Genomic DNA, 461,373 nt, shown 5'->3' with positions numbered 1-461,373 from the left:
ATAAGGTGTTTAAACTCCTGTGTGTCACGGGTTTTCTACGAATAACAGTATGCTACTCCGAGGCGAAAAATGGCCAAACGCTGCCCGCGATTCCCGCGGCGAACAGCAGCAGGCTGAGAATATTATTGGCCAGCAGGCTGCCATCCCCGATGGCGGCTCCCAGCATGAATGCGAGAAAACCACCCACCCAGGCCAGTCCTGGCACGCCTGCGATGTAGGGATTCTCACTCCACAGACGCGCTGTGCGGGTCAACACCCCGTTGAACCAGAAGGCGATGAGGATGGTGATGGGAAAGGCCATCCCGGACTCGCCGGGCCACGGCAGACGCGCGGTGAGATAAACCACCTCGAGGGTCAGCGAGCAGAGCGCTCCCAAGACCAGCCACACCAGGCCACCTATTTGCTCGCCGCGGGAGAAATCAGTGCGAATGGCGCGCTCGCTCACTTCTCCCCCAGCAATGAATCCTGTGGCTCTCCCTGGCCAAGCTGGTAGAACTCCTGGCGCAGCAGCGGCATCGTGAGCAGATTGGACAAGGCATAGGCGACGGGGACTTGGGCGGGGTCCTTAAGACCCGCCTGGGCGGCGTGGGGGTTGACGGTGGTGAGGGAGCCGTCGGCAAGCCAGATCTGCGTGGCGTGGGCCAGCATCGCGGCGCGCTTGGCAGCAAGTGCTGCGTCGCTGAACTCGTAGGTCACGTCGCAGCCGGCGTTGGTGAAGTTGTCCAGGTACGCCTTGTCCGGCAGGCTCCAGCCATCCGGAGGAATAATAGCGTCGAGACCCCGATAGTGCGCGGCACGCTCAAAGACGGCCCACCAAATGCGCTGTTCTGGTACGGCGGCCGTGTGCACGGCCTTGTGAACGGCGATGTGGTCTGGGTGACCGTAGCCGCCGTCCGGACCATAGGTCAGCACCGCGTGCGGACGCAGCCGTTCAAGGTGACCGCGCACCAGGTCTGCTGCTTCCTCCACACGGTTGACCAGGGCCCGCGGGTGATCATGGGCGGGGGAACCTTCCATCCCGGAATCGCGAAAATGCCCGAAGCCGCCCAGCTGGATTCCTTCAACGCCCAAGGCATCGAGCGCGTGCTTGAGCTCCCAAGCGCGGAACCCGCCCAGCTGATCTGTTTCTGCGAGGCCTTGGTAGGGCTCACCGATGATTTCGCCCTCCTCCCCCAGCGTCGCGGTAATCACGGTGACCTCCGCACCGCGCGCGGACAAGTCCGCCAACGTGCCGCCTGTAAAGAGCACCTCATCATCCGGGTGCGCGTGAACGGCCACGACACGGTAGCCGGTAAGATCCTTATTCATCGTCTTTCCTCCACTGCGGTGCACTAATCAGACCGGAGTCCCAGTCCTTGATGCTTTGTCCGGGGCCAACAATACCCTTGCCCAAAGCGTGGATTCGCACCTCATTAAGCAACGGGACGAAGAGAACTTCTTCTTTGTTAAGGTGCTCCACCTGCTCTTGAGCCGCTGCGGAATCGAGCTTTCCCGACAAAATATCGGTAGCAGTCTTCGCGGACTCTTCAGGGCAGAACCCCGACTGCGTTGCCGCAGGCCGCGTGGGCGTTGCGCACACGAAGTAGTTAGCCAGACTCAGCGCATCGCTGCCGTTTTCGTCCCACGCCACCACGGCATCTACCTTGCCAGCCGGGAGCAAGTCAGAAGTAATGGTGGTCGGGCGTTCGGTGACGAGCTCCGCGTCGATGGCCTTGGCTTGCAACACGTCCACGATGGTGGTGGCTGCAGCCAGGGCAGTTGGATTGAGGGGATCCGCGGCGATGCGCACGGGTTTGCGGCCCGCACGCTCGCGCAGCGGGGCAAGTTCTGCGTTGCTATCGAAGGGATTCTCCCCCGGTTCGAGCTCCGCAGCGCGGCCGGTGGCAAGCCGGGCCAGCTGGTCGGTGTTGAGCAGTGAAGCCAAAGCGCGGCGTTGCGGCTGCTCCTCGAGAGCGCCCTCGGCGGCCGACATCTCCAGGCGGAGCTGGCGCTGCCGGGTCACCACACCGGTATTGACGTTGCTGAGCAGGCTCAAATTCTCCAGGGTGGTCTGCTGCGGAGTGAAGTCAGCAAACCCGATCTGGTGCGAGCGCAGCATGTTCACCGCCTGTGCGGTATCGCGCACAGCGCGCAATTGGATCACGTCGATATGTGCGGGATCCTCTCCCCAGAACCGGTCATTGCGGTTAAGCGTGATAATCCCTCGCCCGCGGTCCATCCCTTCTACGAGGTAACGTCCAGCAGAGGCTGGGATACCCTCAGCTAAGGCCGAGGTGAAGTCCTTGTCCTCCAGCACATGGGAGGGCAATAGGTGGGCAAAGAGCTTGTGCCAGTCCTCCACGCGGTGGTCGAAGTCCACGGTGACCACTCGCCCATTACCGGAAGTCCGCACGGCCGAAATTGCCCGGTAACCGGACACGTTTTTAGCGCCCGGAGTGCGCGTGATCTGGGACCACAAGTAATTGAAGTCAGAGCCACTGATCGGCGTCCCATCGGACCATTGCGCTGGCGCGGCGATGGTATAGCGCACCCGCATGGCAATACTGCCCGGAGCATCGATTTCCTCGGCGGATTCGAGGACATCCGTGTCCATCTGGTCCCCGTGGAAGGCCGAGGGCAGCACTAGCTCAGCGATTTGGTTGACCAGTTCCGAATTATTCGCCACGAGGTGCGGGTTGAGCCCGCCGCGCAGCGGGTCCACCCCAATGGCCACGGTGCTGCGCTTCGGCAGCGCGTCTTCCTTGGGTGCTGCCTCCGGCGGCGGCGTGGTGGTGCTTGAGTTCGTGGGCGTGACGCTGCGATCCTCCTCGTCCACCACCGGCGGCGGGCCGGGGTTGGCTTGGCATGCAGTCAGCACAGCGGCTGCCAGAATGACTCCGAGCCGGGGCAGGAAACGGTCCACTCCACACAACCTTTACGTCCGGAAAACTCTTCCGCGCTATTTTAATACCCCGGGGCAGACGTTCCTAGCGGTGGGCGCCGCTTGGCGACGCCCCGCAGCAGCCTACTTGTTGAGCTGCTTAGCGCGTGCGGCCGCGCGCTTGCGGTCGGTGGCAGACAGTTCAACCTTGCGCACGCGCAGGACCTTCGGGCCCACCTCGACGCACTCATCGGCGCCACAGAACTCCAGTGCCTCGTCGAGGGACAGGGTCTTGGCCTTAGCCAGCGTGACAGTGGCGTCGGCGGTGGCGGAGCGCATGTTGGTCAGCTTCTTTTCCTTGGTGATGTTGATGTCCATATCCTCATCACGGTTGTTGGCGCCGACGACCATGCCCTCATAGGCCTCCATGCCCGGCTCCACGAAGAAGTCACCGCGGTCCGCCAGCTGCTGCAGAGCATAAGCGGTGATCTGGCCGGAACGGTCGGCCACGAGCGAGCCGGTCGGGCGAGCCTTGATGTCTCCGGCCCACACGTCGAGACCATCGGAGATGGAGTTAGCGATACCGGAACCGCGGGTCTCCGTCAGGAACTGGGTGCGGAAGCCGATTAGGCCGCGCGCTGGGACGCGGAAGACCATGCGCACCCAGTCGCCCTCGCGGACATCCATTGACTGCATCTGGCCCTTGCGGGAGGCCAGCAGCTGGGTGATGGCGCCCTGGAACTCGGATGGGGAATCGATGGTGAGCATCTCATACGGCTCCATCGTCTTGCCATCGATGACCTGGGTCACCACCTGCGGCTTGCCGACGGTCAGCTCGAAGCCCTCGCGGCGCATGTTCTCAATGAGCACGGACAGTGCCATCTCGCCGCGGCCCTGAACCTCCCAAGCATCGGGACGCTCGGTCGGCAGCACCTTGATGGAGACGTTACCGATGAGCTCCTGGTCCAAGCGGGCCTTGACCATACGGGCAGTGAGCTTGTCTCCGCCGCCCTGGCCTGCCATCGGGGAGGTGTTCACGCCGATGGTCATGGAGATAGCCGGTTCGTCGACCTTAATGCGCGGCAGCGGCTTCGGGTCCTCGACGTCGGCGATGGTGTCACCGATCATGATGTCGGAGATACCGGAGATGGCCACGATGTCGCCGGCGATGGCCTCGGTGTCCGGCTGACGCTCGAAGCCGACGGTGCGCAGCAGCTCGGCCACCTTGACCTGCTTGACGTGCATCTCGCCCTCGTCGTCGTAGTGCATCCAGGCCACCTGCTGGCCCTTCTTGATGGTGCCGGAGTAGATGCGCAGCAGTGCGATACGACCCAGGAAGTCGTCGGAGTCCAGGTTGGTCACGTGGGCCTGCAGCGGGGCGTCGACCTTGGCGGAGGGCTCAGGGAGGACCTCGTAGATGACGTCGAAAAGCGCCTGCAGGTCGTCGGCGTTAGGAACGTTGCCGTCACCCGGGTTTTCGGTCGAGGCCTTGCCCTCGCGGCCGGAAGCGTAGAGAACCGGCAGGTCCAAGAGTTCCTCGGCGGCAGCGGCTGCTTCCTCATCTTCGAGGCCGGCAGCGATTTCCAGCAGAAGATCCTGCGCTTCGGTGACGACCTCGTCGATACGGGCGTCGGGGCGGTCGGTCTTATTCACGCAGATGATGACCGGCAGCTTGGCTTCCAGTGCCTTGGTGAGCACGAAGCGGGTCTGCGGGAGGGGGCCTTCGGAGGCGTCGACAAGCAGCACGACGCCGTCCACCATGGAGATGCCGCGCTCGACCTCGCCGCCGAAGTCGGCGTGGCCCGGGGTGTCGATGACGTTGATGATGAGGTCCCCGCCGTCCTTGCCCAGGCCCTTGCGGTGAATGGCGGTGTTTTTCGCCAGAATGGTGATGCCGCGCTCGCGCTCCTGATCATTGGAGTCCATGACGCGGTCCGAGTGTTCGCCATGGTCGCCGAAAGCGCCGGACTGCTCCAGCATTCCGTTGACGAGGGTGGTTTTACCGTGGTCAACGTGTGCGACGATGGCTACGTTACGGAACTCAGTATTACTCACGTGTGGGGTGCTCCTTTAAAGCAAGATGCGTTAGCGGTATGAACGGCCCTTAAATATACTCTCTAGCTCTTTCATGTGCAGCATCGTGCGTATCGCGCGCTTTAGCGCGCGATGTAACGAAACGATATCAACAGCCGACATACCGCACAGTAGGTCTCTATTTAGAGTTGACTACGCCAAAAAAGTGAATATCGTGGCAGCAGATACTATTGTGACGCATGTGATTTAGTTTCCTGCCGCCACGTCCCCTACCCAAACACAAGGATTTTCCATGGCCCTTTCCGAACAGCGCTCTTCCCGCTCCGCCCGCCGCGGCGTCGCTGGACTAACTGCTGCCGTGATGATGGGCTTCCTCAGCATCACGCCAGCACATGCCGGCGCCCCCGATCTCTCCTCGCTGGTGAACATTCCACAGAGCAGTAGCCCGCTGGACAGCCTCGGCCGCCCCACCCCGGAGACACAAGAGCGTGTTCGCGCTTTCGCGGCACAGCCATGGATTCCACAGGAGGCCCGCAGCGCCATCCTCACCGCCCTTAACTTCTCCGCCGGTGACGGCGGCGAAGGCGGTGTGGCCATGCCGGAGGGAAACAACCCCGGCTTCCGCCAGTTTTACTGGCCTACGGTCTCCGCGCAGTGCATCGGCGGGCAGGGCGATTCGGTGGGCTCCGCCATCGCCGTGCCTGGCCCGACCGATATGCCGGCCCCAGGCGCAGGCGAAGGCGAAACCGTCTTCCTCTTCACCGCTCTGGGCACCCCCACCGCCGCTGAGCAGCAGGGTGCCATGAGCGTCCAGTGGTTCAACCTGGATACCTTCCAGTTCGGCACCACTCCCCTGTTCAATAACGGCATCAACGCCGATGGGCCGACCACGGTCTCGGGTCGCGCAGCAACCGGCAAGGGAACCGTCGTGGCGGTCCTCTCCGGCGCGGTCAACACTGCTGAATCCTCGTGTTCTTTCCCACCTACCGCGGCTTACCTCGAGGTGAACTAATGAGCACTGACCTGCACCCAGTCAAGCAAGAAACCTTTAATACCACCGACAACATCAACGTCGACCCGAAAGGTTTTCAGCGCGAGGTAGACACCTACCGTGTCACCGACTTTGGCCTTTACATGGCCCGCGGCGCCAACCACCCGCGCTTCGGCTACCTTGAATCCTGGTTGCTGCCGGAGCTGGGCCTGCGCGCCAATATCTTCCACTTCCGCGAGGGCGTGGATGTCCACCAAGATTTCTACATTGACGTCGCTGATATCGACGTCGACGGTGATGTGTGGACTACCCGCGATCTTTATGTCGACTTGGTCTCCACCTCCGGCGAGCCGGTTGATGTGCTCGACATCGACGAGCTAGCCGCCGCCACCTCCAACGGCCTCATCAGCGCCGAGGAGGCCGAGCGCGCCATGGAGCGCACGCTTACCGCCGTCGAGGGCATCACGCGCTACGGCGATGACGCCATGAGCTGGCTGCGCACGCTGGGCATGGACCTTACTTGGGCAGAGAATGTGGAGCTCGTTCCTGCCGAGTAGCCTAGGGTAAACACTTACCCCTACACCACAAGGATGTGAGCCATGGCCGGTGGCCTTTTTGCCCTGCTTGATGACGTCGCCCTGATCGCCCGCTCCGCTGCCTCCAGCGTCGACGACGTAGCAGCATTGGCCGGAAGGACCTCGGTGAAAGCAGCGGGAGTCGTCGTCGATGACGCCGCTGTCACGCCCCAATACGTCCAAGGCGTCAAACCGCAGCGTGAGCTGCCGATGATTTGGCGAATTACCAAGGGCTCGCTCATCAACAAGCTCGTCATCATCCTGCCTATTGCCCTGATCCTGTCCTGGATCGCTCCTTGGGCGCTCACCCCTATCCTCATGTGCGGCGGCACATACCTGTGCTTCGAAGGCGCGGAAAAGATTTTCCATGCTGTCCTCCACCGCGGCGAGGAGGAGGAGCAGACCGTAGAAGAAAAGGGCCCCGACGCCGAAGATTCCCTGGTCAAATCCGCGATCACCACGGACCTCATCCTCTCCGCCGAAATCATGGTGATCTCCCTCAACGAGGTCATCGACCAGCCCTTCTGGCTGCGCCTCGGCGCCTTGGTTGCCGTCGGCATTCTCTTGACCTTAGGTGTTTATGGCGCCGTCGGACTTCTGGTGAAGATGGACGATATCGGCCTCGCCCTGCTCAAGCGCCACGATGGCGATTCGGCCGTGGGTACCGCCCTGGTCAAGGGCATGCCCATCGTGCTCAACATCATCGGCATCATTGGCACCGCCGCCATGCTGTGGGTCGGCGGCCACATCGTGGTCAAGGGCTTGAGCGAGTTCGGTGCTGAGCAGCCCTATGGCTTCATCCATCACGTGACCGAGAGCATCAACAACGGCGCGCTCGCCTGGTTGGCGGACACCGGCTTGTCCATGTTGTGCGGCTTTATTCTCGGCTCCGTTATCGTCACCATCATCATGGCGGTCAAGGCCACCGCGGAGCGCGTTAAATAAACATCGCGAGGGACACTGCCATGACCGCCATACCAGCGATGAGGCCGTAGATGGCGCAATGGTGTTCGCCGGTCTCCTCCGCCGTGGGCAAAAGCTCATCCAGGGAGATGAACACCATGATTCCTGCGATGACGGCAAAGCTTATGCCAAACGTCATCGGGCCAATGAACGGCATGAGAAGAGCGAATCCGATAATGGCGCCGACAGGCTCAGCGAGCCCAGAAATCGTGGCCCACCAAAATGCCTTCGTGCGCGATCCCATCGCACTGCGCAAGGGGACGGCAACCGCAATACCTTCCGGAATGTTGTGGATGGCGATGGCCACGGCAACGGGGATCGCAATCTCGGGGGCTTCGAGGCCCGAGAGAAATGTGGCGAAGCCCTCGGGAAAGTTGTGGATGGCCAGCGCGAAGGCGGTGAACATGCCGGTCTTCATCAGCCTCTTGCGGCGTGCTTCTTCCTCTGTCGTGGCCGGCTCGTGCGGGTTAATCTCCTCGGGAACGAGGCGGTCGATAATGGCAATGACCGCAATGCCGGCGAAGAACGCCGCCATCATCGTCCACGTGGCAGTGGCCTCTCCCCCAAGGGTGCTTTCCAGCTTCTCTAAGGACTGCGGCAGGATCTCCATAAAGGAGACGTAGAGCATCACGCCCGCAGACAACCCCAGGGCGGCGGCCATAAACTTCGGCCCGGGCTCGCGCTTGCCGACGGCCAGGGCGGCACCGATGGACGTCGACAAGCCAGACAACAGCACGAGGCTGAAAGCAAAGGCGATGGTGGCTAGATCCATAGTGGGAAACTATAGCCTGTCTGTGCTGTCCTCTGGCGGTAGCGCAAGTGACTCGCCGTCCTTGACTGTCGGGTCGTCGTCGGTGTACTCGCCGGTCTCATAGTCATAGCCCACGGCGTGTCCGTCTTCATCCGTGCGCGCATACCACTCGGTGACTTCAACCGCGGTGGAATCAAAGTCTGCACCAGTGGCATAGGCGGAATCATCCGTTGTGGGCTCAATGGCCAACGCAAAGTTATCGCCGTGGTCTCGCACGCCGTGGATGATGGCATTGGACACTGCTTGTTCTTCATAGAACGTACGGATCGCGGCGGGGTCGTGACGCAACTCCCGAATCAACGCGATACACATGAGCACAATGATGACCGCGAAAGGCAATGCAGTCACGGTGATGAGGTTCTGGAGGCCTTGCAGCGCATTACGGCCGCCCGCGAGAAGAATCACTACGGCGATTCCCGCCATACACATGACCCAGAAGATGGTGACCCCGGGCTTCGGCTTAGGGTTGCCGCGTTGCGTGAGCTGTGAATTCACGATGGACGCGGAATCCGCCGTGGTGATGAAGAAGACGATGAGCATGACGAGCACGAGCGGCGCCATGATCTGCGACCCCGGCAGGTGATCCAGAACGGTGAAGAAGATATCTTCTGCAGGCGGCATGGAATCAATCGTCCCATCGGGAGCAATATCTCCGTCGCGACGCTGCAGCCAGATTGTCGTTCCGCCCAGGATGGTGAAAGCACACACGATGATGGCGGAAGGAATAAGCAAGACGCCCACAATGTACTGGCGGATGGTACGCCCGCGCGAGATCTTGGCCACGAACACGCCAACGAAGGGCGCCCAGGACACCCACCAGGCCCAGTAGAACGTGGTCCACGAGGACAGGAACGACACCATCTCTTCGCCTTGTCCCATGTTGGCGGAGAGCATGCTCGGCATCTCATCGAGGTACTCAATGATGACGGCGGGCAGCATGTTGGCCAGGAAGGCGGTGGGCCCCACGACAAAGAAGAAGACCGCGAGCCCGAGCGCCAAGACAAGGTTGATGTTGGATAGCCAGCGGATTCCTTTCGATACACCCGAGACCGCGGAGAAGATCGTGCCGATGGACAGCACTATGATGATGACCAGCGCCGCCGTGTTGCCCGTGGTTGACCAGCCGCTGACGATTTCCACGCCGCGACCGATCTGCAAAGCTCCAATACCGAGCGTTGCCGCGGTGCCAAAAAGTGTGGCGATGATTGCTAGCCCGTCGATGATGCGCGCGGGCATGGAGTCCGTCTCGCGGTTGCCAAAAAGCGGCATGAGGATAGAGCTCATCAACGGCACTCGCCCGCGGCGGTAGGACACGTAGGCCACGCACAGCCCGACGATGGCATAGATTGCCCACGCATTGATTCCCCAGTGCATCGCTGCTTGAGCCATCGCACCCATGACGGCTTCATCGCTGGCGGCCTCATAAGCGCCGGGCCGGGGTGACAGGTAGTAGCTCAGCGGCTCAAAGGGGCCGAAGAAGATAATTCCGATGCCGATGCCGGCTCCAAAGAGCATCGCTGCCCAGCTCACAGTAGAGAACTCCGGCTTCTCTCCATCCACGCCCAAGGGAATTTTTCCGTATTTGGAAAAAGCGAGGATGAGGAGCAAGAACATAAGGAATGTTGCCAGCGTGGTAAAGATCCATCCCAGGTTGCGCATGACCCAATCCAAGGCCGCGGAGGAGGCAGTGAAAACCTGCTCGGGCGCGATGACACCCCAGGCAACGAATGCCACAATGAGTCCGCCCACGACGATCAAAATGGGTTTGTCCACCCCATACTTCACCTTTTGGTCTTCGATGGACACGCCCGGAACCAAGGCCGGATGGATGTTGTGCGGATAGATAATATCTTTAAGAATCCGCTTAGCCTCGCGCGTACGCTTCTTGCTCTGATCGGTATTGTTCACCGAACTACGAGAATCAGCCGTGATGGGTCTTCACTCCTTATTCGATATGTTGTTGTTTAAGTCTTCTATCGACCGTATCGGAGATCCGGCTCCTGCGTAAGCTTGAGACAAGTCCGTCGATTCCCATCTGACCCACGAGGTGACTGCCGCAACTATGGCGCTGTATCCGCTAGCTCCTTCTTATTTTGGTGTCGAGCACGTCGCGGTTCTTGAGCACGTGAACTTCTCCACCGCGTTGAGCATCCCTGGGTTGGCGCAGGAGCCTGCGCTCGTCGACGTTTCCTTGCTCCCCGACCCCACCACCGGGGGCTGGCGCGTACATTCAGATTTCGGATTCTTGGGTTCACTCGATGGTGCGGAGTCCGCAGAGTATCCCGCCCTAAATCGACTGCGCACGGCGGCGATGAACCCGGCGACGCATGCCACCGTCGACATTGTCGACGGCGAGGTGGAGATCGCCCTCGCTTTGGGGCTCGACCCGTGGATGGTTCCCGCCAACAACCAGCCTGCGGGTACCGCGCTGCTCAGTGGCGGGCAGGGCGCTCTTGTTCGCGTCGCGGAAGGCGAGCTCACCGCATATCAGCTCCGCACGATGGGTACGGAACAGTTCTTCGTGACGCTCGTGCTTCTCGACGACACCGTCCTCGCCACCCACAACAACCTCGTCCTCGGACCGTGCGCGGAGCTCTCCGATGCCCCAGCGTTGGCCGCCGCGTTCGCGGCCGCCACACAAACCAGTGCCTCCCTTGCCGCCCGTGCTTATGCTGGCGCGGGCCGCATCGCAGTGGACTTTCCAATAGACCCCGAAGCGCTCTTCGCCCCCGCAGTCCCGCCGTTGCCGATCGACCCGAACAAGCCTGCCATCCCGCCAGTGCTCAACCCCAATGCCGATTGGGAGTTCACTGCCCCGGCCGATCCCCTTACCTCACCGCTGCCGGCCGGTCCACGCGCCTTCACGTCCCCCAAAGACACCTTTTAACTGGCACCTTATGCGCTTAACCTAATACACTGAACTGGGGTTTCCCCGAAAACCGGCCCCAAATGGTGCCTTTACTTTGGTTCCTTTGCCCCTGCCGCGCGCACGAATCGCTTTCCGTCGACTAGGCGCGTCGCACCCGTAGCGTCGAGGTGCTCCAGCACCGGGATGGCAACCCGGCGCGTCGTTCCAAGTGCCTTGCGCGCCTCCGAGAGGGTGAAGGGCTGTTCCAACTGTGAGACCACGGCGAGTGCCTCGCGCGGAGCTGAAGGCAGAAGCACCACACCGTCAGCCAGCCGGAGCAGGCGCCCAGCGCGTTCAACAGCGGCCAGCTCTTTCGGTCCCAGGCCCAACTCTTTGAGGTCTTCCGCTTCCGGGGCAGCAAAGGGGTCTTCACGCAGTTGCTGCTCGAGTTCCGCCACTCCCCTCTCCGCGGGGCCAAGGTCGACTGTCTGCCCGGGCATACGCAGTACGCCATCAACTGTCTCGAGCTTGGCAGCTGCTACCGCTAGGCCTAACAAGGCCGGCTCGGTCAGTCCCAGTGCATCCATGGCCGCTGCCTTCGTCAGCCCCGGGGAGAGCGGATTCGCCTTGGCGTGGGCTTCCACAGTCTGAATCAAAGACCTTTTCCACGCAGTGACCTGGCTGGCGGCGATCCACCAGTCGCGGAACTCAATGACTCCCGCTGGCTTCTCTGTCACCGAAAAGCCATCGCGCACAAGACCATGCAGCTCCGCGTAGCCACAGCGCTTGAGCCATTGGGCCGGGTTCGTTGCTTCTAAAGTTTCTAGCTCAACAGCGCGCTTCTTGGCATCGCCGCGCCTATTCAATTCAGCTGGGTGTACATCCACCACCTCAAAACCGGCCACGACGTGCCGCCCGCCCGGACTGCGCACCACAAACTTATCGAGCAAAGTAAGCGGTAGCGGGCTTTCCAGAGTTAACCGCGCGAACTCACCTCCTAAAGGCCGCAGCCGCGCGCCCACTCCCGCGGTGCCGATGTGCACCACGAGGTTCTGCGGAAGCTCGCTCATGTCGGTACCGAACGTTCGCCGCACATCCACGGTGTCGAGCACACGCCAGCACCCAAGGCTAAGCAAAGCATCTCCGCGATGAACCTGGTCCGCGGCCACCCCGCGCAGGTTGAGCGCCACGCGCGTGACGGGTGCAGCGCTGTCCACCGCCTTGTTCTCACTGTGCACCCCACGCACCGTGACGCGTTGCCCACTGAGCTCAAGGTCATCGCCTACCGAAACCGTCCCGGCCGCCAGCGTTCCCGTCACTACGGTTCCAGCGCCTTTCACGCTGAAGGCGCGATCCACCCACAACCGCACGCGCGCCTGCGGATCCGGCGCAGGCATAGCAGCAAGCACGCTATCCAATTCGGCACGCAGCTTCTCCACGCCTTCGCCGGTCTTTGCGGAAACGTAGACAATGGGGGCGTCGGCAAGCGCTGTTCCAGCCAGTTCTGCTTTGACCTGCGCGGCTACCTCTGCCCGGCGGGCAGTATCAGCCCTATCAGCACGAGTCAGCGCCACCACGCCGTGCTCAATTCCCAAAGCGCGCAGAGCATCGCGGTGATCGGTGGACTGCGCCTGCCAGCCTTCATCGGCCGCCACCACAAAGAGAACCACCGATGCCGGCCCCACCCCGGCCAGCATGTTGCCCAAGAACTTCTCGTGCCCCGGCACATCGACAAATGCGACGTCCGCGCCCGAGCCCAGCCTCGTCCACACAAATCCTAAATCGATGGTCAATCCGCGCCGCTTTTCTTCCTCCCAGCGGTCCGGTTCCATCCCCGTCAGCGCCTTGACCAGGCTCGACTTGCCGTGATCCACGTGCCCCGCAGTGGCCACTACATACACCTAGATCACCGCCCGCAATGCCGCGATGAGCTCGACATCCTGTGCCTCCGGCACGCAGCGCACATCCACCAGGCAGCGCCCCTGATTCACGCGCGCCACCACAGGAGGCTGCCCCAACCGCAACGGCCGCGCCAACTCCTCTGGCAACGCCACGGCCCACCCCGGTAGCGGCACCTCTGGAGCCCCACCACCGCCGACGCGTCCGGCGTGTTCGACGACCTCACCGCCAACTGCCGCTGCCACCTTCTCCGTGCGCTCGCGGTGGCGTTGCGGATCAATGTGGAGCGCGTCCTGCACGGCGTTGGAGGGCGTGGACAGAGAGGCCTCAAGCGCGTTGAGCCGTAGCTTATCGATGCGCACCGCCCGCGCCAACGGATGTTTCTTGCACGCAGCAATCGCTTCCTTTGTACCGACGAGCATCCCGGCTTGCGGGCCGCCGAGCAGCTTATCCCCCGAAAAGAGAACAACATCGGCGCCATCGCGAAGAGCCTCGCTGGCGGAGGGTTCTGCCGGCAGCGCGTCATCTGGCCTAAGCAACCCCGAACCGATATCCACGATGAGCGGCAAGTCGGTGAGCGCACGAAGCTCAGCAACCGATACCGACGAGGTAAACCCACTGATCAGGAAGTTGGAGGGATGCACCTTCAAGATGGCTCCCGTGCCCTCCCCCATCGCCCGCTCATAGTCCGCCAGGTGGGTACGGTTCGTCGCGCCGACCTCCCGCAAGCGGGTGGCCGTGGACTCGATGAGCTCGGGCAAGCGAAAGCCCGCGCCAATTTCAATGAGTTCGCCCCGGGAAATGATGACCTCTTTACCGGGGGCCAAGGCGGCGGTCGCCAGCAACAGCGCAGACGCGCCATTGTTGACCACCAGCGCATCTTCCGCGCCGGGGCAGGCGGCCAGGACAGTCTCGACCGCGCCGCGTCCCCTATCCCGTGAGCGCTGACCGCTGTCTAAGTCCATCTCGACGTTCGTATAGCCGGCCGCCGCCGCAAGCGCGTCCACCGCGGCTGGTGGCAAAGGGGCACGGCCCAGATTCGTATGAATGATCACACCCGTGGCATTGATGACGCGGCGCAAGGAATAGGGCTGTGCGCTTTCGAGTCTGTCGGCCAGCTCCTGCTGAATGTCGGAGGGGGCGAGGGAGCCGGAGCGGGCGTCGGCAAGCACGGCGTCGATGATTGCCCGGACCTTGTGAGCTGCACTGCGCTCCCGCGCAGTGCGCACTGCCGGGTACTGGAGGATCTCATCCATCTTCGGGATAAAGCGGCGGGGGTCTGTCGTCATGGGTCCTCCTAGCAGCACGGATGGCGGAGACGGACAGGAATCGAACCTGCCAGACCGAGATGCTCGGCCTCACCGGTTTTGAAGACCGGGGCGCCCACCAGGACACGTACGCCTCCGTCTGCTCACCATACACGCGGCTAGAATAACCCCCATGTCTGACATCACACTTACCTCCTTTGCCGCCGGTGGCGGCTGCGCCTGCAAGATCCCCCCGGGAGAGCTCGAATCCGCCGTCGCGGGCCTCGTGGGCACCGCGGACCCCAACGTGCTGGTCGGGCTTGACGACGGCGACGATGCCGCCGCCGTGCGCATCCCAAACGGCCTCGCGGTCATCTCCACCGCGGACTTCTTCACCCCGATGATCAACGACCCCTATGACTGGGGCCGGGTGGCGGCAGCCAATGCGCTTTCCGACGTCTACGCCATGGGCGGCACTCCCATCACCGCCATCAACCTCGTGGGCTGGCCGCGCGAGAAGCTCGGTCTTGATGTATTGCGCGAAGTCCTGCGCGGTGGCATGGATGTGGCCAGCGAGGCGGGGATATCCATTACTGGTGGACACTCCATCACTGCCCCGGAGCCCACGTATGGTTTGGCTGCCACGGGCATCGTCCACCCCGACAAGATTATGCGCAACGACGCCGCCGAGGCGGGCCTGCCCATCACGCTGACCAAACCAATCGGTGTGGGCATCCTCAATAACAAGCACAAGGCCACCGGTGAAGTCTCCCAGGCCGCGGTGGATTCCATGACCACGCTCAACCGCGACGCTGCCGCGGCCGCCGTAGCCGCGGGCGTGCGCGCGGCCACGGACGTCACTGGCTTCGGGCTTCTGGGCCACCTCTACAAGATGTGCCGCGCCTCCGGTATTGGTGCGGAGCTGGATTTTTCCGCTGTTCCTGCGGTGGACGGCGCCATGGAGGCCCTGTCGGAGGGCTTCATCCCGGGCGGCTCGCGCCGCAACCTGGATTGGGTCCGCCCCCACCTCGACTCAGACTTGAGCGAAGAGGACTTGATCTTCCTCGCCGATGCCCAAACCTCGGGTGGCCTGCTGGTCATCGGCGAGGTTCCTGGCTATCCGGTCATTGGGCGCACCGTGACGGGTGAGGCGCGCATTACTATCCGCTAGTCACCGTCGAGTGCGTGAGGCCTTCTGTCTGGCGGCGGGCCTCAGCACGGCGCTTCTGCGGGCCGATGCTTGTCGACGGATCTTTCACCGCCTCCAACCCCGCATTGAGCACGCCGAAACGAGTGCAGGCAGAACCCGCCAGAAGCGCCAGGCCGGAGACCACCGACACCGCGCGCGACTTTGTGACCGACGCGATTGCGGTTCCCACCCCGCCCGCGGCAATGAGCGCCTCGGAGGCCTTCATGAGTTTCCCGGGTGTGCCTTCGTGCAGCGGGCGCAGAGGCTCTGGCTCCATGTTCGCTTCCATGACACGGGTCGCGGCCAGATCGGTCGCCGCGGCAGTGATACCGAGTACTCGTGCCGCGCCAGCATTCTCCACCGGGGTAAAGACCATGGCGGCACCCGACGCCGCAGCCGAAGCCGAGGACACGAACACATAAGGCAGATGCTTCTTCGCGTCATTCCACGTCGGGTTTGACGTGTTGGCCAACAGCACCGCCGTGTAGCCCGCCAGCGGGCCACCAAGCACGCCGGCGACAGCGCCTGCTGGACCCGCCGCCGTATCGAGGAGGCGGCGAAGCGACTTCGGTAGCACACCGCCGACCAGTGCGTCCGCTTCCACGACCGCCGGCAGGGCCGCGGCGGAAGCGAAGCTGCCCAGGATCCACGAGCCGATGGACATCGGCGAGGTCACCTTGAAGACGCGGAACATGTTGAGCAGGCGCTCTGGGCGGCCGAGGTCGAGCACCAAAAAGACCGACCCTACCGATGCCGCGGAGAAAGCCGTCATCCGCGTCGAGCGCTTCAGCGGTGCGTTCCCAGTGGCCTGGGCACCGGCGGCCAACATCGCAGAACCGCCGGCCACGCCGCCGAGGAAGAGATAGCCGCCGATGGGCCACTCCCACGGCGGGGCCTTGACTACGGGCTTGCCGTAATACGAGGAGAACTCGAAGTCCTCCGCCATGCGCTCTTCTTTGGAACCATCCTGTGCGCCGGCTCCGACGCGGCCGCGCTTGCGTTTCTTGCCGCTGCCTCGCCTGCGCCTAGGCTCCTGCGGCGGGCGGTACTCATCAAACTCGCTCACTTGCGGCCTCCCAACATGAATGCCCCGGCCACGGCCAGCGCCATTCCTCCGATAGCTTTCGCTGCGGTCTTGTACATCTGCGGCAAATCCGCCGTGGGAACGCGTGGATCCGGCGGCAGCCCGTAGACCTCTGGGGAATCGAGCAACAGGAAAATAGAACCCGTTCCACCGACCCCATCCTGGGAATTGGCGCCGTAGAGACGAGCCTCCGTCAGCCCCTGCTCGTGCAGGACGCGCACACGCTCCTTCGCGGCAGCGAGCATCTCCTCGTAAGGGCCGAACTGGATGGAATCCGTCGGGCACGTCTTGGCGCACGCGGGCTGCTCGCCGATCTTGAGTCGGTCATAACACATGGTGCACTTCTGGGCCACGCCCAAGTTCTTGATCGGCATCGCCTGCCCCGGCATGTGGTCAGGTCCCTGGGGTTTCAGCTGCTTCAGCTTGGCCAGAACGTTGACGCCCGCATGATCCGGGACCTCATAATCCACGGTGGCGGTCTTGTCTGCCTTGAGCGTCACGCCGCCGTCATCGCGGCGCTCAATGACGCCGAAGGGACACCCGGCCACGCACGTACCGCAGCCATTGCACACATCATCCTGCACCACGACGGTGCCGAACTCAGAGCGAAAGAGCGCGCCCGTCGGGCACACGTCCAAGCATCCAGCATTGGTGCAGTGCTTGCACACGTCGGAGGACATGAGCCAGCGAAAATCATCGGTATCTGGGGTGACGCTCGGTGCGGACACCGTGGGCAGGCCCAGCGAGACAAGTTTGCGCCCGTCCTCGCGTGCCTGCTCAATACGCTCGTTGTTTTGCTCGATGAAAGCCACGTGGCGCCACGTATTCGCGCCTAGCCCACCGGTGTTGTCATAGGAATTACCGGTGACCGCATAACCCTCCACCGGGTTGCGATTCCATTCCTTGCACGCCACCTCGCAGGCCTTGCAGCCGATACATACCGAGGTATCGGTAAAGAACGCCATTCGCTGATAGGTCTCATAGCCGTGTCGATCGGCCTTTTCGGTCAAGAAATTCGCCATGAGTCCTCCTTAGCTTTCTTTGCCTTCGTAGTCCGCTTCGTTGCCAGCTGTGGAATCATCACCAGTGTTTTCTGCAGAAGCAGTGTTCTCTTCCGTGCTGAAAGCGTCTGAGACATCGAGGATCCGGTTACCCGAATCTACAGTGAGGTGCGCCCGCTCTTGGTATTCGCGCAACAGCTTGACGCGTGCTTCGCCACGCGGACGGCGGCCCGGCTGGATATCGCATGCCCCCACCTTGGAGTTCTGGATGAACACGTTCGGCTCTAGGGTCAGGCCCAACAAGTCGTTGGCGCCATCGCCGGCCACCTCGGTGGTCTCCGATTCTCCGTAGTGATACGGCAAGCCGATCTGGTGGAAGTCCTCACCATTGATGGTGAGCATCTCCATGCGGTCCGTCACCAAAACCTGAGCCTCGATGACGCCGCGCGGGGACACGATGGTGGCCCACTCGCCGTTGACCAATCCACGCTTGGCGGCCAGTTCCTTGTCCACCTCGCAGAAGAGCCCCGGCTGCAACTCCGCCAAGTAAGGCAGGCGGCGTGACATCGCGCCCGAGGTGTACATCTCCGTCAGACGGTAGGTGGAGAAGACAAACGGGAACACGTCCTCGCCCCGCTCCCCTGGCTCGGGGCGGGAAAGGTTGTCCGCGCGTTTGATAGTCAGGCGCGTCGGTGACTGCTGCTGCTTGTACAGCGCGTTGTGCACCGGTGATTCTTGCGGCTCGTAGTGAGTCGGCAGCGGTCCGTCGGACAGCCCCTTCGGCGCGAACAGCCAACCCAAGCCATCCGGCTGCATAATGAAGGGATCATCACCGTCCAGGGCGTCGGGGCCGACGGCGTCGACAGGCGCGACGTAGTCCGGGCGCTTGGTCACCGGGAAGTCCGGGACATCATCGCCGACCCACTTGCCCTGGTCCTCGTCCCACCAAATGTACTTCTTGCGCTCCGACCACGGAGTGCCATCCGGCTTGGCGGAGGCGCGGTTATACAGAATGCGGCGGTTGGCCGGCCAGACCCAACCCCAGTCGAGTGCTACTTCATTCTGCTCCGAACCCGGAACCTTCTTCGCGGCATGGTTGATACCGTCCTTGTACACGCCGGTGTAGATCCAGCAGCCGCCGGAGGTGGAACCGTCGGCCCGCATCTCCGTAAAGGCCGGCAAAAGCTGGCCCTTCTTAGGCCCATCAAGGTAGTAGCCGTTGATCTCACGCAGAATCTCATCCGAGCTTGGATCGCCGTGCTCATCCTCGGTGTAGTCCCAGGTGACAGACTTGATCGGCAGATCGCGCGGATCAGTTGAATCCGCGAGGCGCGCCCGAATCTTCTTGCCCAGCTGGTAGAAGAACCAGGCCTCACTGCGGGCCTGGCCCGGCGGCGGAGTCGCCTGGAAGCGCCACTGCACCATGCGCTGAGTCTGGGTAAAGGTTCCGGACTTCTCCACGTGCGTTGCCGCCGGCATGAGGAAGACCTCGGTGGCAATCTCCTCGGTCTTGAGCTCGCCGTTCTTGACTTCCGGCGAATCCTTCCAGAAACTTGCCGTTTCAATCTCCTGGAAATCGCGGACAACCAGCCACTTCAGCGAGGCGAGCCCGCGGCGCTGCATGCCGCCGTTGGACTGCGCCACCGCCGGGTTCTGGCCAAAAACAAAGTAGCCTTCCACCTCCTTGCGCAGCATGGCCAACAAGGTCTCATACGTCGAGTGCGCACCGGACAGGCGCGGCATGAGGTCAAAACCCCAGTTATTTTCCTTGGTTGCGGCGTCGCCCCAGTAGGACTTCATGAGCGAGACCGCGTAGTTCTCACCCAGCTGCCAGAAACCCTTCTGGTCTTCCTGCCGGAAGGAATCCAGGTAATCTTCCCAGGTCTCCTGATCCGCGTGCGGCATGGGCAGGTAGCCCGGCAGCGAGTTAAAGAGGGTCGGAATATCGGTCGATCCCTGAATCGAGGCGTGCCCGCGCAAAGCCATGATCCCCGAGCCAGGTCGGCCCACGTTGCCCATGAGCAGCTGCAGGATCGCCGCGGTACGGATGAACTGTGCACCCAGGGTGTGCTGGGTAAAGCCCAGCGCGTAGGCGAAGCACGTAGTGCGCTCCGGGGTGGAGTTCTGCGCAATCGAGTCCGCCAAGTAGTAGAAGTCCTCCGGCGAAATGCCACAGGTCTCTTCCACCATCTCCGGGGTGTAGCGCGAGTAGTGGCGCTTGAGAATCTGGAAGACCGTATTCGGATCCTCCAGCGTCATGTCCTTCTCCACGTTCCACGAGGAGCCCTCAGGCTTTCGCACGTACTGCCACGAGTCCGTGACGTACTTGCCCTTCTCTGCGTCGTACCCGGAGAACAAGCCCTCCAAATCCTCGGTGTCCTGGAAATCCGGCGAGATGATCGACGCCGCGTTCGTGTAATTCACCACGTAATCGTGGAAATACAGGTCATTATCCAGCACGTACTTGATAATCGCGCCGAGCAACACCACGTCCGTGCCTCCGCGAATGCCGATGTGACGGTTCGCAAAGGCAGACGTACGTGTGTAGCGCGGATCCACGTGGATAATGCGCGCACCACGCTTCTTGGCTTCCACGACCCATTGGAATCCCACGGGGTGGCATTCCGCCATATTAGAACCCTCGATGACGATGCAGTCCGCATTCGCCATATCCTGCAGCGGTTGGGTTGCGCCGCCGCGGCCAAACGACGTTCCTAGACTAGGAACAGTGGCGGAGTGTCATATACGCGCCTGGTTTTCCACCTGAATGGCGCCGGTGGCGGTAAACAGCTTCTTGATAAGGTAGTTCTCCTCATTATCCAGCGTCGCACCACCCAGGCCCGCAATGCCCATGGTGCGGTTGAGACGACGCCCATGCTTATCGACGTCCTCCCAGTGCCTCGCGCGCGCCTCCACGAAACGGTCCGCGATCATATCCATCGCGGTTTCTTCGTCGAGCTCCTGCCACTCGGTGGCATAGGGAGCTCGGTACTTGATCGTGGTGATGCGTGTCGAGGAATTAATAAGCTGCTCAGAAGCAGAGCCCTTGGGACACAGGCGGCCGCGGGAAATCGGGGAATCTGGGTCGCCCTCGATTTGGATGACGCGGTCATCCTTGACATAAACGCGCTGAGAACAACCCACTGCGCAGTAAGGGCAGACCGACTGGACGACGCGGTCCGCGTCAACGGTGCGTCCGCGCAGGTCTTCACTCTTAGCCGACTGCGTGGACACGTCGCGGCCGAAGGCATCCTTGTTCCGGATTTGGCGCACAACGGGCCAATTCAGTGGGCTAAAACGTGACATGCTTTAAACCTACTGGCTTGGCCTTGCGTTTTCCACCCTGTTCAAGACCAAAAAATACTGAGCAAACCCAAAACGCGAAAAGCTGGAGCTTTGCAGCTCCAGCCTCTTAGCCCTTAACCGAGATTACCTGCGGGTCTCGGTGATGCCGTCGGTATCGATCTGCTCCTTGCGCAGATCCTCGGTGTGGGTCTCGGTGTCCTTGATGGTCTCCTTGGAAAGGTTAACCTTCTCCACCGGGACGGTCTTCTTCTCTACATTCACGCGCTCTTCGTGCAGGGTAACGGAGGCTTCCTCCGCGCCGTTATCACTGATGGTGCCGGTGTAGTTGGCAGCGTCAGCCTCGGAAATCGGGGTGCGCTCGACGCGAACCTCTTCGCGTTCGACCGGAACCTCGACGGTCTCGGTATCGGTCACAACGTACTTGCGCAGGCGCGCCTCACCGGTGGCCACACGCTCCTTGTTGACGTCCAGGCGCTCTTCAGAGCGGATAACCTCACCCTCGTTGTTGGTGACGCTATTGTCGGCGGCAGCGGCGCGCTCGGTCTCCTCCTTCGCATGGGCACCTGCTCCAGCACCAGCGCCCGCAACGCCAGCGCCAGCTGCACCCGCACCGGCAACACCGGCACGCTCATCACGCTCGTCACGGTAGGTGGTTACGTCCTGTGCGTTCTCGAGGTTGTAGTGCTTGAAGATGTCCGCCTGCGCCTCAGGAGTCAGCGGCTTATCGGAGTCAAAGTCCGGCGCGTTCTCGATGCGGTCCTTGGAGAAGGCCAGCTTGAGCTCATCACCGGTGAAATCGTGACCGCGGAGCGGAACCAAGCTGGAGCTCATACCGAACAGACCATGGTTGACCTCAACGAAAGTTGGCTGACCGGACTGCTCGTCGACGAATACTTCCTTGACGGAGCCCAGCTTCTCGCCGGCCTTATCGTATGCGGTTGCGTTAAACAGATCCTTGATGTTCTTACCCATTGTTTCTCTAAACCTTTCTACATTTGGTCTATATTGAGATGGCAAACCATAGCTTTAACTTCTACCCCCATAAGTCAAAGGAAATTGGGGGACGATTTGCTATTTCGTTTGCGTCGCCACCCACCATACGGACGAAACAAGAATGCGCCACCGCAGCAACCCCTTCTTGTGCCAAAATCGCGCTTAGCCGCAGGTCATATTAGCTATAACGATTGGATTACAGACTAATTGAGCATTTCAAACGCCCGTTAGCCCGCCATCTCGCTCCCCGCCCCCACACCCGAGCCGAGACTCAAAGCCATTAACTTGCGCTCGCAACATAGCACTCAACAACAGCCCTCTACGCAACCCTTTACTACCCCCACAGGCAAATCCAATAAATGTTAGCTACCCCCACCCCAGTTTTCAGATTCGTTAAATGGTCTACTTTCCCAATCATCACACCGCCATATCTGAGTACCCTGAACACCATGAACCAAACTAAACACTTCGAACTCAAAGTCCCCGGCGGCAAGCTACTCGTCGTCGATCTCGATATTGACGCCGACAGCACCGTTACCGCAGCCAAGGTCTCCGGTGATTTCTTCCTCGAACCGGAGGAAGCCTACGAGGCACTAGCCCCAGCGCTGGTCGGCATCACTACCGCCACAAGCACCGAGGACATCCAGTCCCGCCTCGATGCCGCGCTTGCGCGAATCGATTCACCCGTAGCTCTCCACGGCTTTGATACCCATCACCTAGCTGTCACGGTCAAACGTGCGCTGTCAGGCGGTACCGACTTCACGGATCACAACTGGGAAATCTTGCGCCCAGGGGTTCTGCCCACCCCAGTCAACGTTGCCCTTGACGAAGTCCTCCTCAACGAAGTCGCCGAAGGAAAGCGTGGCCCCACTCTGCGCTTCTGGGAATGGGAAGACCGTGCCGTCGTGTTCGGTTCCTACCAGTCCTATGCCAATGAGTTGGACCAGGAGGGCGTCGACAAGCACGGCATCGTTCCGGTGCGCCGAATCTCCGGTGGTGGTGCGATGTTCATGGAGGGCGGCAACTGCGTGACCTATTCCCTGTACGCCCCGGAGTCGCTCGTGGCCGGTTATTCCTATGAGGCCAGCTACGAGTATCTGGACCAATGGGTACTCGCAGCGCTTGGCAAGCTTGGCGTCAACGCCTGGTACGTGCCGATTAATGACATCACCTCGGATGGCGGAAAGATTGGCGGCGCCGCGCAGAAGCGCCGCAAGGGTGCGGTGCTCCACCACACCACGATGAGCTATGACATCGATGCGGACAAGATGATGGAAGTCTTACGCATCGGCAAGGTCAAGGTCTCCTCCAAGGGCTTGGCCAGCGCAAAGAAACGTGTGGACCCGCTGCGCCGCCAGACCGGCGTGCCCCGCGAGGAAATCATCGACACCATGGCACGCGAGTTCGCCACCCGCTACGGCGCCGTCGACGCTGAGCTTTCCGACGACTCCCTAGCCGCCGCCCGGCGCCTCGTCGACACCAAATTCCTCAACGAAGAGTGGACTAAGCGCATCCCATAATTTGCAGGGGAATTTCTGGGCAGCGTACGGTGTTATAAGCTCTAGTGAACCGATCGGTATAAATCTACCGAACCATTTGGTCCATTTCTATACAACACTGTCTAGAAGGAAAATCTCGTGTCCGACACTTCCTCCCGCGCATCCTCGCGCACGCTGCCCTCTTGGGCCACCGGCTTTGGTGCCCAGGTCATCGCCGGCCTGATCATCGGCCTCATCCTCGGCTTCATCGCCTCCGGCATGGAGTCCGAGTGGCTCTCCGATACCCTTTCTGGCGTTGGCGGCGCGTACGTCCAATTGCTCAAGGTGATGGTCCCGCCGCTCATCTTCGCGGCCGTCGTCACCTCGGTTGCCAACCTGCGCAAGGTGGCTAACGCCGCCTCGCTGGCAATCTCCACCCTTGTATGGTTCGCCATCACGGCCTTCTTCTCCGTCTTGGCTGGCATTCTCGTCGCCCTCGTGATGAAGCCTGGCGTAGGCACGACTGTCGACGCCTCCACCGCCGCCGACCCTTCCAACGTTGGCTCCTGGACCGCCTTCCTCCAGCAGCTTGTCCCCTCCAACTTCTTTGGACTCAAGGCCTCGCTAAGCGACGGCGAAGTCTCCCTCAGTTTCGGAGCCCTCCAGCTTCTTGTCATTTCCTTGGCTTTGGGCATCGCCGCGGTCAAGGCCGGCAAGGCGGCCGATCCTTTCCTGCGCTTTACCGAGTCCTTCCTCAAGGTCATCCAGGTGGTCCTATGGTGGATCATCCGCCTCGCCCCGATTGGCACCGCCGCCCTCATCGGTAAAGCCGTGTCCACCTATGGCTGGGATGCGCTTAGCTCCTTGGGCAAGTTCGTCCTCGCGATGTATGTCGGACTCGCCCTCGTCATTGCCGTGGTCTACCCTGCCGTCCTCGCGTTCAACCGAATTCCAGTCATTGGCTTCTACAAGCGCGTGTGGCCAGTCTTCTCCCTCGGCTTCGTCACCCGTTCCTCGATGGGCGTTATGCCGGTGACTCAGCGCTTTACGGAGAGGGCCATGGGCGTGCCTCGCGAATACGCCTCCTTCGCCATCCCGCTAGGCGCCACCACGAAGATGGACGGCTGCGCTTCCGTCTACCCGGCCATCGCCGCCATCTTCATCGCTCAGTTCTACGGAATTGACCTTTCCCCAACCCAGTACCTCCTCATCATCTTCGTTTCCGTCATTGGTTCCGCAGCTACTGCAGGCACGACAGGTGCCACCGTCATGTTGACGCTTACCCTCTCCACGCTAGGTCTCCCGCTGGCAGGCGTCGGCCTCTTGCTTGCCATCGAACCCATCATTGATATGGGACGCACCGCCGTCAACGTCACCGGTCAGGCGCTGTGTGCCACCATCGTCGCCAAGCGCGCCGGCATCCAAGATCAGGCAACTTGGGATGCTGCCGAAGGCGGCGTCAATGACATCATGAACGCTGACGAGAACGACCGGGAAAACGTGAACGCTTAGAAAGTAAGTGACGTGGAGCACACATAGTTTCTGTACGGTGGAAGCTATGTCCACGTCAACCCAAGCACCACCAGACCCCGATTCCACACAACACCGCAGCGCTATCAAGGCGTCCTTCATAGGAACATTCATCGAATGGTTCGACTATGCGGCCTACATTTATATGTCGGCCATTATCTCCCGGGTCTTCTTCCCGGAGATGGAAGGGCGCCGCGCGCTCATCATGACATTCGCGCTCTTTGCGCTCTCCTTCCTCGTCCGCCCACTCGGCGGAATTGTGTGGGGACACTTTGGTGACAAACATGGACGAATTCAAACCCTGACGGTATCGATCACGATGATGTCGCTGGCGACAGCCGTGATCGGCTTCCTCCCCAGCTATGAAACCATCGGATTCGCCGCCACTCTGCTGCTTCTGCTTTCCCGTATGGTCCAAGGTTTCTCCGCGGCGGGCGAATATGCCGGCGCAGCCACGCACCTCGCAGAAATCGCTCCGACGCATAAGCGGGGTATCTACGCCGCAATCGTGCCTTCCGCCACGGCATCCGGCCTGCTGCTGGGTTCTCTCATCGCGGCACTACTCACCGGCGTGCTTGACGACGATGCTCTCATTTCTTGGGGTTGGCGCGTCCCCTTCCTCATCGCACTACCTCTGGGCCTTTATGGCCTGTGGATTCGCCGCAACGCCGACGAGTCTTCCCGCTTTGAGAATCAAGATGACACGGAAGAATCCCCTCTTCGCGAGGTCATCAAATATCCCAAGGCCCTGGCAATTGCCTTCTCGGGCGCGGTTCTCAACGCCATCGGTTTCTATGTCATTCTGACTTACCTGCCGACCTACCTCTCCCAGGAGCTGGGCATGGCGGAAACACCTGCCTTCATAGCGTCGTCGGTCGCTTCCGCTTTCTATGTCGGCTTCGCACTTCTCACCGGCCTGCTATCAGACCGCCTGGGTCGCCGCACGACCATGCTGTGTGCTGCACTTTTCATGGGACTCTTCATTGTTCCTGCCTTCATGCTCCTGGACGGCGCTGGGATCCTCCTGGTCATCATCATCCAGGTGTGCCTCGGCGGCGTACTTGCGCTTAACGACGGCGTCCTCCCCTCCTTCCTCTCCGAACAGTTCCCCACCCATGTTCGCCTTTCCGGCTTTGCTCTCACCTTCAACACGGCAAACGCTGTCTTCGGCGGCACAGCGCCCATGATCGCCACTTGGCTCATTGACAAAACCGACAACCAACTCGCCCCGGCGTATTACCTTGTTGCCGCCGCAATCATCACCGGCGGAGGCGTTCTCTTCGCCTCCAAGCGGAATCGCCTAAAAGAGATCTAGCCCACCGCCTCGCTCTCCCCCTCCTGGTAGTAACTTCCATCAACGACCCACACTTGAGCTTCAGCGGCAGCGTCAATCGCCCGACCGCTGGCGATCCGAATTGTCGTTTCAGACGACGAGCAGGGCCCCTACACACCCGGCCGCAACCTCAACAAAGAGCAAATCACCAGACTCGCTCACTGCCAATGGTGTCAAAAAGCACAAAGCATTGTCATCCTCGGCAAATCATCCGTCGGCAAAACATACCTGGCCCAAGCACTCCTTACCGCTGCGTGCAGAAACGACTATTCTGCCCGTTTCTTCCGCACAGACACCCTGGCCAACCAGCTGATGGTGCTACGCCATGATGACACAGCACGCATGGAGTTTCTTCAAGACTTACACCTGGCAGACGTACTCGTGCTTGATGACTTCTTAACAACGCCGATTGATGCTGCCACAGCACACCAGCTGCTCAACATTCTTGCTGAGCGCGAACACCGGAGATCAACCATTGTCACCTCCCAGTTCACACCCGATGAGTGGTACAAGTCCATCCCGGATGCTGTCATCGCCGAGTCGATCCTGAATCGGCTTGTCGTTGGCGCTGAGATCATCACACTCGAAGGACCAAACATGCGCCTCGAAGCCAATACGCAGTAGCGGCTCATAGTCAACGCCCGGGTGTTACCCGATACTCACCCGGGCGTTACTGAATACTCACCACAGCGTTACTAAATCCGTGGTCCTAACAGCTATCGCGTCCCCATTCGTGGCCATGTCTCAGTCGTTTAGCAAGCAGGCGAATACGCTCTGGTACGAGATTTTCGATGTCGTCAAAGCCAACTCGCTGGTGGACTACTCGGGGCCGACTCCTGCGGATAACGTGATGGAACGGCTACTTCAGGCACGCTCATAGTTATTGGCGTAGTGCGGGTGCAGTGTGGGCGTAGATGACGACCACTGCAATCAAGGCGATACAGACGGCGAAGGGTGCCAGCGGGTTCCACCCGTAAAGGGCGGTCGAAGCCAGCGGGGCAATCGCGTACGCCAACCCATTATTAGCGTTGATGATGCCAGCCACTGCGCCTTGCTCATCTGCACTCATCTTCAAGGTTGGGCCAGTGTTGTACCCGGGCATCGCCAGTCCCATACCTACCCCCAGCACGATACACCCGACAACCAGTAAAGCGTGCGAGGAGGTAGGCCAAATGAGCACAGTTGCAACTAGTGTAATGGCCAGACCAGTACGTAAAAGCTTCGCTGCTCCCCACCCTGTCTTTGGAGCAATCACCGCTTGGGCAATGATCATGGTCACGCCCATGATGGTCAGGTAAATCGCGGAAATACCTGCGGTCGCAGTTGCCGACAGGGCGAAGCGGTCTTGGACAGTGAATCCAAAAATCGTAGCAACAGAAGAAAACACAAGAAACATCACCAGACCAGTTGCTAGCCAGGGAGCTACACGCGGATCAGTGAAGCGAATCCGTTGAGGCTTTGCAAAAAGTTGCCCTCGGCTTTGAGGTGCGAAACTCACCAAGAGAACAACCAGACCAATCACCATCACAACGGGCATGACCACCAAGGGCAAGAGCAGGCCACCAGCAGCGGCTAACACACCTCCAGTAACACCTCCAACAATGGAGGCCATCCCTTGAGCCGCTCCAATCATGCCCAGTGCTTTTACCCGCCCGTTCTCGCTGGCAGCATGCGTGACCAGGTGGGCTTGCGCGGTCGGGGCGATCGCTGAAATCCCTCCACCATAGAGCAAACCACGAGTGATCACAACACCAAAAACTAGTCCGACACCGCCAACTACCTGGTTCATCCCCAGGTAGGAGACAATACCGAAGGCGCTCAAAGCGATGATCGCGATCACAAGCCCAGCAGCGAGTACACGTTTAGCGCCGACACGTTGGGAAGCTCGCCCCCAATAAGCACTCAAGCTCGCTAGTACAATCGCTGCCAAAGAGATAGTGGCGCCAATATGCCATTCCCGCAATCCCATCTGTCGTGACAGTGGCGCGATGATCGGATTGAGAATCATTTGCCCCATAAAGGCGAGAAAAACGATTCCCACTACCAGGTTCGCTTGCGCTCCTGGATCAATAGAGCTCTGTGTCGGCTTATTACTACGAGGGTCGGGCATCACTACACTCCATTACTAGAACACTGTTTCACTTAGGGATATTGTAGAATGGTGTTCTAGTAAGGGTCAAGGAATAAGTTAGGGTCACCTTATGAACACTGTGCTAACGGGGCGAAGGGCTGGGCTATCACGCGAGCTGATTGTCAAACAAGCTGTACAGTTAAGCGCGATCAGTGGCGTTGAGGGATGGTCAGTACGGGACATTGCCCGTGAACTGGGCGTGGTTCCCTCAGTGATTTATCATTATTTTCCAAACAAGGAAGCCATTTGTGATGCTGTTGTAGACCGGGTATGTGTCGGGATTGAAGTTCCCGACCCGGACCTTGAATGGAAAGCCTGGTTTCGAGCTATGGCTCACAATCTACGCCCCGCATTGTTAGCATATCCGGGGATTACCGACAGGTTCGCGCGGGGCAAGTTCACCGAACAGTTTTTGCCGATGATCGATGGAGCCTGGGCCAAACTACAAGAAGCTGGGTTTGGTGACAATTCGCCTGTGGCCTACACAATTATCGCGAACTCGATCATCCACACGATCGGAGCGAGAAACCTGCGCGCATCCAATCAAATCCAGCCTCGCCACAACCTGCACGAAATGCTTGTCAGGCTTGAGCCTATGATGGCTCAATCTGTTGGACTGACCAGTATTGTCAACTCTTACCTGGAGCCTCTCTCACACCCTGATGAAGAAGAAGCGATGTCCGAGGAATACTACGACCTCGTCATCGATGTGATCCTAGACGGCATCGAACACACCCTGCTGCCTTAACTCTGACCCACTTCTCAATCATCGTCTTAGTGAGCGCCCGCACAGCTGTGTACTTCAACACAGCGGATGTAGCCCAGTTGATAAGCCGGGTCAGTTCACGTTCACCCCTCGCGTTATCATGGTCACGGAGACGGTTAAGTAGTTCTTCCTGATACGGATTATTCATGGTGTGCCCTTCATCCAGGTATGGGTAAAGGGGGCCAAGGCACACACCCTGACCCCCTTCGCTGCCTGCTACGGGCTAGCGTCTACTCGGTAGCACCCGCCGTGGTCGGCTCCACCACATCCTGTTCAGCCGTCGCCAGCACCTCCGGGCGGAACACGGAACCGCCGTACACCTGGAGGCCCGTAATCGCACGGGTGAAACGGAACGGCAGCATGGACGATTCCGCCACCTCCGTGATCTGGTAGCCGAACGGGGTAGCCATCGGGTGGCCCGCAATGACCACCTCACGGCCCGCCACCGTCGGCACCGTCGGCGCGGAAATGATGCGGAACCCGAGCAGGCGACCAATCTCACCGTTCAAGAGATTGCTGTTGTTCACTGCCTTGTCCAGGCGCTCGTCGTACAGCAACGCCGATTCCATCTCCGGGCCAACCATCACGAAACGGTCAGTCTTCGGAACCGAAGTGGCGTTGAGTTTCTTACGCAGCACCACCAGCGTCTTGTACGCGTCCTTCTTCTCAATGTCGAGCGGGAGGGTGCCCACCTTGTTGGAGTTCTTCACTCCGTCCTTCATGAGCTTGCCGATGTAGGTATCGACCTGCTCGGACATGCCTTCCTCTGCCTCGCTGACTGCCTCCGGCTTCACGTCTAGAGCAGACTGGACGGAAGATACCAGCGGAATCTTGAAGTTGAAGTAGTCGCCCTGGTCGGTCTTGAACTTACGCTCTCCGAACTCGACATCTTCAACAATCATGTCTTCGGACTCGTCGTACTTACGGATGGTGGGACGGCTAAGGTTGGTGACAACAACCTCGTCACCCTTACCGCGGATTTCGCCCTCAAAGTCGCAGTTCGTCACACCCTCCTGCGCGAATGCCCAGGTCTGACGGAGCGGCTGCATGAGCGCAGACGCGACAATCGGGCCGATTACCGGATCCCAGTTCTTGTGGGACTGTGGAGTTGCCATAGTGCGTTCCTCCTAGTGGAAACTTTTAGCGGCTGATACGGCCTTCCTCCACTGCCTTGTTGATTTCCTCAAACTTGCCCTGTGCGTACAGGCGGTCGAGGTCATCGGCGGTGAGGATTCGGCCATCGTTGTTGTTCGTGGGGCTGGGGTTCCGCTGGTGCGGGGTGCTACCCCACCCGCCTTGAACTGTGGGAATGAGTTGAGCGTGTTGGTGACGAGTTCGCCAGCCTTACTGTCCCACTCGTCGCTGCCCCACTTCGGGAGATCACCTACACCACGGAGATACGGCACAAGCATGTCGGGGTCTGCCCCGTTTTCCTTCGCCAGCTTGCGTAGGGTGTTGTCCTCGCGCATTCGGTCGAGTTCGGCCTGGAGCTTGTCACGCTCGGCTTCTCGTTCCTGCGCAGCGGCCTTGGCCTGCTTGATTTGTTCCTCCGTGTCTTTGTCGGACGGTTCAAAACCGAGTACCTGCGCGAGTTTCTTCAACGTCGCTGCCTGTTCTTCCGCCTGCTTCGCCTTCACTCGGCGGTCGCCGTTCTCGTTCTTCAACTTGCGGTTTTCCGCTTCGTATCGGGCGAGCTGCTTACGTAGCGCGTCAAGGTCTACGGCTTCGTCCGCCTCGTTGGCCTGCGCCTCGCCTAGGTGTTCACCGGCTTGGGTGTAGTTCCGCTCCACTAAGCCAGGAGGCCTAGCTATTTCACAAGACCGAAAGTGCCACCAACGTCACGGTCGAGTACAACTAGTGGGTGTCACTGTGGCTTTCCGAAGTCCACCACACTGACGTTCCCGTCATTGCGGGGGCGGTACAGAGGGCTCCTGACGGATTGCCCGAAGTCCTCTGCACGAATTGACTTCCGGCCTGATGCCGCTGTACCAACCTGTCCTGATAGGCGGGCGCCTCGTTTGCCAGAAGATGGGCAAGGTTCCCCCTCCCCCTTGCTTTTTGGGAGTCCTCGGCCAGCTACGGGATCGTGCCTGGCCGGTCCTCGGTCGAGTTGTTGTCCGGAGTTGGTGTGCAGCAGTCGGGTTCCCCGCTTTGCCCGGGGCCCTCGCCTGTGGGCGGCGTTCCCTGTCTGATGCGCAGTCTCCTGCGCCGGTTGAGGGCGGCCAATGCCGATGCGAGCACCACGGCTGCGGCGAGGGCTGCGATCAGGGTGCTGTTGTCGCTGATCCAGGCGCTGGCGGCGGCTGACCATACGGCGAGGCTGTTGGCCTGTGCGGTTCCGCCGGTGGCGGCGGGATACCAATACCAGCTGAGGTAGGCGCCGGTTATGGTGAGGATGAAGGCGGCGATGCGGTTGCTGTGCTTGGCCAGGCCGGTGATTCTTCGCCCGAGGGCGGCCCCGGCGATGGCCGTGCCTGCCGAAACGAGCATCAGGACAGTGGCCGAGCCTGCGGCGTAGGCGGCGAAGACCGCGAGCAGCCCGGCGTAGCTGGCGACGGCCTGGGCTTGGGCGATCACGGCCAGGAGCACCCCGAGGGTGCAGCCGAGGGATGCTGCGGCGTATCCGATCCCGAAGGCCACCATGCGCCCGGTTTTGTGACCTGCCCCTGCGGCTTCTTGTGTGCGGGGTTTCTTGGCCCAGGCCGGCAGACGGAGCCGTGGTGTGAGTCCGGTGAGCATGGCCAGGCCCAGCAGGAGAAGGATCACCCCGGTGGCCATTCCCAGCCAGGGCGCTGCGCTGATCAGGGTCCTGGCGCCCGCGCTGACGATCAGCCCGAAGGCTGCCAGGGTCCCGGCGAAGCCGAGGCTGAGCGCGAGCCCGGCCCGGAGCCCGTGGGCCAGACGCAGCGCGAGCGGGCGCGTCCGGGCGTCCCCGATGGTCTGGGCTATCCAGGCGGGCAGGAGGGCGAAACCGCAGGGATTGACCGGGGCAATCATTCCAGCGGCGAAGGCCAGGGCAAGCAGGGCTGTCATTGGGCACCGGCCTTGGTGAGTTCTTCTTGGATCTTTTCCGCAGACGGGTCGGTGGCCCGGAAGGTAACGTCGCCCTTCGCGTCGACCACCACCAGGGTGCTTATGGAGGTGACCTTGTACCGGGTGGTCAGTGTGGCCTCGGTGTCGATGACGGCAGGGAGCTCAGGGGCCTTGATGTAATCGCGGAATCCGTTGATGGTCTCCTTCGGTTCTCGGGGGTCCACGTCCACCAGGAGGTAGTCGGCCGAGCTTCCCAGGGCCGTGGAGGCCTTGTTCAGGGAATCGGCCCCTTCCGCACACTCACCGCATCCGGCAGAGAAGAAGAACAGTGCTGCGGGCTTACCGTCCGGGATGGTCCGGGTAGTGCCGTCAATGTCGGAGACCGTAACAGCAACGGCACCGGCCGCGTCGGGCGACGAACCGCCTGGCGCGGCCGACGGGCCGCTCGGTGAGCTGGCGCAGGCGGTTGTCAGTGCCATGACCGCTGCCAGAAACAGGGCGGAGGCGAGGTGCCTGGGCCGGGGAACGGACAGAGAACGGCGGGATCTCGGGTATGTCATGGTGTCTGGTGGTTCCTTCCAGGAATGGGGATGGGGACTCAGGCGGTGCCGTGGTCGGTGCGGTGGTGCTCGGGGACAACAGATAGGTGAGGGCCTGGTCGGTGGCGGTCAGGGCATTCCTTTGCTTCGGTAGTGGGGGCTGGAGCTCAGGCGCAGCAGGAGAGCTCGGAGACGTCGGTGGTGAAGGCCTTGGCGGCGATCCTGATGCCCTCGGCCATCGTCAGGTAGGGGCTCCAGGCGGCGGCGACCTGCGCGGTGGTCATGCCCGCTTCGAGGATGTAGACGCCGGCGGCGGCGATTTCCCCGGCGTCCTTGGCCACCGCGGAGAGGCCCAGGATCCGTCCGGTGTCGCGGTCCGCGACAACCTTGATGAAGCCGCGGGTGTCGCGGTTGACCACGGCTCGCGGCACGTACTCCAGGGGGAGGACCCGGCACTCGCAGCTGATCCCGGCGGCGACAGCTTCCTTTTCCGTCATCCCGACCGCCCCGATGGCGGGACTGGTGAAGGTGACCCGGGGCAGGTGCCGGTAGTCGACCTCGGCCAGGGCATCGGTGAACGCATTGTCCACGGCCAAGGCGCCGTGGGCCGCTGCGACGTAAACGAACTCCCGATGGCCGGTCGCGTCCCCGGCGGCCCAAACCCGCGGGTTGGACGTGGCCAGGCGGGAATCGACCACGATCTCGCCGGATGCGCCGGTCTTCACCCCGACGGCGTCAAGGTCCAGTCCCTCGGTCACCGGGCGGCGGCCCAGTGCCACGAGGATGCGGGAAGCGCGGAACACCTCCTCGCCCCCGGCCACGTTTGCCGTCACCGAGACCCCGTCCGGGCCGGAGGCCACGGAGTCGGCCATGGCCCGCCGGACCACCCGGATCCCCTCGTCGGCGAACACCCCCGCCAACGCCTTGGATGCCTCCGGTTCCTCCTGCGAGGCCAACCGGGAACGGACCAGCATGGTCACCCGGGAGCCCAGCCGGGAGAAAAGCTGTGCCATCTCCAGGGCAACATAGCCTCCGCCCAGGATCAGCATTGATTCGGGCACCTCGTCCAGTTCCATCGCCGTCGTCGAGGTCAGGTACCCGGCCTCGGCCAGTCCGGGAACGGGCGGCACGTAGGGTGCGGAGCCAGTGGCCACGAGGTAGTGCCCGGCCTCGATCGTTCTCACTGCACCATCCGGGGAGATCACCCGGAGCAGCGGTGCGTCCTGGGTTCCGGTGAACGACGCGTCCCCCGAGATCATCGTCCACCCGTAGTCCGCGGCCAGATCGACGTACTTCTCCGTGCGCATGCTTTCAACCAGCGCGGCCTTGCCCTGAATCAGGGCCGGCATGTCCACCGGGCCCGCCGAGGCCGCCACCCCAGGGAAGCGGGCCGAATCCAACGCCACGTGGCGGGCCTCCGCGGCAGCCAGGAGCGCCTTCGACGGGACGCAGCCCGTGTTCACGCATGTCCCGCCCACGGTGCCGCGCTCCACCATCACGACGCGCTTGCCCAGTCCGGTGGCCCGGATCGCGGCCGCAAACGCTCCGCCGCCGGAACCAATAATCGCCAGATCGAACTTTTCGTTTGTCATTCCAGATGTCTCTTCCCTGTGGTTCAAAAGTTCCTATGGAACCATTGTGAACCTTCCAGTACAATGGAAGGTCAAGTGTGGTGGCCATTGGAAGGGGAATCGGCGAACATGAGGATCGGACAGCTTGCGGAAGCAACCGGAACCACGACCAAGACCCTGCGGTTCTACGAGGAGTCGGGGCTGCTCCCTCCGGCCGAGCGATTGGCCTCCGGCTATCGGGACTACGCCGAGGATGCCGTGGGTCGGGTCGGGTTCATCCACCGGGGCCAGGCCGCGGGCCTCACCCTCGCCCAGATCCGCCAGATCCTCGACATCCGCGACGGCGGCCAGGCGCCCTGCGAGCACGTGCGCGACCTGCTTGACGTGCGCCTCGCTGAGATCGAGCAGCAGATCGCGCAGCTCTCCGTGCTGCGCGACACTATCGCGGACCTCAGACAGGACGCCGCACACCCGGACCCTGAAACGTGCAGCACCGATCAAGTGTGTAGGTACTTGTAATCCAATTGGGCACACCTCCTTAGCAACCACGCTATGCGAGAGTTGCAGCTCGACGAGAGCCAGGATGACAGGATTAACCGCCAGGAGCTATCTATAAATAGGGACTATTTCTTACCTGGAAGTAACATTTTGGCGGTTGAGGATAATACCTTTGGTGCATTTTGAGCCAAAGTAAAAATAGTCCCCTACGGGAAGACGGAAATAAGACCAGTTCCCGGTGGACAAGAACAGTCTTCGCGAGCAGGTAGTTGGTGGGCCCTTGTGTTCATAATTCTGTGCACCATCACCACCATGATCGACAGGCGAAAACCAGGTTCTTCGGGTGGGTTGGCCCGCCTTCGGCCCAGTTGTGTCGGTGATCCAACTGGCTGAGAAAAGCAGGCTCGCCGCATCCGCCGACCCGGCAGGTACCGTCGCGTCCTTCGACAAGTTTGCGCATAATCAGGCCGGGTTGGTAGCCGTCGGCTTCGGCGACCTCACCGGTTAAATCTCGCACCTTGTCATGTGGCATGGGCTCAGCCCGCCAGCCGAAGCCTTCAATAAAGGTCGGTGCATCCTCAATATCGCAGGCTTGGTAGGTGTGGAGTACTACGGTGGCTGGTGGCTTTATTTCACCGGAAAGCAGTTTGATGACTGCCTCAGGGACAGTGATGTCTTCCTTGGTTGCGGTCTGGTGGATGAAGGCATCGAGTTTAATGCCGGTGTCTTCTTCAACCTGCAGTTCCAACCACGCTGAGGTGCCGTTAGAGGAAAACCGGTAGGTATCTTTAGGGCGGGTATCCCGATAGGCGATGGAATCATCCAGTGTTTTACATATATCGCGGACTTTGCGCCTGATTTGGCTACGCGTGGGAAAAGCTTGGTTCGGTTTAGAAGGGGTAAAGAAGTCAGCCAGGAGGGTGTCGATGAACTCTAGGGTTTCATCAGTCAAGGCTGTGAGTGCTGACATGGGTTGATCAATAGCAATGAGGGATTCAATGTCGAGCAGGCAGTGGGTGTCTTGTATGGCTTTGACTTTCGGCAGACTTTCTAGCCGGTGGATAGCACGCAGGCCTGATTTAATGTGGCCTTCCGGCAGTGACCAGGCTGCCACTAGGGATAGTGCGGTGGTGTTGATATCGGCGTCAAGGCTGGGCATGGCCCCGACCCAGGTTTTATAGATGGCTCTTCGGGCTTGAGCACGAGCCATCGCATGTGGATTATTAGGGTTGGTGGTGGAAAAGAAAAAGGTAGGCGGGCGTGTAGCAGTAGTGGTCATGGTCTCCCCCGAGATCAACATGAGTTAGAAGAAGTGTTCTAACCATGATTCTAGTACCACACACCCCACATAGTCATAGCCAGCACTACATTCATGTCAAGTCGTCACTATAAACGGGGGTATCAACCCCAGGTTTAGACTACACGTTCGACATCAGACGCTCGGGGTCCGCGCCAAAACTACAGTACTGGCCAGGGTGATGCTCACGAGGGATCTATTCATAACGCACGTCACCGCGCGCAATGTCCTTGCGCCCATGAACAAAGAAATAGACCACTGAGGCAACCAGCATCAAGGCTGCCAACATCCAATACATGGCGGAGTATCCCGTCGCGGAGATGACCTGTCCCAGCAGAATCGGGCCGAAGCCGATGCCTAGGTCCAGCAGCAAGAAGAAGGTCGAGATCCCCGCACCCATTTCATGCATCGGCACCAGACGCACAGCGATAGCCTGCCCCGCCGGCAGGATAGAGCCATATCCGATACCCACCAAGGCCCCCGCAGCAACAATCTGCCAATCAGCACCAGCCGAAGCCAGGACAGCCAAGCCGGCAATAAAGAAGACGAGTGAAGAGTAGATGATGATGTTGTCACCACGGCGGTCCTGCAGCCTACCCAACACAAAGCGCAGAACGAGGCTCACCACCGCATAAGCCAAGAAGAAGTAGCTAGCGCCCTTCTCCAGCCCCGCGTGGGAGGAATAGCCATTCAGGAAGGTGATAATGCCCGTATAAGCAACACCGACCAAAAGAATGAACACGCCAAAAGGTGCCACCGCTGGGTGCACAATATTCCCCAAGGAGAAGGAGACGCTTCGATGCTCCTGCGCCGGCGCCTTGACGACGATCCCCAGTCCCAAGGCCACCACCGTCAGCGTCAACGCCACTAGAAACACGGAGTTATAGCCGGCGTTGTGGACAATCGCTAGGCCTGCCGCAGGACCAAAAGCGGTGGCCAGCGTCGTCCCCAAGGCGAAGTATCCCGTTCCCTCTGCGCGACGATGGTCCGGGATAACCGATTGAGCCACAGCCATCACAGCCGTCGACGCCACCGCATAGCCGAAGCCGTGCAAGATACGGACAGCAAACAGCAGTGGCAGAGACTGAGCTGGGAAATACAGCGCCATCGCCACAGCCACCACGATGAGGGAGATGACCAGCGAACGTTTCCGCCCAACAGCATCCACAATGTAGCCCGAAAAGAGGCGAGCAATCGTCGCCCCCACCACAAAGGCACTGGACGCAAACCCGCCCGCCGTATCCGAAGCCTGAAACTGCTCCACGGCATAGAGCGCCATGATGGTCACGAGCAGATAGAAGACCGTAAACTGGGCGAAATTTACCAACCACGCAAACACGAATGTCGGCGTAATGAGGGACTGGGATTCAGAGGACGTTTGAGACACCTTCTTCGATAGCGTTATGGAATTAAGACTTCCACACGCTACCAAAGATCAGAGATACTTTCGAATCCAAATCACGGGTTGCACGGCGCTTGACGACGCCCCTACCCGAACAGTTTTCGCAGGTAGTATGAACCAAACTTCCACTCCGGATCCATCTTTTCACGCAGCTCGCAGAACTCATCAAATCTTGTATAAAGTTGAGCAAAGTCGTTCCGGGACAGGGAGTTCATCTTCCCCCAGTGCGGGCGTCCACCGGCCGCGCGGAAAATGGGTTCCAGCTTCGGCATGTAGTCCTGCGGATTCAACGCACGCGGAATGTGGAATGCAATGTACATCGACTCACGGCCCGATGCCGTCGAGAGAGCAACGTCATCCGCGGCCGTCGTGCGCAGCTCCATCGGAAATCCGATGCGCCAATCCTGCTCATCAATGAAGCGACGGATTTCGCGAACGGTGGCGGGGCCGTCGGCAAGCGGCACCGCGTACTCCATCTCGTGGAAGCGCACCCGGCGCGGGCTGACAAACACGTCATGGGCGGCGGAACGGTAGCGATTATGAGAAATGACCGAGGTGGCGAACATATTAAGGGTCGGAATCGTTCCCGGAATCAGGCGCCCCAACGCCAAGGCGGCGGCAAAGGCGCCGTTGCCAATGAGCTCGTCGTCGATAAGTGCTTTGAGCCGTGAGCGGCGCTCCCCATTCGGTTCGAGGCGCGTGTTGGCCTTGACCATCGCGCGGTCGGTATGCGGGAACCAATAGGACTCGAAGTGGTCGACGCTGCGGGAGAGCTCCTCCCAGTTGTCCATCAACTCATCGAAGGCAATGCCGGACTCCTCTGCCAGCAGGTCGAAGGCATCCACACACTGCATTTCGACTTCGACGACCACGCCGAGCGCGCCCACGCTGACGACTACGAGGCGCAGGAGCTCCGGGTCCTCGTCGATGGAATAGGTACGGGTGTTGCCGTCGGCGTCGATAAGCGTCAGCCCAGTGACCGTCCCCGCAAATCCCGTGTAATTGATGCCGGTGCCGTGGGTCGAGGTCGAAATCGCACCCGCCAGCGATTGCGGGTCCACATCGCCCTGGTTAGCCAGGGCAAGCCCAAACGGGCGCAGGAGCCTAGGCACATCCCGCAAGCGAGTGCCGGCCAGGAACCGGACGCGTTTGCGCTGCTTATCGACGCTCACCAGCCCACTCACGTGGTCTAGGTTGAGCATCGTCTCCTCCCCTGCCGCGATGGGAGTGAAGGAGTGGCCGGCGCCCACCGCACGCACGCTGCGGGAGCGGCTAATAATTCCGGGGATCTCGTCTATGCGGGAGGGCTGTACAAACTCCTGCGGTTTCGCAGCAACCGAACCTGCCCAATTGCTAAATGTGGTTGTCATCGGAGTGTCCATCCTTGTCCTCTATAGGTGTCCCATACATCAACGCCGTCGTGCCCGACGGCGAGGAGGCGGTCGACGTTTTCCGTCATTTCGCCGGCCTTGGCGTGGCGGAACCACACCAGGTCCTCGACTTCTAAGTCAGCCCCGCGCAGTGGGGTCTGGACCTCACCGGCGCCCTCAGTACTGGAGTAGCTAAGGCCCGCCGGCCACACCGGTACGGGGACGCGCTCCTTCGCGGGAGGGCCGGAGGCGATCCAGCCGCCGGAGTTGACCGTGGCCCAGCCCGGCGCGGGCACACGGGATACTTGGCAGACGAAGAACGCGGCCGCCTTGTGGTTAATGCCAGTGAAATCATCAAAGATCGCTGGCGTATAGAAGCCGGAGCCAGCGGCCAGCTCGGTCAAAGTTCCCTCGGCCGCGGATTCCTGGAGGCTGCCCGTGCCACCGCCGTTGACGAATTCGATGTCCGCCACCTCCCGCGCGGCCGCCACGCAGGCTCGGCGCCGCGGGGCGAGGTCCGCCATGGACTTTGAACGCAACCAACGCTTGACCGCTCCCACTGGACCTGGCAGGCCATCCGCGACGGAGGCCACCTGGCCTTCATAAGCCATGAGCCCCACAAGCCTGTGCCCGCGCCGAACGACTTCACGCGCCAGCGCTGAGACCTGTTCCGGAGTGCGCACGGGCGAGCGCCGCGGGCCGATAACCGCACCCGGCAAGTGGAGCGTGCAATCAATATCGATGGCCACGCGTACAGAACCCTCGAGCAGGCTCAACAGCTCCACGCTATCCACCATGACGGTGATGGATTCGCGCGCCGTGTCATCTGCGGCGAGCTCACGCAGGGCTTGACGGTTAACGCTCGGGTAGGCCACCACGATGTCGCGGAAACCCTCCCCGACCAGATGCAGCGCCTCCGGTACGGAATACGAGAGGATGCCTCGGTAGCCCTCATGCTCGAGGGCACGGCGTAGTGCCGCCACGCTGCGTATTGACTTCGAGGCCACGCGGATGGGCAGACCCCCGGCGCGGGTGGGCATCTGTGCAGCGTTGTAGTCGAATGCATCGAGGTCAATAACGCCGACGGGCGCTGGGCTTTCACCAGACCTGACGAGCGGCTCAACGGCCGAACGCACCTGGGACTGTGGAGTGGTCGCAAGGATTGGCATAGCGTCATCCTAACCACAACTAATTTAGTTTGTGAGACAAATCTCGAAAAACTCATAGCGCCATCCCATATTTTTGGGACAATAGACCGCATGAAAACCTTCACTCAGACACGCCTGCCCCAGCGAGTGCACAATTTCTTGGATACGGACCCCGCCCGCGATGTTCGCGGCACGGGTGAGCAGCACCAGGCTCACGCGCCGTTTAGCGGTGAGGAGCTCTTTAGCTTCCCCGTCGCCACCGCCGGGGACGTCGAGCAGGCAGTCACCTATGCGCGCGCCGGCGTCGGCCAAGGTGACCGCGCCGCCATCCTGCTGCGTCTGCACGACCTCGTCCACGAGAACGAGGAGCTCATCCTCGACCTGATCCAAGCCGAGAACGGCAAGTCCCGCTCCCACGCTTATGACGAGCTGATGGATTTGTATAACTGCGCGCGCTTCTATGCCGTCAACATCTGCAAAGCTTTCGGAAACGACCGCCACCCCGGCGCGCTTCCCGTACTGACCAAGACACGCACGCAGCATTACCCGCTGGGCGTGGTGGGGCTCATCTCCCCGTGGAACTACCCACTGTCCCTGGGTGTGGGCGATGTTCTGGCAGCGCTCTCCGCCGGCAATGCCGTGGTGCACAAGCCGGACTCCCAGACCACGTTGACGGCAATTCTGCTTCGGCGCCTAGCCATTGAGGCGGGCCTTCCGGAGGCCGCCTGGCAGCTGGTTCCCGGCCGGGGTGCCGAGGTGGGTGACGCCCTGGTTCCGCTGGTGGATGGCCTCTCCTTTACCGGTTCCACCCAGGCTGGCAAGTCGATTGCCACCCGGGCCGCGGGGCGCCTCATCCCCACCATGTTGGAGTTGGGCGGCAAGAACCCGATGCTCGTGCTTGACGACGCCCCCCTTAAACCCACCGCCCAAGGTGCGGTACGCACCGCCTTCTCCTCCTCCGGGCAGCTGTGCATGTCCGCCGAGCGCGCCTATGTCCACGAGAGCGTCTTTGAGGAGTTCCTCGCAGAACTCAAGAACGCTCTGGACCAGCAAGTGCTCGGGGCGGCATTCTCCGATGCTGCCACCATCGGCTCACTGACCTCGCAGCGCCAGCTCGATGCCGTGGTCGCCCACGTCGAGGACGCCGTTTCCAAGGGCGCCACCGTGGTTTATGGCGGAAAGGCTCGGCCGGATCTTGGGCCCTTCTTCTATGAGCCCACCGTGCTCACCGGCGTGACCCCAGAGATGGATCTCTATGCCACCGAGACTTTCGGCCCAGTGTTGGCGGTATACCCGGTGAGCTCCGATGCCGAAGCCATCCAGCGCGCCAATGACACCACCTACGGTCTTTCTGCCTCAGTGTGGTCCGGAAACTCCCGCCGCGCGTGGAAGGTTGCCTCCCAGCTAGAGGCCGGCATGGTCAACATCAACGAAGGCTTCGCCGCCGCCTACGGTTCTATCGCCGCGCCAGGTGGAGGCGTCAAGGAATCTGGCCTGAACCACCGCCACGGCATTACCGGCATGCGCCTGTGGGCCAACGAGCGCACCGTGGCCGAGCAGCGCCTGCACCCACTTGCGCCGTCGGAGTACGTCTCACCGGAGCGCTTCCGCCAGCTGGTATCGACGGGCATGCAGCTGATGAAGACCTTCCGGCTCTAATGTAGACAGCCATGAAGGAACTTAACCGCGACGAACTTCTAGCACGCCGGCTCATTGCTCAAGGTCTCGCCCCATCGGCCGCGAGATCACAGCTCGCCTCGGCGCTGGACGTCGCTGAGCATCTCCTCGCTCTGCAGGGTCAGACCTACGATGCCGGCATCACAGCACTTGCCCTTCGCGCCGGCTGCACTGATCAAGAGGTGCTCGGTGAAGTTGGACACTATCGCGTGGTGCGCTGTTGGCCACAGCGCGGCACGCTGCACTTCATGCCGGCCGCCGACGTCCGCTGGATGTCCCGCTTGCTCTATCCGCGCGTGGCCTCCAGCCAGAAATCTCGGCGACCGAGCTTGGGGCTCAGCGAAGACATGGTGGCAGCAGCTTCGGAAGCACTACATGGCGCAGCCACCGAGCCTCTCACTCGCACGGAAGTCTACGAGATTTTCGCTGAGGCTGGAGTGAACCCCACAGAAGGCAGGGGCTCCCACCTACTCCGCGCATTCGGCGGTGCCGGTGACTTGGTACAGGGCCCAAAAGCTGGCAACCAAGAGACCTTCCTCCATGTCGACGCGCTGCCTAGCGTCCAGCGCAAGCCAGAGAAGCCACTCTCAGAGCTAGCCCAGCGCTATGTCGAAGGCCACGGCCCCGTATCCGTAGCCGACCTCCAAACATGGTCCAAGCTCAGCAAATCCCAGGCTGCCAAGGCTCTTGCGAGCACGGAGGCCACGACCGTTAGCCATGACGGGCAGACACTGTGGATGGCGGGCTGGCAGGAGGATGTCACCGCGAGCGAAATCGACGGTGCCTTAAAAATCCGGCTCGAACTCCCCGCCTTCGACGAATACCTGCTGGGCTATGCCCACAAGGAATGGATTGTGCCCGATGAGATCCGAGCAAACGTCCTCACTCGAAATGGCCTCAGTTGGCCGTGGGTCATGGAAGGCGGGCGCGGTGTAGCCAGCTTACGGCATCCGTAGGATGCGGCGATGAACCGTTCCTTCGGGCTCGACATGGATAAACACTTCCGCGCCGGGAAAAAGCTCATCGATGGTGTCTTCGATGCGGTCGGCGATTGTGTGCGAGTGCAGCACCGTCCACTCGCCGGGAACATCCATGGTGAGGTAAACAAGGCGCTGGCGCCCTGCCGCGACCGTGCGGCGTGAGGTAAAGGAAACATCGTGACGGCCCTCCAGCTCATTGAGAAGCGCGTCCAGCTGGGCGTGCTCTTCCTTCGGTAGAGACTCCGACAACAGGGAGCTCAAGGATTCCTTGAGCAGCTTGTACCCAGTCCACAAGATGTTAATGCCCACTGCCAGCGCAATGACGGGATCCAACCACAGCCAGCCAGTCAGTGCGACCGCACCAATGCCGAGGAGGACACCGACGGACGTCCAGACGTCGGTAAGCAAGTGCTTTCCGTCCGCCTGCAAGGTAGCTGAGCGGTGTTGCTTGCCTGCGCGCACAAGCAGGAGGCCCACGCCCAAGTTCAGCAAGGAAGCGATGAGTGACAGTAAGAGGCCGAGCCCAGGTTGCTCCAGCGGCTGCGGAGCCAGAAATCGGCGGATGGCCGTGTAGATGATCATCGCGGCGGCCACGAAAATCATCGCGCCCTCTACCAACGCGGAAACATACTCGGCCTTGCCGTGGCCGAACTGGTGGTTTGCGTCTGCCGGCTTCGCCGCAATTTTGATAGCCACAAAACCCACGACGGCGGCTACGAGGTTCACGCCGGATTCGAGGGCGTCGGAAAGAAAGCCCACCGACCCCGTCACCGCAGCAGCGATGACCTTGAGCGCGATCGTGGCAACTGCGGTGGCGATGGAGAGCTTCATGAAGCGTTCGAGCAGCAGTTGCTCGGTTGGAAGAGACATGTGTGTCCTTCTATATGTCCTTCGCTGAGGAAAATTTCTATTTACCGTGAGTCAGGCTACCAAAGGCGAGTGTGCACGTACTGTTCACGCATTGTTTACCGCGTGTGGTCGTAAAGTACATAAACCGTCGTTAGTTTGTACTTCATGTCCAAAGACATATCTCCCCCAGTTCTCCTCTTCGATTTCGACGGCACCGTTAGCCTGGGCCACGGGCCCGTGCTGGCCTATGCCCGCCACATCGGGGAGGCAACCGGAAACCACTCCATCCCCCACACCGCCGAGCACATGCTCTCAACGAACGACGCCTCCCTAGTGCACTATCGCGACGGCTACGACCTCGTCCGCAGCCTCGCCGCGGATTGCGATGTCCCGGAGGACTCCTGTCAACAGGCCTACATGGCCTCCCGACTAAACCTTGCGGACACCGGAATCAAAGCGCCCGAAGGCCTCGCCGAGTTTCTAGGCTCGTATCCCGGCCGCGCGGTTCTCGCCACCAACTCCCCCGAAACTGGCCTCGCAGAGGCGCTAAAGGTTTTGGGGCTGAGCAACTCCTTCGACGCCATCTACACGAGGGTGGGCAAGCCCGACGGCTTGACTCGAATCCTCGAATCTGATTCCCCCGATAGCCCCATCATCGCTTTCGGCGATATCTGGGATTTCGATCTCGCTCCCGTGGCTGCCCGTGGCGGGCGCACCGTTTTATTGGAAACACCGTTCGCCACCCCCGCAGACGCCAACCCCACGTGGCGCGCTCAGCGCGTCACCGACATCTTTTCTGAACTATCTTCCGCCTTCTAGCACTCCCCCCCTCGACACAGAAAGACATTCTCATGCGCCGTTTCACCGCCCTCGCTGCCTCCGCCCTTGCACTGTCGCTCTCCCTGACCGCTTGCTCCTCTGATTCCTCCTCAACCGATGACTCGAACTCCCCCGACAAGCTCACCCTCGCGCTCATCCCGAACGAGAAGGTCAACGATCTCGTCACCACCGCAAAGCCGCTGACTGACTACCTTTCCGAGGAGCTCGGCATCGAGGTCGAGGGGGTCGTGACCAAGGACTACCAGGCCGCCGTCGAGGCCATCGGCTCCGGCCAGGCAGATATCGCCATCGCCTCCGCCGCGCAGCTGGCCTCCGCCGAAGACATGTACGGCGCTCACGCCGTGCTGCAGGACGAGCGCTTCGGCGCGGATTCCTACGCCGGCCAGTTCGTCACCAACAACCCCGACAAGTACTGCGAGGACGAGCCGGTGGCCTCCACCTATGCTGCCAGCGGTGCCGACTACCTGTACTGCAACGGCACCGCCACCCCGGAGGAGAACAAGGGCCAGGGTCCGAAGGGCCTCGAGGCGCTCAAGAAGATCGATGGGGAGACCACCGTCGCCATGCTGGGTGCTACCTCCCCCGCCGGATACCAGCTGCCGGTCATGGCCATGGAATCCCAGGGCATCGACGTCGACAGCCTCAAGAAGGTGCCAGTGACCTCCAACGATGCCTCCATCATGGCGGTCTACAACGGCGATGCCGAGGTGGGCTTCAGCTTCTGGGATGCGCGCTCCACCATCGACGCATCGGAGGCGCCAGATCTGGCTGAGAAGCTCGTGGTCTTCGGCTACACCGACATGTACCCCAACGGTGGCGTCGTGATTTCTGATGAGGTGCCGGAGGATCTGCGCGGCCAGATCACCGACCTCATGGACGGCTTCTCCGAGGTTGACCCGGATACCATGTCCGCCATCTTCGACATCACCGACTGGGTTCCCGCCAAGCAGGAATCCATCGATATGGCGCGCAAGGTCAACGAGCGCTTCGCCCAGTAGCCTGACGCCCCTACTCAGAAAGGCTTCACCCATGACGGAGGAGAAAGCGTGGGGAATCCGCTTCGAGAATGTCTCGGTGCGCTACCCCAACGGAACGCTGGCGCTTGACGATGTCTCCGTGGACATCGCTCCCGGCGAATTCGTCGCCATCGTCGGCCTGTCCGGCTCTGGCAAATCCACGTTCATCCGCAGCATCAACGGCCTCGTGCAACCGACATCCGGCAAGATTTTCGTCGGCGACCACGAGATTTCTGCGGCGAAGGGAGCGCAGCTGCGGAAGCTGCGCGGCCGCATCGGCATGATCTTCCAGGAGTTCAACCTGGCGGACCGCGCGAGCGTCTTCTCCAATGTCCTCGTCGGGCGCTTTTCTCACAATCCCAGCTGGCGCACCCTGTTGGGAATCTCTACCGCCGAGGACAAAGCAATCATCGCCGAAGCCCTCGACTCCGTAGGGCTCCTCGACAAGGCGTGGAATAAGGCCGGCGCCTTATCAGGCGGCCAGAAGCAGCGCGTGGCCATCGCCCGCGCCCTGTCCCAGAAGCCGGCGATCATGCTGGCCGATGAACCCGTCGCCTCCCTAGACCCGCCCACTGCCCACTCCGTGATGAAGGATCTACGCCGCATCAATACCGAGCGGGACCTGACCACCCTGGTGAACCTGCACCTGGTGGATCTGGCGCAAGACTACGCCTCGCGCATCATCGGCATTCGCCACGGCAAGATAGTTTTCGATGGGCCCGCCGCGGGCTCCACCGTGGAGGATTTCGAAGCCATCTACGGCCGGCGCATCCGCGAGGAAGACCAGCTGGGAAGTCAGGAGAGCCGGGCATGACGGCGGTACTTCCCCCACGGCAGCGCAACTGGCCCGGCATCCTTGGCGGGCTGGCTGCTTTTCTCGCGCTCACCATCGCCACCTGCGTCCCCGCCTGGGGCGGAATCGAGATCGACTTTGGGCAGATCGCTCGCAACTGGCGCAACGGCGCCGACCGCTTGGCCCTGATGTTCAGCCCCGACTGGTCCATCCTCCCGCGCACGTGGGAGCCGATGCTTGAAACCCTCGCCATGGCCGTCGTCGGTGCCGCCATCTCCGCGGTCATCGCTCTGCCCCTATCCCTGTGGGCGGCGCGGCCCACCAACCCATCGACACCGTGGCGCTCGCTAGTGCGCGGCATCGTCAACGTTGTCCGCGCGGTGCCCGACTTGGTCTACGCCACCATCCTCGTGGCCATGCTCGGCGTCGGTGCCCTGCCCGGCATCATCACGCTGGTGCTCTTCGACGTCGGCATCGTGGTCAAGCTCGTCTCCGAAGCCATCGACTCCGCAGATGATTCTTATATGGAGGCCGGCCGCGCCGCCGGCGGCACGCAAACCCAGATCAACCGGGTTACTGCCCTGCCGCAGACCTGGCCGGTCTTTGCCAGCCAGGTGATCTACTCCCTCGAGCTCAACGTCCGCATCTCCGCGGTCCTCGGCCTCGTGGGCGCTGGTGGCATTGGCCTGCTGATCGACGAAGTCCGCGGCTTCTACCGCTATGACGCACTCTCCGCCATCGTGCTCGAGCTGCTCGTCGTGGTCATCGCCCTGGAGATCGTGTCCGTCAACCTGCGAAAGAGGCTGCGATGAGCACTGCACATGTACTTCCCTCCCGCTCCCGCAGCTGGGGAGTCTTCGCTGCGTGGGCCGGAATCCTTATGATTTTAGCGCTGTCCTTTGGCTACATTCGCGTTGATCTGACGGCTCTTAAAGATTTGCCCTCGAACATCTGGCACTACCTCGTGCTCATGTTCTCCAACCCGGACTGGTCCAAGCTGGGTGAGGCCCTCCTGCAGACCTGGCGCTCCGTGGCGATGGCCTGGATCGGCGCGCTGCTCGGCGTGTTCCTCTCCACCATCCTCGGTGTCCTAGCTGCCAATACGGTCTCCCCGGGGTGGGTATGCCTACCACTTCGCGCGCTGTTTGCCATCATCCGCGCGGTACCGGAGATCATCATCGCCATCATTATCCTCACCGTCACCGGGTTAACCCCGTTTACGGGCGCGCTAGCTCTGGCCATCGGCGGCATCGGCACGCACGCGAAGTGGACCTATGAGGCCATTGAAACCGCACCGACTGGCCCGGCCGACGCGGTCAAGGCAGCCGGCGGCAGCCTGGCAGAAATGGTGCGCTGGGGAACCTGGCCCATTGTCCAACCGGAGCTGGCTTCGCTCGCGCTCTACCGTTTTGAGATCAACGTGCGTACCTCCGCGGTCCTCGGCCTCATCGGCGTGGGAGGCATCGGTGACATGCTCACCGGCTATACGCAGTACCGCCAGTGGGACGTCGTCGGCGTCCTGCTCATCGTGGTCATCGTCATCACCATGTCCATCGACGCCATCTCCGGCGCTATCCGCCGCCGCATCGTGGCCGCCAAATTCACCTGATAGATACCCCTATGACTGATTCCGCCCCACTCTCCGCGCATATCACCACGCGCATGCCGAGCCTGCAGCCCATCGAACAACGCGTGGCCCAGGCAATCCTCGAAGACATGGACTTCGTCCTGCACGCCACTGCGGACCAGCTGGCGGCCAAGGTAGGCACGTCCCGTACCTCCGTCATCCGCACCGCGAAAGCGCTGGGCTACGACGGGTACCAGCAGTTGCGTGTGGCGCTCACGCAGGAGATTGCGCAGCGCCCCACCCCGCCGGCGGGTGCCGATTCCACCCACGTCGGCCGCATGAGTACCGAGATTGCCTCCTTCAGCAACTACCTGCATGGGCTTACTTCCCTGCTCAACGAGGATGAGCTAGCCGCGACAGTAGAGGCAGTAGCGCAGGCCAAGCGTGTTCTCCTCGTGGGCAATGGCCTCTCTGCTCCCTTGGCGCAGACCATGGCGCTGCGCCTCACAAGCATCGGGCGCCCAGCCGAGTTCGTGGCGGAGGCCATGGGCCAGCACATCGCGGCGACGCAACTAGACGCAGAGTGCGTGTGCCTCGTCGTTTCCGGTTCAGGGTCGACCACGCTCACGCTCAAAGCCGCGACCGCAGCCTTCGAGGCGGGCGCGAAGCTCATCGCGCTGACCTCGTTTACCTCCTCGCCCTTGGCGGAGCTCGCCTCCTACACGCTGGTCATCCCCTCCCCGGATGGGACATTTCGTGCAGAGCTGCAGGATGCCTCGCGCGTTGCTTTTCTGCTGGTGCTTGAAGCACTCGTGACGCTGGTGGATTCCCACCTCGATGATTCCGCGGCACGGCGCACGGTGCTCTCCGTGCTCCAATCGGCGATGGAAGATTAATTTCCCAGGTAGGCGTAGGCCGCGGCGATGAGCGCCTGCGTCGCGGTGCTGAGCGTCGGCTGCAGCTCCGGTGCAAAGCGCGGATTGTGGTTCGGGATGGACACGCCGTCCGTGCGGCCACCGAAGCCCCAAAAGCAATAGGGAGCGCCGAAGGCATCGGGGATCCTCGAGAAATCCTCCGATGCGGTCCACGGTTCCATGTCGAGGACGTTGTCGCTTCCGAGGACGTCGACAAGCTGCGCGCGCACCTTGTTCGTGACTTCCTCATCGTTGACAGTGAGCGGGTAATTATCGCTTTCGGTGATCTCCGGCTCACGTGGGGATATCGCTGCCTGGCACTCGGCGTTGACGATCCGGTGGATGGCCTCAACGATTTGCTCTCGAATCTCCTCGCTATAGGCGCGGACATTGATGCGCAGGGTGGCCGAATCCGGGATGATATTGGCCTTCGACCCCGCTTGCAGCGCGCCGACGGTCAGTACGGCGAACTGGTGAGGATCGACTTCGCGGGACACGACGGTCTGCAGCCGCAACACGATGGAGCTGGCCAAGACGACTGGATCGACGCTGAGGTGCGGCATCGAGCCATGGGAACCGTGACCATAGACGGTGACCGTGAGTGAGGTCGCTGTCGACAAGACCGGGCCGGGCGCAATCAGTACCGTGCCGGCCGGGGCGTTTTTATCAATAAAAATGTGCTGGCCAAAGGCCACGTCAGGCGTGGGGACTTTGCCGGTAAGTCCCGCGTCCACCATGGATTGTGCACCCTCCGCGGTTTCCTCGCCCGGTTGGAAGAGCGCGATAAACGTGCCAGACCAAGAGTCGGTCGCTGTTGCCAGAGCTTCGGTAGCGCCAAGCAAGGCGGTCACGTGGGTGTCGTGGCCACAGGCATGCATAACCTCGCCCGTGGCCGAGTAGTCCAAGCCAGTGTCTTCAGTGACGGGCAGGCCGTCGAAGTCGGCGCGCTCTAAAACCGTCGAACCCTCACCGTTGCGGAGGATGCCGACGACTCCCCCGCCGAATTCAAGCACCTCAACCCCTGGAAACTTCCGGAGCTGGCCCGCAATGACGCCGCGGGTGCGCTCCTCCTCCATGCTGAGCTCAGGATGCTGGTGCAGATCCTTGTAAAGCGTCTCTTGCCACTGCGTGGCCTTAGCTGCGCGGTCTAGGATGTGGGCGATACTCATGCCCACAGCCTACGCGCTATGAGCGCACGAGTTAGCCGCCGATCTTGAAATCGCAGACGTCGCCATCCTGCATGATGTATTCCTTGCCCTCCTGGCGCACCTTGCCGGCGTTACGGGCTTCCGCCATGGAGCCAGCAGCATCAAGGTCGTCGAAGGAGACGATTTCTGCCTTGATGAACTTCTTCTCAAAGTCGGTGTGAATGACACCCGCGGCCTGCGGTGCCGCAGACCCCTGCCTGATGGTCCACGCGCGGGCTTCCTTCGGGCCAGCGGTCAGGTAGGTCTGCAGGCCGAGGGTGGCGAAGCCGGCCTTGGCCAACGTCGCCAAGCCTGGCTCTTCCTGGCCGACAGACTCCAGCAATTCCAGAGCCTCTGCCTCGTCGAGCTCAAGGAGCTCGGTTTCAGTCTGGGCATCGAGGAAGACGCACTCCGCCGGGGCTACGAGCTGGCGCAGCTCCTCCTTCTTGGCCTCATCAGTGAGGACAGCCTCGTCCGAGTTGAAGACATAAAGGAAAGGCTTCGCGGTCATGAGGTGCAGCTCGCGCAGCAAGGACAAATCAATCTCATTGTTCTTGGACGCCGCGAAGAGGGTACGGTCATCCTCCAAGATGGCCTGGGCCTTCTTGGTCTCCTCCACGGTTTCTGCCAGATCCTTGTTCTTGCGCGCTTCCTTTTCCAAACGCGGCAAAGCCTTCTCGATGGTCTGGAGGTCCGCAAGGATGAGCTCGGTGTTAATGACGGAAATATCGTGCGCCGGGTTAACCTCGCCGTCGACGTGGATAACGTTCTCATCAGCGAAGGCACGCACCACCTGGCAGATGGCATCGGCTTCACGGATGTTGGCAAGGAAGGCGTTGCCCATTCCCTCACCCTTGGAAGCGCCCTCGACAATGCCGGCGATGTCCACGAAGGACACGGTGGCCGGAAGGATGCGCTCGGAGCTGAAGATTTCCGCGAGGCGGTTCAGGCGGGAATCGGGAAGCTCCACTAGTCCGACATTGGGCTCGATGGTGGCAAACGGATAGTTCGCTGCCAAGATATCGGAACGGGTCAGGGCATTAAACAAAGTGGACTTGCCCACATTGGGCAGGCCGACGATTCCAAGTGTAAGACTCACGGGGCCAATCCTAACGCACCCCGGATCTTTTAAGGCAAGATGGTGGGGTGAGTTCTGATCAGCCATCCCCCAATGCATCCTCGCCTGAGCTCGCCGCCGCTGAGGCAGCGCTCGGCGGACGCTTCGATGATTCCGTCGACGCCGCTTCGCTGAACGCAGTCTCGCCGCACCCACCAGGCAACCAAGTGGATCGCTCCGTGGTGGTCGGCGAGGTCATCAAGTCCGCATCGCTGTGGGCACTGCGCCTGACCATTATTGGGCTATTCCTCTATGCCTCATTCCGCATGCTGGGCAACTTCTGGCGTGGCATTTTGCCGGTTCTCATTGCTCTCATCATCTGCACTGTGCTTGCCCCTGTTGCGAGCGCCATGCGGCGCAAGGGGTTGCCGTCGGCCCTGGCTGCGGCAGTGACCATCCTCGTGTCTTTTACTGCGGTGGGCTCGCTTTTCATGTTCATTGCTCCGGACTTTGCACGGCAATCCCAAACGCTGTACCTGCAAACTGCGGAAGGCATTCAGCGCCTGCAGCTATGGGCACAGGGTCCACCGCTCAACCTCGATCCGGATGAGATCGGCCAATACATCGATGAGATCGCCCTGTGGCTGCAGCGCCAGGCCGGCTCAATTGCGGGTTCCGTGTTCACAGGAATTGGCACGGCGACCTCCATCGTGGTCACGCTCTTCATCATCGTGGTGCTGACCTTCTTCTTCCTTAAAGATGGCCACAACTTCCTCCCCTGGTTGCGACAGGCCACGGGCCGCCGGACCGGCTGGCACCTCACTGAGCTGCTCACCCGTGTGTGGACCACGCTGGGCGGTTTCGTGCGGGCGCAGGCGGTGGTCTCGCTTGTCGACGCCATCTTCATCGGCCTCGGCCTCGCCCTCATCGGGGTGCCTTTGGCCATGGCGCTGGCCATCATCACCTTCATCGCCGGCTTTATCCCCTTTGTGGGCGCGATCGTGGCTGGTGCGCTATCCGTGACCATCGCGCTGGTCTCCTTGGGCTTTACCAAAGCACTGCTCGTTCTTGGCTTGGTCCTTTTAGTTCAGCAGCTTGAGGGCAACGTACTCTCCCCGTGGCTGCAATCGAAGGCCATGAACCTGCACCCGGTCATCGTGTTGATTTCTGTGACTGTAGGTTCCGCGCTCTTCGGCCTCGTCGGCGGCTTCCTCGCCGTTCCGGCGGCGGCGACCATCGCGGTGGTCTACCGCTACTTCCAAGACATGATGATGCTCCAATCCGGCGAGAGGACCGCCGAAGACTTGGAATTCTCAACGGTCGCCGGTTTCCTCATCGGGCGCTACACACAGCAGCAGGGCGACCGGAAGCGCGAGCAGTGGCTGTCCATCCCGGACCACGCCGCACCCGAAGGCGCTGCGGAAGATGTAGCCCACGACGGCACAAGCCCGCTGGACCAAAAGATCGATGTCGACGTTGACGCAGACTTCAGTGAACGAGATAGCGGTGCCCGAGCGGGAATCAAGCGAGCGATTGGCGCTCTCGAACAGATTTTGCAATCAAAAGACAAGAGCTAAGCCTCCGTGTCCGGGGAGCGTGCCATGATGACAGGCATGACGTCTTCCCTTCCCGTAGTGCTCTTGTTCCTCGGCCTCATCATCGGGGCCGCTCTGGGCTGGCTGGCCCGCGCCTATTCCGCACAGTCCGCCCAGCCATCAGAGGAACACCGTGCACTTCAAGAGTCTCAACGCCGCCAAGCAGAACTCGCCCCTCTAGAGAAGGCCATGGACCGTTTGGGCCTCCAGCTCCAAGAAATCGAGGAGGATCGGGCGACATCGCTCGCAGCACTCAGCAGCCAAGTACAAGCGGTGACCCGCACGTCGACACGCCTGTCTGACCGCACGGACAAGCTGGTCGGCGCACTGCGTTCCCCGAATGTTCGGGGACGCTGGGGCGAAGTGCAGCTCGAGCGCGTCGTCGAGCTCGGCGGTATGCGCAAACACGTGGATTTTGATTCACAGGTGAACGCCCGCATCAATGGCTCGCTCGTCCGCCCCGATCTTGTCGTTCACTTGGCCGGCGGGCGCAGCATTATCGTGGACGCCAAGGTACCGCTCAGCGCCTACCTCGATGCGATGGAGACTGAAGACCCGGAGGAGCGGGCTGGATACCTACGCCGCCATGCGCACCTCATGCGTTCCCACGTGCAGGCACTGGCGTCGAAGGACTATATCGAGGCCTTCTCCCCCACACCACAATTTGTGATCCTCTTTGTCCCCGCTGACACCTTCGTGGACGCGGCCTTGTCTATCGACGCTGAATTGCTCGAGTTCGCCTTCGAGCGCAACATCGTCATCGCTACCCCGAGCACCCTTTTCGCGCTCTTACGTACCGTTGCGGTGAGCTGGCAGCACGAAGAGATCTCGGATAAAGCCCGCGAGGTCCAGCGCCTGGGCCGCGAGCTTTACACCCGGCTCAACACCCTTAACGAGCACTACGACAAGGTGGGCCGCGGGCTGGAGCGCACGGTCGAGGCCTATAACGCAAGCCTGGCTAGTTTGGATTCGCGCGTTTCGGTCACTGCACGGCGGCTCAAAGAATTGGACGTCCCCGCCCGCGTCGACCGTCTGCCCGTGGAGCCGCGCCGTGTCGGTTCTTGGCCGCGGCGCGCCCAGAATGAATAACGGTTTGGCCAACATTCCCGGTAAGCTCTCTGGGCGTGTCAGTTGCCAAAAATCGTCGCCGCCCTCCCCGCCGCGGGATGCCGCTTACCCGAGCGCTTCTCCTCGGGCTCGTCGTAGCGCTCGTGGCTTTGACGGTCTCAGGAGTGCTTGGCAGCGTGGGTCTGCCGTTCGCCCTGATTTTTGGACTGGGATCGCTCGCCGTCACCTGGCTGGTTGAAACCCGCGGGCTCTACATGCTGGTAATTTCATTGCCCCTGCTCTACGCGCTGGGAACCGTGGGCGGTGGCTTCATCAGTTCCACGTCAGCCTTGTCAGAAGGCGCGTCGCCGTTTTCTAAGACCGCGCTTCTCACCACGGCCTTCCCGCTGCTGCAGCACTTCCCCGTACTTATTGTCACAGTAATTGCCTGCGCGCTACTCGCAGTCCTGCGACTGTGGCGCAGCGACAATCGCGCGAAGAGCCGTGAGGCCAAAGCCCAGGAAAAGCGCCGCACCGACGCAGCTTCCGACCTTCGAAACCGCTCCGAGCGTCTTTCCGTAGCCGAGCTCCTTGCTCGTGAAGCCACAGGCTCCGGCCGAGTCCGGGAGCGCGACCGCGAAGAACGCCGCCGTATTCAGGCCGAGGAGCGCGAACAGCGCAAACAAGCCTCCCCCGACGCAGATGAGCGGGAGGAATTCCGCCGTGCCGCCGCTGAATCGGCAGAGAATGCGCGGCGCGCACGGGAGCACTCCCAGCGGTCCTCCCAGCCGCTGGAAGAGAATCTCTACGACGAGGATTAACGCGCGGTGCGTGCCGGACGCAGATCGCGCGGCAAGGAGAACGTGATAGTCTCCGTGGAGGTAGTCACCTGCTCAACGTCGTGGTAGCCACGCTCGTCCAGGAATTCCAGTACCTCACGGACCAGCAGTTCAGGCACGGATGCGCCACACGTCACGCCGACGGTGTTCACGCCCTCCAGCCAAGCTTCTTCGATCTCCGAAGCGAAGTCTACGAGGTGCGAGGCCTTAGAGCCTGCTTCTAGGGCGACCTCGACGAGACGCTTGGAGTTGGAGGAATTCTGGGACCCGACGACGATCATGAGATCACACTTCGGGGCAATGGCCTTCACCGATTCCTGACGGTTCTGAGTGGCGTAGCAGATATCATCTGATGGCGGATTCTCCAGGTGTGGAAAGCGCTCACGCAACTTATTGACGATCTGAATGGTTTCATCAACCGACAACGTGGTTTGCGACAACCAGATGAGTTTCTCATCGTGGAGGAAATCCGGCAGCTTGTCGACGCCGTCCAAGCCATCTACCAAGTGGGTAACCTCTGGGGCCTCACCGGCGGTGCCTTCGACCTCTTCGTGGCCCTCGTGGCCGACGAGCAAGATGTGATAGCCATCGCGCTCAAAGCGCTGTGCTTCCTTGTGCACCTTGGTCACCAGCGGGCACGTTGCGTCCAGCGTTAGCTGCTTGCGTTCCTCCGCTTCCTTGCGCACCGTCGGCGCAATGCCGTGTGCAGAAAATACAAGGTGAGCGCCTTCAGGGGCTTCGGAAGCCTCCTCCACAAAGATGACACCACGCTTAGCCAGGGATTCAACAACGAAGCGGTTGTGCACGATTTGCTTGCGCACGTAGATAGGGGCGCCGTATTTCTCCAACGCCTTTTCCACTGTCTCAACAGCACGGTCCACGCCGGCGCAATAGCCGCGGGGAGCCGCCAGGAGCACCTTCTTTGCAGTTTCAGTCATGGCTCCCAGAGTATCGAAAGTCGCGCGCATACTGTAGTTACAGCTTGCCAGGCTTGGCCGGTAGCACCAGATGTCCGGCACGCCTCTTACACTGGACGGAACATACCCGAGAGACTAGACCACTCAAGAGAAAGGACTGCGCGTGAACCAACCGGCCAATTCTGCGGAAACGCCGTGGCCCGTCGGCAAGGTCAATGACCAAGTCAAAGGCTGGATCGAGCGCCTCGGTTTCCTCTGGGTGGAGGGGCAGATCACCCAGCTGAACATGAAGCCAACATGGAAGCTCTCCTACATCACGTTGCGTGATGTCGAACAGGAAAAATCTGTTCAGTTGACATGTAACACCTCGCTCATCCGCAATGCCCCCTCACCGCTCAAGGATGGCGACCGCGTCGTGGTCTACGGCAAGCCCGCCTTCTACGCCGGACGCGGAAGTTTTTCCCTGTGGGTCACGGAGATCCGCCACGTCGGTATTGGTGACCTTCTTGCTCGGGTAGAGATGCTGCGCCAGCGGCTGCGTCAGGAGGGCCTGTGCGACGCTTCCCGTAAGCTGCCGCTTCCCTATCTACCGAAGAAGATTGGCCTCATCACCGGCCGCGGGTCCCATGCCGAGCGCGATGTGCTCTCCGTAGCGCAGGATCGTTGGCCAGCGGTTCAGTTCGAAGTCATTAACACTGCTGTCCAGGGAGCCACTGCCGTTACCCAGGTGATTGACGCGCTCCGGACTCTCGACGCGAACCCGGAAGTCGATGTCATCATCATCGCCCGCGGCGGTGGTTCAGTGGAAGATCTGCTTCCCTTCTCCGAGGAGGCGCTCCAGCGCGCTGTGGCAGACGCCCGCACTCCGGTTGTCTCCGCCATCGGACACGAACCGGACCACCCGGTGCTCGATGATGTCGCCGATCTGCGCGCCGCCACGCCCACCGATGCGGCCAAGCGCGTCGTTCCTTCCGCCGCCGAAGAGTATGCGCTGATCTCTGAAGCCCGCTCGCGCATGGCGGCAGCGCTGCGCGGCTGGGTGGACAGGGAACGCCGCGGCCTCGAGAGCATCCGCTCCCGCCCGGTCCTCGCCGATCCCATGGTGCCGATCAACGCGCGCCGCGAGGAACTTGAGCGCAACCTCGCGCTGATTCGCCGGGTAGTTACGCACCGGTTGGATCGCGAAAGTAACCAGGTAGCCTCGTTGCGTGCTCGCGTCTCAGCCTTGGGCCCCTCGGCCACACTTGAACGGGGCTACGCCATCGTTCAGGTGCTGCCTCGCGACGGTAGCGGACCAGAGGTTGTCACCAGCTATGCGCAGTCTCCCCCGGGATCGCAGCTGCGCATCCGCGTTGGCGATGGTTCGATTACCGCCGCCGCAATGGCCTCCCAGGCCGCAGATTAAAACGATTTATTAGAGCACAAGAGAAAAGGAATTGACCCCATGACTGACACAATTGGTGCCGGCCAACCCGGCCAGGACGCGTTCCCACCGGTAGAAGAACTGAGCTATGAACAAGCCCGCGATGAACTCATTGAGACCGTAAAGATCCTCGAGCTGGGCCAGATGGGCTTGGACGAGTCTCTTAAATACTGGGAGCGTGGCGAGGCCCTAGCAAAAGCTTGCGAGGCGCACCTCGACGGCGCATCGAAGCGCGTAGAGGAAGCCCTCCGCAAGAATACTGAGGGCACCGATAGCGCAGCCACCAATGCAGAAGCAGGAGAGGATTAAATGAAAATTTACGGCTACCCGGGAGATCGCGTCGATTTCGTCTCCAAGTCGGGCGGAGCGGGATCCATGGTCTTTGGGGATTCACGCCAGCTCGTCGAGGAGTTTTTCGGCCCGCCGCACACCGTGAGCGGAGAGGAAATCAGCTATTTCTCCGGCTCCATCGTCCTGCGTTTTAGCGCTGATAAACTCGTCGAAATTGCACTCTTCCCCGGCAAGTCCCAACACGAAAAGGTCGATGTCTACCTGGGCAAGACGCGCCTGAGTGGGCTCGACCCGGAGTCTCTCACCAGTGCCGCCGGCGATGCCGTCGAGGTGGAGTGGGATGAAACGCTGCAGAGCGTGACGTTCCGCTAACTATTTACTCGCTGACGACGCTGCCATCCTCAGCAATTTGGAGCGGCTCAGCTTCCGCGAAGGCGGTGAGGGCCGTCTCATAATCAGCGTCGGAGGCAGAGCCCGTAAGAACGAGGCGGGCATCGCCCAAGTCAGTAATCCACAGTGGACGCACATCTTTGTCGTCACTGCTCAGGATTTCCACGTCGTGGCCCGCCACCTCACGCCGCTCGGAGTTGCCACGATAGTTGGAGTCGTAGGCCGAGGGGACATCGCCAAGCGCCAACTGCGTCTGCGCCGATTCCACGTAGCCTTCCTCGGCGGTAAGCCAGCTCACCACGGCACCGGATTCGCCGCCCATCTCCTTACGCCGTGCGGCCGTAGGCTGCCAGCCCTCCGGCATGACGGGCTCCCTGATGACGGCCCCGGTGCCGCGCGCCTCCATTTCCAGAAACGTAGCGGCATCCACGTTCTGCACGGGCCCCGGCTTTTCCGGGTTGATCGAGCACAGTCCCGTTGCTCCAACCGCCAGGAACATCATGATGAGGATGACGCCCACCGTCAGGGTGATATCACGCGCGTCCTCAAAAATCTTAGGTTTATCTTCAGATGCCACCCGCCCAGTATGTCACGCCGCCTCCCGCGCTCGCGACAGCGACCTCCCACCTGCCCTTTTGGTAGCCAACTTGACTGAGACCCTCTTCTGGGGGAGGCATTCGGGCTTGGATACGAGGGAAAAGTGGAAGAATGGAATATGTATTCCGGGTTGTCCCCCACCCCGGGCCGAGCCACCTGAAAAGAAAGGGACTAATCACACATGTCTGATAACACGTCTTATATCCCCGATCGCAACCTAGCCATGGAGCTGGTGCGTGTCACTGAGGCAGCAGCACTCGCCTCGGGTCGCTGGGTTGGCCGTGGACAGAAGAATGAAGGTGACGGCGCCGCGGTGGATGCTATGCGCAAGCTCATCAACTCCGTAGAGATGAACGGCATCGTCGTCATCGGTGAGGGCGAAAAGGATGAAGCCCCCATGCTGTTCAACGGAGAAAAAGTCGGCACCGGCCAGGGTGCAGAGATGGACATCGCCGTCGACCCGGTTGACGGCACCCGTCTTATGGCAGAAGGCCGCCCGAACGCTATTTCCGTCATCGCTGCTGCTGAGCGCGGCACCATGTATGACCCATCCGCAGTGTTCTATATGAAGAAGATTGCTGTCGGCCCAGAGGCTGTTGGCTCAATCGATCTCAATGAGTCCGTGGAGTGGAACATCAAATCCGTGGCCAAGGCCAAGGGCATCAAGCCAGCTGACCTGACCGTCGTCGTACTCGACCGCCCGCGCCACGATGACCTTATCCGCCAGATCCGTGAAGCAGGCGCCAAGGTTCGCCTCATCATGGATGGTGACGTCGCCGGCGCCATCGCCACCTGCCAGGACACCAACTCCATCGATATGATGATGGGTATCGGTGGCACCCCAGAGGGCATCATCACCGCATGTGCCATGAAGTGTATGGGTGGTGAAATCCAAGGCAAGCTGTGGCCTAAAGATGAAGCAGAGGCAGAGAAGGCACGCAAAGCCAGACACGACCTTGATCGCGTCCTCACCACCAACGATCTGGTCTCTTCTGAAAACTGCTACTTCGCCGCAACCGGCGTTACCAATGGCGACATGCTCCGCGGCGTGTCCTACCGCCCCAACGGCGCCACGACCCGTTCTCTGGTCATGCGCTCCAAGTCCGGCACGATCCGCTACGTCGATTCCATCCATAAGCTGGCTAAGCTGCAGGAATACTCCGTGGTGGACTACACCAACCCCCACGATAAGGAAAGCTAATCCACTTTCCTGCGAAGAGTGCTACGGTGGCCATCAATGCCGTGCCACGGCACACATAAAGAACTCTACAATTCTCATCTCACAGAAAAGGTGACTTCATGACTGAATACCGCATCGAACACGACACTATGGGCGAAGTCAAGGTTCCGGTCGACGCCCTGTGGCGTGCCCAAACCCAGCGCGCTGTGGAAAACTTCCCCATTTCTGGCCGTGGCCTTGAAGCTGCCCAGATCCGCGCACTCGGTCTTCTCAAGGCCGCCTGCGCTCAGGTGAATAAGGATTCCGGCAAGCTGGATGCGGAGAAGGCCGACGCTATCATTGCGGCAGCCACCGAGATTGCAGAAGGCAAGCACAACGATGCCTTCCCGATCGATGTCTTCCAGACCGGCTCCGGTACCTCTTCCAACATGAACACGAACGAGGTCATCGCTTCCATCGCCCACAACAATGGCGTGGAGATTCACCCGAATGACCACGTGAACATGGGCCAGTCCTCCAACGACACCTTCCCCACCGCAACCCACGTTGCGGCGACCGAGGCTGCCGTCAACGACCTCATCCCGGGCCTCAAGGTCCTCCACGAATCCCTCGTGGCTAAGGCCAAGGAATTCGCCGACATGGTCAAGTCCGGACGCACCCACCTGATGGACGCCACCCCAATCACCCTGGGCCAGGAGTTTGGCGGCTACGCTCGCCAGATCGAGCTCGGCATTGAGCGCATTGAGGCAACCCTGCCGCGCTTGGGTGAGCTGGCCATCGGCGGCACCGCAACCGGTACCGGCCTGAACACTTCCGCTGACTTCGGCGGCAAGGTTACCGAGGAGCTCAAGAAGCTCACCGGCGTCAAGGAGCTGTCTGAGGCTAAGAACCACTTTGAGGCCCAGGCCGCTCGCGACGCCTTGGTGGAGTTCTCCGGCGCTATGCGCACCGTGGCTGTCTCCCTCAACAAGATTGCCAACGACATCCGTCTCATGGGCTCCGGCCCGTTGACCGGTTTGTCCGAGATCCACTTGAAGGACCTGCAACCGGGCTCCTCCATCATGCCGGGCAAGGTCAACCCGGTTCTGTGTGAGGCCGCCACCATGGTCGCTGGCCAGGTTATCGGTAACGACGCAGCCGTTGCCTTCGGCGGCTCCAACGGCCACTTCGAGCTCAATGTCTACATCCCGATGATGGCTCGCAACGTTCTCGAGTCGGCCCGCCTGCTGGCCAACGTCTCCCGCGTTTTCGCTGAGAAGTGCGTTGACGGCATCGAGGCCAACGAGGAGCGCATGAAGAAGTTTGCGGAGTCCTCCACCTCCATCGTGACCCCGCTGAACTCCAAGATTGGCTACGAGAACGCAGCCAAGGCAGCTAAGCACGCACTGCACGAGAAGATCACTGTCCGCGAGGCAGTCATCGACTTGGGCTTCGTCGACGGAGAGAACCTCACTGAGGAGGAGCTCGATGAGCGCCTCAACGTTCTCACCATGACCAACCGCGACCGCGACAACTTCTAAGCTCGCTTTCGCGAACGCCGCCGCTCTCCTTCGGGAGGGCGGCCTTCGTCGTTTTCAACGCCCACGCTCAGCGTCATAGTAACCACCGTCATATTTTTAGATCTCCCTTTCAAAAATCACTCGAATTGCACTTGGTGCAAATTTGCACTGAGTGTACTGTTGCACTCTGTGCAAGAAGAAATGTCATTACGCGAGCAGAAGCGCCTCAAGACGCGCCTGCGAATCGAAGACGCCGCCACCCGTCTCGTGGATGAGCGTGGATTCGCCGACGTTACCGTCGAGGAAATCTGCGACGCAGCGGGGATTTCTCGGCGCACCTTTTTTAATTATTTTGATTCCAAAGACACTGCTGTGCTCGGTGCGCCGAGTCACGACTTCACAGAGGAACAGAAGAAGGCTTTCCTTAGCGCCCCTACGGATAGCGTTTTCAGGCTGGCGGTCGACCTAGTTAAAGGACACCTCGTTGGCCAGCATGTCAACGAGGTCATCGCTGAACGTCGCCGTCGGATCTCTGGGGACAGCGATGCCGCGGCGGCGGCACTCAGCCGTAAGCGGGCCAAGTCGAACGAGATCCTGGGGCTCATCACCGAGCGCCTTGACCAGGATCCCTCCTTGCGGCAGATGCCCGAGGTCACGGCTGAGACTGAGGCGATACTCATTGCCTTTGCTATCAGGGAAGCATTCTGGATAGCCACTGCGTCGCCAGATTTCAGCTGCGACATCCCCTTTGAGGCACGCTTCGAATCTGCGCTCACACTCATTAATAAATTTTCGAAAGGACTGACATGGTAGATACCGCGGCTAAGCCGGCCTCTCAGGCCGGCAGCGGCAAGCCGGATAACAACCTTGCCCTCGTATTCTCCGCCCTCGTGCTCACCATGCTGATGAGCTCTTTGGGCCAGATGATTTTTGCCACCGCTCTACCCACCATCGTCGGCGAGCTCGGCGGCGTGGACCACATGAGCTGGGTCATCTCCGCCTTCTTGGTCATGATGACAATCGCCATGCCTATCTCCGGCAAGCTCGGTGACATGATGGGCCGCAAGTGGCTCTACATTGGCGGCATCGGCGTCTTCGTCATCGGTTCCACGCTCGGCGGCTTCGCCGACTCGATGAACCTGCTCATCATTGGCCGCGCCGTGCAGGGTTTCGGCGCTGGTTTCATGATGATTTCCTCCCAATCCATCATCGCGGAGGTCACCACCTCCCGTGAGCGCGGCAAGTTCATGGGCATCATGGGCGGCGTCTTTGGACTCTCCTCCGTCCTCGGCCCAGTCCTCGGTGGCTGGTTCACTGACGGCCCGGGCTGGCGCTGGGGCATGTGGATGAACATCCCGCTGGGTCTGCTCGCTATCATCGTATGCACCCTGGTCCTCCACCTACGCGTCGGCGATACCGACCTGCGCAAGTTTGACCTCCTCGGCGCCATCTTCATCTCCATCACCACCGCCTCCCTGATCCTTATGACGACCTGGGGCGGAACCCAATACGAGTGGTCCGACCCGATCATCCTCGGCCTTGGTGTCACCGTCATCATCGGCGCCATCATTACTGTCTTTGTGGAATCCAAGGCTAAGGAGCCGCTCATCCCGGTACAGCTGTTCAAGAACCGCAACATGGTTCTCACGACCGCAGCCGGCATGGTACTGGGTTTGGCGATGTTCGGAGTGCTGGGCTACATGCCAACCTACCTGCAGATGGTTCACACTTTGACCCCGACCAAGGCGGGTCTCATGATGATCCCGATGATGGTCGGCATGATCGGAACCTCCACAGCCGTCGGTTTCATCATCGCCCGCACCGGTCACTACAAGCGCTACCCCATCATCGGCCTAGCAATCACTGCTGGCGCGCTGTTCTGGATGTCCAAGCTGACTGCAGACACCTCTCTGACCCAGCTCGGTGCAGAATTCCTCGTCTTCGGCATCGGCCTTGGCTTCGTCATGCAGGTTCTGGTCCTCATTGTCCAGAACTCCTTCCCCATCGCCCTCGTCGGAACCGCGACTGCCGCAAATAACTTCTTCCGTCAGATCGGTTCCGCCATCGGCGCGTCCCTCGTCGGCTCCCTCTTCATCCACAACATGAAGGATGAAATGGCCGCCAACATGCCCGCTGCCATCAAGTCCATGGGTGAGGCAGGCAAGCCCTTCGCGGAGAAGTTTGCCAGCGCCAATGGTGGTTCCTCCAGCCTTACCCCGGCACTGGTTGCTCAGCTGCCGGACCCCATCAAGGACGTTATCCTCAACGCTTACAACGACGGCCTAACCCCCGTCATCTTGCTGATGGTTCCTATGGCCATCATCGCGCTCCTCCTCATCCTCCCCGTCCGCGAGGAGCACCTCAAGGAGACGATTGATTAGAAGCCACTGCTTCGAGACAAGCTGGCGCTTGACGACGTGCAACGGTGGTCTGGGAGCTGAGATATCCCCTCGGCGTAGAAACCGGGTGAAGTAAGCACAAATCCTCGCTACGAGCATTCACGTAGCGAGGATTTCTTATTGTCACGATGCTTAGCGCAAGATTCCCAACTGGCGTGCTACCTGGGCAGCCACGCCGATGAGCGCGAGCACGCCGGCGAGGATGCCCACGATGGCACCAATATTCGTGCCGCCGGAGCTCAAGTCCCCGCCGAGGGACTTCTTGGTCACCTTCACGGTCTTGGTGATTTGGTTATCCGAGACCTTTGCCTGGCCATTGCGCAGAACATAGGTGTTAAAGGTGACGGTCGCGGTGCCCTCAGACTTTGCTGTGTAGGTTCCGTCCTCGTTGACTTCAAGGACCTCTGGGTCGCTACTGCTGGGCGCCGCCACCGGAACCCCCAGCTTCGCTCCCCAGAATCCATCGATGCGCAAACCCAGGCTTCCTTGGCTTCCGACCGAGGTTCCTCCCGTGGTCATCAGTTCAGCACGGTTTATAGCGCTTTCCGGCACGGCGATGGGGAATGCATGGCGACCGGCCGCCAACCGCGCCGGTTCGGATGGCTTATCATCGGCCGAATAGAGACCAGCTGTCACTTCTCCGATTTGAGCCTGCGCAAACTTCACGTATTCAGGATTAAGAATCGTGTACAGGTGGCCATTATTTGTTGACCATTGGCCGTTCTCTCGGACAAGGTAGTCCCACTCGCTGGGACCGCTGCTTCTGCTTGTAGACCACGATTCAACGGCATGTTCCATGTCCGTCGTGGTCAGGTTGTCCAAGGTATTGTAGTTGTCCAAGATTTCAGGAGTACGTGTGCCAACTGCGCGGCGATGATCAAACAAGAAGTTTCCCTCAGCAGCACGCTGCAAAACCGCGTGCTCGAGACCGCGGTCCCAGGAGATTGAATTCACATATGCCTCGCGGGTGCGGTAGCCAGCGGCACTAGCGGCCTGTCGCAGGGTTCCGCCGTTGAAGGGCAGGTTGGTGTCCCAGGCTTTGCCGCGCAACTCGCGAACTTGGCGGGTAACCAAGTCGATGTCGGACTGCATCACTGGCTCGGCAAAGACATAGGCCAGAGCGCCGTTAGGCTGATTAACGTCGAGCTCGGCCACAGGAACGGAACCAGCCGACGGATAGGTTGCTGCCGTGGCAACAGGTGCGGAGAAAGCACCGGTTGCCACGGCTGCGGCTGTAGTAAGGGCAAGGACAGAAGTGCGCAAGGACATGCTTCACCTTCTAAGCGAGAGGGAATAAGAACAGCTTTAATTCTATCCCCGCTCATGCCCTTCCATTAGAAAAGCAGGATAATTACTTTCTCTTCTGGTTGGCTGCTGCCTTCTTCTCCTCGGGCTTCGGCAGAAGAAGCTCATACACGTCCGTATCGCGCCACTGGCCGGCGAGCTCACCGTAGGTCATCTTTGCCATGTGGGAGTACGTGCCCACCTTGACGAAGCCACGGGACTTATGGAGGCCGGCGGAACCTTCGTTCTCCGGGAAGATCCACGAGTGGATAGCCCACTTATGCAGGTCGCGGCAGACCTCGATGAGCTGATCCAGCAAGGCGCCACCGATGCCCCTTCCCTGGGCTTCCTTGCTCAGGTAGATGGAATCCTCGACGACGCCGTGGAACACGGTGCGGGTAGACGCCTGCGCGGCGCACACCCAGCCGAGAACCTTTGAATCATCCTCCGCCTCAACAGCGACGAAAACTGACGCCATGATTTTGACGTTTTTGAACTCTTCAAAGGTCAACGAGCGGGTCTCGTAGGTAGCGTGGCCAGTGTTGAGGCCCTGCTCATAGATTTCTCGCATCTGCGGATAGTCCGCCGCATTGAAGGGACGGATGCGGAAATCCTTCTTCTTGTCTTTCGCGTTGTCGCTCATGGAACAATTATTACTGAGCACACGGCGTCAATGCCAAGCTGAGGGCAGAGAGATCGCCGCGCGCGAACGCGTTAGCTTTCGCCTTCCAGCAGATCGGTGACCAGCTCTGCAATGGCAGAGCGCTCAGAGCGTTGCAGCGTGACGTGTGCAAAGAGCTCACGCCCTTTAAGTTTTTCAATGACTGCCTGCACGCCGTCGTGGCGGCCAACGCGCAGGTTATCGCGCTGAGCAACATCATGCGTCAGTACAACTCGGGAGCCACGCCCCAAGCGCGACAAAACAGTCAACAGCACATTGCGCTCAAGCGATTGGGCCTCATCAACGATGACGAAAGAATCATGCAGGCTGCGGCCGCGAATATGGGTCAACGGGAGAACCTCCAGCAATCCGCGGTCCTGGACTTCGTCCATGACGTTTTCGGATACCAGACCTTCCAGAGTGTCATAGACGGCCTGCGCCCATGGATTCATCTTCTCGCTTTCAGAGCCCGGCAGATATCCCAGGGACTGCCCGCCCACCGCATACATGGGGCGAAACACCACGATACGACGGTGTTCGCCGCGCTCCAGCACTGCCTCCAAGCCAGCACACAACGCCAGCGCGGACTTACCAGTGCCCGCCCTGCCTCCGATGGACATGATTCCAACGGAGGGATCCAAGAGAAGGTCCAGGGCAACGCGCTGCTCAGCAGAGCGGCCTTGCAGACCAAAGACATTCGCATCGCCGCGCACCAAGCGAACGGTGCCCTCAGCCGTCATCCGGCCCAGAGCGGACTGCCCGCCCGCCTGCAGCGTAATGCCACAGTGCACCGGCAGGTCCTCGACGCGGGTGCCGGCGGTTGTCACGGATCCGTCGATAAGCACCTCGCCCTCCCCGTAGAGCTCATCGATGACCTCAGCGCTGGTGGGCACCGTGGCCATGCCGGTGTAACCGGTCAGCACGACGTCCTGCGCATGGTATTCATCCGCCTGCAGGCCTACAGCACCAGCCTTGACACGCAATGGGACGTCCTTAGTCACCAGGACGGTGTCCTTGCCCTCATGCTGGAGATTCAGCGCGCAGGCCAGAATCCGGTGATCTCCCTCCGGCCCGCGAAAGGCCGCCGGCAACAAGGATTGATCCTGGTGGTTGAGTTCCACGCGCAAAGTCCCGCCCGCTGCATTGACGGGCAGGGGCTGGTCCAACGCCTCATAGGTAGCGCGAAGGTCCTCCAAAAAGCGAAGAGCTTGGCGGGCGAACCAGCCAAGCTCCGGGTGATGACGTTTTCCTTCCAACTCAGAAATAACGACGATGGGCAGTACCACATCGTGTTCAGCGAACTTACGTAACGCCCAGGGATCTGAGAGAAGGACGGACGTATCGATGACATAGGTCTTGGTCAAAACAGAGGCCTCATGCGGCTGCTCGGTGAGGACGGAAGGATTGGTCATAGCGGCAGGGTTCTCCCTTGTTATGCCCGCCCCAACTCATCGACCTGGGACGGCATGGTGAAGCTGGTGGTTTTCGAACTATCCGGAGACTGTTCTTAGCGTCCGGACACCGTCCACGCTAGAGAGCAAAGGTTGAAATTACATGGGTGCAAGATGAACAGTATTAAAACGACAATCACCAGCGTCACACCATTCTCATCAGGCTCTACGAGCCTGTCGTCTCCCACCCCACCCCAACACTGCAGCTACATTCTTCGGCTCCGTGTTTTCACGCGATGACCGTAAGAAAACGAAGAAGCTCCACACCGTGTTATCAGTGCGGAGCTTTTTCGCTTTAGCTCACAAGGCAGCGAGCCGTTTCATGAGCGCTTAGTTGATGGTGGCCTCGTACTCACCGGACTCACCCTGCATCCAGGAGATGGTGCCATTGGTGAACTCCTGTACCCAGCCGTTGCCCTCGGCCTGCTCCGGGCCAGTCGGCAGGCCAACCTTGCTCTCCAGGCCGCCTTCCTCGGTCCAGGTCTCTGCGATCTTGCCGATGATCGGCTGGGTGCCGTCACCCTCACCGAATACCAGCAGCTTGTCCTTGGCAAAGGTAGCAACGCTTCCCTTGTCGGTGTTTTCAATGGATTCCGGATCGCCCCACTCAGCAGCCTTCTCCTTGATGGCCTGAGCGAAATCAGAAGGAACCTCTACGTCACCATTGGCGGTAGACACGCTCTCCTTGTCGCCCTCAGCGCCAGAGCCATCCTTCGACTCGGCGGAGTCCGACTCAGAAGAATCGGCACCTTCGCTGCCCTCGGCTCCCTCAGAGCCCTCAGCCTCGGAAGAATCGGCGGACTCGGAGTCCTTCATGGAATCCTTTGCGTCCTTAGCGGCAGAACCGGCAGCATCGGTAGCGTCGGACGCAGCGGACTGAGCAGCGTCGCCAGCATCCTTAGCGGCATCCTCAGCGTCGGAACAAGCAACGACACCCAGGGACAGGGTGGCAGCGGCGATACCTGCAGCGAAACGACGAGTCATCTTCTTCATTTTCTTAAGCCTTTCTGTCTAGTTGAGCACTGTTCTAAGTACTTTTGTTGAGAACGAAGCCCACCGTAGGCATGGCCAGCACTTCCTGCCACCACAGAACCTATGATTTGACAACAAAGACGTTGCTTTATCTCCGTTTCCGCTGTTGAGAACCCCTATATCTTTTTGATAACGGTTTGGAAACCGAGCCTCTTTGAGGCTTTCCTTGGGACTTTCTGCGCGCTTGCTTAGCTTTTGCTTTGTCGCGTGCGCTGCGTTTCTGGGCGGAATTGCGAGAAGAATTCCGCGTCCTCCCCTTTGCAACCCCGACGAAGTCTTGGATCTCATCGCCGTCATCAGCCCGGCGCCACACCAGTGCAATCACTGTGCGCGCCACAGTGGGGTCCTCCAAGCCCAGTGCCACGACCTGCTTCTTACTCAGCACCTTCAACAAAGGCCGCGGCGCGATGGCTACGCCCACGTTGGCTGCCACGACCTGCAAAGCGGTGCGCAGCGCCGGCACATCGACGCTGCCGTCCTGCGCAATCCGGTAATTCACTATTTCTTCGGCAACATCCTCCGGCGTGACGTCCTCCCCAACCTCCGCGTAGACAGAATCTTTCGGAACGGCGATGCCGGGTGCTTCCTCGTAGAGCTGGACGACGTGGAAGCTGTCATCAACCCGCGAATCCGGCAAGCGGGTCAGCGCTAGATCTGCCTCATGAGCAAGAAGAACGTCCATCGCGTCATCGGCGTCGACGGTTACCAGGGACTCTGGAGAGTGAGAATCACGGTAGCGACGAAACCATTTGCCGGGTTCTGTGCCAGTGGAAAAGACAAGGCGGAGCATGCACCTCATACTACGGTGCTGCTAGCGTTGTGAGCGTGACTGATACCCCGAATAGTGAAACCCCAGCCAACGAAACCCAGCAGCCTTCCGGCACCGCCATGCGTGCACAAACCGCAGCGAAGAAGTTGGGCATCTACCTGCCGGCCGCCCCGGAGGAGTTTCAAGCCAACGCGGTAACCCACGCGCAGCTGCGCGACTTACAGGAGAACCCGCCGGAGTGGCTCGCTACCCTACGCCGCGAGGGCCCCCACCCGCGCCCGGTCGTGGCACAAAAGCTGGGAATCTCCGTGACCGCGTTGAAGAAGAACGAGATGGACCGCCCTCTCACCACCGCGGAAATTAAAGAGCTCCTCAGCGCGATGCCCGAGTGGCTCGAAGCCGCCCGGAAAGCCCACGCTGAAGAGCGCAAGGAAGCTTAGACCAGCTTCCAGTCCTCAAGGCCGTCGTAGAGCGGGAAGTCCGCGGCGACCTTCTCAACGCGGGCGCGCAGCTTGGCGACGTCCGCGTTCTTACCGTTTGCCAGTGCAGTACCGATAACGTCGGCAACCTCGGTGAAGGCCGCCGTGTCGAGGCCGCGGGTAGCCAGGGCCGGGGTACCAATGCGCAGGCCGGAGGTGACCATCGGCGGGCGCGGATCGTTCGGCACCGCATTGCGGTTCACGGTGATGCCGACCTCGTGGAGGAGGTCCTCCGCCTGCTGGCCATCGAGCTCGGAGTTGCGCAGGTCCGCTAGGACAAGATGCACGTCGGTGCCGCCAGTGAGGACGTCGACGCCCGCCTTGGTGCAATCCTCGGCGGTCAGGCGCTCAGCCAGAATGCGCGCGCCTTCCAGGGTTCGCTCCTGGCGCTCCTTGAACTCCTCGGTGGCCGCGATCTTCAGCGCGATAGCCTTCGCCGCGATGACGTGCATGAGCGGTCCGCCCTGCTGCCCCGGGAAGACGTTGGAGTTGATCTTCTTGGCAAAATCCTGCTTGGCCAGGATGAGACCGGAACGTGGGCCGCCCAGCGTCTTGTGCACGGTGGAAGACACGACATCGGAGTGCGGCACCGGGGAGGGGTGCAGACCGGCGGCCACGAGGCCCGCGAAGTGCGCCATATCCGTCCACAGGTACGCGCCGACCTCATCCGCGATGGAGCGGAAAGCCTCGAAATCAATGGTGCGCGGGTAAGCGGACCAACCAGCGATGATCACCTGGGGCTTTTCTGCCAGCGCCTGCTCGCGCACCTTATCCATGTCAAGGCGCATGGTCTCCGGGTCAACCTCGTACGCGGCAACGTCGTAAAGCTTGCCGGAGAAGTTGAGCTTCATGCCGTGGGTCAGGTGCCCACCATGAGCCAAGGACAGGCCCATGATCTTGTCACCCGGCTGGATCAGCGACGCCAGCACGGCGGCATTGGCCTGGGCGCCGGAGTGGGGCTGGACGTTGGCAAAATCAGCGCCGAAAAGCGCCTTGGCACGATCACGAGCCAGATCTTCTACGATGTCAACGTGCTCGCAGCCGCCGTAATAGCGGCGCCCCGGGTAGCCCTCGGCATACTTGTTGGTCAGAACAGAGCCCTGCGCCTGCAGAACCGCGCGGGGGACGAAGTTTTCCGACGCGATCATCTCGAGGGTATCGCGCTGACGAGCAATCTCACCGTTAATAGCAGCAAAGACCTCGGGGTCGAGATCGCGCATCTCCTGGTAGCGCACGTCTGAATTGTTCGTAGTGGTCATGAAAGCGTGATGTCCCTTCGTAGAGGTGGTCAATGAAGCCCGCGGCGCCCGCCCGCGGCACGACACCACCGGCTCTGCAATCGCCGAAGCTAGTTCTACATCCTAACGCCCGCATCCCCCGCGTGGGGGCCTCCTCGAATCTTTTCATTCGGGGCGATTGCCACAGGCGCTCTGCTGAGTGGAACAATAGTCGGCATGGCGCGAATGACCGATGCGAGCCCGTACCTCGATTTTGACCGCGATACGTGGCGTGCCCTGCGTAAATCCATGCCACAGGTGCTAACGGCGACCGAGGTGGAAAAACTTCGTGGCATCGGTGACCGCATCGACCTCACTGAGGTGGCTGAGGTCTATCTGCCGTTATCCCGTCTTATTCACATGCAGGTTGAGGCCCGCCAAAAACTCACCACCGCTACCGAGGCATTCTTAGGAAACCCACCCACGCACGTTCCTTTCGTCATCGGCGTTGCCGGCTCCGTCGCGGTGGGCAAGTCAACGACCGCGCGCTTGCTCCAAGTTCTTCTACAGCGCTGGGACTCCCACCCGAAGGTTGATCTGGTCACCACCGACGGGTTCCTCTACCCCACCGCGTACCTTAAAGAGCACGGGCTTATGCAACGCAAGGGCTACCCGGAGTCTTATGACCGTCGCGCGCTCATGCGTTTTGTTACCGACGTTAAATCCGGCAAGCCACTGGTAACCGCACCGCTGTACTCACATGTGTCTTATGACATCGTTCCTGGTGAGTTTCAGGAGGTTCGCCAGCCGGACATCCTCATTTTGGAAGGCCTCAACGTCTTACAAACCGGGCCGACCCTCATGGTTTCGGACCTGTTCGACTTCTCTGTTTACGTGGACGCCCGAGTCGACGACATCGAAAAGTGGTACATTGATCGCTTCCTCAAGCTCCGCCACACTGCCTTCCGCGAACCAGGGGCGCACTTCGCGTCCTTCGCGGACATGACGGACGAGGAGGCCTACGTGCAGGCCCGTGAAATCTGGCAGTCCATCAACCTGCCCAACCTCATCGAGAACATTTTGCCCACCCGGGTACGCGCCTCCCTGGTTCTGTGCAAGGGCTCGCACCACCTGGTTGACCGGGTGAGGATGCGTAAGCTCTAGCCCGATCGCCAGGGCTAGCGGCCGAAGCGGCGCGAGCGCTGCGAATAGTCACGCAAGGCGCGCAGGAAATCCACCCGGCGGAATGCGGGCCAATAGGTGTCCGTGAACCAGATCTCCGAGTAAGCGGCCTGCCACAGCAGAAAGCCGGACAGCCTCTGCTCGCCGGAGGTACGAATGACGAGATCGGGGTCAGGCAAACCCTTGGTATAAAGGTTGCCCGTAATGGCCTCCGCCGTCACGTTGTCCGCAATTTCCTCAGCGCTCAACCCCTTGCGGGCTTCGCCGCGAATGAAACTCTGCACGGCGTCCACAATTTCCTGGCGCCCACCATAACCAACCGCGATGTTGACGATGACTCCCTGGTGCTCCTCCGTGGCCTCAGCCGCGCTTTGCATCTTGGCCGTGACCTGTTCAGGGAGCAGATCTAGGTGCCCAACGAGCCGGATCTGGCAATCCAAGTCCCCTTGGGAGAGGTGCGTAACGACATCCGAGATGATGTCGAAGAGCAGCTGCACCTCCTGCTCGCTGCGCTTCAGGTTCTCCGTCGAGAGCAGGTAGATAGTGACAACCTCGATGTCGGTGCCTTGGCACCAAGAGATCATCTCGCTGATCTTCCGCGCGCCCTGCCGATGGCCGTGGCTGATATCCGTAAATCCAGCCTCGCGCGCCCAGCGGCGGTTGCCATCAGCCATGATTGCCACGTGGCGTGGTTGCGGCTTGTTCTTGATTTCACGTGTCAGACGCGCTTCGTACAGGGGGTACAGGAGCTGGCTTAGGAACTTCACGGTGGGAATCGTCCTCTACCTTAAAAGATGGACTTCTTGCTGTTATCGAGGATGCCGGCTTCCTTCATTGCCGAATCGATCGCCTCATCATTGAACGGATCGATGCCGTGATCCTGCGCAAACATGGTTCGACGACGGAAGCGCGAATAGCGGCGGTGAAAATTCCAGCCTGCAAAAAGGACAGCAACACCCATCAGGGCGAGGATGAGCAGACCAATAGGCGAAGCCTTACCAAACTCCGGTCCAACCGGCCCGCTTTGGCTTCCTTGGGCGAGCAGGGCGACGTCGTGCGCTGCGAGGTAGAAAGCGTTCATGCTTTAAGACTCCCCTACTTCTGGAATTCCCGCAAATAAATCATCTTCCGGCAGTGCAGTAGAAACGCGAGTTTTGGCCAACTCGAATTCCTCCGTGGGCCAGTGCTCCTGCTGTACGGACACGGGCGTGGCTAGGAAGGCACCGGCTGGATCAATTTGGGTTGCGTGCGCACGGAGCGCATCCTCACGATTCTGGAAGTAATCCGCGCATTCGACCTGTGTGGTTACCCGCGCCATGATGTCTCCGAACGTCGTATCCCAGCGCGCCAGCATCGGCTCATATGGACTGATCTTGCCTTCCTCCAGAAGAAGATCATGGAAGATCTTCATCCTTTGGTATACGAAGCCATGCGTGTAGTACAGCTTCTGCGGCTCCCACGGCTCACCCAATTCTGGGTGGTATGCCGCGTCACCCGCGTTTTCCCACGCCAGCATGGACGCGCGGTACACCATGAGGTGATCCGGGTGTGGATAGCCGCCGTTCTCGTCGTAGGTAATAATGACGTGGGGCCGGAACTCACGGATGATTTCAACCAGTTCTTGGGCTACGTCATCATCTTCCTTAAGCGCAAAGCAGCCCTCAGGTAGTAAGTCCTTGATATTGGGCGCGAGCGGGTTACCAGGAAGGCCCGAATCAATGTGCCCAAGCCAGCGATGTTGCACGCCCAAGGCGGCGGCTGCTTTCGCCATTTCCTCACGGCGAATGCTGCCCATATTCTCAAGGACACCGGGGCGATCCATGGCCGGGTTGATAATATCTCCCCTCTCGCCACCGGTGCAGGTCACGACGAGGACTTCCGCCCCCTCCGCGGCATATTTTGCGGTCGTCGCAGCACCCTTCGAGGACTCATCGTCAGGGTGCGCGTGGATAGCCAAAAGGCGCTTCGTGCTCACTGGGTGATACATCTCCCTACATCGTCCCTACTTCGCCTCATTAATACAGAGGCATTAAACAGAGGCCTAGTCTAGTGGATAGTTTCTTCGCGGCGACTGTTGGATAGAATCAGACTCATGTCTGACGCCCAACCTGCTTCTCAACCCGCACGCTCGCAATCCCGCTACGGTTCTTCCTCTCAGTCCACTCGCGCAAAAGGCTCATGGACCAACCGGGCGCTGGTGCTGGTATTCCTGGCTATGCTGATTGCGGCCATTGTCTACGGCGTTCAGTATTTCCGCAGCCAGCAAAAGGTCAACGCAGATATCTCCTACGTCACCCACGAGATCCTGTCTGATGACACAGCGCGCGTGTGGGTAGACATCACCCGCAACCGCGTGGAAGAACCTGCATACTGCATTGTCCAGGCCTTCGACTACTCCAAGGCTGAGGTGGGGCGCCGCGAGGTCGCCGTGCCTGCTGGCGGTGAGTCCGCTCAACGCATCGCGGTGGATATCCCCACCAACCACAGAGCCGTCGCCGGTGGCGCCTACGGTTGCTCCGGAAGCATCCCGTCCTATTTGGACACCAGCACGATGGATACAGCGGGTGAGGCTACCGGCGAGTAAAAGCCCAGCTGTGCTAGTATGTTGAGCGTTCTGAATGGGCCGCGCCACCTGCGCTTTCTGGCCCATTCAATGAGAAATAGACCCGTTCATTAGGAACCGTAAACGGAAGGTTGCACTATGGCTGAGCAGCAGAAGCAGTACATTACCCCGGAAACCAAGGCCAAGCTCGAGGCCGAGCTGCAGGCCCTCATCGACCACCGCCCGGTCGTCGCCGCGGAGATTAATGAGCGCCGCGAGGAAGGTGACCTCAAGGAGAACGCGGGTTACGACGCAGCCCGTGAGATGCAGGACCAGGAAGAGGCCCGCATCAAGCAGATCTCCGAGGTTCTGGCGAACTCCACCACCGAGCGCACCGCCGTCCAGGAGGGTGTTGCCCACATCGGTTCCGTTGTGCACGTGTACTACAACGGCGACGAGGAGGACCGTGAGACCTTCCTCATCGGTACCCGCGCCGCTGCTTCCGATAACAAGGACTTGGAGACCTACTCCGAGCAGTCCCCGCTGGGCGCTGCCCTTCTGGGTGCTGCTGAGGGCGAGACCCGCGAGTACACGGCGCCGAATGGTAAGACCTTGTCGGTCACCGTGGTCTCTGCGGCGCCTTATGATTCCGCAAAGGCCGCAACTCCGCGCAAGTCCTAATTTATACTGCTCTTAGGTCATCGTTTTTCCGAGAAAGAGTTTTAACCCATGAAGAAGTTCACTCGTTTCGCTGCCGCTGGTTTGGTTTTTTCCGCTGGTCTCACCCTTGCTGCCTGCCACCCTCCGAACCAACAGGATTCCTCTGAGAAGGTTGACACCGGCGCTTCCTTTGCCGGTGAGGCTCCCGGCGCAGGTGCAGCCGCCCCCTCCGAGGCTGCGGCTGAGTCCGAAGCAGCCACTGAGTCCGAGGCCGTTGCTGCAACCGAGGTTGCTCCGGCTGAATACACCACTGCTCCGGTTCAGCAGTAGGTTCAACGGCAACTGGTAATGAAGCGGCGTCCCGATAGTTGGGGCGCCGCTTTTAGCTTTCTGGGGTCCGCCGTCTTTTTCTACTTTGCCTCCCGGACCCAATCCCCGATAACCCCTGGCAGTACTGCGGGTGCTTCGCCGAGCAGATCACGGCGGTTGGGGTCGCGTTCTACTTGAGTCGTGACGGACTTGACCCGCCTTTCGCCTTCGCCGCCGCGTGCCATGCCACCCATCATGGGCATCATGCGCATCCCCGCACCGCGGGCACTGCCGACTCCCTGCCTCGCACTACTCGCTCCGCCCGGGGCTCCCAGGACACCACCAGCGCCACCAGCGTTGCCGACGCCCCCGGTACCTCCCGTACCGATGGCACCACCTGCGACGAGGCTGCCTCCGCTTAGCGACGTCCGCCCTTCCCTCTGTTGTCCAGTTCCCGTTACGGCCCCAGGAAGGGCTCCTAGTACCGGATGCGTTCCGGTCTGCGGCCCGCCGAATGAAGATCCCAGACCTCCGATGCCCGCTGCGTTTGTCGTTGGATTCGCCGACATTTCCGGCAAGCGACCACTGTGGCCTGCCACGCCTCCGGGAAGCTTGTTCCCACGGCCATCAGCAAGACCAATGGCTCCTAATCCCTGCCCTACAGCGCCGCTGCCTAGACCTCCGAGCCCGTTTACACCAGCTGGCATGTTTGCCGCTCCGCTGGTAGTTGCCAACGATCCTGGCGCTCCTCCCCGAACGGGATCAAGGGCGCTCAAGCCTGCGTTGGCAGCCGAGGTATTCACCTCGCCTGCATTGATCGGCGCTAATGCGTCTCCGAAACCAAGCTCGCTGAGGATGCTGCGCCCACGATTGTGTAGCTCGTTATGAAAGCGCGCGATATCGTCAGCCCCCATCCCCACGCTTTCCAGACCTTGGATGTGGCCATCCGCAACGCCAAAGGAGCCCGGCCCCATGGTGCCGCTTTCTATCGCTTCGGCTATTTGCTTCGGCCATGTGACTCCATCGGTGTTGTAGCGATTTCCGTCGCCCATGACTGCCCCGAAATGCGTACTGGTGTCTCCGCCGCCGCTGGGCGGCGCTGCGTCCATAAGCGCATGCTGATACGGCATAGCGGAAATCACTTGCTGTTGAAGGACGCCCTGCATATAGACCAAGGCCGCTTGCTCAGCGGCTTGACGCGTAGCAGGCTCTGGGATTGCCGCCACCTCAAAGGCCAAGGCGATGGCTTCCGGCTGTACATTCATCAGCTGCGCTTGGAAGCCGAACAGCTTCTGCTGCATGACGCTCGCATTGGCAATGAAGTGTGTACCCGCCTGCGCAACTTCACGAATCTTCTGCGCTGCGCGTGTGGTGGCTTCACTGTCGTTCTCAGCTTCCAAAGACGCGGCCGAGTTTTCAAGACCCGCAACGATTTCTGCGACTTCCCCACTCAAAGCGCCCCACCGCGCATTCGCTTCCGACACATCCCAGAAGCGCGTGCTAAACAAATTCGATGCTAAGCCCATGATGGAAGCACCGGTGTCCACGATCGGGATGGTAAATCCAAACGGGCTGTATCCCGGGTCTGGTTGCGACACGATCGGCATCGATACCGCCCCGCCTCCCCCACCAGCGTCAGCGACATCCAACCCCCGACTCGTAAGCTCATCCTGTGATTCGAAGCTTGCCAGCTCAGTTTTTAGTGTGTCTGCCAACCAGGAAAGCTGCCTATTAAAGCCTTCGAGTGAATGCTGCGCAGAGCCAGGATCATGTGTAAGTACTCTCTCGTGGATACCCCCGACATCCTTTATCCCCAATACCGGAGAGAATCCGCTGTTAAGCGGAGAATGGGCTCCATCCGCAACACCTCTAAGCCGCTCAGATAGTCCCCTGATTTCAGACAATTGATTGAAAAGATTTGACAAGTTTATTTGCATTTGTGCCCCCTATTTAAGTAGCAAACGTATAAAGAATTCTTTCCCCGATCACGCAGCGCTCGTCCTTCTGAGTGCTACCAAAACCAGAAGATTCAACTATCAGCGTTCCCTTGGTGGTCTCTAGATATAAAGTGCAAAACAGTCGACCAAAATCAGGGTCATCTAGGGCAACTACCGGAAGTTGCTCACCTTCATAAACCCTTTGCCCCCCGTATTGCGTTTCCAGTTCCTGAAGTGCCATATCCGTCACGCCGAGACCAATGAATCCAGTTTCCCCCACAGCATTTTCAATCTCAAACCCACAGTGGGAAAAACCTGATTCGCGAACACTTGACTCCAAACGCGTAGAAAGGCCTGCTTCCCTTAGCTTTCTTTCCGGAATCCCTACACACGGATCAAACACCTGAAATCCAGGCACTGTCCGGTCAAACTCACCTAGCGGCGGAAGTACCCCACCGCCTGCACGAGACTGCTCACTTTGAGCTTGAGACTCTCGCCCCGTCGTGGCGGTGGCATCAGCGACCCCCGAGTCCACTGAGCCACCGCCGGCTTTCATGTCAGGAGAATTGCGAAAGTCCCCCGCGTTACTACCATCGCCACGAACACTGAGGCCGAGCGGTAATGCGCAGTTTGACAGCACCCCGATACAAACCGCCATCATCACAAGGCCCCCGATTCGTTTCATGGTGTCCCTTCAACTAACTTTCCTGACCGTTAGAAGCCCCTCCCTTGAGCTTTAAGCTCCGAGCGACTTCTGCGACCAGAATGCACGAGAAAGAACAAGAAGTCGCGCCAGTGCCAAATTAGTCATTTTCTATATACAAATTTATTGTAACTATTCGATCGCACTAATAGAACTATCCGTTAATAATAGCTGGTCGTAGCCTGCATGGAGCTTGGGTGCCCGCCGTGAACTACATGTGTCTTGCCTGCCGATTATAACCAATTGGGGGTACCCGAATTACAACACTGTCAATTTTTGGGGTGTCGTTTTTCCTCAATTAAGAAGCAATCTTGCCCACTTTGCCGCACGCCGCTTAGAGCATCGCATCCTTGGGAAACATGAGAAACCCAATTCTGTCGGCATGGTCGCGTAAAGCTCAGGGCTAGGCACGGAAACAGGTGCTTGCCGATGCAGTTGCCTTCATTTCCAGCGGACGGCTCACGGAGCCTGTTAACAGCAAGACAAAGACTCACCCACCCAAGAAATCGAACATTTCGCCCACAAGAACCGAACAGGACCTCAGATTTGCAACCATAGCTACCCCCGCAGTCATCCACGTCACCCGCCTTGAGGTACTCGCCACCTATACCGTAATTGGTACGCATATAGATATTTGCGAAGGGAAATCCTGTTCTAACTGTTGCAATCTGCATTAGCTCGCGCCAGTCGATGCCAAGATCCCGCCCGCACCTAACGGGCGCTACGCCCCTACTCCAAAAGAGATGCGCCACGCACACAAAGAAACCGACGGCCAGCAACCACAAAGCTTATGGTGCCAGCCGCCGGTTTCGCAGAAGCGGTATGAGACTAATTAGTCCCTGAAGTAGCTCAGCAGACGAAGAATCTCCGTGTACAGCCAGACCAAGGTCACGGCCAAACCAAGAGCGATACCCCAGGCATACTGCGCCGGAGCCCCCTGGCGAATCAGGCGGTCTGCCTGGTCGAAGTCTGTCATAAAGGACAAGGACGCCAGAACAATGCAGACGAGGGAGAAGATGATGGAAAGCATGCCACCATCACGTAGCGGATTAAAGCCAAAGAAAATAGCGCCCAGCATGTTACCCAGAGCCAACACTGCCACGCCGGCAATGAGGCCGAACATGATCTTGTTGAACTTCGGGGTGACTTTGACGGCACCGGTCTTGTAGACCATCAGCATGCCGATAAAGACACCTACGGTACCCATGATTGCCTGGCCGATAAGTGCCATGCCATCGGAATTGCCGAAGGATACGCCGGCAAACATCAGGGAGAATCCGCCCACAAAGAGGCCTTCAAACACGGCATAGATCAACGTGACGGCTGCAGAACCAAACTTCTTGCCAAACGTTGAGACAAGAACAGTAATGAAACCGCCGAGCGCACCGACCAGGGTAAGAATCATCGCGATGCCTGGGTTAATCAACTCACCAACAGCAAAGTTGAGCACGGCCATGACAATGATGACGCCAAGAGTAATGCCAGTCTTGGTCACGACATCATCAACAGTCAGCGGCCGATCGGCGCTGCGATTCTCCTGAACAAATGGATTATCGCTCTGACCGTAGGGATTTCCACCTTGGGTCTGACTTTGGCTGGACGAGAGGGAACTCATGACGGGGTTGCTAGAACGCACGCGAATCCCGATTCCTTTCACAGTCTTTCTCTGAAAGGCGGCCCCTAGGGCCGCCTTATTTGTCGTTTCACCAAGATCAACGCTCCCCACTGCTAGGAAGTTCCCAAAAATCTCAAAATTCGCAAAATTGTCCACGCGTAACAGGAATGCGTCGACAAGCACTGCGCTTGCCGGCGCCCCTGTTGCCGCAAACTATGAAGAGGAGCGCTGGGAAGCGTTCCCTACCTTCACCCGTTAAATTCAGCGTTTCCGCTGGTCATGGTGCCCCCACTGGGACTCGAACCCAGACTGAATCGATTTTAAGTCGACTGCCTCTGCCGATTGGGCTATGGGGGCCAAACCGTGCCCACTCATTTTAGGGCACGGGTAGGCGTGGACTGAAAATAGGGTCGGCTTCTGCGCAACTCTTTTGGTTTGAGCTCGCTAGCTGGCGGCGAGGCCGCTGATGATGCCGTCGAGGATGTCCTTCTCGCTGATGAAGAAGGAACGGGCTTCACTGTTGCGCTCAATCATCGTCATGATGCCCTCGATGGCCACGCATCCACCACCGATGACATCTGCGCGTCCAGGGTGGATGACGGGGTTGAGAGCGCGCACATCCGAAGGCAATCCAATCATCTGTCGGGTGAGCACCCGCAGCGCATCGAAGCGAAGCTCGGAACCGTGGATGGAGTCGGCATCGTAGCGCTCCATCCCCTGGGCAAGCGCCGAAAGAGTCGTAAACGTACCGGCACAGCCAACGAAGGTGAGGGCTTTGTCGATGGGAACGATCTTCTCCACTTCGGCCATGCGCTCAGCAACATAGTCGCTAGCAATCTCAATCTCGGCCTCCGTGGGAGGATCGGTGCGCATGATGCGCTCGGTAAGCCGCACGCACCCCATCTGAGCAGAGTGCGAGCCGAGAATCTCGCCGTCGATTGTCCCCACGACGAACTCCGTCGAACCACCGCCCAAATCGATGACGCAATACGGGCCCTCCTCAGAGTGCAGGTCCCCCACCGCACCGGTAAAGGACAGCAGCGCCTCTTCCTCACCGGAAATAACCTCCGCGCGAGCCCCCGGCTGGATTTCACCGAGTAGCTCCTCGGTCATGTTGAAGAACTCGCGGTGGTTCTTTGCATCACGAGTGGCCGAGGTGGCGACCATGCGCACGCGCTCGACCTTTTCAAACTTCATTTGTTTAACGTAGCCTTCGAGCGCTACGCGAGTCCGCGCAAGAGCTTCAGGATCAAACTCACCGGTAGCATCGACGCCCTGGCCAAGGCGAACGATCTCCATCGTGCGGGTGATGTCCCGGATCTTGCCATCCTCCTGAATCTCGCTGATGAGCAGGCGAATGGAGTTGGTTCCGCAGTCGACAGCAGCGACGCGAGTCATAGGGCTAGCCTTTCTTTTAACCGGCGTTAGAAAAATCGAACTGGGTCATGTCGATGCCCAGGTCCCCCACGGTGGGCCAATCCTCAGGGATGGCGCTTCCCCGGAGTTTACCGTGCTCCGCAGCCATCGCGACGGCCTCGGTACCAAAGCGCACGCGGCCCGGCCCCTCAGCTAAGGCATAAGCGATGAGAACGTGGAGGCACTTCACGCGCTCTGGCATGCCGCCACCTGAAAACTCAGTGCCCAGGTCTTCCATGGCGTTACGGGTTTCCAGGTAGTGTTCGTGCGCTGCCTGGTAATCCTGCTGCAGGTCCTCTTCTTGGGCAAGGCGCTGCTCCATCCACTTCATGACATGGGCGACCTCAAGGCGCGATGCTTCGGCAGTCAGGCGCGGGTCGGTGAGGTAGTAAAGGGTGGGAAACGGGGTGCCGTCGGGAAGCTTGGGCGCGGTTTTAATCACCGCTGGGGCTCCGTCCGGGGTGCGGTAAGCAATGTCCACGACGCCGCGCGGGGTGCGGCCCAACTGTTCGCGGACGACTTCAAGGTCAGCATCGGTCACGGTCATAGGAACCATTGTGACATGGAGATATGGATGAGTCCTATTCAGCAGGTGTTTCCGGTAGGTTTTCCGCATCTTCCGATACTGAATCCCACAGCACCGTGTACCACTCGCGGTCGTCGGCATCCTCACGACGCTCTGAGGTCACCGTGTCACCAGAGTCCATGCGCGGATCCATGATGCGAAAGGCCATCTCGCCTTCATCCATGACACCGAAGCGGCGGCGCGCCTCCTCCTTGACGTATTCCTCGGATCGATACTTGTCAATCTCCGTGAGGAGGTCATCCTTCTGTGCCTGCTTGGCGACGATTGAGCTTTCCAGCCGCGCAATCTCCGATTGGCCGTGGTAGTAATTTCGCAGCGGAACGGCAATGGATAGCAGTACTACGAGAACAACAGCGATGATCACGCCGATCCCGAGGATGTCTAGCCCCTTGGGCTGCACCGGTGCTTTCTTCCGTTTAGCTCGCTGCTCATCGCGGGCACGCGTGCGAACCGGAACGGTGTTCCGGCGTTTCGTTCGGGGAGAAGTTGTGCGTGCCATCGGAAAGCCATTGTATCCCGGACCGGCCCAGGTGCTGTGCGGCGCGCGACGTGTCCCAGAAATAACATGCGCCTCAGAAGTTTTGGGCTGGGCCTGTTCGGGGCCGGACAACAGGAAAGGTGCCACGATCAAAACGACTAAAAGGTGCCACAGTTACTGTGGCACCTTATTCTTTCACCAGTAGTTCAGCGAGTGGTCTGTGCAGACCACTGCTGGAAACCGGAGTTAAGTCCTAGCCCTGGAAGCGCGGGAATGCGGAGCGGCCGGCATAAACTGCGGCGTCACCCAGTTCCTGCTCAATGCGCAGCAGCTGGTTGTACTTGGCAACGCGCTCAGAGCGGGCCGGAGCACCGGTCTTGATCTGGCCGCAGTTCAGAGCAACGGCGAGATCAGCAATGGTGGTGTCCTCGGTCTCACCGGAGCGGTGGGACATCATGGTGCGGTAGCCATTGCGGTGTGCCAGCTCAACGGCGTCGAAGGTCTCAGTCAGGGTACCGATCTGGTTAACCTTCACCAGCAGAGCGTTGGCGGCCTTCTTCTCAATGCCTTCCTTCAGGCGAGCCGGGTTGGTGACGAAGAAGTCATCGCCGACAATCTGCACCTTGTCACCGATAGCTGCGGTGAGCTTGGTGTAGCCCTCCCAGTCATCTTCCTGCAGCGGGTCCTCGATGGACACGATCGGGTAGTTGGCGATGAGGTCCTCGTAGACCTTGGCCATCTCCTCAGCGGTGTGCTCGCCGCCCTCGAAGTGGTACTTGCCGTCCTTGTAGAACTCGGAAGAAGCAACGTCGAGAGCCAGGGCGACGTCCTTGCCCGGCTTAAAGCCGGCCTTCTCGATGGCCTCAACGATGAGGTCCAGAGCTGCCTTGGTGGACTCAGCCTCCGGAGCGAATCCACCCTCGTCACCCAGGCCGGTGGACAGGCCCTTGGACTTAATAACGGCCTTCAGTGCGTGGTAGACCTGAGCGCCCATGCGCAGAGCCTCACTGAAGGACTCGGCACCGATCGGGGCGATCATGAACTCCTGAACGTCAACGCCGGAGTCAGCGTGGGCACCACCGTTGACGATGTTCATCATCGGAACGGGCAGGACATGAGCGTTCGGGCCGCCAATGTAGCGGTAGAGCGGAAGGCCAGCAGACTCGGCAGCGGCCTTAGCGACTGCGATGGACACGCCCAGGATGGCGTTGGCGCCGAGGCGGGACTTGTTATCCGTGCCGTCCAGCTTGATCAGGGCCTGGTCGATGAGACGCTGGTCATCGGCCTCGAAGCCAGCAAGTTCATCAGCGATCTCTTCGTTGACGTTCTCAACAGCCTTCAGAACGCCCTTGCCCAAGTAGCGGTCACCACCGTCACGCAACTCGTGAGCCTCGTGAACACCGGTGGAAGCGCCAGACGGAACGCCGGCGACACCGCGTGCACCATCGTCGAGGAATACTTCAGCCTCAACGGTGGGGTTGCCGCGGGAATCAAGAATTTCGCGTGCCATTACGTGGATGATGTCAGCCATGCTGCTTTCACTCCTATAGAGCCAAATTGATCTTGGGTTCGTGTTCTGGGAGGGGCTCCCAAACCACCTGGGGACAATTGTTCCAGAAAACTTCGGAACATGTCGGGCGGAAACGGACAACGTGACATAGATCTAGAAAGAGGCTAGGACACGGCAGGCTGTTCAATGGCGTAGGAATTTGCGGCTGCTGCGACTTTGCGCAGGTAATCCTCGGATTGGTTGTAATTGAGGACCGCCGAGCGCCATCCCTCTGGCGTGGAAAGATCCCTATCTCCGTGACACAGAAGTGCGGCAGCACCCAACGCAGCATCGTCGATTTGATTGGGATCAGCAACACCATCGCCGTTGGCATCTCGGCCTAAATGCTCCCACGAAGAAGCGATGAATTGCATGGGGCCAACCGCCCGATCAAACTCGACATCGCCGTCAATGGCGCCGCCATCGCTATCAGGAACCAAAGTGGTGTTGTTAGTTCCGTCGAGAGGAATGCCCACAATGGGCGGGTCGGGATAACCATTCTCATCGAGGGATGAACGGTCGAAGAGGCTTCCATTATAGGTCCCGTGACGAGTTTCTACCCAGCCGATACCGGCGAGGGTATTCCAGCGCAGATTACAGTTCGGCCAGGATTGCCGCGCGATCAGCTCGGCGTTGCCGTAGGCCCGCAATGCCTGGGCGGGGATACTGGTGGCGTCGGCAAGCTGGTCGGACCACCACGTCAGCTTGTCCGCAGTGCGCCCCGGCCCGTCGACATCAATAGCGGGCACCTCTGCCCCGCCCACGGGCGGAAGATCCTCTGGGACGGGGGAAAGCTGCCGGAACGGGGATGGTTTATCCAGGAAGGAAAGACTCCAGGCCACCAAGGAAATGATCAGAATGATGGCCAAGACAATGCCGAGGCCACAGCCCCCGATCCTCCTAAGCCCCTGCGTCATAAAGGTGAATACTACAGCCCGTTACAGGAAGGGGGTCGAGCGACACAGAGGGCGCCACGAGGCGACCGTATAGGCAAGACCTACGACAATCGCGGAACAAAAGTTATGTCCAAATGTTCCCATGCGTAACATTCTGCGCTACACTGCAGCGTTGAACAGAGAGCCGATGCCCTGCTGGTGCTCCACGTTCTATCACTGTCCGTTCTAGAAACGTGCCTTTCTCTTAGTCAAGGAGTTCCATGTCCATCCGTCGTATCCTCGCCACCGCTTCCGCCGTTGTCACTCTGGGTGCCATCGCACCCGCTACCGCCTCCGCTGCTTCCCTGACTGAGCTGGGCGGCTTCCTCTCCCAGGGCATCCAGTCCGCTGATTGCAACACCCTGCGTAGCACCCTGACGCTGATTGATCAGAGCACCGAGGGTGAGCTGCTTACTCCGAACACCACCCGCAACCAGCTGTCCAAGAACCTCACCGCACTAGGCAACTCTGAGGAACTCGGCCCGCTGGCCTTGGCCGCCGTGAAGTACTCCGGCCAGACCGCCGACCGCGCCCTCGAGTGCAAGATCGTCAAGGAAGACACTCTCGCAACCGGCGGCACCGGCCTTTCCTCCACGATCGCTGACTACGCTCCCCTGTTGTCCTCGATGATCCAGAAGGGCTAATTCTTTTCTCGGGCCTTACCCTCGGCCCACAGGCGCTCCTGCTCCTCTACCCCCACGACGTTCTCCGTGCCGTCGAAAAGGTAGGGCGCGCGGGAGCGCATTTTGTTGACGAAAGACATCGCAACATCGTCGAGAGTAAAAGCCCCACGGCGTGCCGCGATCTCGGCGTGAAAGAGGACCTGCAAGAAGACATCGCCCAATTCCTTAAGCAACTCGGAATCAGTGGCACGCTCCCGCACCGCCTGGGCGAATTCCGCCGACTCTTCTTTTAGATACGGCAGCAAAGTTTCGTGGGTTTGATCGCGCTCCCACTCCCCGATGCGCCGCGCACGCGACATCACCTCACGTGCCTTCCACATCGGTTCCTCAAGGGAGGGGGCGAGGATGAGGTCCGCATCAGCGTCGATAAGCGCACGTACCTGCGGGTGTGATGGATCTGTGCTCACCACAACACCATGGCCTTCCGGATCCTCACCGCACAACAGTGAATCAAAGTCCCAGCGCACCTTCACCGGAACTTCATCAGTGAAAACAACAGGGCCCTGCAGTTTCCCAACGGCCTCCATAGGGATTAACGTGGGCCAGCGCGGATCTAACAACAGGACAGTCATAAGCAACGAGTATAGGTCCCCAGTTCTTTGAACTTTCGCTGCAGTTGCACAAACGCCCGCCTAAAGGGGTATTTTTAACCAATGACCACTTCCAATCTCACCGAATCGCCGCGCACGCACTCTGTGACGTTGTGGACGCTCATCGCGCTCATCATCGGTTCCACGGTGGGCGCCGGAATCTTCTCTCTTCCGCAGAACATCGCCTCCGTGGCCGGCCCTGGCGCCATGCTCATCGGCTGGCTCATCGCCGGCGTGGGCATGCTCTCTGTCGCCTTCGTTTTTCAAATTCTCGCGCACCGCAAGCCGCACCTCGACTCCGGTGTGTACTCCTATGTTCGCGCCGGCCTGGGTGACTTCATCGGTTTTACCTCCGGCTGGGGCTACTGGCTGGGTTCCGTCATGGCGCAGGTGGGCTACGCCACCTTGTTCTTCAACACCATTGGCCACTACGTGCCTTTCTTTGACGCCGACCACCGCTGGGTCTCCGCCATCGCCGTATCGGTGTTGTCCTGGGGAATCTTTGCTGTGCTGGCGCGCGGAATTAAGCAGGCGGCGATCATGAACATGGTGACGTCCATCGCCAAGATCGTCCCCATCCTCGCCTTCATCGTCATCCTCGCTTTCGTAGGCTTTAGCTGGGACAAATTCACTCTTGACTTCTGGGGCGAGGCCTCCGATAAGTCCCTCTTCGAGCAGATTCAGGGCATCATGCTCTTTACCGTGTGGGTCTTCATCGGCGTGGAGGGCGCATCCGTGTACTCCAAGCAGGCGCGCACGCGTGCCGACGTCGGACGCGCCACCGTCATCGGCTTCATCAGCGTTCTGGCGTTGCTGGTGTCCGTGTCCACGCTGAGCTTCGGCGTGCTTACCCAGGAGGAGCTCGCAGCGCTGCCGGATAACTCGATGGCGTCCGTGCTCACCGCGGCCGTAGGCGAATGGGGCGGCGCTCTCATTTCCCTCGGCCTGTGTCTCTCCGTGCTCGGCGCCTACGTGTCCTGGCAGATGCTGTGCGCGGAGCCGATTGTCATGATGGCTGTCGATGGTCTTCTCCCCCGCAAGATCGGCACCGTGAACATCGCCGGTGCGCCGTGGGTAGCGCAGCTGATTTCTACGCTGACGATTCAGCTCTTCGTTATCGTGTTCTTCCTCAACGAAACCTCTTATAACGCGATGGTCCAGCTGGCCACCATCATGTACCTGCTGCCCTACATCTTCTCTTCCCTTTACCTGGTCCTCTTGGCCGTGCGCGGCAAGGGGCTGACTCACCCGCATGCCGGGGTGCGCTTCGATATTTCAGGTCCGGAGGTGAGCCGCCGAGAGAATCGCCGCCACCTCTGCATCGGCCTCGTCGCCTTCATCTATTCCCTGTGGCTCATCTATGCCGCCGACCCGGTTTATGTTCTTCTCGGCGCGCTGGCCGTGGTCCCCAGCATGATTCCTTATGTGGCCACCCGCCTGTACAAAAAGGAGCGCGTGTTCAACACCTTCGAATGGTTCGTGGTAGCGCTGGTAGTTATCGGCGCGGTTGCCGCGGTGTGGGGCTTGAGCACGGGCCGCTTGGCGCTCTAGAAAACCTGGGGCGCCGTGCGGCGTGACAACACCGCATAGGCGATGCAGCTTGCTATCCACAACACGTGGCCGATAGCGCTGATGACGAGGAAGATGCCTCCAGTAATCGAGGCCGCTTCCTCGTTGCCAAACCACCACGTCGGAACGGTGGCTGGTCCGACGTCCCCAAAATCCGGCACGTTGGCGTTGCCCACGATAGAGCCGATGAACACTAAAGCCAGCGACACCCACGCCCACGCCAGCTTGCTTGTGTAATCACCGCGGATGAACAGCGGGAGTAAACCAAGCAGCACCCAGATGCCAACCAGGATTACTCCGAACATCATCAACATGAATGTGAGCCAACCGCCGTTCTCGCCGCTGAACTTGATCACCAGTGAGACGGGGATGCTGAGCAGCGAGGCGGCCATCCACACCGCCACTAAAACGATTCTGGGATTGGACCGAGAAATTCCGGCGGCGGTGCTGGCGTCCATTATTTTTCTCCTACGCTAATGACATTCTTCTTAGTCTTAGCACCACTGACGTCGACGCGCTCGAGTTCGAACATCGAGGCCAAGAAGTCCGCCACCCACTGCAGGAGTTCGATGTCACGCAGCTTCGGGTCCGTGACGTTGCGTCCGGCCTTGGGGAAGTTGAGCTGAATGGCCTTGGCCGCTGCACGGTAGTTGGAGCCTGGGAAGAGGCGCTTGAGGCGTACCTGCTTGGAATCCGCCAGCTCCACCGGATGGACCTTGATGCGCGTGCCCTGCACCGTGATATCGCTGACCCCGGCCCGGCGGGCCTGGTGGCGCAGGCGAGCCACGGCGAGCAGGCGCTCGACCGGCTCCGGAATGGGCCCGTAGCGGTCCTGCATTTCCTCCACCACATGAGCCAGGTCCGCGTTGTCCTTGGAGGCCGCCAGCTTGCGGTAGACCTCCAAACGCAAGCGCTCGGAGTTGATATAGGACTCCGGAATATGGGCATCCACCGGAAGATCGATGCGGATTTCCTTCGGGCCTTCGTCCGTGACCACGGGGGTCTCACCACGCGCGAGCGCCTTGAAGGTCTCCACTGCCTCACCGACAAGGCGCACGTAGAGGTCAAAGCCCACGCCGGCGATGTGGCCGGATTGCTCGGCGCCCAGCACGTTGCCGGCACCGCGCATCTCAAGGTCCTTCATGGCCACGGCCATACCGGCGCCCAGATCGTTGTTTTGGGCGATGGTGGCCAGGCGGTCATAGGAAGTTTCCGTCAGCGTGGCGCCCTTCGGGTACAGGAAGTAGGCATAGCCGCGCTCGCGGGAGCGGCCCACGCGCCCGCGCAACTGGTGCAGCTGGGACAGGCCCATGTGGTGGGCGTTTTCCACGATGAGGGTATTCGCATTAGCAATATCCAGGCCGGTTTCCACGATGGTGGTACACACCAGGACGTCGAATTCGCGGTCCCAGAATCCTTGGACGGTGCGCTCAAGGACGTCCTCGTTCATCTGGCCGTGTGCCACGACGATACGCGCTTCTGGGACTAGGTCCCGCAGCTCGCGGGCCTTCTTTTCGATATCCGCAACCTTGTTGTGGATGAAGAAGACTTGGCCGTCGCGCAGCAGCTCACGGCGGATGGCCGCGGCCACCTGCTTATCCTCATACGCGCCCACATAGGTCAGGACCGGGTGGCGGTCCTCCGGCGGAGTCAGGATGGTGGACATCTCGCGGATGCCCGCCATGGACATCTCCAAGGTGCGTGGAATCGGCGTCGCGGACATGGTGAGCACGTCCACGCTGGCTTTGAGCGCCTTGATGTGCTCCTTGTGCTCGACACCAAAACGTTGCTCCTCATCCACCACGATGAGGCCCAAGTTCTTCCACTGCACACCGGTCTGCAGCAGGCGGTGGGTACCGATTACGATGTCCACGGAACCATCCGCCAAACCAGCCAGAATCTCCTTGGATTCCTTGGCCGAGGTAAAGCGCGAAAGCACCTCGATATCCACCGGGAAGCCCTGCATGCGCTCGCGGAAAGTATCGGTGTGCTGCTGGGCCAGCAAAGTGGTGGGCACGAGGACCGCGACCTGCTTGCCGTCTTGCACGGCCTTGAAGGCTGCGCGCACCGCCACCTCGGTCTTGCCATAACCCACATCGCCGACGACCACGCGGTCCATCGGCACCGTGGATTCCATATCCTGCTTGACGGCATCGATGGCCAGCATTTGGTCCTCGGTCTCGACGAAGGGGAAATTATCCTCCATCTCGGCTTGCCACGGGGTATCGGGACCAAATTGGTGACCGGGCGCGGCCTGGCGCTTGGCATAAAGCTCCACCAGCTCACCGGCGATCTCGCGCACCGCGGCACGCGCCTTCTTCTTGGTGTTTTTCCAGTCCGAGCCGCCCATCTTGGACAACGTCGGCGTCTCACCGCCGGTGTATTTGCTCAGCAAATCCAGCGAATCCATGGGGACCCACAGCTGGTCAGCCGGCTGGCCGCGCTTGGAGGCGGCATACTCCAACACAATGTATTCGCGGCGCGAAGTCTCGTCACCGGATTGAACGGTGCGCTCGGCCATCTTGAGGAACTTGCCGATGCCATGGGTCTCATGCACCACGTAGTCCCCCTGCTTGAGTGCGAGGGGATCCACGCGGTTACGGCGCTTTGCTGGGCGACGCTTCGCCCCCGCAATATCGCCCACACGGTTACCCGTCAGGTCAGTTTCCGTGATGACGACCAGCGGCAGTGCCTCAGCGTCCTTGAGCTTGCGCACCTTCGGGAACACCAGACCAGCATGGGACAAGGCCTGGTAGAGCGTGACCTCGCCGGGACTCGGCTCCCAGCCAGGTGTGGCCACCTTCGTGGGGATACCCTTCTCCGCAAAGCGCTCCACCATGCGCTTGATAGCGCCTTGCGCAGGGGCAATGAAGGCGGCACGCCCGCCGGCTGTCGTGTGCGCCAGAAGCTGCGCCATCATGGCATCAATCTCTGGGATATCACCGCGCGGAGTTGGTCCGGGCTCAAAGTCCAGCGGCAAGGTCTCTGATTCAGCCGCCGCAAACATCCCCGGTGGGGCGAAAGTCCACAACGGGGCCTCGATATTCCGGCACGTCGCCTCCAAGGACTCATAGGAGCGGTAACTCGACGCCGAGGTATCCAAGCCCTCAGCAGCCAACGGACCATCCGCACCCATTGCGGCGGCCTCCCAGCCAGCAGCCAAGAACTCCGCATCGGTGGATTCCAGATCCGCAATTCGCGTGCGGATCTTTTCCGGCGCCACGAGCAGCACGTGTGTGCCCGGGGCAAGCAGTTCGGGGAGGGTGACAAAGGGGGCGTCGGCAAGCACGGCCAGCACGGCTTCCATACCTTCAGCCGGGATGTGCTCCCCCACCTTGGTCAGAAGCTCCGCCAGCGCTGCGTTGCCCCCAAACTTCTGCGCCAGCTCGCGGGCCCGCGCGGCGACCTCATTGGTGATCGGCAGCTCGCGGGCGGGATAGATAGCGACCTCTCCCACCTCGATCTCGGGGATGGCACGCTGGTCAGCCACGGAGAACTGACGGATATCCGTAATCTCATCGCCCCAGAACTCCACGCGCACCGGGTAATCCGAGGTTGTCGGGAAGACATCAAGAATGCCGCCGCGCGTGGCGTACTCACCGCGCTTGGCCACCATGTCCACGTGCTTGTAAGCACGAAACTCCAGCTCCGACAGGATATGCGCGAGCTCGTGCTCGTCCTCTTCCTTCAGGAAAATGGGTGCGCGGCCCTCCACCTTGCTCAGGATGGGCTGGCAGTACCCTCGGGCGGAGGTCACCACGACCTGGGCTTTGCCCGCCCCCACGAGGTCAAGCACACGCGCGCGCTTGCCGACGATATCCGGGGCCGGCGACAGCCTCTCATGCGGAAGCGTCTCCCAGGCCGGGAAGTAGGCGACCTTATCCCCCAGCATGGCCGTCAGCTCCGCGGTGAGGTCCTCTGCCTCGCGCCCGGAGGCAGTCACCACCAGCACCGGTGCGTGGTGCGCCAAGGTACCGATAGCCCAGGGGCGGGCCTGGTCGATGCCAGTAATGTGCAATGAGGCTTCTCCCACTTGGGAGGCGAGGCCCTTAAATTTCGGATCTGAGGCGGCTACCTTTAAAAGCCCACCCAGCATCGGCGTTGCCACCTACTTAGCTCCCTTCAACTTCGGTGCTGCTTCCATGCCGGAAAGACCATTCCAGCACAGATTAACGATGTGCGCGGCAACTGTTTCACGCGAAGGCTCACGCTCATCCAGCCACCACTGGGCCGTGGTGGCCACCATGCCGACGAGCGCCTGGCCGTAGAGCACCGCCAGCTCTGGGTCGAGCCCGCGGTGTTCAAAGGCCTCACCGAGGATGTGCGCGATCTGATTAACTGCTGCATTCAACAACGTGGAGAAACTACGCTCATCCCCTGGCTTGGAATCGCGCACGAGGATCAAGAAACCATCGGTTTCCTCCTCCACGTAGGTCAGCAGGGCGACGACCCCCTGCTCAATGCGCTCGCGCCAAGAACCCGTCTGTAGCGATTCCGTCACGACCTTTTCCAAAGCCACGAGCTCGCGGTCAATGACGACGGCATAGAGGCCTTCCTTGCCGCCGAAGTGCTCGTAGACCACCGGTTTGGACACTCCGGCGCGTGCCGCGATGTCCTCCACGCTGGCGCCATCGAAACCGCGCTCTGCGAAGGCCGCACGGCCAATGGAGATCAACTGCTCACGGCGCTCACGCCCGGTCATCCTTTGTCGAACCATGCCTACTACTGTATCTCCCCCACTGGGCATGGCCCGCACCAGCTAAAAGTAAGCCGCAAGCAACGGGAACGCGAGTCTTGGCCACCTGTTTAGGTCTGATACGCACCCGTCAGGTAACATGTCCTCCAGCGCTCATAATGTGGGCGCGTTTCCCCATGGTGTAATCGGCAACACTACGGTTTTTGGTACCGTCATTCTAGGTTCGAGTCCTGGTGGGGAAGCAAGCACAAACACCGCCTGGACTGCAATTATTCAGCGCTTGGCGGTGTTTGTTTTCTTTTCTTACGACCGCGCCTAAATCCCCTGATTTCAGCTTTCCGCGCAATCGACGCCACCTGCGCCGCGGTGTAGTTCAAGGGAGCAATACCAGCGCGCGGAAGCACCCACCCGCGCCAATACGCCATAACTGCTAGGCCAAAACCCACGAATGGCGAGATGACCATGCCGAGGGCAAACTTGTCGAAGTGCGCGAAGGATGCCATCACGATTCCTGTAAGCACCGCCGGCACGGCATAGAGCGGGCTGCCGCCAAAGACCGAGGGAATCTGGCCGGAAGCAACATCGCGCACCATTCCGCCACCCACTGCAGTCAAGACGCCCAAGAATACGCAGGCGATAAACGGCATTCCATGGGTCAGCGCCTTCACACATCCAGTCGTGCACCACACGCCCAAGATGACGGCATCCGCGTGCTCGAGGAAGATTTCCCAGGCCTTGCCCTTTAAATCCGTTAAAAACGCAATGAGCGCGCCCACACACGCCAGCGTGAGGTACAGCGGATCAGAGATAGCCGCTGCCGGACCGCTGGCGATCAGCATGTCACGGATCATGCCGCCAGCCAGCGCCGAAAAGAGCGCCAGAAAGACGAAGCCAATAATGTCGAATTCCCTACGGCGCGCAATCGTTCCACCAATAATGCCGTTGAGCACCACACCGATGAGGTCAAAGACCTGGTACAAGGAATGGATGAGCGGGTCGACGTCCTGAATCACAGATACTGACCATAGCGAACTACTCACATAACGATAGTGAATTTGTTGCAGTTCACTATCGCTACCCCCGTGCCGCCTCAAAGTGCCTTACTCAAGCCCATTACGTTGTTGGCAGTTCCGCTTGAAGGAACTCAGGATTCGTACTCCTAGCCCCATGCTGGGGCAGGTTATGTTTGTCTGCGTTCCTTCTGCCTTGGGGCAGTGGAACTAGTCGCTGGCTTCGGTATGGCTTGTTTTCGTCCCTGTCTGAAAATGATCCGGGGGGTGATGCCGCCGAAGGCAGTGGCATACTCCAGACTGCTAATAGGAACCTGACCCGCACAGAATGTGCGAGGTCTCAAAGTAATGTGGATGCCAGCGTGAAGTATGTCCGACCACCAGCGATGAAATAAGTCCCATACTCATTCAATTCGCTAGGAGGTCTGGCATGACCTACGACTATGTCATCGGCATGGACGTCGGTAAATACTTTCACCACGCTTGCGTCTTAGATATCGACGGCACCCAGGTGCTATCTAAGCGCATCAACCAAAACGAAAAATCCCTGCGCGCACTGTTTTCAGCGTTCAGCGCACACGACCACAAGGTCCTTGTCGTCGTGGACCAGCCCAATAACATTGGTCGACTAACTGTCGCGGTTGCTCAAGAACTCGGGATCGACGTGCGCTACCTTCCCGGTTTGGCTATGCGTCAACTCTCGCGCATCCACGCTGGCAATGCCAAAACTGATATCCGGGACGCCTATATCATCGCCCACGCTGCAAAGAACCTTCCGGAATCCCTCCGCAGCGTCGACCGCGTCGAAGAAGCCTTCCTCCAGTTGAAGGTCCTCAACGGTATCGACGAAGATTTAGCGCGCTCCTACACCAGGCTCATCAATCAGATTCGAAGTGCACTAGTAGGCTGCTACCCGCAATTCGAACAGGCCCTTCGCGGTCAGATAATTCACCGCAAGTGGGTTCTGCACCTACTTGCACGCTACGGCGGACCGACCAAGATAAAACGCCTCGGAAAGGCCAAGGCAACTGCCTTCGCTCGACGCTATAAGGCACGCAATCCTGAACCTGTCCTCGATGCCATTTTCGCTGCCATCTCTGAGCAAACAGTTGCCATTGCTGGTGCACACTATGCCGAAATGGGCGTAGCAATGTCGGCGAAGGACGCGCTTTTAAAGCTCGAGCACCGCACACAAATCGAGCAGGAAGTCATCGAGCTCATCAACGACATCCCCCACACTCAAATCCTGCTATCCATGCCAGGAATCGGACCAAAGACGGCAGCACAAATTCTCATGACCGCGGGCGACATGACCGACTTCCCGACAGCTGGGCACCTAGCCTCTTACGCTGGCTTATCACCTCGGACAAACCAGTCCGGGACCTCGATCATGTCGAACTCACTGAACCGAGCTGGCAATAAAAAATTAAAGAACGCCCTATGGCAATCATCTTTTGCATCCATCAGATTCCATGAGCGTTCCCGGCAATTCTATGAACGAAAGCGCCGTGAAGGCAAGAGACACAACGCCGCAGTAGTAGCACTAGCCCGCAGACGGCTCAACGTCCTCTACGCCATGATGCGCAACCACAAGCACTACCACGATCCCGCACCATCACAGGAAGACCTAGCAGCCTAGACACTAAGAGTAAAGATAGCCGACCGGGTAAAATCCCAGTCGGCTAGCAGCCATGCCCGAAAACAACACGACCAAACAACCCCGCAGAGAGAATCCGCCCCCAATTTCTCCACCCGCTAGGTTGACAACCTATATAGGAACACCCCCTTGACAGCCACCGTTTCCAAAAGTGCAGAGCTGGAAGTGCATTCATGCAGGTGGGCGTCGTCAAGCGCGAGGGCACTGCTTTGCGACGACCAGCAGGTCTGTACTTCCACGTCTGTACTTTTGTAGAACCGGCTCCTCTCCTATCTGCATTGCGCGTTACCGCTCTGATAGTGGGAACACTGGGGTGAAGGTTTACACTGTTACGAATTCGTTCACTCTCTCTTCTCTCGAGGTCAATCATGTCTCCTAACGAAGCACAACAACAGCCGCAACCGGCACCGAGTCAGAATCCGTTTTCCACCGCGCCACAGCCATTTGATTCCAACACGGCAGCCCAGCCTAAGACCCCCAAACCTGCATGGTGGATGGTTCCCACTGCTGCTTTAGTCGGTGTAGTACTTGGTGCAGGCGCCACCTACGCATTCACCGGTTCTAAAGAGGAACAGGTTTCCGCAGCCTCTGTAGAGCCAGTGGCCATACCATCTGGCGAGGAGAAAGTCGTCAATGATTCACACTCCGAAAATAGCAACGCTACGCCCTCATCCATGGATGATATTCCCGTGCTCGGTGAGCCAGCCATGAGTGGAACCGAGCAAGTAACCATCGACTCCGTGACACTTGCTCCGAACGTGGAAATGAAAAATGAAGATTTTTCAACTGGGGCACCGGATTCTGTCCTCGGGAATCCCAAAAACGAAGGCGCTCAATTCGTGATTGTTTCTGGAACCGTCTCTAATAAAGGAACGGCACCATTCACGGCCCGCTTCGACAATTTTGGCTTGATTGCTGATTTGAGAGGTCGCACTTACGAACCCATCGAAGACCACTGGAAAGTTTACGCTAATTGGGATATTCTCAACGATTCCGTCGGCCCAGGATTCTCCACGCCGTACACCTGGGTATTTGAAGTTCCCCATGACTTTACGCCCGCGCTTTTCGGATACGACGATCGCGGCGACAACATAATCGGCAATAACATCGCTTTTATCGACGTACGTCGCTAACCGCTGACCGCTGAGAGCGCCCGTCCAACCTCTTCCGCCGCTGGCACAGCTCGGCGCTAGCGGGCCGTGCCTACGAACGAATCGTGAAGGGTTAGGCCTTCGCCTCCGGCGTCGCATAGGGGCTGCGGGAGGAATCCACCACCTGGCCGGCGTGGGCGGAGTGGGCGGTGGCGGTTTGGTCGAAGACTAGGGCTGCTGGCTTTACGCGAACGTCGGGTTTCTCGCCTTTATTGACCATGACGTACTGCCCCATCATTCCCTCGTCCTCATGCAGCAACATGTGGCAGTGGTACATGTACGGGATGGTCTTGTCCGGGAAGTGCCCGAACTCCACCAGCAGGCGCGCGGTGACCTTCGGCGGAAGGTTCACAATGTCCTTCCACCCGGAGTTGAACACATTCATTTTCTCATCGCCGTCCCAGTCCAGAACCTTGAAGCGGGCGTTGTGAATGTGGAAGTTGTGCGGCCAATCAGAGTTCTCATTGGTCACGGTCCAGATTTCCGGGGCGTCATGATCAATGACGGTATCCACCCGCGCCATGTCCATCTGCTCACCATTAATCATGAAAGTGTTGAGCACGAACTCGCGTTCCTTGAGCCCATCCGTTGATGGGGTCTTCGCCGCGGCCGGGTCAAGCGTTGCCGGCAGGGCCGATGGCTCCGGTGCGGACTCCGCAGGCCCAGAGATGGTGAGCAGGTCGAAGGAATCCTGGAATCCGAAGTCAGCCGCATCCTTGTCTTTGGGCACCCCAAAGTTATCCTTGCGCGGCACCGAGCGCAGCGTGACCTCCTTACCGGGCTCCAAATCTACGATGATTTCGGCACGCTCGCCCGGGCCGAAGAGGAGGGAGTCGACTTCCACGGGGGCGTCGAGAAGCCCTGTGTCCGTGGCGATGACGTGGAAGGGGCCGTTGCTCAGCTCCAGTGTGTAGAAGCGCATGGAGGCACCGTTGAGCAGGCGCAGGCGAACCCGGCGCGTGGTGGCGTCAAAGCGCGCGTTGGTAATGCCGTTGACCACTGGCGTGGTACCCAGAAGGCCCAGGGTGTTATCGCTCTTCTCATCGATCTGTCCGTCTTCGGTGAACTTCGCGTCCATGATGACCACCGGGATATCATCCACGCCGTAGTCCTGGGGCAGATCAAGATCTGAGGCCACGTCGTCATCAATCAGGAACATCCCCGCCAGCCCGCGGTAGGCATGCGTAGCCGTGGCCATGTGCGGGTGCGGGTGGTACCACAGCGTGGCGGCCGGCTGAGCGATCTCCCATTCGGGTTTCCAGGTCTTGCCCACCTCAATCGGCGAGTGCGGGCCGCCATCCGAGTAGGCAGGCAACTTCATGCCGTGCCAGTGCACGGTGGTCATCTCAATGAGGTTGTTCGTAATTTCCGCGCGGACCTTCTCCCCGCGCCGAGCGCGCAGGGTGGGGCCTAAGAAGGGGCCGTTGAAACCCCATGTCCTGGTGCGGTCGTTGCCGGGGAGGACCTCCGAGTAACCGTCCTGCGCGGTCAACTTAAAAACTCGCGTTCCGTCAATAACTTCGCCCTCTTCCATCGGCGGGATGGGCAGGGCGCGCGGCTCACCGTCATAGCCCAGTGGCTCCGGCTGATTCTTCGAGGACGATGCAGTGCATGAGCTCAACCCCATCACGGCGGCACCGGCGAAGGTGAGCATGGAGCCTTGGACAAAGACACGGCGGGACACTGTGGGACGAGCGGAGATAGACATGTTTTCCAGGATAGAGATCAGGCAAACCTTAGGGCCCGGATAAGGTCGAGCCGGGCTTAAAATCACAGTCATGACTCAGAGCTCGTCACCCTCCCAGGAATCCGCCAACGCCCGCCGCTTCGTGTGGTCGAATGGCCTGCAGGGCGTGGGCGATCAATTGCTCTCCGGCAAGACCGTCCTCCCCTGGCTGTTCAGTGCGGCCGGGGTGCCGGGCTTCTTCACGGGCCTACTGGTCCCCTTGCGCGAGTCCGGCTCCATGCTCCCGCAGGCGGCCCTGACCCCGTGGGTGGTGTCCCATCCCGCCCGCAAGCGCCTGTGGGTGCTGGGCTCGGTGGGTCAGGGTGTGTGCGCGGCGATTATCGCGGCGGCTGCTGTGCTTGTTCGCGGCCCCCTCCTCGGCCTCATTGTCTGCCTCGCGCTTGCTGTTCTCGCTGTGCTACGCGCGCTGTGTTCGCTCACCGGCAAGGACGTCCAGGGCCGCACCATCTCCAAGGGGCGCCGCGGCGTGGTGACCGGACGGGCCACGCAGCTCGGAGGGGCGGTCACCCTGATTACCGGTGGCGTCCTCGCCGTTCTGGGCGAACTCCCGCGCTGGGGCTTGGCGGTGTTGCTGGCCATCGGCGCGGCCACGTGGTTTCTAGCGGCGGCGGTTTTCGCAGCATCGAGGAGCCTGTGCCGGAAAGCTCCGGCCAGAAGGGGATAAACCGCAGCTGGTGGAAGGACACGTGGCAGCTATACGCCCAGGATGCCCGCTTCCGTGGCTTCGTTAACGTCCGCGCCCTGCTGTTGGTGTCTGCCCTATCCACTTCTTTCATCGTGGTGCTTTCGCAGAACATCGGCTCGCAAGCGCTCAGTGGGCTCGGCGGCTTCGTCCTGGCCTCGGGCTTGGCCAGCCTCGTCGGCGGTCGGGTTTCCGGTGTGTTGTCGGATAAGTCCTCCCGCCTGGTCATGTCCTGGGCTGCGGGTGCTGCGGCGATCATCTTGCTGGCCATCGTGGCCTGTGCCGCGTGGGCGCCGACGGCTGTGAGCATGTGGGCGCTTCCCCTCGGATTTTTCCTGGTCAATTTGGCGCACGCCGCCATCCGCGTGGCGCGCAAGACTTATGTGGTGGACATGGCTGGTGAGGATAAGCGCACCCGCTACGTCGGGGCTGCAAACACCATGATGGGCGTCATCCTCCTCGTCGTCGGCGGTATCTCCGCCGTCATTGCACTCGCGGGCCCCTCGGCGGCCATTCTGTTCTTAGCGTGCATCGGCCTGATTGGCGCATGGCGTGCCCGAGCGCTCCCAGAGGTGTCACACGGGAAGTAGGCAGCACGCGTTATGATGAAACACAGTAAGTCCTGACCCCCAATCACAGGAGAAGCACACACTCGTGGCTGAAGTAACTGACTGCGCCGCCATTGTCCTGGCAGCAGGCGCAGGTACCCGCATGAAATCCTCAACCCAAAAGACGTTGCATGAGATTGGCGGGAGGTCACTTCTCGGCCACGCCCTCCACGCAGCCGCCGGCCTGAATCCGGAGCACCTCGTGGTCGTCGTGGGCCACCAGCGCGACCAGGTTTCCCCTGCTGTCGATGCCATCGCCGAAGAACTGGATTGTGCAGTATCCCAGGCGGTTCAGGAGGAGCAGAACGGTACCGGCCACGCCGTGCAGTGCGGCTTGAGCGCTCTACCGGACTTTAACGGAACCGTCATCGTGACTAACGGTGACGTTCCACTTCTGCGTCCGGAGACTTTGCGCCAGCTGCAGGAGGCCCATACCGGCGAGGGCAATGCCGTAACAGTTCTGTCCATGACGCTGGAGGATCCCACCGGTTACGGCCGCGTGCTGCGCGCCGAGGATGGATCCGTCACCGCCATCGTGGAGCAGAAGGACGCCTCTGAGGAACAACGAAAGGTGCGCGAGGTCAACTCCGGCGTCTTTGCGTTCGACGGTGTCGTGCTTCGCGACGCTTTGACGAAGCTCAACTCCGATAACGCCCAGGGCGAGCTCTACATCACCGATGTTTTGGAGATTGCCCGCGAAGACGGCCACCGCGTTGGTGCGTACGTCGCCGCCGATCCGGAGGAGCTCTCCGGCGTCAACGACCGCGTGCAATTAGCTCAAGCCGGCCGCCTGCTCAACCGCCGCGTGGTTGAGGAAGCCATGCGCGGCGGCGCCACCATCGTTGACCCCGACACCACCTGGATCGGTGTCAACGTGACCATTGGCCAGGACGTCACCATTCACCCCAACACCCAGCTGTGGGGTGCCACGACCATCGCCGATGGCGCCGAAATCGGCCCCGACACCACGCTGACCAACATGCAGGTTGGTGAAGGCGCACATGTGGTGCGCACGCACGGCTTCGACTCCGTCATTGGCGGCAACGCGCAGATTGGCCCGTTTACCTACATCCGCCCCGGCGTCATCGTGGGTGAAGAAGGCAAGCTGGGCGGCTTCGTCGAGGCAAAGAAGGCACAGATCGGCCGCGGCACCAAGGTGCCTCACCTGACGTATATCGGTGACGCCACCGTGGGTGATTACTCCAACATTGGTGCTTCCTCCGTCTTCGTCAACTACGACGGCGTCAACAAGCACCACACCACCATCGGCAGCCACGTGCGCACCGGCTCGGACACCATGTTCATTGCCCCCGTCACCGTCGGTGATGGCGCTTACTCCGGTGCGGGTACAGTGATTAAGGACGACGTTCCTGCGGGAGCGCTCGCGGTCTCCGGCGGCAAGCAGCGCAACATCGAAGGTTGGGTGCAAAAGAAGCGTCCGGGCACGCCGGCAGCAGAAGCCGCCGGCAAGGCACAGGACGCCGAGGCTGACGAATAGACCACTAACTAACGACAAGTAAAGGGATATCTACCTATGACTGGCAAGGTTACCGGCAGCAGCAAGAACATGATGCTCTTCACTGGGCGCGCTCACCCAGCGTTGGCTGAGGCTGTGGCCAAGGAGCTCAAGACCGATCTGGTTCCAACCACCGCGCGCGATTTCGCCAACGGTGAGATCTTCATTCGCTTCGAGGAGTCCGTCCGTGGTGCCGACTGCTTCGTGATGCAGTCCCACACCCAGCCGCTCAACAAGTGGTTGGTGGAGCAGCTCATCATGATCGACGCGCTCAAGCGCGGCTCCGCTAAGCGCATCACCGCCATCCTGCCCTTCTACCCATACGCACGCCAGGACAAGAAGCACCTGGGACGCGAGCCTATTTCCGCCCGCCTGGTGGCAGACTTGCTGGCTGCTGCTGGTGCCGACCGCATCGTGTCCGTGGACCTGCACACCGACCAGATTCAGGGCTTCTTCGATGGCCCGGTAGACCACATGCACGCGATGCCGATCTTGGTGGACTACATCAAGTCCAAGTACCCGCTGGACAACCTCGCTGTGGTCTCCCCCGATGCTGGCCGCGTGAAGGTGGCGGAGAAGTGGGCGCACGAGCTTGGCGACGCCCCACTCTCCTTCGTTCACAAGACCCGCTCCACTACCGAGGCCAACAAGACGGTGTCCAACCGCGTCGTCGGTGACGTCGAGGGCAAGGACTGCATCCTGCTCGATGACATGATTGATACCGGCGGCACCATCGCGGGCGCTGTCCGCGTGCTCAAGGAAGCCGGCGCCAAGTCCGTGGTTATTGCGTGTACCCACGGTGTCTTCTCCGACCCAGCCCGCGAGCGGCTGTCCGAGTGCGGTGCTGTCGAGGTCATCACGACCGATACCCTGCCGCAGTCCACCGAGGGCTGGGACAACCTCACGGTCCTGTCCATCGCCCCGCTGCTGGCTCGCACCATCCACGAGATCTTCGAGAACGGTTCCGTGACCACTCTGTTTGAGACTCACTAGATTTGGTTCTGCGACAACGCTGCTGCTAAAATCTTGTGCGTCTCGGCGAGGGAGAAATCCGTTATCGACGCGATAGCACAAGTTAAGCAGTGAATCTTGTATTAAGCCTGCGATGACTCGTCCAAGACGTCCATCGGCAGGCTTTTGTCGTATCTACACGGTTCTTCATGAGCCCTTGCCGCACAACGATACTTTAAGGAGATTTACTTATGGCTTCTGAGCGCCCCGTATTGAAGGCTGAAGTCCGTTCTGAGTTCGGCAAGGGCTTCGCTCGCCGTCTGCGCGCTGCAGGCAAGATCCCGGGCGTCGTCTACGGCCACGCCGTCGACGTTCTGCACTTCGCCGTTGACCGCCTAGAAATGACCGCACTGGTCCGCAACCACGGTGTCAACGCCGTGTTCGAGCTGGAGCTCGAGGGCGAGCAGCACCTCGTCATGGTCAAGCACATCGACCAGAACGTCCTGACCTTCAACATCGACCACATCGACCTGCTCTCCATTAAGCGTGGCGAGAAGGTTGAGGTCGAGGTTCCGGTTGTCCTCGAGGGCGAGCCGGCTCCGGGTCTCATGTCCATCCAGGATGCCGACGTCCTCCTCGTCGAGGCAGACGTGCTCAACATTCCGGAAGAGATCGTCGTGTCCATCGAGGGCCTCGAGGACGGCACCGTGGTCACCGCCGGCGAGGTTTCCCTGCCGGAGGGCACCACCCTTGCTGCCGAGGAAGACACCGTCATCGTCTCCATCTCCGAGCCGGAGGTTGATGAGGACGTCGAGGCTGCCGCTGAGGCTGCTGAGGAAGGTGGCGCTGAGGCTGGCGCCGAGTCCGCCGACGAGTCCGCTTCCGAGGAGAAGAAGGACGAGGAGTAAACTTCCCCTCACCTATCTAACGCACCGCGCCTGCCCCCAGCTTTCTGGGGACGGGCGCGGTTCGCCGTTTTTCGCCCCTACGCTGTTTAGAATGGGCAGCGTGACTTCTTCTCCCTTTCTCGTCGTTGGTCTAGGAAACCCCGGCCCGAAGTACACCGGTACCCGCCACAACATCGGCTTTGACGTGGCTGATGAGCTAGCCCACGAGCTATTCGCTACCTTTTCAGTTCACAAGAAGACGAACACCGATATAGCCGAAGCGCGGCGTGGGGACACCAAGGTGATCGTCGCCAAGCCGCGCAGCTTTATGAACCTGTCGGGCGGACCCATCAAGGCCCTCGCCCAATACTTCAACGTTCCTCATGATCACATCATCGTTGTCCACGATGAGCTGGAGCTCGACTTCGCCACCATCAAGCGGCGCTTAGGCGGCGGGGACCACGGCCATAACGGGCTGCGCTCCACCACGAAATCTCTGGGCACCAAGGACTACCAGCGCCTTTCAGTCGGCATCAGCCGCCCGCCTGGGCGCATGGACCCAGCCGCATTTGTGCTTAAAACATGGAACAAGCAGGAGGCGCAGGAGGTCCCCATCATGTGCGCCGACGCGGTCGATGAGATTCTTCGCGCGCTAAACTAACTGCCATGAAACTCGCTACCCTCCGCACCAGTTTTGGCACCTGCGCTATCCGTATTGACGGCCCCAACGTGGGCACCGAGCTGGATTATGAGGACGTAGGAGAACTGCTCGCCAGCCCCGATTGGCACAAAGCTGCGCAGCTCTCCGGTGAGCCCGTGGTTTTTGAAGATTCCGATCTCGCCCCCGTCATCCCGAACCCAGGAAAGATCATCTGTGTCGGCGTTAACTACGCCAAGCATGCCCGTGAGATGGGCCGCGAGCTGCCTACACAGCCCACGCTTTTCATCAAGTTTCCAGAGGCTCTGACCGGCCCTTTCGATGACGTCTACGTCCCGGACTATGCCACGAAGAAGCTAGACTACGAAGGAGAACTCGCCGTGGTCATTGGGCGCCGTGCGCACCGGGTGAGTGCGAAAGATGCGCTGGATTACGTGGCCGGCTATGCCATTATGAACGATTACACTCTGCGGGATTATCAGCGCGCTACCACGCAGTTCCACGCCGGTAAATCCTTCTACCGCACCGCCGGCTTCGGACCGTGGTTGACCACGACTGATGAATGGGCCCCGGGCAAGGCCGCGCGGCTAGTCACGACCGTCGATGGTGAAGTCCGACAGGACGATAGCACCGATGACCTCATCTTCTCCGTCGCCGAGCTCATCGCCTTCTGTTCCTCCCTCTACCCTCTCAATCCAGGCGATGTCATTGCCACCGGAACCCCGGAAGGCGTGGGCTTCGCGCGCGGCGAGGAAGCACTGCTTGGCGACGGCTCCCGCACCCGCATCAGTATCGAAGGGCTCGGCGCGATTGAGAACACCACTCGCTTCGGCGAACCTCCCGCTGCCGAGGGCTGCGGCGAAGGCTGTACCTGTCACGGCCGTTAACATTCAGCCTTATCCAGGATCTTCAGCGAAAACTGACAGGCTTCGTTAGGGTGGGACACCACACGTGCCCGACTGACCAAGGAGGATGAGCCTCAATGACTCTTTGCTCCCGCTTCACCGCCGCAGGCCTCGCACTATGCGCCAGCACCGCGCTGGTTGCGTGCTCTTCAGATAAAGAGGCCGATCCCGCCCCGACGCCGACTCCCGCGTCTGTGGAAACCGTGACGGAAACAGCCGTTGCAACTGGCGCGGACCAGGGCGATGATGATGACGACGATGACCGCGATGACGACGCCCAGCAGCCTGCAGACACCGCTGCTGCCGGGGACGCCGGAAATGCAGTGGATTCTGGGAAACTCACCGGCGATGACGCATTCGAGAAAGCTTTAGCCCATGCCGGCGTTGATGCCCAGGCCGTCACGGAGAAGGAAGTCGACTACGACGATGGTGATGACGGCAAGGGCCCGCACTGGGAGATTGAATTCAAGGCTAATGGCCAGGAACATGAACTCGACGTCGACGCCGCCAGCGGCGCGGTGACGCAACACGAGGTTGACTAAATACCTCCCAATTCGCCCCACTTACCTAACCCCCGCGGTTAGGTATTTTCCCAGCTAAGCGGTAAATTTAGAGGTATGAGTTCACAGTCTAAGAAGTCTGCCACCAAGCCGCCGAAGCTAGACAAGCAAGCCTATGAGGACGAGCTCAAGCGCCTCCAAGCAGAGCTCGTCGAGATGCAGCAGTGGGTCGTTGAGACCGGCGCCCGCGTGGTCATCATCATGGAAGGCCGCGACGCCGCCGGCAAGGGTTCCGCCATCAAGCGCATTACGCAATACCTGAACCCGCGTACCTGCCGCATCGAGGCGCTGCCGAAGCCCACCGACCGCGAGGCGGGCCAGTGGTATTTCCAGCGCTACATTGAGAAGCTGCCCACCGCAGGCGAGATCGTCATCTTCGACCGCTCGTGGTACAACCGCGCCGGCGTGGAGCGTGTCATGGGCTTCTGTTCCCAGCAAGAATACGTGCGCTTCCTCCACCAGGCTCCGCTGCTGGAGCACATGCTCATCGAGGATGGCGTCATCCTTCTTAAGTACTGGTTCTCCGTTTCTGATGAGGAGCAGCTCGCACGCTTTAAGTCCCGCCGCAACGATCCGCTGCGCCGCTGGAAGCTCTCCCCCATGGACTTGCAGTCCATTACTCGTTGGGAAGACTACTCGCGCGCCAAGGATGAGATGTTCGTCCACACCGATACCCCGTCCTCCCCGTGGTACACCGTGGAATCCGAGGACAAGAAGCGCTCGCGCATCAACGTGATCAACCACATCCTCAAGATGGTTCCGTACCAGCACGTAGAGCAGGATGTCCCTGAGATCCCGGATCGCCCCGAGCTCGAAGCCGAGTACGTCCGCCCGCCGCGCAACGAATTTGCCTACGTCCCGGATGTCGCCGCCGATTTGGAGCGCGACAAGGTCAACGGCAACGGCTCCGGCAAGAAGCAGGGAAAGAAAAAGAAGGGCAAGAAGGACAAGAAAAAGAAGTAGTACTTTCGGCATGTACTACCATGGCCGTCTATGAGCTCTTCCCGCACCGCGCGTACCTTCCTGTCCTCGGTGCATTTGGGGGACGCGCTACTCGCAGGAGTCGCGGGGCTCGTAGCGGCCTTTTATTGTGCCTTGGCGTTTTCCTCTTCCGGAACGGTGGAAGTACTCGAGGCTCTCTTGTCGCTGCTGTTCATACCGTTCTTCCTCGTGTGGCGCTCGAGGCCAATCGTGAGCGCAACAGGATTCCTAGTTCTGCTCCTGGCCTGGGCTGTCATATGGATGAACCAGCTCCCCACCAATAGCGGCCTCACCCCGTGGGCGCTGACCGCCCCCATGGCCGTGTACACCACCTCGCGGTACATCACCCAGAGGCTGGTTCCGCGGGTGGTCCTCCTCATCACCGCACTCGGTACCTTTATCTCCCCCTTCATGTGGCGCATCGACACTGAGACTTACCTTCTGCGCTATGAGGTAGACACACCCTTCCTTGCCATGGTGGTGGCCCATTGGGCAGTGCTGGGCAGCACGTATTTCATCGCTGCCCGGTATTTTGACCGTGATCGCCAACGGGAGATACTAGCCCGCGAGCGCTTCCACCAGGCACAAGAAGAAGAACGCCTCCTCATTGCACGGGAACTGCACGATGTCCTTGCCCATTCCCTCACCCTGATTAAGGTTCAGGCTAATGCAGGCATCGTTGCAGCGAATACGGACTCCGGCGCGGCTGAAGAAGCACTTCTTTCGATCCGCGATAATGCGGATACCGCCTTGGGCGAGGTTCGCGGAATCGTCGCTGCCTTGCGCTCACCCGGCCCCACGGCTCTAGAGCCTGCTCAACAACTTGAGCACATCGAAGGAATCCTCGAAGGCTTCCGCGCTGCTGGGCTGAAAGTCGACGCAAACCTCCCAGCTGAATACGCCGTGCCGTCGTTGGTGCAGATGGCATTGGTGCGCATTACCACGGAGGGCTTGACGAATGCTCTGCGCCATCAGGGCGTCGGCACGCATGTCGTGGTTGAGCTTGTACTTGATGACGCCGCCACGCTCACCCTCACCTCCACCAATCCTCATCCCACGCCAAGCAACGTCGCGGGCAGCGGCGTGGGCTTAGTCGGAGTTTCGGAACGAGCCCGTTCGCTCGGCGGTCGCCTCGACTATTCCGGCGATGCTCATTCCTTTTCCTTGCACGCACAGATACCGATGAAGGAGACCAAGGATGCAACCCAGCAGCTCTAGAATCCGCGTCTTATTGGCCGATGATCAAGCAATGCTGCTCTCAGCACTGGCTACCATCCTCACTGCGCAAGAAGACATCGAGGTCGCGGCAACCGCTGCCACGGGGGCGGACGCCGTGACAGCAGCGCTGAGCCACCACATTGATGTGGCGATCCTCGACATTCGCATGCCCGGTATGGACGGCATTGCAGCGGCTCAGGCCATACTCGAGCGAAAGCCCGAGTGCCGCATCATTATGCTCACCACATTCAATGATGAAGAGCTCGTGGCGCGATCCATCTCCGCTGGCGCCCACGGTTTCCTGCTGAAGGATGCCGACCCAGAGGTTCTTGTGACCGCCGTACGCAACGTGGCGCAAGGAGAATCGGTACTGGCCGCCGAGGTAACCGGCCCAGTGCTAGAGGCTTATCGCTCAGCGCTGACACGCGATACCCTCAGCGCCCAGGAACGCCAAGGACTCAGCCTCGTAACGCGCCGCGAGATGGAAGTGCTTTCACTCATCGCGCGTGGTGCTACAAATGCGGAGATAGCCGCCGACATGGTCATCGCAGAAACCACGGTGAAAACTCACGTCTCCGCGCTCATGTCTAAACTCGCCGCACGTGACCGAGTGGCCCTCGTTCTCTTAGCGCAGCGTGCTGGGGTTGCCTAAGCTCCTACCACGGTAGGAGGTCTGCTCGCTGAAGACCATCATGCAGGCGGATTCCTTCATGATGCGCCCCGGCGATACTGCATTCTATGAATTGCGATATCTCTTTTGAGCACATCTCGAAATCTTTCGGTCGGCAACGAGTCCTCGATGATGTTTCCTTCCACATCTCCCCTGGCCGCGTGCATGCGCTCCTCGGGCGCAACGGAGCAGGAAAGTCGACGCTCTTCTCCATCCTCTTAGGTCTCCTGCCGCCCGACTCGGGCTCCATCAACGTGGCGGGCCAACCATGGAGCCGCAATGTGCTTCGCCGCATTGGTGCCTCAGTGAACGGGCCAGCCTTTTATGGCCATCTGTCTGCCTCGGCGAATCTTCGCGTTCACGCTCGACTTCTGGGCCTTCCTGATTCCGAGATTGACCGGGTTCTCTCCATCGCTGGGCTCAACGGCGTTGGCTCCAAGAAGGCGAAATCCTTTTCCACTGGTATGAAGGCCCGCCTGGCGTTAGCGCAAGCTCTCCTCGGAGATCCAGAGGTACTTGTTCTTGATGAGCCCCAGAATGGCCTCGATCCCCAAGGCATCATGGAATTGCGAGAGCTACTACAACAACTAGCCGCGGCTGGGCACACCGTTATCGTCAGCTCCCACCAGCTTGGAGAGGTCCTGCACCTTGCCCATGACATCACCGTCTTGGCCGAGGGCACGATTCGCTATTCCGGTTCCCTGCACGAGCTAGCTCCACGTGGTCAGTTGGAGGAGGAATTCTTCCGACTTACCTCACCTGGCCACCCCTCCCAAGCGCCTACCAACCGGGGAGGAGAGTCACGTGCCTAAGCACACTACTGATCCTCGCCCGAGTTACCTTTCAGCAGAACTACTGCGCAGCCGTGGAAGCACCTTACAGTGGTTGCCTTTACTTGCTCTACCGCTGGTCATCATGACGGTGATCTTTTCATCTATGGCATCGGTGCACAGTGATGCCACAGGCGTCTTGGCTTGGCAATCCTTATTTGTTACCGGCATGTACGCCCCACTTGTTGCGCTATTCGCTGCGATCCCAGAACACCGTGAGGCCGTTACCCGCAGCGGCGGGACGCAGTGGAGAAACCTCAACCCGCGTCGGGAGAACGCTGTCCGGCTTCTCGTCGTCATTGCCAGCATTGCGCTCTTCCACATGCTGAACTTTGGTGGTTCCTGGCTCGCTGTCGCCATCCAGGGGCGCGAGAACCACGAGCTTATCCTCATAGCCGGGCTTTATTCTTTCCTTGGTGCACTTGGCATTGCCGGGCTTTCCGCTGCCTGTGCCCGCAGACTGAGCTTCGCCTATACACTGGTTGCTGCGGCCCTGTGGCAAATACTCAGCATCCTTCCGAACACTGTTGAATCAGGCAAGTGGTGGGCCTTTCCCCCAGCATGGCCACAACGACTGCTTTTACGCACATTGCGTATTCACCAGAACTCGGTGCCTCTTGAACCACACGACCCACTTCTAAACAGCAGTCCACTACCGGCTTTCATATTGTGCGTCATCCTCGCCGTGCTCGGAGCACTAGCCGCGGTCTACACGCCGCGACGATACCGGCCTAAGCTCTCGCTGCGACACCGTTTCGCGCGATCTGCAACGGCCCAGGCTGACGCCGACGTGGCTGATACCACCGTGGAAAAAGCCCAAGTATGGCAGCCAACGAACCACCCACGTGCGGCGGCACAGTCCTCGCTGTGGTCTACGCTGCTAGGACTCCACCGTGCAGCTTTTAGCCCAGCGGTGTTCTCTTGCCTGATGCTCAGCATTCTGGCGCTAGGCTTTGTCGCCCTGCTCTACCCCGCTAACTACGTCGAAGGTTTCTTTTACTTCTTTCTGCTGCCGGTCGGCGCAGGTATTTTGCCTGTCCTCGTATGGCCGCGCATGTCAGATTCGTGGCCGCTGGTGTATATGGAAACACGGTTCGGCACATCCGGAATCCTCATGTGGTTTTTGTCCGTCATCGTGGCGGTTTGCGCTGCCGCATACCTGGCCAGTGCGCTCGCAGGTGGTGATGGCGCTGCACAGTTTTCCGCTTTGCCCCTTGCAGTTGGGGTGGGCTATGTCATCGCAGCTGTATCACTCATTCTGGTGATTCGCTTCGGCACTGTGAGCGCTATCGCTCTCACAATCGTGGGGACGATTGTCTCCGTCACCTTGGGCGGCGATGTCTTGGCAGATACCGGTCTGTGGGTACTCGCCTTCCCCGCCTGGCCTTTGGTTGCAAACTCACCTTTGCGCTATGCCGTCGCTGTGGTGTTGGCCGCAGTGCTCGGTGTGGCCGCAACATTGCGCGCACGGCATTTACTCCATACTCAAGCGCTGTCTTCCCGCTAAAACTGACCAATCTGACGAAAACAGTCTAGATTTTTCAATCCCAGGCCCTACTTTTGGCAGATCGGGCAGTTGTGCGTGTGAAGCATCCTGGCAAGCTTAGGGATGAATCGATAACGACCCCAAAACAACGAAACACCGCCCGCGCCATGTGGCGAGAGCGGTGTTCGTGTTCTAGCGTTTAGAGCTCAGAAACATCGACGCGCTTCGGGTAGACCACCGGGCGAGCGCCGGCGATTTCCTCGACGATGCGGATGACCTGGTTGGAGTAGCCGAACTCGTTGTCGTACCACACGTAGAGCACGAGGTGCTTGCCGGAGGAGATGGTGGCGAGACCATCGACCACACCAGCGTGGGTAGAGCCCACGAAATCAGAGGACACAACCTCCGGGGAGGCAATGTAGGAGATCTGCTGGCGCAGGTCGGAGTGCAGGGAGACGTTGCGCAGGAAGTCGTTGACCTCATCGCGGTTGGTTTCCTTCTCCAGCTCGAGATTGAGCACAGCCATGGAGACATCCGGGGTAGGAACGCGGATGGCGTTACCGGTGAGCTTGCCAGCGAATTCCGGGACAGCCTTGGCCACAGCCTTGGCAGCACCAGTCTCCGTGAGCACCATGTTCAGGCCGGCTGCGCGGCCGCGGCGGTCACCCTTGTGGAAGTTATCAATGAGGTTCTGGTCATTCGTGAAGGAGTGCGCGGTCTCCACGTGGCCGTGGACCACGCCGTAGCGGTCGTTGATGACCTTGAGCACCGGTGTGATGCCGTTGGTGGTGCAGGATGCGGCGGAGAGGATCTGGTCGGAATCCTCGATATCGCCGTGGTTGATGCCGTAGACGATGTTTTTCAGGTCGCCCTTGCCCGGAGCGGTCAGCAGCACGCGAGCCACACCCTTGGACTGCAGGTGCTGGGACAGGCCTTCGCGGTCGCGCCAGACACCGGTGTTGTCCACAACGATGGCGTTGTCGATGCCGTACTGGGTGTAGTCGATCTCCGCGGGGTTGTTGGCGTAGATCATCTGGATCTTGGTGCCGTTGGCCCAGATGACGTCGTTCTCCTCGTCGACGGCGATGGTGCCGTTGAAGGCACCGTGGACGGAGTCACGGCGAAGGAGGGAGGCGCGCTTGAAGATGTCAATGTCACCCTTCTTGCGCACGACGATGGCGCGCAGGCGCACGCCGCCATAGGCAGCTTCGCGGGCAATCAGGATGCGGGCCAGCAGGCGCCCGATGCGGCCGAAGCCGTAAAGAACGACGTCGGTGGATTCCTTGTCAACACCAGCGCCGACGAGCTCCACGAGGGTCTCCTCGAGGTAGTTGCGCAGGTTATCGGAGCCGGACTCCTGGAAGCCAGTGGCCAGGCGACCCAAGTCGATGGAAGCGGTGCCCAGGTTCATCGAGCACAGTTCCTTGAGGATGGGCAGGGTCTCTGCGGTGGAAAGCTCACGCTCAGCGATGCGGCGGGCGTAGCGGTGCGCCTTGATGATGTCGATATCGGTCACACCGATGAGCAGGCGGCCGTAGATAGAGGTGACAACGTTGTTATTGCGGTGCAGCTGGTGGATGAGCGGGATCATCTCTTGGGCCAGCTCCAGGCGCTCGTTCCAATCCTCGTGCCCAATGTGCGCGTTCGAAGTCACGTACTTTGTATCCTTTACTCGTCAAAAAGGGTGTAAAACTATGTCCATCCGTAAATCTTAACCCCTATTCATGCCCGTTTGGGTGTAGTTGCGCGAGGATTTCCGCCACACTACCCCCGCCGATTTTCTCCACGTCGACGCCCACGAGGCAATAGTCCACGTCGGCGTCGAGCTGCGCACGACGCGTTTTCAGCAACGCGTTGAGATAGGGGTAGACCAAAGGCAGGTCCGGGTGTACCCGTGTGTAGGCAGTCTCCAGCCCGCGGGCGTAGCGCCCGGAGAACGCGCGGGTCGACACCGTCCGGCCGCCGCGGCGCAAAAGGTCACGGTTGTGCTCACTCGTTCCGGCTTCTTCGGACAGCAAGAATGCGGAGCCACAGCTGACTGCCTTTACCCCTGGCCACGTCAGGGCCTCGGCGACATCCTCCGCGGTGCGCAGGCCACCCGCGGCGATGAGCGGGAGGTCCGTGACCTGGTGGACCGCCGCAACAAGTTCTTTAAGCGGGCGCTGGTCGGGTTCCGCACTCGGGTCCCACACTCCGCGGTGCCCGCCGGCCTCAGGGCCCTGTACGCACAACACATCGACGCCGCGGGCGGCCGCAGCCTGCGCTTCCTCAGGGGTGGTGACAGTCGTCCACGCCTCTGCCCCAGCGGCGTGGATCCGCGCGACCTCGTCCTCGCTAAAGACACCGAACATCGACCAGAGCACCTCTGCCCCACCATCTAGCGCGGCGTCGAGTTTGTCCTGCCAACCGAAGTTTAGGGGGACGTCGCCAAGCACGGCGTCCTCTTCCGCGGCGAGGGAGCGGGCAGCCGCGAGTTCCGTGTCGGTCAGCTCCCTCTGCGGGTGAAAGATATTGACCCCAAAGCGCGTGCCCGCACACGCCGCGATGGCTTCGCGCGCGGCATCGACCGAACAGCTCCCCAGGCCCAGCGCGCTGAAGGAACCAGCGGCGTCGGCGGCAGCGACCAGCTCAGGCGTGGTGGGCCCGCCCGCCATCGGGGCAGGTAGGACGGGGCAAGTGATAGCCTCAAGAAGTTGACTCATGGTTACCCAGCCTAAAGAAAACCATCAAGGGAGTTGTTGTGTCCGCCATCCGTGACTTTTTCACCCGCCTCTTTGGCCGCGCCAACGAAGCACCAAAGAAGCCAAAGAAGGCCGTCGCCCCCAGACTAAACCCAGCGGATCTTAGCGCCGAGTGGCTCATCGTGGGATTGGGCAATCCCGGCGCGAAATACGCAGCTACCCGTCACAACGTAGGATACATGGCGGTGGATGATCTCCTCGCCGAATCTGGCGACATGCTTGAACCCGTCACCGGGCACCAGCTCAGCGTCGCACAGCTCGAGCTCGGGGGCACGAAGGTCGTGGCTTTGCGTTCACACACCTACATGAATCTCTCCGGCGATCCCATCGCACCCTTGGCCGCGCAGTTGGGGGTTGCGGCAGAAAACATCATCGTCATCCATGACGAGCTCGACCTACCCGCCGGCAAGGTGCGCATTAAGAAGGGCGGCAACGAGAATGGCCATAACGGTTTGAAGTCGCTGAGCGAGCGCTTGGGCACGCGCGATTACCTGCGTGTGCGTGTGGGTATCGGGCGCCCGCCCAAGGGTGGCTCCATCCCGGACTGGGTGCTCGCGCCTGTCGACGCCAGCGCTGAGCTCGATTCCACCATCGCTACCGCCGCCGAGGCTGCACGCCTCATCGTGGCTGAGGGCCTCAACAAGGCCCAGCAGGAAATCCATTCCCGGTCGAAATAAACCCCGGCGCGGCCGCGCTCAACGCCCTACACTGTCCAAGTATGAGCCGCGCGAGCAAGAACCTGCCTTCTAATCATGACCCTCGAACAATTGTCATTACCGGTGCTTCGAGCGGGGTGGGCGCGGCCGCTGCCCGCATCCTTCACCAGCGCCGCCCGCAGGATTCGCTCGTGCTCGTGGGCCGGAACCCGGAAAAGACGCAGGCCGTAGCCGAAGAAGTTGGTGCGGCCTTTCACGTGGCCAACTACGAGTCTTTGGGCCAGGTTCGCCGCCTCGCGGAAGAGCTGAGCCAGTACCCGCAGATCGATGCCTTGGGCAATAACGCCGGCGGCATGTTCGACGGCCCCTTCGCCACCGCCGATGGCTTCGAGCGCACGTGGCAGATCAACGTTGTGGCGCCTTTTCTTCTGACCTCTTTATTGCGCGATACCCTGCGGGCCAGCGACGCCACCGTGGTGCAGACCGCCTCGTTGGCCAACGTCCTGTATTCCGCTTTCGACCCCGGTGACCCAAACACCTTTGAAAAATTCACCGCGGAGCGCGCTTACGGCAACGCCAAGTTGGGCGATATTCTTCTGACCCGCTACCTCGACTCGCACGGTCTGACCTCCGTGGCCTTCCACCCGGGCGTGTTGAATACTGGCTTCGGGCAGAACTCAACGAGTAGGACGAGCAAGCTGTATTCGACCACTGCAGCAAAGCATTTCTTGGGCAAGGCGGACAAGGGCGGCGAGAACCTTGCTTATTTCCTCAGCGGCACTCCGGGCATCCATTTCAATTCCGGCGAGTATTACAACAACAAGCGCAAGCCAGGCCTGCAGAGGCCGATTGCGAAGAAGCTCTCGGTGGCGCGGCGCGTCTTCGATGATTTGGGCCGCCAGCTCAATGTGGAGTGGTAACAGCCAGCGGCTAAACTAGCCCGCATGAGTATTGCCTCCGAAGCTTCCCGCCGCCGCACATTCGCCGTCATCGCCCACCCGGATGCTGGTAAGTCCACGCTGACGGAGGCGCTGGCACTTCACGCGCACGTCATCAACGAAGCTGGCGCGGTGCACGGCAAGGGCAACCGCAAGTCCACGGTCTCTGACTGGATGGAGATGGAGAAGGAACGCGGCATTTCCGTGGCCTCCTCGGCCCTGCAGTTCGAGTACGCGCCCGAGGGTCACGAGGGCGAGCCCTACATGATCAACCTGGTGGACACCCCGGGCCACGCGGACTTTTCGGAGGATACCTACCGCGTGCTCACGGCGGTGGATGCTGCCGTCATGCTTATCGACGCCGCCAAGGGCCTCGAGCCCCAGACCCTCAAGCTCTTTCGCGTGTGTAAGGCCCGCGGCCTGCCGATCATTACGGTGATCAACAAGTGGGACCGCGTGGGACGAGAGCCGCTGGAGCTTGTCGACGAAATCGTCAACGAAATCCAGCTGCAGCCCACCCCGCTGTACTGGCCGGTGGGTATCGCTGGCGACTTCCGCGGCTTGGCCCACATCAACGATGACGGCGAGGCTGATGAGTACGTGCACTTCCTGCGCACCGCCGGTGGTTCCACCATCGCCCCGGAGGAGCACTACGCGCCTGAGGATGCAGCCGCGAAGGAAGAGGACGCTTGGGAGACGGCCGTGGAGGAAGCAGAGCTGCTGGCAGCCGACGGCGCCCTGCACGACCAGGAGCTCTTCGAACAGTGCGTGACGTCCCCGCTCATCTTCGCCTCCGCGATGCTGAACTTCGGCGTGCACCAGATCCTGGATACTCTGTGCGCCATCGCCCCGGCTCCGCGCTCGCGCGAATCAGATCCGCAGGCCATCGAGGCCGCTACCTCCGCCATCGATGAGGTACGTGAGGTCACCGATGACTTCGCGGGCGTCATCTTCAAGGTGCAGGCGGGCATGGACCGCAAGCACCGCGATAACCTGGCCTTCATGCGCGTGGTCTCCGGCGAGTTTGAGCGCGGTATGCAGGTCAACCATGCGCAGTCTGGGCGCAGCTTCTCCACTAAGTACGCCCTGACGGTCTTCGGCCGCACGCGTGACACCGTGGACACGGCGTACCCGGGTGACATTGTGGGCTTGGTCAATGCCGGTTCCCTGGCACCTGGTGACACGATTTACACGGGCAAGAAGGTGCAGTTCAAGCCCATGCCGCAGTTCGCGCCTGAGGCATTCCGCATCCTGCGCGCGAAGTCTTTGGGTGACTACAAAGCATTCCGCAAGGGCTTGGACCAACTGGCTGCGGAAGGCGTGGTCCAGATTCTGCGCAACGATACGCGTGGCGATGCCGCCCCGGTCATGGCTGCGGTGGGCCCCATGCAGTTCGAGGTCATGCAGGCTCGCATGGAGGTCGAGTACAACGTGGAGACCATCACCGAGCCCATCCCCTACTCGGTGGCCCGCCGTACCGACGCCGAATCCGCGCCCGAACTGGGCCGCCAGCGCGGCGTAGAGATCTTTACCCGCAGCGACGGCGAGCTCATCGCGCTCTTTGGTGATAAGTGGAAGCTGGCCTTCATTGAGAAGGAGCACCCGGAGCTCACCATCGAAACACTTGTGGCGGATTAGTTTTCACGCCCTTGTCGGGTGACCCACCTCACGGTACGATTAGCTAGAAATCCGTACACCTTTAGGTAGGTCACCATGAGCTCTCCCCTCACCGGCATTTCAGTCCTTTTCCTCGGCGGCATCGGCCCCGGCCCCTTCGCTGCGATGATGCTTGCGGATATGGGTGCACAGGTCACCCGCGTGGTCCGCCCAGGTAATCCTCCCGCCGTGGTCCCGCACAGCATCCTCTACCGCGGGCAAGAGGTTCTGGAGGCGGACCTTAAGGACCCGGTGGACGTCGACAAGCTGCGCGAGCGCCTCGTCACAACGGACATCCTCATCGAAGGATTCCGCCCCGGCGTAGCTGAGCGCCTTGGTTTAGGCCCAGAGGAGGCGCAGGCGATTAACCCGGCGCTGGTCTACGGGCGCATCACCGGCTGGGGTCAATCCGGTCCGCTCGCCCACACCGCCGGTCACGACATCAACTACATCGCGGTCTCCGGTGCGCTGCACTCCATCGCGGGCAGCGATGGTGCTCCCGTTCCGCCGGTCAACTTCCTCGGGGACTTCGGCGGCGGCTCGATGTATTTGGTGACAGGACTTCTCGCGGGTGTCCTGCAGGCGAAGAACACCGGCCGCGGTTGCGTGGTGGATGCCGCTATTGTCGACGGCGCGGCCAACCTCACCGCCATGCTGCATGCCTTCCGCGCCGAAGGCCAATGGCAGGACCGCGGGACCAACCTCCTCGACGGAGGTGCACCGTTTTATAGCGTCTACCGCACAGCTGATGAAAAGTGGATGGCCGCCGGTGCCATCGAGCCACAGTTTTATGCGCTCATGGTGAAAGGTCTCGGGCTTGAACAGGAACTAAGTGGCTACGAACAAAATGACCGCGACGCCTGGCCAACCATGAAGAAGATCATTGCGCGACGTTTTGCGGAAAAGACACAAGCGGAATGGATCGATATCTTCCGCGGCAGCGATGCCTGCGTCACGGAGGTCGTCTCCCCCGAAGACGTTCTGGCGCACCCGCACCTTGCCGCGCGAGAAACCTATGTGGAAAGCGCGGGCCACACGGAGCCTAGCGCGGCCCCGCGCTTTCTCTAGCTCAGGCCGGGGATGACCGCGTTGACGCCGAGCATCAACGCCAGCGTTGCCAGCGGAATGATGATGGTCACCACGGCAACATCCTTGTAGGACAGGCGGTGCGTCATGCCGCAGACAATCAGCATGGTAAGCACCGCGCCGTTGTGCGGCATGGAATCAAAGGACACCGAGGCCATCGCGGTCACGCGGTGCATCAGTTCAAGACTGATGCTCTGTTCCGTCGCTAGCTGGGCTAGCTGATCACCCAGAGTCTGCATCGTGATAGATAGACCACCTGAGGAGGAACCTGTGATGCCGGAGATGACGGCAGTAGACACCGTGGAAACCACCAAGGCGTTATCGGAGATTCCCATCATGTTGCTTTTGATCACGCTAAAGACAGCCAGTGCGGCAATCACTGCGCCATAGCCAACCTCCGAGGCCGTGGTGAGGCACGGAAGGATTGCGTTCTTGGCGCCATCGGAGAATTCCTTAATGGACTCGGCGGCGCGCTTGGGGAACATCGCCACGATAACGAACACCGCGCAGGCCAGAGCGACCGTCGGTGACCAGATGCCCAACAGCGCATCGAGGTTGGTCTCGCCGTATTTCTCTTCGGCTAAGTAGGAGGTGTCCAGCACTTTCGACACCCCGTAGACCATGGCGAAGTTGACCACGATGACAACGGCGATGGGCGCCAGACCCAGCAAACCCTGCACCTGGACAGAAGGCTCGGTTTCAGCCCTGGCGTGGGTGGCTACCCGGCCACCGGAGTTGGCGTCGAAGGATTCACCACCGATTTCTACACTTGCTTCTTCCCCGCTGTCGCCGATTCCCTCGGGTGTTTCGATGACCTTCCCGTCGGCATCGAGCGGCTCAAACGTCTCACCTTTCGCGCGGAGGGTTCGCACGCGGTATTCGAGCCAGGCGGTTCCCGCCGCCAGCATGAGGGCGGAAGAAATGAGGCCGAACAGCGGCGCCGCGTAGACGTTGGTTCCGAAGTAGCTGGTAGGGATGGCATTGTGGATCTGCGGCGAACCGGGAAGCCCGGCCAGCGCGAAGGTGATGGTTCCCAAGGCAATCGCACCAGGCATGAGCCGTTTGGGGATCCCAGACTCCTTGAACAAAGCAGTCGCGATGGGCACGATGGTGAAAGCCACAACCCACGCGGACACACCGCCGTAGGTAAGCAATGCGGTGGCGACGACCGTCGAGAACATCGCTCGCTTAGGCCCGAATAGCGCGGTAATTCCGCGTGCTAGGTAACGGGCCAGCCCTGTGGATGTCATCAGGTACCCAAAGATTGCCCCGAAGAGGAAGAGCGGGAAATACTTGGTCACGAAGTTTCCGGCTGCCGGCATAAAGATCTGGGTATAGGTGGCCAGGATAGGCTCGCCGGAAAAGAGCACCGCGATCAGCGCCGCGAAGGGAGCGACGACCACCACGGAGTGCCCGCGATAGGCCATCACGACGAGGAAAATCAGGGAGAGAATCACCCCGATGAATGAGATAACCATTGTTTCTACCTCACAGTCTTGGTCATCTGAGGCAAGAGGACGAATCGCCCTTCCTGCGCATGCGGCGCCGGTACCATGTCCCCTATGGAAGAGAAAGCAGCCTCGACGCGGGAGAGGATTCTCGAGTGCTCACGCGAGCTATTCAGTGAGCGGTCCTTCTCCCAGGTGTCGATGAAGGACATCGCCGAAAAAGCGGAAGTGTCCGTCGCGCTGATCGTGAAGCACTTCCACAACAAGGAAGGGCTTTTTGAGGCAACGGTGGATTTCACCGCTTCCTCGGCGGCGCTCTTTGCCGGCCCTTTCAGCGAGCTAGGCCGCACCGCGGTGGTGGAGACCCTCACCGCGCCGCATAACGCCCCATACTCCATGGCCCGAACGATTTCGGTCGCGAGCGGGGACTATCAGACGCTCGGAGCTATTGGTAAGAGAATTAAATCCGACTTGCTGGAGGTCTTGGCCTCGCGGATTCGTGAAGAATCCGGACGCCACTCACCTTCGCCAGAGCTGCGAGCCCAATCAGCGCTGGCCCTACTCATGGGCTTGTCCTTCATGCGGCGCTTCGGCGATACCGAGTTCGCGGCCTTCTCAACCGAGGAGCTCATCGAGTACTATGCCCCGCTGTTGCAAGGCATCCTCGACGGGGACCAAGCACCCTAGTTTTCAGGCGCTTCTGATCTTAGGATTCGCCCTTGGAACGGACCTCGGAGATGATGGCGGAGAAATCAAGTCCGCCGTGCCCCTCGTCCACGAAGGAAGCGTACTGTTCTTCCGCAATCCGGCCCAGAACAGTGTCTGTCTTGGTATCTTCGGCCGCGGCCATGGCCAGCTTGAGATCCTTAAGCATAAGGGCAGAGGCGAAGCCGGGTTTAAAGTCATTGTTGGCCGGCGAGCTCGGCACGATATCCGGGACTGGGGCGTTGACGGACAGCGACCACGAGTTTCCGGTGGCGTTGGAAACGACGTCGTAGAAGGCTTGGTGATCGAGCCCCAAGCGCTCGCCGAGGACGAGGGCTTCAGCCAAGACAATTTGCTGGACCGCGAGGATCATGTTGTTGCATGCCTTGACTGCTTGGCCGTTGCCGATGTCACCGCAGTGGGTGACGGACTTGCCCATGATGTCGAGCAGCGGCTTGACCTTCCCAAAGTCTTCGGCTGTGCCGCCGACCATGAAGGCAAGCGTTCCCGCGGCGGCACCGGCGATGCCACCGGAGACCGGTGCATCAAGGAAGGCGGAGCCTGCCTTGCTCACGGTGTCCGCGAGCTCGCGAGCTTCCGCGACCGCGATGGTGGAGACATCAACGTAGGTCTTCGCGCCCTCGTTTGCTGCGAGGACCGATTCGAGCACCTGCTTGACCAGCCCACCGTTGGGCAAGCTGGTAAACACTACCTCGGCGCCCTGCGCGGCTTCTTCCGCGGTTTCGATGATGGTGATCCCCTGCTCGGCGGCACGGTCCCGGGCTTCTTCCACGACGTCGAAGCCACGAACCTCGTGCCCGGCTTTTGCCAGGTTGGCGGCCATCGGGCCGCCCATATTGCCTAATCCAATAAAAGCGATAGTCGTCATTGCGTTCTCTCCTTACATGACCGGCATGGTGAACTGTGGACCTGCGGACTCATCGCTAGGCCAGCGCGAGGTGACGGTCTTAGTCTTGGTGTAGAAGCGGAAGGAATCCGGACCGTGCTGGTTGAGGTCGCCGAAACCAGAGGCCTTCCAGCCGCCGAAGGTGTGGTAGGCAATCGGCACCGGAATTGGAACGTTGACGCCTACCATGCCGACCTGGACGTTCTTGCAGAAGTCGCGGGCCGCGTCACCGTTCTGGGTGAAGATGGCGACGCCGTTGCCGTACATATGGTCATTCGGGTAAGAAACGGCCTCTTCCAGAGTTTCGGCACGGACCATAACCAGCACGGGGCCGAAGATCTCCTCGCTGTAGATAGACATGTCTGCGGTGACGTTGTCGAAGAAGCTCGGACCGGAATAGAAGCCATCAGCGAGGGAATCCTCGTTGAAAGACTTGTCAGACATGTCCAACTCGCGGCCGCCGGTAAGCAGCGTTGCGCCTGCTTCCACGCCCTCGGCGATGAGTCGGTGGACACGGTCGCGCGCCTCCGCGGTGACTAATGGGCCATAGTCGGCCTCCGGGTCGAGACAGTGGCCCACCTTGAGCTCCGGAATCTTTGCCAGGATGGCATCGCGCAGACGGTCTGCCGTCTCCTGCCCCACCGGAACCACGACGGACAGTGCCATACAGCGCTCACCGGCGGAGCCGAAGGCCGCGCCCACGATGGCGTCGGCGGTGGCGTCGATGTCGGCGTCGGGAAGCACAATGGCGTGGTTCTTTGCGCCACCGAAGCACTGGGCGCGCTTGCCGGTGGCCGCACAGCGCTCGTAGATGTACTGCGCAATCGGCGTAGAACCAACGAAGCCCACAGCCTTGATCGTCTCGGAATCGAGGATGGCATCGACGGCCTCTTTGCCGCCGTGCACAACGTTGAGAACACCAGCGGGGCCGCCGGCCTCAATGAAGAGCTCCGCCAGGCGAACCGGCACGGAGGGGTCGCGCTCGGAGGGCTTGAGCACGAAGGCATTGCCCGCCGCCAGGGCCGGGCCGGCCTTCCACAACGGAATCATGGCCGGAAAATTGAACGGGGTGATTCCCGCTACCACGCCGAGCGGCTGGCGCAGCGAGTAGGTATCGATGCCGGTGCCAACCTCCGAGGAGTACTCGCCCTTGAGCTGGTGCGGCGCACCGAGGGCAAACTCCAGCACGTCGACGCCGCGCAGCACATCGCCCTTGGCATCCGGAAAAGTCTTGCCGTGCTCGAGGGAGAGCTGGGTGGCCAGCTCATCCATGTTGGCATGGATGAGGCGGATCCACTCCATGATGATGCGGATGCGCTTCTGCGGGTTCAGCGCCGCCCAACCCGGCTGGGCCTTAGCGGATTCCGCAATGACGCTGTCCACGTCGGCCTTGTTCGCCAAGGCCACCGCGGCCTGCTCCTTGCCGGTCGAAGGATTCAGCACAGGCTGGGTATTGCCCGATGTCCCTTCAAACGTTTCTCCGTTGACGTAGTGATACACAGTGCGCATGGCGCGTCTCCTTCCTGGAACCTTCGGCTCCCTGTATGGCTTGGGTCACACACTAACGTTGGACAACAACCGCCCGCCATAGAAATTGAGATACCGAACACGATTCACCCCCTGCAGTGATTTGCCATACATATACTGTCCAGCGCTTTTGTGGATACCCTCCCCAAGGCCCGGTGGGGTGAATGCCGTTCACCTAGCCTGAGCTCAACGTAGCGTTGGCTAAGGTGATGGCATGGACCACATGGAGCAGCCCACGGCTACCGCGCACACCGGCCCCGAGCCGCAGAATTGGGAAGCCGATGTCATCCTCAACGACGGCGACATCGCCACGCTGCGCCACATCACACCCGCCGACCGCGACGCCATCCGCGCCTTCTACGACCGCGTCTCGGATCAATCGAAGTACTTGCGCTTCTTCGGCACGCACCCCGCGCTGACCGACGATGACCTAGACCGCTGGCTCCACACGGATGGCTATGACAAAGTCACCCTCGTCATGGTGGAACGCGGCAACATCGTGGCCGTTGCCGGATACTCCATTGTCGAGCAGTTCCTGCCCGCGCGGGTAGGCGATGTCTCCTTCCTTGTCCAAGATTCCCACCACGGAAAAGGCGTGGCTAATATCCTGCTCGAGCACCTCGCAGAAATTGGACGCGAAGGAAAAGTGGAGCGCTTCTTCGCCGAGATGCTGACGCAGAACCGCAGGATGGTGCAGGTTTTCGTACGCGCAGGGTATTCCGCGAAGCCGGAACTCGAGGACGGTTTCATCCGGGTGGATTTCCGAATAGCGCCGAATGAGAACTCCCGCGATGTCATGGAGCGCCGCGAGCTGCGTGCAGAAGCGAACTCGATCCACCGTTTGCTCAACCCACGCTCCGTGGCGGTAGTAGGAACGCTGTCCAGCAAGCAGCTAGCTAGCGCCAACTTCGCCGGTACATTACGCCACCTTCACCGCGTAGAGGAGCTCAACGTCCTCGATGAGCCAGTGGATCTCGTCGTCATCGAGTTCCAAGGCCACGGCGGCGCGGAAGCTATGCAGGCTGCTGCCGCTGCCGGCGCCAAAGGAGTAGTCCTCATCTCCCGCAGCCAAAACCCCAACCTCTCCCCCGACCAGGCTCGCGACATCGTGCTCGCGGCTAGGGACTACGGCCTGCGAGCCCTTGGCCCAGCTGCGCTAGGCCTGATCAACACAGACGCGGCAGTGCGGCTCAACGCCAGCCCAGCACCCATGCCGCGTGCGGGACAGGTGGGCCTGTTTACTCAGTCTGCGGGTGTGGCGACGCTAGCTCTGTCCCATGCACTGCAGCTCGGGTGCGGCCTAAGCAATTTCATTGCCGCCGGTTCCTTCGCTGACGTCACAGGCAACGACGTCATGCAATTCTGGAGCCAAGATGAGAACACACGAATTTGTTTGCTCTCCCTCGACTCGATTGGTAACCCGCGCAAATTCTTCCGGGTGCTGCGCCGCCTAGCGCTGGACAAGCACGTCGTCGTGTTCTTGCCCTCTCGGGCTCTGAAGTCGGCCCGCCACTACGCGGTGGAGGGACTATCGGCGGCGAGCCCGGCTGCGCTCGACGAGATCATTCGCTGCACCGGGGCAATGGTGGTCACCCGCCGCGATGCCATGCTCGACATCGCTCAGCTCCTCGCGCGCCAACCCGTTCCGCAGGGCCGTCGCATCGCAGTGACGTCGAATTCCTCCGGCCTCACCGCGCAGATGGAACAGGCGGCCTGGCGCTTCGGGCTGCGCCCGCACGCCACCACCGTCGTCGATGACCCCGCCCCCGCCATCACGGAACAGGCCCGGCGCGCCCTAGAAGATCCGGGTATCGACGCGGTGCTGTGCGCCGTCGTGGAAGTTGGTGAGTTCATCCTCAAGGAGGCCTACGTAAGTCTGTCCCAGTTGGCGGCAACGACGACGGATACCCCGCTCATCGCCAGCTTCGTGGGTTTTGATATCCCCGATTTCCGCACCTCCGAGGGGCCAGAGGCGCCCGGCCAGCTTCCCGTGTTTGGCACCTACGCCGACGCCATTGAGGCTCTGGCCACCATCATCGATAATGAACGCCGCCGCGCCCTAGCACGCCCCAATCCTTCCGATGAGTTCGCCAACAGCGCAGGCCTTGCAGAAGCGCGCGGTGTGGTCGCGGAAGTTCTGACTGATTCCCCCACGGGACGCTGGGCCACCGACGAGGAGTGCGCGCGAATCCTTAGGGCTTATGGCATAGAGATCGTCCCTTGGGCCCCGGTGCGCACCCTCGACGAAGCCATCGCGGCCGGCCGCGATTATGGCTGGGATGTCGTCCTCAAGTGCAGCTCGCAGATGGTGCGGGGCCGTTCGGAGCTGCCCACCGTCGTGCGAAGCATCCATGACGAAGAATCCATGGTGCGCGCGTGGACTACCATCACCCAGCTCACGCGCGATCTCCACTTGGGCGAGGATCCGGCTATTCTCATCCCAGTTGTTCAACGCATGGTCACAGCCGGCGCCTCTCTCACTGTGCGCGCCATCGAAGATCCCGTTGTTGGGCCCATGATTTCCGCCGGTTTCTCCGGTCTACCCTCGGATCTTTTGGGAGACGTCGAGTGGCGCGTGCCCCCGCTTCGTCGCACCGATGCACTCGACATGCTCAGCTGCCTCAAGGCTTCTCCCCTTCTTGCTGGTTACCGCGGCACCAAGGCTGCCAAGCTGCACCGTGTCGAAGAGGTCATGATGCAGCTGGCACAGCTCAAGGACGACATCGCTGCACTCGTCGATATTGAGCTTTCCCCCGTCATCGCCGGGGTAGCGCACACTGTTGTGGTGGGGGCTCGAATGCGCATCGCACCGCTCGGTGATGTCCGCGATCCTCTCGCGAGGTCCTTGTCATGAACCAGACGAAGCCTCTTCTTTTTGCCTCCGAGGAGATGCACCGCTATTCGCTGGGCCCAGGGCATCCGATGGGGCCGGATCGAGTCGCCGCAGCACTGTCGCTGGCCAAACACTTCGGGGTGCTGGAAGAATTCGACATCGAATGTCCCGCCCCGTTGAATACCTCCCACTTGGAGCTCGTTCACAGTCCTGATTACATCGCCGCCACCCGCGCCGAGGTGCCTTCCGCTCACTTTGGCTTGGGCACTGAAGACAACCCGATTAGCCACGGCTTATCGACGGTCGCCGCGCGCATCGCCGGTGGCACCCTAGCGGCCGCGCGCGCTGTGTGGGAGGGCCGTGCGCAGCGCGCCGTTAACCTTTCCGGCGGGTTGCACCACGCCTTCACCGATTCCATGTCAGGCTTTTGCATGTACAACGATGCTGCGATTGCCATCCGTTGGCTTAAGGCAAATGGCGCCCAACGCGTGGTGTACCTGGACCTGGATGCCCACCACGGTGACGGCGTCGAAAGGATTTTTTGGGATGACCCCAACGTGCTCACCATCTCGGTACACGAATCGGGACTCTATCTCTTCCCCGGGACTGGCTATGCACACGAGATTGGTGGTCAAGGCGCGGAAGGGACCGCGGTTAACGTGGCTCTGCCCCGCGGGGTGAGTGACGAGGAGTGGCTGCAAGTCATCCACGCGGTCGTCCCACCGCTCCTCAAGAAATTCCGCCCCGACTTCATCATTTCCCAACACGGTGCGGACCCGCACCGCTCTGATCCCCTCGCGGATCTGGAACTCACCATCAACGCGATGGCGCGGGCTTATCGCTCAGTGGCGGTGTGGGCGCAACAGTTTGCGGATGGGCGATGGGTCGCGCTTGGCGGCGGCGGATATCACGTCGACGCAGTTGCCCGCGCGTGGACCCAGGTGCTGGCCGCAGTCGCCGACGTTGAGCTCGCAGCTTCGGAACGGATGCCGAACGGCTGGGAGGGCTCGCCCACCTTGGGTGATGAGGGTGCGTGCGCCGCCATCGGGGACTTCGATCCCACCAAGGTCATGGCTGAAAAACCGCATTCAGCGCTGGTGCAGACTACGCGCGCAGTCTTTCCCTATTGGGGCCTGCCGGCTTATGGCTAGGCCCTGTATCGGAGGGGCGTCGACAATGCGCGCGTGATGGGTTTCTTAGGGTTAATTCTCGTGATGAGGCCCTTAGCGTGGCGGCATACGCAGCGCACCATCCAAGCGAATCGTTTCGCCATTGATATAGGGGTTCTCGGTAATGGACACAGCTAAGGCGGCGAATTCCTCCGGCTTTGCCAGCCTTGCTGGGAAAGGCACGGTGGCCTCGAGCTGTTCGCGGAACTCCGGAGTGATCTGTTCCATCATCGGGGTAGCAACAACGCCCGGCGCGATGGCATTGACGCGGATTCCCAACGAGGCGAGATCCCGTGCTCCGGTAATCGACAGGGCAGCCACCGCGCCCTTCGACGCCGCGTAGGCCGCCTGGCCAACCTGCCCTTCGAAGGCCGCGACGGAAGCGGTGTTGATGATGACTCCGCGCTGGCCGTCCTCGTCGAGTGGTTCTGCCTGGGCCATCGCCTCGGCGGCTGCGGTCATGACGTGGAAGGTCCCCATGAGGTTAACGTTGATCGTCTTAGAAAACAGCTCCGGGTCATGGGGGCCTTTTCGCCCGAAGATGCGTGCTGAAGGGCAGATGCCTGCGCAATTCACCGCCACGCGCAAAGGCTTTTGGTCGGATGCGGCGAGAACCGCTTCGCGTACTGCGGCTGCATCGGTGACGTCGACCGCTGTGTAGTTGATTCCGTTGTGTTTCTCCTCCGGGACGGACAGATCGAGCACGGTGACCGTGGCTCCGTGCTCCGCGAGTGCTACGGCCGTTGCGGCCCCGAGGCCGGATGCACCGCCAGTAACGACGGCGGATGCTTCGTGCAGGTTCATGGTGTTTTCTCCTTTAATCACCGTGGGGTGTGGGGTTTGACAGGGCTGTTTAAACGAAAGCGGAAATGCCGGTGACAGCGCGGCCGACGATGAGCGAGTTGATGTCGTAGGTTCCCTCGTAGGTGAAGAGAATCTCGGCATCATCCATCATCTTCGACAAGTCGTATTCGGTCAGGATGCCGTTTCCTCCGCCGATGTTGCGGCCCGCTGCGGCGGATTCGCGCGCCAGGCGGGTGGTGGTTGCCTTTGCCAAGGCGGCAAAGGGCATTTCCAGCTTTCCTTGTTCTTGAACCTCTGCCAGCTGCGCCATCATGGCGAGTGACGCGGTGGCGTTGCCGAGGATGCGGGAAAGCTGCTCCTGGACCAACTGGAATTTGGCGATTGGCCTGCCAAACTGCTGGCGCTTGACCGCGTACTCGCGGGCCTTGTCGAAGATGCCTAGTTGCAAGCCGGCTCCCTGCCAGCCCACCCAGGCGCGCGAATAACACAGGAAGTCATTGACGTTGGCAAAGGATTCCGCACCCGGAATCAGGTTCTCGTGTGGGATGAGGACGTTGTCGAACTTAAGGTCCGCATTCTGCATGATGCGCAGGCCCATCTTGCGCGAAATCTTGCTGCGCGTTACGCCCTCGCGGTCGAGTTCAACGATGAAGGCCTTAATCTCATTGTCTGCTTTATCCCGTGCGAAGGTGATAGCAAAATCGGCGAAGGTGCCGGCCCCGATCCAACGTTTCGCTCCATTGATGAGCCAGCCTTCAGCGGTGCGCTCTGCTGTGGTGGCAAGGCCGCCGGCGATATCGGAGCCGTGCTCCGGTTCGGTCAACGCAAAGCAACCCACCTTGGTGAATTGGCGCAAACCTGCTAGCCAGGTGTCCTTTTGCTCTGGCGAGCCCAGTTTGTCGATGAGTCCGAGGACCAACTCGTTGTGAATGCCCACCAGGGCAGACAAGGACACGTCCGCGCGGGTTACTTCCGCGTACACCAGCCCGCGGTAAAGGCGCGAGGTATCCGTGAGCTCAATCTCGCCCAAACCCATCTCCGCCATGCGGGGCAGAAGATCGAATGGCAGCTCCTCACGGTCCCAGTATTCGCCTACGACAGGGCGAATCTCCGTCTGCAAGAACTCGTGGATCTCTGCTAAACGCGCCTGTTCCTCTGGGACGAGACGATCTGCCACCGCGAAAATATCAGCGTGGGGGTACTTAATGTTCTCCAAGTGTTTCCCGCTGGGGTGTTGTGGACTAAGAATCGGCGGCATAGCTTTCTACCTTTCTAGCTGGGTTTTAAGGTCGCTGTATGGGCTTTCTCCAGGCCACATACAAACTCTTGGACTCAGGCATCAATGGGCTCTTCACATTGAATGAGTACGAATATACATCTTTCCGTACTCTTGCGTGCCGTGTTCTATGATCATTGTGCGCAACAGACTGGGGAGAACGCACACAAATACCCCACATAGCCAGGACCGCCGAGAGGTAGAAAGACTCATGACCCAACCACTCACGCCACGACAACGCGAGCTGTTCAATGCCCTCTTGCAGGACTTTCTGGCCGAGGGATTCGAATCCTTCACCATCGACGGCGCGACGAAACGCTACCAATGCTCAAAATCGACCATGTACGCATTAGGCCCATCCAGAGACGCGATCATTCGCCGCGTGCTGGTCAGCTTCTTCAAAGAAATCACCCGTCGCACCGCAGCCACCACAGCGCCCACATACGCCCAAGCTCTTGAGAAATACTTCTCCTCGATGACCATTGCCCTGGAACCCGCGAGCCCTGAGTTCATGCGCGACCTCGCCTCCGAACCCGCCGCTCAGGAGGTATATAGCTTCAACACTAAGAGAGCCACTGAGACCATCCACAAGTTACTCAGCCAGGGCGTCGAAGCTGGGGAATTCACCGCCGAGTACACCGACTTTGTCTCCCGCCTTATCCAGCGCTCAATGAGTGATATTCAGCAGGGCTTTTACTCAGACACCCTAGCCCCAGCAGAGGCCTACCACACCCTTGGCCAGCTCATTCTCCATGGAATTTCCCTACGCTAACCTGCACCTTTCAAAGGCAGTTCGGAAAATCTCTAGCCATTACTTCGAACTCGAAGTAAAGTAGGCTGCGACCCAAGTCACAGCGACGAACGGTTTGGGACACGGGCCATAGCCATTGCGCCGTCCTTCCCCATTTGAGCACAAGCTAGAGGAGAACCAATGACCACGGTGACCGAACAATTCCAAGCAGCCCGCGACCTGCTGGTTTCTTATCAGACTGATTATGAAGCAGCCCGCAGCAACTTCGAGTGGCCGCGCTTCGAGCACTTCAACTTCGCACTTGATTGGTTCGATCACCTCGCCACTGCGGAGGATTCAAAGAACCGCGAGGCTCTCGTCATCTGTGAGACAGATGGCAGCAGCACCCGCCGTACCTTTGCTGAGATGTCAGCTCGCTCGGCACAACTGGCCAACTGGCTGGAGGCCCAGGGCGTCCAGCGCGGTGATCGCGTGATGCTCATGCTCAACAATCAAGTAGAGCTGTGGGAGTGCATGCTGGCCTGCATCAAGGCAGGCTTCGTTCTTAACCCGGCGACCGCAATGCTTGGCGCGGCTGATCTGCAGGACCGCACTGACCGAGCCAATATTTCCTGGGTTGTGGCCAATGCCGAGGACGCCGCCAAATTCCAAGACGTCAGCGGTGACTTCACCCTGATCCAGGTCGGTGACGAACCAGATGCACAGACAACGCACCCCACCCTGCGCTATTCGGATTCTTTTACTGGCTCGGAAGAGTACACGCCGAAGCAGGAAACCAAGGCTGATGAGACTCTCCTGCTGTATTTCACCTCCGGCACTACGTCGAAGGCGAAGCTCGTCGAGCACACTCACACGTCCTATCCAGTGGGTCACCTGACCACGATGTACTGGATTGGCTTGGCGCCTGGCGACGTCCACCTCAACGTCGCCGCCCCCGGCTGGGCCAAGCACGCATGGTCAAACTTCTTCGCGCCGTGGATCGCCGGGGCCACCATCTTCCTATACAACTATGCGCGCTTCGACGCCGCTGCGCTCATGGACAAGATGGAAGAAGAAGGCGTCACCAGCTTCTGCGCGCCGCCAACGGTCTGGCGCATGCTTGTCCAAGCAGACCTGGGCCGTATGAAGACCCCACCGAAGAAGCTGGTTGCGGCTGGCGAGCCGCTCAACCCCGAGCTCATCAGCACCATTGCCAAGGCCTGGAACACAAACGTTCGCGATGGTTTCGGGCAGACGGAGACGACGCTGCAGATTGCCAATACCCCAGAGCAAAAGGTGAAGCCAGGCTCGATGGGGCGTCCGCTGCCAGGCTGGGAAGTCGTACTCAAGGATCCCGCTACTGATGAGATTGGGGATACCGGAGAAATCTGCTTGAAGCTCGACCCCCGCCCAGTCGGCCTGACTGTGGGTTATTTCAATGACCCAGACAAGAACGCGGAAGTCTTCCGCGATGGTTACTACCACACGGGAGACACCGCGGAGCGCGATGAGGACGGCTACATTTTCTACATTGGCCGCGCCGACGATGTCTTCAAGGCCTCTGACTACCGCCTATCCCCTTTCGAACTCGAATCCGTTGTCATTGAGCACCCGGCAGTCGCCGAGGTAGCGGTGGTTCCCTCCCCGGATCCCATCCGCCTCGCCGTGCCAAAGGCCTACGTCGCTCTCGCCGGCGGCTACGAGCCGACGGCGGAGACCGCCGAGTCCATCCTTAAGCACTGCCGCGATGGGTTGGCCCCCTACAAGCGCATCCGCCGCCTCGAGTTCTATGAACTTCCGAAGACCGTCTCCGGCAAGATCCGCCGTGTAGATCTGCGCAAGCGCGAAAACGAGATCCACTCCGCTGACGGCGGCGAGACGAAGGCATCGACGGAATACGCGGATTCCGACTTTCCAGCTCTAAAGGGTTAACCCCACCGCCCTTCAGCAACGCAGGCCCCAGCCCACTGCTGGGGCTTTCGCATCTGCGACGCCATAATCCCCCGGTAGCTCTCCCCCGTCTGCGGCCCTATCTGCGATGCGTGTGGTCGGGCTCTTAGTACAGCGAAGCTCTCATTTATAGTTATCTCACGTACCGCAAGGAGGTCCTTTTCCGCTCATGGATATCATCGCTGAAGCACGCCGTCAGTGGGCGAAGCGTTATTCCGTGCGCTCTGCTCGTGGCCTCGCCACGGTATCCTCCCTCGAACGTGCCGCACACATTTTGCGTAATGGCGCCGAAAATGTGCTGGCTCCTTATGGGGTGAGCTACAACCAGTTCGAGGTCCTCGCTGTGCTCATGTGGTCACGTGCGGGAAGCATGCCCATGTCTAAAATCAGCGCTCGGCTTCAGCTTCCACCGGCGTCACTCACTCACACGGTGCGCAAACTTGAGAAGGACGAACTTATCGAGCGGGTCAGCGATCCAAAAGACAAACGCTCAACCTTGGTCATGATTACCGACCAAGGCATTGTGTTGGCCTCGGCGGCGGGACCTGCTCTTGATCGCTATTTTGCTTCCGTTGCGCTTTCTACTGGCGAGCAAGACCGCATCATTGCTGCCGCCAACCGCATCCGTCGCGCAGCAGGCGAAGATGTCGAGGAGTCCGACGCCCAGTAGCCATCTGTTCTTTAAGAAGCGTGCCCCACCACCACGCGCGTGCGACCGAAGAAGCCAAAAAGGCTAACTCGCGGTTAAGGGTTTAAGCGTGCTTAAACTCCGGGTCGCGCTTCTCTACAAAGGCTGCCATGCCTTCCTTCTGATCATGAGAAGAGAACAAAGCGTGGAAGGTACGGCGCTCGAACTGGATACCTTGGGACAATGAGAGTTCATCAACCGCATTGACTTGCTCTTTGATTTGAGACGTTGCCACGAAGGACTTCGAGGCGATGAGTTTTGCCGTCTCCAGCGCCGAGTCAAGGAGCTCACCCGCCGGAACCACGCGGGCTACCAAGCCGGAGCGTTCTGCTTCCTCGGCTGCCATCATGCGGCCAGTCAGGCACATCTCCATGGCCTTCGCCTTTCCGATAGCTCGGGTCAGTCGCTGGGAGCCTCCCATGCCTGGCGTGACTCCCAAGTTGACTTCCGGCTGGCCAAACTTGGCCTTGTCGCCAGCGATGATGAAGTCACACATCATGGCCAGCTCGCAACCTCCACCGAGCGCGTATCCGTTCACTGCAGCGATGATCGGCGTGCGGGCTCGTGTGAGGACGTCCCAGCCTGCGAACCAATCCGCGGTGTACATCTCTGTCGCCGACTTCGAGGACATTTCCTTGATATCTGCACCGGCGGCAAACGCTTTCTCTGAACCGGTAATAACGATTGCCCCTACTTCTGCATCGGCGTCGAATCCCTGAACTGCCTGGGTAACTTCAAGCATGGTGTCGTTGTTCAGGGCATTAAGCGCCTCCGGACGATTGAGCGTGATAAGTGCGACGCGGCCGCGCTTTTCGCTAAGAATTGCCATGGTAATAGTGTCCTTCCTGTGGTTCTTGATTGGTACCTAATCAGTGGTGATCGTTGAATTCTGGGGCTTCCACGCTGCCCTCGATGGGCTCAAGGACAGACGCCACCACGTCGTCGGGTACGGCGCCAATGGACTCATATTCCCAGGAGGGATTGCGGTCCTTATCCACGATTTGCGCGCGAATTCCCTCCGCAAATTCCTTGTGCTTTTGCATGTTCACGGACATCCAGAACTCCTGGGTCAAGGTCTCCGCGAAGCTCATCGACGCATTACGATTCAAGGATTCCTCGGTGACGCGAATGCCCAGCGGGGAATTCAAGCTCATCCGCTTGGCGGCCTTCGCCGCCCAATGCCCGTCGCCGCCTGCTGCTGCACGTTCTTGCAGGCGGGCAAGGGTCTCTTCAGCGGTGTCTGCGGCGTAGACGTCCACCATTTCGGCGCGGTCCTTACCGAAGCCTGGGCCCACTGACTCAGTGAACTTCTCAATATCGGCTGGGTCGCCCGTCTCCACCAGCTGCTCAACGAGAGCATCGAGCTTGTCCTTGGGTACGAAGTAGTCCGCGAAGCCGGTATCGATCGCCTCCGCGGCCCCCACGTGGATCGCGGTATACGCCAAGTGCCGGCCAAGACGATCCGCAGCCCGGGATAGAAGATAGGATCCACCGGCATCAGGCGAATACCCAATCCCAACCTCCGGCATTCCGATGCGCGAATCCTCGCAAACAATGCGGTGTGAGGCGTGCGCTGAGACACCAATTCCGCCGCCCAGCACGATGCCTTCCATGAGCGCCACATAGGGCTTGGAATAGGTGGAGATTAAATAGTTCAGTTCATATTCCGTCTTCCAGAAATGGGCGCCTGCCGTGCCGCCCTCCAGTGCATCGTGGTACAAGGCCGCAACGTCGCCACCAGCACACAGCCCACGTTCTCCAGCGCCCCGGAGGATAACGAGCTTGACGCGATCATCGTCCTGCCAGTCCTTCAAAACTGCCGTCATCTCATCGATCATCGTCTGATTTAGCGCGTTAATGGCCTTGGGCCGGTTTAGCGTAAGAACACCAGCATGGCCGCGGATGTCGTGGATAATTTCATTCGTCATCGTCTATTCCTCCTCTTTATGAACTATCGGCCGTTTAGCGTGGTGCCTCGAGCAACAGAGCTTCACCCTGGCCACCGCCGCCGCACAAAGTGACACCCGCGCGATGGGCCTGGCCGCTCGCAAGGCGATGCGCCGCATGGGCTACGAGCCGAGCACCGGATGCGCCGATAGGATGCCCCAGGGCAATCGCACCGCCCTGTGGGTTCACGTCATCGGGATTGATTCCAAGGACATTGGCCGAATGAACCACCACTGCGGCGAAAGCCTCATTGATCTCAATGTGATCGAGATCAGCAATGCCCCAGCCTTGGCGCTCAAGGGCTGCGAGGAGAGCCCGAGCGGGTTGCTCCTGCAAGGATGAATCCGGACCGGCTACCTGACCTGGCGCACGTAGGACCGCCATGACCGGCAGTCCTACCTTATCCGCGTGCTCACGTGTGGTGAGAACTACTGCAGCCGCCCCATCCGTGATGGGTGAGGAATTACCAGCGGTAATGCTGCCTTCGCGCTTAAAAGCTGGTCGCAACCCGGCCAAGGTTTCTTCAGTAACCCCTTCCCGAATTCCTTCATCGCGTGAGACAGTGACCTCATCGCGGCGACTCTTCACGGTGATGGGAGTGATTTCCTTGTCGAAGGCTCCCTCCTCACTCGCTTGCACAGCGCGCTGGTGGGACAACGCGGCACAGCGATCTTGCTCTTGGCGGGTTACGGGATAGCGTTCGGCATATTTCTCTGACAGCGAGCCCATCGATATCCCCAGGTCGGCCGCGCGCAAGCCATCGTGTTCCATATGATCGAGCAGCTCGACGGTACCGAACTTCTTCCCACTGCGTGACTGCGGCAGTAGGTGCGGCGCGTTTGACATCGACTCCATTCCCCCGGCAACTACGACCGTGGCTTCACCGGAGCGAAGGAGCCGGGAGGCGTCGATAACCGCGGTCAGGCCGGACAAACAGACCTTGTTGACCGTTGCGGTGTGCGCGTTCGGAGAAATCCCTGCCCCTAGCGCTGCTTGCTTCGTGGGATTCTGCCCCACACCTGCCTGCAGGACCTGGCCACACACCACGGCATCGACGTCGTCAGGGTGGACCTGTGCCTGCTCGAGTGCGGCAGCGATGGCGCGGGATCCAAGCTCCGTCGCAGACAAGGGTGCAAGGGAACCAAGCAACTTGCCGAAAGGCGTGCGGGCAGCGCCCGCAATAACGATGTCCATATTTCGCTCTCCAAACTGTACGAAGTTAACCAGAATCGTACCGATGGATTGTGTGCCGCGCCACCCTTTTGCATCAACGTATGCTCGCACAATGCCAAAGCAGCGCGACACAAAACAGTTTGAAGTGCGGTGAAGGCTCCAAAACGGCCAGCTGCGGGGAGCACTGACTAGGCTCCCCGCAGCAGTTTTCGTGGCAGATTAGACCGTGAGCATCAACGGAATGACCACGATTTTGACTATCTGCGCCACCACAATGGTGGCCGCGTAGCCAGTCATAATGCGGGAATCCGTGCTGATTCCTGTGGCGTAGTCGACCACGGCAGGCTGGCCAAAGATGCCGGAAACGCCGCCCGCGGTGCGGGTTTCTGACTGGCCAAGGAACCTGTTAGCCACAGCGAAGAGGACGACGACAACCACGGTAATGATGGCGGCGAGAGCCATGCATTTCAGGCCCATCCAGGAGAATGCCGTGGACTGGAAAGCCTCACTTGAGGCCAAGCCCACCGAAGCCAAGAAGATAACCAGGCCCCACTGCTGAAGAGCCAGATTGATTGAAGCCGGAACCTTCCAGGGCACGCGGCGCGTGCGGTGCAGAGCACCGAGGACAAGTCCGGTAATCAATGGGCCCAGCGCAAAGCCAAGTTCAAAGGACGCACCACCTGGTAGCGGAACCACAATGAGCGCGATGAGGTAGCCCAGGAACAGACCACCACCGACAGCAACCCAGTTCAGCTGGGAATACCCCTGAACCGAGTCACCGAAGTAATCACGAATATCGCCCAGGCGGTCTTGATCCACAATCACCGTCACCCGGTCACCGGCATCGAGGTGCGTATCGAAGCTGGCCAGGAACTCTTCATCGCCGCGTTGCACGTGGACAATGCGGCCACCATAGCGCTTGAAGAGGTTGAGGTCCTCCACGGTTCGACCAGCAATATCGGAGTTCGACACCACCACGGTTTCAATGACCAAACGCTTGTCCACGAAGGGCACCTGAGGCTGGCGCTTGCCTAGAGCAGCGGTAAGCTCGTGCCTTTTCGCCTTCGTCACGAGTACGCGCAGGATGTCACCCTTGCGAATCTCCGGATGGTCCCCGGCCACGGTTCGGGTATTGCCACGGCGAATCGTGGCAATAACGAACTGATCCTCGAATCGCTCCACCAGCTCCTCGTAGGTGATGTCCTTGGTTACCCGAATAGTCCGGGAGCGAAAGACCTCCTCCGCAGAATTGTCCTTATCCTTAGTGGCCGGCCAGGACTGCTTGAGCAGAAAAGCTACAAGGAGGATAGCGACGGCCACGCCTACCGGATAGCCCAAGGAGTAGCCCACGGCCGGCAGTTCCTCGCCCGTTTGCTGTTGCGCCACGGCCAGCGATGCCGTCGAGGTCGTCGCACCGGAGAACACGCCCACGGAGAGCAAGGGCGACAGTCCCAACCAGCCGCCCGCGAGAAGCGCCACGGCGGCAGCACCCACCACCGCTATTGCGGCAGTAATCATGTGCTTGAGCTGCTCAGAGAAGCCTTTGAAGAAGCGCTCGCCGGCAGACAAGCCCTGCATATAGATGAAGAGGCCAAGGCCCATCTCCTGCAAGCTGCTTAAAATCGTGCCGTCGAGATCGATAAAGGCGCCGATGGCCAAGCCCACGAACAAGGTGCCGGCTGCGCCAAAGCGCAGCGGGCCGAAGGGGATCATGCCAAATAACGTGCCGAGCAAAGCAATAAAGAAAATGCTCAGCCAAATATTTCCATCAAATAGTGCCAACACGGGAAATCATTGTAAGAAAACACTCAGAAAACTCCATGCATGGGTCCGCTTCTCCTCCCCAGAGGAGGCGCGACTCACACCGTGTTGGCAAAAGTGAGTCGCGCACGACCCCGCTGAGCTCACTAGCTGCTGAGGAATTCCTTCCACGCCGGCCATTCGGCATAGGTCTGCGCGCGCCCAGCCTCATAGTTGGAGCGCAGCTTTGTCACAGAACGCTCAGTCGATGCCACCTGCATATCCTCCGGGAAGAAAAGCTGTGCGCGCCCCTCCTTTTCCAGCTCCAGAAGCCGGTCCTTGGAGGCGTTGTACCGGGCCGGCCGGGCAATCATCGCCTCCGCCACGGCAGGGTACTTTCGGAAGATTCGTCGCAGCGCCGCCGGCCGCCCCACCTCAGGCCGCACGTAGCCACGCGGTTTCGACCCCAGGAACAGGAATTTCTCAAACCCGGCCTTCTCCGCCTGCTCGATAAGGATGCCGCCGGATTCTCCCATGGCGCCGTCGACATACGGCGCACCGTCGATGACGCGCATCGGCATGATCAACGGCAGCGTCGAGGAGGCGCGCACACGCACCATCAGGTCTTCCTGCGTCTTGATGTCTTCGCGCCCCCAATACACGCTCTCCCCCGTATCGGCGCGCGCGGCGGAAATGCACACCTGCGCTGGGTTGGCGTCAAAGGCTTCCCAGTCAAAGGGCATGTCTTGGTCCGCGGCCTTTTCATAAATGAATTCTGCATTGAAGTATCCGCTACCGCGCAACAGCGAGCCCAGGCCGCCGAAGCTGGGGTTCTTGGCAAAGTCCACGAAGGATTCCTCGGAGCGAACCACATCGCGGGAAAGGAAGTTCACGGTGTGCGAGGAGCCCGCGGACACGCCTCCGACCCAGCCGAATTCCACCTCCTCCTTTAAGAGTTTGACGATGCACGCGGCGGTATAGGAATTGCGCATGCCGCCGCCTTCAATGACGAGTGCTGTATCTTTCGCGTCAATCACACTGCACGATGGTACCCCCGCGCTAGGATCGCGCCATGAGTTTGTTTTCTGCGGTAAAGGATATCGTCGATAAGCTCGGCGGCTCCCCCACCGTCCGCTTGGCTTCCCCGGATCCCCACGCCGTCGAGGTCTCTGTAGACCACCTCTCCGTCCACACAGCCGGCGGCCTCATCATCTTGGTTACCTCCCCAGCCGGCGCACAAATACTCAGTGAGGTGGCGCGCTCCGGCGAGCCCGCGCGCTTAAGTGGCTCTAAGACCACGGTGCAACTTTCCCCCACAACGAAGACTCAGCGCCCAGTCCATGATCCCAAGCGGGGCTGGGCCATCCCGCTATCCCCTGCGGAACGGGACACGCTGGCCCAGATCAGCGCCACGCCCGGCGACTATGAGGTCTCCGAGTCGCTTGCGGTCTCCATCGAATCCACCCCTGAAGAAAGCTAGCCTGCCATGCTCATCCTCCCCTTCCAAGGACGCACTCCCCGCATCCACCGCAGCGCCTGGATCGCCCCGAATGCCACCATCATCGGTGATGTCACCATCGGCCCGGACTCCTCCGTGTTTTATGGCTCCGTGCTGCGCGGCGATGTCGGTTCCATCCGTCTAGGCGCCCGCGTCAACGTCCAGGACAACTGCGTCATCCACGTTGAATCCACCGAGCCGTGTGTGCTGAAGGATGATGTCACCGTGGGCCACATGGCCATGCTCCACGGCACGCGGGTGGGCGCAGGCACGCTCGTCGGAATGAAAGCCACCCTGCTTTCGGGCTCCACCGTGGGCCCTGGCTCTCTTATTGCGGCCGGCGCGGTGGTGCTCGAAGGCCAGGACATTCCCGCCGGCACACTAGCCGCCGGGGTTCCAGCCAAGGTGCGGCGCGAGCTGAGCCCTGAGGAATCCGCCGCCTTCATACCGCACGCCGCGCGCTACGTCGAAATTTCAAAAAATCAGGCGCTGCTTGGCGACGCCCTCCCTCTCGACGCCGTCCTCTACGACTAGCAGTCGCAACTGCCGTTGTTGACAAAACTCTTAAGCCTGCCGCACGATCTGGCCAGAATTTTGGCAACTAGGGCAGTTCCACCACCGCGAAGCTAGGACAGCTGCCGAGTCGCCTTGAAGGCAAGCCCCTAAAGCAGAGCGAAGATGCCCATGACCACCAGGAAGGCTGCCACGCCGTAGCCGCTCCACAACGCCACGGTGGTGGAGTTCTCCCGCGCCCACGCGAAGGCGCGTCCGGCCCAGGACTCTGGCTTCGCCCGCACAAGCGCGATGAACAATCCGCACACAGTCGGCAATGAGAGCGCAAACGTGGCGTAGAAAAAGAGGCCACCATACTTAACGGTATTGCTAAAGTCCCCGGCCGCTAGGTGCATCAGGCCATAGAAAAAGGGCACGGAGGTCAAGGACTGGATAACGCCCATGGCATAGCCCACCACAACGGTTTTAGCCGAAGGAGTGCGCAGCGGGCCGAGCAGTTTCTGCACCATGTCATTGGGTTCACCCTTGGAGCGCCAGGCTAGAAGTCCCAGAGCAAGGCCAATGACTACCAGCCCCCACCCCAGCAGAGGCGATTCCAAGGCCGCGGCAACCTTGTCCTGGATTCCGACGAACACAAACATCACCACAGCGGCGGCGGTGAGCACACCGAACCAATCGCCGACGATGACGAAGGCCGCAATCTTGCGGTAGCTGCCCCGCGGAAGCATGATGCCGATAGCCACCAGGATTCCGATCAGTAGAGCGTTGACGGAATCGGCAAAGGCATTGAGCACGGCTTCGAGCATGCGGGCCAGTGTACAGGGCGCGTTTGCAGAACTTACTCTGGACACCGAGCCTCCTGCGCTCTGCACCATGCTTTGCTCTAGTGGTGCAGCCCGAGGAAACATTCACTCACTGTTTACCGTTAAGGGCCCTCATGTGAGGGCCGTCAACGGTAAGGTATTGAAAAGTGCTTGCCGCCGACAGAGATGTGGAGAGATAAAAAATGAAGGTAGCGATTCTCGGCGGAGACGGCTTCTGTGGGTGGCCCGCTTCCCTTTATCTCTCCGACCAAGGCCATGACGTCATCATCGTGGATAACCTCTCCCGGCGCGCCATCGATGAGGAGTTGGGCGCGGAATCCTTAACACCCATCGCCTCCATTGAGGAACGCCTGGCTGCGTGGACCGAGGTTTCCGGCAAGACCATTGGCTTCCGCAACCTCGACGTGGCCCAGGACTACGACGACCTGCTCGAGTTCCTGAATACCGAACGCCCGGATGCCGTGGTGCACTTCGCTGAGCAGCGCGCCGCCCCCTATTCCATGAAAAATTCGCGCACCAAGCGCTACACGGTGGATAACAACATCAACGCCACCCACAACCTGCTCGCCGCCATCGTGGAATCTGAGCAGGATATCCACGTCGCTCACTTGGGAACCATGGGTGTCTACGGCTACGGCACCGCCGGAATGAAGATCCCGGAAGGCTACCTGGACGTGCAGGTGGATGCGGGTGAGGGGGGCGTCGTCAAGCAGCAGATCCTGTACCCCTCCAACCCGGGCTCGGTCTACCACATGACGAAGGTGCTGGACCAGCACCTGTTTGCCTACTACGCCAAGAACGATGAGCTGCGCATCACCGATCTGCACCAGGGCATCATTTGGGGCACGCACACGGAGCAGACCCAGAAGGACGAGCGCCTTATCAACCGCTTTGATTATGACGGTGACTACGGCACGGTGCTCAACCGCTTCCTCATCCAAGCCGGCATCGACTACCCACTGACCGTGCACGGCACCGGTGGCCAGACCCGCGCTTTTATCCACATCCGGGACATGGTGCGCTGCATCGAGCTAGCTTTGCAGAACCCGCCGGCGCGCGGTGAGCGCGTCAAGATCATCAACCAGATGACGGAAACCCACCGCGTACGTGACTTAGCGGAGTTGGTTGCGAAGATCTCTGGCGCAGAGGTGGCCTACGTGCCGAACCCGCGCAAGGAATCCGCGGAAAATGAGCTCCACGTCACCAACGACACCTTCCTCAACCTGGGGCTGGAACCGACCACCTTGTCTGAAGGGCTGCTGCACGAGGTGGAGGAAGTCGCACGCAAGTACGCCGACCGCGCTGACCGCTCCAAGATTCCGGCGCAATCGCTGTGGACGCGCCAGCAGCACGCCGGCGTCCCCTCCACGGAGGCCTAGTCCTCCGTGCGCATCGCAATCGTTACCGAGGTCTTCCTCCCCAAGATCGACGGCGTGGTCACGCGCCTGACGCGCACTCTGGACCAGCTGGCCGCGATGGGCCATGAGGTCCGGATTTTTGCCACGGGCAAGGCCCCTGACTCCTACGCCGGCTTCGAGGTCACCCGCATACCCAGCTTGTCGCTGTGGGTCTACCCGGAAATCAAATTCGGCTTGCCCTCGTGGAAGTTCTTCAAGGAAATCAGGGATTTCGATCCCGATGTCATCCACGCGGTCAATCCCATTTGGACAGCGGCGCTCGGTGTCTTTGCCGCGCAGCGCGATGCCGTGCCGCTGGTGGCTAGCTTCCACACCAACGTGCCTGAATACGTCGATGCACTGGGCATCGGGTGGACCCGCCCGCTGACTGAGGCCGCTCTGAAGTACCTGCACAACCAGGCTGCGGTGAACCTATGCACCTCAGGCCCCATGGTGGATAAGGCTCGGGAGGTGGGGATCCACAACGTGCACCTGTGGCCCAAGGCTGTCGATACGCAGGCCTACCACCCCAGCCGCGCCACCGCGCAGATGCGCGAGCGCCTCACCGGTGGTAACCCGGACTCCCCGCTGGTGACCTATATCGGGAGGGTCTCCAAGGAAAAGGACTTGGAGCGCCTCGACCACGTAATGCACCTGGTGCGGACAGAGCTTGGTAACGCCCGCCTTGCCGTCGTCGGCGATGGCCCTGCGCTGGAGGAGCTCAAGGCCAACTTCGATCCTTCGCACACCGTGTTCACCGGTTACTTGTCCGGCGAGGAGCTCGCCGCTGCCTTCGCTGTCGGAGATGTCTTCCTCTTCCCCTCCGCCACGGAGACACTGGGCCTTGTGGCGCTAGAGTCCTTCGCCTCGGGTGTGCCGGTCATCGGCACGAATGCCGGCGGTATTCCCTTCGTCATTGAGGAAGGCGTTACAGGACATCTCATCGAACCCGATGCCGATGATGAGGCCTGGGCCAGCGCTACCGTCAATCTTCTTCGTGACGCCACGCGTCGGGAGACGATGGGTGCTGCCGCCCGCCGCGAAGCCGAAAAGTATTCCTGGGTAGAATCCACCCAAGCCCTCCTTCAGGCCTATGAGGAGGCTATCGAGCATCCCTTCTTCAGGGAATAAAACCAAGTCAAGGAGCACTAATGGACTCAGCCCAGGACCTGTACTCCGCTGGCGCCTTCATTCAAGCCGGCATCGACGCCGCGTTCTCCTCACGCTTGGGCGACGTGCGCGACGTCGAGGTGAACTTTGCATCTTCCGACTCCGAGCCCGCCACCGATCAGCGCGCAGTGGTGCGTTTTACTACCGCCTCTGGGACCTATGACTTCGATGGCCTGCGCCTAGCCACAATCCAGGATGGCCGCTTGCACTGGTCTACGGGGTTGACGGAACACGCGCCGCAACCGGAGTTCCACGGCCCGCAACCCGATTCCGCCCTGCTCCGCGGCTTGGCGCGGCGGCTCGTGGGTGACCGCCCAGTCATCCGCGTCCCGCAGGGCGAGGGCGAGGCGCTCGTCGCCGTCAACTTCGCGGAGATCCACCCCGATCCCCGTGTCAGCATCCTGGCCGGGCTTGAGCATACGGGGGATATTGAGGGAGGCGTCGACGAACACCTCGCCACCGCCGAGCTCGCCTCCTATGTGGGCGTGGCACCAGATGTTGTACAAGGCCTCGCGCACTTCCACGGCATCCGGATCGCGGCTCTCCCCCATCCTTCGGGCCACGGCGGGCTCAGCGCACGCGATGTGCTGGCCGACGCCCACTTTATGGCCACCGAGCACAATTTCTTCCTGGAGGCCCGATTCCCCAACCTGTGGGCTGACCTTGACCCTGACACGTCGCGCACCGTGGTGAACTCCGATTATGGTTCGCATACGGTTCCCTCCCATCTCATCGCCACCCTCAACGCCACAACGAGCACCTTTACGTGGGCATGGGCGGACGAGCTCTCCGGTTCCATGTCCGCCCACGCCGCGGCGAACCTGCGCCGCTTCGGATATGACAATGCCATCCCCGAGCTGATTCGCGCCCGCGTACCCATCCCCGAGGCACGCTCTCTGCGCTTGCCGCAGCTGGCCATGCCAATTCTGGGGCTGTGGACTCTACTGCCAGTGCAGCTACCCGACGGCCGCCAAGGGCTAGCACTGTCCGACGCCCCCGCGTTCCACCTGCCCGCGCCTTCACGGGCCGCCGCGCAGGCCACGCTCAATGTTGCGGTGCCGGCGGGAGTGGATGAGCAGCGGGCGCGCGCCGCATACCAGCGAGCACGCCCTATATAACTGCTAGGAGCTCAGCACCGCGCGGAATTCTTCGACGTCAACGTCCTCCGTGGTCGCCGGGTTAAACGCTGCGTCCTGGGTCTTATCCACCAGTACCGCACGCACGCCTTCGGAAAAGTCAGGGCGGCGATACATGTGCATGCCCAGTTTGAGTTCTAGCAGGAGCGCCTCCCGGATATCGTCGACAGCGGCTTCCGCCTCATAGAGCTCATTGGCCGCGATGATGGCGGCTGGGCACGCGGCTGCCATGAGGCGACGCACCTCGCCGGCAATCTGCGGGCGCTTGTCCAGCTCCGCGGAAATCTCCTCCCACGTGGGCAGCGCGAAGGTCTCCTCCAGGTCTTGAGCCACCTGCTCGAGCGGTGCTGGCTGCTGTGGCGCGGGTAGGGCCAGCTCTTCCAGTGCGGCATCAATACCGCGCTCGATAGCGGCTTCGATCAGCTCGGCCGCATCCTTGACCACGTGGGTTGCCACGCCCGTCCACAGCATGTCCGCGGCATACATGCGGTACCCGCTCAGACCCCAAAACTTTGCCAAACCCGGCGAGGCTACACCGCGAGTGCCCACCATGCGCTGGGCCGCATAAGCTACTCCGACGTCCGTGACGTAGCCGATATTCATCTCCGGCATCGAAGCGAAGGCCTTTTCCGTCACCACGCGGTGCGAACCGTGCAGGGAAATGCCCAATCCACCGCCCATGACGACGCCGTCGATGACGGCGATGTAGGGCTTCGGAAACTCGGCGATATCGCCGTTGGTGAGGTACTCGCTGGCGAAGAAGGCATCAACCTCTTCCAGCTTGCCTTCCGCGATTCCCTCCCGCGCGTGGCGCACGTCACCGCCCGCGCAGAATGCCTTGGGACTGTTGGAGTAAATAAGGACCTGCTCGATGTCGTCATCCTGTGCCCACGCTTCGAGGGAGCGGCGGATGATGTCAATCATGTCCGGGTTCAAAGAGTTCAGGGCCTTCGGCCTGTTGAGTTCGAGGACTCCTGTGTGGTTGCGCACGGAAACGAGTACTGGATCAGTCGTAGTCATGCGCACCAGTGTTCCATATCACAAAAGTTTCAGCCACCTATTTCTTGGCGCTACGTTGGACATGGCTCCCTGCCTCTAGCTCAACACTTTTAGATTGGTGTGACTTACTTGCTCCCACAACTTGTTGCCCTTGATATGGACGGCACGCTCCTCGACGCGCATGGCCAACTCCCTGCAGACTTTTCGGAGCTCCAGGACCTGGCCACTGCCCGCGGCTGCGAGCTGGTTCCGGCCTCGGGGCGCCAACTGGCCACCTTGAAGGACATGTTCCCGAAAGGCGAAACGTTTATCGCCGAAAACGGCTCGGTCATCATGCGCGGCGGTGAGATCATCGCGGCATTCCCGCTTGCGGAATCCACCGTGCACGCGGCACGAGAGGCTGCTGCGGCCATCGAAGTGGAACATACCGTAGTTCTATGTTCCCCGGAGACCGCCTACGTTGCACGGGATGTGTCAGACGCGGCACGTACAGAGATTGCAAAGTACTACAAGGCGGTCACTTGGGTCGATGACTTGGATGCAGTGCCGGAGAGCAACATCATCAAGATTGCTATTTTCTGCGAATCTGGTTCTGAGGCGCACATTTACGGTCCCATCGTCCGCGCCGTCCCGGAGGACAATGTCGCGGTATCCGGCAAGGTCTGGCTCGATGTGATGGCCCGCGGCGTGGAAAAAGGTACGGCGCTAACTAAGCTCGCTGAGCTCGCCGGTATTCCGATCGCAGCCACTGTGGCCTTCGGTGACTACCTCAATGATTTCGAGATGCTGCGCGCCGCCGGGACGGCTGTGGCCATGGAAAACGCGCATCCCCAGCTGAAGGAAATTGCAGATATCATCGCCCCGGCTAACACCAACAACGGGGTTAGCACCGTCCTTCGCCAGCTTTTGCGCACCTAACACGCTCCCCCGCAGCCTTGCCCGAGTAGCCCGCACGCACAGAGTAGGATTACTCGGGTTACTGAGCCTCAGTACCCGAACCCCGGTGTCTACCTGCGGAGTGTGTAGTGAAGAAGTTTTTGCGGTCGATGATGTCACGTTTGGCAAAGGGCGAGTCGTCTGCATCGAGTCCCGCTCCGTCCTCCTCTGCGGATTCCTCGAAAACTACCTCGCCTTCACCCGCTGCAGCTTCCGCGTGCACTGCGCCTGCTACGCCCTCTCAGTCCCCGCCACCTGCTAAGTCCACCGCGCCTGCCGCGAACGATAAACCTGCTAAGGCAAGCGCCCCTAAGACTCCACCGGCACCCACTGGGCACGGGCCCCGTAATGTCCAGCGTCCTGCCGCTCGGCCTGGCCGCGTACGCCCGCGTTCGGCTGAAGACTTCACTCTAGATCTGACTCCGGATGCACTTCCCAAAGCCTCGGCGGTGAAAAAGGCCAAACTAGTTAAGGCCCGTGAGGAAGCCGAAGTAGCTTCGGCCGGTCGGCGCGGCCCACGTCGGACCATTCCACGGCACCCGAACCCACAGGCTCCCGCCCAACGACGCCAAGCACCTGCAACGCCCAGCGCCGACAAGGCTTCAACAACCAAGCCATCACAAACTCAGCCCGCTGCGAAGCAGCCACCTGCACACGGCGACAAAGCACAGTCTCCTTCCCCGGCTCCAGCACACCCCAAACGGCAAGAAGGAGCCGAAAAGGCCACGTCGGCCCAGAAACCCAAGAAAGCCCCGGCGACTGCAAAGGCCAACGAGGAGACAAAGACCGAGGCGGCCGCAAAGCCCCGGGAAACCACAACGCCTCAGAAGAGCAAAGAAACTGGGGATTCCAAGCAGCCTGAGAAGAAGGCTTCAACCGGCACCGAGAACGAGATTTCGCGTGCTCTGGCCCGCCGCTCGCAATCCGTCGGGGCGTTAAGCGCCAAGCAGGAAAAACGCCGATCAGAAAAGCGGCGAGTAGCACAGGCTTCCCCCACTGCCGCCGCTGCAGCCGCCCCTGCAACCGCAACCGTCGCGACGGGCACAGCTGCCGCAGCTCCAGCAGCTGCTTCTGCGTCCACCCGCAACGCAGCCGCCTCTAGCCCCACTGCCCCCACTGCCCCCGCTGGCTCAAAGCGGCGTGCGCGCGCCCGCCTGCGCCAAGTGCCGGGCCTGGATGGTCTGCGCGGTCTAGCGGTTCTCGCCGTGGTGATCTACCACTTCTTCGGGGATATTCTCCCCGGCGGCTACCTCGGTGTGGACATGTTCTTTGTCCTTTCCGGGTTCCTCATCACCTCGCTGCTTGTTCGCGAGTTCAACGTCACTGGACGCATCAGCCTCAAAGGCTTTTGGCTCCGCCGCTTCCGGCGAATCCTCCCGGCCGCACTCATAGTCCTGTCCATATGCACAGCGATAGTGTCGCTCATTGGTGGGGACCTGGCCGTTGGCATCCGCGAACAATTCTTGGGCACGTTCTTCTTTGTCAACAACTGGACCCAAATCGCCACGAGCCAAACCTATTTTGCGCCTAATGAAGTACAAGTTTTCGCCCACTATTGGTCCTTGGCTGTCGAGGAACAGTTCTACCTGATCTGGCCGCTGTTGATGCTTGGCGTCTTTGCCATTTCCCGCCGCAAGCCCAAGCGCCTGCCCATCGCCGTATCGCTCATCCTCGCATGTGCCTCGGCCGTCGCCATGGCACTGCTCTATAGCCCGGGCGAGGATCCCACGCGTGTGTACTACGGCACCGATACCCACGCGTTCGGTCTCCTCATCGGCGCGATGCTGTCCCTCCTCATGACCTCCACCGACAAGGACATGGACGCGGATTCTTGGCCGGCCACAAACAAGGGCATTCTCGCCGGAACCGTTGGTTCCTTCGCATTAGTTGGCTACCTCGCGCAATTGGTATGGATGGGCGCGGATCGGGATTTCACCTACCGCGGCGGCCTCGTCCTTACCAGCGTGCTCGGCGCGGCAATGATTTGGGCAGTGGTGCGCGAATCTGGTCCCCTCACGTGGATCTTCCGCACCCGTGTGATGCGGTGGCTGGGCCAGCGCTCCTTCTCCCTCTACCTCTGGCACTGGCCAGTGGTAATGATTGTCCACGCGCTGTCCGACGCCCCCTCCTGGCTCCTAGGCCTCCTTTCGCTTCCGCTGAGCTGCGTGCTGGCTGAGGTGACCTACCAGTTTGTAGAAAACCCCTTCCGCTGCGCCGGATTCCGCCCTACGTGGCACGCCTACTGGGCTGCACGCCCCAGCGCGCAAGAGGTCAAAGATGGTTTTGGCAAGGCCATGTGGCCTGCCGTTCCCGTCCTCGTTGTTCTTTCCGTACTGGGCGTGGGCTACGCGCTGGTGACTTCGGAGGATAAGAGCGAACTGGAGCGCGAGCTCGAACGCATGGCGCTGTCCAACGAACAGGCGGAGAATTCTGCCCCGGCACAGTCATCGTCTGCCCCCGCAAAGCCTTCCGAGACCACGAAGCCGAAGGAAAAGCGTGCGCTTCCCACTGGAAACGAGATTAGTGCTATCGGTGATTCCGTCATGCTCGCTGCCTCCGAGGCTCTCAATGAGCGTTTCCCGGGCATTAGCATCGACGCCACTATTTCCCGCCACTATTCGGCAGCCCTTCCTGTCATCAAGGCGCAGAAGGATTCCGGGCAGTTGCGCTCCACCGTGTTTGTGGGTTTGGGAACCAACGGGGCTACGTTTGAGGGCCAGATGGACGAGCTCATCGACATCGTCGGCCCCGAGCGCACGCTGGTGCTCGTCTTGCCCTACGGCGAGCGCGATTGGATGGGACAGGCACGCGCCGAGATTATTGACGCCGCGACTGCTCACGACAACGTCTACATCGCAGACTGGTGCGGCATGGCTCAGGAGAACCCTGCCATGCTTTACGACGACGGCGTCCACCCGCTCCCCGAAGGCGCACATCTTTACGCGGATGCGCTGTACGACGCCGTGGAGCAATACGCCAACGAGGAGAAGAACCTCACCACCGTCTGCTCCCGCTAGCTAAAAGCCCCTGATGATCGCTAAAAGCCGCCCGGCTTCTGCCGGGCGGCTTTTGTAAACGCGTGGGGTTTAGACCGAGAATTCAGCCATCTTATCCCATGCTGTCTTACCAGGAATGGAAGTATTGATGATGTCCGGGGTCTCTACCAGGTACTTCGGCAGCTCCTCGCACGAGCGCTTGAAGTGCTCGGTGCTGACGTGGTCGACATCAGTGCCGTCCTTATAAGACTCGAGGAGCAGGAAGCGCTGCTTGTCTTCCGGATCACGGAACCACTTGAAGTCGATGCAGCCGGGCTCTGCCTGGCAGGCCTTGGTGTACCAGTCGATCTCTTCCAGGAAGGTATCGGCGTACTCGGGCTTGACGTGGAACTGTACGTTGATCAAAATCATGGGCCCCACTGTAACCTTCTCCGCGAAAACATGCAGAAGGCCCTGCCTGTAGCGGCAGGGCCTTTTGTAAAAGCGGCTTATCACCGGCCGCGTGAAGGTCTACTTGTTGAAGAAGTACTCCGCAACGTAGACGTAGGTTCCGTCGAAGGCCTGCGCAACGCCGAAGCCGGTGCCGTCAGTCTTGGTCACAGGAACATCGCGGTTGAGCCAGTTCACGCGATCCTTAGCTTCCTGCTCCGTGAGCTTGTAAATGTTACCGCTGCCCTCTTCCAAATGAGTCAGGCCATCGCCTGCATTGTCCTGGAAGGTAACCTTGCCGGCCGCAGCCTGGTTTGCCCACTCCTGGGCAATGTTCTTGGCGTTGGCATCTTCGTGGTGGCCCTGCTTAATCAGGTGGGCATGGGTTGCGCCAACGAGCTCATCGGCCACCGCCGGGGTCGGCTTCTTGATGAAGTCCGGCAGCTGGACGTTGTACTGCTTAGCCAGGTCATAAGCCTGCGCAGGAAGCTCGACTTCAAAGGAGTTAACCTGCTCCATAGCCTGGGAAGACAGCTGGTTCAGTTCCTGGGGCTGTGCGGACGATGGGTTAGCCGGGGCGGCCTGGGCCGCGGAGACCGAAAGAAGGGCGGTGAGGGATACTGCCACGGCGGAGGTAGCGGACAGGCGGGAAACACGACGCAAAGAATTCATAACTACCACCGTGCCATAAGTCCGCCCTCCTTGAAAAAGACTTCCCGGTCATACGGCATTTTCGATATCACTTTGTTATCAGCTGCCGGTGGAAAGGACCGGCGTGGAAGAATGACCGGAGACTTGCTTTTAGGATTCTTCGAGAGGTTGATCACTGGTGCTGGATGTCTTAACCGGATTTGCCATCATTTTTGTGGTTATCGGTGTGGGGTTCTTTCTGGGTCACCGGGGTGTTATCGGCCACGGTGAGGCGCGCCTGCAGTTCAACCGCACAGCGTTCTGGGCTGCGACTCCGGCGCTCATCTTCTCCAGCGTGGCCACCTCGGATACCTCTGCCTTCATGTCTCCGGTTGTGGCTGTCATCGCGATTGCCTCGGTCGCCACGATGGCCCTGTATGCGGTGCTCAGCGCGCTGTTCTTCCGGCGGAGCGGGGCAGAGACGATGGCCGGAGCGGCCGCGGCCAGCTATTACAACTCCGTCAACATCGGGCTGCCCATCGCCACCTATGTCATCGGTGATGCCACCTTTGTGGTGCCAGCACTCGTGCTCCAGATGGCAGTGCTCTCCCCCTTCATCATCGCCGGCCTCAATGCACAGGGGACAAGCTTGCGTTCGATCAGCAGCTCCGTGGTCTCCGGGCTGACCGCGCCAGTCGTCATCGCGGCCATCGCCGGTTTCATCGTTTCTGCGGCTGGTTGGAAGGTACCCGAAGTCATCATGGCTCCCCTCGAGATCCTCGGCGGGGCCTCCATCCCGATGATCCTGATGAGTTTCGGCGCTTCCCTCACCGGAGACGGGTTGCTGGCTAGCGACCGCCTACCAACCATTACCGCCACCGTGCTCAAGCTCGTAGCCATGCCAGCCATCGCCTTGGCGACGGGCCTAGCCTTGGGCCTGAGCGGCAAGGAGCTATACGCGGCACTCATCTTGTCTGCGCTTCCGACCGCGCAGAACGTTTATAACTACGCCGCGACCTACCAATCGGGAGAGACGGTGGCACGCGATACGGTCTTCCTCACCACTTTTCTCTCCTTGCCGGCCATGCTCGCCATCGCAGCACTCTTCGGGTAAGACTGGCCTTCGCTGGCGAGCACTAGCCGTCGAACACTAGCCTTCCAGCTTCTCCCCCAGCTCCAGCCATTCCATCTCTAGCTCCTCGCGCTCGGCGGCTACCGCTTTGAGGTCGGCGTCGAGCTTGGCCAGCTCGCCGCTGTCTCCCTCTCCGGAAGACATCTTCTCCGCGGCCTGCGCCATCTTTTCATTCAGCTTCGCCGTCTTGTCGTCGAGCTTGCCCATCTTGCGCTCCAGCGCGTTCATCTTCTTGGTCAGCTCGCGCTCCTCTTGGGAACTCAGCCGTTTTACCGGGGCGGTTTCCGTACGCTGACCATCGGCGTTCTTCGAGGCCTCGCCCAAGTCGAGCACACCACCGGCGGTGGCGGCTTCCATCTCCTGGCGGCGGCGCAAGTACTCCTCGATTCCGCCCGGCAGGTTGGTGAGCTTGCCATCCCCAAACAGCGCATAGGTGTTGTCCGCGATGCGCTCAATGAGGTAGCGGTCGTGAGAAATGACCACCAAGGTTCCCGGCCACGAGTCCAGCAAGGATTCAAGTTCTTGGAGGGTATCGATGTCGAGGTCGTTCGTGGGCTCGTCGAGAAGCAGCACGTTTGGCTCCGCCATGAGCACTCGGGTCAGCTGCAAACGGCGGCGCTCACCGCCCGATAGGTCACCGACGGGTGTGCGCTGGCGCTTGGCAGAAAAGCCCAGGCGCTCGGCCAGCTGGGAGGCAGAAAGTTCTTTCTTGCCCAGGTGGACGTAGGTGGCGACGTCTTCGACAGCGTCGAGAAGCCGGCGCTGTGGATCCAGGTCATCGAGCTCCTGGCGCAGCCAGCCCAGGCGCACGGTCTTGCCCTCGATGCGTTTGCCAGCGGCAAGCTCGACTTCACCGGCAAGGGCGCGCAGCAGCGTGGTCTTACCGGAACCATTAACGCCGACGAGGCCGATGCGCTCGCCCGGCGCCAGCCGCCAGGTGAGGTGATCCACCAGCGTGCGCCCATCGGGTGTCGTAACCTTTGCATCCTCAAGCTCGATAACGACCCGCCCCTGGCGCTGCTTAGAGAAGGCCATGAGCTCAACCTTGTCGCGCGGCGCTGGAACATCCGCGATGAGTGCCTCAGCCGCCTCAATGCGGTAGCGCGGCTTTGAGGTACGGGCAGGCGCCCCGCGGCGCAGCCACGCCAGCTCTTTGCGCGCCAGATTCTGGCGGCGCTGCTCGATGGCATCAGCCTGGCGGGCGCGCTCAGCGCGGGCAAAAGTCCAGTCGTTATAGCCGCCCTCGTAGGCATCGACTACGCCATCGTGCACCTCCCAAGTCGTGGTGGCGACGGTGTCGAGGAACCAACGGTCGTGCGTGACAACGACCACCGCCAGTTTGCGCGAAAGCAGGTGGCTGGCCAGCCATTGCACGCCCTCGACGTCGAGGTGGTTGGTCGGCTCATCAAGGACCACGATGTCGAGGTCTTGAACGAGTGCGGCGGCAAGGTTGACGCGACGGCGCTCACCACCGGAAAGTGAACCAACGGGAGTGTCCAGCCCCAGGTCAACGATGCCGAGGCCACCGAGAACATCGCGCACCTTCGCGTTGGATGCCCACTCGAAGGTTTCCAGCCCGAGCGGCTCAATGATGACCTGGGCGATGGTGAGGGACTCCTCCAGCTCGAAGCGCTGGGTTACCACCGCCATGCGCAAATCCGAGTTGTGGGATACGCGGCCCGCGTCCGGCGGCTCAATGCCGGTGAGGACCTCCAGCAGCGTGGTCTTGCCGCCGCCGTTGACACCGACGATGCCGATGCGATCACCGGTTTGAACGCCGAGGGAGACCCCGTTCAGCAGGGTCTTGAGCCCGAAGGACTTGGTTACATTTTCGAGGTTAATGAGGTTCGCCATATCGAGAGTTCATCTTAGTGCTTCAACACGGTTACCCCCGCACCATTACCTTTATTGCTATTGATTTTCACTTCCAATACTCTGCAACACCATGAAAAGAGAACGCCTCATCCTGTGCGCCGCACTTTCCGCAAGCATCATCACACTGACCTCCTGTTCCTCCCCCGAAAGCAACGAAGCTTCATCGCCCTCCAGCGCTGCAGCCTCCCACGCGCATGCCGAACACGGCGAAGGCCATGACGGAGAGCACAGCCATGACGGCTTCGAAGCCTCTGCTGGCGAAACCGAGGTGGCAGAGCTTCCTCCCCGTGTCCTCATCTCCCACAAGGACGGCCTCACCACGCTCGATGGAGAGACCGGTGAGGTCATCGACAACGAAGAACTGAAAGCATTTCTCCGGCTTAGCGATGCCGGCGATAACCGCCACATCATGGTGACCAAAGGCGATAGCTTCCTCACCTACGACACCGGGCGCATCACCAAGCCACACGGAGATCACAAGCACTACTACGCGGCTCAGCCGCAGCTTGACGACGCTTCCATCGACGCACCTCACGCCGGCCACGTGGTTCACCACGATGGTTTTACCGCGCTCTTCTCCGACGGAGATGGTGTAGCAAAGATCTACAAGACCGAGGACTTCGGCAAGGAAGACGCCCAGCCGGTCAACACCGTCGAGACAGGTGCTGCGCACCACGGCGTCGCGGTTCCGCTGAAAGACGGCTCCGTGGTCACCACGAAGGGCACCGAAGATGAGCGCCACACCATCCAGCATGTGGATAAGTCTGGCAAGGTCCTTGCGGAAACCACCGAGTGTCCTGGTGTTCACGGCGAAGCTGCCGCTGGCAACGGCTCCCTCTTCTTCGGATGCGAGGACGGCCCCGTCGTCTTCGACGGAACTAAATTCCACAAGATCGACGCTTCCGCCTACGCAGGCAAAGACGGCTACCAGCGCTCCGGCAACTCCGCGGGCTCAGAGGAATCCAACGTCATCCTGGCGGATAACAAGACCGACAAGGATGCCGACTTCGAGCGCCCCACCTCAGTGACCCTCATCAATACGGAGGACTACTCCGCCACGAAGGTCGAGCTCGGCGAGTCCTACTGGTTCCGTTCCCTGGCCCGCGGGCCCTTGGGCGAGGCACTGGTGCTCACGACCGACGGCAAGCTCAACATCATCGATCCGGATTCCGGCGAGATAACGAAAAAGATTGACGCCATCTCCCCGTGGAAGGAAAACGAGGAGTGGCAGCAGCCAGGGCCAATCCTGAAGGCAGCCAACGGCTATGCCTACGTCACCGACGCAAACAAGCAGGGACTGGTCGTTCTTGACCTCCTCGGCGACCAAGAACCACAGCGCTACAAGCTCGATGTCAAGCCAGTAGAGATGGCCGTCCTCTAAGGGCCTCCACCATTCACCCTGCTGGTGCTAGACCAGCGTTGCACCGGTAGCCGGCCCATAGGTCACCAATCCGCGGGTCCCGCGGTTATCGGCACACACCTGGGCCACCACCTCCTGCGCGGTCTCCTCGTCTTCGCAGAGGAAGGCGCAGGTGGGCCCGGAACCGGAAACAATTCCCTTGAGGGCGCCGGCGGCCTCACCAGTATCCAGAATCTTGCGCAAGTCCGGGCGCAGCGAGAGCGCTGCTGGCTGGAGGTCATTGTGCATCACTGCAGCGAGCTCACGGGGGTTGCCACCCACGAGGGCTTGGCCCACGGCTTCAGTATCGAGGTGCGGGGTACTTCCGCGTCCGGCACCCCGCAACTCATCCAGCTTGCGGAATACCGACGGCGTAGACAAGCCCTCAGTATTGGTGATGATCGCCCAGATATAGCGCCCACGCGCCAGCATCGGGGTCAGAAGCTCACCGCGGCCGCGTCCCAAAGCCGTGCCGCCCATGAGGGTAAAAGGCACATCGGAGCCGAGTTCCGCGGCTAGTTCGTAGAGCTTTTCCATGCTGAGAGGCTCACGACCAAACTCAGCGCTCAGCGCGTGATTGGCCAAAAGCAGAGCCGCGGCGGCATCGGCAGACCCGCCGGCCATCCCGCCGGCAGCGGGGATGTTCTTCTCCATCGTCAGCGTGCCAGCTGCCGGCAGCATGAGGTTTTGCGCCACCAGCTCCACCGCGCGCCATGCCAGGTTCTCGGTCGATGCCGGCACGCCTGTCGCGTGGTTACCCGTGACCTCCACGGCGCAGCCCTCGCCCCAGCGGTAGCTCACGCGGTCGTGTACATCGAGGGATTGGAACACGGTGGCCAGCTCGTGGAAACCATCCGCGCGGGCCTCGCCCACACCCAGGTGCAGGTTAACCTTAGCGTGGGCACGCGCCTGCCAGAGCTGCGGAGACTCGTTTACCGTCTTGCTCATGAGGCTTCCGCCAACCTAACGAAATCCTCCACGCCTAGCTTCTCGCCGCGCAGGCGCGGATCGATATTCGCCGCGCGCAGCGCTTCCTCGGCTGCCGCGGCGGAGCCATAAAAGCCCGCCAAGGCGGCGCGGAGGGTCTTGCGGCGTTGGGCAAAGGAGGCGTCAATCAGCGCAAAAAGCCGCGGGCGCAGCGCCTCATCGAAGGGGCGGGTGCAGTCGATGCGCACTAGGCCCGACTCAATCTTCGGCGCCGGCCAGAACACGTTCTTGCCGATTGTCCCGGCTTGCTTAACCGGGCCATAGAAGGATGCCTTCACGCTAGGAATGCCATAGACCTTGTTGCCCGGCGCGGCGGCAAGGCGCTCAGCCACCTCCAGCTGCACCATGACTAGGACACGGCGAATGGATGGGTAGACCTCCAGCAGGTGGAGCAACACCGGTACCGCGACGTTATAGGGCAGGTTGGCCACCAAGGCGGTGGGTTCCCCCAACTCACCTGCTTCAACGGTGAGCGCATCCTTCTCCACTACGGAAAGGCGATCCGCAAAGTCGGCTGCCCGCGCGGCCACGGTATCCGGCAGTTTGCCAGCCAGACGCGGGTCAATTTCCACGGCTGTTACGTGCGCAACTTCCCCCAACAGACCCAGGGTCAGCGAGCCCAGCCCGGGGCCCACCTCCACCACGCGGTCCTCTGGGGACAAATCGGCAGCAGCGACGATGCGGCGGATAGTGTTCGGGTCATGCAGAAAGTTCTGGCCCAGCTTCTTCGTCGGCGTCACGTCAAGCTCAGCGGCGAGTTCGCGGATCTCCACTGGGCCCAGCAGATGGGGTTGAGTCATACCACTCAGATTAATACGCGTGGCTCGTAAGCCTTAGCGCAGGCCGAGCTTGGCGGTACACGCAGGCCATGCACCCCAGCCCTGCGCGGCTTGAACCTTCTCTGCCACAGCGATCTGCTGCTCGCGAGAAGCCTGCCATGCCTCCGGGGCATACTCGGTGCCACCAAAAGCAGCCCAGGTCGACGGGGTGAACTGCAGGCCACCGGAGAAACCATTGCCTGTGTTGATTGCCCAGTTTCCGGTTGCCTCACACTGTGCGATGGAATCCCACACGGAGCCATCCGCAACGGCCGGCGCGGTGGACTTCGGCTTGGTTCCGCGCGCAATCACGGCGGCAACGGCCTCCCTGCGCACGTCTTCCTTGATAATCTCGTTGGATTCTTCCTTGCCGTTGACCTTGACAATCTTGCGGGTCACGGCGCGCGAACCGGGGGTTCCCTCCTCGCGGACTTCCTCAGTGCCTTCCTCGAGCTCTGGGTCATCGACATAATTAGCCGGCGCGTCAAAGTCCTCCGTCTTTTCCTCTTCGGAGATCTCGACGCGGTCCACGGTAATGGCAGTACCGGCCTTCACCGGCGTATCCAGAGCTGGGGATACGCGGTCATCCTTGCCCACCGTGATTCCACGAGCCTCGAGCACGTCCCCCACAGTCTTGGCCGCAACGCTGGCATAGGAAACGGAACCGCCGTCAGTAAGCTTAACGATCTTCGGGGACACCACTTCAAGGTTCATTCCCTCAGTCACCGTTTCATCCTCCTCCACGGTCTTGGAACCGGAAGTGATGGCAGCACCCGGGGCGATTCCATCGAGGCCGCCCAGCAGGTCAGACACCGTGAGATCGGTGGAAGAGAGCTGCTTTTCGACGCCATCGATGGTAACCGCGACAGGCTTGGCAGTGCGAACGGTGATCGAGTCACCGTCAGCGACCTGCTCCGACAGGGCCGGGTAGACAACGTCTTCTCCCTCAACGTTGACTCCGGCAGCCTCGAGGGCAGCGTTGACATCACCGGCGAAGGTGGCCAGCTGAGTGGTCTCGCCGTTCACGTCAAGTGTGATGTCCTTCTGCGTGCTGACGGCAACGACGCCGCCCACGGCTAGGGTGCCAAGCACACCACCGGTAGCCATGCGCAGCGGCAAAGAGCGGGAATTGTTGATTCGCTTGATCTGCTTCTTCGGGGACATAAACCTTTACTCGTCTTCACGATGCTTCGTGTTCACAATGCAGGAACCCGCATTCTGAACACCTGTCTCGGCGCGCCCCACGCGCGCCTGCCGGCGACATCAATACCGGACTAACTTTGAATAACAATACGGTAACAGAACGTAACTTACGAAATGCATTCACGCGCCGCGGCCACTAGCAGCACACTCGTCACAACAAACACGTGCGCCACCACTGAGCAGCACCTTTAGATAAAGTGAAAATCCTCACACGCCAAAGACCCGCGCGAAGGTCGTGGCCACCTCCGCCGCGAGGTCTTCCACTTCTTGACCACGCGCCTGCGCCACGCAACGGTACGTGTGCCCAATCAAGGAGGGCTCATTACGCGCACCCCGGAAAGGCTCCGGCGTCATGTACGGCGCATCCGTTTCAATCAGCAGTTGCCCAGCTGGGGCAATGGCAGCGGCCTGGCGCATCTCCTCATTACGCTTGAAAGTAACGTTGCCGGCGAAAGACAGAACATAGCCGCGCTCAAGGGCTTCTTTGGCCACGGCGAGCGGCGAGGAAAAGCAGTGCAGCATCACCGTCGGCGGCTCTGGGCAGTCCCCCAACACACGCATGAGATCCTCATCGGCCTCACGGTTGTGGATCATCAGCGTCTTTCCCACCTTGGCCGCCAATTCCGCGTGCCAACGAAGAGCCTCTTCCTGCACTTCAAGGGGCGCGGTGGTTTCCGGCTCGTGGTGAATCCAGTAGGTATCCAGGCCTGTCTCCCCGATGGCCACGCAACGCGGATCCGCAGCCATCTTGCTCAAGCGCAAACGAGCAGCCTCATCAAGTTCAGCCGCCTTAGTGGGGTGAATGGCGCACGCGGCATACACGTTGTCGAATTCCTGCGCCGCCGCCAAAGCCTTCTCCGCCTCAGCCAAGCCATCACCCACGGTAACGATGCGCTCAACACCAGCAGCACGAGCACGCTCAACGAGCTCGACATCAGCGTCGCGGCAGGAGGCGAGGTGCGTGTGGGCGTCGATAAGCTGGCTCAAACCTTCGGCGGGAACGGGCGTGGGGCGTGGCTTCTTCTTAGACATGGCTGCGAGTGTAGTCTTGCCCGCATGATTATCCGTGAAGCGACGGACGCCGACGTCCCCGCGATGACCGCCACGCTGAATTGGGCCATCCGGGAGACCCACTTCATCTTTCGCAGCGAACCCGCCACCGTGGAGGAACGCACCGATTACCTGCACCAATTAGGTCGCGACAATTGCCCCTGTTTCATTGCATTCGACGATGACGGCACGTATCTAGGCTGGGCACTCTACCGCCCCTACCGCGATCCGAAAGTGTGGCTGGGCTGCTACGAGACGACGATCTACGTTGATCCCACCGCCCACGGCCGCGGGGTAGGCACGCGCTTGCTTGATGCAGTCGTTCAGCATGCCCGCGCAGCCGAACAGGTCCATACGCTGCTGGCACTCATCGTGGCGGACAACGCCGCATCCATCAAGTTGCATGAAAAGTTCGGCTTTGCCACTGTAGGAACGTTAAAAGAAGTCAGCCGCAAAGCTGGGCGCTGGATAGACCTCACCCACTTGCAACTCATGGTTTAAGGAACATCATGCACGTCCGTCCCGCAGAGCTTGCCGACGCCTCCGCAATCGCCGCCATCTACAACTCCGCCTCCGCCGCGAAACCGGCCGCCAACCTCGTCACATGGCAGGAGTCCGTAGAGGACCGCGAGAAGTGGCTGGCACAGATGGAAAAGGACAACTATCCGGTCTATGTCGCCGTGGACGACGACGAAATTGTTGGTTGGGCCGCCTACTTCCAATTCGTCACCCCAGCCATCTACTACGGCACGGCAGAGGACTCCATTTACATCGCGGAATCAGCGCGCGGCAAGGGCGTGGGCAGCGAGCTCATGGACACGCTCATGGATCACGCAAAGGAAAATGACTACGTGGAGACGATGATCACCTACATCGTGGACACCAACGAGTCCTCCATCGCCCTGCACAAGAAGTTCGGCTTCGTGGAGACCGGCCGCATGCCCAATATCCACACCAAGGACGGCGTGCGGCTAGGGCTGGTGCACCTGCAGCGCGACTTCGACCGCTCCTAAAGCGGCTTGATTGCCGCCCCACCCCAGTGACGGCACTGCCCTACGCCCCACCTCAGTGACGGCACTGCCATTGTTGCCAAAGATCAAGCCAGATCCTGAGGCGAAGCGGGAAACTTTGGCAACAACGGCAGTTTCAACCCAAGAGACTCACACTGTGCTGCTCAGTCACTCCCAGCGCACAAGTTAAGCCGACGCTGCCTGAAGCGGCACAATATCGTCCAACTCAGCAAGAATTTTGTCTTCCGCAACATCCAAGTCGTAGTGAGTCTGCAGCCCCAGCCAGAACTGTGGGGACATTCCAAAATATTTAGCCAAACGAAGAGCCGTATCGGCGGTAATAGCCCGCTTTCCGTGGACGATTTCGTTAATACGTCGAGGCGGGACCCCTATCGAAACAGCGAGTTTGTGTTGGGTAATCCCCATGTCCTTGAGAAAGTCCTCCATAAGGATTTCACCTGGGTGTACTGGGGGGAGCTTGTTAGTGGTAGTCAACGATCTCAACCTCCTCTGGCCCTAAAGCGGTCCACCGGAAGCAGATCCGCCATTGGTCATTGATACGAATACTATATTGACCCCGCCGATCGCCCTTCAAAGCTTCGAGCCTATTTCCTGGAGGAATCCGAAGCTCATCGAGCCTCTGAACGTAGCCCAATTGCCTCAGCTTGCGAAGAGCTACCGAGTGAATACGTGAATCAATCGAGAGCACCCTCTCTCGATTCCATAGACGCTCAGTGGCCCTATCCGCGAACGACTGAATCATAAACGCACCATACCCCCCATAACGCGACGCGTCAATAACGCGAGACGTTAACTCTAACTAACGCTGTAACACAAAAGCTACCGCAACTGGCGAGGACCTGCTAGGCAGCGAGCTCGTCGTCAATGTAGACCCGAGTGGTCGCACGCAGACCCGCGACCAGCATGCAGAAACAGAGCACCATGAGACCAATGAGCACAGCGGTCCAATCCCCGGTGGCCCCGCGCACCACTCCCACGGACAGCGGTACGAGGCCCGCCAAGACGTAGCCGCCCGGCTGAACGAAGCCGGAGAGCCGCGCCGTAGTGAGCGCGGTGCGCGTGCGGGCAGTGAGCAGAGCAAGCGCCAATGGGAAGCACATACCGCCGATCCCCATCAACGAGGCCCAGACCAAGGGGGCAGCGTCGGCAGCCACCAGCACTCCACCCCACCCGGCACACGTGCACAAAGAAAGCACCACGGGAACGGGAGTAAGGCGGTTAAGACGCGAGATGAGCCACGGCATGACTACGCCACCGAGAATATTGAAGACTCCGATGACAGCGAGCGCCACGCTGGCGGTGTTCTCACTCACGCCTTTTTCTACCAGCATGCGCGGCAGCCACCCCATCTGTACATAGGCCATGGTGGATTGCACACCGAAGAAAAAGAGCATGGCCACCGCAGTGGGTGAGGTGAACATGGGGCGTTGTGCGTCCGCGCCATCAACCGTGCCGTGGGCGACGTCCTTACCGGTCTTAGGTAGGACCACTATCCACGCCACCAGCTGGGCGATGGCGGGCAGGCACCAAATCCACAACGCACCTTGCCACGATTTTTGTGTCACCGCGGACAATGGGCCGAGGGCGCTGGAAACGCCCAACATCGTGGTGTAGGTGGTCATCAGCGCCACCAACGTGCGGCCCGATCCATGTTGCTTGATCCATGCAGGAAGCAGCACATTTGCCAGCGCGATGCCGGCAACAACGCACAGGGTAAGCGCGACGAAAAGCGGAAAGCTACTGACCCATGGACGCAGGCCGAGCCCCACAACCAAGGCCACCGTGCCGCCGGCTAGGGTTCGGCTTAGGCCCACGCGGCGCGCAATGGGAACCGCCGCCAACCCCATGGCGGCAAAACACAGCCCCGGCAGCGCGGTCAACAAGCCTGCCTGCCCAGAGCTGATTCCAAAGAAGTCTTGGATCTGCCCCAGCACCGGTGCCACCGAAGCAATACCGGAGCGCAGGTTCAGCGCGGTCAGGCAAACAACTGTGAAGAGTAGGACAGGCGCAAGTGTGCGCCGAAACGCCAAACCCACCCCTTCTACTTCTGAACCGGGGCCCACTCAGGGCCGGTCTCACCGAGCTCTGGGTCAAGCTTAGCCACCAGCGGCTTCGGCTTCTGCAGCGCGGTCCCCGGGGTTATGTCGAATCGCTTCCACACGGCCTGCTGCGCGGAGTAGTCACCCGTGATGATCGGGTACAGGTGATTCTCCGGCGGAAGGTTAACACCAACGAGTTCAACCGGCATGTCATCCGCCACTTCCTCGATGCGCGGCTGTGCGGCCCACACCCCCTCGCGGCCCAGGGTCTCGTGCACCTTTTGGGCGGTAAACGGCAGGAACGGGGTCAGCATCACGTTGCAATCGGAGACCACCTGCAGCGCGGTCCACAACACCGTGGCCAGGCGCTCACGTTGGGTCTCATCCTTGGCCAGCTTCCACGGCTCCATAGCAGCGATGTAGGCATTGGCCTCACCCACGACGTGCATGATGGCGGTCATGGCTTGCTTAAACTTGGACTGCTCGAGGAAGCCCGCGGCGGTGGCAAAGGTTTCCTCCGCCAGCGACAGGATATCCTCATCTGCCTGCTCCAGCGCGGCCGGTGCCGGCACCTCACCGAAGTTCTTGTGAGCCATCGACACGGTGCGGTTAACCAGGTTGCCCCAGCCGTTGGCGAGCTCGTTGTTAATGCGGCGCACGAACTCATCCCAGGTGAAGTCGGTGTCGTTGTTTTCCGGACCGGCAACGGCAATGAAGTAGCGCAGCGCGTCAGGACCGAACTCCTCAAGGAAGTCCTTGACGTAGATAACGACGCCCTTGGAAGAGGAGAACTTGGACCCGGACATGGTCAGGTACTCCGAAGACACGATTTCCGTCGGCAGGTTGAGCTCACCATAGGTGTGCAGCTCACCGCCCTTGGAGCCCTTACCCGCATAGCCCAAGAGCTCAGCCGGCCAGATCTGGGAGTGGAAGGTGATGTTGTCCTTGCCCTGGAAGTAGTAGTGGCGCGCCTGCGGGTTCTGCCAGTAATCCTTCCACACGTCCGGGTTGCCGGTGCGGTGTGCCCACTCGATGGAAGAAGACAGGTAACCAATGACCGCGTCGAACCACACATAGAGCTTCTTCGCACCATTGTCCTCCCAGCCCTCGACTGGAATGGGAATTCCCCAGTCGATGTCTCGGGTCATGGTGCGCGGGCGCATGTCCTCCAGCAGGTTGAGGGAGAACTTGAGAACATTGGGGCGCCAATCCTCACGAGTCTTCAACCACTCTTCGAGGACCTCCTTGACCGCAGGCAGATCCAACAGGAAGTGTTCGGTGTCAATAAACTCCGGAGTCTCGCCGTTGATCTTAGATACTGGGTTAATCAGGTCCACCGGATCGAGCTGGTTACCGCAGTTATCGCACTGGTCACCGCGCGCGCCATCGGCGCCACACAGCGGGCAGGTGCCCTCAATATAACGGTCCGGCAAAGTGCGGCCAGTGGACGGCGAGATCGCGCCCTGGGTGGTCTCCTTAATCATGTAGCCGTTCTCGTAGAGACCCTTGAACAGCTCCTGCACCACCGCGTAGTGGTTGCGGGTGGTGGTGCGGGTAAAGAGGTCATAAGACAGGCCGAGCCCAGCCAGGTCGGTGACGATCTGGCGGTTGTAGCGATCCGCCAACTCACGCACCGTCACGCCTTCCTTGTCCGCCTGAACCAGCAGCGGGGTGCCGTGTTCATCGGTACCAGAAACCATGAGGACGTCGTTGCCACGCATTCGCTGGAAACGGGCGAACACGTCGGAAGGAACACCGAAGCCCGCCACGTGTCCGATGTGGCGGGGTCCGTTGGCATAGGGCCAAGCAACATTAACGACAACTGTCTCAGTCATGGCCTCTACTCTATCGAACACCCCCTCACCGGCAATGCAGTGAGGGGGGTGCAGAGGAGAAAAGCTCGCGCGCCAGAACTAGTTCTTGTGGCTGTGCTGGCGACGGCGGGCCTTGAAGGCCTGTTCGCGCTGGAATTCGCGGTGCAGGCGACGCTCACGTGCCATCTTGCGCTGGAAGGCCTGGGATTCGCGGTACTCGCGGTAAATCACGTCATTGCGCAAGTCCTTGAAGATAGCGAACATGAGCCCGACAAGGATGAAGAGGAATGGCAGTGCTGCCACGATGGTGACGTTCTGCAGGTTCGACAGGGAGTCCTCGCTCGACAGCAGCAGGGTCAGGCCGACGGCTGCAGTGAGCACACCCCATGCCGCGGATAGCCACGGCTTGGCGGTGGTGGCGCCAGACTGAGACATCGAGCCCATGACTGTCGACGCCGAGTCGGCCGACGTGATGAAGAACGTGGCCAGCAGCAGGGCGGCAACGATGCCCGCAACGAAGCCACCAGGCAGGTTCTGCAGGAGGTTGAACAGTTCTTGCTCAGCAGAGTCGCCAGAGATGGAGTTGCCGTTTTGCTCCATGTGGATAGCCGTACCACCGAAGATGGCGAACCATACGGTGGAGACGCCCGCTGGAACCAAGAGCACACCAATGCAGAATTCGCGGACAGAACGGCCGCGGGAAATGCGCGCAAGGAACATGCCAACAAACGGCGACCAGGAAACCCACCAAGCCCAGTAGAAGATTGTCCACGTCGACAACCATTCGCCAGCGGTTCCATTGTCTGACTCAGCGGTACGAGCGATCATCTCGGTGAAGTTCGCCAGGTAGTTACCGATGGAGCCCGGAATCTGGTTCAGAATCGACACCGTCGGGCCAAAGATGAACACGAAGATGGCCAGCAGAGCTGCCAGGACCATGTTGGCGTTAGAGAGGTACTGAATGCCTTTGCCCACACCAGACATGGCAGACAAGATAAAGGCCAAGGTCAGTACCACAACGATGCCAATCACGACGCTTTGCGTGGGGTTCTCAATAATTCCGGACGCTTCCAGGCCCGCCTGGATCTGCATAGCGCCTAGACCCAACGAGCAAGCAGTGCCGAAGACAGTGGCAAAGATGGCCAAGATATCAATGATCTTGCCCACGGCGCCGTCGGCAGCACGCTGGCCGATGAGCGGCACAAAGGCCTGGCTCAACAGCTGCTTACGGCCGATACGGAAGGTGGAGTAAGCGATGGCGAGGCCAACGACGGCATAAACCGCCCACGGGTGCAGAGTCCAGTGGAACATGGCCGTAGCCATTGAGGTTCCTACCTCGTGCTCACCATGTCCGGGAACTCCGTTCTTAAAATAGTTGAGCGGCTCGGAAGCACCGTAGAACATCAGGCCGATGCCCATGCCAGCCGCGAACATCATCGCAATCCACGAGACCGTGGAGAATTCCGGCTCTTCGTTGATCTTGCCCAAACGAATGGTGCCGAACTTAGAGGCCGCGATGCAGATGACAAAAATAACGAAGATGGTGCCGAAGAGCACATAAGCCCAGCCAAAGTTTGTCACCACAAAGTTGAGAGCGTTGCTGGAGAATGAACCGAAGCTCTCCGGCGCGACCAGTCCCCATGCCACGAAGGCAGCGATGAGGAGGCCCGCGATACCGACGATGCTCCAATCAATCGGTGAGTCGATGCCACCGGGCCCAAATTTGTCGTCCTCTTCTGCTTCTACGGGCAAAGCTGCAGCCGAAGGATCAAACTCCTTATTGGTGAGCATGTCCTGAAGCTGGCTCGTAGCTGACGTCGCCTCTAGGCGCTCGTCGACAGTGCGGTAATCATCCGACGCGGCCGGCGAGCTTTGTTCTTGGGAGGCGGCCGAAGACACCCCCGTGTCCTTCACATTGTCTGTATTGGTCGAGTCTGTCATACCTTCAAACCATGGTGCTGTCCCATCAACTAGTCAAACCATAGCGCTCATAAAAAAGCTGCACAGCGGGCCTATTTCACAGCCACAGTGCTCGGAAGGCGGGCAATTTCCTCCATGTACTTCCCCACACAGTGCACACCCTTCAGCACCATCCTGTATGCCAACTGTGCAGCGTGTCCATACAATCCGGCTCTGTCTCCAGCTACCGCCCAGGCTCCCTCAACCTTTCTGCGAATAACGATGCCATAACGATTGCCCGAAAAGAGACGGTCATCACCAGAAACCTGAGGTGGTGCTCAGCCGCGCGCAGCAAGGTAAGCGTCATAGAGCTCACGGTTGGACCATGCCGTTCCCGCCGCCGCCTTCTTGCACGCATCCTTGGCACGCACACCCCGCTCTACTTCTGCCCGGACCTGCTCAACGAGGGTCTCCATCGACACGGGTGCGGCCTCACCGCCCTCGATTACTACGGTGATTTCGCCCCGCGCATTCTCTTCAGCCCACTCCGCGAGCTCGCCTAGGCAGCCTCGCTTAATCTCCTCGTAGGTCTTCGTCAGCTCCCGGCACACAGCGGCGCGACGGTCGGCGCCGAGGATCGCGGAGGCGTCGCCAAGCGTCTGCGCCAAACGGTGCGGGGACTCGAAGAACGCAATCGCGCGCTGCTCCCCCACCAAGGACTCCAGCCACGCCTTGCGCGGCCCGGGCTTGCGCGGCGGGAAGGCATCGAAGAGAAAATGCCCCACTCCCAAACCAGACAGCGCAAGAGCCGTCGGCACCGCCGAGGGTCCTGGGAAGCAGGTCACGGGCACGTCTGCTTCCACTGCTGCAGTGACGATGGAGTGCCCAGGATCAGACACCAGGGGCATACCGGCGTCGGACACCACGAGCACTGTCCCGGTCCGGGCGGCGGCGACGAGAGCGCGCGAACGCTCCTCTTCGTTGTGGTCGAAATTGGACACCACCCTGCCGCGGATCTCCACCCCTAATGCCTGGGCCAGATTGCGAACGCGGCGGGTATCTTCCGCGGCAATGACATCTGCGTGACCCAAAGCTTGCATTAAGCGGGCTGAAGCGTCACCGGGGTTTCCCAGCGGCGTGGCGGCAAGGATGACCCCACGCGGCAAGGGTTCAAGCTGAAGACTCATACTCCCCAGCATGGCACACGCACGCTAGACTCATCCGAGTGAGTATCGCAACCCCTACCGATCGATCTGGCCGCATCAAGCGCCCGCGTCCTTCTCTTGCACGCGGCGCCCATACCCGGCCAGCGCCTCCTGCTCCCCGGCCCTATGTCTGGACAACGGCTGACACGATCAGCACCGCGATCATCGCGGCGCTGGCTTTCCTCACGCGCTTCATTGGCCTGACCTCCCCGGTCTCCGAAGGCACGCCCGTCTTCGATGAGAAGCACTACGTGCCGCAGGCCTGGGACATGGTTACCAGCTGGCATAACCTTTTCATCGGCGGTATCGAGTCCAATCCGGGCTATGGCCTTGTCGTCCACCCGCCGCTGGCCAAGCAGATTGTTGCGATTTCGGAGGCACTCTTCGGCTACACCCCATTGGGATGGCGCTGCATGGCCGCGCTCTTTGGCGTGGGCACGGTCCTGCTGACAATGGCGCTGGCTCGCCGATTGTCTGGTTCATGGCAGGTTGGATTCCTGGCTGGTCTGCTCGCAGTGTGCGATGGTGTGCTTCTCGTGGCCTCCAAGTTTGGCATGCTGGACATCTTCCAAGTCTTCTTCGTCGTTGCCGCCGCGTGGGCCTTGGCGCGCGACCACCAGCAGATGCGCGAGCGCCTCCACGCCGCTTTCCTTTCGGGCACCATGGGTGATTCCGACTTCGGTCCTCGTTTTGGTTTCCGGTGGTGGCGCTTTGCGGCCGGTGTCTTCCTGGGGCTAACACTTTCTGTGAAGTGGTCAGGCCTGTACTACATCATGTTCTTCGGCCTCATGAGCGTCTTCTCGGACCTCGCGCTGCGCCGTCTTTATGGAGTGCGCCGCTACATCGTGGGCACGCTGGTACGCGATACGCCCGCGGCCCTCGCCTCCATCGTCGCGGTTCCTGTAGCGCTCTACGCGTGGTCATGGCGCGCTTGGTTCGCCGATGAAACCGCCGTCTACCGCCACGCCAAGGTGGACGGCACTATCGAAGAAGGGTCCTGGCTACTCAACCTCCCCGAGCCGCTCGCCGGCTGGTTCTACTACCACTCCTCCGTGCTGGAATTCCACGCCTCCTTGACCACTTCAGGCGGCCACAGCCACCCCTGGGATTCCAAGCCGTGGGCCTGGCTGGTGGCCGCGCGCCCCATCCTCTACTACTCCTCCACTGACATTTCCTGTGGCGACGGCGGATCCTGCCGCAAGATGCTGTACCTGTTTGGCACCCCGGCCATTTGGTGGCTGGTCATTCCAGCGGTGCTGTGGGGACTGTGGTCCTTGCTCGTGCGCCGCAACCGCGCCTTCCTCATTCCGCTCGTGGGCGCCGCGGCGGGTTTCCTACCCTGGCTAGCGGTCTTCGACCGCCAGATGTACTTCTTTTATGCCACGGCGTTTATCCCGTTCATCATCGTGCTCATCGCGTTGGCCTTGGGCCAAATGATCGGGCGCGGCCGCAAACTGGAATGGCACTGGCTCGCAAGGCTCTTCGGTTCCGCGATGCCGCTGGGCACCTTCATCACGGTGTGCTACGCCGCACTCGTTGTAGCGATGTTTGCCTACTTCTCCCCGATCCTCTACGGCTACATGATCCCGGATTCTTGGTACAACTCCATCATGTGGCTGCCGTCGTGGACCTAACGCGGGCTAGCAGATAGCGTCCGATAAACGTCCCGCAGCAGGAACCCCCGGTCCGCCGCCCAAGCCCAGCCCAGGCAGGCGGTGGCGAGCCCGGTGCCGATGAGGATATAAAGCTGCCCCGCGGCGACGCTACCCAGGGCAAAATCGCGCATGGTAAAGCCGCACAGGAACGCGAACATTGTGCACGCCACCGGCAGCAATCCGGGCGCTGAGGCAGGGCGCCATGCAGCAAAACCCAAACCGCTGGCAAGGCCGAAGCGCAGTGCTGCGGCCTCGATCAACAGGCGCGCGCGCTCCGGGTCAGCGCCTTCTGCAAGGGTCCCTTCGCTCTCCAGGGTGGTCAAACCCGAAGCGCTGACGACGACCACAATCGCCCACACAAGAAATGCCACGGACAGCACACCGAGGGCTACTCGCGCCAACGACAGCGAAGCCTGCCGGGTGCTCGAAGCTCGCTGCCATTCTGGCTCCACGCCAGCGAGGATTACCTCGGATAGATCCTGCGGCGGTGCTCCATCCGGTTCCACAAGGCTCAACGACCGGGATAGAGCCGCTGCCTTGTCCCGGAAGGCCGCACAGTCTGGGCAGCTGGAAACGTGTGCCTCGATGACGTCAGGCGACAGCTGCGGGGCTTCCCCGTCTAACTGCGCGGAAATCGCTGCCTGCACTTGCTCATGCGTCAGCACGGCTCAGCACTCCATCCACGCTCGCCCGGCCGGAACCGAAGACCACGATCATGAGCAATGACACGATGAGAACCAGCGGGTACTCGATGCCGCCATCGGCCGCGAAGAGACCGTTACCGATGTGCACGAAATACAATGCGCACGCCATGAGCAGCGCTAAAGCCCCCGCAACAAAGGTCGTGAGAAGGCCTACCACCAGGGCCGCCCCGCCCAGCATTTCCGCGAAGGCAGCCAAGTATGCCGAGGTCTGCGGCTGTGGGACCCCCATGGCGGAGAACTGCCCGGTAATTTCGTCCATCCCGCTAAAGAACATCTTGTCCACGCCGTGCGCCACGAAGATTACTCCCAGCACCGCGCGGAAGATGAGGAGCGCGGCATCGCGTACGGCGGGTCTATTCATGGTTCATAGACTACCCTGGATAGCCACCTCCCTCCGAAAGGACTCCCCACCCAGCATGCTTACGTGGACCACTACGAACACGCCTCTAGGTTGCCTCACCCTCGTGGGATCTGCGCGAGGTTTATCTCATGTGTATTTCGACGGCGAATCTCCGGATCTTAGAAGCATGCAACGCCTCACGGATGTCACCGAACCTGGCTCTGCGGGCGCGGTGCTTGTCGACGCCTCTCAACAAATTGCCGAGTATTTTGCCGGCACGCGGAGGGATTTTGAGCTGCTTCTCGCCGTGCCTGAGTCCCCGCGCACCTTCCGGGATCGGGCGCAGCGTGCTCTGCGCGATATCCCATTCGGGGAACGTTGGACCTATTCGACTCTTGCCACCGCCGCCGGTAGCGCGCAGGCCGCACGTGCCGCGGGGAGCGCCTGTGCCACCAACCCGCTTCCTATTGTGGTGCCGTGTCACCGCGTCGTACCGGCTGGCGGCGGTGTGGGTTCCTATCGCGGAGGCGCAGCCGCGAAGCAGATGCTTCTGGACCACGAGGCCGCGTGCTGCGGCACTAATCCGCAGAGAGCCCTTGGCAACCACGGGTAGCCCTGGGGAACCGATGAATAACTTCTGCAGTCTAAAAAGGCATGACTAGTACACAGATGGCAAACGATACGAGACTTGTTTTTGACTCCGCGGGGCTCGGCCGCCCTGCTTGGGCAATGACCTCCCCACTCCTCAAGGAGTACTACGACACCGAATGGGGTATGCCCATCCATGAGGAATCCGCACTGCTAGAGCGCCTCTGTTTGGAGGGCTTCCAGGCTGGGCTGAGCTGGGAGATCGTTCTGCGCAAACGCGAAGCCTTCCGCGCCGCTTTCGTGGGGTTTGATGCTGACCTTCTGGCAAGCTTCGGCGAGGAGGAAGTGGAGCGCCTGATGAATAATCCTGGAATCATCCGGAACCGCCTCAAGATCAATGCGGTACTCGCCAACGCGAAGGCCACGGTGGCCTTAAGAGAGCAGGGCGGACTCGATGAGTTCATCTGGAGCTTCTTGCCGGAAGAGACCATCGCACCGGAGCGCGAAGAAGACATCCCTAAATACACGCAAGAAGCCTTGGACATGTCCAAGGCTTTAAAGAAGGCCGGGTTCAAGTTTGTCGGCCCAGTAACGTGCTTCTCACTCATGGAGGCCATCGGCATGGTCGATGCCCACCTCGTGGGCTCGCACCGTCGCGGTACATCCGGTGTGTGGCCGGCCTAGCGCTCAGCCAACACAGCGCTTAGCCAACTCGACGCTCCGCCAAATCATCACGCCGTTGACGCGGGGTGGGATGAGGACCGTCAAACCCACCGTCGGAATCATCCTCCGAGTACACCGGAAGGTAGTCAAAGTCCGGGCTTTCATCATCGATTTCCAGGATGAGCGCGCCCGGGCGGCGCAGCTTCGGCGGAAGCGACTCGGCGGGGTTCTCCGCGTTCCGCACTCCCAGGCGGGCGCGGCGTAGGTGGTAAATGCGGCGCCGCAACAACTCCCGTTCACGGCGTACCTGGGCGCGCAGCGCAACCAGGTAAACCGTGGTCATAACACCAGCGATAGCCGCCAGCCACCACGTCCATCCACCCACGACGATGCCGAGGCATACCGTAGCTACCACTGCTACCGCCAATCCGATAAGCGTACGCTGACGGCGCTGGTAACGCGTGGCAGAAGCTTCCTTCTCCTTCACCGGATCCCATCCGCCGCGGCCAAGGCGGCGCTGTGCGAAGGCGAGCTCGTCCTCAGACAGCTCGGTATCGCTGCTGCCGGCCTCAGAGTCCTCGGCGTTCAGCTCCGCGGCATCAGCACTCTCGATTTCCGCCGCCGTGGATTCTTCCGCGTCGGGAGCATCATCGGCCCCATCTGAATCCTCGGCGTTGGGCGTCGTCGGCGCCTCCTCCACAGCGTCAATAGCACCCGGGTACATCAAATCGACCGGAGAAGTGTAGGCGTCATCGAAGTCATAAGCATCCTCCGCCACCTCAGCATTTGCTGGGGCTGTAAACACTTCAGCAGCATCTGCTTCAACGTCCTTGGTGTCCTGTCCTGCTTCCTGCTCGGCCTCGGCGACGTGGGCGGGCTCCGCTTCGAGCTCGAAGTCCTCTTCAACGGCGTCTTCCTCAACAACCTCGCCGTCAATCGTCTCCGCGACGTCCGAAGTAGCTTGGTCAGAGGTAGCGGTTTCAGCGCGGGAGGACTGCGAATCCTCGCTTACGCCTTCGGCCTCCACCAGCTCGTACTCCGCTTCGTCCGCTGCAGCCCCCGTTCCTGCCTGGGCGCGCGGGCGGATATCTTCCTTGCCCAGGCGCGGCTTGCGACGGCCCGGCACAGAGCCGGAATCACCTTCGAAGAGCACGCGGGTCTCTTCAAAGGCCTCACCCGTGTGGCTCATCGGACGTTGCGAACGCAAAAGCAACGGGGCGAGGATGAAGAGCCACAACACGATTACGAGAATGATCGGCACGGCAGTCATCATGCGGCTGTGTCCCACTTTCAGGGGTCGACGAAAAGGGAATATAACTAGGCCCCTACTCTAGCCGCCCACACCGGCTCCATGGGCATCAACGAGCCCATAAATTACAAGGTTGTTACTTAAGTGAAAATAGAGGTAGTTGAACTAATCCAAGCGCGATCTAGAGACCGAGGATCCGCCCCGCCGCGTGCAGGCGCTCCACCGCGCTCGAGGCAAAATCCTCACGATTGAGCGCCAAGAAGTGGTGGTCCCGCCATGCGCCGTCAATGTGTAAGTTGCGGCGCAGAAATCCCTCATCCCGAAAGCCATTGTTGTGTAGCACCTTGCCCGAAGCAGGGTTCTCCGGCAGGTAGGTGGCGGTGACTCTATGCAGCCCCACGCGGTAAAAAGCGTGGTCCACGCCGAGGGCGCACGCAACGGTGGCCACGCCGGCGCCGTGTACCCCGGAATGGACCCAATAGCCTATCCAGCATTCACTGACCCCTCCGTGCTGAATATTTCCCAGGGTTAATTGGCCTCGAAATTGCCCATCGACGTCAATGACGAGCGGCACCACCGTTCCAGCGCGGGCAGAATCACGCAAAAACATCAGGTGATTCCACCACGCAGACTGCGAATGCGCCGCACCCCACGACGTCGGCAGCGTGGGTTCCACGGGTTTAAGAAAATCCCGATCCGCTATGCGCTGCTGCCGCCACGCCTCGCCATCCCGACGCAACAGCGGGCGCAGGCGTACCGTCGCTCCGTGCGGGAAAACGCTGGAGCCTCGCAGCCGCACCGCAGGGGTCGCCTCAGGCCACCCCGGATGCTCGGGGTGAGCCTCACCGCTGGCGGGGGTGGAAAACCTCCCTGCGGCAGTACCAAAAGGATCAAGCATGGCGTGCGTAGCTGCCGGCTAGCTTCGTTGGGTCAGGAAGAGGACGTCGACCACATCTCCCGGGCGGATCTCGGTGACCTCCTCCGGGATGCGAATCATCGCGTTCGCTTCTGACAACCCGGCGAGCAGGTGTGCCGGCGCGCCCGCCGCGCCACCTAGCCCTTCCACGAGGTAATCGGAGGTCTCGGCGTCACGCATCAGCCGGGCACGGATGTATCCGCGACGGCCCGGGCGGGACTCCATGTGGTTGAGCACGCGTGCGCGTACGACGCGACGCTGACCGCTGCGCTTGCCTAGGGACAACCGAATCAGCGGGCGCACAAAAACCTCGAAGATGACGAGCGCAGACACGGGGTTCGAAGGCAACAGGAAGGTGGGGATGCGCTCTTCACCCAACAGACCAAAACCTTGGACCGAACCGGGGTGCATTGCCACACGAGTAGTATCGACATCCCCCAGCTCATCGAGGACTTCGCGGATTTCATCCGCCCCCGCACCGCCCACGGCACCGGAAATCACCAGCACCTCGCTGCGCGCCAGGTAAGTCTCCAAGGCCTCCCGCACGCGGCGCGGCTCACCGGCAGCAATGCCGACGCGGTGCACGTCCGCGCCGGCCTCCTTCGCGGCCGCTGCGAGTGAGTAAGAGTTCACGTCGAAGACCTGGCCCAGGCCGGGCTCACGGTCGACGTCGACAAGCTCCTTGCCGTAAGAGACGATGGTCACGCGCGGGCGTGGGTACGCCAGCACCTTCGAGCGCCCCACCGCCGCGAGCAGGCCAATCTGCGCCGGCCCCAAGACAGTTCCAGAGGACACTGCCACATCGCCGGGTTGGATGTCATCGCCCACGCGGCGCACGAAGTCTCCCGAGCGCACTGGCCGGTGTGAGGTCACGCGCTTGCGTCCGCGGTCGGTCCACTCGAGGGGAAGGACGGCGTCGGCAAGCGTGGGCAAAGGCGCACCCGTATACACCCGCACCGCCTGCTTAGGCTGCAAACGCAAAGGCTGACGCGAGCCTGCAGGCACCTCCCCCACCACCGGAAGCGAGCGCTCAATCTCAGTCTCCGAGGCAGGAGCATCTGCGTCCTCAGCGTCGTGGCGAGTGCGCGCCTTGAGGGCTTTTTCTCCCCCGACGTCCACAGCACGCACGGCGTAGCCATCAATCGCCGCCTGCGGGAAGCCCGGCAGCGGCTGATTAGCCTGCACCTCCTCCGCGCACTTGAGACCCAGCGCATTCGCGATGGCGATGCGTACCGGCTCCGGAGTCATCGCTGCATCAAGAATGAACGCCATCTGGTCATCGACCGAACGCATGTACCGCCTACCTTTGCTCTGGGGTATGTGGGGCCTAAAGGGATGGAAGTTACTGGAGTAGAGCTTAGCGCGCTTGGTGCGTCAAGACTTAGCCCTTCAGCCCGTTTTCTTCTTCGTAATCCTCCACAATCTTCTTAATCGCCTTGTAGAGCGCGGGACCGTATTTCTCATCGCGCAGACCAAAGTCCACGTTGGCTGGGATATAACCGCCCGGGTTGCCAAGATCGTGACGCTTGCCTTGGTGAACTACGACGTGAACCGGGTGTCCCTCCTTGATGAGGAGCTCGATGGCATCGGTCAACTGCAGCTCCCCACCCTTGCCCGGCTTGATACGGCGAAGCGCATCAAAGATCTTCCTGTCGAGCAGGTAGCGCCCGGTGGCCACGAGGTTGGACGGCGCATCAGCCGGATCCGGCTTCTCCACCATGCCCACAACCTTCTTCACTCCCGGCGCGTCGGTGTCTTCGACGTCGAACACACCGTAGTTAAAGGTCTCCTCGCGCGCGACCTCAAAGGCGCACAGCACGCTGCCGCCTAGAGCTGCGCGAACACGGGCCATCTCCCTCATGACTGTGGCCGGCAGGACAATGTCATCCGGCAGCATGACGGCGAAGAATTCCTCGTCATCCTGAAGCACGGATTCCGCCAAGCCCACAGCGTGACCGAGCCCAAGCGGCTTTTCCTGCTCCACCGAAATCGGGTGGATCAGCTGGGCAGCGCGCTTGACCTTAGCAACCTGCTCGTCTTTGCCGCGGGCGTCGAGTGTCTCAACCAGATCCGGAAACTCCTCGAAGTGTCGCATCACCTCTTGCTTGTTTGGTGCGGTGATCACCGCGAGGCGCTGCGCACCAACCGAAGCGGCTTCTTCCGCAATAAGCTCGATGCCCGGCGTATCAACGACGGGGAGCAGCTCCTTGGGCACGGTCTTGGTGGCAGGCAGGAAGCGAGTGCCCATGCCAGCAGCGGGGACAACGACCGTAGCGATCCCGGTGTGGGAATCCTCGTGTGCAATAGCCATAAGTTCCACTTTACAATGCACCCACCGCTCTCCTGCGCTGCGCTACGCCGTCACATTATGATTAACAACCATGACGACCTCCCCCAAGGACGCCTTGAGAGCCTCACTCCTTAGCGCCCGCCGCGAACGCACCTCTGAACAGCGTGCTGACGACAACGCCGCGTGGTGTGCTGGTGTGAGAGAGCTCCTGACTCCCGCGATGCGCATTGCCGCCTACCACCCACTGGGCACAGAGCCGGGCGGACCCAGCTTCGTGGATACCGTGGCACAGCTCTGCAAAGAGGTTTACCTGCCTATTTCCGGTGCAGACGGGGAGCTTTTGTGGACGCTATATACCGGCCCACAGGCCATGCGCCCGGGGGCGCTGGGGATTGCGGAGCCCGTCGGCCAGCGCCACAGCAGCGAAATCCTAGCCCAGCTCGATCTCATCCTCGCGCCCGCGATGGCAGTCAGCGAATCCGGCATGCGTCTTGGAAAGGGCGCGGGTTACTACGACCGCGCGCTCACCCCACTCCCCACTGGGCGCCCGCCTGTCGTTGCCTTGGTGCATTCCAGCGAGGTCCGCGATGTCCCCTTCGATGAGCACGACCGCCCAGTCGATGGCGTCCTCACCGAGCGCGGGATGCGCTGGCTTTAATCGCTTTCGGGCCCCGCCCGGGAACCACGCGGCGCCACGCGCAGTCTAAGAAGGTATGGATTTTCTACATGTTCTGCGCACCCCGGGACATCGCCGCAGCGTGTTCCTGCGCCGCGGTATCGCAGCTGTCCTGCTCGTGACCGCCGCGGCCAGTGCGCTCGCTTCCACGCGTGAGCAGCCCCGCGTCGTGGTCATGGCCCGGGACGTGGCGGCCGGGGAGACGCTAGCGCTTGGCGATGTCTCCGTGGCCCGCGTCCCCTCCTCCGCTCTTCCCGCCACGGCGTTGGGAAATAACCCAGAGGATGCCGTGGGACGCGTGCTGGTAGCGGCCGCGAGCGCTGGCGAAATCTTGACCACAACTCGCCTACTCAGCTCAGATCTCGTCGCAGATTTCGGTATGGACAACGGCCACCTCATCCCGCTTACGCTGGCTGAGCCGGAGATTTCTCGTAATCTCCACCATGGAGATACGGTCAATATCGTCGGCACGGTCGAGGATAGGCCCGACGGTACCGCCCCCGCACGCGGAACGACTATTGCCCGTGGCGCTCGCGTCGTGTCGGTGGGAACAGGCGAAGATGATGCACGCACACAATCGTTGCTCGTTGCTCTCCCCGCCGAGGCGGCCGAGGACGTCGCTGCCGCTTCCCTTGCGCAACCGCTCACGGTCGTCATCGTGGGCGACCGTGCCCACAATTAAGATGACACTGTGAAGATCGCCGCGTTTGCGCATCAATGGTGCCGCGGGATGTTGCCACCACCAACAATCTCTGCCTAGTATGGGCGCATCCACTCAGGCGCTAATGTTTGTGTGTCTTTCCTGTCTCACAACGTCGTGGCAACGCATGCTGTGAGCGCTCAACAGTGGTCTTTTCTATTCCAGCAATTTCCCCCGATACTTCTTCCTAATCAGGCACTCCTACGCTTCAAGAATCTCGCTCCTTTCGGCCCCTTCCGGCTCATCACGTGCTAGGTACCGCCTCATTGAACAGCGTTGGTTCTCTCACCGCGCGCTGCGCCGCAGCCGCGCACTACCGAAGAAGCATTTACTCCGCAGAAAAGGACATATTCCCATGCTTAAGGGCTTTAAAGATTTCATCTTGCGCGGCAACGTCATCGAGCTGGCCGTGGCCGTCATCATCGGTGCTGCATTCACCGCAATCGTTACCTCCATCACGGACCACCTCATCCAGCCGCTGATCAACTCCTTCGGTTCCCCGGACTTCGGTGGCCTGGGCTTCGCGATTACCGACAATCCCGAGACCTTCCTTGACTTTGGTGCGGTCATCACGGCACTCATCAACTTCCTGATCGTCGCTGCCGTCATCTACTTCGTCATTGTCGCTCCGCTCAACGCCGTCACCGAGCACACTAAGCGCCGCCAGGGTGTTGACCCGGAGGAGCCGGCTCCGACCGCCGAGCAGCTGCTCGCTGAGATCCGCGACCTGCTCGCTGCTGAGAACGGTGGCACCACCACTGAGAAGCCAGGTTCCAGCTTCTAATTCACAAGCAAAACCTGCAATCCCGCAGAGCCAGCACAATGCTGAAGCTCTGCGGGATTTCCTTATGCGCTCTAGGCCCTCGACGCGCTACTGCGTAGTACCAAAGTGCGGCGGCATATTCTCGCGGTAGAAAGCCTCACCGGTGACTTCGTCTTCGCTGTTGCCATCAAGGCTTACGATGCGCAGCTCATCGGCGCCAGCCCCAGCAGAGGTACCAGCCGCCTGCGATACTGGCCCGCCGGGCACGTCGAAGCTGCGGTCATAATTCTGGGCGGTCGACGGGCGCTGAGCACGACGACGGCGGGCACGTGGTGCGGAATCAGCCATTAGACGCTGGATTTCTGCAGCTGATCAACTAGATGATGCACCAAAGGCGTCAAGGTTGCCATGCCATCGCGCACCGCCGCGCGGGACGAAGCCACGTTGACGATGACCGTCGAACCGGACACTCCTGAAATACCGCGGGAGGTGCAGGCATCCACCGCGCCGCATGCCTGGCCGGAAGAGCGCAGCGCCTGCGCCACGCCCGGAACCATTTGATCCAGCACCGCGCGGGTTGCCTCAGGAGTTTTATCGCGGGGGCCAACGCCCGTGCCACCGATAGTCAATACGAGGTCAACTCCCCCGACCACACCGGTTTCAATCGCCTGTCGGATTTTGGATTTCTTGGAGCGAACAATCACTGCGCCGTCGAAGGTGAAATCGGCTTCGGCCAGCAATTCACCCGCCAAACGCGATGTGTCCTCCGTTGACTCATCTGGGTGGTCGGTAACGATCACGACGAGCGCGCGACGCGGCGCCTGAACGCTTTGTTCTTGCTCGCTCGCAATGAGGAAGGCGTCATCGGGCTCGGTAACATCATCAAGTTCGTGTGAGGCATCGCGCCCCAACAGCTCAGCTGCGTCGGTGTTGTCTGCCACGGAGGTTCTCCTTAAAGGTGGGACGGAATCTTCCGGAAGTAGTTGCTTAAAAAGGTGTCAGGGTGCGGTATTCACGCGGTGCTTGCGCACCGCCCGAGTATTTGTAAACTTACTCGCTCGCCAGCGTTACCTCTACCTTTCTCACGTCTTCGTTGTCGCGGCCCTTAACTTCCAGTGTCACGGTTGCCCCAAATTCCTGCGAGCGGGTTGCCGCAATCAGGGCATCGGAGCTTTCAATGAGCCGGTCGTTGACGCGAGTGACCACATCACCGGACTTCAGTCCTGCTTTATCAGCCGGGCTGCCAGATTCCACATCAACGATTTCCGCGCCAAGGGTATCGCTCTGCGCACGGACCTTAACGCCCAACGTGGGATGCTTGACCTTGCCGTTATTGATGAGCTCATCGGCCATCCGCTTAGCAAAATTTGAGGGGATGGCGAAGCCCAGGCCGATGGAGCCGCCTTCGGCATTCGAACCGCCAGATAGCGAGGCAATCATCGAGTTCATGCCAATGATGTTGCCCTCCATATCCACCAGGGGACCGCCGGAGTTACCGGGGTTGACGGCTGCGTCGGTCTGGATGGCGTCGATAAGCGAGGACTCCCCACCTTCCTGTGACGCACGCACCGGGCGGTTCTTGGCCGACACAATTCCGGACGTCACCGTGGCGTTGAGCCCCAGCGGGGAGCCAACGGCAACTACCTCCTGCCCCACTGCGGCCGCGTCCGAATCACCAAACTGGAGGAAAGGAAGATCGCTGACGTCGTCGATTTTGATGACCCCGACGTCTGTCGTCGCATCGGACGCGACAAACGTAGCGCTATGGCGCGAACCATCATTCATCGTCACTTCGAGTCTCCCGCCTTGATCCGCGCCAGCAACCACGTGGTGGTTGGTCAGCACATAACCATCCGGGGAGATAATTGAGCCGGAGCCCTCGGCGCCGCCAGAGCGGGTCATGGAGTAGATCGACACCACCGACGGCAAAACCTTCGATGCTACGTCCTCCACAGAGCCAGCGGCCGGCTCGTTACCGGTGCTATTGGCCACCGGCTGGCGCTCGAGAACCTCGTTGACCGTCGAGGTGGAGGATTTATCGTCACCGGCTTTGCCAACCACGGCACCGGTGACGCCGCCAGCTGCAATGAATGCAACGAGCATCATCGCCAACGCGGTGCCCATTCCTACTTTGCGCTTGTTCTTCGGTTCGCTTCCCGGCTCCACGACGTGCGCGCCTGCGCCTGGCTGACCAGCGAAGTGTTCGTTCTGATTCCCCTCGGACGCAGCACCGTAGCGCTGTCCTGCATATGGTTGCGCTGTGCTCTGTCGCACCTGGCTTTGCTGACCGAAGCCATAAGTTGAGCCGCCATACGGTGCTTGCCCCGCGTTTGGAGCCTGAGAGGGCTGAGTACCAAACGACGATGGGCTTCCCTGCCCGCCCTGTGCACCGTAGGGCGCTTGCTGCCTTCCCTGTGCCCACGAGTCCGATCGCGGCTGATTCCAGCCGTTTGATGAGCTACCCGCAGAAGGCGCCCCGCCCTGCTGCTGTGCTTGTCCCCGTCCATCAGAGTTCTGCGGGGTATCCATGGGATTATCCATGTTCGAATTCCTCATATTCATGTCAGGTAGTGTGCACCATCGCGCTGGGGTGTATCTGTCTCCGCTCTGCCAGTGTGCTAGGAAAAGCTGTACATTTCCTGTGCGCTCTGAACTGGTGCGATACTTGGCAGACTAGCTTTGGTTAAACCACCGCTCCGCAAAGATATGACCCCGGTCGTGCGGGTTCTCCGAGTGCTCCTCGGCTGGCTCCTGAGATGTCTCCTCTGCTTCTTGCGCATCGAAGGATTCTGGCTGGAACTCGTTCGGAATTTCTTCCAGTCCATCCACCATGGCATCCCCCTCGGTGGGATGCCCCGGCAGGATAACCTCCATGCGTGTTCCACCGTCCGCAGAATCCTTAATGGTGATCTCTCCATTGTGCCGCTCAACGACGGATTTCACGATGGCCAAGCCTAGTCCGGAACCAGGCATTGCACGAGCTTCGGCCGAACGGTAGAAACGCTCAAACACCTTGTCGCGCTCCTCAGGCGCGATACCGGGACCCGAGTCATCCACACGCAGGCACACCTTATCCTCGGCTACTTGCCGCATGGACACGCGCACGGTACCCGTCGGCGGCGACCATTTCGCGGCGTTATCCATGAGATTGAGCGTGGCACGCCCCAAAGCAAATGGGTCACCATCCAACATCCACGGAATAAACCTCACGCGGAAGTCCACGTCAGGGCGCCGGCGCTTGGCACGATTAAGGGAATTCTCCAGGACCTCGTGCAGCTCGACCGGTTCCGGTTCCTTCTCCGTGGCTTCTTCGCGTGCCAAGTCCACGAGATCACCGATCAGAGTCGACAACTCCGACATCTGCGCCATCACGTCGTCTTCCAAATCACGACGATCTTCCTCGCTGATGCCAAATCCGCCGCCGGATTTATTCAGCATCATGAGCAGCTCGATATTGGTACGCATGGAAGTTAGCGGCGTCTTCAACTCGTGGCCGGCATCTGCCACGAACTGCGATTGCTGCACGCGCGCATGCTGCAGGGCAGACAGCATTCGATTGAAAGACACCGTCAGCTGCGACATCTCGTCATTGCTCTCCACCGCAATCGGCCGCAAGTCATTAGTCTGCGTCACATAATCTGCCGCGCGCTTGAGGCGCGCGATGGGTTCCATACCGGTCTTGGACACCACCATTCCCGCAAAGACGGAAAGCAGCACGCCAAACGCCACGATAATGAGCAGAGCCGAACCCACCGCGGAAACGATTTCCTCGGTCGGCCCTAGGTCCTTAGCTAGGACTACCGTGGTCCCGCCGTCCTCATGCTTAGCCAGCACGCGCTCCCCACCCAAAGTGCGGATGGAGCTTTCCATAGTGTCCCCGTCGGGCTTAAAATCGCCGCCCACGGGCAGTGCGTCACCAAATGCAAACGCGGCCGACGGTGGGGAGATTGAGATCCGAGTCGAGGGGTTATAGAGCTTGAATGAGGAAATTTCCTGGTCGATGTTCTCCACGAAGGCCGGATCCTGCGCCTGCTGTATGAGCACGTCGGCTTGCTGCATAATCTGCTTATCGACGCTCGCCGTCATCGAAGCCGCGACAAGCCAATAGGTCACAAACGTCATTACTGCCACGGAGAAGGCAACAACAACACCGGTAACCAAAGAAAGGCGCCACCGAAGCGGCGCCCGTGAAGCCCAGCCGCGTCGGCCTGAGCGGCCTAACCACGCAGTGGTATCCAGGTCTTCAGAAGGCACCGCATCAGGCGCGGGCCTCCGCAAAATCACGCGATAGCCTCCCTCATGACATAGCCAACACCGCGCACGGTGTGGATAAGACGCGGCTCACCATTCTCCTCGGTCTTTTTGCGGAGATAGCCAATGTAGACTTCAAGCGCATTTCCGGAGGTGGGGAAATCATAGCCCCACACTTCTTCCAAGATGGTGTTGCGGGAGAGCACCTTGCGGGGGTTCTCCATCAATAAACGCAGGAGAGCAAACTCGGTACGGGTCAGGGAAATTGGACGGTCGCCGCGAGTAACTTCACGCGTATCTGCATCAAGCTTGAGGTCCTCGAAGCTTAGCTGCGTCTCAACCGGCTGCTTCGTCCCGATGGAGTCCGCGGCGGCACGCCGAACCAAAGAACGCACGCGAGCCAAAAGCTCCTCCAGAGCGAATGGCTTGGGCAGGTAATCGTCGGCGCCCGCATCGAGACCTGCAACGCGATCGGACACGCCATCACGAGCCGTCAGCACGAGAATGGGGCGGTCCCAGCCTTCGCTGCGCAGGGTGCGGCAGACTTCAAGGCCGTCCATGTTCGGCATCATCACATCGAGGATCAGTAGCTCGGGGTTATCACTGTGAACCATCTCGACAGCCTGAACGCCATCGGCGGCCAACACAACCTCGTAGCCATTAAACTTCAGGGAGCGCCGAAGCGATTCACGTACGGCCTGCTCGTCATCCACGACAAGAATCTTCATAATCTCAATTATGTCCTATCTAGGACGTTTTCACGAAGTAGGCCGCATTCTTTCGCCCCCTTATACCCCCTTAGGCCGCTAATTTCCCCCAAAAATTCAAGACCGCCTCGGCGGCCCACGCCTTAGCAATCAGGGAGCACTGCGAGCGCGCACTACATGCGCACGACAAAAGCCCCGAAGAACCACTCAAAGCGGTAAATCTTCGGGGCACAGTCACAGACTGAAGACCTGAGAGGCCTTAGAACTGCTCGACGTCAACCAGGCCAAGCTTTGCAGCCTTGACCAGGCGGCGCGGGATACGCACGGTCTGACCGTCGATGGTGACTTCCTGGAGGGCGACATTGTCAGCCTTCCACTGGGAACGGCGAGAGTGGGTGTTCGCGCGGGACTTCTTAAACTTAGGAGTTGCCATCTTTTCCTATCCTCCTTACGCGTTCTTCTTCTTGCGGCGAGCCATTGCACCGAAGCGCTGGTTGAACTTCTCAACGCGGCCAGCGGTATCCATAACGCGCTGCGCACCGGTCCAGAACGGGTGGGACTCAGCGGTCACGTCGACGACGATGAGCGGGTACTCGTTGCCGTCTTCCCACTCAACGGTGCGATCGGAGGTAGCGGTGGACTTGGTCAGGAAGGAGTGGCCGGTACCGGCATCCTTGAAGACCACCGGGTGGTAATCCGGGTGGATGTCTTTCTTCATATGTCGATTCCCTCAGGGTTGAACTACGGGTCGGTTCCTTCCGTGACGCATGAGAGCGTGAAAGGATCGTGCCCGAGTTGGGTCTCTATACTTACAAACGTGCGGCTCGCGCCGACAACTTGAAACATCCTACAGGCCGCAGGCATCAAAATCGAAATCGCCGCAGTTCATACCCCTCAGAGCAACGCAACGGCAAGCGCAAACAATCACCCTGCCAGCACCTTCGACGGAAATGGCGCCTGGACAATAGGTATCAAAGCCGGGTTGCACGACAGCGGTGATTAGGTTCTACAGGCCGCGGCATGTAAGATTTCCCCTTGCTGTTGTCAAAGTAATCGTTTTACGCCCCATCAACTGGTGTTCAACGGATTAAGCCTCCTGCTCAACCTCACTTTTTAGAGCGCCGCGCCTCACCGCGGATATAGGCACTCCGTTAGTCGCTTTCGATGTGGGCGGCTAGGAGAAAGAAGACCCATGTCGGCTATTTGCCAGGTAACGGGCCGCAAGCCGGAATTCGGCAAGCAGGTCTCGCACTCGCACCGCCGCACCTCGCGCCGTTGGAACCCCAACGTGCAGCGTCGTCGGTACTACCTGCCCTCTGAGGGCCGTACCATCACCCTGAATGTTTCCACCAAGGGCATGAAGATCATCGACCGTGACGGCATTGAGTCCGTCGTGGCCAAGATTCGCGCACGTGGGGAGAAGATCTAAAGATGGCACGTAATGACATTCGTCCAATCATCAAACTGAAGTCCACTGCGGGCACCGGTTACACCTACGTGACCCGTAAGAACAAGCGCAACAACCCGGATCGCATCACCTTGAAGAAGTTCGATCCGATCGTCCGCAAGCACGTCGAATTCCGCGAGGAGCGATAATTTATGGCTAAGAAGTCAAAGATCGCCAAGAACGAGCAGCGCAAGGAAATCGTCGCCCGCTACGCGGAGCGTCGCGCTGAACTCAAGGCAATCATCAAGAACCCGAACACCCCGGACGAAGAGCGCCTCGAGGCGCAGTTCGAGCTGAACCGTCAGCCGCGCGACGCCGCTCGCGTCCGCGTCCGTAACCGCGACTCCGCCGATGGACGTCCGCGCGGTTACCTCCGCAAGTTCGGTCTGTCCCGTGTCCGTATGCGCGGCATGGCTCACCGTGGTGAGCTGCCGGGCGTTCGCAAGTCCAGCTGGTAAAGGGGTACCCATACAATGGCTGTCAAGCGTAATAATCACAAGAAGTTCCGTATGGAGCAGACCCGTCGCCCGAAGAAGAACCCGCTCAAGGCCGAGGGCATTGAGAAGGTTGACTACAAGGAGATCAAGACCCTGCGTCTGTTCATCTCCGATCGTGGCAAGATCCGCTCCCGTCGCGTCACCGGTCTGACCCCGCAGCAGCAGCGCCAGGTTGCTACTGCCGTCAAGAACGCTCGCGAAATGGCTCTCCTGCCGTTCACGTCCCGCTAAACACTAGCTGGTTTCAACAGCGCACTTTTGCCGCTGTACTCGTGACTCACTAGGACAGGACAAAAGAGCTTTTAAGCCGCCGCCTACCTCCCCGTTTAAGGGGCACGGTAGGCGGCGGCTTTCGTTTTCCGCCTGTCCTCTTGGGGATCGTGCACCGCACCTGTCTTACTCAGAACTGGCACCCCCGAGTGCTACATTGAAGGGTTAGAACGCCCCTGATGGAAAGGGAACTTAAGCCTTTATGCCACTGCACGAATCACTCACAGACCTCAGCGAACTCGCTACCCACTGCCAGTCCCCCGCCCATGCACGCGGCTTGTTGGAAGAAGCGCAGGATTTGGTGCGCAACGCTACCGCCCACCGGGGAGACGGTGTGGAACTCGCTGCGTGGTTTTCTCGCGTGGTCACGGACATCGTCCGTTCTCCAGGTCTCGCCAGCCCGGTTCGCCTCACCGGCGCCGCTGCCCGCGGCGACCTCCTCCCCTCACTACCCATCACGTGGTTAGGCACTGACGAGCAGCTCGAGAAGCTCATCACCGAGGCCGGCTTGACCTGCGGCGCGGTACAGGATTGCGCATCAACCCGTGCCGATGCTGGCCTCCCACTAGGGTCTGGCGGCGAGGAGGAGCTCTACGCCGAGGCCGTGTCACAGCGCCCAGCACCGCTCAAGCTCGTGGATGGGCTTCCCGATCGTTTAGCCGATGTGTCCATTCGTTTTTCTTTGCTGGCGCCCGTTTCTGCCATCGCACGCTGGGCAGCACCAGCGCCCCGCCCCACCCAAGACCGTCTCGCCATCGGCGTGGAGCGTGAGTTGCTCACCACCGCGGAGGCGGAGGGCTTGAGCCTTGCTTGGGGCACGGGCATCGCGCTGGAGTTGGGACGGTGGTACGAGGGCGTCGTCCAGCACAGTGTCGTGCTCGGGGATCTGCCTCCACTGGACCGCACCGCCTATGGATCGGCGTGCCGCACAGTCTCCGCTGCCTTTGAATCCATCATGATTCGGCACGGTAATGTGGTTAGCAGTAGTGAAAGCTGAGCTTTAGCAATCGCCGTTTGCGGCGGAGTGTACGATTACTGATTTGCCGTCAGTTATTACATGAACATTATCGAAGGGAGTCCGCCTCATGGCAGGTAGCGTTGGCAGGCCACGGAAGAATAGCCCACGCCGCCGGGGTAACACCGCGCGCGAAGAAATCCTGGATGCCTCATCCGAGCTTTTTACCACCCAGGGTTTTGCTACAACTTCCACGCACCAAATTGCTGATGCCGTCGGCATCCGTCAGGCTTCGCTGTACTATCACTTTCCTTCGAAGACCGATATCTTCCTCACCCTGCTGAATTCCACCATCGAGCCCTCGCTGGAGCTCGCGGATGAGCTTGCGGCCTCCGATGCCGCGCCGGCGCAGCGCCTGTGGTCACTGGTAGCAGCCGAATCTCGCCTGCTTTTGACCTCGGCGTGGAACGTCGGCCGCCTTTATCAGCTGCCGGTGGCTAATTCCCCCGAGTTCGGTGAATATCACGAGCAGCGCGACCGCCTCAAGGATCACTTCCGTACTGCCGCCGCAGGAATTGTGGGCGCGGACGATCCGCGCATCGAGCTCCCCTTCCACATCGCGCTCTCCGTCATTGAAATGCGTCCCAATGATGGCAACGCACCGTTTGATGCCTCGCAGCGCGTGCCGGAGCAGTCCGCCATGCTTGCCGACGCCGCCCTAGCAGTCCTCGGCGCCACCCCTCCCGACGATGCTGAGGCGACCACCCTGGAGCTGCTCAAGAACCGCAACGACTCTATTTCTTCCGCCGCCGCGGCCGCCGCGGACCGCAAGAGGTCGGCCCGCTAGCGGCCGTGTCGAATGGCGTAGTGCGCCAAGAAGGTCTTATAAGGCTTGTAGGCCTTTTCGCCGTCAGCGCGGAGGTTATCGACGAGGCGATCCATCTTGTGGTTCGTCTTCTTTTCGGTCCACCCCAGCGCCTCAGCAATGTCGCGCACCGAGGGGATATCGGCGTCGGTGGAGCCCGGCTTCTTGAGGTAGCTGGCTAGCTGGCACAGCAGCTCTTCTTGCTCATCATTGGGCACGTGACGGGTGCGTGTGCGCTCTTCATCAACGTCCTGCTCGCGCTTGGTACGGCGCGAATAGTTGCTGTTTTCTACGTCGATATACAGCTCGTAGGGGCATTCTGGCGTCTCAAAGGTAACCCTCGATGGCCCTGGGGGTACCGCCGCGACCGAGCGGGGGCCGAGGTCAATGCGCGAAAATCCTTTGACCCCGCGCAGCTCGATGCGCAGAGGGATATGGCTACCCACGTTGCAGATCATCCACCCCTGTCCGCCATACCACAGCTGGAAGAGCTGGCGGTGCAGGCCGAGGTCCTCCTCACCCACCCGGAAGTCACCGGCGCGGCCGACGATGAGTTCCTCCCCCGGGGAAATAACCTTCACGCCGCCGATCAGGTCATCGATGCGCAGCCTGGGCCCCCGCGGTGCGTTCTGCGGCGTGCGTGGTTGTTGCTGACTCATGGACACCTCCGTAGGGCTGGACAACTCGCGCTCTTCGCCGGGTATGTCGGCGAGGCGCCTTCAAACAGTGCTCTTCAGTGTAGCGGCATTCACTTTGTTTCGGCGTGCTAAGCCACACCCCACCTCAGCTGCCGCTAGGCCACGATAGCCCACGTCACTATGAAAATAAGGATGATGACCACGACGGTGACCGTGATGATGAGGGCATTCGAATTATCCTTCGCGGCCGGCTTGCGGGTTGCCCGTTGAGGAGTAGACTGTCGTTGCACCGTAGACCCTGGCATCGCCGGGGTAACTGGTGTGGAGGGTGACACGGTTCCCGAAGACGCGAGCGGATTAGAGGGAGCGACGAAGCCAGTTGGCCTTGCCCGATCCATGGACCCAAAGGAGGCGGAGGGCTCCGGCCAACGCTGGGGTGATTGCCTCTGTTGGCCAAACTGTCCCGTCCGCGCAGTGCTTCGTGCATTCCGCGGCTGCTCTGGTTGCGACGAAGGCTGCGGGGCTGGGGCGCCGCGCTGAGCTGGGGCGCTACGCGGGGCAGAGGAAGTAGGGCCGGAAGCGGGCTGGGAGGGGCGGGAACGGGAGACGTCGTCAAGCGCGGCGATGAAGTCCTGGGCCCGCGCATAGCGCTGCATGGGCACGCTGTTGAGCGCCTTGTTCAGCACGGTCTGTGCCTCCGAGGCAACGCGGGCAGTGTCTTCTGCAAGGAATGCGGCGAAGGCATCGCTGGACAGATCCGGGATACGGCGCTGTCCTTCCCACTCACTGCGCGGCATCGTGTCCTTGAGGTGGTGAAGCGTAAGCATCTCGAAGGCGATAAGCGCCAGCGAGTAATCGTCCGCGCGCGCCGACATGTCATCATCACCATAAGCATGGCCGTTATTCTCTGGGGCCAAATACTTTTCGGTACCCACGATGTGACCGACCTTGGTCAGGCGCGACTGGCCTTCCTCGATACTGATTCCGAAGTCACTCAGCACAGCCGGCGGCAGGCTGCCCGGGTTTTTGCGCAGCAAGATATTGGCGGGCTTGATGTCCCGATGCACCCACCCGGGGTGCAGCTCGTGGTGCATATAGTCCAGCGCCGCGGCAATCGGTTTGAGGTAGTACGCCACCTCGGCGACCGTAAATCCTCTCCCCTTGTTGGCTCGTTCCCGGATCGCCTGCGCTAAGGTTCCACCGTCGATGAACGCCATGACCATCACGTCATCCCCGCGCGGCGTCGACTCCTTGGAATAGAACTGAACCACCCCCGGGTGGCTACCGATCCTGGTGAGAGCCTTCATTTCGTTGTGGAAACGGGCTCGAGAGGCCTCATCCCGAACATCATCCAGCAGCACTTTAACCGCGAGCTCACGGGACAGGTCCGGATCGGTTGCATGAAAAACCTGCCCCATGCCGCCCTCGCCCAGCAGGTACACGGTGGTATACCGCTTTTGCTGGGTAAGCCATTGCACGAAGTAGGAATTAGTCACCGCCCCATTGCACCATATGCATAGCAAGGCTTGAGGTTGCCATGTCCCATCGCCCCCAAATGGAGGGTGCTACCCCGCAGTTCCGTCTGGTTGTGCGGAGCCAGATATGCTACCTGTAGTTCTCTACTGTTTTCCAAGGACCCTATGAGCACCCCAGGATTTGGCACTAACCATTACGCGCATAAGCCCCCTACGCCGGCGTCGGGCCAGACTCAACGGCCCCAGTCAGAGCAGCGCAACCTCGTTCCGATCATCTGCGCCATTGCAATCCTTATCGCACTGCTGATTGCCGGAATCGTGATTTGGAATGATGTCCGTTCCACCAGCCAGGCAAGCCCCGAAGCCGGCAGCGCAACGGAGCAGGAAACCACCCGCGTAGGCGGGGCTGCGCCGGAGGAAACGGCCGCAGAAGAAGGAACAGCTGACGACGAGGAAACTGCAAATGAGCAGGCGCCGGAGACTTCTCTCAATCCTGATGCTGCCGATGTCCCCGAAGGACTCACCGCGGCCGGATGGTCCGACTACCCAGAGGCACGCTGCCAGCAAGGCGAGAGCATGATTTTCGCTGCTCATGGCACCGATCCCGATTCGCACATTGTGGTCTGCGAAAAGCAGGACTCCCTTTTCTACCGCGGAGTCTGGTCCAGCGGTGCTGCCTTTGGCCCGGCGCGCGGTGAGGGAAGCTCCTTTAGCGCCACAATCCTCGATCCCACCAGCGGGGATGACACCGGCTCCGTGCTCAACATCCGGGGTACGGACTATGACATCGACGGGGAGGCCGGAAAATTCGAGGACTACTGGCCTCACTAAGAATCGCACTAGGGTTTTTAGACAGCTCCCTGCTGGCATCCCGCGTCCGGCCACTCCACCTGAGCGGTTTCTAATTGCCGGGCTAGTCGCGTCAGCATCTGCTGGGCTTCGCCGTAATCACCGGATGGTGCTGCGGCATAAATTGCCACCGCCACCGTGTGACCACCTAGCGTGATAAGCCCCATCTGACGGGCCTCATAGGAACCGTCCTCGGCAGGCCCCCAGCCGCCCTTCACCACCGCCCCGTCGAGGGTGCGAAGGCCATACTGCTGTGCCGGATCAACGTCACCCATGGCCGCGAGGATGGGATCTGCGCCTTCCTGGCATCCCAGCGCGGCGACGAATTTCGCTTGCTCGGACACCGGCCACTGAGTTTGGCCGAAGGCGCTAAACCCTGGGCGCGGTGGCGTGGCGGGAACGGTGGCCGTTCCGATGATTTCCTGGGTAGCCTGTGCCGCCTGCGCTCCCCCGCCGAGGGCTTCCCAGAGAGAATCTGCCGCAGCGTTATCGGAAAAAGTAATTGCCCGAGACACAGCGTCCGGATCCGCCACCCCGGCGCGTTCGGCGGCGATGGCCAGGGGGACTTTCGCCGTGGACCATGCGGGCCGCGGGTCAGTGATGCCGGCAGCCGCGACGGTCTGTGACCCAGCCACCGCGATTCCGGTTCCTGGGTTGTCGGCGGCGATGGCGTCGACGGCTTCCTGAAGGTCGGTGGCCTTAATCACGGATGGTTCCTTGTCGAGGATGGAATCAGGGGCAGGACTTGCGGACGAGCCGGATCCAGAATTAGGAAGGGAAGGCTGCGGGCTGCTTGCTGGAGCACTTGGTTCCGGCTGAGAGACGTCCCCAATGGTGCAGGCGCTGAGCGACGCCACCGCGATCCCCACCAGCGCTGCCAGTGCCGCCGGCCGGCGTCGCGGGCGTTCATGCGTGCGGCTTGGTCGTGTTCCGAATTTCATCGATACTCGCCTACACATTAGAGGATGTATACAACCGCATTATTGCCGCCAGTGCAGGTCACATACTCGCCGTTATCGGAACAATCCATGGTGTAGAACAGCTTGGTCTTCGGGCTAAAGGCCCTAATCGTGGCGTCGAACTCGTGGGTATCCACGTAGTGTTTGACGTATTCATCGCGCACGGAGTTGGCGAACGGCTCCGTCGTCACCTCAGTGCCGCGATAGACACTGTTGAAGTTGCCGCCGGGCTCGTTGTTACGCGCGGCGTCGTTCGCCGGGATAGCGCCCGCGGGCAGGTCAGGGTGCTCGGGGCGCTTCTGCGCCTTGGAGGTCGTCGTGGACTGCTCTGAGGTCTTTTCAGGCTCCTCCGCAGCTGAAGTGCTATCTTGTGGCCCCTCATTCTGCTCGGTGAGTTGGGCAGGGGGCTGGGGCGATTCAGCCTGGGATCCTGAGTCAGCGTGTTTAAAGAAGATGAGGTAGGCCAACGCGGCAATAACGAGGATTACTGCCAAGATCAACACGCCGATGAGCACAAGCTTTCCGGAATTAGAGGAACCATGGTTTCCGGCATCGTCCTGTGCATAGGAATTCGCATAGGCAGCCGGCTGCTGATCGTACTGGCCAAATCCGTCCTGCGGCGCCGCCTGGGGTGGGAACTGTTGCGTGGGGAATTGCTGCTGCTGAGGATACTGGCCCTGGGATCCGGAGGGAGCAAAAGGATTTGAGTAGTTGTGCTCACCCGATTGCGAGTAGCCCGGATTATTTCCCATGTTTTGGGGGTATTGCTGGGGCTGTACCGGGCGCTGTTGTGTTGGCGGGGCTTCAAAATCCGCGGTTTCCGGGTGGGTTTCTTGATGAGAAGGCTGTGGCTGGCTGCCGTTTCCCTGCTGGAGATGCGCGCCGAATCCATGATTGCGATCTGAATCAGTCACCGAAGCCTCCGTAGATCGTGACGTTTGCAAATGCCAATAGGCGTTTTCTATCTGTCCTATCTTTGCACAGTCACAATTCTCTGCGCAGCGTTTACGTCTTTACTCGCGCTTTGCACAGTGTGTGCTCTGCTGTGCTGCCAGCGCTTCCTGCCCCACTGGGGAGTATTCCCACGAGCTTCCATTGAAGTCCCCACGGACGGTGCTTAAGGGTTTAGATTGTTAGAGGTATCTCGATGCTCTAACTTCCTGTGCACGGAAAGGTTGCTGATCACCCGCCATGTCATTTCCTACTGGTCCTTCGGGCACCCCTCCACGCAACTCCGGTTCCTCCGGCTTCGGTTCACCTGCTCCCGGGTTTGGCCGCCCGGGCCATCCCGGCGGCACGAATGGTCCGAGCGGCGGATTCGGAAGCACTCCCCCGTTCGGTGGGCAACCCGCTAGCCCCGCCCCGCAGCCGTTCAGTGGTGGCGCGCCAACACCTCCAAATCCACCCCAGCCCAACTCTTATGCCGCTCCTACCCCGCCGAAAGGCACAGGGCGCTTCAGCGGCGCCATCGCGGCGCTGATTGCTTTGCTCCTCATCCTGGCTGTCGTCCTTGGCGTCGGCGCGTGGTTTATCTGGGGCCGCGAATCATCCGATACGGAGCAGACTGGTGCAAGCTCCGAGCCAACCTCGACGGCCGCGCTTGCGGCCACGCCTATGACCATCACGGGCGCTTAAAAGCTGAGATCACAACTGCCCTAGCCGCCAAATCTTGCGCCTCCGCGTCGAATTACGCGGCTAGATTCGTCAGCTAGGGCAGTTGAAGTTTGCTGGAACGCTCTGGTTCAGGCTCTAGTGGAAGAAGTGGCGGGTTCCGGTGAGGTACATGGTCACGCCAGCCTTCTTAGCGGCCTCGATGACTTCTTCATCGCGAATGGAACCGCCCGGCTGAACCACGGCCTTGACGCCGGCTTCGAGGAGGACCTCGAGGCCATCCGCAAACGGGAAGAAGGCGTCCGATGCAGCGAAGGAACCTTCGGTGCGGTTGGTGCCGTCGGCCAGCGTGTTGGCGCGCTCAACCGCGAGCTTGGCGGAGTCGACGCGATTGACCTGACCCATGCCCACGCCCACGGTGGCATTGTCCTTAGCCAACAGGATGGCGTTGGACTTCACCGCACGCACGGCGCGCCAAGCAAACTCGAGCTGCGCTAGGTCGGATTCGTTCAGGGCCTCGCCCGCAGCCAGCGTCCAGTTGGCCGGGTTATCGCCCTCCGCCTGGTAGGTATCCGGTTCTTGGGTGAGCACACCGCCGGAAATGTACTTGCGCTCCACCTGCGGAGCCTCGTACTCAGCTTGCAGCACACGGAGGTTCTTCTTGGCCTTAAGAACCTCGATGGCGCCCTCCTCGTAGGACGGGGCCACGATGACCTCGGTGAAGATCTCCTTGACCTGCTCCGCCATCTCCACGGTGACCTCGCGGTTCACGGCGATGACGCCGCCGAATGCGGACATCGGGTCGCAGGCATGGGCCGCGCGGTGAGCAGCCGCGATGGACTCGTCAGACACCGCGATGCCACACGGGTTGGCATGCTTGATGATTGCCACGCACGGGCGCTCATGATCCCAGGCGGCGCGCCACGCGGCGTCGGCATCCTGGTAGTTGTTGTAGCTCATCTCCTTGCCGTTGAACTGCTTCGCATTGGCCAAACCAGTGGTGCCGATGCGGGTCACGGTCGCGGACTGGTGTGAGTTCTCGCCGTAGCGCAGCGGGGTGGTCTCCTCGCCCTCGCTGAGCTGATCAACGAACCATGCGGACACCGCGGCGTCATAATCAGCGGTATGCAGGAAGGCATCGCGGGCTAGGCCGCGGCGCTGGTCCAACGTGAAGCCACCGTTGGCCACGGCGTCTGCGACCTCGCCATAGCGGGCAGGGTCTACAACCACAGCAACGGAGGGGTGGTTCTTGGCGGCCGCGCGCACCATGGATGGGCCGCCGATATCGATCTGCTCCACGCAGCCATCGAAGTCCGCACCGGAGGCCACCGTCTCACGGAAGGGATACAGGTTCACCACGACGAGTTGGAAGGGCTCTACCTCCAGCTCCTCAAGCTGCTTGAGGTGATCGTCCTTGCGCGTATCCGCCAGGATTCCCGCATGCACGCGGGGGTGCAGCGTCTTCACACGGCCCTCAAGGCACTCTGGGAAACCGGTGAGCTTCTCGACGGGCGTGACGTCAATGCCCAAGTCTGCGATCTTTTTCGCGGTGGAACCGGTGGAAACAATCTCCACGCCAGCGTTATCGAGGGACCGGGCGAGGTCTTCCAGACCGGTCTTGTCATAAACGCTAATTAGCGCGCGCTTGATGTTCTTACGATCTTCGCTCATGGTACGGGGACTTAAGCCTTCCTTGCGGTAATGAATTAATTAGAGCTGAATGCTGAGTGCTTCGCCCTCCACGCGTGCCGCGCGGAGAACGCTAACGATAAGTTCTCTTTCGACCACTTTGATGCGCTCGTGCAAGCTGGCCTCATCATCCTCTGTCAGAATCCGGACGGGTTCCTGGGCAATGATGGAGCCGGTATCGACGCCGGCATCAACGAAATGGACGGTCGAGCCTGTGACCTTGGCACCATAAGCCAGCGCATCGCGTACGCCATGCGCACCTTTGAAGGCAGGCAAGAGCGCTGGATGGGTATTAATGGTGCGACCTTCGAAGCGATCCAGGAAATCTTTGCCCAAGATCTTCATAAAGCCTGCAGAAACAACAACGTCTGGCTGCGCAGCATCCACTGCGGCAACCAGACGTTGGTTCCATTCGGCGCGGTCAGCGCCCATCTCTACGACTTCGGTGGCAATTCCCGCCGCCCTCGCGCGCTCAATGCCCTGGCAAGGCACGTCCGCGATGACTTTCACGACGCTGTAATGCTCATCCTGGCCATCGACGATGGCCTGCAATAGCGAGCCAGTTCCGGAAACCAGAACAACAACGTTGAGGTGGGCAATAGCAGCGGGCTGATGCGGTGTAGTCACGCGCTACAGCCTAGCCGCTACCGCCGTGAACCGCGGAATTTTTACTCTTTTGTGGGGCCTTCAGCTTCTTCGTGTTCCAATGCGTCTGTGTCGCGCTTCCCCGTGGCTTCAGCGGTCTCATCGGTTTCAGCCTCGGTTTCGGCACTTTCTGCGTCCACGACTTCTGCGTCAATTACGTCGGTTTCAATCTGGCTTTCGGCCTGTTCCTCAGCTGGTGCCTCAGCTTGCTCCTTAGTCTGGCCCTCTTGCTCGTCCTCTATCTCGTCCTCAGCGTCGGCCTCGGCTTCGCTTTCTTCTTCGGGGTTGGATTCCTCCGCGTCAGTCTCTGCTTCTTCCGCTTCGACAGCGGTGGCGTCGCCAAGCACTGCAGAATCCTGCTCCGGCTGAGCAGTGTCGGTGGAGTCTGCCGTCGTCTCCTCGGCAGCCGTGGGGGCTTCTGCCTCAGCAGCCGGGGCGGTAGCGCGGCGAGCACGCCATGCGGACACAGCCTGAGACGTCGCAAAGGCACACCCCACGACGAGGCACCACAGGGAGCTAAGCCCCACCGCTGTCCAGAGTTCCGGCCCGGTGTAGCCGTACACGCCTAGCGCGCCGGACACGGCGTAGTACGCCAGCAGGGAGGACACGGCAACAGTGATGGTTGCAACAAGCGCTACCTGGAAAGACACCAGTGCTCGGCGCCGATAAAACGCCGCTACGGCAGCGAGTACTGGAACAATCAAGAGAACCGCGAACCACGGGCTGATTGAAGGAGGAACGGCTGCGGCCAACGGCAGCGGCGGAAGTGGAACGACGTGGCCGCTGAACAGACTCACGCTGGTGCCTTCACCAATGTGCAGCTCCGAACCGCTCAGCACCGCCCCCGCAGCAACAGCGGCATTCGGGAGATACAGAATACTTAGCAGGAAAAGCCCCACGGTCCCCATCGCTGTGAGAACCGGATAGCTAGCGAGCATCTCAGCCTGGCGCGACCAGCCACACCCCCACATAATCACAACGAGAACCAGCCCTGCGGCGCCAAGGTAGCCAAGGTAGCTCAGGCCGATTTGAGCGGCGTCGACAAATACGCGGGGAACCCCGCTGCGCTTAGCCAAGGCCTTCCACAAGCGCGGGCCCATGCCTCCGATGAGAGCAGCAGCATGCAGAAGGAGCATGCGGGGCACAACGCGATACAACTCCGGAGGAGAGACGTCATAAACCTTTCCGGCATCCCAGAGCATCAGCCACGCGATAATGGTCAGAACCACCGGCACCGCCAGCACACAACAGCTCAGGACAAGCAAGTCATTAATACTCACCTTGTCCTTGACTGCCACGCGAACGCGTCGGCCTACCAGCCAGGCCAAGAACGCGGCTGGAAGAACAGGTAGGACACCGATATCAATCCCGCCAGCCCGGATTGGAGCCAGATTAAACACCATCCACGCCTCCCCCACGATGGTGTTCAGCCACGCAAAGGGAGAGCTGGTGAGGAGGAGCGCGGCGATAGCGACCACGAAAATGCCCAGAACCACGACGAGGTGCGGGACGCCGACGACGATAAGCATGCGGCGAATTCGCCCGCGCAGCGTCGTCGGGGCTTGCGCGCGACGGGCGCGAGCCTTATCCGATTCAATTCCCTTGATGCGCTCAGCAGGAGCCCGGCGATCTCGCCTGTAGCCGCGCTCAGAGTGCTCGGCGCTATCACCGCGACCACGCACATGCGCGCGGGGGCGAGCTGACGTCCTGGACTGGGGACTCGTGTTCTTATTCATCGGCGTCCACTTTGCCACGCGCGCCTCCCCCACCGGGGGTGGCACGTCGATATCCGATCCAATTGATCCGACACACCCCGAAACGACAGCACTGCGAGAGTTCTTTCCCTGCCCCTTTCACCGACCACCCCGCCACTCTGACCATAGGTTTACTTTGTTCACAGTAAATAGCTGCCGTATCATGACGTTGAAATCTTTCGGTATATCCAGAAGAAAAACTGCAATCCGGGTTGCTCTGTGCCCGTCGAGACGCTACTGTTACATCTCGTTGGTAACAGGAAGGTCACAATCGGATAACCAACCAGATTTAGACGTAACGATTATTTTGGTTGGACGATAGTGAATTAAGACGGAAGAAGAGTTCATGCGAAGCAAGACTCAGCGAAGCGCAGGTCGCCACCGCAAAATCACCACCTCGCAGACCGCGAAGGGGCGTCTGGCGGTTATGACCATCGCGGCTGGTGCCGTGTCTACCGCAGGCGTTGGCGGTGCGGCAGCAGGCACCATTCAATCCGCCGGCACCGGCGAGACCAAGGCGCAGTCCATCGATTACACCTTGCAGGCAGACACCGATCCGCTCAAGGACGCACAGGCCGCCGTTGAGGACGCAGCACCGCAGATCCTCTCCATCGCAGAAACCAAGCCGGTCGCTGACCTCTCCACGCAGCTAGACAAGGCCATTCAGGCCGCTGATGCCCGCGCCGCCGCCGATGAGGCAAGCCGCGCACCTTCTGTAGCCCGCCCGGCAGAAGGTACCTTCACCTCGGACTTCGGCCCCCGCTGGGGCTCCTTCCACTCCGGCATCGACATCGCTAATGCCGTGGGCACCCCGATCCTCTCCGTTATGGATGGAACCGTCATCGATTCCGGCCCAGCTTCCGGCTACGGCCAGTGGATCCGCATCAAGCACGATGACGGCTCCATGAGCGTTTACGGCCACATGCAGACTCTTGACGTCGCTGTTGGCGAGCGCGTCCACGCTGGCCAGAAGATCGCCGGCATGGGTTCCCTCGGCTTCTCCACCGGCTCCCACCTGCACTTCGAGATTCACCCCACCGGTGAAGGTGCCGTGGACCCGGTTCCGTGGCTCGCAGAGCGCGGCATCGACGTCGCTTAAAACTCACGCGACCAAACCTTCCAACACCACCTAGGCGGCATAGAGCAGATTCGCTCTATGCCGCCTTTGCGCATTTCATCCCCTCCCACCGAGGGACAGGCGCGTAGAGTCGTGCGCCATCGCTCGGGACACCGGACGGGGGTAGCCACCACCCTCCGTTCTGGAACCTCTTGCCAAGCCAGTAGTTACCCGGTAACTTACCGGGTATGCACCGAACTAGTCCTCCCCTTGTCCTCCGCGCAGGAGGTGACCATGTCCGTCAAACACTCCGTTCTTGCGCTGCTCAGTGATCAACCTTCCACAGCCAGCCACATCAAGACCCGCTTTGCGGAGACCTTCGACAACCTCTGGCCGCTCAACATGGGCCAAGTAGCCCAAACCCTAAGCCGCTTAGAGCGCGATGGGCTCATCGCCACCGACGGCGAGCTCACCGGCCCCACTGGACGCCGAGCCACCAGCTACGCCATCACCCCTGACGGGCGCGCAGAGCTCTCGCAATGGTGGAAGTCCACCTTGCACAGTGACGCCATCGAGCGCGATGAGCTCGTGCTCAAAGTGTCCCTTGCCGCTCGGCGCTCCGACGTCGACGTTATCGCCGTCCTTGACGCCCAGCGTTTCGCCACCGTTCGCCAGCTCCGCGAACTCAACCGCCGAGCCTCAGAATTGCCCGCGGAGCGCAGCGCCCAGCGCTTGGCCGTGGAGCGCCAAATCTTCGACTTGGAATCTCTCTCACGTTGGCTCGACCGCGTGGAATCTCTGACCAACCCGACCACCCCCACCGCCGCCGAGGAGGAACCGCGATGACCCCCGACTCCGTGCCCACCACCCAGCACATTCCTTTCCCGCTCGAACTCGAAAACATCACCTGTGTCTTCGGCAGCGGCGCTCGCCAGGTCACCGCGCTGGATTCCGTCAACCTGCAGCTGCAACCGGGCGAGTTGGTAGCCGTCATGGGCCCCTCCGGCTCCGGCAAATCCACGCTGCTCAACGTCGCAGGTCTGCTCCAACCACCAACATCAGGACGCGTGCTTCTCGACGGCGCCGATGCCTCCCAACTCTCCAAGGCAAAGGCCGCAATTGCGCGCCGCCGCCACTTGGGCCTCGTGTTTCAGCACTTCAACCTGGTCTCTTCCCTGACCGTTGGTGAAAACGTATCCCTTCCCCTTGAACTCGATGGCCTATCGCCTGCGCAGTGCCGTGAGGCAGCAGAGGAAGCGCTGAGCGAGGTCGGCCTCGACGGCACCATTGACCGCTTCCCCGAGGAAATCTCCGGTGGTCAGGCCCAGCGCGTGGCGATTGCCCGCGCGCTCATTGGACCGCGCAAAGTTCTGCTCGCGGATGAGCCCACCGGTGCCTTGGATACCTCGACGGGCGAGGAGATCATGAAGGTTCTACGCGCGCGTATCGACGCCGGTGCTTCCGGCATTCTGGTCACCCACGAGCCACGTTTCGCGGGCTGGGCCGACCGCGTCGTTATGGTTCGCGACGGGCGCCTGACCGGTGAGGAGGTGCGCTAATATGTCCGGCATTAATGCCGCCACCCGCCCGACGAGGCGCGACCTCAAGCTTCATCCATGGCGCACTCTGGCCGCCGTGATGCTCATTGCCTTGCCGGTGGCCCTAGTCATCGGAATTGCGCTCTTTGATAATTCCTCCGGACGGCTCTCCGCAGCCTTGAGCTCGCCCGATCGGTCCCTTCAGGTGAGCAACGAGCGTCAGGACATTGCCAACGAAGACGTTCCCCGCCTGGCCGCCCAGGTGCTGCCAAAAGGCCTCAGCGTCAGCCCGGTCACCACTTTTTCTAGCACGTCACTTATCCATAATGGGAAGTCAACCAACTCCTGGGTAGATCAGTTCGACACAGAGAATCCGCCGGAACCGGCACAGGAGGCCGTCGATAAGTTCAACCTTGGCCCCAACCAGGCAGTTCTGTCGCGTTCGACCGCACGCAAGATCGACGCCTCCGTCGGAGACGTCATCACCGTGCGCACCAACGCCCTCAGCGGCGATCGCCAAGCCACAGTCGCGGCCATTGCTCCCGAAAACTATGACTTTGTCACCTCCCCCACCCTCAATGACGCTCTCAGCGACCCGTCCTTTCAGATACGCACATCCTGGGTCATCGTGGGTGACACGCCGCTGACCAAAGAGGACGCCGACCGCGCCCATGAAGCTGGGCTGGAAATCTGGGCACCGGAGCTGCGAGATACGGACCGACCCGATTCTGAGTCGGATTCCTTTGGTGGAATCCTGAGCAGCATTCTTTTCGTGCTTTTCTTCTTCGGCCTCTACGCCATCGCCGGATTGCTCATCCTTTTCCTTCTCGCGCCCGTCTTCACGCTGGCTACCGGACGCAATACGCGCCTGTACGCGCTGATGTCGAGCCAGGGTGCATTACCACGCCACATCATGTTCGCAGTGATGGCCTATGGCCTGCTGATGGGACTAATCGGCGCCACCATCGGTGTGATCGTTGGCCTCACGGTCTCGTGGGTGTGGTGGACAGCCCGCTATCCGGACTTTGCTGCACGCCTGCCCTTCCTAGCGATTGCTCTCGCGTGGCTCGTGGCGGTGGCAGGCTGTGTCATTGTCTCCATCGTTCCCGCATGGTTGGCACAACGTGGTGCCCTCTCCGCTGCAATCCAGGGAGCCGCTCCCGACCGCCTGCTGCGCTTTAGGAAGTGGATGGCCATCGGCCCGGCCTTCCTGCTTCTGCTCGTGCTCTTCAGCTTCAGTCCATGGGGCGGGTATATCCCCACGGTGCTAGCTCTCTTCGGAGTCATCGCGGTCGCCGCGTCTGCCCCCGCTTTGGTCTTCCTATGCTCCCTGTTGTCTCGCCGCGGTCCACTCGCGTTACGACTGGCTGGACGCGGCCTTACCCGGCGCAGCATGCATGCCTTGCCGACGTCCATCGCTCTCGTATCGGTCTCCTTCACAGCCTCCCTGTTTGGTGTGGGCGTCATGACCGATAGCGCAAAGAGCGTAGCCGAAGAAGCGCTCGTTATGCCGGAGACCACAGCGCTGATTGAGGAGACAACGTTTGACCAACCAACGCAGGTGTCCACGCCGGAAGAACGCGCAGCGGTAGAGGCCATCCAGCAGGCTACCGGTGCTCGCACACACTCCTTCTATGCTTTCCCCTCGTGGACCACGTCTTTTAGCCTTCCTGACGATGGTGAATTCTATGAGCTCAGCACCGAATTTGACTACCAGTGCGAACAGGTCGATCTCAGCAAACCAGTTGAGAGGGCAGTCTTCGTGGACAACCAAGGGCGGCGCACCGATGAGTCCGAAGAGGCCCGTCAAGAGTGCGCGCACGAGTTGATGACGTCATTTCCTTATAACCCGTTGATCTATCAAAGCAGGATGGTTCAAACGGATTCTTCCCAGCTTGAGCTCTGGCAGTTCGACTCGGAGGAGGATCGACGCGCTGCGGCACAGACGTTGGATGCCGGCGGCATCGTGCTTCCCCACAGCAGCCACGTCGGGGATAGCACACATGGAACGGTGACCGTAAAATCCTATAACCGCATTGACAGCCAAGACCCGAGCGGAACGCAGGAGGCGGATCTACCAATTGTGGAGGCCCTCCCCACTGCGGCCCGCGACGTGGTCTTGATTAGCCAGCAGGCAGCAGAAAAGCTGAACATGGAGCCCTTCTACGTGGGCCAAGCCCTCACGTTCGACGAACCCCCAAGCGAGTCAGAGCGCGAAGAGCTGCGAGACCTGACAGCGAGCGCCTCGCAGTCGCAATACTCGCTAAGCTTCGCAGTCACTACTCCCGAGAACTTCCGCTACTACCTGGGCCTCGGAATGGGGATCGTCTGCCTCATCGTGCTCGCGCTCATCATTGCCAACGCAGCGAGCAGCATGCGCCAGGAAAGCACCGTGCTGCAATCCATCGGCGCCCACCCTTCGCTGATGGCCAAGGTAGCGGCGTGGCAGACCTGGATGCTGGCCACCGTAAGCATGCTTTTCGGCGTGATTGCCGGTCATCTCGGCACGTACTTCTTTGCCGATAGTTCTGGATTCGTTTTCTCGACGCCACCTTATGGTCTGCGCCCGCAAGACTACTTCACCCCGGATTGGTGGCAATTCCTCGCCGTGCTTGTTGTGCCGCTTCTGGCCGCCGCACTGGCGGCTGCGGTGAATCGCAGCGACAAGACGGGGCCGCTGACCGCACGGGATCGCAGCGAATCACGTTCGCTGACATAGCTCCGTACGCCCCGTTGTTCCCTGGCCGAGCTTTCGGCTGGGGAACTACTCTTTTCACACCCCCATAGCCTACCCCCATTCTTTAAACCTCTACTTTACCTCTGTAACAATTTTCACTTCTTTCACATATGTAACACGCTGGGGTGTTCGATAGTTTTTCGAACAATCCCTGTATTTACCTGCATTTTTAGACGTTGCGCAGGGTGATAGCTCGGGATAGTTTGTATCTCGTTGCCACAGAGCCTCAGCACGCGGCTGCACCCGCGCCGGCGTGTCGCAGGCTTCAAGGCGCATAACGGCTGTATGGCCGTGCCCTATCGCTCACAAGCTTCCTGCCGCTGACGCCGGCGGAAGCGAGCCACAGCAGGACTTAAGGACGTGAAGTTATGAAGCGCACGCTCAGCGCACTCGCCGCCGTGGCGGTCACCACCGCTACCGTGACGGCCCCAGCGTTCGCCGCCGAACCGGCAGCAAGCGTGGATGTCTCCGACGGGTCCAGCCAGGGCCCGACTGCCGACGACGTCGAAGTCAAGGAAGACTCCAAGGCCGACCTCTTCAAAGCATTCTCCGGGCTGCTCGTTTCGACGGCCGGGGCCCTCAACGGGGCATCCACTCCGGAGATCAACTCCACGCAGGACGGCCTCGATATCGTCCTCGACCCCTCCAGCATTCCCGGACTCGCTGAAGCCTTCGCGCCGCAAGGCGATCACTCCGGCCTCACCCCTACCCGCAGCCAGGACGCAAACGGTAACACCGTGGTCTTTCCGACCTCCGGAACCTTCACCTCCGGCTTCGGACCGCGTTGGGGTTCCTTCCACAATGGCATCGATGTAGCGAACCCAATCGGCACGCCCATCTACGCCGTCATGGATGGAGAGGTCATCTCCTCCGGCGCAGCCCAGGGCTTCGGCAACTGGATCCGCATCCAGCACGACGACGGCACCATCACCGTCTACGGTCACATGCCCAGTGATCAGCTCTTGGTCGACGTCGGTGACCGCGTCACGGCCGGCGACCAAATCTCCGTCATCGGCAACGAGGGCCACTCCACCGGTCCGCACCTGCACTTCGAAGTGCACCCGGGCGGTGGCGCAGCCGTTGACCCGGTGGAGTGGTTCAGCGAGCGCGGCATCCACATCTAAAGCTTTAGAGCTTTTCCATCGGCACACCGCCGATGAGCATGAGGCGGACCTTGCCCGCTGAGCCGAAGTCCACGGTGACCGTCGCCCGCGCACCGGTTCCGGAGGCTTCGATGACCGTGCCCAGCCCGTACTTCGCGTGGTTGACACGGTCCCCCACAACTAAATTGAGATGGTTATTCTTCGGCATTGATGTCGCCGAAGCTGGTTTGCGCGAGCGCTGCGAAGGGGAAGACGCAGCGCCCCGCGAGCCATAGCCGCCCCCACGGGACCCAAAGAACCCGCTATCTGAGCCGAAGGTTCGTCCGTATTGGTAGGAATCATCTCCACCCCACGCGCCGGACAGCGAGCTGTCTGGTTCTTCACGGCGCCAGTCGATGAGGTCTTCCGGGACCTCGGCGAGGAAGCGGCTGGCCGGGTTCGTCACCGGGTTACCCCAGGACGAGCGGAGAATCGCGCGCGTGAGGTAGAGCTGTTCCCTAGCACGCGTAATACCCACGTAGGCGAGGCGGCGCTCCTCACTGAGCTCCTTCGGGTCCCCCAGGGAGCGCATGTGTGGGAATTGACCATCCTCCCAGCCGGTGAGGAAGACAACTGGGAACTCCAGACCCTTCGCGGTGTGCAGAGTCATCAACGTCACTACTCCGGACTCATGATCCGGAATCTGGTCTGCATCCGCCACCAGCGAGACCTTTTCAAGGAAGGCTTGAAGCGAGCCCGGCGCGGCTTCGCCTTCCGAGAGCTCCGGGGCTTCCTCTGCGTCTGCGCCCATAAAGGCCATCTCATTGGCCGCCTCAGAGCTGAACTCGCGGGCCACCGATACCAACTCGTTGAGGTTGTCTAGGCGCGCCCCGTCCTGCGGGTCATTGGAGTTTTCCAACTCCGCGCGGTAGCCGGTGGCGTCCAGAAGCGCGTTGAGCAGCTCCCCCAAATCCGGCTGGCCCGTCACCTCATTGACCATGCCCGGAATCTGTGCGCGCACGCCATCCATCATCTCGTTGAATTTGGTGACGGCATTCACCGCCCGCGTGCCAAGGCCTGCAACCTTTCCTTCCGCCGCATCACGGAGAGCCGCCCCAAAACTAACGCCAAGGTTCTCCGCATGCAGAGCGATCTGCGCCTGCGCCTTGTCACCGATGGCGCGTTTTGGCACGTTGATGATGCGGCGCAGGCTCACCGTGTCATCCGGATTATCCATAATCCGCAGGTAAGCCACCATGTCCCGGATCTCGCGGCGCTCGTAGAAGCGCGTGCCGCCAACCACCTTGTACGGGATGCCCGAGCGCACGAAGATATCCTCCAACGCGCGGGAGGCGTTATTGGTGCGGTACATCACCGCAATATCGGAATACGCCGTGCCCTTATCCGCCAGGGAATCAATTTCTGAGGCGATATACCGCGCCTCGTCGTGCTCGTTATCCGCCACGTACCCGACGATCTTGTCGCCTTGGCCGTGGGCGGTCCACAGATTCTTCTCGCGACGGCCCTCATTCTTCGCAATCACCGCATTCGCAGCGTTCAGGATGGTCTGCGTCGACCGGTAGTTTTGTTCGAGCAGAATCGTGTGCGCCTGCGGGTAGTCCCGCTCAAACTCCTGGATATTCCTGATGGTGGCGCCGCGGAAGGCATAAATCGACTGATCAGAATCACCCACCACACACAGTTCCGGGGCATCCGGCGGCAGCTCGCCCCTGCCCACCAAGGCCGAAACGAGCGCGTACTGCGCGTGGTTGGTGTCCTGGTATTCGTCGATAAGCACATGCTTAAAGCGGCGGCGATAAAACTCCACCACCTGTGGGTGCTGGTTAAAGATGCGCACCACTTCCCCGATGAGGTCATCGAAATCCACCGCGTTCGCGGCGCGCAGGCGGCGCTGATACTCCTCGTACACGCTCGCCACAGTGAGCTCAAACGGATTCTTCGTCCGCTCTGCCTCCGCCCGGGCCTGCTCCGGAGAGATGAGCTCGTTCTTCCGGTTCGAGATCTGGTTAGCCAAAACACGCGCAGAGTACTTCTTCAGATCCAGCTGCATGTCTTTGGCAATCATGGTGAGCAGTCGGCGCGCATCATCACCGTCATAAATGGTGAAGTTCGTGTTCAACCCCGGCACCAGTTGGGCATTGTTGCGCAAGATGCGCACGCAGATGGAGTGGAAGGTAGACACCCACATCCGCTCCGCCACGGGGCCGACAAGCTGGCCGACGCGCTCCTTCATCTCCGCGGCTGCCTTGTTGGTAAAGGTAATGGCGAGGATCTGCCACGGCGCTACCCCGCGCTCGCGCATGAGATAGGCAATGCGACGGGTCAACACCGCGGTCTTTCCCGAGCCCGCGCCGGCCACGATGAGCAGCGGTGAGCCCGAATGCGTCACGGCCTCCTCCTGTTGCGGGTTTAAACCTTCCAGCAGAGGATCATTTCCCTGGCTTAAAGGGGCATCCGCGTTGTGCCCGGGCGCGGGGAACAGGCCGCCGGCGGAGGTGTCGGCGGAAGGATCAGACGAAGAACGAGGCCTAAACGGAGAAGTGTTGTTCATAATGCTCTCCAACCTACTAGCACCACCGGACATTGCCGTCCACGCCGCTTCTTATCGACGAATACCGACGTCACAGCACGCGATTCCCGTTTGTCTTAGCGTGGTGGCACAATCTTCACTCATGAGCGCTTCACATCCTGACACCGCAGATTCGGGCTTAAACCCCGAGCACCAAAACCCCAACGTCGTGGACAACGGCTTAGACATCCGCATGCCCTCGGGCACGGATGACCCGCTCAGCGATGCCGAGATTCAGCGCTACCGCGAGGAGATCAACCGCCTCGACCGCGTGATCCTCGATGCTATTAAGCGCCGCACCGATATTTCCCGCACGATTGGTAAGACGCGCATGAGCTCGGGTGGTACCCGTTTGGTACACACCCGCGAAATTGCCATCCTCAATGAGTTCCGCGACGAGCTCGGCGAGGAGGGCCCCGCGATTGCCTCTGCCCTGCTGCGGTTGGGGCGCGGCAAGCTCGGCTAATCTAGCACCAACTCGGACTAATCCCCAACGCACGCGCACCTGAACTAGCGGTGTTTTAAGCTCTCAGCATGCATGTGTCCTCTCGCCCCGCTGTTGTTCTCACCGCAGCTGTCACTGCCTTAGTTTTGACCGCCTGCGGCAGCTTTTCTTCACCTGAGACCTCAAATTCCGCTACTCCACTCGACCATCCCTCCGTCAGCGACTCCGAACGCAGACAAGGTTCCGGAGCATCCGGAACAATGCAAGGCTCCGAAGAGGTCCTCGACGGCGATGCGCTCTGGGTTAACTCCACTGAAATCCCCCATGCAGAGCTGCTTGAGCCCCGCAATAACTTGTACAACGCACTAAAAGCCGACTACTACATGGACGTGGGAGTATTGACGCCGGGTGCGGCTATCTATAACCGCACGAATGATGGCCGGTGCTCTACCGGTCATTTCGCCGGCGATGGGCAGCGCCTCTTTATCCTTACCGCCGGACACTGCGGGGACAAGGGCGACAGCTTCTACTATGAAGATCGCTCCGGCAGCGAGGTAGAGATAGGCCAGATGGTAATGAAGGCCAGCAACACCAACACAGATAGCATCAACTCGGCCGACATTGCGCTGATCGAAGTGTCCAACCCCGACGCCGAAGTATCTACCTCACCGGCGCTCAATGCGCCTTTAGCCGGATGGATGAGCCTGGAAGAAATCACGCGAAAGAAGCCCACGTTGTGCTTTGCCGGTTCCACAGCAGGCATTGCCTGCGACCCTTTCATCGACCGATTCGGTGCTCAAGGGCTTTTCACCTTCGGCAGCTACAGCGATACCGGTGATAGCGGTGGTCCTGTCTACGCCTCCATCGACGGCAAACTATATGCAGCAGGAGTCGTGTCCTTTGGCGACTATTACGATTACTCCGGCTCCGAGACGGGCGCCATGGAGATCGCAAACACAATGAAGCAATTCGGCCTCAAACTTTACGCCTAGCTCAACCCAGCGCAGCCTTCTGTCTCGGCACCGAAGAGATTTCTGGACTACGGTGGACACAGTAAGTTTCATGTCTGCTACCTGCCAGAAAGGCTTTTGCAATGGACATCACCGCTCAGCCGCAGTGGGCCGCGCTCACCTCGCTTTTTGAGAGCAAGAAGGACCTCAACCTGCGTGAGCTTTTTGCTAACTCCGCTTCCCGCGCCGCAGACTTTTCTTTCGATGCTGCGGGCCTGCACGTGGACCTGTCGAAGAACCTCATCGATGAGGAAGTCGTCACCGCTTTGGTGGATCTTGCCCGCGCCGCGGACGTCGAGAGCCGCCGCGACGCCATGTTCACCGGCGAGCACCTCAACAACACCGAGGACCGTGCTGTGCTGCACACCGCGCTGCGCCTGCCTGTGGAGAAGGACTTGAGCGTCGACGGCCAAGACGTCGCCGCCGACGTCCACGAGGTTCTGGGCCGCATGCGTGACTTCGCCACTGCGCTGCGCTCCGGTGCGTGGCTGGGGCATACGGGCCACACCATCAAGAAGGTCGTCAACATCGGCATCGGCGGCTCCGACTTGGGCCCCGCCATGGCTGCCAAGGCGCTGCGTTCCTACGAGGTAGCGGGTATCAGCGCGGAGTTCGTTTCTAACGTCGACCCGGCGGACCTCGCCGCGACTCTCGACGGCCTCGACGCCGGCTCCACCCTCTTCATCGTGGCCTCCAAGACCTTCACCACCCAGGAAACCCTGGCCAACGCTCACGCCGCACGCCGCTGGCTGATTGAGCAGTTTGATGGTGATGAGTCGGCCGTCGCCAAGCACTTCGTTGCCGTTTCCACCAACGCGGAGAAGGTCGCGGAGTTCGGCATCGACCCCCAGAACATGTTTGGCTTCTGGAACTGGGTGGGCGGCCGCTACTCCGTTGATTCCGCTATCGGTCTGTCGCTCATGTGCACCATCGGCCCGCTGGACTTCATGCGTTTCCTCGAGGGCTTCCACGCCATGGACGAGCACTTCCGCACTGCGCCTCTGGAGCAGAACGTGCCGGTGCTCATGGGCCTGCTCGGCGTTTGGTACTCCAACTTCTTTGGCGCGCAGACCCACGCGGTGCTGCCTTACTCCGAGGACCTCGGACGCTTCCCGGCCTACCTGCAGCAGCTGACTATGGAGTCCAACGGCAAGTCCGTGCGCCGCGACGGCACCGCTGTCACCACCGGCACCGGTGAGATTTACTGGGGTGAGCCGGGCACCAATGGCCAGCACGCCTTCTTCCAGCTCATGCACCAAGGCACCCGCCTCATCCCGGCGGATTTCATCGGCTTTGCCCGCCCGAAGGAGGACTTCCCCACCGCGGACGGCACCGGTTCGATGCATGACCTGCTCATGGGTAACTTCTTCGCGCAGACCAAGGTGCTGGCTTTTGGTAAGACGGCGGAAGAGATTGCCGCCGAGGGCGTGGACCCGGCCGTGGTCCCGCACAAGGTGATGCCGGGCAACCGCCCGTCCACCACGATCCTGGCGGAGGAGCTCACCCCGCAGGCCCTCGGCGCGCTCATCGCACTCTACGAGCACATCGTCTTCACCCAGGGCATCATCTGGGACATCAACTCCTTCGACCAGTGGGGCGTGGAGCTGGGCAAGCAGCAGGCCAATGACCTGGCACCGGCAGTCTCCGGCAAGGAGGAGGCCGCATCCGGCGACGGCTCGACCGATGCTCTGATCGGTTGGTATCGCAACCACCGCTAAGCACTGCTTGGCGACGTCCCCCGGCCGAACGGTCGGGGGTTCACCCGTTTTTAGCGGGCAATCGACGTGCGAGATCGCCAAGGCCGCGGATGCCCTGTGGGCATCCGCGTGACGATTTACTTGTCGGGCGGACCCTGTGGGCTCGCCCGCGTGGCGGTTTACCCGCCGGGCGGTCCGAGTCCGCGTTGCGCGGCTTGATATGCCACTTGAGCGGTGATTGGTTCTCCCCAGGGCGGGATGTAGTCCACACCGCCGCGAATCCTAAACACGTAGCCAGCACCTGTTGGTTTCTCTGGGTCGTCATCATTAACGCCGTTGTGATAGGCACACAACATTGTCAGATTCGGTGGATCGGTGGTACCTCCTGCTTTCCACGGCACTAGGTGATGCACCTGGGCATAATCAGCAGGTTTATTACATCCCTTCCTGGCACAGGTGGGATGCTCGGCGCTGGCCATCATGCGCTGCTCAAACCCGGCTAAACGCTTCATCCGGTGCAGCCACACCGGCCCGATCGTGGGGTGGATGAGGGTTACGTAGCCGATCTCGGCGAACTTGTAGTTCAGAAACTCCGCGCCGGTCATCCGGCCGCCATTAGTTAGCTCAAGCACGATGTCATCACCATCGCCGCTAACAATTTTGTCGAGCTTGTCCAAGGTGACGACCACGCTGGTGAGCACCGCCGGTTTGGTTCCGCCGTGGGATTTATTGAAGAAGACGTGGTTGGCTGCTTCCAGCAGATTGCTCTGGTTGATGGATTCCAGCACGCCGCGCATCTCAGTGACGGTCAGAGGGTCATCAGTAATGGTCAGCGAGTGCGGCCCATCAGCACGGTAGGTCATGCGCACCCCAGGCGTAGGAATACGTTTAGGCTTGAGCTCCTTTAAGCGTTTTGCCGCCACGGCTGGGATGTTCGGCGCCGGTGTGCCGGCCAGCTTGACCCGTAGGTTCCAGGCATGCAGCTGGTTCTTCAGCTTCTTCGTGTAGGCCTCGATGAGGCTCAGCGTGGCCAGGTCATGGCCTTGTTCGGCGGCTCGGCTGCGGGCCGTGCGTTGCTTACCCGTGAACTTGGTGGCTCCGAAGTAGATGTAGTTTAAGCGCGCCATTTCGGCGGCGTCGGCTGATGAAGCGCCGAGTGCGCGTAATCGCTTCTCGCCTCCTACCGCTTGCTTCACCAGTGTGATCCCCGAGTTGCGGTAGGAGAAATAGGTTTCTAAATCCCCCATGACTCAGCACACTAAACCACCCTGAGCTACCCCGCAACCGGAGACAGAAACGCTAGAGCTTAATCATCGATTCCCAGCCAAAGGGGATGCGGTCAGAGTCCACGATCTTGCGGCCGAACGGGAAGCACGTCACCGGGATCATCTTCAGGTTGGCCAGAGCCACCGGGATGCCCACAATGGTCACGGCCTGCGCCGCTGCAGTGGTGACGTGGCCAATAGCCAACCACAGGCCAGCGACAAGGAACCAGACAACGTTAGAGAACCGAGACATGCCACCGGTACCTTTGACCGGTTGAATGACGGAGCGCCCGAAAGGCCACAGCGCGAAATTCGCCATACGCATCGAGGCCACACCGGCAGGAATCGTCACGACGGGGATGCAGGCCAGGATGCCTAGGAGAAAGTAGCCCAGTGCGAGGACAAGGCCACCAGTTGCCAACCAGATGATGTTCAAAATGATCTTCATGCATCCCAGCCTAGCGACGCGGCTGGCAGTGTGGGCACCACCAGATGACGCGCTCCAACTCTCCTTCGTCGCCGCCGGCGTCCACTCCACCCAGCGTGGACTTCTCAATGAGCATTCCGCAGCGCCGGCAGCGTTGACGGTTGCGCCCGAAGACATAGGTGGTCTCCCCTGCCCTTTTCACGCCGGTGGTCACCCGTACCGGGGAATCGCGGTTGGCCCAGATGAGGCGACGGGAGATGGTGAGGATCTGGGGGACGTCGACAAGCGCTACAGGTGTTGCTGGATGAACGCCGGCCAGGAAGCAGATCTCGGCGCGGTATTCGTTGCCCAAGCCCGCCACGTTGCGCTGGTCCAAGAGTGCGGCGCCGATGCTGCGTTGGGGGCGCGACTCGATGCGGCGAACGGCCTCCTCGAATCCGCCTTCTTCCCATTCTGGCGCGAGGATGTCGGGGCCTAGGTACGCCATGCGCTGCTCAAACTCGCGGGCTGGAAAGACCTCGACCAGCCCTAGCCAATGCCCTACCAACTCAAAATCACGCGGGGTGTTCTCCATCTGCAGCACCACGCGTGCGCTGTGACCGGGCTTGCGCCAGCGGTCCCCGGCATAGTGGATGGCCCACGTGCCCTCCATCTTGAGGTGGGTATGCAGGATGAGCTCGCCGCCGAAATCCATGAAGAGGTGCTTGCCATAGGGCCAGACCTCCTCGCACACCAGCCCGTCGAAGCGCACGGTGGCATAGCGCGGCACGCGCAGGGAGGAGGAGGTCACGCGCCGGCCTTCCATGAACTGCAGCCGGTTCGACAGCTGCAGTACGGAATCACCCTCAGGCACAGCAGAACCTCCTCACCAAACGGGTGCCTACTCTACCGGCGTATCCTTTCCCGCACCGAATGCCAGCGCACCCGGCTCCCACGGGGTGACCACGTGATGGCGAGACAGGTCTTCGATCCTCTTCACGCCGAGCAGCTGGAGGGTGTTCTTGAACTCTTCCGCCAACAGCTCAATGACGCGGTCCACGCCTTCCTTGCCGCCGGCCATCAACCCGTAGAGGTAGGCACGGCCGATAAGGACGAAGTCCGCCCCCAGAGCCAGCGCAATGGCGATGTCGACGCCGGACATCACACCGGAGTCGTAGATGATTTCCACGTCGGGTCCCACCTCTGCGCGCACGGCCTCAAGGGCCTGGAGGGTATTGACCACGCGGTCGAGCTGGCGCCCGCCGTGGGAGGAGACCACGATGCCATCGGCGCCAAGGTCGATGACCTTGCGTGCGTCTTCGGGGTTGACGATTCCCTTGACGAAGAGCGTGCCCTTCCACTGCTTGCGAATCCACGCGAGGTCCTCGAAGTTGAGGCCTGGGTCAAACATGGTGTTGACCAGCTCGCCCAGGGTGCCGGTGGTCGAGGTCAACGACGCGAAGGTGACCGGGTCTGTGGTGAGGAAGTTGAACCACCACTCGGGGCGCCACGCGGCGTCGAAGACGGTGCCGGCGGTCAGGCGCGGCGGGATGCGCATGCCGTTGCGGGTATCGCGCAGACGCTGGCCGGCCACGGGCGTATCCACGGTGACCACGAGGGTGTCATAACCGTTGGCGGCAGCACGCTCGATGAGTTCTTGGCAGGCAGAGTGGTCCTTCCACAGGTAAAGCTGGAACCAGCGGCGACCGCTAGCGCCTTGCGACGCCGCGACCTCCTCGACCGAGCGCGTGCCCATCGTGGAGAGCGTAAACGGGATGCCTGCGTCGCGGGCGGCTTGGGAACCGGCATCCTCGCCTTCGGCATGCATGAAGCGGGTAAAGCCGGTCGGCGCGATGCCGAAGGGCAATGCTGCCGGCTCGCCGGCGATCTCGGTGTTTAAGGAGATGTCGTGCGCGCCATTGAGCACGTTGGGCATGAGGCGAACGTCGCGAAAGAAATCGCGGGATTCGCGGTAGCTGACCTCATCGCGGGCGGCGCCATCGACGTAGTCAAAGGCCGCCTTCGGGGTGCGGCGCTTGGCAATCTTGCGCAGATCCCACACATCAGCGGCCTCTGCCAGGCGTGCTGCCCGGCGGTCGAGGTTGGGTGCTTCGAACCGCATGAGGTTCTTGAGCTCGGACACGTTGGGCAGTTGGCGCTTCAGCCGCATGAAAACAAGACTCCTTTTCTATTGGGCTATCAGCTTTTGAGGTTAGACCCATGAAAAGCCCGTGGGCTAAATGAAGGTGAATATCATTCAGCGGCGTCGACGGCGCGGGCGGAAACCACCTGGGCTGCCCGGTGCAGTCGATGGGCCACCAGACTCAGTGGAATCCTCCGGATCATCGAAGGTGAGCTCCTCCATCGCCTCGACAGCACGGCGCCCACCGCGACGTGCGGGACGGTAAGGCTCGGCGGAGCGCGCGGCTTCTCCAGATTGGCCGTGCTGTCTAGCACGGCCGGAAGAGGCGGTGTGGGCAGCCCCCGTAATCCGAACGCCCTTCGGGGTCAGTGCCGCCCCCAGTGCACGCAGCTCGCCGCCGAGCTTTGAATCGAAGATGGGCCGCCCATTCGCCTTCTCAATAACCACCTTGCTCAAGTGCCCGGCGGCAACCAGCTCGTTGAGCCCTGCTAGCACTGCGGCTAGTACCTCGGTGCGCTCGATTCCTTCGGGCAGAGCGTTGAAGAACGTGGTCAGCGTCCTTCCCCCGCGGGTCAGGTGCACCACCGGCAAGCCATCCATGAGCACCACCAAGGCACCCGCGGCGCGGGTCGGGCGGGCTGCGGATTCGCCGGCATCGGTAGTGGGCCACGACAGCGCCGCACCATAGGGATTGGCCGGGTCGGTCGCGGCGAGGACATAGGCCTGCGGCTCGCGGGTTCCGGAGGGCCAGCCCGTGACATCGGGGGAATCATCCACGCCGCGTAGGCGGTCGATGACCGCGGGCGTGGAGAACTGCGCCGCGCCTAGTCCTTCAATGACATAGCCGCGCATGGCCTTGCCGGACTCCTCAAAGCCAGAGAGCACCTTGTAGGCCAAGGCGAAGCCGCCGAGGACATCCTCGGCCACCACAGACCCGCGGGTAAGCACGCCGTAGCGGTCCAGCCAGGCCTCGCCGTGCGCAATGGAACGCGAGGTTGCATCGCTAGCCGCGCGAACGGACAGCGACCAGCGTCCCACCACGTCCGGTGCGGTCGGCGAACCAGACGCATTGTGTGCTTGGGCAAAGGAGGTGCGCCCCATGCGCAACCGGGAGCGGGTAGGCCGGCGCCGTGCACGGTGTGCGGCGCGTCCGGCTCGGCCGCCTGCGGCCAAGTGGGCGCGGATGGGGGCGAAGGAATCGGGACTGACCAAGCCTGCCTCCACCAGACCCCAGAGGGCCTCGCGAACTTCCTCGACGGTGCCGCTCAGCTGCGACTGGATATCGGAGATGAGGTAGCTGCCACCGCCCTGCAAAGCCTCCAGCAGCTGCGTTTGCAGCAGGGACAGGCCAGCCTCCTCCGCAGAGACCTGCGGAGCGAGCTGTGCGGCATAATCCACCGGCAACAGCATGATCCACGGGTCGTTGGAGCCGGCCTTGCCTGCGCCCACGATGAGGACCTCGCCGCTGGCGGTGAGCTCATCGAGCATCGTCGGCGAATAGTCGCCTACGCGCTGAGGCAGGATGAGGCTCTCCCAGGCAGAAGCCGGCAGGCGCACACCGGCCAGCTGCTCGATGACGGCAAAGACGCCGTCCACACCGCGCAGCACTGGGCGCCGACCCACCGCGGCCACCTGCTGCCAGTCCGGCAGGAAGCGCCCGAAGGCTGCGGGTGAGACCGGCTGCGTGGCCGCCCGGGCAGCCGCCAGCGAGCGCGAGCGGATGACCTTGAGCACTTCTGCCGCGCAGTATTCCTGCTCTTCCACGCCCTGCCGGTAGTGCCCCGCCAAGATGGAATCCAGACCGTTCAGCGTCGAATGCGCCACTGCGGCAGAGAGGCCAAAGGCGTCCTGCACTTCGCGCGCCACAAACGGACCGCGCGTGCGCGCCCAGCGGCTGACCAGCTGGTCCACGGCGTCGGTAATCGTGGCCTGCTGGGCGGGGATGCCGGGCGGAACGGGGATGCCCAAACCGTCGCGAAGCAGCGGCGCATCCAATGATTGCGCCACGTGTTCGCGGCCATTGATGCGCACCCGCATAATGCGCGCACCGAGCGCATCGAGTGCGCTCAGCGGCACCGTGGCGTGCGCGCCGAACTCCTCGACCGGAATGGGGCCCAGCACGCGCAGCAGGTCCGCGACCTCCTCGGTGGTGCGCGCCTGACGTTCCGGAGTGGTGCGCTGCAGCTGGGCATGGACCTCAGCAATGACCTCAGCGGAGAGAAGCTCGCGCAGCTCCACCGTCCCCAGAAGCTTCGCCAGCAACGCCGGGTCCAACGCCAAGGCCGCCGCGCGCTTTTCCGCCAGGGGCGAATCCCCCTCGTACATGAACGCGCCGGTGTAGTTGAACAGCAGCGAAGATGCGAACGGCGAAGGCTGCTCCGTGGTGACCTCCGCGATGCGAATGCGGCGGTGCGCCAGCTCCCGCATGACCTCCGTGAGCGCCGGCAGGTCATAGACATCCTGCACACACTCGCGCACGGTCTCCAGGATGATGGGGAAAGAGGGGTAGTTGCGGGCGACGTCGAGAAGCTGCTCTGCGCGCTGGCGCTGCTGCCACAAGGGCGCGCGCTTGCCCGGGTTACGCCGCGGCAGAAGCAGCGCACGCGCCGCGCACTCCCTAAACCGGGAAGCAAAGAGCGCGGAGTTTCCCACCTGCTCGGTGACAATGTCGGCGATCTCATCGGCCTCGAAAAGAAAGAGCGCTGCATCTGGGTCCGCCTCCCCCTGCGGCAAGCGCAGCACGATGCCGTCGTCACCCGCCACGGCCTGCGCATCCATCCCGGTGCGCTCCGCCACGCGCTGCCCCACCGCCAGCGCCCACGCCGCATTCACCGGCCGACCAAACGGGGTGTGCAACAGCACGCGCCAATCCCCCAGCTCATCCGTGAAGCGCTCCAGCAGAAGCGTCTTCTCATCCGGGATGAGCCCGGTGGCCTCGTTCTGCTCCTGCAGGTAGGCGGCGATATTGCGCCGCGCGTTCTCATCGGCGCCGCGCACCACGGATGGGTCCGAAAATGCTTCACGCCGGAACGCACCCAGCGCCTTGCCCAGCTCATAGGGCCGCCCCGCGGAGTCGCCGTTCCAAAAAGGCAAACGCCCGGTGTGCCCCGGCGCGGGTGTCACCAGCACCTGGTCGCGCGTAATCTCCTCCACGCGCCAGCTCGTTGCGCCGAGGGTGAAGATGTCCCCCACCCGGGTTTCATAGACCATTTCCTCATCGAGCTCACCCACGCGGCGCGGCGCGGAACCGGCCTCACCAGTTCCCACCAGGAACACCCCGAACATGCCGCGGTCCGGAATGGTGCCGCCGTTGGTCACCGCCACACGCTGTGCGCCGGGGCGCGGGGTCAGCACGCCCGTCACACGGTCATAGACCACACGGGGTTTCAGCTCCGCAAAATCCGTCGAGGGATACACACCACTGACCAGGTCCAGCACGGAGTCGAAAACCTCGCGCGCCAGGTCCTTATAAGGCCAGGCGCGGCGCACGGTGTCGTACCATGTGTCGGCCTCTAGTCCCTCACTCGTGCCCGCGCTTGCCGACGCCACTACCGCCGCCACCGTCTGCTGTGCCAAGACATCCAACGGGTTGCGCGGGGAGTGCATTTCCTCGATGAGGCCCTCCTCCATGCGAGCGACGGTAAGCGCGGATTGCACGAGATCCGCGCGGTGCTTGGGATAGAAGGAGCCATGAGAGACCGCGCCGACGGAGTGCCCGGCGCGGCCCACGCGCTGCAGGCCGGAAGCCACCGACGGCGGAGATTCCACCTGCACCACCAGCTCCACCGCACCCATGTCGATGCCCAGCTCGAGGGAGCTCGTGGCCACCACGGCCTTGAGCGTGCCTTCTTTGAGCATTCTCTCCGTCAACGCGCGCTCATCCTTGGACACCGAACCGTGGTGCGCACGAGCGATGACGGCAGGGGCCTTCCCGGCGACGTCCACTTGCTTCATCAGCTGGGCCGGGTCGCGCCGGGTAGCCGGGCTCAAGGACTCCGGGTCGTGCTCCTGGGCATAAAGCTCGTTGAGCCGGCTGGTGAGCCGCTCGGCGGTGCGGCGCGAGTTGACGAAGACGAGGGTGGAGCGCTTCTCCATGACTTCGGCGTAGAGCTCTTCCTCGATGAAGGGCCAGATGGACTTCGCCGTGGGCAGGGCGGAATCTCCAACCCCGCCCTGCGTGTTAGTTTCCCCGCGTTGCGCGTGTAAACGCAACGCGTCTTGGGGGCCTTCGGTGATGCCAAGGGGGTCGTCGACAGTCGCCTCCCCGATAGGTGATCCCTGCTCCGGGGTGGGCAGATCCGACATGTCCTCGACCGGCACGTGGACGTCGAGCTGCCAGCGCTTCTTCGCGGGCGGGGCAATGATGTCCACGGGGCGGTCACCGCCCAAGAAGTTCGCGACAGCACTCAGCGGGCGCACCGTGGCGGAAAGCCCGATGCGCTGAAATTCCCCGGCGATGAGTCCGAGGCGCTCCAAGGTTAGGGCTAGGTGCACGCCGCGTTTGGTGCCGGCCAGGACGTGGATCTCATCGATGATGACGGTATCCACGGTCTTCAAAATCCCCGCAGCCTTCGAGGTGAGCATCAAGTAGGCCGATTCCGGCGTGGTGATGAGGATGTCTGGTGGCTTGCGCACCTGGCGGGCGCGCTCTGCCTGCGGGGTATCCCCCGAGCGCACGCCGACGGTAATATCCGGCACCTCCAGGCCCAGCCGTTCAGCGGTGCGGGCGATGCCGTTGAGCGGGGCACGCAGATTATTCTCCACGTCCACGCCCAAAGCCTTAAGTGGTGAGATATACAGCACTCTCACGCCATCATGAGCGCCCTCGCGGGACGGCTCATTGCTCAGCGGCAGGGCGGTCTGGCCCTCGCGCTCCACCAGGGAATTCAAGCCCCACAGAAATGCCGCGAGCGTCTTACCGGAACCGGTTGGTGCTACAACCAGTGCGTTCGCGCCGCCGGAAATCGCCTCCCACGCCTGCTTTTGAACCGGGGTGGGGGCGGCGAAAACGTCCTGGAACCAACCGGCCACCTGCGGGCGGAACTTCGCCAGAACGTTTTTGGACATGCCCTACTCTATCGCGCGCGCTAATCTGGTCACTATGACCGTTGAGATTTCTGATTCCCGTCTAACCAACTCCCTCGCCGATGGCTGTGGCGAGATCCTCAAAGGCGTACGCAACGGTGGCCTGCTGCGCGGCTTGGCGCTGGGTGATGCCGGCGATGAAGCCGCTCAGGAATGGATCGCCCGCGTCCTTGAGCAGCACCGCCCGCAGGATGGCGTCCTGTCGGAGGAGGCCGCCGATGATTTGAGCCGTTTGAAGAAGGACCGCGTGTGGATCATTGACCCGCTCGACGGCACCAAGGAGTTCGCTACCGGCCGTCAGGACTGGGCCGTGCACATCGCGCTGGTGGAAAACGGCACCCCGATCCACGCGGCCGTCGGCATGCCGGACATGGGCGTGACATTTAAGTCGTCCGATGTACGCGCGGTGACGGGCCCGCTGTCGAAGAAGTTCGTGGTCTCCCGCAACCGCCCGCCGAAGGTAGCGGGTTATGTCGCGGAGAAGATGGGCTTTGAAACTGTCGGCGCGGGCTCCGCGGGCGCGAAGGCCATCCATGTGCTCTTGGGTGACTATGACGCTTATATCCACGCCGGTGGCCAGTACGAGTGGGACCAGGCCGCCCCGGTGGGCGTGGCTCTGGCCGCGGGCCTGCACTGCTCGCGTTTGGACGGCTCCCCCATCAAGTTCAACAACGAAGACACCTTCATCCCGGATCTGCTGATCTGCCGCCCGGAGCTAGCAGACGAGATTCTGGAGCACGCCGCCGCCTACGCGGAGGCCAACGGCGGCTACTAAGCCCCCGCGCACATGGAGCGGGCGCAAGGCCGCTATCATGGCGACCATGATTGAGACTCCGTACGAGGACCTCCTGCGCCGTGTCCTCGAAGAAGGCGCACCCAAAGGCGACCGCACTGGTACCGGCACCCGCTCCCTCTTCGGCGCCCAGCTGCGCTATAACCTGGCGGAGTCTTTTCCGCTGCTGACCACCAAAAAGGTCTACTTCCACGGCGTGATTGGTGAGCTGCTGTGGTTCCTGCGTGGCGAGTCCAACGTGAAGTGGCTGCAGGAGAACAAGGTCCGCATCTGGAACGAGTGGGCTGATGAGGACGGCGAGCTGGGCCCTGTCTATGGCGTGCAGTGGCGCTCGTGGCCCACGCCGGATGGCCAGCACATCGACCAGATTCAGGTCGCGTTGGACACGCTCAAGAATAACCCGGATTCGCGCCGTAACTTGGTCTCCGCATGGAATGTCTCTGAGCTGGACAAGATGGCGCTCATGCCGTGCCACCTGCTCTTCCAGCTTTATGTCGCGGACGGCAAACTCTCCATGCAGGTCTACCAGCGCTCCGCCGACATGTTCCTCGGCGTTCCCTTCAACCTGGCTTCCTACGCGGCGCTGACCCACATGTTTGCCCAGCAAGCAGGCCTCGAGGTGGGCGAGCTCATCTGGACCGGTGGGGATTGCCACATCTACAACGACCACATCGAACAGGTCAAGGAGCAGCTTTCCCGCGAGCCCCGCGAATACCCGCAGCTTAACCTCCACAAGGCCGATAGCCTCTTTGACTATGACTTCGAGGATTTCGAGGTCATCGGCTACGACCCCCACCCCACTATCAAGGCTCAGGTGTCCGTCTAATGCTGGGCGCAATCTGGGCTCAGTCCCTCGACAGTGTCATTGGTGACGGCGTGGTCATGCCCTGGCACGTGCCGGAGGACCTCAAGCACTTCAAGGAAGTCACCATGGGGGCGCCCGTCATCATGGGCCGCAAGACGTGGGAGTCCCTCAACCCCAAGTTCCGCCCGCTGCCGGGCCGGGAGAACATCGTGCTGTCCAGCCGTCAGCCGGGCGAATGGTCCGCGGGTGCCACCGTGGTGGACAGCATCGACGCAGCCCTCAGCACCGCGCCCGGCGACGCCTGGATCATCGGCGGCGGCCAGCTTTATAGCTCCGCCCTCGAGCGCGTGGATACCATCGAGCTCACCCTCATGGGCGTGCAGGTGGGCGATGCCTACGGCGACGATGCCGTGCTTGCCCCGAGCGTTCCTGAGGCGTTCAGCTTGTCTGCCGACAGCGACTGGTTGACCTCCGCATCCGGCCACCTCACCATCACTGGGCAGCCGCCGAGCGAGCTGCCCATGAAATACCGATTCCTCACCTACGACAGAAAGGCTGCTGCTTAATGGCTACTACCCCGGAAACCACCGAAAACGTCACCATCTTCTTCGCCGACTGGTGCCCGTTCTGCAAGCGCCTGCTTTCCGCACTCAACCGCACGGAGACCCCGCACGCGCTTGTCGACGTCGAAGCCGAAGGCACCGAAGACATCAACGAGTGGATTAAGTTCGTCAACGACGGCAACCGCATCGTGCCCACCGTCCTCTACTTCGACGGCACCCACGTCACCAACCCTCCAGCCAGCGAGGTCCGCGCCAAATACGCGGAGCTGGCCGGCGAATAAGCCCGAGCAGCCAGCGCGACCAAAGACGACGCATTTACCGCCGCCCCGCGCGGGGCTGCTAGTCTTACCTAGGTGCGCAACGCACCCCGCCCCAGTAGCTCAGGGGATAGAGCACGGCTCTCCTAAAGCCGGTGTCGGAGGTTCGAATCCTCTCTGGGGCACGCTGTGAAGTCTCGAGACATCGTTCCGGTCGGTGTCTCGAGATTTTTCGTTTTTAGTTGCCCCGTTGGGGGGAGAAGGGACCGACCCCCGGAAAGTGGACGCATCGGGGACGGGCCCTACCTGGTCGGAACCCTGCTCGTCTCTGGAAGACGCACGCGACGTAGCTAGTCGGACCGGTGGCGGACCAATCTATCGACGCACTTGAGAACTCGAATCGGAGCTGTGAATCCCTGCCACGTGGGAACCATGGGGCTAGTGAGACTAGCGATACATACTATCTGTTATCGACCAACATTTGAGGAACAGCTACTTGTGACATGAGATTTTTTCGGGAGTTAGTGTTGCTTCAAGTAGTCGTAAAAGCAGGAACCGGTTTGAGACAGATGATCCTTCTTCGTTTCTAGCATTCTTCTCAAATCAGTTCGCCCGTCGAGGACACTGTATATTTCCATACCCGTAACAACCATAAACGGACTCTGCACAGAGTAGGTGTCCAACGTTGTCGAGGCGATGCCGGCCTGAGTGATCAGAAGTCCCTGCGTGACGCGGCTCCTGCGCTCTATCTTGGCCCGAAAAATATCTGCAACATCTCGGCCGCTTCTCTCTTGCTCCCATTTCACTTCAACAATAAATCCAAATCCATCTATTTGAACAAAGCCATCTATTTGCTCACCCGGCAGATTGTAGGGTCGCTCAGGATTAAGATCATGCAGATCGAAAAGGTCATATATGAGGTCTTCAAAATCTCTCCCCCGTTGCTGCGGATTATCCGCCTGATGCATATCTAGCAGACGCTGTTTCATATCCCCTAACCGCAGCCTGAACAGGCGTTTACGTTCTCGCTGGGACTCTTCCCGCCTCCGTTCTTCTTCTATACGGGCCCTTTTCTCCATCATTTGCTGAAATGGTTGCGTAAACTTCGTCAAGCCTTCGACTGACAGCTGCGCTCTTCTAAGATTCTCAGATCTTTTTGGCTCCTCTAACCCTTCGATATCTGGAAACTCAACCATTTCCGACAAAGATAAGAGCAGATCGATGATGGTATCTCGCAGACGATCTTCTTTCGCTTGCAGAGCCTCGACGACCTTGTCGGCATTCTGTATCTTGAATCCGCTGCTAAAATCGATCAAGTGGAGCCCAGCAGTTTCGAAAGCTTCGCCCCCGAGGTGGCGAAGCAACAGCGAACGCTGCGCATTCTTGTAATACGTCGTATACGCTATAGCTTGCTTGAGCGCTTCATAAGCATGCGGATCAATCCGCTGACTTGTCCGAGGGTTTCCAGAAGTCGTCACATGAACAGGATAGATGACATCCCCACAAGGCCATCAATTAGCTAGCTTCCAAGGTTTTCATCTGGCTGCCCCTCACCGTCGGAAATATCTTTCTTGGTTGCTGTCCCCCGCTGCCCCGTGGATTCCTTCGTGGTTACGGACGCCTGCCAGGCCCGTGCAACCTCCCCCAGCTGGCCGTCAATGTACACACGCTGACCAACGCCGCGGCGTATCTCCATCGCATCATCATCTTCGAAGCGAGCGAGAAACGCATCCAGCGAGCCGAGGCGAGCCTCCGCGCTACGGCTGTCTTGGAAACTCCGTTGTTGAATCGAAGCCTGTCGGAAGAGGTATGTGGCTAGAACTCCTGCTCCCACACCAATGATCGCCCGCAGAATGCCACGAACAACATCTGCGCCGGATACCACGTCTTCCAAGGCCGTCCGGCCTGCAAAATAAAGCAAAACCGCGCTAATGATCGTGACAACTCCTGCTGCTGTCGTAAATCCAAGCCACAGTTTCTTAGCTTCTTCAGCCCGCTCCCTGAACATTCGTGCCATGGCATCTTCAGCCACGTATCCCGAGACAGCCTGGGTGTCCTCGATCAAACCATCGAGCTCTGCTTTTCGCGTTCGGATGTGATCCAGCATCGTGTCGAGCTCGTCGTTCGCCCTCGTCTTCTGCCTGTCAATCTCAGAATTGTACTGGCTCTGAAGTGTCGTGATCTGATCATCAATGCGCTTCTTCCCGGCCTCAACGCCGTCGTTGATCTCTTCCTCGAAGCTGTCAGCCACCTCGTCGATTTGCTGACGCAGTTCGTTGAGATCTTTCTCTGCGGCCTGCTTGTTCTCCGCAATCGCAGCGGCGAGGCGCTTCCCTTCACTCTCCAGCCGCTCGACAGCCGCCTGACTCCTGTCAAGAAATCCAACGACCCGCTCACGCTCATTCGCGTCAGCCTCCTGCTTCTGTTCCAGGAATTGAACCGGCCGAAATCCCAATCTGTGAAGGGTGGAGAGCAGATCGTCTGCGGCTGTGTTCGCCTTAGCAAGTTCTTCGTCATAATCAGCTTCGTCGTCCCACTTGATCGACTGCAGCTGAACCAAGATGGAGCTTACGGTCGTCTTCAGCTCATCAAGGATAGGGCGACCGGTCAGTTCCTTGGGCACCGTGCCCAGATAGAGCCTCGTAACATCGACGACCAGCTCAATCCTCCCGATGATGCCGCTAGCCAGACCGGGCAACCCTGCGTATGAGGGATCGAAGGTCTTGCTTAGCTCTGACAACCACTCATCGATGTCCCCCAGCTCCGCCCACACGGGATGATCGTCGAACATATCGGTAGCAGTATCACTCAAATCGAACCCCTCGTTGTCACCGAATCCTTGGAATGAGCTTACGTACGACCCTAGACCAACCAGCAGCAATGTCGAACGTAAGTACTATTCTACCCTTTCGAGAGGCCCGAGCCAACCACCTACAGTCCCCGAGGGGATTCTTCCGGATTTTTGAGGGGATTCCTCCCCTATGTACCTGACCTCTACCGAGGTCAGGCCAATAAACTGACACCATCTCATGAGTCGCGACATCGTTGACAAACCGGCATCTCAGTTTCTTTTTGTTCTGAGATGCCAGTTTCGCTTTGTCTAGAGCACTGGATGGGTCGAGCCTGTTCCTGAGGGACGCACCCTCCGGGAGACCTGCGTGTGAGCGAGCTGCATCAGGAGAATCAGACAAAAGCACGATGATACCAAGGCGGTGATATGCGCAGCGATTCCGGGCACTGTGACAACAATGAGGTCTTTGCCCACTTTGCCGATGGCGAGGTTGCGGTTGGAAATGTTCATGGTGTCAAAAATGGCCCGACTCACCTGTCAAGCATCATCCGGCACGGTAGGGGTGAGCTAAGTGTCAAGTTTGTCGCGACTCACCTATCAATTATCAGGACTGCCTTCGCAGGAACAAGGTGGCAAAAATGTCGTAAACTCAGACAGAAATCAATATGCGTCGTGTGCGGAACCACTACCGAAGTGTCAAAGCGGTTGCCGAAAAATCGGAGGTCGCGGCCTCGCCCATCTCGGGCATCCTCAAATGGAAACAACTGGCCACCACTGGGACAATGGCCAGTCTTGAGGTTAGCTTCGGCGTTCATCTGTGACCGGAGGTAAAAATCACCCGACGAGATACGTAGTTCGTTTTGCATATCTCCACCGTGTCACGGGAGGGAGCAAACACCAATAGAAAATAGTGGGGTTAATTCACTACGTCGTAATGGGACGTCGAGTCGTCTTAGACCGCTTCGGCGAAATAGTCCGGTGCACCATTACAAGCACTGATGTGCGCGCCTTACTCGCAATCCAAATACATGTTCCCCTCAGACTGTATTTTCTTCCGTGCCTGTCGCTGCCTCGGCTACCATGAAATGCGAATTATTTGAAAGCCCCGATAGACGAAACGAGGCAGCGAAACGGTGGCCGGTGCGAAGCAACTACTTGAATTGACCTGGTTCAACAAGGACAAAGCGCTCATTCCTAGTGAAGAGGGACGCTACGCATACGAGTGGGTTGACCCGAAAGATCCGCGGTACTGCGAAACCCGGTCACTCGTCGTCGACGAAGTAGTCTCTGGCAGGCAATCGCCGAAGGACGATGCCACGCAATACTCGGAGCGGGCAGACCTGGACCCGACCGAGGACAACCTACTTATCTTGGGTGAGTCCGGCGACGTGCTTGAAGCTCTCACTTGCGTGCCAGAGTTGCGCGAGAAGTACCTCGGCAAGGTGAAGTGCATCTACATTGACCCACCGTTTAACACCGCACAAACCTTCGCCAACTACGAAGACAACCTCGAACACTCGGTATGGCTCACCATGATGCGTGACCGCCTGGTTCACCTACGCAAGCTTCTTAGTGATGACGGGTCGATTTGGGTCCACCTCGATGACGTGGAAAACCACCGGATGCGAGTGTTAATGGACGAGGTGTTCGGGAGTGGAAACTTTGTGGCGGAGGTGGTGTGGCAGAAGGTCTATGCTCCTAAGAACTCCGCTAAGTACCTCTCCATTGAGCATGACGTAATCAACGTCTATGCAAAGAACAAGGAAGCGTGGCGCCCCAACGATCTGCCTAGGTCGGCCGAAAGCGATGCGAAATATACCAATCCCGACAATGATCCAAGAGGACCATGGAAGCCCGGAGATTTTTCTGCAACCAAGCCCTATTCAAAAGGAATTTACCCCATTACAACTCCGTCCGGCAGGGTGATCCCAGGCCCTCCTAAAGGGCTTTACTGGAGGAGTTCTTTAGAGACTCTGAGAAAGCTCGATGCTGACAACAGAATCTGGTGGGGAAAAGAAGGCAACAACTCGCCAGCTCCGAAACGTTTTCTCTCCGAAGTTCGAGGGGCTGTTCCTCAAACCATCTGGGCTTATGAGGACGTTGGCCACAATCAAACAGCAAAAAACGAAATACAGGCTCTATTCCCCGGACAGACCCCGTTTACTACCCCGAAACCCGAACGCCTCCTTGAACGCGTCATCCACATTGCCACGAACCCCGGCGACATTGTCCTCGACGTGTTCGCCGGTTCGGGAACTACCGCCGCGGTAGCCCAGAAGATGGGCCGTCGCTGGGTTACCTGCGAGCTCGTGGAGGACACGTTCAACCGCTTTACTCGCCCGCGCTTGGAGAAGGTTGTTAATGACGAAGACCAGGGCGGAATCAGCATTCAGAAGCCAGAGCGCGTCGACGCGACCGAGGATGGTCTGCCCGAGGGGCTCTCACCGGATGACGCCCAGAAGTTCAACGGTGCTCTCAACAAGGTGCTCGCTGCGAACCCCGAATTGAAAACCGAAGCGGTAGTCAAGGCGCTCAAATCTGCGACAAAGACCAAGAACCAGAAAGGCGTGGTCAACTGGCGTGGCGGTGGCGGCTTTACCGTCGCCCACTTGGCACCGCAGTGTTTCGACTACGTCCCCGAATTGGGCCTCGTCACGCTTACCGAAGCCGCAACCGGTACGCCCCTCGTCAATTCTGTGGCTGCAAACCTCAACTTCTCGCTCACCCCGGAACGCCGCCATTTCGACGGCAAACGAGGCTCTATGCTCCTCAAAGTGGTCGAAGGCCGACTCGATAAAGACAAGACCGAAGAGCTTCTCACCCACCTTAATGAAGGGGAAGGCGTAACGCTCGCCGCAACGGAGCTCGAACCAGGAATCAGGCAGTTCACGAGGACAACGGACAAGCCGTGCCAGATTGTCCACATTCCGAACGACATTTTCACATACTCGGCTACGCAGGAGGGCAAGTAGACATGGCACTTCCAATCGCACTTGACCAAGGACTCATCGACAGCATTGCGACAGAGTTCCAGCTGCGAGACCCCAACAAGCGTGCATTACGCAAGCTTATCTACCACCTCACTGGTGACTTTGACCCGCTAGAGCCCATGGTCATGCACATGGCCACCGGCGCGGGTAAGACCTACCTCATGGCCGCCTTGATTGAGTATCTGTCGCGTTTCGGAGTGAAAAACGTGATGGTGGTCGTCCCGCCTTCGACGGTGCTGGAGAACAAGACCGTTCAGAACTTCACCCAGGGTTCACGTCGCTACGTTGACGGCTTCTCCTCTGCTCCCCAGGTGGTTTCTCCTGGCAACTACGGCGCGTGGCGTGCCGGCCAGTCTGAGCTTTTCCGCAATGCCGCAGACGGTCCGATGGTCTACGTCTTTAACGTGTCGCAACTTATTGAGCCGAAGAGAGCCAACGCTGCCGCAGACACGAAAGACGGTATGCGCCGCAAGATTCGCGACCACCAAGAGGAGTCCGGATCGCTCTACGATTACCTGGTTAACCTGGACGACCTCGTGGTTATCGCAGATGAGTCTCACCTGTTCGGCACGTCAGCCAAGGCGTTTAACAAGGCATTAAAGGACTTGCGTCCCGCTGCCACGATTGGGTTGACCGCTTCGGCATCCGATACGGACCACGTCATCTTCCACTACCCGCTATACAGCGCGATTGAAGACGGCTACGTGAAGTCACCGATGCTGGTCTACCGCGAGAACGGCTACCCCAAGGACTCTCCCGAGGAAAGGCAATTACTCGACGCGGTCTCACTGTTGCGAAACAAAGAGGCAGCCTACGAGGCGTACGGCCAAGCGAACTTTCCTGGAGAAGCAGGCGAGAAAAAGCGGACGAAGCCGCTGCTGTTCGTCGTTTGCGAAAGCGTCGCGCATGCAGGAGAAGTCACCAAGATCCTCCAGGGGCCAGGCTATTTCGGCGCCCCTGAGGCGGTGCTCCAATTCGACAACAAGCACAACGACGCGGTCACACTGCGTCGCCTAGACGAACTCGATAGCCCAGCCTCGACGGTGCGCGCCATTGTCTCCGTTGACCGTCTCAAAGAAGGCTGGGACACCAAACGAGTCGCGGTGATGTGTGCGCTGCGCGCCATGTCGTCAGACATTCTCACTCAGCAAACCATGGGCCGCGGCCTGCGCCTGCCCTTCGGGGCGCGTACTGGCGTAGCCGAGCTCGACCAGTTGGACATCTTGAGCCATAAGTCCTTCAAGTCCCTCCTCAAGGACGAGGACGTGCTCCGGTCCTTCGGCCTGGGGGACGCCGCCCAGGGCGCTATCTCGGGCATGGAGGTCGAAGAAAGCTTCCGCCAGGGCGAAGGAGAGGTGCAGCCAAACTCCAACGACCCTTCGCCTGAAACTCAAAGCGGATCGGGCTCCGACTCGACCGCGTGGCCGGACACTTCGGCAGGCGAAGCCACGGACGGCCCGAGCGACATCGGCACCAAGGCTGGTGAGACTACCCAGGTTACTGGTGGCCACACTGGAGGTGTCTCGTTCCGACGAGTCGGTGACAACGAGACCATGCAGCGTGCCGACTACATCCCGGCAACGGAAATCAGAGTCAACGAACAGTTCGCCGGAAAGACCTTCCTGTTTCCGTCCACGGTCATGGCGAAATCAACCACCCCGTTCCTTCTCACCCACATTGACGAGGAAGACATCATCCGGGCCGCGCGCCGCGTCGCAGACTCCAAGGAGGCGCTCACACGCGAAGAAATCGTGGTGCGAAAATCCAAGCTCGACACGAAACGCACCACCGACGTAGAAGTCGAATCGGCCCCCGTAGCGGAAAACACCGTCATCGGCGAACTCACCCGCCGCGTATTCGGCCTCGGGGTTGTTACCCAGGACAAGAAAAACTCCATCACTCTGGCCCAATACGTCCTGCCGGCATTCATGGCGAACGCAGGTATCGACCACTGGACGGAAAAGGCAAAGCAGTCCGCGGTAGACGAGCTCGTAGCACTTGTAAACGAAAAGGCGCGACAGCACGCCAGCAGTCTGCAAACCGAAACGACTATCGTTCCGGTCGAACTGCCAATTGACCAGGTAGTAACCTTGCCATTTGGCAAGAACGTGCTCCAGCAACTCTCTAAAGACCAGCAGGCGAAGTTCAAGCCCCGCGAGTTCTACGACGGCTGGAACCGCGGACTGTTTCCCGCAGCGAGTTTCGACTCGTGGGGCGGTGAGTACCTCCTCGCACTGCTACTGAATTACACCTCAGACATCGAGTGGTGGAAGCGTCTCTACCCGACCGACGGTGCGTCGATCATGTACACCACCCGGGACACCTACTACCCCGACTTCGTCGCTCAGGACTCCGACGGAACGATGTGGATTATCGAGGGCAAGTCCGACATGGGACGAGACGACGAAACGGTACAAGCGAAGCGAGCAGCGGCTCGGGTGCTCGTCCGGGAACTGCTTGGAGAAGAGGACTTCGTCGGCCAGAAGTGGGGCTACGTCATTGCGTACGAGTCCGACATTCGAGCGTCTGAGTCGTGGGAAGACCTGAAGCGGAAGTCGAATCCTGGAGCGTGAGACGACGCGGGACCTCTATGACAGATGCTGAACGCGGCGATATAGATCAACCTGGATGTCCACGAAAGTGGACGATAAACCATGACAAGAAACCGATTCGAAATTGCAGACTGGCTGCTCAGCTGGCTCGATAAAAATCCCACGAGCCCTACCAGTTTTCACCACCTATCGATCGAGTCCGGCTTCTCGAACGAATACCTATACCACTCAGCGAAGATGCTTGAAGGCCTCCAACTTCTGACATTCGAAACAGACTGGAATCAAGAGCTCTTTTACGGGCGGCTCACTGGCACAGGCCAGCACCTCGTTTTCTCTGGAAAATCCGTAGAGGACTACGGGATTGACCCGGGACACCATACAACGAACACCGCGGTAAACGTCCATGGGGATGTCAATGGTGGGCAGGTTGGAATCAACAATGAACACAGCGTCACTATCAACGTGAGCACTGCCCAGATTCAAAACCTCATCGACGCTCTGCGCGAAAGCGGACACGATGATGCTGCCGAGGTCATCGACCAAGAAACAGACGGTGGTGCTCGAACAAGCCGTCTCCCAACCGCACTTCGAAAAGGGCTTTCTGTGCTCGGCGATGCCGGCAGCGCCGCAACGATTCTCGGTTCAGTCGCAACTGCGCTTATCGGACTCTTCTGACGAGCTACGCCCGGAGATAAATCGTCTGTAATTTCCACCCCGATGGCAGTTGCTCTTCTTTGCCGATGAACTCAATGGGGTCCACATCTGCCTGCTCCCACTTACGCAGCTCCGTCTCGCTCAGTGTCTTCAGGCGGAATGGAAGTCGCTTAACTGAAACAAATGCTGGTTGCCCAGGTTGAAGCATATGTGTTCTTACTGGAAGGGTTTCGAATCGTCCTATGACCAATCCGTGCCCCTCGCCACGAAAATCATCACCTCGGAAGATGACCTGACCTTTCTCTAATTCCCAGGAGCCTCCGACTACTACCGCTCGCAACCTGTTATTTCTCAGAAACGCTCGGCCCGGGGCGACGAATACCATCTCCAATGCATCCCGCCGACGGACATCCCATACCCACAAGACGACTGACACGATAAGGCCGGAGATTATGCCCGAGATGATGCCTATACACATGGCTCCTCTTTCTCGTATTGGACAGTTCTGTACACTGTACGTTTCGAAAACCCTAACCGCACCGGCCCCTGTAGATTCGCGAGGCAGTCTTAGCCAGGGGGCTATCCAGCAGATAAACTCTCTTCCAATAACGTTAGGGAGGGTCGTGAGCGACTTAGACAGGTTTCGCAACGAGGGCCGGCACAAGCGCAAAACCACCGTCGCGTGAGCGCAGACCACCAAGCCGAGAGATGAGTCAGAACGTCTTGCGGGTGACCGCGAGCTCTATGAAGTTCTGCGAGAGCAAGGCTTCCAAGGTAGAGACTACGACGATTTTGAAATCGAGATCATGGGGTACGGGTTTGCCTGCATCAAGAAGTGGATTCTGACGAAAGAACTGCTAGCAAAATGCCGTGAGAAGCTGGATTTCGTTCCCAATGACGAGGACGTCCGTCTAGACCTCCTTACCCCAGATGAGGTGGAAGAAATTGCTGAAGACATCGTCGTGGAATCCGTTCTTGTGTTCAGGGAAGACGCGCTTGTTGGAGGAAAGTGGTCACCGACTGGCGGAGCAAGTTTGAAGACTTTCTTCGTCGGCAGGTGCTTAATGGAAGCATGTAAGGTGCTTAAGCGACGCGCCAAGGGAGCTCAAAAGGACTGGACGCTACGTCCAAGAAGTTGAGGAAAATGAATTGCTCCAACTGCCTTCACGCGAAATGCCGTTGGAGACCCAATTTGAACTCGACGACGAACTGCGCCACATAACCGGGTTACTCTCGGATAAGGAGTTAGAAGTAGCCCGCCTGCGTGCGGACGGGCTTTCGGCGAGGGAGATTGCGGACAGGCTCGAGACGTTTCCTCACAGTGTAAACAAGGCGTTGGAAAGGGTGCGAGCCAAAGCGCGAAAACATAGGAACGAAGGAGGCGCGGCGTGACGAACCGTTACAGGGAGGCATTGGGACGCTCCTCATTCGGCACCCAAGAGGTGCGCCAAATGAGGGCCAAAGTGTCGAATAAGCATACAGCAACAATGGCGAGGAAACTTGCCGAAAAACGTGCTTCTAACAGCAAAAAGGGGAATTTCTCACGATAGCCGCCTAGGACTGAGTAACGGGGCCGAGTTGCAGCTCGACCCCGTTGAGACGAGAGGTTAGTCTCGATCACCACTTGGACGTGATACACCGAGTCTAACTGAGTTGACAGCGTTTCAAGCACGAAACGCGCTCACTCTCGTCAGACTCCTTAGGAGGTTGTCAAATATGGCTCGACGCAGTGTGAATCGGTCTGCAAAGACAGGCAAGTTCGTTTCCAACGCGGCTAAGGGGCGGTGGCCTAACAAGACCACGACCGAATGGGTCGGAAAGGGAACCAGCAATAATCGCACCGTGACCCGATCCGCAACGACGGGTCGTTTCGTCACGAAACGTTGGGGCGACGAAAACCCCGGCGGTACTATCCTCCAGCGGGTTTAGCCGAAGAAGTCGCCTCCTGACGGAGACGACTGGCTAAAAGACTCCATTCATGTTGACCGAGTTCGGCGTGAATGGGGTTTTATTTTTCCCTGCGGAGACCGCGACGAGGACCGCGAACGCGGCGTACTTTCGTTTTCTGGTGACAGCATGCTCAACGAAACAGCGAGCGACACTCGATTCAAGCGTCACCTTTTGGCGTACCTCCTCGAATGGTATGGGGATGTTCCTGGCGGTTCCGCGACGGTTGGACAAACGGAGTGGCTGGCAAGGCGGGAGGCGCGGTTTACCTGGTGAGCGCGGTGGCACGGAACATTCTGAGCGAGGCCGTGGAACACTGTGCGCGAGGGGACTGGGTTGGTGCAGGTGGATAAGTTTTCCGAAAGCCGCGAAGTGGGGTCTTTCGGAAAACGTTTTGAAAGTGTTCGGAAAACTCCAGCGGGGCGAGAGCCGGGACCTCGAAATGAGGTTCCGGCTTTCATTTTGTACTGAAACTGGCTGCTTCCCCAAGAAAAATAAGCTCCGTCGTTGGTCTTCCGTGACCAATTGAACGGGCCCTGAAGCCCAACCGAAGACATCCATGAACAGCTGAATACTGAGCTTAAATACCTTTCTGGTCTACCGGCGGATGAATTGGATACCGAACTTCAATCGCTTAAGCACAACAACGGCACAGCTCTTAGGGTTGCACCGCTTGTCATCGTTGCTGCGGTCGGATGCGCGGCAGTAATCGGGGGCGCGGTCTTTACAAAATCGTGGGAGGACCCGAACAGTGCTGTGTGTTCTCTCGCAGGTGCGCTCACCGGCTGCATTCTCGGAGCCCAGCAGGCTAAGCTCGTTCAAGTCATTATGAATAACAAACAAATGATCGCCGCTATACTCAAGAAAGTCGGTGCATTCAGCCTCGCTGCGGCGATCCTTGGTGCGAATATCGTTCCTGTCGCGACTGCACCTAATGGGTAATTGGAGGAGCCGTTCTATGAGCCTACGAAAATTCCTGTGGATTTGCGCGGGCATCGGGACTTTGCCAGCGGGGTATTTAAACGATGCTCCTCTTCTTCTGCTAGTAGCTCTTCTCTTCGTCGCTGCCATTCCGACAGCACTACTAATTGCGTCGTCTTCGGAGCCAAAAGGCGGTCTTAAGGCCGTCGGCCTGGTTGCGGTTTGTATTGCTATAGGGGCCTTCGTTCCGCTAGTTTTGGTCTTCGCTTTTGCTGTTTACGTAGCGGTGACCTGGTATTCGGTTACCCCCGCTGAGTCCTCAGAGTACTCTATCTCACCGAAAGGCTGATTGGAGCAAGCGCGGAACACTACCCGAACCAAACAAAACCCCGCCCCCTCTGAACTGCAGGTTCGGGGTTAACGTTTGTCGCCATCTTTAGCCTAGGTTGCGGCTCATTTTCTCCCTGGCTTTCCTGCATTGCTGAAGTGCCGCAAGTTTTGTTCCATCTGAATAGATGAGACAAGACCTAGGGCACTTCAAACCGAGCTCTGTTCAGCCTAAACGTGTCATTCACGGTAAATAGTGGACGAAAATTCGCGGCGCAGTTTTCACCTGCTATCTACCGTGAATGACATTAAGTACTGGCGCCGGCACACGTCAGGCTCAGACGGCTTGAGCTTTCTCGTTGATGCGCGCTACACATTCAATCGGGTTATCCAAGGACAAAATGAGCCGATCGAAATGCTCGTCTTTAAGCTCGATGACAACGGCGTTCTCATAGCCGCTAATGTTCCAGAACTGGTGTCCGCCATCAGAGTGGAACGTGCCCGATAGTTTTTGGCCGGCTCGCAGACCCGGTGCTCGAAGGCCTTTGGGCTCGTGCTTCATTCCAGGGTCATGAGTAGCTCCACGAACGTGGTTCCACGGAATCGTGATGCTGCCGGTCAAAGACCAGAGCTTATCAAGCCCGAGCGGCTCGATGACGAGCTCTTTGTCTGTCAGAGTGAGTTTGTTGTTCATGATGGTCCTCCTTAGTGTTCGGTTCCTTGTGCACGGGCCAGCACGTGCTGCCCTAGCGATTCCGGGCCGGTGAAACACAGTTCATAAGCCCGCTGGATAAGCTCGCGTAAATCCATACTGACTGGCGCCACCTCAACCAGTGCCACCACCACGAAGTCCTGTGCAGCATCCGACACTCGGCCGCCTTCAGCTTCAGCACACACGGTTTCTGCCGCAGCACGAAACAATCCATGCTTTGAGCCATAGAGGTTGTAGAAGCTGGACCGGTTAAGCCCCAGTTGATTGACCACCACGTCCACTGAGACTGCATTGAATCCGCTCCTGCCAAACAACGTGATCGCGCCAGAGAGAACTTCTTTTTCATTGAATTTACGAGGTCGTCCCATGAGTTTCATACTACTCATTCCAGAATATTTTGTCCATAACTAGATCGCCTTGGCCCACAGTCGAGCCGGTTCTTCCAAGCGACGTTTCTAACAAATAGGGGACGAAATCTTGCCGTGCAGTAAAAATCCCCCGCCTCAGTGCGAGACGGGGGATGGAGGGTGAACGGGGACTAGTTCAGGCCCGGAATCTTCGGCAGCTTCGGCTGCGGGATGTTGAGGCCGAAGAGTTGGTTGATGGTCGGGATAAGGGCGTAGGCAGCGCCGCCGACGACTGCGATGACGGCGACGATGGGGAGCATAATCTTCGCACCGCGGCTGGAGCCGGCGAAGAAGGCCTGGCCAATGTCACCAGCGGAAGGCTCCTTCGTGTTGGTCGGCTTAGCGGGCGTGCTCGGCTCGGTGGTGGTCGTCTCAGCCGGAGAGGTGGTCGCGGAAGAGGACGGCTCCTCATCTTTTACGGCCGGGCGGGCGGTCAGCCACTGGTCGGAGTCCAGAACCCCCTGGGTCAGGCGGGTCTCACCAATCCAGCCGTACCACGGGTCCTGCGGCTTGCGGTCATCAAAGCCCGCACCCATGACCCACTGCATATCGCGCGGGAGGAGACCCTCAGCGCCCTTGGCATTGCGCAGGATCGGTGCGCCGTTGATGAACATCTCAACGGTGTCGGAATCTGGCTTGTTCACCACGGCGATGTGCATCCACTCATCGGTGGGTACCTCGTGGGACCAGACAGTAGAACCTTCGCCTTCCTTGGGCTCCGCCCACCAGCGCAGCTCACGGAGGTTAGAAATGCCGAACATGACGGTGGGGTCGGTGTCCTCGGAGCCGTCGACAAGCTCGGCGATGCTGGAGTCACGGGAGAGCGCACTACCCCAGCCGTGCTCGGAGCCGTTGAAATCCTTCGGGATCTTCACGAAGGACTCGAAGGTGTAGCCCTCGGAGGTATCGACCTTGTTGATCTCAGCGCCTTCCTTGGACCGGAACTCCGCCATCGCGGCCTTGCCGGCTGGGTCGGACCAGTAGAGGGAACCAGAATCAGAAGACAGCGGGTGGTGGTCCTTGGTGTAGGTGATGCGCTCGCCCGTGTTGGAAGGACCACCCTCGCGAACGAGGTCGCCAGCGCCATCAGCACCGAAGGCATCCGGGATGACTGCGCCCTCGGTGGCCACGTCGCCGTCGGCAAGCTGCTTGCCGTCCTTGTCCTTGGTCTGGCCCGGGCGCCAGTGGAAGACGGTCTTGTCAGACTTCACGAAGTCGTTCGGCCCCTCCGGAAGCTGGTCCTGCGGAATGGTGTACGGGGTGTAGCCTTCCTCAGCGATGTCGCGGGCTTTCTGACCAAGGTCCGGGTCGTTTTCATCGCCGACGGTCCACTCCGGGGCGAAGTCGGCGAAGCGCTCCTTGAAGTTGAGCGGCACGTGGTAGCTATCGCCCTTGCCGTCGAGAATGAGCTTGTCGAACTGCGTGAGCTCCTCCGCCGGCTTCTGCGCCACCCACGGGGACAGGGCGGTCATCTCCAGTTCGTTGCCGGAGAGGTCAAACTCGAGCACGCCGAGCAGGCCGTTACCGCCTTGGTAGGCCATCTGGTAGTCCTGCAGGATACCGATGACGTCGTGGCCTGCATCGTTCTTATCCACGCGGTAGCCCGCGCCGTGGTGGTGGCCGCCCATGGTGAGGAAGATCTGGTCATTCTTCTTGATGAACTTGTCCCACAGGCCCTTGCCGTAGTCCTCGGAGTAGAAGACCTCGCCGGCGCCATCGATGTTGAGCACCTCATGGCTGGTGAGGATGACTGGCAGGTCCGGGTGGGCATCGAGAACGCCCTGCGCCCAGTCCAACGCCGCATCATCCGCGCGCCAGCCCAGCGCCAGGACCAGGTACTTCTGGCCCTCGGCCTCAAAAATGTGGTACTCGGAGTCATTGTTGACCGCGGTGTGGCGCTCTTGGAAGGTTTCCGGGTTGGCGGCCTTCGCGCGCTCAGCGCTGAAGTAGTCGTTGTACGGGTGCGCCGACTTATCCTCAATCATGTCGTGGTTGCCCGGCAGGATGGAGTAGTTCAGGTCGGAATCATCGAGGACCTTCATGGCCTCGTCGGCGACCTTCCACTCCCCTTCCACATCCGCTTGGTCCACCACGTCACCGAGGTGGGTAGCGAAGTCCATGTTGAGCGCCTGCTGGTTCTTCACCAGCCACTCGGTCTGAGCCTTGAAAGGCTCACTGCCATAGCGCGCCTGGGCCAGGTTGCCCGTTTCCGGAGTGGAGTAACGGGAGTAGAACTGGGTATCCGGCAGCACGCCGATGCTAAAACGCGAGCCCAGGCCTTCTGCAGGTTCGGCAGCAGAGGCAGGGACGACGAGGAACGTACCGGCCACCGAGGCGGTGACCACGGTGCCGAGCAGGCGGCGAGAAGTCATAGATCTTCCAATCACAGTGAATAAAGCCAAAAGAGACATAAGAAATGTATTCTCCATAGCTTTCCCTCACGTAACGACCGCATGAACGCACGTTTAAATGATTTCCCGCCGCTAGGATGAACGCTCATGAGCAACATCACGAAGAAGTATGACGTCGACGTCACCCGCGTAGATACCGGCCACTACCGCGCCACGAATGCTGCGGGCGCCAGCCTCGAATTCGGCACGGGCGAAGGCATGCTGAGCCCGGTCGAGCTGCTCCTTGCCGCCGTAGCGGGCTGCTCGGCCGTCGACGTTGACGTGGTCACCTCCCGCCGCACGGAGCCGGAGCTTTTCGACGTCCACGTGGAAGGCACCCGCGTCAACGAGGACGGCGCCTCCAGGCTTAGCGACGTCAACGTGGAATTCTCCCTCCGCTTCCCCGATACCGACGCCGGCCGTCAGGCCCAGTCCATGGTGGAACGCCTCGTGCGCATCTCCCACGAGAAGGACTGCACCGTGTCCCGCACGGTAGAAAACCCCACCAACGTCACGTTCCGCACGACCCAGCCATAAGCCCACTCCGCTTTAAGCGCCTTTAAAGCGCTTTAAGCGAAGGGATTATCTTTGGGCGAAAGATCCTCCTCCCAGGAATTTACGAAGAGGTTGCCCATAGCTTCCTGCACGTTGTGAGTGCCGTCCCCGAAGGGGTTGCGCCCAGCATCGCTGCGCCGGCGGCGATAGCGCTCAAGATCCGCTTGCGCCATGTGGCCCAGCTCTTCGCCGTCCACCACGAGCCAGGAAAGCGGGTTGGGATCCACCATGCGGCGCGGCCGGCCCTGATGCGGTGAGGACAACATGGTGCGGATATCCGCTCGTGCCTGGTCCAGTTCCCCGAGGTCCTTCGGGCTCAACGAGGTTTTTATGGTCTTGCCGCCACCGGTTCCAACAACCTCAGCCTTGAGCATGCTAAAAGAAAAGACTCCAGAGGGAATCGAGGGATTGCGCATGTCCACTTTGTCGAAGGCAAGGACGTCGTCATCGTCGAAAACCAGAATGAGCCCTTGCGGGGTGATGTACACCCAGGCCTCGTGCTGCATGTCGACGTCTACCCGGTAGAACCCAATGAGCGGCTCGTCCGGCTCCAGCAATCCATAGGCATTGAGCTGGATTGTTCCCACTCCGCCGCACTGCGCAAAGCCGTGATCCCACAGGTAGTGCATCTGCCCTTGCAACAGCAATTCCCAGAGGCCACGAATGAAGTCAGAGAGAAGAGCACCATATCTGGCTGCCAGCGGCTTGTGGACGCGCAGGTAACCAGAGCGGATCTCAAACACGATGGGGTACGTCAGGGGCAGCGACTCGACGAAGGCCTCATCGATATCCATGCGGTCGCTATTTACCTCAATGAATTCTTCCGCCGGGAAAAGATGCTCCACCACGAGGGTGTTGCCTTCTTCACGAGTATCGAGGATCCACGGGGAATTCAGGCGACAGTTCTCGATGTAGCCGTGGAGAACCGCTTGCACCTCGGCATCGCTGAACTGCTGGTGATTAAGCCGGACAACGCTGTCTCCCTGCACAAACCGCATTCTCAGCTCTTCGGCCATGCTCACTCCTCCGTCCCTAGGATCCCATGCGCCTCGATAACTCGGCGAGGCGCACCTGTGCACCCACCCATACTAATTGTGGTGCAATTTTAGACCATCGTGACTAAAGTGACTTCAGATACTTTCTTCGCCCCCATCTTTATCAGCCAGCTTAACCCCTGCTAGGAGAACGCCACCATGTCTTTGTCCCGCCGCTCCCTCATCAAAGCCGGCGCCCTCGCGCTCACGGCCGGTGCCATCGGCAGCCACGCCCCCGCCGCGCTCGCCGTGGGTCCTGCCTTGGGCACCATCGTTGACTTCTCCGGCGGCGTCCCTTCCGCCCGCGCCATCAAAGCGGCAGGCCACCTTGGCGCCATCCGCTATGTTTCCCAGCGCCGTCCGGGCGCAGAGTGGATGAAGGGCAAGCCCGTCACCCTAGCAGAGACGAAGGCCAACGCCGCAGCGGGCCTGAAGACCGCCTCCATCTACCAGTTCGGCCGCGCCGACAACGCCGACTGGCTCAACGGTGCCGCGGGCGCTGCTATCCACGCGCCGCAGGCCATCGCCATTCACAAGGCCGCGGGCGGGCCGACGGGCCGCCCCATCTACATTGCCATCGATGACAACCCCACCCGCGCCCAGTATGAAAACCAGATCCGCCCCTACCTCAAGGCCTTCTCGACAGCGCTGAGCGCGGCCGGCTACCAGACCGGCGTATACGGCAATTACAACGTCATCGATTGGTGCGTTGCCGACCGAATCGGCCAGTTCTACTGGATGCACGATTGGGGTTCGGGCGGCAAGATCCACCCGCGCACCACCATCCACCAGAAAGCCAAGAACCAGGCCACCATCGACGGCGTGACCTGCGATATCAACACCGTCTACGCGAATGATTGGGGCCAGTGGACCCCAGGCAACGGCGGGGTTAACCCACCGAAGGCCCAGGACAACCCAGCGGCGCCGAATAACATCCCGCTGCCCAACATCTCTCTGCCGGATCCCACCGGGCGCGGCTCCAGCATGAACGGTGATGGCATCACCATCGCCGGTTCCTCCATCAGCACTGACCAGATGCGTGGTGCGGTGGATATCCTCAACACCGTGCGCAAGTCCATGGGCTAAACGCCTTTCTGCAGCGCGGTCCCCTACCTCGCCGCAGTCGTCTTCGAAGCCGAAGCCTTAGAACGCGAAGCCGGCGAGGACGCAGTGGAGGACGGCTCCGCAGATGAGGACGCTGCTGCTGGCGACGCCGCCGTGGACGTTGTGGAGGTCGCACTGGTGGTAGCGGTGGACGTCGCCAAGCGCGTGGCAACAGCACTGGGGTTGGCCAGCGCCTCCTTGTTCAGGTTGTTGCCCTTCACCAGGTTCTTTCCGGTAATCTCCTTGCGCACGTAGGACGTGAGCTCCTCGGCGGAGCCTTCGATGGACGCAGCCACAACGAAGTCCTCCCCGAAAGACACCGAGGAGTGCCGGTCCTTGCTGTCCGACCATCCCCATTTGGAGCCCACGACGTCGCTCAATTTCGCGGTTCCATAGTCTTGCTGGTACCCGTCGGCCGAGACGGCATCGGCATGGGACATCGCCACCAGCACCGGATGGGTCGGATCATCTTCCATGAGCTGGACAATGAACCGCACCACGTCATAGGTAGAAGTCATGGAATGGCCCCAGTCCTCCCCCGCGGACGTAGACTTCAGCCCGTATTCCTTGGCTATTGAATCGATGGACCGCGGGTATTTCTCAAAGAGCTTCCCGGCGCTCTCATCGGAGGAATCAGAAATCATATCCAGTGCTACGTATTTATCCTCGAAGGACCCGCGTTCCAGTACGTAGGTTGCGATGTAGAGCTTGATCAGGCTCAGCGCATAGCGCGGCTGGTGTTCGGTGGCCGAGCCCATGTGCATGCCCGTCTCAATGCGGTAATACGTGATGGCCTTGGACTCATCGCCTTTGAGGAACTGACCTACCGAGTCCGGGACAGCTGCCAGCTGCAGCTGTCCTTTCCTATGCGTGATGGGACCAGGCTTGCTTGCGCTGGTCTGCGCTGAACCGCCAGCCGTGGAGTCTTCTTCATACGCTGGTGAGCATGCAGTGAGACTCGCTGCTCCGAGCACGCACGCCAGAAGGGCGGCACCAGCTCGCGCTGACACCGCCCTGTGAGAAGGCTGAGAGTAAAACACAGAACCTGAGTCTACTCTCTACCGTCCGAAACGTAGCGTTTTAGGTGTTTTAGTGGTCCACCGGAGCCTCAACACCCACACCAGTCAGGGAACGAACCTCCATCTCTGCGGACAGCTCTTCCAGGTTATCCGGCGGGGTCATGATGGAGACGATCCAGCCTGCGAAGAAGGCCAGCGGGATGGTCACCAGGCCCGGGGAGGACAGCGGGAAGATGGACCAATCAGCGTTCGGGAACATCGAGGTCGGGGTACCAGATACCGCCGGGGACAGGAAGATGAGCACCAGGCAGGAGATAACACCGGTGTACATCGATGCCACGGCACCCGCGGTGTTGAATCGACGCCAGTACAAGGAGTACAGGATGGTCGGCAGGTTGGCCGATGCCGCCACCGCAAAGGCCAGGGAGACCAGGAAGGCCACGTTCTGGGTCATGGCCAGAATGCCCAGAATGATGGCGACGATGCCCAGGACAACCACGGTGATCTGGGAGACCCGGACCTGCTCAGCCTCGGTGGACTCGCCGTTGCGGATAACGGAGTGGTAGATGTCGTGCGCGATGGAGGCCGATGCAGTAATGGCGAGGCCAGCGACGACAGCCAGAACGGTAGCGAAGGCCACCGCAGAAATGACCGCCATGAAGATGGAGCCACCGATTTCCAGGGCCAGCAGCGGTGCCGCGGAGTTTGCACCACCCGGTGCGGCGAGGATGCGGTCCGGGCCAACCAGGGCGGCAGCGCCGTAGCCCAGAACCAGAGTCATGAGGTAGAAGGCACCGATGATGACGATGGCCCAGGTAACGGAGCGGCGAGCCTCGGTCGCGGTCGGCACCGTGTAGAAGCGCATGAGAACGTGCGGCAGGCCACCAACACCGAGAACGAGGGCGATGCCCAAGGAGATGAAGTCGAGTTTGGTGGTGAGGTTCTTGCCGTACTTCAGGCCCGGCTCCATGATCTGGGAGGCTTCATAGCCGCCCTCCTTGATGGCTTCGGAATTAGCGTGCATATCAATCGCCTGGGTAAAGAGTGCGCTGAAGCCCCCCTTCAACAAGACAAAGGTGAGGATGCACATGATGACCACGCCGGTTACCAGGAGCACGGCCTTGATCATCTGCACGTAGGTCGTACCCTTCATGCCGCCAACAAGAACGTAAACGATCATGAGGATGCCCACGATGCCGACGACGACGGCCTGCCACTTGAAATCGTGAATATTCAGGAGCACGGCCACGAGGGAACCTGCGCCGGCCATCTGCGCGATGAGGTAGAACAGCGACACGAACAGGGTCGAAATCGCAGCTGCCACGCGCACCGGGCGCTGCTTAAGGCGGAAGGACAACACGTCCGCCATGGTGAAGCGGCCAACGTTGCGCATCGGCTCCGCGACGAGCATCAGCGCAACGAGCCAGGCGACGAAGAAGCCGACCGAGTAGAGGAAGCCGTCGTAGCCGTTGAGCGCAACGGCGCCGACGATGCCCAGGAAGGACGCGGCGGACAGATAGTCGCCAGAGATAGCAAGGCCGTTTTGCCGGCCGGAGAAGCTACCACCGCCGGTGTAAAAGTCAGAGGCTTCCTTCGTGGACTTGCCGGCGCGAAGCACCACGTACATGGTGACGACAAGGAAGGCGGCGAAGACTGAGATATTCAGAATCGGGTTGCCGGCGGAGGATTCCGCTGCGGCCAAGGTTATGGTCTGCATTGTTTAGCCCTCCAGTTCCTGGCGAATGGCCGCTGCTTGCGGCTCGATGTTCTTGTTGGCGTAGTTGACGTAGATGTACGTGATGATGAAGGTTGTCAGGAACTGGGCTAGGCCGAAGACAAGGCCAATGTTCCAACCGCCACCAAGTTCTATGGCCATGAAGCTGGGGGCAAAGACCGCAGCCAGCACATAGAGGACGTACCACACAAAGAACGCCACAGTCATGGGGAAGGTGAATTTGCGGTACGCGCTGCGCAGCTTGGCAAACTGCGGGCTGTCACGCATCTCGATGAACTCTTGCGGCGTAGGTTCGCGGCGCGAGTTAATCGAAGCAGGTGCGTCAGTCATGTCGCTCTCCTTACAAGGGGTCTTTTCTCCACAAACCGCGGTGAGAGACAAGAGGTAGTGTCTTCAATCACGTTTTGCCTTGCACAGTAAGTTACCTAACCGCTCTTGCAAGGTTGTAAATCCTGCCAAGAAAAGTTAATAACATACACTTTCGCTACCCCCTACCCTTGCAACTACAAGGGATTTCTATCTCGCTGCTAGCACCCCCACAGGAGATTCCAAAGGAAGAATCTAATTTAGCAAACCGAAACTTCACAGAGTCTTTCACAGATCTTCACTCCCCCACCCCTCACGATTCCCACTTCCCTGGGTACGCAACAAAGCCCGCCTTCAGCGTCCTCCCCTCTCCCCTAACGATGTAGAAAGAAAGAGCAAGGCGCTGAAGGCGGGCTCCACCGCTCGCGGGCGTTTGGTTACGCCCCACGTGTTTCGGCTTAGGCGCCAGGGAACTCTCGCGGGTCCTTGAACATACGGCCAAAGCCTTCCTGGCCATCAAGCGCATCAAGAGCCGCTACGTCTTCGGAAGTAAGCTCAACCTCTGCGGCAGCGAAGTTTTCTGCAAGGCGCTCCCGGCGGCTGGACTTCGGGATAACAGAAATCCCCTTGCTCAGCAGGTACGCCAACACCGCCTGTCCGGCAGTGATGCCATGCTTTTCGGCGACGGACTCAACCACCGGGTTGTTGAGCACAACGCCGCGCGCCAACGGCGACCAAGCCTCCGTCACGATGCCGTGCTTGGCATGGAATTCGCGCAGCTCCGGCTGAGTGAAGCCCGGGTGCAGCTCCACCTGGTTGAGAACCGGGACGATACCGGTCTCATCAATCAGGGTTTGCAAGGTTTCCTCATAGAAGTTGGCCACGCCAATCGACGCAATCTGACCCATGCCCTGCATGCGGGCAATCTCCTCGAACGTCTCCACATAGAGCCCACCCTGCGGCCACGGCCAGTGGATGAGGTAGAGGTCAAGGTAGTCCAGCTGCAGTTTGTCCAAGGATTCACGGAAGGCTTGGCCTACCTTGTCCTTACCGTGATGGTCGTGCCAGACCTTGCTGGTGATAAACAGCTCATCCCGGGTTACGTCACCGGCCTTCATGGCCTCATTCAGTGCCTGCCCAAGTTCTTCTTCATTCTCGTACAGAGTCGCAGTATCGAAGTGGCGGTAGCCCAGATCGATGGCTTCACGCACGGAGCGGATGAGATCCTCTCCGCGCAGCTTGTAGGTTCCGAGACCCATCAGCGGCATCTCGCGGTCATCATTGAACGTGGTTTGTGGGACACTCATGTCCCCCATTGTGCCGCACTTTAACTCCCTGTGGGGGCGAAGCATAGCTCCTCAGCGCTTTAATCCGAACCTACGCACGCGAAACGCCCTGCTCGGCCGTGCAGTAGCGCACGGCCGGGCAGGGCGTCATTGAGGGAAACAGAAAGGGCTAAGCCCTTTCCTTGCCCTTTCCTTTAGGCGCGAATGAGATCGATGACGAAGGTCAGCGTGCGACCCGACAGCGGGTGTGCGCCACCGGCCGGGCCGTAGGCCTTCTCCGGCGGGATGACCAGCTTGCGGCGGCCGCCCACCTTCATACCCGGGATTCCTTCCTGCCAGCCGGCGATGAGGCCAGTCAGCGGGAACTCGATGGACTGGCCACGACCCCATGAAGAGTCGAACTCCTGGTTCGTCTCGTAGTCAACACCAACGTAGTGGACCTCAACGAAGCCGCCCGGCTGGGCTTCGGCACCGTCACCCACCACGATGTCTTCGATGACAAGGTCCTGGGGAGCAGGCTCCGTTGCCGGCTCAATTACGGGCTTTTCCATTGGGGATTATCCTCCTTGGATTACTTTCTTCTTTGCTGGCCGCATACGCGTGGGCCGAGCCACAACGTTCCCCAGTATAAGCGGAGATGAGAGGCTCGGCCCTAGAAACCCAGCGTATGGGCTATACGTCAAGCCACGGCGGCCTGTTAAAGACCACCGTTCAGGCTACCGTTTAGCGCTCGCTACGCGGGGTGACCTTACGCAGGGTCTCGCCGGTGTAGATCTGGCGCGGACGGTTGATCTTGGTGTTGAGCTCAAGCTGCTCGCGGTACTGAGCAATCCAGCCCGGCAGGCGGCCGATGGCAAAGAGGACGGTGAAGAAGTCCGTCGGGAAGCCCATGGCGCGGTAGATCAGGCCGGTGTAGAAGTCGACGTTCGGGTAGAGCTTGCGGGAGACGAAGTAGTCGTCGTTCAGCGCAATCTCCTCAAGCTTCATAGCCAGGTCCAGCATCGGATCGCCACCGAGGTGATCGATGATCTCGTGAGCGGTGTCCTTGACGATGGCCGCGCGCGGGTCGTAGTTCTTGTACACGCGGTGGCCGAAGCCCATGAGGCGAACGCCCTTTTCCTTGTTCTTCACGCGGTTCATGAAGTCGGTTGCGTCACCACCGTGGTTGTTCTGGATATCCTCGAGCATCTCCAGAACAGCCTGGTTAGCACCACCGTGCAGCGGGCCGGACAGGGCGTTGATACCACCGGCGATAGCAACGAACAGGTTGGCCTGAGCGGAGCCGATCATGCGGACGGTGGAGGTGGAGCAGTTCTGCTCGTGGTCAGCGTGCAGGATAAGGAGCTTATCCAGAGCCTTGGCCACGATCGGGTCGACCTCATAATCTTCAGTCGGGTAACCAAACATCATGCGCAGGAAGTTCTCGCGCGCGTTGAGCTTGTTATCCGGGTACATGTAGGGCTTACCCTGCGATGCGCGGTAAGCATAAGCGGCCAACATCGGCACCTTAGCCAGCAGGCGGACGGTTGCCTTATCCAGCTGCTCCTCATCCAGCGGGTTGAGCTGGTCCTGGTAGTAGGCGGAAAGAACGTTGAGGGAGGAGGCTAGAACAGCCATCGGGTGCGCGTTGCGCGGGAAGATGTTGAAGGCTGCCTTGAAGTCCTCATCCAACAGGGTGTGGTGACGGATCTCGTTGTTGAACTTGGACAGCTCATCCTCGGTGGGCAGGTGGCCCTTGATCAACAGGTAAGACACCTCGTTGAAGGTGGCGTTCTCAGCCAAGTCCGCGATGTCGTAGCCGCGGTGGCGGAGGATGCCTTCCTCACCATTAATAAAGGTGATCTTGGATTCGGTAGAGCCGGTAGACGCATAGCCCGGGTCAAAGGTGACTAGGCCGGTCTCGTTACGGAGCTTGCCAATATCGAAGCCGGAGTCACCCTCCGTGGACTGCTTAATGTCCATCTCGTACTCGCCGCCGGGGTACTGCAGTACAACCTTGTTCTTTTCAGAAGCCACGTATATTCCTTTCCTCAATGTTCAACGCCGACCGCAGCCGGCGCGACAGATCTAAACCTCTTCACACTCTAGCAAAACCTGTGACTCTGCCAACATTGGCAATCCTGGCAAAGTATCTAATGCGCGAACGAAATTAGGCTACACTGCCCACATGAGCAACTCAGAACTCGTCCTGCCAGCAGATCTCCTCCCCACCGACGGCCGCTTTGGCTGCGGGCCCTCGAAGGTCCGCCCCTCCCAAATTGAGGCAATCACCGCGGGTGCCAGCACCATCATTGGCACCTCGCACCGCAAGCCAGCCGTCAAGAACCTCGTCGGTTCCATCCGCGAAGGGCTTTCCGAGTTGTTTTCCCTGCCAGAAGGCTATGAAATTGTCCTCTCCCTTGGCGGTGCCACCGCGTTTTGGGACGCGGCGACCTTCGGCCTGATTGAGAAGAAATCCGCCCACCTCAGCTTCGGCGAATTCTCCTCTAAGTTTGCTAAAGCCGCAGCCGCCGCCCCCTGGCTCGACGCCCCGCTCGTCACCGAAGCCGAGGTCGGCACCGCACCTGATCCGAAGGCAGCTGATGCCGAAGGCGCCGACATCATCGCGTGGGCCCACAACGAAACTTCGACTGGAGCCATGGTTCCGGTGACCCGCCCCAACCCCGAAAACGCGGAGCAGCTCGTCGTCGTCGACGCCACGTCCGGCGCCGGCGGCCTGCCCGTGAATATGTCGGATGCCGACGTCTACTACTTCTCCCCGCAGAAGTGCTTCGCTTCCGACGGCGGCCTGTGGCTGGCGGCCATGTCCCCGGCAGCCCTCGAGCGCATCGAGAAGATTAACTCCTCCGATCGCTTCATCCCACCCTTCCTCAACCTGCAGACCGCCGTGGACAACTCCCGCAAGAACCAGACCTACAACACCCCAGCTGTGGCCACGCTGCTCATGCTGGAGAATCAGGTGCAGTGGATGAACGCCAACGGCGGCCTCGACGGCATGGTCAAGCGCACCACGGAGAACTCCTCCATCCTGTACAACTGGGCAGAGTCCCGCCCGGAGACCACCCCCTTCGTGGCCGAGCCTGCCGCACGTTCCCTCGTGGTGGGCACCATCGACTTCGAGGACTCCGTCGACGCAGCTGCGGTTGCCGCGACGCTGCGCGCCAACGGCATTCTCGACGTCGAGCCTTACCGCAAGCTGGGCCGCAACCAGCTGCGAGTGGGCTTGTTCCCGGCGATCGACTCCGCGGACGTCACCAAGCTCACCAAGGCTATCGATTACGTTTTGGACAACCGATAGCCTTCGCCCGCCACTCCTTGCACCACGCAACAACTTTGTTTGCACCTATTTGTTGAGTCATACAACATGCCCCGCGCTCTTGCCAGAGTTCGGGGCATGTTCTGGGTAAAGTGGATTTCATCACATGTCCGCTACCAGGCTAAGGAGCGCCATCATGCGCGAGATTTTCCTCGCACCCAGCGACTCAACTGACACCTCGCTCGTCCTCCGGGCCGAGGATGGTGAGGAGTTCTTCCTCGAGGTCACCGACGAGCTTCGCGAGCTTTTCGCTCCCGCCGACTCCGCCGACTCCGACTCCGCGAAAGAGGCATCCGACCACACCACGCACGAGGCCGGGAACGCCACCGACGATTCCTCCCCCACTTCTGCACAGGCTTCGCGCTCTGCTGGTTTGCACACCGTGATGCCATCTTCTGGTGGCTCCCCTTCCTCTCCGCAGACTCAGCACACGCAGCAGGCGCAAGAAATCCGCCTGCGCCCCAATGAGATTCAAGCCCGCATCCGCGCCGGTGCCAGCGCCGCTGAGATCGCCGAGGAGCTCGACGTTCCGGAATCCCGCATCGAGCCTTTTGCGCACCCGGTGCTTTTGGAGCGGGCGCGCATTGCGGACGTCGCCAAGCAGGCGCACCCCATCCGCGAGGATGGCCCGGCCAAGCTCACCCTGTGGGAGATCCTGGCCACCGCATTCGCCGCACGTGGGCACTCGCTGTCGGAGGCAACATGGGACGCCTACCGCCATCAAGGTGAACCGTGGATCCTGCGCATCACGTGGAAGACGGGGCTTTCCGCCAACGAAGCGGAGTGGACCTTCAAGCAGACGATGTCCTCCCCGGCCACGGTGGAGGCACGCAATTCCGTGGCCGCAGACCTGACGGACCCGGACTTCGTGCAGCCGGTGCGTTCGCTGACCTCCGTGGGCCGTGGCGAGCGCTATGACGAAGCCATCGATGGGTGTGACTACGCCGAGGGCCGAGAGGTCAACGAGGACGCGCGCGCTGGAGCCCCCGGCGTAACGGAACTGTCTTCCTACACCGGCAACGCAAATGAGAACACTGAGGCGGAGGCCGACGTCACTGCCGAGCCTTCCGTGCTTCCCTCCCCGCGCGGTGGGGAGCACCCCGCCGAAACCGGCGCCGATGAAAACGCAGATGCCCGCGACGAGGGCGCGGCGGCACAGCCGGAGGAGAAGGAATCGGGCGTAGACGAGGACTTCCTCCAGAACCCGGATCCGGAACCCAAGCCTGCCAAGCGCCGCCGCAAGGCCGTCACCCCGCACTGGGAGGATGTGCTGCTCGGCGTTCGTTCCTCTACCAAGCGCCCCCGCGATTAACGAGTAGCCTGCCGTGGATACCCAAAGCGCCGTTCTCACTCTCTGGTACGTCACCGCCGCCGATCCCGCCGAGGTTCTCCGCGGAGAGCCCAAGGCTGACCGCGGTTTCGGCCGCAAGTTTCTCGCTCAACTCAACCCCTCCCTACCGGTAACGCCTATCGGGCAGTTCCCCCTAAACCGTTCCGCCGAACCCGGCGCGAGCGAGTTCTACATCGGCGGCTACCCCGGTGTGGCCGTCGTGCAAACCATCATCCATGATGACCAGCTGATCCTCTCGCAGCTCTCCCGCACCCTGCGCGAGGCCGTGCCGGCAGAGGAGATTTACGCCTTCACCTCTAACCCAGAGACTGGCTATGCCGGCTTTGCGCACTGGACGGGCAGCCGCCTGCGGCGCTCCCTGTGTGGAACGCGCTTTAACCTCTACGAGGATCATGGCCTGCCCGAAACCTTTGAGGCCCCTTACTGGGCCGGGGAGATGGACGAGCCCGCAGGTGGGATTGCCCTGCCCTTCGAGCCGCTCACCATCACCCAGGCAGCCCAAGAGTTCTGGCTGGGCATCGAAGTGGGCGAAGATGGCCCAGACGTGGACGTCGTGGGCTATGCCACCGACGGCCGCCCCGAGCCCAAGGTCGATACTCCCCCACCGCGCCGCACCGTGGCTGAGGTGGCCACAACCTCAGTGGCGAAGCTGGGGCTCAACGATTATGACGACTATGAAGAGCACGACCTCGAGCCGGAATCCACCGGCGAAGAGATTGTCCGCACCGCCAAGCACCTCGGCGGACTCGTGCGCCGCTATGCGGTGTCGACGTCACGGAGCCTCTGGGAACGCTGGCGCTCGTAGAAGGCAATTGCCGCCGACGTCGCCACGTTGAGGGAATCCGTGCCCTCCGCCATGGGGATACGCGCCCTCACATCGGTGGCGCGCATGGCATGCTCGGTCAGGCCTGGGCCCTCCGCGCCAACCAGCAGCGCCACCTTCTCCGCCCCCTCCAGGGCGTCGGCGATATGCACGGCCTCCGGATGCGGGGTCAGCGACACCAGCCTGAAGCCTTGGTCGCGCAGCTTCTCCAGCCCGCGCTGCCAGGTGGTAAAGCCGCCATCGAACCGAGCCCAGGGCAAACGCAGCACGTGCCCCATGGAAACGCGCACCGAGCGCCGGTAGAGCGGATCCGCAGCTCCCGAGCCTAAGAGGATGCCATCAACATCCATGCCCGCGGCGTTGCGGAAGAGCGAGCCGATGTTCTCATGATCACCCACACCTTCCATGATGGCCAGGGTGCGAGCGCCCTCAATGACTTCATCCACGGTCCAGGCCTCTGCGCGGTCGGCTGCGGCAACCAGCCCGCGGTGCATGTCGAAACCTGTGACCTCCCCCAACGTTGCTCGAGTGACCTGATAGACGGGAATATCGCCAACATCGTGGTTCGCTAGGAAAGTGTCGAGCTTTCCTTCAAAGCCGATGATGCAGCGCACCGGGAATCGTGAGGCGAGCAGGCGCTCCACGCACAGTGGGCCCTCACCAAAGACGAAACCCTCGCCGGACTTGTCCGCGTGCTTGAGATCGCGGATATCGTCCAGGCGAGGGTCTGTGGGGTCATCGATGACAAAACGCATGGCCCCTAGTTTAGGCACAGGGCCGCGTGCTCACCCCAGGCGGGCTAAGCCAGCAGCGAGCTGATGGGCTCCATGGCGAAGTAGACCACGAAGAGGGCGGCCACGAGCCACATGATCCAGTGCACCTTCTTGGCTTTGCCGGCAAAGGTAGCCATCAGGGCATAAGCGATGAAGCCCACACCAATACCGTTAGCAATGGAGTAGGTAAAGGGCATGACCACGATGGTCAGGAAGGCCGGGATGGCCTCCTCCATGCGGTTCCACTCGATGTCCTTGAGCTGTGCCGCCATCATCACGCCCACGACGACGAGGACGGGGGCCGCTGCCTCAATGGGCACGATCTCGTAGAGCGGGGTGAGGAACATGGCCAGCAGGAAGATCACACCGGTCACTACGTTGGCCAGGCCGGTGCGGGCACCGTCACCGATGCCGGCCGCCGAATCCGCAAACACCGTGTTGGAGGAGACCGAACCGGCACCACCAGCAACGGCACCAAAGCCCTCAACCACCAGGGCGGTCTTCATCTCCGGAAGGTTGCCCTTCTCGTCCACGAGGTTAGCTTGCTTGCCCAGTCCGTTCATGGTGCCCATAGCATCGAAGAAGTTGGTGAGCAGCAGAGTAAAGATCAGCAGCACGGTGGAGACCACGCCCAGCTTCGTGAAGGCACCGATCGGATCAACCTGGCCCACAATCGACAAATCCGGCAGACCACCCAAAGAACTGGGCACCTCCGGGGTGGCCATGCCCCAGTCCTCGGAACCGGTCAGTGCCTGAATGATCATGGCGATGATGGTGGTAATGACGATGCCGATGAACAGTCCGCCGCGGACCTGGCGGATGACGAAGAAGGCGGAGAGAATCAGGCCCACGACAAAGACGAAGGCCGGCCACGTAGCGATCGAGCCGTTAACGCCCAGGCTCACCGGAACAGTGGTCATCGCGGCATCCGGCACGCGGGTAACAAAGTGACCATCCACGAAACCGATGAGCGCGATGAACATACCAATGCCCACGCCCATCGCTGCCTTCATGGAGGCCGGGATGGCATCGAAGACGGCCTGGCGGAAGCCAGAGATGGCCAGCAGGACGATGATGATGCCTTCGATGACCACGAGGCCCATCGCCTCGCGCCATTCCAGGCCGTTGAGGGAAACCATCGTCACGGCCACGAAGGTATTCATACCCAGGCCCGCGGCCATGGCGAATGGGTAGCGGGCGATCATGCCGAAGGCAATGGTCATGACGCCGGCCACCAGTGCGGTGGCGGCGGCGACCTGCGGGATGCCCAGGGTGGTTCCGGCAGAATCGGCGGAGGTACCCAGGATGAGAGGGTTGAGGAGGATGATGTAGGCCATCGCGAAGAACGAGACCACGCCGGCGCGGACCTCGGTTCCCACGGTGGATCCGCGTTCGGAAATCTTGAAATAGCGATCGATAGCTGCGTTCATCGTGAGAGAGCGCCCCTTCTATCTAGAGAAATGAAGTTTTACCTGCTAAGGGTGCTCCATCCAGGCACTAAAACGCAAACCCCGCACGCTGCGTCGTTGCTGCGTGCGGGGAGAAAGGCGAGCCTCTTAAAAGATCGGCTTCTCATCATCAAAGGGACGCTCCTGCTCCGATCCCTCCTCACGGATGGTCGTGCCGGAATGCGCACCGCACCCGTAGGTGGCGTGCACCACTTTCCCGTCCGCCGAGTATTCATTGGCACAGACGCCGTAATTAGGTATCAGCTCAAGATAGAAAGCACAGGTTTTGCACTGCAGCTGCGCCTGCGCTGCCATCTCCGAATTCGGCCCATACTTCTTGCGCCAGCGATCCTTAGCTTCCTTGAGGCCTGCCTCGGAAAGCTTCCCATCATCAAGCCTTTCATCACCGGGCGCGGGCGGCATGAGGTCGCCCGGGCCAAGGTCCCCTGGGCGCAGGCGCTCGGAATAGGGCACCCACTCGGGCGCTTGGAGGGCCTGGCCGCCGGGAACCAGCGCGACCTCGTTAACGGTCGGTGTGCGCGAGCCCTCCGCGCAGGCGACGACGGCATGCCACTCCCACCCCGGATAGCCCGGCACGTGGGCGTCGAAACGGTGAGTAGCCACGTTGCGGCCTACTCCGGCAACGCCGCGGTGCTTGCCGACGTCCCCCTCACCTACCTCTTCCACGGCCCGGCGCGCCAAGTCGACGGCGGTCGAATCGAGAAGCGGGGAATGCATCTTTTTCTTGCGAGTCACCCTCCCATTATTAATCACGCACCAAGCCATAGTGCACAATGACAGTCATGGCCCTCCCACACCTCACTCTCGCGTCTCGCGCACTAGCTGCAGTTCTCTCCGCCGGCGCTCTCCTCGCACCGCTCGCGTCGTGTTCCTCCCAGCCCGCAGGCGATCACGCGGTGTCGCCTGCCTCTTCGGCGTCATCTTCCTCGTCGATGGGGAGCGGTGGGACGTCGCCAAGCGCACGCTCCCCAGAACGCTTGGGCGTTACCGTCCTAGACACCGCACCCCTGCCGCCCGATACTTTTACCCAGGGGCTGGAGGTCGACCCCGATGGCAACCTGCTGATCGGCACCGGGCTCAACGGCAAGTCCCGCCTGCTGCGCCTCAGCCCGGGTGCAGAGGCCCCACAGGAAGAAACCTCGCTGGAAAGCTCATTCTTCGGAGAGGGAATCACGCAGACCGACGCCGGCATCTGGCAGCTGACCTGGAAATCCGGGACAGCTTTCCTGCGGGATTCCGCCACCTTTGAGGAACTGGACCGCGCTAGCTATGACGGCGAGGGATGGGGCCTGTGTAACGCGGGATCCGAACTCATCATGTCCGACGGCTCCGCCAAGCTGCGCCACCTCGATCCGAAGACCTTCGCAGAGCTCGCCCCGCGCACCGAAGTCACCCTCGACGGCTCCCCCGTGAATAACCTCAACGAGCTTGAGTGCGTCGATGGTGCGGTCTATGCCAACGTCTGGATGAGCGAGGATATCCTGCGCATCGACCCGGAATCCGGCGCTGTCACCGCCGTGATCGATACCGCAAACCTCAACCATTCCCCTTCTACGGATCCCAACGCCGTCCTCAACGGCATTGCCCGAATCCCGGGCACCGACGAGTTTTGGATCACCGGCAAGCTCTGGGATGAGCTGTACCGGGTGCGCTTCGAGTAGGATTCTCAGCCATGGCTACCGTGAAGCAAGCAAGGAAGAAGTCGCTGCTGCAGTTTCTGGCGCTCATTATCGCCGTGGCGGTCATCGTCGTGGCGGTGGTGCTGTTCCAAAAGTGGAGGAATGACCGCCCGGGCCCCGAGCCACAGGACGTCACCATCACGGCCACGGTGGGCTCCGACACCCTTGACGTTGCACCCTATAGCGTCTGCGAGCCTGGCACCGACTGCAAGGAAGGCGAGGTTCCCAACCTCACGGTGGGCCCCGATGACACCCTGAAGTTGGAGATCCCCGAGGCCATCTCTAACCACGAGTGGTCCGTGCTGTCCATCTATGATGACCCGGCCGCCAATGACAGCACCTCTCACGGCGCCAACGAGACCACCTCGCTGGACATCCCCGGCTCTGTGCCGCCGATTGAGGCCTCCACCGGTGAGCGCCCCAAGCTGATGGTGGTGGAGATTTCCACGCTCATGATTGGCCACGATGCCAATGGCGAGGAAACCCCGATGCAGACGGTGTGGTCCCTGTCCACCATGACGGATGAAGAACTCAAGGAGTCCAAGGCCACGGGCAACGCGCCAGCTGAGAAGTAGCGCCCCGCCCCACCGATCGACAAAGTGCCCCAGCTGCCAAACTTAGGGCTGATCATTGAAAAATCAGCCTAACTTTGTTATGTCCATAGGGTTTTTGGACATGGAGTCCGGTGTCTTTTTGGACACGGAATCCATGGAGGTCTTGGACACTTCTAGCGGTTTATGGTTGTTGCCTGCGTTTGGGCCGGGGTTTGGATAGTTTCGGGTTCATCCGTGGTGGTTGGCGGTGTTTCATTCCTTCAACGAGGTTGATGTTGATCTGGCCACCTGGTGGCCTGTGGCTCAACGTGATCGGCAGTGGCACGCTGAAGAGGAATTCACCGTCATGGGCCGTGTAGAACTCCGCAACGTTATCGGCTGTGACTGTGGAGTAGAGTCTGCGGTTTTTAAACCTCAGACCAATGTAGAGACCGAAGCCGCACACGCGTACAACGCCATCTTTGCTTACGCAGAGTTGGTCTGGGATGCCCCAATGGTTTGTTGATTGTGTCGTCAGCGCCGTTAGTGTTGGGGTATCGGTGGGAGGTATGCCTTGCAAAGCTGCCATGTCATCGGTGCAGGCCTCGTGTGAAGTTGCCGCTTCCGCGGGGCCGTTGAGCATTTCGGATACAGCTTGTGGATTGTGTGCTTGGTTATAGGCGACTATGCGGGCCCAGACCTGCTCGGGATCGAGTGGATGCTGAGGCGATGGTGCTTTGGGGAAGGTATCGAAAGCTTGGCGTGGGGTGATGTGCATTTTGCCGATAAGCAGTGATTGGTGCCGTCGTCGTTCGTTGTAGACCTGGCGATATTCAGCCAGATATGTGTTGACCTCAGCAAGGCTGACTGGGTGGCGTGCATCGAGGAACTGGGTCAACGTGCGGTGAGAGCGCTCGTCTTTTCCCTGGGTTGTCGGGGCGAAACCAGCAATAGCAAGAACACCTTGGCTGGCGAGCCAGGTTTCAGTAGCAGAGAGAAAGCCACGGTGGTAGGTGGCGAACGCATCGCCATTGTCGGAAAGGATTTCTTGAGGTTTGCCGTAGGCAGCGAACGCTGCGGCCAGTACGGCGCGTGCGTCAGTACCGTTTTCTGGCAGGGCGAACGCTGTGGTTCCGACATCGAATCTGCTGGCATCATCGATAATCTGGTAAATCGTGACATGTGTGTGGGCATGGTCAAAGAGGCGATAGACCAGTCCATCGATTTGCCAGAGTTCACCGACGCGATCACGGGCGAAGCGCTTATAGGAGCTGCGTGGCCGTTTGCGGGCATTGGCATCAACAAACCCCAGTTCATGCAGCCACGAGGCGATTGTAGAACGCGATGGGGTGTAATCTGCGCCTACAGTGTCGAACAAAAAGTAGTAGATCGACCAAGGCCCATAATCCAAGCCTTGCTCCATTAACTGTTGTCTGGCGTGGACGACTGCGATTTTATCGGCCTCGTCAAACTTCTTAATCGGATTCTTCGGGGCAGTCGAATCCGGCACAATACCTGCGCGCCCCTTCTGCGCTATCCGGTGTTTGATGTTGTGGTACGTCTGCCGCGAGATCCCTAATTCTTTGCAAAACTGTGTGACCGTCTTGCCGTCACGAACGGGATCGAAATCTGCGACCTTTCTACGCTTATGCAATGGAATAGCCATCCGGCTATTCCACCGCCGCAAACGTCCAAAAAGCCACTAGACATCCCGTCCAAAAACATCCTGGACTCCGTGTCCAAAAAGTCGCTAGACATCACAAAATCAGCCTAACTTTTGGCAACTAGGGCACTTTTTCAGTCATCGGCCTACGAATGTAGGCCGCCCCTTAGCTATCCAAGTCCTTGGCAATAGCGCGCAGAATCTCAGCCACCTGACGGCCGGTCTTGCGCTCTGGGTAGCGGCCCTGGCTCAGCACGGGCTGCACTTGGGTTTCGAGCAACGTCATGACGTCGGAAAGCATGCTCGACAGCTCCTCCGGCTTGCGGGCCGGGGTACGGCGGCGCGGGGAATCAAGGACCTTCACGCGCAGCGCCTGCGGGCCGCGGCGGCCAGCAGCGAAGTCGAACTCGATTCGCTGGCCTTGATACAGCTCGTCAACGCCCTTGGGCAGCACGTTGCGGCTAACGTAGACGTCTTCATCGCCGGGGTTGCTGACAAAGCCGAAGCCCTTGTCCGCGTCATACCACTTCACTTTGCCGATAGGCATGGTTCTTCACTCACTTTCTTTCCGTCTCTCCTCTTTAGAAAGCTTAGGCGCTGCCATGCACCAGGCCTATAGGCCGCAAGCATTCCGGGACGAGGAGGCGCGGCGTAATTAATACTGAAGCGGCCGCGCGGAGGAACTATCCGTGGAACTTATAAAGAGATACATCTTAACCTCCCCACGCTCCGCCAGAGAAACTTGCCCCAGAGTTCACCCCATCAACCACACCCATAACACGTGTGATGTAGCTAACATTCCCGCCGCGAACAGGGGAAACATAGATAAATTGGCATGATTGTTACCGTTTTGGAGCATTTAACGTGACTGTTTCGTTATAAACCGCTACTCTTTCCCACAGGCACTTCGGCCGCCGGCCGTGGAAGTCTCGCCCCAGACACAGTCCGGGCTTCCACTAGGCGGCCGCATATGATGTGCATGACTATGAACATCAACTGCAAGACATTATGCCGGACTGGGCATCATCTGGGCGCGAGAAAGCAAGAACAACCTAGAGAAGGAATACTTTAATGGGACGCCACTCCGCTAAGAACAAGTCCATCGCCACCAAGTTTGCCGCCTCCACCGTTGCCGTGGGCGCCGCCGCAGCCATCATGGCACCGAACGCTGCCGCTGCACCGGATTCCGATTGGGACCGCCTCGCACAGTGCGAGTCCGGCGGCAACTGGGCCATCAACACCGGCAACGGTTACCACGGCGGTCTGCAGTTCAACGCTCAGACCTGGCAGGCCTACGGCGGCGGTGAGTTCGCTCCAACCGCTAACCTGGCAACCCGCGAGCAGCAGATCGTTGTTGCTGAGCGCACCCTGGCACAGCAGGGTTGGGGCGCATGGCCGGCCTGCTCCGCAAGCCTGGGCCTGAACTCCGCCCCGACCCCGCGTGATGCAAGCGCAGCCGCAGCCCCGGCCGAGGAGAAGACCGCTCCGGAGGCTCCGGCTGACGCCCCGCAGGCCGTTCAGGAGGCCGCTGAGGAGCCCACCGATGAGCTGGCTTCCGACGCCCTCTACTCCCTCATCCAGGACACCGCCACCCAGTACGGCCTGACGATTCCGGCCTCCTTCACCGAGCAGTACAAGGCAAATCGCCACGACTTCAACACCTTCTACTCCGCCAACCGCCACGTCATCGACCCGCTGGCACAGGTTCTGGCTGCACGCTAAGCAGCGCGCAGCGCCGTGCAAGCACGGCACATCGAGGCAAAACTCTAACTACATAAAAAGAGACTGGATGGTGTCCTCCATCCAGTCTCTTTTGGTTTTGCTTAAACCTTTTCCTCAACGGCAACGTCTTCCTTAGCGCGCGACCTATCGAAGGCCAGCAACACTAGACCGACAACGATCCACAGCCCCAGTGCCCACCACGCATGGACGGCACCATTGCCATCAAAGAAGGACAGTGAACGGACCAAGTGGCCCGTCGCGCCGATGGGCATCCACTGCCCCAGCGTCGACCACCCGGCAGGAAGCAGCCATGGTCCCGTCGCCAGACCCGACAGCGGGTTCGCCAGGAAGATGGTCGCCACAGCACCGATTCCGATGCCCGCGGCCCCCATCACTCCCGCGAGGCCGGCGGTTACCGCAGAAGTCGCAAGGATACCCGCTGCGATGGCCATCCACTCGGCAGCGAAGCTGCCACCGAGGGTTCCATAAACCGAGTGCAGCATCCACGTAGCAATAAGCGCACCCACCAGCGCGATACCAACGAGCACTCCCATCTTGATCCACTTCTTACCACGGAATGCAAAGGTGGCAATGACAGCGGAAATAATGCCACCAAAAGCTAGCGGAAGGCCAAGCAATGCAATGCCGCTTGCCTGCGGGTCCTCCTTCGTCGTCGGTGCCAGCTCCCGCTTCTCCACGGTCATCCCCTGAGCCTCGAGCTGGCTCGCAAGACCGTCAACCATCGCAACGTAGGGAGCACCATTTCCCGCGGCCGTGAAAGCATTCGCGCCCTGAGGAGAGATAGCGAGGCCGCCAACAGCCTCACGCTGTAGCACCGCGTCTCGCACCTCCGCCTCGCCGTGCTTCACGACGATCTCCGGGGCCTCATCCCCAGCCGCGCTCTCAATCTTCTGCGAGATGCCATCGAGCATGGGCTCCGGTACAGAGACCGCAATCGGCACTCCGGCTGGCCCGGATGCAAAGGTGGGCGCCAAGAATGCCCACAGCATGAGACCGATAACGATGGGGATCCCCACGATGGCAGCTATCGATTTCACAGCAACCGATGGCTGCTTTCTTTCCCGACTTTTCACCGCTGACATTACATAGCCTCCAAACGGAACAGGATGTTTCACTTACAAAGTGGAGCATAGTGTTCCGTTTGATATGATGCAAGCCGTGAGACAAGATGCAGCAGAAAACAAGCAAGCCATCGTCGCAGCAGCCAGGCAGCTGCTCATCACCGAGGGACCGGGCGTATCCATGCGCTCAATCGCCAAGAAAGCTGGCGTGGGCGTCGCCACGGTCTCACGCCACTTCCCCGAGCGGCTCTCCCTCATCGTTGCCATCACCAGCGCGGAGGTAGCGAACATCAAGGAAGAGGTGGACAGCCACCTGCAAGGCTTCGACGAGGACCCCGAAGGCACCTGGCGCGATATCATTCATCGCATCGCCGGCCTTAACTTCGCCGCCGTTGTTCAAGCTGCGGCAGCCGAAATGAACACTGCTGCGTTCTCAGACGATGACGCGCAGAAGATCGCTGCCCATCGCACAGCAGAACTGAAATCGATCTACCAACCGATGATCGAACTCGCGCGGCAAGCAGGCCTCTGCCCCGAGTCCCTCACCCCACTCGAACTTCACATCGGCATCGGTCTCATCACCCGCCCGCTGCCCAGAACGCTAGTGAGCACCGACTACCTATCAGGTATACAAGCCCAGCTCATCGATACGCTGCTCGACGGCTTTAAAGCCCAAGCCCGTGCCGACTAGTTCCCGTGCCGACTAGTTGAGGCGCAAGTACATTACAAACACGTATAGCCCCACCGAGGAGAACATTCTCGGAGGGGCTGAAAGCAGGCCAGTCAGGCTCAGCACATTCGCTAAGTGAAGCGCAGATTTCTGCGCGCCAACTTAGCGGTTGATGCGGGTGTACGGGTGTACGTAGTTCAGCTTCTCTGCCGGCATCGGCAGAATCAGATCGTCACCATACGGGCTGGATGCGCCAGCAAACGGTGCAGTGATCTCAGTAATGACGTGCTCGCGGGGGCTGTTCTTCGGCCAAGCCGGGGATACGAAGCCTTTGTTCTCATTCGACATGCTCCTTATTATTCCAAACCCTGCGCCGAAAAGTAACTTAATCACCCAACGAGGGCCCCATCCCTCCCCCGCCTACTAAACTTGATGGCCATCATGACCTCCCCCTCAAACCGCGCCCACGTCACCGAGAGCTACCGCGAATGGCTCAGCCAACTACCCGCTGAAGACTTACGCGCCCTGCTGAGCAACCGCAGCGATGTTCTCTCCCCCGCACCGAAGGACTTCGACGCGCTGGCCTCGCGCCTGACACTTCCGATGCACGTCGCGGATGCCTTGGCGGCAAGCAACGCCGAGCAGCTCGCCGCCTTGGAGGACATCGCACAACGCGGCGGCGAAGTCGACATGGTGGAAGACACCAACCCGGCAATCACGAAACAGCTCAAGGAGCGCGGCCTCGTCTTCGGCAACGCCCCGCAGGTGCGCATCGTCACCGCCGTCATGGGCTCGCTTCCCACCGGCTGGTCGCTGCGCAATCAAGTCGAGTTCGACGCACAAGACATCGAAGCGCTCACTCCAGAAGAGCGCCACATCCTCGACGCTTTGGCCAAGGGCGATGGCGTGGGATACACCACTGACACCGAGCCGGATATCAACTCTGACGACCCCGCCAAGCGCCTGCTGGCCAAAGGTTTCTTGGAGCGCATCAATGCCCACTCGGTACGCCTGCCGCGCGCGCTCGCCCGTGCACTGGTTGGGGACGCAACCCCGCCCATCCCCACCACTCCTTCAGGACGCGCCGGCACCCCGGAACCGGATTCAAAGGCAGACGACGCCGGTGCCGCGGCGGGCCTCGAGGCCGTGCGCGGCATGGAAAGGCTCATCGAGTTGCTCGGTAACCACCCAGTCGCGCTGCTCAAGGATTCTTCGGTGGGCGTTCGCCCGCTCAACCAGTTGGCGAAGGACCTCGACTTGGATAAAGAAGAAGTCGGGCGGCTTATTGCTCTAGGACACCACGCCCGGCTTCTCCACCGCGGCGAGCCGGATGGCTTAGAGGGCCATTTCCTCGCCCCCACCACCGGATCCCAGGACTGGCTCGAGGCCGATCTCGGGGAGAAGTGGCGCATTCTTCTCGACGCCTGGCGTACCTCCCCCTGGGCCACGTGGAGCGATGCCCGGGTGCTCGCAGGCGACAGCGCAGTGCGCCGCCTGCCTCGCTTCCGTAGCTTCGTCCTGGGTGTCTACGCTCACTCAGCAGTCGCGCTGAACAGCGAAGAGTTCTGGGAGGATCTGCGCTTTCGCTCCCCACTCTTTGCCAGCCACACGCGCACGCTGACCATTGAGAATCTGCGCGCCGAAGCCGAATGGATCGGTGCCATTGCACTGGGCAAAGCCACCCGCGTGCTGGCTGATTCCGCCGCGGCCGCCAGCCTCGTCCCCGATACCGTCAGCGAATTCATCATCCAACAAGATCTCACCGTCCTCGTGCCCGGACCCCTCGAGCCAGACACGCACCGTACCCTCGCCTCCCTGGCGGACCTCGAATCCCCAGGCCTGGCCAGCGTGTACCGCATCAGCGAGTCCACCATTCGCCGCGGTATGGACCATGGGCTCACCGCCCAGGAAATGACCGACTTTTTGGAAAAGCATTGCCCGACGGGCGTGCCGCAGGCGTTGGAGTTTGCCATCGGGGACGTCGCCAAGCGCCATGGCACCCTCCGCAGCGGGCCGGCGATCTCATACCTGCGCAGCGAGGACCCCGCGCTCCTGGAGCTCGCCGTCGCATCCGTTCCCGGTCTGCGCCTGCTCGCGCCCACCGTCGCGGTATCGCAGCTGCGCGTGGGCGAGCTGCTGGAGAAGCTGCGAGCAAAGGGCCTATCCCCCACCCCGGAGGATGAATCCGGCGCTTCCCTTACCGTCGCCCCCGAGCCCTACCTTTTGCCCACGCCCCGCACGAAGCCGCGCAAGCGCGAGCCCGCCTCGGTGGAGCAGGCGCTTCAGGCTTTGCAGAAGTCAGCGCAGGATCCGAGCCAACACCAGGAGGAGGAGCCAGATCCGCTCACTCTGGCCCGCGCCGCCGCGCGCTTCCACGCCGATATCGTGATTTCCTATGCCGATAAAAGCGGCGATATCCGCACCGTGACTGTGACACCACTCTCCGTTGAGGGCGGCTACATTGATGCCCTAGGCGCAGCGGGCAAACCCGTGCGCTTCCCGGTTCACCGCATTTCCTCCGTCCGCTTCACTGACAGGGATTAAGCCCTTCCCTAACGCACAGAGTAGAAAGGCCCCAGACATGCCCGGACCGCTCATCGTCCAATCGGACAAGACTGTCCTCCTCGAGGTGGATCACCCGCAAGCCGACGCAGCCCGCGCGGCACTCGCGCCCTTCGCCGAGCTGGAGCGCGCGCCCGAGCACATTCACACCTATCGCATCACCCCGCTAGCCCTGTGGAATGCGCGCGCCGCCGGGCACGATGCCGAGCAAGTCGTCGACGTTCTGGAGAACTACTCCCGCTTCCCGGTGCCGCAGGCGCTGCTGATCGACGTCGCCGAGACCATGTCGCGCTACGGCCGCGTGCGCCTGTTGGCCCACCCAGCCCACGGTCTCATCCTCGAATCGGACGAGCCCGTCATCCTAGAAGAGCTCACGCGCACCAAAAAAGTCAGCGAACTTCTGGGCCCGCGCATCGATGACAGCACCATCGCCGTGCCGCCTTCCGCACGCGGGCGGCTCAAACAAGAGCTGCTCAAAGTCAGCTGGCCCGCCGATGACCGCGCCGGCTATGTCGACGGCGAATCCCATCCCATCGCGCTGAGCACCGAGGAAGTGGACTGGCAGCTTCGCGACTATCAGCAGTATGCCGCCGATTCCTTCTGGTCCGGTGGCTCCGGCATCGTGGTCCTGCCCTGTGGCGCGGGCAAAACCATCGTGGGTGCTGCCGCCATGGCCAAAGCACAGGCCACCACGCTCATCCTCGTGACCAACACCGTGGCCGGGCGCCAGTGGCGCGATGAGCTGCTGCGCCGCACCAGCCTCACGCCAGAGGAGATCGGTGAGTACTCGGGGGAGAAAAAGGAAATCAAGCCGATTACCATCGCCACCTACCAGGTGGTCACCCGCAAGACCAAGGGCGAATACCGTGCACTCGAGCTCTTCGATTCCCACGACTGGGGCCTCATCATCTACGACGAAGTGCACCTCCTGCCGGCCCCAGTTTTCCGAATGACCTCCGACCTACAATCGCGCCGCCGCTTAGGACTGACCGCCACACTCATCCGCGAGGACGGCCGCGAAGGCGATGTCTTTTCGCTCATCGGTCCCAAGCGCTATGACGCGCCGTGGAAGGAGCTGGAATCCGCCGGCTACATCGCCACCGCGGACTGCGTCGAGGTGCGCGTGGACATGACGCAGGAGGAGCGCCTGCTCTATGCCACGGCACAGGCGCGGGAGACGTACAGGATTGCGGCGTCGGCAAGCGCTAAGCTGCGGGCCGTCGACAAACTGCTGAAGAAGCACGAAGGTCAGCAAGCACTCATCATCGGCGCCTACGTGGACCAGCTGGAGGAGCTCGGTGAGCACCTCGACGCGCCCGTCATCGACGGCAAGACATCCACCGCCAAACGCGAAAAGCTCTTCCAGCAATTCCGCGAGGGCGAGCTTCCTACCCTGGTGGTCTCCAAAGTCGCGAACTTCTCCATCGATCTCCCCGAAGCCGCCCTGGCCATCCAGGTTTCCGGCACCTTTGGCTCCCGCCAGGAGGAAGCCCAGCGCTTGGGCCGCCTGCTGCGCCCGAAGAAGGATGGTCAGGAAGCAACCTTTTACACGTTGGTGGCGCGCGAATCGATCGACGCGGAATACGCCATGCACCGCCAGCGTTTTTTGGCCGAGCAAGGTTATGCCTACCGGCTGGTGGACGAAGTAGACTTGTGAGCTGATGAAGATTTTCAAGTTTGACGTCAACGAAGACTTTGCTAAGAAGAACAACGAGCTCCTGCGGGATTCCTCGCGCCTACGCAATTCCGGCCTCATCATGGGCTTGGTTCTTATCCTCGGAGCCCTCGCCGTTTACTTCGGCATGGATGCCGTCTGGCGCATCACGCTGGCCGTCGGCATGGTGCTCTTCGGAATCTTTTGCGCCGTTGTTGGCATCATGGCCTCGCGCAAGGTCGGCACGGCACAAAAGCTCTATGATTCTTATCCGCTAGCCCCGGCCGTGGTAGCGGAGGTTAACGAGCGTGACATGGTCCTCATGGCCTTGGTGAACACCAATGTTGACCCGAAGGCGCCGCCGCGGTGGGGCGCATGTCTGCGCACGGTCACGAGCATTCCAGGCATCAAGCGCACCGTGGGCACCAAGGTCCCGGTGGCCGCGGTCTCCGGCCAGCGCAGCTCAAGCGATAAAGACCACTGGCAGCAGATCACCCCGATGCCGATTGCCTGGGGCACCCCGGATGCGGAAACCGTGACGATTGCCCGCAAGTCCATTCCGGAGGATCAGTGGCAGCGCCTCGAGCGCGCACGCAAGCGTCTTTCTGATGTGAAGGCTACGAAATACGATCTGTTGGTGCTTTAAATGACTGTTCACAGGCTTCAAGAATTTGACGAAACCATCTTTGCCACGATGACCGCGCTTGCCGTGGAGCATGACGCGGTGAACTTGGGCCAGGGTTTCCCCGATAGCGATGGCCCACGGCGCATGCTGGAGATTGCCCAGGAGAATATCGCCGGCGGCAATAACCAATACGCTCCCCTGCGCGGGGTCCCAGCACTGGTCGACGCCATCGCAGAGACCTACTCCGTGCCGCAGGATCACGTCGTGGTCACCGCCGGTGCTACCGAGGCCATCACCGCAACAGTTTTGGGCCTCGTGGAGCCCGGCCAGGAGGTCATCGTCCTCGAGCCTTTTTACGACGCCTATATCGCCGCCATCGCGCTTGCCGACGCCACCCGCATCCCCGTCCCTTTAAAGGAATCCGGCAACAGCTGGGACATCGACGTTGCTGCGGTTCGTGCTGCCGTGACGGACAAGACCGCCATGGTCATCATCAATACCCCGCACAACCCAACCGGTTCGGTCTTCTCCCGCGAGGCACTCACCGAGCTTGCCGAGCTCTGCGTGGAAAAGGACCTCCTTGTGTTGGCCGATGAAGTCTACGAAAACCTCACCTTCGGCAGCGCCGAGCACGTCAGCATCGCCTCCCTGCCGGGGATGGCCGAACGCACCGTCACGGTGTCTTCTGCCGCCAAGTCCTTCAACTGCACCGGGTGGAAGACCGGCTGGGCCATTGCGGAGCCTAAGCTTCTCGACGGCGTCATCAAAGCCAAGCAGTTCACCACCTTCGTCTCCACCACGCCCTTCCAGCCCGCCGTGGCGCATGCCCTGCGTTATGAACAAGAATGGCTGGACGGCATGGTGTTTGAGCTTGCAGAGTGCCGCAGCATCCTTGTAGAAGGCCTAGAGCAGCTGGGATTCCACGTCCACGACACCGGCGGCACCTACTACGTGGTTGCCGATATCTCCCCCACCGGCATGACCGGCGTGGACTTCTGCATGCAGTTGCCCGCAACGAAGGGCGTGGCCGCTATCCCGCTGGCCGCCTTCACGGACAACCCAGAGCCGTGGAAGTCCAAGGTTCGCTTTGCCTTCTGCAAGCGTCCGGAAATCATCCGCGAAGCAGTTCGCCGTCTGATGCCCAATTGCTAGGAAAGCTCTCCGGGGCTCTATCACCAGCATCCCCGACCGGAACGGGGCAAATCTCTGTATTGTGGCTCACATGTCACAGCAACATTATGAATACGGCTTCAGCTCTCCCACGGAGAGATTCGAGCTGGCGGTACGTCATTCATTCGTCACAGACCCAACCATCAAAGAACAGAACGTCGAGTCCATCACCTTCTTCGCCGTCTGGCAAAAGGACGCCGGCTTCATCTGCGTCAATGTCGCTGAAATCAAGGGTGCTCCGCCCTTTGACAGCGTTCTGCGCTATAGCGAAGCGCACGAACGCATTCACCAGAATCTGTTGCTAGACCTCTTTCCGCCCAACTTTGCGGGTGAACTGCATGGCCTGCAGCAAGCACAGGAGGCTTTCAACGCAAGCAACATCGTGGCAACGTTGCTGGCCGTGCGCTATGACTACAAGCTGGATAGCTTTACGTATGACCGAAAAGACTACCCGGACCACTACACTCCACCGAGTAGCCTCGAGGAACTCTCTCCCATTGCACAAGATTTGAAAGACCAGAGCCACAAGAACGCACAATCTGGCCAGTTCTCCTACCCGGCTTTGGACTACGCCATACCACCCGCAGCCTATGGGAATGGCACCAACGGCGACGATGGAGGATTAGTCAAGCAACTCATCAACGACGTCAAACCATCCATTCAGCTTTTCAACCAGACCTCCAGTGGAGACTGGGACGGTTTCGCCATGAACTTTGTCGTGCGCAAAGCAACGGGAGGTACCTCCCTCCGCCAAGTTGACGCGATCTTCTGCTGGAATAACGGCAGCTATCGGATCGCCCCTATCCCTCGCCGCGAGGTCCACAAAAGTGCAGTTGCGCTCATCGAGCAACAGTCCTACGAGCAAGAATTCGAATTAGCGGTCATCCGCCTCAAATACCGTCAAAAGGACGGCTTTGCACTGAGAATCGAGTGGAACGGTGAGGCTATCCCATTTGTTGGTTCTCCTTTGAACAGCAAGAGCTTGGTCCATAACGAATGGCCCCTTCAATAGAAGTCCGCGGCGATACCACCTAGTTGCTGCCGCGTTGTGAAAACGGGAAAGAGACCGTTAAAGCAATGATGGTGCTTTAACGGTCTCTTCGTTGTTTGTATTGAGTTGTTTGTTGTTGTTTGGTGTCGGCGGTTTCTTACTCTCCCACAACCTCCCGGTTGCAGTACCATCAGCGTTAGCAGGCTTAGCTTCCGGGTTCGGAATGGGTACCGGGCGTTTCCCTGCTGCTATAGGCCACCGACAAACACTTAGGGCAACGTCTGGTTGCTGGTGTTGTGTCAGATACTGTGTAGTGGACGCGAACACGGCAGTGTGATTGATTAACTGTTGTGTTTGTTGTTGACACACCCTAAAGAATGGGTGTGTGTGTTTGTTTTGGTCTATTAGTACCAGTAGCCTTCACACCTTGCGGTGCGTCCAGGTCTGGCCTATCAACCCCATCGTCTTTGGGGGACCTCAAATGAAACCTCATCTTAAAACAGGCTTCCCGCTTAGATGCTTTCAGCGGTTATCCCTTCCGTACGTAGCCAACCAGCGATGCTCCTGGCGGAACAACTGGCACACTAGAGGTACGTCCGTCCCGGTCCTCTCGTACTAGGGACAGCCTTCTTCAAGTTTCAACGCGCGCGGCGGATAGAGACCGAACTGTCTCACGACGTTCTGAACCCAGCTCGCGTGCCGCTTTAATGGGCGAACAGCCCAACCCTTGGGACCTACTCCAGCCCCAGGATGCGACGAGCCGACATCGAGGTGCCAAACCATCCCGTCGATATGGACTCTTGGGGAAGATCAGCCTGTTATCCCCGGGGTACCTTTTATCCGTTGAGCGACACCACATCCACAAGTAGGTGCCGGATCACTAGTCCCGACTTTCGTCCCTGTTCGACATGTCTGTCTCACAGTCAAGCTCCCTTGTGCACTTACACTCGCTACCTGATTGCCAACCAGGCTGAGGGAACCTTTGGGCGCCTCCGTTACATTTTGGGAGGCAACCGCCCCAGTTAAACTACCCACCAGGCACTGTCCCCAACCCAGATCATGGGCCAAGGTTAAGGTATCCAATCCGATCAGAGTGGTATTTCAACAACGACTCCACGCGTGCTGGCGCACACGTCTCATAGTCTCCCACCTATCCTACACAAACCGAACCGAACACCAATACCAAGCTATAGTGAAGGTCCCGGGGTCTTTTCGTCCTGCCGCGCGTAACGAGCATCTTTACTCGTAGTGCAATTTCACCGGGCCTGTGGTTGAGACAGCAGAGAAGTCGTTACGCCATTCGTGCAGGTCGGAACTTACCCGACAAGGAATTTCGCTACCTTAGGATGGTTATAGTTACCACCGCCGTTTACTGGGGCTTAAATTCTCAGCTTCGCAGTCAAAGACTACTAACCGGTCCTCTTAACCTTCCAGCACCGGGCAGGCGTCAGTCCATATACATCAACTTAACGTCTTCGCATGGACCTGTGTTTTTGATAAACAGTCGCTTCCCTCTATTCTCTGCGACCCCACAACCCACAACACTTGCAAGAAGTGTCAAAGTCGTGTGGTCCCCCTTCTCCCGAAGTTACGGGGGCATTTTGCCGAGTTCCTTAACCACAGTTCACCCGAACGCCTTAGTATTTTCAACCTGACCACCTGTGTCGGTTTAGGGTACGGGCCATACATCCACATCGCTAGAGGCTTTTCTCGACAGTACTAGATCACCAACTTCACCCACATTTGGGCTACGCATCACGCCTCAGGTTAAACGGTGTGCGGATTTGCCTACACACCACCTCACACGCTTACACCAACAATCCACTAAGCGGCATGGCTACTACACTGTGTCACCCCATCACTTGAACCACACATCAGGCCCCACGACATCAACAACCACCGTGTTCAAAGAACACGACGATCGTATCCGCGGTGGTTAGTATCAGTGCTTTATCATGGGCGCGGATATACGGGTACCAGAATATCAACTGGTTATCCATCGACTACGCCTGTCGGCCTCGCCTTAGGTCCCGACTCACCCTGGGAAGACGAACTTGACCCAGGAACCCTTAGTCATCCGGCGGGAAGGATTCTCACCTTCCAATTCGTTACTCATGCCTGCATTCTCACTCGCACACACTCCACGCCGCCTTACGGTAACGCTTCAACACATGCACGACGCTCCCCTACCCAATACAAAGTATTGCCGCGGCTTCGGCGGTGTGCTTGAGCCCCACTACATTGTCGGCGCAGGACCACTCGACCAGTGAGCTATTACGCACTCTTTCAAGGATGGCTGCTTCTAAGCCAACCTCCTGGCTGTCTTCGCGATCCCACATCCTTTTCCACTTAGCACACCCTTAGGGGCCTTAACCGGCGATCTGGGCTGTTTCCCTCTCGACTATGAAGCTTATCCCCCACAGTCTCACTGCCGCACAACACAATTAGTGGCATTCGGAGTTTGGCTGACATTGCTAAGATTGTAGTCCCGCTCAACCAACCAGTAGCTCTACCTCCACCAAGCTAATGCGACGCTGCACCTAAATGCATTTCGGGGAGAACCAGCTATCACGGAGTTTGATTGGCCTTTCACCCCTACCCACAGCTCATCCCCGCAGTTTTCAACCTACGTGGGTTCGCGCCTCCACAGCATCTTACTACTGCTTCACACTGGCCATGGGTAGATCACCCCGCTTCGGGTCCAGGACATGCCACTAAACACCCCATGAGGATTCGGTTTCCCTACGGCTACCCCACACGGGTTAACCTCGCGACATGCCGCTGACTCGCAGGCTCATTCTTCAAAAGGCACGCCATCACACACATACAGGTGCTCTGACGGATTGTAAGCACATGGTTTCAGGAACTATTTCACTCCCCTCCCGGGGTACTTTTCACCATTCCCTCACGGTACTCATACACTATCGGTCACACTGAGTATTTAGGCTTACCGGGTGGTCCCGGCAGATTCACAGCAGATTCCACGAGCCCGCTGCTACTCGGGCAACCCAACAACCCATGCATTGAAGCCTTCAACTACGGGACTATCACCCTCTACGGTCGGCGTTTCCACACCACTTCACCTAACAACAACACACAAGCAAACCAGTGGTAGCTGATTCACATTGGGGCCCACAACACCGCACACACAACCTCTACCAAGTATCACATGCACACGGTTTAGCCTCATCCACGTTCGTTCGCCACTACTAGCAGAATCATATTTTATTTTCTTCTCCTACGGGTACTGAGATGTTTCACTTCCCCGCGTAAACCCCCACAACAGCTATGAATTCACTGAAGGGTAACACCCCATAACAGGTGCCAGGTTTCCCCATTCGGACATCCTCGGATCAACGCTCTATTGACAACTCCCCGAGGCTTAACGCAGCCTTACACGTCCTTCATCGGCCCAGCATGCCAAGGCATCCACCATGCGCCCTAAATAACGAACACACAACCAACACAACAACCACCACAAAAGCAACAGTCATCATGCTGGTGTGAACACACAAAACACAAAAGAACAAAGAAATCACACAAACCATGACCCACCACCAACACAAAGAAGATGGAAAGCACATGGTTGAATGCTCGCGTCCACTATACAGTTCTCACACAACACCCCACACAAGACAACAACCACACCAAAAAAGTAGTTATTGAAACTTACATGGGTTACAACCAGGGAACAATGCCCCAGACACCCAACAATGCACCAAGCACTTTTCAACGCGTTAGTTGAATCATCATTCTGGTTAAGATGTATCTCCACCCGATTATCAATCAGTGGCAGTAAAACAATCGTCTACATAAACCACCAAGCGAGTAAGAATAAACACTCACACGCTATACAGCACCAACTGGTGCTCAAAATAAATGCTCCTTAGAAAGGAGGTGATCCACCCGCACCTTCCGGTACGGGTACCTTGTTACGACTTCGTCCCAATCGCCGATCCCACCTTCGACAGCTCCCTAACAAGTTTAGGCCACTGGCTTCGGGTGTTACCAACTTTCATGACGTGACGGGCGGTGTGTACAAGGCCCGGGAACGTATTCACCGCAGCGTTGCTGATCTGCGATTACTAGCGACTCCGACTTCATGGGGTCGAGTTGCAGACCCCAATCCGAACTAAGACCGGCTTTCAGCGATTCGCTCCACCTCACAGTGTCGCTGCGCGTTGTACCGACCATTGTAGCATGTGTGAAGCCCTGGACATAAGGGGCATGATGATTTGACGTCATCCCCACCTTCCTCCGAGTTAACCCCGGCAGTCTCTCATGAGTCCCCAACCAAATGCTGGCAACATAAGACAAGGGTTGCGCTCGTTGCGGGACTTAACCCAACATCTCACGACACGAGCTGACGACAACCATGCACCACCTGTACACCAACCACAAGGGACACTACATCTCTGCAGCAATCTGGTGTATGTCAAGCCCAGGTAAGGTTCTTCGCGTTGCATCGAATTAATCCACATGCTCCGCCGCTTGTGCGGGCCCCCGTCAATTCCTTTGAGTTTTAGCCTTGCGGCCGTACTCCCCAGGCGGGGCGCTTAATGCGTTAGCTACGGCACAGAAGACGTGGAAGCCCCCTACACCTAGCGCCCACCGTTTACGGCATGGACTACCAGGGTATCTAATCCTGTTTGCTACCCATGCTTTCGCTCCTCAGCGTCAGTAACTGCCCAGAGACCTGCCTTCGCCATCGGTGTTCCTCCTGATATCTGCGCATTTCACCGCTACACCAGGAATTCCAGTCTCCCCTACAGCACTCAAGTTATGCCCGTATCGCCTGCACGCCCGAAGTTAAGCCCCGGAATTTCACAGACGACGCGACAAACCACCTACGAGCTCTTTACGCCCAGTAATTCCGGACAACGCTCGCACCCTACGTATTACCGCGGCTGCTGGCACGTAGTTAGCCGGTGCTTCTTATACAGGTACCGTCACAAAAAGCTTCGTCCCTGTCGAAAGGAGTTTACAACCCGAAGGCCGTCATCCCCCACGCGGCGTCGCTGCATCAGGCTTCCGCCCATTGTGCAATATTCCCCACTGCTGCCTCCCGTAGGAGTCTGGGCCGTATCTCAGTCCCAATGTGGCCGTACACCCTCTCAGGCCGGCTACCCGTCGACGCCTTGGTAGGCCATTACCCCACCAACAAGCTGATAGGCCGCGAGCTCATCTTGCACCGAAAAAACTTTCCAACCACCACACTAAAGGCAGTTCATATCCGGTATTAGACCCAGTTTCCCAAGCTTATCCCAGAGTGCAAGGCAGATCACCCACGTGTTACTCACCCGTTCGCCACTCGAGTACCCCTTGCAAGCAAGGGGCCTTTCCGTTCGACTTGCATGTGTTAAGCACGCCGCCAGCGTTCGTCCTGAGCCAGGATCAAACTCTCCACAAAAAAGGCCGTGAAAAGCCCAAACCTAGACAAAAAGACAAACCACAACAGACCAAAAGGCCTGAACTGGCTATCCAAAAATTACATAAAGAAAAAATCTCGAAACCAACCCCCAACCCGACGGGGCACAAAAGGAGGCTGGCAAAGTCAGAAGATTTTAAATCATTTACGCCCAAACAACTTATGTTATTTACAATGACGCCGCTAAAGGAAAAGCGCCATCCGGCATACACCAACCGTGCCATACATATGGCACAACACGGCCAGAAAAAATAAAATCAACCAACACAAAAAGTACATTGGCACACTATTGAGTTCTCAAACATCGTTCGCACACCACAAACAAAATTAACCAAACGTTAACCTCTCCGCAGCGGCCCGAACAACCTTACCCAACAAGCTCAACCAAAGTCAAACCCGCCGAACAAACATTGTCCGAACATCTACCACCAGTTAACCTCCCGGCTACCTCGCGGCGACTCGGATAAATATACGCACACCCCCAACAAACAACAAATCCCCAGGAAAATACGCATTTTGGCGCTCTTCCTGGGGCGGTTTTCTGACTGTCGGGCAGTCCACCCGAATGTTAATAGCTAGTGGTAACAGGCCAACAGCCCATCCGGGCCATCGATAACAGTGATGGGTGTTTCGAAGATGGGCGTGAGAATCTCATCGCGCATGATCTCCTCCGGACTGCCGAAAGAAACGATGCTTCCATCCTTGGCCGCACAAATGTAGTCGGCATAACGAGCAGCAAAGTTGATGTCATGGAGGACGATGATGATCGTCCGGCCAAATTCCTTGCCGGCCTTCCGCAAATGCTTCATCATCTCCACAGAGTGTGAGATGTCGAGGTTGTTGAGGGGTTCGTCGAGAAGCACGTAATCCGTTTCCTGGCAGAGCACCATCGCCACATAAGCGCGCTGGCGCTGCCCACCGGATAGCTCGTCGAGATAGCGATTCTCCAATTCGCCAAGGCGGAAGAAGTCAATGTAGCGCGAGACTATCTCTTCGCCTTCTGCAGTTAGACGCCCCTTTGAGTAAGGGAACCGGCCAAAGCTCACCAGCTGACGCACGGTCAGCTTGGTGATGAAGTGGTTTTCCTGGCGCAGGATGGAAAGAATCTTTGCCAGATCCTGCGATTTCGTCGAAGCGACGTCATATCCGGCGACCTCAATGGTGCCCTCGTCGACGTCGAGAAGCCGGCCAATCATCGTGAGCATCGTAGATTTGCCCGCGCCATTCGGACCGATGAGGGCCGTGATGCCACCGGAGGGGATCTCCAAATCGATGGGACCGATGTTGGTCTCGCCGGAGTAGGACTTCGAGACATTGGAAAGCTTGATCACAGCTTGCCCTTTCGCAGAATGACTAGAAGGAAGACGCTGCCGCCCACCAACTCAATGATGATGGAGACCACGCCCTGTGCATAAAAGACGTGCTCCATCAGGAAGTAGGCGCCGGTGAGTACAGCGAAGGCGATGGCTATAGCCATCGGGAAGAGGAAACGGTGGTCATAAGTCTCCGCCGCCTGGTAGGCCAACGTTGCTACGAGGAATCCGAGGAAGGTCATGGGCCCGACGAGCGCGGTGCTCGTGGCCATAAGGATGGAGACCAAAATCAGCGTGTAGATGGCGTTGACCTTGTGGTTAACGCCCAGGTTTGTGGCGGCATCTCTTCCCAATGCCAGCACGTTGAGCTGACGGGAGTTGAGGAACATCAACAGTGTCACCGCAATGACCAGCGGAATCGCGATGGGATAGTACTCACTTTCCGCGTTATTAACGGAGCCGAAAAGCCGCGCAGTGAGCACGTCGAACTCGCTGGGGGTGAGCATGCGCTGCATAAACGTTGCCAACGAGCCGAGGCCGCCGCCGATAATGATGCCCACGAGCAACATCGCATGCATGTTGTTGCGGCGGCTGGTCAGCAGCCACGAATACAGCACCACAGACAGCGCCACCATGAGCGCGAGCTGCATGAGAAAGGTTCCCATGGTCCGCGCCTGGGTCAGGCCGGCAGCACCGAGGAAGAAGACCGTAGCCGTATTGATGGCCACGTACAGGGATTCAAAGCCCATGATGGAGGGCGTGAGGATTCGGTTGTTGGTCACCGTGTGGAAAGCCACCGTGGCGACTGCTTGGCACACGGCGACAACCGCCATGGCGGTCACCGCATCAGCGCGGCGACGCGCAATGAGCCACCACTTCCGGGTCCCAAAGTCCATGGGGTTGTCATAGGCCAAAAGGCCGAAGGCAAAAACCAGCCCAGCGATGATCAAAGCACCGAGGATGATCCAGTACTTTCGCGCCGCAGCTGCAGACTGGAAGCTGCCCACGTTTCGCCGGGCTCGTGAAACTTGCACAGCTTCCTTCGTCGCAGGGATAGAGATACTCACACTCACTTGGTCGACCTCACGATCAAGACGACGAAAACGATAGCACCCACAACGCCCAGGATGACCGATACTGGCATCTCAAACGGGGCAATGATGATTCGGCCAATCAGGTCGCACAAGGTCACCGTGGCGATGCCGAGCAGGCAGACCCACGGAAGATTGGAGCGCAGATCATCGCCGCGCACCATGCTCACCACATTGGGCACGATGAGGCCCAAGAAAGGCAGGGTGCCAACGACGACGGTGACCACGCCCGTCGCCACCGCGATGAGGCCGGTTCCCAGCAGGATCATCCGCTGGTAATTCAGGCCGATATTGGTGGCGATGTCCTCCCCTAGCCCGGCGACGGTGAGTTTATCCGCGTAGAAATACACCGCCAGCAAAACCAGCAGCACGATCCACAGGACTTCGTATTGCCCCTCATAGACAGAGGTAAAGGATCCCATGAACCAGATGCCGAGCTGCTGCAAGGTATCCGTCGCTAGCGCTACGTAGGACGACACCGCACTAACGACAGCGCCCAGCATAATGCCGATGATCGGCACGATGAGTGAAGAGCGCAGTGCCACGCGACGCAGGAACGCGAAAAACACCATGGTGCCCACGAAAGCGAAGAGCACCGAAATGATCATCTTCACCAGTACCGATGCATGCGGGAAGAGGATTAGGGAAAAGAGCAGGCCCAATCCGGCCCACTCGGTAGTTCCCGTCGTCGTGGGTTCCACGAAGCGGTTTTGAGTCAGCAGCTGCATAACCAAACCGCTCATTGCCATCGCAGCGCCCGCCAAAACGAGCGCCACGGTACGCGGTATGCGGGTGGTGAAGAACATCTCCCAGCCGTCCTCATTATCGAGGATGCTGTACTCGCCCACCATGAGGGAAAGGAGGAGTAGCGCGACGACGCCAAGTACGCCAAGGCCCAGCTTCCAGGTCAGCACAGAACCGCGCGAACTGCGCTTGTTCGCGGCTGGCCGCTGGGACGCAGCGCTACTCTTCACCGTCACGTTGTGAATCTTCTCCTTCGCTAACGCAGAACTGTTTAGGCTTGGGCCTTCTCGAAGGCGTCGGCAAGCGCGTTCAAGATCTCGGTGTAGGTAATGATGGACTCATCAATGTAGGTGTCATTCGGCGCCACGTAAACGTTGCCGTCCTTTACCGCGCTCACGCTCTTCAGCGCCGCATTGTCCTTGACCAGCTTCTCACCCGGGGTGACCTGCTCGCCTTCCTTGGAAATGGCAGCGTCGCGGTCCATAACGAGGATCCAATCCGGGTTGGACTGAGCAATCGCCTCGACGGAAATATCATCGCCCTCGTGGTCGTCAGAAGCATTGTCGACCTCTAGGGCCGGGGTCAGGCCGAGCAAGTCGAAGACCGGCCCATACACGCGCCCGATGCCAGGAGCGATGTAGCCGATTTCACCACCGGAGGTATTCACGGCCATCACCTTCTGCTCAGGGTCATAGGCCTTCTTGGCACGCTCGGCGGCAGCGTCGAAGTCCGCGATGAGCTTTTCGGCGTCTTCCTCGTGGCCAAAGACCTGGCCCAGCGCCTCGGTGTGGCGCTTGAGCTCTTCGAAGAAGTCCTTGTCATCGCGCGGCTCGAAGTCAACAACTGGAACATCTTCGAGCAGCTTCTCGATGTCCTCCTGGTGCTGCTCGAAACGCTGGCCGTTCCACACCACGTCCGGCTCCGCTGCGACGAGGCTTTCCAGATCCGGTTCCTTATGGGAGCCCAGATCAACCTCGACGGTGTCCTTGTTGTAGGTATCACGCAGGGACTTCGGCACCAGCGGAAGCGGCGCGGCGGCAAGGTCGATATCCCACTGAGCCAGAACGGAGAAAGCGCGGTTATCCGTCACCGCGGGGTTCTCTACCGGCAGCGCGACCTCCTTCGAACCAAAGTTATCCTCCAGCGTAATCGTGGAGGAGTCCGCGGCTGCGGAGTTGGTCGGCTCAGCAGAATCCTGGGATTGGTTTGCGGAGCAACCCGTTAGAGCGAGCGCAGCCACGGAGAGGGTGGCGGCAACTTTGGTGACGGTCGCGCCTGCGGCACGGCGAGAAAGAGTAAACATAGTTTCCTTGCATATTAGGTGTGGCTAACCACAGCTGGCAAATAATGTCAGCGCATAACCTAACCTATGTAAGGCTTACCTTTCAAGCACACAATTGTTTCTTAATTCATCACGGGGGTACGCATACGCTGGGCGACGCCCCGTGACGTGCCATTACAAGGACGTGGCCCGCTACCCCTTCTCCGCGATGAGATCGGTCACCGATACGGGCCCTTCCCTATCAAAGTCTTCCTGCGCCGCGCGGCGAAAGTCCGAGTCCGCCAAGAAATCTAGCGCTACTTGCGCCAACCCGGCAGCCGAATCGACAGCCGCATCCACCGCCTGCGGCGTGGCCGCCCAGCGGGCGAAGTCCTCGGTATGCAAGGCCACGTCGGTAGGCGAAACCTGCACCATCGGGTGCAAACCCGGAACGAGGTGGGAGACGTTGCCGAAGTCCGTCGAGGCAGCCACCGTATCCGGAACCGTCCCCGCCGGCAGCGCAGTGCGCCCCCGGCGCGCTTGCGTCGCCGTCCAGCGGTCCACCAGCGCCGCATTGTTGCGCACGGGCAGCGTCATCGGATGCTCGTCCCAATCCACATCCACCTCAACGCCGGCCATGAGCGCTGCACCCTGGACGATGTCTTCCACCCTGGCGGACAGATCCATGAGCGTGCGCGTTCCCAACGAGCGCACGTAAATAGTCATCTCCGCCTCGCTCGGAATAATGGAAGGGCGATCGCCACCGCTCATGATGGCGTGCACGCGATCCGAAGGCGGCATCTGCTGCCGCATAAGCCCAATCCCCTGGTAGGCCAAGCTCGCAGCGTCTAGGGCGTTGCGCCCCATAAAGGGCTGGGAGCTCGCATGTGCAGCCACACCACGAAATGTCACACGCAAGATGCGGCGGCCTACCCAGGCGTGCGCGCCGATGTCATAACCAAAGCCATGGATCATCACTGCGGCATCCACGCCGTCGAGGCTGCCTCCGCGAATCATGTATTCCTTGCCTGAATGACCTTCCTCCGCAGGGGTTCCCTGGAGAAGTATGCGGCCGGATAAGGAAGGGGTGGCGTCGTCCAGCACGGCAGTAGCCGCCAAGAATCCAGTAACACCCGCCGCGGCGATGACATTGTGCCCACACGCGTGCCCAATATGCGGCAGGGCATCATATTCCGCCAGGATGGCCACGGTGGGATGCTGCCCGGGATCGAAATCCGGGCTCTGCCACGAGGCTTCGAACGCGGTCTCCACACCATAGACCCCGCGGCGCGTGGAAAAACCATGCTCCTCCACGAGGTCCGCGAGTACCGCCATGGAGCGATGCTCCTCAAAAGCGGTTTCGGGGTGGGCGTGCAGATCCGCAACGATGTGCGCTGCCTGCTCCCGCAGGGCATCTGCCTGTGCTGCAGCAGCGTCCCAGAGCCGCGATTGGCCCGGGTAGTCCTCTCCGTGCTTTTCCGGTGGGGCGGCGGACGCCACGCGCTTGGCGACGCCCTCCTCCATCGCCTCCAAATACGCTGTCGACGGATTGTTGCGTTCGTCCATTCGATTAACCAATCATGACGTTGTTGCCCGGTCCCAGCGGAAGATCCACATAGAACCAGATGGCCAGCAGAATTGCCCAAGCGGTAAAGAACGGGATAACGAAGGGCACGAGGCGCGACATCAGTGTTCCCAGGCCCGCCCCGCGCTCATAGCGCTGGAGGAAGCCAAGCATGACGATCATGTACGGGTTCAGCGGGGTGATGATCTGGGTCGCGGAATCACCAACGCGGAACGCACCCTGAATGAAGGCCGGTTCATAACCCAGCAGGGCAAACATCGGAACGAAGACCGCTGCCATGAGCGTCCACATGGAAGAACCGGAAATGATCAGCAGGTTCAGGCAGGACGCGAGCGCAATGAAGGCGAAAATGGCTGGGAAGCCGGTAAGCCCGATGGATTCGAGGAAGGCCGCACCCTTCACAGCAGTGAAGGTACCGATACCGGTCCACGCAAAGAGCGCCACGAACTGACCCAGGATGAAGGCCAGAATAAGGAAGCTCATCATGTCTTTGAGAGCACCGATCATCATGTTCACGACGTCGGTGATCCCCTTGACCGTGCCCACAACCTTGCCGTAGACCACGCCAAGCACCAAGAAGTAGGCGAAAACGATGAAGACGATGGAATTCAGCAGCGGGGACTTGGGCAAGAAGCTGCCCTCTTCATTGCGCCACGGCGATTCCGGCAGAAGGACTGCGAAGAGGATGATGGCGGTGAGGATGACCGTGGCCACACCGGACCAGATGAGGCCCTTGGATTCGGCCGGGCGCAGTTCAGCGGTGAGCTCCTCGCCGTTTTCATCGCGGTCACCACGCTCAGCGGCGTCCTCGGGATCAATATCTTCCTCAGTGGGAACTTCCTGCTGCCACATGCGCGGCTCGATGACCTTGTCGATGATGAAACCAGCCAGCACACCCAGCACGATGGAGGAGGCCACGTTGAAGTAGTAATTCGACATGGCGTTTACCGGCGCAAAGTCAGTATTCGGCAGGGTATCCATGACCGCGGTGGTAATACCGGCAAAGAGCGCATCCAAGGAAGTCGGCACCAAGGATGTGGAATAGCCAGCGCCCACGGCGGCGAAGCCACCAATCAGGCCAGCCACTGGGTGGCGGCCCGCGGCTTTGAAGACCATCGCCGCCAGCGGCGGGACGATGACGAAGGCGGCATCCGCCATGACCGAAGCGGTCACGCCGATGACGCCGACTGCATAGGGCAGCAGCCACGGCTTCGCAGAACCGAAGAGCTTACGGATGAGCGCCGAGAGCATGCCGGAGCGCTCCGCCACACCTACCGCCAGCATGATGGGAAGTACCGTCACCAGCGGCGGAAAGTTGATATAGTTCTCCCCCATTGTCGTGGTGAACCAGGTCAGCCCCTCACCGGTGAACAGGCCTTTAACTGGCTGAATTTCATCGCTACCGGGAATCTTAATTTCCACGCCCATCTTCGCCATGATGGTGGAAAGCACGCCTGTGATCAGGAAGAGGACCAGGAAGATGGTGAAGGGCTCCGGCAGCTTGTTGCCGATGTATTCGACACCATTAAGGAACTTATCCAGCATTCCCCCACTGGATTGTTGGCTCTGCTTTTGCTCAGCCTTTGCGGGATTCGTCTTCGGCTTTTCCGCGGTGCCAGCGCCGCCTTGTGGCGCCGTATTGGATGGGCTGTTCATGGGTACTCCTGTCGTAGGGGTCAGTCCCAGTGCTCCACGTCACACTGTTGGGGAAAGGCTACCACGGGAATGTAACTTGGGTAACAAATATTTTCCTTCTTCGTCACATTTTCCCGGCCAGCCGTCCTCCGCTTTCGCCCCGCGCCCCTACACCCCTCACGGGATTCTCATTACGCTCACTGCAAATAGCGCCCCAAAATCGACGCCGTTTTTAGCCCCTTATCTACCGTGAACAACACTGAGAGGTGTCCATTAGCCCTGAGTTGGCAATGATGCTCGCTTTTCACGATTTTGTTGGAGACTATCTGCGCTCCCAACGGACTTCGCCGTCAACGACCTGTGCCGTGGGGCTCATCCCTGCATAGGCAGCGACATGCTGTGAGGCTAAGTGCTCGGGATGGATATGAGCGATGAGATGCGTAATGCCTCGCTCCGCAAGATAAGCGCTAAGCAGTTTCACGGCTTCCTTGGCGTATCCATGCCCCTGCCACTGTTTCCCAATCACCCATGCGATCTCCGTCGCATCACCGCTGCGGGGCACAGTCGCCTGGACGTAACCTATCGGTTGCTTACTCGAACCGAGGGTGACGATGAGATTGATCCATTCTTCGGTACCGTCGCTCGAGCCGCCTCGGGTTTGGAACGCGTACCGTCGCGCAAGCTCATCAGCAGAAGGCGGCTCACCACCCGTAAACGTGTACAGGGCACGGCTGGAAAGCACAGTAGCCATCTCGGTAGCATCCTCGACACGAAGCGGCCTTAAGTCGATAGGCATCTTTATCGCCATAGTTCACCACGCAAGATTTGATCAGTCACTAGAACATTAACGCTTCTGCTGACGACGAAGTTCCGAGCGCCCTCTCACCAAGAGCGCTTTTCACCCATCGCTACACTCACGGTAAATAGTGGCCCAAAATCGACCGTTTTTAGCACCTTATCTACCGTGAGCGTCGTCGGCTTCCCAGACGTCACTCCCCGCATTCAGCGTCGTCAACGCTCGAGGGCACCAGCCCATAAAGCCGGGCGAAAGGATCCCACTCGCAATCGCGATGCGGCTCGAATTCCGCAAAGTTGGCAGCGTCGATGGCAACAGCTTCGGAGCTGAGGTACTCAATGAGTGCGACCGTCATATCCATCCCCGCCGCCACGCCTGAGGAAGTCCACCGATTACGGTCCTGCACCCACCGCGCCTTGGGCTTCCAAATCACGGACTCCCCGAAGGAGCTCGCCCACGCAAAGGCACGCTTGTTGCTCGTCGCGGCGTAGCCTTCCAAAAGCCCCGCTGCCGCCAAGACCGCAGAACCCGTGCACACGGAGGCAACCCACGGTGCTTGTGCGCCCAACCCACGAAGCCACGACAGAAAAGATTCGTCCCCTACGAGCTGCCGGGTTCCTTTACCGCCGGGAACGAGGAGAGCGTCGGTCAGCCCAATCTGCCCATAAGAAATCGTCGGCACCACTTCCACGCCCTGCGAGCTTGCAACTGGCTCGCCCGTCGGCCCGGCGAAAACCACGGTGATGTCAGGCACCGCTTGAAGCAGCTGGACGGGTCCGAAGACGTCGAGAAGCTCAAAGCCTTCAAACAAGACGACAGCGATGCGGAGAGATTCGGTATCCATGCGGCCATCCTAAAGCAGGCCCTATGAGCACGGACGAGCATCTGGGACCCGGGTTCAATTCCCGGCGGCTCCACACACGAAGAGACCCCAGATAGAACGCTTTCTAACTGGGGATTTTGGCGGAGCAGCCTTAGACCGTGACAATCTGCTGATGGGGCGCTACCCTGGTTGTTGATACGTCACCAATAGGAGTGTTTAGCCAATGAAAGCATTCGGATTCTTAAGCTTCGGACACTACGCCTTCGGCGGCCAGCGTGGACCGTCCGCCGAAAAAGTCGCGAAGATCCACCTGGAAATCGCCCAGGCTGCAGATGAGATCGGCGTGAACAACGCGTCTTTCCGCGTCCACCACTTCGTACCGCAAGCCTCAGCCCCCATGCCGCTACTCGGCGCAGTCGCCGCCACCACCAAGAACATCGAGGTGGGTACCGGCGTGATCGACATGCGCTACGAAAACCCACTTTACCTCGCCGAAGAGGCCGCCTCCCTCTACCAGCTCTCCGGCGGCCGCGTGGCCCTGGGTGTCTCTCGCGGCGCCCCGGAGGTTGCCGAGCGCGGTTGGGAGGCTTTCGGCTACAAGGGCGAGGCCCCCAACGGCGCGGACGTGGCGCGCGACCACCTCGAGGCGTTCATGGCCGCGGTGGACGGCAACGGGTTTGCCACCGCCGCACCCCTAGACCGCCAGTACCCAAATATGTTTCAGCCAGGCTCCACCCTCCCCGTCTTCCCCACGGCATCTGAGCTGCGCAAGCACATCTTCTACGGCTCCGGCACTCACACTTCGGCAGAGCAGACCGCGAAGGACGGGCTGAACTTGATGTCTTCCACCCTGGTTTCCGAGACCACCGCCGCGACCTTGGGTGAGATCCAGGCGGACCAGATCAGCCGCTACCGTGCCACATGGAAGGAAGCGGGCCACGACTGGACCCCGCGCGTGTCCGTCTCCCGTTCCATCTTCCCCATCGTGGACGGCGCCGATATGCAGCGTTTCGTCATGCACGCCTCCGGCTCCGACCAAGTAGGCGTGCTGCCCGACGCCGGCGCTTCCACATTCGGCCGCACGTATGCCGCCGAGCCTGACAAGCTCATCGAGCAGCTCAAGGCCGACTCGGCCGTGATGTCCGCCGACACCCTGCTGATCACCATCCCGACCGGCATGGGTGTGGACGTCAACGTGAAGATTCTCGAAAACTTCGCAACCCATGTCGCCCCTGCGCTGGGCTGGCAGCCAAATACCGAGGGCCCGGTCACCGGTTACCCGATCGACTAATCCGCCCCCTTCACACAAGAAACCCGCTGGCCGTTATGGCCAGCGGGTTTGCTGCTATTTGTGGAGCCGCCGGGAATTGAACCCGGGTCCTTCGTCACCTCGCCAGGGCTTCTCCGTGCGCAGTCTGCACAGGATCTCTACTCGGCCCTCCGGCTCGGGCAAACTCGCTCCGGATGATGGGCCCAGTTGCTCTTAAAGTCCCCAACCGGCCGAACAACAAACCGGTCAGGCAAGTTCCCTAGTCGATGCCAGGATCTAGGTCAGGAACCAAACCTAGGCTGACAGACACGCGTCGCTGAAATTAGGCAGCGAGGGCGTAGTCACGCTGAGAGTTCTTCTCTGCGTTTATTAGTTGCTACGACGCTTAACGGTGGTCTCTAGCCTGCACCGGCACGCTTCCCCTGGCTCAATGTACGAAGTCGAAACCATGTCGACCCCTCGATTACACATTGCTGTGAAAGCTGCGCAGCACGCGCCTTTGCGCGCCCTACGGTTCGTTCAACGCTACTGCACCCGCCCCTATTCCCGCAAGCTTCACCCCAGGCCACGTGAGGCATAGCTTTCATAAGCACCCCCTTGTGATTAACATCAACTTAAACGCTGTTAAGGTGTGTGAGTCCTATTCACCTACTTTGTTAAAGGCTGCAAAGTGAGCGCAACCACCGAAACCTCTAGCTCCCAAGAAACCGCCCACCATCAAGCGAGCAATACCGAATGGGCCATCTCCCTCTTTGGTACCGCCGTGGGCGCCGGCATTTTGTTCCTTCCCATCAACGCCGGCAGCTTCGGCTTCTGGCCGCTACTCGTGGCAACCATCCTGATCGGCCCGATGACGTACTTCTCCCACCGCGGGCTCGCCCGCATGATTTGTGCGTCGCCACGCCAGGGTGAGGACATCACCGCGGTGGTCACGGACTACTTCGGCAAAAGCGCAGGATTTATCATCTCGGTGGTTTATTTCTGCGCAATTTTCCCCATCGTCCTCATTTATGGCGTTTCGATCACCAATACGGTTGATAGTTTCATCGTCAACCAGCTACACGGGCCCTCGGTTCCGCGTCCTCTATTGTCGTTCCTCCTCGTGGGCATCATGACCATCGTCTTCACCTTTGGCCAACGCATGGTGCTCGCCGTCACGCAGTTCCTGGTGTATCCGCTGATCTTCTGTCTCGGCGCGCTGTCCATTTATCTCATCCCGCGCTGGGATATCGCCTCCTTCATGGAAGTTGGCAACAATGATTGGCGCGTCGTCGGTGCTGTCGCCCTCATCATCCCCGTGTTGGTTTTCTCCTTTAACCACTCCCCCGCCATCTCTCAGTTTTCCTTGGCTATGGTCGCTGCACACGGCCGCGAGAAGAGCTCCGAGAATGCGTCGCGCGCGCTGGCGCTGACAGCGATTCTGCTCACCGTGTTCACCATGTTCTTCGTGTGGTCGTGCACCCTCACGCTCGGTGCAGACGGGCTCGCGGAGGCCCGCGAGCAGAACCTGCCGGTCTTGTCCTACTTGGCCAACGTCACCGGCGTTCCGGTCTTGGCCTTCCTTTCCCCCATCATCGCGATGATCGCCATCATCTCCTCCTACTTCGGCCACGTGTTGGGGGCCACCGAGGGCGGCAACTTCCTGCTGCGCAGCGCCGCACCGCACGCTACGGCGAAGCTCTCGGAAAAGCAGCTCAATTCCATCATGCACGGCATCATCTTCGTGGCCGCGTGGGTTGTCGCGATCATCGATCCATCGATCCTGGGGCTTATCGAAGCCATCGGTGGCCCCTTCATCGCCTCGATCCTCTACCTGCTGCCGATGTATGCCATCCACCGCATCGATGCTCTCAAGCAATTCCGCGGCCGCCCCAGCAACGTGTTCGTCGTCGTCACGGGCCTCATCGCCGTAGGCGCCACCATTTGGGGACTATTCGCCTAGCTCTCCTCTAACCACGCCTTCAACACAGTGGCGTGGTTGACCTCGCGGTCCTTGGCAGCAAAGAGGAGGGTGACGTCGCCAAGCTCAGCAAGGTGGCGCAGTTGTTCCAGCTCCTCGCTGTCATTCGCGTCGAGCTCCGCGCGGTAACGCCGGGCAAACTCTTCGAAAGCATCGACATCGTGCCCCCACCACTTACGCAACCCCGGACTGGGCGCGACATCCTTGAACCAGTGGTCATAGGGCAGGCGCTCCTTGGCCACGCCACGGGGCCAGAGCTTATCGACGAGCACCGCTACCCCACGCGGTTGCTCCTCGCCCCGAATAACGTCATGAACCTTGGCCGTATAAATCATGGCTCCCAGGTTAGGCGTTGATCCCCTTGACGCGGCGACCCAGCTCGCGGGTAATGTCGCGGTCCTGGTCACGGCGCTTAATTGCTTCACGCTTGTCATAGTCCTGTTTACCCTTGGCCAGGCCGAGTTCACACTTGGCGCGTCCGTCCTTCAGGTAGACCTTGAGCGGGATCAGGGTCTTGTTGCCGTCGCGCACCTGCCCCATGAGTTTGTCTATCTCCCTGCGGTGCAAGAGAAGCTTACGCGTGCGCTTGGGCGAGTGATTCGTCCACGTTCCCTGGGAGTACTCCGGGATGTGGAGATTGCGGATGTAGACTTCGCCGTCGTCAATAGTGGCGAAGGCATCCGCCAGGGAAATCTTGCCTTCGCGCATCGATTTGATTTCGGTGCCCACGAGCACCATGCCGCATTCCAGGGTGTCGAGGATGGTGTAGTCGTGGCGGGCACGTCGGTTGGTGGCCAGGGTCGAGTTATTGTCGACGGCCGCCTTTTTCTTCTTTGCCTTCTTCGCCATAGTTCGGACTATATTACGCTACTGCCAGGCAAAATCCACATCGCCCCTGCAGCTCTAGGTCCGCACGTAGGCGCGCATCGTTACCTGTGCGGTCAGCGCAGCACACACAATTGCCACAAGCCCGACGATGGGCAGCGCCGTCCAGACGTCCCCAGAGGTCACCGGGGCTAGAAGCTGGTTGTGGTACAGGTCGTTGAGGGCGGGATCGAGCACGGTGTTCTTGCCCAGGATGACGCCAATACCGGCGAGGACAACGCCGCCGACAGCACCGAGGACTGCTTCCATGATGAAGGGCGCGTGAGTAACCCACCGCGAGGCACCGACGATGCGCATAATCGCGGTCTCTCGCTGACGCTGATAGGCGGCGATCTGCACCATGTTCGCAATCAACATGATGGCTGCAAGCGCCATGACCGCGGCAAGGATGAAGGTGGCATTCCGGATGGCGTCCAAGTTGCCAGCGGCGCTGCGAACCTCCTCCTGCTGGTCGACGATGTCGCTGACAGCAGGGTCGGAAGCAATGGTGTCGATAGGCGCGGTATCCGTCGGGTCCTTCAACCGCACGTGGAAGGCAGCCGGCAGCGCATCCGGGGAGGTTTCCTCAACCATGACCGGATCGGTGTCCTTGAACAGCTCCACGAAGCGCTGATAGGAATCCTCGCGGTTGCGGTAGCTCACGGACTCAATGTCCTCATCCGCTTCCAGTTTCTTCTTCAGCCCGGCACACGCGGCATCCTTACACTCCGGATCGTTGGCTGAAATCTCCTCATTGAGCTGGACCATGACCTCGACACGCTCGAGGTAGATGTCCTTGGTGTCATTGGTCATCTGGGTGACCAAGACGCCGGCCACCACCAACGCCACCGAAATGGCGGTGGTAATCACCATGGCGATAGTCATGGTGATGTTGCGCCCGAGCCCCTTAAAGGCTTCCCTGAAAACAAAGCCTAGATTCACCTAGACCGCCTCCCCGTACATTGCGTTCTTCTCGTCACGCACGAGCGTGCCGTTGTGCAGCTCGATGACGCGCTGGCGGGCCTCGTTGACCGCGCGCGCGTTGTGCGTCGACATCACCACTGTGGTTCCGTGGCGATTGATCTTGGTGAGCAAGGCCATGATCTCCGCGGCAGTGGAGGGATCGAGGTTGCCCGTGGGTTCGTCGGCAAGCAGCAGCTTGGGGCGGTTGACAAAGGCCCTCGCAATCGCTACGCGCTGCTGCTCGCCACCGGAAAGCTCGTGCGGCATGCGGTGCTGCTTGGCGCCTAGGCCGACCATGTCGAGGACCTCGGGCACTTGCTTGGCAATCCGCGCCTTGCGTTTGCCGATGACCTCGAGGGCAAAGGCGACGTTGTCGTAGACGTTGAGCTTAGGCAGGAGCCGGAAATCCTGGAAGACGTAGCCGATGGATTGGCGCAGGCTATTGACCTCGCGGCCTTTCAACGTGTTGACGTGGAAGTCCCCGAAGTAGATGTCTCCCGAGCTCACATTGGTTTCGCGCACCATGAGCTGGAGGAAGGTCGACTTGCCGGAGCCGGACGGGCCGATGAGGAAGACGAATTCGCCGTCCTCAATCTCAAAGGACACGTTGTCCAGCGCGGGCCTAGTGGAGGTCGGATAGACCTTGGACACATTCTCGAAAGTGATCACTTAAGCCACATTAGCAACATTTGCCACTCGGGCCTAGGCCTCCTGCTGCGCCATGCGCCACCGGATTCCGGATTCCAGGAAGCCATCGATATCTCCGTCCAAGACCTTGGAGGGATCCCCTACCTCGTAATTCGTCCGCAGATCCTTGACCATCTGGTACGGATGCAGCACATAAGAGCGCATCTGGTTGCCCCAGGATGCATTGCCACCGGCGCCCAGCGCATCAAGCTCCGCGCGCTCCTCCTGACGCTTGCGCTCCAACAGCTTCGCCTGCAGCACGCGCATGGCAGAGGCCTTGTTCTGGATCTGGGACTTCTCATTCTGACAGGTCACCACGATTCCCGTCGGGATGTGTGTCAGGCGCACCGCCGAGTCCGTCGTATTCACGGACTGACCACCAGGACCCGAAGAGCGGTAGACATCCACGCGCACCTCCGAATCCGGAACCTCGATGGAGTCAGTCTGCTCCACCACCGGCAGCACCTCCACCTCCGCGAAGGAGGTCTGGCGGCGGCCTTGGTTATCAAAAGGCGAGATGCGCACGAGGCGGTGCGCACCCTGTTCCACGGAGAGCTGGCCATACATGTATTCGCCGTGCACCACGAAGGTGGCAGACTTGATACCGGCCTCTTCGGCATAGGAAATGTCATAGACATCGACCTTGTGTCCGTGCTTTTCCGCCCAGCGCGTGTACATACGCATGAGCATCTCCGCCCAGTCCGCCGCATCCACGCCCCCCGCGCCGGAGCGGATGTTGATGACGGCCTCGCGCTCGTCATACTCGCCGGAGAGCATCGTAGTTACCTCAAGCGCCTCGATGGCCGCGCCAAGCTCTTTCAGTTCTGTGTCCACGAGTTCCTTGGAGGCTTCATCGCCCTCCTCCTCCGCCAGCTCGGACATGACCGGAAGGTCCTCGATCCGCCCCCGCAGGGAATTCAGCTTGCGCAGTTTTGCCTGCTGCGCTGAGAGCTCCGAGGTCACCTTCTGCGCATGGTCTGGGTCGTCCCACAGCGACGGATCCCCCGCCTGAGCCTCGAGTTCGCGCACGCGCTCGGACACCGCCTCCGGGTCCATCACCTTTTCAATGGAGGTCAAAGTGGCGCTGAGTTCCTCAAGACGAGCTGTTTGTTCCGGACGCATAACCCCCTACTTTACTTATTCTTTCTCCCTGATTAGCCATCGGCCGCGTTTAGCGCGACAATAGGCGGCATGAGTGACCAGCCAAGCCTCACCGAGATGATCGATGCCATCATCAAAACCTTCATCGTCGCCCACGCGGACGATACCGATGCCCACCTAGCACAGGCCCTTGTCTATAACGCAGGCCGCCTGGCCTGGCGCCTGCGCGAGCAGGGTGTCGACGTAGAGCAAAAGACCTCCGTCTCCGATGTCGTCACCGATGCGGACTTCGCCGCCGAGCGTTTCGTCGCCGGCGTGCTCGAAGCCCTGCGCGGCGAGGACGGCATCGTGGGCGAGGAGGGCGCCAACCGCGACTCGGCCTCCGGCCGGACCTGGGTCATCGATCCCGTCGATGGCACCTACAACTTCGCCTCGGGCGCCGATTACTGGTGCTCTGCGCTCGCGCTTGTCGACGCTGAAGGAGTCATCCTCGGCGCCGTCCACCGCCCCGCCATGGGCTACACGTGGTTTGGTGGCCGTGACTTCCCCACCAGCCTGGATGGCAAGGACGTCACCAAGCTCACCGACGCCCCCGCCGACAAGCTGTGCTTGTCGACGTACCTGCACCCCACCTCCATCACGGATCCCGCCATCGCCTCCGCTTGGGAGAAGGTGGCCCCGCACTTTGCCACCGTGCGCATGCTAGGCGCAGGGTCCGTGGACCTCTCCTGCGTGGCGGATGGCACGTGGGGAGCATGGATGCAGCATTCCGTGAAGGATTGGGATTGGTATCCGGGCCAAGCGCTGGTGCTCGCAGCAGGCGGCGCGGCGCGCAAGGTTGAAGCCGGCGGTGTGGAATGGTGTATCGCGGGCAATAAACAGGTAGTTGATCAGATGGAGGAATGGCTCCGTGGGTAAGTACAAAGAAGACCTCGGCTTGGCCTTGGAGATGGCCGGGCATGCGGATGCCATCACGATGCACCGCTTTGAGGCAGCAGACCTGTCAGTCAAGGAGAAGCCGGACATGACTCCGGTATGCGACGCCGACCTGGCCTGCGAAAAGGCCATCCGCGAGGCGCTGAAACGCTCACGCCCGCGCGATGAAGTTCTGGGCGAAGAATTCGGCGGCGAGGCCTGCTTCGAGGGCCGCCAGTGGGTTATCGATCCCATCGATGGCACGAAGAATTTCGTGCGCGGCGTCCCCGTCTGGGCCACGCTGATCTCACTACTGGAGGACGGCGAGCCGGTGGTTTCCGTCATTTCTGCCCCGGCCCTGCGCCGCCGCTGGTATGCGGCCAAGGGGGGCGGCGCCTACCGTGTCTTCGGCGGGGAGCCCAAGCGCCTTCGCGTCTCCGAGGTCTCCGACTTGGCGGATGCCTCCCTTGCTATGAGTTCCTTGTCCGGTTGGGGCTCAAGCCGCGATGCTTTCGTGTCCTTGACGGACAAGGTATGGCGTCTGCGCGGCTACGGCGACTTCTGGAATTACTGCCTCGTGGCCGAGGGTGCCGTCGACATCGCCGCCGAACCCGAGGTCTCCTTGTGGGACTTGGCCGCTCCGGCGCTCCTCGTCACCGAGGCCGGTGGCCGCTTCACCAACGTTCGCGGTGAAGATGGGCCCCACGGCGGCTCAGCGCTTGCCTCCAACGGCAAGCTTCATGACGTCGCCCTCTCCGCCCTCTCCTAACTCCCCTGCGGCACCGCAGCGCGGCGCCGCACGCCAGCGTCATTCCCCAGCGTCGCGCCCGGTGACGCTTCGATCAAATAAGGCCCCAGATCTTTAAAGATCTGGGGCACTATTTGTTAGAAACGTACTCTCCCGGCCACGCGCCCACGGCTCCGTGACCGGTTTCGCAGTGGTGGTTAGTTCTCCGGAAGCGCGAAACCGGAACCTACGCCCTCGCGGCGGTTCAGATCCGCGATGATGGCATCGGTGTTAGACACAACCGTGGGGTTGTGCAGCGCGCCCTGCCACGGAGTGTGGCACGACGGCAACCCCGGAATCAGGCCGCGGGATACCGAGCCGACGATGCGGCCGTTGCGGAAGACCGGAGCGCCGGAGTCTCCAACCATGGCGCACACCTGGTTGACGGTGACGCGCTCGGTGTGCTGGAAGGTCATGCCACAGGTACGGCCGGTGGCCACGCCGCTCTTGCAGGTGATATCGCCCGGCTGGGTGGTGCCACCAACCCCATTAGCGGTCACGCCGTTGTAGCTACGGGACACCTCGGCCTTGGAGCCGAACTCGATGAGCGAATAATCCAGCTGCTCATTCTTTGACACCACGGTGCCGGTCGGGCCAACCTGCCAGGAGTCTGCCGAAGAGACCGGATCGCCGACATTTCCGCAGTGACCAGCGGTAATACCGACTTTGCGGCCTTCCGCATCGGTGCCGGCTGCCGTCAGCGTGCACATGGTGTCCTCATGGATGTAGAGCGGGGTACCCGGGCCGTAGAGGGATTTACCCTCGGTCATCGCGACATTGGATTCCTCAGGAATCTGGGGCGCGTCATAGTAGGAACCAGGCACTCGGTGCAGGACATAGTCCGCCTGCGGTTTACCGGCAGCGATCTTGGAAAACAGGTCATTCTTCCACGCATAGTTCGGATCAGTGCCCTGTGGCACGAATTCCGGCTGCGTGGCCTCCTCCAGCAATCCGATGGGGGCAGGATTCGTCAGCGGTTCACCCGTTTTGGCGTCGACACCAGCGTAGTCCTGCGGTGCTGCCGGAACCGGTAACTGGGTATCCAGGTTCGCTTGCCCCGCAAGGCGCTGCGCCGCAGGGGAATTCACGGCCCCAGCAACCGCCTGGGACGCATCCTTCGACGCCGCTGCGGCGGCGCCGTTGACTGTTGAATCGACGGAGTCTGTCAGCTCCTTGTCCACGGGCATGGTCTCAATGCCCACGGACTGCAGATCCTCGCGTACCTGATCAACAAAACCTGCCGAATCAATCTCCGGGATTGTGGGGAGTTCCTGGGCACCCGCCGCTGGGTTACCCAGGAAGAACGCACCTGTGAAAGCCGAGCCCACGAGGACTTTCTTAAGGTGCGGAATTTTTCGCATATTGAGCAATTCCTCTTTCACTTCTTCTCGTAATGGTCTATAAGACTTCCCCTATGATGGCACGTGCCATGGACGGCCGTTTTCTAACGTGTGTGACTGTGTCCAACCCGTTACATTACTGACAGTTTTCGGGTGCCCCCTCTCTTTCTTCACCGCTCTCCGCACCCCGCGCAGACCTACTATGGAGGCATGTCTGAGACCTCCACTTCGCCCTCATCTCCCGCAGACATTACTGAAATCGTAGCCGTTATCCTCCGCGATAATCACGGTCGCGTTCTCGTCCTCCGCGCCACCTCTACCCCAGAATTCGTCCTGCCTTTCGGCTCCATCGATGACACGATCAACCCCGCCAAGGCCGCCCAGCTCATCGCCCACGAGGCCGTGCGCGCCGCGGTCGACATATCGAAGCTTCGCCGCCTGGCCACGTATATCTCACCGGCGGCTAACAGCGCCCCACACAACATCCACGCACACGTCTATGTCTACGAGGAAGAAATCTCCGTCGCGCATCCAGACAAGGAGATTGCGGAGCTAGCGTGGGTCGATCCCGCTGCCCCGGATGTCGACATCGCCCCTTTGCTCAAGGAGCGCGTATTCCCCGCTTTGCAAGAACTCTAAAAGCTCAACGCCTAGACTCCGCACCATGACTACACAGCGACTACTCCCCGTTCTCGCCGCATCCCTCGCTCTAGTGCTCACCGGCTGCGTCACCGACGACAGCACTGATGGCACGCTTTCCGCTGTCTCCCCCCACCGCTCAAGCTGGGTGGAGCGATCCGTCAGCCAGTTGTCTCCACCCTCCGGGATGCCCACGACCGGCGCGATGGCCGACAGTGTGTCGTAGCGCTCTCGATCGCCCGAGGAACGAACGTCGAGGATGAGGATAAGGTCCGGCTGCACGCCGAGCGAGAGCGCCACCTCGGCGTCGCCCCAGCCCAGGGCCACGATGCGCCGCAGGGCCTCCTCGACGGTGACGTCACCGAACTTGGTGGCCACTGTGACCGGATAGGCCGCGGCGTCGCCGTCAGCCGATGCCTACTGCGCCAACGATGCCGACGATGCCGCCACCGAGTTGTCGGCCGCACCGGAATCGGGGTCCGACGAGCATGCGGCCGCACCCCAGCCGACAAGGGCGAGCGACAGGAATACCGCGGCCGAGCGACGAGTGCGGGAAGTCCGCAGAGGCATAAAAGGCCTGTCGAATTGAGAAAAGATAGCCTAACCAACATTAGGTGAACCTATCTCAAGCCGACGAACCTCCAGCAAGGAGAGACAATTCACGTACATCGTCGAAATAAGGTTATCCTTACCTACATGACATCGACGACTCTGCCGACACCGGCCGCGGGCACCCCGCGCGCCGCGGGCCACAGCAGACGACTCCTCGGCCTAGCCCTCCTCGTGGCCACACTCGTCGCCCTCGTCTTCGCCAGCCTGGCACTGGGCGCCAAGGCGACCTCCATCTCAGAGCTCACCCAGGCCTGGCCCACCGCCTGGGAGATCCTGCGCGGGCACACCGACACCGCCCAGGCCGCCGGCACCGTGGGCAGCAGCGTCGCCGAGATCGCCGGAATCCTTGCCACCATGCGCATCCCGCGCACCGTGCTCGCCATCGTCGTCGGAGCTGCGCTCGGACTAGCCGGCACACTCGTTCAAGGCCTGACCCGCAACCCGCTCGCGGACCCTGGACTACTCGGCATCAATGCGGGCGCCGCACTCTTCGTCTCGGCGGGCATCTTCCTCTTCGGACTGACGTCCATGCAGTCGCACCTTTTCCTCGCCTTCCTCGGCGCGGGCCTGGCGGCGCTGCTCGTCTTCGGGCTCTCCGCCGGCGGCATCGGTCGCGGCGACACCCTGGGCCTCGTCCTCGCGGGTTCCGCCCTGTCCGCCGTCCTCGCGGCGGCCACGTCGGCCATCGTCTACATCGATCCCAACGCGCTCGACACCCTCCGCTTCTGGCAAGCGGGGTCCGTCACCGGACGCGGCTTCGACATCATCACCCCTGCGCTCGTGCCGCTCGCCATCGGCGCGGTACTAGCGCTGGCGCTGGGCCCGACGCTCAACATCCTCAATCTGGGCGCGGAGGCCGCGCAGGCGCTGGGCACCAACGTTGCCCGCGCCAATATCCTGGGCTTCGTGGCCATCACCCTGCTGGCCGGCGCGGCCACGGCAGCCGCGGGCCCCATCGGCTTCATCGGTCTCGTGGTGCCCCACGTCGCCCGCGGCATCACCGGCCCGGACTACAAGTGGGTGACCCCCTACTCCGCGCTGGCGGGCGCCTGCCTGTTGCTCGGCGCCGACATCGTGGGCCGCCTCATCATGCGCCCCGGCGAGCTCCAGGCGGGCATCGTCATCGCGCTGCTCGGCGGGCCGGCGTTTATCTGGCTCGTCCGGCACCGAACGGTGGTGAGCCTGTAATGAAGTACCTCAGCCTCGGAAAGTTCAGCTTCCTCTACCACCCGCGCACGCAAGCCTGGACCGCGGCCATCGTGGTCGCGAGCGCGCTCGTGTGGGTCATCAGCCTCGGCATCGGCGAATTCCCCCTTAACCCCGCCGAGGTCATCGGCGTTCTGGCGGGCGGCGGAAACAAACTCGAGCGCACCGTCGTCATCGACTGGCGCCTGGCCCGCTCGCTCGTGGGTCTAGCCGTCGGCGCCGCGCTGGGGCTCTCCGGCGCCATCACGCAGCGCATCGCCCGCAACGGCCTGGCCAGCCCGGACATCCTGGGCATCAACCAGGGCGCCACCGTGGCGGCCGTGGCCATCATGGTCTTCGGAGGATCTGCCGGGGCCGGCGGGGCGTTCGGCGCCTACGTCGGCATCCCGCTCGCCGCCATGGCCGGCGGTCTCGCCACCGGCGCGGCCATCTGGATGCTGTCCCGGCGCGGCAGGGTGGATATGTTCCGCCTCGTCCTCGTGGGCATCGGCGGCAACGCCTTCCTCCACGCCCTGGTCACGTACATGTTGGCCGCCACAGATCTCAACACCGCGGCCGCGGCCAAGGTGTGGATGGTCGGCTCGCTCAACGGCTGCACCTTCGAGCACCTATGGCCCACCCTGGGCATGCTCGTGGTGTGTGGCCTAGTGCTAGCCCGCATCGCCATCGATCTGCCCGCGCTGGAGCTCGGCGAGGATTCCGCCCAAGCCCTCGGCGCCCCCTTGAAGAAGATCAACGCGGCACTGCTCATCGTCTCAGTTCTACTGGCCGCGGTGACCGTCTCCGCCGTGGGCCCGGTGGGCTTCGTGGCCTTCGTCGCCCCGCAGATCTCCGCGCGCCTGGCGCGGGTCGGGGCGCCGCCCCTGGGGACATCGGCGGCCATGGGCGCAATCATCGTGTGCGTGTCCGACCTCATCGCCCGCTGTGCCTTCGGCTGGGAGATCCCGGTGGGCATCATCACCTCGGTCATCGGCGGACCTTTCCTCATCTGGCTGCTCTGGCAGCAAACTCGAACACGAAAGTAGACGACCATGCAACGACGTAACTTCCTCAAGATCACCGCTGGCCTCGGCGTCGCCGCCTTCGCTGCGGCCTGCTCCAAACAGGAGACTGCGCCGAGCGAGCAGGCGGCCACCTCCGCGGCATCGTCCAGCGCCGCCGAGCAGCACCAGCGCGTGATCGCGCTCAACACCGGCCAGCTGGACAACCTCCTCATGCTGCGCATTCTCCCGGTGGGCGCGGCCAAGGCCAAGAACCTGGGCGTCGTCCCGGACTACATCCGCAACCGCTTCGGCTCCGACTTCGATCTGGACTCCATCGCGGACTGCGGCCTACGCGCCAACCCGGATCTGGAGACCATCGCCTCCCTGAAGCCCACCCTCATCTGCGCTAACTCGCGTACGGACGAGGCCATCCTGGAGCAGCTCAAGGCCATCGCGCCCGTCGTCACCGGTAAGGGCGGCGGCGAGAACTGGAAGCAGGACCTCCTCACCATCGCCGAGGCCGTGGGCAAGAAGGACTCCGCCGAGCCCCTCCTGGCCGAGTACGAGTCCAACGCCAAAGCCTGGGGCGAGGGCCTATCCTCCAAGCCCACCGTCTCCTTCCTGCGTTCCAAGGAAGACCAGTTCCAGCTCTACGGGGTCAACTCCATGGCGGGCTCCGTGGCCGCCGATGCCGGCCTGCCCCGCCCCGCCAACCAAAAGCAGATTGAGAAGGCTGGCCAGGACATCTCCGCCGAGCAGCTCTCCGAGGCCGACGCCGACTGGATCTTCTACGGCGTCAACGCCGGCGCCGCCGACCCCTCGCAGGCCGCCACATGGCACTCTCTCAAGGCAGTGCAGGCCAACCAGGCCGTGTCCGTGGACTACGAGTCCTGGTACATGAACGCGTCCCTGCTCTCGGCCACCATCATCCTCCAGGGTCTGAAGGACAACATCAGGTAATGAACGCTCGACTTTCCGCGCACTCCGTCTCCGTCGGTTATGGCGATACCGTCATCAGCCGCGACGTCACACTCGACATCCCCGACGGCCAGGTCACCACGCTCATCGGCGCCAACGGCTGCGGCAAGTCGACCCTCCTGCGCGGCCTGTCCCACTTGCTCCCACTGTCGGCGGGCTCCGTCACCCTCGACGGGAAGAAGCTGGGTGACTACTCCTCCCGGGAGCTAGCCACGCGCTTGTCGATGCTCCCCCAGTCCCCCATCACCCCTGCCGGCGTCACCGTCGCAGACCTCGTGGCCCGCGGCAGGCACCCGCACCAGTCCTGGCTGCAGCAGTGGTCCGCCTCCCACTCCGCCGCCGTGGACGAGGCCATGGCGCTCACCAACGTCTTTCAGCTGCGCGACCGCCCCGTGGACTCCCTGTCCGGCGGCCAGCGCCAGCGCGTGTGGATAGCCATGGTCCTGGCTCAGGACACCGACATCGTCTTCCTCGACGAGCCCACCACCTACCTGGACCTGGCGCACTCCATCGACGTCCTCGAGCTCGTCTCCACGCTCAATAAGGAACAGGGCAAGACCATCGTCATGGTGCTCCACGATCTCAACCTAGCCGCCCGCTACTCGGACAACCTCGTCCTCATGAAGGACGGCTCCGTCACGGCCCTGGGCTCGCCCGAGTCCACCATCACGCCGCAGGCCCTGCGCGACGTCTTCGGACTGGACTCCCGCGTCATCGAGGACCCCGTCACCGGCGGGCCGCTCATCGTGCCGGAGCGCCCATAAGCCCCGTCGTTCCCTGCGTTTTTCGATCATGGGAAAGGCGGCGGGAGTTCATCATGTTCACACTTTCAGTCACAGGACGGCTACTGCACACTGTGTGACACATTCTGCGAATCGTTGCTCATTGCTAGCAAAGACTTAACAGACTCGTGACCAGTAATCTCTAGTCCCCGTCGTGCTGTGAAACTACCCTGTGGGTATGAAGAATCTGCGCGCACTCCTGTCCCTCAGCCTGCTGCTGCCACTCGCCGCGTGTTCCGCCAGCGAGGAGGACTCTGCGGCACCGTCGGCAGTCACGACCACCGTCGTTCACTCGGCCGACGCCCCTGCGGGTGACGATGCCGCCGACGGCACTGTCGGTGCTGGCGGTACTGGCGGTGCTGACGCCGCCGATACCGCCACGGCCGACGACGTTGCTTCCGGGGCCGCTCCCGGCGCGTCCGGCACCGCACCAGCCCCAGCATCCTCCACTATCCCGCCCTTGCCCGAGGGCGCCTGCGCCACCTCCCAGCTCTCCACCGAGATCACCAACGAACAGGGAGCCGCTGGCTCCCGACTCGTCGACATCGTGCTGACCAATACCTCTGACGAGGAGTGCACCCTCACGGGCTTCCCCGGCGTCTCCGCCGTCACCAGCAACGACGGCACTCAACTAGGCCCCGCCGCGCTGCGTGAGACCGGCACCGAAGCTGCCACCGTGACGCTGGCGCCAGGGGCCCAGGCCCGCGCGGGGCTCAAGATCACCAACGTGGGATTGCTCGACGCGGCGGCCTGCCAACCGCAGGACGCCGATGGCCTGCGGATCTATCCGCCCGAAAACACCGACAGCCTCTATGTCGCAGTGCCGGGCCTGCAGGCCTGCGCGGGCGAGGTCGACATCTTGTCTGTCCAGCCCATCACTCAGCTCTCCCCGTAAATCATTTCGATCTCCTAACAATTTCCAGCCGGTGATAGGACTCGGCTTCGCGCTTCGTTAGTCTCGGCCACGAGTTCGCCCCTCGGACGAAGGACATACACCATGACCACTCTCCCTGTCCTCCTGCCCCAACGCACCGCGCGTGCCGCAGTAGCGGCGGCATCAGCAGCCGCGCTCGTTGCGTCCTGCTCCCTCCCCGACACTCGGCGCGAGGCAGCCCCGTCGGAATCCGCAGTGGCACCTGACTTGAGCGCGGCGACCGAGTCTGCCTCCAACCCACCAGCGACCTCGAGCACTTCCTCACGCGCGACTCGCAGCAGCACCAGCCCAGCTACGTCGAGCAGGGCGGCATCGACACGCAACTGGCCCGTATCCTTGGCCGAAGAAAGCTGCGACCCGAACGCCGGAGTCGCCGACTCCGGAGTCGGCGAATTCGTTGACAAAGGCGAAGCACCAACGGCCATCGTTCATTTCCTGTTGACGGAGGAGCCTGAACGCGGAGCACCTCTCAAAGACTTCAAAGTCACCCAAGATTCTTTCGATGCGTGCGAGCCCCTGAGCTACATCATTGCCTCCGGCAACTACGAGGGCGAACAAGTGGTCTTCTCCATCGTTTTCAACTGGGGCCACCCGCTCAATGACAGCAATGGGTACTTCTCCGGCGACGGCTTCGACTTCACCATTGGCAGCGACTCCGTAAGTTTCACTACGGGCGATACTCCCGCACATGAGGCAGGCAAGCCAGTGAGCGTGACATTTACCGCGATGGACTTCGGAGCACTCAAGACCGAGCTCAACGCAGAAGACAAACACCACATCGGAATCGACCTCACCCATCTGAACGACGCCGTCGATCCGGCCGACCTCGACGAGTTCTACGAATTCGACACCAATAGCGGCCCCGTCCGCTGCCGCTTCTCCATCAGCGAAAGTGAATGCGACTTCCTCGACGGTGAGTTTTCCCCCGCGGAAGCCATGAACGGACCAAGCAACTACTTCCTCAAAACCCATGGCGAAACGGAAGTCGACCTCGCCACCTTCAGAGACGACTCCAAAGACTTCCTGTCCGACAAGAAATTTGAAAAGGTCGGCGACGGCACTTACGAGGCCGGCACCTTGGGTCACCCCATCCAGGCGGAGCTCAAAGACGGCACTCTGACCCTCTACTTCCCCGACGGCGCCTACGTCTTCGAGGACGGCGTCCTCGACTTCTTCAACGAGGATGACCTGGAGGCGGGTACCATGCGCTCGGCGGCAACGTCCTCTGCCCGCGCGGATTAGCCCTCGATGTCGCGCAAGTAACGGGCCGACACCCCGCCCGCAATAGTGCGCAGCGCGACGTCCTTAGTCACCACCATGCCCGCGGCCACGACCGCATGCTCCCCTTTGTGGATGCCACCTTGATCCTGGAAACGCGCGCCCGAGTTGATGACAACGTTTTCCCGATGTGCGTGTTGCTGCCAAACAGGCTGGATACCTAGCGCGAGCAAGGTATCGCTGTCTCCTAGGCCAACTGCGGCGATGCGCTCGTTCTCATTGCCCTCAATATTTGACGCCGAGGAATCCTCGCCTCGGGAGCAACCGGAAAGGACGAGAGTGGATGCTGCTAAGACAGCGGCCGTCTTCATTGCCGCGCGACGGGTCAGCGAATTGTTTCGAAACATATAAAAGCCTAACGTGTAGGGAGCTCATTGGGGTGCGGTGAAGGCCATCGGACGCACGGGGTGTTGATCGATCCTCGAGCGCGCGTCAATCACGTCTACCGCGTCTACCCCGCATGGGGCAGCCTAACTAGATAAAGGATAGGCTAAGTTAATTATTCCGGGGGGTGTGTGGCTGCCGATATGGAGGCAGCTCAGCCGCTAGGGGCCAGCCGACAGGCGCTCCCAGCCGAAGGGGTGGGACCCCAGCCGATAGGAAGGCTCCCAGCGGAAGGGGGGATCCCGGCCGACAGGGGGCACTTTAGAAACGGTTTAGCAAACCACCGAACGTCCGCCGCTCCTCCACACGCTTCGCCCGACCACCGGCAGTTACCTACCTCCCCTCCCCACCTCGAACAGCTGGGCACTCCACCCCACCGGCTGCTTCGAACGCACTACCGCACCCACGGCAGCCAGGTGCTTCGCAATCACACGGGCCGTGGGCAGCTGCGATCCATACAGAACGAGGCGTGATAAATCTTCCTGGTAGTCATGATCCTCGGCCCCACTTTCCTGCAACACTGGGGTCACCAGGAACAGCTGCGCCCCAGAACGTAGTACGGCAGCTACCAGCTGCTGCAACTCTATAGTTGGCCAACGTCGCCACGGATCAACCAGCACCACAGCATCTACCTGCTCGCACAAAGTAGCCACTGTGCCAGCCCAATCCGCCCGGCGCGCATCCCCACCGCTACGCCCAACCGTTGGAGCGTGCAGTGCACTATAGCGAGCACGATCCCGGCGGCGTGGAGCAATATCGCGCAGCATAACCTCCTCTGCGCTGGCCCCAGGCTCCGTCATCGCTGCAGTTGCTGCACCTACTGAGATCCTTGCGTCATCCTCTGCCTCCGAAAACGACCCCAACACCACGGCGTTTGCCTGCGGTATCTTACGTAGAATCTCATCCGCATACACCGCCGCGGCCGGACCTCCCACCGCGCATCGAAGCGAGCCAGCATCCTGTCGCGCTAGTAGCTTGCTGCTCAGAATCTCCGCTGCGGCCGGGGCCGACCACTGAGCACTGGAGGCCGCCTGTTCGTGTTCCTCCACGGCCAGTTGTGGCTGGGTTTGCACAATGTAGTCCCAGCGGTGCTCGCCGGTATCAGCCGGATTCTGCAGTGCCTGCCCTAGCCGGCCAAGTGCTGCGGTCTTGGCGGCCGCCGGCCCGGTAATCCAATCCCTTACTGGAGAATCCGGGTTTGCCAACTCGCTGCCCAGCGCAGTGAGGCCGATTCGAACCGCCCGTTGGTCCGCCACATCCTCCGATGAGCTATCCAGTGCTACATCCGCCGACAACGTCACTAACCCCACTGCCTCCAGGTAACGCGCAATCCGGAGAGCCAGCTCCTGCTGCACGCCAGTTGCTTCGGCCAGTTGATCCACTCGATCCGCGCCCTCATCAATCAGGCCGAAAATCCCCATCCCTACGGCTTGGCGCACAAGAATCGCCGACCCCATTTCGGTGAGTTCATGCAGCTCAACCAGCGCATTACGGTAGCTCGTCACAGCCCCTGTCTCCGCCCCCTCACTGTCGCCCTGCAACGGAGTGCCCGTAACCTGCCCCGCACTCTCAGCCTGCGTAGCCGTCGCCCCTGCTTCCGATTGCGCCGGTGCCATTGCGCGCCAGTACCCCGTAATCTCCACGTTTTCCCGCGGAATCCCCAGAGCTCGAACCCAGCGTCGGATCGCCTTCAATCGCCCGGCCTCTCCCGCAGCCCATACATAGGGCATCGCAGCGGGCTCGGCCGCCCACTCTGGGTGTTCTCCGTACAACTCGGTAGCTTTCGCCACGAAGTCCCCGCCCTCGTCTCGCACCTGCCAGTGAATGTCCACCTGTGCTTCGAACTCCAGTCGCTGGACATGTGCCCGCGTGGCTACCTCAATAATCGCCACTGCCCTATACCCGGCGGGCAAAGACTCTATACAGCGAGCAATCGCCGGCAGCGCCGTCTCGTCGCCCACCATCAGTAGCCACGGAGTGTGGGTGGGCAGCGCTGCGCAAGACTTCGGCCCTGCGATATACAGGGGATCTCCCGGTCGAGCTCGTGCGGACCAGTCCTCGGCCAGGCCTTGGCCATGCCGCGCGAAGTCTACGACGAGACGGCCCTGGGAGGCGTCGAATGAACGGACGGTATATGTCCGAAACAGATCTTTGACTTCCTCTTGCCATAGCACCGTCGCGTCCTCCCGTGTGATGGGGTGAGGGCGCTCCCCGGTGGCCGGGTCTGGGAAGATGATGCGGATATCGTCGTCGAAACCATCGCTGACTAGCGGTGGTGCGTCTACGCCGAACGCACTATGGGCGCGTAGTTGTTCGCCCGTCAGAGTAATGCGACGCATCCCTGGTGTGATGTCCTCGATGTCATCGACCTGCAGTTCGCGGATCGTAATGGGGTAGATTTCCCTGTCTCGGCTATTCCTCGCCATGGTCATTCCTTTCTCGTTTCTGGGTTGGCGGTGTGCGGTGAGTCGGTGTGCGTAGGGTCAGTATGTGGGTTGGTTTAGTGGATTGGGACGGTGTGTAGCGGGTCAGTGCGGTGGATCGGCATGCGGTTGGTCGGCATGCGCAGGGTCGATGCCTCTCGCCTCGGGTGCTGGCCGGTCAGCCGAACTCTTGTCCAGCACCGCGGTGCCCACTGCTGAAAAACGTTCTTCCAGCCATCGACTTTCACCAGCTGCGCATGCGTAAGTTCAAGTTCGCTCACCCGCACCGGATACGCCCCCGGACGGCGCCTCCACGCAGCAGCCGGATCCCACTGCGCAGAAGACAAGCAAAGTTCCTTGCGGGTCGGCGGGCGGCAGCGGGGAGGCGAGTGAGCGAACAAGAAAGGGCATAAGAAAACACCCCACGCTGCCACACCGGGCGACACACTCGCGAGGGGTGCTGGAGAAAAAGAGACTAAGAGAGCTTTTTCAAGGTAGGCTTGACCTGCTCCAATACCCATGCACGGGACAGGGAGGTCGGCGTGTTCAGGCCGGCAACCACAGCCTCGTTACCCGCCAGGGTGGCGCCGGACTTGACCTGCGGCAGGTCTGAGTAGCCCGGGATCTTCTCCACCTCCGCGATGTCACCGGTGCGGTTATAGATCACCATGAAGTCCGCAGCCAGGGCGGAGACGTTTTCTGGCGACAGAGTCACGCGCCCCTGCTTTACCTCAATAGAGCCGTCGGTCAGAGGTTCCGGGAATTTCATACCCAGGTCGTAGATGAAAGAGGCTCCTGGGTCCTTCGGGTCGGCCACAGCTCCAAAGGATCCCTGAGCGAACTGGGAGACCACACCGGTCTTACCCTCGATATTCGGCAGCTCGGACTTCGCATCGGTGAAGACCTTCTCATCCTGGTCGATGACTTCTTGAGCTTTATCTTCCTTGTTGAAGATCTTGCCGAGCTCCTTCAGCTGCGACTTCCAGCCGATCCCCTCACCCTCGGTGCCAATACCACCCAGAGTGGGCGCGATCTCGGAGAGCTGTGTGTAGTTATCCTCGGAGATCGTCCAGTAGTCCCCGACGATGAAATCCGGAGCAGCGGCAGCGATCTCTTCCTTCGGCAGAGTCTTGAAATCGGCCTGCTTGATAATCTCCACGCCGTCCAACTTGCCGTCGCGCCACGGGGCATTCATGTCCTTAGCAGACACCACCACGGCGGAGGGCTTGATGCCCATAGCCAGCAGGTTGTCGATGGCTGGACCAATGGCAACGACGCGCTCGGGGTTTACGGGGTATGTGTCTTCCCCCCTGGCGTGCTTGATGGTGACTTCGGAGGCATTATCACCGGAATTCGCTGCGGAGTTTGCGCCTGAGGAAGTATTTTCCGCCTTGCCATCTGTATCGGAGCTGCAGGCTCCCAACATCAGGGTAGTGGAGAGCACGGCGAGACTGAGCGCACGGACAACGATTGAGTTCTTCATCCTGAATGGGTTTCCATTTCACTAAACGAACAAGGTTAGGTAAGGCTACCATCACCCAGGGTAGGCTAACAAGGGTAATCCGAGACTTTTTAACTTAATTTGGATCGGGGAGGGCACGACGATCCAGCTTCCCATTACTGCTCAGCGGCAATGCCTGCAGAGCTGAAGCCATGTCCGACAACAACACGTCCAAACGGCCCCGGCTGAAACATCAACCCCGATTAAGACACCCGCGAGGTTGACTGTTCAGAAGACTGAAATGGTAGCGGTGTGGTGAGGGTCCACCGTCGAAAAGCGCGAAGCCATGCGCCAGACCAAAAACTGCAAGCAGCCCGTAGCGGCGGATGAGTACGCGCCGCGATTCTTTAATGGTGTAGCCCTTACGCTGCAGGCTCGCAGCAATGAGACCAATGCCGAATCCCAACAGCATGCAGAACATCGGCAGGCCTCGCACACGTACAAACATGCCGGTGAACACCGCGGCCGCGGTGTCCAGGGCGCTATCGGGACGCACACCACCCAGGGTGGAGCTAGGCCCCAAGGACCACTCGTTCACAACCCAACTCTGCACGGCGTTCGCCATGGCAATCCCCAAAAGCGCCGTGCCACGCGCTAAGTCAGGAACGATAAGTCGTTTCCGTTTCTCCTGCATACACCCTATTTTACTCTTCTCAAGCATCATCTAAGGGCGGTTTGGCTAGGCTAAGCCCCATGCCTGAGCCACTGTCGTACTCCTCCACCGAGGGCTTCCCGCAGCTGCACATGTCCCGCGTCATAGACGCCGATTTCGATACTGCCGCAGACAAACTGTTCCGCTGGGGCCTGCAGCGCAGCGGTCTCTTCCGGGTACGGCCCAGCCACGCCACGGTGGAGGAAGGCGCTGAGGTCAGCCTCGGGCTGGGGTCGTGGAAGTTTCGCTGCCGGGTCGTGGATGTCTTCCGCGAGGAGCGCCGGTGTGGCTTTACCTACGGCACCCTTCCCGGCCATATTGAGCGCGGCGAGGAGACCTTTACCTTAGAGCGTCTACGGGATGGACGCACGCTGCTGCTTGTCGACGCCTCCTCCCAACCCGCTCACCTCCCCTTCCTGCGCCCGTTGCTCGATATTCCCCGGCGCGCGCTGATTCGCTTCTTTTACCTCAGGGCGCTGGACCGATCCCGCCCGGCGACCTCACTGTCGAATGGCGGCTAGGCGGTGAATCCGTCCTTAGGATTCCAGGTCTTGCTCACCACCAGCGCTACCGAAGCATCTTCAGCTTCAACATCAGACACACGGTAGTAGTGCATGTCCACGTGATCGGCAAAGAGGTGCGCGACGGCATAGCCGTGGGAGTCATAGTCCAAGTGCTTTACCCACGGGTTGGCGTCCTTGATTGCGTCCTCAATGAGCAACGAAGTCGAGTTGTCCTCCCTGTGGTAGGTGCCTGTGTAGGTGGTGAGGATTTCGTCGACGTTGGGCGCCGTAATTGAGGTAGTCACCAGCTCACAGGCCACGCGCTTGTCGTGCAGGTAGATGTCGTTGGCCCATTCCGAGTGAATATCACCGGTAATGAAGAAGGAGTTGCCCTCGCGAGCATCAAGAGCCTCGAGTACACGGTCACGGTCGGCGGCGTATCCATCCCATTGATCCGAATTCACGGCGAAGCCAGAAGTATTGCCTTTGACAAAGCGCAAGCCCTCATTGGCGGCATCATTACCTGGGATGGTCAGCAGGCGCATGGGAGCCATCATCACAGAGTTGCCCATCACCATCCACGTGGCGTCTGACATCGAAATAGTGTCCCGCAGCCACTGCAGCTGTTCGTTACCCACGATGGTTCGATTCGGGTCCCCGAAGTTAGCAGCGGTGGTTTCCTGATCGCGGTAGGTACGCAAGTCCATCATGGTGAGCTCCATGAGGGAGCCGAAGCGCAGGTTGCGGTAAAGCTTACCGCCCTCGCTCAGCTGCTTTTGGCGCAGCGGCATCCATTCGTAATAGGCCTGCAAGGCGTCGTTCCAACGGCGGGACCACTCGCCCTCTGCAAACCCAGGTGTGTGGTTTTCGGCGCCCTCGCGCCAGGAGTTGTTGGCTGTCTCGTGGTCATCCCACACCACGACCCACGGGGCCGCAGCATGCGCAGCCTGCAGGTGCTCGTCGGTGCGGTAGCGGCCGTAGCGGATGCGGTAATCCTCCAGCGTGACGATCTCCCACACGGGGTGGTGCTCACGTGCCACACCACTCTTGCCCACGTACTCCCCCGTGGGATATTCGTAGATGTAATCCCCAAGGAAGACCACGAAGTCAAGCTCCCCGGAGCGTCCACGCTCCGCCATGTCCTTGTAGGCGTTAAAGAAGCCCGATTCGTAGTTGGCGCACGAGGCCACGGCGAATTTCAGGTTGTCTACCTGGGCATCGACAGCTGGCGCAGTTTTCGTCCTGCCCACGGGCGAATACGCCCCGCTATGCTCACCCGAGGTCACCTGGAAGCGGTAGTAGTACACGGTGTCCGGGTTCAGGCCAAAGGGATCTACGTGAACGGTATGGTCGTGCTCCGCGGAGGCAACCTCTTGGCCGTGTGCCACCACGGAACCCATCGCCTCATCTGTAGCAATCTCCCATGCCACGTGAACGTCGTCTCCCATGCCAGAACCAGGCAGGGCATCCCGGTCCGGGGTGACGCGGGTCCACAGCACCACCGAGGTGGGCAGCGGATCGCCGGACGCAACGCCGTGGAGGAAAGGCAGCTGGGCGCCGGTGTACTGGTTATACGCTTCCAACGGGGTCTGGCGCGGGGTGCCGTGCTGGGCAGTTGCTGCCGACAGCCCATAGCCAGCGGCCGCGGTGGATGCACCAACGGCGCCCCAACGCAGCGCGGTGCGTCGATTAAAGCGGATAGCGCGAGAGTTTCTTAAAGATTCTGAAGAGTCTGGGGTATCTGTGGACCCGAATTCGTGGGACATGGGGCTAAACATAAGCTCACCAAAACTGCTATTTCAACGCGAAACAGCGCGTGATATCCCCTATACCGGGGGCATGTTCCACAGATTTCTATTCTGCTTAACCGGAGGTTCACCTTGAGATGTTTCTGTGACTAGGTCATGTCTGTTTCTCTGTTTTCTCAGCAGAGAAACACTCTCACACTCAACTTCCGATATTCATCGCAAAAGGCACACAAAGCAATAATGAAGCGTTTTAGTTTTTCTCCCGCCTCCGCTGGCGTAGCCACCATGACCGCGGCCGCTCTTGTCTTCACCTCACAGGTAAGCGTTCCCGTTCTGGCTACCGCTCAAACTAGCCCCATTTCCCGGATGGTGCTCCAACCGGGAAGCAAGGAAAGCTCCGTCATTGTCTCGTGGCGCACCCAGGGCCCGGCAGACAAGGAAGTCCTCGAGGTCACCGGCCCAGACGGCGCCCAGACCTTTGAAGCCGAGGAAAAGGACGGTGGCGCTATTGCATACGTGTCCAACTACGCCACCGCTACGGGTCTAAAGGAAAACACCGAGTACACCTACCGCGTCGGCTCCGAAGAGGGCGGCTGGTCCGAGCCTGAAACCTTTAACACCGGCAGCTTTGGCCAGGACTGGAGCTTCGTCACGGTTTCTGACGCGCAGATTGGAGTCGATGCCGACATCAAGGGTCAGACCGAGCAGTGGAACAAGACCATCGGCAACGCGGTTGCCGACGCCCCTCAAGCCAGCATGATCTGGTCCCTCGGTGACCAGGTTGAGGGCTGGGGCGCGACGATCGCGCAGTACGACGGCTACTTCTCCTCACCGGAGATTCGAAACATTCCCACCAACGCACTGCCGGGCAATCACGAGACGTACCCGTCAGACCTGGCAATGAAGCACTACGATGAGCACTTCATCAACCCGAATCAGGAGCCAGACCTGCGGGATTTCTACTTTGAGCGCAACAACGTTCTCTTCCTTGGGCTCGACACCAACGCCAGCAGTGACGCGGACATTGAGCGCCATGCGGAGTTCATGCGTAAGACCATTGAAAACCGCGGAGCTTTCAATGACTGGATCATCGTGGGCATGCACCACGCCTTCTTCTCTCAAGGCACCCACTACACCGATGGCGATGTAACCAAGCTCCGTGAAAAGCTCGCTCCGGTCATGTCCGAACTGGACGTCGATGCCGTACTCAGCGGCCACGATCACATCTACACCCGTACCCATCTCATGAACGGCCTTGAGCCGGTGAAGGCTCCTGCGAAGCGTGGCGACGTCCTCGCCCCCAATGACGGTGAGGTCCTCTACATCACCACCACCTCGGCGGGCGGCGGCAAGTTCTATGACTTCCAGGGTGAGGACGGGAAGAAGTACCCCAATGCCCGCATGGAAAACATGGACCCTGTTCTGCCGCACGAGTCCACGGCGATCTGGCGCCAGGACTACGACGAGGACTACATGGTCGTCGATGTGACCGGTGATGAGCTCACCTTCCGCACCTACAACGCCAACAACCCGAACTTGGTGGACAAGGTCACGCTGAAGAACAACGACCACGCCATTGCGGACCCGCGCGAAGAGAGGCCGACGACCCCGGCGCCGGCGACCACCACTGAGGTCGTCACCACGGTAGTTCCAACCACCGTGACCACCACGGAAACCAAAGAGGTCCCCACCACGGTGACCACCACGCTCCCAGCGGAGAAGACCACCAAGACAGTGACCTCGATGGTGCCCACCACTGAGGAAAAGACCATCACCACCAAGGTGCCGACGACCATTACCACTACCAAAACTGCCGAGCCCTCCGAGCCTTCGGATCCCTCCAAGCCAGCCAAGCCAGGTGAGCCCGATGAGCCAGCCAAGCCGGATGAGAACTGTGACGAGGGCTCTGCGGGGGCGTCGGCAAGCTCGGCAGCCTCATCCGATGGGTCCTCGGATGATTCGTGCTCGTCCTCTCGCGGCGGCGTGATTGGCTTCCTGTTGGGGGCCATCAGTGCGCTGATTGTCGCCGGCGGTGTGGCGGCGCTGGACCCGAACAGCCCGGTCCGCAACAACATTCAGAGCATGCTCGACTCGCTTTACCGGATGTATACCCGGTTGTTCTAAGGCCCCCTAAAACACGCAAACGGAAACGGAATGCACGGGGGTTAATCCCCCTGTATTCCCCGTTCCCAAGCGCAGATCGCCTCCTGTGTGTAATTTAACTCACATGCACACAAAGTCACGTTTCATACCAAAACCATTGCTCACGGCGATTCTTTTCCTCGCAGCAGTCGCTCTCTCCGTCGTAAGCGTTCTCTTTCCCCTCACCGCCACCGCCGAAGATTCACGCTCAACCTCCACTAGTAGCTCCGTGCCGAGCTCCCCCACTGCTTCTAGTGACATGGCCCCGACCATGGTGGTCTTCGATTCCTCCGGTTCCATGATCACCAACGATGCCGGCGGCCAGACCCGCATCGACGCCGCCAAAGATGCCGCCCGCACCTTCATCACCGAAGCCGGGGACGACGCCCCTCTGGGACTTGTCACCTACGGTGGGAACACCGGCGAGGCTCCTGAAGATGAAGCTGCCGGTTGCCAGGACATCACCGTGGTAACGCCACCCGAGGCCGGCAATTCTGAGAAGATGATTGGCCACATGGATGGCCTCCAACCGCGCGGCTTTACGCCCATCGGTGAATCTCTGCGCAAGGCCGCGGCTGAGCTTCCAAAGGAAGGCCAGCGCAGCATCATCTTGGTCTCGGATGGCGTTGCGACATGTACCCCGCCACCGGTCTGCGATGTGGCGAAGGAACTCAAGGAACAGGGTATCGACCTGGTCATCAACACCGTCGGCTTCAACGTTGAGCCCGAGGCTCAGCAGGAACTGCAGTGCATTGCCGACGCCACCGGCGGCACCTATGCCGACGCCTCCGACGCCGATAGCTTGGCCAAGGAGCTTAGCCGCGCAGCACCGCGCACCTTCAACGCCTACGAGTCAGACTTAGAGGAGATCGAAGGCGGCGAAACCGAAGGTTCCCCGGCCACGGTAGACCGTGACGTAGAGGCCTTCTCCACCACTCTTCTTCCGACGGAGGGCAAAGGGCACTCAGCTGAATCCACTACCTTCTTCACTACCCCATTGCTGAAGGCGAGCGCGTGGTGATTGGGCCTGACCCCTTTTTGGTGGACACCTTTCATTCCAGCCCAGTCGGGCTGGGAAGAAAGGTAATCTACCACCATGTCCAGGTACTCCGAACAGTTCAAACGCGATGCTGTGGCCCTCTATGAAAACAATGAGGACCTCTCGCTGAACGCAGCATCAGCAGAGCTCGGTATCAACCGTGCCTCGCTGCATTCTTGGGTCACCAAGTACGGCACCGGAAAGCGTGCCCGCATTAGAGCCGTGCATGATAAAGCCCAAGCGGCGACTGATTCTGAGCGAATCCGCCAGCTGGAAAAAGAAAACGCGAAGCTGCGCGAAGAACGCGATATTCTACGTAAAGCTGCTAAATATTTTGCCGAAGAGACACGCTGGTGATCCGCTTCCAGTTTGTCTATGACCACCGAACCGAATACTCGGTCAAGCGGATGTGCCACGTTTTAAAGCTCAATCGCTCCTCGTTCTATAAATGGGTCCAAACCCGTGAAAAGCGCAGGTTAAAGATGTGTTCCGATGCCCTTATTGGTGCGAGAATTACAACCATCTTCGATGATGAGCACGGGCTTTATGGTGCTAAACGCATCGCTGCAAGCCTCAACGACGATACGGACTTTCCTCCGATCAACCACAAGAAGGTCGCACGCATCATGAAATCCATGGGACTTAAAGGCTTTACCAAGCGCCGCCGATGTGTCACTACCAGGCGCAAGCCTGGCCACCGTGTCATGCCGGACTTAGTAGGCCGTACATTCACAGCCAACGAGCCGAACCGCGTTTATCTTGGCGACATTACCTACCCGCCCTGTAAGGGTGGCAAGAACATGTATTTGGCCACAGTCATTGACACGTATTCACGGAAACTTGCAGGTTATGCGATCGCAGACCACATGCGAGTGTCACTGGTCGTCGATGCACTAGCCCACGCGCACGGTGTGCGTGGCAGTCTTGACGGGGCTGTATTCCATTCCGATCACGGCAGTGTGTACACCTCACAAGCCTTTAGGGACCACTGCACCCAGCTTGGTGTTCGCCAATCCATGGGAGCGGTGGGAACGAGTGCTGATAATGCCCTGGCAGAATCATTTAACGCCACCTTAAAGCGTGAAGTCCTGCGTGATCGGAAAGTCTTTGACAATCCCATCGTCTGCCGCCAAGAAGTCTTTCGATGGTGCATGCGCTACAACACGCGCAGACGGCATTCCTGGTGCAACCTTCTAGCCCCCGATGACTTCGAAGCACTCACATCAGCTACACTGACCCAAGCAGCATAGCTAACCCCCGACGTGTCCACTGTCCGGGGGTCAGGCCCGTCTCCACCTCGTACGCCTCAATCCCATCATCACGCGCAGCGAGCTCGTGGAGGCCACCGGACTGTCCCAGCCCACCATCACCCGCGCCACCGCCGCTCTCCTCAAGGCCGGCCTCATCCAAGAGCGCACGGACCTCACCCGCTCCCAAGGTCGCGGCCGCCCCACGGTTCCGCTCGAGGCCTCCGATAACGGCTGGCTCCTTTCCGGCATCGCGGTCGGCACCACCTCGACGTATATCGGCCTCTACGACACCCGCGGCCGCATTATCCGCGAAGACAACGTTCCCACCCCGGTCTCGAAGCTCAGCCCCGATGACTTCGTCGAGCACGTCATCGCTGGCGTCAACCGGCTCACCACCGGTGTCGACCGCACACTCGTTTCCGTCGGCGTGACCACCTCCGGCTCCGTCGACGAAGAAGGCAAGGTCCACGCGGCCAACCTCGGCTGGGACGGCATGGATATCGCAGGACGCCTCGACTTCCAGTTCGGCGTCCCCGTCACTGTCACCCCGGCCGTGCCCGCCATCCTCGCTTCGGAGACGCAGGCCGCTCCTCTCGGCGACGAAGCCCGCACGCTCGTCCTCTTCGCGGATGACTCGATTGGCGCCGCCCTGTCCGATGAGGACGGCGTTGCCTCCATCGAGCTCCCACAGTTCGACGGCGCCGACCCACGCGACACCCTCGTCAACGCCGCGCTTGCGCCCCGTCTCGCTGAGGCTGCCGATGCCCCCTCGGTCCTTGCCCAGCGCGCCTCCGACCTCGGCCGCCTTACGGCCCAGCTTATCGATGCCCACCGCCCCGACACCGTGGTCATCGCCGGCTCCGCCTTCTACGACGTGCCCACCGCGCCGAAGCTCTTTGCCTCGGCCGCACGCGGCGAGCTCGACCCCGATCTCGCGTCCGCGACGGAGCTGCGCATGATCCCCAACCACAAGGAGATCGTCCGCTCCATCGCCCGCGCCGTCGCGCTCGACCCGCTCCTGCGCACGCCGCTTGAGCTGAACACCGCGAAGGTGCGCGCAGCCTAGGCCAGCCCGCACTCCGCACGCAGTTCGGCAAGGTTGCCGTCGTAGAGATACCCGCGCAGCCCTGCCGCCCGTGCTGCGTCGACGTTGCCCTGGGTGTCATCAATAAAGAGTGTGTCTTTCGCACTCGCACCCAACGCGTCCATCGCCACGTCGAAGGCCCGCTTGTCGGGCTTGACCACGCCAATCTCGCCACTGAGCACCACGGCGGTGAATTCCTTGAGTCACGAGTCGTTGCGCTCGCGCACCATACGACCGAGTCCCACCGGAATATTGGACAGCACGCCCACCGCATTGCCCGCGCCAAGCAACTCCTGGGCGACCCCACGACGTCGAGGTCCGGCGCCGTACACGGCTCGAAGTCCTGAGCGACGGCCTCAGAGATATCGAAGTCCGGAAGGCCTAGGCGCACCTGCATCTGGCGCCACCAGCGTTCGTCGCTCACCACGCCCGCGTCATAGGCCGGGCGCAATTCGTTATACGCCGTCCAAAAAGCGGCCGGATCCTCGGCACCGACGAGACGTAGCAGCGCCTCCTTCGGCTCCGGTGGGCGATGACGGAGCAAGACTCCGTAGAAATCGAAAAGATACGTCGACATACATCCAGACTACGGAAAGCCGCGCAGACTCGTCCCAAAACGACAGAGTTCTAGAAACGGAACAAGCGTCCGGGCAGCCCCGTGGGCACGAGCAGCACCGCCACGGCACCCAGCGCCGCGCCTCCTGCATACAGCGGCACAATGGCGTCCGGAATGATGCCGAGCGGCGTGAAGATCACCAAGCCCACGGCGGCAAGCACGAGCGCGCCGCCGACTGACGCAATGGACTTCTGCGGCAGGCTCACCGCGATGAGCGCAGCAAAAAGAAAGAGACCCGCCCCCGCGAAGGGCCCCAGCATGAGTGCCGCACCAAGCAGAAAAGTGCCGAGCGCAACGTGCGTACTGCTCAACGCCATGCCGACGCCCAAGGCGACGGCGAGCGCGAGGAGCACGACCACGGTCCAGGTTTTCTGCTTCATAGACATATAAAACGCAGTCTCCCACCAACCATGGGGTTGGTGGGAGATATTAGGACAATCTTGATGGGTTTGTTACCGCATGGTCACTGTCCCTTGACCTTTGTGTATTAGCTAGGCCTTGATGGCCACGCGTGACTACTTTGCGCGGGAGCCCAGAGTGGCGTCGATGCGCAGGAGGCCGGAGCCATCGTTGCCCACGAGCTTGATCTGGTCAATAATCTCGGTGACGGTGTCCTCTTCCTCAATCTGCTCGTCGAGGAACCAGTTCACGATCTGGCGGGACTCAAGGTCCTTCACCTCATCAGCGGTACGAGCGATCTCGCGGATCTGCTCGGAGACCTTCTGCTCGTGTGCGTAGGCAGCCTCGAAAGCGTCGAGCGGGGTCGCGGCCTTCACAGACGGAACCGGGACATCGGTGAGCTCCACGCGGTAACCGCGTGCGAGGAGGTGGTTGGCAAACTTCTGAGCGTGCTCGCGCTCCTCCGCAGCCTGAGCGTAGAACCAGTCACGCATGCCCGGGAAGGAAAGATCATCCATCTCGTAGGCCAGCTGGGTGTAGATGAGGGCGGCGCCGTGCTCGTTAATAACCTGTGCGTTCAGCAGGCTCTGCAGCTTCTCGTTCATTGAATATCCTTGCCTTTCGGTACCTGTTCAATAGGTAAATTTCTGTCTTTTCCGACGGCTATCCAACGGGTTTCCGGCGGTATAGTCTCCCATAATACAGATATTCAAAAATGCCGCTAGCTAGGTTAGGGTTCCCAAACATGCAGGCCAAAGACAATTTTGGTCACGGTAACCTAAGTTACCGCAACCTGATCAACGCCCGAATCCACACAAACGGAAGCAATCGAACTAGAGTCGGATGCCCGCCCGCTTGAGCGCATCAAGCACCAAAGGCATCCCTGCCACCGCGGTACCCACGAGCGCCACAACGCCCGCAATCACCCCCACGAGGATGCCGATACCCTCGCTCGACGGTTCCTCCGAGCTCAGCGTTCCCAACTGCGCGGAAGCCCGGGCAAGTCCCGTCGACTTATGCCCCTCGACTACCCCGGCATCCTTGCCATCAGCGAAGTCCAGCACGAGATCAACGTCGCCGCCCTCAAGTATCTGACCTTCCTTATAGCGCAGTAGCGAGCCCTCCAGGCCTGCACCCGCGGTGGCCTGGCGATCCTGCGCGCTCACATCGGTCCCAACCGCGATGGGGGCATCGAGGGTGAACGTGACCAGCACGTCATCATCGCCATCCCTGTCGACCTGCGCGCCCTTATCGCCCGGATCCCCGGACAAAACGTAGTCTCCAACGAGCTCGACCTTCGTGCCTTGCACCTGCAGCTTGAGATCTGAGTAGGTGAGATCGAGGCCGGCCGAGCCGCCCGCGCCCAGGCCTTTGTAGGCCACGATATGCGCCGAACCGTCAAGGACGATGGTGCCGTTGCCGTCCGCATCTAACGTCGTCTCAGCGACGTTGACCGGAAAGAGCAGCTGATTGTCCTTATACGTCGCCCCATCCGTGGTCGTCCAACGGCCAGCTGCCATTGGGCCAGCAAGATGCTCCATAAATGAGGTCTTGATGGGCCAGGCGAATGTACCCGCCGTCAGGTCCTGCGTTGCAGCAGTAGCCGGAACAGCCATTGCAGAGACGATAAGAGCAGATGCGAGAGAAGCAGAAGAGATTTTCTTCACGCGACAGACCTCCAGGTCACTTTAGAAATACAGATAAAACAAGAAGGGGGAAGAGAGGAAATAGTGAACCCGGCGCTACGCTGCGCCCGGATACAGCTTCGCTAGCTCGGCGAAGACTGCCGAGTTACACGCGAAGGCGGCCTGTGCCTCGGCGATGAGAGCGGCACGCTGGGCATCAGAAAGCGCGAGCTCGTCGAGCGCCTTGCGGTACGCGCTGCGGTAGGGCGGAATCTTGCCAATCGCCGCGAAGTTATAGAAATTGAGCGCATCCGGGTCGATACCGTAGAGAGCCCCCAGGCGCGCGGCAATAACCTGCCCACCCGAGATATCGCCAAGGTAGCGCACGTAGTGGTGAGCAACGACCCGGGGCTCCGATCCCGGCGTATCGAGCGATTCCAGGCGCGCGACGTAGCGTGCGGTGGCGGGAAGGATACGCACCTCGTCGCGCCACTGCGGGCCGTACATTTCCGCGAGGTCGAGTTCCAGCGCATCGCGGCGTTCCAACCGGGGGTCGGCCACCGCTCCGGCGATGCGAGTATCCGCTACCGTGCGGACCGCGCGCTCAAGCGCCTCATAGATAAACCACAACTGCCCAGTAAAGGTGGCGAGTGCCTCTGCGCTGAGCTCACCCGCCATCAAGCGGGTCATAAAATCTGAGCCCTCTGCGCTGGCGTGCGCTCGCGCGGTTTCCTCACGCAGCATCTGCGAAAGCGGCGTCGTGGTCATGGCAACGGTCATGGCCAAATTCCTCCTGATTAAGTAACGCTTGCCTAACCTTAATGTGGATAGTCTAAACAAGGCAAGCCTTACATATCAAGACCTATGCCATACTTCATGCCCACAGTGACGCATATTCGACCGAAAGTATGACTAATCGTCGCACCCCCATGCTCAGCGCACATCTCTCCCCCAGGTTTTAGTCCCCCAAATTGCCCGAGAGCCGGTCGAGGCGCTGCTGACTGACCGGATCAAGACCCCGAATATCCACGGTCACGCCGCGCTGCGCGTATTTCTCACGCACCGCATCCAGCGTCGCCACAGTCGAGGCATCCCATACCTGCGCAGCCGACATGTCGATATCGACCTCAGAGACTCCCAGCGTGTAGTCAAAGGAATAGACAAGGTCGTTGGACGAAGCAAAGAAAAGCTGGCCGGTGACGCGGTACGCGGCGCGGGTGGCATCGGAAGCAACGAGCTCGACCTGGGTGAGGTGCGCGACGCGACGCGCGAACGCAATCATGGCCGTGAGCACGCCGGCGATGACGCCGACCGCCAGGTTGTGAGTAACCAATGTCCCCACAACCGTCACGAGCATGACCAGCGTTTCCGACAGCGGCATGCGGTGGATGGTGCGCACCGAGTGCCAATCCACCGTGTCCGCGGCGACGAGGATCATGACGGCGACAAGCGCAGTCATGGGAATCGCACCCACGGTATCGCCCAACACAAGGATGAGAATGAGGAGGAAGATGCCAGCGAGCAGGCTCGACAGGCGCGTGCGAGCACCAGAAGCTTTGACGCCAATCATCGTCTGGCCAATCATCGCACACACGCCCATGCCGCCGATGCTCGCCGCAAGGACGTTGCCAATACCCTGACCGAGGGACTCGCGCGTTTTATCCGAGTGGCTGTCCGTAATGTCGTCGACAAGTTTGGCTGTGAGCAGCGACTCCATGAGGCCGACGAGGGCCACGCCTACCGCGTACGGGCCGATGAGCGTGAGCGTGTCGAGCGTGAGCGGCACGTCAGGGAAAACGAAGCCCGGCAGGCTCGTGGGTAGCTCGCCTTGGTCCGCGACGTCCGGAATGTCCCAGCGGAAGACGACGACGAGCACTGTGATGACGAGGATCGTGATGAGCGGGGCGGGGACGACCTCCGTGAGCCTCGGCCACAGAAGCATGATGACCACACCGAGCGCCACGAGGGGATAGACGATCCACGGGACGTGCATGAGGTGCGGCAGCTGCGCGGTAAACATCATGATGCCCAACGCGTTGACGAAGCCAGTCATAACGGAGCGCGGGATAAAACGCATGAGCTTGGCGACCCCGAGGAAAGCGAGAACGATCTGCAGGACTCCCGCCAGCAGCACCGCCGCGAGGACGTACTGCAGACCGTGGGAGGCAGACAAGGGAGCAATGACCAACGCGACCGAGCCGGCCGCGGCGGAGATCATGGCAGGACGACCACCAGTAAAGGAGATGGAGATTGCCATGATGACGGACGCGAAGAGTCCAACGCGTGGATCCAGCCCCGCCAGGATCGAAAAGCTTAAGACCTCGGGGATAAGCGCGAGGGCGACGGCGAGGCCGCCGAAGACTTCCATGCGCAGGCGCGCGGGGGAAGAAAAGACGTAGCGAAAGCTCGCGAGCACGCCGGTAGGCGCAGGAATTTGGGCTCGTCCCCCAACTACCACTTCCAGAGATAAACGAAGGCCCGTCAGCTGCGCGCTGACGGGCCTTCTCCCCATGACTAATCTTTCGGCACTTACCGTGAGAAGGAAGTGGAGCGCGACCTTCCTAGTAAGCAACCGCCCGTGATTAGGCAAGGCTTAGTTTATAAACCTTTAGTTGGATGGTCAAGGGGGAACGAGAACTTTCTCCCGCGATCCCGCGAAATATCACCGTTACCACTAATAATTCCGAAAAATTAATGTATCGCGGCACGAAATAGGATGAGAGTTATGGCAACAGATTCGTTCAAAGAACCGCTCAAAGAACTCGAAACCCTCATCTCCGAGGGACTCGGGCGGTTCTGGCGTTCAGACCCGACTCCCCCTTCCGTCAGCTACGACGCCACCGAAGGCCTGCCGGAGACACCGGCGGCGGAACAAGTTTCAGACTCTCCGCGCCACGGCATTACCACCCCTGCGCCCGCTAACGCCTTGCGCGAGGAAGTGGCCGACGAAATCGCCGAGCTATTGCGTGCCGAGCGCCGCAGCTTCTTCGACCTCGACTTTCGCCATCCACGCGGGTCCGCAGGCGACGACCACGAGGCAGAGACCGCGGCACGCCTGGCATCGCTACCGCTCGGCGCACGCCTGAAGCCACGCGGCGTTTTCGAAGACGACTGGGCAGCGCGCCCGGATGAAGACCACCCATGGCCCATCATTCTCATCCACGGGACGACGGATACGAAAGGCGTATGGCAGCTGCTCGGCTCCGAGCTGCGCGAGGACGGCTGGACCGTGTTCGCACCGGACTATGGCGCCCGCGCCACCGGCCCCATCGCCGCCTCCGCCGATCAGGTCGGCGCGTATATCGACGCGGTCCAAGCCGTCACCGGCGCGGAACAGGTCGTGCTCATCGGACACTCTCAAGTCGGTATCGTCGCCCGCTACTGGATGCATAACCACGATGCGGTGGACCGCGTGCGCCACATCATCTGCCTGTCGGCGCCCAACCACGGCACCACCCAAGGTGGAATCGTCAGCTCGTTGATTTCCAGCCGCCGCCAAGAACACGTCATGCGCTCCATCATCGACGCTTACTTCGGCCCAGCCGGCATGGAACAAATCGTGGGCAGCGCGACGCTGGAGGAGCTCAACCGCAACGGTGACCTGGCCCCCGGTGTGAGCTACACGTGCGTGGCCACTAAGCAAGACTCCATCGTCGTGCCGCCGGAAACCTGTTTCTTGGATCCCGGCGACACTCCCGACGGAACGGTGCGCAATGTCTATGTGCAAGACGTCGACAAACGCGCCGTCGTCTCACACATGGATATGCCCATGGACAAGCGCGTGCGCGCCATCGTGCGCACGGTGCTCAAACAGCTCTCCCCCACCCTGGACAATCCTCACGACGCCCAAAGCCACGCCCTTGCCAACGCGGGTCACGCCGACTCGGAATAGACCCGTGCAGGTTCGCTAACGCAGGCGCGCCAGCAGGGGATTAAGAACGCCGGACTGCACGATGGCGCCGCCGATGACCGCAAACATGCCGCCCAGAGCGGTCAGCGCCAACACGATATTCCACACGTTGGAAAAAGAAGAGCCTTCTTCGCCCTTGTTATCCGTGCCGCCTTGGTTCTGATCCCGCCCCTTTTCCGGCTTCTTCTCTGGGTCCTTCTCAGGAGTCTTTCCTTGGTCTCCTGCCTGGTCCTTGCCCTGCTCGTCGCGGCCCGGCTCGTCCTGCTCCCCTGGGGTGGTCTCGGTGCCCTCATCGGCAGGACCCACACACTCGGACGCGGTCTTCAAGGTCACCTGTGCATCATCAAGTTCCGGCTTGTAGCTCTCGTTGTACATGCCCATGAAGATCACGTCGATACCCTCGATGTGCTGGATCTTCGACTCGCGATCGTAGTAGGTACCCGCCTTCGGCTTGTACGTCACGTCGGTCGCATTCAGCGTGAGCATATCGCCGTCCTTCGACCATGCGGCATTGCCCTCAGCGAAGGTATCCGTGCCCGACTTCTTGTTTTCTTCCGTGCGGTCCTCCGGGGTGTATTCCGTCATGCCCTTGCCCGGCACGTAGTAGCCCTCGTAGGACGTGCCCGCCTTTGCCTGCCCTGCCTCCGTGAGGACATAAGGCGAGAGCATCTTGGTGTACAGCGCACCGTGGTGGCCCTCAAACTCCAGCGTCGAATCCTTGGTTCGAATATCGGCTTTCGTGACGGTGCCGTCTTCGCCCAGGCTCACCGAGGACGCAGAAGGATCCACCTCGAAGTGGAACTGAAAGTCTGCTCCGCCTTTGTTACCCTCGTCCTGCGTTACCGCGCCGGACGTGGTCCACCCACCCCTCGCGATGGGGCCGGTGATGTAGTTGCGGAAAGATTCCTTGATGCCCCAATTCACAGTTCCGGAGACAATGCGGGTCTCCAGGGTCTGGCCAGGGGCGCAGGTGGGGGCATCGGCAGCAAAGGCTGCCGGAACGGTCAGCGCCGAGGCGGTCAGCGCCAGCGCGAGAGAAGAAGAGACAATACGCATGAGTTAAGACTCCTTAAGTAGATCGACAAAAGACTGCTCGGGATCGGCGACCTGACATCGCGCGGGATGGACTGAGATGTGGCCGTCTGCCTTGCTCACCTGGATGGGCCAGCGATAGACCTGCGACAAAATCTCGTCGGTGTAGACCTCGCGCACCGGGCCGGCGGCGGCAACTGCCCCGTCTGCTAGGCACACGATGTGATCGCAATAGGCCGCAGCGGCGCCCAAATCGTGGAGTACCACCAGCACCGCCACTCCAGCCTGCGCCGCGATCGAGCGCACCAATCCCAAGACTTGTTCTTGGTGGCGGATGTCCAGCGCCGCAGTCGGCTCATCGAGAAGAATCACCGGGGTCTGCTGCGCCAGTACACGGGCCAACGCCACACGCGCACGCTCCCCGCCAGAGAGCGTGGCAATATCGCGGCCGGCCAAGTGCGTCGCATCCACCGCCGCAAGCGCTGCGTCGATGATCGCGTCGTCCTCGGCCTGCCTGGCGGTGCCCTCCCAAGGGCGCCGGCCCATGGCCACTACATCACGCACGAGAAACTGGAAGGACACAGTAACGTCCTGCAGCATCACCGCACGCGCACGGGCCAACGCCCCTGGGGAGGACACCGCCGGTTCCTGCCCCACGAGGGAAACGGAACCGGTGTAATCAATATCGCCGGCGATGGCCGCCAGCAGCGTGGACTTGCCCGCACCATTCGGGCCGATGAGGCCGGTGACCTCCCCTGGGCGGGCGACAAAGGAGACATCGGAAAGCAGGTTCCGCTCGCCGATCGAAACGGAAAGATTCGCAACGTTAATCATCAATGCATTCCCTTCTTCATCATCCGGCGCAACAGCACGAAGAAGGTGGGGCCACCCACGAGCGCGGTAAAGATACCGATGGGAAGGTCGGCGAAAGGAATGAGCGTGCGCGCAGCGACGTCGGCAAAGCCAATGAGTACGGCGCCCGCCACCGCAGAGGCCGGCAGCAAGACCCTGTTTTCTGGGCCGATGATCGTACGCAGCAGGTGCGGCACGATAAGGCCGACGAACCCAATAAGTCCGGCGAAAGCAACTGCGCCGGCGGTAAGGATCGCCGAGGCAGCGATGGCGATAATGCGCAGTCGCTTGACGTCGACGCCAGTGTGTTCCGCGGCGCGCTCGCCCAGCGCGAGCACATCTAGCTGGCGGCCAAGACGCAGCGCAATGGCCATCCCGAGGAGGGCGATGGGGAGGCCCACCCACACGTGTTTCCACTGGGAACCGTTGAGCGAACCCATTTGCCAAAAGATGATTTGCTCGCGGTTCGCGGTAGGCGCCAGGTACATCATGAAGGAGATGATGGCGTTGCACACCGCGTTGATAGCAATGCCGGTCAGGATCAGATTGACCACCGCCACACGCCCTCGTGAGCGCGCCAACTGGTAGATCAGCGCGGTAACCAGCAGCGCCGTAGCAAACGCCGCGAGCGGCACCGTGAAGGTACCCAGGACGGAGATATTAAAGACGATTACCACGGCCGCGCCTACACCGGCACCGGAGGTCACGCCCACGATGGAGGGCTCAGCCAGCGGGTTGGCGAACACGGCCTGCATGAGCGTGCCCGCCACTCCCAAGCACGCGCCGACCAAGAAACCGAGCAGAATGCGCGGCAGGCGGATCTGCCACACGACGTTGGCCGTCAAGCCACCGCCAGGGCCCGCGGCCATAATCTGCACCAAGTCACCCAGCGCGACGTAGTACTGCCCCAGCGCAAGCGACAGGATGAAGGCGACACCAAGCAGCACCCCAAGCGATACGAATACACCAACCCGCAGGCGGGAGCGCCGAGCGAAAACCTCCGTGGGGGCCGCCGGTTTAAGCATTGTCTGGGTCATAGATTGCCTGCGCAAGTTTGAGAAGGGTCTGTCCGGTCAAGGGCCCGAAGGCGAGCGATTGCCCGTCTGGGATGGTCACGATCCGCTGCTTTTGGCCCGCGGTGGTTTGTGCAATGCCGGGGCGCTCGAGGAGGCCTTCGACGCCGCCGGTCGACTCCAGGCCGCCCGTCATCATGATGATGACCTCAGGGTTAATCTTTGCCAAAGATTCGGCGTTGGCAGGTTCGGCGTAAGAGAGGTGGTATTCGGTGCCGAGGTCTACGCCGCCCACACCCTCAATGAGGTCCTTGGCACCCGTGCCTTCTCCCATGATGAAGAAGATGCCGCCGTTGCCGCGCGCGTAGAGGAACGCCATGCGCATTGGCTCCTCCGGCACGATGTCTGCGATGGCCGCCTTATCTTTTTCGATTTCTTCGACGGAGCGGTTGGCCAGCGTTTCGCCTTCGTCTGGCAGACCCACGACCGCGGCCAGGTTTGTGATGTCCTCGGCCACCGAGTCAATGGTGCGTTTCGGCTCCATGACCACGGTGGTCACCCCTGCGGCGCGAATCTGGTCGATGGCGTCGCGTGGGCCGATCGAATGATCGACGATGACCAGCGTGGGCCGGAGTTCGAGCACGGCTTCCACGTTGATGTTGTGTCCGCCCTGGGTCACGACGGGGCGATCGGCGATAGCGTTTTCCGTCGACGACACCGTGCGACCCACGATATTGTCCGTAAGCCCTAGGCCCTCGAGGGTTTTCGTATACGTACCGTAGAGATCCAATGCCACGATTCGGGACACATCCGTAACGGAGACGTCGTAGCCGTCAGCATCCGTGAGCTCTACCGGCAGCGCGGGAGTAGGCGACTCCGCCACCGCGACGACATCCTCGAAGTCCGTCACATTCGACACACCCGTAAACGAGCGCGGGTCTTTGGCCGACTGCGCGTCTGGGAGGGCGTCGCGCAGCTGCGCGTCTTGGGATTCATAGGCGCCTTGGACGCCGCACCCTGTGAGGGCGAAGACACACGCCAACGCCACCAAAAGTCGTTTCATGCGAAACGTATCCTTTCTCAAGTCTTGGGTAACAAGGGGTGCGCTACGCCGGGTTGCGCAGGACGACGGAGCCCATGGAACCGCCGGCGATGGCGAGGCCTGCGATAAGCAGCAGGAGCCACGTGCTCGCCTCCGGCGAGGAGCCCGCGGCCGCGGCCTTCTTGATCTGGAAGTTGCCGCTGCCGTCTTCATAACCAGACGTGCTCGTGCCGGCCGCGGCCTGCGGGCCGTCTCCCGCAGAGCTTTCCGATGCCGCCCGCTTTGCCGCCGCAGCGCTCTGACCGCCGGAGGTCGTCGCCGCACCAGTGTGTGCCGTAGTTCCGCTCGCCCCGGCGCAGTCCCCGGATCCGCCAAGTTGTGCATGCAACGAAAGCGGATCAAGGGTCGTGCCCGGCTCATAGAAATTCGCGAACGCATCATTGCCCGCTGCGGTCAGCGTGACGGTGGCTTCGCCGTCGACGGCGGAGTCACTCACGTCGAGCAGGCTAAACGACACGTCTCCGAGCACCGTGCGTCCAAAGTCCTTGCGCTCGCCCTCCATGTTGGAGGAACGCACGTCGGCGATGAGTTGACCGCTCGTCCCGTTGAACCGGACTTCCAGGTTCGCGATATTGAGATCGAGGACTCCGTTGTGGCCGGTAAAATGCATAGCGCCGCCGTAGCGGATGGAACCTGACTGCGCCGCAGTATCCACATCTCCGCCGGTGCCCGTGAACTGGAAACGCGAGTTGTCGTACCCTACGCCGTCGAGCGTCCAGGCGCCCTTGGCGATGGAGCCGGTGATATACGACTGGAAGGACTTCTTGACACCCCACTCGGCGGTCGCAGCCTGCACGCCCGTGGCTACGCAGGTTTCTGACTGCCCATCACTAGCCGCGGACCCGGGGTCCTGTGGCCGCGCGGTTCTTGTGGTTCCAGTAGCACCAGTAGTGCCGGAAGTACCCGAAGTACTGCCCGAAGTACTACCCGAAGTGCTCGAAGTACTACCCGAAGCACCCGAAGGGCTCGCGGTGCCCGAAGTGTTGGCTCCCGACGCGCCTGAACCACTCGTGGTGCTAGTGGTAGTGCTGGTGGTCGTGCCCGTGGCGGCTTCCGTGCGAGAACGGAAGGATTCTAGCTGGTCTAGGAAGGACTCCGTGTTGCCCATGAAGGTGGTCAGGCCATTCATGGTGTCGTTCGTTTCCTTCAGAATCGCCATGGCTTCTGCATTGCGACCAGTAAACGTGCCCGAGATTGTCCCCAAGGACTTCGAACCGCTGCCTGAACCGCCAGAGGACCCGCCGCAGCTGCCATCCGTGGCCACGGTCCCTGACGAGGGGTCCATCGACTGTCCCGACTCATAGGCAATGAAGAGTTTGTGTCCTTCGTCGGTGAGCGTGACGTCGCCGGAAAGGTCGAGCGTGTGCGCGGACGCGTCGACGGGTTGATCTAGATCGATCCCCGCGATGACCACGTTATCGCCGGTAATCTGCGGGCCGCGTGCGGACTTATCCACCATGTCAGATTCATAAGAGACGTAATCCACCACGATCGCCGCCCGGTTGCCGGAGGCCTGAATCTGCCAGTCTGTCAGCGTCATATCCAACAGATCGTCGCCGCCGTAGTTGTGTCCAGTGAAGTGGATGACGCCGCCGAAGGGGACGGTGACGGTATCGCCGTTTACGGAAGCCTTGCCCGGAGTGAAGGTAAAAGCACCGTCTGCGCCGGTTTCGGAACCGGTAAAACCAATGCCGTCCGTTTCCCACTGGCCCTTGGCGACTTGGCCTTGGATATAGCTTCGGTAGGACTGCTTAATGCCCCAATTCCAGGAGCAAGTGCCGGCAGCCGAGGCGACAGGAGCGTTGAGCGCGACCGAAGGGAGTGCGATGAGAGTACTGGCAGCAAGAGTGCCCAATATTCGACGGAGAATCACGGAGAGAGTCCTCATGAAGTATTGATGCGATGAACAAAAAGAATCAGAAGTTAGGCTACACATACCTAAGCAGTTTTGTATAGGCTATACTAACCTAGATTAGGTAAGCAACCCCCAACAAAGGACACCCTCATTCGGTCATGACATCGTCGTCTACCAGCGCCTTCAAAAATCTGTATCCCGACGTAGACCCCACGCGTGGGCTACCTCTCAGCGTCTCCGAGCGCCTTGCGCTGTCTCTCGCGCTCGCGATTGCAGCTTATGGAGCCGTCACCGCAGACATGCTCGTTGCAGGCGCCGGCGTGGCCTTCACCCTCATCGCCTCGGTGCTGCAACAGCACAAGACCGCGCGTCGGATTCGCTCCGAAGCGCGCACTCGCTTCCCCGGCGAAGACTGGGCCGAATACCGCGCCACGCGGCGGCTCAACCTCGGCGTCCTAGTCCCCTTGTGGGTCTGCATCATCATCGCCTTGTGCGCGGCCGGATACTGGTTCGTGCCGCTCGAATATGCAACTCCCGCCGCCATCGTCATCGCGGTTCTCGTTGCCCTGCTCGCCTGGTTCATGCCAGGCATCAGCCCCCTGTGGCGAGGCAAGCAGACCGATCCCCCGGCACCAGAGAAAAACACCGACACCGCAGTCATGTACTTCGAGAAGCTTTAGGCCTGCCGTACCCCAGCCTTACACATCAAGCAGATCCAGTAGCTCATCAAAAGCCGGCGCTACCTGCGTGCGCCACAGCGTCGTCGCCTTCGGGTCGCCGCGTCCGGGGCCGCCGTTCACCACAGAGACCTCTTTGCCCTGCTTGAGCGCGTCGAGCATGAAGCGATAGCCACTCATCACGGCGAGCGACGAACCGGCGACAAGCAGCGAGCGCGAGTCCGCAAGCAGCGCACGCGCGGCGTCCCGCCGCTCCACCGGAACCGGCTCGCCGAAGTAGACGACGTCCGGCTTGAGCAGCTCCGAACCGCAGCGGACGCACGGCGCCATCACGAACTCGTCGACCGCCTGCTGCGACAGCGCGACGTCGCCGTCCGGGTTAACTTCATCCGCGCGCACGACCCAGCGCTCCAGATAGCCCGGATTCGCGGCTCGTTGTTGAAGTCTGCCCAGTGGAAGAAGTAGTCCGGGTTGAACTTGCCTGCGCCCGGGTTGGCGAAGTAGATCGTCTCTTCTGGGGTCATGGCGACGAAGATTTGCACCAGTGAGAAGATTCCCTGGTAGACGCCCTCGTGGGCGTACTTGGCTATCTGGTTCGCACCTTGGGAGACCGGCACGCCGGAGCGCTTCAGCTCGATGTGGAAGACCGGCATACCGTTAATGAGCAGCATCAAGTCGCCACGTCGGGTGGGCAGCAGCTCATTGGCGGTCTGGAAGCGCGGCTGGACGGCAATCTGGTAGCGCGACTGGCCACCGGCAATCTCTAGGCGATCGTAGATTTTCAGGCTAACCTCAGAGCCGAAGTTGGCGGCCTGCGGTGCATCTCGGGTAATGGTCACGGTGCTACCGTTGATGAACTCGTTGAGCGCCAGCGGCGTACGCAGGTTGTTGACCTGCTCGATGATTTGCGCCATCTCGCCCTCGGTGAGCGGCACGTCGCCAAGCAGGTTACGGCCCCGGTTGTTGGCGTAAAGAATGTTCGCCCAGTTGTCGATGAGCTGCTGCTCTGTCGGGAAGCGCAGCAACTCCTTGCTCCAGCCGTGGCGGGTTAGCAGGTCGATGAGTACCGCCTCGAACTCAGCCTCAGAACGAAATGGTGTGGTCATAGCTGCTCCTTAGATGAACATCCGTTGCAGCAGCGCCGCCTTGGCCTGCTTAAGGGACTCGATGTACTTGGCCTCGGTAGCAATGAGCGTGTCCAGCCGTGTGAACACTGCACCGATGGCCTGTTGTTCTTCAAGGGTGGGTGGAATGGTAGCCGCCGCCTCTGCCAAGTGACGGGCGTTCAGTGACGGCAAAGCACCGCTCTGAGTGAATCGGGTCAGGTCCACCGTCTTGAGGTAGGTATCGGCAAACTGAACATCCCAAGATTTGGTGTCCAAGGAAAACGCCATGAGATTGTTGTCGAGGAGGAATGTATCGGTAGCGAGTCTTTTGCGCCCTAGGAAGACAGCAGCACCAACCTTGGCGAACAGAATCGCAGGTACAGCTGTTACAGGCACCCAGTGATTACGAACAATCTGTTCCTCCGTCACATAGTGGTTGGCGGAGCGCAGTTGCAGCTCATTCCCTGGTGCGGAGAGGTCCGATACCTTGTAGAAAGGTAGGCCTGCTTCCCCGCCTTGTTCACGTTCCGGGAATCCGACGCCTGACTTGAACGAGCCGAGTTCACCCAGTGTTGTCGTCTTCCACTCACCGTCGAAGCCCTCCAGCCGCAACTCCGGCACCGTCTGCCCCTCCTCCTGCGGGAACATCCGTTGCATGAGAGCAGTTTTGGCCTGCTGCAGGGCCTGGTGCTTCTTGGTGTGCTGGTTGATGGCATCGTCGAGGTTGGTGAAGATAGCGCCGATGGCCTACTGTTCTTCGAGAGCGGGCGGGAAATAAACAGCCTGATTGAACAGCTCAGTCTTCGTGATACCTTTGATGGTGCTACCCTGCAGCTGGTCAGCGAGTCCCTCCATACGCCGCTTAACAGTAAGAGCGATGTATTCAGGGTCACCGGAAAGGTCTGATAGCGATACAAAGTCCTGGCTGGTGGCGTAAGGGAACGGCATAAAAGAGACCTTGCCAACGCCAACACGAGTGACGACTGCAACAGAGTCGGCAGGAATCTGCATAGCAGCAGAGCGTGAAATAGCTTCCTCGGTGATGTGCTTACGAGGGGCGACCGGGGCGACCCCCTGCTCCGCAACATCAGAGGATTGAATCCAAGGGATGTCCCCGGACCAGTAGCCCGGTTCATCGCTAGATGGCGTACCGCCACCGTAAGTCCTTTCGCTGAGGTCTCCAATGGCTTTCAATTCCCACTCACCATCGAAGCCCTCCAGGCGCAGTGCGGGCACGTTGTGACTATGCATCGCGACCACCGCCCAGCAGCTCCTGGAGTGCAGCCACGGCCTGCATGTCGGCGGCGTTGCCGGTAAGCCCGCTCAGTAGGCCAGCGAGTTCTTGCTCCGTCTCGCGAATCTTCACGTCGAGGTCGGTCAGCGCGACGGCGTACTTGTCGTGCAGCGCCTGGACGCGGCCGGCCAGGCCTGCAAGCACGTGACCAGGGATTTCGCGCAGGTCATCCATAAGTGAAGTAATCCACTTGGCGGTGAGCACCTCATCGACCTGCGCTTCGGTAAGCGCTTCAATGGTCGCGTAGGTGTCTTTCTCCAACTGCTCTTGCGCAGCCTTGAGGTTCTTCTTGAGCTTGTCCCGCTGGGCGATAAGTGCCTTGGCGCTGAGCATGGCAGCCTCAGTGCTGTCCTCCGGCCAGGTCTCGCCCTTGGCCAGCTTCGGCAGGTCCTTGATGGCCTTGTTCAGCTCGGTCTTCTTGAAGGCGTCCTGCTTGTCGTTAAGTATCTCGGTCAGGTCGGTCTTGTCGACTTCGCTTAAGCCCTCGACAAGCTGTGTTAGCTCAGATACAGCTGTGTCCACGTCGCGACTTAGCTGCGTTACCTGGTCCTTCTGTTGCGCCAGGTAGAAGGTCTGCACCAACTCGTTGGGAGCAACGCGCCCGTCCCATCCGATTTGGACATAGACCTTTTTCTTTTCCTTGGTCTTCCACTCCATCACGGGGTGGTTGACCCGCAGGGCATCGAAGCCTTCGGTCTGGATGACTTCTAGGTCACCGGCGGTTTTGACCCAGCTGTCATGCAGTACCTGGTAGCCCTCGTAGGCATCAACCAACGGTACAGGGTCGAGTCGGTCGAACAGGTCTGCCTTAAGCTGGTCCTCGGTGGTGGTAATGGGCACGGTGGCCGCGCCGTCCACCAGCAGCGCGTGCAGCTTCTCCGGGAGGTCGGATAGTGCAGCGTCAACCTGGTTACGCAGTGCCTGGGCTGCAGGGTGCTTGTCGATGGTCTCGCGCAGGTTGGCGGTCTTCAGCTCCGCGTAGCCTTCTACCTTCTCGGTGAACAGCGCCTCACGCAGTCCCGGTAGGGCGGTCCAGTAGTGCTCCAAGGCGGCAATCTCACTGGTGGGGATGCCGCCGTGCATGGTGGCGTACAGGTCTACAGACTCTGGCGGCAGGGTGGCGGACACGTAGCGCGGGATGTTGAGGTTGTGGTCGTTGGCACGAATCTCGTCGCGGGTCACGACCTTAGCGAAGTGTGGCACGTCAACGCGGTTGCGGACGGCATCGACGATGCGCTGGATGTCGCGGGCACGCAGGTGGTTGTACTTACCCTGCTTGATGAAGCCCTGCGAGGCGTCGATGAACAGCACGTCATCGCGGTCACGTTCTTGCTTGAGCACCATGATGATGGTCGCGATACCGGTGCCGTAGAAGATGTTGGAAGGCAGGCCGATAATGGCATCGATGTGGTTGGCCTCGATGAGATTGCGGCGGATGTCGGCCTCCGAGCTGCCACGGAACAGCACGCCGTGCGGCAGGACGATGGTGAGGATACCGTCGGGTTTGACGTGGAACAGCTCATGCAGCAAGAAGGCGTAGTCGGCCTTGGTCTTCGGAGCTAGACCAAACCGTGCGAATCGCGGGTCAGCCTCGTTGCCTTCGGGTTCCCACTTCTGGGAGTAGGGCGGGTCGGAGACTACGGCGTCCACATAGAGCGGCTGGTAGGTCTGTACCGGGTCGAACTCGTCGAACATCGGCCAGTCATGGGCCAAGCTGTCACCGTTGCGGGCGACGATGTTGTCCGCCTTCACGCCGCGCATGACCAGGTTCATGCGGGTGAGGTTGTAGGTGTTCTCGCGCAGCTCCTGGGCGAAGTACTTAATACGGTCTGGGTCCCCCATGCGCTTGGCGACGGCATGGCCGATGTTAAGCAGCAGGGAGCCAGAGCCGGAGGTCGGGTCGTAAATCTGAATCTCGTCGCGGTCCTTGAGGTGGTCAGCGACGATGTTGCTCATGATGAGCGAGACCTCATGCGGGGTGTAGAACTCGCCTGCCTTCTTGCCCGCGTTAGCCGCGAACTTCTCGATGAGGTACTCGTAGATGTATCCCAGCACGTCATAGCCCTGCTTGCCATCAGTGGGGATGTCATCGATAAGGTCCAGTAGCTTCTTGATGGCTGAGGTACGGGCAGCGTCGGTTGTGCCCAGCTTCGACAGGCTGGTGTCCAGGGTGTTAAGGATGCCCTCGAAGACGTGCTTGTGCTCCGGGGCGATGTTGCGCTTGAAGGTAGCCAGGCCGTCGCGCACGTGAGCGATGGAAAAGTCGTTACCCATGTCCCGCCACGTCGAGTACAGGTTCTCGTAAGTGAGGAAGTAGCCCAAGTTGTTACGCACCAGGGCCACGGTGTCAGTGTCGGTCTCAACGAGCGCATCGGGCAGGTCTTCCGGTTCAGCGTCGTTATTGAGCATGAACTGCTCTACTTGGTCGGACAGGAACTTATAGAAGATGAAGCCGAGAATGTAGTCCTTGTAATCCTGCGCTTCGATCTTTGAGCGTACCGACGATACCGTACAGCGAGAAGATTTTACTTTCTAAGTGCATGGCTTGGGGGGAGCGGCGAAGTCCTACGTGGTGCAGGATTCAAAGCCCCAAATGGCGATTCCAGCACAAAACAGAAAAGGCCCCTACCGGTGTTTCCACTGGTAGGGGCGGGAAGTTGGTAGCGGGGGCAGGATTCGAACCTACGACCTCTGGGTTATGAGCCCAGCGAGCTACCGAGCTGCTCCACCCCGCGTCGAGATGTACTTCCGAACATCAAGCGCTTCAGCACACTGTGGTTAATCACTGGGATTGTTACCCCGTGTGCCGGCGACTCATGTAACTATACAGACGCCATGGCGCCTACCCAAATCCCCTGGGCAGGCGCCATTTTTCTGGACTATGCGGAGCTACTACTGAGACTGCAGCGAGCGGTACTCCTCCACTGCCTTGTCCAGCTCGTCCAAGGCCTTGCCGTACTCCTCAAAGGAACCGTTCTTAGCCTTGTCCACGCCATCGAGAGCCTTGTTGATGGCGTCGATAGCCTCGCCTTCACTCGATGCCTTCGGAGCGGAGGCCGGTGCGGAAGCGTCGGAGTCCTTGGAGTCAGCCGCATCCTTCTTGTCACCGCCAGCGTTTCCGGCCTGGTCACCGTCCTTGCCGGTATCGCCTTCGATCTCCGTAATGTTCTGAGCGGCCTTCGGGTCGATTCCAACCTGGTCGAGGGCCTCACCGATGGTCGGGGCATAGCCCACACGGCCCTTGTAAGAGACCAGCACGCGCAACAGCTTCGGGAACGCGGACTCTTGGCCCTTACGTTGCGAGTAAATCGGCTCGAGGTAGAGGATCTCCCCATCCCCCACCGGCAGCGCCAAGAGGTTACCGTTCTTCAGGTCATTCGACCCCTGCCACAGCGTGCGGTCACGCGCCACCTGGTCGGAAGACATCATCGCGTCCTGTGCCTGCTTCGGGCCCTGGGTCTGGGTATTCGTCGGCAGCACACGCACGGTGATGTTGCCGTAATTGTCCGGGTCCGAGGACACCGCCATGTGTGCGGAGAGGAACTGACGGTTCAGGCCACGGTAGGAAGTGATGAGCTGGAAGCTCGGCTTCTTGGTCTCCGGATCGGCAGCCAGCACGTAGTACGGTGGCTGGTTCAGACCCTGGGATTCACCGGCGGTGGGGTCCTCCGGCACGGACCAGAAGGCATCGTTGTTGAAGAAGACGCCCGGGTCATCCACGTGGTACTTGGCCAGCAGATTGCGCTGCACCTTGAACATGTCCTCCGGGTAGCGCAGGTGCTGGCGCAGTTCGTCGGAGATCTCCGACTCTGGCTTGACGACGCCCGGGAACACACCCTCCCACGCCTTGAGCACGGGGTCTTCGGTGTCGAACTCGTAGAGATCGACGGTGCCATCGTAGGCGTCGACAGTCGCTTTGACCGAGTTGCGGATGTAGCCCACCTGGTCGTTGACCAAGCGCTGCGTCGTGCCCGTCGGGTTCTGAGTGTCCTGGGTGGTCTCCGTCAGGGAGGTGCGCTGCGAGTACGGCAAGGAATCCAGTGTGGTGTAACCGTCCACGACCCACTTGACGCGGCCGTCGATAACCGCCGGGTAGGTGGAGGAATCCGTGGTCAGCCATGGGGCGACCTTCTCCACGCGCTCGCGCGGATCGCGGTCATAGAGCAGCTTGGATTCCGAGCCAACACGGTCCGAGAGTAGGAAGTTTAGCTCCTGGTATTTCAGGGCGTAGGCGGTGCGGTCGACGATGTTTCCGATGTCTACGCCGCCCTTACCGTCGTAGGTGTAAGTGGAGGTATCGGTATCGTATTCCACCGGTTTATCGCCGGTCTTGCCCACGATGGCGTAGTCCATGCCATCCTGTGCGCTAGCGATCACAGGGCCGAAGTAGGTGCGCGGCTGGTCAACCTTGATGCCGAGGGATTCCTCAGCGTTCTTGGTCTCGCCCTCGCCTTCGGCGTCCTTGCCCGCCTGGGTCTGCAGGTCAGCAACAGTGAAGATGGGGAAACCACCGCGGGCGGAGCCGGCGTCACGAGCCACCTCATCGACGGTATTTGCCTGCGCGGCGATAAAGCCGTTGCCGTGGGTGTACACGGTGTGGCGGTTGATCCAGTTTTGCTGGTTCTCCTGCAGCTCGTTGGGGTCCAGCTCGCGCGCGGCAACCACGAAGTCACGCAGCTCGCCGTCGATTTCATAGCGATCCATGGCTAGCGTTTCTGGGAAGCCGTAGAAGTTCTTCAGCTGCTGCATCTGGGTGAACGTCGGCGCCAAAATGTCCGGGTCCAGCAGGCGCAGGTTGGAGATGGTGGAGTCATCGGAGGCGACCTTGTCATCGGAGACGTCGTCAGCACCCCAGTTCTCCTCGTAGGTCACCTTGTCATCGGTGAGGCCATAAGCAAAACGCGTGGACTCAATGTTGCGGGAGATGGACTCCGCCTCTTTAGCCTGGCGGTTCGGGTTCACGGAGAAGCGCTCCATGATGAGCGGCCAGCCCTGACCAATAACCAAGGAAGACAGCACCATGAGCACCACGGCCAGGCCGGGGATGCGCAAGTCCTTGATCACGACGGCAGAGAAAATCGCCACGGCCACGAACACGCCGATGATCATGAGAATGGTCTTCGCCGGCAGGTAGGCGTTGATATCCGTGTAGGAACCACCCGTAAACAGCGAGTGCTGGTTATACAGCAACTCATAGCGGCCCAGCCAGTATCCAGCCACCTGAAGCAGCATCCAGATTCCGGCGGTCACGGCAAGTTGAGTGCGCGCCGACTTCGACAGCGAACCACGCACACCCGCGGCGCGGTTACCCAGGCGAATGCCACCGAGAATGTAATGCCCCACGAGTGCGATGAGGAAGCACACGGCAACCAGCATGGAAGCAGCGCTGACCAGCATCGACCACACCGGCAGGCGGAAGGCGTAGAAGCCGAGATCGTGGTTGAACTGCGGGTCCGTCACCCCAAAATCGTGGGAGTTCAGAAAGAGCATGACGGTGCGCCAATTTGCCTGGCCCAGCAGACCAGAGACAACACCAACGAGGACCGGGATGACCTTGAGGAAGACCCTCATCGTGCTTTCAATGGATTTGCGATATTGATAAACCGGGGAATTGAAATCCGCCATGTCCATCGAATCGCCGCGCCCACGCCAGACAATGAGCCCCGCTACGTAGGTGACGGCCGCCGCCACTAGTCCGAAGAGGACGAAGAGCACGATGCGCATGATCAGGGTCTTGGTGAAGACCCCGCGGTACTCAATCGCGCCGAACCACTTCCAATCCGTATAGAAGCCCACGAGCATGGGGCCAATGAACAAGAGGACCGCGATGATGGCGACAACCCACGAGAGAAACTTGGGCGGACGTTTCATCGGGGCGGTGGGTCGGTTGAGTCCGGAAGCCAACTCCAGCTCCAATCAAGTGTCGTGCGAATATAGAGGTATCAAGCTTCTAGTCTAGAGAAGCACTATGACCGTCAACGAACAAGGACGCTTATGAGTTCCCAACCTTCCTCCCAGCCCGCTGTACACCGCGCGCTCAACAAGGCCATGCGCGAGGCCGTGGATTTCATCCACGCCGAGGGCTGGGATGCCCCGCCAACTCTCTTTGCGCTCGTGCCCACCGAGCTGGTGGCCGCCCAGCTTGGGGACGTCGACGACTCCTCTCCCCTCACCCTCGTGGTGCAGGAATTGCCGGAGGGCATCGAGCCGGGCTCGGAGCACCTCGCGGACTACGTCTCGCGGCTGGCGTGGCCGCGGGAGATCGCCGGCGTCATCCTGGCTCAGGAGATCATGTTCAAGGACACTGCGGACGCCGCGCTTGGCGACGCACGCCCCGCCCGCCTCTTCTCCGGAGTCCTGCGGGCTACCGCCATGGCCGGCAGCTCCACAGCCGATACGGAGAATGCCGACGAGGACGGCGCTGAACTCACGCTTCTGCAGCTGCGCCCCACGGAGGAGGAACTGGCAGAAGCTGGCCCCTTCGCGCAGGACGATATTCAACTGCGCGGCGGCCCAAACGTGGCACCGGGGGTCATCGCCGCCCTGCGCTACGGATTGGAGCAAGATCCGGAGGAGATGCTCTAATCGGCTCAACCTCTAATCGACTAAACTCAGTCTGCAGTGGCCATTAACGCTCAGCTCTCGGGGCTGGGCACGGAATCGATAGAGGAGTCTCTCGTGCGCTTGACATCTCGCTTCACCGCCGCAGCATCGGCCGTGCTTGCCACCGGCTGCCTGCTCACCGCATGTGGGAAGGACGATGCGCCCTCCCCTGAGCCGGCTCCTGCAAGCGAAGAAACCACTGCAGCCGCGGAGAAATCCAGCGCGCCGGCCCCGGCAACCACTGCCGAGGAATCCGAGACGCTCTCTCCTGCCGCATCCGAGACTGAGACCAGCTCGGACGCGGAGGATGAATCCTCAACCCGCAACCCCGCCGACCGAAAAGACAAGGACTCCAGCGAGTCCTCTGAACCAAGCGGCACATTCACTGATTCCGTGGAGCAGGCTTATGAGATCTTCGGTGGGCTCGTCCCGGAGGAGATCTTCGCTCAATTCGACCGCTGCGATCCCAACGGCGTGACGGATTCCTTCAACTGCTCCGGTTCCGAGGTGGGACAGTTCCAGTTCTTCAAGTCCAAGACCAAAGCTTCCCAGACCACTCAAGTTCTCACCGAGCTGCGCAGCTCCCGCGTCATCGAGGACAGTGGCAACCGCGTGGTGGGCTGGTCCATGCTGGGCAACACGGCCATCCTCACCGTCGTGGACAACGACGAAGGCCTCATCATGCAGCAGATGATCTCCACGGACCAGGACGATCCGGAAGAGCGCCTCAAGGAGCTTGGCTTGGTCTAGGACCGCAACTTCCTTTAGGGCTAGCCTTCGCAGGTCTCGACGGGCTTGCCCTCTGCAAAGTCGTGCATGGCCGTGATGGCGTCATCCAGCGTGTGGACCTTGGCCACCACCATGTCGCCGGTGCCACGGCTGACCGCCTCCGCGCAATTATCTGCAGGTGCGAGGAAGAGCTCGGCGCCCGCTTCCTGCGCTGCGTGCACCTTGTGGACAATGCCACCGATGGGGCCGACCTCGCCGTCCTCACCGATTGTGCCCGTGCCGGCAACAAACCGGCCGCCGGTGAGATCCTCATCGGACAATTTGTCAATCACCGCCAATGTAAACATCATTCCGGCCGACGGTCCACCGATGTCCTGTAGGTTGTAATCCACGGTGATGTCTTCGGTGGGCACTGAGGTCATGAGGATGCCCAGCAAAGCTACGTCGTCGTGCTCTGGGTGTGCGCCGAGGGTCACCGGGACTGTCTTCTCCTCGCCCTTGCGAATAATCCCCAGCTTCACCTCATCACCGGGCTTAAGAGCTTGGATCTTCTCCTGTACCTGGCCAGGCTCCGTGACCTTGTCGCCGTTGACGGCGGTGATGATGTCGGCGTCGTCAAGCGCGCCCGCAGCGGGGCTGTCATCGAGCACCTGAGCCACCTCGATACGCACGGGCTTGTGCAGGTAGTCCATGGCGGCGACGGTAGCCGCCGACTCAGACTGGGTAAAAGCCTGTTGATTGGCTTCCTGAACTTCCTCATCCGTCTTGCCTTGCGGGATGACGCTGCCGATGGGGACGATGGTGTCATCGGTGAAAAGCCACCGACCGACGGCCTGCGCTAGCGTCATGTTGGTGCGCACGGAGACCGTCGTCATGTTGAGATGCCCCTGCGGCTGGAACGTTTCCGGGGCCTCGACGTTGACCACCGGCTCCCCTTCCACTTCACCCAATGTGTCCACGGTAGGGCCTGGTCCTTCGGCGGCGTACGGCACCGACAGGGTGATGTCGGTGCCGGGGATGTGGTCGACGCTGAGCAGGGCTCCCGTCAACACCACCGGAATGGCTCCCCACGTCAGGGTGGACAGGCGGCGGGTTCGGGGGTTCTGCGAAGATTTCACGGAGGATCAGCCTACAGCCTCGTGATGCTTGTTCGCTCTCAGCGTTGCCGTGGTCCTAGAATCCGCGCCAGGAAACCTAGTAGATTAGGCCCCATGAGCAACGGATTCGGTTTTTCCTTCCCCAATAACGACGATGACGATGATAACGATCGTCGCGACCAGAACCCGTTCGGCGCCTTCGGCTTCAGCGCGGGCAACGGTGGCCTAGGAGACTTGTTGAATCAGTTTGGCCAGATGCTCTCCGGCATGGGTTCCTCCATGAATTCCCCGGAGGGTGCCGGCCCGGTCAACTATGACCTGGCCAAGCGCATCGCGCACCAGCAGATCTCCGGCGATAAAGAGATCAATGATAAAGACCGCACTGCAGTGCAGGAAGCCGTGCGGTTGGCGGAACTGTGGCTGGATGATGCCACGATTCTGCCCACCGCATCCGGCACCGTGACCGCGTGGAATTCTGCGCAATGGTTGGATGAGACTCTGCCGATGTGGCAGCGCATGGTCACCCCGGTGGCGGAGCACATGAACTCCGCGCAGCTGGAATCCCTGCCGGAAGAAGCTCGCGAGATGATGGGGCCGATGACCTCGATGATGAACTCGATGTCCGGCATGAATTTCGGCATGAAGCTGGGCCATGCCCTGGGTGACTTGGCCGCGCAGGCGCTCACCGGTTCTGACTTCGGCTTGCCGGTCTCCCCCGCAGGCACCACCGCACTCTTGCCGCACAACATCCAGGCCATCGCGCGCGATCTCAACGTTCCGGGCCAAGAAGTGTTGGTCTATATCGGCGCCCGTGAGGCCGCCCGCCAGCGCCTGTTCAAGCACGTGCCGTGGTTGGTTGAGCGCCTCGTCTCCTCCGTGGAGGAATACGCCATGGGCTTGGTCATCGACACTTCTCACATCGAGGAAGCCACACGCGAGCTCAACCTGGAGTCCGGTGACCCGCAGGCCATCCAGGATGCGATGAACAAGCTGCAAGGCATGGACCTGTCCCCGCGCATCACCTCCCGCAATGCGGGCGCGGCTTCCCGCTTGGAGACTCTCCTGGCACTCGTCGAGGGCTGGGTCGAGCACGTAGTGACCGAGGCCCTGGGTGAGCGCATCCCGTCCACGAAGGCGATGAATGAGGCGTGGGCTCACCGCCGCTCCACCGGTGGTTCTGCGGAGAAGGCCTTCTCCCAGGTCGTTGGCATTGAGCTAAACGCGCCGAAGGTAGAGGCGGCAGCTGAGCTGTGGCGCCGCGCCACCGTCGCAGTGGGCGCCGATAAGCGTGACTCCGCCTGGGACCACCCGGACCTGCTACCTACCGCAGAGCACCTGGAGAACCCGGCTTCCTTCATCGACGGTTTGCTCGATGACACCCCCGACGAGGGCTTTGAAGAAGAGTTTTCCAAGCTGGAGGAGATGCTCCGCCAGCAGGACGCCAGCGCCAGCGATGCTGCTGGCGAGGACAAGAACACGGACGCTGGCGAGGATAAAGAAAACAAAAAGGACAAGCCGGAAGACGAGAACTAGCGGAAGCGCTGGTAGGCCTCGAGGTATCCCTTCGCGCGCTCGGCTTTGGGGGCTCGATCGGCCCACTCCCAAAACTCCGGGCCATGGCCCGGGATGAAGGTGTGTGTTAGCTCGTGGATGATGACGGCGTCGAGGACGTAGTCGGGAACATCCTGCAGCCGGTCAGAAATCCGAATATCTCCCGTTGAGGTAGTGCAACTACCCCAGCGGGATTTTTGGTTACTCACCCACCGGATGGATCCCACCGTGGCGCGGCCCTCCAGAAAGCGGGCATTCAGGGTACGGGCGCGAGAGGACAAGGAGTCGTCGGAAAGCTGCGAAGAGCTGTGCTTCTTGCGGACCTTCGCCACGATGCCATCCACTGCTTCACGTTCCTCCGCCGCCGACATCCAGGCGGGGATGCGCACCTCCACGACGCCATCAACGACGCGGGCTTGGACAGTGCGGCGGCGCCGGGCGGAGCGGATAACGCGTACCTCGGGATTGCTCGACATGACAGGGCATTCTACCTGTGGTGCAATGGTGGCTAAACACAACTGGGGTGGGTTAAAGAACGGGGAGGAAAATCATGGGTGCTAAGACGTACATGTTGGCGCCAGAAACCGTGGTCATTGAACGCGAGCCTGGAATTCTCCAATGTGGGATGGATGCCACGCGCGTTGGGGTCTTCGAAGCCCACCCGCAGCTGGCGGGGCTGCTCAACCGGCTGCGCACTCCGCTGACCCGGCAGACCATTGAAAAGTCCATCGAGAACACAGGCGTTAGCGCCTCCGCTGCTCGCAGTCTGGTCGATGATCTGATTAGCTACCGCGTTCTGTGGCCGGCTCCCCGTCCCCAGCGCGTGGCGGTTTTGGGAACCTCGGTCCTGGCTAATGAGCTGCGCGACGTCCTGCTTAGCGATTCCTTCCAACCCCGTTCCCCTCTCCACAGCGAAACCCCCGCCGAGTACATCGCGAACGTGGCCGGGCACCTGCCTATCGTGGCCGTCGATATGTTGGATGGCGCCACGGAATGGGCACAAGCACTGAGCAATTCCCCGGCGACCTGGCTGCCAGTGTCCATGCTCGATGCCCGCGGCATCATCGGACCGGTCCGCGTAGCTGGAGCCGGTCCCTGTCCGATGTGCGCGCACCTGCACCGCATCGAAGCTGACGAGCAGTGGCACGAGGTGGCTCACCGCGCCGCAGCGGTAGAGCCACCGGGTGATCCCATCGTGCGCACGGCGATAGTGATGCATGCGGTGGTGACCATTCGCCGGCTCTTGGGAAGACCCGCCCCACCCGGGGCACCCGGCGGTAAACCGCTAGCTGGTGAGCTCACGGAGATAGACCTCTACGGCATGGAGCAACGCCGCCTGCTCATTGAACACCCGCGCTGCGCGTACTGCGCCGGTGTTTAAGCGCGGGCAGACGCGATGATCTGCAGCACCTCCGCGCCATAGCGCTCCAGCTTGGAAGGGCCTACCCCGGAGATATCGAGCAGCTCCGCTTCGTTTGTGGGAAGCGCCTCCGAGATCGCTTGCAGGGTAGCGTCAGAGAACACGACATAAGCAGGTACCTGAGAGTCCTTCGCCACGGACGCGCGCCACGCGCGCAGTGCGTTGAAGACATCCTCATCGCCCTCGTATTCACACCACTCGTGGCGGCCTAAGACCTTTTCCGCTGGGCTGCTGAGCTGGCCCGAGCACACCCGGCAGCGGCGCGGGCGATAGCGGCGGTTGGAGGACTGGCTTTCTTCGATTCCTGGCACCACGCCATCCAAGAAACGAGTGCGCTCACGCGAGGCTCGCGAGCCGGTGGTCTTTGCCAACGCCCACGACAGAGCTAGGTGTTCGCGGGCACGGGTAATGCCGACATAAAACAGGCGGCGCTCCTCCTCCACGTGCTCATCGCCGGCCTTGATGGCGTGGTTGATGGGCAACAGTTTTTCGGTGAGGCCCACGAGGAAGACCGCATCCCACTCCAAGCCCTTGGCTGCGTGGATGGTGGCCAAGGTGACGCCCTCCATCGTGGGGTTGTGCTTATTTTCGGAACGGCGGTGCAGCTCACCGAGCACGCCGGGAAGATCGATGCCTTCGTTGTCCTCCACGATTTGTGCGATGAGATCCACCAGTGCGGTGAGCGACTGCCAGCGCTCACGGGCCTGCGCGCCCTGCGGCTCCGTGGCGGACAGTCCCAGCTCCACGAAGGCCGCGCGCGCCACGGCCACCGGATCGTTCGGCAGATCATCGCGGCGCGTGGCGGCGATGAGCACGCGGATGGCCTCCAAGATCTCTGGGCGGCGGAAGAAGCCTTCGCCGCCGCGGACCTGGTAGACCACTCCGGCGTCGGCAAGCGCCTGCTCAAACTGCTCCGACTGCGCGTTGATGCGGTAGAGGATCGCAATCTCCGAGGCCTTAACTCCCTGGTTGAGCAAGGTCAGAACCTGGCCCGCGACCTCCTTGGCCTCAATCTCCTCAGACTCATAGGCCTTAAACGTGGGCTCGGGGCCGGGCTCGCGCATACCCTGCAGCTCCAGACGGGTTCCCGCAGCGCGGCCCGAAGCCTTTGAGATAACTTCGTTGGCCAAGTCCGTCACCTGCGGGGTGGAGCGGTAGTCTCGCTGCAACTTCACCACAGTGGCCTGCGGATAAGTGCGGGAAAAATTCAGCAAGTACTCCGGGGAAGCCCCGTTGAAGGAGTAAATGGTCTGGTTAGCATCGCCCACAACCGTCAGGTCATCGCGCTCACCCAACCACGCCTCCAATACTCGCTGCTGCAGCGGCGTGACGTCCTGGTACTCATCCACCACGAAGGTGCGGTACTGCTCGCGGAAGACCTCTGCCACCGAAGGAACGTTCTCGATGGCACCGGCGATATGCATGAGCAAATCATCGAAATCGAGGTACATGACATCCGGGGTGGCCTTCATGTCCTCATAGCGGCGGAAGACCTCCGCCACCTTGGCCGGGTCCCCCGGTGCCTCGCGGTCCGTGGATTCGATGATGCCGGGATAACCCTCGGGGCTGATCAGCGAGGACTTTGCCCACTCGATTTCCCCCAGGAAGTCACGGATGGTGTCCTTGTTGTTGTCCAATCCGAGTGAGCGCACCGCGCGCCCCACGAGGCTGAACTTGTTGTCGATGAGCTGCCAAGGCAGATCCCCCGCAACCTGCGGCCAAAAGTACTTCAGCTGACGGCGCGCCGCGGCGTGAAAGGTTTGGGCCTGCACTCCCCCGACGCCCATGTGATTGAGACGCTCGCGCATTTCGCTTGCGGCACGAGTAGTAAACGTGACGGCCAGAACGCGTTGTGGGTTGACGAAGCCCTGGTCCACCATGTGGGCGATGCGATAGGTAATCGTGCGCGTTTTGCCCGTACCGGCACCCGCGAGGATGCAGACCGGGCCGCGCGGCGCCGTGGCTGCGGCCCGCTGGTCTTCATCGAGCAGGGACAGATCCGGTCTCATCACCGTGGAACCACTCCATAATCATCGTGTGTGCAATTGAGCCCTTACGGGCAATGGTCAGTTCTGGCAGTTCAGCGCGGGACACCCACCGCACTTCCGCGAGCTCTCCGTCAGTATCGCACACGGGCCGGACATCCTCCGTGACCGCGGAAAAGCCCACCATCAGCGAACCACTCGGTGGCCAGGGTTGCGAGCCCCAGTAGGTAACTGATTCAACGCGGCGACCGGTTTCTTCCAAAGCCTCGCGGACCATGGCTTCTTCGAGGGTCTCGCCGGGATCGACATAACCGGCAATGAGTGAAAAGAACCCTGAACGGTGCCGGTTGCGAGCCAGAAGAATACGGTCCGTTTCCGGGTGGCGGATGATGCCGATGACGGCCGGATCGAGGCGCGGGAAAACGAGGCGCTCGCCGTCGTGGCCCACGGCCCCCGGGGCAGGATAGGACAGCTCACGCCCAGTGCGCGGATCAAAGCGCGCTTCACGACGGTTACGAATCAGGTGCAGCGCTTTGAGGATATCGCGCTGCCCGTTGAAGAAGGTGGCATCGCGCAACGTCCCGAGCCGCTCGGCGGACTCAGTGTCCACGAGGAAAGCGTGAATAGCCCCGGCTGTCACCACGATATCCCCGGCCGGCTCAGCCAGGTAAACAGGTTGCCCTTGTGGCGTTACCGGAACGCGGCCGGCTTCGGTGACGGGCAGGAACATTAGTTGCCTTCGTCCTCATCTTCATCGGTATCTTCCGCGGCTTGCTGCATCTCGTGCTTGATGTAGAGCAGGCGGTCACCGGGCTTGAGCGCGTAAGCATCTGCCGTGTCGACGCGGTGCAGCTCGTTGTTGCGCAGGACGGCCAGGACGATGTCCGCGAGGTGGCGCGGGTTAGAGCCCACCTCGAATTCGCGTACAGCGCGCTCGGCCACGGAGAAGCCCTCATTCGGAGAGAGGAGATCCTCCATCATCTCCACCACCGTTGGGGTGACGGTGGCAAGGCCCAGGAGGCGGCCGGCCGTTTCCGCGGAGGTGACCACCGAGTCGGCACCGGACTGCAGGAGGAGGTGGCGGTTTTCGGATTCGCGCACAGACGCGACAACCTTGGCCTTCGGATTGAGCTCGCGCACAGACAACGTGCACAGCACCGCGGTATCGTCCGTGGACGGCGTCACCACCACGGAGGAGGCGTGCTGCGCGCCGGCGATGCGCAGGACATCCTGTTTGGTTCCGGAGCCATAGATGGTGACAAGGCCATGGTGCTCGGCGCTGGCTAGGGCCGCACGGTTATTGTCTACGACCACGATTTGGGAGGCTGGGACGTCATCGGCGATAAGCGCGGCGACCGCACCGGCGCCCTTGGTGCCATAGCCGATGACGACGGTGTGGTTACGCAATTGCTTTCTCCAATTCTGGATTTCAAACGTGCGACGGGCTCGATCCGTCAGAACCGACAAGGTAGCACCGACCAACAAAACAAGGAAGAGCAGGCGGGCCGGAGTAACAATAACGAGGTTGATAAAGCGCGCCGTGGGGGTCACAGGGACGATATCGCCGTAGCCCACAGTGGTCAACGACACCGCTGAATAATAGGCGGCATCGAGGAAGGACAGGTCTTCGCTGTAGCCATCGCCGTCGAAAAAGACGACGATGGTGACGAAGACCAACAGCCCCATGGCCCAAATAACGCGGCTTGCCAGCTGTTTCCACGGGCTGGTGCTCTGCGTGCGCGGAATCGTGATGACGTCGATCAGCGCATGATCTGGCTGCGAGGTCAGCTCAACCTGCGACAAGAAACGCGATGTAAAGCGTTTACCTAAGTGCTTGGGCACGAAGTGCCAACCTCCCTAGACAGTGCGGATTTCCTCGTGAGACTACCTTAGACTCAACCCCGGTGGCGTGGAAACTGCGGAGCTTAAAAGCTCAGCCAACCGTGCTCCGGTGGGCAAGTCATCCGGCTCCAAGAGATAATTCTCATGCACGTAGAAGAACGCCGCGCGGACGGTCTCCACGCCGTGGATGCGCCGCCATGCTTCTGCGTATACAGCCAGCTGAATCTGCGCCGAGGCCAATGCGGCGCCCTGCGGGCGGCGGCCGGTCTTCCAGTCCACGATGAGCCAGGAGCCATCCGGCTGCTGGAATACCGCGTCCATGCGGCCGCGGACAACCGAGTCCCCAATGGTGATCTCGAAGGGTGCCTCGACATAAGCGGGAGTGCGCTGTGCCCACTCGGAGGCCAAGAAAGACTCCTTGAGGGATTCCAAGTCATGGTCCGGTTCGTCGTGCGAGCCTGGCAGCTCGTCCTCCCCCAGCAAGGCTGGAGAACCGAAACGATCCTCCAGCCAGGCATGGAAAGCTGTGCCGCGCTTGGCATAGGAGTTGGGTTTGAAGGGAATGGGGCGACGCTGGCGGCGCGCGAATTGGGTGGGATCCGCCGACATAGCCACCATGTCGGAAGCCGTCAGCTCGCCAGGCAGTTCAACATCGACCACGGGGGCTTGAAGGGCCTTGTGCTCTTCGATGAGCGCACTCGCCTCCTGCTCCCAGAGCCCAAAGACTTCGCCATCACGCAGCGACGGTAAATCCTCCATCGCCGCGCGCACCGCGTCTGCTGCTTTCAGCGCTTCCGCTTGCGGGGTCAGCGAGGGGAAAGACGCCTCTGCAACCGCGCCTTCTGCTTCTTCTTCCGGAACCTCGGGGACCTCCCAATGGACCACCAGATCTGGGTGTTTATCCGCCAGCAACTGCAGGTAGGAATAAGGGCCTTTCTTGCTCTTGCCCTTCTTCTTATTGGTCCCGGAGCCTGTCACCGTCAGCGTGGACTCGGTGCGGGTCATCGCCACATAGAACAGACGGGCCGCTTCCTCCGCTTGGAACTCTCGGTTTTGTTCTTTGAATGCTGTGCACGCCTTGTCGAAGTCGGTGCGTGTCACCGCATCCTCGGGGACATCAATGACGTCCTCATCACCCGGGGCTTTCTCGATCTTGGTCAGGAAGGTTTCCGCCTGCGCCTTGTAGCTCGAGGAATCCGCATGTGCCACGCAGACGTGCTCCCATTCCAAGCCCTTGGCCTTGTGCACCGTCATGATCTGCACGCGGTTGCGCACGAGCGGGACCTCTCCCAGCTCGAGTCCATCTTCCTTCTCCTTAGCCAGCTCAAGGTAGTCCAAGAGGCCGGCCAGGCCATCCCCGTGGAAGCCCGCGACGAAGTCAGCGAAAGCGTCGAGGTGCGTAGTCCCACCAGCCTTGCCGGAAGCGAGGACTTCGGTGCGCAGGCCGAAGAGTAGCTCAATGTCGGCGATGATGTCATTCAATGACTTACCCAGGGAATAGGTGCGCAAGTAACGCAGCTTGGAGGAGACCTCCTCCATGCGTTCCAATCCTTCGGCGCTGTAGCGATCGCGTTCGCCGAGGTCTGCGAGGGCGTCGGCAAGCCCCAGCACCTGGTCCGGCCCCTCCGCAGTGATCTCTTCGACCTGGATAGCCAGGTGCTCCAAAGGATCACCGCCCTCCCACCGAGTGCGGCCCTCGGTGGCGCCTGCCAGGTTGCGCTGACGCGAATGCAGCGCCTGGATATCGGCGATGCCCAAGCCACACATCGGACCGGTCAGCACGCGCAATGCCGCTGCGCTGTCCTGTGGACGCACCAAGAGCGTAGCCACCGCCACGAGGTCTTGGATCTCTGGCTGCCAGAGTAGGCCACCCAGGCCGAAGATCTCATTGGGCACGCCAGCCTCATCCAAGGCGGCGGCGATCAAAGGCGATTGCCTATTGGTGCGCACGAGCACGGCGGCGCTGAAATCCTCGCCTTCCGGCGTGGACTCATAGAGCTGACGAAGGTGATCAACGATGAAGGCGCGCTCCTCGTCCTCAGATGCGAAGTAACCCAGCTCAACCGTACCAGCCGGTGCCGTGGGCTTGGGCGACAGCTCATCCACGGGGCGCTCGCCGGGGCTTGAGGAGAAGAGCTCCGAAGCCACGTCATTGGCCAACCCCAGCACCGTCGACGGGTTGCGCCAAGAGGTGGTGAGCTGATCCTTCGGCGCCGGGGTGCCATCAGGCTGCGGAAAGTCCGTGACAAAAGCCTCCAGGTTTTCGGCCGTCGCGCCACGCCAGCCATAGATGGACTGCATGGGATCACCAACCGCAGTAACGGATAGTCCCTCGCGCTCGCCACCAAAGAGGGAGCGCAATAGGATGCGCTGCGCGTGGGAGGTGTCCTGGTACTCATCCAACATGATGACGCGGTAGCGCGCGCTTTGTTGCTCACCCAAAAGCGGGAAGTTTTTGGCCAGGGTGGCGGCGATGGACATCTGCTCACCGAAGGTGATCACCCCGCGCTCCGCTTGCTCTTTCTTGAGAGCTTCCACCAAGGGCAGGTACTCCAAGCGCAAGCGCTGGGTATCCAAGTACTTCTGCAAGTCTTTGCCGAACTCGCCTTTAGTCCGCTTGCTCTTTTCTAGATCCTCAGCGGTCTTTCGGAAGATATCCTCGTGCTCATAGAGATCCTGCGGATCTTTGAGCTCCCCGTCCATCGTTTCCGCGAGCTTGAGCAAGGTCGCGGTCACCGTGGCCACCGCATTATCGGTGCTCAGCGAGCCCGTGTAGTTGCTGACCACCTCATGAGCGATGGCGTAGCGTTCCGCCTCCGTGATGATGCGGGCATTCGGCTCCACCGGCATGAGCAAGCCATACTCGCGGACGAGATCGCCTGCATAGGAGTCATACGTGGACACGTTGGGGGCGATATTCTCTACCGCCTCAGCCGCCGGGCTGCCCGGGGCAAGGATTCCAGAAGAACGCAGCGTCAACAGCTGGCGGCGGATGCGCTGCTCCAGTTGCTGGGCCGCCTTGCGGGTAAAGGTGAGGCCGAGGACCTGCTCGGGCCTCACCAGACCATTCGCCACGAGTGAGACCACGCGTGAGGCCATCGTTTCCGTCTTACCGGCGCCAGCGCCGGCCACGACGAGTTTCGGACCGAGCGGGCCATCGATAACAGCGGCCTGTTCCGGGGTGGGAGGAAAAGGCTTGCCCAGCGCGGCAGCAAGCTCCTCAGGGCTGAAGTGTTGAGCCGGATTCTTAGGCATTGGTCACCAGACCTCCTTCATTCATCACGGGGCAAATAGAGCGGATTGGGCAGCGATCACAATCGGCATTTTCGCGCGCGGTCAGATCCGGTCCGCGCAGCTCAGCCACGAGTGCGGGCAGCATTTGTGCAAATTCTGCAAGCTCTTCCGGGGGCTTGGTGGCTTGTTCCCGGGTGGACACGGAGGCAGCGCTCGACCGCGGGTACACCAGAACACCACCGCCGCGCGGCAGGCCATCACCGGTCCGGATGGACACGTCATGAGATTCGCTACCTGGTTCTGCTTCAGCCCCGACGAGCTGGCCGTGTGCTAGCGCCAACTGATACGTCATGAGCTGAGTATTGTCCTGGGCACTGCTGGCCGACGGGACTGTTGTCCCCGTCTTGAGATCCACCACGACATAGTCCTCGCCGGCTTTTGCCAGCCGGTCGATGAACCCACGGATGGTGACATCGGGGCCAATATCCACGGTGACGGGGACCTCGACGCCCACGGGCTCGAGTGAGACTGAGCTCGAGAGCACCCAGCCATGGGTGCGGTCGATGAGGCGTTCAAAGTCCGCACGTTCAGCTTCCCGGTGCCACGCGGGGCCTTCGAGGAGCGAGTCGAAGGCATCCAGCACCAGCTGCTTTGCAGGCTCAGCGGCCGCGCCGCGGCCTAAAGCCTCCAGGAAGGCATGCGCCAGGTTACCCCGCACGAGGTTGATGTTCGAGGAATCATCTTCCACCAGCTGCCCCAACACGGCGTTGAGCGGGCACGTGAGCAGGGCATCGACCCGGGACGGCGATACTTTGCTCGAACCACGCAGCGGAAGCTCGGAGGCCACGCCGCGCGCGGCCCACCAGTGATCCGGATTCGCCCCGGGGACCCCAGCCTTTGCCAAACGTGCCAACTGCCGTACCGCTTGGGAGCGCTCCGCCTCTCCGGTTTCCGGATCGGTAGCGCAGCGGCGTAGCTGCGCCACGAAGGAAGGCACTGACAACACCGAGACATCGAGGGGATCCACTTCCTCATCCCCACGTGAACCGCTATGCAGTGTGACCGGGCTCGGTTCCGGAACCTCGAGGCCCAACTCACGCGGCCAGGCCTGGCGTGCGAGGCGCTTGCCGGCCTCCCGGCGCGCTTGTGCACCGGGAACATCGACTCCGCGTGCAGAAAGGAATTCGTCGATGAAGCGGGAGGGCTCTTCCACCACATCGCCCTCCGGCGAATCCACCGCCACGATGAGCAGGCGGCTCAAGTGGCGGGTGGTAGCCACGTGGAAGAGGCGGCGCTCCTCCGCTAAGCGCCCGGACACGTGGCTCACCGGTGTGCCGGGGGTAATGCCGCGGTCGATGAGATCAATGAGGTCTTCTTGCCCAAAGAGGGAGCCGGTCTCCCCCACCGAGGGCCATGAGCCTTCTTGAACGCCCGCCACAATAACGGTGTCCCACTCGCGCCCCACCGCGCCGTGCGCGGTGAGGATCTCTACCGCATCAGGCAAGGCAGCGCGGCGATCGCGCACGCCGGTGGGCAGCTCCTGCTCCGTGATGTGCAAGATAAAGGATTCCAACGATGCCGCCGGACGGCGCTCGGCGTAATCACCGGCAGCGTCGAACAGCGCCATCATCGCATCCAGGTCGCGGTCCGCCTGGGAGCCCGCGGCACCACCGCGCAGAGCCGCTGCCTGCAGGCGCGTGTCCAAACCGGTGGCCTGCCACACCTCCCAGAGGACTTCCTCAACGGCAGCTCCCGCGCGCAGGGCCGCACGCCCAGCAGACAGCACCCCGCGAATGCGCGCCAGAATCGCTTCTTCGCGCTCCGTGAGGAGGTTGTTGAAGTCCGGCAACTCACCGTCCAGCAGCTCACGCAGCGATTCCATTCCGCGCTGCTCCGGCTTCCAACGGCGCAGGCCGCGGATGAGTCGGCGCAATGTTACCGGGTCAGCTCCACCGACAGGCCCGGTAATTAGGTCCTCGAGCTCTGCAGGATCGAGTTCGTTCTCCAAGGCGCGCAATGCCAGGAGCACTGCTTTGACCAAGCGCTGCTCTGCAAGCACAACGTCCGTGGGATTGATATGTACCGGCACACCAGCGCTAAGCAGTGTGCGACGGGCGGGACCAATATCCCCGGTGGAGCGCACTATCACCGCGATATCGCGCCATTGCACCCCGTCTTCGAGGTGGCGGCGGCGAACCGTATTAGCCAATACATCACGCAAAGTACCGCGGGAATCCACAACGCTGACGCACGCCGGGGAAGGCGTGCGGTGCGTAGAGTTCAGACGCAGCTCGTTCTCTGCTTCCCAAGTGGTGAGGAATTCCGAGTTGGCACCGCGGAAGGCAAAGACCGCTTGGTCGGGGTCACCACCAATCACTGTGAGTCGAGCGGTCTTCGCCAGCTCAGCAATCAATTGCCCTGAGGTCGGGTCCAGCAGCTGGGCATCATCAACCACGATGGTGTGCCATGGATGCTCACGCAGCAGCTCCGGGCGCAGAAGAACCTGGCTAACCAGCTCCGCAGCGGAGTAGGAATGCGAACCCGCCAGCGCCTGGGTGCGCTCATATTCGCGCAGGAACTCGCCCGCGGCTGCCCACATGGGCCGGGAGTAGCGCTGTCCCAGCTCTTCCAAATCTGAAGGCCCCAGGCCGCGTTCGATGGAGCGCAGCAACAGGTCACGCAGTTGGCGCGCAAACCCCACGTACTCAAGGGCTGGGCGCATCTCCTCCGGCCACGCGCCCCTGCCATCGGCAGCATGCCCCTGGAGCAATTCACGGATCACCGCATCCTGCTCAGCACCGGTAATGAGGCGCAGCTCTTCCTCGCTGCCTTGGCGCAGGAGCGCAAAAGCCAGCGAGTGTACCGAGCGCACCATCGAGGTCTGTGCGGCGTAGTCATCGAGGTTTTCAGCTAACTCGCGGCGCAGCAACGAGCCGGATTCCTTGGACGGGGCAACGACAAGGATGCCGGAGGCATCGGCGCCGGCGTTCAGTTGTGCCAAGACAACGTCGATAAGCAGGCTCGATACTCCCGATCCCGCCGCTCCCAGGACTCGCCACGTGCCCTGTTGCGGCAATGGCACGTCCCACGTGCGCGTGGCGGCACGACGTCTTCGGGGAATAAGGCGGACATCCGGCGAGGGGGGAAGCGTGACGCCGGTACGTGTGGGGGATTCGCTGCTGTACTTCACGCCCTACAGTCTGTCAGATGTTGCGGACACGAGGGCCGCTTCTACCCTTTCGATGTTCGAACGCACGGTCGCCTTTGACCGCGGGTGCAGGATATTGACGTAACGGCGGTATGCCACAGCACGCAAGAGCAACTGCTGTATACCGGGCACTGACGCAAAGCGAGCACAAATCTCATCGTCCACCGCCCCCGCAATGAGGCCATCCACCATGACCACCGCGGCGGACCAGCCCACCGGGCGCGGGGCCGCGGAAGGCACAATATCAGTCAGCGCCGGCGGGTTAGCCCCGGAGAACACCGTGGTCCCCAGGACATCCACGTGCGCGGTGACCAGCGGAAGCCCTGCAAGCTCAGTATCGGAATAGGCCTCACCGCTCTCCTCCCAGGCAGCCCTCTCCGCCCGCGCAAAAACATCTTCGCGCCTATCCATCGTGGGCAGCGGCGCCAGATCTAGGGCCTCATCGAGCCGCAGCGCCAACTGGGCAGTCTCATCAATGCGCCCGCGCAACTGCCCCTCCACGAACTGCGTGGCCTTCCACCCGGCAGCTGTGTAGCGCCCATCCGCCGTCAGCACCGGACGGGCAATGCGCGCTCCCGGCAGGCTTAGCTTCTCACGCACCTTGGCGGACCAGCTGGTCCACGCGCGAGCTTCGGCAAAGACAATATCCCCGACGCGAATCCCGTTATCCCAGGCAGGCCCCACGAGCTCTCCCTGCGTTCTGCGGGGATGGAACTCAGCGTTAAAGGCTGCAAGAACGGGCTCAGGAGGCAGTGGCATTGGGGAAACAGTCCTTTTAGCTTTGGGCCGATTTACTCGGGTTTAGTGTGATCGGAACTTGCGGGAGTCGGATAGGGCCAGGGGTTCGGCTCACAGGTGACATCCTCATCCGGATAGATCTCGTTTGGCTCTTTCTCAAAGAGCTGCGCGTTGTTCAAGCTCAGCGTCTGCTGCATCATGACCGGTGCGAGCTTACCGGCGCCGCCGCAGGGCTGGTGCGCGGCGAATCCGATGGCGTGACCAAACTCGTGGTTGATCAAGTACTGGCGGTAATTGCCCACATCCCCCTCAAATGGTGCAGCGCCCCGGACCCAGCGAGACTCGTTGAGGTTCACCGTGGACTCCCCGGTAATAGTGGTGTGGCACGAGGTTTCTGATTCCAACTGCGCGCCGCACAACTTCGCCGTAGTCCCCAGCGAGGTGAGGCGGATGTGCGTATCGGGATTGTCATCAGCCTTGACGTGGATGAACTCAAAGTCGCCGTTGGCGGTCCACCCGCGGGGATCGGCCAGGGTGGCGTCGACCAGCGCTACGACGGCCCTATCGCCGCCATAGGCGGAGGTGTCCACACCATTTTCGATTTCGACTGAGAACCGGATGGTCTGTTTTCCGCCCTTGCCCGCGTGCATAGTAGAAGGGCCGGCATCGCGGTAGGTTTCATCACCTTGCTCCGTGAAGTCACCGCCGGCGGGCAAGCCATCCTTGGCCGCGGCAACTGCACTGGCATTGGCGGGATCAGGCCCCTTGGGGGAGGGTGCGTCAGCAGCCGCAGTGCTTGCCGACGTCTCCCCTGCCGCCGACACCTCCGCATCCTGGGCTGGGGAACGAAAAACATCAACCAGCACCCACACCGTGATGACGACCATGACGGGGATCGCCACCACTCGCCACCAGCCGTACTCGCGAGCGAAACGCTCCACCGCCGAGACGAACTGTGGGCGCTGCTTAAGTTCCGCGGGATTATCCATGGCCATTTAGGCTACCCGCTGAGGCAGCGAGCGCGTACTTAGCCTGCGAATCCAACGGTGTGGGCGCGCACGGTGCCGATTTCCACGTAGACCACACGCTCGGTCCGCACGATATAGGTGCGGCCCTTGGTGTCCTTCAATTCGAGAGTGGAGTTCTCCCCCAAGGCGTTGTTGATGGTCTGGGTCAGCTCTTCTCGCTCACCATCCGCGTGAATGACCAGTTCGCGGGCGGTATCGGCGAAGCCAAATTTGATGTCCATGTGGTGTCTACTCCCTTAAATCGTGTTCTTTAGTCCGTGCCATGAGGCCTGCGCCCCCGGCGCTCTAATGGCCCCACTATAGCCACGTCCTCTACTATCAAGGTGTGCTTGCCCCGAAATCATCCCGCGATTCCCGCGAATCCCCTACCTTTGCCGAGCTCGGCGTCGCCGTAGAGATCTGTGATGCCCTCGCTGAGAACGGGATTACGCACACCTTCGCCATCCAAGAGCTCACCCTGCCCATCGCCCTGAATGGCCACGACCTCATTGGCCAAGCGCGCACCGGCATGGGAAAAACCTATGGTTTCGGTGTGCCGTTGCTGGATCGCGTTTTCGATGACGCCGACATCCCGGAGCTCGACGGCACTCCCCGCGCACTGGTCATCGCGCCGACCCGTGAGCTGGCCATCCAGGTCAGCGGGGACCTCAAGGTTGCTGCCGCCAATCTTCCGCTCAGCATCGTCACCCTGTGTGGCGGACGTCCCTATGAAGAGCAGATCACACACATCAAGAGGGGCGCGGACGTCGTCGTGGGCACTCCGGGCCGCCTGCTCGATCTCTGCCAGAAGAAGCACCTGTCCTTCGACCAGGTCAGCGTTCTGGTTCTGGATGAGGCCGATGAGATGCTGGACTTGGGCTTCCTGCCGGATATTGAGAAGATTCTCTCCCTCCTGCACGGCAACCCGCACCAGACCATGCTCTTTTCCGCCACCATGCCCGGGCCCATCGTGACGCTGGCCCGCACCTTCCTCAACAAGCCGGTCCACATCCGCGCCGAGTCCGGCGACGCCCAACAAACCCACTCCTCCACGCGCAAGGTCACCTTCCAGGCACACCACATGGACAAAATCGCGGTCTTGGGAAAGATCCTGCAGGCAGAAGGCCGCGGGCGCACCATCATTTTCACGCGCACCAAGCGCTCGGCAGCCGCCGTCGCAGACGAGCTGGCGCAGCGCGGCTTTAGCGTGGGCGCGGTCCACGGCGATTTGGATCAAAAGGCTCGCGAGCGCTCGCTCTCGGCTTTCCGCGAAGGCACCGTGGAAATACTCGTGGCCACGGATGTTGCTGCTCGCGGCATCGACGTCGATGATGTCACCCATGTCATCAACTATCAGGTGCCGGATGACCCCATGACCTTTGTCCACCGCATTGGCCGCACCGGCCGCGCTGGCCACACTGGCACGGCGGTAACGCTCGTTGGCTACGATGAGCTGAGCAAATGGCAGGTTATCAACGATGAGCTTTCTCTGGACCAGCCCGAGCCGCCACAGTGGTTCAGCACCTCTCCTGAGCTTGCGCAAGCGCTCGATATTCCCGAGGGCGTTTCTGACACCGTTGGTCCGCCCACCAAGGTGCTGGGCGCAGCGAAGCGTTCGGGCTCGCGCGGGGAATCGCCGCGTGGCGGCTCCTCGCGTTCCTCGGCGGCTTCCGCCCGCGCCTCTCGCCGCACCCGTTCCCGCAAACGCAATCCCCGTCAAGGAGGGCATCGATGAGCACCGAGCACACCCAGGAAGCCCAGCTGGATAAGGCCCGGGCAAAGGTCGACTCGTCGAAGAAGGCTCCCATCCTGCGCTCCACGAAGGCGGACTGGATTGCTGTGGGCGCCATCAGTGCGGTCTGCGCCATCGCCATCGGCGGCGCGGTCATCACCGCACCCATTCATAAGGCGGAGCTCACCCCGGCGGTGGACACCGCGTCCGGCGATGAGCCGGCGCTTCTCGCCGCCACCCCAAGCTCCCTCACCGAAGCCTTCAGCCTTCCCAACACTCTCGTGCCGGGACAGGCTCGCGCGGTATCCTCCAACGGCCTGTTGATCACCCATGACGACGATATGCTCAGCGCCTCGAACGCCTCCGGCGACGAAGTGTGGACCTATCAACGCCGCGATGCCGACCTGTGTTCGCTCACCACAGCGTGGAACAAAGTTGTGGCTTCCTATGATGCAGGCAATGGTTGCGGCGATGTAGTGGCGATCGATGCCGCCACCGGCCAATACTCCGATACCCGCAGCGCCCGCAATTCCGAGGAGGTGGTCCCCATCATGTCGAATGACCGCGTGGGCACCGTTTCCGCAGAGCGCGTAGAGCTCTGGCGCTCGGATCTTGTGCGCTCGGTTGAGTACGGTGATGTCGACGCCAAACAGGAGCCAAACCTCCAGCCCCACGAGGACTGCGCCATCACCTCAGCGCTGACCCGCACCGAAACACTGGGTATCACCGAGACCTGCCCAGATTCCCCGGACTCCACGTGGCTGCGCATCCAAAATGCCACTCCTGAGGATTCCCGTTCTCCGGAAATTACAAAGGACATCGAAATTGAGGTTCCTGGTGCGCGCCTCATCGCCTACGGCCAAGAGGCAGCCGCGGTCTTCCTCCCTGGCGATTCACCGCGCATCGTCTCTTATAGCTTTGAAGGTGAAACACTGTCGTCCACGGACGTTGAGCCTTCGAAGTCCATCACCAACGCCGCGTCCCCCTTTGCGCCCGCGATTGCGGATCTTCCGCACCACATGTCGTGGTTCGACGGCGAGCGTCTCTATCTCTTTACCCCTACCGAGCTCAATGTGGATCACATTCTCGAGCAAGCGGTGGGAACCGGGGTCGCAGTCGACGAACGCCTACTCGTCCCCACTGAGGAGGGGATCGACGTGGTGAACTGGTCTACCGGGAAAACCGAGAAGACCATCCCCGTTGACCGTGACGGCTATTCCGGCCCGATTTCGCTAACGCTAGCGGGCACGGTCATCGTTGAGCAGCGCGGCGACACCGCTGTGGCGCTCACCGCCGCTTAAGAGCATGCCCTACTAAAAGTGGCTTTCAGCCCACTGCGCCGTCTCGGGCCGCGCCATGAGCAGGTATAGGACGAGCCCGGCGCTTGCCAAGGTCACGATGCCTAGCAGCGCTGAGCCGCCGTTAAACATCTGAAAAGCCATGGCGCCCAGGATGAATTCCACCAGCACGATGGCTCCGCGGCCCCAGCGTTTGCCTTTGACGAAGGCCCACGAGCCGACAATGACAAAGCCGAACACGATAAAGATGAAGATGGCAGTGCCCAGGCCCACGAAGCTCGATGCGCCGGAATCGGACACCATGGAGCCATTCTCAGCGCCAGCAACCTCACGGACGATGAGGAAGATGCCGAAAATGATAACCGCGATGGATTGGACCACGGCGATGCCGGCAGCCGCCATCACCGTACGCGGTGCACGGTTTCCGGCAGCTCGGTCAGGTGTCGTTGAGGGCTGGTTCTTCTTCTTATTCACGGGCGTTTAGTCTACTTCCCTGCCCCATGGTTTAGGCAGTCTCCACGCCAAAGCTTCACCCACTGCCAATTCAGCCGCCGCGGTACTCGCACGTCCTGTACTCAGCTTCGGCTTTCCTCCTGCTGTGTTTTCGGGGGCAGCGAGGAGGTTGATGGATTTGACGCGATCCAGGTCACCACACTCACCCCAATCTCCCCGTCGCCGCAGGTAGGGGAACTACTGACAGGCTTCTTACAGCCGCCCACCCATTAGAAAAGTGCAAATTGGAAGAATCTATTTAGTGACGTTGGACACTTTTCGCCTTTTACCCCTAGCGGACTTTGAGTAAACGTGTCATTATTCTCAGGTAGCAAAAACAACGAGCTGTTAAATCAGTTCTTAACCCGGAGAATCCTTCGAGTTAACAGAAAGTGAACCACGGCGGCGTCGACGCTGGCCCTAACTCGAGACAGGGCCCCACTGACCGCAGACCAGTCCACTTACACCCAGTAGCACTCAGTTCAGTTCACCACCGTGGACTGCCCTTGGTGCGCCTACTTCGCCCACTGCTGTCAAAAATTTGTTAGGAGATTTCAATCATGGATTGGCGCCACGAAGCCGTTTGCCGCGACGAGGACCCGGAGCTCTTCTTCCCTGTCGGTAACTCCGGCCCCGCACTCACCCAGATCGCTAAGGCCAAGCTGGTCTGCAACCGCTGCCCAGTTGCCTCTTCCTGCCTCAAGTGGGCCCTCGAGTCCGGCCAGGATGCCGGCGTGTGGGGCGGCCTTTCTGAGGAGGAGCGCCGCGCTATCAAGCGCCGCAACCGCAGCCGCGGCCGTGCCCGCGTATCTGCCTAAACAGACACACCCCCGATTAACACCCAGGCATACCCTGCCGCTACAGTTGAATAAGTTCATTTACCCTTAACAGAAGGAGTACGCGATGAGCAAGCGTGGCCGTAAGCGCAAGGATCGCCGCAAGAAGTCCGCTAACCGCGGCAAGCGTCCTAACGCATAACGTCAGCATTCAGGGCTCGTTCCTCACCCCACCACCGTGGGCGGGAACGAGCCCTTTGCTTATCCCCAGGTAATTTCAGTCCTCGTAATCTGCACGCTAATGCGCTGGCGCAGCGACTGCGGCGCGGCCTGTCCCCCACAGCACTTGCGTACGAGTGCCCGAACTACTTCCTCGCTCTCAAGGCGTTGCTGGCAGGCATCGCACTGCGCAAGATGCTCGCGGATTGCCATAGCCCGCGCGTAGCTCGTCGATTCATCGAACAGTTCCCTAAAGAGCGCTTCAACCTCCGGAGAGTTACACGCACCGCAATTGCGTCCTGTTGCGCGTTCCATTACTTCTCCTCCATCTCTGGGTGGTTGCGACCAATGCCTTTTTCTCGTGCTACGTCCTTCAACGCCGCGCGGAGCAGTTTTCTTCCGCGGTGGAGGCGGCTCATCACCGTTCCCAACGGTGTACCCATCACATCCGCGATTTCCTTATAAGCCAGACCCACTACATCCGCGTAGTACACCACCATGCGGTAGTCCTCTGGCAGGTCATTCATGGCCTCGGAAATCTCCGAATCCGGCATCTGCTTGAGGGCCTCGACCTCCGCCGATTCCAGGCCCGTGGAGTCATGCCCGGCCGTGGTGTAGAGCTGAAAATCACTCAGCTCATCCGCTGAGGATTCCACCGGACGGCGCTTGGCCTTCCGGTAGGAGTTGATGTAGGTATTCGTCATGATGCGATACAGCCAGGCCTTGAGATTCGTCCCCTGTTTGAAGGAATCAAAATTGCTATAGGCCTTGAGGTAGGTCTCCTGGATGAGATCCTCTGCATCCTGGGGGTTGCGCGTTAGGCGCATCGCTCCGCCATACAGTTGATCCAGCAAGGGCAAGGCTTGCTCCTCAAACAATCGCTGTTTCTGAAGCGTCTCGCTCGTCGTTTCGGTGGCCATGCTCACCATCCTAGCGCTCCGGACTAGGGTGGATTCTATGGCCAAGAAGACCCCGCACGCCGCTACCCCCGCTCTCAAAATCCTCGAAGAGGCAGGAATCGACCACAGTGTCTCCACCTTCGACGGTGGCCGCGAGCACTTCGGCGACGCGGCCGCGGCGGCGCTCGACGTCGAGCCTGAGCGCATCTTCAAAACCCTCGTCATCGACCTGAGCGCCGGCAAAGGCCCCAAGCGCCAGCTCGCCGTGTGCGTCCTTCCGGTTACCTACCAGCTCAGTCTCAAGAAGGCCGCCGCTGCCTTCGGCGCTTCTAAGGCCACGATGGCCACGCCTGCCGACGCCTCCAAGTCCTCCGGCTACATCCCCGGCGGCATCTCCCCGCTGGGACACAAGCACATCCTCCCGACAGTGGTTGATGAAACGGCACTGCTTTTCGACACCATCTTTTTCTCCGGTGGCAAGCGGGGACTCGACATCGAGATGAACCCGGAGGATCTCCCCCGTGTGCTCGACCTTTCCTTCGCTGACGTGCTCGCCGCCTAAACCTCACGCGCTAGAACTGTGATGTCTAGTGGCTTTTTGGACGTTTACGGCAGTGAAATAGCCGTACTAGTCAAAAATCTTGACATCACGGGGACGTGCCACCTATAGTCAGAGTCAGAAAGTAAGGACATGGTCCCTTGCTATGACTAAAAAGGGTCTTCTGGACGTATGCGCCAGATGGCTCTTTTTTATTGACCAGGACGCTTATTAAATACCTTTGATACCTGGCTTCGGGACGACACCCACGTTGCAATTTGGTGATCCATCGAATCAATCAATTCAAACGCTCTCCGCGATTCGACAATCACGTTCACATTCAGAAGACTGTCCATGTGAGCGACTTTATTACGCAAATCGTTACAGTGCGATACGTTCCAATACGTAATCGATCCGTCGGGGTCGGTCACATTAGGGAACGCAGACTTAATAGCCTGATTCCATAAAACTTGTCGTCCTACATTCTCGGGTGCAGCGTGATTAGCGTTAGGGTGATGATTCGGTAGTAGCGTACGCCAAAGACCGAAAGTCGTATGGGAAAGCACATCATCATGAGTGATAGCACAACCGTGACGAGGATGAGATGAAGGACGGCAATCTACCGCTGCTTGTGCACGCCTAATCGCCTTTTCCCTCTGGGAGCCGACAATCGAACGCAAGGGGCGAGGAGGCGGATCAAGTAGCCAGCTTTGAGGACCATTATTACGGGCATTCCAAGCAAGCAATTCCTTGTCAATTGCGTTTCTCAGAAAGATTTCTGTTAACGCCAAAACATCTTTAACAGCAGACGATAACTCTGCATGCCATCCATATAACGCCAGCGCGCGCTTACAGTTCCCGCCACACTCATCCAAAAACGGTTGCATGCGAGCATCCGACAATCGGTCGACAATATGCCTTCTGTCCATACCAGTATCCAACCACATGTCTGGCAAATTCCACCGGCGTTAGCCGGTCGCCTTACGCCACTATGGACATAACACTCACACGCTAAAACAGGGTGAGCTAGAACAGGGTGGTCGACGGTGGTTCGTCGATAAGCTCTGCGTAGTCGTTGCGCACATTACCCACCGCCGGATCCGCGGGGCGTGCCTGAAAGCCCCGCACGGTGCTCGGCTCCAGAAGCGCCTCCCCCGCCAGCCAGGGCGCGATTTCCTCCGTGGTCAAAAACTTGGGCAGCCGGTGGTGCAGCCATGCCATCTCCTCCGTGGCATCCGTGGTCACCATCGTGGCCGACAGCCTATCCATACCCGTGGCCCACAGCCCTGCTGCCCACAGCAGCCCATCAGGGCCGGTGACGTAATAGGGCTGCTTCTTGGATTTCTTGTCCTCCCCAGCCTTCCACTCGTAATAGCCGTCCAGCGGGATGACGCAGCGCTGTGCCTTGAAGGCATCGCGGAAGGAGGGCTTCTCCGCCACGGTCTCCGCGCGTGCGTTGAATAGCGGCGGGCCGTCCGGATCTTTCTTCCAGTGCGGAATAAGCCCCCAGCGTGCGGGCTCCACGCGAGCGGTATGCTCCTCAGCTCGGACGATGGCGATGGTCTGGGTTGGGGCGATGTTATACCGCGCCGGTGGCAGACCTTCCGGCGCGTGGACCTCCGTGATGGACTCCCACGCGCCTACTTCCTCCAGTAAGGACTCGGTGAACAGAACAAATCTTCCGCACATGCCCTTTATTATGGACTACATGTCTGAATTCTGGAGCGCACCCCAACCGTCTGGGCCCTTGTCCTGGACGCAAAACCTCCCCGGGTCAAAATCGATGACCAACCGCGCCCTCATCCTTGCTGCGCTGGCTGACTCCCCGTCTATCATCTATAACCCGCTGGTCTCCCGCGATACCAACCTGATGAAGGAGGCCTTGCAGGCCATGGGCGTGGGTATCTCCGAACAAGGCCCGCATCTTCATGTGACTCCCGGAAGGCTGCATGGAGCGAAGGTAGATTGCGGCCTGGCCGGCACAATTATGCGCTTTTTACCACCGGTGGCAGCGCTGGCGGATGGCCCCGTTGTCATCAACGGTGACCCATATGCCCGCAAGCGCCCTATGTCCACGATGACCGCGGCTCTGCGTGAGCTGGGCGTGGACATTGTGGGCGACAGCCTGCCGCTGACCATCACCCTCCACGGCGTTCCGGAGGGCGGCGAGGTCACCATCGATGCCTCCGCCTCCTCCCAGTTCGTCTCCGGTCTGCTCCTAGCCGGCGCACGCTACCGCAATGGACTGATCGTGCGCCACGAAGGCGGCACAGTGCCCTCCCAGCCACACATCCTGATGACCGTCGGTATGCTGCGCGAAGCCGGTGTCCACGTCGAGGTGGGCGAGAACACCTGGGACGTGCGCCATGGTGAGATTGAGGGCCGCGAGTGGCGCATTGAACCGGATCTTTCTAATGCGACTCCGTTCCTTGCCGCTGCCGCCGTCTCTGGCGGAAGCGTGAGCATTCCGAACTGGCCGAAGGAAACCCACCAGCCGGGTGACGCCTTCCGAGGCATCCTGGAGCAGATGGGCGCGAAGGTCGCGTATGCCCCGCAGGCTCCCGGCGAAGAGTCTTACCTAAAGGTGACCGGCCCGCAGGAAGGCTTGCACAGCCTGCGCGGCATCGATCTCGACATGGGCGATATCGGTGAGCTCACCCCCACCGTGGCTGCGCTGTGTGCTCTGGCTTCCACCCCGTCGACGCTGACTGGCATCGCGCACCTGCGCGGCCACGAGACGGACCGCCTGGCGGCCCTCGCTGCGGAGGTCAACGCCCTTGGTGGAAACGTCACCGAGCTTGACGACGGCCTCCGCATCACCCCTGCTCCACTCCACGGCGGGGTATGGCATTCCTACGCGGATCACCGCATGGCGACAGCCGGAGCCATTATCGGATTGGCCGTTGACGGCGTCCAGGTCGAGGACATCGACACGACGTCCAAGACTCTGCCTGGCTTTGCTGATATGTGGGAGGACATGATCCGTGGCTAGGCGCGCAAGTAGCTACGACGAATCCGACGTCCGTATCCGGCCCGGAAAGGGGTCGCGACCGCGCACGAAGGACCGCCCGAAGCACAAGGATGCCAAGTTTGGCATGGTCATCACCAAAGACCGCGGCCGCTGGGGTGTCGCGCTTGATAACGACGGCCCCGTGGTTACCGCTATGCGCGCCCGCGAGATGGGCCGCACTCCGGTCGAGGTTGGTGATCGGGTCGGCGTCGTGGGCGATACCTCGGGTAAGAAAGACACCCTCGCACGCATCGTGAAGCTCGAGGAGCGCCGCTCCGTCCTCCGGCGCACCGCGGATGACACCGACCCTTATGAGCGCATCGTGGTAGCAAACGCCGACCGCCTACTCATCGTGAGCGCCGTGGCCGATCCGCCGCCGCGCTCCGGGTTCGTGGAGCGTGCTTTGATCGCTGCCTTTGCCGGAAATATCCAGCCGGTGCTGTGTCTGACGAAGACAGACCTCACTGATCCCACCCCGTTTGCACAGGAGTTTGCGGATCTGGATGTCACCGTGGTGGAGGCTGGCGTCGACGACGGGCTAGAGCAAGTCTGTGCGGCCATCGATGGCCACGTCACCGCCCTCATCGGCCACTCGGGCGTGGGAAAGTCCACCCTGGTGAACCGGCTTGTCCCCGATGCCAACCGGGAGACCGGCGAGGTTTCCGCCGTGGGTAAGGGAAGGCACACGTCGACGCAGTCGGTGGCGTTGCGTTTGCCCGCTGAAGGAAGCACGCCACACGGCGGCTGGATCATTGATACCCCCGGCATCCGCTCCTTCGGCTTAGCCCACATTGACGCGGAGAACGTCATCGAGGTCTTCGACGATCTTGCCGAAGCCATCGAGGACTGCCCGCGTGGCTGCACGCATGCTGGGCCACCTGCGGACCCCGAATGCGGGCTCGACCTAAGCATCGAAGAGGGCACGGCTTCTGCGCGCCGTCGCGATGCAGTGCGCACCCTGCTGGCGTCCCTGCGCACCAATGTTGACTGGGCTTAAGGCCCAAAGGGCCTTAAGCCCGAAGCTTCCTAAAGGAAGGGGCTTGCGCGTTCTTAAGGCACCGAGGCTTTAGATCGGGAGCATTGCCGTCAGCTGCGGCGGCAGGACGGTCTTCAGGTAGGGGCCTGCCGCGCGAAGAGCCATGAGGATCACGGCCAAGCCACCGGAAACCCCGAGGATGACAGCGCCGCCCGTGTCAATGTTGGAGGAGGTGTTGCCACCGCCTTCTTGTTCCTTATTGAGCTCTTCTTTCTTCGCACAGGCGTTGAGAGCTTTAACGTAGTCGGGTGCAATCTTGCGGAAGGTCTCCGCCACCGCAATGTTGTTCTTGGCGCGCTTGGCGGATTCCTCACCACCGAGTTCAGCATCTACCTCATAGCCAGCTAGGGCACGGTAGAGCTCTTCCGACTGATTCTCCACGTCACGTGCACGCTTTTCGGCGTCCTTGGGAAGAATCTTAAGGCCATCCTTCAGCAGGCTGCTATCGACATCGTTGTCCTTCGACTCCGCATTCTTAAGATCGCTCGCCTCCTCCTCGCTCAAGGTAATGGTGCACTTTTCATCCTTGATGGAAGTGGTCACGGCTCCGGCCGTGGGGGCAACGACACCGCTGGCTAGGACAGCAACAGACACGGTAGAGACGGCAACTACCCGGCGAAGACGAGAGGAAGACATGCTGAGGGGACCTTTCGATCAGGCTGACTATTACCCCTGCAGGCTATCAGCATTTAGCCCAGCTTGGGCAGGTAATCACCGAACTCCTTGTACGCGGCCAGACCGATGCTCACGATGCCGAAAAGGATGGCGATAATAACGCCTGTCGGCCCCTGCGAAGAGCCCTCAAGAATTCGCAGCCACGGAGTCTTAGGCATCACGGCCATGTCGGGGTCCGGATTGCTGGGGTCCGGTTTGTTGTTAGCAGTTCCTTGAAGAGAGCTCCCCTGCGCGGTCTGGTTAGTCTGCACTGTTGGCGCTACTGCTTCCTCAGCTCCGGCAGCTGGCACTGAGACGAGAGATGCGGTGCTCAGGGCCGCAGCGGTGACAAGGCTAGCTAAGCGAGTTGCCTTCATGGTGGTGCTCCTTTTCTGGCGACGACAATAGAGGCTCAGATTAGCACCATGCATGAGCCCACGGCGATGAAAGCCCAGAAAATACTTAGAGAAGCTCCACGAGGATAGGCAATTCGGTCGGGTCATAGAAGGCCATGAAATTATCCAGGGCATCACCGACGGCGAGCTCAGCATCTTCGTCACCAAGGTCGGCGTTATCGATGGCGTCGATAGCCTTGGCAGTAGCGGCTTCGGACTCTTCGATGTCCACGTGGATGGCCTGAAGATTGTCCTTCGTGATGGTCGCGGGATCCAGCGCCACGACCGGTTCCCCCATGTCCGGCTTCGGGGTCACCACGGACTCGTCCACGTCGACGGAAATGACGACTCGGCGGTGCGGAAACTTCTCCTCATCACCGATAGCCAAGAGCCTCAGCGAAGCCATAGATGCTTCGAGGAAAGCGGAGTATTCGATCTCTTCCTCGTCACCCTCGGTGTAGAACTCGCGCAGCGCGGGGGTTAGCGCAAAACCCCAGCCGCTGCGGGCAGCAAGCTGGCCGGTTTCCTCGAGCTCAGCCAGCATGGAAAAGGTTGCCGGCAGGAAGACGCGCACATCCTTCGACACTTAGAACTCACCTTCAATGTCGAAGACTGCCTGAACCTCTACGCTCGTGCGGTCGAAGACGGTGTAGAGCATGCCGACCATGCCGTTTTCCACCGCCGCGCGCACGTTAACGATGGAGTCATCCACCATGACGCAGTCATTAATCGGCAGATCAATGGCATCCGCTGCGGCTTGGAAAGCAGCGCGCTCCGGCTTCTCAGCGCCGACCTCACCAGAAAGCACAACGGCATCAACGATGCCGCGGTATTCCCACTCACGAATGTGCTCAGCGCCCGGGCCGCCCGGATCGTTGGAAAGGATTGCGGTGGCAACTCCGTTTGATTTCGCGGCGGCGAACAGATCCCGCCAGCGCTTGACGTCTTCTTCGGTGCCGTCAAGAACGCCTACAAAATCGACGATGAGTCCACGCATATTATCTACCCTTCGCATTGAACTGTGTTTATCGTCCGAAAGTATAGCGAACATACCGCCTGCCCGCTCTCACCGGCTTATGCACTGCAGTGCTCTAGCCGCATATAGGCCTACCGTGGCACAATGAACGTGCGTCCACCTTCCTTCACCGCGCCCGCCCCGAACCTAGCCTTCGTGCACTCCTCCGCCCCGCTTATCGCGGAAGAGGACGCGATCCCCATGTACACCCCCATCCCTGGCATGAGCCATTTGCAGCTGTATGTCGCCCCACAACGTATCCGCTACGAGCGTCAACCTACTGCGGGTGACCTCGCTACGCGGAAAGAGATCCACGGGCTTGTAGTCATAGTTCTAGAAGTTGCCGCCGCGCTGCGGCCTTTGAGTCATCTCAACAACCCACGTTTTGCACCGGAAATTGCAAACCATGTCCGTGCTTGGCGGAAGGCCCAGGCGTCTTCGGAGTGGCGCGGAGGGATGGCGCTGCGTAGCTTGCATGCGCGCTCGAATGGCGAGTTCTTCGGCTCGGTGCTGATGGGATCGACGCGACGCGCCTTTACCGGCGCCGCCGTTGGACGGCACCTGAGTTCCTTCCGGTTGCTTTCAGTCGGCATGCATCCCCACGGCAATGGGGAGCCGGAAGTTTAGAAAAGCGACCCCAGCTTGATCAAGATTGGCGTCCAGTCGATGCCCGCGAATGCAGCGGAAGCACTCACCAAAGCCAAACTGATACCGCCGAACATCGTGGCCCCCACTACCGGTGATTTCTTGGTGGATTCTTCCGCACTTTCCGGCGTGGCCACTGCGCCACACTCGGTGGGAACAATGTCCTGGGAGCTGAGTACCGTGTCCTTGGCGGATTCATCTCCCTGCGAGCTCAAAACGGAAGAGAGCTGGCACTGTTCTTCGGGAGCAAGCTCCACAGCAGATGCAGCCGCGCCGCCACCCAGCAGGGTGGCAGATGCGAACACGGATAGACCTACTCGCACAGACAAGCGGCGCATACTCACTCAACCTCCGAAGAATAATAATTACTAATTTGCCAGTATATACCTAAGTGCCTCCAATAAAAAAGACGCCGCGGGGAGCACTTCCCACACGGCGCCTCGCTGCACCTCAGCGCTCAATAACGCTGTGGTGTTGGCATTTACTAGGCTTCCGCCTCGTCCGCGGCGTTCGCCTCTTCCTGAGCCTTGAACTGTTTACGCAACATAAACAACTGGCGCACAGTTTCTTCCTTCACAGCTTCGTTCATGGCGTTGAACATGTCGCCGCCCTCCTTCTGGTATTCCACCAGAGGATCACGTTGTGCCATTGCACGCAGTCCAATGCCCTCCTTGAGGTAGTCCATCTCATAGAGGTGCTCACGCCACTTCTGATCAATGATCGGCAAGATGATCATGCGTTCTGCATTGCGCATCTGGCTCTCGCCGCCGATGGCGCTGACGGACTCTTCAAGTTTGTCGTACTCGGAGTTGGCATCAGCCACCAGTGCATCGCGCAGCTGCTCGGCGGAGATTTCGCCGGCGGAGCCGTACTCGGTACCGTCGACAAGCTCCTCATGCGTCTTGGTCGGCCCATACAGGGACTCCAAGGCATTCCACAGCTCGTCGAGGTTCCAGTCCTCCACATAGCCGGTGGCCGTAGCACCCGCCACGTAGGCAGACACGGTGTCGTCGATCATCTCGCGGATGTTGTCCTTGATGTCGCTGGCCTCAAGGATGTCGTGGCGGGTAGCGTAAACCACCTTGCGCTGTTCGTTCAGCACCTCGTCGTACTTGAGCACGTTCTTACGCATCTCAAAGTTCTGGTTCTCAACCTGCGCCTGTGCGCCCTTAATAGAGTTGGACACCATCTTGGCCTCAATTGGCACGTCATCCGGCACGTTGAGGCGGTTCATCATGTTCTCCATGGACTGGCCCACGAAGCGCACCATGAGCTCATCACGCATGGACAGGTAGAAGCGGGTCTCGCCCGGGTCACCCTGGCGTCCGGTACGGCCGCGCAGCTGGTTATCAATACGACGCGACTCGTGGCGCTCGGTACCCAGCACGTACAGGCCGCCGGCCTCGCGGACCTGGTCACCCAGCTTCTTGGAGTGTTCCTTTTCGCGATCGATTTCGGCGTCCCAGGCCTCTTGGTACTTCTCTTCATCTTCGAAGGGATCGAGGCCGCGATCGCGCAGCTTTTCATCCAGGATGACCTCGGGGTTACCGCCGAGCACGATATCGGTACCACGGCCGGCCATGTTGGTGGCTACGGTAACGGTGCCGGGGCGGCCGGCACGGGCGACAATCTGGCCCTCTTCCTCGTGGTGCTTGGCGTTAAGCACCGAGTGCTTGATTCCGCGCTTGCTCAACAACTGGGAGAGGTATTCGGAGCGCTCCACCGAGGTTGTACCCACCAGCACCGGCTGGCCTTGGGCGACGTGTTCCTCAATGTCATCAACCACCGCGGCGAACTTCGCCTCTTGGGTCTTGTAGATACGGTCGGAGTGGTCGATACGTTGGTTCGGCTTGTTGGTCGGAATCGGCACCACATCCAGACCATAGATGGAGTGCAGCTCGGCTGCCTCGGTCTCTGCGGTACCGGTCATGCCGGAAATCTTCTCGTACAGGCGGAAGTAATTCTGGAGCGTAACGGTGGCCAGAGTCTGGTTCTCGTTCTTAATCTCCACATTTTCCTTAGCCTCAATAGCCTGGTGCATGCCCTCGTTATAGCGACGGCCAGCAAGCACGCGGCCGGTGAAGCTATCCACGATGAGAACCTCGCCGTTGCGGACGATGTAGTCCTTATCGCGGGTGAAAAGCTCCTTGGCCTTCAGGGCGTTGTTGAGGTAGGACACCAGCTGGGAATGCTCTGGGGCGTAGAGGTTCTCAATGCCAAGCTGGTCCTCAACGAATTCCACGCCTTCCTCCAGCACACCGATGGTGCGCTTCTTGTGGTCCACCTCGTAGTGGATGCCTTCGCGCATCTTCGGCGCCAGCTGGGAGAAGACGCCGTAGAACTGGGAGGAGCCGTCAACCGGACCGGAAATGATGAGCGGGGTACGGGCCTCATCGATAAGGATGGAGTCAACCTCATCCACGATGCAGAAATTATGTCCGCGCTGGACCGTGTCATTGAGCGAGCGGACCATGTTGTCGCGGAGGTAGTCAAAGCCCAGCTCGTTGTTGGTGCCGTACGTAATATCGCACGCATATGCTTCCTTGCGATCCGCAGGGCGCATCTCAGAAAGGATGACGCCCACGGTAAGGCCCAGCCAGCGGTGGACACGGCCCATCATCTCGGCGTCACGCTTGGCCAGGTAATCGTTGACCGTCACGATGTGCACGCCCTTGCCCTCCAGCGCGTTGAGGTAGGCCGGCAGCAAGGAGGTCAGGGTCTTGCCCTCACCGGTGCGCATCTCGGCGACGTTGCCGAAGTGCAGGGCTGCACCGCCCATGATCTGCACCTTGTAGTGCTTCTGGTCGAGCACGCGCCAGGCTGCCTCACGCACGGTGGCAAATGCTTCGAGAAGAATGTCATTCATCTTCTCGCCGTCCGCCAGACGCTTCTTAAACTCGTCAGTCTTAGCCTTTAGCTCATCATCCGACAGCGCCGCGAATTTATCTTCTAGGGCAATAACATCATCTGCAATTTTAGCCAGGCGCTTGACGGTGCGTCCCTCACCGGCACGGAGCAGCTTGGAAAGTCCAAACACGTCTAGATAATCCTTCTTGTCGCGACAAATAAGTTAACTCGTCGCCATTGTACTCACTAGCTTTTCTGTAATGATTCGCCACCCAACCCAAAGGGCGAATCCGGCCACTGCCCGGCACCCCTCTTGCGGCCGCCTCCTCCCCACGCAAAGCTCAGCAGACAGGGATTAATAGATGTTAATAGAGGCATAAGAAGGCTCCCTGCCCCGCTGCGCGCGTGCGCTGCGGGGCAGGGAGCCTGTGGGTTAGGGCGCTAAGGCCCTTGGAGGCTTAGGCCTTAAGCATCAGCATCCGTCAGGGAGATGAGACCGTAGTCGAATGCGTGGCGGCGGTAGACCACGGAAGGCTTGTTGTTCTCTTCGTTGATGAAGAGGTAGAAGTCGTGGCCAACCAGCTCCATCTCACTGAGTGCATCATCAACAGACATCGGGGTGGCTGGGTGCTCCTTGAAGCGCACAACCTGGCCCGGGCGAACATCCTCGACGGTCTCTGCGTAGGGGTCGATGTAGCGCTCTTCCTTGGCCGGCTTGGCTGCTTCAGCCTCTGCGACCAGCTCAGCGGCAATCTCACCAGTACCCTTCTGAGCGCGGTGGCCGGACTTCACGTTCTCGCGACGTACCTTGACCTTGCGCAGGGAGCGCTCCATCTTGCCCAGGGCGGTTTCGAGCGCCGCGTAGAAGGAATCTTCCTTGGCCTCGGCGCGTGCGATGTGGCCCTTACCGGTGGCGGTGATCTGCAGGCGCTCAGCCTCGGACTCGCGGCGCGGGTTCGGCTCGTGCTGCAGCTCCACGTGGAAGAACGTCAGGGTCGGATCAAGACGCTCGATCTTGGCCAGCTTTTCAGTGACGCGGTCCTGGAAGTGCTCCGGAACCTCCACGTTGCGGCCGGTGATGGTGACCTGAGCGTTGGTCTGCTGGGACATTAAATGCCTCCCTATTCTCGTGGGGACTGAATGACTGCACATTCTGCGGACGCTCACAGCCCTGTGATGAGGGGCTTGATGCCCGCTTCCCTGTGACACCCCTCATGCTACCACTGGTCATAACCAACCCGGTCAGTGGCCCCCTCTGCGCATGCTTGGCGACGCCCCTCCCTACGCATCTGCCAGCACAATCGCACCGGCCACGTCACCCCCGATGGCCCACACGCGAGCGGCGCTGGCGCGAAGAGTAGCTCCGGTCGTGATGACGTCGTCGACAAGCAGCACACTGCGTCCCACCAGCTCGCGCGCACAAGGCCGCAAGAGCACTGCCCTGCGCATATTGTCGGCGCGTTCCGCCGCGCCGAGCTGCGACTGGTCCGCACTACCTTCGGCTGTGCTCAAGGCATTGACCACGTCCCAGCCCGGAAGCCGGGCGGACGCCGCCTGGCACAGCGCAGCGACGGGATCACCACCGCGCTGGCGGGCCGACGACGCGCGTGTGGGTGCCGGCACGAGCAGCGCGGTCTCCGGAATATCGCCGCGTGCGCGCAGGTACTCGATGCCGGCAGCCAACACCGCACCGAGGTGAGCTCGCACCGCCTGGTGCCCGCGTTCCTTCATAGCGATGATGACCCCACGGCGAGTATCGGAATAGGGGCCAAGGGCCCAGGCCGGGAAACCTAGGGGTTGCGGGCGTTCCACGCGGCGTGGCACCTGTCGAAGGTGTTCCTGGCAGGCCGTGCACAGCACCCCGCCTGCGGTGGTCTCACCGCCACACCCCGCGCACGGGCGCGGCAGGAACAGTTCCAGAAGTGCGGCGGCGGCCTCCCCTATCCCCCGGTTTTTCGGCATGCGCCCCACTCTAGCGCGACTCTAGCGCGCGATGATGGGTGAGGAGCGCACGCCCTGCAGACCTTCGACCTCACGCCAATAGGAGCGCTCGGACCCGCCCGCAGGAAGCTGCAACAGGGCGTGCGCATCGGTGACGTAGTGCGTCGACGGTGAGGACGCCACCGCCACCACGGGCGCGGTAATGTTTCCGGTAGGCAGTGTTGTTGCCGAAGAACCATCTTGCTCGATGCGCCACACCGGAGAGTTCGAGGCGGAGGTACCCACGAGCAGGGAGCCGTCCGTCTGCCACTCCACCGACAGCGCCGAACCGGTCAGCTCCGGGCCTACTTGGTGGACGTTGACTATGCGGCGCTCTCCCGACGTCGCGCGGGCAACCACGCCGGTGTACACGCTGCCGTCGATAATCATGGCGATGCGCGCTCCCGTGAGTGACAGACGGATGACCGAAATCTCTCCCTCCACGTTCTCCAACGCGGAGGTGTCAACCTCGGCGGTGCTCAGCTCTCCGGTGGCCGGAGAACGCGTCACGCGGACCACGTGTTTGCCGTCGACGACGGTCCACGCCACCTGGCCGCCCACCTCAAAAGTGGGGCGGGCCAAAGTCTCGCCCTTGATCGAATTCTCGAGCTCGTGGCCCAGCTCGCCCATCGTTAGCTGCGACTCCTTCTCGGAGCGCTTGCGCACGGCGGCCACCATCCCCTCATCGGAGATATCGGCGGACTGAATGTCATGAATCTGTCCGGCCATGCCCGGCACCTCGGCGCTGCCTTCACCCTTAACCTCAAGCAGCGAACCATCGTTGACTGCATAGAGCTTGGGCACCGATTGGGCGGCTACCTCGGGGTTAAACTCCGCGAAATCATCAATGGTCATCTCCTCCATGCCATCCACAAGCGGGCTGCCATCGATGGTGGCTCGGACGGAGTTCGTGATCTCGGCGTTGTTGAGGGTCCACACCAGCTGGGCGGCGAACTTAAGGCGCTCCTCCTGAGTCATCGAGGCCATGCCGCTGAACTCATAGACTCCATCATTGATTCCCAAGAAGGTGGCGTCCTTGGGGATCAGGCTGGAGGTTGCCGGCGCGATATCGGAAGATGGCCCCTGCAGCAAAAGCGTGACCAGCTCCGAGGCAATCGAATCCTTTCCCGAATAAAGCCAGCGACGATCCGCCACAAGCAGGCGTTGAGTCGTATCGAAAAAGTACAGCGACTGCGGGCGATAGCGATTGCGCAATTCGGTGCGCTCAATCACGGCACCGGTAGGCAGATCCGTAATGCGCCATTGCCCATTGAATTGGCGCAGCCGAACGGTCGCCTCAAGACGCGAGTTATCGGGGACATAGGCCCCGCCGTTGGCCAGACGGCCGATGATATTGCCACGCACCGAATACTCCAGGGCACCGTCCTCCATGTTCGAGGTCACCAGATCGATGGAATCCACCACGAGAACGGTGTCAGTAGGATCCCAAGAATTGGCTATCTCAGAGGAAAGGAAGGTGCGTGCGGCAGCGTAGTTTCCGGTGGGAATCGCCACGGCCGAATAAAAGTCACGGACAAGCAAATCAGGTTCGCTATCGGCGCGCGGCTCGACGACGGCATCGTCGGCCCGGTCATGCGGTTCGAAGGTACTAATCACCTGCGGATCGGTGTTATGCGGCAACGTCGAACAACCAACGAGAGCGGTGAGTGCGACGCAACTGAGTACTGCGAGCGGGCGGCGGGCTGGAATCATCGCTGAGCCTCCTCCTCGAAGTCGGACACGCTGTCTTGGTTAAAAGGCGGCTCCACAGCGCGGGCCTCACGCTCGGAGGGCCACACAATCCCGTTGTCCGTTTCTGCTTTAACCGCAGGAGCCTCCGGATCAGCGCTCAGCTCAAGAGCGAATTGTTCCTCTGCTTCTATGGGCTTCGGTGCCCCCGGCACTTCCAGAGCAATGGGCTCGGACTCCACCTGCTGCCCCGGAGTGCGTGGAAGGATCAATCGGAAGCGCGAACCAACGCCGTAGTAGCCGATGGCGTCGAGCGTGCCCCCATGGAGCACGGCATCCTCGCGAGCGATGGCAAGGCCCAAGCCGGTTCCACCAGAATGGCGCTTGCGCGAAGAATCCGCGCGCCAGAAGCGGTTGAACACCAGCTCTTCTTGGCCTTCCTTGAGCCCCACACCGGAGTCGGTGACGGCGATGCCGACGGCATCCTCAGTCGCGCCGACGTCCACGATGACGGGATTGCCCTCAGAGTGGTCGATGGCGTTCGCAAGCAGGTTGCGCAGGATGCGCTCGACGCGACGCGAATCGCATTCCACGGCGACGGGTTCCTCCGGCAAATGAAGGACGACCTCCACTCCGAGCTCCGAGGCGAGGTGCTCCACTTGGCTCAGCGCGGAGTCCACGCAGGAGCGAATGTCGATGGAAGCCGTGGAGAGGTCAGCCACGCCGGCATCGTGGCGAGAGATCTCCAACAGGTCCGCGAGCAAGTCCTCGAAGCGATCCAGCTCCTTGATGAGCAGCTCCGCCGAGCGCTTGGTGTAAGGGTTGAATTCATCCGCATCTTCCGCGATGACATCCGCCGCCATGCGCACCGTTGTCAATGGCGTGCGCAGCTCGTGGGACACGTCGGAAGTGAACTGCCGCTGGAGATCGCCATACTCCTCCAGTTGGGTGATCTGCTTAGACAGCTTATCTGCCATGTCGTTAAAGGAGGAGGCGAGGCGGCCCATTTCATCGTCTGAGTTGACCACCATGCGCTCACGCAGGTGGCCGGCAGCAAAGCGCTGCGCAATGCGCGAGGCGGAGCGAATCGGGACGATCACCTGCTGGGTTGCCAGCCAGGCGATGCCGACGAGGAGGACAACCACCACCACTCCGGCAGCCGAGAGCAAACCACGCATGAGAGCCATCGTGGATTCCTCAGATTCCATGGACAACACGAGGTAGACCTGGGTATTCGGAATGTCGCTTTCAATGGGCGTGCCCACCATCAGCGCGTTATAGGTTGCTCCCGATTGCTGGTCCACCGTGGCGTATTGCTGCACGACTTGGCCCCGGCCAACGAGCTCGCGCATCCCGCCGGGGATGCGGTAGCCCTCCGGGGACGTTGTGGCCGTGCCGTCGGAATTCTCCACGACGATGACCGGTTCATACACGGCCTGGGCGTCGGGTTGTTGCGCCGATAATTGGCCCAAGGCGGCGCGTGCAGAATTGATGCGCACCTGCGTTGAGTTTGCCGTACCGGTGGCATCGATCTGCTGTTCCACGGCCACGCGGGCGCGATCAAGCTCCTGAAGCGCCGTGTCCTCCTTCTGGCTCACCAGCTGCTGCGTCAGCACCGACACCAGCGCGTAGGCCAGGATGATCATGACCACCGTGGAGGCCACCAACATCATGCCCAGGACACGTGTCTGCAGGGAGGTGCGCCAGCGCTCGACGACGCCATCCCGGACTCGCCTTAACCAACCAAAAATAGCGGCAGTCCTTTACTCGGCGGTTTTTCCAGTCTTGTACCCCACGCCGCGCACGGTGAGGACGATACGCGGATCCTCGGGGTCGTGCTCAATCTTCGCGCGCAGGCGCTGGACGTGCACGTTGACAAGGCGCGTATCGGATGCGTGGCGGTAACCCCAGACAGATTCAAGCAGCGCCTCGCGAGTATGCACCTGGCCGGGCTTGCGCGCCATCTCCAGAAGAAGGTCGAACTCCAGCGGAGTCAGCGAGATTTCCTCGCCGCCCTTGCGGGTAACGGTGTGCTCGGGGACGTCGATAAGCAGGTCCCCCACCTCAATAATTTCTCCCGTGCCCCCATCGATTCGACGCAGGCGCGCGCGGATACGGGCGATGAGCTCCTTCGGCTTGAAGGGCTTGGTGATGTAATCATCCGCACCCGATTCGAGGCCGAGAACCACATCAACGGTGTCTGTCTTCGCCGTCAGCATGACGATGGGCACCGAGGACTCAGTACGAATGGCGCGGCAAATATCCACGCCATTCATGCCCGGAAGCATGAGATCCAACAGGATCAGATCCGGGTCATGCTCGCGGAAGGCCGGGATCGCCTCATTTCCATCGTTAACGGCAATAGGCTCCAGCCCTTCTGCCTCGAGCACGATGGTGAGCATTTCGGCGATTGCCGGGTCATCATCCACGACCAAGATTTTCGGTGCCACTTTATTGTTCTCCTACAAGCTCCTTGACAGCTTGGATAATCATATCGGCATCCGCGGTGGCGATCCACCGCCCTGCCCACTGCTGCTCTGCTAAGCGACGGTAGGCGGCCGCCGTGCGAGACTGCAACGCGGCATCGCGCTCATAGCGGTCGCGGTTGCGCCCTTCATCCTCTGCTGCACGGGCCACGGCACGCTGACCGGCAAGGGCGACGTCGGTATCCAAAAAGATCTGCAGCTGCGGCACCGGCAGGCCGAAGCGTTCAAACTCGAGCTCATAGATCCAATCGACGATGAGCTCACCGCCGACCCGCGCGGCGGAATACGCAGCGTTGGACGCCACATAGCGATCCAAGATGAGCAGGCTATCCGTGGACTCAGCGGCGGCAAGGAGCTGCTCTTTGGCTCCGTGCCGATCCAGCGCAAAGAGCGTAGCCATTCCATAGACCGAATCGGTCAGATCCCCCATACGCCCATACAGGGCCTCCTGCGCGAGCTGCGCATGGATGGACTCTTCGTAGCGGGGAAAGCTCAAGACTTCGACATCGCAGGCTAGTTCTTCCCGCAGGCGCTGGGTAATGGTGTTTTTACCCGCGCCATCGATTCCTTCAATACTGATCAGCATGCTGTTATATCTAGCGTGTACCTAGTGCTGCCGTTAGGACAAGGCCTCGATGAAGGGCTCGAGGTCGTAGTCTTCCTCGACCTCTTCGAGCAACTCCAGGGCATGTTCGTTGAGGTTTTCGCTGCCGGATCCGGCGAGATCCCGGATGAAGGGATAGTCTTCGACGACTTCTCCGGCGCTGAACGGGGCGCCTGCCCAGATCGCGGCTATCGTGGCCGCCGCCAAGGCGTTACGCTGCTCCTCCTCGGTCTGTTCTTCGCCCGAGACCGCAAGCGCGCAGGCATCATCTACCGCGGCAACGATTTCTTCATCCTCAAGGTCTGCCAGTTCATCCAGGAAGTCGACGTTGACCTCGTCGGCGAAGATGTCCTCATCCCATGAGCTCATTGCTTTCTCCTTCATCCTTAAGTGAATTAGGGGTCTGTGTTTTTATCCGCGTTCGTGTATCCACGGTGGGCCGGTGCAGCTTCGCGGGCGGGCGCTCCGCGCAGCCGGTATCTAATCCAATTTCTACCATTCTTTAGATGCCCTCATGCAAGGCTTCGGTCAAGAGCGCGGTTTTATTACGGTCACATCGCTCCGTGCCGTCTTCCGACTGCCTCTCCTCCTGTCCTCCTCCATATGCTGCATTTCGCCCACTGCCCTATGCCACGCCTAAACGGGGAATTTTGCCCAGGCCATTTACTATCTCCGGATTCGTGTTATCGTTGTTACCGACTTGTGACATTTACGCAGGCTTTTGTGCAGGAAGGAGAGCGCCCCGCATGACGAGCAGTTCACGCCGCATCTTGGTCTTTGTCGCGGCCGGCCTCCTCTGTGCCGTCGCCGTAGGCGTCGCAGTGTGGCGCATGAGCGCGCCCGAATCCGTCGTGTCGAAGCCCTCCGCTGCCACCGCCGTGTCGAGCACCGCATCTTCCGCTCCCTCGACAACGCATTCCTATACCACCACGGCTGCCCCGACATCCACGCAACCGAAGCAATCGAAAACTAATGTCGCCGCGCCGGCAGAGGATCCCTACCTGGCGCCGAATGCCGTGGTGAATCGCACGGAGCCGGTTGGCCCCACGGCCGTCTACCGCCCGGACAATGTTTCCTCACTGCAGAACCAGCAGCCGCAGGCAACTCCGAACAATCCGTACCCGCAGGCGCCGGTCAGCACGGCCCCTGCCGTGCCGCCAACGGACGGCTCTACTCCGGCCTCCGAAACACCGATTCCGGGTACTCCTCAGCAAAGCTCCGAGCCCACTCAGCCGTCGGCCACGCCGGAATCTCAGACCGCCGTACCGCAAGAGGGCCCAGTGGAGGACCAGGACGGCAACCAGCCCGCTGAGCAGCCGCAACCCAAGGAACCTACGCCCTCGCAGAACACTGGAGTTCCTGAACCGCTTGGCTCCTTCATCCCGCACCCCGCCGGGTTCACTCAGAACGCGCCCGCGCCTGATGCGGAGCCGAAAGCGCAACAGGGCGAGCCTATCGATGCCGCTCCACAGGGCGGCGAGGTACAAGGCGCCGATGTAGTGGAAGCAGTGGAGCGCGAATCCGCGGCTTACCGCACCAACGAGGCCGCCCCGACTCCCGCCGCGCCGACGGATGATGCTCCCGCGGCGGAAGAGCCTTCCGCAGCGACCCCCACCGCTGCTCATTTAGCCGACAACGGCGAAACTACCGCCGCATCAGCATTGACGCAGTCCGCCTAATACCCGCGCCGTTAACTAAACGGCCGCCGACTAAACGCGGGCGATAAACACCTCGGCGTCTTCGCCACCGGTGGAACGAACGATGGCGGCCGGGTCGCTAGCGGGAATCCACGCCGCGTGACCCGCGCCAAGGCTGACGTTTTCTGCTTCGGCATTGCTCAGTGCCACCGAGCCGGAGGTGCACAGCACAATCATGGGGCCATCGCTGTCGACTTCGACGCTCTCCTCACCAGAAAGCTCGATGCGGTCCAACAGAAACTCCTCAATCGGCACCGGGTAGGACCATGCCTTTGCACCCCTTACGCTTCCTGTGTCGGCTGCGTCTTTCAGGTCCACGCGCGGATCTTCAGCCGCCTGGTAGGTGAGGACTTTAACCAGCTCGGGGACGTCAACAAACTTCGGGGTCAGGCCACCGCGCAGCACGTTATCGGAGTTAGCCATGATCTCTACACCCAGGCCAGAGACATAGGCATGCAGCTGCCCAGCGTCAAGGTAAATCGCCTCCCCCGGCTGCAGGACGATGTGATTGAGCAGCAACGCGCCCAACACGCCGATATCCCCCGGATATTGCTCGTTGAGCTTGGCCACGGTTGCCATCACGGTGGCCATCCACGGCTCGCCCGCCTGGTTGCTGCGCAGGCGCTCGCCCGCCGCTACCACCGCGCCGATCAGCTCCTTGCGCTTGGCACCCGGGATCGTAATCCACGTGGTAAACAGCGCGCGGAGGCTATCGCCTTCAGCAGCAGGATCGGTGTCGAGCATGCCCTCGTAGTGAGCCAGCTCTTCGCATTCCAAGGCCGCAAAGAGGCTGCGGGTCTGCGCTAGCGGGCGGAAACCCGCCATGGCGTAGAACTCCGTGAGCGCCACGATGAGCTCCGGCTTGTGGTTGTCATCCTTGTAGTTGCGGTTTGACGCCGTGAGGTCGATTCCTGCCGCGTTCTCGCGGGCGAAACCTTCCTCGGCCTGCTGCTTCGAAGGGTGCGCCTGCAGCGACAGCGGCTCTGCAGCTGCCAGAATCTTCAGCAAGAAGGGAAGGCCGGCGCCATACTTGTCAGCCACCCGCTGCCCCAGCTGTCCTTGCGGATCCGCCGCGATGATCTCATCCAGCTTTTCTCCCTCAATCGTTGAGGGATCCGCCGGGTGCGCACCAAACCACAGCTCAGCAACCGGGCTTTGAGCCTCCGGCTCGCCGAGCAGCGTCGGAATCAGCGTGCGCGAGCCCCACGAATAATTGCGGGCAGCACTGGTGAGCAACTTCATTGACTTCCTCTATTTCACGTCGTAGGCGGTCGCGGCATAACTGCGCGTAATCAACTGCAGCGCGCGGGCCAATTCCCCACAGGAGGTATCGGCGCTCGCCGCTGCGAACGAGTGGGGAAGGTTCGCCTCTTCCTGTCCCCATAAAACAACTTTCAAGGGTACCAAAGGCTCTTCCGCTTCAAACGGGTCATAGAAGATGTCCGTCGGATTTGTCTGCAGAATCGGCCCTAAGCCTTCCGCGTCGACGACGGTCCCTCCTAGCCCATGGACTGCCCACAGCGCGCCCGCCATGCGGGCAACGAGAGCGTCGAGGTGCACCCGCGTGCGCTCCTCCGAGAACGCATAGGGATCGGGTCCACAGCTGTGGATGATTCGGCCGCCTTCCACAAATTCACGCAACGCGCGCCCGGGGTTCGTCGTGGAATCGCGCTGCGGTGACAGCGCTTCCAGCTCGCGGTCCACGGCATCGGCAACGTCCTCCAGCCGGCGGGAGACCAACACCGGGTCTTCGCTTAACACCGCGCTCACCGCATGCACTGCCGTGATGGCGCGCACCGGTGAAATCCCTTCGGCCGTGGGAAGGGTGTCGATGACGACGGTGTCCTCGGGAGCATCCTCGATCTCATTCAGCAGAATCGTCGTCGCCCCTCGGCGCGCGGCGTCGTGCAGCGCGCGCTCTGCCCATGGGCTATCCCCCGCCACCACCACGACGTCGAGGGCACCGACAAAGAGCGGCAGCGATTCGCTGACCATGATGGGAACCTCAGCGGGCTCGGCTAGGCCCACGGCGACGTGGGCAGCGGCGCGGGAAACCTGGTCCGCGGCAAGGACGACGATACTGCGCGGGCGCAGCCCACCCAGCACTCGAGCCAGCTCCGGTACGGCGGCGGCCACCACGCGAGCTTGCGCACCTTCGTGGGCGATGTCAAAGAAGCTCACGGATTCGGGGTCATAGGAAGTCATAGGCCCGAGCATAGCTAGGATGAGTGGCCATGAGCATTCATCCGGTAGTCCTTGTCGGCGGCGGCCCTGGCGCGTGGGATCTCATCACCGTGCGTGGCATGCGGGCACTGCAGGAAGCCGAGGTCATCGTGGCCGATCACCTCGGACCCACCGCCCAGCTGGACAAGCTGTGCGATGTTGACGCCAAGGAGCTTATCGACGTCTCCAAGATCCCCTACCGCGCCCAAGTGGCCCAGGAGCGCATCAACGAGATTCTCATCGAGCACGCCCAGGCAGGCCGCCGCGTGGTGCGTCTGAAGGGCGGCGATCCTTATGTATTTGGTCGCGGCTTCGAAGAGCTCACCGCCCTTACCGCCGCGGGTCTCCCGGTGGAGGTCATCCCCGGAGTGACCTCGGCGGTGGCCGTCCCCGCGCTGGCGGGAACGCCGGTGACTCACCGCGGCGTCGTCCATGCCTTTACTGTGGTCTCCGGGCACCTGCCGCCAGGCCATCCCAAGTCCTTGGTTGATTGGGCAGCACTAGCACGGTCTGGGGCCACGCTTTCGGTCATCATGGGAGTGAAGAATGCGGAGGCCATTGCCACCGCGCTGATCGACGCCTCCCTTTCCCCCCACACTCCCGTGCGCATCATCCAGGAGGGCTCCCTCGACAGTGAGCGGGCCTTCCACTGCGAGCTCGCCGAGCTAGGCGCAACCATGGAGGAGAACTCGGTGGCTCCACCAGCGGTCATCGTTATCGGCGAGGTTGCTGGGCTCTAGTCAACGCCTATACGGCAGGTTTCTATGATCGCGGCGAGCTCACGCCGACGGGTTCTGAATCCTCCGCAGGAGTGCCGGCAGGAAAGCCATCGCGTCCGGTCGGCTCCGTGGTTTCGACAACACGGCTGCCGCCCCGCTGGGGCGCGGTGCTGGCACCGCTGTGCTCGTTTTCCTTGCCGCCAGCGCGGCGCGCACGGCGGGCGTTTCCCCACACAGTCACCGCCACGCCCAGAACGAGCGCGATGAACTGCACGATGAGGGTCTGCGGGTGCTGCAGGGCCCACCCCAAAGCTTTGGGGATGTTGAGCGCCACGATGGCAGTTCCGACGAATCCACCGAGGAGTGTGGGATTGATGCGGGAAATGAGCCACGCCGCAACCGGCGCAGTGATCGCCCCGCCGATAAGCAGGGCCACGACCGCGGCAGCGTTGGCCACGATTTCTTCCCAGAGGCCAACGATGAAGCCTGCCGTCGCGCCAAAGGTAACAAGGAATTCTGCGGTGTTGACGGTGCCGACAATGCGCCGCGGTTGTTCGCGGCCGACCGCCAACAGTGTCGAGGTGGAAATCGGCCCCCATCCGCCGCCACCCGAGGCGTCGACGAAGCCTCCCAGCACTCCGAGGCCGGCGAGGAAAGGAGTCGAATGCGGCCGGGATTCTCGCGGTGCGGCGCTGCGCGTTCGCGAAAAGCGCCAGACCAGGTTGATGCCCAAGGCGATGAGGATGGCGGAGGTTACGGGCGCGGCTGCTTCCAGTGAGAGGTTGGACAGAACCGCCGCCCCGACGAAGGCAGATAGTCCTCCCGGCACACCGAGCTTGAGCACCGTGGGCCAATGCACGTTTCCGAAGCGCCAGTGGCTAATTCCGGAGACCAAGGTGGTGCCGAGCTCCGAGGTGTGTACCACGGCGGAGGCCGTTGCTGGGCCCAGACCAGCCAGCAACAGGATGGTGGTAGAGGTTACGCCAAAGCCCATTCCGATGCCGCCGTCGACAAGCTGCGCGGCAGCACCCGCCAGCGCGATGAGGATGAGGCTACGCATGGGCCACCTCCGCATAGCGGTGCGACACAATTCCGGCGAGCGCCTCCCCCAGGGGCGGGAGCACACACCTAGACTGGCCGCCGCCATCCCCGGAATCCGTGTCGAGTCGGTCTAGGAGCAGTCCTGGGCTCACGAAGAGCGGCACGACGACTTCCTGATTCCCCTCCGGCCCCACGGGCCGGCGCTCGCCGCGCGTAGCAAAAGAGACCTCCGCCGCGCAGCCGGTGAGCTCGCCCACGCGCCGCGCCAGATCAGCTACCGCAGCATTAGCACGCTCATCGGAGGAACCGACGGAGTACACCACGACGGTATCCGTTCCTTCCGGCACCTGCTGCGCGAGCAGCCTTGCCATATCCTCCCCGGTGCCGAGGCCGCGTGCTTGGCGGAGGGTGACTCCGGAGGCCGCGGAGGCCTGGGCCAGTGCAGCGGGGACGTCGACGCGCTGGTGGTAGCCCTCTGTAAAAAGCAAGGGCACAACAATCGCCTCGCGCACGCCTTGTTCAGCAAGGTTGTGCGCGGCCTCTTCGAGGGGAGGATCGTTGAACTCGAGGTGCGCGGCGGTGGCTGGCGCACCGGCAAGCTCGCCGGCAGCGCGGGTCAGGGCCGCCACGCTCGCTGCGGCCGCGGGATGGCGCGAGCCGTGCGAGAGGGTCAGCAGTGCGGTGGTGGAATTCGGGGCTGTCATGACTGGGCGGTGTCCTTTTCCTAGGCGGTGGCGGTGGAGTGGCCGCGGCGAGCGAGGGAGCGCTGCAAAGCCTCCGTTGAGGACACCGCCAGCGCGGGCGCTACCGGGGCATCGTCTTGGCCGTGGAAGCGTACGGAAAAGATGCGGAGGCATTCTTCGCACTTCCAGGCGAAGTCATCTTCTTCATCGGGGAACAGGTTGGTCCCAGCGCAATAGGGGCAGTAGGCGGGATGGTTGCGGTTGGGGTTGGGCTTGCGGCGGAAATTCATTGCAAGTCCTCCTCGTCCGCACGCAGCACCCAGTGGCGGAACTGCTCGCCGTCCTCGCGCTGCTCCTTATATTTGTTGACTAGACGGATGACGTAGTCGGGGACTTCATCGGCCACCACCTTGTGCCCGCGTAGCTTGCGTCCCCAGTCCGGGGATAGGCCGAGGGCACCACCTAGGTGGACCTGGAAACCCTCGACGCGGTTGCCATCGGCATCAGTCACGATCTGTCCTTTCAGCCCGATGTCCGATACCTGCGAGCGGGCACAGGCATTGGGGCAGCCGTTGAGGGCGATGGACAGCGGCACGTCGAGGTCACCGAGGGTATCTTCCAAGATGTCGACGAGCTCGATGGCGCGGGCCTTGGTGGTCACGTGGGCGAGCTTACAAAATTCCAGGCCGGTGCAGGAGATGACGCCGCGGCGGAATTCCGAGGGCTGGGAGTACAGGCCGGTCTCATCCAAGGCGCGGGACAGGGCGGGAATGTCCGCTTCCTCGACATCGAGGAAGAGAAGCTCCTTCATTGGGGTGGTGCGGATGCGGCTGATGCCGAACTTCTCAGCCACGTCAGCGATGGCAATGAGTTGCTCGCCAGTGGCATGCCCGACGGTGGGCTTGACGCCCACGTAGAACTTTCCGTCCTGCTGGCGGTGCACGCCGAGGTGGTCGCGGTTGCCGGGGGCGATGGGGAGCGGGAGGCCGTCGAGAAGCGGCGCGTCCAGATACTCCTCCTCCAGTACCCTGCGGAACTTCTCGATCCCCCACTGCGCCACCAGGAACTTCAGGCGCGCGCGGTTGCGGTTGCGGCGGAAGCCATAGTCGCGGAAGATGCGCGCGACACCGGCCCATACCTCCGGGACGCGCTCAAGCGGAATCCATGCGCCGAGGGATTGCGAAAGCATCGGGTTGGTGGACAGGCCCCCGCCCACGAAGCAATCGAATCCGGGCCCGTACTCAGGGTGATCGGTGCCAACAAAAGCGATGTCCTGGATTTCGTGCGTGACATCCTGCCGGGAGTTGCCGGAAATGGCGGTCTTAAACTTGCGCGGAAGGTTGTGGAACTCCGCGCGCGGGAGGTAGTTGTTCTTGATCTCCTCGATGGCCGGGGTGGCATCGATGATTTCGTCGGCCGCCACGCCCGCTACCGGTGAGCCGAGGATGACGCGGGGCACGTCGCCGCAGCCCAACAGAGTATCCAAGCCGACGGAGCGTAGCTTCTCCCAGATGGTGGGAACGTTTTCGATCTCAATCCAATGCAACTGGATGTTCTGCCGGTCTGTAAAGTCCGCGGTGGAACGGGCATAATCGCGGGAAATCTCTCCCACCGCGCGCAGCTTGGCAGGATCCGCGCGTCCACCGTCGAAGCGCACGCGCATCATGAAGTACTCATCCTGCAGCTCGGCGTTGGTGAGCTTGGACGTCATCTCACCGCCCAGGTTCTGGTTGCGCTGGGTGTACAGGCCCAACCACTTAAAGCGCGGGGCAAGGTCCTCCGCGGGAATAGAGGAGAATCCCTGCTTTGAGTAGATATCAATGACGCGCTGGCGCACGGCCAAGGCATCGTCGGCCTGCTTGATCTCCTCGTCAGCGTTAAGCGGCGCGGTGCCGTCAATCTTCCACTGGCCTTCCGGTTTCTTCGCGCGTGGCTTTCGCTGTGTGGCGGTGGTCATAATCTGCTGCCTTTCGTCGGATACTGAAAACCTACCGGTCTAGCTAAAACAGACAAAGCAGTCTTTTTTATTTTCTCCCGAATATGCAAAGCACGCTGGGTTTATGCCACAATGTTCTCCGAATGTAATTAGGCCCAGTTGCCCTACAGCAGACAAGCCGGTTCAATGAAACCCACGCTTGTTTAGACCTAAGCTTTCGTTAGTTACTACAACATTCCGAAAGGCCATCATGACCCAGCAGCCCCTGAAAGTAGCCGTCATCGGCGCCGGCCCAGCCGGCATCTACGCCTCCGACATCCTGGTGAAGAAGACCGGCGGCAACGTTCAGATCGATCTCATCGAGCAGATGCCAGCCCCCTTCGGGCTCATCCGCTACGGCGTGGCTCCGGACCACCCGCGCATTAAGGGAATCATTAACTCCCTGCACCGAGTGCTCGACACCGAACAGATCCGTCTTCTGTCCAATATCACTGTGGGCCGCGATGTCACCGTCTCCGAGCTTGAGGAATACTACGACGCCGTCGTCTTCGCCACCGGCGCCGTTGGTGACCGGGGCATGCAGATCCCGGGCTCCGATCTCGAGGGCGTCCACGGCGCCGGCGAGTTCGTCGGTTTCTACGACGGAAACCCGCGCTTCGAGCGCTCCTGGGACTTGTCCGCCACCGACGTCGCCGTGATCGGCGTGGGCAACGTGGGCCTCGACGTGGCCCGCATCCTGGCCAAGACCGGCGATGAGCTTAAGGAAGCCACCGAGATCCCCGATAACGTCTACGAGTCCCTGGCCAAGAATCAGGCCACCACCGTGCGCGTCTTCGGCCGCCGCGGTCCGGCACAGGCTAAGTTCACCCCGCTGGAGCTCAAGGAGCTCGACCACTCCCCCACCATCAACGTGGTGGTGGACCCGGAGGACATCGACTACGACGAGGCCTCCCTCAAGGCCCGCGAAGAGGCCAAGTCCTGCGACCTGGTCTGCCAGACCTTGGAGGGCTACGCCATCCGTGAGCCCAAGGAAGCTCCGCACACCCTGCAGATCCACCTCTTCGAGCAGCCTGTCGAGTTCATCGGTGAGAACGGCAAGGTAACGGCAGTAAAGACCGAGCGCACCGCCCTCAACGGTGACGGCTCCGTCACCGGCACCGGCAAGTTCACCGAGTGGCCGGCCCAGGCCGTCTACCTGGCCGTGGGTTACCGCTCCGATGCCATCGAGGGCGTTCCCTTCAATAAGCAGAAGAACGTCATCAACAATGACGGCGGCCATGTCATCGACCTCGACGGTGACGTCGTGCCGGGCCTCTACACCACCGGCTGGATCAAGCGCGGCCCGGTGGGGCTCATCGGCAACACCAAGTCCGATGCCACGGAGACCATCGGCATGCTGCTTGCCGACGCCGAAGCAGACAACCTCTCCCACTCCCGCGAGGAGGACATCGTGGAACTCTTCAAGTCCAAGGGTCTGGAGCACCTGACCTGGGAGGGCTGGAAGAAGCTGGACGCCGCCGAGCGCGCACTGGGTGAGGCAGAGGGCCGCGAGCGCAAGAAGTTCGTCGAGTGGGAAGAGATGGTCACCCACTCTCGCGACTAGACCGGCCAGCATGGCTCGGCCGCTCTCTTCGGCTGAGCCGCCTATGCTTTGGCCTACCCCAGCCCAACTAAAACCAAAACTGCCCTATCTGACGAAGTTATCTCTCTCGCCGCGATAAACGCGGGGAAAATCGTCAGATAGGGCAGTTTTCGTCTCAAGTCTCAAGGCCTTCGTGTGAAGGCACGTGCCTTCACACGCTAGGCGCGGATGATACCGAGGACCTCGTCGACGATGGCCTGCACCTCGTCAGCGGTCTTGGCCTCAACGTTGAGGCGCAGCAGCGGCTCGGTGTTGGAGGCGCGAACGTTGAACCAGGCATCGGTGCCCTTGAGCTGTACGGTCACGCCATCGAGCTCGTCGACGGACTCAATCTTGTCCGCCAACTCATCGAGCACGCGCTGCGTCGTAGCCTTCTGGTCATCCACGGTGGAGTTGATTTCACCCGAGGCCTCGTAACGCGAGTACTGCGCCATGAGCTCGCTCAGCGGCTTGTCCTGCTCGCCCAGAGCAGCCAGCACGTGCATGGCAGCGAGCATGCCGGAATCCGCGTTCCAGAACTCCTGGAAGTAGTAGTGCGCGGAGTGCTCGCCGCCAAAGACCGCCTTCTCCTTGGCCATCTGGGCCTTGATGAAGGAGTGGCCCACGCGGGTACGCACGGCCTTGCCGCCCTTCTCCGCGATGAGCTCCGGAACGGTCTTGGACGTAATCAGGTTATGGATGACGGTGGCACCAGGGAACTTGTCCAGGTAGCGCTCCGCCACCAGCGCACAAATAGCAGAAGGCGAGACCGGCTGACCCTTCTCATCCACCACGAAGCAGCGATCCGCATCGCCGTCGAAAGCAAGGCCGATATCCGCCTTCTGTTCGACGGTGAACTTCTGCAGGTCCACCAGGTTCTTCGGATCCAGCGGGTTAGCCTCGTGGTTGGGGAAGGTGCCGTCGAGCTCAAAGTAGAGATCCCGAACGTCGAAAGGCAGGCCCTCAAAAACCGCCGGGACGGTGTGGCCACCCATGCCATTCGCGGCGTCGACAGCCACGACCAATGGGCGGGAGTTCTCCAGCGGCACCAGGCCGCGAAGGAATGCCGCGTAGTCCGGAAGAACCTCACGCTCAGTGACGGTGCCCGGCTCACCGTCGAAGGCCGGGGTGCCGTCGATCAGCATGTCCTTGATCTGCTCCAGCCCCGTCTCCTGCCCCACCGGAACAGCGCCCGCGCGGCAGAGCTTGATGCCGTTGTACTTAGCCGGGTTGTGGGAGGCGGTGAACATAGCGCCCGCGCAATTGAGGTGGCCGGCGGCAAAGTACAGCTCATCGGTGGACGTGAGGCCGAGCTGGATAACATCAAGGCCCTGCGCGGCAGCGCCCTCAGCAAAGGCGGCTGCCAGCTGCGGGGAGGACGGACGCATGTCGTGGCCCACTGCCACGGTGGTCTCCCCTTCCCCGCGGAGGATGGCGGCGTAGGCCGCGCCAGTATCGCGCACGAGGGTTTCGTCGATGTCCTCACCCACAACACCACGGACGTCATAGGCCTTGATCACTGCATTGAGCTGTTCACGAGTTCGCATAGCCCACAAGCATACCCCCGTCAGTCGCGGTAATCCGCGTGCGACGAACTAGTCGGCGTCCGGAACCACCGTCAGGTGAGCGCGGCGGCGCTGGCGGGCATCGTGGACGCGGCGGGTTCGGAACACGGGGTGGTTCGAATTCCGCGGATCCGCGCCGTCGAAAGTAGCGGAATAGTCAATGGGATCGGCGCCGGAACCAGCAGTGGAATCATCCACCAGGCCAGTGGTCACGCGCCCGGCCTCCCGGACCGCCTCGGCGAGAGCTGTAAGGTCATCGTCCTCATCGAGCTCGATACGGTCAACGCGCACCATTTCCCATCCTTGCGGGGCGGTAATTCGTGCGCTGTGCTTTTCGCACAGATCCCAGGCATGGGGATCGGTTTCTTCGGAGAGTGGGCCCACGACGGCGGTTTGCTGCGCGTAGGCGTAGGTCAACGTCGCCACGGCGGGACGGCCGCAGCCGGGGCGGGAGCAATGGCGAGAGCTATTCACGAGCCCAAGTCTAAACCCTAACTTGAGATTTAGATAGTTCAGCGCGGCGCGTCTCGCCACGAGCCCGCCTCGATGCGGCTTAGACTAAGCCGCATGACCACGCCCCGCCCGCATATTCGCCCGGCCCGCCACCGCCATGGCCGTGGTGCCCGCGGGCCGCTGTTGCCGCAGAATACGCCGCGCTACCGCAGCAGCGCCGAGCGCTTCGACATGGCCGCGCTCGAGGCCTACGCCCCCATTCACAATGCCTTTGCCGAGCAGCTCACCGGACTCGATCTCGCCGTTGATACCGTGCCCCGCATGCGCCTCTCAGTTGATATGACTGTGTTGCCGGATGAAATCATCGCCGATGGCCCCGTTCCGCTCGGGCGCATCGTCCCGGCGGGCGTGGATTCCGAAGGCCAACCCACGCGCGCCCGACTCGTCATTTTCCGCATGCCCGTGGAGGAGCGCGTGCACTCCGCGCAGGAGCGTGAAGAGCTACTGTCCACGGTGCTAACCGCTCTGGTGGCCAATTACCTCAACGTCGATCCCGGTGATATCGATCCGCGTTTTACTTGGTAAAGGCTAGGGGTGCAGAGCGCCCCTGCCCTAAAACCACTACTCCCCCTCACCGCCGAGACCCGAGCCAAATGACATAGGACTAGGCAGTGAGGGGGAGTACTGATGTTGGTTAGTAGCTGCTTTGAGCTCTAACCAATCTCACGCTTGAGGCGGCGACGCTCACGGTCCGAAAGCCCGCCCCAGATACCGAAGCGCTCGTCATGCTCCAAGGCATACTCGAGGCATTCATCACGCACCGCGCAGGCCTGGCAGATGCGCTTGGCCTCGCGGGTAGATCCTCCCTTCTCCGGGAAGAATGCTTCTGGATCCGTCTGGGCGCACAGCGCCTGGTCTTGCCACTCCTGCTCGACGGCACCAAAGAGTTCATCGAGCGACATCTCTGCAGCAGCACCGCCACGGAGAATAGCGCTGTTATTCGTTGTATTGTCCACGCCGCTTCCTTTCTCCGAGGTCGTTTCTCTCTTGATTCGATGGCACCGACCCTACACCGAAAAGATTTTTCGGTGCCGTGCCCGCCGTGCCGTTGATTACACTGATGTCATTTCACACCGAATCACTAAATATCGTCAACCTGTCGCGGGAGATTTTTCGGCGGCTCCAGCGAAAACGCTGTACAGCATCCTCAACTTTCACATCCGTCACAGATTACCTATCTAGGGGGCAATCATCGGGGGTACTACATGTAGTGGCCACCCCCAACCCTGTGAACAATTCTAAGGTTACTTCGGCGTGTCGCCACCCAATTGGGCAAAACACATGGATCTCATTCGCACCATGAAAACCATGCGTCACGCCCAAAAGATACGGAAAGCACCGAGAAGGTTCCTTCCTCCTCGGTGCCTTGTCCTCCTTTTACGGCGCAGCGCTTAGGCGTCGGAGCTGAAACGCACGCCAGCGTCCGGAATGCTCACGCCCGGGAAGACGCGCATGCCGCCCTGCAGTTCGCAACGCGCGCCAATGGTGGCACCTTCACCAATAACGCAGCCATCGATATGCGCGTTGGCACCGATGTGCGCGCCCGAGGCAATGATGGAGTTATTAATGATGGCACCCGGTTCAATGGTCACGCCGTCAAAGACCACCGTGCCGTCCAAACGCGAACCCGCCCCAATGACAGACCCGCGGCCCACAGCCGTACCCGACAGCAACAGCACGCCACCGGCAATACCCGCGGACTCATCCACCACGGACTCGCCCGTGCGGCCCACCAGCAACGGTGAATGCGCAATGCCGCGCACCAGATCGGAAGAACCGCGGACGAAATCATCCGGGCGGCCCATGTCGCGCCAATAGGAGTTGTCCACGTGCCCAACCACTAGGCGGCCGGACTCCAGCAGCTGCGGGAAGGTCTCGCGCTCCACGGAAACCACACGGCCCTCCGGGATGGTCGCAATAACATCCTTCTTAAACACGTAGCAGCCAGCGTTAATCTGGTTCGTCGGCGGATCCTCGGTCTTCTCCAAGAAAGCGGTCACCCGCCCGTTGGAATCCGTCGGGACGCAGCCAAACGCGCGGGGATCGGCAACGTTGAGCAGGTGCATCGTCACGTCGGCATCCTTCGAGTGGTGAGTATCGAGGATGCCGTTGAGGTCCATACCGGACAAAACGTCACCGTTGAACACCATGACCGTATCCTGGCGCAGCTTGTCGTAGACATTGCGGATACCGCCGCCCGTACCCAGCGCGGTTTCCTCCACGACGTACTCGATCTCCAGACCCAGATCTGAGCCGTCCCCGAAGTACTCCTCAAAAACCTCCGCCTTATACGAGGTGGAGAGCACCACGTGCTCAATCCCCGCTTCCTTGATGCGGGCAAGGAGGTGCTGAAGGAATGGGTAGTTGGCCGTGGACAGCATCGGCTTCGGTGTGCCAATCGTCAGCGGGCGCAGGCGAGTGCCGCGACCTCCCACCAGAATGACGGCATCGGCCGTCGATCCCCACCGGGGCGCTGATTCAGTCATATCGTTCCTTAATCTCTTTTCAGATAAGCCACCGTTAGTGTATAGGCGCACCTAGCTCAGGAGCCGTCGCGGCACGCGCTTAATACCAGCCCACGTACTCGCAGCCCCAGCCACAAGGCCACGCGCAGGGGCGCTTGGTACCAGTGCGGGTGCCTGTCCGCCTGGAAGCGATAGGCCGAATCATGGTGCGCGCGCAGCATTGCGCCGCGGTGCGCCTGCGTCGAATGGCCTTTGGCGTGGGTAATCACCGCCGTAGGGCAGAAGATATTGCGCCAGCCGGCGCGGACGAAGCGGTCACCTAAGTCCACATCCTCCAAATACATGAAGTAGCGCTCATCAAAGCCGCCAATCTGTTCAAAAGCCTCCCAGCGCACCAACAGACAGGAGCCGGATAACCAGCCGGCGGGGCGCTCGCTGTCCATGTCGGCGTCATCGCGGTAGGCGCGCGACCACGGGTTGGAGGGCCAGATCGTTCCGAACAGCGCATGGCCAATTCCCGTGAGCAACGTGGGCACTGCGCGCGCCGAAGGATAGTTACTGCCATCCGGCTCCACGATGCGCGGCCCCACCGCCGCGGCATCCGGGTGGCGGCGCGCGCACGCGATCAGCTCATCCAGGGAACCTTCGCTAAAGGTCACGTCCGGGTTGGCGATGAGGAAAAATTCGTCATCGACCCCACGCGCACGCACAAAGCGCGCGCCGGCGTTCATCCCCGCGCCGTAGCCGATGTTGCCGCCGGTATCGAGGAATTCCACGTCCACGTGTTCCCGCGCGGCGGCTTCCGGCACCCCGTCGGTCGAGCCGTTGTCGGCAAGGATGGTGAGGGTAGGGCGGGACGTCGCCAAGCGCAGCGATGCCAAGAAGTCGCTGAGGTAACGGCCGGGAGAAAAGGTCACGGTGACCACGGCCAGGGGTTTCTGTAAATTCTTCACGATGAATCTGAGCGTACCCAACGCCAACGCGCGCACGCGCCCGCGACACTGCTTCACGTTTTTGCAGCGAGCTCACCTAAACTAGTCCCGTGACTTCCCCGAACTCCCCGCGCGCCGCCCGCCATATCCAGGCCGCGCCCTCGCAGTCCGCGCCCACCGCCCAACGAGGATCGACGCCGGTGAAAGCCATCGTCGCTTTCTTGTCCGCCGTCGTCCTCGTGGTTTCCGGCGTGGGTTACTTCACCGTGGGCAAGCTGGGAAATGACATCTCCTCTGCATCGAACCTGGCGCTGGGCAACCAGGGCGGTTTCAAGGACAGCAGTCTCGATGGCGCGGTCGACATCTTGCTCGTGGGCAAGGACTCCCGCACCGACGCCAAGGGGAATCCGCTTTCCGAACAGGAGCTGGCAGATCTGCATGCCGGCGTGGACGAAGGAGAGGAAAACACGGACACCATCATGGTGATCCGTATTCCGAACGATGGCTCGCGCGCGACTGCGGTGTCCATCCCGCGCGATACCTATGTCCACGACAGCGAGTTCGGAAACACCAAGATCAATGCCGTCTTCGCGCTCCACAAGTCCGCCAAGATGGAGGAGCTCCAGCAGGAGAACGCTGAAGCTGAGGCAGCAGGTAAGAATCCTCCTCACACGGAGAAGGAGATGGAGAAGGAGAGCACGGAGGCCGGCCGTGCTGGTCTCATCTCGATGGTGCGCACGCTCACGGATGTCAGCGTTGATCACTACGCTGAGGTGGGGCTCTTGGGCTTCGTGCTGCTTACCGACGCCGTCGGGGGCGTCGACGTCTGCCTCAACAATGACGTGGATGATCCGATGTCCGGTGCAAAGTTCCCGAAGGGGCGCCAGACCCTCAAGGGCTCCGAGGGCTTGTCCTTCGTGCGCCAGCGCTATGACCTGCCGCGCGGCGACCTCGACCGCATCGTGCGCCAGCAGGCCTACATGGCATCCCTGACCTCGAAGGTGCTGGATTCGGGCACCTTAACCTCCCCCGGCAAGCTCAACAAGATCGCCGATGCCGTGGAGCGCTCCGTGGTCATCGATGATGGCTGGGACATCATGGGATTCGTCACCCAGCTGGCCGGTTTGGCCGGCGGCAACGTGACCTTTACGACGATCCCGGTGACCTCCATTACCGGCGTGGGTGACTATGGCGAATCGGTGGTGACCATCGATACTGCGGAGGTCCACCGCTTCATGGATGATCTGGCCAAATCCCAAGAGAAGGCTGAGGAAGAAAAGAAGTCTGAGGATGCCCCAGCCGACCAGGAAGGTGAAGACGGCGAAAAGCCCGTGGCCGAGGACCTCAACCTCCACGTCCTGAATGCAGGCACCGTCGACGGCATGGCCGGCGGAATCGGCGCGTGGTTGAAGAACGTGGGCTACACCGTTGAGCGCACCGCCAATGCGCAGTCGGGCCTGTATACCGAGTCCCAGATTGTGGCCGCGGATGCCAACGATGAGCGCGCCCAGGCCTTGGCTGAGCAGCTCGGCGGCCTGCCGGTCACGGCCAACGAGGAGCTCGAGCCGGATACCTTCATCGTGGTGGCTACCGATGACTACTCCGGCCCGAAGGATGACTCCGCGCAGGAAGAGGAGGCTACCGCCGAGACGAGCGAAGGCGGCGACACCCAGCAGGTGGGTACCCCGGGCGATGACTTCGGTACCGCCGAGGTGGCACCGGAAATCGACGCCGGCGGCGACGGCCCGCGCTGCGTGAATTAAGAGCGTCGTGGCGGGCTGAGCGCCCGCCACCTACGATGGGCGGACATGGAACTCCTTCAGCATCTCTTGTCCGCCGATGCCTCCGCTCCCCGTCTCAGCGTCTACAACGAAGCTGACGGCACCCGCATGGACTTCTCGGCGCAAACGCTGGAGAACTGGACCTCCAAGATTGCCAACATGCTGCTGGAAGAGCTCGACCTTGAGCCTGGCACCGATTCTCGCATCCTCATCGACCTTCCGGTGTCGTGGCAGGCCGCGGTCATTTCGCTTGGGGCACTAGCCGCGGGCATCCCCTTCGACATTACGGATGGTGCGGCTGCCCCAGAACCACACGCCGATGATGTCGCCGTAGTTTTCACCTCCCCGGAGGCCTACCTCGAGGCCACCGCCGGCTCGGCTTCTACCCCACTGGTCGATACGGTGCTGGTCACACAGGATCCTTTTGGCCGCGGCGTTGTCGAAAGCGGCGGCGAGTTGCCTCTCGGCACCATCGACTTCGGCCCCACGGTGCGCTTTTATGGCGATCACTTTTATGGTTCCACCACTCCGCTCCCGGAGCTTTTCCCCACCGAGTTGGGCGCTGAGCGCGTGCTGTCTCCAGGGTGGAGCGACACCGCCTCCTTCCAACGTGCTGTGTTAGAGCCACTGGCTGCGGGTGGCTCGGCCGTCATCGTGTCCGGATTGTGCTCGGCGGACCGCTTGGAGGAAATCGCGGCCAACGAGAAGGTCACTGTCCGCGCTTAAAACTTGTCGTGAGATAGTAGACCGATGTTCAGCTGGCTCTACGTCTTCATCGGCCTACTCATCCTTGTGGGCGCAATCTGCCAGGGAACCATCGGATTCGGCCTGGGTACCATCGCCACCCCAATCTTGGCGCTGATTAAGCCGGAGCTTGTTCCCACGCTTATCCTCCTGCTGGCCTTCGTCATTTCAACCACGACAATGCTCAAGTCACGCTCAGCGGTGTCGTGGGACATCGTGGCCATTTCCTCCATCGCGCGAATACCCGGCTCCCTGCTCGGCGCGTGGGCCATTGCCTCCCTCTCCCACCGCGGGCTCTCCCTTTTCATCGGCTGCGCCGTCATCTTTGCCATGACCTTGTCTAGTCTTGGCTGGTCGCCGAAGCGAACCACCACCAACATCGCGGTCGCGGGTGCTGCTTCCGGGCTCCTGGGCACGTCCACCTCCATCGGTGGTCCACCCATGGCGTTAGTACTCAAGGGATACGACCCCACCCGTGTGCGCGGCACCCTGTCGGGCACGTTCATCATTGGCTGCGCCATCTCGCTGGTGATCTTGGCCTTAAGCGGGCAAATCACCAGCCTGCAGCTCACCGCGGCCGCGGCCTACCTGCCGGTAGCCATCGTGGGCCTCATCGCCGCCGGCTACCTCAACCGATTCATCAACGCCACGGTGCTCAACCGCATCGTCATCATCGTGGCCATCAGCGCGGCTGTGGCGCTCATTGTTGAGGGGCTAGTTGCTGCCTAACGACCGCGGCCTACTGCCACGACCACGCTCCGTACTGCCCGTTCTGCCAAAGTTCTCGCCTCCGACTCAAGATCTGGCAATAACTTTGTCAACTAGGGCAGTTGGGTGGCTCCGGGAAATCTGGCGGTTCCGGGTAATCGGGTGGCTCAGGCAAGTCGGGCGGCAGATACCCTAAGTGCTCGCTGTATTCCCAGGGCTTTGGCTTGGGCGGCAACACTCCCTCATGCCAGAAGCCGATGAATTTGAAGTAGCGCTTCTCAAAGTCCGGATTCCTGGCATTGGCTATCTGGTCGATAACATAGTCCAGATGATGTGCCACGCAATGACCTGTGTAGCGCAACGTGAGCCAGCCAATCAGCGCACCTTCGTTGTTCTTCCAATGGTCCCGCAGCCATGCCTCTCGCTGGGAATGGAATTTCATCCCGTTGATTTCTACCGCAACCTTGAGCTCTGGGAGCACGATGTCCCAAGTGTAGTGGCCGATAACGACGTTGCACTCAACTTTGAGCCCACGCCTTTTCAATCCCTTGGCTACCTTGACCTCCGCACCGGAATCCGTGAACAGCGCGGCTTGCTCCAGCATCCGTTGGCTTGCAACAGGGATGACGTTGAGTGCTTCGCGGTGGCTGTCCAAGCGAGCACGCCCCGCCTTCGAAGAATAGATAGATTCGAAGACGCGAATCCCCAACTCAGGATTAACGGACTTCATAGCGACAAGAGGATTAAGAATCCGGATCCCCGACAAAGTGACAAAACTAGTGACGCTCACCCGTGAATGCACATAAAAGGTCGATGCCGGCATTCGCTCCACGCTGGCGAGCCTCAGCGGAAAAGTGACAGGCTCGCCAAGGAGTACCTGGGCAGCCGTTGTACCTGTCGCCTTAAGGTATGGACGGTGCTCCTGCAACAGCTTCAAAAGCTCTAAAGGCTCGGGCCTGCCCCAGACGTAGATTCCCTTGGCGATTCTCGCAATCTCCCCACGGCTCACGCGAGTTGCAAGCGCGCCTTTAGACAGGCCGCGCACAATGCCATGGTTCATGTCATTTCCCCCCGGAAAGTAGGACTCCACGCTAACATGGCGCCCTGTCACGTGCCGAGCAACTGCCCGTTCTGCCAAAGTTATAGCCTCTGATTCAAGATCTGGCCAGTTCTTTGGCAACAACGGCAGTTATGCCCACTGCAAACTAAGCAGGCCCTAGCGAAGCGACCCCTCAATAAAACTGCGGAACCGCCGAGCAATCTGCTCTATCTCCTGCCCCGCGAAGTGGCCCGGGGACCATGCCGCCACCAGCGGCACACCGCCCAGCGCGCGCTCGCCATCAACGACATCGAAGCCCACCAGCCGCGCCGGCTGCAGCTCCGTCATTAAAGCTACAGCTCGCCCGGCACGCGCCAAGGCGCATAACGTCGCCGTATCATCGCACTCCACGTGCGAACCTAAGGCGTAGCCGGCCGTGCCTACGAAGGAATCCACCACCCCGCGGGACACGCTGCGCCGCGAGGGCAACGCCACATTTTCCTGCAGCAAGCGCTCAACCTCCACGCTTGTCGAACCCGCGCATTCCAGCGCCAGCGGGTGCGTCGGCGGCGCCCAGGCGCGCACCGGAATCGTGCCCAGCGGCAAGGAAGCCACGTCATTGCCCGGCGGGATGGTAGCAATCACCATGTCGGCGGTTCCTTCCAGAGCGTCGAAGACGTCGTAGTGCGAGACCGGAGTCGTCGTAAGCAGAGGAATCGACGAGCCGGCGGCCTCTATAAACGGAGCGAGAAGCGTCGACATCGTCGTCGGCGTGGCCGCCACGCACAGCGCCGGAATTCTGCCAGCCCGAAGTGCCTCCACCGCCTGCCCGGCGCGCGCGGATGCAGCGAGGAGGCGGCGGCAGGTAGGGATGAGGGCATGCGCTGCGTCGCTCAGCACAAGCGCAGATCCAGCCCGCACGAAGAGCTCAAGGTCCAGCTCCTTTTCAAAGCGCCGCAGTTGGCGGCTCAGCGCCGGCTGGGTAATCCCGAGGCGTGAGGCGGCAGCGGTCACCGTCCCGGCCTCAGCCACCGCGAGGAAATATTTGGCCTTCACCATGTCCATTCCCCTACTTTTACCAGCCCCCATGCCCTATGTGCATAGCTTTAGAGCTTTATCAACATTAGACAACATGACATCACCAAAGAATAATGAGACCATTACCACAACAAAGTCAAGGAGGTTCTCCATGTCACATGTCGGCGCCGCCATTGCCGCATCCCTTGCCGCGCACAATGTGCCCCGCGCATTCCTCGTACCCGGCGAAAGCTTCCTTCCCGTGTTGGATGGACTCTACGATTCCCCCGTCGAAGCCATCGTCTGCCGTCACGAAGGCGGCGCCACCTACATGGCTGAGGCCCACGGCAAAGCCACCGGCCAGCCCGGCGTCGCCATGGTTACCCGCGGGCCCGGCGCGGCCAACGCCTACGTCGGCATCCACACCGCTTGGCAGGACGCTACCCCGCTCGTCCTTTTCGTCGGCCTCATCCCTACCTCGGACCGCGACCGCGAGTCCTTCCAGGAATTCGACCCCAAAGCCTGGTTCGGAACCCAAGCCAAGCAGGTCTTCATCCTCGATGATCCGGAGCGCGCCTCTCGCGTCGTGGCCGAAGCATTCTTCCAAGCCCAGCAGGGCCGCCCCGGCCCCGTCATCGTGGGGTTGCCGGAGGATGTTCTCCACCAGGAGTTCACCGGCACCATCCACCCACCCATCCCGGTTGCAGAAGGCGCGCTTTCCGACGATCACCTGGACCTCCTCTCCCGCGAACTGAGCCGCGCAGAACGTCCACTCATTTTTGCCGGCGGTCCGCGCTGGACCCCGGAAACCGCGGAGAAGATCACTCGCTTCGCCGAAGAGCACCGTATCCCGATCATTCAAGACTTCCGCGCCGCCGACCGCGTGCCTTTCGACTCCCCCGCCAACGCCGGCTGGCTCGGCTACGGCCGCGACCCCCGCGCGGCACAGCTGCTCGAGGACGCCTCCTTGGTCATCGAGGTGGGCGCAGTGCTTGGCGACGTCCCCACAGACGGCTATACCTTGCGCCAGTCACCGCAGGCGCGCAACATCGCCATCAACCCCGATACCAGCCTGCGCGGCCACTCGGTGGCGCTGCTAGAACACATCGTGGCAAGCCCGGTCGCCTTCGCGGAGGCCCTGGACCGCTTGAGCGTCGAGGGCACGGAGCAGCGCGGCGAGTGGTTTGATTCCGCGCACGCGAACCACCTCGACTTCGCCACCCTTCCTAAGCCCGAAGACTACCGCCCGGGTGAAGAGGGCACCGCCCACATGGAAGCCATCCTCGCAGCGCTCCACGAGCAGTTGCCCAAGGATTCCATCTACACCTTCGGTGCCGGCAACCACTGCATCTGGGCCCAGCAGTTCCTGCGCTCCTCGGTCTACCCGTCCCAGTTCAGCGTGCGCAACGGCTCGATGGGCTACTCCATCCCGGCCGCTGTGTCCACCAAGCTGCAGTTCCCGGAGCGCACCGTGGTCACCATTGCTGGCGATGGCGAATACCTCATGAACGGCCAGGAACTGGCCACCGCGCTGCAATACGGCGCGCCTTTCCTCATCATCGTGATGTCCAATGGCGAGTTCGGAACCATCCGCGACCACCAGAAGAAACACTTCCCCGACCGCGTCTCCGGCACGCAGCTGGTGAACCCAGATTTCGCGGCGGTAGCCCGCAGCTTCGGCGCCCACGGCGAGCTCGTCACCGATGACGCACAAGCACCAGAGGCAGTCGCACGCGCTCTAGCCGCCATCGCCAACGACGGGGTACCGGCACTGATCAACGTCATCACCGACCAAGCGCATTCCCTGCCTATTCCGCCCACCAACTAAAGGAGGCTCATCATGAGCTCTACCCACACTCCCCCAACAACCACGCCACCCACCACTGAGCTGAAGGAGGGCGAGCACATTGTGGGCGATGGGGTCGTCGCCAAGCAGCGCCCCGCCGCATCCACCGCATCGTGGATCATTACGCTCTTCGGTACCGCCGTGGGTGCCGGCATCCTCTTCTTGCCGCTCAACGCCGGCGGATTCGGGTTCTGGCCGCTGGTCTTCGCCACGGTCTTCATTTTCCCGCTGGTGTATTTTTCACACCGCACCTACGCGCGCATCGTCGCGGGCGCGCCCAAAGAGGACCACGGTAAGGACATCCTCGAGCTGGTCTCGCAGTACCTGGGCAAGGGGCAAGGAATCGTCTTCGCGGTGCTGTATTGGATCACGGTCTTTTCCACCGTCCTGATTTATGGTGTCTCCATCACTAACGCGGTGGATAGCTTCATCGTCAACCAGCTGGGCGGGCCTTCGCTCGACCGGTGGCTACTGGCCATGCTCTGCGTCGGCGTCATGACCGGCGCCTTCGCCATCGGCCGCAAGCCCATGATTTGGCTGGCCCAGGTGCTGGTGTACCCGCTGATTATTGCGCTGGCAGTCACCTCCATTTACCTCATCCCGCGCTGGGACCTGCAAAGCTTCCTTCACTTTGATGACGGCTCGGATGGCTACGGCGGCATTTTCAAGGGAATTTTCCTCATCCTGCCGGTGCTGGTCTTCTCCTTCTCCCACATGGCAGCGCTGTCGCAATTCGCCCTCGATATGCAGCCGCAGTACGGCGAGAAGACCGAAAAGCGCGTCTCCCGCACGGAGTTCTACACCTCCATCCTGCTCGTGGTCTTCACCATGTTCTTCGTGTGGTCCTGTGTCCTCGCGCTCGGCGCCGACGGCATGAATGAGGCTCTCGAGCAAAACATCCCGGTGCTCTCCTACTTCGCCAACGTCACCGGCACGCCGTTCATGGCCTACATGGCCCCCATCGTGGTCATCTGCGCCATCGTGTCTTCCTACTTCGGCCACATGCTCGGCACAGAAGAGGGCACGGAGTACCTGCTGAAGAACGCCGCTCCACAGCTGGCGGAGAAGGTCTCGCACCGCACGCTGCTCAACATCATTTATGTCATCGCCTTCGTGTGCACCACGCTCGTGGCGATCTTCAACCCCTCCATTATTTCCATGATTTCCGTGGTCTCCGGTGTCTTCGTGGCGTTCATCGTTTACCTGGTTCCGGTGTACATGTTCAAGAAGTTGGACGTGTACAAGCACTTCCGCAATGACCCGTGGAACTACTTCGTCTTCGGCATGGGCCTGCTGATTATGGCCGTGACCATCTGGGACATGATTTAGAAAGGACGTGATTATGCTTCGCAATGATCTCTCGAGCTTCCCCGAGTACAAGGTGGGCAAGGACTTCCCCAACGCGCTCAAGCTCTCATCCAATGAGGTCCCCTTCCCGCCAGCTGAGGACATCATCGCCGCGGTTGCCGACGCCGCCCGCACCACCAACCGCTACCAACAGCCCGGCAGCCTGGAGCTCACCAATGCACTGTGCAACTACTTGGGCGTGCCAGCGGATCATATCTTCGTCTCCGCGGGCTCCACGCCCATCCTGCAGGCCACCATCTTGGCGTCTTGCCACACCGGCGATGAGGTCATCGTGCCCTGGCGCAGCTTTGAGGCCTATCCCCTGTACGTGCGCATGGCCGGCGCGGAGCCGGTTCTGGTCCCACTCACGGAGGATTACCGCGTCGATCTGGAAGCAGTACTCGAGGCACTGTCGGAGAAGACCAAGCTCATCATCCTGTGCAACCCCAATAACCCGACGGGCACCGTGATTACCCGCGGTGAATTCCGCGCCTTCATGGACAGGGTGCCCAAGGACGTGGTCGTGCTGCTGGATGAGGCTTATTGGGAGTACAACGACGCCCCCAATACCCCGGATTCGGTGGAGGAATACCAGCGCTACCCCAACCTGCTCGGCGTGCGCACCTTCTCCAAGGCGTGGGGTTTGGCCGGCATGCGCGTGGGCTACGCGGTGGCAGGCGAAGAGATCATCAATGCGCTGCGTCTGCTCTCCCTGCCGCTGACGGTGACTGCCATGGCGGAAACCGCCGCCGTGGAGGTGCTCAAGCGCCACGACGAGCTTGCCGACGCCGTCGAGATCACCAAAGCGCAGCGCGACCGTGTCTGCGCGGAGCTGGGTGCTGAGAAGTCCTACGGCAACTTCGTCTGGCTGCCGCGCGCGGATGCCGCGGAGGTGGAAACGAAGATGCTCGATGAAGACGTGGTCATCCGCCGCTACCTCGACGAAGGCGTGCGCGTGTCCATCACTGATGAGGCCGAGACCACCCAGTTCTTGGAGGCCTGGCGGCGCGCGGGCATTGAGCCCTGGAGGAGCTAGCCAGGTTTTCCCGCAACAACTCTCGCTAAAACCATCCCTAACGTGAGATGCGCTCCATAGCTTTAATAATTGTTGCCATACATCACACTCGTCCGCATAATGGGACGTGTTCATATACGCACACCACAAACTGGAGGATGAATAATGTCCGGAATTCGCGTAGAAAACCCTGCAACTGGCGAGGTACTCGAAACCTTTGATCACGTCACCGAGCAGGAAGCCCTTGCCGCTGTAGATACCGCGCACGAGGCATTCCTCAGCTGGCGCGAGACCCCGATTGAGGAGCGCGCCAAGGTAGTTACCCGCGTTGCTGAACTCTTTGAAGAGCGCAAGGATGAGCTGGCAGAAATCATCGCTACCGAAATGGGTAAGCCGATCTCCGAGGGCCTTGAGGAGGCCGAGTTCAGCAGTGCCATCTTTGGCTACTACGCAGATAACGGCCCGAAGTTCGCCGCCGACGAGGAAATCCCGGTGGAAATGGATGGCAAGGGCTATATTCAGCGCCTTCCCATCGGCGTCCTCCTCGGCATCATGCCGTGGAACTTCCCCTACTACCAGGTAGCGCGTTTCGCCGCTCCCAACCTGATGCTGGGTAACACCATCATCCTGAAGCATGCAGAGATTTGCCCGCGCTCCGCACTCGCCATCCAGAAGATCATGGATGATGCCGGCGTTCCCAAGGGCGTGTACACCAACATCTTCGCAACCCACGACCAGGTAGAGAAGATCATCGAGCACAAGGAGCTGCGCGGTGTTTCGCTCACCGGCTCCGAGCGCGCTGGTGCTGCGGTGGGCGCTATCGCTGCGAAGAACCTTAAGAAGGCAGTTCTCGAACTGGGCGGCTCGGATCCTTACGTCATCCTTGACACGGATGACGTCAAGCAGGCAGCCAAGGATGCGTGGGAAACCCGCATTTACAACACCGGTCAGGCTTGTAACTCCAACAAGCGCCTCATCGTCATGGATGACATCTATGATGAGTTCCTTGCAGAGCTGGTTGAGCTGGCTAGGGCCATGAAGCCGGGCACACCGCAAGAGGCTTCCGCGACCATCTACACCCCGCTGTCCTCGCGCGGCGCTGCGGAGAATCTCAAGGACCAGATCGATCGCGCCGTGGCCGCCGGAGCAACCCTTCACGTCGGCGGCGAGCTCGTGGATGAGAAGTCCTCCTACTTCAGCCCCGCCGTGCTGAGTGACGTCCCTGTTGGTTCGGACATCTACTACGAGGAACTCTTCGGTCCCGTCGCCACCGTATACAAGGTCAGCAGCGATGAAGAGGCGCTGAAGCTGGCCAACGATACCCAGTACGGCCTCGGTGGATGCGTCTTCTCCAAGGACGTCGAGCGAGCAGAAAAGGTTGCTCAGCGCTTGGAGGTCGGCATGTCCAACGTCAACACCTACGCGGCTGAAGGCGCCGAGGTTCCGTTTGGTGGCGTCAAGAACTCCGGCTATGGCCGCGAGCTGGGTCCCTACGGGATGGATGAGTTCGTCAACAAGCGCACCTACTTCGTGGCCAACTAAGGAGATTTCATGACTTCACTAGGAAACTTTGTCCTCGAGGTTCACACCGCGCTTTTCGACGGTCACGATACCTCCGTTCTGGACAAGCACTTCGCCGATAGCTTCGTGGAGCACTCTCCCCTCATCGCTGACGATGCAGAAGGGCTCAAGAAGTTTGTCGCGGATCTGGGCGAGGGATTGAAGTACACCAACGCCCGAGTGATTGCGGATGAAGCCAACGGCCTCGTCGCACTGCACGGTCGTTTTGATGGTATCGAAGATGAACCCTTCGTCGGCTTCGACATTTACCGCGTCGAGGGTGACAAAATTGTCGAGCACTGGGACAACCTCGTTCCCAAGGCAGAGCCAAATGAGAGCGGCCGCACGCAGCTCGATGGCACCACCGAAGTGGGTGATGAGAGCCTGACCGAGCAGAACCGTAAGTTCGTCATCGAATTCTTCGAGCGTTCGCTCATCGGCGGTGACTACTCCGGCTTCATCGACAACACCCGCGATGATCAGTTTGCCCAGCACTCCCCCGATATCGCCGACGGCGCCCAAAACTGCGTCGACTTCCTCACCAAGCTGAAGGAGGATGGCGAAGGGTTGGAGTATGAGCGCATCCACCGCACGATTGCGCAGGGACAGTTCGTTCTGACGCATTCCGAGGGAAGCATTGCTGGTGCGCGCCACTCCTACTGCGAGCTGTGGCGCGTTGAAGACGGCAAGCTCGTCGAAATGTGGGATGCCATTTCTGAGGTCCCCTCCGATAATGAGGCGCTTCATAGCCACGGCATCTTCTAGGAAATAACCTAGGTTGCACGCCTAAAGGCTGGGCCGCTCCCGAAATGGAGAGTGGCCCAGCCTTTTGTGTTTTCGGCACCAGCTAGAACTGGGTCTGGGGCGCAACTGCCCGTTCTGCCAAAGTTGTCGTCCCTGCCTCAAGATCTGGCCGGAACTTTGGCAACAATGGCAGTTCACCCTTAAGAGCTGCCCCCCACACCATGTTCGAGGCCGCTGGCTGCAGGCTTTAAGCCCAACCCGCCGGCACCAGCCCGACGATCGAAATGATCGAATAAATGAAAGCCAAGAAATACACCACGATAATGGTTGCCTGAATAGCCGGGTGCGCAAGACCGCCCACGGTCCAGCCGGGATCGCGGTCGCCCTTCTTGCGGGAGGCGTGCAGCAGCATCACCGGGATGACGGACATGATGGCACCCGCAAAGCCGCCCGCATAGGACAGCGCCGCAACGAAGCCACCGAGGCCCGCAATCGAGATCACCAGCGGCGGAACAACGGTCAGCGCTACGGCCACGATGCGCTGCCCCTTCACGCCTTCCCAGTGGAAGATGTCGAGGACGTTGCGCATGGTGGTGAAACCAATCGCCAGGAATGACGTCAGCATGGCTGCTAAGGCAAAGATGTTGGCCAAGTAGTAGGCAACCGGGCCCAGTGCCTCACCCCAGGCAATGGTCACCACTTCGGTGACTTCCATACCGAGAAGGCCGAGGGCTGCAAATGGAACCAGCGCCAGGGTAAAGCCCGTGATGACCATGCCGACGACGATCGCACGCGCGGTCTCCTGCGGCTTCGACGGATCCATACCCTGGACCAGCTCCGGAACCACATACTGCGCCAGGAAGGAGAACACCGCCAGGTTCAGAATCGGGACGATGAAGAAGGGGTGAAGAACCAATAGGTTTTCCACCTTGATACCTGGACCCAGGATGGTCCATCCGCAGAGGACAGCGATGATGATGGCCATACCTGCGGTAATGGCGCCCTCGGTGGCACCAGTGGTGTGCAGACCGCGGTACATCACCCACGAGCCAAACCCAAAGAAGATCAACGTGCCCAGAAGCGGCGGCAGGCCGAAAATGTTGTTGATCAAGTCACCGGAGCCGGCAGCATAGGCAATGAGCGCACCGATACCGTTGACGATGATGGCAACGAAGACCAGCCACCGCCCCCACTGCCCCAGGTAATGCTCGGCCAGTCCCGAGACTTGCAGCTTGGCTTTGGTGCGCATGGCGGACTCCGCCACGTACAACATGGAAATGGTCGTGAGCGTGCCAGCCACGAGCAGGGCGATAACGAGCGCGAGGAATCCACCGTTGCGAGCGGCATAAGGAATGGAGAGAACTCCAGCGCCGATGTTGGTGCCGAAGATGAGGGCAATGCCCTGTACGAAGGACAGCGCGGGCTTGAATTCCTTCGTGGATTCATCCTTCTGCGGCACAGTAATGTTGTTGGACAAAGACTTCTCCAATGACTACTAAATGGCTATTAAAACGTGAACTCACCCGGCCATCGCCGGGTGAGAACTGCATTCGCCTTACTTGTATTCGTTGAACTGCTTGACGACGACCTGCAGCGCCTCACGCCACAAGTCCTCCGGGATGGCCAGCGAAGGCAGGAAGCGAATGACGTTGTGGTCCAGGCCGCAGGTCAGCAACAGGACGCCTTCGGCCTTGGCACCGTCAGCAATCTTGTGCACCAGCTCGGAGTCCGGCTCGCCCTCAGCGGTCACGAACTCGAGTGCGAGCATGGCGCCGCGGCCACGGAAATCTGCGACGCGCTCATCGCCCAGGATGGGCTCCAGCTCCTCGCGGGCGACCTTCTCCAGGTTCTGAGCACGCGCACCGAAGTCCTTCTCCTCAAACTCCTTGAAGGTTGCCAGCGCAGCCGCGCACGCCACCGGGTTACCGGTGTAGGTGCCGCCCAGGCCACCAGGCTGCGGGGTATCCATGATTTCCGCGCGGCCGGTTACTGCGGACAGCGGCATACCGGAGGCAATGCCCTTCGCAATGGTCACCATGTCCGGCACGATGCCCTCGTGGTCGGAAGCGAACCAGGTACCGGTGCGCATCATGCCCGCCTGGATCTCGTCGATGATGAAGACGACGTCATTGTCGTTGCACCACTTCTGGATTGCTGCGAGGTATCCCTCCGCTGGGACGACGAATCCGCCCTCGCCCTGAATCGGCTCTGCAACCACGCAGGCCAGGTTGGCCGCGCCGACTTCCTGCTCGATCATGGTGATGGTCTTCTTGGCTGCCTCGGCGCCGCTCAGGCCATCGCGCAGCGGGTAGGACATCGGTGCGCGGTAGATCTCCGGGGCGAAGGGGCCGAAGCCGTTCTTGTAGGGCGACTGCTTGGCGGTCATCGCCATGGTCAGGTTAGTGCGGCCGTGGAAGGCGCGGTCCATGACCACCACACCACGCTTGCCGGTGTAGTTGCGGGCAATCTTTACTGCGTTCTCGACAGCCTCAGCGCCGGAGTTGAACAGCGCGGTCTTCTTCGGGTGGTCACCCGGGGTGACCTCGTTGAGCTTTTCTGCCACGGCCACGTAGGACTCGTAAGGAGAAACGGTAAACGAGGTGTGGGTGAAGTGCGCGACGGCCTCCTGGACCGCGGCCACGACGGCCGGGTTCGAAGCGCCAGCGGAGGTCACGGCGATGCCGGAGGCAAGGTCGATGAAGCGGTTGCCGTCGGCGTCGGCAAGAATGCCGCCGTCGGCATCCACTACGTAACCCGGAAGCGACGGCGCCATGCCCGCGGGCAGCGCGTTCTTGCGGCGCTCATCCAGGGCGGCGCTCTTCGGGCCCGGGACCTGCTGGCCCAGGTGACGAGACTGCTCAATGTGGTACTGAAGTTCCTGCATGATCTTCCTTTTGTGCTCGGATGAATAGTGTGCCCCTTAGTGTGGCCTCCACCACCCTCCGCACACTATGGACGAGATGTATAAATTTCCTCCCCATAGCTGTGTACTCTGTCCACCATGCGTGAGATTTCCTTCCGCTGGCTGCTCAACCAGCGCTCATTGAACCTGCGAAGCATCGTCACCGGTAGCGCCACATTCAACACCATCCACGCTTCCGAGCTCGCGGACCCCAGCGAGTTCACCTCCCCCGGCGCGCTCATGCTCACATTGGGGCTTGCCTTCCAGGAGGAACCGGAGGGCTTCGAACGCTATGGCGCAGCTCTGGCCGCGGCCGGCGTGCAGGGCATCGGCTTCGGCACCGGACTGGCCTTTAGCGAGGTCCCCACCGCACTCATCCATGCCTGCTCCCAGCACAATCTCACCCTCTTTGAGGTCCCACGCGCCACCCGATTCGTCTCCATCACCACGGCCGTGGCTCAAGAACAGGCCCGCTTGGACAACAACGCGCACTTTGCACTCCACCGCCAGCAGGAGCGCCTCAACCAGGCCGCGGCCACGAGCATCGGGGCGCTCGTCATGCAAGCCAGCAAAGAACTCGGCGCCGCAGTGGCGGTGGCCAGTTCCTCCGGAGCGGTGGTCAGCCGCAACGATCGCGGTCAGCTCAGTGCGGCCGACGCCGCGGTGGAGGCCGCGGAGCAGACGGGGCGGGGAACGGGGACGTCGACAAGCACAGGCGCAACCATCACCAGCATCTTCGGCTCGGCGGGACGGCGCTGGGCCATCGCGGTAACGCGTGCAGAGAAGTTCGATTCCTACTCCCGCGCGCTCATCCGGCACCTCGCGGGCCTGGCCAGTCTGCTCTTAGATCATCCCGACACCACTGCACACACGATCCTCGGGGCGTTGGCGCTTGACGCCCAACTGGCCGGGGTTGACTCCCCGGCCTTACAGGCGGCCTTCCATACGGTCGATAGCCACGACCTCGTGGATGTTCTGTTTCTCACGGCACCATCACCCTCCCGCCTCGCGCGGGCATTAAGCGAGATTGGAAAAGCCGAGCCTCTCAGTCTCATCCGCCCGGAACACGATTCCGCGCTTATCGCTCTTCCCCCGGGCACCGCACACCCGAACTTGAGCGGGAAACACACCCGCTACCTCCGAACGTCCATCCTGCAGCGCATCCAATGGCAAGCGTTGACCCCGACGCTCTTGTCCTCTCTCCAGAGCCACGCGCGCAGCCTGCCCCTCGGTACTGTGGCGACCTTCGATTCGGCTGCCCCTACCTGGCTGGCAGAACCCGGCGTACCCGAGGCCCTCGCTGCCCGGCGCGCGGCGACGATCAGCCTTCTCGCCGAGCACGATGCGCAGCACAACACAGAGCTGTGCGCCACGCTGCGTTCCTTCCTCGTGGGCAACGCCAACTTGGCCACCGCCGCCGCGGAACTCGGCGTTCACCGCCACACGGTGCGCGCCCGCTTGGACAAGATCGAGCAACTCTGCGGCGTGGACCTGAGCAATCCCGTCACCCGCGCGGAACTGCTCTTGCTCAGCCTTGATTCTTAAGAACTCAGTCCGGAACGCTCACGCCCAGGATGAGAAGCTCCGCCGCCACGAGAGGATCCTTAAGATCAACCTCCAATAATTCCTCCAAGTCCGCGATGCGCTTGCGCACGGTGTGGCGGTGCGAATGCAGCTCCTCAGCGGTGCGGCTTACATGCCCGCCGGCGCGCAAGTAAACCTCCAGTGTTTCCGCCAAGTCGGTGCCGTGCTCGGCGTCAAAGGAACGCACCTTGCCCCAGGTCTCCTTCGCGCGGTTGTGCACCGCTCCTTTAACCCGAGGGTCCCTAGTCCAGCTCAAGGTGCGCGATTCCGGCCCCGCGAGCATCCCCGGCTGCAGCCCGAAAGCGAAAGACTCCAGCTCGTGGACAATCCCCACCCCCAGCTCGGCCCACGGCATGGGTTGGCCCACGACGATGCGCTTGCTCCCGCGAATATCGCGCAGCAAATCCTGCAGATTTTTCATCGTTCGGCTTCCCCTAAAGAGCAGGAGGCTGGAGGACTTATCCAGCGCGTACTCGAAGAGCAAACGCCCGTGGTCTTGGAGTCGGGCGTCCAGGGCCTGGATGAAGCGCTGGTGAGCCCGCTCCCCCTCGGATTTCACCAAGACCGGGCGCACCCTCCCCTGCGCATCACCCACGAGGTGGAAGATGCGCCGCATGGGATCTTCGGGTTCGTCCAACCCCAGCTGAATGGCCAAAGCCATGGAGTTGAGCTCATTCTGTGTGCGCCGCAGCTCTTGTGGGCGCTTCACGCTAAGCTCCGCTAGGCCCGCGGCCTGCTTGAGTAGCGCGCGCTCGTTCACGCCGAAACCATCACGCGCCACTGCCAAGAGCCCGAAGGAGCGCGCACCGTGGTCGGCCAAGCGCTGGGCCAAGACATTCCACCCGCCCACGCGGCGCGCGGCGTAGAAGTTCTGGGCGCGGGTATCGGCGATCACCGGTGCCCAATCCACCGGGGGCAGCCCCGGGTAGCTCGACTGTGCAAAGACGCGCCCGTCTTTATCGACGAGACAGGAATGCGCGCCCAGGAGGCGACTGGTCTTGTCCACGAGGGCATCGAGGCCGGCCACGGCGGCGTCGTTCAGCGCGCCCTGCTGAGCAATGAAACGCTCCAACCCTTCCTCGCGCTGGCGCTGCAGCTCGTCGTGCAAACGCGCGAGCACCGAGACGAAAGGTACGCGCCGCGCCACCGTGAAGAGCGAAATATTGCATTCCTGAGCGGCCTCCAGCATGCCGGGCGGAACCTCGGCAAAGGCCAGTCCAACGCCGAAACCCACCCCCGTCACCCCACCCTCGGCCACCTTGCGGATGTACTCTTCCAGTTCCTCAGGCCGTCCTTCAAATGCCATGCCGGTGAGCAAAATGACGGCCCCGGATCCCACAAATTCGCGCGGATCGCGCAGTTCACACGGGTGCATCACGGAAAAGGACCGCTTGCAATCGTGCAGAATCTTTATCCCCAGATCGGGTTGATTGGCCAACCAGGTGAGGGACACGCTTCCCTCTTCCAGCCCGGCTGCTACCCCCTTATCCACTGTGGACAATTTCTCACCATTCTTTCACCAGATCGTCTGTGGCCCTCCTGAAGTTTAGCCGCCAGAATGACCTACGTCATAAAAAATCCCGAGCATTAAGGAGCAGACAGCATGCAGGATCTCAAGCACCGCCTCCCCCAGGAGCGGAATGTTTCCACCGCAATCCCTGGCCCCCGCAGCCAGGAGCTGAATGCCGCCCGTGAAGCAGACGTCGCCGCTGGCGTCATCCCGGGCTACCCCTCCTACATCACTGACGGCGACGGTGGCGTGCTTGTCGACGTCGACGGCAACACCATCGTCGACTTCGCATCCGGCATCGCCGTGACTTCCGTCGGCGCCTCCAACCAGCGCGTTGCCAAAGCCGTCGCCGAGGCTGCTAGCCACCTCACCCACACCTGCTTCCTCAACGCTCCTTACGAGGGCTTTGTCCAGGTAGCCAAGAAGCTCAACGAGTTGACCCCGGGCACCCACGAAAAGAAGTCCTGCCTCTTCTCCACCGGTGCTGAGGCAGTGGAGAACGCCATCAAGATCGCTCGCCGCTACACAGGCAAGAACCGCGTCGTGGTTTTCGACGGTGCCTTCCACGGCCGCACCAACCTGACCATGACCATGACCGCCAAGAACAAGCCGTACAAGTCCGGCTTTGGCACCCTGGCCGCTGACATCTACCGCGCGCCGATGTCCTACCCGCTGCGCGACGGCCTCGACGGCAAGCAAGCAGCAGCGCGCACCCTGCGCTACATCGAGCAGTACGTCGGCACCGAAGAACTGGCCGCCGTCATCATCGAGCCGGTTCAGGGCGAGGGCGGCTTCGTCGAGCCGGCCAAGGGCTTCCTCCCGGCACTGCAGGAATGGTGCACCGACAACGGCGTTGTCTTCATCGCCGATGAGATCCAGGCCGGCATCTGCCGCACCGGCTCCTGGTTCGCCTGTGAAGACGAGGGCATCATCCCGGACCTCATCACCACCGCCAAGGGAGTGGGCGGCGGCATGCCACTGTCCGCTGTGACCGGCCGCGCCGAAATCATGGATGCACCGGACCCGGGCTCCCTGGGTGGCACCTATGCCGGTAACCCGGTGGCCTGCGCTGCTTCCCTGGCAGCCTTCGAGGAAATGGAGGAGCTGGATCTCAACTCCCGCGCTCGCGAAATCGAGGCCATCATCCGCGAAGAGCTGGAGCCGCTACTTGAGCTCACCACCGTTGCTGAGGTCCGCGGCCGCGGCGCCATGATCGCCATCGAGCTGGTCGACGACAACAACCAGCCGAACGCCGACCTCACCGCAAAGGTGGCCAAGACCTGCCGCGAGCAGGGCGTGCTCATCCTCACCTGCGGCCTCGACGGCAACGTCATCCGCCTCCTGCCGCCGCTGGTCATCAACGAGTCCACCCTGCGTGACGGCCTCCAGGTCCTGGCCGAAGCCATCCGCGCGAACTAATCCGAAACACCAACATCTTAAGGAGACACACCACTATGAAGATCTACGACTGCATCATCCTCGGCACCGGCTACGGCGGACTGGGCATGGGCGCCCAACTTGTTCGCGACGAGCAGCAGGACTTCCTCATCCTCGAAGCAGCCGACGAGGTCGGCGGCGTCTGGCGCGACAACACCTACCCGGGCGCTGCCTGCGATACCCAGGCTCTGATCTACTGCTACTCCTACTTCCTCAACCTCGGCGTCTCCCGCATGTTCGCCGGCCAGGACGAGATGCAGGGCTACCTCAAGGCTCTTGCCGAGGAATTCAACCTCTACGACCACATCAAGTTCAACCACCGCATCACCAACGCCGAGTGGAAGGAAGACCTCAAGGCATGGGAGATCGAAGCCAACGGTGAGACCTACTACGGCCGCGTCTTCGTCGGTGCGTGGGGCCAGCTCTCCAAGCCGAAGGTTCCGAACTTCCCGAACCGCGAGGCATTCCAGGGCGTGCAGTTCCACTCCGCTGAGTGGAACCACGACGTTGACCTGGCCGGCAAGAAGGTCGCCGTCATCGGAAACGCGGCTTCCGCTGTTCAGCTGGTTCCGGAGGTAGCAAAGGTGGCGGAGAAGCTCTCCGTGTTCCAGCGCTCCGCTAACTACATCCTGCCGCGCAACCAGGTCATCTTCACCGAGGAGGAGACCAAGGAATTCCAGGAAAACCCGGATTCCTACCGCGCCATCCGCCAGGAGATCCACGAGGTCCGCGAGGAGGGCTTCGACCGCACCCGCAAGGGCACCGATTCCGCTGCCGAGGGTGTCGAGCAGGCCATGGAGCACCTGCGCTCCCAGGTCAACGACCCGGAGCTGGTGGAGAAGCTCACCCCGACCTTCGCCTTCGGCTGCAAGCGCATCCTGCGCTCCGATGACTTCTACCCCACCTTCAACCGTGACAACGTGGAGCTTGTCACCGCTGGCATCGAGAAGTTCACCGAGACCGGCATCCGCACCGAGGACGGCGTCGAGCATGACTTCGACGTGGTCATCTACGCCACCGGCTTCCACTCCCAGGAGTTCCAGGGCGACCTGCCGATTGCCGGCCGCGACGGCATCGACCTGCGCGAGCGCTGGGGCAACTCCCCGGAAGCGTACCTGGGCATGACCGTGGACGGCTTCCCGAACTTCTTCATGCTCTACGGCCCGAACACCAACCTCAACCACCACTCCGTGGTGGCCATGCTCGAGGCGCAGGACCGCTACATCTCCCAGGCCGTTGCTTACCTGCGCGAGAACCCGGAGGCAGCCCTCGATGTGAAGAAGGACGTCATCGACGAGTTCAACACCAAAATCCAGAAGGAGCTCGAGGAGTCTGCGTTCTCCGCTGACTGCTCCTCGTGGTACAAGAACGAGGAAGGCCGCGTCATCAACAACTGGTCCGGCAACGTTGCTGAGTACTACGAGCTTACCGACAAGCTGGAGATCAACGACTACGAGCTGGTCTAGAAGGTAGTGATCACGATGCACACTCTGCACGACGAATACTCCGGGCGCCCCGTCGCTGAGGATGCGTGGAAGGCGCTGAAGCCTTTCCGCGATGGTGGAGCGAAGTCCTTCCATAACTTCCCCATCCCGCAGGTGCGTGAGAACTACGTAGCCTCGGCCCACGCCAACCCGCTCCACGAGGAGAAGGAACCTGCGACCACAGATTTCCAGGTCGACCAGTTCCAGGTTCGCCTTTATGACCCCCGCCCGGAGGCAGAACGCGGCCAGGAGACCCCCGCGGTGCTCTACATGCACGGCGGCGGCTGGCTCATGGGCAACTTGGAGACCCACCACTCCTCGGTACGCCGTATCGCGGTGCTGACCGGCCTCCCGGTTGTCGCGGTGGATTATCGCCTCGCCCCAGAGCACACCTACCCGGCGGCAATCGACGATTGCCGCGCCGCCTACCGCTGGCTGTCCAACCCCGAGGCAGAACACGGACTGACCGTGACCTCCATCGCGGTCGCCGGTGATTCGGCCGGCGGCCAGTTGGCTGCCACGTTGGCGAATGAGTTTGTGGGCGAGGAAAACGTCGCCAAGCTCAGCGCCCAGATCCTGCTCTACCCGATCACGGATTGCTCCCGCGAGCGCACCGAGAACGGTGCCTCCTACAAGCGCCTGGAGGAGGGCTTCCCGCTGGCATCGGACACCATGCGGTGGTTCATCGATACCTTCGTCACGGAGGAATCCCAGCGCACCGCCACGGATCTCTCCCCACTGTTGCTGGAAGAGCTGCCGGAAGGCCTGCCCCCGTCGCTCGTCATCACGGTGGATAACGATCCGCTGGCGGATGAGGGCATCGAGTATGCCGGGAAGCTGGCAAAAGCGGGCGTCGACGTCACGCACAAGCACCTCCTGGGCTACCACCACGGGCTCTTTACCTCCGCGGCGATCATTGACCGCGGCGAGGAGGAGCTCGCTGGAATCGCCGAGTTCATCAAGACGGTGACGAGCTAACAGCTTTCGCTCCATTACACACGGGGCAGGCACCTTTCCTGGGCGGCCTGCCCTGTCTGCATAAGTAGAAGCATCTATCCATCCACAGTTAGGTTCACCATGCTTAAACGCTCATTCGGCATCGCGATGGCCTTCATCGGCGTGCTCGCGGGTGCCTCCTTCGCGTCCGGCCGCGAGGCGCTCCAATACTTCGTTGCCTTCGGAAACATGGGCATCGTCGGTGCCATCGTCACCGCACTGGCCATGACCATTTCCGGTATCACCATTCTCCAATTGGGTTCTTATCACCGCGCAAAAGAACACACGTCTGTGTTCAATGCGGTGTCCACGCCCATCGTGTCGAAGATCCTTGACTTCGCCACGCTGACCTGTCTTTTCTGCATCGGCTTCGCCATGTTCGCCGGCGCCGGCACCAACCTCAACCAGCAGTGGGGCTGGCCTGTGTGGATCGGCGCGATCCTCATGCTCATTCTCACGCTGCTGACTGGTTTGCTCGACGTGGACAAGGTGACCATCGCCATTGGTGCTATCACCCCGTTCATCATCATCCTGCTAACCATCGGCACCGTGTATACCGTGTTGACGTCCAGCCCTGATTGGTCGCACCTCAACGAACAGGCGCAGAACATTCCCACCACGCTGCCCAACTGGTGGGTCTCCGCCATCAATAACTTGGGCCTCAACGTCATCGTGGTGGTCTCCATGATGATCGTCATCGGCGGCAACTTCCTCGATGCCAAGGAAGTGGGCTACGGCGGAATCCTCGGCGGCCTGTGCTTCCTGTTCCTACTCGCGGTCCTGGTGGGCGGCCTCTACGTTTCGGTGGGCCCGATCACCGAGGCTGAGATGCCAACGTTGGCCATGATTGAGCAAATTCATCCCGCGCTCGGAGTCGCCATGTCGATCGCCATCTACGGCATGATTTATAACACCGCCATCGGCATGTTCTATGCCTTTGCCAAGCGCCTGACCCGTGGCAAGCCACAGCACTTCTACAAGGTTTATGTCATCTCGGTGCTCATCGGATTCGTGCTCTCCTTCGTCGGCTTCTCTAACCTCATCGGATGGGTATACCCGATTCTGGGCTACATGGGTATCGCCATCATGTTCATCATCGGCTTTGCTTGGTTGAAGAACCGCAAGGACCTGCAGTCTGAGGCCGATCTGCGCCGCCGTGCGCGCGAACTACTCAAGAAGCGTTTTGAGAATGACAACCACCTCTCTGAGGAGGAAATGCGCGAGCTTTCCGCTATCGCCCGCAATTCCTCCATTCCCGAATCTGACTTCATCAGAGAAATCATGACTGAGGTCGATTCCGAGGACGTGCCCGAAGAGCTACAGATTGGTGATGGCAAGCTCCACGCGCTCATCACTGGCAAGCCCATTCCGCGCACTAAGAAGAAGGTGTAGCTCTCACTATTCCCCCATCACCACCTACCCTCTTTCTCTCCGCCCCCGCGTCTCAAGCGCCTAGCGCTGCATGCGGGGGCGCAGTGCTTTCCACAGCACCCACAACACTAAGTCGGCATCCGAGAAACGAATGCGCTCCTCCAGTGCCTCCAGCCGGTGCCGCACCGTATTGGCATGTACACCCACGACCTTTGCCGCGCGGGCAACGGAAAACCCTTCAGCCTCATAGGCCTGAAAGATCTCTTCACCATCCTTGATCGAGCCGATCGCTCGGTCGAGCTCCCCCACGGCATCTTCTAAACCGCGCTGACCCAGGTACGCCGCCGCCTTCTCGATGGCGCTGCACTGAGAAAACTCCATGCTCTGCACGTGCAGGGAGTGTTGCCGGTCCACCACTACGGCAGCAACCAGAGCCTGCAGCCACGCCTGCGGGCCCTCCTCGACGGCATCGAAGGCATCGGAAAGCCCAACCGAGCCGAAGAGCACATCCGCAATTTTTGCTTCGGCTCCCGACTGGGTCGTCAGCACGCAAGTACGGCCAGCCACATAGCCCAGCACCAATGGCACGCCCGCGTCCTGCGCCACCGCAAAAGCCTTATCCCGCACATCGCTGCGGTAGGAATCCTTGACGGAGTCCGAGACTATGAGCCGCATTGTCGCGTGTTCCGAAAACCCTCTCCTGCGCAAGGTGGTGGCCACCTCCTCCCTGTCCGAACTGTCGTCGCACAACGCCATCAATAAGGCGCTTGATTCCGCGACGTGGTTCCGCTGGATGTTTCGCTGCGCCAACAAGGAAGCGGTGAGCAGCTCCTCCAGTGCTGCAAAGGCGGGGTCATCGAAGTCCGCATCCCGGCTGGTCTGCCGCCCCCGGATCAACCAATAGCCGTGATCAAAGGACGGGCTTTCGCCGGCAATGTCGAGCCACCGGGCAAAGACCTTCCACCGCCCCACGTGCAAAGTAGTCGTGCTGTGGTTGCTAACAACCGACAAGGAGCGCGCAATGCTTCGCGCGGGCAGCTCGCCGGCCGCGGCGATGACCCGGCCATCGACGGCCAAAAGAAGTAAGGAATCCCCGCTAAACCTGGCAAAGCGGGAGAGGATTTCGGATTCGGGGGCAGGGTTGACCAGCCCGGGGCTTAATTGACCAATGGTGCTGAGCTTGCGCCATGAGGTGAGGTTGGGCTGGCGGCGCAGCAGCTCATCCACCGCGCGCCGAATGTCTTGACGTGTGAGCCCCTCGGTGCCGTATAGGAGGGACACGGTGCCGTCCACGGAGTCCAGGATTTCCTGCTCAGTGAATTCAGATTCGAGGAATACCACGCCGGCGGCATCGGCTAAGCGGCGTTGAATGGCGCGGGGTGTTCCCTCTACCCGGGGCAGGACCAACCAGCCGCTCACGTCGCCGTCACCCTCAGCGCACAACCCCACAAACTCTTCATTTTCGAGGGCCTTGTTGATGCGGCGCAACCGCGGTTCCATCACGACGAGATCCGCGATGTGCAACTCCGGGTTTTCTTGTGACGCCACTTAACCCTCCGAAAAATAGTGTCCTATCTTACTTTTAATCAGGTAATTCTAGTGGCCGGCAGCCTGGCTTTTTGGAGTTTCCTCCATTCGTTTTCCCCTCAATTCACTTTTCCTCCATTGCTTGCCTGCCCGGAGCATATGAAGATTCCTTCCAACCGAATTCACGAGCCTTTGAAAGAGAGGTCCACACCATGACGGAGACCAAGCCATTTCGCGTATCCGTTGATGTCGGCGGAACGTTCACCGACGTCGCGATTGTTAACACCGACACCCACGAGCTGTCAGTAGCGAAGGTCCCCTCCACCCCTGATGACCCCATGAAGGCAGTGATGAACGGCCTCAAGCAGGCCGACGTCCAGCTCAACCAGGTCGACGTTTTCTCCCACGGCACCACGGTGGCCACCAACGCGCTGATCCAGCGCCGCTTCCCGCCGGCAGCGCTCATCACCACGAAGGGCTTCCGCGATGTCCTGGAGATTCGTGATGGTACGAAGGACGAGCTGTGGGATGCCTACCACGATGTTCCGGAGCCCTATATCCGCCGCCGCGACCGCTACGAGGTCGAGGAGCGCATCGACTTCGATGGTGCAGAGGTCACCCCGCTCGATGAGGCAGAAGCTCGCCGCATCGCCGGCATCCTGCGCCGCAAGAAGATTGAGACCGTGGCGGTCTGCTTTATCAACTCCCACGCTAACGCCTCCCACGAGGAGCGCATGGCGGAGATCCTGCGCGAGGAGCTTCCCGACGCCGCCATCTCCACCTCCTCCGAAATCCTCCCGGAGATCTTCGAGCACGACCGCTTCTCCACGACCGTCGCCAATGCGGTCCTGGCTCCGCTCGTCTCCGGCTACGTCAACCGCCTGTCCCGCCAGCTGGAGGAAGGCGGCTACGACGGTGACCTGCTGCTGCTGCACTCCGGCGGCGGTTCCATGACCCCGGAGATGGTTTCCCGCTACCCGGTCCGCCTGGCCGCCTCCGGCATTGCCGCCGGCGCCATCGCGGTGCAGGATATTGCGACGCGCTGCGGCTACTCCAACGCGATCGGCTTGGAGATGGGCGGTACCTCCACCGACATCGCCTTGGTCTACGAAGGCGATATCCGCATTACCAAGCAGTGGCAGGTCGAGTACGGCTTCCCCATCTGCTTCCCATCCATTGAGGTGGGCACCATCGGTGCCGGTGGCGGTTCGGAGGCCTGGATCGATGAGGCAGGCTCCCTGCGCAATGGTCCGCAGTCGGCCGGTGCGGATCCGGGACCGGTCTGCTACGAGCGCGGCGGCACCGAAGCCACGAATACCGATGCCAACGTCACCCTCGGCCGCCTCGGCACCGAGCTCATCGGCGGCGCGCTGAAGCTGAACCCAGATGCCGCGCGTGAAGCCGTCAACAAGACCGTCGCCGATCCTCTGGGTCTCGATACCGAAACCGCCGCGGAAAACATCGTCCAGGTGGCCAACGCCAACATGGCCGACGCCGTTCGCCTGCTGTCCATCCGCCGCGGCTACGACCCGCGCGATTTCGTCCTCGTCGTCGGCGGCGGCGCCGGCGCACTGCATGGAGCAGAGGTGGCCCGCGACCTCTCCATCCCCACCGTCGTGGTGCCGCCGCACCCAGGCGTGACTTCCGCTCAGGGCTGCCTGCTCGTGGACATCCGCCACGACATCACCAAGATGTACCAAGCAGCCGTGGACGAGGTGGACACCGCGGAACTGCGCAAGGAATTCCAGGCACTCATCTCCGAGGCCCGCGAGCGTCTCCACAAGGAGCACGTGCCGGAGGAACGCATGAAGTTTAAGCTGACCGCCTCCATGCGCTACCGCGGCCAGTGGCGCTCGCTGACCGTGGAGATCCCGGAATCCGATAACCCGCTAGATGATGCCGTCGCCATGTTCCACGATGAGCACGAGCGCGAATACTCCTTCGCCGACCGCGACGGTGCCGTAGAGTTCTACCAGATTGGCCTCATCGCCATCGGTGAGCTGGAGAACCCGCCCTTCAAGCACTATGAGGTCGAAGAGCACGAGGCAGAGCTCCCGGAGACCACCCGTCCGGTGTACTTCTCCGCGCACGGCGGCTGGGCCGATGTCCCGATTTACCACCGCCCGGATCTGAAGGCCGGTGCGAAACTCAACGGCCCCGCCATCATCGATCAGTTCGACGCCACCACCGTCATTCCGCCAGGAGACCGCGCAGAAATCGATGAGTGGTCCAACATCCGCATCCACATCGGCAAGGCCACCAACGCCTAAGACTCTCGCCTTCAGACTCTCCTTAAGAAAGGAATCGACATGACTGCTTCACAGACACAGGCTCAGTCCTCATCAAACCGCCGCACGCTCGACCCAGTGACCTTCGAGGTTCTCAAGAACGCCTTCGCCACCTCGGTCAACCTCATGTCCGAGCAGATTCTGCGTACGTGCTACTCCTTCGTTATCTATTCACGTGACTTCTCCTCCGCGCTGTGTGACGCCGAGGGCAACACCGTCATGCAGGGTGACCAGGACATCGCCGTGCACGTCGGCACGCTGCACTTCCAGTGCCAGGCCGTGCTCAAGGAATTCGGGGATGACATCCACGAAGGCGACGTGTTCGCTATCAATGACCCCTACCAGGGCGGCACGCACATGAATGACGTGTCCTTCCTGCGCCCCATCTTCTACGAGGGCACGCTTTTGGCCTTCGCGCAGAACAAGGGCCACTGGGCCGATGCCGGCGGCTCCGTCCCAGGCTCCTTCGACGTGTCCGCCACCAACTACTACACCGAAGGCCTGCGCATCACCCCGGTGCGTGTGTGGTCCAAGGGCGTGTTCCTCAGGGACGTCGCCAAGCTCCTGGCGGGCAATACCCGTAGCCCCGAGATCGTCATGGGTGACCTCAAGGCCCAGGCCGAGGCCACCGCGGTCTGCGAGCGCGAAATCCACCGCCTCGTGGACAAATACTCTGTCGACATCGTGCGCACCGCGCTGCGTGAGGTCCAGGACTACGTGGAGGACATCGTCACCGCCCGTGTCGCCGAGCTTGACGACGGCGAGTGGTCCACCACCGACTACATCGACCTCGACCCGGCTAAGGATGAGGGCTTGGTTCCCATCAAGGTCACGATGCGCATCAAGGGAGGGCGCCTGTCCTACTCGCTGGATGGATCCGCACCGGCGGTCGCCAGCTTCCTCAACGCGGGCTATGGTTCTGCGTTCTCCGGAATCGTCGCCGGTACCAAGACCTTCTTCCCCGACGTGCCGCTGAACTCCGGCCTCTACCGCGCCATGGACATCGACCTCGGCCCGGAAGGCACCGTGGTCAACGCCGGAATGCCGCACGCTGTCACCGGCTTCTGTTCGGGCCCCTTCGAGAAGATCATGAACGCCGTCTTCGAGCTGTGGTCCCAGCTCATGCAGGAGCGCGCCATGGCCTGTGCCTTCAACCTGGAATATCTCCTCATCGGTGGTTGGGATACGCGTGATGCGAAGAAACCGCAGGACAAGGGCGAGTTCTTCATGTGGTACGACTGGATGGCCGGCGGCTGGGGCGGCCGCGTCGACCGCGATGGTTCCTCCGCCACCGCGCCGGTCTTCGGCCCAGGCCTGGCGGTCCAGCCGGTGGAAGGCCAGGAGCGCCTCTCCCCGGTGATCACCAGCCACCACGCGCTGGTCACCGACTCGGCCGGCCCCGGCAAGTTCCGCGGCGGCGTCGGCGTATCCAAGGGCGGCGTGCTCACGGACGCGAACCAGACTGTGATGAGTTACTGCTGTGACCGTTCCCGTTCGGTCACCTGGGGCATCGAGGGTGGTCTGCCGTCTATCCCGCAGGGTGTGTGGCTCAACCGCGGCACCCCGGATGAGAAGTACCTCGGCGCGCTCTTCTCCAATGTGCCGGTGGGCCCGGGCGATACCTTCGAGCGCCCCTCTGCCGGTGGCGGTGGCTTCGGCGATACCCTGGAGCGCGACCCGAAGGCCGTGTTGGAGGACGTCATCGACGGTTACGTCTCCGTGGGCCGTGCCGCCAAGGACTACGGCGTTGTCATCCACGCCATCGACCCCGAGATCGATGAGTACGAGCTCGATGAGAATGCAACGAAGACGCTGCGTGAGGAGCTGCGCTCCACCCGCCTGGACAAGCTGAAGGAGGACCCGGAGTCCGTGGCAGAACGCTACAACGCCGGCGAACTGGACCAGCTCGACCTGGTCCGCCACTACGGCGTCATCCTGGACTGGGCCACCGGTGAGCTCCTGCCCACCACCACCCAGCAATACCGCGAGCAGATGACCAAGCGTTCCTCTTCCCACTGGAAGTAGGTGGCGCCCCGACCAGCCCCCTAAACTAGGGGCATGTCTCTCCTCGGCACCGTACTCTCCCACCTCGCCAGCGGCACCCGCGTCCCCGACGAGCTGCGAGAGCAACTGGCTGCCGAGGAGCTCAGTTCGCTTCGGGCCGTTGAGGAGACCATGCGCGCCAACCACACGTGGCGCGTGATGTCGACCAAGCTGCTCGATGTTTCCCAGATGCTCAACTCGGGCCGCGAATCATCTGATATCTTCCACGCCATCGTGCGCCACGCGCGCACCACTATTGGCACGGACGTGGGCTACCTCAGCCTCAACGATGAGGACACCGGCTTTACCAAGGTGCTGGCCACCAGCGGTGTCGTCACTGAGGAGTTCCGCACCATCAACATGCCGATGGGCTCTGGAATCCTCGGCATTGTGGCCGCTACCAACCGCCCGGCGTGGACCTATGACCATTCCGCCGACCCCAACGTCACGCACGTGGATTACGTGGACCGCGCGGTGGAGGCCGAAGGCATCCGCGGGATCCTCGGCGCCCCGATTCGAATTGCCGGGCGCACCATCGGTGCGCTGCTCGTGGGTGACCGCCACCCCCGCCACTACACGCACGAGGAAATTGCCGCGCTCGAGGTGCTTGGCTCTATCACCTCTGTGGCATTGGAGAATGCGCAAGTCATCGAGAGCCAGGGCGAATCCGTTGCCGAGCTAACCCGATCGCAGATAGCTCTGAGCCGCCATGTAGAAGAGCTGCAGTGGCTCAATGAGGTCAACGCGAAACTGCTCCACGTGCTCATGAACAATGCCAGCTTCGAAGAGCTGGAACGCGTGCTGACTGAAAGTCTCGACGCTCCGGTGATGCTGTGGACCACGGAGGATGCCCCGGACGCTGCCCCAGCAAGCACGTTCCCTGTGGAGTTTAATGGCCGCGCACTAGGAACGATTGGTGTGGACAAGCAGCTCAGCGACGCCGAATTGCGCGTCATCAGCCATGCTTCCGCGGCCTTTACCGCGATTGCCCTTTTTGCCGAGGCGCTTGTCGACGCCACCGCGCGCAAAGTCGATGACCTGGTCTATGCCGTGGCGCTGGGTAATGCCGGGCGTGAGGAGATCGCCCGCCTGCGACACCTGACGGGTATCAGCCTGAACTCCTCAGCACAGCTGTATTTCGTCGGCCTGCACTCAGCAAAGGGCCTGCCCACTCGTCCGCAGCTGGAACACCTCTTGCCGGGTAATGCCGCTATTACGCACCACGATCAGCACGTGTGCGTGCTGTACCAGCCGGATCGAGGTATCGATGCGGCGCTGGCCCCGCTGCTATCTGAGTTCCCCGATTTAGCGGTCTCCGCCATCGGCTTTGATGGCCTGAGTGAAGCACGCAGCGCACATGATTCCGCCATGTCTTACCTGGAATCAGCGCTCGCCCTGGGAGTGCGCGGCCGTCTGATCACCGAGGACTCCCTGGGCACGGTGGGCCTCATTTTAGGCGCGGACCCACACGCATTGAACGCTCTTTCCACACGCACCATCGGCCCGCTGCTGCGTTATGACGAGGAGCATTCCACGGAGCTGACCGATACCGCCCACCACTACCTGCTCTCTGGACACAGCATCCCGCAGACCGCCCAGGCGATGTTCATCCACCCCAATACGGTGCGCCAGCGGCTCGACCGGATCTCGGAGTTGATGGGTGATGAGTGGGCCGTCGGCCAGCGCGGGCTCGATGTCTTCGTGGCGCTGCGCGCCCACACGCTCAGCAAGTAGAGAATTCCCTATCTAATTAGCCGTCTGATGTAATTTCTCCCATACCATTCCTGCTCTCATCGATATCCTGTGGCGTACATTACGTTGCATTAGCCCACCCGATGTCTGGAGGTAGATATGTCTGACACGATTACCATTCGCGGCGCCGTCCTGGAACGCTCCGGCGATGAGCGTCCCTACGCCGACTCCAAGCCCATTACCGTGAGCGAGCTCGAGCTCACCGCCCCCGGCGAAGGCGAGATCTTGGTCAAGATCACCGCCGCTGGCCTCTGCCACTCCGACCTCTCCGTGGTCAACAACAACCGCCCCCGCCCGCTGCCGATGCTGCTGGGCCACGAGTCCGCAGGCATCGTCGAGGAGATTGGCCCGGGCGTTACCAACGTCAAGGTCGGCGACCACGTGGTCATGACCTTCCTGCCGCGCTGCGGCGAGTGCGCTGGTTGCAAGACCGACGGCAAGATGCCGTGTGAGGTTGGCTCCAAGACCAACAACGAGGGCACCCTCATCCGCGGTACCCGCCACCTCACCCGCAATGGTGAGATGGTCCAGCACCACCTCGGCGTTTCCGGCTTCGCAACCCACGCAGTGGTTTCCGAGCTCTCCGTCGTACCGGTTGGCTCCGATGTCCCGGCGGATATCGCCGCCATCCTCGGCTGCGCCATCCTTACTGGCGGCGGCGCCATCCTTAACGAAATTGATCCGAAGCCGGAGGACAGCATCGCCGTCGTCGGCCTCGGTGGCGTGGGCATGGCCGCCATCATCACCGCCGCTGCGCTCGGCGTGAAGGAGATCGTGGGCATTGACATGCAGAAGGACAAGTGCGAGAAGGCCCTCGAAATCGGCGCCACTTCCGCCATGACCCCGCAGGAAGCTGAAGAGTCCGGCAAGAAGTTCACCGCCGTCGTGGAGGCCGCCGGCCACCCGAAGGCCCTGGAAACCGCCTACAAGGTCACTGCACCGGGCGGCCTGACCGTCACCGTTGGCCTGCCAGCACCGGGCTCCACCATCACCATCGACCCGCTCGTGATGACCTCAGAGGCACGCCGCGTACATGGTTGCTACCTGGGTTCTTCCGTTCCGTCGAAGGACATCCCGAAGTACGAGCAACTGTGGCGCGAGGGCAAGCTCAACGCCGAGGCCCTGATCTCCGACCACATCAAGCTCGAGGACATCAACACCGCCATGGACCGCCTGTCCGACGGTGTGGCGCTGCGCCAGATCATCGAGTTCGACTAATCAAGACTCGGCTAAACCTCAACCACTTCACCTTTCCTCACCAAGCCCTGCGCGGTTCGCGCCCGTAGGGCTTGGTCCCTTTTTCTTTGAAAGGAGGCCGTCATGGCCGCAACCACCGAAGCCGCCGAACCCGAAGAACAGGGAATCGGTCAAGCTTCGCCCCACTGGAAGATGGGGCCCTTTGATGTCCGCTTGCCGTTCGTGCACTACCGCATTGAGTGGCCAGACTTCGCACAAGGCTTGTTCATGTGCGTGGTCGATCTGGGTGCTATCCCCCTCATGACTGAGGCCCTCGGCATGCCCTATGAGGCGGCACTGGCCGTCGTCATGCTCAACGGCCTTCTCTACCTGACCCACCACCTCTTGGGTGACCCGGTTGTCCCGGGTTGGATTACCCCAGCTATTCCGCTGCTGACGGTCTACATCCAGACCTTCCCGGAAGGAGAGCAGCGAATCTGGGCGCTCATCAGTTTCCAGCTCTTGTTGGGCATATTCTCCTTAACACTGGGTATAACTGGGTGGGCGTCAAAGGTCGTTCGCCTCATTCCTTCAGGCCTGCGCGCCGGTATCGTGCTTGGTGCCGGTATTGCAGCGATTATCTCGGTATTTCAAGAAGACGGACGTTTCCACTCCTTCCCTATCACCATCACCATCGCGGTGGCCGTGGCCTTCTTCCTCATGTATTCGCGCGGCTTCCAGGCACTGCGGCAGAAGGCCGCCGGCTGGCGTTTCCTGGCTTCGCTAGGCATCCTGCCCGCCATCTTCGTCGCGGTCTTCGTCGCACCGCTGGCCGGCGAGGCACCGTGGCCGGACGTGGAGTGGGGCTTCTCCAAGCCTGACTTCATCACGCTGTGGTCTGAGTACACGGTCTTCGGCGTTGGCTTGCCGCCGGCGCACATGTTCCTTACCGCCATCCCCACAGTGTTGGCTGCCTACATCGTCGTCTTCGGTGACGTCCTGCAAGCCAACGCCGTTCTCAAGGAAGCCGACCATGTCCGTACGGATGAGGCCGTGGTCTACAGCCCGTCGCGCGCACACCTCCTCTTCGGCGGCCGCAACATGCTGATGTCCATCATCGGCCCAGACATCGCCATGTGTGGTCCACTGTGGGCGGCGATGCACGTGGTCATCGTTGAGCGCTACAAGCAGGGCAAGCGCGCCATGCGCACCATCTTCGGTGGCGCGGGCTCCTTCCGCTGGGGCACCAACACGGGCCTCCTCCTGCTACCGATTACCTCCTTCGTTGAGCCCATCCTGCCGGTGGGATTGGCGCTGACGCTCATCATCCAGGGCTTCGTGTCCGTACGTGTGGGCATCATGGAGGCCAAGAACCAGAAGGATCTTGGCATCGCAGGCGTAACCGCTGGCGTGCTGGCCACCCAGGGCGCCGCGTGGGGATTCGCCGCCGGCATCATTATGGTGCTGGTCATCTACGGCAAGGACATGTTCAAGGACGAGCGCGACGGCACCATCCGCAACTTCGATGAGATCGATCCGGAGGAAGGCTTCGCCGACGCGCAGGCGGATTTCACGGAACTGGCAGAACTCAATGATCTAGACGCTGACGGGCACCCGATCGATCCGAACGCCCCAAAGCCAAAGGACAGCAGAAGCTAGCTAGCGCGCCCAGTCCTTCCTTTGTTAGATGGTCCCTTTACTCTGGTCCCCTATCAGAGCCAAGGGACCATCTTTCCCTGTTTTCCGGTACACAGATGGTCCTTCACCTATGATGAAGGACCAAAGTAGAAGAACCATCCTGTTGGGACCATCTACTGAACTTGTAGAGGTTCCACAACAGATCGAGCTACGCCGCAGAACGCGATTAGCTAAACGCCTGCTCCCCCGTCAGCACGCGCCCCAGAATCAGCGTGTGGATCTCATCGGTGCCCTCGTAGGTGCGCACTGATTCCAGGTTGGCGGCGTGCCGCAGCGGCGAATAGTCCGCCGTGACGCCGTTGCCGCCCAGGATGGTGCGAGCTTGGCGGCAGATCTCGATGGCGGTGCGGCAGTTGGCCAGCTTGCCCACCGAGATTTGGTAGGGCTCCAACGTTCCCGCGTCCTTGGCGCGCCCCAGGTTGAGCGCCAACAGCTGCCCCTTGTTCAGCTCCACCGCCATATCGACCAGCTTTTGCTGCGTGAGCTGGAAGGATGCCAGCGAGCGGTCGAATTGCTTGCGCTCCTTGGCATACTTCAGCGCCACCTCCAAGGAATCGCGCGCAGCGCCCAAAGCACCGAAGCTGATACCGAAGCGCGCCTCATTAAGGCACATGAACGGCCCCTTGAGGCCAGGGTGCTTGGGCAGCAGGGCGTCACCAGGCACGGTCACACCATCCAGCAAAATATCGCACTGGATAGAAGCGCGCATCGACAGCTTGCGGGTGATTGGGGTAGCTCTAAAACCCGGCGTAGATGTCGGCACAATGAACCCGCGCACGCCCGCCTCCACCCCGGCGGCGGAGGCATCCTCCTCGTCCACCTTGGCCCAGATAATGGCCACCCCGGCCACGCTTGCCAGGCCAATCCAGCGCTTCGCGCCATCGATAATCCACTCGCCTGAGCGGTAGCGCGCCACCGTCGCCATGCCCGCCGGGTCCGATCCGGCGGTCGGCTCCGTTAGCCCGAAGCAGCCAATGACGTCACCCGCGGCCATCTTAGGCAACCACTGTTGCTTCTGTTCCTCGGAGCCGTGTTTATAAATCGCCGACATCGCCAGCGATCCCTGCACCGAGACCACCGTGCGAATTCCCGAATCGCCGGCCTCTAGCTCCTGCATGGCCAGCCCGTATTCCACAGCAGTGCGCCCGGCGCAGCCATAGCCTTCCAGGTGCATCCCGAACAGACCAGCCTCCGCCAGCACCGGGAAGATCGATTCCGGCAGCACCGCGTCCTCGTACCACTGCGCCACGTGCGGGCGGATGTGCTCATCCACCAGTGCGGCCACGCGGTCACGCGTGGCTTTTTCTTCTTCGCTCAGGAGGGCATCGATTCCCAGCAGATCCGTCATGGCATTCTCCTCACGGTTCGAGTTACGAACCACAATTCGTATGTATAGTAATACGCATCACTCTACCCGCTCCCCCAAGGAGGAACAATGCGCGCGCCCGCCAACGCCATCCCGGTGCCCCTCGCTTTGCGGTGGTCCGACCAGGACGCGAACGCCCACGTCAACAACGCCACGATAGTCACCCTCCTCGAGGAGGCCCGCGTCCGCGCAGCCGCCGCACTGACCGGACCCGTCGCCACCGATACCTACGCTCACGTGGTGCGATCCCTCGAAGTGCAGTACGAGGCCGAGCTCACCTACACCGATTCCATCGAGGCGCGGGTCTGGATTTCCCGCATCGGCAACACCTCCTACCAGGTCGCCCACGAACTCATCCAGGACGGCACCTCGTGCGTGTTCGCCACGGCGACGCTGGTGCTTATCGACGTCTCCGCGCGCCGCCCCATCCCCCTCCCCGAGGACCTCACCGAGCGCCTGCGCGCTCATTTCTCCGAATAGCCATTCACTGCCTATCGCCCAAAACTTCCATCCGCTTCTCTCCAATTGCTAGTCACTCACAAAGGAGCACCACCCTCATGATTTCCACCCGCGTCACCGAGATGCTCGGCATCACTCACCCAATCATCCAAGGCGGCATGCAGTGGGTCGGCCGCGCCGAGCTCGCCGCCGCTGTATCCAACGCCGGCGGCCTCGGCGTCGTCACCGCGCTCACCCAGCCCACCCCGGAGGATCTCCGCCACGAGATCCGCCGCACCCGCGAGCTCACAGACAAGCCCTTCGGCGTCAACCTCACCATGCTGCCGGCGATTACCCCGCCGCCCTATGCGGAGTACCGCGACGTCATCATCGAAGAAGGCGTAAAGATCGCCGAAACCGCCGGCAACAATCCCAAGGAGCACATGCCGGCCTTCAAGGACGCGGGTATCACCGTCATCCACAAGTGCACCTCCGTGCGCCACGCGCTCAGCGCGCAAAAGGTAGGCGTGGACATCGTCAGCATCGATGGCTTCGAATGCGCTGGCCACCCTGGCGAGGATGACATCCCGGGCCTAGTCCTCATCCCCGCCGCCGCGGATCAACTCGATATCCCCATCATCGCCTCGGGCGGTTTCGCGGATGGCCGCGGCCTGGCCGCCGCGCTCGCTTTGGGCGCCGAGGGCATCAACATGGGCACCCGCTTCGTAGCCTCCGCAGAGGCGCCGGTGCACGAGAACGTCAAGCAGGCCATCGTGGAGCGCTCCGAGCTGGATACCCAGCTCATCCTCCGGGAGCTGCGCAATTCCACCCGCGTGGCCAAGAATGCCGTGAGCGATGAGGTAGCCGAGCGCCTCGCTCAAGGCGCGGAGTTCGGCGATATCCGCCACCTCGTTGCCGGCAAGCGCGGCCGCGCGGTCTACGAGACCGGTGACTTGGATGCGGGCGTGTGGACCTGTGGTACCTCGCAGGGGCTTATCCACGACGTCGCCCCGTGCTCCGAGATCGTCTCCCGCATTTCCGCCGATGCCCAGCGCATCATTTCCTCCCTCACCGAACTCGTTAAGGACTAACCATGACCGACGCCATCCTCACCCGCCGCGAAGGCTCCGCCCTTATCGCCCAAATCAACAACTCCGCGCGGCGCAACGCCATTGCCAAGGAACACTGCGAAGCACTTTCGGCCGCGCTTGCCGACGCCTCCCAAGACCCCTCCATCCGCGCCCTCATCATCACTGGTGATGAGACCGCCTTCTGCGCGGGCGCGGACATCGTGGCGGCGGCACAGGCTGCGGCTGCAGCGCAGCAGTCAGGCGAGACCCCCAACCCGGCTGAGTCGACGATGCTGCCTCAGCTCAACGCGCTCGTCACCGAAATCCAGGCCGCCGAGATTCCCGTCATCACTGCGGTCGAAGGCGCAGCCGCCGGCGCTGGGGCATCGCTGGCCTTCGCCTGCGATCTCATCGTGGCCGGCGAGCAATCTTACTTCACGCTGCCCTTCGGCAAAATTGGTCTCATCCCCGACGGCGGTGTCAGCCTCACCGCGCTCGCCTCCGTGGGGCGCCACCGCGCTCTTGCCTTGGCACTGCTGCAGGACAAGCTCGGCGTCGCCGAAGCGGAGGCGGCTGGGATCGTCGCCAAGCGCGCGCCCCAGGGCCAAGCCCTCGAGGCCGCGCTGCAGCTAGTCCAACGCCTGCATATCGCGCCACGTGACGCCCTGGCCAAGGCCAAGGAAGCCATCAACCGCACTGCGCTTGGACAGCTCGATGAGCAGCTCGCCTGGGAGGAGCCCACGCAGTACGCACAGATGGATTCGGCAGGCCACAAGGAAGGCGTCATGGCTTTCCTGGAGAAGCGGCCCGCGCGCTTTGATTAGCGGCGGTTTTGACTAGTAGAAAACTGCCAGGGAGACCACATGGTGAATCCAGCGTCGCCCGCCATACTCATTCTTGTGCGTTTGAGAGAGCGCATGCGAGAGAGAGAACCCCTCACCCTCCAGAGGGCGGCCAGTGGCCGATACACGGAGGGACTTGATAGAGACGCCGTTGGGCCCCTTTCTTCGAGAAATCGAAAAAGGGGCCCAACGGTGTTTTCACCTAGTGTGGACCTCATGAGCACCGCTGCCCTAGACCTCCATGCCTGCGCCACCGCACGCGCTGCGGAGCTTCCCGGCGCCACGCTGACACACCCCTTCGGGCCGGACTGGGACGTCTTTAAGGTACGCGGCAAGGTCTTCCTACTTCTCACCGCCGTGACTGGTTCCCAGCAAGCCATCCTCAAGGTCGAGCCCCTCGATGGCGAAGCGCTGCGCAGAGAGTATTCCTTCATCGCACCTGGCTACCACATGAATAAGCGCCATTGGGTTTCCGTGTATCCCGACGCCAAGCTCACCCCGCAGCTGCTGGCCGAACTCGTGACGGACTCGTACCGCCTCGTGGTGGAGAAACTCCCTCGCTCGCAACGGCCCATCGATCCCTCCACCTTTGGTTAGGGTTGTCAACGTAAACATTTGCGGACGCGAGTCCTCAACTCTTACGCTGGATCGCGTGAGCAAAAATGAGCTAATCGATGAGACCATTGCGGAATATCGCCGCTTCGAGCGCGCCCGCGCGCGGTTCGATACGGAAGCGCGCCGCGAATACGGGATCACCGGCTCCCATCTTTCGCTTCTCCGGCTCATCGATAAGAAGAGCCCCATCCCCATCCTGCAGCTGCGCAAGGAGTTGGGATGGCAGCCCGCCACCATCGGGCAGGCGGTCAAGCGCTTGGTGCGCGATGAGCTTATCTCCATCGATGATGATCCGGAAGATCTTCGCCGCCGCCTGTGCAGCATCACCGAGGAAGGCCAGCACTTCTTGCTCCACGTCCCCCTCACCGGCCCGGTGCGCCTGCGCACCTACGAGCACAGCGAGGAAGAGCTGAAAGCAATGAAGCGCGGATTCGAAATCGCGATGAAGGCCTTCGGGTATGAACCGTGGAGCGATGAGGACTAGCGCGTCGGCCGAGCTAGGGGCATAACACGAGGAACCTAGCCCTCCCCGCAGCCGTTTTCCACGAGGCGCTGCGCCACGTGCGTCAACACGTCCAAACCGGCCACGCAGTCCTCTTCCGTGGTGAACTCCTTTTCGTTGTGTGAGATGCCGTCGACCGACGGAATGAAGAGCATGACCGTCGGCACCACCTCCTTGAGGTTGGTCGAGTCATGGCCGGCCACCGTGTAGATCTCTTGGTGCGTATACCCCAGCTCCTCCACTATTTCCCGGGCCAGCGCCACGCCGGCTGCCGGGTAGGGGTTGAGCGCCCACTCGTGCGTCGGGGTGAGCTCTACCGAGGTGCGGGATTCCTCCTCTGCTTCGGCGATTATCTCCTGCAGGCGCGCTTGGGCTTTGTCCAACACCTCCGTGGACGGCGAGCGCACGTCCACGTTGAAGCGCACCTCGCGGGCGATGGTCACCGGCGAGTTCGGCTCCAGTGTTAGCTGCGAGACCGAAGCCTGCAGCTGCCCTTCTTCGAATTCATGGGTGAGGCGCTCTACTGAGGCAATAATGAGCGAGGCGCCGAAGAGCGCATCCTTCCTATCGGCCATCAGAGTGGAACCGGTATGACCCTGTTCACCGGAGACCACCGCTTGGAATTTCTTCGCGCCCCACGTGGCGGTGACCAGACCAATCGTGTTGCCGGCGGCCTCGAGCTCCTTACCTTGTTCGACGTGAATCTCCGCATAGGCCGCGAGCTTCGGGGCCTCGCCGCGCGGGGACCAGCCCGCTTCCTCCTGGGCCTGCGCCACGGTGACGCCGGCAAGGTCAGTGGCGGAGTAGGCGCGCTCAAGCGCCAGCGTTCCCACAAACACGGAGCTGCCCATCATAGACGGCGCAAAGCGCGAGCCCTCCTCGTTGAACCAGTTGATGACCGCCAGGTTATAGCGCGCCGTGGCTCCCGATTGCGCCACGCGCCCGGCGGCATGGGCCGCGGCCAGCACACCATAGGCACCGTCGAAACGGCCAGCCAGCGGCTGCGAATCCAGGTGTGAGCCCAGCCCCACGTACTCGGCGCCGGGGGCGAGCTCGAAAAGTCCGTACTGGTTGCCAATCTCGTCGTAGATAACGCGCGCCCCGAGGGACTCCAGGACCTCATGGAACCAGGCGCGGTTGAGGTTATCGCCTTCACTGGCCGCCTGCCGCTCCACGCCGCCGCCCGCAGTGGCACCGTTGGCGGACATGGCCTGGAAATCGGCCAGGAATTGTTCGTTAGTGGTTGCTCGCATGTCTACTCCTTAAAAGCTTCCGTAGCGCAGCTCGCCGCCCACGATGGTGGCGGCCACGTCGATGGTGGAAAGGTCATCAGTGTGCAGCGGGTCCTGGGAAAGCAGCACGAAATCCGCCAGCTGCCCAGGCATCACCTGCCCCTTGCGCCCGGCCCAACCAGTTGCTGCGGCCGAGCCGGCGGTGTAGGCGTAGAGAGCCTCGGCAGGGGTCAGACGATCCTCAGGCCCATAATCCCGGCCCGAGGCAGTGCGCCGCTCCACGAATGCCTGCATGACCTCCAGCGGCACACCGGGCGCCACGGGTTGATCGGAGCTGCCGGGGAGGATGAGGGAGGCGTCGAGAAGCCGCTTGCCCGGGTAGCTCCACGCGGTGCGCTCCGGGCCAAGGGAGTCCGCCATCGCATCACCGAAAGCCGGGATGAACAGCGGCTGCGGCACCACCACGATGGGCTGGCCGCGCAGGCGCTCGATCTGGTCGGGGCGCACCACGCCGCCGTGCTCGATGCGGTGCGGCATCGCAGGCGCGCCATGCTTGTCGACGGCCTCCTCCAGCGTCTCAATCGCAAAATCCACTGCCGCATCGCCGATGGCGTGAATGGCCAAGGACCAGCCGGAATTCGCCGCCTGCAGCGCACGTGTTCGCATCTGCTCAGGATCCCCCTGGAAGTAGCCGTGGTGGGAGCAGCAGGCGTAATTCTCGGTCAGCGCGGCGGTGGTGCCGAGCAGGGAGCCATCGCTGAAGATCTTGACGGGGCCGACCTGCAGCCACTCGTCGCCGAAACCGGTGCGCAGGCCGCCGTCGAGGCCCCAACCGGGACCGTCGGAGGCGTGGCCGGGAATCTCGTGGAGCACGTCCATGGTCACCATCACCTGCATGCGGGTGTGCAGGGTGGCGTTTTGATAGGCGGCGATCTCGCGCGGGCTGTGCCCGATCCAGCCGCCGGCCACCCCGGCATCCGTGACGGAGGTCAGACCGCGCTCGAGGTAGCGGCGCGTGGCCAGCTCCAAGGCACGGCCGATTTCCTCGCCGGATTCCGGCAGCGTCACCTCTTGGATGGCGCGCATGGCGTTTTCATCGAGCAGCCCCGTGCAGTGCCCATCGGCATCGCGGACGAACTCGCCGCCTTCCACCTTCGGTGGGTTGGTGGGATCGACGCCCGCCGCGCGCAGGGCCGCGGTGTTGACCGTGTAGGCGTGGCCGGAGTTGTGCTTGATCAACAGCGGAGCGCCACCAGTAGCGTGGTCGAGCTGCTCTATCTCCACCGGGGCATCCAGCCCGGAGGGACGGAATCCGGAGGCCACCACCCAACCGTCGGGGTTCGGGTCGGCGGCTCGCACGGCGGCGTAGACCTCATCAGGAGTTGTGACCTCGGAAAGATCCACCTCGAGCAGCGTCTGGCCGAACCACACGGTGTGGGAATGCACATCGTTAAAGCCAGGGGTGAGCGTGCGCCCGCCGGCATCCCACGTCTCGTCGGCGGGCAGGGCGCGGGCGGCCTCCCCCACCGCAAGGATGCGCCCGTTGGCAAAAGCCACCGAGTCCGCCACCGGCCGCGCCGGATCCTGAGTCAGGATGTGGGCGTTGTCGATGCGTGTGATCATGCGTCCTCCTGAGTTCTCCTGTTTCTCCGACAAAATACACGCGACGCGTGCTGTGCTAGTCCCCACATGCTAAACGCAGCAGTGATGCGCATCTCGACATAGAGGGCAATTCACCAGCGCCCAACGTGTAGCGTTGTGCACATGCACGAGAAGCGCTGGCACGATATCGTCGCGAAGGTCCATGGCACCATCCCCCGCTTGGTTGAGGATTTCCTCGCCGCCTTTTCCCGCTCGGGGCGCTACGGCGATTCCTTGGTGAGCGAGGACGAGCTGCGCCTGACCGCCTTCGAGGTTTTCGCGCGCATCACGGACGTGCTGGTTGGGGCGATGGATGAGGAGGAACTGCGCACCCACGCCCAGAGTTTGGGCCGGCGGCGCGCGCACCAGGGGGTGGAGCTAGCCACGCTGATCGACGCCATCCAGCTCGACTTCACCGTCCTCTGGGAACACCTGCGCCGGGCCGCCGGCGCGGATCAGGAGGCACTCATCGACCACGTGGCGCAGGTGCACTCCGTTGTGACGATGTACAACCTGGTGGTGCGCGATGCCTACCGCTTGGAGGAGGCTCGCGGTCAGCACGACGTACACCGCGCCCACGCCCGACACTTGGAGAGGCTCTTCGCCACCGAATCCCTGGGTGCGCTCGGCATCGCGGAAATCACCCGCGCGCTCAACCTGGATGCAGATTGCCACTTCGACGTCGCGGTGGCCCACCCCACCGCTGCGGTGGAGATGCGCGCGTTTCTCGACGAACCCATCTCCTCCGGCGAAGCCTTCGGCCATGGCGCGCGTGGGATGTTCGTTGCCTTCTGGCCTAGAGACCAAAGGAACAGCGAGCATCCCACACTGGACACCGGCGCAGAGCTCACGGAGATCTCGGGCATACTTTTCCGCGACGTCATCGGCTTAGCTGGAGTTCGCGCGGCGGCGCAGCAAGCGCCGCGCATCTTCGATGCCACCGGCCCGCTGGACAACTTAACCGAAGCGCCCGACGCCCTCTGGGCCGTCGCCGGCGATGCCATTGCAGACTTCCCAGCCAGCGGCATCACGGAGCTCACGCAAGCCATCACCGAGCTACGCCTTGCCAACGCGCCGCTCTACCAAACCATCACCACCTACCTGGATTGCGGCTCCATCAAGGACTCCGCCGAGGCGCTGCACTGCCACCGCAACACGGTGCTCAACCGCCTGCGGCAGGTCACGGAACTCACGGGACTCGACATCACGCGGCCGAAAGACGCCGCGCGAGCATTGCTGGCGTTACACCGGACCGAGCGATAGCTCTTGTGCAGAGGAACAAGATCCACTCTCAATTGATGGGTCGATGCATAGAAAATGCCTCCGAGCATTCACCGGGAAGTGATGCGCGCCTAATGTTTCCCAGAAAGGTAATGCGTTTCACATAAGGAGCATTTCGATATGACTACCCACGCACCCCCTTCCAACCCGGCCCAATCCGGCGCCGAGGAAATCCAAGTCGAGTCAAAGGACGTCTTCCGCATCGCCAGTTCCGCGTTCGTCGGTACAGCCCTCGAGTGGTACGACTTCTTCCTCTTCGGTACCGCAGCCGCGCTTGTCTTCAACGATCTCTTCTTCTCGGGAATGTCAGGCACCGGCGCAACCCTGGCATCCTTCGCCACCTTCGGAGTGGGCTTCCTGGCACGCCCACTCGGCGCGGTCATTTTCGGTCAAATCGGCGACAGGATGGGCCGCCGACCGGCCCTCATTATCTCCATCGTCGTCATCGGCGTGGCCACCGGCGTCATCGGCTTGCTTCCCACTTTTGACAGCATTGGCATCTGGGCGCCCATCACATTGGTCATCCTGCGCCTGCTTCAGGGCATTGCCGTCGGCGGCGAATGGGGCGGCGCTACAACCATGGCCATCGAGCACGCCCCAGCCGAGAAGCGCGGTCGCTATGCCGCTTTCGTGCAGATCGGTTCCCCCGCCGGCACGCTGCTTTCCTCCGGAGCCTTCGCGCTTGTGCTCATGCTGGACGATGCCACAGTGAGTTCCTGGGGTTGGCGTGTGCCTTTCCTCATCGCCTTTCCTTTCCTAGCGGTAGCACTGTGGATTCGCACGAAGGCTGAAGAATCTCCTGTTTACAAGGCCCTTGAAGAGGAGGCAGAAGCAGATGAGGCAGCCCACCAGGGCTCACTGAAAGAGCTCTTCACTGAGCATTTCTCGCAACTGTGCCTTGCTTCCGCGGCGGCCTTCCTCGGCATTGGTGGCTTCTTCGTCATGAGCACCTATGTCCTCTCCTACGCTACGACCACGCTGGACTTCCCGCGGCAAACTGTCGTTAATGCCACCCTCCTCGGCGCCGTGTGCCAGATCTTCATCAACATCATCTTCGGCCGCATCGGCGAAAAGATTGGACCCGGTCGCGTTATCGGATATGGCGCGCTTGCCACCGCCATCATGGCGTGGCCGCTGTGGGCAATGATCGACACTGGGAACCCCGTACTCCTCACGCTCGCTGTCTGTCTCGGTCTGTCGCTAGTTACGATCACCTATTCCGTATCTGGAGTCCTCCTCTCGGAGGTCTTCCCTGCGAACGTCCGCTATTCCGGCGTAGCTATCTCCGCCAACATCGCGTCGGCAGTATCGGGGCTGCTACCCTTCCTCGCCACCGCATTGAACGCATCCAATGAGACCCCCAGTTCTACACCGGGAATCATCATCTTGGCCGTCACCGCCTTGATCACAGCCTTCGGCGGTTTCGCCGGCGAGAAGCACCGCCGCGAAGACGATGTCGCCATCGTCGACTAGCCCGAAACAGTTCATAAGAAAACAAGTTGGGACACGGCGCTCAAGCCCATTAAGCTCAGGTACCGTGTCTCACGATCTCTCCTCCTCCACCCTGAACGCACGCGCCCGGCGGGTTGTCGCCTGGGTCGCTGCCTTGAATCTCTTTGGCTTCTTCGTCGAATTCGTCGTCGCCTGCATCATCGGCTCGGCCTCACTCTTCGCTGACGCCGCCGATTTCCTCGAGGACTTTCTCATCAACGCGCTCGTGCTCTTAGCGCTGCGCTGGTCGGTGGAGGGGCGTCGCAAAGCAAGCTATGGCCTAGCCGGGCTCATCCTGATCCCCGCGGTGGCGTCCTATGGCATGGCGATATGGAAGATCATCAACGGCGCCGTTCCCGAGCCACTCACGCTATCCGGCACGGCCATTTTCGCCATGCTCATCAACTTGCTCTGCGCAGTATTGCTACTGCAATTGCGACACGGAGGTGCGCTCACGCGTGGGGCGTGGTTGGCCGCGCGCAATGACGTCGCCGCCAACATTCTTATCCTCGGCGCTGGTCTTGTGATGCTGGCGTGGGCGAGCCCCTGGCCAGACATCGTGGTCGGCCTCATCATCGGCACCATTAACCTGCGCGCGGCGGCCGAGGTCTTCGAACAGGCACGCGCGGAAGACCCAGAGATCGAAGAAGACTAACGCGCCGTTTTTAAGAATTACTTAAGCATACGAGGGCCGGTTGGGCTCTACCCCTTAGACCACAGAGGCTGAAATTGCGCGTGACACGACCCCACAAACACCATTCCACTCCCCCTAATGGGGTCATTCTTTAGTTTGTGAACGAACGGTCAAAGAGACGTTTTCCCAGAATACGGTCTAGTTAGACAAAACCAAGGTCGGCGCAAATTTCTTAGTCAATTGTTCACCCGGGGGCCACCCGATCGAAATGTATTTCTGTATTTAAAAATATAAACAATTCAAGGGGTGCGCGATCCTGAAAAGGGCCTTATTGTTGCAACACGTCACGCACTGGGCATGACAGCGCGAACACAGCGCCACCACAGTGCGTCACCGCATTGCCCCAAACTTTCATCCAGGAGAACAACAATGACCCAGCGTCGTCGTACCGCCGGCCTCATCGCCGGCCTCGCGATCGCAGGCACCGCCCTCATCGCGCCGGCTGCTTCCGCAGCTACACAGACCGAGTCCTACCCGGAGACCCCGGCCGTGAACGCAAAGCTGCCTATCGTTCACACCACCCACGGCTCCGACCACATGAAGGCCAACGTGCTCAACCCGCGCCCGGTGTGCAACCCGTGGGAGGATCACCGCACCGTGGTCTACAAGGTGACCGATAACTTCATGCCGGCAGGCACCATCTCCACCACCAACCAGACCAAGAAGGACATCCCGCTGCAGCAGGACCTGTCCAAGTCCCAGTCCATCACCCTGTCCGTCAACGGTGACCGCACTGAGACCACCTCCATGAACATGGGCGGCAAGGGCTCCGGCAAGGGTGCTGAAGGTTCCTTCGGCGTCTCCCACCAGATTGCCACCAAGCTCGGCGCTTCCGCTTCCTACTCTCTGTCTTGGGAAGCTGGCCAGTCCATCGGCCCGTACGACGTTCCGCCGAACCACACCGGTGAGGCTACCTACGGCTTCCGCGTTCTGAACATGACCGGTACCCAGCAGTACTGCAAGCCGAACGGCACCTGGTCCACCCCGACCTTCTGGTCTGCAATGCAGCCGATGAAGAACGAGGTTCGCGTCAAGCTGTACGACGACATCGCTGATTCCTACGCTCCGAACAAGGACGCTCAGAACACCACCGACGTCAACGACCCGAAGGTTGTTGAGGAGGAGAAGTCCCCGGAGGCTGACGCTGAGGTCATCAAGGACAACGAGGTCGCTCCGGAGGAGAAGGCCGTGTCCGAGGCTGAGGGCAAGAAGGAAGAGGAAGCCGACAAGAAGGTCCAGGAGGACGTCGAGAACGGCAAGACCGACGAGGCCAAGCAGAAGTTGGACCTGAAGCCGGTTCTGACCACCTCCGGCGCTAAGCACGCTGGTTACGCTGGCACCGTTGCTCTCCGCCTGGAGAACGTCGGTTCCGAGCGCTACTACGGCGACTTCCCGGCTGTCCAGTACCGCGTTGATGTGAAGACCGCTGAGGGCCCGAAGGGCGTTGACCGCCTCATCACCCCGCGTTCCTCCAACGGCGCTCACATCCGTGACCTGGGCTTCGACGAGAAGTCCTCGACCCGCTCCTTCGAGGTCACCCTGGCCAACCCGATTAACGCTGGCGAGACCGCTCGCGTTGCCAACCTGGACTTCGGCGACGGCAACACCAAGGAAGGCCGCCTGAAGAACTACATCGAGGTCACCCAGATTTCCCGCCTGAAGGGCGACAACTCCACCGACAACGACCAGAACGTTGACTCCCGCGAGATCACCGTGAAGGACACCGGCAAGAAGGCTGAGGGCCTGTTCTAAGGAACACCCCTCGCCCACTGCAGAGAGTGTGCACAGCCCGCCGGCGCTTAGTCCGGCAGTGAGAGAGTGAGAGGACCCCGACCGCTTGATGAAAGCGGTCGGGGTTTCTTTATGCCTTTAATCCGCTTCCACCAACTACCCCGCAGTTCTCCCCGCCTCCCCCGCCTTCGTTAACGCCGGGGAAGTTCTGCACCGCAGGGTTAGTTGGCTATTGTGAACTAATGAAATTCTTTCGCTCCGCACTTGCGGGCATTCTCTCGGCGGGGTTGATCCTGTCCCCCGCCCTAGCGCAGACAGCACATGCACAAGCACTGGATACGATGAGCAGCGATGCTGCCAACATCGATCAGCACTCCAGCGCCCTCGATCCCATCGCCCTGGGACCGCTGGCACCTCTACTCTTCGCCGACAACATTTTCGCCGCCTGGGCACAGGTGCTTCAGCAATTGAAAGTCCCGGTGTTGGCACCGGACGCTACGCGCCCACCGGCGACGGCAGCCCCGGCACAACTGCGCGGACTGCGTCACGTCCAGGACAACGTGTGGGAGCTAAAAGCCTATTCACCGGCCATGGACCGTGTCATCACCAACGACATCATTCTTCCTCCAGGAGGATTGGAGAACACGCAGCCCCGCCCGAGCTACTACCTACTGGGTGGTGCCGGCGGTGGCGAGGACGCACTGTGGTGGGACGGCGGAGGAGCCTCCGAGTTCTTCCGTGACAAGCATGTCAATGTCATTTCCCCGCGTGGCGCATATGGATCGATGATGTCCGACTGGGCGCAGCCTCATGACACCCACGGAAAATACAAGTGGGCCACCTATCTGACAAAGGAACTCCCGCAGCTTATCGACGCCGAGTTCCACGGCAACGGCCGCGACGGAATCGCGGGTCTAAGCAACTCCGGCGGCCCCGCATTGGAGCTAGCCACGTTCGATCCGCGCTTTACAGTGGCTGGTTCCTTTTCCGGTTGTCCCTCGACCACAGGTGTTCTCGCGCAGTCCTTTGCGTGGGCAAGTGCTGCGTTCTACGGCACTGACCCGGCTCGCTCCTTCGGCGCGCCGTGGGATCCGGCGTGGGCGCAGCATTCGCCGGTTCTCAACCTCGATCAGCAACGCGGGCGTAAAACCTTCGTCATCGTCTCCCGCGGCGGCCCGGCCGATTTTGACGTCGACATCGAGGACTCACCACTTCCCGCGCTGGGTCTCAACGAGCGTTTGGATTATTGGTGCAGCTCTTATTACGCCAAGCAGGCCACCGCAGCTGGCGTAGACCTTGACTATTACGAGCTTCCCGCGGGGCGCCACACATGGGGGCTGTTCCGGCGCGAGCTGGCCATCAGCTGGGCCACGGTTGGCCCAGCGCTCGGGGTGTAACCCCTAGATCACCGCAGGCTGCAGAAGTAAAATCAACATTCATGAATGTCATGGATACTTGGGAGCCCACGCTGGGCACCGGACCACTGTTAGGGATTGCGGTTGCGGCCATCGCCGTCATCCTCGTCCTCGTCATCTACTTCAAGGTGCACGCCTTCGTCACCCTCGTCACGGTCTCCGCGCTCACCGCCTTGGCCGCTGGCATCCCGCTGGATGGTGTGGTTCCCACCATGACGAGCGGCTTCGGCTCAACGTTGGGTTCCGTAGCCTTGCTGGTGGGGTTGGGCGCCATGATCGGGCGTCTGGTAGAAACTTCCGGCGGTGCTAAAACGCTTGCCGACGCCCTCGTGAAACTCTTCGGCGAAGACAAAGCGCCCCTAGCACTCGGCGTGGCCTCCCTCATCATGGGCTTCCCCATCTTCTTCGACGCGGGTCTCATGGTTATGCTGCCGGTCATCTTTGCCGTCGCCAGGCGCCTGGACGGCCCAGTTCTGGCCTACGGCATCCCCGCCGCCGGCGCTTTCTCCGTCATGCATGTCTTCGTGCCGCCGCACCCGGGCCCTGTTGCCGCCGGTGAGTTCTTCAGCGCGGACATCGGTCTGATCCTCATTTTTGGCCTCCTCGTTGCGCTGCCCACGTGGTATCTCTCCAGCTACCGCTTCGGTCTCCACCTAGGAAAGAAGTATCCCTACCGCCTCGAGGAAGCCATCACCGGCGCCTTGGTCAGCGATGCCGAACTCCCGGATCGCCCGGCCTCCCCGGCCTCAGTAATTGGCATCCTGCTCATCCCCATGGTCCTCATCTTCGGCAATACCGGGTTGACCACGCTGGGCACCGCTGGTGTTGTTGATCCTTCCGCCACGTGGGTTCGCTTCTTCGTCTTCTTGGGCCAAACACCCATCGCGCTGTTGATTACTACTCTTGCAGCGATGGCCGTGCTGGGCCTGCGCCGCGGGGAGGGCAAGAGCGCAATTGAGAAGACCGTGGAGTCTTCGCTCGGACCGATCTGTTCCGTCGTCCTCATCACCGGTGCGGGCGGCATGTTCGGTGGGGTGCTGCGCACCAGCGGTATCGGTGATGCGCTGGCGGACTCCATGTCTAACCTCGGCGTCCCTGTCATCCTGGCCTGCTACCTCATCGCGGTAGCCCTGCGTCTGGCGCAAGGCTCGGCCACCGTTGCGCTGACGACGGCCGCCGCGCTCATGGTGCCTGCCGTGGAGGCTGGCGGCTTCAGCGAAATCCAGTTGGTCCTCATCACGCTCGCCACCGCAGCCGGCTCCGTCTTTGGCAGCCACGTCAATGACTCGGGCTTCTGGCTCGTTGGCCGTCTCATGGGCATGGACGTGTCCACCACCCTGAGGACGTGGACCGTCAACCAGGCACTGATCTCCTCGATTGGCTTCGGCATCGTCCTTATCTTCTACGGCGCCGCCGCGCTGTTCTAGACCTGCAGGTACTCGTCTAGGCCTGCAGGTACTCGGCCGCCGCGGCGGCCAGCTCCTCCGGCGTGGCGCTAACGTCGAGCACCAGCCCTGCTTCCTCCGACCGCAGTTCCTCCAGAGTCTCGAACTGCGAATCCAGTAAGGACACGGGCATGAAGTGTCCGGTCCGCCGGCTCATGCGTTCCTTGAGCAATTCATAGGAGCCATGCAGGTGGATAAAGACCGTATCGGGTGCTGCGGCGCGGATGATGTCGCGGTAGGAATGCTTGAGCGCGGAACAGCCCACGATGGCCCCGGATTCCTGCTCGGCTAGAAAGCGCCCGATGGATTCGAGCCAGGGTTTCCGGTCATCGTCGTCAAGCGCCTGCCCCGAGGCCATCTTCTCGATGTTCGCTGCCGGGTGCATATCGTCCCCATCCCGGAAGGGCAGGCCGGTGCGCTGCGCCAGCAACTCCCCGACCGTCGATTTGCCGCAGCTCGAGACTCCCATGATCACCACGTGCTTGCGCATCAATCCTCCTTAAGACAGCACCCGATCCTACGCGCTAGGCATTACGTGACGTAGCGCGGCTGACCACAGCGAGGCTTAGCCCAGTGGCCCGTAGCCAAAGTCGCCGCGCTGCACCTCGCCGCGGGCATTCGGATCAAAGGTGGCACACAAAGCCGCCGCCACGTAGCGCACGCCGCCCTCCGGCGCGGAGGAGCCGACGCGCTCTGCACAATTCTCAAGAGCAGGCATGCCGATGCTCTGCCCCGGCATAGTCATGGAGAAGAAGGATGCGGCCATCATGGTGTTGCCATCGGCGCGCACGTACTCTGAGGAGCCTTTGATGGCCTGCCATGCAACTGCCCCGACGGGATCGGTGCGGAACTGATCCCGCTCAGTCTGGGTCAGCTCGGCGTTGGCGGCGGGCACGGACAGCGTTGTGATGAGAAGTGCAGCGGATGCGGCGAGTAAAGGAAACTTTTTCATAGGAACACTCTATCCTCTGACCCGAGGATTGTCGCGGCGTTTTCTATTTGCCGTCGAAGCGGATCGATCGATGCAGCTGCCGAATCCCAGCGGGCCCCACGCGGCAGCAGCCGCCCAGAAGGCCGACCCCAGCCGCGCGCATCTCGGCTGCCGCCTCAGTCAAGCCCATCGCACCGGCAGGAGCAGGACGCCAGTCGCGGGCGCCGTGGTCCCAGATCTCTCCACTGTTGGGACATGCTAAAAGCGGCTTATCCGTTCCAGCACGCAATGCCTTCACCACCGCCCATACCTGCGGTGGGCGCACACAATTCACACCCACGGCCCCCAGCCGCGGTGTCTGGTTGGCCAGCGCGATCACCTGCGAGAGCTTCGTCGGGTCGGCCGCGATGGCGCCGGTGATGCTCAACGCAAAGGGCTTGGGCTGGGCCGAGAGCAGCTCCAGAAGCACCGCGGCCTCATCGACATTCGGGATGGTTTCTGCAAGGAGGAAGTCGGCCTCCGTGTCCGCGAGCACCTCTACCCTGCGGGCATGCCAGCGGCGCAATTCGTGCGCCGAAAGACCATAGGCACCGTCGTACTCGTTGCCCCGGCCCGGACCTGCTCCATAGGGGCCAACGGATGCGGCAACCAATAGATCACCGTGGGCAGCATGTCTGTCGCCGGCCTTGCGGGCGGCGTCACTTGCTACCGTGACGCTGCGGTGCAAAAGAGACTCCGCCTCCCCGCCCAGCACATCGAAGGTGATTTGATAGGAGGCCGTGGTGGCAACCTGGGCACCGGCGGCAAAGAAGTCCGCATGGGCAGATTCGATGAGGGCAGGGGTCTCACGCAGCACGCGCGCCGACCACAGCGGGCCCGAGATGTCGTACCCCAGGGCCTCGAGGTGGGTTCCAAGGCCGCCGTCGAAAAGCAGCGGCGCGTCAAAGAGGGCCATGGCGCACGAGCCTAGCAATGCGTGGGCAGCCGACCCCCACCATGGCAATAGGCTTCATTAATAGTTGCATTACTTTTCTTAATCTTTCACCTTCTAACGGTGGGCCCCAATTGCCCTTCTTCCTGCTCATTGCCATGCTTTTCGACGTTTTTCTCCCGCCCGGATTCTTCACGAGCTAATAAGCGCAAACTATACTTTCCCAGCCTTAACCCAGGGATTTTTGAAGAATTTCCTGAGTTTTTGAGAATAGTTGACACGTCACCAGCACTTTCTTGAGAAGGCTTTCCATCAACCTAAGAAGCCACCCCCAAATGCCACCCCCGACGCCCATTGTTTCTAAAGAAAACTATGCAATTTCAAGCCTTCAGGGCGGCAAACCCAAAAGAAACTTAAACCCGCCACGCCAAGGTGCATAAACTCACAGACAAACCTTAAAACTGCTGGTCAAGTGGATTTCGAGCACCCCAAAGAGCTTTAATTTTAAGTGAAAGTACCGCTCGGTACGAGGTCGAAAAAGCCTCCACTTAACACCTGAAGCAGAAAGAGGTGCCCGCCATGTTCCGCCTCCCATTCGGACATAAAGCCACAAAGATCGTCGCCCCGGTTGCTGCCGTTGCAGCACTCTTCGCCGGTTCCATCAATACTCCTGCTCAGGCTGGTAGTTCCTTCGGTGCATTCAACCCGGCTGACTTCGGCTTCACCATGCCGTCCGTTGCCGGCCCGGTAGCCCCGGCTCCCCACGCTGCAGCCAGCGTTCAAGGCCTTATTAATCAAACCAATGCGCAACGTGTGGCCAATGGCCTCGCACCGCTGCGCGTTGATCCGAACCTGACCAACCTGGCACAGGATTGGGCCAATACTTTGAGCCGCGATGGCCAGACCCGCCACCGCCCGAACTACTGGACCTTCTATCCCGCCGGCCTGCCCGCTGGTGGTGAGAACGTCCTCCAGGCATGGAGCGACTACTCCGATGCCCGCCTGGTACAGCTGTGGATGGATTCCCCCGGCCACCGCAAGAACCTGCTCGACCCCCGCGCTAAGTCCGTGGGCATCGGCCTGACCGTCGCCCCCGACGGCCGGTTGTACGCCGTGCAGAACTTTGGGCGGTAGTCTCGCACCTTCTACCGCTGATGCGCGCCTGTGAAGATGAGGTTGTCACTCTTCACGGGCGCGTCAGCCGTTGTGAGCGTCCGGAGCCATGCTGTACGTACGCTCGTTTTATCCTCTAAACTTGCTTCCAACACTCAAATACCAGGGCAGTATGCATCGATAGGAGGGGCTATGACCGTGCGCGTCCCCATGTCCCCGCCTGTCCTTGAATGGGCAGTTGAGAGAACGCAGCTCCCCATCAATGAATTGGAAAAGAAGCCTGACTTCCACTCCTTGCGCTCTTGGCTAATAGGTGAAAGTACCCCAACATTCAGGCAAGCACAGAAGCTGGCCAAACTTGCTGGGATCCCTTTTGGCTATCTACTACTCGAAAAGCCCATCCAACGCACCCCTCGCCTTCCTGATTTTAGGACTCACGGGAGCACTCCGTTGTCCGAATGCAGCCCTGCGCTTGAGCAGACGATCTATGCCTGTGAACGACGCTTAGAGTGGTATGCAGAGGATGCCCTCGCCAACGGTATTGCAGGGCCTAGTTTTATCGGTCGGTTCTCTACAGATACGCCGCCGCAAAAGGCCGCCGACTGGTCAAGCACTCTTCTGAATTGGGCTCCAGGTAAGCATGAGCGTAACCGGAGCCGCGTAGCAACGCTGGCTGATGCTATTGAGCGCGCCGGTATCTTGGTTATGCGCAGCTCCATCGTGGGCAATAACACCCACCACAAGCTCAATCCTGATGAGTTCCGCGGTTTTACGTTGATCCGGAATTCCTATGGCCTCATCTTCATCAACACCAGTGATTCTGGAGTGGGCAAATTGTTTAGCTTGGCCCACGAGTTCGGCCACGTACTTCTTGGCGAACAAGGTGTTTCCGGCGACTCTCTCAATCAGCGCGCTGTCGAGCGTTGGTGCAATCAGTTCGCTGCAGAATTTCTTGTCTCTGCCAAGGACTTGCTCACAAAATGGTCCGAAACCAAAGACTTAGAAGCGGTGTGCCATTGGGCATACAAAACTTTCGGGGTCAGCCGTGACGTCACTGTATGGCTGCTCGTAGGCAACGGTGCGCTCCCCCGAGAAGCTGGTCAGCGCTTCATCAAAGAAGCCCCACGTCCAAGGACAACGCAACAGTCTGGCGGTGGTGACTTCACTCTTGGCCTACGCTCCCGTTTGGGCGGGCTCTTTCTCGAAGCGGTCACTGGAGCGCTCGCTGAAGGCAGAATTGGTGAACGCGAAGCATCCCGTCAGCTTGGTATCAAAAAAATCAGCACTATTGAGGCTTTGGTGGATCGCTACCAGGGGCTGCCATGACGCGCTACCTAATTGATTCCAATATTGTTATCAACGCGGTTCGAAGTTATCCTCGCGACGTGTTTCCAAGTTATTGGAGCTCTTTCGAAACCTTCGTGGCCACTCAAACGTTTTTCTTCCATGACACTGTGCAAGAAGAACTGGAACGGAGACAAGACTCTGTTTCATCATGGTTCCAAGACTTCGTCCCTCATGACCAAATCTTGCACGTAGACGACGCTGAAATTGAGTCATACCGTCTTTTATCCAAATGGGCAGCCTTCCAGCGCAAGCCTCGGTTTGATGAAGCGGCAGTACAAGAATTTCTCAATGACGCTGCCGATTCATGGCTCGTGGCTTCTGCTCATGCCCGAGACCTCTCAATCATTACCGATGAGAAACCCCAACCGCGCAGAGTCAACAGAGTAAAGCTTCCCGACGCCGCCGCAGCACTAGGGGTTCACTGCTCCACCTACTTGGATTTCCTCCGGTCACGAGGAATCTGTTATTGATTGAAGGCTAATAACCGCGCCGAGGTGTAAGTTAGCCCTGCCCCTCAGCACGGTGAAAGAACAGATTTATACCGTACTACGGCGCGTGTACTCAAGGTTCTTGCCATAGATGGTCAACCCTGTGATGTCGTGTTCATCAGCTTTCCGGAAGACGAACGATGCCATGTAGCCAATAACGAGAGTTCCTACGAAGGCGACAATCGAAACCAAGAATGGGCCCTGGTCCAGCTTTCCAGCAAAGTATGCAGCAACCGCTCCGCAAATGAGCCCGATGAGAACGCCATGGGAATTTGCGGACTTTGTAAAGATGCCCAAGACAAAGACCGCAGTAAGCGGAACTCCAAAAAGACCGGTAATCGCGAGGAACAGGTCCCACAGGTCAGATTGGTTGGTGATGATGAGATACAACGCAACAGCCAACCCGAAGGTACCGGCAGCAATGATGACTACGCGAGAGAAGGTAACCGACGCTTCTTTCGGGGAGAAGCGGTTATAGATATCCACGACAACGCACGCGGAAATCGAGTTGAGCGAAGAAGATATTGTCGATTGCGCAGCCGCCAAGATGGCAGCAATCAAGAGTCCGGCAATGCCTGCAGGCAGCTCCGAAATAATGAAATACGGCACTACAGCAGAAGTGTTGACTCCCTCAGGCAGACCACCCTTCGCTTCGTAGAAGTTATACAAAGCCGTTCCCATCCCGTAGAACAGCGGAATAGTTATCAGCGCCAGAATTCCGTTGACGATGAGAGACTTCTTCGTCGCTTGAATCGTAGGAGTCGTTTGGTAGCGCTGAACGACGTCCTGAGAAGAGGTGTACTGGTGCAAACTGTTCAGTACATTTCCGATAAAGATGAATGGTATCGAGGAGAAGACTGCATTCGTGGTGAAGTTGTCCGCTGAGTAGAACTTTCCTTCTTCAGCGGCGTTAACCACCGCACCGCTAAATCCGTCGGGAGTCATGGCCATGGCCGTCAGCACTACCGCTGCAGCGCCAGCCAGCAGCAGGATACCCTGAATCACATCAGACCAAATCACGCCTTCCATGCCTCCCAGGAAGGTGTACACAATACAAAGAGCGCCTACAAACGCGGCGACGACCAGCGGGTTGATATCTGCCACCGACGTGATCGCCAATGTTGGCAAATAGATAACGATGGCGATGCGCCCGACGTGATAAAGAACGAAGAGGAGCGAGCCGAGGACTCGGAGGGCTACGGAGAATCTCTCCTCGAGGTATTCGTAGGCCGTCGTGACATCCAGCTTCCTGAAGAACGGAACATAGTAACCGATCAAAATTGGAACAATGGCAAAAATAGCGAGGTTACCAGCCGAGTAGGCCCAGTCAGTCAGATACGCCTTTTCCGGAGTGGACATAAACGTGATGGCAGACAGCGTCGTGGCATAGATTGAGAATCCTGCCGCCCAGCCAGGAATCCTGCCACCCGCTTTGAAGAATTCGTCCTGATCACTGCCGGCCCTACGCGCAAAATAAGCGCCGACAAGAAGCATTCCCAGGAGATAGAGGAGCAGAACTATCCAGTTGAGTGTTCCGAATGATTGCATTTGACCTTCCCTTCAGGGCTTTCGGCATAGAGAGCTAAATCACTCTCTAATTTGTCTGTGCAACAAAGCATGTTAGAAGATACAATACATCAGACGTCTGATGTTTGAAGGGATTTAAGATATAGCCGTCTACCCCTGATCGTCAGAGCGGAGTGCTACTCCCCCGCAGCGCTCGTCATTTAAGTACCCCGCCAACGTGGAAGGCTTAAGATAGATCGAAAAGAAAAGAGGGATTAACCAGTGCACACCGGAACGTGGGGATTCAGTGAAGCCACACATCGCCCTGCCTCAACCACCCAGCAGGCTGTAGAAGGCATCAAACAATACATTCGGGACAACGCCCTCAAGCCCGGGGACACTTTGCCAACCGAATCAGAGCTCTGCGAAGAGCTTGGCTTCTCTCGCTCCTCTGTCCGAGAGGCCATCAGAATCCTAACGACGCTAGATATCGTCGACGTCAGGCACGGAACAGGAACGTTTGTCTCCAGCACGTCCCTCAAAGCTCTAGTTCAAGGACTCATTTTTCGAGCGACTCTCGACGCTGATGACAACCTTGAAACACTTCGTGATGTAGTGGAAATCCGGCAGGCGATTGATCTTGCTATCGGGCAAGAAATCACAGCCAAACTCGACCCCTCGAAGCTAGAGCAGTTGAGCATCATCGTGGAAAAGATGTCAGCCAAGCGGAAGCAGGGCCTAAACTTTGCCGAAGAGGATCGGGAGTTCCACCAAGTGCTGCTTTCCGAAATTGATAACCCGATCATCCGTGAGCTCAATGATGCCTTTTGGCAAGTGCACATGAACGTCATTCCACTTCGCAAGTTGGAAGAACCACAGGACTTCAGCAGGACGGTTCGCGCGCACCAAGACATCGTCGATGCTCTACAGAACAATGACCTGAAGAAGTATCAAGAGTCTGTACTCAGGCATTACGAGCCTCTGCTGACTTCGCTGTGACAATCCGCGTCAGCTATTGAAGCTCCGCGTAATCCAGGCAGGATCTGTGATGGCAGTGCCAATGATGATTGCATCGGCGCCAGCGCGCTTTCCTGCAGCCACATCCTCGCGCGAGGCAAACCTTCCTTCGCCGATTACAAAGGCATCCTCACCGCAGAGCCGTCGTCCCTCTGCCAAGCATTCAAGATCCGGACCTTCAGTCTTGCTCCGGAACTCTGTATAGCCAGCCAGCGTCGTTGAAATGATATCCGCCCCCGCTTGGTGCGCCCGCTGCATTTCTTCCGGGGTAGAACAGTCAGCCATCGACAAAACATTCAACCGGTGGCACTCGGCGACAAGATCGGAAAAGCTTGAGCCATCAGGCCTAGGGCGATCCGTAGCATCCGCACAGACAACAGCTGCCCCCGCCTCAGCCAATCGGCGCACGGACTCTACAGTTGGAGTGATATAAACCCCCTCACTCCCCTCCTTTGTCAGGCCGAAAACTGGTACATCTACTGCGGCTGCGATTGCCTCGACATCCTTGATGCCGCCATATCCGCCGCACCGGATTGCGCGGCTTCCGCCCTCAACACACGCACGGGCGACATGCGTCAAGGTGTGAGTATCGCGCATCGGGTGACCATCTGGCGCTTGCACCGAGACAATCACCGAGTTCCGAATCATGTCGTGAACTTCTTCTCGGCGTTCCGCCAGTTCACTACTCTTAAACCTAAACATATACCTGAGCCTTCTTCTGGAAATACCGCAGATAAACGGTGCTAAAAAGCGTTGTCTCGAGCAAAAGCCGCTGCGCCTACTAACGGTGCTGTCGCCGGAGATTCAGTAATCCGAATCGCAACGGAGCGATTCGGCTTCAACGCGAAATCCTCAATGGCCTGACGGAATGGTTCTTCCACAGCGGCCCCAATCTGGCACACACCGCCGCCTAAGACAACGGCATCGAGATCAAGCCCTGAAACAAGACCAGCCACCGCGCGGCCGAGGCCATAGGAATTCCCTCGAATAATCCGGGAAGCGAGCTCATCTCCCTGGTTCATTCTTTCCACGACCTTTTCGAGGGGAAGCGCTAACTGATCTCGCTGCTTCCACTGCACCCGCTCGCTCGCCGGGTTCATAGAAAATTCTTCATAATACGCAGCCAAGCTATTGCCACTCATAGTGTTTTCGGCGCGGTCCGCACAGCCCCGGAAATCAGCGCACAACAGTTCCGAAAACTCTCCGGCCGATCCGGTAGGTCCACCGAGCAGACTCCCGTTATCGCTTACCGCACCACCGACACCAGTTCCCAACGAAAGGTACAGGACTCTGCCGGACTGGAACTCCCTCGCGGCTCCGAGCATCAGCTCTCCGTACGCCCAGACTCGCACATCGTTATGAACGGCACACGGGAGGTCAACAACCTCTTTCGCGACTTCACGAAGGTTGGTACCAGCCCAGTTCTTAATGGTGTCCCCGTTGTAGGTGACGAGTCCCTCAGGTGCCTGAATCACTCCTGGCGAGCCAATGCCGATTCGCGCCGGGGCAATGCCCGATTCCTCCAACGCCAGCTGAACGGCTTTCTTAATCTGCTCCTGTGGCGAAGCCCCGGCCGGCTGGGTAGGAATCTTTCCCAACGCAACTGCCTGCGTTGGGTCTTCATCAGACACGAAGCCCCAACCAATCTTTGTTGCACCGACATCAAGCGCCAGCGTACTAGTCACTCTTCACTCGTTTCGTCGTAGTTCAGCGAAATTAGGGCTCGATCACCTGAGCGGCATCGACGATCTCATGAATCTTAGCCAGCTCCTCATCATTCAGAGCGACATGCGGACGGGACATCAACCCCGACGGGAATACGCCCAGGTGGTGAAGCGCTGCCTTGAAGCTGCCGAGGCCTTGCGAGCTTCCGCCCATGCGCGTGCCATCACCAACACCAACGATGGTGAAAAGGTCACAAATCTTAGACTGCAATTCCGCAGCCTCCGCATACGCTCCATCAACCAGTAGCTCATGCAACTTCACGTAGGAAACCGGGTCCACGTTGCCCAGACCAGGTACCACGCCATCGGCACCTGCCAGGTAAGCAAAGTCGACCGTAGTTTCCGAGCCGGTCAACACTACGAAGTCTTTCACCCCAGCCTTGTTGCGGGCACTAATCAGAGCACGCGTGTATCCATCATTGCCGCCAGAATCCTTGACACCAGCAATAACGCCTTCCTTGGCGAGGGAAACAAGAGTGGCAATGTCCAGCACCGAGTGAACGCTGACCGGAATGTTGTACGCGTAGATGGGAGTCTCGGGCGCGGCTTCGTGAAGAAGTCGGAAGTGCTCTGCAATTTCTACATCATGAGTACGAACATAAAAAGGTGCAGTAGCAACTAACCCTTGCACCCCGAGCGCGACGGCATCGTCAATGTGCTCGATTACTCGCGGAGTCGTCATATCAATCACGCCGGCAATGACCGGAACGCGCCCTTGAGCCTGTTCCACCACCGTTGCAATGACTTCCTTGCGCTGCTCTCGAGTGAGGAAAGCTACCTCACCTGAAGAACCGAGAACGAACAGTCCATGAACGCCAGCCTTAATAAGCCTCTCAGCCTGGCGCTTGAGGGCATCGGTGTCAACAGAGTAGTCCTCATTAAACGGGGTCAGCAGCGGTGGTACAACGCCGCGCAAAAACTGTGTGCTTGCATTCATGTTAGGGAACCTTCCTATTCGCCTTCGCACTTGAGTCATAAGACATCATACGTCTCCTGCGATTGTGTTGCAGTTCCTTTTAGCGAAAGAAGAAAACCGACTGACCTACCCCGGCAACAGCTCAGAGGCCTCCCCCACCACGCTCACCACGAGCACATCGCGGGCGCGCGAGGCCGCCACGTAGAGCAACGCCCGTTCGCGCTGCAGGGCCTCGTCGGCCTCGGCCGGCGCCAGCCCCTTCATCAGGTAGCGCTGCGGCAACGCCTCCCTACTCACGTCGAGCAAGATCACGTGCGTGAACTCCAAGCCCTTGGCGTTGTGCATCGTCATCACCGCCACCGGGCGCTCCCGGGACGTGCGCCGCCCAGTGCTCACCGCCACGCCCAGCTCGCCCAACTGCGTGGCAATCTCATCCTTGCGGGCATTAGTCCGGGTGAGCACACCGATGGAGACATCCTCATCCCCCGACGTCCAGTCCCGGATGCGCGCGGCCAAGGACTCAGCCTCCTCCGCCTTGCTCGCAGAATTCACCACAACCGGCGCAGGACCCTGGCGCACCGAGCGGTAGCCATGCAGATCGTCGATATTCTCTTCCGAATCCACCCACTCGGCACCGTCCAGAATCGCCGTGGCATAGCCCAGGTTCTGCCGGGTCGTGCGGTAATTCACGCGCAGCTTCGTGGTGGCGCGGCCGCGGGTTTCAATCCCATAATCACGCAGCACCAACCGCTGGCCATAAATGCGCTGGTGCGAATCCTCCGCAATGAAGATGTCATTCGGCCCGCGCTTGGCCACCGCACGCAGGAACTTCCAGTGGCCGGCGTGGAAGTCCTGGGCTTCGTCGATAAGCACGTGGTCAAACATGCCTTCAGTGCCGGTGCGGTGCTCCACGATGTGCGCGGCCACCACCGCCGCAGCCGCATACGTCAGCTTCCCAATCGACGCGCACGCCGCGTGGAAATACTCCACAATCGCCCACACCGCCTTGCGCTCAGCGCGGTTGAGCGGAGTCCCCCGCCCGGTACGCCGCGCACGCAGGTAGGTCTTCTCATCCGTGATCCCCTGCGTGAGGATCACCGCCGAGTACTCCTGTGCCAAAAACGTCGGGTGGGATTTCTCCCGCGGGAGTGAGCCACCTTTCAGCTCCGCGGCCTCCTGCCACTGCCGCTTTTCCTCCACACCATCCAAGCCTCGGGGCACAAAGTCCCCATCAATGTTGAGCACCGCAGCCATCGCGGCGGCGCGCTCGGCTGCCTGTGCGTTCGCCAGCACATCGAAGACGAGCGCATCAACGCCACTGATCCACAGCCCCGGCGCGCCATGCACGGAAGCTTCCGGGAACGTCGGGTACAGCTCATTCATCTGCGCCTTAAGCGCGTTGGCCAGCTCACGCGTGTAGGTGGTCAAAAAGACGCGCGCCTTCGGGTTCTTCTGCAGCAGGTACTTCGTGCGGTGCACCACCACCACGGTCTTGCCGGTACCGGCGCCACCCGTGATCCGCGCGGAGCCGGTGTGATCGGCTTCGACCGCGCGGCTCTGGCTTGGGTGGAGGAAGACGCGCCACTCGGCAAAGGACCCCTCGAGGATGGCTGCCAGCTCTTCCTCGCCGGGGTCGATGACGAAGGCCCTGCGGCCCGCCGGGGACTTGATGCCTTCCACCAGTGCCTTATCCGAGCTTGCCTCAGCCACCGCGGACTGTGCCAAGCCCAAATCTTCGCGCACCTCAGCAACGCTCATCCCGGACAGCAGCCCGACCACCGCATCTTGTTCCCATTCAGGCGCGCCCGCCAGCGCCGTCAACGCTTCCTCCGTCGTGGCTGCGCGCTCCAGCACCGCCACCGTCTGCGGGGAAAGACCAAGCTCATCGCTGAGCTCATGCTTGGCGACGCCCACCGCATCCCACGGCCGCACTCCCTCACCGTCCGCTGCGGCATCTGCCGAAGGCTCAGCATTCGACTCGGCTTCCGCCTCCGCTTTCGCCGCTGCTTCCGCAGCGCGCTGTTCGGCCGCCAGGCGCTTGGCGCGCGACTCAATCTCCGCCTGCGGTATCGCCGTCGAGGCCTCTGATGCCGTGGCATCCACGAGCGACGGAACGCCGGAGACCTCATTGACCACGAGCGTCTTCGACGTGGCGAGCGCATAGGCATCATCGTGGTTGAGGATGTCAATGAGCACGAACATGGTGTCGTTGCCATCGTGCAGCTCGAAGAGCACCGCGCGGTACTTGCGGTTGACGCGGGCTGTGCGCACGCGCTTATCCACCGCATCCTTGACGGGCTCCACGTGCAGCGACGGGTTCGTGGGATCGTCCACCAGCTTGTTATAGAACTCTAGGATCTGGTTTCCCAGGTTGTAGCGGTCCTCAATGCGGCGATAGAAGGACAGGCTCGTTGCCATTGCTTTCCTCTCTTTGAAATCTTTGAAATTCAGCGGATCAGGAGGCGCTCAGCGCCGCGGTCAGGGGATCGGGAACAGAATCAAAGTCAGCGCCGAAGACGGCATAGCCCTCGGCCTCGAAGGTAGCGCGCAGGTCCTCGGCGTCCTCGGCAAAGAGCAGCAGCACCTTGTGCTGCGGCCACTGCGCCACCACCGGAACACCGGAAACCTCACCACCCACGGAATCAGCATCCGGCTCGGGCAAGCCCGCCGCCGCCATAGCTCGTAACGCTGCGGCGACCTCCGGCTCGTCGGCGAAGGCATCCACTGCCTCGGTCCACTCAAGAGTCATTTCGACCGCTTCCGGTGGCTCGGCAGGCTCTGAGACTGGAGTATCAGGAAGCACCTCGTGTGCCACAGCATCTTCCACCGCGGACTCAATCACTTCTACCTGTGCAAGAATCGGATCCAGATATGCCATGTTGCTTAAGCTCAAGAACAGCCTCCAGGCACTCAAGTTTTCTGAGACATTGGTGGCATCAAATCGAACGCGACGACGCATCTTTGCCGCACTGACGGTGACAGTACTGAGATAGGTCTTCTCAAAACTGTCTACGACCGCCCTTCCTCCGTGAGCCGCTTGAGCAAATGCCGCTTCACTGAATAGCGACCATTTTTGTTCCGGATGCATCAATAGTTCTAACAGCTGTGTCAAAGGATCTTTCTCCAATTGGAGAAGATCATCCAATGACAAGTCGCTTCCTTCGACAATTGGAGAATAGAGTTTCGGCTCTGTCCACACCGGCGGGGCCGGCGGATCCTTGCGCACTGTTGCCTGCCGGGCATCGATGTCCTGCCACGTCAGCGACCACGGCAGGTAGCCCAACTCGTAGAGACCGTTGCGCTTATCAAAGTCATCCTTCACCCGGTTGTGCACCGCACTGGCGTGGAAGGCCTCGCCGTCGAGGTAGACGGCGATATCACGGATGGCACTATCGCGCGTGGAGAAGACGAAGTCCGGGATGGTTCCGCCAATCTGTTTTTGCTCCTCCATGACCCAATCATGGCGCGAGTCATCAAAGCTGATGTCCCACTGCGCGTGGTTACCCTTCATGGATTCCACCACCGTGGCGCCCTCCTTCTTCAGGTCCGCGCGCAGCTGCTCCACAAAGCGCTGCTCCAGCTTGGACTGCTCGCTGCGCTCCGGGCGCTCCTCGGTGAGATGGCCCTCCCAACTAAAGGAAGCGGGATCGGCATCAGTAGAGACCTGGAGGTCATCCGCCAGAATCTTGCGCAGCGCTACCACCGCGGCCTCACGGGAGGTCTGCGGGATCTGACTGCTGCGTGCGAAGGGCAGCAAACAGGACGGGCAGCACTGCCGCGCTTCCTCAGCGCAGTGGCAAGAGGCCAAGCGACGGTAAGCCACGAGCAGCATCTGGCGCACGTGTGCCGGTTCCGTGAACTGCGCCAGATACCCGGTACCACCCGGCACGGTGTCATGAATCAGCAGCATATCCACCGGGCTGCCATCGGAATCCACGCGCACCGGCTCCACATCCAGGTGGTCCGGGTTGCCGCCCAGGTACTCCTTAAAGCCCAGCTTCAGCGCCGCCACCAAGGAGGGCAGCGTGGTGGACTCCACCATGCCCAACAACGCCGGCAGGTGCACCAGCACCGCCTGCGTGCCCAGGCTGCGCCCCAGCGCAAAGCTAATGGAGTGCTCCTCAGCGGCGTTACGGTATTCGCACCACGGCGCGTGGTCCTGCCAGCGGTTCGCGCCCACATCGGAATCCAAGTGCCCGCAGCGCTCGCACACGCGGAACAGCGGCGCCTCGCACTCCACGGCAGCAAAGGTGCGCTGGCTGCCGCCGCCCAAGCGGCCCAGGTTCAGCCACCGCATCTCCACGTGCGCCAGGTACTCCATGCCGAAACCGGAATCGGACAGGTACCAGGCTTTACCGCGCCCACCTTCGGGCACGTCAAAGCTCAGCTGCGTGTGGAAGCGCAGGGAGGTGCGGTCATCAGAGATGTCATTAATAGCGGAGCGCGCCGCGTCCACGGTGGCGTAGACCTTGGTCATCTCCACCACATCGATGAGCTGGTCCCTATCCGCAAATCCCTTGGACCCGCACTCCGGGCACGCCCCCACCCGCGGGGCGGCCACGGCCACCTCCTCATCGCTGGAGAGCACCGCACCGGTGGCTTCCGAATAGGAGCACTCCGGGCACAGGCGCCATTGGGTCAGCGCCGAGTGGTGCTCACCCAACTCCACCGAGTCCACCTTCGCGCCCACGCCCTGCACGTAGAAGGTATTGCCGGGGGCTAGCTCCGTGAGCGCCGAAGAGACACCGCGGCTATAGCTATAGGTCTCCGTCTCAAATTTCTGTACCTCCTCGTTGAAGGAGGAGACAGCCAGGTTGAACTCCACGGCATCATCCAACAACGTGAAGTTCGGCAGCAGCCCGAAGCGCTCCAAAGCGCTAATCCAATACTCATCGGCGTGGTCCTCCAGCTGCTTGCGCACAAACCTCTGGGAAGCAACCGTGGCATCAAACTGGTTCTTCAGCTCATCATCCTCCACCGCGAAGGCCTCCACGCGTGCCTTCAACTCGGTCACGCGCTTGCTCAACACCTCTAGGCGGGACAAGAGCAGCTTCTGTGTTGCACCCCAACGCTCGCGTGCGGATTGCAAGTCCGCCACCATGCTGGACGCAGCACCATCCGAACCCGGCAGGCACCAACCGCGCAGCTCATCCAGAACTTCCACCGAGGCATGCTGCGCCACCGTAGAAGCAAAACGCTCATAGGCCCCCAACACCGCTGAAGGCGAAAGCTCAACCAGCGCATCCACCACGGAGTAGCTGGCATACGTGAACACATCGCGCGCGCTGCGCAGCTGCTCCACCGAACCCGCCACATCAGTGCTATCCAACAGATAAGCCACGAACTGGCGGTGCATAATATCGCGCGCGGACAAATACGCCGCGGGCGCTGTCACCGAACCAGCGATGGTTTCCAACGGATGCTCCAACGTGGTCAATGCACGCCCGCGCCCGCGCACCAGCGCCACGATGAGCGAGTTACCCGTCAAACGCCCGGCGCGTCCCACGCGCTGCACGTAACTGGCAACCGTGTGCGGCATGGAGGACAGCATCACCGTGGACAGATCACCGATGTCGATACCCATCTCCAGAGTCGGCGTGGCCACGAGCACGTTCGGTGCCGAAGCGGACTGCTCCGCAAAGGGCCGCTTGAACTCATCCTCCAACTCCTTGCGCCGTGGCGTGGGCACCAGGCCCGTGTGCTCTTCCGCCACCACGGTGCGGGTATTCGCGCTGCGGTAAAGGCGCTGGTAGTAATTATCCTCCACGCCCACCGGCACGAAGTGCCCGGTACAGGACAACGTAAAGCACGCCACCGAAGACATCGCCTCACGCGCTGCAGCATCCACGCCCACGCGCAGGTGGCACACCGGGCATTCCAACAACCCCGGTTCGGCTTCTTCGCGCACGATGATGCTGCCCGGGTCCAGCGCATACACGCGCCCGCCCGTGGCCGTCGGCACGGAGAACACCACTTCCTCGAACTCGAGCTGCTTGAACAACTCCGCCACCTGGTTGGCGGCATCGAACGCGCTGCTTGTCGAAGCCCCCAGAGCCGCCTTCGTCCACCGCGCATACCAGCCCTTCTGGGAGTCCAGCGGCATCGTCGCGTTGTTATCGCGCTTGCCCAACGCCCCCTTGAGCGCTGCCCCCGCACGCGGGAACTTCGGCGCACCACCGCGCACGAAGGCAGGTATTCCCTTGGCACGCGCCTGACGGCGGTTGAGCAACCACGGGTTGCAGTCCTGGCGCAGGTACTCCTTAAACCACGGGTGGGCAATGCCACCGGCAATGCGCATGTACTCCACCACTCCACGCGCCCAGGCCAAGAGCTCCGCATCCGTGGCCAGCGTTCCCGCCACCGCACGCGCCGCCGATAGCAGCACCGAATCAGACACGCCAACAGACACCGACAACGTCCCCGTTGTCACCAACGAGCGCGGCAGATCCACCCGGTCACCGAACTGCAACGCCAAGTCCAAATCCAAGCGCGCCTGCAACGCCGCCAACGCACGCCGCTGCTCCGCAGCACCAGCGCCCTTCTCCCACACCGCCCGGTAGCGCGGCGACTCCTTCAACTGCGGCGGCAACAACTCATAGAGCGCCCGCGACCTTACCGCCGGTTCCGACTCCTCACGCGCATGCTCCACCATGCGCGCGGCCACCGATGACAACGGCACGCCTGCGGACGAAGATACCGTCGTTTCAGACGACGAAGACGATTCAGAGGAATCAGCAAACGAACGAACCGCTCGCCAGATGCGCGCACGCAGCGCGAAGGCGCGCGCACGGCTTTGCACGAAGCCTGCGCGGTGCGCGGCATCTTGCACAGAGTCCGCGAAGACCAGAGTCTTCTTCTCCGCGGAATCCAGATCATCCATGCCGAAGAGGTTGCTCAGCGCCACCGAAAGCAACGTGGCCACCGAGGAACCCAGGAAGCGCATCGCATCGTCTTCACCACAGGACGGGCACTGCTGCGCCTTCGCACGCTCCTCCGCATCTTCACCGGAGTACACCAACACCGGCACCACTGGGGATTCCTCCATGGTCTCCGAATCAGGTGCCTGTGGCGTCAAACCCGGCAGGTCCAGGTTCAACCACGCCACGCGGGAGCTCTCGCCGTCTGCGCGCGTAACGCCCTGTGCCACCTCACTCGTGGCATCAATGAGCGGGCGCTGGCGCTCCGGCGCGCTGATAGCAATGCGGCGAATCTCCTGCGGTGCGGTGACATACGCGTCACCACCAGGCTGCTCCGCCAACATCCATCCGGAGCGCCCACAATGGCGGCAGTAGATCGCCGGCAACCACGCCTTGGGCGCATCGCCAGCAGCCTGTACCGTGGGCGCGCCCATGCCGCCATCATCGGACCACCTGAACACCGAGGTGCGCGACGATGATGCCACCGCTCTATCAATGCGGGAGATCTCACGCACCCACAAGTGCAGCTCCACACCGGGGAACTTCTTTCCATCCCAGCCCAACGCAGCACCGAGCTCTGCGCGGACATAAGCGATGAAGGACAACATCAGCGACAAGAACTCGACTGCCAACTCGCGGTGGCTGCGCAGCACGCTGGCCGGGAACACTCGCGATACCAGCGGTTCCACTGCCACGATATCCGTCCCCGGCACACCAGCTTCTCCGTGCTCCAGCGGCACCGGCGTTGCCGCCTCACGCAGAATCGCGCACACCAACTCATTGCCCGCCATAGCTAGAACCGAGTCAGCCAAGTCCGGGGAAGAATTCAATCCAGGCAAAGAGCCGAACACGTGCCGGCTCATCGCCTCAAACACCGCCACATCAAACGACGATGCATCTTCAGCAGAACCTGAAACAGCAACCGCAGCCGCCACCTCATCAACGACGTTCTGCATAACCTCCACCGAAGGAGTTGGCGTCACTGGTGAAAGCACTTCAGCAACATCGGAGCACGAAGAGTCTTCGTCGTTTGAAACGACAGCACGCAGCTTCGCCACCAATGGTCCGACCGTAGACTGCCACTCCTCCACGGTCATGAGTGTCTCCCCGACCACTGCATCCGGTGGCATCTGCTCGCCGAAGACCGTGTAAGCAAAGGACAGCATATCGCTATGCGGTGCCGCAGATTCAGCACTTGTGCCTTCGGCGCTTTCGGCACTCTTGTCCCCCAACGTTGCGGAGGTCGCCACCGGAGTTACCTTGCCCAAAGGACGCTGCGCATCTTCTGGTGAAAGGAAACCCTCGGGCTGGTACTTCTTGAGCATCAATCCGAGTCGGCGCAGGAGCATCGCCACGTCCGTACCTTGCGCTGCGTCATAGGTGTGGAACTCATCGAGCACCAAGTACTGCAAAGACCGCGCGGATTTCTCCCACAGTTCACGGTCCTGCTCACGCAGCAGCAACTGGTCCAACATCTTGTAGTTCGTCAGCAAAATATCCGGCGGGGTATCCCGTAGCACCGAACGGTCAGAAATCAGACCATCCTTCGATACCTTCCTGCGTCCTCCCGTGACCACCTCACCTGTGTAGATACCCGCCGCCACCCCAGCGAGCTCAGCCTCCGCATGCAGCAACTTGGCCAAACGGCGTTCCTGGTCGGACGCCAGCGCATTCATCGGATACAGAATCAACGCCTTAATTCCGCTGCCATTAGAACGGCGACAATGATCCAGAATCGGATAGAGGAAGGACTCCGTCTTACCCGACCCCGTGCCCGTCACCACCAACGTGGGCGACGGTCGCCGCTTCGACCCCGTCGAATAGTCAAACGAGGACAGCCGCTCGAATGCTTCAGCCTGGTGGCGGTAAGGCTTGAAGCCGGACGGTAGCCACCCCAGAATCCCATCCCAAGACTTCGCCGGTGCATAAGGCAAGCATGTGCGCACATACGGCCCGTAGAACATACCGCCCTGCGGGTCGTTGAGGAACTCCCGCAGCTGCTGGGAGGTCAGGTCCTCTGCCAGGGAGAAGGTCGTGGTGAGGTACTCCGACAACCCATCAACAATGTGGGTGGAGGCGTATGTAGGGATGAGACTCGACATAAGGTGCTACTTCAATACTTTCGGTCTTCGCTTCTGGCTTCCGGAACTATTGCTGGTTCATCATCGCAGCATACTTTTCATACGCCGCCGCCAAGTCTGCTTCGCGGTCCAATGGTGCAAATGGATACTCAAAGACGTATTCCACGCCAGACTGCGGATGCGTCCACGTACGATCCGCTTCCGAAAGCTGCTGCCCATCCTTGAGCTTCTTCTCCAACTTCAGAACATCACGAGGAACCTTGCGACCATTAGCGTCATACAGGTCTTCCTGGTCGTAGCGCCTCATCACTGGGAACTGAGTCCGGTAAATCATCAGCAACTCATCCAACGTCACGCCCAAGGACAAAGCCACCATGGCATCGATTTCGTTCTGGGTGTGGAAACGGTCGCGGGCATTACGGATAGCCACGCCGAACGACCATTCCGCTCCCATCACTTCTTGCCAAAGGGGCGCATAGGCGCTAGTAACCGCATTCAATCTCAAATAGTTCTCTGCGGCAGCATCAACAAGAAGTGATGAGGACACTCCCGGTACCTGTTCCATAACGGAAGCACGTAGGTGGCTTGCGGACGACGAACGGATAAAGAAGTCGACAAGCAGACTCGAAAACACAGCGCCAGCTAGCACCACTTCCAAATTTGATTTGGGTTTTCCTGCAGTACCTACTGGGTCCACATGCGTTGCTCCGGGGGGGGATCAACGCCGGGTAACACGTCCTAAAACCGGTAGTTGCCGCCATAATCCTCCAACCAACCCGGTATTGATTCTTTACCAGCATCGTTTCACCGTCTACCTCCCATACTCCGTAATCACGGTCGTAAGACTCGACCGAGCGATTGGGCAGGTACGCCGTCGCAGGAATGAAGTCTTCAGAGATAGCCTCGAGATCAATCTCGGACCAATCCTGGTTGTGCTTCATCGTCGGATTCGGCTGCTTAATCATCGGCGTCGAAACACCAAGGTGCGGCCCCTGAAGAATCACGTCATCCCAGGAATCGGGATGCTGCCACGATGTATCGAAATACCCAGCCTTCTTATACGTGGTTTCGTTCCAGCCACCTGAATAGTGGAGGCCGAGCGACTTAATACGTGGCGCCTCTGCGAGCTTCGCCAAGACATCAGCCGCTTCGCTGTTCACTGAGTAGACAGTGCGAGTTTCAAAGAGCGGTGTACCCGGTTCCTCAATGATCGAGTTCCACACCTTGAGTGTGTCCTCATCGACCGTGATGATGCGGTCGCGGTGTGGTCGTAGGTCCCATTTACCATCATCGTCCTTGAAACCAGGAAGGTTTCCGGTGCCGTCATGGCTGAAGGAATCGATGACCGTTCGCGGGTGATACAGCGATGCTGCAGAAAGGAAACCTGGTTGTTCTCGCCGCTGCCCATAAACATGAATTCCGTAGCTCACGAGATGGTGCACATCGAAAAGCGACAGCTCATTAATGAACTGCCAGTGCCGGCGCAGCCGTCGGTAAGCACCAGCCCTCAGCGCTGCTGCTCTCTTCTCCGTGAAGTGGGACTCGGGGTGGATGAGTGAGATGATGCCATTCTCGGCGGCGTTTGCCCACGTACGTTCCATGAAGCCGCGGTAGAGATCGGGCTGTTGGTTCTGCAGGTGCGGGTAGCGGGTAACGTCGCGAAGCACTGCTGCCGTGGTTACTGCCTCGCCGGCACCCTTCGATAGGGCTTCGAGGATACCGGGGGCGTCGGCAAGCGCTTCCCTGCGTGCCTTCTTTTCAGGTTGCGTTGGTTTGGTCGCCAAGCTGAACCACGGATCAAACTCGGAGAGAAGGTCATCGAAGTTCACTTCGGGACGCACCCACGGCGGGTTGCCCACCTGGAAGTCGAAGCCGCCCTTAGCCATGACGGTGGCGAAGTCCAGGTCCCAGTGGAAGAAGGCTTGTTCCTGGGCAATGGTGTTGGCGGTTTTTAACCACGGGTGTGCTTCAAGGACATCCTTGTAGCGCAGGCGGCCGGAGGTGGAGCGGTCGAGTGATTCGACGTAGTCCAGTTCATCCCAGGACATGTCGAAGCCGAAGGCGTACTGGTTGTCCTTGCGGTAGCGCTTCTGGCCTTCGTTGGGGATTCCGAGGAGGTCCTGCATGGTGGCGAGGTACTCGGTGATATCGGGAAGCTCGTCCGTGGCGGTGACAGGCCAATACCAGAGTGCATTCCATGCGTTCATCGCGGTGCGCAGGCGAAGGTAGGCGCCCTCGTTGTTGTGGAGGAGTTCTTCCTCCACCTGGGCGCGGGTGACCACGTCAGTGCGCTTGGCGGTGTTGGGTTCCTGGCCCCACAGATCCAGGTCACGGCGGACTTGGTCCTCGGCGATGCGCAGGCGGATAAGGGAGAGCTCCCAGAGGCGCTCAACCTGGTTGGACAGTGCGGTGGCGAGCTTGGTCTGCGTCTTGTTCAGTGGCTTGCAGATGGATTTTTGCCAGGCCTTCATGGCCTTGATTTCTTCCGCCGCGAGGTTCTTTAAGTCCTTGGCGTCCACCGCACTTCCCCAGCCGTGGCTGGGAACAAGGAAGTGGTGGATGCGGCCGGTGGGGTGCTGGTCCGTCTCGTTGGCATCGATGGCATCCGCTAGTTGCTTCAGCGGGTGGTGCTGCGGGGTCAGCGTGAGGTAGTTCTGAACTCCCTTCTTCTTCGATGCGGTGGTGGAGACTTCCTTGGCGCTGAAGGTGGAGCGGGTGGCGCCCACGAGGGAGTTGCCGTGGCGCAGGTGCAGGCCGAACCACGGGGCCTTGAGCTCCTTGGTCATAGTGTTGAGCCACAGGGAAATTTCGGCCAGTTCCACCGCGGTCTTGTTGAGGTCTACGCCGTAGACCTGGTGCAGGGCGATGGAGGCCTTGACCTTTTGCAGCTCCTGGGTGCGGTCCTCACCGGGGACTTCCTGGCCCAGTTCGGCTTGTTTCTTGGTTAAGTAGAGCTCGGCGAGCTGGTTGACGGCTTCCACGGCGAAGGCGCCGGAGCCCATGGCGGGCTCACAGATGGTGAGGGTGAGGATGTCATCGGCGTTGTCGATACGGCCGGTGGCTTTGAGTTCCTCAATGGCCTGGCCCACGGTGAACTCGGTGATGAGGGGTGGCGAGTAGAAAGACGCGGAGCGCTCGCGGTCACGGGAGGATTGACGGTAGACAAAGCTGCCGCGGGCGTGGGTGCGCTGGACGCGTTCCACGCCGCCGTGTTCGCTTTCGCGGTCTTCGTAGACGATGGAATCCTGCGGGAGCGTGCGTGCTTGTGGTTCGGGAACCACCCAAGAGCCCTTGGAAGGATCGCCGTGCTTGGCTACTTCCACGAGGTCTTCTTGCGCGATGAAGCCGGTATAGGACATCAGGCCCTCGTAGACCTGGCCCAGCTCAGTCACACCCAGGGTGGCGTAGGAGATGAAGCCGCGGTCACTGCCCCGCTTTTCTTTGGTGAGCAGGAGGTTCTGCAGGACCTTGTGCAGTGCCAGGTTGGAGAGCTTGACCTCATCGATGTAGGAGGTTGCTTCAGACTTGAACAGGTCCGCGTCGAGGTTGCGGAATTCCAGGCCGTCTTCGGTGGCGTTGGCATCGAAAAGCTCGGCGTTCGCATCGTGTGGATCGTGGCCGCGGTTGACGCGCTCGAAGAGTAGCTGGAGGCTTTCGTAGAGGTGCGTGCCGTTTTGGGTGCGGTGCGTGGTGGGCTCGGTGAGGATGAGATCCCGCAGGCGGGAGAGGCCATAGCCTTCGTCATAGTCGTTGTCCCCGGTGGGCAGGATTTGTAGTTCCGGAGAGGATTCGGCGAAGAGAAGGAAGAGGATGCGGTAAAGGTAGCGCAGGGCTTGGTTAGCCAGTTCGTTGCCGTCGATGTCGGTGGTGACGTGTTGTTCGTTGTTGGTGTGCTGCTGCGCTCCTGCTTTGTCCTGCAGCGCTCCTGCTTGGTGTTGCAACGCTCGACGTTGCAACACGTCGTTGCCGATGATCTCAATCGAGGCCTTGATGGCACCGCGCAGTTCCTCGGAGACTTTGACGGAGTGTTCGCGGGCTTGGGCTAGGGTGTCGAGCCACCAGGTGGTGCCGTCGGCACCGCGCATGGTGTGCTCGGCGGCGAGGATGGAGACAACTCGGGGAAGCTCGCCTTTGGCTTTCTGGTCGTTGCGTTCAACGGCCAGGCCTAGATCCACGGCGAGGTAGCGGCCCAGCGGCCAGGTTTCGCGCTCTGCCAGGACTGCCCAGCGGCCGGCGAGGACCAGGATGAGGTCAGGGGCCTGCTCAGTGAGGAAGAGCTCGCCGACGAGCTTGGCGGCGGTAATATCGAGGGCCTTGGCCTCACCGTTGGAGCTTGTGTTGCCCAGCTCCGGGTCGACTCCGAGAAGCGGGACGGTGGTGAGGTCCTCCACGGAGTCCATCTGCCCGGCGCGCAGGATGACCAGGGAGTGGTTCTTATCCGCGGCGGCGGTCAGCGTGAGGGGCTGGCCGTTGCGAGAGAATTCCAGGCGCTGTGGCTGCGGGTAGCCGAAGGCCACGGAGACGAGGTCGTAGACCTCGTGCAGTGCATCGTCGGATGCCTCCATGGAAAGTGCGGAGAGCTTGGTGTGCAGTGCTTCCCTGCGGGAGGTCAGGCGCAGCAGCGGGGATTGGGTGTGCTCGTGGCCGGCACTCTTGGCGGCCTTGTCCGTTGCTTTCCACTCTTTGACGGCCTCCTCCACGCGCTTGCCAAAGGAGCTGCCTTTGTCATCGGTGGTGAGGTAGTAATCCGAGATCCATTCCTCGACGTTGATGATGGAATCGAAGTCTGCCATTAGCGTGCCTCTGCTTCGTTAGTGTTGGTGTGTGCGGCGCTGGTGTCTGCGGCGCTGGTGCGTGCAGCGTCGGTGTCGTCTGGGAGGATGAGCGCGAGTGGGCGCACGAGGGAGCGCTCCGGGGCCATGGATTTCAACAGTTCCTCGTCCTGGTGGATAAGGCGCTTGGTGTCCTTGATCTTGAGGGTCTGCTGGCCGGCGTTGGCCTCCTGCCAGTGATCGGCGCGCTGCTGCCAGCCGGCGATGCGCTCCTGCGCGTGGTCCAGGTTGGTGTTCTTGACCACGGTGAGGTGGCTGTGCGCGGCCCCGACGGCGGCGGCGATGAGCTGGCCGGCGGTATCGGGGACGGCGAACTCGCCGGGGTTGATGGCGTTGTCCGTCAGGCCAATGCGGCCCAGCCAGGCATAGATGTCTTCGTGGACCTCAATGTCCACTGCCTGCATGCCGGCGGGGACATCAAAGCCGAAGGGGCCTTCCGTGGCGGTGAGGAAGGTGCGGGAGAGTACCTGGCCGCGGGAGTTGGTCAGGGTTCCCATGAGCAGCAGCGTCGGTGTATCCACTGCGCCGAGCACGGCCGGGATTTCGCTTTGGGCCATGTTCGTCAGGGCGCGGTCGGCGGCCCACTCGGAGACCGGGTGCAGCGGGCCCAAGAAGTGGGCGCGCGGCCAGGACTTCTCCGAGTCGCCTTCGCGCGCGGCCTTGAGGTGTTGGTTGCCGCGGCGCGCGGAGGTGGCGAGCATGAGGCGCTCGGTGACCTTGCGGTAGGACACATAATCCTGGGGCAGGTAGTCAAAGCGCCGGCACAGATCGCGCGGAGGGGCTAGCTCCGCAATGTCATTTTCGTGCAGTACATAGTCCACGCCACCGGCGCTCAACGGTTTATCGGCCGAATCCTGGTAGGCCTCCGCCAGGGCGTCACCGAGGTAGTCCTTCTCCGCGCGGTAGAGGCTGTGGCGCACCGAGCGGCGCGACGGCGCGGGGGCGGCGTCGTTGGTGTGCTCGGTGTTGTTGGTGTGCTCGGCATTGTCGGTGCGCTCGGCGTCGTCCGGGCCGCTGGTGGACGCGGCGGCGAGAAGGGCCCAGATATCGCCGTTCAGGCCGGAAGGGTTAGCGGTCTCCTCAGGTTCGGCGGCACGCGCGGGCTTGGCGTGCGCACCGGTAAGGATCTCCTCCGGGGAGGCTACGACTTCGTCGAAGTCGCGCTCGTGCATGAGCACCGCGCGGATCTCATCCTCCTCCGCCTTGGGGTTGTGCTTGCCCATGAGCGGGGCGGCATCGCCGAGGAGTTGGTTGGCGGAATACTCGCGGTCAATGAGGCGAGTGAGCACGCGCAGCTCACCGATGGAATCGGCCACCTCCGCGTCCTTCGGGTCCAGCAGAAGGGAGGTAATCTCCGGCTCGTGCTCCTGGCCGTAGCGGTCGATGCGGCCGTTGCGCTGCTGGATGCGGATGAGCGACCACGGGATGTCATAGTGCACCAGGTGGTGGCATTGGGCGTGCAGGTTGACGCCTTCGGAGGCGACGTCGCCGGTAATCAGCACGCGCAGAGGGGTGTCGGTGCGCTTGAATTCGTCGATAAGCGCCAGCTGATCCGAGTCTGACAGACCGCCGTGCATGACCTTCACCGCGCCCTGCGGGAGCTTGAGATGCTTGGCGACGTTCTCCTGCAACCACCGCAGCGTCGCCACCCTCTCGGAGAAGATGACGACGCGGCGATCGGAGCCCTTCTTAACGCCTATCTCCATGAGGTAGTCAATGAGTGCTGCGAACTTGTTGGAGTTTTCCTCCGTGACCTTGTTGTTGAGCTCGGCGAGGCGCTCCAGCTTGTCCTGTTCCTTGGGCTTGTCGAGCTTCTGGCGCGCGGCAATGGACTCCGCCAGCGCCGCCGGGGAGGATAGGAAAGCCTTGACCAAGGTCCAGGGGAAGAGGCGATCATTCGCCGTGGTGGCCGGGCCGTTCACCCAATCCTCGGCGATGGCGCGCGCCACGGCGTTTTCCTCCGGGGAGGCATCCACCAGGATGTTGCGGGGCTCGCCGCGCTTGGCCCACTTCTCCCCCACCACGGAGGCGACCTCCGGTGAGTTGCGGTGGCGGCGGATGATGAGCTTCTTCGCGGCCTCCATGTCGATGGAGCCGTCCGGGAGGACGGAAAGCGGGTCGAGCAAACGCAGGATTTCCTTGAAGGATTCCTCCCGCCCGTTGTGCGGGGTGGCCGAGGCCAAGATGAGGGACTCGGTGGTCGGCGCCAGCGTGCGTGCCAGCTCATTGTTTTGGGAGCCGGCGTTCGTGGCGTTGTGGATCTCATCGATGACCACGGCGTCCCAGCGGACCTTCTCCAGCTGCGCGCGGTACTTCGGTGCCTTGAGCGTGTCCATGGAGACGATGACGCGTGGGAAGTAGGTAAAGGGGTTCTTCGACGCCGGCAGCTTCTGGCGGACCTTCTGGATGCCCTGGCTGTCCAGGCGCACCAGCGGGATGGCGAAACGCGTCCACAGTTCCTGCTGGAACTGCTCCATGACGTGCTTGGGCGTGACGACGAGTATGCGCTCTCCCCTGCCGCGGCGGATGAGCTCCGCCAGGATCATGCCGATCTCCAGCGTCTTGCCCAGACCGACGGCATCCGCGAGCAGAACGCGCGGGCGGATGCGCTCATCGGAGAGCGCCGACTTCACGGCGGAGAGCTGATAATCCAGCGGGTCCGCCAGCATCTGCGTGGCTACCTCCAACTGCTTTTGGTACAGCGGCACCGGCGTGCGGCGCAGCGTGGACTCCAGCCACAGGCGGGTGTAGCGAAACTGCGGTGACTCGTCCGGGCGGACGGTGACGTTGGCGGGGTCGAAGACCTCGATGTCATCGAGCGCGGTGAAGAAGGTGGCGGTGGTATCGCGCACGTAGTCGCTCACCCCGCGCGCCCGGATGCGGAAGCCGTCGGTGGTGCGTGCGACGTTGCTGACCAGCCAGTGCTCGTCGCGGCAGGAGATGGTCACGCCGGGGGCGAGCTGGGAGTAGTCGGAAAGGCTCATGGAGTCCAAGGTAGCAGCGGGGATGGACCTTATTGGGCTGATTGTGGCTCAGGAGTTCGAGAAAATGAGAGCAGAAAATGCTGCAGCCAGAACTGCCGCTTCCTAGGTTGTGCGGCCGCCCAGCATCGATCCCACAGGACTTTCTCCCTGAGCGTCACCACACATGGTCATTTTGCAGTTTCAGAGTCAAATCCAAACCACAAGTTCGAGCCGTAGTAGAGACATATTGGAGTGAGATTTCCAGAGAACAAAGGCTCTTGATTTTGACCCGAAAGACGAATAAGCGATATTTATATCGTGACGTTTTCTCGTCTCCAGCAGACGCCAACAAGCGCAGACTGACTATCTACCCGAGCGAAACCATCGCTACGCCCCATGCCACCACCGGCGGCCCTTTTAGGTTTAGCAACAGGTGTCCTCTCCTTCGACCACCCATCATTGAATGATTCGATAAAACATGGCAATTGACAACTCAAACCCGTTCTACGTTCCCGAAGTTAGGAAGCAAAGCTTCCTCAAGAAACCGGTGCCCCTTTGGTCATTGGGCGCCGCGCTAATCGCAGGTCCACTGCTAACCTTCGGCGCCATCACACTCACGGATAATGGAACGACTGACGCTCGGGTAAACACCGGCGAGAATTCGTCGGCGGCTCCAGCCAACTTACACTCGACTGCACCAGGTTCGACTTCAACCGGACAGGATGATTCCCAGTCTTCGACAGACGAAGGTCAAAACATTTTTTCAGTGGGAGAATTATCTACAAACCATGGGATCCGCCTAACAGTTGACTCAGTTGAGATGGTTAACGAGCTAGAAATTAAAAAAGAAGCTCGCGATTACTACACTGATTCAGTAACTTTAACCCCAGATAACGACGGAGCTAAGTTTGTCCGAGTAAACACTTCTATAACCAATGAGAGTTTCAAAGCCCTACATTTGTCATGTGGCTTTGATGGCTACACGGTGCTTATGAATGGCCAGGGACAGGAATATACTGCTGTTGGAAATTTATACCATCTTGAAGGGAACCCTGACTGCTCCGATTCAATCGCTCCTGGATTCTCAGGGAAGGCATCGTACGTCTATGAAGTGCCGGACAACCACGAATTAGGATACTTTGTCTACACAGATCCTTCAGTCTCAGACGCTACCGAGAATCCGCCCCTTATTCGTTTGGGAGAATCCGTCTAGCGAACACTTTAGGTTCAGATAGCAGACACCTCCGCTTCACGGGGTAATAGTTAAACACAGCCCCCTTCCAATAGAGCTTTGTATAGGAACCGAGTTGGAAAGTTCCGCTGACGCACGAACGCATTAGCACACGAAAACTTGCTCCAATCTCTCCTCCACGCTTGAGCTTTTGGGGCATGCTGGAGAAGACTATTCGCTACAGAGGAGGCTCCGGTGGGTTTCAACACCAACATGCACCAACTATCGGCGCTGATGCGCAATACCGAGAACGGAGAGATTCAGCTCCCCGATTTCCAGCGAAAGTATAAGTGGGAGGACGAACGCGTCCGCCAGCTCCTCATCACTATCTTCCGTGGGCATCCGTTGGGCATCATCATGTTGCTGGAAACCGGCAATTCCTCTGTCAGGTTCAAGCCACGGCCCATCGAAAGCACCGAGGCTACTGCCACTTCCGAGCCCAAGTTCTTGCTTCTCGACGGCCAGCAACGACTGACATCGCTTACCCAAGCCCTCAAGGGTGATGGTGTTGTTCACACCAAAGACTCACGCGGCAAGCGCCTCGACCGCAGGTACTTCATCAATATCCAGAAGTCTATTGAGGATCCCTTCGAGCTGGATGAAGCAGTGATCTCGGTACCGGCTGATGGAGTTATTCGAACCAACTTTAACCGCGACATCGTTCTCGATCTCAGCAGCATGGAGAAGCAACACGAAGCGGGCTACATCCCCGTTTCGCTGCTGCTTAATCAGATGGGGCTTTTCGAATGGTTCGGCAAGCTAGGTGACACCGAGCTCATGACCGCATTCAGCGATGGGATTATCCGTCAGGTCAACGAATACAAGATTCCTGCAATTGAGCTGGACAAACAGACGGACAAGGCAGCGGTGGCCACCGTCTTCGAAAAGGTCAATGTTGGTGGACTCCCACTCAACGTTTTTGAGCTCCTCACGGCGGTGTTTGCCGGCGATGCAGAGTACTACGACAAGTACCAGCGCGATTTCCGCCTCAACGATGACTGGGTGGAGACCAAGGAGCTGTGGAAAGAACATGACGTCCTCCACAAGGTGGAGAACACTGACTTCCTCCAAGCAATCACGATGCTGACAACTCTTGAGCGAAGCAAGCACTCCTCGGTAAGCCGCAAAGTCGGCCTGTCTGCCAAGAGGGAAGACGTTCTAAAGCTTGAGTTGAACGACTACCTCACTTGGCGCGACGCCCTGCGTCAAGGATTCATCTGGGCGGCAGGCTTCCTCGCAGATCTGCACATCTATCGGTTCAGGGATGTCCCCTACCCGAAGCAATTAGTTCCGCTTGCTGCCATTGCTGTTGTTCTTGGCAAGGAAGCAGACAAACACCACGTGAAAGAAAGGATCACACAGTGGTTCTGGAGCGGAGTCTTGGGCGAGCTCTATGGCGCTGCCATTGAGACACGCTTCGTACGTGACCTCGAAGGAGTACCTGCTTGGGCGATGGGTGAAGAAACTTCCGCCCCACGCACCGTGCAGGACGCTACCTTCGCTGAATCCCGCCTTCATTCCTTGCGCA

The 461,373-nt window shown here is 60.8% G+C and carries 407 protein-coding genes, 4 tRNA genes, 3 rRNA genes, 1 other RNA gene and 3 pseudogenes (2 of these 418 running past the window's edge); 190 read left to right on the top strand and 228 right to left on the bottom strand.

Annotation, left to right across the window (positions count from 1 at the left end):
• From fdxA to typA, 5 genes are all read right to left on the bottom strand, one after another.
• On the bottom strand, positions 1–2 hold a 2-nt sliver of the coding sequence (fdxA, locus tag R3O64_RS05110) for a ferredoxin (protein WP_070524905.1). Its footprint begins 322 nt before the window's first position; a 2-nt sliver of its 324-nt coding sequence is all that appears in the window; only part of the start codon is in view: it crosses the left edge, with 2 bases visible at positions 1–2; the stop codon falls past the left edge of the window.
• 50 nt (positions 3–52) lie between these two features.
• Complete coding sequence (locus R3O64_RS05105; RefSeq protein ID WP_070530376.1) at positions 53–445, bottom strand: hypothetical protein; 393 nt, start codon at positions 443–445, stop codon at positions 53–55.
• Complete coding sequence (locus R3O64_RS05100; RefSeq protein WP_339017428.1) at positions 442–1,308, bottom strand: PIG-L family deacetylase; 867 nt, start codon at positions 1,306–1,308, stop codon at positions 442–444. The genes R3O64_RS05105 and R3O64_RS05100 overlap by 4 nt, the downstream gene beginning before the upstream one ends.
• On the bottom strand, positions 1,301–2,902 hold the full coding sequence (locus R3O64_RS05095) for an ABC transporter family substrate-binding protein (protein WP_339017427.1): 1,602 nt from the start codon (positions 2,900–2,902) through the stop codon (positions 1,301–1,303). The genes R3O64_RS05100 and R3O64_RS05095 overlap by 8 nt, the downstream gene beginning before the upstream one ends.
• 102 nt (positions 2,903–3,004) lie before the next feature.
• Positions 3,005–4,915 (bottom strand): translational GTPase TypA, encoded by a 1,911-nt coding sequence (typA, locus tag R3O64_RS05090; RefSeq protein ID WP_144014909.1) that lies wholly within the window; start codon positions 4,913–4,915, stop codon positions 3,005–3,007.
• A gap of 271 nt (positions 4,916–5,186) precedes the next feature.
• Between typA and R3O64_RS05085 the strand changes: the two genes are divergently transcribed.
• Genes R3O64_RS05085 through R3O64_RS05075 form a run of 3 tightly spaced genes read left to right on the top strand, consistent with a single transcriptional unit; the run spans position 5,187 to position 7,405 of the window.
• Positions 5,187–5,906, top strand: a complete 720-nt coding sequence (locus R3O64_RS05085) for a hypothetical protein (RefSeq protein WP_193629044.1) — start codon at positions 5,187–5,189, stop codon at positions 5,904–5,906.
• On the top strand, positions 5,906–6,442 hold the full coding sequence (locus R3O64_RS05080; protein WP_101736275.1) for a DUF402 domain-containing protein: 537 nt from the start codon (positions 5,906–5,908) through the stop codon (positions 6,440–6,442). The genes R3O64_RS05085 and R3O64_RS05080 overlap by 1 nt, the downstream gene beginning before the upstream one ends.
• Positions 6,443–6,484: 42 nt before the next feature.
• Complete coding sequence (locus tag R3O64_RS05075) at positions 6,485–7,405, top strand: DUF808 domain-containing protein (RefSeq protein WP_339017426.1); 921 nt, start codon at positions 6,485–6,487, stop codon at positions 7,403–7,405.
• Here the strand turns inward: R3O64_RS05075 and zupT are convergent.
• Positions 7,398–8,195 carry a zinc transporter ZupT gene (zupT, locus tag R3O64_RS05070; RefSeq protein ID WP_070624775.1) on the bottom strand — a complete coding sequence of 266 codons (798 nt, stop codon included), beginning with the start codon at positions 8,193–8,195 and terminating at the stop codon, positions 7,398–7,400. The two genes, R3O64_RS05075 and zupT, sit on opposite strands and share 8 nt — an antisense overlap.
• A 9-nt stretch (positions 8,196–8,204) precedes the next feature.
• The gene (locus tag R3O64_RS05065) at positions 8,205–10,142 is read right to left on the bottom strand and encodes a BCCT family transporter (RefSeq protein ID WP_339017425.1); all 1,938 of its coding nucleotides are present in this window, start codon (positions 10,140–10,142) and stop codon (positions 8,205–8,207) included.
• Between the two features lie 154 nt (positions 10,143–10,296).
• On the opposite strand from R3O64_RS05065, the gene R3O64_RS05060 reads away from it, so the two are divergent.
• Positions 10,297–11,121: a hypothetical protein gene (locus R3O64_RS05060; RefSeq protein ID WP_339017424.1), complete on the top strand. Its 825-nt coding sequence runs from the start codon at positions 10,297–10,299 to the stop codon at positions 11,119–11,121.
• 71 nt (positions 11,122–11,192) lie between these two features.
• Here the strand turns inward: R3O64_RS05060 and selB are convergent, their stop codons facing one another.
• The 3 genes from selB to R3O64_RS05045 all read right to left on the bottom strand — a co-directional run bounded on the left by selB (position 11,193) and on the right by R3O64_RS05045 (position 14,386).
• Entirely contained in the window at positions 11,193–12,983 is a 1,791-nt protein-coding gene (selB, locus tag R3O64_RS05055) for a selenocysteine-specific translation elongation factor (protein ID WP_339017423.1), read from the bottom strand.
• Positions 12,984–14,270 carry an L-seryl-tRNA(Sec) selenium transferase gene (gene selA, locus R3O64_RS05050; RefSeq protein WP_339017422.1) on the bottom strand — a complete coding sequence of 429 codons (1,287 nt, stop codon included), beginning with the start codon at positions 14,268–14,270 and terminating at the stop codon, positions 12,984–12,986.
• 21 nt (positions 14,271–14,291) lie between these two features.
• A tRNA-Sec gene (locus tag R3O64_RS05045) sits at positions 14,292–14,386 on the bottom strand.
• 35 nt (positions 14,387–14,421) lie between these two features.
• Here R3O64_RS05045 and selD point away from each other — a divergent pair.
• Complete coding sequence (gene selD / locus R3O64_RS05040; protein ID WP_070516789.1) at positions 14,422–15,399, top strand: selenide, water dikinase SelD; 978 nt, start codon at positions 14,422–14,424, stop codon at positions 15,397–15,399.
• On the opposite strand, the gene nrfD is transcribed toward selD, so the two are convergent.
• The 4 genes from nrfD to R3O64_RS05020 form a co-directional block, all read right to left on the bottom strand.
• Positions 15,389–16,483, bottom strand: coding sequence for an NrfD/PsrC family molybdoenzyme membrane anchor subunit (nrfD, locus tag R3O64_RS05035; RefSeq protein WP_339017421.1), 1,095 nt, complete (start codon positions 16,481–16,483; stop codon positions 15,389–15,391). The two genes, selD and nrfD, sit on opposite strands and share 11 nt — an antisense overlap.
• Positions 16,480–17,523 (bottom strand): 4Fe-4S dicluster domain-containing protein, encoded by a 1,044-nt coding sequence (locus R3O64_RS05030; protein WP_339017420.1) that lies wholly within the window; start codon positions 17,521–17,523, stop codon positions 16,480–16,482. The genes nrfD and R3O64_RS05030 overlap by 4 nt, the downstream gene beginning before the upstream one ends.
• Positions 17,524–17,532: 9 nt before the next feature.
• Positions 17,533–20,808 (bottom strand): formate dehydrogenase-N subunit alpha, encoded by a 3,276-nt coding sequence (gene fdnG, locus R3O64_RS05025; RefSeq protein ID WP_232745308.1) that lies wholly within the window; start codon positions 20,806–20,808, stop codon positions 17,533–17,535.
• Positions 20,809–20,931: 123 nt separating this feature from the next.
• Complete coding sequence (locus R3O64_RS05020) at positions 20,932–21,780, bottom strand: PRC and DUF2382 domain-containing protein (RefSeq protein WP_339017419.1); 849 nt, start codon at positions 21,778–21,780, stop codon at positions 20,932–20,934.
• A gap of 470 nt (positions 21,781–22,250) precedes the next feature.
• Between R3O64_RS05020 and R3O64_RS05015 the strand changes: the two genes are divergently transcribed.
• From R3O64_RS05015 to R3O64_RS04995, 5 genes are all read left to right on the top strand, one after another.
• Positions 22,251–23,321, top strand: a complete 1,071-nt coding sequence (locus R3O64_RS05015) for a biotin/lipoate A/B protein ligase family protein (protein WP_339017418.1) — start codon at positions 22,251–22,253, stop codon at positions 23,319–23,321.
• Positions 23,322–23,438: 117 nt separating this feature from the next.
• Positions 23,439–24,791, top strand: coding sequence for a dicarboxylate/amino acid:cation symporter (locus tag R3O64_RS05010; RefSeq protein WP_339017417.1), 1,353 nt, complete (start codon positions 23,439–23,441; stop codon positions 24,789–24,791).
• 46 nt (positions 24,792–24,837) lie between these two features.
• Positions 24,838–26,124, top strand: a complete 1,287-nt coding sequence (locus tag R3O64_RS05005) for an MFS transporter (RefSeq protein ID WP_070546201.1) — start codon at positions 24,838–24,840, stop codon at positions 26,122–26,124.
• A gap of 75 nt (positions 26,125–26,199) precedes the next feature.
• Complete coding sequence (locus tag R3O64_RS05000) at positions 26,200–26,766, top strand: ATP-binding protein (RefSeq protein ID WP_339017540.1); 567 nt, start codon at positions 26,200–26,202, stop codon at positions 26,764–26,766.
• A gap of 115 nt (positions 26,767–26,881) precedes the next feature.
• On the top strand, positions 26,882–27,022 hold the full coding sequence (locus R3O64_RS04995) for a hypothetical protein (protein ID WP_232745367.1): 141 nt from the start codon (positions 26,882–26,884) through the stop codon (positions 27,020–27,022).
• Here the strand turns inward: R3O64_RS04995 and R3O64_RS04990 are convergent, their stop codons facing one another.
• Positions 27,023–28,252: an MFS transporter gene (locus R3O64_RS04990; RefSeq protein ID WP_070495012.1), complete on the bottom strand. Its 1,230-nt coding sequence runs from the start codon at positions 28,250–28,252 to the stop codon at positions 27,023–27,025. It abuts the gene before it with no gap.
• 91 nt (positions 28,253–28,343) lie between these two features.
• Here R3O64_RS04990 and R3O64_RS04985 point away from each other — a divergent pair, with 91 nt between their 5' ends.
• On the top strand, positions 28,344–29,021 hold the full coding sequence (locus R3O64_RS04985) for a TetR/AcrR family transcriptional regulator (protein WP_070462451.1): 678 nt from the start codon (positions 28,344–28,346) through the stop codon (positions 29,019–29,021).
• Between the two features lie 248 nt (positions 29,022–29,269).
• On the opposite strand, the gene R3O64_RS04980 is transcribed toward R3O64_RS04985, so the two are convergent.
• The 5 genes from R3O64_RS04980 to merA form a co-directional block, all read right to left on the bottom strand.
• On the bottom strand, positions 29,270–30,154 hold the full coding sequence (locus R3O64_RS04980) for a hypothetical protein (RefSeq protein ID WP_070529834.1): 885 nt from the start codon (positions 30,152–30,154) through the stop codon (positions 29,270–29,272).
• Between the two features lie 12 nt (positions 30,155–30,166).
• Positions 30,167–30,829 (bottom strand): hypothetical protein, encoded by a 663-nt coding sequence (locus R3O64_RS04975; protein WP_339017416.1) that lies wholly within the window; start codon positions 30,827–30,829, stop codon positions 30,167–30,169.
• A gap of 286 nt (positions 30,830–31,115) precedes the next feature.
• Positions 31,116–32,072 carry a cytochrome c biogenesis CcdA family protein gene (locus R3O64_RS04970; protein ID WP_070447000.1) on the bottom strand — a complete coding sequence of 319 codons (957 nt, stop codon included), beginning with the start codon at positions 32,070–32,072 and terminating at the stop codon, positions 31,116–31,118.
• Positions 32,069–32,632, bottom strand: a complete 564-nt coding sequence (locus R3O64_RS04965) for a TlpA family protein disulfide reductase (protein ID WP_070672565.1) — start codon at positions 32,630–32,632, stop codon at positions 32,069–32,071. Before R3O64_RS04965 ends, R3O64_RS04970 begins: the two co-directional genes overlap by 4 nt.
• A 146-nt stretch (positions 32,633–32,778) precedes the next feature.
• Positions 32,779–34,203, bottom strand: a complete 1,425-nt coding sequence (gene merA, locus R3O64_RS04960; protein ID WP_046648249.1) for a mercury(II) reductase — start codon at positions 34,201–34,203, stop codon at positions 32,779–32,781.
• Positions 34,204–34,311: 108 nt separating this feature from the next.
• Here merA and R3O64_RS04955 point away from each other — a divergent pair, with 108 nt between their 5' ends.
• Positions 34,312–34,701, top strand: a complete 390-nt coding sequence (locus R3O64_RS04955) for a heavy metal-responsive transcriptional regulator (protein ID WP_004601215.1) — start codon at positions 34,312–34,314, stop codon at positions 34,699–34,701.
• Between the two features lie 283 nt (positions 34,702–34,984).
• On the opposite strand, the gene R3O64_RS04950 is transcribed toward R3O64_RS04955, so the two are convergent.
• From R3O64_RS04950 to R3O64_RS04935, 4 genes are all read right to left on the bottom strand, one after another.
• Positions 34,985–35,839, bottom strand: a complete 855-nt coding sequence (locus R3O64_RS04950; RefSeq protein ID WP_260850384.1) for an HNH endonuclease signature motif containing protein — start codon at positions 35,837–35,839, stop codon at positions 34,985–34,987.
• A gap of 334 nt (positions 35,840–36,173) precedes the next feature.
• Positions 36,174–37,364, bottom strand: a complete 1,191-nt coding sequence (locus R3O64_RS04945) for an MFS transporter (RefSeq protein WP_339017415.1) — start codon at positions 37,362–37,364, stop codon at positions 36,174–36,176.
• A gap of 101 nt (positions 37,365–37,465) precedes the next feature.
• A complete protein-coding gene (locus tag R3O64_RS04940) occupies positions 37,466–38,749 on the bottom strand; it encodes a D-arabinono-1,4-lactone oxidase (protein WP_339017414.1) in 1,284 nt (427 codons plus the stop codon).
• A complete protein-coding gene (locus R3O64_RS04935) occupies positions 38,746–39,918 on the bottom strand; it encodes an alanine racemase (protein ID WP_339017413.1) in 1,173 nt (390 codons plus the stop codon). The genes R3O64_RS04940 and R3O64_RS04935 overlap by 4 nt, the downstream gene beginning before the upstream one ends.
• 90 nt (positions 39,919–40,008) lie before the next feature.
• Between R3O64_RS04935 and R3O64_RS04930 the strand changes: the two genes are divergently transcribed.
• Together R3O64_RS04930 and R3O64_RS04925 are read left to right on the top strand one after the other, a co-directional pair.
• Positions 40,009–41,556, top strand: coding sequence for a succinic semialdehyde dehydrogenase (locus R3O64_RS04930; RefSeq protein WP_339017412.1), 1,548 nt, complete (start codon positions 40,009–40,011; stop codon positions 41,554–41,556).
• A gap of 11 nt (positions 41,557–41,567) precedes the next feature.
• Positions 41,568–42,530, top strand: coding sequence for a winged helix DNA-binding domain-containing protein (locus R3O64_RS04925; RefSeq protein ID WP_144014518.1), 963 nt, complete (start codon positions 41,568–41,570; stop codon positions 42,528–42,530).
• Here the strand turns inward: R3O64_RS04925 and R3O64_RS04920 are convergent.
• Positions 42,516–43,424, bottom strand: a complete 909-nt coding sequence (locus R3O64_RS04920) for a cation diffusion facilitator family transporter (RefSeq protein ID WP_339017411.1) — start codon at positions 43,422–43,424, stop codon at positions 42,516–42,518. The genes R3O64_RS04925 and R3O64_RS04920 overlap by 15 nt on opposite strands.
• A 144-nt stretch (positions 43,425–43,568) precedes the next feature.
• On the opposite strand from R3O64_RS04920, the gene R3O64_RS04915 reads away from it, so the two are divergent.
• The 6 genes from R3O64_RS04915 to R3O64_RS04890 are packed head-to-tail and all read left to right on the top strand — an operon-like array spanning position 43,569 to position 48,515.
• The gene (locus tag R3O64_RS04915) at positions 43,569–44,222 is read left to right on the top strand and encodes an HAD family hydrolase (protein WP_284848035.1); all 654 of its coding nucleotides are present in this window, start codon (positions 43,569–43,571) and stop codon (positions 44,220–44,222) included.
• A 32-nt stretch (positions 44,223–44,254) separates the two neighbouring features.
• On the top strand, positions 44,255–45,241 hold the full coding sequence (locus R3O64_RS04910; protein WP_154736703.1) for a phosphate/phosphite/phosphonate ABC transporter substrate-binding protein: 987 nt from the start codon (positions 44,255–44,257) through the stop codon (positions 45,239–45,241).
• A 31-nt stretch (positions 45,242–45,272) separates the two neighbouring features.
• Positions 45,273–46,073, top strand: coding sequence for a phosphonate ABC transporter ATP-binding protein (phnC, locus tag R3O64_RS04905; RefSeq protein WP_167595798.1), 801 nt, complete (start codon positions 45,273–45,275; stop codon positions 46,071–46,073).
• Positions 46,070–46,864, top strand: coding sequence for a phosphonate ABC transporter, permease protein PhnE (gene phnE / locus R3O64_RS04900; protein ID WP_046649249.1), 795 nt, complete (start codon positions 46,070–46,072; stop codon positions 46,862–46,864). The genes phnC and phnE (R3O64_RS04900) overlap by 4 nt, the downstream gene beginning before the upstream one ends.
• A complete protein-coding gene (phnE, locus tag R3O64_RS04895; RefSeq protein ID WP_070530510.1) occupies positions 46,861–47,661 on the top strand; it encodes a phosphonate ABC transporter, permease protein PhnE in 801 nt (266 codons plus the stop codon). The genes phnE (R3O64_RS04900) and phnE (R3O64_RS04895) overlap by 4 nt, the downstream gene beginning before the upstream one ends.
• A gap of 11 nt (positions 47,662–47,672) precedes the next feature.
• A complete protein-coding gene (locus R3O64_RS04890) occupies positions 47,673–48,515 on the top strand; it encodes a MurR/RpiR family transcriptional regulator (RefSeq protein WP_070530512.1) in 843 nt (280 codons plus the stop codon).
• On the opposite strand, the gene R3O64_RS04885 is transcribed toward R3O64_RS04890, so the two are convergent.
• Positions 48,512–49,702, bottom strand: coding sequence for an amidohydrolase (locus R3O64_RS04885; protein WP_143335283.1), 1,191 nt, complete (start codon positions 49,700–49,702; stop codon positions 48,512–48,514). The two genes, R3O64_RS04890 and R3O64_RS04885, sit on opposite strands and share 4 nt — an antisense overlap.
• Positions 49,703–49,733: 31 nt before the next feature.
• Positions 49,734–50,819 carry a redox-regulated ATPase YchF gene (gene ychF / locus R3O64_RS04880; protein ID WP_070523989.1) on the bottom strand — a complete coding sequence of 362 codons (1,086 nt, stop codon included), beginning with the start codon at positions 50,817–50,819 and terminating at the stop codon, positions 49,734–49,736.
• Between the two features lie 47 nt (positions 50,820–50,866).
• On the opposite strand from ychF, the gene R3O64_RS04875 reads away from it, so the two are divergent.
• Genes R3O64_RS04875 through R3O64_RS04865 form a run of 3 tightly spaced genes read left to right on the top strand, consistent with a single transcriptional unit; the run spans position 50,867 to position 54,240 of the window.
• Positions 50,867–52,354 carry an AI-2E family transporter gene (locus R3O64_RS04875; protein ID WP_070523987.1) on the top strand — a complete coding sequence of 496 codons (1,488 nt, stop codon included), beginning with the start codon at positions 50,867–50,869 and terminating at the stop codon, positions 52,352–52,354.
• 36 nt (positions 52,355–52,390) lie between these two features.
• Positions 52,391–53,461 (top strand): DNA recombination protein RmuC, encoded by a 1,071-nt coding sequence (locus R3O64_RS04870; RefSeq protein WP_339017410.1) that lies wholly within the window; start codon positions 52,391–52,393, stop codon positions 53,459–53,461.
• A gap of 35 nt (positions 53,462–53,496) precedes the next feature.
• Complete coding sequence (locus R3O64_RS04865) at positions 53,497–54,240, top strand: DUF6542 domain-containing protein (protein ID WP_339017409.1); 744 nt, start codon at positions 53,497–53,499, stop codon at positions 54,238–54,240.
• Here R3O64_RS04865 and R3O64_RS04860 read toward each other — a convergent pair.
• A complete protein-coding gene (locus R3O64_RS04860; protein WP_180952102.1) occupies positions 54,237–55,196 on the bottom strand; it encodes a 4-hydroxy-3-methylbut-2-enyl diphosphate reductase in 960 nt (319 codons plus the stop codon). The genes R3O64_RS04865 and R3O64_RS04860 overlap by 4 nt on opposite strands.
• Positions 55,197–55,338: 142 nt before the next feature.
• Between R3O64_RS04860 and xseA the strand changes: the two genes are divergently transcribed.
• From xseA to R3O64_RS04845, 3 genes are read left to right on the top strand one after another with little or no spacing between them, the layout of a single operon-like run.
• A complete protein-coding gene (gene xseA, locus R3O64_RS04855; protein WP_070523981.1) occupies positions 55,339–56,580 on the top strand; it encodes an exodeoxyribonuclease VII large subunit in 1,242 nt (413 codons plus the stop codon).
• Between the two features lie 39 nt (positions 56,581–56,619).
• Positions 56,620–56,907: an exodeoxyribonuclease VII small subunit gene (locus R3O64_RS04850; RefSeq protein ID WP_070523979.1), complete on the top strand. Its 288-nt coding sequence runs from the start codon at positions 56,620–56,622 to the stop codon at positions 56,905–56,907.
• Positions 56,908–57,261, top strand: coding sequence for a hypothetical protein (locus tag R3O64_RS04845; protein ID WP_070523977.1), 354 nt, complete (start codon positions 56,908–56,910; stop codon positions 57,259–57,261). It abuts the gene before it with no gap.
• 4 nt (positions 57,262–57,265) lie between these two features.
• On the opposite strand, the gene R3O64_RS04840 is transcribed toward R3O64_RS04845, so the two are convergent.
• Positions 57,266–57,856 carry a DUF4245 domain-containing protein gene (locus tag R3O64_RS04840; RefSeq protein ID WP_070562565.1) on the bottom strand — a complete coding sequence of 197 codons (591 nt, stop codon included), beginning with the start codon at positions 57,854–57,856 and terminating at the stop codon, positions 57,266–57,268.
• Positions 57,857–58,057: 201 nt separating this feature from the next.
• On the opposite strand from R3O64_RS04840, the gene glpX reads away from it, so the two are divergent.
• From glpX to R3O64_RS04820, 4 genes are all read left to right on the top strand, one after another.
• The gene (gene glpX, locus R3O64_RS04835) at positions 58,058–59,077 is read left to right on the top strand and encodes a class II fructose-bisphosphatase (protein WP_339017408.1); all 1,020 of its coding nucleotides are present in this window, start codon (positions 58,058–58,060) and stop codon (positions 59,075–59,077) included.
• A 98-nt stretch (positions 59,078–59,175) separates the two neighbouring features.
• Entirely contained in the window at positions 59,176–60,576 is a 1,401-nt protein-coding gene (locus tag R3O64_RS04830; RefSeq protein ID WP_070530531.1) for a class II fumarate hydratase, read from the top strand.
• A 180-nt stretch (positions 60,577–60,756) separates the two neighbouring features.
• Entirely contained in the window at positions 60,757–61,368 is a 612-nt protein-coding gene (locus R3O64_RS04825; protein WP_185963397.1) for a TetR/AcrR family transcriptional regulator, read from the top strand.
• Positions 61,362–62,936 carry an MDR family MFS transporter gene (locus tag R3O64_RS04820; protein WP_070562557.1) on the top strand — a complete coding sequence of 525 codons (1,575 nt, stop codon included), beginning with the start codon at positions 61,362–61,364 and terminating at the stop codon, positions 62,934–62,936. The genes R3O64_RS04825 and R3O64_RS04820 overlap by 7 nt, the downstream gene beginning before the upstream one ends.
• A gap of 150 nt (positions 62,937–63,086) precedes the next feature.
• Here R3O64_RS04820 and R3O64_RS04815 read toward each other — a convergent pair whose 3' ends face one another.
• From R3O64_RS04815 to R3O64_RS04795, 5 genes are all read right to left on the bottom strand, one after another.
• A complete protein-coding gene (locus R3O64_RS04815) occupies positions 63,087–64,223 on the bottom strand; it encodes a hypothetical protein (protein WP_070523965.1) in 1,137 nt (378 codons plus the stop codon).
• 82 nt (positions 64,224–64,305) lie between these two features.
• Positions 64,306–64,881, bottom strand: coding sequence for a GNAT family N-acetyltransferase (locus R3O64_RS04810; protein ID WP_070523963.1), 576 nt, complete (start codon positions 64,879–64,881; stop codon positions 64,306–64,308).
• A gap of 71 nt (positions 64,882–64,952) precedes the next feature.
• The gene (locus R3O64_RS04805) at positions 64,953–66,311 is read right to left on the bottom strand and encodes a PhoH family protein (RefSeq protein WP_070523961.1); all 1,359 of its coding nucleotides are present in this window, start codon (positions 66,309–66,311) and stop codon (positions 64,953–64,955) included.
• A gap of 369 nt (positions 66,312–66,680) precedes the next feature.
• Complete coding sequence (locus R3O64_RS04800) at positions 66,681–67,343, bottom strand: LGFP repeat-containing protein (RefSeq protein ID WP_070683828.1); 663 nt, start codon at positions 67,341–67,343, stop codon at positions 66,681–66,683.
• Between the two features lie 127 nt (positions 67,344–67,470).
• Positions 67,471–68,172 (bottom strand): LysR family transcriptional regulator substrate-binding protein, encoded by a 702-nt coding sequence (locus R3O64_RS04795; RefSeq protein ID WP_070597570.1) that lies wholly within the window; start codon positions 68,170–68,172, stop codon positions 67,471–67,473.
• Positions 68,173–68,270: 98 nt separating this feature from the next.
• Between R3O64_RS04795 and R3O64_RS04790 the strand changes: the two genes are divergently transcribed.
• The gene (locus tag R3O64_RS04790) at positions 68,271–68,591 is read left to right on the top strand and encodes a DUF5997 family protein (protein ID WP_083299207.1); all 321 of its coding nucleotides are present in this window, start codon (positions 68,271–68,273) and stop codon (positions 68,589–68,591) included.
• On the opposite strand, the gene glyA is transcribed toward R3O64_RS04790, so the two are convergent.
• Positions 68,588–69,889, bottom strand: coding sequence for a serine hydroxymethyltransferase (gene glyA / locus R3O64_RS04785; protein WP_070523952.1), 1,302 nt, complete (start codon positions 69,887–69,889; stop codon positions 68,588–68,590). The genes R3O64_RS04790 and glyA overlap by 4 nt on opposite strands.
• A gap of 195 nt (positions 69,890–70,084) precedes the next feature.
• Here glyA and coaA point away from each other — a divergent pair, with 195 nt between their 5' ends.
• Positions 70,085–71,011, top strand: coding sequence for a type I pantothenate kinase (gene coaA, locus R3O64_RS04780; RefSeq protein WP_070523949.1), 927 nt, complete (start codon positions 70,085–70,087; stop codon positions 71,009–71,011).
• Positions 71,012–71,025: 14 nt separating this feature from the next.
• Here coaA and R3O64_RS04775 read toward each other — a convergent pair whose 3' ends face one another.
• The 3 genes from R3O64_RS04775 to mca are packed head-to-tail and all read right to left on the bottom strand — an operon-like array spanning position 71,026 to position 73,004.
• Positions 71,026–71,796 (bottom strand): isoprenyl transferase, encoded by a 771-nt coding sequence (locus R3O64_RS04775; RefSeq protein WP_144014534.1) that lies wholly within the window; start codon positions 71,794–71,796, stop codon positions 71,026–71,028.
• A 20-nt stretch (positions 71,797–71,816) separates the two neighbouring features.
• On the bottom strand, positions 71,817–72,110 hold the full coding sequence (locus R3O64_RS04770; RefSeq protein WP_070523946.1) for a hypothetical protein: 294 nt from the start codon (positions 72,108–72,110) through the stop codon (positions 71,817–71,819).
• Positions 72,111–72,113: 3 nt separating this feature from the next.
• Positions 72,114–73,004 carry a mycothiol conjugate amidase Mca gene (gene mca, locus R3O64_RS04765; protein WP_070524017.1) on the bottom strand — a complete coding sequence of 297 codons (891 nt, stop codon included), beginning with the start codon at positions 73,002–73,004 and terminating at the stop codon, positions 72,114–72,116.
• A 117-nt stretch (positions 73,005–73,121) separates the two neighbouring features.
• On the opposite strand from mca, the gene R3O64_RS04760 reads away from it, so the two are divergent.
• The 3 genes from R3O64_RS04760 (at position 73,122) to R3O64_RS04750 (ending at position 74,561) form a co-directional block, all read left to right on the top strand.
• Positions 73,122–73,613 carry a DUF4307 domain-containing protein gene (locus tag R3O64_RS04760; RefSeq protein WP_193629070.1) on the top strand — a complete coding sequence of 164 codons (492 nt, stop codon included), beginning with the start codon at positions 73,122–73,124 and terminating at the stop codon, positions 73,611–73,613.
• Positions 73,614–73,730: 117 nt separating this feature from the next.
• A complete protein-coding gene (gene greA, locus R3O64_RS04755; protein WP_010187368.1) occupies positions 73,731–74,252 on the top strand; it encodes a transcription elongation factor GreA in 522 nt (173 codons plus the stop codon).
• A gap of 48 nt (positions 74,253–74,300) precedes the next feature.
• Complete coding sequence (locus R3O64_RS04750) at positions 74,301–74,561, top strand: hypothetical protein (RefSeq protein WP_070523942.1); 261 nt, start codon at positions 74,301–74,303, stop codon at positions 74,559–74,561.
• A gap of 80 nt (positions 74,562–74,641) precedes the next feature.
• Here the strand turns inward: R3O64_RS04750 and R3O64_RS04745 are convergent, their stop codons facing one another.
• The 9 genes from R3O64_RS04745 to R3O64_RS04705 form a co-directional block, all read right to left on the bottom strand.
• A complete protein-coding gene (locus R3O64_RS04745; protein WP_339017407.1) occupies positions 74,642–76,147 on the bottom strand; it encodes a hypothetical protein in 1,506 nt (501 codons plus the stop codon).
• 343 nt (positions 76,148–76,490) lie between these two features.
• The gene (locus tag R3O64_RS04740) at positions 76,491–77,162 is read right to left on the bottom strand and encodes a hypothetical protein (protein ID WP_339017406.1); all 672 of its coding nucleotides are present in this window, start codon (positions 77,160–77,162) and stop codon (positions 76,491–76,493) included.
• Positions 77,163–78,012: 850 nt separating this feature from the next.
• Entirely contained in the window at positions 78,013–78,816 is an 804-nt protein-coding gene (locus R3O64_RS04735) for a Bax inhibitor-1/YccA family protein (RefSeq protein ID WP_070686428.1), read from the bottom strand.
• 259 nt (positions 78,817–79,075) lie between these two features.
• Positions 79,076–79,152: transfer RNA gene (locus tag R3O64_RS04730), tRNA-Leu, on the bottom strand.
• A gap of 87 nt (positions 79,153–79,239) precedes the next feature.
• Positions 79,240–80,193, bottom strand: coding sequence for a Ppx/GppA phosphatase family protein (locus tag R3O64_RS04725; protein ID WP_070597567.1), 954 nt, complete (start codon positions 80,191–80,193; stop codon positions 79,240–79,242).
• A 16-nt stretch (positions 80,194–80,209) separates the two neighbouring features.
• Positions 80,210–80,758: a DUF501 domain-containing protein gene (locus R3O64_RS04720; RefSeq protein WP_070623740.1), complete on the bottom strand. Its 549-nt coding sequence runs from the start codon at positions 80,756–80,758 to the stop codon at positions 80,210–80,212.
• Positions 80,759–80,792: 34 nt separating this feature from the next.
• Positions 80,793–81,296: a septum formation initiator family protein gene (locus R3O64_RS04715; protein WP_070520902.1), complete on the bottom strand. Its 504-nt coding sequence runs from the start codon at positions 81,294–81,296 to the stop codon at positions 80,793–80,795.
• 232 nt (positions 81,297–81,528) lie between these two features.
• Positions 81,529–82,806 carry a phosphopyruvate hydratase gene (gene eno / locus R3O64_RS04710; RefSeq protein ID WP_193629074.1) on the bottom strand — a complete coding sequence of 426 codons (1,278 nt, stop codon included), beginning with the start codon at positions 82,804–82,806 and terminating at the stop codon, positions 81,529–81,531.
• Positions 82,807–82,949: 143 nt separating this feature from the next.
• On the bottom strand, positions 82,950–83,741 hold the full coding sequence (locus tag R3O64_RS04705) for a hypothetical protein (protein ID WP_193629075.1): 792 nt from the start codon (positions 83,739–83,741) through the stop codon (positions 82,950–82,952).
• Positions 83,742–83,980: 239 nt separating this feature from the next.
• Between R3O64_RS04705 and R3O64_RS04700 the strand changes: the two genes are divergently transcribed.
• On the top strand, positions 83,981–84,403 hold the full coding sequence (locus tag R3O64_RS04700; RefSeq protein ID WP_070686422.1) for a hypothetical protein: 423 nt from the start codon (positions 83,981–83,983) through the stop codon (positions 84,401–84,403).
• Here R3O64_RS04700 and R3O64_RS04695 read toward each other — a convergent pair.
• Complete coding sequence (locus tag R3O64_RS04695) at positions 84,400–85,014, bottom strand: MazG nucleotide pyrophosphohydrolase domain-containing protein (protein ID WP_339017405.1); 615 nt, start codon at positions 85,012–85,014, stop codon at positions 84,400–84,402. The two genes, R3O64_RS04700 and R3O64_RS04695, sit on opposite strands and share 4 nt — an antisense overlap.
• An 81-nt stretch (positions 85,015–85,095) precedes the next feature.
• Between R3O64_RS04695 and R3O64_RS04690 the strand changes: the two genes are divergently transcribed.
• Complete coding sequence (locus R3O64_RS04690) at positions 85,096–86,583, top strand: amino acid permease (protein WP_193629077.1); 1,488 nt, start codon at positions 85,096–85,098, stop codon at positions 86,581–86,583.
• Here R3O64_RS04690 and R3O64_RS04685 read toward each other — a convergent pair.
• From R3O64_RS04685 to R3O64_RS04670, 4 genes are all read right to left on the bottom strand, one after another.
• Positions 86,580–87,059 carry a hypothetical protein gene (locus tag R3O64_RS04685; RefSeq protein ID WP_339017404.1) on the bottom strand — a complete coding sequence of 160 codons (480 nt, stop codon included), beginning with the start codon at positions 87,057–87,059 and terminating at the stop codon, positions 86,580–86,582. The genes R3O64_RS04690 and R3O64_RS04685 overlap by 4 nt on opposite strands.
• Positions 87,059–90,697 (bottom strand): transcription-repair coupling factor, encoded by a 3,639-nt coding sequence (gene mfd / locus R3O64_RS04680; protein ID WP_339017539.1) that lies wholly within the window; start codon positions 90,695–90,697, stop codon positions 87,059–87,061. The genes R3O64_RS04685 and mfd overlap by 1 nt, the downstream gene beginning before the upstream one ends.
• 12 nt (positions 90,698–90,709) lie before the next feature.
• On the bottom strand, positions 90,710–91,318 hold the full coding sequence (locus R3O64_RS04675; protein WP_070520882.1) for a TetR/AcrR family transcriptional regulator: 609 nt from the start codon (positions 91,316–91,318) through the stop codon (positions 90,710–90,712).
• Positions 91,319–91,566: 248 nt separating this feature from the next.
• Positions 91,567–92,307: a trimeric intracellular cation channel family protein gene (locus tag R3O64_RS04670; protein WP_210383662.1), complete on the bottom strand. Its 741-nt coding sequence runs from the start codon at positions 92,305–92,307 to the stop codon at positions 91,567–91,569.
• A 430-nt stretch (positions 92,308–92,737) separates the two neighbouring features.
• Here R3O64_RS04670 and R3O64_RS04665 point away from each other — a divergent pair, with 430 nt between their 5' ends.
• Both R3O64_RS04665 and R3O64_RS04660 read left to right on the top strand, forming a co-directional pair.
• Positions 92,738–93,946, top strand: a complete 1,209-nt coding sequence (locus R3O64_RS04665; RefSeq protein WP_005297392.1) for an IS110 family transposase — start codon at positions 92,738–92,740, stop codon at positions 93,944–93,946.
• A 386-nt stretch (positions 93,947–94,332) separates the two neighbouring features.
• On the top strand, positions 94,333–95,097 hold the full coding sequence (locus R3O64_RS04660) for a hypothetical protein (RefSeq protein WP_339017403.1): 765 nt from the start codon (positions 94,333–94,335) through the stop codon (positions 95,095–95,097).
• A 91-nt stretch (positions 95,098–95,188) separates the two neighbouring features.
• Here R3O64_RS04660 and R3O64_RS04655 read toward each other — a convergent pair whose 3' ends face one another.
• Positions 95,189–96,823, bottom strand: coding sequence for a multicopper oxidase family protein (locus R3O64_RS04655; RefSeq protein WP_339017402.1), 1,635 nt, complete (start codon positions 96,821–96,823; stop codon positions 95,189–95,191).
• 70 nt (positions 96,824–96,893) lie between these two features.
• On the opposite strand from R3O64_RS04655, the pseudogene R3O64_RS04650 reads away from it, so the two are divergent.
• From R3O64_RS04650 to R3O64_RS04595, 12 genes and pseudogenes are all read left to right on the top strand, one after another.
• Positions 96,894–98,134, top strand: a pseudogene (locus tag R3O64_RS04650) (MFS transporter).
• A gap of 64 nt (positions 98,135–98,198) precedes the next feature.
• The gene (glmU, locus tag R3O64_RS04645) at positions 98,199–99,650 is read left to right on the top strand and encodes a bifunctional UDP-N-acetylglucosamine diphosphorylase/glucosamine-1-phosphate N-acetyltransferase GlmU (protein ID WP_339017401.1); all 1,452 of its coding nucleotides are present in this window, start codon (positions 98,199–98,201) and stop codon (positions 99,648–99,650) included.
• A gap of 36 nt (positions 99,651–99,686) precedes the next feature.
• Entirely contained in the window at positions 99,687–100,661 is a 975-nt protein-coding gene (locus R3O64_RS04640; protein ID WP_070520869.1) for a ribose-phosphate diphosphokinase, read from the top strand.
• Positions 100,662–100,870: 209 nt separating this feature from the next.
• A complete protein-coding gene (locus R3O64_RS04635) occupies positions 100,871–101,527 on the top strand; it encodes a 50S ribosomal protein L25/general stress protein Ctc (protein ID WP_070529222.1) in 657 nt (218 codons plus the stop codon).
• A gap of 91 nt (positions 101,528–101,618) precedes the next feature.
• On the top strand, positions 101,619–102,167 hold the full coding sequence (pth, locus tag R3O64_RS04630; RefSeq protein ID WP_339017400.1) for an aminoacyl-tRNA hydrolase: 549 nt from the start codon (positions 101,619–101,621) through the stop codon (positions 102,165–102,167).
• Between the two features lie 5 nt (positions 102,168–102,172).
• Positions 102,173–103,051, top strand: a complete 879-nt coding sequence (locus R3O64_RS04625) for a fumarylacetoacetate hydrolase family protein (protein WP_339017399.1) — start codon at positions 102,173–102,175, stop codon at positions 103,049–103,051.
• 95 nt (positions 103,052–103,146) lie between these two features.
• Positions 103,147–103,611 (top strand): PepSY domain-containing protein, encoded by a 465-nt coding sequence (locus R3O64_RS04620; RefSeq protein WP_232770831.1) that lies wholly within the window; start codon positions 103,147–103,149, stop codon positions 103,609–103,611.
• Positions 103,612–103,686: 75 nt separating this feature from the next.
• Complete coding sequence (gene ppk2, locus R3O64_RS04615; protein ID WP_070447108.1) at positions 103,687–104,592, top strand: polyphosphate kinase 2; 906 nt, start codon at positions 103,687–103,689, stop codon at positions 104,590–104,592.
• A gap of 30 nt (positions 104,593–104,622) precedes the next feature.
• Positions 104,623–105,828 carry a sensor histidine kinase gene (locus R3O64_RS04610; protein WP_339017398.1) on the top strand — a complete coding sequence of 402 codons (1,206 nt, stop codon included), beginning with the start codon at positions 104,623–104,625 and terminating at the stop codon, positions 105,826–105,828.
• On the top strand, positions 105,809–106,480 hold the full coding sequence (locus tag R3O64_RS04605) for a response regulator (RefSeq protein ID WP_070515891.1): 672 nt from the start codon (positions 105,809–105,811) through the stop codon (positions 106,478–106,480). The genes R3O64_RS04610 and R3O64_RS04605 overlap by 20 nt, the downstream gene beginning before the upstream one ends.
• A gap of 86 nt (positions 106,481–106,566) precedes the next feature.
• Positions 106,567–107,310, top strand: a complete 744-nt coding sequence (locus R3O64_RS04600) for an ATP-binding cassette domain-containing protein (protein WP_339017397.1) — start codon at positions 106,567–106,569, stop codon at positions 107,308–107,310.
• A 187-nt stretch (positions 107,311–107,497) separates the two neighbouring features.
• Complete coding sequence (locus tag R3O64_RS04595) at positions 107,498–108,835, top strand: hypothetical protein (protein WP_339017396.1); 1,338 nt, start codon at positions 107,498–107,500, stop codon at positions 108,833–108,835.
• A 178-nt stretch (positions 108,836–109,013) separates the two neighbouring features.
• On the opposite strand, the gene R3O64_RS04590 is transcribed toward R3O64_RS04595, so the two are convergent.
• Together R3O64_RS04590 and R3O64_RS04585 are read right to left on the bottom strand one after the other, a co-directional pair.
• Positions 109,014–110,468: a glyceraldehyde-3-phosphate dehydrogenase gene (locus R3O64_RS04590; RefSeq protein ID WP_250223702.1), complete on the bottom strand. Its 1,455-nt coding sequence runs from the start codon at positions 110,466–110,468 to the stop codon at positions 109,014–109,016.
• A 64-nt stretch (positions 110,469–110,532) separates the two neighbouring features.
• Positions 110,533–111,516 (bottom strand): nitronate monooxygenase, encoded by a 984-nt coding sequence (locus R3O64_RS04585; protein ID WP_339017395.1) that lies wholly within the window; start codon positions 111,514–111,516, stop codon positions 110,533–110,535.
• A 38-nt stretch (positions 111,517–111,554) separates the two neighbouring features.
• On the opposite strand from R3O64_RS04585, the gene pth (R3O64_RS04580) reads away from it, so the two are divergent.
• The 4 genes from pth (R3O64_RS04580) (at position 111,555) to R3O64_RS04565 (ending at position 115,873) form a co-directional block, all read left to right on the top strand.
• The gene (gene pth / locus R3O64_RS04580; RefSeq protein ID WP_425248918.1) at positions 111,555–112,232 is read left to right on the top strand and encodes an aminoacyl-tRNA hydrolase; all 678 of its coding nucleotides are present in this window, start codon (positions 111,555–111,557) and stop codon (positions 112,230–112,232) included.
• Positions 112,233–112,273: 41 nt separating this feature from the next.
• A complete protein-coding gene (locus R3O64_RS04575) occupies positions 112,274–113,131 on the top strand; it encodes an SDR family NAD(P)-dependent oxidoreductase (protein WP_193634128.1) in 858 nt (285 codons plus the stop codon).
• Between the two features lie 24 nt (positions 113,132–113,155).
• On the top strand, positions 113,156–114,787 hold the full coding sequence (locus R3O64_RS04570; protein WP_070520842.1) for a peptide chain release factor 3: 1,632 nt from the start codon (positions 113,156–113,158) through the stop codon (positions 114,785–114,787).
• 75 nt (positions 114,788–114,862) lie between these two features.
• On the top strand, positions 114,863–115,873 hold the full coding sequence (locus tag R3O64_RS04565; protein WP_339017394.1) for a CaiB/BaiF CoA-transferase family protein: 1,011 nt from the start codon (positions 114,863–114,865) through the stop codon (positions 115,871–115,873).
• Here the strand turns inward: R3O64_RS04565 and R3O64_RS04560 are convergent.
• Entirely contained in the window at positions 115,870–117,369 is a 1,500-nt protein-coding gene (locus R3O64_RS04560; protein ID WP_339017393.1) for a GntP family permease, read from the bottom strand. The genes R3O64_RS04565 and R3O64_RS04560 overlap by 4 nt on opposite strands.
• Before the next feature lie 75 nt (positions 117,370–117,444).
• On the opposite strand from R3O64_RS04560, the gene R3O64_RS04555 reads away from it, so the two are divergent.
• A complete protein-coding gene (locus R3O64_RS04555; protein WP_339017392.1) occupies positions 117,445–118,026 on the top strand; it encodes a TetR/AcrR family transcriptional regulator in 582 nt (193 codons plus the stop codon).
• Positions 118,027–118,045: 19 nt separating this feature from the next.
• Here the strand turns inward: R3O64_RS04555 and mmsB are convergent, their stop codons facing one another.
• Together mmsB and R3O64_RS04545 are read right to left on the bottom strand one after the other, a co-directional pair.
• Entirely contained in the window at positions 118,046–118,933 is an 888-nt protein-coding gene (mmsB, locus tag R3O64_RS04550; protein WP_339017391.1) for a 3-hydroxyisobutyrate dehydrogenase, read from the bottom strand.
• 12 nt (positions 118,934–118,945) lie between these two features.
• Entirely contained in the window at positions 118,946–120,460 is a 1,515-nt protein-coding gene (locus R3O64_RS04545; protein ID WP_339017390.1) for a CoA-acylating methylmalonate-semialdehyde dehydrogenase, read from the bottom strand.
• Between the two features lie 232 nt (positions 120,461–120,692).
• Here R3O64_RS04545 and R3O64_RS04540 point away from each other — a divergent pair, with 232 nt between their 5' ends.
• Both R3O64_RS04540 and R3O64_RS04535 read left to right on the top strand, forming a co-directional pair.
• On the top strand, positions 120,693–123,332 hold the full coding sequence (locus R3O64_RS04540) for a GNAT family N-acetyltransferase (protein WP_339017389.1): 2,640 nt from the start codon (positions 120,693–120,695) through the stop codon (positions 123,330–123,332).
• Entirely contained in the window at positions 123,329–124,462 is a 1,134-nt protein-coding gene (locus tag R3O64_RS04535) for an acetoin utilization protein AcuC (protein ID WP_339017388.1), read from the top strand. Before R3O64_RS04540 ends, R3O64_RS04535 begins: the two co-directional genes overlap by 4 nt.
• Before the next feature lie 72 nt (positions 124,463–124,534).
• On the opposite strand, the gene R3O64_RS04530 is transcribed toward R3O64_RS04535, so the two are convergent.
• Positions 124,535–125,284: an SDR family NAD(P)-dependent oxidoreductase gene (locus R3O64_RS04530; RefSeq protein WP_339017387.1), complete on the bottom strand. Its 750-nt coding sequence runs from the start codon at positions 125,282–125,284 to the stop codon at positions 124,535–124,537.
• 49 nt (positions 125,285–125,333) lie between these two features.
• Positions 125,334–126,542, bottom strand: coding sequence for an acyl-CoA dehydrogenase family protein (locus R3O64_RS04525; protein ID WP_339017386.1), 1,209 nt, complete (start codon positions 126,540–126,542; stop codon positions 125,334–125,336).
• A 229-nt stretch (positions 126,543–126,771) separates the two neighbouring features.
• Here R3O64_RS04525 and R3O64_RS04520 point away from each other — a divergent pair, with 229 nt between their 5' ends.
• The 3 genes from R3O64_RS04520 (at position 126,772) to R3O64_RS04510 (ending at position 129,910) form a co-directional block, all read left to right on the top strand.
• Positions 126,772–127,332 (top strand): TetR/AcrR family transcriptional regulator, encoded by a 561-nt coding sequence (locus R3O64_RS04520; protein ID WP_339017385.1) that lies wholly within the window; start codon positions 126,772–126,774, stop codon positions 127,330–127,332.
• Between the two features lie 159 nt (positions 127,333–127,491).
• Positions 127,492–129,222 carry an AMP-binding protein gene (locus R3O64_RS04515; RefSeq protein ID WP_339017384.1) on the top strand — a complete coding sequence of 577 codons (1,731 nt, stop codon included), beginning with the start codon at positions 127,492–127,494 and terminating at the stop codon, positions 129,220–129,222.
• Positions 129,223–129,409: 187 nt separating this feature from the next.
• Positions 129,410–129,910, top strand: coding sequence for a MarR family winged helix-turn-helix transcriptional regulator (locus tag R3O64_RS04510; RefSeq protein WP_339017383.1), 501 nt, complete (start codon positions 129,410–129,412; stop codon positions 129,908–129,910).
• 82 nt (positions 129,911–129,992) lie between these two features.
• Here R3O64_RS04510 and R3O64_RS04505 read toward each other — a convergent pair whose 3' ends face one another.
• The 5 genes from R3O64_RS04505 to R3O64_RS04485 form a co-directional block, all read right to left on the bottom strand.
• On the bottom strand, positions 129,993–130,757 hold the full coding sequence (locus R3O64_RS04505; protein ID WP_339017382.1) for an enoyl-CoA hydratase: 765 nt from the start codon (positions 130,755–130,757) through the stop codon (positions 129,993–129,995).
• A 40-nt stretch (positions 130,758–130,797) separates the two neighbouring features.
• Positions 130,798–131,856 carry an enoyl-CoA hydratase/isomerase family protein gene (locus R3O64_RS04500; RefSeq protein ID WP_339017381.1) on the bottom strand — a complete coding sequence of 353 codons (1,059 nt, stop codon included), beginning with the start codon at positions 131,854–131,856 and terminating at the stop codon, positions 130,798–130,800.
• A gap of 34 nt (positions 131,857–131,890) precedes the next feature.
• Positions 131,891–133,069 carry an acetyl-CoA C-acyltransferase gene (locus R3O64_RS04495; RefSeq protein WP_339017380.1) on the bottom strand — a complete coding sequence of 393 codons (1,179 nt, stop codon included), beginning with the start codon at positions 133,067–133,069 and terminating at the stop codon, positions 131,891–131,893.
• 198 nt (positions 133,070–133,267) lie between these two features.
• Positions 133,268–134,833: a TrkA C-terminal domain-containing protein gene (locus R3O64_RS04490; RefSeq protein WP_070597530.1), complete on the bottom strand. Its 1,566-nt coding sequence runs from the start codon at positions 134,831–134,833 to the stop codon at positions 133,268–133,270.
• A 122-nt stretch (positions 134,834–134,955) separates the two neighbouring features.
• Complete coding sequence (locus R3O64_RS04485; protein ID WP_070530593.1) at positions 134,956–135,825, bottom strand: patatin-like phospholipase family protein; 870 nt, start codon at positions 135,823–135,825, stop codon at positions 134,956–134,958.
• A 35-nt stretch (positions 135,826–135,860) separates the two neighbouring features.
• Here R3O64_RS04485 and R3O64_RS04480 point away from each other — a divergent pair, with 35 nt between their 5' ends.
• Both R3O64_RS04480 and R3O64_RS04475 read left to right on the top strand, forming a co-directional pair.
• Complete coding sequence (locus R3O64_RS04480; RefSeq protein ID WP_339017379.1) at positions 135,861–136,268, top strand: hypothetical protein; 408 nt, start codon at positions 135,861–135,863, stop codon at positions 136,266–136,268.
• A 6-nt stretch (positions 136,269–136,274) separates the two neighbouring features.
• Entirely contained in the window at positions 136,275–136,820 is a 546-nt protein-coding gene (locus tag R3O64_RS04475) for a gamma carbonic anhydrase family protein (protein ID WP_143335316.1), read from the top strand.
• A 128-nt stretch (positions 136,821–136,948) separates the two neighbouring features.
• Here R3O64_RS04475 and R3O64_RS04470 read toward each other — a convergent pair whose 3' ends face one another.
• Positions 136,949–137,605 carry a hypothetical protein gene (locus R3O64_RS04470; protein WP_339017378.1) on the bottom strand — a complete coding sequence of 219 codons (657 nt, stop codon included), beginning with the start codon at positions 137,603–137,605 and terminating at the stop codon, positions 136,949–136,951.
• Positions 137,606–137,805: 200 nt separating this feature from the next.
• Between R3O64_RS04470 and R3O64_RS04465 the strand changes: the two genes are divergently transcribed.
• The 3 genes from R3O64_RS04465 to R3O64_RS04455 are packed head-to-tail and all read left to right on the top strand — an operon-like array spanning position 137,806 to position 141,308.
• The gene (locus R3O64_RS04465) at positions 137,806–139,002 is read left to right on the top strand and encodes an NAD-dependent epimerase/dehydratase family protein (RefSeq protein ID WP_070563427.1); all 1,197 of its coding nucleotides are present in this window, start codon (positions 137,806–137,808) and stop codon (positions 139,000–139,002) included.
• Positions 139,003–139,008: 6 nt separating this feature from the next.
• On the top strand, positions 139,009–140,151 hold the full coding sequence (locus tag R3O64_RS04460) for a glycosyltransferase family 4 protein (RefSeq protein ID WP_193634113.1): 1,143 nt from the start codon (positions 139,009–139,011) through the stop codon (positions 140,149–140,151).
• A 20-nt stretch (positions 140,152–140,171) separates the two neighbouring features.
• On the top strand, positions 140,172–141,308 hold the full coding sequence (locus R3O64_RS04455) for a DUF6882 domain-containing protein (protein WP_070530604.1): 1,137 nt from the start codon (positions 140,172–140,174) through the stop codon (positions 141,306–141,308).
• A 3-nt stretch (positions 141,309–141,311) separates the two neighbouring features.
• Here the strand turns inward: R3O64_RS04455 and R3O64_RS04450 are convergent, their stop codons facing one another.
• On the bottom strand, positions 141,312–142,346 hold the full coding sequence (locus tag R3O64_RS04450) for an enoyl-CoA hydratase/isomerase family protein (protein WP_070565755.1): 1,035 nt from the start codon (positions 142,344–142,346) through the stop codon (positions 141,312–141,314).
• 99 nt (positions 142,347–142,445) lie between these two features.
• On the opposite strand from R3O64_RS04450, the gene R3O64_RS04445 reads away from it, so the two are divergent.
• The 3 genes from R3O64_RS04445 (at position 142,446) to R3O64_RS04435 (ending at position 146,278) form a co-directional block, all read left to right on the top strand.
• Positions 142,446–143,243 carry an HAD-IIB family hydrolase gene (locus R3O64_RS04445; RefSeq protein ID WP_319803600.1) on the top strand — a complete coding sequence of 266 codons (798 nt, stop codon included), beginning with the start codon at positions 142,446–142,448 and terminating at the stop codon, positions 143,241–143,243.
• A gap of 85 nt (positions 143,244–143,328) precedes the next feature.
• Positions 143,329–143,523: a hypothetical protein gene (locus R3O64_RS04440; protein ID WP_339017377.1), complete on the top strand. Its 195-nt coding sequence runs from the start codon at positions 143,329–143,331 to the stop codon at positions 143,521–143,523.
• Positions 143,524–143,710: 187 nt separating this feature from the next.
• The gene (locus R3O64_RS04435; RefSeq protein WP_339017376.1) at positions 143,711–146,278 is read left to right on the top strand and encodes an acyltransferase family protein; all 2,568 of its coding nucleotides are present in this window, start codon (positions 143,711–143,713) and stop codon (positions 146,276–146,278) included.
• A 69-nt stretch (positions 146,279–146,347) separates the two neighbouring features.
• Here R3O64_RS04435 and R3O64_RS04430 read toward each other — a convergent pair whose 3' ends face one another.
• Both R3O64_RS04430 and R3O64_RS04425 read right to left on the bottom strand, forming a co-directional pair.
• A complete protein-coding gene (locus R3O64_RS04430) occupies positions 146,348–146,668 on the bottom strand; it encodes a putative quinol monooxygenase (RefSeq protein WP_070563413.1) in 321 nt (106 codons plus the stop codon).
• Between the two features lie 99 nt (positions 146,669–146,767).
• Positions 146,768–147,358 (bottom strand): hypothetical protein, encoded by a 591-nt coding sequence (locus tag R3O64_RS04425; protein ID WP_339017375.1) that lies wholly within the window; start codon positions 147,356–147,358, stop codon positions 146,768–146,770.
• 157 nt (positions 147,359–147,515) lie between these two features.
• On the opposite strand from R3O64_RS04425, the gene R3O64_RS04420 reads away from it, so the two are divergent.
• On the top strand, positions 147,516–148,430 hold the full coding sequence (locus R3O64_RS04420) for an AEC family transporter (protein WP_339017374.1): 915 nt from the start codon (positions 147,516–147,518) through the stop codon (positions 148,428–148,430).
• 36 nt (positions 148,431–148,466) lie between these two features.
• Here R3O64_RS04420 and R3O64_RS04415 read toward each other — a convergent pair whose 3' ends face one another.
• Positions 148,467–150,302 carry an ABC-F family ATP-binding cassette domain-containing protein gene (locus tag R3O64_RS04415; RefSeq protein ID WP_070531717.1) on the bottom strand — a complete coding sequence of 612 codons (1,836 nt, stop codon included), beginning with the start codon at positions 150,300–150,302 and terminating at the stop codon, positions 148,467–148,469.
• 91 nt (positions 150,303–150,393) lie between these two features.
• Between R3O64_RS04415 and R3O64_RS04410 the strand changes: the two genes are divergently transcribed.
• Positions 150,394–151,704, top strand: coding sequence for a hypothetical protein (locus R3O64_RS04410; protein ID WP_339017373.1), 1,311 nt, complete (start codon positions 150,394–150,396; stop codon positions 151,702–151,704).
• A gap of 27 nt (positions 151,705–151,731) precedes the next feature.
• Here the strand turns inward: R3O64_RS04410 and R3O64_RS04405 are convergent, their stop codons facing one another.
• The 4 genes from R3O64_RS04405 to R3O64_RS04390 form a co-directional block, all read right to left on the bottom strand.
• Positions 151,732–152,670, bottom strand: a complete 939-nt coding sequence (locus R3O64_RS04405) for a 4-(cytidine 5'-diphospho)-2-C-methyl-D-erythritol kinase (RefSeq protein WP_339017372.1) — start codon at positions 152,668–152,670, stop codon at positions 151,732–151,734.
• Positions 152,667–153,509, bottom strand: a complete 843-nt coding sequence (gene rsmA / locus R3O64_RS04400; protein WP_339017371.1) for a 16S rRNA (adenine(1518)-N(6)/adenine(1519)-N(6))-dimethyltransferase RsmA — start codon at positions 153,507–153,509, stop codon at positions 152,667–152,669. Before rsmA ends, R3O64_RS04405 begins: the two co-directional genes overlap by 4 nt.
• Before the next feature lie 33 nt (positions 153,510–153,542).
• Positions 153,543–154,691, bottom strand: coding sequence for a resuscitation-promoting factor (locus R3O64_RS04395; RefSeq protein ID WP_070531704.1), 1,149 nt, complete (start codon positions 154,689–154,691; stop codon positions 153,543–153,545).
• Positions 154,692–154,937: 246 nt separating this feature from the next.
• Positions 154,938–155,762: a TatD family hydrolase gene (locus tag R3O64_RS04390; protein WP_339017370.1), complete on the bottom strand. Its 825-nt coding sequence runs from the start codon at positions 155,760–155,762 to the stop codon at positions 154,938–154,940.
• Positions 155,763–155,786: 24 nt separating this feature from the next.
• Between R3O64_RS04390 and R3O64_RS04385 the strand changes: the two genes are divergently transcribed.
• Positions 155,787–156,281, top strand: a complete 495-nt coding sequence (locus R3O64_RS04385) for a GNAT family N-acetyltransferase (protein ID WP_250223674.1) — start codon at positions 155,787–155,789, stop codon at positions 156,279–156,281.
• A gap of 8 nt (positions 156,282–156,289) precedes the next feature.
• The gene (locus R3O64_RS04380; RefSeq protein ID WP_193629105.1) at positions 156,290–156,793 is read left to right on the top strand and encodes a GNAT family N-acetyltransferase; all 504 of its coding nucleotides are present in this window, start codon (positions 156,290–156,292) and stop codon (positions 156,791–156,793) included.
• Between the two features lie 183 nt (positions 156,794–156,976).
• Here the strand turns inward: R3O64_RS04380 and R3O64_RS04375 are convergent, their stop codons facing one another.
• The 6 genes from R3O64_RS04375 to rsmI form a co-directional block, all read right to left on the bottom strand.
• Positions 156,977–157,237, bottom strand: coding sequence for a HigA family addiction module antitoxin (locus tag R3O64_RS04375; protein ID WP_070520778.1), 261 nt, complete (start codon positions 157,235–157,237; stop codon positions 156,977–156,979).
• Between the two features lie 34 nt (positions 157,238–157,271).
• Positions 157,272–157,553 carry a type II toxin-antitoxin system RelE/ParE family toxin gene (locus tag R3O64_RS04370; protein ID WP_070565735.1) on the bottom strand — a complete coding sequence of 94 codons (282 nt, stop codon included), beginning with the start codon at positions 157,551–157,553 and terminating at the stop codon, positions 157,272–157,274.
• A 100-nt stretch (positions 157,554–157,653) separates the two neighbouring features.
• Positions 157,654–158,847, bottom strand: a complete 1,194-nt coding sequence (locus tag R3O64_RS04365) for an MFS transporter (RefSeq protein WP_339017369.1) — start codon at positions 158,845–158,847, stop codon at positions 157,654–157,656.
• A 5-nt stretch (positions 158,848–158,852) separates the two neighbouring features.
• The gene (gene metG, locus R3O64_RS04360; protein WP_339017368.1) at positions 158,853–160,685 is read right to left on the bottom strand and encodes a methionine--tRNA ligase; all 1,833 of its coding nucleotides are present in this window, start codon (positions 160,683–160,685) and stop codon (positions 158,853–158,855) included.
• Positions 160,686–160,763: 78 nt separating this feature from the next.
• Complete coding sequence (locus R3O64_RS04355; RefSeq protein WP_070683862.1) at positions 160,764–162,605, bottom strand: BCCT family transporter; 1,842 nt, start codon at positions 162,603–162,605, stop codon at positions 160,764–160,766.
• 296 nt (positions 162,606–162,901) lie between these two features.
• Positions 162,902–163,750 carry a 16S rRNA (cytidine(1402)-2'-O)-methyltransferase gene (gene rsmI, locus R3O64_RS04350; RefSeq protein WP_070597491.1) on the bottom strand — a complete coding sequence of 283 codons (849 nt, stop codon included), beginning with the start codon at positions 163,748–163,750 and terminating at the stop codon, positions 162,902–162,904.
• A gap of 38 nt (positions 163,751–163,788) precedes the next feature.
• Between rsmI and R3O64_RS04345 the strand changes: the two genes are divergently transcribed.
• Positions 163,789–165,402, top strand: coding sequence for a dolichyl-phosphate-mannose--protein mannosyltransferase (locus R3O64_RS04345; RefSeq protein ID WP_425248917.1), 1,614 nt, complete (start codon positions 163,789–163,791; stop codon positions 165,400–165,402).
• Here R3O64_RS04345 and R3O64_RS04340 read toward each other — a convergent pair.
• Positions 165,399–166,088, bottom strand: coding sequence for a zf-HC2 domain-containing protein (locus R3O64_RS04340; RefSeq protein ID WP_070520764.1), 690 nt, complete (start codon positions 166,086–166,088; stop codon positions 165,399–165,401). The genes R3O64_RS04345 and R3O64_RS04340 overlap by 4 nt on opposite strands.
• Complete coding sequence (locus R3O64_RS04335) at positions 166,075–166,488, bottom strand: DoxX family protein (protein ID WP_070520761.1); 414 nt, start codon at positions 166,486–166,488, stop codon at positions 166,075–166,077. Before R3O64_RS04335 ends, R3O64_RS04340 begins: the two co-directional genes overlap by 14 nt.
• On the opposite strand from R3O64_RS04335, the gene R3O64_RS04330 reads away from it, so the two are divergent.
• Positions 166,451–167,080 (top strand): methylated-DNA--[protein]-cysteine S-methyltransferase, encoded by a 630-nt coding sequence (locus tag R3O64_RS04330; RefSeq protein ID WP_318278302.1) that lies wholly within the window; start codon positions 166,451–166,453, stop codon positions 167,078–167,080. The two genes, R3O64_RS04335 and R3O64_RS04330, sit on opposite strands and share 38 nt — an antisense overlap.
• Positions 167,081–167,121: 41 nt before the next feature.
• The gene (locus tag R3O64_RS04325; RefSeq protein WP_083299262.1) at positions 167,122–167,739 is read left to right on the top strand and encodes a DNA-3-methyladenine glycosylase I; all 618 of its coding nucleotides are present in this window, start codon (positions 167,122–167,124) and stop codon (positions 167,737–167,739) included.
• 19 nt (positions 167,740–167,758) lie between these two features.
• Here R3O64_RS04325 and glpR read toward each other — a convergent pair whose 3' ends face one another.
• The 4 genes from glpR to R3O64_RS04305 form a co-directional block, all read right to left on the bottom strand.
• A complete protein-coding gene (gene glpR, locus R3O64_RS04320) occupies positions 167,759–168,991 on the bottom strand; it encodes a gephyrin-like molybdotransferase receptor GlpR (protein WP_070520752.1) in 1,233 nt (410 codons plus the stop codon).
• A 157-nt stretch (positions 168,992–169,148) separates the two neighbouring features.
• Complete coding sequence (locus R3O64_RS04315) at positions 169,149–169,865, bottom strand: GNAT family protein (protein WP_339017366.1); 717 nt, start codon at positions 169,863–169,865, stop codon at positions 169,149–169,151.
• An 18-nt stretch (positions 169,866–169,883) separates the two neighbouring features.
• Positions 169,884–171,176, bottom strand: coding sequence for a gephyrin-like molybdotransferase Glp (gene glp / locus R3O64_RS04310; protein WP_070520746.1), 1,293 nt, complete (start codon positions 171,174–171,176; stop codon positions 169,884–169,886).
• A gap of 88 nt (positions 171,177–171,264) precedes the next feature.
• On the bottom strand, positions 171,265–172,194 hold the full coding sequence (locus R3O64_RS04305; RefSeq protein WP_070623649.1) for a UTP--glucose-1-phosphate uridylyltransferase: 930 nt from the start codon (positions 172,192–172,194) through the stop codon (positions 171,265–171,267).
• 70 nt (positions 172,195–172,264) lie between these two features.
• Here R3O64_RS04305 and R3O64_RS04300 point away from each other — a divergent pair, with 70 nt between their 5' ends.
• The 3 genes from R3O64_RS04300 (at position 172,265) to mscL (ending at position 174,333) form a co-directional block, all read left to right on the top strand.
• Positions 172,265–172,831: a 5-formyltetrahydrofolate cyclo-ligase gene (locus tag R3O64_RS04300; protein WP_143335682.1), complete on the top strand. Its 567-nt coding sequence runs from the start codon at positions 172,265–172,267 to the stop codon at positions 172,829–172,831.
• A 55-nt stretch (positions 172,832–172,886) separates the two neighbouring features.
• Complete coding sequence (locus R3O64_RS04295) at positions 172,887–173,531, top strand: SAF domain-containing protein (RefSeq protein ID WP_339017365.1); 645 nt, start codon at positions 172,887–172,889, stop codon at positions 173,529–173,531.
• Positions 173,532–173,904: 373 nt separating this feature from the next.
• Complete coding sequence (gene mscL / locus R3O64_RS04290) at positions 173,905–174,333, top strand: large conductance mechanosensitive channel protein MscL (RefSeq protein WP_339017364.1); 429 nt, start codon at positions 173,905–173,907, stop codon at positions 174,331–174,333.
• 87 nt (positions 174,334–174,420) lie between these two features.
• Here mscL and R3O64_RS04285 read toward each other — a convergent pair whose 3' ends face one another.
• The 7 genes from R3O64_RS04285 to R3O64_RS04255 all read right to left on the bottom strand — a co-directional run bounded on the left by R3O64_RS04285 (position 174,421) and on the right by R3O64_RS04255 (position 179,988).
• Positions 174,421–174,660, bottom strand: coding sequence for a hypothetical protein (locus R3O64_RS04285; RefSeq protein WP_070520730.1), 240 nt, complete (start codon positions 174,658–174,660; stop codon positions 174,421–174,423).
• A complete protein-coding gene (locus R3O64_RS04280; protein WP_070520727.1) occupies positions 174,660–175,253 on the bottom strand; it encodes a MogA/MoaB family molybdenum cofactor biosynthesis protein in 594 nt (197 codons plus the stop codon). The genes R3O64_RS04285 and R3O64_RS04280 overlap by 1 nt, the downstream gene beginning before the upstream one ends.
• 109 nt (positions 175,254–175,362) lie before the next feature.
• Entirely contained in the window at positions 175,363–176,874 is a 1,512-nt protein-coding gene (locus R3O64_RS04275; RefSeq protein WP_339017363.1) for a S1C family serine protease, read from the bottom strand.
• 111 nt (positions 176,875–176,985) lie between these two features.
• Positions 176,986–178,596, bottom strand: a complete 1,611-nt coding sequence (locus R3O64_RS04270) for a HAMP domain-containing sensor histidine kinase (RefSeq protein ID WP_339017362.1) — start codon at positions 178,594–178,596, stop codon at positions 176,986–176,988.
• Positions 178,593–179,291: a response regulator transcription factor gene (locus tag R3O64_RS04265; protein WP_070563351.1), complete on the bottom strand. Its 699-nt coding sequence runs from the start codon at positions 179,289–179,291 to the stop codon at positions 178,593–178,595. The genes R3O64_RS04270 and R3O64_RS04265 overlap by 4 nt, the downstream gene beginning before the upstream one ends.
• A gap of 238 nt (positions 179,292–179,529) precedes the next feature.
• A complete protein-coding gene (gene rpmF, locus R3O64_RS04260) occupies positions 179,530–179,703 on the bottom strand; it encodes a 50S ribosomal protein L32 (RefSeq protein WP_010187615.1) in 174 nt (57 codons plus the stop codon).
• 15 nt (positions 179,704–179,718) lie between these two features.
• Complete coding sequence (locus R3O64_RS04255) at positions 179,719–179,988, bottom strand: type B 50S ribosomal protein L31 (protein ID WP_005530151.1); 270 nt, start codon at positions 179,986–179,988, stop codon at positions 179,719–179,721.
• 474 nt (positions 179,989–180,462) lie between these two features.
• Here R3O64_RS04255 and rpmB point away from each other — a divergent pair, with 474 nt between their 5' ends.
• The 6 genes from rpmB (at position 180,463) to R3O64_RS04225 (ending at position 183,286) form a co-directional block, all read left to right on the top strand.
• Positions 180,463–180,699 carry a 50S ribosomal protein L28 gene (gene rpmB, locus R3O64_RS04250; protein WP_005279911.1) on the top strand — a complete coding sequence of 79 codons (237 nt, stop codon included), beginning with the start codon at positions 180,463–180,465 and terminating at the stop codon, positions 180,697–180,699.
• A 2-nt stretch (positions 180,700–180,701) separates the two neighbouring features.
• Positions 180,702–180,866, top strand: coding sequence for a 50S ribosomal protein L33 (rpmG, locus tag R3O64_RS04245; RefSeq protein WP_010187624.1), 165 nt, complete (start codon positions 180,702–180,704; stop codon positions 180,864–180,866).
• Between the two features lie 3 nt (positions 180,867–180,869).
• A complete protein-coding gene (gene rpsN / locus R3O64_RS04240; protein ID WP_010187625.1) occupies positions 180,870–181,175 on the top strand; it encodes a 30S ribosomal protein S14 in 306 nt (101 codons plus the stop codon).
• A 15-nt stretch (positions 181,176–181,190) separates the two neighbouring features.
• A complete protein-coding gene (gene rpsR, locus R3O64_RS04235) occupies positions 181,191–181,445 on the top strand; it encodes a 30S ribosomal protein S18 (RefSeq protein ID WP_010187626.1) in 255 nt (84 codons plus the stop codon).
• A gap of 241 nt (positions 181,446–181,686) precedes the next feature.
• On the top strand, positions 181,687–182,481 hold the full coding sequence (locus R3O64_RS04230; protein ID WP_070563349.1) for a hypothetical protein: 795 nt from the start codon (positions 181,687–181,689) through the stop codon (positions 182,479–182,481).
• An 88-nt stretch (positions 182,482–182,569) separates the two neighbouring features.
• The gene (locus R3O64_RS04225; protein ID WP_070520700.1) at positions 182,570–183,286 is read left to right on the top strand and encodes a TetR/AcrR family transcriptional regulator; all 717 of its coding nucleotides are present in this window, start codon (positions 182,570–182,572) and stop codon (positions 183,284–183,286) included.
• Here R3O64_RS04225 and R3O64_RS04220 read toward each other — a convergent pair.
• On the bottom strand, positions 183,283–183,963 hold the full coding sequence (locus tag R3O64_RS04220; RefSeq protein WP_339017360.1) for a DNA-binding response regulator: 681 nt from the start codon (positions 183,961–183,963) through the stop codon (positions 183,283–183,285). The two genes, R3O64_RS04225 and R3O64_RS04220, sit on opposite strands and share 4 nt — an antisense overlap.
• A 134-nt stretch (positions 183,964–184,097) precedes the next feature.
• Entirely contained in the window at positions 184,098–185,438 is a 1,341-nt protein-coding gene (locus R3O64_RS04215; RefSeq protein ID WP_339017359.1) for a serine/threonine protein kinase, read from the bottom strand.
• Between the two features lie 144 nt (positions 185,439–185,582).
• Between R3O64_RS04215 and R3O64_RS04210 the strand changes: the two genes are divergently transcribed.
• Positions 185,583–186,248, top strand: a complete 666-nt coding sequence (locus R3O64_RS04210) for a hypothetical protein (RefSeq protein WP_339017358.1) — start codon at positions 185,583–185,585, stop codon at positions 186,246–186,248.
• A gap of 17 nt (positions 186,249–186,265) precedes the next feature.
• Here R3O64_RS04210 and R3O64_RS04205 read toward each other — a convergent pair whose 3' ends face one another.
• Both R3O64_RS04205 and R3O64_RS04200 read right to left on the bottom strand, forming a co-directional pair.
• Positions 186,266–187,207 (bottom strand): hypothetical protein, encoded by a 942-nt coding sequence (locus tag R3O64_RS04205; RefSeq protein WP_339017357.1) that lies wholly within the window; start codon positions 187,205–187,207, stop codon positions 186,266–186,268.
• Between the two features lie 17 nt (positions 187,208–187,224).
• Positions 187,225–188,139, bottom strand: a complete 915-nt coding sequence (locus R3O64_RS04200) for a hypothetical protein (RefSeq protein ID WP_339017356.1) — start codon at positions 188,137–188,139, stop codon at positions 187,225–187,227.
• A gap of 277 nt (positions 188,140–188,416) precedes the next feature.
• Here R3O64_RS04200 and R3O64_RS04195 point away from each other — a divergent pair, with 277 nt between their 5' ends.
• On the top strand, positions 188,417–188,860 hold the full coding sequence (locus R3O64_RS04195) for a hypothetical protein (RefSeq protein WP_339017355.1): 444 nt from the start codon (positions 188,417–188,419) through the stop codon (positions 188,858–188,860).
• Between the two features lie 114 nt (positions 188,861–188,974).
• Here R3O64_RS04195 and purH read toward each other — a convergent pair whose 3' ends face one another.
• From purH to R3O64_RS04180, 3 genes are read right to left on the bottom strand one after another with little or no spacing between them, the layout of a single operon-like run.
• Positions 188,975–190,507, bottom strand: a complete 1,533-nt coding sequence (gene purH / locus R3O64_RS04190; protein WP_339017354.1) for a bifunctional phosphoribosylaminoimidazolecarboxamide formyltransferase/IMP cyclohydrolase — start codon at positions 190,505–190,507, stop codon at positions 188,975–188,977.
• 39 nt (positions 190,508–190,546) lie between these two features.
• A complete protein-coding gene (gene purN / locus R3O64_RS04185; RefSeq protein WP_339017353.1) occupies positions 190,547–191,152 on the bottom strand; it encodes a phosphoribosylglycinamide formyltransferase in 606 nt (201 codons plus the stop codon).
• 41 nt (positions 191,153–191,193) lie between these two features.
• Positions 191,194–192,924, bottom strand: a complete 1,731-nt coding sequence (locus tag R3O64_RS04180) for a DUF6350 family protein (RefSeq protein ID WP_339017352.1) — start codon at positions 192,922–192,924, stop codon at positions 191,194–191,196.
• 346 nt (positions 192,925–193,270) lie between these two features.
• On the opposite strand from R3O64_RS04180, the gene R3O64_RS04175 reads away from it, so the two are divergent.
• The 5 genes from R3O64_RS04175 (at position 193,271) to R3O64_RS04155 (ending at position 199,380) form a co-directional block, all read left to right on the top strand.
• On the top strand, positions 193,271–194,023 hold the full coding sequence (locus R3O64_RS04175) for a M23 family metallopeptidase (protein ID WP_339017351.1): 753 nt from the start codon (positions 193,271–193,273) through the stop codon (positions 194,021–194,023).
• A gap of 252 nt (positions 194,024–194,275) precedes the next feature.
• Positions 194,276–194,827 (top strand): PadR family transcriptional regulator, encoded by a 552-nt coding sequence (locus tag R3O64_RS04170; protein WP_070520673.1) that lies wholly within the window; start codon positions 194,276–194,278, stop codon positions 194,825–194,827.
• Positions 194,824–195,540, top strand: a complete 717-nt coding sequence (locus tag R3O64_RS04165) for an ABC transporter ATP-binding protein (protein ID WP_070531636.1) — start codon at positions 194,824–194,826, stop codon at positions 195,538–195,540. Before R3O64_RS04170 ends, R3O64_RS04165 begins: the two co-directional genes overlap by 4 nt.
• Before the next feature lies 1 nt (position 195,541).
• On the top strand, positions 195,542–198,238 hold the full coding sequence (locus R3O64_RS04160; RefSeq protein ID WP_339017350.1) for an FtsX-like permease family protein: 2,697 nt from the start codon (positions 195,542–195,544) through the stop codon (positions 198,236–198,238).
• A 386-nt stretch (positions 198,239–198,624) separates the two neighbouring features.
• Positions 198,625–199,380, top strand: a complete 756-nt coding sequence (locus R3O64_RS04155) for a M23 family metallopeptidase (protein WP_339017349.1) — start codon at positions 198,625–198,627, stop codon at positions 199,378–199,380.
• A 4-nt stretch (positions 199,381–199,384) separates the two neighbouring features.
• Here the strand turns inward: R3O64_RS04155 and pcrA are convergent, their stop codons facing one another.
• Positions 199,385–201,910, bottom strand: coding sequence for a DNA helicase PcrA (pcrA, locus tag R3O64_RS04150; RefSeq protein ID WP_339017348.1), 2,526 nt, complete (start codon positions 201,908–201,910; stop codon positions 199,385–199,387).
• Between the two features lie 121 nt (positions 201,911–202,031).
• On the opposite strand from pcrA, the gene R3O64_RS04145 reads away from it, so the two are divergent.
• The 3 genes from R3O64_RS04145 to pgi all read left to right on the top strand — a co-directional run bounded on the left by R3O64_RS04145 (position 202,032) and on the right by pgi (position 205,101).
• Positions 202,032–202,394, top strand: a complete 363-nt coding sequence (locus tag R3O64_RS04145) for a chorismate mutase (protein ID WP_070563325.1) — start codon at positions 202,032–202,034, stop codon at positions 202,392–202,394.
• Between the two features lie 239 nt (positions 202,395–202,633).
• Positions 202,634–203,365: a S1 family peptidase gene (locus R3O64_RS04140; protein WP_239248570.1), complete on the top strand. Its 732-nt coding sequence runs from the start codon at positions 202,634–202,636 to the stop codon at positions 203,363–203,365.
• A 101-nt stretch (positions 203,366–203,466) separates the two neighbouring features.
• A complete protein-coding gene (gene pgi / locus R3O64_RS04135) occupies positions 203,467–205,101 on the top strand; it encodes a glucose-6-phosphate isomerase (RefSeq protein WP_239248571.1) in 1,635 nt (544 codons plus the stop codon).
• 158 nt (positions 205,102–205,259) lie between these two features.
• On the opposite strand, the gene R3O64_RS04130 is transcribed toward pgi, so the two are convergent.
• The 5 genes from R3O64_RS04130 to R3O64_RS04110 form a co-directional block, all read right to left on the bottom strand.
• The gene (locus tag R3O64_RS04130; RefSeq protein ID WP_339017347.1) at positions 205,260–206,327 is read right to left on the bottom strand and encodes an HNH endonuclease signature motif containing protein; all 1,068 of its coding nucleotides are present in this window, start codon (positions 206,325–206,327) and stop codon (positions 205,260–205,262) included.
• A 52-nt stretch (positions 206,328–206,379) separates the two neighbouring features.
• Positions 206,380–206,793, bottom strand: coding sequence for a YccF domain-containing protein (locus R3O64_RS04125; protein ID WP_070686355.1), 414 nt, complete (start codon positions 206,791–206,793; stop codon positions 206,380–206,382).
• Between the two features lie 10 nt (positions 206,794–206,803).
• Entirely contained in the window at positions 206,804–207,625 is an 822-nt protein-coding gene (locus tag R3O64_RS04120) for a DNA-formamidopyrimidine glycosylase family protein (protein WP_144014704.1), read from the bottom strand.
• Between the two features lie 27 nt (positions 207,626–207,652).
• The gene (locus R3O64_RS04115) at positions 207,653–208,921 is read right to left on the bottom strand and encodes an alpha-hydroxy acid oxidase (protein ID WP_339017346.1); all 1,269 of its coding nucleotides are present in this window, start codon (positions 208,919–208,921) and stop codon (positions 207,653–207,655) included.
• A gap of 87 nt (positions 208,922–209,008) precedes the next feature.
• A complete protein-coding gene (locus R3O64_RS04110) occupies positions 209,009–213,961 on the bottom strand; it encodes an Lhr family ATP-dependent helicase (protein WP_339017345.1) in 4,953 nt (1,650 codons plus the stop codon).
• Between the two features lie 34 nt (positions 213,962–213,995).
• Here R3O64_RS04110 and R3O64_RS04105 point away from each other — a divergent pair, with 34 nt between their 5' ends.
• The 5 genes from R3O64_RS04105 (at position 213,996) to R3O64_RS04085 (ending at position 216,582) form a co-directional block, all read left to right on the top strand.
• Positions 213,996–214,754, top strand: a complete 759-nt coding sequence (locus tag R3O64_RS04105) for a 3'(2'),5'-bisphosphate nucleotidase CysQ (protein WP_186312204.1) — start codon at positions 213,996–213,998, stop codon at positions 214,752–214,754.
• A gap of 37 nt (positions 214,755–214,791) precedes the next feature.
• Positions 214,792–215,598: a thymidylate synthase gene (locus tag R3O64_RS04100; RefSeq protein ID WP_239248576.1), complete on the top strand. Its 807-nt coding sequence runs from the start codon at positions 214,792–214,794 to the stop codon at positions 215,596–215,598.
• Complete coding sequence (locus R3O64_RS04095) at positions 215,598–216,143, top strand: dihydrofolate reductase (protein ID WP_339017344.1); 546 nt, start codon at positions 215,598–215,600, stop codon at positions 216,141–216,143. Before R3O64_RS04100 ends, R3O64_RS04095 begins: the two co-directional genes overlap by 1 nt.
• The gene (locus R3O64_RS04090) at positions 216,143–216,421 is read left to right on the top strand and encodes a glutaredoxin domain-containing protein (RefSeq protein ID WP_339017343.1); all 279 of its coding nucleotides are present in this window, start codon (positions 216,143–216,145) and stop codon (positions 216,419–216,421) included. The genes R3O64_RS04095 and R3O64_RS04090 overlap by 1 nt, the downstream gene beginning before the upstream one ends.
• A gap of 88 nt (positions 216,422–216,509) precedes the next feature.
• Positions 216,510–216,582 (top strand) — tRNA-Arg (locus R3O64_RS04085).
• A gap of 336 nt (positions 216,583–216,918) precedes the next feature.
• On the opposite strand, the gene R3O64_RS04080 is transcribed toward R3O64_RS04085, so the two are convergent.
• Together R3O64_RS04080 and R3O64_RS04075 are read right to left on the bottom strand one after the other, a co-directional pair.
• Complete coding sequence (locus tag R3O64_RS04080) at positions 216,919–217,875, bottom strand: hypothetical protein (RefSeq protein ID WP_339017342.1); 957 nt, start codon at positions 217,873–217,875, stop codon at positions 216,919–216,921.
• A 41-nt stretch (positions 217,876–217,916) separates the two neighbouring features.
• The gene (locus R3O64_RS04075) at positions 217,917–219,209 is read right to left on the bottom strand and encodes a hypothetical protein (RefSeq protein ID WP_339017341.1); all 1,293 of its coding nucleotides are present in this window, start codon (positions 219,207–219,209) and stop codon (positions 217,917–217,919) included.
• Between the two features lie 1,112 nt (positions 219,210–220,321).
• Between R3O64_RS04075 and R3O64_RS04070 the strand changes: the two genes are divergently transcribed.
• From R3O64_RS04070 to R3O64_RS04050, 6 genes are all read left to right on the top strand, one after another.
• The gene (locus R3O64_RS04070) at positions 220,322–222,160 is read left to right on the top strand and encodes a site-specific DNA-methyltransferase (protein WP_339017340.1); all 1,839 of its coding nucleotides are present in this window, start codon (positions 220,322–220,324) and stop codon (positions 222,158–222,160) included.
• Between the two features lie 2 nt (positions 222,161–222,162).
• Positions 222,163–224,751, top strand: a complete 2,589-nt coding sequence (locus tag R3O64_RS04065; RefSeq protein WP_339017339.1) for a DEAD/DEAH box helicase — start codon at positions 222,163–222,165, stop codon at positions 224,749–224,751.
• 81 nt (positions 224,752–224,832) lie between these two features.
• On the top strand, positions 224,833–225,405 hold the full coding sequence (locus tag R3O64_RS04060; protein WP_339017338.1) for a hypothetical protein: 573 nt from the start codon (positions 224,833–224,835) through the stop codon (positions 225,403–225,405).
• A 785-nt stretch (positions 225,406–226,190) separates the two neighbouring features.
• A complete protein-coding gene (locus R3O64_RS04055) occupies positions 226,191–226,523 on the top strand; it encodes a hypothetical protein (RefSeq protein WP_339017337.1) in 333 nt (110 codons plus the stop codon).
• Positions 226,524–226,533: 10 nt separating this feature from the next.
• Entirely contained in the window at positions 226,534–226,776 is a 243-nt protein-coding gene (locus R3O64_RS12865; protein ID WP_425248916.1) for a LuxR C-terminal-related transcriptional regulator, read from the top strand.
• A 1,167-nt stretch (positions 226,777–227,943) separates the two neighbouring features.
• Entirely contained in the window at positions 227,944–228,273 is a 330-nt protein-coding gene (locus tag R3O64_RS04050; RefSeq protein WP_339017336.1) for a hypothetical protein, read from the top strand.
• A gap of 643 nt (positions 228,274–228,916) precedes the next feature.
• Here the strand turns inward: R3O64_RS04050 and R3O64_RS04045 are convergent.
• From R3O64_RS04045 to R3O64_RS04035, 3 genes are all read right to left on the bottom strand, one after another.
• Entirely contained in the window at positions 228,917–229,273 is a 357-nt protein-coding gene (locus tag R3O64_RS04045; RefSeq protein ID WP_339017335.1) for a hypothetical protein, read from the bottom strand.
• A gap of 11 nt (positions 229,274–229,284) precedes the next feature.
• Entirely contained in the window at positions 229,285–229,659 is a 375-nt protein-coding gene (locus R3O64_RS04040) for a TetR/AcrR family transcriptional regulator (RefSeq protein ID WP_339017334.1), read from the bottom strand.
• A 170-nt stretch (positions 229,660–229,829) separates the two neighbouring features.
• Complete coding sequence (locus R3O64_RS04035; protein ID WP_339017333.1) at positions 229,830–232,070, bottom strand: LamG-like jellyroll fold domain-containing protein; 2,241 nt, start codon at positions 232,068–232,070, stop codon at positions 229,830–229,832.
• 126 nt (positions 232,071–232,196) lie between these two features.
• Here R3O64_RS04035 and R3O64_RS04030 point away from each other — a divergent pair, with 126 nt between their 5' ends.
• Positions 232,197–232,625, top strand: coding sequence for an OsmC family protein (locus tag R3O64_RS04030; protein WP_339017332.1), 429 nt, complete (start codon positions 232,197–232,199; stop codon positions 232,623–232,625).
• Between the two features lie 32 nt (positions 232,626–232,657).
• On the opposite strand, the gene R3O64_RS04025 is transcribed toward R3O64_RS04030, so the two are convergent.
• Positions 232,658–233,659 (bottom strand): hypothetical protein, encoded by a 1,002-nt coding sequence (locus R3O64_RS04025; protein ID WP_339017331.1) that lies wholly within the window; start codon positions 233,657–233,659, stop codon positions 232,658–232,660.
• Between the two features lie 177 nt (positions 233,660–233,836).
• On the opposite strand from R3O64_RS04025, the gene R3O64_RS04020 reads away from it, so the two are divergent.
• On the top strand, positions 233,837–234,763 hold the full coding sequence (locus R3O64_RS04020; RefSeq protein WP_143335702.1) for a DUF1906 domain-containing protein: 927 nt from the start codon (positions 233,837–233,839) through the stop codon (positions 234,761–234,763).
• A gap of 23 nt (positions 234,764–234,786) precedes the next feature.
• On the opposite strand, the gene R3O64_RS04015 is transcribed toward R3O64_RS04020, so the two are convergent.
• From R3O64_RS04015 to R3O64_RS03990, 6 genes are all read right to left on the bottom strand, one after another.
• Positions 234,787–235,821, bottom strand: coding sequence for a hypothetical protein (locus tag R3O64_RS04015; RefSeq protein WP_070683888.1), 1,035 nt, complete (start codon positions 235,819–235,821; stop codon positions 234,787–234,789).
• A 49-nt stretch (positions 235,822–235,870) separates the two neighbouring features.
• Positions 235,871–237,517 carry a cation acetate symporter gene (locus tag R3O64_RS04010; protein ID WP_339017330.1) on the bottom strand — a complete coding sequence of 549 codons (1,647 nt, stop codon included), beginning with the start codon at positions 237,515–237,517 and terminating at the stop codon, positions 235,871–235,873.
• 3 nt (positions 237,518–237,520) lie between these two features.
• Positions 237,521–237,865: a DUF485 domain-containing protein gene (locus R3O64_RS04005; RefSeq protein WP_070523091.1), complete on the bottom strand. Its 345-nt coding sequence runs from the start codon at positions 237,863–237,865 to the stop codon at positions 237,521–237,523.
• A 434-nt stretch (positions 237,866–238,299) separates the two neighbouring features.
• Positions 238,300–239,157, bottom strand: a complete 858-nt coding sequence (locus tag R3O64_RS04000) for an aldo/keto reductase (RefSeq protein WP_070523088.1) — start codon at positions 239,155–239,157, stop codon at positions 238,300–238,302.
• Between the two features lie 164 nt (positions 239,158–239,321).
• The gene (locus R3O64_RS03995; RefSeq protein ID WP_010187736.1) at positions 239,322–239,678 is read right to left on the bottom strand and encodes an FKBP-type peptidyl-prolyl cis-trans isomerase; all 357 of its coding nucleotides are present in this window, start codon (positions 239,676–239,678) and stop codon (positions 239,322–239,324) included.
• A 172-nt stretch (positions 239,679–239,850) separates the two neighbouring features.
• Positions 239,851–241,143, bottom strand: coding sequence for a citrate synthase (locus tag R3O64_RS03990; RefSeq protein WP_339017329.1), 1,293 nt, complete (start codon positions 241,141–241,143; stop codon positions 239,851–239,853).
• A 151-nt stretch (positions 241,144–241,294) separates the two neighbouring features.
• On the opposite strand from R3O64_RS03990, the gene serC reads away from it, so the two are divergent.
• From serC to R3O64_RS03975, 3 genes are all read left to right on the top strand, one after another.
• Positions 241,295–242,425, top strand: coding sequence for a phosphoserine transaminase (serC, locus tag R3O64_RS03985; RefSeq protein WP_070565690.1), 1,131 nt, complete (start codon positions 241,295–241,297; stop codon positions 242,423–242,425).
• 154 nt (positions 242,426–242,579) lie between these two features.
• Complete coding sequence (sepH, locus tag R3O64_RS03980; RefSeq protein WP_070523082.1) at positions 242,580–243,755, top strand: septation protein SepH; 1,176 nt, start codon at positions 242,580–242,582, stop codon at positions 243,753–243,755.
• Positions 243,756–243,768: 13 nt separating this feature from the next.
• Complete coding sequence (locus R3O64_RS03975; protein ID WP_070523079.1) at positions 243,769–244,599, top strand: DUF6928 family protein; 831 nt, start codon at positions 243,769–243,771, stop codon at positions 244,597–244,599.
• Here the strand turns inward: R3O64_RS03975 and R3O64_RS03970 are convergent.
• From R3O64_RS03970 to R3O64_RS03960, 3 genes are all read right to left on the bottom strand, one after another.
• On the bottom strand, positions 244,551–245,372 hold the full coding sequence (locus tag R3O64_RS03970) for a TrmH family RNA methyltransferase (protein ID WP_070523069.1): 822 nt from the start codon (positions 245,370–245,372) through the stop codon (positions 244,551–244,553). The two genes, R3O64_RS03975 and R3O64_RS03970, sit on opposite strands and share 49 nt — an antisense overlap.
• A gap of 44 nt (positions 245,373–245,416) precedes the next feature.
• On the bottom strand, positions 245,417–246,820 hold the full coding sequence (locus tag R3O64_RS03965) for an NCS2 family permease (protein WP_070708160.1): 1,404 nt from the start codon (positions 246,818–246,820) through the stop codon (positions 245,417–245,419).
• A gap of 126 nt (positions 246,821–246,946) precedes the next feature.
• Positions 246,947–247,576: a DUF3027 domain-containing protein gene (locus R3O64_RS03960; protein WP_318272551.1), complete on the bottom strand. Its 630-nt coding sequence runs from the start codon at positions 247,574–247,576 to the stop codon at positions 246,947–246,949.
• Between the two features lie 56 nt (positions 247,577–247,632).
• Between R3O64_RS03960 and R3O64_RS03955 the strand changes: the two genes are divergently transcribed.
• Together R3O64_RS03955 and R3O64_RS03950 are read left to right on the top strand one after the other, a co-directional pair.
• Positions 247,633–248,520, top strand: a complete 888-nt coding sequence (locus R3O64_RS03955; protein ID WP_425248915.1) for a glutaminyl-peptide cyclotransferase — start codon at positions 247,633–247,635, stop codon at positions 248,518–248,520.
• An 11-nt stretch (positions 248,521–248,531) separates the two neighbouring features.
• Positions 248,532–249,113, top strand: coding sequence for a DUF2771 domain-containing protein (locus R3O64_RS03950; protein WP_070565684.1), 582 nt, complete (start codon positions 248,532–248,534; stop codon positions 249,111–249,113).
• Positions 249,114–249,273: 160 nt separating this feature from the next.
• On the opposite strand, the gene R3O64_RS03945 is transcribed toward R3O64_RS03950, so the two are convergent.
• Both R3O64_RS03945 and R3O64_RS03940 read right to left on the bottom strand, forming a co-directional pair.
• A complete protein-coding gene (locus R3O64_RS03945; RefSeq protein WP_339017327.1) occupies positions 249,274–250,737 on the bottom strand; it encodes a DDE-type integrase/transposase/recombinase in 1,464 nt (487 codons plus the stop codon).
• A 163-nt stretch (positions 250,738–250,900) separates the two neighbouring features.
• Positions 250,901–251,281 carry a cold-shock protein gene (locus tag R3O64_RS03940; RefSeq protein ID WP_070624533.1) on the bottom strand — a complete coding sequence of 127 codons (381 nt, stop codon included), beginning with the start codon at positions 251,279–251,281 and terminating at the stop codon, positions 250,901–250,903.
• Between the two features lie 524 nt (positions 251,282–251,805).
• Between R3O64_RS03940 and R3O64_RS03935 the strand changes: the two genes are divergently transcribed.
• Positions 251,806–252,456 (top strand): resuscitation-promoting factor Rpf1 domain-containing protein, encoded by a 651-nt coding sequence (locus R3O64_RS03935; RefSeq protein ID WP_339017326.1) that lies wholly within the window; start codon positions 251,806–251,808, stop codon positions 252,454–252,456.
• A 101-nt stretch (positions 252,457–252,557) separates the two neighbouring features.
• Here R3O64_RS03935 and R3O64_RS03930 read toward each other — a convergent pair whose 3' ends face one another.
• Positions 252,558–253,514 carry an ABC transporter permease gene (locus R3O64_RS03930; RefSeq protein WP_232748464.1) on the bottom strand — a complete coding sequence of 319 codons (957 nt, stop codon included), beginning with the start codon at positions 253,512–253,514 and terminating at the stop codon, positions 252,558–252,560.
• Between the two features lie 112 nt (positions 253,515–253,626).
• Here R3O64_RS03930 and R3O64_RS03925 point away from each other — a divergent pair, with 112 nt between their 5' ends.
• Positions 253,627–254,229, top strand: coding sequence for a TetR/AcrR family transcriptional regulator (locus R3O64_RS03925; protein ID WP_227485958.1), 603 nt, complete (start codon positions 253,627–253,629; stop codon positions 254,227–254,229).
• A 141-nt stretch (positions 254,230–254,370) separates the two neighbouring features.
• Here R3O64_RS03925 and R3O64_RS03920 read toward each other — a convergent pair whose 3' ends face one another.
• On the bottom strand, positions 254,371–254,556 hold the full coding sequence (locus R3O64_RS03920) for a hypothetical protein (RefSeq protein WP_070523044.1): 186 nt from the start codon (positions 254,554–254,556) through the stop codon (positions 254,371–254,373).
• 93 nt (positions 254,557–254,649) lie between these two features.
• Here R3O64_RS03920 and R3O64_RS03915 point away from each other — a divergent pair, with 93 nt between their 5' ends.
• The 5 genes from R3O64_RS03915 to R3O64_RS03895 all read left to right on the top strand — a co-directional run bounded on the left by R3O64_RS03915 (position 254,650) and on the right by R3O64_RS03895 (position 261,231).
• Positions 254,650–256,752 carry a helicase-associated domain-containing protein gene (locus R3O64_RS03915; protein ID WP_339017325.1) on the top strand — a complete coding sequence of 701 codons (2,103 nt, stop codon included), beginning with the start codon at positions 254,650–254,652 and terminating at the stop codon, positions 256,750–256,752.
• 37 nt (positions 256,753–256,789) lie between these two features.
• Positions 256,790–258,427, top strand: coding sequence for a DNA repair helicase XPB (locus R3O64_RS03910; protein WP_339017324.1), 1,638 nt, complete (start codon positions 256,790–256,792; stop codon positions 258,425–258,427).
• A 4-nt stretch (positions 258,428–258,431) separates the two neighbouring features.
• Complete coding sequence (locus R3O64_RS03905; protein ID WP_070624536.1) at positions 258,432–259,070, top strand: DUF3239 domain-containing protein; 639 nt, start codon at positions 258,432–258,434, stop codon at positions 259,068–259,070.
• Positions 259,071–260,201 carry an aminotransferase class I/II-fold pyridoxal phosphate-dependent enzyme gene (locus R3O64_RS03900; protein WP_339017323.1) on the top strand — a complete coding sequence of 377 codons (1,131 nt, stop codon included), beginning with the start codon at positions 259,071–259,073 and terminating at the stop codon, positions 260,199–260,201.
• 70 nt (positions 260,202–260,271) lie between these two features.
• Entirely contained in the window at positions 260,272–261,231 is a 960-nt protein-coding gene (locus R3O64_RS03895; RefSeq protein ID WP_339017322.1) for a hypothetical protein, read from the top strand.
• 123 nt (positions 261,232–261,354) lie between these two features.
• Here R3O64_RS03895 and rrf read toward each other — a convergent pair.
• The 11 genes from rrf to R3O64_RS03840 all read right to left on the bottom strand — a co-directional run bounded on the left by rrf (position 261,355) and on the right by R3O64_RS03840 (position 275,907).
• Positions 261,355–261,473: ribosomal RNA gene (gene rrf / locus R3O64_RS03890) — 5S ribosomal RNA — on the bottom strand.
• Positions 261,474–261,595: 122 nt separating this feature from the next.
• A 23S ribosomal RNA gene (locus R3O64_RS03885) occupies positions 261,596–264,666 on the bottom strand.
• Positions 264,667–265,100: 434 nt separating this feature from the next.
• Positions 265,101–266,620: ribosomal RNA gene (locus tag R3O64_RS03880) — 16S ribosomal RNA — on the bottom strand.
• Together the 16S, 23S and 5S rRNA genes form the textbook arrangement of a ribosomal RNA operon.
• A 593-nt stretch (positions 266,621–267,213) precedes the next feature.
• On the bottom strand, positions 267,214–267,969 hold the full coding sequence (locus R3O64_RS03875; protein WP_102234033.1) for an ABC transporter ATP-binding protein: 756 nt from the start codon (positions 267,967–267,969) through the stop codon (positions 267,214–267,216).
• The gene (locus R3O64_RS03870) at positions 267,966–268,985 is read right to left on the bottom strand and encodes an iron chelate uptake ABC transporter family permease subunit (RefSeq protein ID WP_219722551.1); all 1,020 of its coding nucleotides are present in this window, start codon (positions 268,983–268,985) and stop codon (positions 267,966–267,968) included. The genes R3O64_RS03875 and R3O64_RS03870 overlap by 4 nt, the downstream gene beginning before the upstream one ends.
• Positions 268,986–269,020: 35 nt before the next feature.
• Positions 269,021–270,022: an ABC transporter permease gene (locus R3O64_RS03865; protein ID WP_425248914.1), complete on the bottom strand. Its 1,002-nt coding sequence runs from the start codon at positions 270,020–270,022 to the stop codon at positions 269,021–269,023.
• Positions 270,023–270,057: 35 nt separating this feature from the next.
• The gene (locus R3O64_RS03860; RefSeq protein WP_070524657.1) at positions 270,058–271,089 is read right to left on the bottom strand and encodes a siderophore ABC transporter substrate-binding protein; all 1,032 of its coding nucleotides are present in this window, start codon (positions 271,087–271,089) and stop codon (positions 270,058–270,060) included.
• A 171-nt stretch (positions 271,090–271,260) separates the two neighbouring features.
• Positions 271,261–272,613, bottom strand: a complete 1,353-nt coding sequence (locus tag R3O64_RS03855) for a M20 family metallopeptidase (protein ID WP_070596540.1) — start codon at positions 272,611–272,613, stop codon at positions 271,261–271,263.
• A 4-nt stretch (positions 272,614–272,617) separates the two neighbouring features.
• Entirely contained in the window at positions 272,618–274,288 is a 1,671-nt protein-coding gene (locus tag R3O64_RS03850; RefSeq protein ID WP_339017321.1) for an AbgT family transporter, read from the bottom strand.
• Between the two features lie 301 nt (positions 274,289–274,589).
• Positions 274,590–275,063 carry a GNAT family N-acetyltransferase gene (locus tag R3O64_RS03845; RefSeq protein ID WP_255365831.1) on the bottom strand — a complete coding sequence of 158 codons (474 nt, stop codon included), beginning with the start codon at positions 275,061–275,063 and terminating at the stop codon, positions 274,590–274,592.
• Between the two features lie 193 nt (positions 275,064–275,256).
• Positions 275,257–275,907, bottom strand: coding sequence for a DJ-1/PfpI family protein (locus tag R3O64_RS03840; RefSeq protein ID WP_284848418.1), 651 nt, complete (start codon positions 275,905–275,907; stop codon positions 275,257–275,259).
• A 202-nt stretch (positions 275,908–276,109) separates the two neighbouring features.
• Between R3O64_RS03840 and R3O64_RS03835 the strand changes: the two genes are divergently transcribed.
• A complete protein-coding gene (locus R3O64_RS03835; protein WP_239249692.1) occupies positions 276,110–277,177 on the top strand; it encodes an LLM class flavin-dependent oxidoreductase in 1,068 nt (355 codons plus the stop codon).
• Positions 277,178–277,235: 58 nt separating this feature from the next.
• On the opposite strand, the gene ssrA is transcribed toward R3O64_RS03835, so the two are convergent.
• Positions 277,236–277,615: a transfer-messenger RNA gene (gene ssrA / locus R3O64_RS03830) on the bottom strand.
• 211 nt (positions 277,616–277,826) lie between these two features.
• Between ssrA and R3O64_RS03825 the strand changes: the two genes are divergently transcribed.
• The gene (locus tag R3O64_RS03825) at positions 277,827–279,098 is read left to right on the top strand and encodes a septum formation initiator (protein WP_070563543.1); all 1,272 of its coding nucleotides are present in this window, start codon (positions 277,827–277,829) and stop codon (positions 279,096–279,098) included.
• On the opposite strand, the gene R3O64_RS03820 is transcribed toward R3O64_RS03825, so the two are convergent.
• Genes R3O64_RS03820 through prfB form a run of 5 tightly spaced genes read right to left on the bottom strand, consistent with a single transcriptional unit; the run spans position 279,095 to position 282,752 of the window.
• Complete coding sequence (locus R3O64_RS03820) at positions 279,095–279,451, bottom strand: DUF488 domain-containing protein (protein WP_102234029.1); 357 nt, start codon at positions 279,449–279,451, stop codon at positions 279,095–279,097. The genes R3O64_RS03825 and R3O64_RS03820 overlap by 4 nt on opposite strands.
• A gap of 10 nt (positions 279,452–279,461) precedes the next feature.
• Positions 279,462–279,965 carry an SsrA-binding protein SmpB gene (smpB, locus tag R3O64_RS03815; protein WP_070524672.1) on the bottom strand — a complete coding sequence of 168 codons (504 nt, stop codon included), beginning with the start codon at positions 279,963–279,965 and terminating at the stop codon, positions 279,462–279,464.
• A 54-nt stretch (positions 279,966–280,019) separates the two neighbouring features.
• Positions 280,020–280,922: a permease-like cell division protein FtsX gene (gene ftsX / locus R3O64_RS03810; protein WP_269948998.1), complete on the bottom strand. Its 903-nt coding sequence runs from the start codon at positions 280,920–280,922 to the stop codon at positions 280,020–280,022.
• The gene (gene ftsE, locus R3O64_RS03805) at positions 280,923–281,612 is read right to left on the bottom strand and encodes a cell division ATP-binding protein FtsE (protein ID WP_070524676.1); all 690 of its coding nucleotides are present in this window, start codon (positions 281,610–281,612) and stop codon (positions 280,923–280,925) included.
• Between the two features lie 33 nt (positions 281,613–281,645).
• The gene (prfB, locus tag R3O64_RS03800) at positions 281,646–282,752 is read right to left on the bottom strand and encodes a peptide chain release factor 2 (protein WP_070524678.1); all 1,107 of its coding nucleotides are present in this window, start codon (positions 282,750–282,752) and stop codon (positions 281,646–281,648) included.
• Positions 282,753–282,821: 69 nt separating this feature from the next.
• Between prfB and R3O64_RS03795 the strand changes: the two genes are divergently transcribed.
• Both R3O64_RS03795 and hisN read left to right on the top strand, forming a co-directional pair.
• Complete coding sequence (locus tag R3O64_RS03795; protein WP_070524681.1) at positions 282,822–283,649, top strand: inositol monophosphatase family protein; 828 nt, start codon at positions 282,822–282,824, stop codon at positions 283,647–283,649.
• The gene (gene hisN, locus R3O64_RS03790) at positions 283,642–284,415 is read left to right on the top strand and encodes a histidinol-phosphatase (RefSeq protein ID WP_070524683.1); all 774 of its coding nucleotides are present in this window, start codon (positions 283,642–283,644) and stop codon (positions 284,413–284,415) included. Before R3O64_RS03795 ends, hisN begins: the two co-directional genes overlap by 8 nt.
• Positions 284,416–284,591: 176 nt before the next feature.
• On the opposite strand, the gene R3O64_RS03785 is transcribed toward hisN, so the two are convergent.
• Positions 284,592–285,794 carry a S1 family peptidase gene (locus tag R3O64_RS03785; protein WP_102234041.1) on the bottom strand — a complete coding sequence of 401 codons (1,203 nt, stop codon included), beginning with the start codon at positions 285,792–285,794 and terminating at the stop codon, positions 284,592–284,594.
• A gap of 189 nt (positions 285,795–285,983) precedes the next feature.
• On the opposite strand from R3O64_RS03785, the gene R3O64_RS03780 reads away from it, so the two are divergent.
• Positions 285,984–286,412 (top strand): NUDIX domain-containing protein, encoded by a 429-nt coding sequence (locus tag R3O64_RS03780; protein WP_070624450.1) that lies wholly within the window; start codon positions 285,984–285,986, stop codon positions 286,410–286,412.
• 25 nt (positions 286,413–286,437) lie between these two features.
• Positions 286,438–286,638 carry a hypothetical protein gene (locus R3O64_RS03775; RefSeq protein ID WP_339017320.1) on the top strand — a complete coding sequence of 67 codons (201 nt, stop codon included), beginning with the start codon at positions 286,438–286,440 and terminating at the stop codon, positions 286,636–286,638.
• Positions 286,639–286,829: 191 nt separating this feature from the next.
• Here R3O64_RS03775 and R3O64_RS03770 read toward each other — a convergent pair whose 3' ends face one another.
• The gene (locus tag R3O64_RS03770) at positions 286,830–286,982 is read right to left on the bottom strand and encodes a hypothetical protein (RefSeq protein WP_227485943.1); all 153 of its coding nucleotides are present in this window, start codon (positions 286,980–286,982) and stop codon (positions 286,830–286,832) included.
• A gap of 126 nt (positions 286,983–287,108) precedes the next feature.
• On the opposite strand from R3O64_RS03770, the gene R3O64_RS03765 reads away from it, so the two are divergent.
• The 6 genes from R3O64_RS03765 to R3O64_RS03740 all read left to right on the top strand — a co-directional run bounded on the left by R3O64_RS03765 (position 287,109) and on the right by R3O64_RS03740 (position 293,149).
• Positions 287,109–288,212, top strand: a complete 1,104-nt coding sequence (locus R3O64_RS03765; protein ID WP_070596551.1) for a FecCD family ABC transporter permease — start codon at positions 287,109–287,111, stop codon at positions 288,210–288,212.
• Complete coding sequence (locus tag R3O64_RS03760; RefSeq protein WP_010189115.1) at positions 288,212–289,255, top strand: FecCD family ABC transporter permease; 1,044 nt, start codon at positions 288,212–288,214, stop codon at positions 289,253–289,255. The genes R3O64_RS03765 and R3O64_RS03760 overlap by 1 nt, the downstream gene beginning before the upstream one ends.
• A gap of 6 nt (positions 289,256–289,261) precedes the next feature.
• Complete coding sequence (locus R3O64_RS03755) at positions 289,262–290,173, top strand: iron-siderophore ABC transporter substrate-binding protein (RefSeq protein ID WP_070684175.1); 912 nt, start codon at positions 289,262–289,264, stop codon at positions 290,171–290,173.
• Entirely contained in the window at positions 290,173–290,955 is a 783-nt protein-coding gene (locus R3O64_RS03750; protein WP_010189119.1) for an ABC transporter ATP-binding protein, read from the top strand. Before R3O64_RS03755 ends, R3O64_RS03750 begins: the two co-directional genes overlap by 1 nt.
• Before the next feature lie 196 nt (positions 290,956–291,151).
• A complete protein-coding gene (locus tag R3O64_RS03745) occupies positions 291,152–291,868 on the top strand; it encodes a DUF4232 domain-containing protein (protein ID WP_070684173.1) in 717 nt (238 codons plus the stop codon).
• 102 nt (positions 291,869–291,970) lie between these two features.
• Positions 291,971–293,149: a hypothetical protein gene (locus R3O64_RS03740; RefSeq protein ID WP_246816535.1), complete on the top strand. Its 1,179-nt coding sequence runs from the start codon at positions 291,971–291,973 to the stop codon at positions 293,147–293,149.
• Here R3O64_RS03740 and R3O64_RS03735 read toward each other — a convergent pair.
• The 5 genes from R3O64_RS03735 to R3O64_RS03715 all read right to left on the bottom strand — a co-directional run bounded on the left by R3O64_RS03735 (position 293,146) and on the right by R3O64_RS03715 (position 298,127).
• Complete coding sequence (locus R3O64_RS03735) at positions 293,146–293,532, bottom strand: hypothetical protein (protein WP_070684169.1); 387 nt, start codon at positions 293,530–293,532, stop codon at positions 293,146–293,148. The genes R3O64_RS03740 and R3O64_RS03735 overlap by 4 nt on opposite strands.
• A gap of 366 nt (positions 293,533–293,898) precedes the next feature.
• Complete coding sequence (locus R3O64_RS03730) at positions 293,899–295,995, bottom strand: siderophore-interacting protein (RefSeq protein WP_070597336.1); 2,097 nt, start codon at positions 295,993–295,995, stop codon at positions 293,899–293,901.
• A gap of 74 nt (positions 295,996–296,069) precedes the next feature.
• Complete coding sequence (locus tag R3O64_RS03725) at positions 296,070–296,339, bottom strand: hypothetical protein (RefSeq protein ID WP_143335455.1); 270 nt, start codon at positions 296,337–296,339, stop codon at positions 296,070–296,072.
• A gap of 128 nt (positions 296,340–296,467) precedes the next feature.
• Positions 296,468–297,475 carry an ABC transporter substrate-binding protein gene (locus R3O64_RS03720; protein ID WP_070597334.1) on the bottom strand — a complete coding sequence of 336 codons (1,008 nt, stop codon included), beginning with the start codon at positions 297,473–297,475 and terminating at the stop codon, positions 296,468–296,470.
• A 211-nt stretch (positions 297,476–297,686) separates the two neighbouring features.
• Positions 297,687–298,127 carry a hypothetical protein gene (locus tag R3O64_RS03715; RefSeq protein ID WP_339017319.1) on the bottom strand — a complete coding sequence of 147 codons (441 nt, stop codon included), beginning with the start codon at positions 298,125–298,127 and terminating at the stop codon, positions 297,687–297,689.
• 59 nt (positions 298,128–298,186) lie between these two features.
• Here R3O64_RS03715 and R3O64_RS03710 point away from each other — a divergent pair, with 59 nt between their 5' ends.
• Positions 298,187–298,666, top strand: coding sequence for a DUF1990 domain-containing protein (locus R3O64_RS03710; RefSeq protein WP_339017317.1), 480 nt, complete (start codon positions 298,187–298,189; stop codon positions 298,664–298,666).
• On the opposite strand, the gene R3O64_RS03705 is transcribed toward R3O64_RS03710, so the two are convergent.
• The gene (locus R3O64_RS03705) at positions 298,663–300,414 is read right to left on the bottom strand and encodes an alkaline phosphatase D family protein (RefSeq protein WP_339017316.1); all 1,752 of its coding nucleotides are present in this window, start codon (positions 300,412–300,414) and stop codon (positions 298,663–298,665) included. The two genes, R3O64_RS03710 and R3O64_RS03705, sit on opposite strands and share 4 nt — an antisense overlap.
• Positions 300,415–300,636: 222 nt before the next feature.
• Between R3O64_RS03705 and R3O64_RS03700 the strand changes: the two genes are divergently transcribed.
• From R3O64_RS03700 to R3O64_RS03685, 4 genes are all read left to right on the top strand, one after another.
• Positions 300,637–302,520: a metallophosphoesterase family protein gene (locus tag R3O64_RS03700; protein ID WP_339017315.1), complete on the top strand. Its 1,884-nt coding sequence runs from the start codon at positions 300,637–300,639 to the stop codon at positions 302,518–302,520.
• A gap of 103 nt (positions 302,521–302,623) precedes the next feature.
• Positions 302,624–303,559 carry a vWA domain-containing protein gene (locus R3O64_RS03695; RefSeq protein WP_227486303.1) on the top strand — a complete coding sequence of 312 codons (936 nt, stop codon included), beginning with the start codon at positions 302,624–302,626 and terminating at the stop codon, positions 303,557–303,559.
• Between the two features lie 75 nt (positions 303,560–303,634).
• Positions 303,635–304,827, top strand: a protein-coding gene (locus R3O64_RS03690; protein ID WP_102234021.1) for an IS3 family transposase whose coding sequence is annotated in 2 segments (ribosomal slippage) — positions 303,635–303,914 and positions 303,914–304,827 — 1,194 coding nt in all. Because the reading frame shifts where the segments join, the coding sequence is not laid out codon by codon here.
• A 19-nt stretch (positions 304,828–304,846) separates the two neighbouring features.
• Complete coding sequence (locus tag R3O64_RS03685) at positions 304,847–305,893, top strand: ROK family transcriptional regulator (protein WP_070532436.1); 1,047 nt, start codon at positions 304,847–304,849, stop codon at positions 305,891–305,893.
• Here the strand turns inward: R3O64_RS03685 and R3O64_RS03680 are convergent.
• The 6 genes from R3O64_RS03680 to R3O64_RS03655 all read right to left on the bottom strand — a co-directional run bounded on the left by R3O64_RS03680 (position 305,890) and on the right by R3O64_RS03655 (position 310,919).
• On the bottom strand, positions 305,890–306,096 hold the full coding sequence (locus tag R3O64_RS03680) for an HAD-IA family hydrolase (protein ID WP_070524703.1): 207 nt from the start codon (positions 306,094–306,096) through the stop codon (positions 305,890–305,892). The two genes, R3O64_RS03685 and R3O64_RS03680, sit on opposite strands and share 4 nt — an antisense overlap.
• 442 nt (positions 306,097–306,538) lie before the next feature.
• On the bottom strand, positions 306,539–306,913 hold the full coding sequence (locus R3O64_RS03675) for a hypothetical protein (RefSeq protein WP_070524705.1): 375 nt from the start codon (positions 306,911–306,913) through the stop codon (positions 306,539–306,541).
• Positions 306,914–307,042: 129 nt separating this feature from the next.
• Positions 307,043–307,531, bottom strand: coding sequence for a ferritin (locus R3O64_RS03670; RefSeq protein ID WP_070524707.1), 489 nt, complete (start codon positions 307,529–307,531; stop codon positions 307,043–307,045).
• 228 nt (positions 307,532–307,759) lie between these two features.
• Positions 307,760–308,542, bottom strand: coding sequence for an HtaA domain-containing protein (locus R3O64_RS03665; protein ID WP_083299245.1), 783 nt, complete (start codon positions 308,540–308,542; stop codon positions 307,760–307,762).
• Positions 308,543–308,668: 126 nt separating this feature from the next.
• Positions 308,669–309,331 (bottom strand): heme oxygenase (biliverdin-producing), encoded by a 663-nt coding sequence (locus R3O64_RS03660; protein WP_180963879.1) that lies wholly within the window; start codon positions 309,329–309,331, stop codon positions 308,669–308,671.
• A 178-nt stretch (positions 309,332–309,509) separates the two neighbouring features.
• Positions 309,510–310,919: a SulP family inorganic anion transporter gene (locus tag R3O64_RS03655; RefSeq protein WP_070524759.1), complete on the bottom strand. Its 1,410-nt coding sequence runs from the start codon at positions 310,917–310,919 to the stop codon at positions 309,510–309,512.
• A 348-nt stretch (positions 310,920–311,267) separates the two neighbouring features.
• On the opposite strand from R3O64_RS03655, the gene R3O64_RS03650 reads away from it, so the two are divergent.
• Positions 311,268–312,443 (top strand): esterase/lipase family protein, encoded by a 1,176-nt coding sequence (locus R3O64_RS03650; protein WP_070524711.1) that lies wholly within the window; start codon positions 311,268–311,270, stop codon positions 312,441–312,443.
• Between the two features lie 15 nt (positions 312,444–312,458).
• Here R3O64_RS03650 and R3O64_RS03645 read toward each other — a convergent pair whose 3' ends face one another.
• Genes R3O64_RS03645 through R3O64_RS03625 form a run of 5 tightly spaced genes read right to left on the bottom strand, consistent with a single transcriptional unit; the run spans position 312,459 to position 318,348 of the window.
• Positions 312,459–313,517 carry an HtaA domain-containing protein gene (locus R3O64_RS03645; protein ID WP_070524713.1) on the bottom strand — a complete coding sequence of 353 codons (1,059 nt, stop codon included), beginning with the start codon at positions 313,515–313,517 and terminating at the stop codon, positions 312,459–312,461.
• Positions 313,518–313,520: 3 nt separating this feature from the next.
• Positions 313,521–314,327, bottom strand: a complete 807-nt coding sequence (locus R3O64_RS03640; protein WP_102234020.1) for a heme ABC transporter ATP-binding protein — start codon at positions 314,325–314,327, stop codon at positions 313,521–313,523.
• Positions 314,327–315,370 (bottom strand): FecCD family ABC transporter permease, encoded by a 1,044-nt coding sequence (locus R3O64_RS03635; protein ID WP_180963883.1) that lies wholly within the window; start codon positions 315,368–315,370, stop codon positions 314,327–314,329. Before R3O64_RS03635 ends, R3O64_RS03640 begins: the two co-directional genes overlap by 1 nt.
• Entirely contained in the window at positions 315,363–316,421 is a 1,059-nt protein-coding gene (locus R3O64_RS03630) for a heme/hemin ABC transporter substrate-binding protein (RefSeq protein WP_070532438.1), read from the bottom strand. Before R3O64_RS03630 ends, R3O64_RS03635 begins: the two co-directional genes overlap by 8 nt.
• A 43-nt stretch (positions 316,422–316,464) precedes the next feature.
• Positions 316,465–318,348: an HtaA domain-containing protein gene (locus R3O64_RS03625; RefSeq protein WP_070524721.1), complete on the bottom strand. Its 1,884-nt coding sequence runs from the start codon at positions 318,346–318,348 to the stop codon at positions 316,465–316,467.
• 125 nt (positions 318,349–318,473) lie between these two features.
• Here R3O64_RS03625 and R3O64_RS03620 point away from each other — a divergent pair, with 125 nt between their 5' ends.
• Positions 318,474–318,995, top strand: coding sequence for a hypothetical protein (locus tag R3O64_RS03620; protein ID WP_070524723.1), 522 nt, complete (start codon positions 318,474–318,476; stop codon positions 318,993–318,995).
• 18 nt (positions 318,996–319,013) lie between these two features.
• On the opposite strand, the pseudogene R3O64_RS03615 reads toward R3O64_RS03620, so the two are convergent.
• From R3O64_RS03615 to R3O64_RS03585, 7 genes and pseudogenes are all read right to left on the bottom strand, one after another.
• A pseudogene (locus R3O64_RS03615) lies at positions 319,014–319,424 on the bottom strand (Sir2 family NAD-dependent protein deacetylase); the annotation flags it as partial.
• Complete coding sequence (locus R3O64_RS03610; RefSeq protein ID WP_070524725.1) at positions 319,322–320,098, bottom strand: type I restriction endonuclease; 777 nt, start codon at positions 320,096–320,098, stop codon at positions 319,322–319,324. The gene R3O64_RS03610 and the pseudogene R3O64_RS03615, both read right to left, overlap by 103 nt.
• Positions 320,099–320,107: 9 nt before the next feature.
• Positions 320,108–320,755, bottom strand: a complete 648-nt coding sequence (locus R3O64_RS03605) for a restriction endonuclease subunit S (protein ID WP_227485839.1) — start codon at positions 320,753–320,755, stop codon at positions 320,108–320,110.
• A gap of 90 nt (positions 320,756–320,845) precedes the next feature.
• Complete coding sequence (locus R3O64_RS03600; protein ID WP_232748495.1) at positions 320,846–321,334, bottom strand: restriction endonuclease subunit S; 489 nt, start codon at positions 321,332–321,334, stop codon at positions 320,846–320,848.
• 7 nt (positions 321,335–321,341) lie between these two features.
• Positions 321,342–323,882, bottom strand: a pseudogene (locus tag R3O64_RS03595) (type I restriction-modification system subunit M); the annotation flags it as partial.
• A gap of 168 nt (positions 323,883–324,050) precedes the next feature.
• Positions 324,051–324,127, bottom strand: a tRNA-Met gene (locus R3O64_RS03590).
• 157 nt (positions 324,128–324,284) lie between these two features.
• On the bottom strand, positions 324,285–327,263 hold the full coding sequence (locus R3O64_RS03585; RefSeq protein ID WP_339017313.1) for a UPF0182 family protein: 2,979 nt from the start codon (positions 327,261–327,263) through the stop codon (positions 324,285–324,287).
• Between the two features lie 123 nt (positions 327,264–327,386).
• On the opposite strand from R3O64_RS03585, the gene R3O64_RS03580 reads away from it, so the two are divergent.
• Both R3O64_RS03580 and R3O64_RS03575 read left to right on the top strand, forming a co-directional pair.
• Complete coding sequence (locus R3O64_RS03580; protein WP_339017312.1) at positions 327,387–327,977, top strand: PPA1309 family protein; 591 nt, start codon at positions 327,387–327,389, stop codon at positions 327,975–327,977.
• Positions 327,978–328,013: 36 nt separating this feature from the next.
• The gene (locus R3O64_RS03575; protein WP_425248913.1) at positions 328,014–328,745 is read left to right on the top strand and encodes a beta-N-acetylglucosaminidase; all 732 of its coding nucleotides are present in this window, start codon (positions 328,014–328,016) and stop codon (positions 328,743–328,745) included.
• Positions 328,746–328,765: 20 nt separating this feature from the next.
• Here the strand turns inward: R3O64_RS03575 and R3O64_RS03570 are convergent, their stop codons facing one another.
• Positions 328,766–329,842, bottom strand: a complete 1,077-nt coding sequence (locus R3O64_RS03570; RefSeq protein ID WP_339017311.1) for a PDZ domain-containing protein — start codon at positions 329,840–329,842, stop codon at positions 328,766–328,768.
• Positions 329,843–329,935: 93 nt separating this feature from the next.
• Here R3O64_RS03570 and R3O64_RS03565 point away from each other — a divergent pair, with 93 nt between their 5' ends.
• Positions 329,936–331,354, top strand: coding sequence for a zinc-dependent metalloprotease (locus R3O64_RS03565; protein ID WP_070520214.1), 1,419 nt, complete (start codon positions 329,936–329,938; stop codon positions 331,352–331,354).
• Here R3O64_RS03565 and R3O64_RS03560 read toward each other — a convergent pair.
• The gene (locus R3O64_RS03560) at positions 331,351–331,848 is read right to left on the bottom strand and encodes a M48 family metallopeptidase (protein WP_070520212.1); all 498 of its coding nucleotides are present in this window, start codon (positions 331,846–331,848) and stop codon (positions 331,351–331,353) included. The two genes, R3O64_RS03565 and R3O64_RS03560, sit on opposite strands and share 4 nt — an antisense overlap.
• Positions 331,849–331,922: 74 nt before the next feature.
• Here R3O64_RS03560 and R3O64_RS03555 point away from each other — a divergent pair, with 74 nt between their 5' ends.
• Complete coding sequence (locus R3O64_RS03555) at positions 331,923–332,753, top strand: TOMM precursor leader peptide-binding protein (RefSeq protein WP_070520210.1); 831 nt, start codon at positions 331,923–331,925, stop codon at positions 332,751–332,753.
• Here R3O64_RS03555 and R3O64_RS03550 read toward each other — a convergent pair.
• Genes R3O64_RS03550 through R3O64_RS03515 form a run of 8 tightly spaced genes read right to left on the bottom strand, consistent with a single transcriptional unit; the run spans position 332,750 to position 345,048 of the window.
• Positions 332,750–334,804 (bottom strand): ATP-dependent DNA helicase UvrD2, encoded by a 2,055-nt coding sequence (locus R3O64_RS03550; protein ID WP_070520208.1) that lies wholly within the window; start codon positions 334,802–334,804, stop codon positions 332,750–332,752. The genes R3O64_RS03555 and R3O64_RS03550 overlap by 4 nt on opposite strands.
• Entirely contained in the window at positions 334,773–335,507 is a 735-nt protein-coding gene (locus tag R3O64_RS03545) for an NAD(+) diphosphatase (RefSeq protein WP_070520206.1), read from the bottom strand. Before R3O64_RS03545 ends, R3O64_RS03550 begins: the two co-directional genes overlap by 32 nt.
• Positions 335,507–336,619, bottom strand: coding sequence for a potassium channel family protein (locus tag R3O64_RS03540; RefSeq protein ID WP_070520204.1), 1,113 nt, complete (start codon positions 336,617–336,619; stop codon positions 335,507–335,509). The genes R3O64_RS03545 and R3O64_RS03540 overlap by 1 nt, the downstream gene beginning before the upstream one ends.
• A gap of 42 nt (positions 336,620–336,661) precedes the next feature.
• Positions 336,662–339,874 carry an ATP-dependent helicase gene (locus R3O64_RS03535; RefSeq protein WP_339017310.1) on the bottom strand — a complete coding sequence of 1,071 codons (3,213 nt, stop codon included), beginning with the start codon at positions 339,872–339,874 and terminating at the stop codon, positions 336,662–336,664.
• A complete protein-coding gene (locus R3O64_RS03530) occupies positions 339,867–343,043 on the bottom strand; it encodes an ATP-dependent DNA helicase (protein WP_339017309.1) in 3,177 nt (1,058 codons plus the stop codon). Before R3O64_RS03530 ends, R3O64_RS03535 begins: the two co-directional genes overlap by 8 nt.
• A 3-nt stretch (positions 343,044–343,046) precedes the next feature.
• Positions 343,047–343,820 carry a hypothetical protein gene (locus R3O64_RS03525; RefSeq protein ID WP_070532463.1) on the bottom strand — a complete coding sequence of 258 codons (774 nt, stop codon included), beginning with the start codon at positions 343,818–343,820 and terminating at the stop codon, positions 343,047–343,049.
• 32 nt (positions 343,821–343,852) lie between these two features.
• The gene (locus R3O64_RS03520; RefSeq protein ID WP_070532466.1) at positions 343,853–344,794 is read right to left on the bottom strand and encodes a DUF3152 domain-containing protein; all 942 of its coding nucleotides are present in this window, start codon (positions 344,792–344,794) and stop codon (positions 343,853–343,855) included.
• A gap of 32 nt (positions 344,795–344,826) precedes the next feature.
• Positions 344,827–345,048, bottom strand: a complete 222-nt coding sequence (locus R3O64_RS03515) for a DUF3107 domain-containing protein (RefSeq protein WP_070520196.1) — start codon at positions 345,046–345,048, stop codon at positions 344,827–344,829.
• Between the two features lie 104 nt (positions 345,049–345,152).
• On the opposite strand from R3O64_RS03515, the gene R3O64_RS03510 reads away from it, so the two are divergent.
• Together R3O64_RS03510 and R3O64_RS03505 are read left to right on the top strand one after the other, a co-directional pair.
• Complete coding sequence (locus R3O64_RS03510) at positions 345,153–346,541, top strand: DEAD/DEAH box helicase (protein WP_339017308.1); 1,389 nt, start codon at positions 345,153–345,155, stop codon at positions 346,539–346,541.
• Positions 346,538–347,839: a hypothetical protein gene (locus R3O64_RS03505; RefSeq protein WP_339017307.1), complete on the top strand. Its 1,302-nt coding sequence runs from the start codon at positions 346,538–346,540 to the stop codon at positions 347,837–347,839. Before R3O64_RS03510 ends, R3O64_RS03505 begins: the two co-directional genes overlap by 4 nt.
• 12 nt (positions 347,840–347,851) lie before the next feature.
• Here the strand turns inward: R3O64_RS03505 and R3O64_RS03500 are convergent, their stop codons facing one another.
• Positions 347,852–348,310, bottom strand: a complete 459-nt coding sequence (locus R3O64_RS03500; protein WP_070597307.1) for a hypothetical protein — start codon at positions 348,308–348,310, stop codon at positions 347,852–347,854.
• 578 nt (positions 348,311–348,888) lie between these two features.
• On the opposite strand from R3O64_RS03500, the gene R3O64_RS03495 reads away from it, so the two are divergent.
• Both R3O64_RS03495 and R3O64_RS12860 read left to right on the top strand, forming a co-directional pair.
• Positions 348,889–349,146: a WhiB family transcriptional regulator gene (locus R3O64_RS03495; RefSeq protein ID WP_010189168.1), complete on the top strand. Its 258-nt coding sequence runs from the start codon at positions 348,889–348,891 to the stop codon at positions 349,144–349,146.
• A gap of 85 nt (positions 349,147–349,231) precedes the next feature.
• Complete coding sequence (locus tag R3O64_RS12860) at positions 349,232–349,306, top strand: 50S ribosomal protein bL37 (protein ID WP_100227335.1); 75 nt, start codon at positions 349,232–349,234, stop codon at positions 349,304–349,306.
• 59 nt (positions 349,307–349,365) lie between these two features.
• On the opposite strand, the gene rsrA is transcribed toward R3O64_RS12860, so the two are convergent.
• Both rsrA and R3O64_RS03485 read right to left on the bottom strand, forming a co-directional pair.
• Positions 349,366–349,638: a mycothiol system anti-sigma-R factor gene (rsrA, locus tag R3O64_RS03490; RefSeq protein WP_070520186.1), complete on the bottom strand. Its 273-nt coding sequence runs from the start codon at positions 349,636–349,638 to the stop codon at positions 349,366–349,368.
• Positions 349,638–350,243: a sigma-70 family RNA polymerase sigma factor gene (locus R3O64_RS03485; protein ID WP_070532479.1), complete on the bottom strand. Its 606-nt coding sequence runs from the start codon at positions 350,241–350,243 to the stop codon at positions 349,638–349,640. Before R3O64_RS03485 ends, rsrA begins: the two co-directional genes overlap by 1 nt.
• 37 nt (positions 350,244–350,280) lie before the next feature.
• Between R3O64_RS03485 and ybaK the strand changes: the two genes are divergently transcribed.
• Positions 350,281–350,784 carry a Cys-tRNA(Pro) deacylase gene (gene ybaK, locus R3O64_RS03480; protein ID WP_070532481.1) on the top strand — a complete coding sequence of 168 codons (504 nt, stop codon included), beginning with the start codon at positions 350,281–350,283 and terminating at the stop codon, positions 350,782–350,784.
• Between the two features lie 188 nt (positions 350,785–350,972).
• On the opposite strand, the gene R3O64_RS03475 is transcribed toward ybaK, so the two are convergent.
• Positions 350,973–351,707: a hypothetical protein gene (locus tag R3O64_RS03475; RefSeq protein WP_230307907.1), complete on the bottom strand. Its 735-nt coding sequence runs from the start codon at positions 351,705–351,707 to the stop codon at positions 350,973–350,975.
• A gap of 79 nt (positions 351,708–351,786) precedes the next feature.
• Positions 351,787–352,449 carry an SOS response-associated peptidase gene (locus R3O64_RS03470; protein ID WP_070597306.1) on the bottom strand — a complete coding sequence of 221 codons (663 nt, stop codon included), beginning with the start codon at positions 352,447–352,449 and terminating at the stop codon, positions 351,787–351,789.
• On the opposite strand from R3O64_RS03470, the gene aroA reads away from it, so the two are divergent.
• Positions 352,448–353,752, top strand: coding sequence for a 3-phosphoshikimate 1-carboxyvinyltransferase (gene aroA, locus R3O64_RS03465; RefSeq protein WP_339017306.1), 1,305 nt, complete (start codon positions 352,448–352,450; stop codon positions 353,750–353,752). The genes R3O64_RS03470 and aroA overlap by 2 nt on opposite strands.
• Positions 353,745–354,767, top strand: a complete 1,023-nt coding sequence (gene rsgA, locus R3O64_RS03460; RefSeq protein ID WP_339017305.1) for a ribosome small subunit-dependent GTPase A — start codon at positions 353,745–353,747, stop codon at positions 354,765–354,767. Before aroA ends, rsgA begins: the two co-directional genes overlap by 8 nt.
• A gap of 69 nt (positions 354,768–354,836) precedes the next feature.
• Here rsgA and R3O64_RS03455 read toward each other — a convergent pair whose 3' ends face one another.
• From R3O64_RS03455 to R3O64_RS03440, 4 genes are all read right to left on the bottom strand, one after another.
• Positions 354,837–355,442, bottom strand: coding sequence for a hypothetical protein (locus R3O64_RS03455; protein ID WP_070530833.1), 606 nt, complete (start codon positions 355,440–355,442; stop codon positions 354,837–354,839).
• 53 nt (positions 355,443–355,495) lie between these two features.
• The gene (locus R3O64_RS03450; protein WP_070530835.1) at positions 355,496–355,837 is read right to left on the bottom strand and encodes a hypothetical protein; all 342 of its coding nucleotides are present in this window, start codon (positions 355,835–355,837) and stop codon (positions 355,496–355,498) included.
• Between the two features lie 85 nt (positions 355,838–355,922).
• A complete protein-coding gene (locus R3O64_RS03445) occupies positions 355,923–356,429 on the bottom strand; it encodes a DUF6912 family protein (RefSeq protein WP_180952063.1) in 507 nt (168 codons plus the stop codon).
• Positions 356,430–356,441: 12 nt separating this feature from the next.
• Positions 356,442–356,852: an HAD-IA family hydrolase gene (locus tag R3O64_RS03440; protein WP_070522579.1), complete on the bottom strand. Its 411-nt coding sequence runs from the start codon at positions 356,850–356,852 to the stop codon at positions 356,442–356,444.
• Positions 356,853–356,975: 123 nt separating this feature from the next.
• Between R3O64_RS03440 and R3O64_RS03435 the strand changes: the two genes are divergently transcribed.
• A complete protein-coding gene (locus R3O64_RS03435; protein ID WP_227486282.1) occupies positions 356,976–357,497 on the top strand; it encodes a hypothetical protein in 522 nt (173 codons plus the stop codon).
• Here R3O64_RS03435 and R3O64_RS03430 read toward each other — a convergent pair.
• The 9 genes from R3O64_RS03430 to R3O64_RS03390 form a co-directional block, all read right to left on the bottom strand.
• Complete coding sequence (locus R3O64_RS03430) at positions 357,494–357,820, bottom strand: hypothetical protein (RefSeq protein ID WP_246818544.1); 327 nt, start codon at positions 357,818–357,820, stop codon at positions 357,494–357,496. The two genes, R3O64_RS03435 and R3O64_RS03430, sit on opposite strands and share 4 nt — an antisense overlap.
• 179 nt (positions 357,821–357,999) lie before the next feature.
• Complete coding sequence (secA, locus tag R3O64_RS03425; protein WP_339017303.1) at positions 358,000–360,552, bottom strand: preprotein translocase subunit SecA; 2,553 nt, start codon at positions 360,550–360,552, stop codon at positions 358,000–358,002.
• A gap of 275 nt (positions 360,553–360,827) precedes the next feature.
• The gene (gene hpf / locus R3O64_RS03420; RefSeq protein ID WP_070522571.1) at positions 360,828–361,472 is read right to left on the bottom strand and encodes a ribosome hibernation-promoting factor, HPF/YfiA family; all 645 of its coding nucleotides are present in this window, start codon (positions 361,470–361,472) and stop codon (positions 360,828–360,830) included.
• A gap of 171 nt (positions 361,473–361,643) precedes the next feature.
• Positions 361,644–362,324 (bottom strand): ComF family protein, encoded by a 681-nt coding sequence (locus R3O64_RS03415; RefSeq protein ID WP_070522568.1) that lies wholly within the window; start codon positions 362,322–362,324, stop codon positions 361,644–361,646.
• A gap of 21 nt (positions 362,325–362,345) precedes the next feature.
• A complete protein-coding gene (gene lpqB / locus R3O64_RS03410) occupies positions 362,346–364,055 on the bottom strand; it encodes an MtrAB system accessory lipoprotein LpqB (RefSeq protein ID WP_070522565.1) in 1,710 nt (569 codons plus the stop codon).
• The gene (gene mtrB / locus R3O64_RS03405) at positions 364,052–365,704 is read right to left on the bottom strand and encodes an MtrAB system histidine kinase MtrB (RefSeq protein ID WP_070530846.1); all 1,653 of its coding nucleotides are present in this window, start codon (positions 365,702–365,704) and stop codon (positions 364,052–364,054) included. Before mtrB ends, lpqB begins: the two co-directional genes overlap by 4 nt.
• 90 nt (positions 365,705–365,794) lie before the next feature.
• A complete protein-coding gene (mtrA, locus tag R3O64_RS03400; protein WP_070522560.1) occupies positions 365,795–366,481 on the bottom strand; it encodes an MtrAB system response regulator MtrA in 687 nt (228 codons plus the stop codon).
• A gap of 1 nt (position 366,482) precedes the next feature.
• Positions 366,483–367,103, bottom strand: coding sequence for a dTMP kinase (locus R3O64_RS03395; RefSeq protein WP_070530849.1), 621 nt, complete (start codon positions 367,101–367,103; stop codon positions 366,483–366,485).
• Between the two features lie 33 nt (positions 367,104–367,136).
• Complete coding sequence (locus tag R3O64_RS03390) at positions 367,137–367,490, bottom strand: DUF4259 domain-containing protein (RefSeq protein ID WP_070522555.1); 354 nt, start codon at positions 367,488–367,490, stop codon at positions 367,137–367,139.
• 377 nt (positions 367,491–367,867) lie between these two features.
• On the opposite strand from R3O64_RS03390, the gene R3O64_RS03385 reads away from it, so the two are divergent.
• Entirely contained in the window at positions 367,868–368,800 is a 933-nt protein-coding gene (locus R3O64_RS03385; protein WP_070564893.1) for a DNA-directed RNA polymerase II, read from the top strand.
• A gap of 30 nt (positions 368,801–368,830) precedes the next feature.
• Here the strand turns inward: R3O64_RS03385 and manA are convergent, their stop codons facing one another.
• Positions 368,831–370,060, bottom strand: a complete 1,230-nt coding sequence (gene manA / locus R3O64_RS03380; RefSeq protein ID WP_339017302.1) for a mannose-6-phosphate isomerase, class I — start codon at positions 370,058–370,060, stop codon at positions 368,831–368,833.
• 9 nt (positions 370,061–370,069) lie between these two features.
• On the bottom strand, positions 370,070–371,023 hold the full coding sequence (locus R3O64_RS03375; protein ID WP_339017301.1) for an exopolyphosphatase: 954 nt from the start codon (positions 371,021–371,023) through the stop codon (positions 370,070–370,072).
• 29 nt (positions 371,024–371,052) lie between these two features.
• Between R3O64_RS03375 and cobA the strand changes: the two genes are divergently transcribed.
• Entirely contained in the window at positions 371,053–371,781 is a 729-nt protein-coding gene (gene cobA / locus R3O64_RS03370) for a uroporphyrinogen-III C-methyltransferase (RefSeq protein ID WP_339017300.1), read from the top strand.
• Positions 371,782–371,803: 22 nt separating this feature from the next.
• Here cobA and R3O64_RS03365 read toward each other — a convergent pair whose 3' ends face one another.
• From R3O64_RS03365 to R3O64_RS03350, 4 genes are read right to left on the bottom strand one after another with little or no spacing between them, the layout of a single operon-like run.
• The gene (locus R3O64_RS03365) at positions 371,804–372,820 is read right to left on the bottom strand and encodes a sulfite exporter TauE/SafE family protein (protein WP_339017299.1); all 1,017 of its coding nucleotides are present in this window, start codon (positions 372,818–372,820) and stop codon (positions 371,804–371,806) included.
• Positions 372,813–373,505, bottom strand: coding sequence for a sirohydrochlorin chelatase (locus tag R3O64_RS03360; protein ID WP_070564874.1), 693 nt, complete (start codon positions 373,503–373,505; stop codon positions 372,813–372,815). The genes R3O64_RS03365 and R3O64_RS03360 overlap by 8 nt, the downstream gene beginning before the upstream one ends.
• A gap of 20 nt (positions 373,506–373,525) precedes the next feature.
• Positions 373,526–373,774 carry a hypothetical protein gene (locus R3O64_RS03355; RefSeq protein WP_070530860.1) on the bottom strand — a complete coding sequence of 83 codons (249 nt, stop codon included), beginning with the start codon at positions 373,772–373,774 and terminating at the stop codon, positions 373,526–373,528.
• Positions 373,771–375,441, bottom strand: a complete 1,671-nt coding sequence (locus tag R3O64_RS03350) for a nitrite/sulfite reductase (RefSeq protein ID WP_339017298.1) — start codon at positions 375,439–375,441, stop codon at positions 373,771–373,773. Before R3O64_RS03350 ends, R3O64_RS03355 begins: the two co-directional genes overlap by 4 nt.
• Positions 375,442–375,670: 229 nt before the next feature.
• Here R3O64_RS03350 and R3O64_RS03345 point away from each other — a divergent pair, with 229 nt between their 5' ends.
• A complete protein-coding gene (locus R3O64_RS03345) occupies positions 375,671–377,023 on the top strand; it encodes an FAD-dependent oxidoreductase (protein ID WP_339017297.1) in 1,353 nt (450 codons plus the stop codon).
• Positions 377,024–377,220: 197 nt separating this feature from the next.
• On the opposite strand, the gene R3O64_RS03340 is transcribed toward R3O64_RS03345, so the two are convergent.
• Entirely contained in the window at positions 377,221–378,588 is a 1,368-nt protein-coding gene (locus tag R3O64_RS03340) for a phosphomannomutase/phosphoglucomutase (RefSeq protein WP_070530873.1), read from the bottom strand.
• A gap of 48 nt (positions 378,589–378,636) precedes the next feature.
• Positions 378,637–379,080, bottom strand: a complete 444-nt coding sequence (locus R3O64_RS03335) for a DUF3499 domain-containing protein (RefSeq protein ID WP_083299235.1) — start codon at positions 379,078–379,080, stop codon at positions 378,637–378,639.
• 93 nt (positions 379,081–379,173) lie between these two features.
• Here R3O64_RS03335 and R3O64_RS03330 point away from each other — a divergent pair, with 93 nt between their 5' ends.
• Positions 379,174–379,644, top strand: a complete 471-nt coding sequence (locus tag R3O64_RS03330) for a metallopeptidase family protein (protein WP_070522522.1) — start codon at positions 379,174–379,176, stop codon at positions 379,642–379,644.
• A 128-nt stretch (positions 379,645–379,772) separates the two neighbouring features.
• On the opposite strand, the gene R3O64_RS03325 is transcribed toward R3O64_RS03330, so the two are convergent.
• The 3 genes from R3O64_RS03325 to R3O64_RS03315 all read right to left on the bottom strand — a co-directional run bounded on the left by R3O64_RS03325 (position 379,773) and on the right by R3O64_RS03315 (position 382,537).
• On the bottom strand, positions 379,773–380,021 hold the full coding sequence (locus tag R3O64_RS03325) for a WhiB family transcriptional regulator (protein ID WP_005528147.1): 249 nt from the start codon (positions 380,019–380,021) through the stop codon (positions 379,773–379,775).
• Positions 380,022–380,510: 489 nt separating this feature from the next.
• Complete coding sequence (locus R3O64_RS03320; RefSeq protein WP_339017295.1) at positions 380,511–381,605, bottom strand: NDP-sugar synthase; 1,095 nt, start codon at positions 381,603–381,605, stop codon at positions 380,511–380,513.
• A 56-nt stretch (positions 381,606–381,661) separates the two neighbouring features.
• Entirely contained in the window at positions 381,662–382,537 is an 876-nt protein-coding gene (locus R3O64_RS03315) for a glycosyltransferase family 2 protein (RefSeq protein ID WP_070522600.1), read from the bottom strand.
• 89 nt (positions 382,538–382,626) lie between these two features.
• Here R3O64_RS03315 and R3O64_RS03310 point away from each other — a divergent pair, with 89 nt between their 5' ends.
• Genes R3O64_RS03310 through R3O64_RS03300 form a run of 3 tightly spaced genes read left to right on the top strand, consistent with a single transcriptional unit; the run spans position 382,627 to position 385,770 of the window.
• Positions 382,627–384,279: an LCP family protein gene (locus tag R3O64_RS03310; RefSeq protein ID WP_339017294.1), complete on the top strand. Its 1,653-nt coding sequence runs from the start codon at positions 382,627–382,629 to the stop codon at positions 384,277–384,279.
• Between the two features lie 45 nt (positions 384,280–384,324).
• Positions 384,325–385,023 (top strand): TIGR03089 family protein, encoded by a 699-nt coding sequence (locus R3O64_RS03305; protein WP_193634525.1) that lies wholly within the window; start codon positions 384,325–384,327, stop codon positions 385,021–385,023.
• A 24-nt stretch (positions 385,024–385,047) separates the two neighbouring features.
• Entirely contained in the window at positions 385,048–385,770 is a 723-nt protein-coding gene (locus tag R3O64_RS03300) for a TSUP family transporter (protein ID WP_193634526.1), read from the top strand.
• Positions 385,771–385,858: 88 nt separating this feature from the next.
• On the opposite strand, the gene R3O64_RS03295 is transcribed toward R3O64_RS03300, so the two are convergent.
• Together R3O64_RS03295 and R3O64_RS03290 are read right to left on the bottom strand one after the other, a co-directional pair.
• The gene (locus R3O64_RS03295; protein ID WP_339017293.1) at positions 385,859–386,809 is read right to left on the bottom strand and encodes a DUF559 domain-containing protein; all 951 of its coding nucleotides are present in this window, start codon (positions 386,807–386,809) and stop codon (positions 385,859–385,861) included.
• Between the two features lie 156 nt (positions 386,810–386,965).
• Positions 386,966–387,847 (bottom strand): LysR family transcriptional regulator, encoded by an 882-nt coding sequence (locus R3O64_RS03290; protein WP_232770575.1) that lies wholly within the window; start codon positions 387,845–387,847, stop codon positions 386,966–386,968.
• A 130-nt stretch (positions 387,848–387,977) separates the two neighbouring features.
• Between R3O64_RS03290 and R3O64_RS03285 the strand changes: the two genes are divergently transcribed.
• The 5 genes from R3O64_RS03285 (at position 387,978) to R3O64_RS03265 (ending at position 394,338) form a co-directional block, all read left to right on the top strand.
• Positions 387,978–389,633, top strand: a complete 1,656-nt coding sequence (locus R3O64_RS03285) for a thiamine pyrophosphate-dependent enzyme (protein WP_339017292.1) — start codon at positions 387,978–387,980, stop codon at positions 389,631–389,633.
• A gap of 12 nt (positions 389,634–389,645) precedes the next feature.
• Positions 389,646–390,980, top strand: coding sequence for an aromatic amino acid transport family protein (locus R3O64_RS03280; RefSeq protein ID WP_339017291.1), 1,335 nt, complete (start codon positions 389,646–389,648; stop codon positions 390,978–390,980).
• Positions 390,981–390,993: 13 nt separating this feature from the next.
• Positions 390,994–392,034: a histidinol-phosphate transaminase gene (locus tag R3O64_RS03275; RefSeq protein WP_154736905.1), complete on the top strand. Its 1,041-nt coding sequence runs from the start codon at positions 390,994–390,996 to the stop codon at positions 392,032–392,034.
• A gap of 144 nt (positions 392,035–392,178) precedes the next feature.
• Positions 392,179–393,555 carry an NAD-dependent succinate-semialdehyde dehydrogenase gene (locus R3O64_RS03270; protein ID WP_101735949.1) on the top strand — a complete coding sequence of 459 codons (1,377 nt, stop codon included), beginning with the start codon at positions 392,179–392,181 and terminating at the stop codon, positions 393,553–393,555.
• A 9-nt stretch (positions 393,556–393,564) separates the two neighbouring features.
• Positions 393,565–394,338 carry a nuclear transport factor 2 family protein gene (locus R3O64_RS03265; protein ID WP_070564837.1) on the top strand — a complete coding sequence of 258 codons (774 nt, stop codon included), beginning with the start codon at positions 393,565–393,567 and terminating at the stop codon, positions 394,336–394,338.
• 226 nt (positions 394,339–394,564) lie between these two features.
• On the opposite strand, the gene R3O64_RS03260 is transcribed toward R3O64_RS03265, so the two are convergent.
• Together R3O64_RS03260 and gabT (R3O64_RS03255) are read right to left on the bottom strand one after the other, a co-directional pair.
• Positions 394,565–395,794, bottom strand: a complete 1,230-nt coding sequence (locus R3O64_RS03260) for an aromatic amino acid transport family protein (RefSeq protein WP_070684107.1) — start codon at positions 395,792–395,794, stop codon at positions 394,565–394,567.
• 78 nt (positions 395,795–395,872) lie between these two features.
• Entirely contained in the window at positions 395,873–397,201 is a 1,329-nt protein-coding gene (gene gabT / locus R3O64_RS03255; RefSeq protein ID WP_339017290.1) for a 4-aminobutyrate--2-oxoglutarate transaminase, read from the bottom strand.
• Positions 397,202–397,318: 117 nt separating this feature from the next.
• On the opposite strand from gabT (R3O64_RS03255), the gene R3O64_RS03250 reads away from it, so the two are divergent.
• Positions 397,319–398,764: a PucR family transcriptional regulator gene (locus R3O64_RS03250; protein ID WP_339017289.1), complete on the top strand. Its 1,446-nt coding sequence runs from the start codon at positions 397,319–397,321 to the stop codon at positions 398,762–398,764.
• 4 nt (positions 398,765–398,768) lie between these two features.
• Here R3O64_RS03250 and R3O64_RS03245 read toward each other — a convergent pair whose 3' ends face one another.
• Entirely contained in the window at positions 398,769–400,295 is a 1,527-nt protein-coding gene (locus R3O64_RS03245) for a helix-turn-helix domain-containing protein (RefSeq protein ID WP_232748451.1), read from the bottom strand.
• 111 nt (positions 400,296–400,406) lie between these two features.
• Here R3O64_RS03245 and gabT (R3O64_RS03240) point away from each other — a divergent pair, with 111 nt between their 5' ends.
• The 4 genes from gabT (R3O64_RS03240) to R3O64_RS03225 all read left to right on the top strand — a co-directional run bounded on the left by gabT (R3O64_RS03240) (position 400,407) and on the right by R3O64_RS03225 (position 405,622).
• Complete coding sequence (gabT, locus tag R3O64_RS03240; RefSeq protein ID WP_070530915.1) at positions 400,407–401,732, top strand: 4-aminobutyrate--2-oxoglutarate transaminase; 1,326 nt, start codon at positions 400,407–400,409, stop codon at positions 401,730–401,732.
• A gap of 35 nt (positions 401,733–401,767) precedes the next feature.
• Positions 401,768–403,216, top strand: coding sequence for an NAD(P)/FAD-dependent oxidoreductase (locus tag R3O64_RS03235; protein ID WP_339017288.1), 1,449 nt, complete (start codon positions 401,768–401,770; stop codon positions 403,214–403,216).
• Between the two features lie 15 nt (positions 403,217–403,231).
• On the top strand, positions 403,232–404,212 hold the full coding sequence (locus R3O64_RS03230) for an alpha/beta hydrolase (protein WP_339017287.1): 981 nt from the start codon (positions 403,232–403,234) through the stop codon (positions 404,210–404,212).
• 99 nt (positions 404,213–404,311) lie between these two features.
• Positions 404,312–405,622 carry a hypothetical protein gene (locus tag R3O64_RS03225; RefSeq protein ID WP_339017286.1) on the top strand — a complete coding sequence of 437 codons (1,311 nt, stop codon included), beginning with the start codon at positions 404,312–404,314 and terminating at the stop codon, positions 405,620–405,622.
• A gap of 60 nt (positions 405,623–405,682) precedes the next feature.
• Here the strand turns inward: R3O64_RS03225 and R3O64_RS03220 are convergent, their stop codons facing one another.
• A complete protein-coding gene (locus R3O64_RS03220; RefSeq protein WP_250224496.1) occupies positions 405,683–407,149 on the bottom strand; it encodes a helix-turn-helix domain-containing protein in 1,467 nt (488 codons plus the stop codon).
• Between the two features lie 191 nt (positions 407,150–407,340).
• On the opposite strand from R3O64_RS03220, the gene R3O64_RS03215 reads away from it, so the two are divergent.
• The 5 genes from R3O64_RS03215 to R3O64_RS03195 all read left to right on the top strand — a co-directional run bounded on the left by R3O64_RS03215 (position 407,341) and on the right by R3O64_RS03195 (position 416,046).
• The gene (locus tag R3O64_RS03215) at positions 407,341–409,398 is read left to right on the top strand and encodes a hydantoinase/oxoprolinase family protein (RefSeq protein ID WP_250224495.1); all 2,058 of its coding nucleotides are present in this window, start codon (positions 407,341–407,343) and stop codon (positions 409,396–409,398) included.
• A 39-nt stretch (positions 409,399–409,437) separates the two neighbouring features.
• Positions 409,438–411,441: a hydantoinase B/oxoprolinase family protein gene (locus tag R3O64_RS03210; RefSeq protein WP_339017285.1), complete on the top strand. Its 2,004-nt coding sequence runs from the start codon at positions 409,438–409,440 to the stop codon at positions 411,439–411,441.
• A 33-nt stretch (positions 411,442–411,474) separates the two neighbouring features.
• Positions 411,475–413,193 (top strand): helix-turn-helix domain-containing protein, encoded by a 1,719-nt coding sequence (locus tag R3O64_RS03205; RefSeq protein WP_339017284.1) that lies wholly within the window; start codon positions 411,475–411,477, stop codon positions 413,191–413,193.
• A gap of 117 nt (positions 413,194–413,310) precedes the next feature.
• Positions 413,311–414,429 (top strand): alcohol dehydrogenase catalytic domain-containing protein, encoded by a 1,119-nt coding sequence (locus R3O64_RS03200; protein ID WP_070523370.1) that lies wholly within the window; start codon positions 413,311–413,313, stop codon positions 414,427–414,429.
• A 102-nt stretch (positions 414,430–414,531) separates the two neighbouring features.
• Complete coding sequence (locus R3O64_RS03195) at positions 414,532–416,046, top strand: hypothetical protein (RefSeq protein WP_339017283.1); 1,515 nt, start codon at positions 414,532–414,534, stop codon at positions 416,044–416,046.
• A gap of 205 nt (positions 416,047–416,251) precedes the next feature.
• Here R3O64_RS03195 and R3O64_RS03190 read toward each other — a convergent pair whose 3' ends face one another.
• Entirely contained in the window at positions 416,252–417,433 is a 1,182-nt protein-coding gene (locus tag R3O64_RS03190; protein ID WP_339017282.1) for an acyl-CoA dehydrogenase family protein, read from the bottom strand.
• A gap of 87 nt (positions 417,434–417,520) precedes the next feature.
• On the opposite strand from R3O64_RS03190, the gene R3O64_RS03185 reads away from it, so the two are divergent.
• The 5 genes from R3O64_RS03185 (at position 417,521) to R3O64_RS03165 (ending at position 420,900) form a co-directional block, all read left to right on the top strand.
• Positions 417,521–417,931 carry an acyl-CoA thioesterase gene (locus R3O64_RS03185; RefSeq protein WP_070523388.1) on the top strand — a complete coding sequence of 137 codons (411 nt, stop codon included), beginning with the start codon at positions 417,521–417,523 and terminating at the stop codon, positions 417,929–417,931.
• A 77-nt stretch (positions 417,932–418,008) separates the two neighbouring features.
• Positions 418,009–418,980 (top strand): NAD(P)H-dependent flavin oxidoreductase, encoded by a 972-nt coding sequence (locus tag R3O64_RS03180; protein WP_070523392.1) that lies wholly within the window; start codon positions 418,009–418,011, stop codon positions 418,978–418,980.
• A gap of 2 nt (positions 418,981–418,982) precedes the next feature.
• Positions 418,983–419,783, top strand: a complete 801-nt coding sequence (locus R3O64_RS03175; protein WP_339017280.1) for an enoyl-CoA hydratase-related protein — start codon at positions 418,983–418,985, stop codon at positions 419,781–419,783.
• Between the two features lie 234 nt (positions 419,784–420,017).
• On the top strand, positions 420,018–420,398 hold the full coding sequence (locus R3O64_RS03170) for an MmcQ/YjbR family DNA-binding protein (RefSeq protein WP_209167619.1): 381 nt from the start codon (positions 420,018–420,020) through the stop codon (positions 420,396–420,398).
• Between the two features lie 55 nt (positions 420,399–420,453).
• Positions 420,454–420,900: a MarR family winged helix-turn-helix transcriptional regulator gene (locus R3O64_RS03165; RefSeq protein WP_070523402.1), complete on the top strand. Its 447-nt coding sequence runs from the start codon at positions 420,454–420,456 to the stop codon at positions 420,898–420,900.
• Positions 420,901–420,935: 35 nt separating this feature from the next.
• Here R3O64_RS03165 and R3O64_RS03160 read toward each other — a convergent pair whose 3' ends face one another.
• Positions 420,936–422,171 (bottom strand): M20 family metallo-hydrolase, encoded by a 1,236-nt coding sequence (locus tag R3O64_RS03160; protein ID WP_070597230.1) that lies wholly within the window; start codon positions 422,169–422,171, stop codon positions 420,936–420,938.
• A 9-nt stretch (positions 422,172–422,180) separates the two neighbouring features.
• Entirely contained in the window at positions 422,181–423,773 is a 1,593-nt protein-coding gene (locus R3O64_RS03155) for an amidohydrolase (protein WP_070597228.1), read from the bottom strand.
• A 141-nt stretch (positions 423,774–423,914) separates the two neighbouring features.
• Between R3O64_RS03155 and R3O64_RS03150 the strand changes: the two genes are divergently transcribed.
• The 6 genes from R3O64_RS03150 (at position 423,915) to R3O64_RS03125 (ending at position 431,830) form a co-directional block, all read left to right on the top strand.
• The gene (locus R3O64_RS03150) at positions 423,915–425,054 is read left to right on the top strand and encodes a helix-turn-helix domain-containing protein (RefSeq protein ID WP_284847349.1); all 1,140 of its coding nucleotides are present in this window, start codon (positions 423,915–423,917) and stop codon (positions 425,052–425,054) included.
• 138 nt (positions 425,055–425,192) lie between these two features.
• On the top strand, positions 425,193–426,545 hold the full coding sequence (locus tag R3O64_RS03145) for an MFS transporter (protein ID WP_339017279.1): 1,353 nt from the start codon (positions 425,193–425,195) through the stop codon (positions 426,543–426,545).
• 64 nt (positions 426,546–426,609) lie between these two features.
• Positions 426,610–427,218, top strand: coding sequence for a cation transporter (locus tag R3O64_RS03140; protein WP_319803307.1), 609 nt, complete (start codon positions 426,610–426,612; stop codon positions 427,216–427,218).
• A gap of 408 nt (positions 427,219–427,626) precedes the next feature.
• Positions 427,627–429,009, top strand: a complete 1,383-nt coding sequence (locus R3O64_RS03135; RefSeq protein WP_339017278.1) for a hypothetical protein — start codon at positions 427,627–427,629, stop codon at positions 429,007–429,009.
• 221 nt (positions 429,010–429,230) lie between these two features.
• The gene (locus R3O64_RS03130) at positions 429,231–430,385 is read left to right on the top strand and encodes an alpha/beta hydrolase family protein (protein WP_339017277.1); all 1,155 of its coding nucleotides are present in this window, start codon (positions 429,231–429,233) and stop codon (positions 430,383–430,385) included.
• Between the two features lie 50 nt (positions 430,386–430,435).
• The gene (locus R3O64_RS03125) at positions 430,436–431,830 is read left to right on the top strand and encodes a GntP family permease (protein WP_070523571.1); all 1,395 of its coding nucleotides are present in this window, start codon (positions 430,436–430,438) and stop codon (positions 431,828–431,830) included.
• 16 nt (positions 431,831–431,846) lie between these two features.
• On the opposite strand, the gene R3O64_RS03120 is transcribed toward R3O64_RS03125, so the two are convergent.
• The 3 genes from R3O64_RS03120 to mmuM all read right to left on the bottom strand — a co-directional run bounded on the left by R3O64_RS03120 (position 431,847) and on the right by mmuM (position 433,734).
• Positions 431,847–432,338 (bottom strand): gluconokinase, encoded by a 492-nt coding sequence (locus R3O64_RS03120; protein WP_339017276.1) that lies wholly within the window; start codon positions 432,336–432,338, stop codon positions 431,847–431,849.
• A 75-nt stretch (positions 432,339–432,413) separates the two neighbouring features.
• Positions 432,414–432,800, bottom strand: a complete 387-nt coding sequence (locus R3O64_RS03115) for a hypothetical protein (protein WP_070684690.1) — start codon at positions 432,798–432,800, stop codon at positions 432,414–432,416.
• A 43-nt stretch (positions 432,801–432,843) separates the two neighbouring features.
• Positions 432,844–433,734, bottom strand: a complete 891-nt coding sequence (gene mmuM / locus R3O64_RS03110; RefSeq protein WP_339017275.1) for a homocysteine S-methyltransferase — start codon at positions 433,732–433,734, stop codon at positions 432,844–432,846.
• 555 nt (positions 433,735–434,289) lie between these two features.
• On the opposite strand from mmuM, the gene R3O64_RS03105 reads away from it, so the two are divergent.
• The 3 genes from R3O64_RS03105 (at position 434,290) to R3O64_RS03095 (ending at position 436,640) form a co-directional block, all read left to right on the top strand.
• Positions 434,290–434,844, top strand: a complete 555-nt coding sequence (locus R3O64_RS03105) for a CAP domain-containing protein (RefSeq protein ID WP_339017274.1) — start codon at positions 434,290–434,292, stop codon at positions 434,842–434,844.
• 171 nt (positions 434,845–435,015) lie between these two features.
• On the top strand, positions 435,016–436,149 hold the full coding sequence (locus tag R3O64_RS03100; RefSeq protein WP_339017273.1) for an ImmA/IrrE family metallo-endopeptidase: 1,134 nt from the start codon (positions 435,016–435,018) through the stop codon (positions 436,147–436,149).
• Positions 436,146–436,640, top strand: a complete 495-nt coding sequence (locus tag R3O64_RS03095) for a DUF4411 family protein (protein WP_339017272.1) — start codon at positions 436,146–436,148, stop codon at positions 436,638–436,640. Before R3O64_RS03100 ends, R3O64_RS03095 begins: the two co-directional genes overlap by 4 nt.
• A 66-nt stretch (positions 436,641–436,706) precedes the next feature.
• Here R3O64_RS03095 and R3O64_RS03090 read toward each other — a convergent pair whose 3' ends face one another.
• On the bottom strand, positions 436,707–438,206 hold the full coding sequence (locus tag R3O64_RS03090) for a sodium:solute symporter (protein WP_339017271.1): 1,500 nt from the start codon (positions 438,204–438,206) through the stop codon (positions 436,707–436,709).
• Positions 438,207–438,446: 240 nt separating this feature from the next.
• Between R3O64_RS03090 and R3O64_RS03085 the strand changes: the two genes are divergently transcribed.
• Positions 438,447–439,163: a FadR/GntR family transcriptional regulator gene (locus R3O64_RS03085; RefSeq protein WP_070523448.1), complete on the top strand. Its 717-nt coding sequence runs from the start codon at positions 438,447–438,449 to the stop codon at positions 439,161–439,163.
• A gap of 9 nt (positions 439,164–439,172) precedes the next feature.
• Here R3O64_RS03085 and R3O64_RS03080 read toward each other — a convergent pair whose 3' ends face one another.
• From R3O64_RS03080 to R3O64_RS03045, 8 genes are all read right to left on the bottom strand, one after another.
• Entirely contained in the window at positions 439,173–439,883 is a 711-nt protein-coding gene (locus tag R3O64_RS03080; RefSeq protein WP_339017270.1) for an N-acetylmannosamine-6-phosphate 2-epimerase, read from the bottom strand.
• Positions 439,884–439,924: 41 nt separating this feature from the next.
• Positions 439,925–440,866 (bottom strand): ROK family protein, encoded by a 942-nt coding sequence (locus tag R3O64_RS03075; RefSeq protein ID WP_339017269.1) that lies wholly within the window; start codon positions 440,864–440,866, stop codon positions 439,925–439,927.
• A 31-nt stretch (positions 440,867–440,897) separates the two neighbouring features.
• On the bottom strand, positions 440,898–441,842 hold the full coding sequence (locus tag R3O64_RS03070; protein WP_339017268.1) for a dihydrodipicolinate synthase family protein: 945 nt from the start codon (positions 441,840–441,842) through the stop codon (positions 440,898–440,900).
• Positions 441,843–441,947: 105 nt separating this feature from the next.
• Entirely contained in the window at positions 441,948–444,239 is a 2,292-nt protein-coding gene (locus R3O64_RS03065) for a 3'-5' exonuclease (protein WP_339017267.1), read from the bottom strand.
• A 37-nt stretch (positions 444,240–444,276) separates the two neighbouring features.
• Positions 444,277–450,840, bottom strand: a complete 6,564-nt coding sequence (locus R3O64_RS03060; protein WP_339017266.1) for a DEAD/DEAH box helicase — start codon at positions 450,838–450,840, stop codon at positions 444,277–444,279.
• A 46-nt stretch (positions 450,841–450,886) separates the two neighbouring features.
• Positions 450,887–451,249, bottom strand: a complete 363-nt coding sequence (locus R3O64_RS03055; RefSeq protein WP_339017265.1) for a hypothetical protein — start codon at positions 451,247–451,249, stop codon at positions 450,887–450,889.
• A 94-nt stretch (positions 451,250–451,343) separates the two neighbouring features.
• Complete coding sequence (locus tag R3O64_RS03050) at positions 451,344–455,612, bottom strand: Eco57I restriction-modification methylase domain-containing protein (RefSeq protein WP_339017264.1); 4,269 nt, start codon at positions 455,610–455,612, stop codon at positions 451,344–451,346.
• A complete protein-coding gene (locus R3O64_RS03045) occupies positions 455,612–458,635 on the bottom strand; it encodes a DEAD/DEAH box helicase (protein WP_339017263.1) in 3,024 nt (1,007 codons plus the stop codon). The genes R3O64_RS03050 and R3O64_RS03045 overlap by 1 nt, the downstream gene beginning before the upstream one ends.
• A gap of 457 nt (positions 458,636–459,092) precedes the next feature.
• Between R3O64_RS03045 and R3O64_RS03040 the strand changes: the two genes are divergently transcribed.
• Together R3O64_RS03040 and R3O64_RS03035 are read left to right on the top strand one after the other, a co-directional pair.
• A complete protein-coding gene (locus R3O64_RS03040; protein WP_339017262.1) occupies positions 459,093–459,827 on the top strand; it encodes a DUF4352 domain-containing protein in 735 nt (244 codons plus the stop codon).
• Positions 459,828–460,040: 213 nt separating this feature from the next.
• Positions 460,041–461,373 carry the 5' portion of a GmrSD restriction endonuclease domain-containing protein gene (locus R3O64_RS03035; protein WP_339017261.1) on the top strand. 530 nt of this gene lie beyond the right edge of the window, so 1,333 of the gene's 1,863 nt are visible here — the first part of the coding sequence; it begins with the start codon at positions 460,041–460,043; its stop codon lies beyond the right edge, outside the window.

Source organism: Corynebacterium hesseae (genome assembly GCF_037850265.1).
GTDB classification, from domain to species: Bacteria; Actinomycetota; Actinomycetes; order Mycobacteriales; family Mycobacteriaceae; genus Corynebacterium; species Corynebacterium hesseae.
This window is presented reverse-complemented; position numbering and strand designations above follow the sequence as displayed.

Coding starts and splice junctions, on each gene's coding strand:
- R3O64_RS05100 (WP_339017428.1), bottom strand. CDS start 1,308: ATGAATAAGGATCTTACCGGCTACCGTGTCGTGGCCGTTCACGCGCAC.
- R3O64_RS05085 (WP_193629044.1), top strand. CDS start 5,187: ATGGCCCTTTCCGAACAGCGCTCTTCCCGCTCCGCCCGCCGCGGCGTC.
- R3O64_RS05080 (WP_101736275.1), top strand. CDS start 5,906: ATGAGCACTGACCTGCACCCAGTCAAGCAAGAAACCTTTAATACCACC.
- R3O64_RS05075 (WP_339017426.1), top strand. CDS start 6,485: ATGGCCGGTGGCCTTTTTGCCCTGCTTGATGACGTCGCCCTGATCGCC.
- zupT (WP_070624775.1), bottom strand. CDS start 8,195: ATGGATCTAGCCACCATCGCCTTTGCTTTCAGCCTCGTGCTGTTGTCT.
- R3O64_RS05060 (WP_339017424.1), top strand. CDS start 10,297: ATGGCGCTGTATCCGCTAGCTCCTTCTTATTTTGGTGTCGAGCACGTC.
- selA (WP_339017422.1), bottom strand. CDS start 14,270: ATGACGACAGACCCCCGCCGCTTTATCCCGAAGATGGATGAGATCCTC.
- selD (WP_070516789.1), top strand. CDS start 14,422: ATGTCTGACATCACACTTACCTCCTTTGCCGCCGGTGGCGGCTGCGCC.
- R3O64_RS05030 (WP_339017420.1), bottom strand. CDS start 17,523: ATGGCGAATTTCTTGACCGAAAAGGCCGATCGACACGGCTATGAGACC.
- R3O64_RS05020 (WP_339017419.1), bottom strand. CDS start 21,780: ATGGGTAAGAACATCAAGGATCTGTTTAACGCAACCGCATACGATAAG.
- R3O64_RS05015 (WP_339017418.1), top strand. CDS start 22,251: ATGAACCAAACTAAACACTTCGAACTCAAAGTCCCCGGCGGCAAGCTA.
- R3O64_RS05005 (WP_070546201.1), top strand. CDS start 24,838: ATGTCCACGTCAACCCAAGCACCACCAGACCCCGATTCCACACAACAC.
- R3O64_RS04995 (WP_232745367.1), top strand. CDS start 26,882: ATGTCTCAGTCGTTTAGCAAGCAGGCGAATACGCTCTGGTACGAGATT.
- R3O64_RS04990 (WP_070495012.1), bottom strand. CDS start 28,252: ATGCCCGACCCTCGTAGTAATAAGCCGACACAGAGCTCTATTGATCCA.
- R3O64_RS04985 (WP_070462451.1), top strand. CDS start 28,344: ATGAACACTGTGCTAACGGGGCGAAGGGCTGGGCTATCACGCGAGCTG.
- R3O64_RS04980 (WP_070529834.1), bottom strand. CDS start 30,154: ATGGCAACTCCACAGTCCCACAAGAACTGGGATCCGGTAATCGGCCCG.
- R3O64_RS04970 (WP_070447000.1), bottom strand. CDS start 32,072: ATGACAGCCCTGCTTGCCCTGGCCTTCGCCGCTGGAATGATTGCCCCG.
- R3O64_RS04965 (WP_070672565.1), bottom strand. CDS start 32,632: ATGACATACCCGAGATCCCGCCGTTCTCTGTCCGTTCCCCGGCCCAGG.
- merA (WP_046648249.1), bottom strand. CDS start 34,203: ATGACAAACGAAAAGTTCGATCTGGCGATTATTGGTTCCGGCGGCGGA.
- R3O64_RS04955 (WP_004601215.1), top strand. CDS start 34,312: ATGAGGATCGGACAGCTTGCGGAAGCAACCGGAACCACGACCAAGACC.
- R3O64_RS04950 (WP_260850384.1), bottom strand. CDS start 35,839: ATGCCCAGCCTTGACGCCGATATCAACACCACCGCACTATCCCTAGTG.
- R3O64_RS04940 (WP_339017414.1), bottom strand. CDS start 38,749: ATGACAACCACATTTAGCAATTGGGCAGGTTCGGTTGCTGCGAAACCG.
- R3O64_RS04935 (WP_339017413.1), bottom strand. CDS start 39,918: ATGCCAATCCTTGCGACCACTCCACAGTCCCAGGTGCGTTCGGCCGTT.
- R3O64_RS04930 (WP_339017412.1), top strand. CDS start 40,009: ATGAAAACCTTCACTCAGACACGCCTGCCCCAGCGAGTGCACAATTTC.
- R3O64_RS04925 (WP_144014518.1), top strand. CDS start 41,568: ATGAAGGAACTTAACCGCGACGAACTTCTAGCACGCCGGCTCATTGCT.
- R3O64_RS04920 (WP_339017411.1), bottom strand. CDS start 43,424: ATGTCTCTTCCAACCGAGCAACTGCTGCTCGAACGCTTCATGAAGCTC.
- R3O64_RS04915 (WP_284848035.1), top strand. CDS start 43,569: ATGTCCAAAGACATATCTCCCCCAGTTCTCCTCTTCGATTTCGACGGC.
- R3O64_RS04910 (WP_154736703.1), top strand. CDS start 44,255: ATGCGCCGTTTCACCGCCCTCGCTGCCTCCGCCCTTGCACTGTCGCTC.
- phnC (WP_167595798.1), top strand. CDS start 45,273: ATGACGGAGGAGAAAGCGTGGGGAATCCGCTTCGAGAATGTCTCGGTG.
- phnE (WP_046649249.1), top strand. CDS start 46,070: ATGACGGCGGTACTTCCCCCACGGCAGCGCAACTGGCCCGGCATCCTT.
- phnE (WP_070530510.1), top strand. CDS start 46,861: ATGAGCACTGCACATGTACTTCCCTCCCGCTCCCGCAGCTGGGGAGTC.
- R3O64_RS04890 (WP_070530512.1), top strand. CDS start 47,673: ATGACTGATTCCGCCCCACTCTCCGCGCATATCACCACGCGCATGCCG.
- R3O64_RS04885 (WP_143335283.1), bottom strand. CDS start 49,702: ATGAGTATCGCCCACATCCTAGACCGCGCAGCTAAGGCCACGCAGTGG.
- R3O64_RS04870 (WP_339017410.1), top strand. CDS start 52,391: ATGACGTCTTCCCTTCCCGTAGTGCTCTTGTTCCTCGGCCTCATCATC.
- R3O64_RS04860 (WP_180952102.1), bottom strand. CDS start 55,196: ATGACTGAAACTGCAAAGAAGGTGCTCCTGGCGGCTCCCCGCGGCTAT.
- R3O64_RS04850 (WP_070523979.1), top strand. CDS start 56,620: ATGACTGACACAATTGGTGCCGGCCAACCCGGCCAGGACGCGTTCCCA.
- R3O64_RS04845 (WP_070523977.1), top strand. CDS start 56,908: ATGAAAATTTACGGCTACCCGGGAGATCGCGTCGATTTCGTCTCCAAG.
- glpX (WP_339017408.1), top strand. CDS start 58,058: ATGTCTGATAACACGTCTTATATCCCCGATCGCAACCTAGCCATGGAG.
- R3O64_RS04830 (WP_070530531.1), top strand. CDS start 59,176: ATGACTGAATACCGCATCGAACACGACACTATGGGCGAAGTCAAGGTT.
- R3O64_RS04825 (WP_185963397.1), top strand. CDS start 60,757: ATGTCATTACGCGAGCAGAAGCGCCTCAAGACGCGCCTGCGAATCGAA.
- R3O64_RS04820 (WP_070562557.1), top strand. CDS start 61,362: ATGGTAGATACCGCGGCTAAGCCGGCCTCTCAGGCCGGCAGCGGCAAG.
- R3O64_RS04815 (WP_070523965.1), bottom strand. CDS start 64,223: ATGTCCTTGCGCACTTCTGTCCTTGCCCTTACTACAGCCGCAGCCGTG.
- R3O64_RS04810 (WP_070523963.1), bottom strand. CDS start 64,881: ATGAGCGACAACGCGAAAGACAAGAAGAAGGATTTCCGCATCCGTCCC.
- R3O64_RS04805 (WP_070523961.1), bottom strand. CDS start 66,311: ATGACCAATCCTTCCGTCCTCACCGAGCAGCCGCATGAGGCCTCTGTT.
- R3O64_RS04800 (WP_070683828.1), bottom strand. CDS start 67,343: ATGAAGAAGATGACTCGTCGTTTCGCTGCAGGTATCGCCGCTGCCACC.
- R3O64_RS04795 (WP_070597570.1), bottom strand. CDS start 68,172: ATGCTCCGCCTTGTCTTTTCCACTGGCACAGAACCCGGCAAATGGTTT.
- R3O64_RS04790 (WP_083299207.1), top strand. CDS start 68,271: ATGCGTGCACAAACCGCAGCGAAGAAGTTGGGCATCTACCTGCCGGCC.
- glyA (WP_070523952.1), bottom strand. CDS start 69,889: ATGACCACTACGAACAATTCAGACGTGCGCTACCAGGAGATGCGCGAT.
- coaA (WP_070523949.1), top strand. CDS start 70,085: ATGGCGCGAATGACCGATGCGAGCCCGTACCTCGATTTTGACCGCGAT.
- R3O64_RS04770 (WP_070523946.1), bottom strand. CDS start 72,110: ATGAACGCTTTCTACCTCGCAGCGCACGACGTCGCCCTGCTCGCCCAA.
- R3O64_RS04760 (WP_193629070.1), top strand. CDS start 73,122: ATGTCTGACGCCCAACCTGCTTCTCAACCCGCACGCTCGCAATCCCGC.
- greA (WP_010187368.1), top strand. CDS start 73,731: ATGGCTGAGCAGCAGAAGCAGTACATTACCCCGGAAACCAAGGCCAAG.
- R3O64_RS04750 (WP_070523942.1), top strand. CDS start 74,301: ATGAAGAAGTTCACTCGTTTCGCTGCCGCTGGTTTGGTTTTTTCCGCT.
- R3O64_RS04745 (WP_339017407.1), bottom strand. CDS start 76,147: ATGCCGATCGTGTCGCAACCAGACCCGGGATACAGCCCGTTTGGATTT.
- R3O64_RS04740 (WP_339017406.1), bottom strand. CDS start 77,162: ATGAAACGAATCGGGGGCCTTGTGATGATGGCGGTTTGTATCGGGGTG.
- R3O64_RS04725 (WP_070597567.1), bottom strand. CDS start 80,193: ATGACTCGCGTCGCTGCTGTCGACTGCGGAACCAACTCCATTCGCCTG.
- R3O64_RS04720 (WP_070623740.1), bottom strand. CDS start 80,758: ATGACCGTGACCGATGCTGACCTTGAAGTCGTCCGCGAACAGTTGGGC.
- R3O64_RS04715 (WP_070520902.1), bottom strand. CDS start 81,296: ATGGCACGCACAACTTCTCCCCGAACGAAACGCCGGAACACCGTTCCG.
- eno (WP_193629074.1), bottom strand. CDS start 82,806: ATGGCTGACATCATCCACGTAATGGCACGCGAAATTCTTGATTCCCGC.
- R3O64_RS04705 (WP_193629075.1), bottom strand. CDS start 83,741: ATGACGCAGGGGCTTAGGAGGATCGGGGGCTGTGGCCTCGGCATTGTC.
- R3O64_RS04700 (WP_070686422.1), top strand. CDS start 83,981: ATGTCCATCCGTCGTATCCTCGCCACCGCTTCCGCCGTTGTCACTCTG.
- R3O64_RS04695 (WP_339017405.1), bottom strand. CDS start 85,014: ATGACTGTCCTGTTGTTAGATCCGCGCTGGCCCACGTTAATCCCTATG.
- R3O64_RS04690 (WP_193629077.1), top strand. CDS start 85,096: ATGACCACTTCCAATCTCACCGAATCGCCGCGCACGCACTCTGTGACG.
- R3O64_RS04685 (WP_339017404.1), bottom strand. CDS start 87,059: ATGGACGCCAGCACCGCCGCCGGAATTTCTCGGTCCAATCCCAGAATC.
- mfd (WP_339017539.1), bottom strand. CDS start 90,697: ATGCTGGGTGGGCTTTTAAAGGTAGCCGCCTCAGATCCGAAATTTAAG.
- R3O64_RS04675 (WP_070520882.1), bottom strand. CDS start 91,318: ATGGTTCGACAAAGGATGACCGGGCGTGAGCGCCGTGAGCAGTTGATC.
- R3O64_RS04665 (WP_005297392.1), top strand. CDS start 92,738: ATGACCTACGACTATGTCATCGGCATGGACGTCGGTAAATACTTTCAC.
- R3O64_RS04660 (WP_339017403.1), top strand. CDS start 94,333: ATGTCTCCTAACGAAGCACAACAACAGCCGCAACCGGCACCGAGTCAG.
- R3O64_RS04655 (WP_339017402.1), bottom strand. CDS start 96,823: ATGTCTATCTCCGCTCGTCCCACAGTGTCCCGCCGTGTCTTTGTCCAA.
- R3O64_RS04640 (WP_070520869.1), top strand. CDS start 99,687: ATGACTGGCAAGGTTACCGGCAGCAGCAAGAACATGATGCTCTTCACT.
- R3O64_RS04635 (WP_070529222.1), top strand. CDS start 100,871: ATGGCTTCTGAGCGCCCCGTATTGAAGGCTGAAGTCCGTTCTGAGTTC.
- pth (WP_339017400.1), top strand. CDS start 101,619: ATGGGCAGCGTGACTTCTTCTCCCTTTCTCGTCGTTGGTCTAGGAAAC.
- R3O64_RS04625 (WP_339017399.1), top strand. CDS start 102,173: ATGAAACTCGCTACCCTCCGCACCAGTTTTGGCACCTGCGCTATCCGT.
- R3O64_RS04620 (WP_232770831.1), top strand. CDS start 103,147: ATGACTCTTTGCTCCCGCTTCACCGCCGCAGGCCTCGCACTATGCGCC.
- ppk2 (WP_070447108.1), top strand. CDS start 103,687: ATGAGTTCACAGTCTAAGAAGTCTGCCACCAAGCCGCCGAAGCTAGAC.
- R3O64_RS04610 (WP_339017398.1), top strand. CDS start 104,623: ATGAGCTCTTCCCGCACCGCGCGTACCTTCCTGTCCTCGGTGCATTTG.
- R3O64_RS04605 (WP_070515891.1), top strand. CDS start 105,809: ATGCAACCCAGCAGCTCTAGAATCCGCGTCTTATTGGCCGATGATCAA.
- R3O64_RS04600 (WP_339017397.1), top strand. CDS start 106,567: ATGAATTGCGATATCTCTTTTGAGCACATCTCGAAATCTTTCGGTCGG.
- R3O64_RS04595 (WP_339017396.1), top strand. CDS start 107,498: ATGTACGCCCCACTTGTTGCGCTATTCGCTGCGATCCCAGAACACCGT.
- R3O64_RS04585 (WP_339017395.1), bottom strand. CDS start 111,516: ATGAGTCAACTTCTTGAGGCTATCACTTGCCCCGTCCTACCTGCCCCG.
- R3O64_RS04575 (WP_193634128.1), top strand. CDS start 112,274: ATGAGCCGCGCGAGCAAGAACCTGCCTTCTAATCATGACCCTCGAACA.
- R3O64_RS04570 (WP_070520842.1), top strand. CDS start 113,156: ATGAGTATTGCCTCCGAAGCTTCCCGCCGCCGCACATTCGCCGTCATC.
- R3O64_RS04565 (WP_339017394.1), top strand. CDS start 114,863: ATGAGCTCTCCCCTCACCGGCATTTCAGTCCTTTTCCTCGGCGGCATC.
- R3O64_RS04560 (WP_339017393.1), bottom strand. CDS start 117,369: ATGGTTATCTCATTCATCGGGGTGATTCTCTCCCTGATTTTCCTCGTC.
- R3O64_RS04555 (WP_339017392.1), top strand. CDS start 117,445: ATGTCCCCTATGGAAGAGAAAGCAGCCTCGACGCGGGAGAGGATTCTC.
- mmsB (WP_339017391.1), bottom strand. CDS start 118,933: ATGACGACTATCGCTTTTATTGGATTAGGCAATATGGGCGGCCCGATG.
- R3O64_RS04545 (WP_339017390.1), bottom strand. CDS start 120,460: ATGCGCACTGTGTATCACTACGTCAACGGAGAAACGTTTGAAGGGACA.
- R3O64_RS04540 (WP_339017389.1), top strand. CDS start 120,693: ATGGACCACATGGAGCAGCCCACGGCTACCGCGCACACCGGCCCCGAG.
- R3O64_RS04535 (WP_339017388.1), top strand. CDS start 123,329: ATGAACCAGACGAAGCCTCTTCTTTTTGCCTCCGAGGAGATGCACCGC.
- R3O64_RS04530 (WP_339017387.1), bottom strand. CDS start 125,284: ATGAACCTGCACGAAGCATCCGCCGTCGTTACTGGCGGTGCATCCGGC.
- R3O64_RS04525 (WP_339017386.1), bottom strand. CDS start 126,542: ATGCCGCCGATTCTTAGTCCACAACACCCCAGCGGGAAACACTTGGAG.
- R3O64_RS04520 (WP_339017385.1), top strand. CDS start 126,772: ATGACCCAACCACTCACGCCACGACAACGCGAGCTGTTCAATGCCCTC.
- R3O64_RS04515 (WP_339017384.1), top strand. CDS start 127,492: ATGACCACGGTGACCGAACAATTCCAAGCAGCCCGCGACCTGCTGGTT.
- R3O64_RS04510 (WP_339017383.1), top strand. CDS start 129,410: ATGGATATCATCGCTGAAGCACGCCGTCAGTGGGCGAAGCGTTATTCC.
- R3O64_RS04505 (WP_339017382.1), bottom strand. CDS start 130,757: ATGGCAATTCTTAGCGAAAAGCGCGGCCGCGTCGCACTTATCACGCTC.
- R3O64_RS04500 (WP_339017381.1), bottom strand. CDS start 131,856: ATGACGAATGAAATTATCCACGACATCCGCGGCCATGCTGGTGTTCTT.
- R3O64_RS04495 (WP_339017380.1), bottom strand. CDS start 133,069: ATGGACATCGTTATTGCGGGCGCTGCCCGCACGCCTTTCGGCAAGTTG.
- R3O64_RS04480 (WP_339017379.1), top strand. CDS start 135,861: ATGAGTTTGTTTTCTGCGGTAAAGGATATCGTCGATAAGCTCGGCGGC.
- R3O64_RS04475 (WP_143335316.1), top strand. CDS start 136,275: ATGCTCATCCTCCCCTTCCAAGGACGCACTCCCCGCATCCACCGCAGC.
- R3O64_RS04470 (WP_339017378.1), bottom strand. CDS start 137,605: ATGCTCGAAGCCGTGCTCAATGCCTTTGCCGATTCCGTCAACGCTCTA.
- R3O64_RS04465 (WP_070563427.1), top strand. CDS start 137,806: ATGAAGGTAGCGATTCTCGGCGGAGACGGCTTCTGTGGGTGGCCCGCT.
- R3O64_RS04455 (WP_070530604.1), top strand. CDS start 140,172: ATGGACTCAGCCCAGGACCTGTACTCCGCTGGCGCCTTCATTCAAGCC.
- R3O64_RS04450 (WP_070565755.1), bottom strand. CDS start 142,346: ATGACTACGACTGATCCAGTACTCGTTTCCGTGCGCAACCACACAGGA.
- R3O64_RS04430 (WP_070563413.1), bottom strand. CDS start 146,668: ATGATTTTGATCAACGTACAGTTCCACGTCAAGCCCGAGTACGCCGAT.
- R3O64_RS04425 (WP_339017375.1), bottom strand. CDS start 147,358: ATGAATTCTTTGCGTCGTGTTTCCCGCCTGTCCGCTACCTCCGCCGTG.
- R3O64_RS04415 (WP_070531717.1), bottom strand. CDS start 150,302: ATGGCGAACCTCATTAACCTCGAAAATGTAACCAAGTCCTTCGGGCTC.
- R3O64_RS04410 (WP_339017373.1), top strand. CDS start 150,394: ATGAAAAGAGAACGCCTCATCCTGTGCGCCGCACTTTCCGCAAGCATC.
- R3O64_RS04405 (WP_339017372.1), bottom strand. CDS start 152,670: ATGAGCAAGACGGTAAACGAGTCTCCGCAGCTCTGGCAGGCGCGTGCC.
- rsmA (WP_339017371.1), bottom strand. CDS start 153,509: ATGACTCAACCCCATCTGCTGGGCCCAGTGGAGATCCGCGAACTCGCC.
- R3O64_RS04395 (WP_070531704.1), bottom strand. CDS start 154,691: ATGTCCCCGAAGAAGCAGATCAAGCGAATCAACAATTCCCGCTCTTTG.
- R3O64_RS04390 (WP_339017370.1), bottom strand. CDS start 155,762: ATGTCTAAGAAGAAGCCACGCCCCACGCCCGTTCCCGCCGAAGGTTTG.
- R3O64_RS04385 (WP_250223674.1), top strand. CDS start 155,787: ATGATTATCCGTGAAGCGACGGACGCCGACGTCCCCGCGATGACCGCC.
- R3O64_RS04380 (WP_193629105.1), top strand. CDS start 156,290: ATGCACGTCCGTCCCGCAGAGCTTGCCGACGCCTCCGCAATCGCCGCC.
- R3O64_RS04375 (WP_070520778.1), bottom strand. CDS start 157,237: ATGGAGGACTTTCTCAAGGACATGGGGATTACCCAACACAAACTCGCT.
- R3O64_RS04370 (WP_070565735.1), bottom strand. CDS start 157,553: ATGATTCAGTCGTTCGCGGATAGGGCCACTGAGCGTCTATGGAATCGA.
- metG (WP_339017368.1), bottom strand. CDS start 160,685: ATGACTGAGACAGTTGTCGTTAATGTTGCTTGGCCCTATGCCAACGGA.
- R3O64_RS04355 (WP_070683862.1), bottom strand. CDS start 162,605: ATGACAGACTCGACCAATACAGACAATGTGAAGGACACGGGGGTGTCT.
- rsmI (WP_070597491.1), bottom strand. CDS start 163,750: ATGAGTCTTCAGCTTGAACCCTTGCCGCGTGGGGTCATCCTTGCCGCC.
- R3O64_RS04330 (WP_318278302.1), top strand. CDS start 166,451: ATGAGGAGCGCGGCATCGCGTACGGCGGGTCTATTCATGGTTCATAGA.
- R3O64_RS04335 (WP_070520761.1), bottom strand. CDS start 166,488: ATGAATAGACCCGCCGTACGCGATGCCGCGCTCCTCATCTTCCGCGCG.
- R3O64_RS04325 (WP_083299262.1), top strand. CDS start 167,122: ATGACTAGTACACAGATGGCAAACGATACGAGACTTGTTTTTGACTCC.
- glpR (WP_070520752.1), bottom strand. CDS start 168,991: ATGATGACTGCCGTGCCGATCATTCTCGTAATCGTGTTGTGGCTCTTC.
- R3O64_RS04315 (WP_339017366.1), bottom strand. CDS start 169,865: ATGCTTGATCCTTTTGGTACTGCCGCAGGGAGGTTTTCCACCCCCGCC.
- glp (WP_070520746.1), bottom strand. CDS start 171,176: ATGCGTTCGGTCGATGACCAGATGGCGTTCATTCTTGATGCAGCGATG.
- R3O64_RS04305 (WP_070623649.1), bottom strand. CDS start 172,194: ATGGCTATTGCACACGAGGATTCCCACACCGGGATCGCTACGGTCGTT.
- R3O64_RS04300 (WP_143335682.1), top strand. CDS start 172,265: ATGACGACCTCCCCCAAGGACGCCTTGAGAGCCTCACTCCTTAGCGCC.
- R3O64_RS04295 (WP_339017365.1), top strand. CDS start 172,887: ATGGATTTTCTACATGTTCTGCGCACCCCGGGACATCGCCGCAGCGTG.
- mscL (WP_339017364.1), top strand. CDS start 173,905: ATGCTTAAGGGCTTTAAAGATTTCATCTTGCGCGGCAACGTCATCGAG.
- R3O64_RS04285 (WP_070520730.1), bottom strand. CDS start 174,660: ATGGCTGATTCCGCACCACGTGCCCGCCGTCGTCGTGCTCAGCGCCCG.
- R3O64_RS04275 (WP_339017363.1), bottom strand. CDS start 176,874: ATGAATATGAGGAATTCGAACATGGATAATCCCATGGATACCCCGCAG.
- R3O64_RS04265 (WP_070563351.1), bottom strand. CDS start 179,291: ATGAAGATTCTTGTCGTGGATGACGAGCAGGCCGTACGTGAATCGCTT.
- rpmF (WP_010187615.1), bottom strand. CDS start 179,703: ATGGCAACTCCTAAGTTTAAGAAGTCCCGCGCGAACACCCACTCTCGC.
- R3O64_RS04255 (WP_005530151.1), bottom strand. CDS start 179,988: ATGAAGAAAGACATCCACCCGGATTACCACCCGGTGGTCTTCAAGGAT.
- rpmB (WP_005279911.1), top strand. CDS start 180,463: ATGTCGGCTATTTGCCAGGTAACGGGCCGCAAGCCGGAATTCGGCAAG.
- rpmG (WP_010187624.1), top strand. CDS start 180,702: ATGGCACGTAATGACATTCGTCCAATCATCAAACTGAAGTCCACTGCG.
- rpsN (WP_010187625.1), top strand. CDS start 180,870: ATGGCTAAGAAGTCAAAGATCGCCAAGAACGAGCAGCGCAAGGAAATC.
- rpsR (WP_010187626.1), top strand. CDS start 181,191: ATGGCTGTCAAGCGTAATAATCACAAGAAGTTCCGTATGGAGCAGACC.
- R3O64_RS04230 (WP_070563349.1), top strand. CDS start 181,687: ATGCCACTGCACGAATCACTCACAGACCTCAGCGAACTCGCTACCCAC.
- R3O64_RS04225 (WP_070520700.1), top strand. CDS start 182,570: ATGGCAGGTAGCGTTGGCAGGCCACGGAAGAATAGCCCACGCCGCCGG.
- R3O64_RS04220 (WP_339017360.1), bottom strand. CDS start 183,963: ATGAGTCAGCAACAACCACGCACGCCGCAGAACGCACCGCGGGGGCCC.
- R3O64_RS04210 (WP_339017358.1), top strand. CDS start 185,583: ATGAGCACCCCAGGATTTGGCACTAACCATTACGCGCATAAGCCCCCT.
- R3O64_RS04205 (WP_339017357.1), bottom strand. CDS start 187,207: ATGAAATTCGGAACACGACCAAGCCGCACGCATGAACGCCCGCGACGC.
- R3O64_RS04195 (WP_339017355.1), top strand. CDS start 188,417: ATGTCATTTCCTACTGGTCCTTCGGGCACCCCTCCACGCAACTCCGGT.
- purH (WP_339017354.1), bottom strand. CDS start 190,507: ATGAGCGAAGATCGTAAGAACATCAAGCGCGCGCTAATTAGCGTTTAT.
- R3O64_RS04175 (WP_339017351.1), top strand. CDS start 193,271: ATGCGAAGCAAGACTCAGCGAAGCGCAGGTCGCCACCGCAAAATCACC.
- R3O64_RS04170 (WP_070520673.1), top strand. CDS start 194,276: ATGTCCGTCAAACACTCCGTTCTTGCGCTGCTCAGTGATCAACCTTCC.
- R3O64_RS04165 (WP_070531636.1), top strand. CDS start 194,824: ATGACCCCCGACTCCGTGCCCACCACCCAGCACATTCCTTTCCCGCTC.
- R3O64_RS04160 (WP_339017350.1), top strand. CDS start 195,542: ATGTCCGGCATTAATGCCGCCACCCGCCCGACGAGGCGCGACCTCAAG.
- R3O64_RS04155 (WP_339017349.1), top strand. CDS start 198,625: ATGAAGCGCACGCTCAGCGCACTCGCCGCCGTGGCGGTCACCACCGCT.
- pcrA (WP_339017348.1), bottom strand. CDS start 201,910: ATGAACAACACTTCTCCGTTTAGGCCTCGTTCTTCGTCTGATCCTTCC.
- R3O64_RS04145 (WP_070563325.1), top strand. CDS start 202,032: ATGAGCGCTTCACATCCTGACACCGCAGATTCGGGCTTAAACCCCGAG.
- R3O64_RS04140 (WP_239248570.1), top strand. CDS start 202,634: ATGCAAGGCTCCGAAGAGGTCCTCGACGGCGATGCGCTCTGGGTTAAC.
- pgi (WP_239248571.1), top strand. CDS start 203,467: ATGGACATCACCGCTCAGCCGCAGTGGGCCGCGCTCACCTCGCTTTTT.
- R3O64_RS04130 (WP_339017347.1), bottom strand. CDS start 206,327: ATGGGGGATTTAGAAACCTATTTCTCCTACCGCAACTCGGGGATCACA.
- R3O64_RS04125 (WP_070686355.1), bottom strand. CDS start 206,793: ATGAAGATCATTTTGAACATCATCTGGTTGGCAACTGGTGGCCTTGTC.
- R3O64_RS04115 (WP_339017346.1), bottom strand. CDS start 208,921: ATGCGGCTGAAGCGCCAACTGCCCAACGTGTCCGAGCTCAAGAACCTC.
- R3O64_RS04110 (WP_339017345.1), bottom strand. CDS start 213,961: ATGTCCAAAAACGTTCTGGCGAAGTTCCGCCCGCAGGTGGCCGGTTGG.
- R3O64_RS04105 (WP_186312204.1), top strand. CDS start 213,996: ATGACCGTTGAGATTTCTGATTCCCGTCTAACCAACTCCCTCGCCGAT.
- R3O64_RS04100 (WP_239248576.1), top strand. CDS start 214,792: ATGGCGACCATGATTGAGACTCCGTACGAGGACCTCCTGCGCCGTGTC.
- R3O64_RS04095 (WP_339017344.1), top strand. CDS start 215,598: ATGCTGGGCGCAATCTGGGCTCAGTCCCTCGACAGTGTCATTGGTGAC.
- R3O64_RS04090 (WP_339017343.1), top strand. CDS start 216,143: ATGGCTACTACCCCGGAAACCACCGAAAACGTCACCATCTTCTTCGCC.
- R3O64_RS04065 (WP_339017339.1), top strand. CDS start 222,163: ATGGCACTTCCAATCGCACTTGACCAAGGACTCATCGACAGCATTGCG.
- R3O64_RS04060 (WP_339017338.1), top strand. CDS start 224,833: ATGACAAGAAACCGATTCGAAATTGCAGACTGGCTGCTCAGCTGGCTC.
- R3O64_RS04055 (WP_339017337.1), top strand. CDS start 226,191: ATGGGGTACGGGTTTGCCTGCATCAAGAAGTGGATTCTGACGAAAGAA.
- R3O64_RS04045 (WP_339017335.1), bottom strand. CDS start 229,273: ATGAACAACAAACTCACTCTGACAGACAAAGAGCTCGTCATCGAGCCG.
- R3O64_RS04040 (WP_339017334.1), bottom strand. CDS start 229,659: ATGGGACGACCTCGTAAATTCAATGAAAAAGAAGTTCTCTCTGGCGCG.
- R3O64_RS04035 (WP_339017333.1), bottom strand. CDS start 232,070: ATGACTTCTCGCCGCCTGCTCGGCACCGTGGTCACCGCCTCGGTGGCC.
- R3O64_RS04030 (WP_339017332.1), top strand. CDS start 232,197: ATGAGCAACATCACGAAGAAGTATGACGTCGACGTCACCCGCGTAGAT.
- R3O64_RS04025 (WP_339017331.1), bottom strand. CDS start 233,659: ATGGCCGAAGAGCTGAGAATGCGGTTTGTGCAGGGAGACAGCGTTGTC.
- R3O64_RS04020 (WP_143335702.1), top strand. CDS start 233,837: ATGTCTTTGTCCCGCCGCTCCCTCATCAAAGCCGGCGCCCTCGCGCTC.
- R3O64_RS04010 (WP_339017330.1), bottom strand. CDS start 237,517: ATGCAGACCATAACCTTGGCCGCAGCGGAATCCTCCGCCGGCAACCCG.
- R3O64_RS04005 (WP_070523091.1), bottom strand. CDS start 237,865: ATGACTGACGCACCTGCTTCGATTAACTCGCGCCGCGAACCTACGCCG.
- R3O64_RS04000 (WP_070523088.1), bottom strand. CDS start 239,157: ATGGGGGACATGAGTGTCCCACAAACCACGTTCAATGATGACCGCGAG.
- R3O64_RS03995 (WP_010187736.1), bottom strand. CDS start 239,678: ATGGAAAAGCCCGTAATTGAGCCGGCAACGGAGCCTGCTCCCCAGGAC.
- serC (WP_070565690.1), top strand. CDS start 241,295: ATGAGCAACTCAGAACTCGTCCTGCCAGCAGATCTCCTCCCCACCGAC.
- sepH (WP_070523082.1), top strand. CDS start 242,580: ATGCGCGAGATTTTCCTCGCACCCAGCGACTCAACTGACACCTCGCTC.
- R3O64_RS03970 (WP_070523069.1), bottom strand. CDS start 245,372: ATGCGTTTTGTCATCGATGACCCCACAGACCCTCGCCTGGACGATATC.
- R3O64_RS03965 (WP_070708160.1), bottom strand. CDS start 246,820: ATGAACGCAGCTATCGATCGCTATTTCAAGATTTCCGAACGCGGATCC.
- R3O64_RS03960 (WP_318272551.1), bottom strand. CDS start 247,576: ATGCATTCCCCGCTTCTCGATTCGACCGCCGTCGACTTGGCGCGCCGG.
- R3O64_RS03955 (WP_425248915.1), top strand. CDS start 247,633: ATGACAGTCATGGCCCTCCCACACCTCACTCTCGCGTCTCGCGCACTA.
- R3O64_RS03950 (WP_070565684.1), top strand. CDS start 248,532: ATGGCTACCGTGAAGCAAGCAAGGAAGAAGTCGCTGCTGCAGTTTCTG.
- R3O64_RS03945 (WP_339017327.1), bottom strand. CDS start 250,737: ATGGCTATTCCATTGCATAAGCGTAGAAAGGTCGCAGATTTCGATCCC.
- R3O64_RS03940 (WP_070624533.1), bottom strand. CDS start 251,281: ATGCCTATCGGCAAAGTGAAGTGGTATGACGCGGACAAGGGCTTCGGC.
- R3O64_RS03935 (WP_339017326.1), top strand. CDS start 251,806: ATGGGACGCCACTCCGCTAAGAACAAGTCCATCGCCACCAAGTTTGCC.
- R3O64_RS03925 (WP_227485958.1), top strand. CDS start 253,627: ATGCAAGCCGTGAGACAAGATGCAGCAGAAAACAAGCAAGCCATCGTC.
- R3O64_RS03920 (WP_070523044.1), bottom strand. CDS start 254,556: ATGTCGAATGAGAACAAAGGCTTCGTATCCCCGGCTTGGCCGAAGAAC.
- R3O64_RS03915 (WP_339017325.1), top strand. CDS start 254,650: ATGACCTCCCCCTCAAACCGCGCCCACGTCACCGAGAGCTACCGCGAA.
- R3O64_RS03910 (WP_339017324.1), top strand. CDS start 256,790: ATGCCCGGACCGCTCATCGTCCAATCGGACAAGACTGTCCTCCTCGAG.
- R3O64_RS03905 (WP_070624536.1), top strand. CDS start 258,432: ATGAAGATTTTCAAGTTTGACGTCAACGAAGACTTTGCTAAGAAGAAC.
- R3O64_RS03900 (WP_339017323.1), top strand. CDS start 259,071: ATGACTGTTCACAGGCTTCAAGAATTTGACGAAACCATCTTTGCCACG.
- R3O64_RS03895 (WP_339017322.1), top strand. CDS start 260,272: ATGTCACAGCAACATTATGAATACGGCTTCAGCTCTCCCACGGAGAGA.
- R3O64_RS03860 (WP_070524657.1), bottom strand. CDS start 271,089: ATGTTTACTCTTTCTCGCCGTGCCGCAGGCGCGACCGTCACCAAAGTT.
- R3O64_RS03855 (WP_070596540.1), bottom strand. CDS start 272,613: ATGGACGAACGCAACAATCCGTCGACAGCGTATTTGGAGGCGATGGAG.
- R3O64_RS03850 (WP_339017321.1), bottom strand. CDS start 274,288: ATGAACAGCCCATCCAATACGGCGCCACAAGGCGGCGCTGGCACCGCG.
- R3O64_RS03845 (WP_255365831.1), bottom strand. CDS start 275,063: ATGCCTATCGACTTAAGGCCGCTTCGTGTCGAGGATGCTACCGAGATG.
- R3O64_RS03840 (WP_284848418.1), bottom strand. CDS start 275,907: ATGGATACCGAATCTCTCCGCATCGCTGTCGTCTTGTTTGAAGGCTTT.
- R3O64_RS03835 (WP_239249692.1), top strand. CDS start 276,110: ATGAAAGCATTCGGATTCTTAAGCTTCGGACACTACGCCTTCGGCGGC.
- R3O64_RS03820 (WP_102234029.1), bottom strand. CDS start 279,451: ATGATTTATACGGCCAAGGTTCATGACGTTATTCGGGGCGAGGAGCAA.
- smpB (WP_070524672.1), bottom strand. CDS start 279,965: ATGGCGAAGAAGGCAAAGAAGAAAAAGGCGGCCGTCGACAATAACTCG.
- prfB (WP_070524678.1), bottom strand. CDS start 282,752: ATGCGTCCGGAACAAACAGCTCGTCTTGAGGAACTCAGCGCCACTTTG.
- R3O64_RS03795 (WP_070524681.1), top strand. CDS start 282,822: ATGAGTGACCAGCCAAGCCTCACCGAGATGATCGATGCCATCATCAAA.
- R3O64_RS03785 (WP_102234041.1), bottom strand. CDS start 285,794: ATGCGAAAAATTCCGCACCTTAAGAAAGTCCTCGTGGGCTCGGCTTTC.
- R3O64_RS03780 (WP_070624450.1), top strand. CDS start 285,984: ATGTCTGAGACCTCCACTTCGCCCTCATCTCCCGCAGACATTACTGAA.
- R3O64_RS03775 (WP_339017320.1), top strand. CDS start 286,438: ATGACTACACAGCGACTACTCCCCGTTCTCGCCGCATCCCTCGCTCTA.
- R3O64_RS03770 (WP_227485943.1), bottom strand. CDS start 286,982: ATGCCTCTGCGGACTTCCCGCACTCGTCGCTCGGCCGCGGTATTCCTG.
- R3O64_RS03765 (WP_070596551.1), top strand. CDS start 287,109: ATGACATCGACGACTCTGCCGACACCGGCCGCGGGCACCCCGCGCGCC.
- R3O64_RS03760 (WP_010189115.1), top strand. CDS start 288,212: ATGAAGTACCTCAGCCTCGGAAAGTTCAGCTTCCTCTACCACCCGCGC.
- R3O64_RS03755 (WP_070684175.1), top strand. CDS start 289,262: ATGCAACGACGTAACTTCCTCAAGATCACCGCTGGCCTCGGCGTCGCC.
- R3O64_RS03750 (WP_010189119.1), top strand. CDS start 290,173: ATGAACGCTCGACTTTCCGCGCACTCCGTCTCCGTCGGTTATGGCGAT.
- R3O64_RS03745 (WP_070684173.1), top strand. CDS start 291,152: ATGAAGAATCTGCGCGCACTCCTGTCCCTCAGCCTGCTGCTGCCACTC.
- R3O64_RS03740 (WP_246816535.1), top strand. CDS start 291,971: ATGACCACTCTCCCTGTCCTCCTGCCCCAACGCACCGCGCGTGCCGCA.
- R3O64_RS03735 (WP_070684169.1), bottom strand. CDS start 293,532: ATGTTTCGAAACAATTCGCTGACCCGTCGCGCGGCAATGAAGACGGCC.
- R3O64_RS03730 (WP_070597336.1), bottom strand. CDS start 295,995: ATGGCGAGGAATAGCCGAGACAGGGAAATCTACCCCATTACGATCCGC.
- R3O64_RS03720 (WP_070597334.1), bottom strand. CDS start 297,475: ATGAAGAACTCAATCGTTGTCCGTGCGCTCAGTCTCGCCGTGCTCTCC.
- R3O64_RS03715 (WP_339017319.1), bottom strand. CDS start 298,127: ATGCAGGAGAAACGGAAACGACTTATCGTTCCTGACTTAGCGCGTGGC.
- R3O64_RS03710 (WP_339017317.1), top strand. CDS start 298,187: ATGCCTGAGCCACTGTCGTACTCCTCCACCGAGGGCTTCCCGCAGCTG.
- R3O64_RS03705 (WP_339017316.1), bottom strand. CDS start 300,414: ATGTCCCACGAATTCGGGTCCACAGATACCCCAGACTCTTCAGAATCT.
- R3O64_RS03700 (WP_339017315.1), top strand. CDS start 300,637: ATGAAGCGTTTTAGTTTTTCTCCCGCCTCCGCTGGCGTAGCCACCATG.
- R3O64_RS03695 (WP_227486303.1), top strand. CDS start 302,624: ATGCACACAAAGTCACGTTTCATACCAAAACCATTGCTCACGGCGATT.
- R3O64_RS03675 (WP_070524705.1), bottom strand. CDS start 306,913: ATGTCTATGAAGCAGAAAACCTGGACCGTGGTCGTGCTCCTCGCGCTC.
- R3O64_RS03670 (WP_070524707.1), bottom strand. CDS start 307,531: ATGAACGAGAAGCTGCAGAGCCTGCTGAACGCACAGGTTATTAACGAG.
- R3O64_RS03665 (WP_083299245.1), bottom strand. CDS start 308,542: ATGGCTGTTCCGGCTACTGCTGCAACGCAGGACCTGACGGCGGGTACA.
- R3O64_RS03660 (WP_180963879.1), bottom strand. CDS start 309,331: ATGACCGTTGCCATGACCACGACGCCGCTTTCGCAGATGCTGCGTGAG.
- R3O64_RS03655 (WP_070524759.1), bottom strand. CDS start 310,919: ATGGAAGTCTTCGGCGGCCTCGCCGTCGCCCTCGCGCTTATCCCCGAG.
- R3O64_RS03650 (WP_070524711.1), top strand. CDS start 311,268: ATGAGAGTTATGGCAACAGATTCGTTCAAAGAACCGCTCAAAGAACTC.
- R3O64_RS03645 (WP_070524713.1), bottom strand. CDS start 313,517: ATGCGTATTGTCTCTTCTTCTCTCGCGCTGGCGCTGACCGCCTCGGCG.
- R3O64_RS03640 (WP_102234020.1), bottom strand. CDS start 314,327: ATGATTAACGTTGCGAATCTTTCCGTTTCGATCGGCGAGCGGAACCTG.
- R3O64_RS03635 (WP_180963883.1), bottom strand. CDS start 315,370: ATGCTTAAACCGGCGGCCCCCACGGAGGTTTTCGCTCGGCGCTCCCGC.
- R3O64_RS03630 (WP_070532438.1), bottom strand. CDS start 316,421: ATGAAACGACTTTTGGTGGCGTTGGCGTGTGTCTTCGCCCTCACAGGG.
- R3O64_RS03625 (WP_070524721.1), bottom strand. CDS start 318,348: ATGAGGACTCTCTCCGTGATTCTCCGTCGAATATTGGGCACTCTTGCT.
- R3O64_RS03620 (WP_070524723.1), top strand. CDS start 318,474: ATGACATCGTCGTCTACCAGCGCCTTCAAAAATCTGTATCCCGACGTA.
- R3O64_RS03610 (WP_070524725.1), bottom strand. CDS start 320,098: ATGACCACACCATTTCGTTCTGAGGCTGAGTTCGAGGCGGTACTCATC.
- R3O64_RS03605 (WP_227485839.1), bottom strand. CDS start 320,755: ATGCAACGGATGTTCCCGCAGGAGGAGGGGCAGACGGTGCCGGAGTTG.
- R3O64_RS03585 (WP_339017313.1), bottom strand. CDS start 327,263: ATGAAACGTCCGCCCAAGTTTCTCTCGTGGGTTGTCGCCATCATCGCG.
- R3O64_RS03580 (WP_339017312.1), top strand. CDS start 327,387: ATGAGTTCCCAACCTTCCTCCCAGCCCGCTGTACACCGCGCGCTCAAC.
- R3O64_RS03565 (WP_070520214.1), top strand. CDS start 329,936: ATGAGCAACGGATTCGGTTTTTCCTTCCCCAATAACGACGATGACGAT.
- R3O64_RS03560 (WP_070520212.1), bottom strand. CDS start 331,848: ATGTCGAGCAATCCCGAGGTACGCGTTATCCGCTCCGCCCGGCGCCGC.
- R3O64_RS03555 (WP_070520210.1), top strand. CDS start 331,923: ATGGGTGCTAAGACGTACATGTTGGCGCCAGAAACCGTGGTCATTGAA.
- R3O64_RS03545 (WP_070520206.1), bottom strand. CDS start 335,507: ATGTTCCTGCCCGTCACCGAAGCCGGCCGCGTTCCGGTAACGCCACAA.
- R3O64_RS03535 (WP_339017310.1), bottom strand. CDS start 339,874: ATGCCTAAGAATCCGGCTCAACACTTCAGCCCTGAGGAGCTTGCTGCC.
- R3O64_RS03525 (WP_070532463.1), bottom strand. CDS start 343,820: ATGCCACTGCCTCCTGAGCCCGTTCTTGCAGCCTTTAACGCTGAGTTC.
- R3O64_RS03520 (WP_070532466.1), bottom strand. CDS start 344,794: ATGGCCATGGATAATCCCGCGGAACTTAAGCAGCGCCCACAGTTCGTC.
- R3O64_RS03515 (WP_070520196.1), bottom strand. CDS start 345,048: ATGGACATCAAATTTGGCTTCGCCGATACCGCCCGCGAACTGGTCATT.
- R3O64_RS03505 (WP_339017307.1), top strand. CDS start 346,538: ATGAGCACCGAGCACACCCAGGAAGCCCAGCTGGATAAGGCCCGGGCA.
- R3O64_RS03495 (WP_010189168.1), top strand. CDS start 348,889: ATGGATTGGCGCCACGAAGCCGTTTGCCGCGACGAGGACCCGGAGCTC.
- rsrA (WP_070520186.1), bottom strand. CDS start 349,638: ATGGAACGCGCAACAGGACGCAATTGCGGTGCGTGTAACTCTCCGGAG.
- R3O64_RS03485 (WP_070532479.1), bottom strand. CDS start 350,243: ATGGCCACCGAAACGACGAGCGAGACGCTTCAGAAACAGCGATTGTTT.
- ybaK (WP_070532481.1), top strand. CDS start 350,281: ATGGCCAAGAAGACCCCGCACGCCGCTACCCCCGCTCTCAAAATCCTC.
- R3O64_RS03475 (WP_230307907.1), bottom strand. CDS start 351,707: ATGTGGTTGGATACTGGTATGGACAGAAGGCATATTGTCGACCGATTG.
- aroA (WP_339017306.1), top strand. CDS start 352,448: ATGCCCTTTATTATGGACTACATGTCTGAATTCTGGAGCGCACCCCAA.
- R3O64_RS03470 (WP_070597306.1), bottom strand. CDS start 352,449: ATGTGCGGAAGATTTGTTCTGTTCACCGAGTCCTTACTGGAGGAAGTA.
- R3O64_RS03455 (WP_070530833.1), bottom strand. CDS start 355,442: ATGTCTTCCTCTCGTCTTCGCCGGGTAGTTGCCGTCTCTACCGTGTCT.
- R3O64_RS03450 (WP_070530835.1), bottom strand. CDS start 355,837: ATGAAGGCAACTCGCTTAGCTAGCCTTGTCACCGCTGCGGCCCTGAGC.
- R3O64_RS03440 (WP_070522579.1), bottom strand. CDS start 356,852: ATGCGTGGACTCATCGTCGATTTTGTAGGCGTTCTTGACGGCACCGAA.
- R3O64_RS03435 (WP_227486282.1), top strand. CDS start 356,976: ATGAACGTGCGTCCACCTTCCTTCACCGCGCCCGCCCCGAACCTAGCC.
- hpf (WP_070522571.1), bottom strand. CDS start 361,472: ATGTCCCAGCAGACCAACGCTCAGGTCACCATCACCGGCCGCAACGTG.
- R3O64_RS03415 (WP_070522568.1), bottom strand. CDS start 362,324: ATGCCGAAAAACCGGGGGATAGGGGAGGCCGCCGCCGCACTTCTGGAA.
- lpqB (WP_070522565.1), bottom strand. CDS start 364,055: ATGATTCCAGCCCGCCGCCCGCTCGCAGTACTCAGTTGCGTCGCACTC.
- mtrB (WP_070530846.1), bottom strand. CDS start 365,704: ATGATGTTGGTGGCCTCCACGGTGGTCATGATCATCCTGGCCTACGCG.
- R3O64_RS03395 (WP_070530849.1), bottom strand. CDS start 367,103: ATGCTGATCAGTATTGAAGGAATCGATGGCGCGGGTAAAAACACCATT.
- R3O64_RS03390 (WP_070522555.1), bottom strand. CDS start 367,490: ATGAGCTCATGGGATGAGGACATCTTCGCCGACGAGGTCAACGTCGAC.
- R3O64_RS03385 (WP_070564893.1), top strand. CDS start 367,868: ATGACGAGCAGTTCACGCCGCATCTTGGTCTTTGTCGCGGCCGGCCTC.
- manA (WP_339017302.1), bottom strand. CDS start 370,060: ATGAAGTTGCTCACCAGTGCTGCCCGCAATTATTCGTGGGGCTCGCGC.
- R3O64_RS03375 (WP_339017301.1), bottom strand. CDS start 371,023: ATGACTTCCTATGACCCCGAATCCGTGAGCTTCTTTGACATCGCCCAC.
- cobA (WP_339017300.1), top strand. CDS start 371,053: ATGAGCATTCATCCGGTAGTCCTTGTCGGCGGCGGCCCTGGCGCGTGG.
- R3O64_RS03365 (WP_339017299.1), bottom strand. CDS start 372,820: ATGCGTAGCCTCATCCTCATCGCGCTGGCGGGTGCTGCCGCGCAGCTT.
- R3O64_RS03360 (WP_070564874.1), bottom strand. CDS start 373,505: ATGACAGCCCCGAATTCCACCACCGCACTGCTGACCCTCTCGCACGGC.
- R3O64_RS03355 (WP_070530860.1), bottom strand. CDS start 373,774: ATGAATTTCCGCCGCAAGCCCAACCCCAACCGCAACCATCCCGCCTAC.
- R3O64_RS03350 (WP_339017298.1), bottom strand. CDS start 375,441: ATGACCACCGCCACACAGCGAAAGCCACGCGCGAAGAAACCGGAAGGC.
- R3O64_RS03345 (WP_339017297.1), top strand. CDS start 375,671: ATGACCCAGCAGCCCCTGAAAGTAGCCGTCATCGGCGCCGGCCCAGCC.
- R3O64_RS03340 (WP_070530873.1), bottom strand. CDS start 378,588: ATGCGAACTCGTGAACAGCTCAATGCAGTGATCAAGGCCTATGACGTC.
- R3O64_RS03330 (WP_070522522.1), top strand. CDS start 379,174: ATGACCACGCCCCGCCCGCATATTCGCCCGGCCCGCCACCGCCATGGC.
- R3O64_RS03325 (WP_005528147.1), bottom strand. CDS start 380,021: ATGTCGCTCGATGAACTCTTTGGTGCCGTCGAGCAGGAGTGGCAAGAC.
- R3O64_RS03320 (WP_339017295.1), bottom strand. CDS start 381,605: ATGACTGAATCAGCGCCCCGGTGGGGATCGACGGCCGATGCCGTCATT.
- R3O64_RS03305 (WP_193634525.1), top strand. CDS start 384,325: ATGGAACTCCTTCAGCATCTCTTGTCCGCCGATGCCTCCGCTCCCCGT.
- R3O64_RS03300 (WP_193634526.1), top strand. CDS start 385,048: ATGTTCAGCTGGCTCTACGTCTTCATCGGCCTACTCATCCTTGTGGGC.
- R3O64_RS03295 (WP_339017293.1), bottom strand. CDS start 386,809: ATGAACCATGGCATTGTGCGCGGCCTGTCTAAAGGCGCGCTTGCAACT.
- R3O64_RS03290 (WP_232770575.1), bottom strand. CDS start 387,847: ATGGTGAAGGCCAAATATTTCCTCGCGGTGGCTGAGGCCGGGACGGTG.
- R3O64_RS03285 (WP_339017292.1), top strand. CDS start 387,978: ATGTCACATGTCGGCGCCGCCATTGCCGCATCCCTTGCCGCGCACAAT.
- R3O64_RS03280 (WP_339017291.1), top strand. CDS start 389,646: ATGAGCTCTACCCACACTCCCCCAACAACCACGCCACCCACCACTGAG.
- R3O64_RS03275 (WP_154736905.1), top strand. CDS start 390,994: ATGCTTCGCAATGATCTCTCGAGCTTCCCCGAGTACAAGGTGGGCAAG.
- R3O64_RS03270 (WP_101735949.1), top strand. CDS start 392,179: ATGTCCGGAATTCGCGTAGAAAACCCTGCAACTGGCGAGGTACTCGAA.
- R3O64_RS03265 (WP_070564837.1), top strand. CDS start 393,565: ATGACTTCACTAGGAAACTTTGTCCTCGAGGTTCACACCGCGCTTTTC.
- gabT (WP_339017290.1), bottom strand. CDS start 397,201: ATGCAGGAACTTCAGTACCACATTGAGCAGTCTCGTCACCTGGGCCAG.
- R3O64_RS03250 (WP_339017289.1), top strand. CDS start 397,319: ATGCGTGAGATTTCCTTCCGCTGGCTGCTCAACCAGCGCTCATTGAAC.
- gabT (WP_070530915.1), top strand. CDS start 400,407: ATGCAGGATCTCAAGCACCGCCTCCCCCAGGAGCGGAATGTTTCCACC.
- R3O64_RS03235 (WP_339017288.1), top strand. CDS start 401,768: ATGAAGATCTACGACTGCATCATCCTCGGCACCGGCTACGGCGGACTG.
- R3O64_RS03230 (WP_339017287.1), top strand. CDS start 403,232: ATGCACACTCTGCACGACGAATACTCCGGGCGCCCCGTCGCTGAGGAT.
- R3O64_RS03225 (WP_339017286.1), top strand. CDS start 404,312: ATGCTTAAACGCTCATTCGGCATCGCGATGGCCTTCATCGGCGTGCTC.
- R3O64_RS03215 (WP_250224495.1), top strand. CDS start 407,341: ATGACGGAGACCAAGCCATTTCGCGTATCCGTTGATGTCGGCGGAACG.
- R3O64_RS03210 (WP_339017285.1), top strand. CDS start 409,438: ATGACTGCTTCACAGACACAGGCTCAGTCCTCATCAAACCGCCGCACG.
- R3O64_RS03205 (WP_339017284.1), top strand. CDS start 411,475: ATGTCTCTCCTCGGCACCGTACTCTCCCACCTCGCCAGCGGCACCCGC.
- R3O64_RS03200 (WP_070523370.1), top strand. CDS start 413,311: ATGTCTGACACGATTACCATTCGCGGCGCCGTCCTGGAACGCTCCGGC.
- R3O64_RS03195 (WP_339017283.1), top strand. CDS start 414,532: ATGGCCGCAACCACCGAAGCCGCCGAACCCGAAGAACAGGGAATCGGT.
- R3O64_RS03190 (WP_339017282.1), bottom strand. CDS start 417,433: ATGACGGATCTGCTGGGAATCGATGCCCTCCTGAGCGAAGAAGAAAAA.
- R3O64_RS03185 (WP_070523388.1), top strand. CDS start 417,521: ATGCGCGCGCCCGCCAACGCCATCCCGGTGCCCCTCGCTTTGCGGTGG.
- R3O64_RS03180 (WP_070523392.1), top strand. CDS start 418,009: ATGATTTCCACCCGCGTCACCGAGATGCTCGGCATCACTCACCCAATC.
- R3O64_RS03175 (WP_339017280.1), top strand. CDS start 418,983: ATGACCGACGCCATCCTCACCCGCCGCGAAGGCTCCGCCCTTATCGCC.
- R3O64_RS03170 (WP_209167619.1), top strand. CDS start 420,018: ATGAGCACCGCTGCCCTAGACCTCCATGCCTGCGCCACCGCACGCGCT.
- R3O64_RS03160 (WP_070597230.1), bottom strand. CDS start 422,171: ATGCGAGCAACCACTAACGAACAATTCCTGGCCGATTTCCAGGCCATG.
- R3O64_RS03155 (WP_070597228.1), bottom strand. CDS start 423,773: ATGATCACACGCATCGACAACGCCCACATCCTGACTCAGGATCCGGCG.
- R3O64_RS03150 (WP_284847349.1), top strand. CDS start 423,915: ATGCACGAGAAGCGCTGGCACGATATCGTCGCGAAGGTCCATGGCACC.
- R3O64_RS03145 (WP_339017279.1), top strand. CDS start 425,193: ATGACTACCCACGCACCCCCTTCCAACCCGGCCCAATCCGGCGCCGAG.
- R3O64_RS03135 (WP_339017278.1), top strand. CDS start 427,627: ATGACCCAGCGTCGTCGTACCGCCGGCCTCATCGCCGGCCTCGCGATC.
- R3O64_RS03130 (WP_339017277.1), top strand. CDS start 429,231: ATGAAATTCTTTCGCTCCGCACTTGCGGGCATTCTCTCGGCGGGGTTG.
- R3O64_RS03125 (WP_070523571.1), top strand. CDS start 430,436: ATGGATACTTGGGAGCCCACGCTGGGCACCGGACCACTGTTAGGGATT.
- R3O64_RS03120 (WP_339017276.1), bottom strand. CDS start 432,338: ATGCGCAAGCACGTGGTGATCATGGGAGTCTCGAGCTGCGGCAAATCG.
- R3O64_RS03115 (WP_070684690.1), bottom strand. CDS start 432,800: ATGAAAAAGTTTCCTTTACTCGCCGCATCCGCTGCACTTCTCATCACA.
- mmuM (WP_339017275.1), bottom strand. CDS start 433,734: ATGGCCCTCTTTGACGCGCCGCTGCTTTTCGACGGCGGCCTTGGAACC.
- R3O64_RS03105 (WP_339017274.1), top strand. CDS start 434,290: ATGTTCCGCCTCCCATTCGGACATAAAGCCACAAAGATCGTCGCCCCG.
- R3O64_RS03100 (WP_339017273.1), top strand. CDS start 435,016: ATGACCGTGCGCGTCCCCATGTCCCCGCCTGTCCTTGAATGGGCAGTT.
- R3O64_RS03095 (WP_339017272.1), top strand. CDS start 436,146: ATGACGCGCTACCTAATTGATTCCAATATTGTTATCAACGCGGTTCGA.
- R3O64_RS03090 (WP_339017271.1), bottom strand. CDS start 438,206: ATGCAATCATTCGGAACACTCAACTGGATAGTTCTGCTCCTCTATCTC.
- R3O64_RS03080 (WP_339017270.1), bottom strand. CDS start 439,883: ATGTTTAGGTTTAAGAGTAGTGAACTGGCGGAACGCCGAGAAGAAGTT.
- R3O64_RS03070 (WP_339017268.1), bottom strand. CDS start 441,842: ATGAATGCAAGCACACAGTTTTTGCGCGGCGTTGTACCACCGCTGCTG.
- R3O64_RS03065 (WP_339017267.1), bottom strand. CDS start 444,239: ATGGCAACGAGCCTGTCCTTCTATCGCCGCATTGAGGACCGCTACAAC.
- R3O64_RS03060 (WP_339017266.1), bottom strand. CDS start 450,840: ATGTCGAGTCTCATCCCTACATACGCCTCCACCCACATTGTTGATGGG.
- R3O64_RS03050 (WP_339017264.1), bottom strand. CDS start 455,612: ATGGCAGACTTCGATTCCATCATCAACGTCGAGGAATGGATCTCGGAT.
- R3O64_RS03045 (WP_339017263.1), bottom strand. CDS start 458,635: ATGAGCCTTTCCGACTACTCCCAGCTCGCCCCCGGCGTGACCATCTCC.
- R3O64_RS03040 (WP_339017262.1), top strand. CDS start 459,093: ATGGCAATTGACAACTCAAACCCGTTCTACGTTCCCGAAGTTAGGAAG.